We start from the raw sequence: 461,373 nt of genomic DNA, 5'->3' as shown, positions 1-461,373 counted from the left end.
TTACCAGAGCTTTTGCCCCAGGTGAAGTTTGAGACAAGATAAAATTGATTGCCATTTGAAAACCGGCCACCCCAGAATAGCATGCATTTTTTAACTCAAACAAGCGACAATTGCGGTTCAACCCCAAAATTTCGTGAAAATAAGTACTCATTGATTTCCCAAAATCAAAGGACGATTCTGTACATGAGATTACCAGCTCGATACGATCTTTTTCTTCCGGACTAAGAGCATCTATGAGAGGCTTAGCAGCATTTACTCCAAAAGTGACTGGGTCCTCATATGGTAATGCTACCGTCTTCTCTTTCATAAGAAGATTTTTAAAACGAGAGGTATCTAATTTACGATATTCTGCAAGTTTTTCTACATCCAAAAATGTTGTGCCTCCGAAGACATTCATTGCTTCAATTCCTGCTATACGCATATATTTTTCTATTATTAAATGGTTAAAAATTAAGTTTTTGTGTGATTGGTATACGATTTTTTTGAGCATACCAGATTAAGCTACATTACCTGTATCTTAGTTTTTTAATTTAATGTATCGTTGATGATATTTGATTTACGATAGGCCATCTTGAAGGCTTCGTTTAATCAATAGAACATTGAAATTCAATTACCAATGTCAATTACCAAGTAGTCACTCAAGATCATTTATCTTTCTTGATATCTATCCTAAATGCTGGCTTACTGACACAAAAGATCTGCCATGAATAAGGCTATCGGAGATATGTAAACAAAATCCTACCTCAGCATATCTAATGAAATTCTTGTAAATAAAATTTAAGTTCTAGGAATTCTCCAAAACCAGATTATGCTTTGGAGTAAGGTTATTATTTTTTATTCATGAGTATTAACATATGTTGTAACCCTTTTTAGCAACTAAGCATAAACTCTTTTAACTGCTGCCTGAGAGAAATCATCCAACTGTTTCTGGAAATCCGCTTCTGCTTTTGAGTTTGCCTTTTTTTGCGCCCCACTAGGTTTCTCTTTGATTTGTTGAATTAGTTTATGTAATACCTCAATTAATATGTCTACATCTTCTTCTGTATTTTCTATTCCAAGACTTACTCTAACAACTCCCGGTAATTGAGTCTTTGGAGCTACAGTTAGAACAATACGTTGTACTTGCTCGAGTACAGGGCTAATACCTGTTATTTTCTTAACTAATAAATGGGCGCAATGGCAACCGTATCTTACACCAATGCCTCCTTTTCGAAACATCTCTTCTGCTAGTTTGTTATGCAAAATTCCTTTTGTCTCAAAAACAATAACTCCTATCCTATCATCAAATTTAGGAGATTTTGGATCATTTACCCCAAAAACAGTTAGTCCAGGTATTTTTGACATCCCATCTAATATTCGTTTAGTCAATACTTGTTCTTCTTTGTGAACCACATCCATACCGATGCGTTGTAAAAGCACAAGTGCTTTTCCCAATGACGCAATCCCTCCTATGTTTTCTTCTCCAGACAATTGGATACGTTTCTTCTCATTCAGGTTATGATTGAGTAATCCTTTTTTAACCACCAATACTCCGGTACCAAATGGGGCATATATTTTATGAGCAGAAAAAGCCATATAATCGATCCCATCCTTTTCTACCTCAACCTTAAGGTGAGCAACTACCTGGGCACCATCTATCAGAAGTTTTGCGCCATATTTATGAACAATTGAGCTTACTTCCTTGATGTTGTGACATGACCCTAAAACGTTAGAAGCACCACTCAGAGCAACAACCTTAATACGTTTCTTTGCGTACTTATACTCTAGATTATATTCCCGTAGATTTTTTTCCAGTTCTACTAAATCTATAAAACCTTCTTCATTCACTCCTAGCCTGATCAGAGAGTTTTGGGAAATCATACGCCAAGGTAAATCATTAGAGGAATGCTCCAGTAGGGAGATCAGTACTACTGGATCAATATCATTTTCGGGATTATTAATCAGGTTTTCAGATACAAGGTTGATGGATTCGGTAGTATTTTTAGTAAAAATAATATCATAGTTTTCGAGAGGTGCCCCCAGGATTTCACTACAAATAGTTTTTACTTCTTGTACTACTTCTTGTCTTCTTTTCTCTGGCAAACGTAATGCCTCACGAAACGTGTTCCAAATTGGAGTAAATGTAGGCGTACTGGCACTATTATCCAGGTTTACGAATTGTCTTTCGCCTTCCATGGTTGGTACAATGAGACCTCGTCCTATTAAGGTTTGTTTAAGTTTTTTCATAAGTTCCAGTCCGGAGTATTTCTCTAACTCATCCTTATATATTAACTCATTTACGCTAAGATCCTTTTGAGATAATTTCTTAAAGATATCTTTTCCATATTGCTTCATTAAGAGAAGTGCCTTACTAAATGCAATGACATTAACAATGGCTGGAGTACCTGCCTCAAATTTGTCTGGTCCGTTATTCCAGATTATCCATTCTGCCGCAACAAGTCTGGCCGTTCCTCCACCACACTCGGATGGAGTGCCTTTAGGTAATGCTTTTTTCCCAACAACAACTGCGGTTATACCCAACGGCAAACCAATCTCTAGGCTTGTCAAAAATTGATAGCTTCCTGACTTAAGTTGTGATGTTAAACTATTTGTTCTTTTGGAAGAGCAAAAAATGACAATGTATCTATCTTTGTTAAGCCCCATATATTCCAATACAATATCCCTGGCATGCTCATATAGGTGAGAAGATACCATTGAATTGTGTCCACTCCCACGATGTACGTTGGAATAAGTTTCTAGTGCTGCATGCACTCCACGTTCCAGCTCAGCAAATGCTGTTTCTGATTCATTACCTTTTAGCGCGCCATTTTCTTCTTGTTTGAGCTGGCTAACGTTTGATGATCCATGCTCATTGTACATAGTTGTTTCCATTTGAATCTCGTTTTATTTAATTTTTAATCTATTTTTATTTTTAACTATTTTTCTTAACACTAAACATCCTAATTTTTCCTTACTGTAATAAAATGTTGACGCCCTCTGCGGTGCAAACATTCGGTTTCAACAATTTCAAATCCCGTATCCTTTATTGAGTTTTCTAATTCTGAAACAGTATATGTTTTCAGTTTCGGAATTAATCCGATTTTACTAACAAGCGATAGTGCAATTCCCGCAAGAGATCCTTTTCCCAGACAAGGTGTTACAGAAATAAATACTCCTCCCGGTTTTAACAATTCATAGATCCTTTCTAAAGCCTTGGGTAAATCTTCTAATAAATGAAGCATATAGACTGCTAGTATCATATCAAAGCCTTCTGACTTATAGTTCTTATCGAATATTGTGGTATGCGAATAATCTACATTTTGAATCTGTAATTCATTGGCTTTATCTTGGGCAATCCGGATCATTTCAGACGATATATCAATACCGTAAACCTTATCAACATTACTAGCAATTTCATTGGCTAATATTCCTGTGGCACATCCATAATCCAAAACATTATCCTCTTTTTTGAGATATCCCTTGATTTTTTGAAGAATTTTAATTCGCACCTCTCTATCTTTCATTTCTTCCTTATCATACCCATTAGCACTTTTATCCCAAAATTTTTCGGATTTATACATTTTTATATATTTAAATTTTAATAATCATTTATTCCCAAATTAGTTATAAAATTGAGAATGAGTGCAAACACTTCGCTATCTCACTAAAGATTTAATCATTTCTTCACATTAAATAATTGCTTAAAATTTTTAATGCTTTTTTATCCGAGTAATATCTTCACCTATTTATAATTCAAGCCTGGTCTATTGATCTTTACAGATGAATTTAATTTTTCGCTTTTTATTTCTTCAATATATTCTTTCATCACCTTTAAAGCGTATCTGATATGTTGGTGTTTTGTCTTCGATCCAAAGCTGATCCGGATAGATTCCTGTGCTGCCTCATCCGTTAATCCTATTGCTTTTAAAACATGAGAAGGTTTGTTAGATGATGCACTACATGCAGAGCCAGAAGAAACAGCAATTCCTTTATAATCCAGTGATTTCATTAAGTCGCCACTGCCAATACCAGGAAAGGTTAAATTAATGGTATTAGTCAAACAGTTATCCATTGGAGAATTAATAATTATATCACTTTTTATCGTTTTTAATTCATTAATGAATGTTTTCTTAAGAGACTCATTTTTTATTGAAAGGGATACAAGTTTATTTACATGTCTGCAAGCTTCTCCAAAACCTGCGATATTATGAATGGATTCTGTACCTGCTCGCATTCCTTCTTCTTGATGTCCTCCATGAATATAAGGTTCGAGAGGACAGCTAATTTTGGCATACCAGGCACCTATTCCTTTAGGGCCATAGAGTTTATGAGCAGAAAATGTAGCATAATCTACTCCTAATTCCTTTACATTTATTGGTATTTTACCCAATGCCTGTACACAATCAGAAAAAACCAAAGCACCTTTAGCTTTAGCCATTTCAGATATTTTTTTAATATCCTGAATCGTTCCTATTTCATTATTTGCCAACATACAGCAAACCATAGAAGTTCGATCATCTATCATAGCTTCAAGCTCTTTAAGCAATACACGTCCAGAACTATCTACTGGACAATATTGAACATCTATATTTTTGGTCTTTAAATACTCCAGTGTTTGAATCACTGATGGATGCTCAATTGGTGTAGAGATTATTTTGGTTTTGTCGGGATAGAAATGACTACTTATCGTTTTTAGTAATGCATTATTGGACTCGGTTGCACAACTAGAAAAATAGACTTCATGTGAGTGAGCTCCGATCGTGGCAGCAACTTGTTCACGAGCTTTTTCAATAATTTGTGCTGACATTTTTCCTTTTGAATATCCTGATGAGGGGTTTCCCCAATAAGATTTCAATACCCGATTCATTACGCTTCTTACAGGTGGCGCAATATGAGTTGTTGCGTTATGATCGAAATACACATTTCGCTTGTTCAATATTTGTTTTATCATGCCAATTATGTTTTAAATTATAGTGCAGCAAGTGCATCGATGATCTTCTTACAACCCCCATTCTTAATATATTCGGAGTGATCATCTATATCCTTAAATTCTTTGTTTGTAATTTTACTGCATAATACTTCAGAGTCTGTTTGAACATAAAACGCTCTCAGCATCTTTTTGGTCTCCAGGCTATCAAATGACGATGGTGATTTACCAGGATTCTTTTTTATCCAATCCACCATTTTATACCAAATCGCAGCACTTAGCGCTCCACATTCTTTTCCGCTTAAACCAAGCCCTCCGGCATATCCGGCTACCATAAGCATTTCTTCTTCTGTAGCTCCCATTTTTCTGACCACCTCAGATGCACAACTTACCGATCCCGGACAGAAACTTACAGATTCATCCGATAAGCCTTCATCTGCTGATTTAATTGCTTCGGGAGCCCATCTTCCTGCCAGCTTCATACAACCAAATGCTTTTCCCGTAAACAATACTTTTAGCGGAGCTAATTTACCCGTAAGATCCATATCTGTAATATCACGGCAACTTATCGTATTTGTTCTTTTTTTAAAGGATTCCATCAGATGTTGTGTAGCTGTTATAGCCATTGCTATTGCTTCTCCTGTGTCTTCATTTCTTCGGTATGATTCTGCTCCGGCAGCCAAAACGGCTCCTCCGATCATTCCGCATTGGTATCCTCTATTCAATAGCCCTCCTGCAAAAGGAGATGCCGCAATCTCTGCTATTTCATTCGGAACACCATACTCGCTATTTAACAGAGAACAAAATGCTGTACCACAAGTTCCTCTGGATAATACTTTTAAACCTTCTTTAATAGCCTTCATAATGGAAATTTTAGTGAGTTTTTAATTATATATAGTTCATAACCCATTTCTCCTGTTAGAAAGATTGAATTATGTTTATTAAAAGAAACCCTTTGTGTGACTTGGGTACCTTTTGTGTTTTTCTTATTACAACAGTTTTATGATTTTGAAATATGATTTTTGTTGAAATCATAACTCATCCATATTATGAGCTTACTTCGAAAGCCATACTATTAGATTCTATAACTTGATCGGTATGTAGATTATCCTGATCAGCATCAACCTTATTAAATGCTCTTACATAAAAGTTTTTAATCCTAACTAAAACATCTCCTGCTTCATTGATAATTTTTATATTGAATTTTTTAATACTTGCCGGAGACCGAACTCCTTCCTCTACGTGTTCCACATAAGCATAACAGGTATGAGGTAATGAACGAAATATTTCTATTTCATCAATAGCAAATGGTACATGTGGAGTTGCTGATTCCATCTGCCCAATCAATCCAGCAACAGTTTGTAAAGCACCGTCGACAATACAAGGATGGAGAATGAATCGATCAGAATCGATTAATAAATGATCTGTTAATTTCAACCTAGATAAAGCAAAGGATTCGTTGATATAAAATTCCTGAATAGTTTTAAATGCTAAGCCATAATTAAAACCTACCTGGTTAAAGATATCATAGTAGTATGAACCATCCTGAGGCTCAGAACACTGTTCCTTAAGCTTTTGTATTGGAATTTTTTCAATATCTGCTGAATGTTTATTACCGTTTTGGAAAAACAACTTCCCTTCAGAATGAATTATTTGTTCATTTTCATCATCAAGTGAAGTAATTTTAAATTCAGTACCTATACCATTAGGTTTTAATGATGTATTAATAAACTGTGAGCCTTTCTTAAAACTTAATGGGTGAGCCCACACAATATCTTTAATCTTGCTAACCTTTTGTTCTCCTGCGAGGTTTCCTGAAATATTTGCAATTTCAATAAATCCTGAACCTGGAAAGATTTTCTCTTTATTAACCTGATGATCCGATGCATAAAACTCCTTATCGGATAACCATGAACTAAAACGAACTTCTCTTAATGTAGATGAATTATATGAAATCAAGGGATGTAGTTGAGCACCTATGGGTTTGGTTACCGTTCTCTTTTCTTCAATTACTCGATCTGATACCCAATACCTTTCTTTCGCAAAAGGATAAGTAGGTAGTGGTATCCGATTGGGTTTATCCTGAGTATATAACCTTTCCCAATCCATTTCAACTCCGGTAACCCATAATTGCGCAAGTTTATCCAGATCGCCTGCTTCAAAAAGAGAACGAAGTTCCTCTTCGTTATTGAGCATTTTCTTTCTTCCTCGTTTAGGATTCAGCTTACCTCTAAAAATATGGTCAGACTCGTTTTGTTGTTCCCAACCTTTCAACCGAATTATAAGTTCTTCTCTATTTGAAGCAACAATCGCCAACCTTTCTGACATCACTTCCCGACCAACCTGTAAGGTAAAAGATAGATCCGCAAGGTTCACTTGTTTTTCTTTTTCTATATAATTGAGTAACCGATTTGCATATTCTCTAAGGCGTTCATCATTTTTTGCAGAAAATATTATAAGATGTGGCCCCTCTTTTGGATATACCTCTTCAGCTTTTACGTTCCTATATTCTTCTAGTATTAAACATGCATTCACTCCTCCTGCCCCAAACGAGTTTATAAGTGCTCTACGAGGGTTACCCGAGGGAGATTCCCATGGAGTCAGTTTATGTTGAAGATAGAATGGTGATTCTTTGAAATTAATATTTGGATTTATTTCATCAGAATTAATTGTAGGCACTAACTGTTGATGTTTCATTTGCAGCAGTACTTTTGCTACTCCTGCAATTCCTGCTGCTGACTCAGGGTGCCCAATATTGGATTTAACTGATCCAATAGCGGTAACTTGTTTTTTTATAGTTTGTTTTTGAAATGCGTTCGTTAAAGCCACAATTTCAAGGCTATCTCCCAGCTGTGTACCTGTACCATGCCCTTCTATATAACTGATGGTTTCCGGATGGATTTGAGCCTTTTGAAGGGTATGCTCTATCAAATTTGCCTGAGCATTAGGATTAGGAGCAGAATATCCATTGGATCTGCCACTATGATCAAACGCACTCCCTGCAAGTACACCATATATATGATCTCCATCCTCTATGGCTTTACTGAGTGGTTTTAGTAGAACCGATCCTACCCCTTCACCAGGAACAAAACCATCATCACCTTTACCGTAACTATGGCATTTTCCTCCTAGGGATATCATTCGATTCTTACATAGTGAATGATATTTAGATGGATGTAAATATAAGTTTACACCGCCAGCAACAGCAACCTTACATTCTTGTTTTTTTAGACTTTCACATGCAAGGTGTATCGCCACTGAAGAAGATGAACAAGCTGTATCAACAGGCATACTAGGTCCGTTAAAATCAAATAAGTAGGATATGCGGTTAGCAATCGACCAGGGGTGGGCACTAGGAACTGTATTCCCTTTACTCCATTCTTCAGACGCCAACAGGTTATAGGTATTTGTTGTAACGCCTACAAAAACTCCTACATTAGCACTTTTACCCTTAGGATATTGTTTTTTCAGACTATCTTTTGTATATCCTGCATCTTCTATGGTAGCCCAAACAGATTGTAAAAAAAGTCGCTCTTGCGGATCCATTATCCTGGCTTCTTCCTGAGTAATATTGAAAAATTGAGGATCAAACTTGTCAACATCACTTATAAAACCTCCCCACTTGCCATAAATTTTTCCTTCTGCTGCTTTCTCTGGATCTTCATCATAAAATTCTTCAAAATCCCATCGACTTTTAGGTACTAAGTCCGTTAAATCTTTTCCTTGTTTCAGACTTTCCCAATATGAATCCAAATTTTCAGATTGAGGGTAGCTTCCATGCACTCCAATAATGGCAATCGATTCTGAATCCTTATAAGTAATTGGTTCATCAATTGCATCCTTTGTTTGCTGTTTGCTTTCTCTTGTAGATTCTCTCTGAATTTCTGTTTCATACTGTGGTTTAACCTGATTACTTGGTAAGTTTATCAAACCTTCTATATTTAAGAATTGGATTAACGTTTCCTGTTCTTCCTGAATCAGATATACAGCCAATTCTCCTATAGTAGAATATTCATAAAACAAAGTTTTTGGCAAATCTCCTAAGTCTCTTTCAAGATTTAAATTTATCTGGTTAATACTTATAGAATCAATACCAAAGGATTCAAAATGTTCTTCAGGATCAATTCGATTGGGATCAAGTTTAATCTCATTTCCGATAAGCATTTTAAGATACTCTTCTGTTTTTTCAAGAAGGATATCAGCATCTATTGTATTACCTTGGATCTGCTTGTTTTTTTCAACTTTTTTAGCAGTTCGATCAATGTAAGTTTTGATTCTGGATGGGAAACCATATAGTGGAATACCCTGAGATACATCAGATAATAAAAATTCTTCTAGAAATTGTACTCCTTCTTCTATAGATATAGGGCAAAGACCTGTTTCCTTTTGGATCAAAGTAACTTCTTCATCAGAAATATGCATTCCTCCTTCTTCCCAATAAGGCCAGTTAATTGCTAGTGTTTTACCACAACGTTTTTGTTCTTTTACCAAGGCTTCCCTGTTTTCTGCAAATGAATTGAGATAATGATTGCCATAGGCATAATCGGATTGTCCTATATTGCCTAATACACCTGCGATTGAAGAAAACATGATAAAGACATCCAAATTTTCATCTCTCGTAGCTAGGTCTAAATTAATTGTTCCGTAAATTTTGGGAGCTAATACTTCGTCTATCTCTTCTTTAGATTTCTTGAGAATAAACGAATCCCGGTTAATTCCTGCACCATGAATCACTCCGTTGATCTGTGAAAAATTTGTCTTTGCCGTTTTTACAATGGCCTCCACATCTTCTAATTTTGATACATCAGCTTGCACGTATAAGATTTTGGATCCATAAGATTTAAGTATATCAATTTTTTTCTTTTGTGCAGCTTTAAGGGGAGATCTCCCAAAAAGAACCAGATTACTCTGGTAATTTTTAACCAGATACTCACTAAAAATAAGACCTAGCCCACCTAAACCTCCTGATACAATATAAACACCGTTCTGTTTTAATGGTAAACGATCTATATTTTTCTCAATATTGGTAAATTGGGTCAGTTCCTTGACATAACGAACATAGGTTTGTTTATCTTTTAGGAATGTATAACGAATTTCATTCTTCCTCCAGTTTTCATCACTGAATTCATCCCTAATAATACGAACCTTTTCTACCATAGTAACCTGCTTACTATCCTTAACTTCAACAATCTTTCCTTTAAAGTAAGGATTCTCTAGAGTTAAGGTTTTGAAAAAGCTTCCTAGTGCAGCATTGTATGGAACAGTTAAATTTGTAGTACCCGAGAAAATTGACAAAATCTGAAGCGGGATTTGATGTTTTTGTTCTATTAAAGCCTTGCATAGATTAAAAAGGGTATAAATACTATAATTGAGCTGATGAGTAATGTTTTCTTTTTCATCTAAACTATCCGGCTCTAATCCCTGATGAATAATTCGATAAGGAAGCTGATCTTTTACACTAAGGTGTTCTGCCAGTTGTTTAAAATGTTTTTCCTTCTGAAAGTCAATAGTAAAAACAGATGGCTCTATTTCTTCAAAAGCAGATCCTGGTTTTAACAATATATATGAATTCCCTTCTGGATATTGATGTGATTGTTTTTTTAGAGTAAGAAACAGTTCTTCTGAGGTATCCAGAATCAGTACCAAACCATTTTTGGGAGATTTTTCTTCAGACACATCAAGATTTTGTTCAATCCATTTGGTGCAGTAGTGTAATTTCTTTTTCTCCTCTTCAGATGTATCCTCTGCATTGTTTTCTTGCATTCCTTGTGGAATGACAGGCATAGAAAATGCAGGTTTAGTAATCCAATATCGCTCTTTAGCAAAAGGATATGTGGGAAGAGAAATACGCTTTGGGCGAACATTCTGATAGAACAGAGACCAATCAATATCAGCTCCTGATATCCATAGTTTAGCCAATTTTTCCTGATTACGGGCCTCCATAATCACCTTTAAATAAGCTTTACCTTCTTCTCCTTCCAATAAGGCAATGGTATCGGAAGAAGCTTTCTTAATGTTTCCATAAAATACGCCTTCCAACTCATTTGCATCTCTTTTTAATACTGTATAATCTTCTACTTCGTGTATTGATGCCCATTGATTCAGTTTTTCGACAAGTTCATCTACATTAGTCGTTACGATCACAAGACGCTCATTCATTGGTGTTCTTCCTACTTGTGAGGTATATACCAACTCCTCTAGTTCAATATCTTTGTTTCTTCTAAGAAAACCTGTCATCTTCTTGACATACTTTAAAAGTGTATTTTTATCTCTCGAAGAGAGAACAAACGATTGAGGTCCATTGTAGTAAGATTCAGTTTTCTTGTCGTTACTGTTTTTATATTCTTCTATAATAAGGTGTGCATTTGAACCTCCTGCACCAAAAGAACTTATACTAGCTCGTCTGGGATGTTCTTCATGATCTTTCCAGGGCGCTAATTCTTGCTGAACATAAAAGGGTGATTCTTTAAAATTGATATTAGGATTTAATGTAGTTGCATGTAAAGAAGGAACTAGTTTTTTATGTTTCAACTGCAGTAAGACCTTTGTAACCGCAGCTATTCCCGCTGCAGATTCCAGATGTCCTATGTTTGATTTAACAGAGCCTATTGGACATACTTGTTTTTGTGAAATTGATTCTCCAAAAGCTTTATTTAATCCGGTAATTTCGATAGGATCTCCCAAAGCTGTACCTGTACCATGAGTTTCGATATAACCCAATGTTGAAGGATCAACTTTAGCTTTTTTAAGTGATTCCCGAATCAAATCCCCTTGTGCATTAGGGTTTGGAACAGAATAACCGTTAGTTTTTCCTCCATGGTTAATTACACTGGATTTCACTATACCATATATATGATCACCGTCTTCGATCGCTTTATCAAGAGATTTTAACAAAACAGCTCCTACACCTTCTCCTGCAACATATCCATCTCCACCTTCTCCAAAACTTCTGCACCTGCCATCACTGGCTGCAAAATTACCCTGACTTAGCATGAGATATTTATGAGGATGTATAGAAACATTAACGCCTCCGGCAATAGCTGCTTCTATTTCACCTTTCCGTATTTCTTCACAAGCCTGATGAATGGCCGTTAAAGATGACGAACACATAGTATCTAGAGCAATACTGGGCCCATGCAGATCTAAGAAGTAAGAAACTCTATTTGCGATTGATGCATAAGACGAACCTGGAACAACAGCATTACCTGCCAACATAGCTTCTGCCCCATAAAGTTGATACTGTCCATACATAACTCCAACATACACACCAACTCGTCCTAGTGTTGAGATATTTTCTTTACTATAACCAGCATCCTCAATGGTTTGCCATGCAGTTTCGACAAAAAGTCGTTCCTGAGGGTCAATTAATTCAGCCTCTTTAGGTGATATATTAAAAAACAACGGATCGAATTTATCAACATCAGAAATAAACCCTCCCCATTTACTATAGCTTTTTCCAACTTGATTACGTTTAGGATCAAAAAAACGACCTGTATCCCAACGTCCTTCTGGAATTTGTGTAATACAATCCCGACCATTTTTGAGGTTTTCCCAAAATTCTTCAGGATTCTCTGCTAACGGGTATTTACCGCCTAGTCCTACAATCGCAACTTCTCTCTGAACGTTGATCTCATTATTAAAGAAACGATTACTTGAATACATTGCAGAAGTCAGTGATTGTTTCTTAATTGTATCCTTGGGTAATTCTATCGATGAAGATATTGTTTGTTGAGTCCCTTCACGTTCCTGAATAATTTTGGGATATGTTTCGGCAAAAAATCCTGCTAAGGTTTTTATAGTCTGATATTCAAAAAACAAGGTTTTAGAAAGAGAGCCAAAAGTTTTTTCAAGTATATTGGTCAATCTCATAGCGAGTATAGAATCGATACCATAATTCTCTAATGGTGCTTTTGGATCAAGTTCCTGAATCTTAATTTTTAAAACCTCTGCAAACAGTTTTCGAAGATAGCTTATGGTTTTATCTAAAAGGATATTTGAATCTACTATAGGAGTTTGTGAGGACTCCATGTTCTTTATAGTTGTAACTTCTGGTCTATGTTCTACCTTATGAGCTTGATTAGAAAGTAAGATTGAGCGCATTTTCTGAATATTTCCTTCCATAATCAAAACTTGATTATCCTGTAAGGTCATACTACTATATAATGCCTTGATACCTGATGAAGTTTGCATAGGGGATATTCCCGTTGCTTGCTGGAGCATTTCAATATTTTTCTGAGCAATACTCAAGTTTCCTCCCTCCCACAAAGGCCAATTGATAGAAAGGGTATGCCCTTGTCTTAATTTTTGATCTGCCAATTGGTTACGGTAACTCGCAAATTGGTCCATAAAGGCATTAGCTGTTGCATAATCCGACTGTCCTAGATTACCCATCGCACCTGATAATGATGAAAACAATACTAAGAAATCAAGATTAATATTTTTACTAGCCAGATCCAGATTGTACGTTCCGGTAACTTTGGGTGCTAATACCTTAGTAAATTCAGCACTGGTTTTCTTCAGAATAAAGTTATCTGATATCATACCGGCACTATGAATTATACCGTTAAGTTTCCCGTTTTTCTTTTCAATCGTAGCTATAAGTTTTTCCACTTGATTCAGATCATTAAGATCTAGCTGTTGATATTCAACCTGACCAGTACCCGAGTTCAGTTCATTTAAAATGATCTGCTTTTCCTCTGTTAGTTCAGAGCGCCCGGTTACTATGACCTTTACCTCTTTGGCTTGTTGTAAAATTTCCTTGGTAAACAAAACCCCCAAAGCACCAAGGCCTCCTGTAATCAAGTAAACGCCTTGATTTTTGAATACAGGTTTAGTGTTCTCTTGATTTGCTTTTACTTCGCCCCATTGTAAAATATATGAAGTGTTGTTTTCATATTTTATAATAGATTCTTCTGGTAGAGTTGCTGCTTTCTGTAGTTGACCTACCAGTTCTTTTGTATGTATACTTGATTTTGTGAGGATAATTTGACCGGTTAGCATTGGATTTTCCTGAGCTGCAGTTTTTAGTAATCCTGATAACCCTGAAAAAAGTACCTGTTCCTTGTTATCGGCAACTACAATTTGGATAAGAACCTTTTCTTTGGGTTTATTCTTTATTATTTTCTGAACATGTTCAAAACAACTCAATGCATAGTTGTTATAACGTTCTGCTATATTTTTTTCCGAGGCTTCAAGTTGTATACAATGGCTATTGTGAATTAATGTTTCAAGCTGACTTGCTTCTGCGTCAGATATTTCACACAAAATAACATGTTTCTCATCAAATTTAGCTTCGGTAGTTTCTGGTATATGAGCTATTTCACAGCTCTTCCATAAAGGCTTAGCCATTAAAGTGCCTATATCCTTATTTTTTAAACCAATGGTGTCTTCTTTTAATTGTCTGGAAGACAATCCTTTCATTTGCACACATATATTCCCCTCTTGATCACATATATCAATATCCAGTTTGGTAATAGCATCGGTAGGTAGACTTCCTTCTGAGTAACGAACCCAAGCAAGCATGTCTTCTGTAACAGCAGATAGTATTCGTATAGTCTCCAAAGCAAAGGGTACCGAAGGTTGTGAAGGAATCGTAGTCAAATCATCTATCAGACCAAAAGCAGCTTGTAAACCACTATCCATCAAACTCGGATGCAACAAGTAGTCTTTTTGGTTTGTTTTAACAACTGATGGTAGACTCAATTGTGCCAAGAGCTGTTTTTCTCCTTGATAAACCTTAGTGATCCCTTGATAGGCAGAACCATAAACAAGTCCCATAGATTTAAATATTGAATATAAGGTAGCCGCTTCTATGCTGCCTCTATTCATTTGTCCTTTGAGTTGCTCTATATTTAATTTTTCAGGTAAAAGATAAGTACTGTAATTAGCAACTCCCTGACAGTGAGTAATTTCCCCCTCATTATCCTTACTATAAATTTCATAATCAATCTGGTTTTCTCCTTTAATAAACAAAGCTATTTCTACCTGCTTATCTTTCTCTACCACGAGTGGTTGAGCCCATGCGGTGTTATGAAGTTCCAGAATACCTGATCTTGTTTTAACAGGAGTGGCTTTCTCTACTGCCACCCGTGCCATTTCAAGGTAAGCTACTGCTGGTAATACCTTGCTGATCTCATCTTCTTTAATTTTTACCTGATGATCTGCAAGAAAAAACTCTTCGCCACTAAAGATAGAGCTATAGCTCTGTTTGCTAAGGTCTGAAGTATTACTATGTAGTAAAGGATGCAATATCGATGTGATTTTTCCATCAACCGAACTTTGATTATCCATTTTTACATCAATCCAATATTTATCCTTAGAAAAAGGGTATACAGGCAAACTTATACGTTTAGGTTTATGCTCTCCATAGAATTTATTCCAATCCAAATTCAAGCCTTTAACCCACAAATCCAGAAGTTTAGATAATTTCCTCCGGGCTATCCATTTATCAACAGTTTGCTCAAAATCTACATCTGCATTAAATACCAATAAAGTGTCTTTATCCTTGTTTGTATACTCTTGATATGTGTCCTCAATATCCTTTTCACCATTAATATATGCTTCAAGCTTTTGGTTCAAATCATCAACCGAACTTACCATAAAACCAAGTCGTATATCCATTGTTTCTCTTCCTACCTGTAGCGTGTATGCCATTTCGGTAAGGTCAATCGATTCAATAGCCTGTTCTTGTTTTTTTGTTTTTTCTTTCTGAAGGAAATCGAGAAGATCAAGAGCTTTTTGTTTAAGTTGATCTGGTGTTCTAGCTGATAAAGGAATGATAGCTTTTGAACTCAAATCAGTAGAGATTCTGGATTGACTTACTTTTTCGGGTGCTACATATTCCTGAACAATAATATGTGCATTTGCCCCTCCAGCGCCAAAAGATGAAACACCAGCTATCCGAGGTTGTGAGACACCATCAATTATGGGTTGTTCCCACGCTTTTAATGTTTGGTTGACAATAAATGGGGTCTTCTCAAAATCTATATTAGGGTTTAAGTTTTTTGAATGCAGAGATGGAACTATTTCTCTATGTTTTAATTGCAGCAATACTTTGGTTAGTCCTGCAATACCAGCTGCCGACTCACAATGACCTATATTGGATTTAGCAGAGCCAAGTAAACAAAATCCTGTATCTGATGTGCTTTGTTTAAATGCCTTATTTAAGGCTGATATTTCAATAGGATCACCTAGTTTAGTTCCTGTTCCGTGTGCTTCAATATAACTTATATGTCTAGGATTTGTCTCTGTTTCTTTTAATATATTACTAATGAGATTAGATTGTGCCTTTGGATTAGGTACACTATAACCATTAGTTTTTCCTCCATGATTAAGAGTACTACCTTTAATAATGCCGTAGATATGATCCCCATCTCTTTCGGCTTCAGATAATCTTTTCAATACAACCACACCTACACCTTCACCCGGGATATAGCCCTCTCCCCCTTCTCCAAAGCTTTGGCAATGTCCATCACTTGAAATATATTGCCCTGCACTAATTACCATATATTTGTTGGGATGAATACTAACATTCACTCCTCCTGCAATTCCCAAACTGGTTCGCCCTTGTTTTAAATCCTGGCATGCTAAATGAATGGCCGTTAAGGATGAGGAACACATAGAATCGACTGTCATACTAGGCCCATGAAGATCTAACATATAAGAGACCCTGTTTGCTATACTGGCATAACTCCCGGGAACTCCTATTCGTTGCCCTCTCTTACTGGCTTCAATACCATAAAGTTGATATTCACTGTACATAACTCCAGCATACACACCGACTTGTCCTGCCTGTCCAAATTTGTGCGGTATTTGTAGACCAGCTTTAGAGTAACCTGAATCTTCTATAGCCATCCATGCATGTTGTAAAAACAAACGTTCTTGGGGATCCAGTATCTCTGCTTCCAGAGGTGAAATATTAAAAAATAAAGGGTCAAATTCGTCAACACCATCAATAAATCCTCCCCATTTGCTATAATGATACCCGCTTTTATTACGATCTGGACTATAATATTCATGCCAGTCCCAACGATTCTTTGGTACTTCAGTAATACAGTCTTTACCATCACGTAAGTTATTCCAGTACGCTTCAATATTAGTTGCTTTTGGATAGCGACCACTCAAACCAATAATTGCAATAGTGTCTGTATCGATATTATTTTTTTTATCTACAGAAACCTCAATCTTCCTTTGACGTCTAATTGTTCTGAAATGAGCCTGTTCCGTTTGAGTTTTAACAGGTGAGGTGATGGAAATATCTTTATTTTTCGGACTATCTTTTTCTAGTGAAGAAGTAAAGAGTGTAGTCAGTTTCTTCGAATATGATTTTATAAAGTAATCCGTAAGCTCTTGAATCGTTTGATATTCAAAAAAGAGTGTTTTTGGCAGAGAACCAAAAGTTTTTTCTAATTGATTGGTTAGATTCATTGCCAGAATAGAATCTATACCATATTTTTCTAAAGGAGCAAGTGGATCAATTTTATGAGATGGAAGTTTGAACAATTCAGAAAGTTGTTTTTTGATATAATTCTGGGTTTTCTCTTCCAGGTTTCCTTTATCTATTTCAACAACTGATTCTTTTTTCTCCCGGGTAATACTATGTGAAGATGGGATTTCAGAAGTGTTATTAATAAATAATACCTGATTCAATTGTTTTAAATCACCTTCTGCAACAAGTAATTGGTCATGAGCTAGTTCTAAACTTCTATGAAATGCATGTACTCCTGTCTCTGTACTCATTGGGTGCATACCCGTACTCTGCAGTAACATTTCCTGTTTCAATTGATCGATTTTCATCCCTCCTTCTTGCCATAAAGGCCAGTTAACAGCTATAGTTTTCCCTAATCTTTGTTTAACTTCAACCAATTGATTACGATAAACAGCGAACTGGTCCATAAAACTATTGGCTGTTGCATAATCAGCCTGACCACTATTTCCGGTTATAGACGAGATTGATGAGAATAAAACTAAGAAATCAAGATCAATATTTTTACTGGCTTCATCCAGATTATACGTCCCCAAAACTTTAGGATCAAGAACCTTACTAAACTCTTCAGGTGTTTTTTTGAGAATAAAGTTATCCGAAACCATTCCAGCACTGTGAATGATACCATGAATACCTTTATGCTCTTTTTTTATTGAAACAATGACCTGTTTCACTTTATCATAATCTGTGACATCCAATTGCTTATAAGTGAGTTGGCCAACCTTACCGCCTATTTCATCAATAAGGGTTTGTTTTTCTTCTGTAAGCTTTGATCTTCCCGTCAAAATGATTTTGGCATTCAGGGTTTGTTTCAAAATTTCCTTCGTAAACACTATCCCCAGATTTCCCAGTCCTGCCGTAATGAGATAGACACCATTATCCTTAAAAAAAATTCTGGGTTTATTAGGTATTACTGGTATTTCTTTCCAACCTAAAATATGTCGTGTACCTTGTTCATATTTTATAATCGTATCCTGTGTTTTGTTTTGATTTTCCTGAAGTTGCGCTGTCAGTTCTTTTGCTGTTATATCTGGATGAGTAACAATAACCTGGCCTGTTAACTGAGGGTTTTCCAGAGTAGCGGTTTTAATCAATGCAGAAAGACCTGTAAATATAGATTGTTCACTATTATTGGTCGTAACAATTTGGATAAACACTTTTTCTTGAGGTTTATCTTTCAGTATAACACGGATCTGTTCAAAGCAAATTCGCGCATATTCACTAAATCGCTCTGCTATATTTTTTTGCTGAGTATTTTGCAAATGCATCACTTTACTGGAAGCAAGAAGAGATTCCAATTGTTTTGTATTTACCTGGGGAATTTCACATAGAAAAACATATCGTTGTTTCAATACATCTATTCCATTTTCGCTGAAAGGCTTTATATCATTTGTCTCTTGCCAAACAGGGGCCGCAAACAAGACTCCTTTTTCTGTTACAATCGTTTCTCTGGTCACCGAATCTTCATTAAGTAATCGTGAAGAAAATCCTCTCATTTGTATGGCAACCACACCTTCCTGATTACACAGATCTATATCTAGCTTGGTAACTTTATCGGTAGGTTTATTTCCTTTTGCATATCTAACCCAAGCAAACATTTCTTTAGTACAACTCGAAAAAACCTTTAATGACTCCAGAGCAAATGGTAATGATGGCTTACTGGGTATCTGGTCCAAACTCCCAAATAAACCAATAGCAGACTGCAACGCACTATCCATCAAACCAGGATGTAAAGTATACTCATCAAGGTCTGATCCAATAACCTTTTGTAAGTTTAATTCTGCCAGTAATTGTCCATCACCTTGAAATATCGTTTTTATACCCTGATAAGTAGCTCCATAATTTAGACCTAATTTAGAATAAGTTGCATAGATAGACTTTGACTCTATCTTTCCCTGTTGCATTTCTATTTTGAGCTTATCAATATCGAGTTGTACAGGCTTTGAATTATTGATATAGACCGCTTGACCTTGGCAATGAATCGTTTCTTTGACACCTTCTTCTGTTTCTAGTTCGGTACTATAAATTTCGTAATTTATCTGTCCATTATCTATTTCAGTTTCATCAGCAAATAAAGCAATAGTGATCTCTTTAGGTTCCTGAACTATAATCGGTTGAGCCCATATAATATTGCGTAATTCAACAATTGATTCTTCCTCAAGAGATAAGGCTTTTCTAAAGGCCATTCGAGCCATTTCCAAATAAGCAACTCCAGGTAAAACCTTTTGTCCTTTTACCTCATGATCTTTCAGAAAGAACTCCTCCCCATTAAATGTTGTACTAAAACTTTGCTGACTTAAATCGGATGTATTCTTGTGTAATAAGGGATGTATGACATCTCTGTTGGTATGGGTTAGTGTACGGTGACTAAATTGCTTAATAAGATCTAGAGCGTTTGCTTTTGAAAGTCTCTTGCTCTTCAATTCTAAAACTACATATTCTATGAAATCAATCATTATAGTACTGCTATTGATTAAAAGGTTTTAAGATAATGCTATAAAAAAGGCTTACTCGCCTTTTTTTAATCGAAAATTTTTGATGAGATGGTATCATCAATTTCACAATCCGACAAAAATTTATTTCGTTCTACTGTTTTTGAAAAATATATAATTCCAAATTGTTCTGGTTTGGCTTTGAAAACTACTGCAGAGTCTAATGGAAAAGCTTTCTTGGCTTCATATAAAGGAATATGAAATAACTGTTCGCATTTTTCCAAATCATGGCTTTCTTGAAAATCGGCCCAACTACTGATCAAACCAAGTTTACATTGCAGTGCTTCACCAAATTTAGGTAAAGGCTTTGCTGTAGTCGGAACAGGTAATCCTGATTGAAAAGCTTTGCGAATATTAACTGGATGATGACCTGTATCATTATCGAATAGAAGTCCTCCTGCATAATTTCCTGCATCATCACTACCAATATCTTTGATCCAGCTCCTCAAATTAACTGCCATAATGCAAATACGTGAATTAGTTACCTTTGCAAAGCTTGAAGTAAGGATATCATTGGTTGAAATATAATCTACCCCTGATGTTGAATTTTCCTTAACTTGATTTTTGGCTGTATCGATTTTTTTGGGTTCTACATAAAATCCATAGCATTTTGTCTTTTTACCAAATATGGCTCCTTTCACTAAGTTTAAAATAAATGGTGCAGAATGAAAAAACTTAAATGATTTTTGACCAACAACTTCAGTCACCCTATCAGCAGCTTTTTGATTTCGTTGTGCAGCCAAGCGTTCCACAGGCTTATCAGTAAACAATTGGTTAAAGATTTTATAGTACGTATACCCATCAGCTACCACATGAGAAATTGAAAAAATAAGAGCAAATCCTTTTCCCTGAGAATGCAGGTCAGGAACAATGGTCAATTTGGTTACGGGATCTGTTTTATTAATTAATTGCACTCCCTTTTTCACTATGGCAGGTTTGGATACTTTAAATAATTCCTCATATTTTGTATTAGATCCAATTTTGATATGAGAAGGATTATCAAGAAAAATACGTTCTATCACATCATCTGGTATAGGTCCAGAAGGGTATGAGAGTTGTAAATTTTTATGTTTCTTGTTTTTTACTAATCGTCCAGCCAACCAAGGGTTATCATCAATAATTTCTTTTAGTCGGGCGCGTAGAGCACTAGATACGTGCGTTTGATCACCTCGATAAAAGGTTATTGTGGTTATTCCATTTTCACCTTTTATTATGGTAGATGATTCTTCTTTTAATAAAGGAATGACGGTTTCATTTATACTTTGCATAATCAATTTATCTTAAGTATTTATTAATATGTGCTATATTTCTTCAGTAAGCCAATGGCCTGATCTGTTGCAATGGATTCACTTTCTATCTGATTGACAAGATCTTCTATGATTTCATAATTATTGTTAACCTCTACAGGACTATTTTCAATGACTTGTTTCGATTTTTCCTTTTTGATCCAATATCGTTCCTTGGCAAATGGATATTTGGGTAAGCTGATGCATTTAGGTTTAACTTCTCCATAAAGCTTGTTCCAGTTTATTTTAAGGCCTTTAACCCATAACTCGAGTAACTTCGAAAGTTTTTTATTTGCTATCCATTTATCAATAGTTTCCTGTAAATCGGTATCTGAATTAAATATGGATATTGAGGTATCATAGTGTTTTGCTTCTCCTTTATAAAAGCCTTCAATATTTCTTTCTGAATTTAGGTATGCCTCTAGTTTATCTACTAACTCCTCAACAGAGCTCACAATAAACCCTAAACGCGCCTCCATAACTTCTCGGGTTACTTGTAAGGAGTAGGCTATAGAAAGTAAATCAATAGCGTGATCAGGGTTTTTTATTAAAGTTAACAGGTCACTAACTTTGTGTAGTAATTGCTCCTCTGTTTTGGCTGATAGAACAATCATGGCTTGTGTATCATCTTCAGGATGTGTGACAGAAGAAAATTTAGGAGCTGTTGGTGTTTTATACTCTTCAATGACTACATGAGCATTAGTACCACTACGACCAAAAGAACTTATGCCTCCCACACGAGATTTACCTTGTTCTTTTTCCCATTTCTTGGTCATCTTATTGATATAAAATGGACTGTTCTCCCAGTTTATATAATCATTTTCATCCTCACAGTTAATAGTAGCGGGTATTTTATTATGCTGCAGTCCTTTTAATAGGCTGACTACACTTACCAATCCCGAAGCGGCCATTGTATGACCTAAGTTACTTTTACAACTTGTTATGGCGCAATTAATGGTTTGTTTTGAATGCGGTTGTTCTTTAATCAGTTTTTTAAAAGCGTCATTTAATGCATTAAGTTCAATTGGATCGCCCAATTTTGTTCCAGTGCCATGAGCGATAATATGCGAGATGTCCCGGGGATTGATATTATAATTAGTATAGATATTTTTAATTAGTTCCTCTTGGCTTTTGCCACTAGGTGCAGTAACTCCATTGGTTTTTCCGTCAAAGTTAATACCACTGGCTTTGATCGTTCCATAAATAGGATTGCCTGCTTCAATAGCTGCTGACAGAGGTTTTAGCATCAGCACTACAATAGCTTCACTAGCACCGATACCATTGGCTTTTTTAGCAAAGCTATAGCATTGACCATCTTCCGAAAGCATTCCTGCCTGACTCATCTTAACATAGAATTTAGGTGATAAAATCAAAGAAGAGATACCAGCAACTAACGCTGATTCACATTCTCTGTTTCGTAAACTCATAATTGCCTGATGCATGGCTACCAATCCTGAAGAACAAGCTGTGTTGGTCGCAATTGTAGGGCCCTGTAAGTCGAGGTAGTATGACAGCCTGGAAGATATCATGGCATTGCCACTATTCCCAACTCCCTGTTCATCCGAAGTAAGCGAGCTATATTGACTTTCTTCCATTCCTGCAAAAACACCAACGGGAGTTCCTCGTAACGATGACGGGTTAATTTGAGCATCTTCGATCGCTTTATACGCTTCAATTAAAAGCATTCTTTGACCGGGATCCATGGCTTCTGCTTCTCTGGGTGTTATTTCAAAAAACAAAGGATCGAATTCATCCACATTGTTAATAAAACCTCCTTTATTAGTACTGATTTTATTATCTGAATCACCTGGTTTTGAGAAATAATCGCGCCAGTCCCAACGTGATAAAGGAACTTCACTAATACCACTCTGTCCCTTTTCTAACATTTCCCATAGTTGATCTGTTGTATCTGCGCCGGGGAAACGTCCTGACATACCGATAATGGCAATAGGTTCCTGAGTCAAACTCGAAAAGCTTGAAGTATCTTTGGATTTAGATTGTAAGAAGCGTTTTCGGATTGATGTTTTATTTAACACAGGTTTTTTCACTGCTACCCGTTCTCTCTCCATCACTTTACTCTGTGATTTACTATAAAATTCTTCTAAGTGTTTATGATAATCCTCTACGAAGTAATCGCTTAATTTCTCAATAGTAGAATAGTTATAAAATACCGCGGGGGTTATAGTAATAAAGAAATATGCTCTTAGTTCTTTGGCAAATGTTGTCAAACTGATAGAATCAAAACCGTAATCCGCCAGATTGGTTACTCCGTCTAGTTTCTCTGAAGGTATTTTCAAACTTAAGGATACAAGCTTGATCAGATCAGAATAGATACATTCTTTTAGAGAGAGATCCTGATATTGTATTTTCCACCCTTTACTCATGTGGGAGCGTTGGTTTTCAACATTCGATTGTGATTGACTAAGTCGTTCAGTTGTATAGGCATGATGTAAAAATTGTTCAACACGGCTAGGTTTACCTTTGAGCGCCAGTATTTGTGTTTGATTGGATTGGATGATATCATTCCATATTGTTATTCCTTCTGATGTTTCGAGCACCTCCTGACCACTGCTTTTTAGATAAAAGGCAGCTTGCTCAAAATCGCCTTTACCCATACCTCCGTCTTTCCAAAAAGGCCAATTTATAACAATGGATTTTCCATTATTTTGAGTTTTCTGTTCACGGTAATTGGCATAAGCCATTAGAAAACGATTAGCTACGGCATAATCACAAGATCCAAAATCACCCAACATAGCAGCTGATGATGAAAAATAACATACAAAATCCAGAGGTTGCTTATTTAGTATTTCATCTAATATTATTATGCCTTTGGATTTAGGTTGAAGCACTTCATTGATACTTTTTGTTGTTTTTTCATAGAAAACCTCAGAACTTTCAACTCCCGCTGCATGAATAATTCCTGATAAGTTAAAAGGAAGTTTTTTTGCCCAAGATGTTATTGCCTTTCTATCACTGATATCAACAGACTGATAGTGAACTTCCTGAGCTCCTTCTTGTTTTAGCTTATCGATCTTTTCCTTAATATCAGAGGTTAATGGTCTCCTGCCAAGTAGTAGTAGTTTTGCCTGATATTCCTTGGCTAAATAACATGCTAACTTGAACCCTAGCTTTCCGATACCTCCGGTAATTAAATAACTCCCATTCTTTCTAAGTACTGGTGTTTTTACAGCATTATTAAGATCAAATGGCTTGTATGACAGTTCAAACCTTTGCTGATCTTTATACCAAATTACTCCAGGATGTTCTACGGCATCTAATAATTGCTGAGGCGTACATCCAGATGAATCTGTATAAAGTAATGATATCTTTGAATTAGGTAATACTAATTTTAAGGAACGCTCAAAGCCTATCCAGGAATAATCCCAACATGTTTCTACAGAAGAAGGATCATAGTTACCTACTAGGGTAATATCAACAGGATTGTCAAATCTTTTAATAGCTTTAAATACATTAAACAATACATGAATACCTTTTTCCTTATTATTTTTTGCCCAAGTATATATTAGTCCAATAGACTTATTACTTTTATCGTTTATACCTTTAAGTACTTTTTGAATATCTGACACATTATTGGGACGACAGTGATAAATTTTGTCTGTGACCTTTTTGTATTTCTGTTCTTGAAATACAAAAATTGCTTTAGCAAACTGGCCAGTATTATCGCTATTTATGATACTCTCTTTAAACTCTTTATCTGCAAAAATGATAAGTTGTTTGCTATCTGATAATGAAGTATCGAAAGTAAGAGGTTGATCTTGCCAATATTCCTTGAAAAATAATTCCTGAGAAGCTTCTTCTGACTGTAAGGCAGTATCACTATACTTGTCTTGATATATATCAACTGTTTTTTCTACATTTTCTGAAGTATTAGTATCTATACTAAAATTTTGTAAAGATAATCCCCTCATTTCTATACAAACATTCCCTTGTTGATCTATAAGGTCAATATCAAGTATAGGATTAGTTACTTTCACATCCTTAATGCGCACCCAGATATTCATTTCCTTAGTACAAGCAGATACGATACGTACGGCATCTAACGAAGCTAAGAATAATGGTTGGCTTATAGGTTTCATATCCGTAATTAAACCGATACATACCTGCATCACTCCTTCCATGATCGTAGGGTAGAGTACAAATCCATTCTGATCATTTTCTTCTAGAAGTGGTATACTTACTTCTGCTAATAATTGATTATCTCCTTGATAAATAGTTGAGATTCCCTGAAGATCAGAACCATAGATATGTCCTATTTGAGATAATTTTGCATAGATATCATTGGATTTCGAAGGAATCTGTTTCATTTCATCCTTGAGCTGGGAAATATCCAGTTTAGTGGTTTTATTTTGATGACTATAAGTGACTTGTCCCTGAAAATATATTTCCTGTTCCTCTTCAGCATTATAAATTTCAATATCTATTCGTTCATTTATACGATCTTCTCCTTCCCTTGCAAATAAGGCTATTTCAACTTCCTTTGTTTCCTCAACCACAATTGGTTTTGTACAGGAAATATGGTGTAATTCAATTATCGAAGATTCATTCTGCGGGGCATTAGCCAATATCATAGCAGCGCGAGCCATTTCCAAACAAGCTAATCCTGGTAGGACTTTATTGTCATGAATCTTATTCTCTTTGATAAAAAATTCTTCACCATCAAATATGGTGTTATAGCTTTGCTGATGAAGGTCCGAAGTATTCTTATGCACTAATGGATGAAGTACTTCTAAAGCCTTTTCTTTCTCTTTTTTATCATTACCAAGTGTTCTTTCAATCCAGTATCGTTCTCTTGCAAATGGATACAATGGCAAGTTGATACGATTAGGTTTATGATCTCCGTAGAGTTTATCCCAATCCAACTCCAATCCTTTAACCCATAAATCCAGTAATTTCGATAATTGCTTCTGACGTATATATGTATCTATAATGGTCTCTTTCATCTCATCATCATTACTAATGATTCGTAAACCTTCTTTATTGCGTTTCACTTGCCCCGAATAGACACCGTTAATAGTATCCTCTCCATTACGATAAGCCCGAAGCTTTTCTGCCAGTTGATCTATATTGCTCACCATAAAACCAAGACGTTCCTCCATAGCTTCCCTACCTACTTGTAAAGTGTAGCTCATCTCTATCAGGTCCAAAGAACCTTTCTTCTCTTCAATAAATTCCAGTAAATCAGAAGCCTTTTGTTTTAATTGCTCCTCAGATCTGGCTGATAAAGGAACTATAAGATCCGACTGTTGTGTAATGACCTGAACAGATCGTCTAACTACGTCCCGATTCTGGGGAACATACTCACCCATTACCAAATGAGCATTAGTGCCACTAAATCCAAAAGAACTGATCGCAGCCTGACGTTGTTGTGATTCCCTAATCTGCCACTCCTTTAACTCTGTATTCACATAAAAAGGACTATCCTTCAAATCGATATGCTCATTTAACTGTTCAAAATTTATGGTGGGTGGCAACTGTTTGTACTTCATAGCCTGTAGTACCTTAATAAACCCTGCCACTCCTGAAGCAGTTAAACAATGACCGATGTTACTCTTTACAGATCCCAGAGCACAATATTCTTTTTCCTCTGTGTATTTTTTAAACGACCTGCGTAATCCTTCTACCTCAATAGGATCTCCAAGCTTAGTACCTGTACCATGTGTCTCGATCAACTGAATGTTATTCGGATCTATATCAAATTGATCGTAGACCTGTTGTTCTAATTGTATTTGTGATTCAGTGTTAGGAGCCGTAATGCCATTGGTTTTTCCATCCTGATTAATACCCCACCCCTGGATAACCCCTAGAATAGTATCCTTATCTTTTTCTGCATCTTCCAATCTTTTTAGCATGACCACTCCAACTCCTTCTCCCGGTACAAAACCATTGGCACGCTGATCAAAAGTATGGCATTTACCATCTGGAGAGAGCATACCTGATTGTGAACTCATAATGTGCATCGAAGGTGTTGCCATCAAATAAACCCCACCTGCCAGAGCAGAATCAATACTACCCGACACCAAGCCATCACAGGCATTGGTAATAGCCACCAATGAAGATGAACAGGCTGTATCAATAGAGATACAAGGACCTTGTAAATCTAAAAAGTAAGAAATACGTGCTGCTAATATAGAACCGGCTGCACCTGTAAATCCCTGAGCACTCAATTGATGTTTTTTTGATTGTTGAAGATAGTCTCCAGCTGCACATCCAACATATACTCCACATTTACTACCCGAAAGCACATGTGGATTATATCCTGCATGTTCTATCGTATGCCAACAAGCCTCTAAAAATAATCGTTGCTGTGGATCCATACTCTCTGCCTCAATAGGAGAGATATTAAAAAATAAGGGATCAAAAAGATCATATCCTTCTAAAGCACCCATCCATTTACTATACGTTTTTCCTGCAACAGCCTCACCTTTTTGATAATACTTATCAATATCCCAACGCTTTTTAGGAATCTCACTAATACAATTCTTTCCCTGAGCAATATTCTCCCAAAATACCTCTACATCACCTGCCTCCGGAAACTGACCCGCCATACCTACAACTGCAATAGACTGTGATCGAGAAGAAGGTTTTGTAGATTGATTAACTCTTCCCTGTGAACCTTTACGCCATGAGGTAAGTTGTCTACCTGTAACTGTTTTTGGAATAGCACTTTGAAAAACCTTTTCTGAAATATCTACCGAAACAACAGGGGAACTTACTGTGATCCCTTCTTGTTCCATTTCTTCCTGAATATGACCACTAAGAGCCAGAAGAGTCGAATAACTATACACAACGGTAGCTTGTAATGAAAGATCATACCGCTCATTGATTGTACGTATAAAGGTTACTCCTACAATAGAGTCCAACCCCAAATCTACAAACTGGCTATGTTCATCAATCTCATCCTCCAACAGATGTAGCTCCTTTGCCAGTAGTTTTTTGAGCTCTGTAATAATATCCGGTAACATATCAACATGTACCTGTGTATCCACCGAGGTATCATCTGGAAGTAATGGAGTTACAGATTGGCTTACAGCTGTATCCTGTTGTTCTGATATTTCTTTAATATGACTACCTAATGCTGCCAGTGTAGCATAACTATACACAATGGTAGCTTGTAATGAAAGATCATACCGCTCATTGATTGTACGTATAAAGGTTACTCCTACAATAGAGTCTAATCCCAAATCTACAAACTGGCTATGTTCATCAATCTCATCCTCCAACAGGTGTAACTCCTTTGCCAGTAGCTTTTTGAGCTCTGTGATAATATCAGGTAATGTATCGGTACGTGAAACAGTAGCCTTAACTCCTTTGGAAATAGGTTTTTCTATGGAGTTAATCACTGCCTTTGAATCAGTATTCTCTTGGTGAAAATTACTCTCAATCTGTTGTAGGGTATCTGATCTCCCTACAAATGTCTTTTCATGCATTGCCAACTCTCGGCTGTAGGTTTCTTCTAATCTTCCTTTAAGATGTCCTGTCAATTGATCCTTGATTGCAACTAAACTACTGCGAGATTGCCTTGCTATCTGCCGGGCCAATGCAAGTGCAGCTGTATGGATATCCTTTCTGGACAAAACAGGGAAGGACATTCCTTTTTCCTGTAACACCTTACCAGAATATTCAACTCCTCTCAATAAGGTCTCCCGAGAAAGATCATACCCTATCTTATCCGGAAAAACCAAAGTAGCTCCTGCCCCAGGAGTAAATCCATACCTCATATAAGGACTCACATAACGACTCTCTTCGCTAAACAAAATAAAATCTGAAAACATGCCCATAGACCAACCTGCTCCAATACCATGACCCTGCATCCCAGAGATCACCGGAATCTTACAGCCTAGAGCCAATTCAAAAATCTTGGTGTCTGTAAACTTTGCCTTCCCTTCCTGGATCGCCAATAGACTATCCTTAGTGCCTCCTGATGCAAAATAACTATCATAACCCGTCAATACCACAACCTTATACAAGGGATGCTCTGCAATATGCTTAAAGACCTCTATCATTCCTGCTATAAAAGCATCCGAAAACATGTTCTTTGCTACTCGGTCTTCCATCTTAACCTCTACAATACCTTCTGGATAAACCTTGGCTTTTATAACTTTTGTATCGAGTATAATATCTGTTAGAGTATCTGGCAACTCTACTGAAATCGGTTCTTTACGCTCTAACCAAATCGGTAACTCCTCTATTCTTTTCTTTAGTAATGAAGCTCGATCCTTTTTCCAAGTCCGTACAGCTTCTATAGAGAGTCCGGTCCAGTACGATGCCTGGTGTAAAGCTTCTGAAAAAACAGCATCCGATACAATTACTGAACCTACCTGATCTTGTAACTCAAGACCTGTATAGCTCTTACCTGCCAGTAGTAATTCTTTACTCACATAACCACTTAATCGTTGACCGAATAACATAGCCGATCGTCTTGCCAGCTCAGGAACTTCTATAAGACCTGATACCGAGTACTCACCTTGTGAATTATAAACACAAACATCACAGGACGTACTAATCAGCCAGCCGATATCTTTAGCGTTTGATCCTATTGCAGCAACTATGGGAATTGGAGAGTACAGAATTAAATCCTGAAGCTCTAAAACAGCATCCTGCGAACCAGTTAAATCAGATACCGAAACAAAATCAGCAGCATCACTGCTTAGAATGATCGCTTTATAATAATTGTATTTGTCTAGTTGAGAAAAAATATTCCTCAATCCTGAAATAATATCTTTTAGTGGGTAGCTCTTCCCTTTTGTATGTATTGTAATCGTTAATACATGGTCTGCATCGGTTGTCAACTTCAAATACTTCGAACCTGAAGTAATTTGTGGTATTGTGGTTGTCGTATTTTCTGCCTGTATTGTGGGTACTACAACCAGTTGTTCTGTCATCCTAAGTAGCTCACGTCCCAAATGTTGCTTTAATAGCTGTAGAGCATCTCTTGATTTATCACAAAGATCTAATGCAAAACTCTCTGTAAAAGAACCAACCTGATCCAATGGAAGGATAGCGCAACTAAAACCCTGTTGTTGTAAGGTCTTTCCTGTTGATACCTTAGGTGAATACAAAAAGTTCCTTACAATTGCTTCTCCAAATCGCTCTCTAAAGAGTAACTCTTCTGCTAAATCAAGCAAAAATCCTTCCTTATAACTCGCATAAGAATAGTTACTTTCTTCACCGCAAATCATAAAATCACACAACGTGCCTAATAAAAATCCAGCTCCAATAGCCGTCCCCTTCATCTCGGCAATTAATGGAAAAGGAAAAGAAACTATAGCCCCGTAAAGACCTGTTCTAACTGATTCATTATAAGCTTCCCGATCACCTTGTAAAAAAACATCATCACTACCTCGAAGCAAGACTACTTTTAGAGAAGGCATTTCTTTTACATATTCTAAAGTGGTCAATAACTCTGTGATCAACTCTGAAGAAAGTGTATTATCATCAGGTGTGGATATATCTAGTGAATACAAGCCTCTGCCATGATCAAATAATTTTACTAATGGTTCTAGCGAAGATGTATTTGGTTTTTCTAAAACGTTTTCCCCTGTACCTGAAAGACTAACTTGTACTTTGGAAGTGGTAATCCCTGAGGTTTCTTCTATCTTCAGAGACTCTGGAGTTAGTAATGATACATTAGACGGTTTAGCTATACTTTCCTGGTTAATTTTTTGAATCTCTAAATCATTGATTGCAGTTCTTTTATTGACTTGAAGTGGAAGGAAAATCTCTTTGGGTATATTCTGAATCTCCTCTGGTTTTAATAATGGTTTTATTACTTCCTCTTGACTAGAAGAATCTTCTATAAAACCAGTAATCACTTCCTGATAACCAACCCCATATAGCTGTACACATACTTTGCCTTCTTTATCACATAAATCGATATCTAAGGCATCTGCTCTACCTGAACTATAACGAATCCAAACAGACATCTCACCAGTACAACGACTTATGATTCGTAAAGAATCTATACCTGTAACCTCTAAAGCAGTGTCTGGGAATAACATAAGACCTGCTTGTAATACTTCTTCAAGAATAGCAGGATGTAAAACATAAACTTCTTCTTCTGAATGTAAATCTTCTGATAAAATCAGCTCTGCCAATAACTGCTTATCTCCTTGAAAAATAGAAGTGATACTCTGGTAAGAAGAAGACAATACACTTCTCTCCATCTTAGCTTTAAGAGCATTGATATCTAATGTTGTTAAAGGAAGCTCATCATGTAATATAGCTTCACCCTGGCAATATATTTTTTCCTCTTCTTTACTAGTACTATATACTTCAAAACAAACACCTTCTTCTGTTTGCTCAAATAAGGTGATATGCACTTCCATAGCATCATTAAAAACTATAGGGCCTGACCAAACCGTATTGGTAAACTCCAATAGATAGGACCCTTTCTCTTCTGGTAATGCTTCTGCAATTGCAGCACGAGCCATTTCTAAATAAATAACTATTGGAAGAACCTTATCTTTTTTAGATAATCTTGAGATAAAAAACTCTTCTCCACTAAAAGTCGAACTATATTTCTGAGCCATAAGATCAGAAGTGTTTCTATGTACTAAAGGGTGTAATACTGAGATAGCTTTATTCTTTACTACCGATGGTGTATCACTAACTGGGATCCAATAACGTTCCCTGGCAAAAGGATACGTCGGAAGACTCATCAATCCCGGAACAACATCTCCATACAACAGCTGCCAATCCACAGCATAACCTTTTACCCATACATCAAGTAGTTTAGCTATATTTTTATTGGATATCCATTCTTGAACCGCTGTATCAGTAGCTAATTCATAAAAATCTTCTCCTCTTTTAACTTCTCCCTGATACATTCCTTCTACTCCTCTTGTATCATCAAGATAGGATTCTAGATTTTCTTTCAACTCAACTACCGAACTCACCACAAAGCCCAAACGCTTATCCATTGGCTCACGACCTACTTGTAAGGTGTAAGACATTGAACTCAAGTCAATATCAGTACTCTCCATACCAAGATAACTCAACAAGTCAACCGCCTTTTGTCGTAACTGATCTGTAGTACGTGCTGATAAAACAATACCAAAATCGGTAGCTATACCATCCTCTATAACAGATCCTAATGGAGCTATATATTCCTCTATAATGATATGTGCATTCGAGCCTCCTGCTCCAAAAGAGGAGATACCTGCTATACGAGGATAAACCTTTCCTTTAATTACAGGAGCATCCCAATCCCTTAACTCCTGATTCACAATAAAAGGAGTCGTAGCAAAATCAATATGAGGGTTTAAACGCTTAGAATGTAGTGATGGAACTATTTGACCATGCTCCATCTGTAATAATATTTTTGTCAAACCTGCAATACCTGCCGCTGATTCACAATGACCGATATTAGATTTGGCAGAACCCAGTAAACAATATCCTTTATCATTCTGGGTATCCTTTTCAAATGCCTTAGATAATGCGGCTATCTCAATAGGATCGCCCAACTTAGTACCTGTACCGTGAGCTTCTATATAACTAATATGACCAGGATCCGTATTGGATACTTTAAGGGCCTGAGTAATAGCACTAGCCTGAGCCTTAGGGTTGGGAACACTATAACCATTAGTCTTTCCGCCATGGTTAAGCGAACTCCCTTTGATCACTCCATAAATATGATTCCCGTCTCGTTTTGCCTCTGATAACCTTTTTAAAACTACAACTCCAACGCCTTCGCCAGGGATATAACCATCGCCTCCTTCTCCAAAACTTTGACAATGACCTGCACTCGATATAAACTGACCCGAACTAAGCATCTGGTATTTATTCGGGTGAATACTTACATTAACTCCTCCGGCTATACCTAAATCGGTACGACCTTCTTTTAAATCCTGACAGGCTAAATGAATCGAGGTCAAAGAAGAAGAACACATCGTGTCTAAAGTCATACTAGGACCATGAGCGTTTAAAAAATAAGAAACTCGGTTCGCGATACTCGCTAAGCTCCCTGATAGATTGTATTCTCCGTACATCACACCTGCATAGACACCTACTTGACCTGCCAGTCCTTCTTCACGAGGTATCTGTAAGCTGGAACGTGTATATCCTGCATCTTCGATTGCCATCCAGCTATGCTGTAAAAACAAACGCTCCTGAGGATCGATTGATGCTGCCTCTCTGGGTGAGATATTAAAAAACCTTGGATCAAATTCATCAACCCCTTCTATAAAACCACCCCATTTACTGTAATGATAACCGCTTTTACTACGATCCTCACTATAATACTCTCGCCAGTCCCAACGATCTTTAGGAATCTCGGTGATACAATCCTTACCTCCCTTTAGATTATCCCAATACGCTGCTACATCAACCGAAGCCGGATAACGACCACTTAATCCTACAATAGCAATAGGATCTGTAGAAACTGAGTGTATAGAATTCGTTAAATCAGTAAAAGGACGAGGACGACTAAAGCGTTTACCCGAAATCAGTTTATGCCATATTTGATCATCAGTTCCAGATTTTATTTCAATTGACTTTTCCTTGGAAGTGTTATTTAGCTCTGTATTAAAAAGAGCAACTAATTGAGTCGAGTGAGATGTTATAAAGTATTCTGTAAGCTCTCTTATGGTCTGGTATTCAAAAAACAAAGTCTTGGGCAGAGAAGGAAAGGTTTCTTCTAATCTACTTGTAAACTTCATCGCCAGTATAGAGTCAATACCATATTTCTCTAATGGTGCCTGCGGATCTATTTTATGGGAAGTCAGCTTTAATAACAAAGAGAATTCTTTACACAAGTAATCTTCAGTTTTTTCAAAAAGATCACTGTGAATGTTGTTGGTAACCACTGGAGAATCTATAACTTTCTGGTTGGGTAACGATTTATTTTTTATTTCCTGATCTATATTCTTAATGCTATCCAATTGAGGTAAATTGCCTTTCATTACCAAGACCTGATTCAGCCGTAGTTCCAGGCTACAATAAAATGTGTACATCCCAATGATTGTCTCCATTGGCTGTACCTCTAGGGTTTGTTTCAGTATTTCCCGATTTTCCTGATTTATTTGCATACCACCATCTTTCCACAATGGCCAGTTGATAGACAAAGTGTGTCCCTGTCGTTGATCATCCAAAACCATTTGATTACGATACGAAGCAAACTGATCCATAAAACCATTAGCCACTGCATAATCTGATTGACCTACATTACCTATTAGTGAAGCCACAGAGGAAAACAACACCAAAAAGTCCAAGTCAATATCCTTGCTGGCCTGATCCAGGTTGAAGGTACCTGTAACTTTGGGAGTTAGTACGCTGCTGAATTCATCACTTGTTTTTTTAAGAATGAAATTATCCGATGTCATACCAGCACAATGCAGGATACCATTAAGTTGTGTATGCTCTTTGGATATCGTAGCTATGAGTTGGTTTACCTGATCTGAACTACTTAAATCCAGTTGTCGGTATTCAACCTTATTGTTAAGTACCGGTAATCCATCCAGGATTGCTCTCTTTTCTTTTGTTAATGCAGAACGACCTGTTAAAATAATGCTGGAATGAGTTGTTTGCTTAAGGATCTCTTTTGTGAATAAAATACCCAAACCACCCAAACCACCAGTAATAAGATATACTCCATGATCTTTGAAAGGTATTTTAGGACTTACATCACTTGCCTGTATTTCTTTCCTTTTCAAAACATACCGGATATCCTGATCATATTTAACAACCTGATCCTGGAATCTCTTCTCATTTTCCTGAAGCTGCAAGAAAAGTGCTCCTGCATTTATCTCAGGGTCTGTTAGAATGATTTGACCCGTTAGTATAGGATTCTCAAGGGTTGCTGTTTTTAATAATCCCGAAAGCCCGGTGAAAATAATCTGTTCTTTATCATTACCGATGACTATTTGAATCTGTATTTTTCCCTGAGGTTTGTTAGAGAGTATATTGCGGATATAATCAAAACAGGATAAAGCATGACGCTCATATCGATCAGCAATACTCTGATGATGATCTAATTCTAAGCTTAAAACATTACACTCTGGAAGTAATTCTTTAATTTCCTTACCTTCCACATCAGACATTTCACACAAAATGATATGCTGCTGGGAGTAATTCTCATGATTAGTAGATGTTCTTGTATCTTCTTCCCAAACTGAATTCAAAAGCAATGTCCCTACAATTTTACTTTGTTCTTGTAGCTTTATAGCTTTAATTTTTTCTAATGCCTCTATTTGTGTAAGTTTTCCTCCGGAAATATCTTGGAATACTTTTTTTAGGTTTTCCTTCATCTTTTCTTTCAAATTTTCTTAAGAATTCAGTCTTTAAACTAATTCCACAGCTTCTTCATCAGAAAGCTCTTTATTTAATACACTTTGAATAAGATTCTGATAATAAGCATCATTAAAGGTTGATGTATCATTAGTATTTCTTTTCAACAAATCATTTGTTGCCATATGCGTAGGTCTATTGCTATTTTTCATAACACGAAAAGCAATTCCCTTAACTTCCACACAAACATTCCCTTCTTGATCACACAGATCAAGGTCAACTTTAATGAGTTTATCCCCAGGTTTACTGTCTTTTGCATAGCGTGCCCAGACAAACATTTCTGGGACACAAGCAGAGATTATTCGCAAAGATCCTAGTGCAAAAGGAAGTAATGGTTCTTCTGGGATTTGATTCAGATTCTGAAATAAGCCAATAGTAGCCTGCAGAGCACTATCCATTAAACTAGGATGTAATAGATAATTATTCTGTTTAGTTTTAACTACTTCCGGAAGAGTTAAATCGGCCAATACTTGCCCCTCTCCTTTATAAATCGCTTTTATTCCCTGATGTGCCGCCCCATAATGAAGTTCCATTTGAGCAAAAGCATTATAAATATCACTTTGCATTAATTTACCAGCAGTCATCTGACGTCTAAGCTGATCAATATCAATTCTCTCTGGAATTGTTCGACTGCTAAAAGTTGCTTTTCCCTGGAAGTGTATGATGTCTTCTTCTCCATTGTGACTATATAATTCGTAATGTATTTGTTCACTCATTACAGAATTTGAATCGTCCAAAAACAAGTTTATATTAATTTGTTTCTTTTGGTCTACGATAGCAAAAGGTTGAATCCAAATAGTATTATTCAACTCCAAAATAGCAGATTCTACAGATGTGGGCATGGATTTTTCAATAGCAGCACGGGCCATTTCCAGATACGCAACTCCTGGAAGAACTTTCTGGTTAAAAACCTGATGATCTTTTAAGAAAAATTCTTCACCACTAAATGTAGTACTATAACTCTGCTTACTAAAGTCTGAAGTGTTTAAGTGTAATAATGGATGTAAAACGGATGTTGTCGTTCCATTTGCATGAATATCCTTTTCTTCTACGCCATCAATCCAATATCGTTCTTTGACAAATGGATACAATGGCAAGTTGATACGATTAGGTTTATGGTCTCCGTAGAGTTTATCCCAATCCAACTCCAATCCCTTAACCCATAAATCCAATAATTTTGATAATTGCTTCTGACGTATATATGTATCTATAATGGTTTCTTTCATCTCATCATCATTGCTAATGATTCGTAAACCTTCTTTATTGCGTTTCACTTGCCCCGAATAGACACCGTTTATAGCATCCTCTCCATTACAATAAGCCCGAAGCTTTTCTGCCAATTGATCTATATTGCTCACCATAACACCAAGACGCTCCTCCATAGCTTCCCTACCTACTTGTAAAGTATAGCTCATCTCAATCAGATCCAGAGAACCTTTCTTCTCTTCAATAAATTCCAGTAAATCAGAAGCCTTTTGTTTTAATTGCTCCTCAGATCTGGCTGATAAAGGAACTATAAGATCCGACTGTTGTGTAATGACCTGAACAGGTCGTTTAACCACTTCCCAATTCTGGGGAACATACTCGCCCATTACCAAATGAGCATTAGTGCCACTAAATCCAAAAGAACTGATCGCAGCCTGACGTTGTTGTGATTCCCTAACCTGCCACTCCTTTAACTCTGTATTCACATAAAAAGGACTATCCTCCAGATTGATATGCTCATTTAACTGTTCAAAATTTATAGTGGGTGGTAACTGTTTGTATTTCATCGCCTGTAGTACCTTAATAAACCCTGCCACTCCTGAAGCAGTTAAACAATGACCGATGTTACTCTTTACAGATCCCAGAGCACAATATTCTTTTTCCTCTGTGTATTTTTTAAACGACCTGCGTAATCCTTCTACCTCAATAGGATCTCCAAGTTTGGTAGCTGTACCATGAGTCTCTATCAACTGAATGTTATTCGGGTCTATATCAAATTGATCGTAAACCTGTTGTTCTAATTGTATTTGTGATTCTGTATTAGGAGCTGTAATGCCATTGGTTTTTCCATCCTGATTAATACCCCACCCCTGGATAACCCCTAGAATAGTATCCTTATCTTTTTCTGCATCTTCCAATCTTTTTAGCATGACCACTCCAACTCCTTCTCCCGGTACAAAACCATTAGCACGCTGATCAAAAGTATGGCATTTACCATCTGGAGAGAGCATGCCCGATTGAGCAGCTTTAATATGCATATCTGGACCTGCCATAACATTGATTCCACCTGCCAGAGCAGAATCAATACTACCCGACACCAAACCATCACAGGCATTGGCAATAGCTACCAATGAAGATGAACAGGCTGTATCGATAGAGATACAAGGGCCTTGTAAATTCAAAAAGTAAGAAATACGTGCTGGCAGAATAGAAGTAGAACCACCAGTAAATCCTTGTGCACTTAACTGTTCTTCTCTTGATAACATTTGGTAGTCTCCATAAGCACATCCAACATATACTCCACATTTACTACCCGAAAGCACGTGTGGATTGTATCCTGCATGTTCTATCGTATGCCAACAAGCCTCTAAAAACAATCGCTGCTGCGGATCCATACTCTCTGCCTCAATAGGAGAGATGTTAAAAAATAAGGGATCAAAAAGATCATATCCTTCCAAAGCGCCCATCCATTTGCTATAGGTCTTACCTGCAACAGCCTCACCTTTTTGATAATACTTATCAATATCCCAACGCTTTTTAGGAATCTCACTAATACAATTCTTTCCCTGAGCAATATTCTCCCAAAATACTTCTACATCACCTGCTTCCGGAAACTGACCAGCCATACCTACAACTGCAATAGACTGTGATCGAGAAGAAGGTTTTGTAGATTGATTAACTCTTCCCTGTGAACCTTTACGCCATGAGGTAAGTTGTCTACCTGTAACTGTTTTTGGAATAGCACTTTGAAAAACCTTTTCTGAGATATCAGTAGAAACAGTAGAGTCTGTTATAAGTACTCCCTGTTGTTTCATTTCATCCTTAATATGATCACTAAGAGCCAGAAGAGTCGAATAACTATACACAACGGTAGCTTGTAATGAAAGATCATACCGCTCATTGATTGTACGTATAAAGGTTACTCCTACAATAGAGTCCAACCCCAAATCTACAAACTGGCTATGTTCATCAATCTCATCCTCCAACAGATGTAACTCCTTTGCCAGTAGTTTTTTGAGCTCTGTAATAATATCGGGTAACATATCAGGAGTATTTACTTGCATCTCTTTTGACATGTTTTCAATTGCTGATGCTACAGGTTGGCTTACAGCTGTTCCCTGTTGTTCTGATATTTCCTTAATATGACTACCTAATGCTGCCAGTGTAGCATAACTATACACAATGGTAGCTTGTAATGAAAGATCATACCGCTCATTGATTGTACGTATAAAGGTTACTCCTACAATAGAGTCTAATCCCAAATCTACAAACTGGCTATGTTCATCAATCTCATCCTCCAACAGGTGTAACTCCTTTGCCAGTAGCTTTTTGAGCTCTGTGATAATATCAGGTAATGTATCGGTACGTGAAACAGTAGCCTTAACTCCTTTGGAAATAGGTTTTTCTATGGAGTTAATCACTGCCTTTGAATCAGTATTCTCTTGGTGAAAATTACTCTCAATCTGTTGTAGGGTATCTGATCTTCCCACAAATGTCTTTTCATGCATTGCCAACTCTCGGCTGTAGGTTTCTTCTAGTCTTCCTTTAAGATGCGCTGTCAATTGATCCTTGATCGCAACTAAACTACTGCGAGATTGCCTTGCTATCTGCCGGGCCAATGCAAGTGCAGCTGTATGGATATCCTTTCTGGACAAAACAGGGAAGGACATTCCTTTTTCCTGTAACACCTTACCAGAATATTCAACTCCTCTCAATAAGGTCTCCCGAGAAAGGTCATACCCTATCTTATCCGGAAAAACCAAAGTAGCTCCTGCCCCAGGAGTAAATCCATACCTCATATAAGGACTCACATAACGACTCTCTTCGCTAAACAAAATAAAATCTGAAAACATGCCCATAGACCAACCTGCTCCAATACCATGACCCTGCATCCCAGAGATCACCGGAATCTTACAGCCTAGAGCCAATTCAAAAATCTTGGTGTCTGTAAACTTTGCCTTCCCTTCCTGGATCGCCAATAGACTATCCTTAGTGCCTCCTGATGCAAAATAACTATCATAACCCGTCAATACCACAACCTTATACAAGGGATGCTCTGCAATATGCTTAAAGACCTCTATCATTCCTGCTATAAAAGCATCCGAAAACATGTTCTTTGCTACTCGGTCTTCCATCTTAACCTCTACAATACCTTCTGGATGAACCTTGGCTTTTATAACTTTTGTATCGAGTACAATATCTGTTGGAGTATCTGGCAACTCTGCTGAAATCGGTTCTTTACGCTCTAACCAAATCGGTAACTCTTCTATCGTTTTCTTCAGTAATGAAGCTCGATCCTTTTTCCAAGCCCGTACAGCTTCTATAGATAAACCTCTCCAGTACGATGCCTGGTGTAAAGCTTCTGAAAAAACAGCATCCGATACAATTACTGAACCTACCTGATCTTGTAACTCAAGACCTGTATAGCTCTTACCTGCCAGTAGTAATTCTTTACTCACATAACCACTTAATCGTTGACCGAATAACATAGCCGATCGTCTTGCCAGCTCAGGAACTTCTATAAGACCTGATACCGAGTACTCACCTTGTGTATTATAAATACAAACATCACAGGACACACTAATTAGCCAGCCGATATCTTTAGCGTTTGATCCTATTGCAGCAACTATGGGAATTGGAGAGTACAGAATTAAATCCTGAAGCTCTAAAACAACATCCTGCGAACCAGTTAAATCAGATACCGAAACAAAATCAGCAGCATCACTGCTTAGAATGATCGCTTTATAATAATTGTATTTGTCTAGTTGAGAAAAAATATTCCTCAATCCTGAAATAATATCTTTTAGTGGGTAGCTCTTCCCTTTTGTATGTATTGTAATCGTTAATACATGGTCTGCATCGGTTGTCAACTTCAAATACTTCGAACCTGAAGTAATTTGTGGTATTGTGGTTGTCGTATTTTCTGCCTGTATTGTGGGTACTACAACCAGTTGTTCTGTCATCCTAAGTAGCTCACGTCCCAAATGTTGCTTTAATAGCTGTAGAGCATCTCTTGATTTATCACAAAGATCTAATGCAAAACTCTCTGTAAAAGAACCAACCTGATCCAATGGAAGGATAGCGCAACTAAAACCCTGTTGTTGTAAGGTCTTTCCTGTTGATACCTTAGGTGAATACAAAAAGTTCCTTGCAATTGCTTCTCCAAATCGCTCTCTAAAGAGTAACTCTTCTGCTAAATCAAGCAAAAATCCTTCCTTATAACTCGCATAAGAATAGTTACTTTCTTCACTGCAAATCATAAAATCACACAACGTGCCTAATAAAAATCCAGCTCCAATAGCCGTCCCCTTCATCTCGGCAATTAATGGAAAAGGAAAAGAAACTATAGCCCCGTAAAGACCTGTTCTAACTGATTCATTATAAGCTTCCCGATCACCTTGTAAAAAAACATCATCACTACCTCGAAGCAAGACTACTTTTAGAGAAGGCACTTCTTTTACATATTCTAAAGTGGTCAATAACTCTGTGATCAACTCTGAAGAAAGCGTATTATCATTAGGTGTGGATATATCTATAACATACAAGCCTCTGCCATGATCAAACAACTTTACTAATGGTTCTAGCGAAGATGTATTTGGTTTTTCTAAAACGTTTTCCCCTGTACCTGAAAGACTAACTTGTACTTTGGAAGTGGTAATCCCTGAGGTTTCTTCTATCTTCAGAATCTGTGGAGCTAGTAATGATACATTAGACGGTTTAGCTATACTTTCCTGATTAATTTTTTGAATCTCTAAATCATTGATTGCAGTTCTTTTATTGATTTGAAGTGGAAAGAAAATCTCTTTGGGTATATTCTGAATCTCCTCTGGTTTTAATAATGGTTTTATTACTTCCTCTTGACTGGAAGAATCTTCTATAAAACCAGTAATCACTTCCTGATAACTAACCCCATATAGCTGTACACATACCTTGCCTTCTTTATCACATAAATCGATATCTAAGGCATCTGCTCTACCTGAACTATAACGAATCCAAACAGACATCTCCCCGGTACAACTACTCATGATTCGTAAAGAATCTATACCTGTAACCTCTAAAGCAGTCTCTGGGAATAACATAAGACCTGCTTGTAATACTTCTTCAAGAATAACAGGATGTAAAACATAAACTTCTTCTTCTGAATGTAAATCTTCTGATAAAATCAGCTCTGCCAATAACTGCTTATCTCCTTGAAAAATAGAAGTGATACTCTGGTAAGAAGAAGACAATACACTTCTCTCCATCTTAGCTTTAAGAGCATTGATATCTAATGTTGTTAAAGGAAGCTCATCATGTAATATAGCTTCACCCTGGCAATATATTTTTTCCTCTTCTTTACTAGTACTATATACTTCAAAACAAACACCTTCTTCTGTTTGCTCAAATAAGGTGATATGCACTTCCATAGCATCATTAAAAACTATAGGGCCTGACCAAACCGTATTGGTAAACTCCAATAGATAGGACCCTTTCTCTTCTGGTAATGCTTCTGCAATTGCAGCACGAGCCATTTCTAAATAAATAACTATTGGAAGAACCTTATCTTTTTTAGATAATCTTGAGATAAAAAACTCTTCTCCACTAAAAGTCGAACTATATTTCTGAGCCATAAGATCAGAAGTGTTTCTATGTACTAAAGGGTGTAATACTGAGATAGCTTTATTCTTTACTACCGATGGTGTATCACTAACTGGGATCCAATAACGTTCCCTGGCAAAAGGATACGTCGGAAGACTCATCAATCCCGGAACAACATCTCCATACAACAGCTGCCAATCCACAGCATAACCTTTTACCCATACATCAAGTAGTTTAGCTATATTTTTATTGGATATCCATTCTTGAACCGCTGTATCAGTAGCTAATTCATAAAAATCTTCTCCTCTTTTAACTTCTCCCTGATACATTCCTTCTACTCCTCTTGTATCATCAAGATAGGATTCTAGATTTTCTTTCAACTCAACTACCGAACTCACCACAAAGCCCAAACGCTTATCCATTGGCTCACGACCTACTTGTAAGGTGTAAGACATTGAACTCAAGTCAATATCAGTACTCTCCATACCAAGATAACTCAACAAGTCAACCGCCTTTTGTCGTAACTGATCTGTAGTACGTGCTGATAAAACAATACCAAAATCGGTAGCTATACCATCCTCTATAACAGATCCTAATGGAGCTATATATTCCTCTATAATGATATGTGCATTCGAGCCTCCTGCTCCAAAAGAGGAGATACCTGCTATACGAGGATAAACCTTTCCTTTAATTACAGGAGCATCCCAATCCCTTAACTCCTGATTCACAATAAAAGGAGTCGTAGCAAAATCAATATGAGGGTTTAAACGCTTAGAATGTAGTGATGGAACTATTTGACCATGCTCCATCTGTAATAATATTTTTGTCAAACCTGCAATACCTGCCGCTGATTCACAATGACCGATATTGGACTTGGCAGAACCCAGTAAACAATATCCTTTATCATTCTGGGTATCCTTTTCAAATGCCTTAGATAATGCGGCTATCTCAATAGGATCGCCCAACTTAGTACCTGTACCGTGAGCTTCTATATAACTAATATGACCAGGATCCGTATTGGATACTTTAAGGGCCTGAGTAATAGCACTAGCCTGAGCCTTAGGGTTGGGAACACTATAACCATTAGTCTTTCCGCCATGGTTAAGCGAACTCCCCTTGATCACTCCATAAATATGATTCCCGTCTCGTTTTGCCTCTGATAACCTTTTTAAAACTACAACTCCAACTCCTTCGCCAGGAATATAACCATCGCCTCCTTCTCCAAAACTTTGACAATGACCTGCACTCGATATAAACTGACCCGAACTAAGCATCTGGTATTTATTCGGGTGAATACTTACATTAACTCCTCCGGCTATACCTAAATCGGTACGACCTTCTTTTAAATCCTGACAAGCCAAATGAATCGAGGTCAAGGAAGAAGAACACATCGTGTCTAAAGTCATACTAGGACCATGAGCGTTTAAAAAATAAGAAACTCGGTTGGCAATACTGGCATAGCTCCCAGAAATACTCATAGGATTGCCTCTCATGCTTTCTTCTACTCCATATAATTGGTACTCGCCATACATCACACCTACATAAACACCTACTTGGCCTGCCATATCTTCTTCACGAGGTATCTGTAAGCTGGAACGTGTATATCCTGCATCTTCGATTGCCATCCAGCTATGCTGTAAAAACAAACGCTCCTGAGGATCGATTGATGCTGCCTCTCTGGGAGAGATATTAAAAAACCTCGGGTCAAATTCATCAACCCCTTCTATAAAACCACCCCATTTACTGTAATGATAACCGCTTTTACTACGATCCTCACTATAATACTCTCGCCAGTCCCAACGATCTTTAGGAATCTCGGTGATACAATCCTTACCCTTCTTTAGGTTATCCCAGTACGCTGCTACATCAACCGAAGCCGGGTAACGACCACTTAATCCTACAATAGCAATAGGATCATCTGGTTTTGAATGAGATTTATCTTTTGAAATAACAATATTACGTTTACGATTTAATCGCCTTTTACTACTATTTTTGGTTTGATCATCTGGTTGCTCTTTTATTATTTTTTTCTGACTATCTTTTTCGGAATCAAAGAGTTGAGATAACCTATTAATATGAAACTTTATAAAATATTCAGAAAGCTCATTAATGGTTTGATATTCGAAAAACAGAGTCTTGGGCAGAGAAGGAAAGGTTTTTTCTAATTGATCTGTAAGACTCATCGCTAATATGGAATCAATACCATATTTCTCTAATGGTGCCTGCGGATCTATTTTATGGGAAGCCAGCTTTAATACTATAGCAAACTGTTTACACAAATAATCTTTGGTTTTTTCTATGAAGCTTTCTTCGATAACTCTTGAAATAACTTGTTGTTTCGTATTAGGTGATATTGCTATCGGTTTCTCTTTTTCTTTTTCATCTTCAAGAAGTGCCTGACACATTTGCTTCATATCGCCTTCCATAACTAAAGTTTGGCTATACCTCAACTCCAGACAACGATACAATGTATCCATTCCAACAACTGTATTCATAGGGTTCATCCCATAGGTTTCACATAAAACCTCTTGGTTTTTCTGATCTATTTGCATACCACCATCTTTCCACAATGGCCAGTTGATAGACAAAGTGTGTCCCTGTCGTTGATCATCCAAAACCATTTGATTACGATACACAGCAAACTGATCCATAAAACCATTAGCCACTGCATAATCTGATTGGCCTACATTACCTATTTGAGATACTACAGAGGAAAACAACACCAAAAAGTCCAGGTCGATATCCTTACTGGCCTGATCCAGATTGAAGGTACCTGTAACTTTGGGAGTTAGTACGCTGCTGAATTCATCACTTGTTTTTTTAAGAATGAAATTATCCGATGTCATACCAGCACAATGCAGGATACCATTAAGTTGTGTATGCTCTTTGGATATCGTAGCTATGAGTTGGTTTACCTGATCTGAACTACTTAAATCCAATTGCCGGTATTCAATCTTATTGTTAAGTACCGATAATCCATCCAGGATTGCTCTCTTTTCTTTTGTTAATACAGAACGGCCTGTTAAAATAATTCTGGAATGAGTTGTTTGCTTAAGGATCTCTTTGGTGAATAAAATACCCAAACCACCCATACCTCCGGTAATAAGATATACTCCATGATCTTTGAAAGGTATTTTTGGGCTTACATCACTTGCCTGTATTTCTTTCCTTTTCAAAACATACCGGATATCCTGCTCATATTTAACATCCTGATCCTGGAATCTCTTCTCATTTTCCTGAAGCTGTAAGAAAAGTGCTCCTGCATTTACCTCAGGATCTGTCAGAATGATTTGACCCGTTAGTATAGGATTCTCAAGGGTTGCTGTTTTTAATAATCCCGAAAGCCCGGTGAAAATAATCTGTTCTTTATCATTACCGATGACTATTTGAATCTGTATTTTTCCCTGAGGTTTGTTAGAGAGTATATTGCGGATATAATCAAAACAGGATAAAGCATGACTCTCATATCGATCAGCAATACTCTGCTGCTGGTCAGATTGTAAGCTTAAAACATTACACTCTGGAAGTAATTCTTTAATTTCCTTACCTTCCACATCAGACATTTCACACAAAATGATATGCTGCTGGGTATATTCTATCTGATCTTCAGAAATTATATCTAATGAAATAGGTTCCCATACCGAATTTGCCAACAAAACACCTGTAGCCTTAGCTTTATCTTGTTTTTGTAGCTTAATAGTTTTGATCTTATCCAGTGCTTCTTTCTTGGTAAGCTTTCCTCTGGAGATATCTCTATATATTTTTATTAATTCTTGTTTCATGTGTATAAAATCAATTTAACTCAGCTGCTTCTTCTATTGAGATTTCATTATTAAGAACTTTTTCAATTATGTTTTTATAAAAATCATCATCATAGGTTCCATCAATTGATATTTTTTGAGAAGTAAAGCCTGTTTCTCTATTCAGAGTTCGTGATGAAAACCCATGCATCTGTACACAAATATTTCCTTCGTGATCGCATAGATCAAGATCAATTTTAATGAGTTTATCTCCAGGTTTACTGTCTTTTGCATAGCGTGCCCAGACAAACATTTCTGGGACGCAAGCAGAGGTTATTCGTATAGTTTCTAACGAGAAAGGGAGTAATGGATGGGATGGTAAATCATTTAAATCAACCATTAACCCAATACATGCCTGAAGTGCACTGTCCATTAAACCTGGATGTAAAGTGAAACCTTTCTGGTTGGTTTTATTCTCTATTGGCAAACTAAGATGTGCGAGGAGTTGATGCTCTCCCATATAAATTGCAGTTACTCCCTGATGTGCCGGGCCATAATCAAGCCCAAACTGTTTAAAAGAACTATAAACAGTAGAAGATTCAATTGTTGTTTGCTTCATCTGTTTCCTAAGTTGATCAGTATTCAGTTTGGAAGGTATTTCCCTTCTTCTGAATATAGCTTCTCCTTGGCAATGTATAGTCTCTTTCTGCTCCTCTGTTTCATCATTCAGACTATATATCTCAAATTCTATTTTTTCTACAGCATCGCCTTTTTCTTCATTTTCAAATAGGGCTATTGATACCGCTTTATATTTTTCAACAACTACAGGCTTTAACCATACTGTATTTTGCAGTTCCAAAATGAATTGTTCTCCATGAACAGGTGACGCATGATTTATGGCAACCTGAGCCATTTCTAAATAGGCGACCGCTGGTAATACCTTGTTTCCATCCACCTGATGATCCTTTAAAAAGAATTCTTCACCATTAAAAATGGTTGTATAGCTTTGCTGACTTAAATCAGAAGTATTTTGATGGAGCAGCGGATGAATTGTTGTAGTATTGCTTTCTGGTACCCTAATTAGCTCGTTGTTTTTGGAGATGTTACACCAGTAACGTTCTTTTGCAAATGGATATGATGGTAAATGAATACGACTGGGCTTAACTTCTGTATATAACTTATTCCAATCTAATTCCAGACCCTTTATCCATAGATCAGCAAGGTTGGATAGTTTATTTTTGGTTATCCATTTATTAATAATTTCCTGCAGGTCAATATCTCTACTAAACAGAGTGCGAATATCCTTATTTCGATTAGCTTTCCCTATCCAGGTATTTTCAATTGCACGTTCTCCATCAATATAAGCTTGAAGTTTTTGAGCCAGTTCTTCTACCGAATTAACAATAAAGCTCAAGCGTTCTTCCATAGCTTCCCTACCCACCTGTAAGGTATAAGCCATATCTGCCAAATCAAGATTTCTAGTTGATTGCAATCCTTCTTCTTCTATTTGAATAAACTCAAAGAGATCCTTGGCCTTTTGCAGCAACTGCTCATGTGTTTTGGCCGAAAGTGGTATTATTACAAGGTTTTTTGTTTTGGAAATAGGATTACTTCTTGGTTCGATATATTCTTTAATGACCAGATGAGCATTAGTACCACTATGTCCAAAAGAGTTAATCGCTGCCATTCTAGCTCTATTAGACGGTTTCCAGTCCTCTACTTCGGTATTTATATAGAAAGGAGATTCTTTAAATTCGATTAAAGGGTTGATAGTTTTGAAGTTTAACAACTTTGGTATTTTATTGTGTTGCATAGACAATAGTACTTTGATCAATCCAATAACTCCAGCCGCCGCCGCTGTATGACCAATATATGATTTAGCACTACCAATAGCACAAAACCCTTTATTGTCTGTAAAATTCTGGAAAGCTCTTACTAAAGCATTTGTTTCTACTGGGTCTCCTAATTTTGTTCCTGTTCCGTGTGCTTCAACATAATTGATTTCTTTTGGATCAATTTTGAATTTTTTATAAACATCTACAATAAGTTTTTCCTGGGCCTCTCCATTAGGTGCCGTGATTCCATTACTTGCTCCATCCTGATTAATCCCTGATCCGGAGATCAATCCATAAATCTTATCTCCTGATTCAATAGCATCTTCCAAGCGTTTCAATACTACAATACCTATACCTTCAGAGATAATAGTTCCGTTTGCTTCTTTATCAAAAGTGAAACAACGACCATTAGGAGAAAGCATTTCTATCTTATCTAAACGAATGAGTACGTTCTCATCTAAACATGCATTGACGCCTCCTGCCAATGCCAAATCTGTTTCCTTATTTCTTAAGCTTTCGCATGCCAAATGCAACGCTACTGCCGAAGAAGAGCAACCTGTATTAACAACAAAGGATGGACCATTAAGGTTTAAAGTATAGGACAAACGAGAAGCTATAATAGCATCGGAATAGCCTGTAAAAGTTTCTCCTGTGTATCCTGTAGGTTCTGCTCCTATATAGATACCTGTTTGAGAGCCCGAAAGATCTTTTGGATTGTATCCCGAATTTTCGATAGCATTCCAACTTTCTTGTAAAACCAATCGTTGATGTGGATTCATCGACTCTGCTTCCTTAGGAGAAATATTAAAGAACAGAGGGTCAAAACAATCTCTGTCTTCAACTATTCCACCCCATTTACATCGTGTTTTATCTGGTTGTTTTTCGGTACTGAAGTATTTTCTTTGATCTAAGTAACGATTAGGAAGTTCATCAACTCCATCAACTCCCTGTATCAGATTTTGCCAGAATTGACTAATATTATCTGCCTTCGGAAACATCCCAGATATTCCAACTACAGCAATCTCTGAGCTGTTCTCTTCAATTTTTCCGGAAGCATTTTTCCCAAACAAATCTGTTCTAAAAGCAAATCTGTTTTGAGGTAAAACACTCCCTATACTAGCTGCCTCTTCTTTATATATCGGTTGTCCTGGATCCTCCTCTGTTGTTACCGAAATATCATGTTGTATTTCCAGGTTGGATTCTATCTGTGCCTGATAAGAGTTATTTATATGTTTACTCAAACGATTTACCGATGAGTGTTCAAAAATGATAGCAGTATTTAATGAAATAGAAAGTACTTCATTGACTCGATTTATAAAACTTACTCCTAGAATTGAATCAATTCCATAATCTGAAAAAGCAATATCCGAATCGATATTTTCTGAGGAAATTTTTAAAGTCTCGGATAAACTACTCAGGATTTTAGTACGAATATGTTCCCGTATATTTTGTGAAGGTTTCGAAACTAAGCTTTGCTCTCGTATTGAAACAGTTGTTTGTTTCTGAATCTGGGCAGGCTTACTTTTGGTCACAGCTGGAATAGTTTTGGCAATTATCTCTTTCGGTTTTACTGATATTTTTTGCCTAATTACCCCATTACTCTGAGCCATAATTATCTGTTGGCCGACAAAATGTGTTTCTTCTGCCGGAAACAATACTAAAGGAAAACCTTCTTCTTTTAGAACTTGTTTCCAAGTAGCAGGAAATACCCCTGGGCTACCTGGCATACGAAGATCAGGGTCCTTGAAGAGCCACCATCCATCTAGTAACCCAAATGTCAAATGATTAAAGAGTGCTGGAGTACTTAATTCATTGATCAGCAAATATCCGTTTTGATGTAGAATGGTCTTTGCATTCTGTATAGTACGTCGTATATCTTTGGTAGCATGTAACACATTAGCAGCAATCACCAGGTCATAAGTACCAATTTCAATATCCTGATCCTCTATAGGTTGTTCTATATCAAGCCTCTCACAGTGTATGTAAGGGTTTTCTGGTACATAATTTTTTTCTGCATGGAAAAAGAATGCTTTTGAAAGGTCTGTATAGCAATATTTCTCTATCGATTTCTTAAAAGGCTGCAGTTTTGAAAAAACAATAGCTGAAGTTCCTCCTGTACCTGCTCCAATTTCAAGTATTCTTAATTTAGCATTAGGCTCTAATTGTAATCTTTGATGTACATATGCTACTACCGCATTGGCTATAATTTCATTAAAGGTATCAGACTGTAGGTTGTTTTTATATACTCCTTCCACTTTTTCCATAGAAGAATTGGGAAATATGATGTCTGTAGCCAAAACCTTGCCTTGTAAAACTTCTGGCAGTTTTTCTAAACAATCATGTACAAGTGTAACCCACGCTTTACGATCTTGGTTTTGTAAATATTTCTCTTTTTCTATATTCCATTTACTCCAAATCTCTTTAGTATTTGCTTTTTTCCATTCAGTAATGACATTGTCTTCATATTGAATATATCCGTTTTGTTTCAACCTTTGTAGACAAGTATTCCACCAAGGGATATATTTATCTAAAATCCCACATTGTTTATATAAGGTGGATATTTCTAATGTCTTCTCGTTACTATTGGATTTTATCAACTGATCTATTTGACAAAACAATAATTGATAAAGCCAATCTTCTAACTTACTATTCTCTTCAATGTGCTTCAGTTCTCTGACTTTTTCCTGCGGAATCTCGATTGTAGATTCTGATACTATTATTGAAGATGAATCTGGTATTCTTGTTAAGGATATTAATTCTTCTTTATTGTAATTCATCAATGTCTCAATATGCTGTGATGTTTTCATACATAAAACCTGATGAATCCTTCCTTGCATAAGTTCACTAACGAATTGTTCAAAGCATTTAAATCCTTCATTGTCCTCCAGAGCTTCGAAATTCCCAGTAGAAATATCTTCATTACGTTCTGCAATAGTTTCAATTGAAGATTTCCAGAATCCCCAATTTATAATTCCAACAGGAAAATCTGATTGCTTTCGAATTGAGTGAACAAAGCTATCAGCATACGTAATTCCGCTCGCATATGCAGAAAGTTTAGCTGCTCCAGAAAAAGAATAGGCCTGTCCCGAGGAGAAATAACACATAAAATCGAGAGGTTCCTTTTTCAGAGCAGTATAGAATACCCTGCTTCCTCGAGCTTTCAAATCAAAAATCGATCTGAATTCCTTTTCTGTAGTTTGATCTAATGAATTTTCAAAATCAAAGACCATTCCGGCAAAAATGGCTCCATTTATACTATGATATTCCTGTGTAATGGATGCTACTGCTTGTTCGAAGTCATTCTGATTAGTAACATCAGCTTGAACATACTTCAAATTCTCTCTGGATTCTTTACATAATTCCATCGCCGCCTGTACCTTCTTTGAGGTTACTTCACTTCTTCCTATCCATACAACTGTAGCTTCATACTTTTTGATCAGTTTACGTGTAATGACTTTACCAACAGTACCGCTTCCGCCTACGATAAGATAGACACCATTCTGACGAATAGCAGAATTAACCGGAGTGTTCCAGTCTAATTTATATAATGTTTGACGATACCTCTTTCCTGATCGAATTTTAAACACTTCACCTCTATCTGTAGAAGGTTCTTGAAGTATAGTCTCTAATACTTTCTTACGACTGTCTGCCGTTTTTAGATCTTCTGAGGACAAATCAAGGTTTCTAACCCGAAATTGATAACTCCCTTGAGCAAGTGAATATGCCAAACCTGTAATACCTGCTCCTCCATATTGGTTTGGTTCTTCATGGATAGAGTGAGTATCCAGTGTTAACACATAAGATTCGATTTTTTCTTTTACCTTATTGTTTTGCTTAAGAACTTTAACAAGACGTGAAAATTGAATTTCATTGCTTTTATGACTATACTCCAATTCATTTAAAATTAACGAATTAGAGAATTCATCTTGCATAGAAAGAAAATACAATGCATCTATTTCATCGATATTCTTCAAACAACTTTGAAATCCTTCAGGGTCGTCTGTACCACATAGCCACTCCTTGTCGGATACCTGCTCTGTTTTATTTGCCACTCTAACCAGAAGGGACTTTGTATTATTCTGATCATAATATTGTAGAATTTCCTTTTCAAGCCCTAAGGTGGCTCCACTACAAACAATTAATACTGTTTTATGAGTTACAGTAGTGTTTTGTGACAATACAGGTTGTACTTCCCATTTGGTCTGATAACTTACTCCATCCCATAATTGAGCTGTTTCTATAGTGGTTCCTTTTGGTTTTATTTGTGAAGGAACGACTAGTTCCAAACCTCTCATAGTTATAGCTATATTCCCCTGTTGATCGCATAGGTCAATATCCAGTTTAATTTGCTTGTCATCAGGTTGAGTTTCTTCTGATAATCGTACCCAAGCAAACATTTCTTCGACACAAGCAGACACAACAGTTAATGAATCCAAGGCTACAGGGATCAATGGTTCTGCACTTCCAATTAACACTACACTTGCCTGTAATATACTATCTATGATACTGGGATGTAGCACATAATTGCCTTGACTTGTAGATGGTATTTTACACTTTACCAACAATTGGTTATTTCCTTGATATATAGCTTTTAGTGCCTGAAAAGATTGCCCATAACTTATACCAATATTGTTTAGAGTAGTATAGAGATCAGATATTTCTACAGAATCTTCTCCCATTTGTCTCATCAAACCTTGCACGTCTAATTTTGAAGTATTAGATGCTATACTAAAAATTGCATTGCCTTTAAAATGACATATTTCTGCACCAACCTCTTGGCTAAAAATTTCGTAACTGATTTGATTTTCATTCAGTGGAGATAAAACGATCTTAATATTTTTATCCTTATTAACAATACATGGTTCCACCCATTCTAAATGGTGCATTTCAATAATTAGTGATTCTTCTGCTATAGGTAAAGCCATTTTAACAGCAGCTCTTGCCATTTCTAAATAAATACTAGTTGGTAATACTTTATGTCCTTGATATTGATAATCTTTTAAAAAGAATTCGTTTCCTCTAAAAGTTGAACTATAGCTTTGTTGAATAAGATTGGAAGTATTTTGATGTACTAATGGGTGTAGTTTATGTAAGCTACTTCCTGATTGATCTTTCGGTATTGTATTTATCCAATAACGTTCTTGAGCAAATGGATAAGTAGGTAAAGCAATACGTTTGGGTTTATTATCACCATAGAATTTTTTCCAGTCTATAGTCAAGCCTTTGACCCATAACTCAAGTAATTTGGGTAGTTTCTTACGGATAATCCATTTATCAATTGCCTCTTTCATATCGTCATCATCATTGATAATCCTAATATCTTCCTGATTGCGCTTTGCTTTACCTCTATAAGTATCTTCTATGTCTTCAACATCATCAAGATAATCTTGAAGTTTTTCGGTCAATTGGGTGACTGATCCTACTATAAATCCGAGGCGTTCTTCAAACTCTTCTCTACATACCTGAAGACTATATCCTAACTCTTGTAAATCAATAGTCTTCTGAGATGGTGATACAATAAAATCTAGCAAATCATGAGTTCTTTGTTGTAACTGCTCTTCGGTTCTTGCCGAAAGAAGAATCATTACTTTCTCATTTTGAGTCGTTCGAGGGATCGGATTTATATTTTCAATAGGTTCCTGATATTCTTCAATAACGACATGAGCATTGGTTCCACTTCGTCCAAAGGAACTTACTGCTCCCAGGTATGGTTTGCCTTCCTCCTTATTCCACTCACAGGTTTCTTTATTTATAAAAAACGGACTATCATTTCTGGTGATATAATCATTTTCCTCTTGGCAGTTTAAACTTCCCGGAATTTGACGGTATTGCATGGCTTTTAGTAGATTAACCACACTAACTAACCCAGAGGCTGCCAATGTATGTCCCACATTACTCTTACAACTCGTCAAAGCACAATGTTCTTGCTTTATCTGGGATTGCTTGTTACTATTTAGTTTTTTAAAAGCTTTAATCAAAGCATTTATCTCAACAGGATCACCAAGTTTGGTACCTGTACCATGGGTGACGATATATGATAGATCATTGGTATCAATTTGGTAATCTTTGTAAACCTTTTCTATTAATTCAGATTGTCTGTCTCCATTAGGTGCAGTAACTCCATTTGTTTTACCATCGAAATTAATGCCACTAGCTTTGATTGTGCCATATATTGAATCACCTTCTTCAATGGCTGCTGATAATGGTTTCAGCATTAGTACTACAACAGATTCTCCCACTCCAATACCATTTGCATTTTTTGAGAAAGAGTAACAATGACCGTCTTCTGATAGCATGCCTGCCTCACTCATCATCATGTAATTTTCTGGTGAAAGGAGCAGTGAAATACCCGCTACTATTGCCGATTTACATTCTCCTTGACGCAGACTTGATACAGCCTGATGTAGGGCTACCAATCCTGATGAACACGCTGTATTTGTAGCAATAGTCGGCCCATGTAAATCGAGGAAGTAAGAGAGTCTAGAACTCATCATGGCATTACCACTGGTAGTAATACCTTGCCGTCCTGTGATTTGGTCGTATTGGCTTTCTTCCATTCCTACAAAAACACCTACTTTTTTACCTCTAATATCATTTGGAGATATTCTTGCATCTTCTATCGCTTTGTAAGTTTCCATTAAGAGTAGACGTTCAGCAGGATCCATTTGCTCAGCCTCACGAGGGGAGATTTCAAAAAACAATGGATCAAACTCATCCACACCATGAATAAAGCCTCCTTTATTGGTAACCATTTTATTGTTGGTATCACCTGGAGCGGTAAAATAATCATGCCAGTTCCATCTGTTAGAAGGTATTTCAGTAATTACATCTTTACCTTCTGCAAGCAATGCCCAAAATTGATCTACTGTTTGAGCCTGTGGAAAACGCCCAGACATACCCACAATTGCAATAGGTTCCTGATTCATTGTAGCAGGCAGCGCAGAATTAAATCGAGGTCTAAAACGATGATTAAGATCTGGCTTAACACTTTCTAATTTAGTTGTAGAAATTTTTCCTTTATCAGTTTCATTAACAGCTTTAGTCTGGTTGTAAAAACTTTCTATGTGTATAGCATGCTCCTGCAGAAAATACTCTCCCAACTTACTAATAGTAGTAGCACTAAAAAATATTGCTGGTGTTATTTCTAATCCAAAATAAGCTGTCAGTCTTTTAGCAAATTTACTCAGGCTAATAGAGTCAAAACCATATTCTGTTAAATTCTTAGTAGTACTTAGTTCTGTTTTTTTGATTTTAGTCAATCCAGAAATCTGTTGCTTTAAGTCGGAAATGATACATTCCTTCATTGAAAGTCCCTGGTACTGAAATTTCCGTACTTTATCCTCGGTGTGTTTTGTTTGTCCATGAACGCTTTCTACAATAATTGGTTGCCTAACCTGATATAATCGATTCAATGTCTGCTCAAGACGGGATGGTTTTCCCAGCATCACAAGTGTTTGTGTCATATCTGACTTTAAAAGGTCATGCCAAAGGTCTATACCTTGCGATGTTTGTAATGGTTCCTGACCACTGCTTTTCAAATAAAAGGAAGTTTGTTCCTTATCACTTGTTCCCATATTGCCTTCTTGCCATAGTGGCCAGTTAATGACAACTGTTTTTCCATTACGTTGCTCTTTTTGTTCACGATATTGACTATAGGCCATTTGGAAACGACTAGCTACTGCATAATCACAAGAACCAAAATCACCAAGTAAAGCCGATACTGATGAAAAGTAGCAAATGAAATCTAATGAAGGTTCATCAAATATCTCATCTAATAGTATGGAACCAATGGTTTTAGGATGAAGTACTGTATTGATATCTTCTGCTGATCTATTGTAAAAAGGTTCTGAGGATTCTACTCCTGCTGCATGAATAATACCAGAAAGGTTAAAAGGCAGATCAGATTTCAAAGCTAATATTCCCTTTCTGTCACTAACATCAACAGATGTATAGTATACTTCTCCCGTACCCGTTTCTTTTAAACTCTTAATTTGCTCTTCAATATCAGAGGTTATCCGACGCCTACCTACCAATAGAAGATTGGCATTATAATTTTTCGCCAGATAATGAGCAAACTGTAAACCTAAATTACCACAACCACCTGTAATTAAATAACTTCCATTTTGTTTCAGTACAGATTCTTTGTCTGTTTTATCGGTTTTACATGATTGTATTGATAGTATATATCTCTTCTTATCCTTATACCATAATACTCCGTTCCGTTGTGATGCATCTAACAACTGTTTAGATGTACAGGAAGGTATATCTGTATAAAGTAATGATACTTGAATATTTGGTAGAAGTAATTTTAATGATCGTTCAAAACCAATCCAAGAGTAATCCCAACAAGTATTAACTTCTGAAGGATTATAATATCCGACAAGTGTCACGTGAGTTACTGAAGATATAGATGATTTAATAGTTTTAAACAAATCAAATAACATGTGAACACCTGTTTCACCCTGACCTTTCCCCCAAGTATATATGATGCGAACAGGTTTACTCTCTTCATCAGTAACTCGATTAAGTATTTTACCAATATCGTTTTGGTTAGTTGGATGACAATGGTATAACTTCGGTGTCACTTGCCGAAAACTATCAGCCTCCTCGACCATAATGGCTTTGGACAACAGATTCTCTGTTTCAATTACCAATTTTTCACGAAAATCTTTATCCGTAAAAATAATGGTCTGTTGATCATCCAATCCTGCCTCTGTATTGATACCTGGTTGATCTTGCCAATATTCTCTAAAAAATAATGTTTGTGTTGTTTCTTGTGTTTGAAACAGTTCTTTGTTGGTTACATTTTCATTAACATTAGTAAATGCTTCTATTCTTGTTTGATTATCACTACCAAGTGATAACTCTCTAATTTGTGTACAAACAATCCCTTGGTCATCATACAGATCTATATCCAAGCTGAAATTTTCATCTCCCGATTGATGGTTTTTTGAAAAACGAATCCATATATGCATGTTTTGTGTACAAGGTGATACTACTCGTATCGACCCTAAATTCAAAGGAATTAATCTCTCATGCTTATTTTCAAAAAAATCAACAACCCTTAATATATGTTCCATGATTGCAGGATATAACACAAAACCTTTTTGGTTATCCAGAGTATGATCTGATAAATTTAATTGAACTAATAATTGATACTCTTTCTGATGTATATCTACAATTTCTGAATGAGCTATACCCATTTCATCTTGCGTCATCTGTCCTTTAAGCCACTCTATGTCCTTTTGATTTGATACTAATGAATTACTAATACGTGCAACTCCCTGGCAATGGATTATTTCTTCGTTTCCTGTATTACTACATATTTCATAATCAATATGAACGTTATCCTTTTCATATAAAGAAATTGTAAATTCTGTATCGGGAACAGCTATCATAGGATCCGACCATACTATATTATTTAACTCTATACCGGATTCTGATTGTAATGGTAATGAGTGTTCAATAGCCGCACGAGCCATTTCTAAACTAGCTAATTCTGCTATGAATTTTACCCCAGTCTGTTGATCATAATTTAAAAATGATTCTTTGCCATTAAATATTGAGCTATAACGTTGCTGATGAATCATAGATGTATTCTGGTGCAGCAAAGGATGTACTATAGTTCCCGAAGTTTTTGGCGATGAGAAATCACTAACCTCTTCATTAAACCAATATCGTTCTTTAGCGAATGGATAAACTGGCAAATTTACTCGCTGAGGTTTGTTCTCTCCGTACAATTTATTCCAATCCAGATCATGCCCTTGAACCCATAAACTGATAAGATTAGAAAGTTTTTTCTGCTGAATCCATTTATCAACGGTTTCTTGTAAATCGGTATCATTAGAAAATAAGGAAATAGTGGTTTTATTACGTTTTGCTTCTCCCAGGAATATATCCTGAACATTTTTTTTGCCTTCTATATATGTTTTTAATTTTTTTATTAATTGATCCGCGGTATTAGCCACAAATCCCAGACGTTGCTCCATCTCCATTCTTCCTATCTGTAACGTATATGACACTTGAACCATATCAAAGGATTGTCTCTCTTTATCAATATATGTCAACAGATCAATCGCCTTTTGCTTCAATTGTTCCTCGGTTTTGGCAGATAAAAGGAAAACACAATCATTATTTGAAACGCTATCTGAATTCTTGATATTTCTATCTAACGATGACGGGTACTCTGCTATAACCATATGGGCATTGGTCCCACTAAAACCAAAGGAGCTGATAGCTGCCTGACGTCTTTGCGTTTCTTCAATGTTCCAATCTTTTAATTTTGTATTAACATAGAACGGGCTGTCTTTCAAACCGATATGTTCGTTCAATTTTTCAAAATTAATAGTTGGAGGTAGTTTCTTATATTTTAGTGACATCAGAAGCTTGATCATACCAGCAACTCCAGCAGCCATTAAGCAATGACCTATATTACTTTTTACTGACCCCAGAGCACAGTACTCCTTTTCTGGAGTGTATTTTTTAAAAGATTCTACCAAGGCTTCTACCTCAATCGGATCTCCTAATTTTGTTCCTGTTCCGTGGGCTTCAACTAACTGAATGGAAGATGGATCAATATTATATTTATCATAAACTTCTTGTTGCAACTTAGATTGAGCTTCTGTATTTGGAGCTGTGATTCCATTAGTCTTACCATCTTGGTTAGTACCCCAGCCTTGGATAACTCCTAGAATATTGTCTTTATCTCTTTCTGCATCCTCCAGTCTTTTTAGCATAACTACTCCAACCCCCTCGCCAGGTACAAATCCATTGGCTCGTTGATCAAAAGTATAGCATGTTCCCTCTGGTGATAACATCCCCATTTGCGAAGTCTTAACATGCATATCAGAACCAACACCAACATAAACTCCTCCTGCCAGCATAAGATCACTTTGACCAAGAATTAAGGAATCACAGGCGTTGGCAATGGCCACCAATGAGGATGAACAAGCTGTATCAATGGTTAAACAAGGTCCCTGTAAGTTTAGGAAATAAGATATACGTGCAGCCAATATAGAATTATCTCCACCTGTAAAACCATAAGCACTTGTTCTTAGATTCTTTGATAACAGATGATAATCTCCCTGACCACAGCCTACAAATACACCGCATTTGCTATTAGCCAATGATTCGGCATTGTAACCTGCATATTCTATGGCATGCCAACAGGTCTGCAAAAACAGTCTCTGTTGCGGATCCATATGCTCTGCTTCTGAGGGTGATATATTAAAAAATAAGGGATCAAAAAGATCATGTTCTTCTAATGCCCCCATCCATTTGCTATAGGTTTTTTCTGAGATTGCCTCCCCTTCCTGATAGTACTTATCAATATCCCAGCGTTCTTTGGGTATTTCACTAATACAATTTTCGCCCTGAGCTATATTTTGCCAAAATGCTTCTACATCTTTGGCTTTAGGAAACTGACCTGCCATACCAATTACGGCTATGGATTTTGATTGATGTTCTAAAGGTACAGTTGGTTTCTGTGCCGATAAATTGTACTCAGAAACAGGGTTTTCTAATGTTGATGATGAAGCGTTAATACTTTGTAATTCTATAGGATTATTGGCATGATCAGTTTGTTTTTCCAGAACTTCCTGAACAGGTAATATTCCTTCTTTTTCTGCTTCTGTTTTTACATAATTACTGAATTGCTTCAGATTTGGATAACTATAAATTTTAGTTGCATTAATAGAAATCTTATATTTTTCATTGATCTTTCTTATCCAGGTCACTCCAATAATTGAATCCAAACCAAGATCCACAAACTGGCTTTCCTCATCGATCTCTTCATCTTGCATATGTAATTCTTGGGCCAATAGTTCTTTGAGACTTGCCAAGATCATAGACAACACATCCGTACCCTGAGATATGTTATCGAATCCGGAAGAAATCGATCCTTCTGCTTGGATTGCCTGATCCATTGTATCTTCTGTGGTAGTATTGAAATTGTTTTCAATACGTTCCAGAGTCTCAGAACGGCCAACAAATGTTTTTTCGTGCATGGCCAATTCCAGACTGTATGTTTCTTCCAAACGAATTCTTAACTTATCGGTCAACTGATCCTTAAGAGCTATTAAACTATCTCTGGAATTACCTGCCAGTTGTTTGGCAAGAGTAAGCCCAGCAGAAAAAACCTCTTTACGAGGTAAAACCGGCAAAGGCAGTCCTTTTTCCTTTAACTCCTGACCCGAGTATTCCACTCCTGTCAGCAAGGTATCTCTTGCCAGATCATATCCTATTCTCTCAGGAAAAATCAGAGTCGATCCTGCCCCGGGAGTAAAGCCATAGCTCATATAAGGACTCACATAATGCCCTCCTTCACTGAACAACGGAAAATCACAAAACATTCCCATCGACCAGCCCGCACCGATCCCATGACCCTGCATAGCACCTATCACGGGGATCTTACATTTAAGGGCCAAGTGGTATATTTTGGCATCAGTAAATTTAATTTTACCCTCTTGGATATCCAGTAACATTTCTTTGGTTCCTCCTGAAATGAAATAATTATCATATCCTGTCAATATCACTACTTTATAGGCCGAAGATCCTGCTATATGCTCGAATATCTCTGTGATACCATCAATGAAGGCATCAGAAAACATATTCTTCGCCTCCCTGTCCTCCATCCTAATCTCTACTATCCCTTCCTGATATACCGTGGCCCGTATAACTTCTGACTTTAGTTGAATCTCTGTAGGTTCCTGTGGTAAAGAAGTCTTGACTTGTTCTTCAGTTTCTCGCCACAACGGTAACTGATCTATCTCTTCAAGGGTTGCTGCTACTCGATCCTTCTTCCATTGCCTTATAGTTTCTATTGAAAGGGAGCTCCATAGGGTCGCTAATTCCATAGCTGATGAAAAGGGATCCTTGGATACTAATGCACCTCCCACTTGCTGCTGGAGCTCAACACCTCTATATATTTTGTTTGACAGCAATACTTCCTGACATACATAAGACCCCAATCGATCTTCGAATATATATCCTGCCTGTCTTGATAGTTTTGGTTCCTCTAAAAGACCAGAGGCCGAATAGCCTCCCTCTGTTTGATAAATACACACATCACACGATTGAGCAATCAGCCAACCTATATCTTTCGCATTTTTCCTCATTGCTGATATCACGGGAATTGGTGATTCTATGAGTAACCGTTGGAACTCTAGAATTTCTCTTACCGATCCAGATACATCCGATACTCTAAGAAAACCTTCATCATCACTGGTAAGTACTATCGCTTTATGGCACCTTTCCTTCCTAACCTGACTAAGGATATCACCAAGACCTGATACAAGGGTTTTTAACTGGTATTTTTTTTCTCCGATATGTATCCTGATTACCAGTATCTGATCCTTATCTGTTTCAACTGTTATATACTTCGAGCGGGAAAAAACCTTGGATGGGGCTGAAGTTGTAGTATCTTTTATCTTCAATGATTCAACTACACTTAACTCATCTGTTAGCCTTAAAATATTTCGCCCTAAGTGTTGCTTCAGAAGATGAAGAGAAACTTGTGGTTTGCCACATAGGGACTGAGCCAATTTTTCTGTATGAACTCTTACCTCTTCGGAAGGGACGATCGGAATGCTCCAGCCTCTTTCCTTTAACTTATATCCTCTTGATACCCCTGATTGATATAAGAAATCTCTTGCGAAAACTTCTCCAAAACGTTCTCTGAAAAGCAATTCTTCTTCTAATGTAGGTAACGGTCCTTTGTCATAATCTGTATAGGAATATTTGGCTTCCTGGCTGCATACCATAAAATCACACAGTGCACCCAACAGGAAACCACTACCTGTGGCATCCCCTTGCATCTCTGCTATTATTGGATAGGGAAAATAAGCTATGGAACGATAAAGTCCCTGCGCTACCGATTCGTTATATGATTCGCGCCCTCCTTGAAGAAAAGTATTTCCATTACCTCGGAGCAACAACACTTTTAGCCCTGGTAGTTGTTGTACATACTCCAGACTATGTATTAGCTCTACCACTAATTCACGGGAAAGAGTGTTATTCCCGTCTGCATTCATCTCCAGAGAATAAGTACCATTACCTTGATCAAACAGTTTTATATAAGAAGGGTTATTTATAGTATGGTTTTCCTTCGGGGTCTCCTCTAATGTATCCGAAAGGGTAAACTGTACTTTTTGGTCCACGACCTGTTCTATTTCTTCCACTTTTATTTGCCCTGGAGGCATTAATGGGATATTAATAGGTTTTGGCAGGGTCTCCTTATCAAAATCTTGAACTAATCGAACCTCTTTCTCTGTCTTCTTTAAAATCTGTGAAGGAATAGAGAGTTCTTCCGAAATGTTGAAAGTTTTGATTTTTACTTTTTGTGTGGTTATTTGAGGATATTTTTCATCAAGGTCTTGCTGTTTTGTATAAGAAACCCAATATCCCTTTTTGTGGTCAAAAGGATATGTTGGAATTTCTAAAGTTTTAGGGTTGATTGGATACAACTCTTCCCATTTTATGGTACTACCTTGACACCATTGTTCTGCTACATTCCCCAAATTAAGACTATCGACAATGATTTTATTATGATCTAGTTGGTCTAGTTTTGATTTTTTTATTCTACCTACATAGGTGTTTTGCAGGTAAGACCCTTCTATAAAATTTATCAAATATGCTTTGAGATCTTCGATAGTATTATATACAAAAGCTAACCTATGTTCCATTTCCTCTTTGGTAGCTTGTAGGGTATATGATAATTGATAAGGAGTTACCGAAGAATTTTGATTTATATAACTCAGTATTTTTTTCACATAATCTTTCAGTATTTCTTCACGTCTTGCAGATAATATAAATAAGTATGGTCCTTCGATTCCTGAAGTGTTCTCTACCTCATCTTCCTTATAAGATTCTAAAACTATATGAGCATTAGCACCTCCTATCCCAAAACTACTTACTCCAGCTATAAGAGTATTTTGATTGTTATTTGGCAGCCATTCGGTTCCATTTTCCAGAATACGAAAAGGTTTATTTTCAATTTCAATTTTACTGTTTATGTTTTTGAAGTTTTGACTAGCAGGCAGATAATTATGTTTCATTGCCATAGTTACCTTTAGTAGTCCGGCAATTCCGGATGCTGCTTCTAAATGACCAATATTTGTTTTTATTGATCCTATCCCGCACCAGGGAGTATGATTTTCATTTTTTTCACCTTGTAGTGATTGAAAAGCTTTGGTTAAACCCAATATTTCTATTGGATCTCCTAGGCTCGTACCTGTGCCATGTGCTTCTATATACGAAACATCCTGTATATGGATGTTGGCTTTTGTATATGCTTCTTCAATAAGTTGTTTTTGTTTGTTTGGGTTAGGTACAGTTACCCCACCAGAATAGCCTCCATGATTTACGGCTGTACTTTTAATTAAGGCCAACACATTATCATTATCAGTAATTGCTTTTTTCAAAGGTTTTAAAAGGAACATTACAGCTCCTTCTCCTCTTACATATCCGTTGGCTCTTTCATCAAAAGTGTAACACTTACCATCAATACTTAACATATTGGATTCTTTGTAAGCAATACTCTTTGTAGGTTCGCACATGAGGTGTATCCCTCCTACTATAGCTTGTTCACATTCATTTTGTTTGATTGAAGCAATCGCATTATTTATGGCAACCAACGATGAAGAGCAAGCCGTATCTATTGTTAAACTAGGGCCATCAAAATCATAAAAATATGAAATCCGGTTTGAGAGAAGTGCCATTGCTGTTCCTGTCACAGAAAACTCTTTAAGTTTAGGATTTTTATTTAGTAAAGTCTCATAATCACTTCCACTAGCACCAATAAATACTCCTGTTTTACTCTTTTTTAATACCGAAGGTTTGTATCCAGAACTTTCTATGAGTTCCCATGTGAGTTCAAGAAGAATTCTTTGCTGTGGATCTATCATTTTTACTTCTCTTGGGGATATCCCAAAAAAGGATGCATCAAATTTATCTACATCTTTTATATAACCTCCGTAATTAATTCCTTTATGGATTCCGTGTATATCAATATCTTCTGGCCAATCCCATCTATCTTTTGGAGTAGTTGTGATACAAGAATTTCCATTCACTAAATTTTCCCAAAATTCTTCTTTAGTATTTGCTCCAGGCATTTTTAATGAAAGCCCTATGATAGCAATATCGTCAGATTCTACAGGGCTTTCCTCATCTTTTACTACTTCATTATCTTTATTCAGATTAGGTGTGGTATGGTATGTCGAAAGCAGAAAAGATGCAATTTCTTTCACTGTAAATAGTCCATAAAATGTGCTTGGATTACTTTGGAAACCATACTCTATGTTAAGATGTTCTGAAAGTTCAGTATATACAATGGATTCAACTCCAAACCTCCTTAAATCTGTATGAATAGCAATCTCGTTATTTTCTAAAATTTTAGAAAAAAAGTTGATTATCGTTTCACATAGTTGTTCTTCGCTTAAATCACTATTACCTTTGAAATTTTGATTAAGTATTGGAGAATTATCAGGAGATTCAGTAGTATTTATATTTGGTGTACTTGTTTCTAAGAAAGGCTTCGTTTCACCTTCCTTTTCACCTCTAATCCAAGTACTTGCAATTTTTAAAGGTTCTGATAGCTTTTTAATCGTAAATATCTTTGCTATTAACACTCCATCCTTTTCTCTTACTAAAGAAGAACTTAGTTTAATCGTATTGTTATCCAGGTAAGAAAAGTCTTCTAAATTATACGTCAATTCTTCATTTGCATTTGCATTTCCATAGTAGTGTATATCTCTCGCAATAGTAGAACTATCTTTGGCCCAATTATAGTTTTCGATTTCTCCAATGTATTTTTCCTGAAAAAAACTCAATTCACATTTATCACTTATTTTTGGGTAAGAAGCAAAATATAAAAGACCAACACCATTGATATCATCATAAGAATCAATTTGGTATTTTTTTTGAAATAAAGGTTTTACATCTGTATAGATATCAAATGGGCTATCATTAAGAATGATTTCTTTTATATCGTTACCTTCTTCTTTTTCAGGTTGAAAAAAACAAGATTTTACCTTAAAAAAATCTTTGGCAACTTTAGGAAGTTTATTGTGAACCGAAATATTTTTATGTTCTACGCTTAGAGGTGTTCCTTTTATCAATTTTTGATTATTTCCTGAGTTTCGAGAAGAAAAAACGGACATTAATTCTGTCTTTATTTTTTTATTTAGCCCAGTCACCTCGCCATTACTAAAAAACATCTTGTTACCATACTTTGACAGGTAACTATTAATCTCTATTTTTTCGTTTTCACTGAATTCTCCCAGGCAATTATTAGACTCCCATTTTATTCGAACAAAGCTAGCATACAACCTATTTCCGTTACTGTCAACCAATTTATCAGACTCTGTTTTCAGTCCTTCTGATATCATTTTCCAATGTATATCACCTAGTTCTTTCATTAACCAGTTTTCGGACAGTCCATCCCATAACATTTGTGGGATATTTAAACTATATGTTCGATTTTCGGACACTTTATTCATTATATTATAATCATTAAGAATTGGAAAATAAGCACCTACGCCAAGTCTTTTATGACCTTAGCGAATTGAATAAAATTTGCAACATCAATTGGGGGGAGTGTAGATAACTATCCTGTGTTATATTACTAACAACATCAGGTTTTCTATTAAGATAGAGAGCTTCCTCATAAGCCAGTATGTGGCCTATGATCTACAAATTCAGAAGTCTAACTGGGTTCTTTATATCATCATCTCTTCAGGTTGACCAACTTCCTGAACATAATCAACCTTAGCGTTACGATATTTTTCTTTATCTAATATCTTAGGCATTTTTGCAAACGCATAGGGTAGCATACTAGGGATTAGCCAATTAGCTAATGCGTATGGAAAGTAACCTCCTGGATCAACTGCGTCGTATACAAATTCATATTCTACTTCACCATTCTTTAAAGGAGTGTATCGCCATCTATTATGCATTTTTGTCACTCGATGACAACGTTTATTAACAGGTAGTTTATCTGGTGCAGCTACAAAATTGAACTTCATTTCTTTACTAACAGGATCTTGTGAAAATTCGGATTTAACCACATATTCTCTAACTTTGAAAGGAGGAAAAACTTTCTGTTTAAAAGTATAATATACAAGTTCTGGGTACATTGAATCATCTATGTAATGTGAATCAAACATATTTACATCTTCTGCCGAATCTGGATTTCTCATAAGGGTCAAAATACTGGCTAACCTAATAGATTTTAGTCTACCAACAATTTTAATTTTTAACAACTTTTCCCCAGGGGTTTTCAACGTATAGACCTTCATTTGTTTTTTATCAGATTTCAATTTCCATTGACTTGATCCTGATTTTTTCCAAAGGGAATTTGCTGAAATCAAAATAAATACCAGTAATAGTACTTCGACCAAAACTAAGGTTATAATCCCTAATTGCCCATCAATAAATCTGCTCCATATAAAGGGAGCAACTGCTCCTACTACAATACTTAAAAGTGTCAATACCAATAAAAAGCTATTGGTCTTATTTTTCTCAGAATGTTCCATAATATTATTTGTTTTTGTGTTATGATTCAAAACCGTGAGTTTTATCAGTTTTGAAATTATTTAGTTGGTTACCTTTTTAAGAGGCTATCAAATGCCTGGAAAGATATTTAGCCAGACACACAAGTGTAAGAGTTGGTGTTACTCGATCACTATCAGGTAATATAGAACCATCACACACATATAAGTTATTATACTGCGTCTGAAAATTTTCATCTATTTGCTCTTTAATCCTGATTGTTCCTAAAGCCCCTCCTGATATCAAGCTTGTTTTAAAGATTTTTCTGGCCCCTGCGTTTTTTAATATCCTATTAGCCGCTTCTATTCCTTTCTTCAATTTCTTATGATCATCTTCAGTTAATTTTTTGTAATATTTACCCTTTTCTGTAAGCTCTCCCCCAACAGCTTCTTTCACTTTCACTGTAATCCCAATGTGTTTTGGATATGAAGCGATACGAAATGGTTTAGCTGAAACGATCATACCCATGTTAAATAGAAAACGATGAAAATTAGCATCCATCAATTCAATATCATCGTCCAACTTTGCCCCCATACAACCACAAAAGTTTTCTTCTGACGAAAGGTCCGAAACCTTTCCTATAAGACCAATACTTGGATTAATGTAAAAACCATGATTCACTACATTTTTGACTCCGCTATTTTTAAGAATAATGGGAGTGGCCAACGAACCAGCTGCAAGAATTATTTTTTCTCCATATGCCTTAAATACCTTCTTTTTTTTCCCAATATAGTATTCAACACCAATAGCCTTTTTATTATCAAGTATAGCTTTAGAAACAGTGGCTTGATTAACCAAAACTGCTCCATTTCTAAGAGCTTCTTCTACAAAAACTCTGGCTTTCCATTTTACTTCATAATAATTTTTGTGATTGAATTTTGACTGATCTATCAACATCAACTTCTTTTCCCAATCATAACCTAACTGTCTGGCACTTTCACCTAATCTTTTTGCCTGACCGCCAATTAATGCATCTGATATTTCTGCAACTGGTAATTCTTTACGCACTTGTTCCAAATCTTCGGTAAGATCAATTCCCATATCTTGAAAAGTTTTTATTGGAGGTGAATCTGCCACAGCAAAATACATAGCTGTTGTACCTCCTGTAGTAAAAGCACGTAAATCTTTTAATTTATTTGTAACACGGATTTCATTAGAAATTTTGGCATACCCCATAAGGGATTCTTTTAGTGGTCCGTTACCACCCCGTTCCAGAATAAGAACTCTTTTGTTTTGTTTACTTAATTCTTTTGCTATTGTAGCTCCGCAAGTCCCTGAACCTACTATTATAGCATCAAAATGTTCTTCTCTATTTGAATATTTCATCTGTTTATAAAATTGTTTTAGAGGTCAGACCTGTCTCCCGGCTGTCCAGTGGAATTCATCAATGATCCTTTTAAATTGATATAAATGAAGTTATTATGGTTCCTTTATATGTACCATTTTTTATAAAATTTCTATGACTTCTTCATGAAGTGGTTTAATTCTGGATTATGTGATAGAAAATCTATTTTATCCCAAAGCGTCATAAGCAAATTACATAACCTGGGTTATATTTATTTCAAACTATTACGAAGTTTGACTAAAATTTGTTCCCTAAATGTAAAATCCTCCAGGGTTCTTGTCGTTAAAAAATCATCCGAAATTTCTTGATCAAAGGCTACCGAAATCATATTCATGATACTTATCGTGCGAGTGGTAAGGTTATTTATAGTTAATTGCCTTGCGATCCAAACGTTATCAATTTTTTCAATTTTTGACATAGTCATCTGTTTATAGTGGTCTCCATGAACATATAGGTTCTTCTTTAAACTGATATATCTTTCTTTATCTATCCATGATATTGTTTTACTATATTTTGATTTTTTTGCCCTTTCTGATGTAGGGGTATACTCAATAACCCAGGCTTCACGGCTCTTATAGCTTTCTTCTCTCAAAATCTTGAAGTTATATTCATCTATTTTCAAATCTTCCATATCTTCAAGGGAAAATTCTGAGCCAAAAAAACTTCCATTATTATCATTACTATCTTTACTTGATGCCAAGCGTTTTACTTTACTTAATTCAGGAAAATATATCCAACTATCATTATCCTTACCTAATTCCCCATACTCATAGGTTAACATACCTACTCCTTTTTCTTTTTTAGGCTCAATTATTATAGAAATTGATCGACTGTCTTGATTGTGATCTCCATAGTTTTTAGCAACACTCTCCAGTAATTTGTTTCTTGCTTCTTCGGTACATACTATTCTTTTATTGGACACCGTATATTTACAGGTCGATAATTTTATTCTCTGTACGGATGTGTTAAAAGATTCTTTGGCCACTTTGTGTACCTTTAGCATAATATCCTTTGCTGACTGTGTTGGTAACCGCATCTTTGAAAATGACGATGTCAAGGCTATTGTAACAACAAGTAATACAATCTGTTTTTTTTTCATTATTTACTTATTTAAGTTTAAAAGTTTTAACAAGAAACAATATCGCTGCTACTCTTTGCCTATTAAATACAATTCAAAATAATCATATCAAGTTCAAAGGATTGGGATATAATAGGTTTTGGTTTCTTTATGAAAAGTCTAAAAAAAATTATAATAATTAAAAGCAAGGCGAAAGTTTTTTACATAACCAACTAACAACAAGTTGATTACGAAACAAACGAAGTATATTCCCTGTCTCCCAGGCAAGCAAGCACTTTGTTTTCTTATCTAAGTTTTACATTGCCATTTTTCTTTGAAGTTTTGGTTTTCCTTTCCTTCGAAATTTTGGTTTGAATACTAAGATCAAAGCTGGCAATAGGAAAAGGTCACACATCAAAGCCGAAAAAATTGCGATGGAACCAAATTTTCCAACATTAGCGGTTCCTTCCATTGCCGAAAAGGATAATATACCGAAACCTAATCCTAAAATTAAACTTGTAAAAGTAACTGCCTGACCTACTTCTTTTACTGTATGGTACAAAGCTTTTTTTATATCTCCATCCCTCCTTACCATATCACGATAATGACTTATAAAATGAACGGTATCATCTACAGAAATACCAACTACTACCGGAAGTAACAACAATATATCTACATCCACAGATCGTCCTGTTAACCCTAACAACCCTAAAGTTAACATTGATGGAATAAGATTAGGAATAATTGCTATCAAACCTCCTTGCATAGATCCAAAAACAAAAATCAATACTATAGTTACTACAATTAGAACCATGATAATATCCTGCAAACCATTGCTTGCGATCACCTGTACAAATCTCATATTCATGGGCAATGCTCCTGTTATGGACACCTTTGTATCTGGGTATTGTTGCTTTAGAGTTGCTACTGCTTCATCAATATCCTTTTGCATATTCTCATATACGTCTAAGTATTTGAGAGAGCCCACATTATATAATTGTAAAGAAATATGTGACTTACTATAATTGTCTGAAACTTGTTTTCTACGGTCTTCTGGGTTTGCCAGATTAAAAAGGAAAAGAGTTTGGGATAAAGCACTCTGATTTTCTGGAATAGAATACATCTCTTCCCTCTCTTCATTCAATGTTTTATTAGCTTTTTTTACAACTTCTACCAGAGATGATGTTCTTACAACTACATCTTCGTATTTTGTTTCTAACTTTCGTTGTAGTTTATCAATCGTATTCAGTACTGATGGATTTTCAAAAGCATTGGCCTTAGACAGGTCTAAAAAAATCTCCATATTAAGGCTTCCCATTAGTTTTTTATCAATAATCTCTGCAGATTCCCTATAAGGGTTACCTTCTACAAATTGGTTGGCAATATTTGTATCTATCCTAAGTATAGTTACACCATAAATGTTTATTCCTAAAACTAATAGAAACAACAAAATAATACTAATAGGGTTCTTTTGTACCAATGATAGGACATTGCTCATTTTTTTTTGCAGGAACAGAGAGAAATTAGGCAAATACTTATTTGTTGATAATCTGAATTTCTTTTTTTGCAGTGTACTATCTCTTCCAGGCGCCCATACATCAAGTAACAAGGGTAAAAAGAATATTGTCAGAATACAAGCAAAAGCAACACCCGCAGCTGACATTATACCGAAAACCTGAATACGAGGAATTGGAATTAAAAAACAAGCCAACATACCTATTATATTAGTAAACGCAGTCAATACAATTGCTTTATTAGTTGATTTAAACACTTTTTGTATGGATGTTTTTCGGTCATTTCCCTGATTTCTGAAATATACGTAGCCCGAAAAAATATGTGCGGCATCACATACTCCAACAGTTAGGATCAACATGATGGTTAACATCAAAAATACGGTTACCTCTACCTCTAACCAACCTGCTAAACCAATTACCCAAATAGCACTTACTATAACTATGATAAGTGACCAGGCCACCGCACTAAATGAGCGGATAAAAAACCATAACAGAATAGATATTATCAATAAAAGTCCTAAATAAATTGGGCCCGCTTCATTCATAGCTATTGATTGCTGTTCATAAGCAAGAGGCGCATTTCCTACCGCATAATATTGCAAATGATTCTTGTATTCAGGTTTATTTAAGATGGTATTTATTTCTTCCATCAAAGGAACCAATTCACTTAAGTCTGCACGTTTAAAACGAACTCTTTCTTCAGTTTTTTGGATTTCACTCATATCCGCAACAACCATTTCATCCATATCCAAAGCATCCTCAAGTCCTTCTTCTGTAATGATATCCGATTCTTCTTCTAATCGTTCTGTACCAAAGTCAGTTTGAATAAGTATTCCCCCGTATTTCATATCCTTTGAAAAGAAAAGCAATGGAAATGATTTTTGAGATAGCGCCAGCTTACGAACCCTTTCAATCTCTTCCTGCGTAGTTGGAATATTATCACCTATCAGTTTTTGAGAAACTAACACATCACCTTCTGCCGTTAAAACCGAGGCATTTACAAGGGTATTGACCTTAACAATATGTTTCAATATTGTTGAATCATCCTTATGTTTTGTGTCGAGAATATCCTGGCGAATTTTCTTAACCACCTCCAAAGATTTTGTAGAGAACACATCTCCATCCACAGGTCTATAACCTATATAAACTCCCTCATTACTTCCAAATTCTGCTTTAAACTCATCCATTGCAATTAATACCGGGTCATCATCTGGAAACCATCCTTCGATGGTCATATCAAATTTAGTTTTAGGTATTCCAAGCATTGTAAATACAGTAATAGCTATAAAAGCTAACCAGATCATCAGTCTTTTCTTTCGAACCATATTAGTAGTGTTTTCAAGAAAGTGAGTTATGGATTTAGAGATATTGACCATAGTTATGTTTTATTACATTCTTTAATAATAACCTTTTAAATTATTTAATATTCTTGTAGATTATTCTTGCTTTATCATTGGACGTTCCTCTTCGGGTCTAGCTATTCGTTCTAGGTCTTCATCCAAGTATCATCGACTTCTAGACTTTACATTGCTATTCCTAATGCATTTTGACAAAGTCTTAATAAGAGATAAACATCGATAGCCGCTATCTCAGAATTTCATTTAAAAACTGATATAAATGAATAAGAGTAAACAAACCATCTTATTATCTATAAAAAAAATTCTTGAAACCAACAACCTCCAAAATAAAACCACAGGGGGTTTTAATGATTTCATTTTGATCTGAAGATCAAAAACCGTTTTTTATCTACTGGTGCACTTTTTGATTTGCTCTATTTTTGGCAGATAATTTCTTGGGTGAAGTTGTATTGAAAAAAGTATTAATCTTTTTAGCAATTTTTTTACTATTATCTTTGTTTATAATAGAAAAGTGATTTGCCTTAATTGAATATATATGGGCTGGTTTTTGTAATAATTCATTCCATCCATAATCTTCTGGAGCGTTTTTATATACCTCGGTATAACCTTCGGTTGCTTTAATGAGTATTACATCAATCTTTGATGGCAATCTTAAAGGCTTATATGAACGGCAATTTTTATCATTGATAAGAGCTGTATTGATACTTATAGCCAATTGTTCTTTTGGAAAATTAAATCCCAAATTTTTGATATTATTATAAAAATAATCTATTATTTTATCCTCCGGAATTTTTTTTAGCTCTTCGACGTCTATGTCTAGTATTTGTCCGGATGAATTTATAAAAACTGCCTTAATACCTTCTACCAAGTCATCAAAAATATCAATTGGAGGTTGTAATGGTGAAATAGTATCCAAAAGTATTAAAGAGCTTATTTCTTCATTGTGACTAAGTAATATTCTAGCCATTTCGTAAGCAATTATCCCTCCATTTGAAAACCCTAATAGACGATAAGGCCCCTTAGACTTTGCTTTTTTTATAGTAGCAATATTAAATTCTGCAATTTCTTTAACACTTTTAAAAGATAATGCTTGCTTTCCTAGTCCAATTGCTTCTATACCATAAAAAGGTTGTTCTTTACCCAATGCATGAACTAGATGCTGTAATGGGATCATATTGCCATCAGCTCCAGGAACAGCAAAAATAGGTTCCTTTTCTCCTTTAACATTCACTGCAACCATATTGTCAAAATCTACAGAATTAACCTTTTCTTCTTTTAATTCTGGGGAAGAATATTGCTTGCAAAATTGATTTTTATCCTTTGTTACAACTAGGTTTTCTATTTTCCTTGCATAGTTGTCGACCAAATATTTTGTAAGTTTTTGTATATCTGAGTAATCAAACAAAATAGCTGGTGATATGCTTATACGAAGTAAATCGTTTATTTGAGCGATCATTGAAATTAAGCCTATTGAGCTCATTCCCAAATCAATAAAATTCTGATTATTTGCAATATCTAAAATAGGTTTTTTGAGTTGTAAAGCTACTTCTTGTTTAAAAAATAAATCTATCTTTTCTTTTGGTTCCATAGAACTCTTTTCAGAAGCATCTTTAGACATAAAGAAAAACCATTTAGACTGCTTTGAAGTAGTATGAATTTTTTCTATATTATCAGGAATAGATTCTTGTATCTTATAATCTATTGATTGATCTTTCTTATCAATATCAACCCAATATTTTTCTTTTTCAAAAGGGTATCCTGGTAAAGATATTGAACATACTTCTTTATCTTTCCAAGCTATTGTCCAATCTATAGGAAGTCCACAAATCCATAATTGAGCTAATTGCTCCCATTGAGCTTTATGCAAACTCTGTTCAACCATTATATTTATAACATCTTGTGTTAGGGCATTGATTATTCGATTTTCTTTGTTGAAATTAATATTTCCATAAAAAATCCCTTCTTTTTCTAATGATATTTCTTTACCCATCTGTTTGACCATGGTAAGCTTCTTAGACAACTCAGCATAAGATGTAGCAAGGATAGCCAACCTTTCGTCCATTGCTTGGTGCCCAGTTTGTAATGTATAAATCATATCGTCAAAAAGCTCTTGATGAGCAGTTGACATGAAATCTATATATTTCTGAACGTATTTATCCAAACTACTACGGTTTTTTGCTGAAATAATAAATAATTGTGGCTCAGTCTTGCTTTCTTTAATATTGTCTGAAACCTTCCTATTATATTCTTCCATCAAAATATGAACATTCACTCCACTATCTGAAAAGGAATTAACCCCTGCTCTTATTGGAGAACTATCTTTTCGTATTGATTCGAATGGGATATCTGAATCTGCAATATAAAGTGGATGAGAGGAATCCTGAATATCAATGAATGAGCTGGTTTCGTTTTTTGATATGGTTGCTGGAAATTTTTTGTTATAAAATGACAGGGATAGTTTAATAAGGCTAACCAATCCACTTACAGATTCAAGGTGACCTATATTTCCTTTAGCACTACCCAAAGCACATTTCTTTTCTTTTGATTCATTACCCTTAAACACTTTTTTAATCCCCTCATATTCAAAAGAATCTCCCCATTTCGTAGCATACCCATCAACTTCAATATAGTCTATTGTTTCTGATTTTATTGATGCTTTTTTATAACATTCTTTAATAACATCTGTAAATGACTCTACTTTAATTTCTTGTAAAAACCTGGCATTACCTCTGTTTTTTTGATGACTATTCTTAATAACCCCATAGATTCTATTATTATCTCTTTCTGCCTCGTCAAGTCTCTTTAGAACTACTGAAGCAGCTCCTTCTCCTCTTGTAAATCCATTAGCATTTTCATCAAAAACTGCACATGTCCCATTAGGTGATAACATTCCAATTTTTGACAAGGAAATATAATCTTCTGCAAACAGATTTAAAGATACTCCTCCCACAACTGCCACATCACTTTCCCTATTTAACAAGGAGTAATACGCCCTGTTGATGGCAACTGCAGATCCTGCACAATTCATATTAATACACTCACTCGGGCCTAAAAAATCAAAAACAAATGAAATTCTATTTGCCAAATAATAAGATGGGCTTGAAGAAGAAAAAACCAAAAACTCAGGATCAACTCCTTTGATATTATTTTTGTTATCTCTTAGGTAATTCTCATACTCAGCATATTCATAACTCATAAAAACACCAGTATTAGACCCCCTGAGTTTATCAATATCCATTCCCGCATCTTGAAATGCTTTATATACTTCTTGAATGAGCAGTCGTTCTTGAGGATCCATAAACATTGCTTCTTCCGGTTTTATATTAAAAAAACCAGGATCAAAACATTTCACATCCTCTATCAATGCCCCCCATTTTGATATAGTTGTATTTGGTGTAGCTGATTTATTATAGAAGGCTTTCCAATTCCATCTTGACTCCGGAATTTCCTGAATACTATTTTTTTTATTAATTAAATTGTTCCAAAACATTTTTGTATTTGGTGCATCAGGAAAATTACAGCTTATACCAACAATAGCAATATCTTGAACTTCATTAAAAGAAGAATCTGTTTTCTGGCTTGAAATTTTAGGTACTTGAGGTTTATTAATATCAATTTCTTTAAAAACATCAATATTATTGGTTAAATCTTCATAATGATTTACTATCAGACATTCTGCTATCTCATCAATAGATTTGAAGTTTCTGTATGAAAGATCAACGGCATATTTTTGATTGATATAATTTAATACTCTTTGAAAAGGGCTATTTTTTTTACGCCTCTTTTTATGTAATCTATCATTAATTACTATAGAAGGCTTTTTTAAAGATATATCAGTATCATTAGACAAATTTTCTGGTAAAGATTCTTCCTCAACAATATCTATTTCATCAATATTTTCTTGCTTTTCATTTTTTACTTTCTCGATTATACCGGCCAAATCCCCTAATGTATTTACTTCGGTAAACTGTGCTGGAGTAACGGAAACATTTAATTGATTCGTTAGATTTGTCATCAATTCCATTACAATGATAGAATCCATCCCAAAAGTTTCAAGATCTGAATCAGCATCAAACTTATCTAAAGGGATTTTCAAGGTTGATGCAACTATACTTTTTACTGCATCATAAATAGTTGTTTCTTCTACTGTTTCCATACTAATATAATTCTTGTTCTTTAATCAGGTCACTGACAATAAACTCTTTAAGCTTAGCCATTTGTTTGTCATTTATTTTCATATCAACTTTCTTCTGAGTAGAAACTGATTCATTTTTTTTCAATACTAGTTCATGAGCTTTCTTTTCTTCTGTTACCTCTTTTCTTTCCTCTTTCTTCTCATAAAAAAAACCTTCCTCCATTAGGGTTTTCAAACTTACTTTTATCCCTTCAATTATCTTTTTGATATCATTATTTGTGTGTGAAGTTGTTAAAAAACAGTTTCCTTGAATATTTGTCTCAATACCATTCATTCTCATCAAAATAAACATCAATGCTTCTGTTACTCCCCAAAAACTATCCAAGTACCTAAACCGGAATAATGAGCCAAAATAATCGATTTTTATTGGTAACCTATTTTCCAAAAAGAATACCTTGAGCTCCTCAACCATATGTTTTGTCTTATCATTTAACTCACATAAGAAGCATTTACAATTTTTACTATCGTTATTACATTCTTGATCTTTAGGTAGTTTTCTTTTTATTTCAGATAGTACAGCATGGCATGAAGCTATTTTTAATGGGTTTTGTGAGTGTGTTCCCCCCATACTGGTTCTTTTTGATTTTGGCATTGAATCATCATTAAAATTCCACATCCCTCCATCAATCAAATCCATGTATTTTGCTGATCCTGCAATTACCCCTGTTGGTAATCCTCCCCCTACTATTTTTCCATACGTTGCTAAATCGGGTTTAATATTAAATATCCCCTGGGCGCCTTTGGGAGATACTCTAAATCCCGTAATCATTTCATCAAAAATTAGTGGTATTCCCTTTTCTAAGGTAAACTTTCGTAACTCTTTCAAGAATTCGATCGGTTTATTATAAATAAATCTGGATTGTACCGGTTCCACCAAAACGCCTGCGAGTTCATCAATATGATCCTCAATTATATCTAAAGCATTTTTATCACCATAATCTAATACAAGTATTTGTTCTGCAAATTCCTGTAACATACCTGGTCCTGCAGCAAAACTATTTCCGTTCTGATCTTTTATTGCCATAACGGCATCAGATAACCCATGGTATGCGCCTTCAAAAATCACTATCTTCTTTTTTTGTGTTGCTGCACGTGCTATTCTAACAGCTACCATTACAGATTCTGTCCCTGATTGTGTAAAAAGTACTCTCTCGTGCCCGGTTATTTCACTAAAAAGTTTTGTTGTTTCAAATATTGCATTTGAATAACCTGCTAAGGGAATTCCCTTATCCATTGTTTTTTTTACAGCATCCAAAATGAACTTTGGCTTATGCCCAAAAATATTAACCCCCATATCACCCGATATATCGATATATTTATTTCCATCGATATCATATACATAAGCTCCTTCTGCATTTTCATAGGTAATTTGAAAATGTAACTCCTTAATTTCTTTAATTAAATGAAATGCTCTTCTTTGATCAACAAAATATGATTGGTGTTCAATCACATTATTTTTTGATTTTGGAACAAAGTTTTCATAATCCAAGGCCAGTTTTTTTATAAAAGCCCTTTGCTTATCATTTAAATCTCTTTGATCAAGAGGAGTTAGCGTTTTTTTTGTTGTATAATCCTCTTTATTGCCCGTTGATAGTTGATATCTAAGCTTAGATATCAATTCTTTTTGTTCAAACTCCTGCAAATTTTTAAAACTTTGAATTGCTTCCTTCTCATCAATTTCTTTTGAAACAATTTTTTCGAATATATTATCAATTACTGTCATTGTATTTCCTTTAGTATAAATCTTTTAACAATTGATTAAAACTAGTTTCAGAACTTTCTGTCTCGGTATATTCTAGTTCGGTCGTATCACGATTTTGGACTGCATTTATAAGCATTTCAAAATCTTTGTAAGTATCTTTCATTCGCTGCTTGTGTAAGGTGTTGTCAAATGTCAGAGACTTCATCTTAATACATACCTTACCCGATTCATCAGTAAGATCAATATCCACTTTAACCGTATTATCCTCTGGTTTGCTTCCTTTTGAATAACGAACCCAGGCATACAATTCTCTATCGCAGGGAGAAAATAATGTCATAGATCTTATTTCAAATGGTAATAAGGGTTGGTTTAATTGCGGATCCAGATCGGTCAATAAACCAATTGCTAATTGAAATGAGCTCTCCAGAATACTTGGATGAAGAGTATAACTTTCATAATTATCTTCTACAGTTTTTGGTAAACTTAACCGAGCAAGTATTTGATTTTCTCCCTTATAAAAGGCTTTTATTCCTTTAAGAGAAGAACCATAACTCATATCCATCTGCTCTAAAATGTCATATAGTTTTTCAGGATCTAGTGGTTCTGCTGCGAAGTGAGTTTTGAGTTGCATTATATCAAGTTTTGTTAAAGCCTGATCTCTTCCTAGTGCAACTTGTCCTTGACAATGAATTATTTCTTTTTCTCCTTCAGTACTATAAATTTCATAGTCAACTCCTTTGTAATCATTTTCAAAAAGGGATATGTTGACTTCTTTTTTTTCTTTAAAAGTGAACAGGTGTTCCCATGAAATATTTTTTAACTCCAGAATTATCGATTCATTAAGATCTGACATGGCTTTTTCTACTGCTACATAGGCCATTTCCAAATAGGTAGCAAGAGGCATCACATTTTGCTCTTGTATCTTATAATCTTTTACAAAAAATTCTTTGCCACTGAAGATTGAAGTATAGCATTGCTGACTTAGTGTTGAAGAATTATAATGTAACAACGGATGAAGTTTTTCAAATTCTCCATCAGATTTTGACTTTTCACTATCAGCCAGATTAAACCAGTATCTCTCACGTGCAAAAGGATATGTTGGCAAACTAATACGTCTGGGGGTTGCCTGCTTATAAAGTTGCATCCAATCAATATTAATACCTTTTACCCAAGCTTCGGCTAAGTTAGAATAACTCTTATCTCTAAAGTACTTATCTATTAGTGTTTCTGAAGAGTCATTATTTCCTTCTGAATCTATAAAATCTGAACTGTTATTTTGTTTAACCCTTCCATAGAAAACATCTTCTATATTTTCTTTTCGACTTAGATAAACAGAAAGTTTTTCTTTCAGTTGTTCGGCTGAACTTACAACTAGTCCCAAACGTTCAGCCATCTCATCCCTACCAATTTGAAGTGTAAAAGCAAGATCCGAAAGATTATCATTATGTTTTTCTACGTGATCGTATAACAATTGAGCATATACTTTAAGTCGATCTTCGGTTTTTGCTGAAAGTACAATGATATGTGGTTCCTCTGATTCAACTGGTGAATGATCTTCCTTCGGAATATATTCTTCTAAAACGATGTGAGAATTTGCTCCGCCAAAACCAAAAGAGCTTACTCCCGCTCTTCTCGGTAAGGTATTATCTTGATCATCTTTTATAGTTTCCCAGTTTTGTGTTTTATCCACGATGTACAGCGGACTTCCTTTAAGGTTGATGTATGGATTGAGTTCTTCAAAGTGGAGTGTCGCTGGTATTTTTTTATGCTTGAGAGATAACAATACTTTCAGAACACCAGCTATTCCAGCAGCTGTCTCTAGATGACCAATATTAGTTTTTACAGAGGATAAACCGCAATGAGGAGTTTCTGCAGAAGCTTTATTATGCTTTTTATATAATTCTGAAAATGTTTTATTCAGAGCCTGAATTTCAATAGGATCGCCTAAACTGGTGCCTGTACCATGACATTCGATATACCCAATTGTTGAAGGGTCAATACGAGCCTTTTCATAGGCTTCAACCAGCAAATCAGTTTGGGCTACAGGATTAGGAGCCGTAAGCATGGTAACTTTTCCTCCATGGTTTTCGGTAGTTGCTTTTATAACTGCATAAATATGATCTCTATCAGCTTCTGCTTTATCTAGAGGTTTAAGGAATATAGCTCCTGATCCCTCTCCTCGCACATATCCATTTGCACTCTTATCAAAGGTTTTGCATTTCCCGTCACCGCTTAACATACCTGCCATCCCAAATGAAATATAAGCTGCTGGGGTAAGCATTAACTGTACTCCTCCGACTATTGCCATATTACAACTTCCTGTATGTATCGATTCTATTGCCCTATGGATTGCAATCAAAGAACTGGAGCATGCTGTATCAAGTGGAGCACTAGGCCCACGAAGGTTTAATAGGAAAGAAACCCGATTAACCAATACAGAATGGGAGTTTCCTGAAGCGGTATATCCATCAAGCGGAATTTGATTATCTACCAATGAATCTGCATAATCCCTAGTCGCTACCCCAACAAATAGCCCTGTTTTGGTACCGGACAGGTCAGAAACTTTATGTCCCGAATCCTCAATAGCTTTCCAGACGGTTTCTAAAAATATTCGTTGCTGTGGATCCATCATTTCTGCTTCTCTGGGAGAAATTCCAAAAAATAGGGGATCAAACTTATCTACATCTTTCATAAAACCTCCCCATTTAGAGTTGGTCTTATTTTTCTCCTTAAAAGGATCTCCATTGTAGTCTTCCCAATTCCAGCGATCTTCAGGAATTACAGAGACTAAATTCTTTTCGTTTTCCAGGTTTTCCCAAAATTCCTCTAAATCTTTTGATCCTGGCATAACACCGCTCATACCAACTATAGCGATTGGCTGATCAATAAAACGGCTTTCTGTGGATAATCCTATTCCCGAGGTTTGGGTATGTGATTGTTGATCCGATGCACTGCCATTCCATCCTTTATCGATGTTAAATACAACTTTCTCATCATCAGCATGTTGTTCTTTTTTTCTTGAAGATTGGGTAGCTTCTTTCTTGGTGTCTGATGAACTAGAATCACCTGAAACTTTATGAACTCCCAGTACTTCATTTTTATGTTCTCTAGAGAGAAATGTTGCGATTTCCTTAATTGAAGGATATTCAAAAAAGAGTACTGGAGTTACATCCAATTTATAAAATTCATTGATTCGGTTTGCATAAGTTGTTAGACCTATGGAATCAAACCCCAGATCTAATAATATTTTGTCGTACGAAATATCTTCTGGATCCAGTTTCAATAATTCCATAACAATTTCAGATAGCGTACCCCGAACTATCGTGAACAATTCCTTATCTGCCTTTCGATCCACCACCTGTACTTCAGAGTCAAGTGAGGTTACATCGCTTGTCGATACAGGTTCTGAAATTTTCTTCTCATTAATGCCCCAGGCTCTTTCTATTTTTTCCTGTATTCCTTCTAATACTATGAATTGAGTTTTTTTGGCATGAATACCTTTCTCAAATGCTTCCAAGCCAGTTTCAATACTTAAAGGTTTTATTCCCAGATTTTTTTTGAAGAAGAGTTCAGTTTGTTCATCCAATTTCATTCCTCCATCTGCCCACAAAGACCAATTAAGGCTTAGTGTTACTCCTGATCGTTCTCCCTTTTCCTGTAACGATTTTCGTTTACCGGCAAAGGAATCCATAAAGTGATTGGCAAATGAATAATCACACTGGCCTGCATTTCCTCCAACTGCTGCAAGGGATGAAAACGTCACAAAAAAGTCCAGGTTTTCATCTTTGGTTACTTCATCCAAATGGAGAGTTCCATATACCTTAGGAGCAAAAACCGCTTCCATTTCTTCACGTGTTTTATTTCTTATGTATGAATCTCTTAAAACACCTGCACTGTGAATGATTCCGTTGATTTCTCCAAATTTTGATTTCGTCTTTTTAATAAGGTTCTCAACATCTTTATGGGTAGAAACATCTGCTGACATATACATTACCTCGGCACCGGTTTCATTTAATTCATCTAACTTGGCTTTACGTTCACTCGAGAGTTTAGATCTACCAGTAAGCACCAATCGCGCTTTACATTGAGTGGCTAAATATTCAGCAAAAATGAGCCCCAATCCTCCTGCTCCTCCGGTAATAATATATACGCCTTTTTCTTTCAATCCCAAACCATCGGTAGGGCCAGAACCTTTAGCTTGGAGTAGAGAAAATTCTTTTACTTTTCTGATATAACGTTCTTCTTCCTGGTAACGAATAGTCATCGCACTAAAAGTATCAGGATGCAACTCTGTCAAAACTATATCCAGGATTTTATCATAAGAACTCTTTGACTGTTGGATTTCCAAGATCTTGCAATACAGTTTTGGATGTTCCATCTGAAGGGTTTTAGCAAATCCATTCATTGCTTCATGATGCGGTTGGATACTATCATTTTGCCCTAAATACAGATATAATAATTGAACATTATCGAGCTTTTGTTCGATCAGCGATTGGCATAGGATAAGGAAGGAGTAAATGCCTTTATTAAACGATCTACCTAAAAACCCTTCGTTATACTCGCCTTCTTCTTTTAATGCTATATCTATTGGCCACGCAAAACATATTTTCTTGATAATATCCTTATTCAAAGCTTCAAAAAGATTCTTAAAATCCTTATCATTTTGTGGATTAATCTTGTACCTCTGATCACTTAATTTCTCATAAGAATCTCCAGGTTCGACCAGTATAATATCGTCATCCTTCTTAAATCGATTTTTATAAACTTTTCGGAGTTTTTCATCTGGACTAAAAAGTAAAATAGGCCCTGATTCATCAAGTGTTACTTTTTCTTGTTCTAATGAAGATTCCTGCCATTCGTGAGAATAATACAGTTTTGAATATTCTTCTTCTTTGGTCTGATCCGGCTTTTCGTGAACACTAACAAGTGGAACTCCTATAGACTCCCTAATTTTTACTAGGATCATTCCGTTTTCATCCACAATAAAAACATTCACCTTAGATACTTTAGAACCAGGGTTATTTACCTTTTTGACATAACTAAAACATTTTGATTTTAGTGGTTGCATAATTTCGACTTCGCCAATTGAGTACGGTACAAACATTTCTCCGGTTTGTGCTCCTAATTGTGCCGCCATACCTGCTTGGAAAGAACCATCCACAAGGGAAGGGTGAAGCAGATAATCATTAAAATCGTTGTTTCTGATTTCTGGAATAAGAAGTTCTCCTAATATTTCATCGTCATTTTTGAAAATATCCTGAAGCACCTGAAAACTTGGCCCCAAATCCAGTCCCAGTGATTTAAAAAGTGGATATGCTTCCTTTCCATTGGTAACTTTTGAACATCTCGTACGAATTTCTTCTAAATCTATATATTCGGGTACTGCAGTCAACTCCTGATGGGTTGCGTATAGAAGTTTCCCTTGCGAATATATCTGCTTTGCATTATTTTCTTCTTCACTAAATACTTCAAAATGCACAGATTCTCCATTAGGTTTCAGTTCAATAAATACTTCTCTGGGAGCCGAATCAACTACCGTGAGTGGACTTAACCAGAGGATATTTTTAATCATTTGAACTTTTCTTCCCGTCGCAAGTTCTCCGGCTTTTCTTGCAAAATCCAGATAAGCAACACCTGGTAAAGTTGGGATCTCCGATACCAGATGATCATATATAAAGAAATCCCTGTCATGAAAAGTTTTCTTGAAAACCTGTCTTTCGAATGTCGATTCATTAGAATCGATTAACGGATGAAGGGCTGTGGTTGAATGTAAGGTAAGGTTAGATGATTCTGAAGTATCATCAGAAATCCAGTGTCGCTTATCTGCAAAAGGGTAAGTTGGCAAAGAAATCTTTACTCCTGTTTCCAGAGCTTGTATTCCTTGCCAATCTGCAAGAAATCCAACACTCCAGAGTTGGGCTAGTTTACTTAAATCTCCACTCTGAGATAAGAATTTAATAAACTCTTCTTTCTCCTTACGATTTAATAAACGTGTAATATTTTGACTGTTTTTTACTTCTCCAACATGCATCGTATTGTCTTGCTTGCCGTCAATAAATGAAGTAAGTTTTTGAACCAGTTCTTTTTTTGTTTTTGCAATAATAACCAGGCGATGATCAAAAGATTTTCTTCCTATTTGTAAAGTATGAGCTATATCTTTACTGTTAAGTAGTTCTTCTTCTGATAAATCTTTCTGAAGGAATGTGCGCAAGCGAACTGCTGTTTCCCGAAGTTGATTTTCATTTCTGGCCGAAAGCGGAAAGATATACTCTTTAAATTTTGAAGGTAATTCTTTTTGTTGCTCAACTGGAGTTACGTATTCTTCAATGATAATATGTGCATTGGCTCCTCCTGCTCCAAAAGAACTAATTCCTGCTCGAAGAGGGTATTGAACACCATCAATTTCCTTAGGTTTCCATTCTTTAACCGTTTGCTCTACATAGAAAGGTGAATTTTTAAAATCGATGAAAGGATTTAACTCAGAAGAATGCAGGGAAGGAACAAGTTTTCTATGTTTCATTTGCAAAAGTACCTTGTGCAATCCTACGATACCCGCTGCGGCTTCAAGGTGCCCAATATTGGTTTTTACTGAACCTATAGAGCATTCTTGTTTATCTACATTATATTCCTGAAAGGCAGTATTTAAACCCGAAATTTCGATAGGGTCACCTAGTTCTGTCCCTGTTCCGTGCGCTTCTACATAACCAATGCTTCGGGCGTCAATTTTTGCATTCTCTAATGCTGCAGTAACTACCTGTGCTTGTGATTTAGGACTGGGCACCATAAATCCACTGGTTTTTCCACCATGATTGACGGCGATACCTTTGATCACTCCGTAAACATGATCTCCATCCTTTACTGCTTTATCAAGAGGTTTAATATAAACGGCACCAACGCCTTCACCAGCTACATAGCCGTTAGCACCTTTACCGAAGGTACGGCATACGCCATCTGCTGAAAGTGCTCCTCCACTTTTATTAATATCTATTTTACTTTGATGTACATCAAGATTAACTCCTCCTACAATGGCGCCAGAGCATTCTCCTTTATAGATTGCTTCACAGGCCAGATATAATGCACTTAGACTCGAGGAGCAAGCTGTATCTATAGGTAAACTCGGGCCAGAAAGGTTAAAAGCATACGACACGCGATTGGCAATGCCCCATAAATGTGAACTGGGACTAACAAAATTCCCTTTTAGTTTTTCTTCTGTACCGACCACCTGATAAAGTGTCCATACTGCTCCTACATAAACTCCTATATTTCGGGGAGCATTGTCGTCTATTAATGTTTCTGGGTAATAACCAGCATCTTCGAGTGTTTCCCAGGCCACTTCAAGAAAAAGCCTTTCCTGAGGATCCAAATATTCTGCTTCTCTAGGAGAGATATTAAAAAACAGCGAATCAAATTTGTCAACATCATCGATGAATCCTCCGCGGTATTTCTCTGAAAATTTATTATGAAGGCGTTGCTCAAAACGGGTATCGGGGATATCTTCAACACAATCTCTTCCTTGAACCAGGTTGTTCCAGAATTCATTCATGTTTTTGGCCTTAGGGTAACGGCCGGCTATCCCAACAATAGCAATATCTCCTGTTTGGTAAGGTTTATTACTTTGTATACCCTCATTTGCCTCAGTTTCCTTTACCTCAATATCTAGATCAGTTTGTGTAGATTTTTCTTTGGTTGCCGAATCTATTGAAGAGGCTCCAGAATTAAGTGTTTTTGAAACTACTTCTCCAGAAGGGTTATGATATTTTTTGAGTTTAAAATTGGTATAGATATTCCCAAATGTTTCTGATTGATTTTCCTCTGGTAAGATCTCAGAGATATTATTTTTTTTCTTAAAGGCTTTAATCAACCTATTGGTGATTTCCTCTATTTTTTCATGTTTTAAACCCACCGGAATGGCCAAGCGCACCAGATTATTAATTTCTGTGTCTTTTTGCATTCCTACATTATGAGCCCCTGCACGAATCCCAGTATTTAGATATAACCAGGATACAAATGACGCTACAGGGTACTTAAATGATTTAAATTCGGGAACCTGTTTAACATCAATCAATATACAGTGTCCTAATGCTGGTTGTACGACAGGAATTCCTTGTTGTTTTAAAACTCTCCAGATTGTCCGTACAGATTGTAGTCTATTACGGACTCGAGTCTCAATTTTATTCTTGTTCTGAAAGGATAACGCAATAACTTTCTTATCGATTACATCAAGCCCAATGCTTTCTTCCTGAACAAAATTTTGAATTTTATTGTAGAGTTCAACATCATTAGTACCGATCAATCCTCCTTTGTCTACACAAAAATTCTTAGCCAGACTTGTAATTATAGCATCTGCATAAGAGGTCATTTCCTTTACTACATCCCAAACATTTTTACCAATAAATTCGTTTTCATGTTCCAAGATAAATAAAGCATTTTCTACAATTCTTGTAGTATCAAAAACAAGAGGAATTGCATATTCTGAAAGGAAATTTTTGACTTGTTTGAGATGCTGTAAGGATACTGGCGCTCCGCCGGCTGCATTATCATTCATCTCGATAAAAACAAAAGCCACAGACTTCGGGTCTTCTTCTACTTGCTTTTTAAGAGTCTCCCAATTTAGGTTTCCTTTATATTGTTCTTCAGAATCTAGTCTGTACACCTCGGGATGTGGTAGCTCTATTGGTGTAAATCCATTTTCAATCTGATGAAAAATCGTGGTAGGAAAAAGTAAATTCTGAAGCACTTTTCCTTTTTTAGGCCATGATTTACAAAAAGCACGTTCTGCAGTACGACCTGCAGTAGTTAACGTAAAATAAGAAAAAGGGAAAACACTTCTTAAGCTCTCGACCAGATCTACCGGTTGTTGAAGCTGCGTATATAAAAAGCCTAACTGGTTTTGAATAGCGGGTAACTCCAATTGAGCCCACGAGTCGGTTTTCAGATCAAACGTAACCTGATCATCTGGAATATTCAATGGGTTATAACCATACTCTGATAACATAACAGATCGCTCTTCTCCTTGAATCACCAATCTGTGTTTCTCTTCCTGTTCATTTCCTTTAACCTGATTAAATTTTCCAATTGTATTTGATGTATCCTGTTTCCTTGTTTTTAGTTCTGATGCAGCAGCTTGCTTATTTAATTTGGAGAAGGTGTGATTTTCTTCATCTGAAGTTTGCATTTTCATTGGATCTGCAATCATCATAATAATGTCGGTTACATTATCAGGGTTGCTTCCTACAGGCCTAGAAAGAAATACAGTATTATGCTCTGGTCTAAATTTATTTTTGAACTGTAAATTTCCTTCATCATTAAAAATATTTTGCCCACGCAGATAATCCAGTGTTTTGTCCAGTTCAGAATCTGCATTTGATGAAGAGTCTAGTTTACAACCATACGTACCTCCTAAACTTAAAGTGGTATACTCTTCGGCTTCTAAAATTTTGATAATATTCACGATTGCAAATTCTAATCCTCCTAAGGGCATATCCTTTGGGTAGAATTCTAAATCCATTAAATACCCATTTTCTTCTGATGACAATCTTGAAATAAGGATTACGTTCTGTAGGACATCGTCAAGATATGTTAGAAAAAGCCTGTGTTCTACACTTAAATTACCAGATAGAATTTCTTCTTTAACCATATAGATGAGTGGGTTAACCATTGTCCTGGGGGCGCACCATTCATCTATAATTCTGGCAATATTTTTATCTATCTTTTTATCAGAACCATTCTGGTATTCTTCGGTTCTGCATTTTCCTGTCCTTTCAAACTTTGATACCTGATAGCGTAAACGACGCATCTTGCTTCCTTGAAGCGTGAAGTTTTTTATATTTACCCTTGACAAAACGCCAAAGGGAGTAGCAGTAAATAAAACTCCTCCAATCGAATCTATTTGTTCGACTGTGAAAAGGTTGAGTTCAAAATCATTTTTGGTACAGTATTGATATATTTCTTCTGTAATAATGGGTAGATAATCTTTGGCTCCTGTATAGCTATATACTAATATGATATCCTTATAACGGCTATAGTTAAAGTATCCCTTTTTATCGGCGCCAATAAAAAGATTAGGAGCTATATTCCTTGTACCTCTTGATGCAGAACCTTCATTCTTATGTTGATTAAAAAGCTTTTTTACTAATTCCTGTAACTCAGGATGTTTAATAGCTTCTTTTTCTAGTATAAGAATGGCCGTTTTTTGCGAAGTATTTTTTAATTGATTGTTAACTACTTCCGAAATTTCTTCGGTAGAATTTAATGTTTCCTCATCAGAATGCTCGGTTACATAAGTTTCTTCTCCTTCTTTCTTAAATTTTTTCTGAAGTACCTCCTCATATTTATCAACGAAATAATGACTTAAATCACCGATATTGAAATTTTCAAAAAGTAAGGTTTTTGGTAAAGTTCCAAATTCCTCTTCTAATTTCTTAATAATCTGCAGAATACGAAATGAATCAATCCCTAATTCCTGAAATGGAGTAGAAATACAATTATCTCCTATTGATATTTCAGCAAATTCGGATATAAGAGATGTAAGATAACTCTCTGTTGATTCTAATAGTATTTCTTTATCTATCATTTTCTTTGTAATAACTATGAAAAGGTACCTGAATAGTTAATATTTTGTTGAGTTTTTGTAGTTGTTATACTGCAAAAACTCAACAAATACCTCTGATACTTTTTATAAAAATTTATTAATATCTATTCGTTCCCTTCCTCGAGTATAAAAGTGCTTTTTTCGTTTTAAGCAGATTTAACTTTAAGACATAAGGTGAATAGTGTTAAACATCTAGATTAACACCGAAGGGATATTTTGAAAATACAGGGAGTGGGTGGCTACTTTTCTTTAACTGTACAGGGACTATTTACTTTTTGTAAAATATTGGTACAAACATTAATAAACACTGTATGGTTTATTTCTTTGAGACGAATCCCAAATCTTGTTTTACCTTTTTCCTGTACCAAAATGCCTTCGTGCCCGGTTAAAGGCCCGTGAACAATTTTTACTTGCTCTCCTTCGCAAAAAATAGTTTCGACAGAAACATCTTGTTCAAGTAATAGCATTTTTTTAATAGTATTTATATCATTTGGTGGAATGACGGAAGGATTTTGTCCACATTTAATATATGTAGCTATTTTGGGAATTCTGGAGATATCATATATCTCGCTCATTTTAGTATTTACGAAAATATAGCTTGGAAAAAGTGGAGATTCTATGAGTTTTTTCTGTCTATTTTTCCAAACTTTTAATGTTTTAGTCAATGGAAGAAACGCATCATATTCTCTTGCTAAAAGATCGTTGTATACTATTTTCTCGGCACGTGGTGAAGTATAAAAAACATACCAGTTTTTTTCATTTCTTTTTCTTCTTCTCTCCAGTACCGTTCTCGGATATATGGTCTGATTAGGTTTAGGTGTATTCATTATTTAAGTCGGTTTATTAAGAGTTGATAAAATATCTTTAATCTTCTAGGATCAATTAATAAAGTTGGAATATCAATAGATCTTAGATACGTGGTTGTGGATAAATATATTTAACAATTGGACATACTTATGGTTGGTCAATTAGCATTTCCAATCAACTGATTCTTATTTGGTTTTAAAAAATCTGGTTAGGTTTAGGTGTAGCCATTATTTAAGTCGGTTTATTAAAAGTTGATAAAAATCTTTAATCTTCTAAGTTCAATTAAAGAAGTTATGAGCATCAATAGACGATTGTAGATATGCATTTTTAAGATTGGACATACTTCTGGTTGGTCAATTAGTATTTTCCAATCAACTGATTCTTATCAATTTAAAAAAAAGTAATTAATGGGGTATTGGTAATATTAAGATTCGAAAAAGTTCGAATATCACACCGGGGGTTGGTCAGTTAGCAAAATTTGCTTTTGACCTGTGTTCACTTTTTAAACATTTCTTATCTCTAATAAAAAATAAGAAACGATAATGAAACTTCACTTCGTTTTTTTACAAAGATTATTTCACCAGTAAAATTATAATGACTTTCTCACATATCTTCTTAATTTTATGTTAATTTTATAATGCGTACTAGTATAAATAACAATTTGAACACACTGCATTTTTCGAGTAGATTCAAACAACCACAAAGCATTATGACTCAATTGATTACAATTTTAAAATTCTTAATCAGCGCTCCAAAAAACAGAAAAAAGCCTATTTAGTAAGCGTTTATATTCCTAATAATATTTTGTTGAGAAGCATAATATCCTTTATCAGGATAACCATTAATGATGTTCTTTGCAAATACAAAGTTGTTTATTAAATAACAATTTACAGACTTCTGAAGGCATTCTATCCATAGTGAAACAGTCTTCAAATTCTTTGAAACTTATATTTTTAGTTTATTAGTATCGTTGAGGGATTTTTAGGTATAGTCGAAAATAATAAATTGAATTGAATAATGATGTTTATTTCCAATTCACTTAAGGTATTCGTCTGTCCAAGTGCATTTTGATTAGACATATTACTGTTTGTATATTCCTATGAAGTTGGCCCCACCTATTTTAAATCTAAAAGAAGAAAAAACAAGAAGCGATCAAAAATAAAAAACCCTTTGAAAATCAAAGGGTTGATCTAAGTACTAATCAGAAAAGTAAGTGTATTTTAGTCCCCTACTATTCTTAAGCGAGACGCTATATAGCATAAATTGAAAAAACACTCCATCTACTTTCTATTTGCTTTTATATGCATCTCTTGTAAAACAAATAATGCTAAAACTATGAGCAATCAAGTCATTAAAGAATTTAAAATTATTGGAATTTCTATAAAAACAACCTATGAAAATGGTAATCTGCCAAAGACATAGAAATAATATGGGAGAAATTTTGGAATAATGGGTCATGGAACTTCCGTTTGCGAAATTTCTTATGAAGATGACAAACTCATTCTAAAGGAGGAATTTGAAATGTCCACTGAAAGTGGAAAAAAGAGCTTGGAGTAAACATATTTAAAGAATTATAATCAATGTATATTAGTAAAGAAAGTAAAGAGGAAACTGAAATAAGATTAATCAGAGTATTAAAATCAGCAAACTTTAAGGTTTATCAAGAACCATATTATTTCAGAGAGTTACCTTTAAATAACTTTGTAATGGACCCTAATGCATTAGCTATTGTTAGAGATGATGAGATAATCAGTTACATTCACGAATTAAGAACATAAACTGTACACAACAATATAAACTCACCCGAAATGAAAGAGCAAATCAAAAAACATTTTAGTAGATATGTTGAGTTTAGTGAAGTGGAAATAGACGAAATCTACTCAAAATTCACTCAAAAGACTTTCGAAAAAAAAGATTATTTACTTAAAGAAGGTGAAATATGCAAAAGGCAGGTTTACATTCTTTAACTCAACATTTAGCTATGGAATTAGCAGATGATAATATCAGAGTTAATGTAGTTTCTCCAGCAGTAGTAAACACACCCGTTTATCATGGAGTTTTTGGAGGGAAAGAAGAAGCTGAAAAAGCATTGGAAGGCTTTAATGGATTTCATCCAATTGGTAGAAATGGTAATCCTTCCGATGTTTCGAATAGTATTTTATTTCTACTCTCAGAAAAAGCATATAGCTTAGTATAAAAGCCAGTTGCCAACAACGAGTATAATTAATTACTAATTGGAAACTGGCGCACGTCCTTTTCCGTAACTACTCATACCCAAACACTTGGCAAATTTAAAAAACTGACCTAATGTAAAATATGACAAAAAATAAGATATATTTTGCTGAACCTCTTTCTAGCAGAGCTGAAAACTCTTAAATCAAAAACTTTGATTACAAATTTAAAATATTGCTTTTAAGGCTTTTACACACTAAAGAGATGAAGATGAATTAAACAAGCCACCTTCTCAAGGAATAATGCAATTAAAAAGAAAGAAGGCTATTTTCAACTTAGATGTTAAACAAGTATTAGATTGTGATATTTAATTGTTTGTTTTAGATAGAAGGGCACCAGATGTAGGAGCCTGTAAGGAAATAGTATACAAGTAAAAAATGCCTAAACGAGTTTTTTATACTTAGATATGACTCGATTTTTGATAGAATACTTCAGTGAGTATTTATTATTCATATTTAACTTTTTATGTGATGTACATCACATAAAATTCGTGATTTACACCCTATTAAACTGAACTCAAATTCCTCAATTTTGTAATGTAGACCATTACTTAAAACTACTATTTAATAATGAAACTTGATTTAGAATTTGTACGCTCACAATTTCCCGCTTTTTCAGAACCTACTCTAAAAGGGTGGGCATTTTTTGAAAGTGCCGGAGGATCCTATCCTTGTATGCAAGTAATTAATAGATTGACCGACTTTTACATGAAAAACAAGGTGCAGCCTAATTATCCCTATCCAGCTTCTATGTTGGCGGGAGAATTGATGGAGACTTCTTATAAAAGAATGGCTGATTACTTGAATGTTCAAGATTCAGAAATTCATTTCGGCCCATCCACAACTCAAAATGTTTATGTTTTGGCAAATGCTATGCGTCCAATGTGGAAGGATGGTGACGAAATCATTGTTTCTTGTCAAGATCATGAAGCCAATGCAGGTGCATGGAGAAAATTAGCAGACCAAGGAATAAAAATTGTAGAGTGGCACGTAGATTCGGTAACAGGATTGTTAAATTTAGATGAATTAGAAAGTTTATTTTCTGACCGCACAAAAATGGTTGCTTATCCACATTGTTCGAATGTAATAGGTCATATTAACCCTGTTAAAGAAATTAGCCAAATAGCTCATAAGAATGGGGCACTATCAGTGGTTGATGGAGTTGGTTTAGCTCCACACGGTTTTCCGGATGTAAAAGATCTGGGAATGGATATTTATCTTTTTTCATTGTACAAAACCTTTGGACCTCATCTAGGGTTGATGTACATAAATAATGAGTTGATAGGGCAAATGGAAAATCAATCTCATTTTTTCAAGGATGGGATAACAAAGAGTATGTTAACACCAGCAGGACCTGATCATGCGCAAATTGCAGCTGCTAACGGAATATTAGATTATTTTGATGCGGTTTATAAACATCATTTTGATGAGGAAGCAGAACCTGCTCAGAGAAACAAAGCATTGAATAGATTATTTCACGAACATGAAAGAACCCTTTTGGAGCCCTTACTTGATTTTTTAAGATCTTGTGATAATGTTCAAATAATAGGTCCTGATAATACAGAATTAAGGGCGCCAATAGTTTCTATTATCCCTAAACAAAAAAAACTTAAAAATGTTTATGAATCCTTAACAGGGCACAAATTAATGCTAGGTATAGGCAATTTTAATTCGGTTCGACCTCTTATAGATTTAGATATTCCAAGGCAACCTGGAGTTTTAAGAATTTCTTTTTTACATTACAACAGTATGGAGGAAATTAATCAGTTGTTAAATGGATTAAAAGTCGTGCTTGAGGACTAATTTTAATATGCTGTCATACACGAATATAAATAAACGTGAGTAACAAACTTAAAGTATTGAATATGATCTACCACCAACAAAAAGCGAATGCCATTTTGAAACCCTATATCAGATGTTTTTGGTGGTTAGATAACGATTCATCAAAAAATATAGATTACACAATTTTGCCTGACGGTTTTTTTGATATTATCGTTCGCTTTGATAATTACGAATACGATAGTACAGTGCTAACCGGAACATATACAAAAGAGATTGAAGTGGCAATCCCACCAAATCATCAACTTTTCGGAATACAATTCAAATTACTAGCTGCGGAATATATATTCGGTGAAAGTATTGCTCCATTATTAAACTCCGAAAAAAAGTTACCCAATAATTTTTGGGATCTAAATATGTTAGATTTTTCCGAAAACTTAGAAACTATTGATAAGTTAAGTTCAATAATAAGTCATGAAATTGATAAGCAAAATAATCTAGACAACCGAAAACTTCATCTTTTTAGGTTATTAAGCCAAACTAAAGGCAATCATAGCGTGAGTTATTTTGCTGATAAAGTGTTTTGGTCTAGTAGGCAAATCAACAGATATTTTAATAAAATGTTCGGGCTTTCACTAAAAAGCTATTGTAATATATTACGATGTTCTGCATCATTCAAAGACATCAAAGAAGGAGATTTATTATCAAACCAAAACTATTACGACAGATCCCATTTTAATAAAGAAATAAAAAAGTATACCAATCACACTCCGAAAAACCTATCTAGCAACGAAAACGACCGATTTTTACAAATTTCTATCATACCCAACAAGTAACTTTGTGGTGTTACGAAACATAATAAACTGGGAATGGATAAAGAAGTACTTGCTTGGAAGAACAAAGGCCAAAGAGTAGATATAAATGGTCATCAAATATTTTACATAACAACAAAGAATATTTAAGCAAATGAAAAACGCACTTTACATTTTACTATTTACGATTGGAACTTATATTCAGGTATTTAGTCAAGAAACATTATTAAGTCCAATAAATAATTCAGCTATCAAAAAACTTATGAAGTCCGAAACATCGGAGATGAATTGGTTTATGATTAACGGCTCTGATAAGATGCAAATAGGAAAAGTACAAACAGAAATTCAGAAAAAAAAAGATAATGTATGCATTATAACAATGGTAAACATGACACAGTCAACTACAAAATGGATTGACAGTACCGTTGTTGGAATACAGAACTTTGAGCCTAAATATCATTCGTCATACAATCAACAAAGAGATATGGTATTAAAATTCGGTAAAAAAATTACTGGTTATTATTTAGATAAAAAAACAGATACCAAAACAGAAATTGCTGAAGAGCCTAAAACCTCTTTTTTTGATAGCAATTTCTATCCTCAATTAATAAGATTTCTTCCCTTAAAAGATTCATAATCAAACACTATTTCAATTTTTAACTATAATCCCACAGCCGGAATAGGCGTGATTACTGCAACAATTAAAAATACAGAAGAAACGACTTTTAGTTTTAATGGGAAAGAGAGACAAGTTTGGAAAGTTGAAACTACCGATGATATTTCAAACAACACTGCCATAATTACCTATTACATTGACACGTCAACTAGAAAAATACTCAAACAGGAAATTGATTTTGATGGCAGAAAGATGTTGATGGAATTAATAGAATAGCGGAAATTTTGCATCAATAAAAACGAGTTGGCAGTAAGATAAAATGAATGAAATTAATAATAAAAATTATCCAAATTTTCTCAAGTAAACTAGTTTCAAAAATTGCTTATAAGTTTATGAGTAACCCAAGAACTAGAAAATTAAGGAAATCAGAAGAGAAAGTTTTAAATGAATCATCAATAAATAATATAAAATATTTAAACTTTGAAATCACCAAATATGAATGGGGTATTGAAAATACTAAAATAGCCCTACTTGTTCACGGTTGGGAAGGTCAAGCAGGCAATTTCGCATCGGTAATAAATGTGCTTACAAAAAATAACTATAAAGTTATTGCATATGACGCACCTTCTCATGGCAGAAGTTCAAAAGGTAGCACGAATATGTTTCAATTTTCAGATTTCCTAGAAACTGAAGTTCTAAATTTTGAGCCTCATTTAATCATTAGTCATTCTTTTGGAAGCGTTAATACAGCAACTCTATTAAGGAAAAATCCTAGCTTAAAAATCCCTTTATGGATTTTGGTAACTACACCGCACAGGTTCATTATGAGAGTCAATGAAATGTCCAATCATTTTGGATTAAATTCCAAAACTAAAAATGAATTAATCAAACGAATTCAAAATGATACTCAAGAAAACATAAATCAACTTGATATGGCAATCTATTGCAGTGAATTAATAAATTTAAAAAAAGCAGTAATTGTTCACTCAAAAGAGGATAAAGTTTTACCAATTGAAGGAGCAAGAAATGTTTCAAAATCATTTAATAATTGCAGTATGATTGAATTAAATAATTTAGGCCATTATGCTATTTTATGGTCAAAAGAACTAAAAGAAATTATAGATAAGAATACTACTGCCAAAAATGTATAAAAATAAAATTATGAAAAACAGTATCTCAATCCTTTTCATCATATTTCTTTTTCAGTCATGTGCCAAAAAATCAAAGATTGATACGACCAGTAATTTAATTAAAAAGGTGGAAGCTGGTATCCCAAATCGATCATACATAGCAGGCGATTCAACATGGACTATAGAAGAACGTATGGAACACTATGGGGTTCCAGGTGTTAGTATTGCTGTAATACATAATGGCAAAATTGCGTGGACTAAGGGTTACGGTGTCATGAATAAAGAAGATGATTCTCCAGTGACCGAGCAAACACTTTTCCAAGCATCATTACTTAGCATGCCTGTAACTGCATATGGTGCATTACGTCTTGTAGAACAAGATAAAGTCACATTAGATGAAAACATTAATAGCTATTTAAAATCCTGGCAATTACCAGACAATGAATTTACTAAAGAAAGGAAAGCCACCATAAAAAATCTTTTGAACGGTACTTCTGGAATAAACCTTCACGCCATTCCAGGATATAGTACAGATGAATCTGTACCAACACTTGTAGAGGTCTTAAACGGAATTTCTCCGGCAAAAAATGAGCCAGTTACCGTAAATAAGGAGCCTGAACTTGATATTTTGGCTGGAGCTTATACGATCATTCAACAAATGATGATAGACATTGAAGCTGAAAAATTCCCAGAGCTTATGGATGAGTTGGTTTTACAACCTTTAGAAATGAGCAATAGTACGTTTAACCAAACGCTTTCTTCGGAACAATTAACGATGGCAGCAACGGGTTATTTAACAGATGGTTCTATGGTAAAAGGCAAATGGCATACCCATCCAACAATGGCTGCAAACGGATTATGGACAACTGCAGAGGATATTGCAAAATTTATTATTAACATACAGCAAACCCTAAAAGATAATAGTAATAAAAGCTTATCAAAAGACATGACGGCACAGATGTTTACAACATCTGGATATAAGAGTAAATATTGGCCAAATTTTAAATATGGACTAGGGCTTAGTATTGAGAATAAGAAAAAAGACATCTACTTTGGCCATCACGGATGGAATAGAGGATTTTTTAATTTAATGACAGCTCATAGAGACAAAGGCTATGGTGTGGTTGTGTTAACCAATTCCACTATTCCAGCTTTCAATCATGAAGTGATTCGCTCTGTTGCCATGGCTTATGAGTGGGATAATTATGTTCCGGTACATCAAAAGATGGAAATTAAACAGTCTTTAGTCAATAAAATTACGGGAAGATACATGGAAAATGGTAGGGTTGTAGAAGTTTTTCAAAAGGACAATCTTCTATTCACTAAAAATATACTTGACGTAGAAGCAGAAGAATTAGTCAAAGTATCGGATAGTAATTTTGTGAGAAGAAATTCCAGCCGACTTATCCAATTCAATCCAAACTCTGAGAATGAAAAACTCAATTTGCTTTACATAAATGCAAACAATGGAACAATAGCTTCAACTTTTGTCAAGATGGATACTGATAAAAAAGAACCCGTGGAATTTCTTCTTGAAGGTGATTTTGAAAAAGCACTTAAAGCATATAGAACCTTAATTGAAAAGGAACCTGCTTATCCTACAGCTACTGAAGACTATTTAAATAATCTAGGGCATAGTTTTTTTAATGAGGGTAGAATAGAATTATCACAAGACATTTTTAAAGTGAACATGATGCTCCATCCAGATAGTTACAAAGTATACGATAGTTATGCAGAAGCCTGTATGAAAGCAGGAGAAACTAATTTGGCCATTTTAAACTACTCAAAATCACTTGAATTAAATCCTCAAAATAAAAATGCCAAGGATATGCTTAAGGAATTACAAAAAAGCGAATGAAACGAACTTTTAGAAAATAGCAATTAACAAATTGTCACTAAACATTTATAAAAATAAAAATTTAAACAATGAAAAAACTACATTTTATTTTGACACTTGTATTTGTACTATTATTAAATGCGTGCAATACTAAAAAACAGAAAGTAAACGATTCTGATTTTCCACTCTTAGAGAATCCCTTTTTTGCACAAAAACCACCAGGTTTAATTCCTGAAGCTTTTGCTCCTGGTATTGTTTCTATAAAGCACAGCGATCAAGCAACTGCCTTTTCACCCGATTTAAAAGAGATTTATTTCCGTAGAACTGATGAAGAATTAGAAAAGCATGCGTTGGTTGCCATTCAATACAAAGATAATCTATGGACCGAGTCTTTTGCGGTACCCAATGGGGGCGAGATTTCTCCTAACAGTAAGATTATGCATATAGGAAACGAATATAGAGAGCGAACCCCTTCTGGCTGGTCAGAGGTGAAAAGTCTTGGCGCACCGTTTGATTCTATTCCCATTATGCGCCTTACGGCTTCATCTAATGGAACTTACTATTTTGATACGTCACCCTTTTACGATAAGTCAGCTGCAGTAGGAAGTATTCGTTATTCACGACTAATAGACGGCATACATGAAAAACCGATAACATTGGATATTGATATGGAAACAAGGAAATTCCACCCATTCATAGCTCCAGATGAATCCTATTTGATCTGGGATGTTCAAGAAAGAGAGGGCGGATTCGGTAAACTTGATATGTATATTAGTTTTCGTAAGAAAGATGGCTCATGGGGCGCTGCAATTAATTTAGGAGCTCAAATAAATACAGAACTCTCAGAAGGATCTGGCAGTGTGACATCAGATGGGAAATACTTTTTCTTTACACGGTTTCTTAGTAATGGCAAGAAAAATACAATGTGGGTAGATGCTCGGTTTATTGAAGCACTCAGATCCCATTAACTACTCATTTAAAAAAATCAACCTATGAAATTAAAATATTATCAGATAGATGCTTTTACTGATAAAATATTCAGTGGAAATCCAGCAAAAGTCGTACAACTAAATGAATGGTTAGAAGATGGATTACTTCAGAATATTGCACGAGAAAATTCAGTTGATGCAACTGCTTTTTTTATTGATAAAGGAGACAATATTGAATTAAGATGGTTTACGCCTGACTTAGAACTTGATTTATGTGGACATGCCACCCTTGCAACGGCTCATGCACTAACAACAATTTTAGGTTATGCCAAAGACAGAATAACTTTCAATACCAAAAGTGGACAATTGTTTGTTTATGTCAAAAATAACTTATACGAAATGAATTTACCTGAAAGGAATCCTATTGAAGCTGAATTGCCAAATTTCATAAAAGAATCTCTTAACAAACAACCTACAGAAGTTTTAAAATCAAGAGATTATATTTTAGTGTATGAAAACGAAGAAGATGTAAGAAATATTAGAATAGATAAAAACACGTTTGACAAGGGAAATATTGACCCAGGAGGCGTTGCAATTACAGCTAAAGGGAATCATTCCGATTTTGTATCAAGATTCTTCATTCCTCAAGCAACAATATTTGAAGACCCAGTTACAGGTTCTGCTCATGCTTCATTAACTCCCTATTGGAGAAATGTATTAAATAAAAAAGAAATGTCAGCAATTCAGTTATCGACTCGAAAAGGAAAGTTGTTTTGTACCAGTAAAGAAGACAGAGTCTTAATAGCTGGAAAAGCTAAAACGTATTCTGATGGGATAATAAGAATAGAATAAACTGACTACAACAATTTGCATATGCACCTTTCGGAGTGCAAACGCATCATACAAGAGATGTTATAAATGGGTGTCAAAATCATGATGTCCATTTATAAAAAATGTGATGATAAAATTCGCGATAAGATTCATTATGATTAAAAGTATACAAAGAATAAAAGATTTGAAAGAACAATTAACAGATTAAAAATATAAATATGAACACAAAAATAGTAATGACCTCAAGTGCCATACTCTTGGCGGGTATTGGAATCCTGCTTTCATTTTTACCAAATGAAGTAATAGAATATTTAAATATAGAATCAAATATTATTACAATACTCTTTTTGAATTTATTGAGCGCATTATACTTGGGTTTTGGACTATTAAATTGGATGGCAAAAGGAACGCTAATAGGTGGAATCTATAACAAACCAATTGCAATTGGAAATCTAATGCATTTTGGAGTCGGCGCAATTGGTTTAGCCAAAGTTGCTTCTAAAATCAAAACCAATTCAGAAATAGTTATTTCACTTACTGTGGTATACTTGATTTTTGCGGTTCTTTTTTTCTATATATTTAGAAAGAATCCGACTAAAATGGGAAAGAAAAAGCAACCATAAGCAAAAAACACACCAGGCGCTTTATACAAGAGGTTATTTGTATGTCAATATAAAAAAAAGGGAAATAATGAGTCCGAAAACTGCTATTAAAATAATGTTATGGATGCTTATAGTAATAATACTTTTTCATTTAAGTATTATTCTAAAAATAGTTCCATATGAAATAACTTGGGGCGGGAGGCTTAAAACTGACGCTGAGATGTATATTTTTGAAACTATTTCGATACTAATAAATCTTTTTTTATGTGCCACCCTTCTTATTAAAGGGGAATATATAAGAGAGTTTATATCAATGAAAATTATCAATATTACGTTATGGATCTTCTTAGTATTATTTGTATTGAATACTATTGGAAACATATTGGCTAAAACTAATTTCGAGAAGTTTTTCACTCTGTGGACACTAACTTCTGTAATTCTAATTTGGATAATTCTATGTGAAAACAAATGCGATAGACTTAAAAAGTACCTTAACACCTAATAGAAAATGACAAACTTTAATGTATTATTATTAATTATTTTGGGAACAATTTCATGTTCAAACCAAAACAATCCTAAAACTACTATAGATGATGGTGTAAGTCAGAACTCAATAACTTACCAAATATCAAATCCAACTGTTTTTAGTAACGTACCTGAACAAGTCGAGAAATCCAGTTTTAATACTATCAGTACTAAAAAAGGTTTTATAACATCTAAATTCACTTCCAATCTTGGTAAATTTCAAGATGCCAAAAATTTTGATTTGAACTTGCAAATCAGAAGGCAAACAGAGAACCCTCTCTTTGAAGCAGGTTCTTTTAATTTAGCAGGACCCGAAATCATAATAGAAGCTCTTATCTCTCCGAAAAACAAAACATTTGCAGTTGTTAATGCCATCAGTATAAAAGAGTATGATATACAAAAATCTTTAGGCAACTTGAATCAACTCAAAGATAAATTTGTTTTTTATGAGAATTCGAATAATAAGTTGATTATTGAAAAGGTAAAAGACATAAAAAAAATAAAGAATGTTCCTGGTAATGTAAAAATGGGTTCTCAACTATTAGAAGGATATGCTTTAATCCATTTAATGGAAATAAACTCTAATGAAGTTTTCTCTATAAAATTAGATTTTAGCATGATCAATGATATTAGAATAAGAATATGATTTACAAAAATATTACATATAGGAATTACACTATTATCAATTTTGTTTTAGCCTAAGAATTAAAAATAATGAAAAAAGCACCCCTATTCATAATTATAATATTATTCACAAACTGCTCTATACCTAGCGAATATGATTCTCACATGAGGAGTGTTTCCGAAAAAGGATATGGGGTTATAGTTACTAAAATAACTCAACATGATAAACTTCAGGTACCTGTTAATGCAGTTACAGATACTATTCGTATGTATCCTTCAATACCTGGATCATATGATAATACTACTTCATTGCGAAATTCTAAACAAATCCCAAAATCAAAACTTCCTAATTACTTAACATTTGAATATCAATATATTCAAATGTGTGATTGTGCCGGAGTTAGTAAAAGTAAAACAGTAAATTTAATTTACATCGGAGATAGTTTTTCAAGAGAGAAGGGAGATATTGAAGAAGTAAGTCAAGAAACGGCAGATTTCTATTTAAAAAGAGGTAAATCAGGCTTCACTTTAGCTTCACTGTCAAATAAAAAATATAATGAAGAAAATATTTTAAAACAATATGAGAAAGAACTTAAAGTTGCCAAAGTTTATTATCAAAAATATAAATGTAAAACACAAATACTCATTGATGCATTAAAGTTCACTAAAACCGTAGATTTAAGACCCTATAAAAACTCAAAAGAAATAAAAAAATTCAGAAAAAGAAATAGAACTGCAGCAGGTAGTTATTATACAACAAGAATCACCTATCAGTTCTATGATAATGGCGAAATTAAATTAGCTTTAGAAAATTCCACCACTAACCCGTGGAAATAACTTTTGCTAACAACGCTGACTGTTGCACAACTAAAAAAAATAGTAATTATGAAAGCAATAATCGCAAATAAAAAGGGGATCGAAAACATAGAAATAAGAGAAATAGACATCCCAAAAATTCGACAAAACGAGGTACTTATAAAAATAAAGGCTATAGGTGTTAACCCGGTAGATTGGAAAGGTGTTGAAAGTGGTGAATTTGGAAGTTCTTATATTTTAGGATCTGATATCTCTGGTATTGTAGAAGGAATTGGAAATAAGGTTACTAAATTCAAAAAAGGGGATGAAGTAATAGGATCATTAGATTGGAATAAACAAGGTGCATATGCTGAATTTGTTGCTAGTGAAGAAAGGTTCCTAACAACCAAGCCTAAAAATTTGACATTTATAGAGGCAGCTGCAATTCCTATGGCTAGTCTAACCGCTTGGCAAGGAATTTTTGATAAATTAGGGCTTTCTAAAAATGAGAAAATAGTAATTCAAGCAACTGCTGGTGGTGTTGGTCTTTTTGCCTTGCAATTTGCAAAATGGGCTGGAGCATTTGTAATCGCAATAGCATCAGAAAAAAATACTGCCTTTTTAAAATCACTAGGTGCTGATATGGTTTTAGATTATAATAAAATTGACTTTTCTGAAACCTTGGAAAATATTGATGCTGTTTTTGACAGTGTTGAAACCGCAGAGGAATCATTCAAGATCTTGAAAAAAGATGGAAAATATGTAGGAATATCCTCATTATCTACTCCAATTTCAAAAAAGCTTATTGCTCAATATGACGTGACCGCGACAAAATATTTATTTAAATCAAATAATAAGCAACTAAAAGAAATTGTAATGTTAATTGAAAATAGCGATATAAAAATATTTATTGACAAGGTTTTTTCGTTTTCAGAAGTAAAAAAAGCTCTCAAATATCAAAAAAATGGACATTCAAGAGGTAAAAACATAATTGTGCCTGATTAAACTACTTTGGTGGGATTGCTTTAAATGCGTTTTATTTTAGACCAAAAACCATAAAAAGGAAACAGGTTCAACTGAATAAATTGATAGCTCAACTAAAAGGCTTAAAAGAACAACTAACAGATTAAAAAAGATAATTATGAATACAAAAGTAGTAATGACTATAAGTGCCTTGTTTATGGCAGTTATTGGAGCCCTGCTTTCATTTTTACCAAATGAAATATCCAACTTTCTTAATATTGAACCCAATAATATTACCATACTATTTTTGAAAATACTGAGTGCCTTATACTTCGGTTTTGGACTATTAAATTGGATGGCAAAAGGAACGCTAATAGGTGGGATTTACAATAGACCAATTGCGATTGGAAATCTAATGCATTTTGGAGTTGGTGCAATTGCTTTGGTTAAAGTTGGTTTAAACATCCAAACGCATTCAGTAATTGTTATTTCACTCGCTATAGTGTACATAATTTTCGCAATTCTTTTTTTCTATATCTTCAGAAAGAATCCGACTAAAACGGAAAAGTGAAAATAAGAAACTATTGCCAATAGAATTTAATGAACAAGAATAATTAGAAATTAAAAAAGGTGGTCATAGAACAATAATTGTACAAATGATACTTCTTACTTTCACATCGTAGATTAATTAACTCTAAAAATTAAAAGTGTATCAAGAACTAGAAAAACACATAAAAAGTCACGGAAAAATAGGACAAAAAGAATTACAGCAAATAACTGCCTGTTTTAAACCTTTGAAAACAGATAGAAATGAAATGCTGTGTAATATTGGCCAAACATGTAAATATTTTTATTTTATATGTAAAGGCTGCCTACGAATGTACGAGATTGATACCAAAGGAAATGAAGTTACAGGCTATTTTGCATTAGAAGACAGTATAATGTCTGCCATAACAAGTTTTGTTTTACAAAAACCTTCAAGAGATTTTTTAGTATCACACGAAGCTTCAGAACTATTAGTGATAGGTAGAGAGGATTTTTTTAAGTTAGTAGATACTGTTCCACAATTTGCAACAATATATCATCAATTTATAGAATTTGCATTTATTCATTCACAAATGCGAATTTATAGTTTTTTAGGGATGGAAGGAATTGACAAACTTAAATGGGTTATGGAGCACGAACCGAAATTACTGTCCCGTATTTCGAGTAAAGCAGTTGCATCTTATTTAGGCATGACTAATTCTACGTTGAGTAAATTACGAGCAAAATTGAATAATATGTAAATGTTGTCATAACACAATTTCTATTGCTTCAAGTATCTTTAATTTCTCATCTTTATACTTGTAAAGTATTTAATCTATGAAAGCAGTACTTTACTTAATTCTCGCAACTATTTTTTTAGGGCTAAATTTTCATTTAGCAAAAATAATACTACATGAAGTTAACTTTATTGAAGCTGGTTTTTGGCGCTTCTTATTTGGAGTTGGAGCATTAGTTTTTTTAGGATTTAAAAAATTACCTAACTCACAATTAATCACTAAAAATATAAAGGGTATTTCTTTAACAGGGTTCGTCGGTCTCTTTGGCTTTAATATATTTTTCTTTCTAGGATTAATGAATAGCTCTGCTGTTAACGCAGCTCTCATTGTAAGTTTAAATCCTGCGTTAACGATTCTTTTTTCACATAAAATATTGAAAACATCCATTAAAAAAACACAAGTTCTTGGTGTTTTCATTGCTTTTATGGGAGTTACGTATGTCATCTTAAATGGGGAAGTTACCAACCTCAAAAACCTTCAATTTAATTATGGAGATATTCTCATATTAATTGCTAATGTATTTTTCGCACTACATCATGTTTGGGTTAAAAAATATGGCACAACAATTTCGAATTTAAATTTCACCCTTCTAACAAGTTCTTGTTGTCTAATAGGTTTCTTAATGCTAATACCAATTAGTGAAATGGAAGTGATTACAACACACACAAACGGTTTTTGGATGGCTACATTTGGAATTGGGTGTTTGGGAACTGCTCTAGCCTATTTTTTATGGCAAAAAGGAGTTAAAATTACTGGAGCAGATAAAGCAGGGATTTTTATGAATATTGTTCCTTTGTCAGCAGCAATACTCGCTATCTTTTTTAACGAAAGCTTACATACGTATCACCTTATTGGAGGCTTTATTATTATTCTAGGAGTGCTCATTACAAGAAATAAACCCTCCAAATCTAAAATTCATAAACCGTTGTCATAAGACAACTTTTAAATCTTCAATACTCATCAACTTTGTATGGTCATTTGGCAATTCAGCTAGATGATTAAAAAACATAAAAAAACATGAGTGAGTTAAAAAAAGTTTTCGTTTACACAGAGTTGCAAATTTCGGTTCCATTTACAGAAGTTCCTTGGAAAAAAATTAATGAAGGAATTAAAAAACAAGAAGGTTTTGTTAGAAAAACATGGCTTTCAGGTTTAAATTCTAACACGGTAGGTGGTTTATATGAATTTAGTTCATTAGAAAGTGCTCAAAAATTCGCATGGGACTATTTTCCAAATGAACCAAGAGCTTTTGGCGTAAGCTTTCAAACAAAGATTTTTGATGGGGAAATTGTGGAAGACGCAAGTAGAGACATGAAATCACCACATTATAACTACTAATCTATAATAGTATTAGATAGAGGAAACTCTAGTCTAAAAACTAGAGTTTCCTCTATTCTCAATTTAAAAAAAAATTAAATGAAACATATACTCTTTATTGTGACCAGCACCGATATAACTGGTACAGGGAAACACCCTGCTGGATACGAATTTTCAGAAATTGCCGATCCTTATTTTGAATTTATTAATGATGGATACACAGTAGATTTCGCAAGTATTTTGGGAGGAACCCCACCATTTGTAGGCTACAATTCGTCCCAAAAAATCAGCAAGAAGTTTAAAGAAAGTAATGGATTTAAAAGACTGAATTTTAGTCATAAACTAGTTAATGTAGACATTGATGCATATGATGCTATTTTCTTCCCAGGCGGTCTCGGATTAATGACAGATATGGTCGATAATCCATTGGTTAAAAAAATCATTAAAGAAACCTATGAAAATGAAAAAGTTATTGGTGCAGTATGTCACGGACCAAGTGCTTTACTCAATGTTATTCTATCAGACGGTAGCAACTTATTAGAAGGAAAAAAAATTAACTCGTTTACAAAAGCAGAGGAGGATATTGATAAGCATTTATTAGGAGATGTAATCCCGTTTATGCTTGATGAAGAATTGATAAAACAAGGGGCAATATTTTCGCATACGTCACCTTTTGAATCATATGTTGTTGCAGACGGAAGCATAGTGACTGGTCAAAATCCAGCATCTGCATCATTTGTAGCCATTGAAATGATAAAACTACTATAAAAGAAATTAAATAATCAAAAGTATTATTTATTACCACATCTCATATTGATTTAGTTAATTCGGGATTAAAAAGGGAGGTGACTTGAAGAAGAGTAGCTCTATATCAGGCGTTTTAAAAATTGAAGAAGAATATAACCACTTCTGGCTAGATTACTTTTCATCAAAAGTCAATAAATATAAAATGACTAGAAAAGCCTTCAGTATTCAATTGAAAACAACTCAGATAGCCATCTAATTTGCATTTGATGCCAATTCTATTCAAAGATTTCAATATATTGGCCTATATAAATTTTACTATTATAGAATGTAAACCCTCTATTAAAATGGAATTACATCCACTAAAAATACATATTGATGAAATTGTTCCTCTCACAGACAAGGAGTTTGACTATATCTTAGGACACTTTACCGCTGTAAATAAACGGAAAAATCAGTTCATTATACAAGAAGATGATCTAGTTGATAAAGAATTCTGGGTAATTAAAGGTTGTTTAAAATCCTATTTTTTTGATAATACTGGGAAAGAACATATTTTGCAATTTGCGATGGAGAATTGGTGGGTGACCGATTACGATGCCTTTACTAATCAGAAAGTAGCTAATATTTCTGTAGATTGCATTGAAGATTGTGAGCTCTTATATATAACTTATCAAAACCGTGAGAAGCTCAAAGCTGAAATGCACAAAATGGAAAGGTTTTGGGCAAAAAAGACAAAATTGGGTTACATCGCACTTCAAAATAGAATTCTTTCCTTACTTAAAAACACAGCAAAGGAACGCCATGACATGTTTTTCAAGAAGTATCCTGAACTCTTTCAACGTGTTCCTAAAAGATTAATTGCCTCTTATTTAGGCGTCTCTCGTGAAACCTTGAGCAGACTAAATGATTAGCCTTCATATTACTGACAAAAATTTAACTTTCAAATTAACGTGACTTACCTCACACAAATATTGTGATATAGCTCCTATAAGATTAACCTCTTACTTTTCAACTTTGCATCATATATAATTTTAATCTAAAAAGAAAAATATGAAAGCATTAAAAACAGAAAAAAATAGTGATATAGGGTTATTATTGCTCAGATGCACTGTTGGAATATTGATAGTATTTCACGGTATTGCAAATATGAATTCCAACTACGCTTTCATTAAGAGCTTACTTAATGGTATTGGAATGCCAGAATTTCTGGCATATGGAGGTTTTATAGGAGAAATAATTGCTCCAATACTCATTGTAATTGGTTACAAAGCACGCTTGGGCAGTTTAATTTTAGCTTTCTTTTTCTTAGTTGCTATTTTACTTGGGCATAGTTCCGATATTTTTTCTCTTAATCAGTTTGGTGGTTGGGGAATCGAACTTCAAGCCCTCTATTTCTTTGGTGCAATTGTAGTATTCTTTACAGGCGCAGGAAAATATGCCTTATCTATAAATTCCAAATGGGATTAATTTTTTTAACAAGGTGTAAATAATACTACTTACACCTTTAGTTATCTTTCCTCTAATTCCATTTGCAGCAATGAAAAAATGTTTCTTTTTTTTATGCTTGACGATTGTTTGGTCAACTTGTACTGCCCAAATAACAAAAATTGATATTGATGACAATTTCACTCTGGATAGAGTTTACTTAGGATTGAACAGTTCGACCGGAATTAAACTTGACGAGTTAAGTAATACAAATTTCGTCTCATTGCAGACCGGTATTATGATAAGCAACAGACTGAGTCCAACATTAAAAATACGGTCTTTCGGTGCTATGCGTCTTGAAAATAATGAAGAAATAAGCGGTTTTAGTGCTTATGAAATCATCATTACTCCACATAAAAAATTAGCAATTCACATAGGGGCAATGACTACCCCGACCACAGAGTTAAGACCAAATCCAACAACGTGGCAGAGTCAAGTAGAGACAAATGCCCAAGCGAAGATAATCGGTGGGCGTACGGGAATAAAATTACGCTATAATTTGAATTCAAAATCAGCGATTTCCTACGGTGTTTTTAATCATAGTGGAGTATTAGCTCATCATGTAAAATTTAAGTACGATAAAGTAAGTGTTGCGGGTTATATAGAATCTGATTTTTTCTTTACCGCAGTAGAATATCAATCAAAAAAAATCAATGCAACGATAACATATCTGTACAATAAAGAACTATCGGCATCGCTCTTTTATAATTTTTCAAATCAGTATAGTTTATTATTGGATTCCGAATATAATTTCCTTACCGAAAGAGTAATCAAAACCAATATTGGTCTAAGGAAATACTATGCAAGTAAAAAATTGCCTATTCGAGGTTTTTTTGTACTTAGTTATGACCCGGTTTTTGATAAAATACTTCAGGGAGGGTTTATGATTCATATTTAATTTATTTCTATGTGATATACCTCACATAAAATTCGTGATTTACATCCTATTAGACTGAATTCAAATTCTTCAATTTTGGAATGTAAATAAATAATAATCTGAATAGAAAAGTTATGCCATACATAAATATTAAAGTTACTGATGAAGGGTTGACAAAAAGACAAAAGCAACAATTAATTGCAGGAGCAACTCAATTAGTTGTTGACATACTAAATAAAAATCCAGAAACCACGCACGTAGTAATTGATGAAGTGCCACAGGATAACTGGGGAGTGAGAGGGAAACAATATTCAGAACTTAATAAATAAATATAGAAAAATAATGAAAAACAAAACGGTAATTATTACAGGTGCATCATCTGGAAATTGCAAAACACTTTATTGAAAAAAGAGAGCAATGTTATAATGAATTCTTCAAATGAAGAAAATTTGAAGAAAACCTATGAAGAGTTCGAGTCTCCTTTAAATGCTTTCTATTTGGCCGGAGATATAAGCAAGCGAGAAACTGGACAAAAATTAGTGGCGCTGGCCTTGGAAAAATTCGACTCAGTTGATGTTCTGATTAACAATGCTGGTCCATTTACTGAACAGAATAGGAGAAGTAAATGAAATCGCCGAAGCAGCTTACTATTTAGCCAGCGCCGACTTTATAACAGGAGAAACTATTAACTTAGCAGGGGGTCACTTCGTTGGTCACGCTATCTAAAAAAATCTATAAACAATTAGATAAATTCGAAATGAAAAATTTACATAAAATCATCTTAGTAGGAGTTTTGGCCTTAATGAGCACTGCAGGGTATTCTCAAAAATTAAAAAAAACAAAAGTTCTATTTGTAGTTACCTCTCATGATAAGTTGGGAGATACTGATAAAAAAACAGGACTCTGGATTGAAGAATTTGCAACACCCTATTACGAATTAGTTGATCAAGGAGTAAAAGTGGTAATTGCGTCTCCAAAAGGAGGTCAACCCCCAATTGACCCTAAAAGTACATCACCTGATTTTCAGACTGAAACGACTAAACGATTTTACAGTGATTCTAAAACACAGAGAAAATTTAGTAAAACATTAAAATTGAGCGAAGTGAGTCATGAAGATTATGATGCAGTATTTTATCCTGGAGGACATGGTCCGCTTTGGGATTTAGCCGAAGACACTAACTCTATTAAATTAATAGAATCATTTTACAACAACGACAAGCCAATTGCTTTTGTATGCCATGCTCCTGCAGCTCTGCAAAACGTGAAAGATCAAAGCGGTCAAGCGTTAGTAAAAGGTAAAAAAGTTACTGGATTTACAAATGGTGAAGAGGCTGCTGTTGGACTAACCAAAATAGTTCCATTTTTAATTGAAGACATGTTGATACAGAATGGTGCCATTTATAAGAAAGGAGCTGATTGGTCTTCTTTTGCGGTATCCGATGGTTTATTAATTTCTGGCCAGAATCCACAATCTGCAGGTTTAGTAGCTAAAACATTGCTAGAAAAAATTAAATCTATTAAATCATGTTCAGTAAGCAATTAGAAGAAATACAAGCTGTTCTCCAAAATTATTTTGAAGGTATTTATAACGGTGACGTAGTTCAGTTAAAAGAAGTTTTTCATTCAGAAACTCTACTTTTCGGAGATATTAAAGGCGTTCCCTATTTCAAAGCTATAACAGAATATATAGATGGCGTTAAAAGCAGAAAAAGTCCGAGAGACTTAGGCGAAGATTTTAAAATGGAAATACTTTCCATAGAGATATTGGGCAATAATGCGATAGTAAAGGCACAATTACCCATGTTAGGTTACCATTATTTCGACTTTTTGTCTTTAGCTAAAATTAACGAAGATTGGAAGATTGTCAATAAATTATTTACACATGTGGAATAAAACACGAGCATCCGAGTTGCTTAGAATAAAATATCCAATTATTCAAGGACCATTTGGCGGAAAATATTCTTCCGTCAAATTGGTTTCTTCCGTTTCAAATTTAGGGGGTTTGGGTTCATTTGGACTCAATTCCTATAGTCCAGAAGAAATATTGAAGATTGACGAAGATATTAAACGTTCAACTGATAAAGCCTACATGCTTAATCTTTGGGTTCCGTTTAAAGATGACCCTACTAATAGTTTTGAAAAGAAAGATTTTGATGCATTGAAAAAAGCTTTCACGCCTTATTTTGAACAATTGAAGGTTCCTCTTCCTGAAATGCCCAATCCAAAAACACAAAATTTCGAATTACAAGTAGAATCTGTTCTAAAAGCCAGGCCTCACGTGGCTAGTTTTATCTTTGGAATACCATCAAAGGAGATAATTCTTGAATTGAAAAAAAGAGGAATTACTAGCATGGCTACTGCAACTACACTTGATGAAGCCGTTATGATAGAGGAAGCAGGGATTGACTTGGTAATTGCATCTGGGTCGGAAGCTGGAGGACATCGCGCTTCTTTTATGAAATCCGCAGACGAATCTTTGACCTGTACGCGACTTTTGATTCATCAGGTAGTCGATAATGTTAGTACACCTGTAATCGCAGCTGGGGGCATTTCTAATGGAAAAGACATTGCTGATGTGTTAAAACTGGGTGCTGGCGCAGCCCAAATTGGAACAGCTTTTTTGGCAACGAATGAGTCAAATGCTTCAGATCTCCATAAATCTAAATTACTAACTAGTGAAACTATTAAAACCGATCTCACCAAAGTTTATACAGGAAGATTAGCCCGAGTAATTTCAACTGGTTTTTCTAAAGAAAATAATAACATCAAAATTACAGCTCCTTACCCAATTCAAAGTGCTTTTTTAAGCCCGTTGAGAAAGGCTGCCATAGAACAGAACAAGTTAGACTTGGTTGCATTTTATTCAGGACAACCTTCCACAACGCTTAAATATAAGTCTGTGCAGGAGCTATTCGTTTCATTAAAAGAAGAGGCATCAAAATATAGTTAACATTCACGAATAAATGGAAATAAAAACAGATAAATATTTTGAAAAAATAAAGGTGACTTTTAAAAACAATTTAAACAAATGGTTGATAAATTCAAGCGGAATTAATGTTAACGAAACTTACTTTTTCAGAATGAACAAAGTTTATGGTTAGTAGTGTTTTTCTGATTAATAGCTGTAGTGAATTAGGTGATGTTATCCATCCCTTGGTTCTCTCTTAATTTTTAATTAAAATCAAATGTAAATGTCAAAGAATTTATCGAAACGCAAAGAAACTTGGAATACAATTTTTATTTTCCTAATTATTGTTTCAATTGTAAGCACCCCGTTTTATCTTGCAATTGTTAATTTATATCCTTCTAGAATATACGTTGGAGCGCTTATGTGGTGTCCGGCAATAGCCGCAATAATTACACTTAAAATAAAAGGACGACCTATTTCTTCCTTACATTGGAATTGGGCAGATTTGAAATATATTCGCTGGTCTTATTTTACTCCTGCTATATATGTCTTCATTACCTATATACTCATTTGGTTTTTTGGATTAGGAGAATTATCGAATGTAGAGAGCATTATGGAATGGGCTAAAGAACTTGGATTAGTTGGATTTGGGACATTAAAACCAACATTTGTTATAATTATAGGTATTGTTTTGCTAGGAACTGTCGGTGTTATAAGAGCAATGGCAACGGTTTTAGGAGAAGAAATAGGCTGGCGAGGTTTTTTAATCTATGAATCAAGAAAAGTTCTTTCTTTTACCGGTGTATCCCTTTTTGTGGGATTCATCTGGGCATTGTGGCATTGGCCAATACTATTATATTACAGTGAAAATGTCACTTTGGAATTTACAACTTTTTTTGTTTTTGTAATTTCGATGTCATTTATTATGACTTACTATACTTTTAAATCTAAAAGTATATGGCCAGCAGTAATTTTTCACTCGGTAAGTAATGTATTTGTTCAAAAAGTATTCCCACCTTTAACAGAAAAAATCGAAGGAACTGAACATTGGCTTGGAGAGAATGGAATTATGTTTGCCATTGTAACCTTTGTATTTGCAATATACTTTTGGAGAAAAGCACTTAAAGAAAAATTATAATATATACATAAACAGATTTAATAATCAACACAATAAAATTTGATGAACACCCTAATAAAGTCAAAAAGAATAATATCTATTTTAATATTATATCTAATTAGCTCAAATTTTTCTTATGCACAGTCTGATGACTTAAAAAAACCAAAATTGGTCGTTGGAATTGTAGTAGATCAAATGAGGTCTGAACAATTATATAGATATGCAAAAAAATATAGCGAAGATGGTTTTAAAAGAATTTTACGCGATGGATTCAATTTTAAAAACACCCAATATAATTTTACGCCAACAGCTACTGCACCAGGTCACTCATCAATATATACAGGTACAACACCAGCAATGCATGGTATTATAGGTAATAGTTGGTACAATCGGTATAAAAAGAGCTATACCAGCAGTGTGGAAGATACTACCGTAGTTTTAATTGGTAGCAAGAAGCAAAATAATACAGGAGCTTCACCCAAACAGTTATTGACGACTACAATTTCTGACCAACTACGTCTGAATACTAATTTCAGATCAAAAGTAATTAGTGTTTCATTAAAAGACAGAGCAGCTGTATTACCTGGTGGTCATCTTGCCAATGCAGCATACTGGCATGATATCGAAACAAGTCCAGGCTATTTTGTTTCGAGTTCTTATTATATGAATGAATTACCTAAATGGGTAAGTCAGTTTAATAAATTAGAGAAATCGAGCAAATATTTAGATACTGTTTGGAATACGTTATTCCCGATAGAGAGCTATACTGAAAGCTATGGGGATAACAACAAATATGAGGTTGTCCTTGGAGAAAACAGCCCAACCTTCCCTTATGATTTCAAAAAACTTAGAGAAAAATATAGAAAAAGAAATATAGAATATTTGATGTTAGGGTTTTCACCAGCTGGAAATACATTACTCACTGAATTCGCTATGGATGTAGTTAAAAATGAAAAATTGGGTAATGATGAAGAAACAGATATGCTCACTATTAGCTATTCTGTTACGGATAAAGCTGGACATATATTCGGCCCAAATTCAGTTGAAATAGAGGACATTTATATAAGATTGGATCTTGAAATAGGTAAACTTCTAAGATACTTAGACAAAGAAATTGGTAAAGGCGAATATACACTATTTCTTACCTCTGATCATGGTGCAGTTCCAATAGCCTCTTATTTAAATGATCTAAAAATTCCTACTGGAGTCGCGAGAATAACAAGATATAAAGACCAATTAAGTAACTATTTGAACACTAAATATGGAGAAGGTTCATGGATTCAAAATTTCGATGGAGATCAGTTGTATTTGAACAGAAATATCATCAATGAGAAAAAATTACAATTAGAAAGTATTCAACAAGATGCTGCAAATTTTTTAGTAAATCTTGAAGGAATTAGTGGTGCTTTAACTGCCTATCACTTACAAACCAGTCAATATAATTCTGGTTTAAGAGAGCTCATTCAAAATGGATATCAACATAAAAGATCTGGCGATGTTCTTATAACTTTTGATGCTGGTTTAGTTCAAGATGATGATCCTGAAATTGAGGTATCTTCAGTAAAAGGAACCATTCATGGTTCAGGTTATAGTTATGATACTCATGTTCCTTTACTTTGGTTTGGAAATGGAATAACGCATGGAGAATCAGTTAGGAAAGTTTCACCTATTGACATATCATCAACACTAACAATGATGCTTAATCTTCAATTGCCAAGTGGAAATAGTGGAAGTCCATTAATAGAATTATTTAAATAATGTACTCAATAAGTCTATTAATTAAAATGAAACTAAAAAAGCACCTAAAACCATGTATCATTAATTGCTATGGCAAGTGATGATACACAAACACGTTAAGCACAATACTTAGAAATGAACGTCAACTTAAGTAATAAAAAATCAAATTAGAAACCAAAAATGAGAATAGAATCATTTAATGAACATATACACTATAATGATGATAGTATTATTACGAAAGTCATTTTAGAATCGTCGTTTTCAAGAGAGATTAGAATTCTATTGAAGCGGAAACAGATAATGAAAGAGCACAAAGCACCATTTCCAATAATAGTTCATGTTTTGGAAGGAGAAATTGAATTTGGAATTTAGGAAGATGTTCATTTACTAAAAAAAGGAGCAATTATTTCTTTAAATAGAAATATACCTCACAACTTAAAAGCACGAAAGGATAGTAGTGTTCGCTTAACACTTTTAAAGCTTGATAAGCCTGAACGTTTAGACAAAGTAATTGAAGACTCTAAACAATAGCAGTATGAAGATTATAGAAAACCGAAAAGATGTGAGCCAATTGATAAATGCTTTTTATGCTAAAATCAGAAAGAATGTATTATTAGGTCCTATTTTTAATAGGCATATTCAAGATGAAAAATGGTCAGAACATCTTACTAAACTCACTGATTTTTGGGAGACTAATTTATTTGGAATAGCAAAGTTTAAAGGAAATCCATCAGCAAAACATATAAATATTTTAATTATGGAACAAAAACACCCACTTCCACCATTTACGTTGGAAACTGCAAAACAAAAAATTCAAATAGCAGAAGATGCCTGGAATTCTCAAAATCCTGAAAAAGTAAGCTTAGCATATACTGTTGATAGTGAATGGCGAAATCGAAATACATTCATTAACGGTCGAGACAAAATAGTATCTTTTTTAACCAAAAAATGGAAAAATGAATTAGAATATAAATTAAAGAAAGAATATTGGTCACATATAGAAAATAGAATAGCCGTTAGATTTGAATACGAATATAGAAATGAAGATGGAAAATGGTTTAGGGCATATGGCAATGAGAACTGGGAATTTGATAATAATGGACTAATGGATAAAAGGTACGCAAGTATTAATGACCTTGAAATAAAAGAAAAGGATAGACGATTGTAAAAGATATAGAAGTGGGCAAACATGGTTTGGGTCTCTGATATCAAATATAGTAGAACCATAAATGGTTTTTGAAATTATTGAAAACCATTTAGAATTTGTTTATCATCATTAATCGGGAAATAAAATGAATGTAGTGATTATATATTGTCATCCAAGTAAAGAATCTTATACATATAAAATATTAAGACAACTAAAAAAAGTTTTGAGAAACGAAAACATAAAATTTCAAATCTCAGATTTATACGATATGGATTTTCAAGCTGAAATGACTGAACAGGAATACATGCGAGAAGGACTTTTAAATTTAGATTTACCAATTTCAACAGATGTACAAAAAGAACAGAAAAAAATTGAAAACGCAGATTGCATAATTTTCTTGTATCCCGTTTGGTGGAGTGATTGTCCTGCCAAATTGAAAGGTTGGTTTGATAGAGTATATACAGTTGGATATGCTTATGGATATAACACTAAAGGAAAAAAAATTAAGAAAATGAAAACTATCAAATATGGAATCTCTTTATGTACAGCTGGGCATCCTAATGAGTTTTTAGGTGAAATTGGTATTGCCGAAAGTATGAGAAATGTGATGATTGATGACAGATTGGGGCAACGGTTTAATAAAAAGGAGATGATAATATTGGGAGGAACTTTAGACCGAGAAAAAGTCGAGAATGAACATTCTGAAATAGTTAAGAACATTGGGAAACGAATAAAAAAGTACTGTGCTTAACAATGAATATAGTCAAAAGGTAAATATAGTAAAGCATCTTTAGCTAAAAATTAGCCGTTGCTTATTTGAGATAAAAATGTAAATAAAAAATATGATAAAACCCTATTTAATAAATGTGCATCAAGAAATTCTGGATGATTTGAATTTAAGAATCAAAAACACTCGTTGGCCTGATGAAATGGACAATTCTGAATGGAATTATGGCTCTAATTTATCATACATGAAAGAATTAAGCAATTACTGGCTCAATGATTTTAGTTGGAGAAAAGTTGAAAAGGAGATTAATGCATTTCCAAATTTTATGGCAGAAATTGATGGTCATCAAATTCATTTTTTACATATAAAAGGTAAGGGTGAAAAATCTATCCCTCTAATCATCACTCATGGATGGCCAGGCTCATTTATAGAGATGCTAAAACTCATACCACTATTAACTAATGACGAGAATTTTTCTTTTGATCTGGTAATCCCTTCAGTTATTGGATTCGGATTTTCTAGTAAATGTGTAGAATCTGGATGTGACAATGCTTATGTAGCAGGCGTATGGCATAAACTAATGCTCAAACTTGGTTATAAAAAATATGGTGCGCAAGGAGGAGATATAGGTTCTGGTATTAGTACGCGACTAGCAATGAAATATCCTGACCATATAATAGGGATACACCTTAATTATGTTTCTGATTCTTTTCAACCCTATATGACAGAAGAAGAACTTTCTGAAGATGTCATAAAATACAATCAAGGACTTGAAGAATGGGCATCTAGAGAAGCGGGATATGCCTATATACAAAGCACAAAACCAATAACATTGGGGTACGGATTAAATGATTCACCTATTGGTTTGTGCGCTTGGATAGTCGAAAAATTTAATAGTTGGAGTGATAATGAGGGCAACCTTGAAAACATATTTACAAAAGATGAAATATTAGCCAATATTACTCTTTATTGGATAACACAAACCATTCATTCATCTATAAGAATTTATAATGAGAATAGTAAAAACCCGATGAAGTTTGGAGTAAATGACTTCGTGAAACCACCAGTTGCTTATGCTAATTTTCCTAAGGAATTGTCTAGACCACCTAAAGCATACATGTCAAAAGGATATAATGTAACACGATGGACAAACATGCCAAAAGGAGGTCATTTTGCTGCTATGGAACAACCTGAATTGTTAGCTTCCGATATTAAAGATTTTTTCTATTCACTATAACTATTGAAAGAAAATGGAATTTGAAAACAAAAATGTATTAATTACTGGAGGTTCTAAAGGTATTGGCAGAGCTACGGCTATAGCTTTTGCAGAGAAAGGTGCAAACATTGCAATTAACTATAGATCTAATGATCTTGCTGCCAAAGAAACACTTTCGTTATTAAAGAGAGGGAATCACATTTTACTAAAAGGAGATGTGTCAAATGAGGGCACTCCTAAAACACTTATTAGCGATTTCATTAAGAAATACAACACACTAGATGTTTTGATAAATAATGCAGGTGTTGCAATCTTCCATGAAATTGATAATGTAAACTTTGATCATTGGAAAGATGCCTGGCAAACAACAATTAACACAAACTTAATATCCGTAGCTAATCTTTGTTACTGGGCTTCAAAAGCAATGATAAAAAATAATGGAGGTCGCATTGTTAATGTATCATCTAGAGGAGCATTTAGAGGAGAGCCTAACATGCCTGCATATGGATCTAGTAAGGCTGGCCTCAATTCCTTGAGTCAATCACTTGCTAAATCACTTGCAAAGTACAATATAGGAGTTGGTGTTGTTGCTCCAGGGTTTACCGATACAGAAATGGCTACAAGTGCATTAACAGATGAAGAAAAAGAAAGTCTACTACTAGAATCCCCTTTCAAAAGAATGGCGAAGCCTAGTGAAGTAGCGCATGCAATAGTATTTCTTGCATCCAAACAGGCATTGTATTCTTCAGGAGCAATCATTGATGTAAATGGAGCTTCATATTTAAGAACATGATATTCGGAGACTTAAAAGTTGCCCTTAAAAATAACAAAACCCTGACAAGCAATTGTTTATCAGGGTTTCTAGTACTCGAGGTGGGAATCGAACCCACACTCCCGAAAGAACTGGATTTTGAATCCAGCGCGTCTACCAATTCCGCCACTCGAGCATATTCGGATGGCAAAATTAGCAAAATATTTTTTTCTGGCCATTAAATAAGTAATAAAATAAAGGTCAGAGTGAAAATAAATTTCTAAATTTGCACCTTGTTTTCAGAAAAAAGTTTTAACTCATTACAATACAACATTTTACCCTATGCCAACCGCAGTTACAGAAGCAAAATTTTTTACATGTAGTCAAAGTACCGAACTTGCAGAAAAAATAGCAACTGCCTATGGTGCTAAATTAGGTAATGTTATTACATCGACCTATAGTGATGGTGAGTTCCAACCTTCTTTTGAAGAATCTGTAAGAGGATCCAGAGTTTTTATTATTGGATCAACACATCCTAATTCTGATCATCTTATGGAAATGTTATTAATGCTTGATGCTGCCAAAAGAGCTTCTGCTAGACATATCACTGCTGTGATGCCATATTATGGATGGGCCAGACAGGACAGAAAAGACAAACCAAGAGTTCCTATTGCTGCAAAATTAATTGCAAAAATGCTTGAAACAGCAGGAGCTACAAGAATTATTACAATGGATTTGCATGCAGATCAAATTCAGGGATTCTTTGAAAAACCAGTAGATCATCTATTTGCCTCTACTATTTTCTTACCTTATCTGCGATCACTAAATCTAACTGACCTTACGATTGCCTCACCAGACATGGGAGGATCAAAAAGAGCTTATGCCTATTCTAAGGCATTAACGAGCGATGTAGTAATTTGCTATAAACAAAGAGCAAAAGCCAATGTGATTTCACATATGGAACTTATTGGAGATGTAACAGGAAAAAATGTAGTCTTAGTTGATGATATGGTAGATACCGCAGGAACATTAACCAAGGCAGCAGATCTAATGATCGAAAGAGGTGCAAAAAGTGTTAGAGCTATTTGTACTCATCCTATCCTTTCGGGTAGCGCTTATGAGCGATTAGAAAACTCAAAATTAGAAGAATTAATTGTAACCGATTCTATTCCTCTAAAACAAGAAAGTAATAAAATCAAAGTTGTAAGCTGTGCAAATCTATTTGCAGATGTTATGAACAAAGTTCATAAAAACGAGTCGATCAGCTCTAACTTTATAATGTAAATACTAATTAATAAATTTTTAAAATGAAATCATTAACAATCAATGCATCTCAAAGAGAAAGCGTAGGCAAGAAAGCAACAAAAGCCTTACGTAATGCTGGACAGGTACCTTGTGTTATTTATGGTGGAGACACTATTGTACACTTTGCAGCACCAGAAATTGCTTTCAAAAACTTAGTGTATACTCCAAACGTTCATACCGTGGTAATAGCTTTGGATAATGGTACAAAAATAAATGCTATCCTACAGGATATTCAATTTCACCCTGTAACCGATAAAATTTTACATATCGATTTTATTGAAATTTTTGACGATAAGCCAATCACTATGGAGATTCCTTTCAGAACGACAGGAAGTTCAAGAGGGGTTCTTAATGGAGGTGTACTACGTTTTAACCTAAGACGTATTAAAGTAAAAGGTCTTGCAACTAATCTTCCAGATCTTATCGAAGGAGATATCACCAACCTAAAAATCGGAAATAAATTAACCGTTACCGATGTAGCAAGTGATAATTTTACGATCCTACACCCAGACAATACAGTGATCTGTATGATTAAGACATCTCGTACTGCTGTTGAAGACGAAGAAGAAGAAGAAGAAGAAACTGAAGGTGCAGCTGAAGGCGCAACTGAAGGTGCAGAAGCTCCTGCAGCAGAAGCATAATCTTACGGTTTTAATATAATATAAAAGCATTCTGAATTGAATTCAGAATGCTTTTTTTATTTTTATGAAAATTTTCGGAGCGTATCCCCCACGCTTCAACGTGGAGGCCGGGCTATATGCTGTATCTTTTTTTGCAACCCATCGACTAGCTCAGGGCAGCAAAAAAAGGATGCCGCTCCTATCCCTCACGCAAATAAAAACAACATGTTTTCGATAATTAAAAAATTATTTTCTAAACAACCCCATGAAAATCAAGAAGATCTCATGAAAAAATTTCTTGTTGCCGGTCTAGGTAATATTGGTCCAAAATACCACAATACTCGTCATAATATCGGTTTTAAAATTCTGGATGCTTTGGCCAAAGAAGAAAATCTCACTTTCGAAACCAAAAAACTAGGCGATCTTACTACATACAAATACAAAGGAAGAACCATTATACTTCTCAAACCTAATACCTATATGAACCTTAGCGGAAAAGCAGTTCGATATTGGTTAGAGAAAGAAAAAATACCTTTAGAAAACCTTTTGGTTGTTACCGATGATATTAACCTCTCTTTTGGTACTATCCGTCTCAAATCCAAAGGCAGTGCTGGCGGTCATAATGGACTTAAAGACATCGAAGCACAATTACAAACTTCTAAATATTGCAGGTTTAGATTTGGAGTTGGTGATGAATTTGGTAAAGGCAGACAAGTAGACTACGTATTAGGAGAATGGAATCCCGAAGAAGAATCTGCTATACCAGAACGATTAGAAAAAGGAATCACTTTGATTAAATCTTTTGCCACTGCAGGAACATCAAATACAATGAATACCTTTAACGGAAAATAAAGAAATGTCTCAGAACTATTTTTTATTTTTACAACTGCTTAAAATCTTACTTCTCAAAATGAGCCATAACAATCATAATAACTTTCTACCTAGCAATAGACAGGTTATATTATTTATTAACGAATTCTATCTGACAATTGAAATCAAATCAAAAATGAACAGATGAAACGTTATACTAATGCAAAAACATATGATAGCCAAATACATTCTGTAGTTACTATAGGTACTTTTGATGGTGTACATATTGGTCACAAAAAAATAATAGAACGCCTGATAGAGAGTGCCAGAAAAAACAATCTGGAGTCGGTTATTCTTACATTTTTTCCACATCCCAGAATGGTACTACAACAGGATTCGGATATTAAACTTATCAACACTATTGATGAGCGTATACAGATATTAGAAAAGACAGGACTAGACAGTTTGGTTATTCATCCATTTACCAAAGAATTCTCTCGTCTAAGTGCGGGAGAATATGTACAACAAATGCTTGTTGATTGCCTTAAAGCAAAACATGTTATTATAGGATATGATCATCGGTTTGGGCGTAATCGCAATTCTAATATCACAGATCTTGCTTCTTATGGTATACAAAATAATTTTACTGTAGAAGAAATTTCTAAACAAGATCTTGATGATGTCGCGGTAAGTTCTACCAAAATCAGAAAAGCACTATTCGATGGAAATATTACTCAAGCAAATGCGTATCTGGGGTATTGCTTTATGTTAACCGGTAAAGTAGTAGAAGGAAAAAAACTTGGGCGTAAACTTAACTATCCGACAGCTAATTTACATATCAAAGAAGATTACAAACTAATTCCAAAAAATGGAGTCTATATTGTAAAATCATTTATTGATAGCAAAACCTATTTTGGAATGATGAATATAGGCACAAATCCTACGGTAAACGGCACTCGACAAACGATAGAAACTCATTTCTTTGACACTTCTTTTAATTTATATGACAAAAAGATTCAGATCGAAATGATAAAACGTATTAGAGATGAGAAAAAATTTGATTCCCTAGAGCAATTACAAGATGCTATGCAGCAAGATGAAGATTTTTCTCGTGATTTTATAAATTCTTTGGTATGATCAATCGTTGGCTATTCACTCATATAGATAATAGTTCCCTTATTATATTTAGAGTTTTTTTTGGATTCCTGATTGCTTCAGAAGCTATTGGAGCTATTTTTACAGGCTGGGTTACTCGCACCCTAATCGAGCCCAAATTTACTTTTAACTTTATTGGTTTAGATTTTTTACAACCTTTACCCGGTAATGGTATGTATTATTATTTTGCCATAATGGGGGTTTTTGGCCTTTTAGTAATGATTGGTTTTAAATATCGATGGAGTATGATTGGCTATACCATATTATGGGCAGGGGTTTATTTTATGCAAAAAGCATCTTATAACAACCATTACTATCTCTTATTACTACTTTGCATAATAATGTGCACGCTACCAGCAGGGAATTATTTCTCGATAGATGTAAAACAAAATCCATTACTCAAAAAAATTGCGATGCCCAGGTGGTGCATATTAGTTATTATTGCTCAACTCTGGATTGTATATACCTATGCATCGGTAGCTAAATTATATCCAGACTGGCTAGATTTTACTGTTGCCAAAAACCTGATGATTGGTAAAGCAAATTATCCTATTGTAGGAAACATTCTTCAGGAACATTGGACACATGTTTTTATTGCATATTATGGTATCTTATTCGACTTATTGATTGTCCCCTTACTACTGTGGAGGAGAACCCGATTAGCCGCTTTTTGTTTTAGTGTATTTTTCCATATTTTTAATTCTATTGTTTTTCAAATAGGGATATTTCCATATTTATCATTGGCATTTACCGTCTTTTTCTTTACAAGAGAAAGGGTACATCATCTGTTTATGAGAAAGAAGGAATTTTATAATGCAGGAGAAGTCATTATTCCTTCATACCGTAAATTTCTACTTCCTGTACTAACAATATGGTTTGTTATACAAATCTTGCTTCCTATTCGTCACTGGATTATCCCGGGAGATGTATTATGGACAGAAGAAGGTCATAGAATGAGTTGGCGTATGATGCTAAGAGGTCGATACGGTACTACTAATTTCTATTTTGTAGATAAAAATGATCCTAAAGCATTGCAAAAATTAATAAACAAAAATGATTACCTCTCCAAAAAACAATTGCGGTTAGTATCATCAAAACCAGATGCTATGTGGCAATTTGCACAAAAACTCAAGGCCGAATATGCCATAAAAGAAAAAGATATTGCCATCTATGTCCATAGTAAAGTATCTATTAATGGCAAAAAATACCAAACACTTATCGACCCAAAAGTTGATCTGGCCAGTGCTTCATGGAATTATTTTACTACAAATCCATGGGTTCTCAAGTATGAAGAAAAAGAATAAAATAGTCTTATGATTTATGGCATAAAAAAGAGTCAAAGCGTTCTTTTTTATGATAAAACAAGCTAAAATTAAGTTATTTTTCGATACCTATAGTATTTGATTGTAAAACCTTATGTAGTTTTGCATAGTTTAAAATCAAGGAAATACGGTTTTAACTCGAAATTATATACTCTAATTTGTGTACTTAATTTCGGTTCACAAAAATCATTACAATGCATTCATATTTAATAAAGGGAATTTGTAGCATTCTTCTGTTGTTTTTCTTTTCTGCACATAGCCAAAACAACAGGCAGAATACTAATTATACTTTTTTTGGTATTATTCCTAACACCGTAGATGCGCAATTATATCGCCAGCTTAAAAACAGTCCGGATGTTATTACGCGCCTACAATTAATTGAAAAAATAGCTCAAATACACCTGCAAGCAGGCAATACCGATTCTATAACGTATTATGGAGATCTTTTAAAAACAACAGCGCTAGAAGAAAATATTTCAGACAAACCATTATACCTTTCTATAGCAAACAATATTATCGGGCACGGAAAACTTAAAAACGGTCTCTATGATGCAGCGATGAAACATTTTATCGAAGGTATCACCAACTCTCCTATTCCCAAAATGCAAACGATGTATTACAAACACCAACTCGGATTGGGTGCTGTATATCTGGAACAAAAAAAATATGATCTAGCGCTCCCCATTTTTGAATCCTGCATTACAGAGTCTAAGAATAAGGAAACCATAATACTGGCCGGAAAGTTTTTAGGAGATATTTATTTTCATAAAAACAATATTGAAAAAGCAAGATCCTATTATTTTTCTGTATTAGAGGATCTCCCTGATACTCCAAATAAAATAGCGATAGAGGTTCGATTAAAACTCGGGCGACTCGAACTTTTTAATGACCGAACCATAAAGGCAATGGAATATTTTATGCCTGCAAAAGAGCAAGCTCAAGAAAATCATTTCTATGATCTATATATAGAAGCCGTATATCAAATAGGTCGCGTATATTATAAATTAGAAGATTACGATTCTGCAGAAATGATATTAAACTCTGCATATGTAAATGCGGTACAATGGAACAGGCTAGAATTGCAAAAAAAAGTTATCCATATGCTAAAGGGGTTGTATGCAAGTCGTGGAAATTATAAAAATGCATATTCATTAATGACCCAATACGTAGATGTTTCTAACCAAATCACTACAAAACAAAATAAAAAAATTGTAAAAGAACTAGAGGTTAAATATCAGACACTTCAAAAAGAGAAAGAGATATTATCACTTAAAGAAGAGCAGTTAATAAAGGAAAGTGAACTTAAAAGACAACGAACTATCAAAAAAGCATTTTTGATCGGTTTTCTTGCTGTACTATTACCAGTAGTCGGTTTGCTATTTATGTATTTTCAGAAATTAAAGACTCAAATAGCACTCAACAAATCTCAAGAAGAAGTTAATACTCAAAAAGTATATGGGCTAATGAAGGATCAGGAATTAAATCTGATCAAAGCCACAATGGAAGGGCAAGATAAAGAAAGACAACGCCTTGCACGAGAGTTACATGATAGTGTTGGTGGTAATCTGGCAAGTATAAAATTGCAGCTTTCTAACTCTGGTAAAACCGATGATCAAGAAGCAAATATTATTAAACAAGTCGATGAGACCTACAACCAGGTAAGAGATTTTTCTCACAACCTTATCCCAAAAAAGTTTCAAAAAAATCCGATTACCTCATTGATAAAAGAATATATCAATAATGTGATCAATGGTAGCGGTCAGCAAATATCATTTCACCCATATCCCAAAAATCAGATTAACCAAATTAGTCCGACTCTTACAGAAGAATTATTTAAGATCATACAAGAACTATTAACTAATTGTCTTAAACATGCTAAAGCCAAAAATATCGATATCTATCTCAATCATCACGATGATTCGATACAACTACTTTTTGAAGATGATGGTGTAGGTTTCGAGAGTGGAAAAGCAGTTGATGGAATTGGGTTTAAAAACATAAAGACTCGTTTGAGTACTTTATCCGGAGATATGTTCATAGACTCTGTAATTCAAAGAGGTACGGTCATCAATATAGAAGTCCCTATTGCATAAATTTTTATGTTCTTAAATGGGTTTGAATAAATTTCTTAAAATTCACTATAGAACTACAACCTAAAACCTCACTTTTCTTTAAATTTGCTCCTTCATTGCGATAGGGATAGTAGTGGCATCCTTTTTCTTGATCATTAATACCCTTGGACAAACTTAGAGTAGCCAAGAAAAAGATATAACGAATAGCCCGGAAATCGCCCAAAAAAGATATCATGTTAATAGTACAAAACATCATAGCAAACAAAGAAGCGTATATAAAAGCCTTGACAAAAAGGAATTTTGACGCCGCTGCTGTTTTAGAAGAAATTATTGGCCTGGATGAAAGTCGACGTGCCACACAGACTAAATTAGACAATATTCTAGCCGACTCTAATAAATTCTCTAAAGAAATAGGGATGCTATTTAAAAATGGTGAACAGCAAAAAGCAAACCTGTTAAAAGAGAAAACTGCACAATTAAAAGATAGCTCTAAGCAATTATCAACAGAACTTACTGATATCCAAGAGAAATTAATCCAGTTACTGTACACCATCCCAAATGTCCCTCACGATTCTGTTCCTAATGGTCAAAGTGACGAAGACAATGAAGAAATTTTTCGTGAAGGTGATATACCCGTTTTAGAAGAAGGCGCGTTACCACATTGGGAGCTTGCTAAAAAATATGATATTATTGATTTTGAATTGGGTGTAAAAATAACAGGAGCTGGTTTCCCTGTGTATAAAGGTAAAGGTGCTCGATTGCAACGTGCTTTGATTAGCTATTTTTTGGATAAAAATACTGATGCAGGGTATAAAGAATTTCAGGTACCTCATCTGGTTAATGAAGCATCAGGATATGGTACTGGACAATTACCCGATAAAGAAGGGCAAATGTATCATGTAACCGGAGATGATCTATACCTTATCCCTACTGCAGAAGTTCCTGTGACCAATATGTTTAGAGATGAGTTATTACAAGAAAGTGATCTTCCTATTTGCTGTACGGGATATACTCCATGTTTTAGACGTGAGGCAGGTTCTTATGGTGCGCATGTACGTGGTTTAAATCGTTTGCATCAATTTGATAAGGTAGAAATTGTGCGTATCGAAAAACCAGAAAACTCGTATAATGCTCTTGATGGAATGGTAGATCATATAAAAAGTATCCTTAACGATTTACAATTACCGTATCGTATACTACGCCTTTGTGGTGGGGATATTGGATTTACTGCTGCACTAACATTTGATTTCGAAGTTTTCTCTACAGCGCAAGATCGTTGGTTAGAGATTAGTTCTGTATCTAACTTTGAATCTTATCAAGCTAATCGCTTAAAATTAAGGTTTAAAGATGCGAAGGGAAAAAATCAGTTAGCACATACACTTAATGGAAGTTCATTAGCATTACCTAGAGTACTTGCAGGTATATTAGAAAATTACCAAACTCCAAAAGGCATCAAAATCCCTGAAGTACTAGTTCCTTACTGTGGATTTGAATATATAGATTAAGGGATCCATAACATATTACTAAAGCGCATTTTGCTATCTTTACAAAAAAACTTGCAAAATGCGCTTTATCTTTTTCTATATTACCCTGTTGTTTACTTTTTCGACGATTGCGCAGTCGGAACAGTTAGCAAAAAACTATATCCAGCAGGGACAATACGAAAAAGCACTTTCTGTCTACAAAAAATTATATACCAAAAACCCAAACCGAATTAATTATTTATTAGGGTTAGTAGAATCTCATCAACAATTAGAACATTTTGATAAAGCAGAGAGCATTCTAAAAAAGCGAATTGAGAAAATTCCAAATAATGCTCAAATTCTGGTCGAATTAGGGCACCATTATGATCTGCAAGGTAAAACAGAGCAAGCTCGTACTTACTATGATAAAGCTATAGAAACCTATAATAACAATAATGCAAATCATGCCTATTCACTTGCCCAAACTTTTGAAAAATATAGTTTATTAGATGAAGCAGCTTTAATTTATGAAAAAGGGATGAAGCACAATCCCAGAGCAAATTTTAATGTACAATTAGCCAAAATCTATGGAGAACAGGGGAAACTAGAAAAAATGTTTGATAGCTATTTGGCATTATTGCGATTGCAGCCTAATTATATAAATATTGTACAACGAAATTTTAGTGACTACATAACAGATAGTCCAACGGGTGAGGCAAATGTTATATTTAGAAAGTTATTGATTAAAAAACTCCAACGGAATCCCAATATCTTATATAATGAAATGCTAAGCTGGCTTTTTGTACAACAAAAGGAATTTAAAAAAGCATTTATACAAGAAAAAGCAATATATAAGCGTAAACAGGAAAGTCCCGAAGGGATTATAGATCTGGCAAGAATTGCTATTTCGGAAAAAGATATTAAGTCTGCGGTAGAAATTCTAAATTATATTTTAGAAACATCGGCTTCAAAAGATATGAAGCTTACAGCTCATAAAATTATCCTGAAGGCAAAAGTAGATAATGCCTCCAAAAAAGAACATAAAACTATTATAGAGCAATATAATACAGTATTTAAGGAATATGGAAAAGCCAGAGAAACTATAGGATTACAGATTGATTATTCGCATTTTCTAGCTTTTAAACAGGATAAAAAACAGGAAGCTATTCGTTTTTTAAAAGATATATTAGATAGAGAACCACTATCAAGGTTTCAATCTTCTAGAATAAAAATGAAAATTGCAGATATTCTGGTATTGGATCAAAAATTTAATCAGGCATTAATTTATTATACCCAGGTACAAAATGCTTTAAAAAATAATTTCTTAGCGCAAGATGCTAGGTTTAAAGTAGCAAAGACCAGTTATTATAAAGGGGATTTTGCCTGGGCACAAACGCAACTCGATGTACTAAAGTCTTCTACCTCTCAATTGATTGCTAACGATGCTATGGAGTTAAGTCTAATTATTAGTGATAATTCTCTTGAGGATTCTACTCAAACTGCTTTAAAGATTTTTGCAAAGGCCGATCTATTAGCTTTTCAGAATAAAAATCAGGATGCAATTACTATGCTTGAAATTATCTTAACTCAACATAAAGGTGAAAAAATTGAGGATGAAGCTTTTTTACGACAGGCTAAACTATTTGAAAAAGAAAAGCAATTCGAAAAAGCTAAAATCAACTATCTAAAAATTATTGAATTTTATAATGATGATATCCTCGTTGATGATGCCTATTATTGGTTAGCCGAGCTCTATGTGAATGAGCTAGGAGAGCCCGAAAAAGCTAAAGAATTATATGAAAAGATAATTTTTAATCACGCAGATAGTATTTATTTTGTAGATGCCCGAAAAAAATACAGAACCTTAAGAGGAGATGCTATAAATTAAATCACCTGTAAATCTTTGCTTCTTTGTAACTTTGCGCCTTTGTGATTATACTAAATACTATTTCCCAAAACATTAACAACTAACATGTACATATATAACGTTACCATAAATATAGAAGAAACTATCCATGACGAATGGTTAGATTGGATGAAAGAGGAGCATATACCTGATATGCTTTCCACGGGAAAGTTTAGTAAAGCATTAATGACTAAAGTATTGGTAGAAGAAGAAATGGGAGGTGTCACCTATTCTGTACAATACACGACCAACAATAAAGAAACTTTACAAAAATACTATGATGAGGACGCAGATCGTCTTAGGTCAAAATCTAATCGTTTTACTGGTAAATTTGTAGCGTTTAGAACCGAGTTAGAAATTGTAAGTGAACGGAATGAGTAAATCAAAAAAAAATAAAAAATATAGCTCCAGTCCCAAATCTTCTTTCGAAAAAACTGCAGTAAAGGCAAAAAAACACCTGGGACAACATTTTCTAAAGGATGAAAATATTGCCAAAAAGATTGGTGACACCCTTACTTTGCAAGGTTACAAAAATGTTGTTGAAATTGGCCCAGGAATGGGAGTTCTTACCAAATATATTCTTCAAAAAGATATTGATGTTATAGCCATGGATCTAGACAGAGAGTCTATCGAATATCTTAACACTAATTTTCATCTCGAACATACAGAAGCGCTAAGAGGAAATACTACATTTCGAGTAATAGAGGCTGATTTTCTAAAGTTTGATCTAAATTTATTATTTACCAAAGAACAATTTGCAATAACAGGTAACTTTCCTTACAATATTTCTACTCAAATTGTTTTCAAAACATTAGAAAACAAAGATCGTATTCCTGAATTTACCGGGATGTTTCAAAAAGAAGTTGCCCAGCGTATTTGTGAAAAAGCGGGTAGTAAAGCCTACGGTATTCTTTCGGTGCTTACACAAGCTTTTTATGATGCCGAATATCTATTTACTGTTTCTCCAGATGTTTTTAACCCTCCTCCCAAGGTAGATAGTGGAGTATTGCGATTGATTAGAAAAAATGAATATGCTCTGCCTTGTGATGAAAAATTATTTTTTAGAGTCGTAAAGACTGCTTTTGGACAACGTCGTAAAACTTTAAGAAATAGTCTTAAAACTTTTGAATTGAATGATGAGACCAAAACATTAGAAATTCTGACTAAACGCCCCGAACAATTGTCTGTTGATCAATTTATAGAATTGACATTATTAATTGAAAAACAACAGGTTAAGTGATTAACATACTCATAAAGTCTAATTAAATTCTTTGGTTATCTTTGTGGGCGTTTGTGAAGGGGATCACTAAATACTGAGTATATGCAATTTAAAGTTTCTAATGAGTTAATCGAACAGGTACGACACCTCATCCGTGAAGAAGGTGATACTCGTCTGCGCGAAATGCTTAGTGAAATACATTTTGCTGATGTTGCCGAAATCATTAGTGAACTTGGCTTATCTGAAGCTACCTACCTTATTAAATTATTGGATAGCGAAAAAACCTCTGAAGCTCTTATGGAGCTCGAAGAAGATTTTCGTGAACGTATCCTTGAAAACCTTTCTGCAAAAGAGATTGCAGAAGAGTTAGAAGAAATGGCTACTGATGATGCTGCTGATATTGTTGCCGAACTTCCCGATGATCGTGCAGAAAAAGTAATTGCCGAGATAGAGGATGAAAAACGTGCAGAAGATATTAAAGAGCTTCTTACCTATGATGAAGATACTGCAGGTGGACTAATGGCTAAAGAGCTCGTAATGGTAAAAGAAACCTGGACCGTAGCTGGTTGTGTTAGAGAAATGCGACGACAGGCAGAAAATGTTACTCGAGTACATTCTATTTATGTTGTAGATAAAGATGAAAAGTTAAAAGGTAGACTATCTCTTAAGGATTTACTTACTGCCTCTGCAAAAACTCATATTAGCGAAGTATATATTCCAAAAGTAGATTCTGTAGATGTAGATACCGAAGGAGAAGAAGTAGCTCGTATTATGCAAAAATATGATCTTGAAGCTATCCCTGTAGTAGACAAAGAAAATGTATTGGTTGGTCGAGTAACTATAGATGATATTGTAGATTTTATTAAGGATGAGGCTGAGAAAGATTATCAATTAGCCGCGGGTATTTCTCAAGATGTAGAAGCAGATGATAATGTATGGGAGCTTACCAGAGCACGATTACCCTGGTTAATTTTAGGCCTTTTTGGGGGATTAGGAAGTGTATTCATTATGCAGGGCTTTGAAGGTGTAATGACCAATCCAAGAATTAGAGATTTATTTTTCTATACACCACTAATTGCTGCTATGGCAGGAAATGTTGGTGTTCAATCCTCTGCAATTATTGTACAAGGGTTAGCAAATAACGTAGTAAAAGGAAGTTTATTAAATCGATTATTAAAAGAAGTAAGCCTTAGTTTAATTAATGGTTCTGTATTAGCACTACTTATTATTGTTTTTGGTTTTATAATGAGCTATGAACTCTCGTTTAGTTTAACCATAGCAATTGCACTTATGAGTGTTATTATTGTAGCTGCACTTATTGGTACTTTTGTTCCTATTATTCTTGATAAAAGAGGTATTGATCCTGCAATTGCTACAGGTCCCTTTATTACAACAAGTAATGATATTTTTGGGATCTTCTTATTCTTTTATATAGCAAAACTTATTTTAGGATTTTAGATCACAAATCTTCTTTCAAATTTTAAAATAGTTGTATTTTTAATCGATATCAACTCTCCTATTCATGAAATCCGAAATTTTTGAATTCCATTTTACAGTTCCGGCATCAGCAATAGATGATATGGATCATGTAAATAATGTAGTGTATCTACAATGGGTACAAGATGTTGCCAAAAAACATTGGGAATCCAGAACCGATGAGAGCATTAGGAACACATATGTCTGGGTAGTTCTTAATCATTATATAGAATATCATAGCCCTGCTTATGAAAATGATGAAATCACACTACAAACCTGGATTGATAATTATAGAGGTGTTAGAAGTGAACGTCATACTAAAATTATAAACACGACCACTCAAAAAGTATTAGTTTCTGCCAAGACAAGCTGGTGTTTTTTACATAAGAAAACACTAAGACCTGCAAGAATCCCAGATGAAATCACTTCTTTATTTCTTTAAATAATGAAGAAACATTTCTATTGTTTTTTAAAAAGAAAAACATCAATAATACAGCAAAAATAGAATGTGAGTTCGGTGTAACAAAATTTACGTCAGTCAGAGTGATTTTCGATAGAAAATTGTCCTTGGACCAAGCTCAGCAGAGCTATCAAAGGCAAGTAAATTTTCAAGCAAAAGCCTTGTCATCCTGAGCTTCGTCGAAGGGTCGATACAATTTTTCTCCATTTCATTATGAAAAACCACTCAATTTGACGGTTTTTTAAATTAAAGCCTTACATCAAACTCACATTATAAACAAAAGAGGATGTCTGATAAATCAAACACCCTCCCACGCCAAGTCAAGTTATAGTTGGTAAACAAAATTTAGTACGCTTTACTTTTTTATTATTTTAGTCTTATCAGTGAGGGTTTTAACATCTAATTCGGGATTACCATATACATACACTATGCTTTTTCCTTGCGCATAAAGTTCCAAATTTCTTTTAGCGTATACATATGCATCTGCAGAATTATAAGTGTTTAAATCTGTAGAAGAAGTTTTCATTTTTTTAGCCTTAAGTTTTGATGAATCTTTAACATCAAAAGAAGCATAATCTGTATCTCCATCCATATTTAATTCGGCAGCTTTGGTCATGGCAACTTTTATTTTATCTGTAACTACATAAGCTTTCAAATCTGTTTTGCCATTCATAATAATCGTAGTATTTTCTGATTTTATTTTAATTTTTCCTCTTACTTTATCATATAATGTAACTCTAACATCATCTGCTTTTATATTCAAATCCAAATAACTCGAATCATAGCCACTGATATATAATTTTTCAGAAATCAACTTTTTGTTACTTTTTACTTTAGCATCATTTTTAAGTATAATATGCTCTATTTCTTTTACATTCAAACTTATTTCTAGTTTTCTGCTTCTCACAATTCTATTGGTGGTATATATTTTTAATATACTGTCTTTTACTTTAAACTGAACGATATCGATTAGATTCTCATCGGTTTTTAGGTAATATCCACTTTGATCACTTTGATTTAAAATTACTTCTAATTCATCATCAATTTCGACAGTATTAAATGTTTCAGAAATATCTTTAGTGATTTCATTTATAATTCTATTTCCCTTAATTTTTGGTTTTTTTTGTGCGAAAATGGATATACTAAAGGATAGTAAAGCAACTATAAGCATTAATTTTTTCATTCTAAGGGCCATTTATTTTGTGTTTAAGTGTCTATAATAATTAAGACACCGTTTTTTTAGAAAGTCACATTTTGGTTCTTTTAAAAAAAATCTTAAGCTTTATTTTACTACCTAATATTCTTTAAGCAGTATCTTACTTTGGCTTATAAATACTCTAAATATTGATAGTTCTTCTTTGGAATTTTGATCACACACATTAAGTCATAAAAGAAAACAAAACACAAGAATAAAATGTGATAAAATGATGACCTCATCTTAAATATTTCTAAAATTAAGGGATGATACATACCAAAGATACTGTATCTAATCTTTTATTAACTAATTTTGATGATCTATACAAAATATATGAAAATACTTCACCTCGATACAAACCATCCTCTGCTTTTAAGTCAACTCAAACAAGTTAGTTTTCAAAATGATGAAGATTGCACTTCTACAAAAGAAGAGATCGAATCCAAAATTCATAACTATAATGGAATTATCATAAGAAGTCGATTTGCCATTGACAAAACTTTTTTGGATAAAGCCAAAAACTTAAAATTTATAGGACGTGTAGGTGCAGGATTAGAAAATATCGATATCGAATACGCAGAGAAATTAGGGATCAAACTATTTAACGCACCAGAAGGGAATCGCAATGCAGTGGGTGAGCATGCACTGGGAATGATATTATCGTTATTTAATAAATTAAATAATGGAGATCATAGTGTACGAAACGGACAATGGCTTCGTGAAGAGCATCGTGGTGTAGAACTCGATGGAAAAACGGTGGGTATTATCGGGTACGGTAATATGGGTAGAGCCTTTGCAAAAAAGTTACGGGGTTTTGCTGTGGAAGTTATTTGCTATGATATTAAAAATGATGTAGAAAACAGTGATGCAACACAAGTAGATCTTGATGAGTTCTTTGAAAAAATCGATGTTTTAAGTCTACACACTCCAGAAACTCCAGAGACTATAGGAATGATCAATAACACATTCATCAATAAATTCAAAAAACCATTTTGGCTCATCAATACTGCCCGAGGAAAAAGTGTAGTGACTGAAGATCTGGTTAAAAGTATAAAAGAAGGAAAAATATTGGGAGCAGGACTAGATGTTTTAGAATATGAAAAGTCATCTTTTGAGAATTTATTTACTTCAGAAAAAGATATGCCAAAAGAATTTAAAGAACTCCTTAAAATGAATAATGTAATCTTAAGTCCACATGTCGCAGGTTGGACCATAGAATCTAAAGAGAAATTAGCACAAACGATAGTTGATAAAATTAAAGCAGAGTTTTGTTAAAAGAAGTATTCATAACGTTATTATCCAATTACATAAAGGATACCGATTATATAGAATCCTTATGGGTCGATGTTGTAAAGTATCATGGTAAAAAGAACAGATACTATCATAATCTTTCTCATTTAGAACACCTTTATCATAAACTGATCGAAGTCAAAAACGATATCAAAGACTGGAATATGATCTTATTTGCTCTGTTTTATCATGACTATATTTATAATGTACTAAAACAGGATAATGAGGAACAAAGTACAAAAAAAGCGACAGAGATATTACATTCCTTATCAATTGATAAACATCAAATCCATCTCTGTAAAGAAATCATCTTAGCTACTAAAGGACATCATGTTTCAGAAAATAATGATATAAACCATTTTACCGATGCAGATCTCTCTATATTAGGAAGTGATTGGAAAAACTATGAGATTTATTACAAAAATGTAAGGAAAGAATATAAGTACTATCCTGATTTTATGTACAATAAGGGACGAATCAAAGTTTTAAATCATTTTATAAATATGCCAGCCATCTTTAAATCTGAATACTTCTATAAAAGGTTTGAAGCTAATGCAAAACAAAACCTTCAACAAGAAATTGATTTGCTTTCAAATTAAATTTCAGTTTTACTACATTTATAGAGTGAGGAAAACAATTTTTACTTTCGCCGCTTTAGTCTTAGCAATACTAGCTCTTTTTCAGTTAAGTAAATACACTGTTATTGCAGGTGATTCATCAATAGAAACTGTAATTGCCATAATCGCTGTTATTTTTTTTGTAATTGGTATAGTTATAAATAAAAGAGTCCTGCACAAAAAGAAAAATCCTGCACAGGAAATAGATTATCAAAAGATTGAAGAATTAGGATTAAGTAAACGAGAATATGAAGTCTTATGTCAAATTGCTATGGGGTTATCAAATAAAGAGATAGCCGAAAAACTCTTTGTTTCAGAAAGTACTGTAAAAACTCATGTTTCGAATATGTTGGTAAAACTAGATGCAAAACGTCGTACCCAGGCCATACAAATTGCAAAAGAACTACAAATCATACCTCTTTAAAGGGTTTCAACCCCATATATTGTAAATTTCATACTTTAGTATGAATGCTATTTATTAGCCTAAATTTACTTTTGGAGCTAACAATAAATACATATAAATCAATGAAAAATACAATTATACGTTATGGATTACGAAGTGCCATTACTATATGTTTGTTAGCACTTGCAGGGTGGTTTTTAGGGAAAAACCTGGATTATTCTATTCAAGAAGTAATCGGGTATGCTGGTATTATAATATCACTACTTTTTGTGTTTCTTGGTATTAAACAGTATCGGGATAAAGAAAATAATGGTATCGTTTCTTTTGGAAAAGCATTATTGATAGGTATACTTATCACTCTTATTGCTGCTTTGGCATTTGGGATATTAGATGTAATTTATATAAAATACATTAATCCGGATTTTATGGCAGAATACTACTCGCATTATGTTGAACAAATGAAAAACTCTCTCCCACAAGCCGAACTTGAAATTAAATTGGCAGAATTAGAAGCTCAAAAAGAGTTATTTTCTAACAGGTTTATGAGCTTCTTTTTAATGTTTGCTACCGTATTTATGATTGGATTTATAATTTCATTAATTTCAGCACTAATACTACAACGTAAACCAATGCCTGGTAATTAAAAAATAATATAATAAAAAAATAGTATGCAATACGAAGCTAAAACACCAGATGAATATATAGAAGCTATACCTGAAGAAAGAAAGGAAGCTATGAGTATGCTTAGAAAAATAATAAAAGATAACCTGCCCAAAGGTTTTTCTGAAGTCATAAGCTATGGTATGATAGGATATGTTGTACCACACAGTTTATATCCAGGTGGGTATCACTGTGATCCTAAGCTGCCATTACCATTTATGAATATAGCCTCTCAAAAGAATTTTATAGCAGTCTATCATAGTGGTATTTATGCAAATCCCAATTTAATGAAATGGTTTACTGATGAATACCCAAAATATGTAAAAACAAAATTAGATATGGGTAAAAGTTGTATTCGATTCAAAAAAATAGATCAGATTCCTATGGAACTGATAGGAAAATTAGCAACTAAAATGACTCCAAAAGAATGGATTCATATTTATGAATCGAACGTAAAAAAACAATAAAATATAAACAGATGAAAAAACGAGTAACAGGAATTGGCGGGGTGTTTTTTAAAACAGCTGATCCGAAAAAAACAAAAGATTGGTACAAAGACCATCTGGGTTTTAATACAGATGACTATGGCTGTACATTCTGGTGGAAAGACAAAGAAGGTAACGATTGCTCTACACAATGGAGTCCTTTTAAAGACGATACTACTTATTTTGCACCGAGTAAGAAAGAGTTTATGATGAATTTCAGGGTAGAAAACCTGACTGAACTTCTCAAAGTTCTTAAAAGTGAAGGGGTAACTGTTATTGATAAAGTAGAAGAATATGAATATGGAAAATTTGGATGGATCGTTGACCCAGAAGGTAATAAAATTGAGCTTTGGGAACCAATAGACAAAGCATTCTTATAAAACATCTTAACAAAAAAGGTTGGCTATGTAGCCAACCTTTTTTATATATAATTTCATTTAGAATATTACATAAAGAATAAAAGAGATGCTACAATCATCCAGCAGCCAACTATTATCCCTATAATACCAAGCTTACCTTGTTTTGGAGCCAATTTCTCTCTAAGGCGATTTGCTTTTTCTTTTGCCTCTTCACTTTTGGATAAAAAATATTTACTGATGAGACCAAATCCAAGCATAAATCCTAATGTTGCAGAAACTATATTACCTGCTAACAAGGTTATCCACCAAATAGGATATGTTGTAAGCCATCCCAGATTTAAAATTGCAGAAATAATACCCCAAATACCCCAAATACAAAATATAAATCCAATCCAACCCTGGTAAGGTTCGATTTTTTCTAAAAGCTCTTTTGCATTTGGTTTTTTAGATAATAATAATGATGGTACTGCAAGAATACTTAAAACGATTAATGAGATTCCCCATATCATAGTTTTCAAATTTAAAAGGTTAGTGTTTCTTTTTTTATTCAAAGTTGTTATACCAAATATAACAATAAATATGACTTATCAAAATACAGCATACTATAGCTATCCTATATACTAATAATTTACACTTACAAACATTCTTACTAATCTTCTGATTTTTAATTGATATTTTTTTGTAATTTTCTCCAAACTAATAAATCATTTTAACAACATGAGTGAAGAAAACAACAACCTAGGAGACGATATAAAAAAAGGAGCAGAAGAAGCTGCAGAAGCGGCAAAAGATTTTGCAAGTGATGCTAAAGAAGTAGCGAGTGATTTTGCAGAAGAGGCTAAGGAATTTGTTAATTCTACGGATAACAAAAAAATGCTGGCGGGTATCTTAGGGATACTTTTGGGTTGGCTAGGAATCCATAAGTTCATTTTGGGGTATAATAAAGAAGGCATTATTATGCTTATTTGTGGACTTCTTGGTTTTTTTACCTGCGGAATTACTTCTTCGATTTCTGGAATTATAGGATTAATAGAAGGTATTATGTACCTCGTAAAATCTGACGAAGAGTTTTATCAAACATATCAAGCTGGTAAAAAGCCTTGGTTCTAATAATAATAAAAGCTGGAAATTTTAACTTCTGGCTTTTTTATTTCACTTTGTTATCGTAATATTGCGATATTATAATATTGGTTATGGGAATTACTAAGACGCAAATATTCGATCAACAACAAAATGAATTGGCACAGTTTTTCAAAATACTAGGGCATCCCGCACGTATTGCTATTCTTCAATATATCAGCAAACAAAACGCTTGTATATGTAATGACTTGGTTGAAGAAATAGGATTAGCACAAGCTACAATATCTCAACATCTTAAAGAACTAAAAAGTATAGGCTTACTTAAGGGAGAAATCGAAGGTAAAAGCATGTGTTACTGTATCGATATTGATCGATGGACTACTTTGCAAAAAAATCTAAACTCATTTTTTAATACGACCAAAAAGAATTGTTGTTAAATATATTAATTACCAAAAATTATGAATACATCAGACTTTATAACACTATTAGCAGAACATCAAGATAAATCATTACTATTCGAATATGCCCCGGGAATGTTGGCAGGAACTAATTACCACATCACCGAAGTAAAACATATTACCGTAGATTCTGTAGATTGTGGTGCCGGTACCGATTTCTGGAAAGAGACTATTATTCAACTATGGGAGAGCCCAGATGAATTAGGGAAATCACAGTATATGAGTACCTATAAAGCTCTGGGGATATTAAGAAAGGTAGGAAAGATGAAATCTTATGAAATGGATGCAGTAGCAAAAATAGAATATGGAAATGCTATGTTTCATACTGCACAATTACACATTGTAGATTTTGAAATCAAAAACGATCAATTGATACTGAAACTTACTGTAAACCCCACAGATTGTAAAGCAAAAGAAGCTTGTGGAATTACAGAAAATAATGCTACAGAAGCTGATTCTTGTGCTCCGGGTAGTGGTTGTTGCTAGATGGACACTACACTAAAAATAGCATATTTTACCCAAAAGGATTGGCCTGCAATCTCTGCAATCTATAAAGAAGGAATGGATACAGGAATTGCCACTTTTGAAACCCAGGTACCTACATGGGAAACATGGGATGTTTCGCACATAAAATCTTGTAGAATTAAGGCTATCAGTAAAAATACTATTGCAGGTTGGGCAGCCTTATCCCCTACCTCAAAAAGAGAAGTATATAAAGGAGTAGCAGAAGTTAGCATTTATATAACATCAAAATATAGAGGTTTGGGTATAGGTAAACTACTTTTATCCAAATTAATTGAGGAAAGCGAAAAGGCAGGATTCTGGACCTTACAAGCAGGTATATTTAGGAATAACAATGCGAGTATTGATTTACATAAATCTTTAGGATTTAGAGAAATAGGGTATAGAGAAAAAGTAGCGAAATTAGATAATGTATGGCACGATAATACCCTTTTAGAACGAAGAAGTAAAATAATAACATAACCACAATAAACACCACAAATTCTCTTCTAAAAAGAGAATAACCAAAAACAAAAACGCTTATGAATATTTTAGTATTATGCACAGGTAATTCTTGTAGAAGTCAAATGGCAGAAGGATATTTAAAACACTTTGCCAAAGACAACGCAACTATTTATAGTGCCGGAGTAGAAACACATGGGGTAAATCCCAAAGCAATAGCTATTATGCAAGAAGATAGCATTGATATCTCTACTCATACTTCTAATAATCTCGATGAATATCTAGATGTGCAATTTGATTACATTATTACGGTGTGTGATAATGCCAAAGAAAGATGTCCTTTCTTTCCTGGCAAAGCAGAAAGATTGCACTATAATTTCTTTGATCCATCAAAGGTAGAAGGTACAGAAGAAGAAATTCATACTGCATTTACAAAAACCAGAAATCAGATTAAAGAATATTGCAAAGATTTTGCAGAAAAAAATATACCGAAAACGGTATCTAAATAAATACAACTTGGGTTCTGATAAGACTCCCTAAACAAGTATATCTATAAAATCTTGAAGGTCGCATTGGCCTGAACAACTAAAAAAGATCGCACAAAAGTTAATTTTTGTGCGGTTTTCATTTATAAAACATTCTTTGATATTCTATTTACAATTAGAAAAATAAAATCTATTATTTTTCTACCTTAAATCCAGACTTTATATAATTTTCGGGAACATTCTCTGGTGGCACAGTCAATACATTTCCATCTCTTATCGCTTGATAATGTGGTGACAATATTTCGATTTCCGCATGATGAAGTTCATTCTTTAAATTCTCATGTAGCATCGAATAAATCAATGCTGCTTTTTCGGGATTTTTAGTGTATGCATTAATTTCATAGCTTACATAAAAATCATCAAGGCTTTTAATCAAAACAAATGGTGAAGGATCTGGTAAAATCAAGTCTGTTTTTTTTGCCCCTTCGACCAAAGCTTTCAATACATTATTACTTGAGACATCATACCCAATAGTAACCGAAGTATGTAATATAATTCCAACATCATCAATAGCATTTTTGCTGAAATTAACAATGTGGTTTCCCAAAATAGACGAATTGGGAATAGTAATATCCAAATTTTTAATAGTTTTTACTCGTGTTACCAATAGGCTTCGATCTGTGATATCTCCAATGGTCTCTCCTATTTGTACGCGATCCCCTACTTTAAATGGTCGCATATATGTAATTACAATACCTGCTACAATATTAGAAATAGCAGAGGTAGATCCCAAAGAAAATAATACTCCGAAGAAGATAGATACTCCTTTAAATGCCGGAGAATCTGAGCCCGGTATATATGGGAAAATTATAATTACCGCAAAAGCAATAATAATAACTCTTAGAAGATTAAATGTTGGGCGTGCCCAATCTGCATGAAATCCTTCTAATCGAACCGCTTCTTGCTCTAATTCATTGGTAACATATTTCAAAAAACGAAGTAAATATTTAGTAATAAAGAAAATAACAACGATAAAAAACAAATTAGGAATAAACCCAATAATGCCATCATACAGAAATAACAATGGTTTTTTTATATATCCCAAAACAGTATCTGCATATACTTTAGTTTGTGGAACCAAACTAAACATAAAAGGAAGATATAAAATCAAAAAGGCAATACTGACAGCTATTCTAAATAGCCTAATTACAATCTTGAGAATATGTCGTTCTCTTCTTGGAGTAATAAACTTGAAAAATTGAATAGCTTTATTACTACTAAAAAAAATATTGGTCTCTAGTGTACTAGCCTTCTTTTGCAGCCATCTAAAAATCCTACGCATTACATAGAAGAAGAATAAAATCCCTACAAGGGCAATAGCAAAATATACGTATTCAATAACCATAACCTAGCAAATTAAGTCAATTCGAAACACTACTGAAGTTACTTTAATTTTTGCTTTTTTAAAGACTAAAGGAGAAAAAATTATCAAGAAAATCTAATCTTAAAAATAATATATGATGAGAATTTTATTTATCCCCATTTTTAAAATACTTCTTCTCTAATTCTGCCTGAAATTCTTCCATAACAGGTTTTACAGTACTATCAGGGAGATCGGCGATACGAATATACATCAAACCATCAACCGCATTATTAAATAACGGATCAACATTAAACGCTACTACTTTAGCATTTTGCTTAATATATTTTTTAATTAAAACCGGAATACGAAGACTTCCTGGTTCTACTTCATCGATAATTTTATCAAATTTATTCAGATCACTTTTACTTTCATCAAAAACGAAATCTTTATCAGCATCTTTTAATTTTACTTTAAATTCTTTTTTAGGTCTAACATATTGTGCCACATAAGGGTCATAATAATGAGATTTCATAAACTCTATCATCAGAGATTTAGAAAAATTACTAAACTTATTACTAATACTAACTCCACCTATAAGATACTTATGCTCTGGGAAACGAAGTGTGCAATGTACTATACCTTTCCAAAGTAAAAATAATGGCATAGGACGCTGTTGATATTCTTTAATGATAAAGGCTCTACCCATCTCGATAGATTCATTCATCATTTTATGCAATTCTGGTTCAAATCTAAATAAATCCTGAAGGTAAAACCCGTCAATACCACGGTTAGCATAAATCTCTGACCCCATACCCATACGATACGCTCCAGCCATTTTTTTGGCTTCGTTATCCCATAAAAACATATGATGATAATATTCATCAAAAGGGTCCAAATCTAAAGAGTTATTAGTTCCTTCCCCAATTTCTCTAAATGTAATCTCTCTAAGCCTTCCTATTTCATGAACTACATTTGGGATATGCTTTTTCTTTGCCAGAAAAACTTCATAATTCTTACTAATCAATAATCGTTTATCATGATCCCTACAATATTGTAATTCTAATTCTATTGCATTGATATTTCCTTCAACAGCTATTTCTTTAGGTGATTTTGGTAGTTTTAAGTTTTGAGGAATCGATTCTCTTAATGTCTTTTTTTCAAAAGGATTGGCTAACATATACGTTTTCTTTCGCAAGAAATTCGTAAAATCTTCAAGGTTAGTATGTTCTCCCTGATCTTTTACTGATACCGGGTTACCAATTCGTACTTTGATTACTTTATTTTCCTGAGAAAAAAGTTCACTCGGTAATTTGGCTGTTTGTAAGATACTACTTATAGATGACAGACGATAAAAAAGCCTGCTATTACGAGCATGAAAATATATAGGGATTACAGGAACCTTTGCTTTTTGAACCAATCTCATCGCACTCGGTTCCCAAGGCTTGTCTACATAATTCTTACCTTCTTTAAAAGTAGATACTTCTCCTGCCGGAAAAATACCTAATGGTTTGCCCTCTCTAAGATGTAAAATAGCTTCTTTGATTCCTTTATGACTAGACTTTGCTTCTTTTCTATCCTCAAAAGGATTGACAGGCATAACATAAGGCTCTAATGGTTTAAAACTATGTAACAAAAAATTTGCAATAATTTTATAATCAGAACGATGTTCTACCATTAATTTTAGTAATACTCCGCCATCAAGTCCTCCTAGTGGATGATTTGATAATGTAATAAATGGACCTTCTTTTGGTAATCGTTTTAAATCTTCTGCCGGAATTTCAAAAGTAACTCCATATAAGTCAAGGGTCTTACTTATATACTCTAGCCCTTCTAAATGACTAAGTTTATCATACTGTCGATTTATTTTTGATATTCGGGTAATCTTAAGAAGCACCCAACCAATAAAGGTGCCTATAAAACCAAGTTTATCCATTTTGAGCCCTGCGGCTACTTCTCTTGCTGTGACTATAGGCATTAAATACAATTTGTGCTAACTGCAAATATAGCAAAATCCTTGAATTGATATCACTAATCTCGGGATACCATTTGATAAGTCTCTCTGGTTATTTGTTTTAGCAAAATATCTTTATTTTTTTCTAAAGAGGTAATAGCTTCATTTGTAAAGTGTCTAATCGTAAATAAGGACACATTTGTATTATAAGTAACTCTAAATTTTGCTTTAAGTTTACCTAAAAGTTTTTCAAAATGATCAAACTTATCGTCAAGACATACCGAAAAACTAATTGCAGAATTCTGAATAAGATCTACTTTTATATGGTATTGATGAAAAAGGCTAAAGATTTCACTAATATTATTTTCGACGATAAATGAAAAATCCAAAGAAGAAAGTGAGACTAAAACCTGATTTTTCTTCACAATATAACAAGGCAAATGAGGGTCTAATGGTTGACCTTTCTTTACAGAAGTCCCTTGATCAACAGGATTAAGAAACGATTTAACATATAGCGGTATTTCTTTACGCTGTAAAGGTTGAATCGTTTTTGGATGAATTACAGATGCTCCATAAAAAGCAAGTTCTATAGCTTCTTCATAAGAAATATGAGACAATAATTGAGTTTTATCAAATACCCTGGGATCTGCATTAAGGACACCAGGTACATCTTTCCAGATACTTACACTATCTGCACTTAAACAATACGCCAAAATCCCGGCAGTATAATCACTCCCCTCTCTACCCAAAGTAGTGGTGAAGTTATTCTCATCAGATCCAATAAACCCTTGAGTAATACTAAGACCATTTTTATTAATCTTTTGGAGTATCAAGTCTTGGGTAGTTTCCCAATGTACTTCGGCGTCTCTATAGACCGTATCTGTTTTAATAAAATCGCGTGCATCTAACCACTCATTTTGATATCCTTTGTGATTTAGGTACTCGCTTACAATGGTAGTCGATATTAGCTCTCCATAGCTTACTATTTGGTCATAGACATAATCATACTGAGTTGACTTATTTCTATTCAATGTTGTTTGCATGTCTAGTAAAAGTCCTTCAATTCTATTAAAAACAGGATGTTGTTTGTTTTCAAAAAGTGTTTCTAAAATTTCGTTATGATATACCTTCAGATCCAGAAGTGATGTTTTGAGTTCTTTACTATTATTAATATATAATTTGACAATATCTTCCAAAGCATTGGTTGTTTTTCCCATTGCAGAAATAACAATAACTAGATTAGAAAACCCCGTTTTCTCAAGTACATTAAGTACATTTTTTACCCCATTAGCATCCTTTACAGATGCACCCCCGAATTTAAAAACTCTCATTAATCAAGTGTTTCTTTAATAATAATTATATAATGTTATCTTGAAAGTATTATGATTCTGATACAAATTTATTAACCCCATCTTGATCCATTTGAACCAAGTACCAATCTTTTAAAAGCTTTGCTCCGCTTTTTTCATAAAAATCAATAGCAGGAGTATTCCAATCCAAAACAACCCACTCTACTCTTCGTACTCCTTTTGATTTAGCGTATTTTAATACTTCTTTGTATAATGCACTACCTAAACCAGTTCCTCTCATAGATTTTTTAACAATAAGATCTTCTAAGTGAACAGAGCGCCCCTGCCAGGTAGAAAACCTATAATACACCAGGGCTATTCCTACTATTTCACCCTTTACCTCGGCAACAAAACAATGAAAAAGGGGACGATCACCAAAACCCTCACGTATAAGTTCTTCAACAGTTATTTCGACCGCATCAGGCTCTTTTTCAAAAATTGCCAATTCTTGGATTAAACCCAGCACTTGAGTCATATCTTCTTCCCTGGCATCTCTAATCACATAGTTCATAAAAAAAGTTTATCAAAACTATAAAATATGTATTAGAAATCAGACAATTTTCTAATGTTATGCAATCACATTATGTGTTTTTATAATTCTTAATGAACTTTAATAATTAAAACTCCCGAAAACGTTATAGTTGCCTAAAAAATAATACTTTTGCAGCAAATAAAATTCACCATAAATGACAAGAAGAAATCAGACCCTAGGAGAATTTATCATAGAGAATCAAAATGATTTTCCGTATGCAAGCGGAGAGCTTTCTCGTTTGATCAACTCAATTCGATTAGCTGCAAAAATGGTGAATCATGAGGTAAATAAAGCAGGGTTAGTAGATATTACAGGAGCTGCCGGAGAAACCAATATACAAGGTGAAGATCAGCAAAAACTAGATGTTTTGGCTAATGAGACTTTTATCAACACTCTTACAAATAGAGAAATTGTATGTGGAATTGCCTCTGAAGAAAACGATGAATTCATTACTATAAAAGGGCAAAAAAACGACCATCGTAATAATTATGTGGTTCTTATGGACCCTTTGGATGGAAGTTCTAATATAGACGTTAATGTTTCTGTGGGAACCATTTTCTCGATCTATCGCAGGATAACCCCTACGGGAACTCCTGTAACTCTGGATGATTTTTTACAACCCGGTAATTTACAAGTGGCAGCAGGATATATCATTTATGGGACCTCTACTATGCTTGTATATACTACAGGTCATGGTGTTAATGGTTTTACATTAAACCCTGCATTGGGAACATACTACTTATCACATCCAAATATGAAATTTCCGGATAACGGGAGTATATATTCGGTAAATGAAGGAAACTATATTCATTTCCCACAAGGAATTAAAGATTACATCAAATATTGCCAGGAAGAAAAAGAGGATCGCCCATACACTTCTCGATATATTGGTTCTCTGGTGAGTGATATTCACCGTAATATGATAAAAGGAGGTATATATATGTATCCAAATACTTCAAAATCTCCTAATGGAAAACTTCGTCTTTTATACGAGTGCAATCCTATGGCTTTTATTACCGAGCAAGCGGGTGGTAAAGCTAGTGATGGATATAGACGAATTATGGATATTAAACCAACTCAACTACATGAACGTACTCCTTTTATTTGTGGTAGTAAAAATATGGTTGAAAAAGTAGAGTCATTTATGAAATAAGTCTAAATAGATCAAAATAACCTTATTTTTTACTATCCTTGTATATCGAATATTTGTATTTTTATAAAACTTCGTATACCCTCACCCCAAATTAAAAGTAAAACGTACAACACAATCTTTTTAAAAGAATAGGATTTTGAATTGATGAAATTAACATTATCGCCATTATAGCGGCTTTTTTAACGTTTTTATGTTAATTTTACGTAAGTTCAAAATTAAGAATCTAATAAACCGATTAAAATGGCTAAAGAAAATAAAGCTGTTGAAGAAAAAGTTGCTGATGACCCTTCTTCAAAAATAGAAGCAATAAAGAATCTAATCTTTGGGGAAAATATTGCTGCTTATAATTCAGAGTTTGAGAAAGTAAAAAAAGAAATTACTTCAAAAAAGAAAGAACTTGAAGACTTTATCGATGATACGCGTAAAGAGCTAAATCAAGCAATTGACAATCTAAGTACAGATATAAATATCAGAATCACCGAATTAGAAGATAATTTAGCTGATAAAACTGATATGCTGGATACCAAAAAAGTTGATAAAAAAACGTTGGGAGATCTTCTTATCAACCTTGGTGAAAAAATCAACCAAAAATAATCCAATCTATCCACAGTTATGGAAGAGCAGGATAAACTTAAAATTCTTAAAGAACTTCTTTTTACAGAAGAACACGAATTTGCTGACTCCATTGCTCAAAAAGTTGATGATTTAACCAAAATTGTTCATCAAAAAAAAGAACTCTCCCATAAAGTTGATCCTATTATTGATGATAAACTAGAGGAATTTGTACAGGAAATCCCTAAAACCTTAGGACCAACTATTACAGAAACGTTACGAGAAGAAATTAAGAACTCTCAAGATGCCGTGGTAGAAGCATTATTTCCTATCATTGGTAAAATGATCAAGAAATACATCGCTCATGAAATGAAATTATTGAGCGAAAACATCAGTAGAAAAACAAAAAAAGCTTTTTCCTTTAGAAACTGGTTTCGTAGAACTAAAGCTAAGGTTCAAGGAGTTAGTGATGGTGACCTTGCGATTACAGATTATGCAAAACCAAGGCTAATCCAAATGTTTGTTATCGAAAAAAACTCTGGCATATTACTTGCAGATTACAGCCCGTTATCAGAAGGTACTATAGATAAAGAAATGGTTGCCGGAATGCTTACAGCAATAAAAAGTTTTGTTGAAGATGCTTTTGAAGGAGGAAATCAAAATTTAGAACTCATAGAGTATGAATTGTATACTATACACATACAAAATTTTTATTCTTATTATGTAGCTGCTGTAATTTCTGGAGCATATACTATGATGTTTAAGGAAGTTCTTGAAGATCAGATTATAGATTTTGCCAAGAATAATATTTCTAGCAACGATTTAGAAAACAGTACCATTTTTACTAAAAAATTAAAAAAACATTTTGCAGATGAAATTGTCTAAAAAAGTAGTCCTTTTGGGACACTTTGGTGTCGGAAAAACGTCTCTATTCAGACGTTTTATGGACAACGAATTTTCTGAAGAATACAAGGTAACCCTTGGAGTCCAAATAAAAAAGAAAGTGATACAACTGCCCGATGGCAGAGAGTTATCTATGATCATCTGGGATACAGAAGGGCATTCTATTAGCATAGAAGATACCAGAAAATCATACCTTCTGGGATCACACGCCTTTATTTATGTCTTTGATCTTACCAGAGAAGAAACATATGCAACCCTTACTAAGGATCTCGAATACCTTAAAGAAAACTACATAAAAGTACCCGCCAGAGTATTAGGTAATAAACTCGATCTGGTTAATGAAAAAGAAATTAGAAGTCAACTTACAGCAAAAAACATTCCTTTTGATGGTCTAACCAGTGCTAAAACAAATAAAAATGTCGAGAGTTTCTTTTTAGATTTAGCAGATGAAATAACCAAGTGAGTATGACAAAACATCAGAACGACCATTCGCAATTTAATCCACAAGTACAAATTATCCATGTTACTTATGATAGTATCATTACAGAAAGTGATACTACTTTTTTTAATTGGAAAAAAGGTACACTAATTTTTGATGCCCATCCCTTTTTTGAAATCCTGCGAGAATTTGAAAAAAATACCTCTTCTGATAAAAAAGCATTAAACTTTCCTTGTATTCATCTGGAAGATGGAGAAACAGAAAAAATTTGCGACATCACACTTACTCTTGAAAAAGAAGAAATCATAATTATTCTTTTTGATTACACAGGAAAATATAAAGACCTGAATCAAATTGCACAACAAAAAAACGAATCAATTTTATTAGCCAAAGAGCTAGAACTTAAGAACAAATATCTTCTGGAAAAAGAAGAATTTAAGAATAGTTTTATTGCTAATATCAATCATGAGATAAGAACTCCTCTCACAAGTATATTAGGTTTTGTAGAAGTCCTGGAGAAAACCAAACTAACTTTCGAACAAGAGGAACTTGCCAGAATTATAAAAAGAGAAAGTCTTCATCTTAACGCACTTATAGATGATATGATTGATCTGTCTAAAATAGAATCTGGTAAACTAAAAATTGTAGAAGAACGTTTTGCTTTTTACAGTTTAATAGATGGATTTCGTGAGTCTTATTCTAAAGTAGCAGAAGAAAAACAAATTACTTTTGAGACTAATATAGATCCCAGCATTCAGGAATATCTTATCGGAGACAGAACCAGAATATATCAGATTTTAAATAATATCCTGACCAATGCTTTTAAATTTACCGAAGAAGGAAAGGTTATTCTTTCGGTAACCAAAAATTATCAACGTACCAATAAGCTAAGTCTTAATTTTAAAATTGAAGATACCGGGATTGGTATCATGGAAGAAAACATCCCCTATCTTTTTGAGCGATTTACTCGTTTTGATCACGATAAACGTATTTCTGGCACAGGACTTGGGCTAGCAATAGTAAAAAACCTGGTAGACCTCTTAAACGGAGAAATAAAGGTAACCAGTGAACCCGAAAAAGGGACCACATTTAATATAAAGCTTCCATTTAAGTTTGAAATTATAAAAGCAGCTCCAGAACGAAAGAAGAAAAAATATACATTGCCAAAAAGTGCAACTAAATATAGAATCCTGGTAGTAGAAGATGAAGAAATAACACAATACCTAATTATGAAGGTATTGATCTCGCAAGGTAACTTTTTTGTCGATATTGCTATTAACGGTGAAGAGGCTATTAATTATATAGAACGGCGCAAGTATGATTTGATTTTAATGGACCTTACAGTTTCTAAAATCGATGGGTATCAGGCTACGCATATGATTCGAAATAATTATGGAGATAAATTTATATCTGCAATACCTATTATTGGTTTTTCTGGTAAAGCTAATGATGTAGCTAGAGATAAATGTATACGGTCCGGGATGGATGATTTTATAGCAAAACCCTTTGAGCAGGAAGAATTGATCTATAAAATCACAAAACAAATAGCAAAAAAGGCAGCCGATTAAGCTGCCTTTTTTTATCATTTAAAATAGATACGTTATCTATTCATATTTTTAACCTCTTCTTCAAAAGTATCACTGTCTACTCCCTGATCAACCAGATTTAAAGCTTTATCAACTATGTATTTTGCATTTTCTGGATTAAACCCTAACCCAATACTCAGTTTTTCTAATAAAACTACCTGACCTTCACCCTTTACATGATCTGCATAAACCATTCTAGACAAATCATACAATCGCTCAAGTCTTCTTTCATAACTTGTAGGAGGATTAATAGGATGTGTACTATAATCTTTTAAAATCTCCTTGTAATCATTCTCAGAAATACCCAGTCTGGTGGCTAATTTATCTAAAAAAGTCTTCTCTTCGTCAGTAATCACTCCATCACTCATTGCTATTTTTACAATTGCTGCAAAATGGTCCTGGTTTCTTTTCTGAAATCCGCTATCAAATAAATCAGATATTGACATTGTATACTTTTATTTAATTTGCCGCAAATATAACTAAACTATATACCTTTTAAAATTAATAATTGTCATTTTTTAATTTAAACCCACATTATGGAATAGAAAATCTATTACACCTCGAAACTATAGTGAATTTGACAAAAAACAATAACTACTCTACTCTATCTCACAACGTATCCTAAACATTCAAAAAAAACATATATCTGGACTAAAACATTCTAACAATGATTTTAAATTTAGTTGTATTGGGATTATTAATCAATTCTTTAGAAAAAATCTGAGTATCCTATCTTTCCCTTGACTCATTTACAAAAAACCAATCTCCGTAAACTCCTGTTATTATTGACTTTACAGATATTTTAAATTTTTGGCACGGCAATTGTTTATACTATATCCAAAGAGATATTAATAATTTAAAAATCATAAAATATGAAAACTTTATACGTTAAATTCGGATTAAACTTTAAACCATTTATTAATTTTATAAAACAACTACCTGCGTCTTCTAGTTATGCGATACACCGATAAGCCATGAGAAGATATAGGATCGTACCACTCTCATCGGGACTGGTATATAAAATGTAAAAAAGCGAGGTAATTTTGATCTCGCTTTTTGTTTTTGCTTACATTTTTCTATTATTTAAAGTTTTAAATTTATTTCAACAACAAACCTTCTATTTTTTTCAATCGATCCTCTAATGCTTTATTTACTTTTTGTTGTTCTTTTAATTGTTTTTCCTGTGCAATAGTATACAATGTAAGCTCTTCGATTTTTTCGAGAAGCTTCATATTTATAACCCCTAGCTCTACACCATTTTGCTCCATTTCGGTTGCAGAAGGAATATTAGGCAAATGTCCTTTTTCTTTAATATGCTGTTGTACTTCTTCTATAGTTAACAGATCATACTCTTTAGTAAACACATAATCGGGTGCAGGAACGCTTAGGTCAATTTTTACTTCCTCGGCATGGATTTTTCCCTTTACAGTGAGTTTAGAATCTGGAGAATCAGTACCTATACCTACTTTTCCATTATTAGTTATAATAAGTTTATTACTATTATTTATCCTTAGAGAAAGCATTGTAGGAGAGTTCAGAAAGGTATTTCCATTACTTTTTTCCTGGAGCAAAGCATAATTACCCACTTGGGATTGATCTAATGTATTAGTCCCAAAATAAATATACGCAGCACTATATGGCCAGTTATTAGTAAATCCATTTGTAAAAGAAACACCATCTTCATTAATCACTAATTTATCACTATTATTTATTCTTAGAGAAAGCATTGTAGGAGAGTTCAAAAAGGTATTTCCATTACTCTTTTCTTGGAGTACAGCATAGTTTCCTGCTTGAGATTGATCCAATGTATTAGTTCCAAAATAAATATACCCGTTATTTGATGGCCAATCTTGAGCCTTAACACCAAAACTTATCCCAATTAAAGCAAATATTAAAATTGTTTTTTTCATTTCTTTTTATTGTATAATCATTATAAACATGTAAATCATGTTTTTCGAATGCTATCTAAATTATTGTTTCATATACCTTCTATTCTGAGGCGACAAAAAGAAGGTTCAACTATAAAAAATGTTGAGGTATTCCCATAAGTTGAAATTTAAATCGTTAACAAAAACTTAATCCACAACTACTTTTATTAATAAATCTAATCAGAAATCTATTTTCTTTGTACATTACAGTAATAAAACCCTCCCATGCCGAGACACGGGAGAATTTTAAGAATTGCAAAAAATCAGCTAATAGCTGAAAAATAAAGGGGTAACCCTACCCTACATAGTCCAAAATTTCGTCCCGACTTAGTCCTACCCTGATCAGGATTTAAAATTGGATTTGTTATCATTGCAATTGTTTTATAGTGCAATAATAAAACATGCCAGTTTCGTTTTTCGGGACTGGCAAAAAAAATCTTCTTTTTTTTGATATTTTTTTCTTCTTGTTTAAAAAAAGCCCCCTATATCCTTATTTTATTGATCATCCAAAAAGATTCAATTTTATATTTTTATGCTATTTTCTGATTAACGAAACTAAATTCTCGTATAATTAGGATAGTTTTAACTTTGATCAATATCATCACATATTCCTAATGCATATTTTTACAGAAGGCAATAGTCATTACGCTTTTTACATTCAACAAAAGATACATATGCAACATCAAAAACACCTCTTTGATCTATCAGACAATATCACTTATTTAAATGGGGCTTATATGGCTCCTCAATTAAAATCTGTAACAGAAGTTGGTCTTGCCACTATTATCCAAAAAGCTAAACCAAATGAAATCACACCCGAAGATTTTTTTACCCAGAGAAAGGTATTAAAACAACGTTTTGCTACTTTGGTCGATGCTCCTAATCATAAAAATATTGCTATTATACCCTCGGTGTCCTATGGCATTGCTAATGCCGCTAACAACATCCCCATCCATCCCAGAGATGAAATTATAATAGTCGATGAGCAATTTCCCAGTAATGTATATGTCTGGCAAGAGGTAGCAAAAAAACATAATGCTTCTATAACGGTAATCAAACCTCCAAAAAGTTTTAAAGACCGAGGGGCACTATGGAATCAGAATATTCTGGATACGATTACCAAAAAAACTGCTGTTGTAGCGATGCCACATGTGCATTGGGCAGACGGTACGTTATTTGACCTAAAGGCGATACGCGCAAAAACTGAAGATGTAAATGCTTTTTTAATTATTGATGGAACGCAAAGTGTGGGAGCCCTTCCTTTTTCTGTTTCAGAAATTAAGCCCGATGCTTTGATTTGTGCAGGATATAAATGGTTACTTGGTCCCTATTCTACCGGAGTAGCATATTATAGTGATGCTTTTAATGAAGGAACACCTATAGAACATAACTGGATGAACCGTTATAATAGCGAGGATTTTACTGGATTGACCCAGTATGAAGATCGCTACAAGGAAAAGGCCGCCAGATATTCGGTTGGTGAATCTAGCAACTTTGTATTAACCCCGATGTTGATTCGCGCTTTAGAACAATTGATCGAGTGGTCACCAGAAGCTATCCAGGAATATTGTAAAACAATCTCTACAACTGCGATACAACATCTTAGAAACTTAGGTTGTTTTATCGAAGAAGATCATTATAGAGCACATCATCTTTTCGGTATTTATTTACCAGATCATATAGATTTAGAAAGATTAAAAACCAAACTAAAAGAAGAAAATATCTTTATTTCTTTTCGCGGTAATGCCATACGGGTTTCTTCGAATGTGTATAATTCTGAAACAGATTTTGATCGATTACTAGCACAATTTGGTTAATGTAAGTTAAAACAGTTTTTTGGCGTGCCCTTCCGGTCGGGCTATCTGCTATATCTTTTGTTTATAAAAAATCCCCAAACAGTTTTAAACCCGAATTATGCATTAGAACACAACAGCTTGAATTGCAAAATATAGCAAACAAAAGGATACCGCTACTATCCCTCACGCATTACAATTTAACATAGAAATTTAAAATCCTTTTGCCAGAAATCGAATAGCTCTTATATTTGCTACAAAACATCATTAAGTGAGTGTAAATTTAATCTCGCAAATTGTTGCACAGTCTCGGCAATTGCAGAAACTGGGAGAAGCTATTGCCCAGTCTGAAACAAAAATACATCTGCAAGGTGGTGTTGGATCATCATTATCATTTATTATTCAAAACAGCTTTACCCAAGCCGAAAAACCATTTCTCTGCATTTTTAATGACAAAGAAGAGGCTGCCTATTATCTCAATGATCTCGAACAATTACTTGGGGATAAGAATGTTCTTTTTTACCCTGGGAGTTATCGTAGACCTTACCAGATTGAAGAAACCGATAATGCAAATGTACTACTAAGAGCCGAAGTACTTAATCGTATCAATTCTAGAAAAAAACCAGCATTAATCATCACGTATCCCGATGCATTGTTCGAAAAGGTAGTAACCAGAAAAGAACTGGAAAAAAACACCTTAAAAATTAATGTTAATGATACACTTTCACTCGATTTTGTAAATGAAGTATTATTCGAATATCAGTTTCAAAGAGTAGATTTTGTTACTGAGCCAGGAGAATTTTCGGTTCGCGGAGGTATTGTAGATGTGTTTTCCTTTAGCAATGACGAGCCCTATAGAATCGAATTTTTCGGCGATGAAGTTGATAGTATTAGAAGTTTTGATGTAGAAACTCAACTATCTACAGATCAAATCAAAAAAATCTCTATCATCCCAAATGTTGAGAACAAAGCATTGCAGGAGACCAGAGAGAGTTTCTTAAAATATATTGCCTCAAAAACTGTAATTGTCACAAAAGACATCGACCTTCTTTCTGCCAGAATTGATAAAAATTTTGAAAAAGCAGAGGAAGCATTCAAAACACTTTCTAAGGACATCAAACACGGTACTCCTACCGAACTTTTTACTACATCAGAAAGTATCAAAAAGCAATTATTAGATTTCACATTGATCGAAATCGGTAACCGCCCTATTACCAAAGCAGATTATGCCATAAAATTTGATACCAAACCACAACCTTCTTTCAATAAACAATTCGATTTACTGATCAAAAACCTGAATAAAAATAATGAAACAGGCTATAAGAATTATATCTTCTGTGTAAGTGAACAACAGGCAAAGCGTTTTCATGATATTTTTGACGATGCAGATCTTGATGTAAAACAATATGAAACCATTGTTTTTTCTGCTTTTCAAGGGTTTATTGATCACGACCGTAAAATTGCCTGCTATACCGATCACCAGATATTCGAACGTTACCATAAGTTTAATCTTAAAAATGGATATGCCAAGAAACAGGCGATCACTCTAAAAGAACTTACTAATCTGGATGTAGGTGATTATGTAACTCATATCGATCATGGGATTGGTAAATTTGGTGGATTACAAAAGATAGATGTAGAAGGCAAAAAACAAGAAGCTATCAAACTAATCTATGGAGAAAGAGATGTACTATATCTAAGTATTCATTCGCTTCATAAAATTTCAAAGTTTAATGGTAAAGATGGCAAACCTCCACAACTATACAAATTAGGTTCTAAAGCCTGGAAAACGCTTAAGCAAAAGACCAAAGCTCGGGTAAAGCATATTGCCTTTAATTTGATTCAGCTATATGCTAAACGGAAACTGCAAAAAGGATTTCAGTACAATCCAGATAGTTATTTACAACATGAGTTGGAAGCTTCTTTTATATATGAAGATACCCCCGATCAAAGTACAGCTACAGAAGCAGTAAAAGCTGATATGGAAAGTGAACGCCCAATGGACCGTCTTATTTGTGGAGATGTTGGTTTTGGTAAAACCGAAGTCGCTATTCGGGCAGCATTTAAAGCTGTTGATAACGGGAAACAAGTAGCTATTTTGGTACCAACTACAATTCTTGCTTTTCAGCATGCAAAAACTTTTAGAGAACGTCTTAAAGATTTCCCGGTAACTGTAGAATATATAAATCGTTTCCGCTCGGCAAAACAAAAAAGAGAGACCCTCGAAGATCTAGCCGTAGGTAAAGTAGATATCATTATTGGGACTCATCAACTGGTTAACAAAAATGTAAAATTTAAAGATCTCGGATTATTAGTTATTGACGAAGAGCAAAAATTTGGTGTATCGGTAAAAGATAAACTCAAGACCATAAAAGAAAATGTAGATACTTTAACTTTAACCGCTACACCAATCCCAAGAACCTTACAGTTTAGCCTTATGGCAGCACGGGATTTATCAACCATTACCACTCCCCCTCCCAATCGTTACCCTATTGAGACCAATGTGATACGGTTTAGTGAAGAAACAATACGAGATGCCGTAAGTTATGAAATCCAGCGAGGTGGCCAGGTGTTTTTTATTCATAACCGAATCGAAAATATTAAGGAAGTTGCGGGAATGGTACAACGATTAGTTCCGGATGCCAAAGTAGGTGTTGGCCACGGGCAGATGGAAGGGAAAAAACTAGAAAGTCTTATGCTTTCTTTTATGAACGGAGAGTTTGATGTTTTGATCTCTACCACTATTGTAGAAAGTGGATTAGATGTCCCAAACGCAAATACCATTTTTATCAATAATGCCAATAATTTTGGGCTTTCTGATTTACATCAGATGCGAGGGCGTGTAGGTCGAAGTAATAAAAAAGCATTTTGTTATTTTATCACTCCTCCTTATTCTGCCATGACCGATGATGCTCGTAAACGTATTACAGCACTAGAGCAATTCTCAGAACTAGGAAGTGGTTTTAATATTGCCATGAAAGATCTCGAAATTCGTGGAGCAGGAGATTTGTTAGGAGGAGAACAGAGTGGATTTATCAATGAAATTGGTTTCGAAACATACCAAAAAATCCTTAATGAAGCCATCGAAGAACTCAAAGAAAACGAGTTTGCAGAATTATATAAAGAAGAAGCAACAGACAAAGTATATCTAAAAGACACACAGATCGATACCGACTTCGAGTTGTTATTCCCTGATGATTATATCAATAATATTACCGAACGACTTAGTTTATATACCGAGCTTAATGGGATCAAAGAAGAATCAGACTTGCAGGAGTACGAAAAACGATTGGTAGATCGTTTTGGCGAATTACCGGATCAGGCAATAGATTTATTAAATTCGGTTAGAATAAAATGGATAGCTACATCTATTGGGTTAGAAAAAATTATCATGAAACAAAATAAGTTGATTGGCTATTTTATTAGTGATCAACAATCTGGTTTTTATCAAAGTCCGGCATTTACATATGTATTACAATTTGTACAACAGAACCCTGGGATTTGTAAAATGAAAGAAAAGAACACTAGAAACGGGTTACGCTTATTATTAACTTTTGAAAATGTTATCACTGTAGATAAAGCACTGCAAGTATTGCGACCGTTACAACCTAAGATTGATATTGAAGCGTAATGACAATAAATAACATGAGTTCGATGTAATTTTCTGTCGAACTCATGTTATTTAAAAGTATCAAAAGGTTTGACAAAACTAATAATTATAGTTTTGAAGCTCCTTAATCATTTTTTCAAAATCTTCATTCTTTTTAAAAGACTTGTTGTAATCAGGATTTTTAAAAGTCAATGATTCTGTAAACTTCGTATCGCCATTTTCAGAAGAGTTCACATCTACGAAAAAATTTTCATAAGTAAAACCGTTTGAAAAAATGGTCTCTTCATATTCCAAATCTTCTACCTTAAAATGAGAATAGAGATCAAAAAACTCCTGTGGTAGTTTTGGCGTAGTTTGATATACATGTTCATTACTTTGGAAACTCCAACTATCATAACGAAATTTTTTCTCTACAAAATCGCTTATTCGATGTGACCACCTTGATAATTTTGAACTATATTTTTGATTCCCTGTAAACTCAAAAGCGTTTATAGAACTATTGATTAGTTTGAAATCAGTATTGTACGGCAAAATAGTTACAGTCTCAAGCTTAGGAGATTTTCTTGTATAGGAATAACTATAGTTTTCTACAGTATTCGATGTATGTATATTAATAGAAAAATTATAAAAACTCTCTAAGACACCAAAATTAGACGCTGCCTCGGTTTCAATTTTGCTAAACCAAGTTGTTGAAAATCTTTCTTCTGGCGCAAGATTAGCACTCAAATCTTTAGAATAAGTATTACCGTCATTTGGTAAATTAATAGGAATATACGAATCGAATTCTTTTAGTTCACTTCCATCAACAATAATTTCTTGTTGATCTTGTACTTTATCGATAAAAAAATATTTTGATTTTTCTGACTCAAAATGGACAGTAATTAAAAATTTATTCTGGTTCTCATTGAATGAAATAGGATCATAATCTATTGAGTTGGCAGTTTCAGAAGAGGAACTGCTAATACCACCTTGGGTTGACGATATCTGAACGCTATTATGTCCGCTAATATTTTGAATTTTCAAGGAGAAACTTTTCGAACCCTTGTTTGTTCCTTCTCTGTTAGTGATTACACTACTAGTATCAAAACCTTCAAAATTCCAGATTGTTCCTTTTTTAATATTAAAAAACGATCTCAAAAAATTAACTTGTGAAGACTCTCTGTTTCTGTACATAAATCTAGAAACTGTAAAAGATTCTTTTTCTTCTCCTCTTTTTGCTTTAAAAACGTATTCTTTATTATTTTCTATTTGGGTGTGAGCCAAAACATTTCCCTCGTTATCATTAAGAATAAGGTAACCCGAATTCACTATTTCACCAATATAAAATTCATTTACCTTTAAAGTAAAATAAGTAATACTGTCATTTACAGGATCGGTTTCGTTATTTGTATCTGAATTAAGTACTGGTTCATCATCTTTTGAACAACTAATGGTAATGACCAGTAAAGCTAAAAATAATAATTTTTTCATGATATTGTTTTCTATGGTAAAACACCTTTGGAATATAAATGTCTTAACATAGATAAATGTTACTCTGTTTTATGGAAATCTAAAATTTCTGTACTGATTTTATATTTTTTTAATCCAAAAACCATTCGCCGACAAAAAACAACACTTTAACGACAGTTTTAATGTGTTTTATCGACAAATACCTTTTAACGAGGTATATATTTTTAATTTCATCATAATTATAATAATAAACGAACATCGATTATGAACGTAAGAGAAGAATTTAGTTTTTTAAAAGATCCCTGGAAACAATTACAAAAGATAAATAATCGAGTTAATCAATTGATAGATGACCTTAATACTAATAAACTGTATGCAATAAATTATTCAAACCTAAAGAGAAGGTTTACAGAAGAAATAGAAAATTACAAAAACAATCCAGAATTGATCGATATAGAAGAATTTTCTATGAATTATTCTTTTGGGTATCATTGCTTTAACAATATTGATGATGTATACAGTAAAGAAGCAATGTACATCGAAGTTAAAAGTTATCTAAGGACACTAAAAATAAGAATAGCTTAGTATTTCTTAAACTTTCTTAATCTGTATTCAAAATCAATCAATAATTTACATAACCACCAATGCCTTATCATCATCACCAATAATTAATACACTTTCCTAAAACATACAGGAATTACTATTAGCATAACTGCCACTACCTCCAACCTTAAAAGTGTTGAAAAACACAAGTATATTATCTATAAAAAGTAATTTCTAAAAAAATTCATAACACATTCAATAGAATAATCCCTATATTTCGAATTCTGTAAATTCTTTCACAAACCCTTGAAAAGTATTGCTATACTTGGATTGTCGGGCTAATGACGGGTGAAATACGAACCAAAAAATTTGAGAACCTATTTCTGAGAACTAATATTGCTGAACAAAATGAAAATTAATCAAATCATGAAACAGCCAGAATTAGGTCAGAAAATTTCTGAACTCAGAAAATCTAAAGGACTTACCCAAGAAGAACTGGTAGAACAATGTAATATTAGTGTTCGCACGATCCAACGTATTGAAGCCGGGGAAGTAATCCCCAGAAGCTATACGATAAAGACAATTCTATCTGCTATGGATTATGATCTCGAGAAAATCCAAATGGAAGATTCCAGAGTTGCTAAAGAGTTTAAAAAATTATTTCTTCTCGATGTAGATGATAGCAAAGAAGTTAGTTTTCTAGTAAAACAACTTTCTATCGCATGGATCAGTGGGATTGTATATTTCATTCTTGGATTTGCAGAAATCGCTGTAGATTATTATCGGTATACCGAAGATGAAATGGTTACAAATGATATTGTCTATATTCTATTAAAAATAAGCATATTAACTTCAATTATTCTATTTACTAGAGGATTCATCCTTACCGGAAAGATTTTCAAAAACTATCTATTACGGATTACTGCATTCATTTTTATTTTTATTGGAGTATTATTTTATATCTATGATATTCTATCCCTATATATTGTTGATTTTAATTATCAGTTCGTTCTTGGAGCCGAAGCAGTGACCTACGGTGTTATTGGGATATTATTTGGGATATCGGTGTTACGTCTGCAAAATGGATTAGGAACACTCGCTATTGTAACCGGTGTTTTTGAGATTATTACGTATAGTTTTATGGTTACCATTATTTTATCTCTTGTTGGAGTAGTTTTACTTACTCCTACCATTATTCTAGAAATCATAGTGCTTTACAAAGTTTCTCAAATGCTAAAAGCTAAGCAAAAAGAAATTGCTTCTGATTAATTCTTAAAAACATCTTCTAAATATTTTATAAAATCATTGAATAGTAATTCAATGACAGAAATTCTTATATCAAATTTTAAATAAATACCAATATGAAAAAAATCTGTATCATATCTATTTTGGTAATAGTTATCCCATTATTATTTTATCTATTAGAACCAATTTTTGTTCATACTTCTGGATGGTCTTCTTTTCCTAAAATCACCAAATTACAACCAGCAGTACAACATCAAGATTCAAACTCAAAAAAAGCGGACAGTCTTCTAGAAGATATATTCACTCATATAAGAACACCTGCAATCTCTGTTGCCGTTGGTAAAAATGGAAAAATAGTTTGGGCTAATGCCATTGGTTATGCAAACCTCAAGAAGAAAATAAAAGCAAGTCCAGAAACAAAATTTAGAATAGGAAGCACTTCAAAAGCGGTGACTTCAATTGGGTTAGGAGTTCTTCTCCAAAACAAGAAACTCAGCTTTGATTCTAAAGTCAAAGAATTTGTTCCATATGCAAGTAAAAGTATTTCTGAGATAACATTAAAACAACTTGCTTCTCATACATCGGGAATACGTAACTACGGAACCTGTTTTTGTTTCCCTATATGGGAATATTACAACAATGATGAATACCCTAATATCAAAGAAAGTATCGCTGTATTCAATAATGATGATTTATTATTCTCTCCTGGTACAGATTTCAGCTATAGTACTTATAACTATACCATGCTTAGTGCAATGATTGAAGGAGCTGCAAAAATGGATTTTCCTGATTTTATGAAAACCTCTGTATTTAAGCCCTTAAGTATAGGTATTGATGTTGAAAAAATTTCTTCCAAAATAGAAAATCTATCAAAATTCTATGAAGTTGAAAACAATGAATACAAAGAAGTCTACAAAGTAAACAATAGCAATAAATGGGCTGGCGGTGGTTTTATAGCAACCCCAACAGATCTTGTTACCTTAGGAAATGCATTTCTAAATTATAAACTTCTAAACAAAGAAACTGTACAATCCCTTACACAACCAATGACCTTAACAAATGGACAAATAAATGAGCAAAGTTATGCCATTGGTTGGCGGAGTCATGCGTCGAAATCTGTTTTTAAAGATAACTATCCGGTTCAGATATTTCATCATGCCGGTATGGCAACAGGAGCAACATCAATCTTTGTACTATTCCCAGAATACAATGCATCAATCTCTTTATTAATCAACAAAACCGAATCTCCTTCAAATCTTTTTAAATACGTCTACGATTTAATACATCTTTTTATCCATAAACCTTAACATTATGAAAAGTCTAATTTTATCAGCTTTATTACTCATCTTAAGTGTTATAAAAAATTTAGAAAGCCCATACATTATTTGCATGGGCTTATTTTATGATATTTATTTCAAAATAGAAGTGTTAATGAGTCCTATCCTAACATCTTTGATGTTTTAGTAAAATTTAATTTTTCTCACTCCTCCTGTTCCTCCAAATTCTGATATATACATCGCTGTATGGTATGGATCAGAGGTAATTCCGTTAGGGCCATTAAATGAAGCTTCTTTAAGTAATCCATCCGTTTGAGCAGCATCTCCGGTACCAGCAAATTCTTCTATTGTACCGTCCATAGAAACTTTAAATATCTTATGTACCCCAATGCCCGTAGCAAAAATCGTATTTCTAATAACAGTTATATATCCAATTCCAAAGCCATTAATCACAGCATCGGTAATAGTCGTAATAAGAGAAACATTTCCTTCTGGATCTATAGATAAAATATCTGCTGTAGCAAAATTGCCAACAATTAGATTGCCTTTACGATCAAAATCGATCCCTACACCACCCGCTAATTTTGGATCTGATGCATACACGGTTACTTCTCCTTCTGTAGTGATTTTATGAACCGTTGGAGTTCCAAAATTTGATACATATAGATTATTATCATGATCTAGAGTTAGCCCAGATGGGAAACCACTAATGGTTGCCACTACAGTTTGTGTACCATCTGGTGTAATTTTAAGAATCTCTCCTGATCCACCACCACTACTGTTAACAACATACAGGTTACCTTGTAGGTCAATTGCATTCCCTAATGGACCTGTTAAGTTTGATGCAAATTCTGTAACATCACCATTTTTTGATATTTTAAAAACTCTCGTTCCATTACCATTTGCTCCTGCAAACTGACCAAACTCAGAGACATAAATATTGCCATCTTTATCTACACTAACAGCATCATTACCAAAAAAAGGAGAAACCACGGTTTCTACCTCAAGGTCTGGATCAATCCCATCTCCATAGCAAGAAATTAGTGTGATTGATATTGAGGATAAAACAAAAAGCATCAATGCTTTTATACTAATGTGTCTAATACATGTTTTCATGTTGAATGATTTTTAAGTTTGCTCTAAAGTATATAGGCACTTCATAAAAATCGACGGTTTGGATCAATTCACACTTATTTTAAGCGGCCTTTAATCCTTTAATGTAATTTCTTGGCGTATCCTTAACCTCTAATTTAAAGGCCTTGTTAAAAGTAGATTTCGAATTAAACCCTACTTCCATAGCGATGGCAAGTATAGTATGATGAAGGTGTTCGTTATTATCTATCTTCGATAAAAATTCCTGTATCCTAAAATGATTAATATAATCATAAAAGTTACTTTTTGATACATGATTGAGATACCATGAAATATTATGAGTAGATGTATGTAATCTTAGAGAGAGGTCACGAAGCGTTAAATCAGATTTTAGAAAAATCTTTTCTTTTTCGATGAGTCTGTTTAGTTCTTTTCCTATAGAAATAATCTGATCTTGAGGTATGCGTTGTTGTGATTTTGTTTTTCCTTTATGAAACGGTATCCTAAACAATTCTGGTTCTTTAAGACTATAATACCCGATCACAAATATGAATACCGAAATTGTACTCCAAACCGAGTTATAATTAATAAACTTTATAGAATAATTAAAAAAATTCATTGAGATAAAACTGATCATCCAAACCGTAATAACAATAAAGATTGAGATTTGAAAAAATTTGAAAAACGATACCAAACTTTGAGTATAAGAAACATGATTTTTCTCTTTACGAATATATGTTTTCAAAATTTTCACATTAATAACCCAATAGTATATATTAGAAACAATCCCTGCTCCTTCAATAATTAAAAAAGGTATTCTAAAAAATCCTGACGATAACTTATCTGAAAAATCATCTACTTGAAAAGAAAAAATGTAAAACGAAAATAAAAGATGAAAACCAACAGGTATATAGTGAAACCAAGAAAGTCTAAACGTATCATTTTTAAAAAATATCAATCGTCTACTATACATATAACATAGCGGCCCAAATAAGAAAATTACCGAATCAATAAGAATAGACCATTGAAACAATCTTATAGTCAAGAACTTAAAAAAAATCATTCTGCCCAAAAGCATAAAAACAGAAAGCATTAACATTATAGAAAGTATTCTGTTTGCCGCTTTATTCTTATTCTTAATAATCTGAAGAGTAACCGCCAAAAAAACACCTTGGCTAATTCCAAAAAAAAGTATAAGATCAATAAATTCGAAAGATTGCATTAACAAATAATTATTGTGTACTACAAAACTATCACATTATCTTATACTTTTCGACCGAATGGATCATATCGCACTTTTAAAAGAGAAACAATATATAACCTATCTCCTTCTACTCCATAATGATATATTCAATCAAGACAAGGGTTTAATACAATCTACTTAAGCTAGCATATGTCTTTTTTCAAACCATAGTATTAAGATTCTAATCACAAAATTCCGAAAATCTAGAGATATATGACTAAAATATCCACATGTTACTAAATCATTATAAGGATATTTGAACAACATCAGAACATTAAAAATGTCTTCATAAAACCAACTAACACTTAACAATCTTTATATTATGAAAAACACAATATTATTTTTAGTTTTAATTTCGATAATTAATTTTTCTTCTGCGCAAAACTCTGCTCCGTCTTCTCATTTTAGAGCGAATGATAATGGCTCAGGTGATATCCTTATGAAAACCGTAAGATCAACCATCACTACCAACGCTACCTATTATTGTACAATGCAATGGAATGCGGGTAGTGAAGGAGGCGCATACTGTGGTTTTCAGGACTCCCCAGATAAAGGACATGTCTTTATTTATTCGATTTGGGATCCCAGTAATGGACAGACCATTACTGCCGACTATGTTGGTCCCGGTACAATTATTGAAAATTTTGGAGGTGAAGGAACAGGGTTAAAATCTATGAATCCTACTATTGGATGGAATCTTAATGAATGGAATACTGTAGTAACTCGTCGTTGGAATGTAGGTTCTCACACATATTTTGGTTTTTGGATTCGTAGGGATTCTCAAAATAAATGGTATCATATGGTCACAATGAATTATCCAGTTAGCGGAGTAACATTTAATGGCACTACAAATGCTTTTTTGGAAGACTGGCTTAGTACCGGAATCCATAAAAGACGTTTTGAAATGAAAGATGGTTTTAAAAGAAAAACAAATGGAATCTGGGTACCCATGGGCCAAGGTACTTATAACCGAAATGTAGAACCCAGATCGTCAAATTACACCAACGCTGTAGATGCAGGGGTTGATGGTGGAATCTATTTTATGCAAAGTGGAGGTAATACATCACCAAGCTTTTCTGGTAATCCTCCTATTACCTTTAATACTGATACAAATTCTACGCCATCAAATCCTTCTATTTCATTTTCAATACAATCCGTATCTTCTACAAATATTTCATGGAATGTACCTGTATCTTCAACTCCTCAATTTAAGTATACAATCAAAGTAGATGGTAGCATCGTAAAATCCGTAATTGCCCCAGAAACTAGATCTTCATCAATATCGGCTTCTTCAGGAAGTGTTGTAGAAATTATACTAGAAGACATCCTAGGAAGAATAAGTAAACACTCTATAACTGTCAATAATAGTACTCTTACAAGTGGCACTTACAAAATCACTTTTGAGCACAATGGAGAAGCTTTGACTGCTCAAGGAGATTCTAATGGTTCTAATGTTCAAATCAATAACTATAATGGAGGCGGTTTACAAAAATGGGAAGTAACCAATTTAGGTAATAATATATACAAAATAATAAATGTAAATAGCAGAAAATCTTTGGATGTTTTTGGACAAAACAATGGTGACAATATAGGGCTATACACATATCACGGAGGGGCAAATCAAAAATGGAAAATAAATTCGCTTGGCTCAAATATTTATAAGGTTATAGATTCTAGAAGTCAGAAGTCCATAGATGCCTTTGGAGTAAACAATAACGCAAATGTTGGCATTTATGAGTATCATGGTGGTAATAACCAAAGGCTTAAATTCACTTCTATTTCAACAGTAAAAAATAAAAACGATATTCAGACAAATTTATCTCTGTATACAAATTATGAGTTAGGTATTTTAAATATTCGAATAAATGATGCCATACAAGAAAAAACCAATATAGATGTGTATACCATTCAGGGAACAAGAGTTATTCATAAAGAAATCTCTACACAAAGTGTTTCTGAAATTAATATTTCCGATTTAACAAAAGGCATATATATTATTAAGTCAGAAGGAAGTTTAATAAAAAAGTTTGTTGTTAAATAGACAAACTCAATCCAAAATAATAAAATAATTTAAGGGGCTTATAAAGTGGCCCCTTATTTTTTTAATTACTGAGTTTTTTCCTCTCTATTTCATATTCAAGGATTACAAATTTTATAAAGGCATAGTATTCTCAAAAATGATAAAATGCATCCTCCAGATGTTCTATCCTAGTGCCCAATTTATTTTTTATAATAGCGATGATATCAAAACGTACTTCTACATCCAAATCCTGGTCAGTAACATAATAATCAATGACCTTGACCAGAGATTGTATTTGTTTAGGTTTTACAAAATCCTGAGGATTACCAAATTCGGGTGTGCTTCGCGTCTTTACTTCTACAGCAACCACAGTATTGTCTTTTCTGGCAATAATATCAACTTCATGTTTCAGATACCTATAATTTCTTTCCAGAATAGTATATTCTTTTTTGATAAGAAAATCAACCGCCATTTTTTCTCCTTTTTTACCAAGAGCATTATGTTCTGCCATACTTATATATATTCTAATGTTACTTGATCCTTATGAACTTGTAAAAAAGCTTCTGCACCCATAATCAAAGCTCTATTATCCTCAACATGCCCCATTGGAAAATTAAACACCACCGGAAAATCATACTCCTGTACACTATCGAGAATAATCCTTTTAGCTTTTTTGCCAAAGGAAACATTATTATCATGCATTTTGGTCATTCCTCCAACAATCAATCCAGATAGGTTGTCAAAATATCCATTACGTTTAAGGTTTTGCAGCATACGATCGATATGATAAAGATACTCATCAAGATCCTCTATACATAAAATTTTACCAGAAGTGTCCAAAGAAGATGCAGAACCACATAGAGAATATAAAATAGATAAATTTCCTCCTATTAACTGACCTTTACAGTTTCCCAGAATATTTTTTTTAGAAGAAGGAATATTATACCTAATTTTTTCACCAAAAACAGTATTTTTTAATGAAACCATCGATGCCTCTGTTCCTTTATGGATATCTATTGGCATAGGAGCATGCAACGAACATATACCTAATGTATGCAGATGAGAGTGTAACACAGTAACATCAGAATATCCTATAATCCATTTTGGATATTTCAGAATACTTGAAAAATCAATTTTATCGATGATTCTTACAGTTCCATACCCTCCTCTTGCACACCATATTCCCTTAATCTCCTTATCATCTAACATATTTTGAAAATCAGATGCTCGTTCTCGGTCTGATCCTGCAAACTGATTATTTTCTTTTCCTATTGTCGAACCTAATATAGCTACTAGCCCCCATGTTTCTAATATTGCAATAGCTTCTTTTATTTCTTTTAGGTTAATTTTTCTTGCAGTAGAAACAATAGCTATTTTATCTCCTGTTTTAACAAAATCGGGCTTTCGCATTTTAGTTATCAGTTTTTATTTTTTTAATTGTAGTCAAATAGAATTCTCTTTACAAAAAGCATTTATTTTACAGGTAGTCGCAACTATTTCTTATGATTCTTTTCTTAATTTTTCTATTTTACAATACTAATTAACAAATACTTTCGTTATAATCTATTATATTGTAAGGAATTTTGTCCCCGTTACTCTACTTTTAAACCCTATTGCCTATGATGTCGGATACTTCATGTAATCTTGCTTCCCTAGCAGAATATGTGCCTTCTCCAGGAAACCCCTGGAACGTAAGCAAAATAAATCATTTGTATCGTAGAATTGCTTTTGGAGCATCAAAAGCAGAGGTTTTGGCTGCTTTGGCTCAAAACAATCCTTCTGCATTGGTTGATCAGCTTATCGATAATGCTATTGCTCTAAATGCCACTCCTCCTCCAGCATGGGGTTTATGGAATAGAGATCAATTTGAAGCTGCCGAGACAGCTAACCCAAATAACGATATTGGATTCTATCGAACCCAAGGAAAAAATCAAATGATAAATGATTTGATTCAAAATAAGGTAAGAGAGCGTCTTACATTGTTCTGGAGCAACCATTTTGTCACCGAAGATGACACCTATCGTAGCCCCGCATATCAATCTCAGTATTATAATCTTCTTCAAATGCATGCATTGGGGAATTTTAGGGATTTTGTATACGATATAGGTATATCGAATGCCATGTTGGTATATCTTAACGGCGATGAAAATATAAGGGATAGGCCTAATGAAAATTATGCCCGAGAGCTATATGAGCTTTTTACCCTTGGTGTAGACAATGCATATACAGAAGATGATATTCAGGAAACAGCAAAAGCGCTAACCGGATATGTCAATACAAATGATATCACCTGGGGAGATGTTCTTTTTGATCCAGGGCAGTTTAGTAATGACTCCAAAACTATTTTCGGTCAAACCGGAAACTGGACCTATGACGATGTTGTTAATATTTTATTTCAACAAAGAAGTAATCAAGTTTCAACCTTTATTTGTGCAAAACTGTACACCTATTTTGTAAGCCCTACTTGTAATGATGCTATTGTTGCCCAAATGGTGCAAACTTTTATTACAAGCGGTTATCAAATAGCAGCAGTACTTCGCCAATTATTTAAAAGTGAACATTTTTTTAATATAGAAGCTATAGGGGCAATTATCAAAAGCCCTTGTGATTTAAACATAAGTTTTTTTAATGAATTAGGATTTGCACTACCTGCAGACGTAGATCACATCGATTTTTACCGAAATACAGTACGCACATTGGGGCAAGATGTATTAAACCCCATAGATGTTGAAGGCTGGCAAGGTGATGACGACTGGATTAGCCCCGATTTATTGATCGGTCGCTGGGAAAGTATTCGATATATTGTAAGCCGGGCATGGACCCAAAATCAAGATCAGTTCAGAGATTTTGTGGTAGGAATGCCAATTGGTGAACAAAGCGATGGAAATCTCCTAGTCTCTACTGCAGATGTAGATCTTGTGGTAAGAACTATTCTAAATTATTTCTTTCCAAGAGGGATTGATGATGCTATTACTTTTGCTGAAGCCTTAGGAGCTTTTAAGATTGATGGTATCCCTGACAATTATTATGAAGATGGTACGTGGACTTTAGGTTTTCCTCAAGTACCTCAGCAATTTGCTGCTCTACTAGATTACATTGCAGAAATCCCTGAATTCCAACTTAAATAGAAATCTTATGTGCGAAACTAATCACTCCCAAAATATAAAAAAAGACGGGTCTTGTAATACAGAAGACCATATAAAATGGAACAGAAGATCTTTCCTTCAGGCATTAGGCCTTGTTGGTGGAGGATCAATGATGCTAGGGAACACTCCTCTTTCGGTTTCACGACCTTCCCCTTTATCAATAGCCCTTAGCCAGGCACCAAATGACAATATTCTAATTCTTGTTAGGTTACAAGGAGGTAATGATGGATTTAATACCATTATACCTGTTTATGATTATGATATTTATGCCAATGCCAGACCTCTTATAAAAATTCCTCCAAGTGAATTTATTACGCTTGATGATGATTATGCTATGCCAAAACCAATGAACAAATTAGAAAGTGTTTGGGGTGATGGTCAAATGAGAGTCGTTCATGGTGTAGGCTACGAAGATTCATCTTTATCTCACTTTAGAGGTTCTGATATCTATGCTAATACCAATCTAGAAGAAGAAGACAGAACTGGTTTTATGGGAAGATATTTTCAGGAAATTTACCCCGATTATATTTTTAACCCACCAGCCAGTCCTCCTTCTATACAGATAGGAAGTATAGGAAACTTAATTTTTAAAGGGCCAGAGAATGATTTCTCTTTTGCCGTTTCTGATCCCAGAAGATTACTACAGATTGCAGAAAATGGGACTTCATATAGTACAGATGGTCTTGGAGAATGTACTTATGATGACAGAGTAAGACATCTTAGAGAAGTTACAAACACTACATTTACTTATGCCGATGTAATTAGTGCAGCATACGAACGATCTACTGATTTTGGCGGGTATCTCGATGATAGTCTGGGTAGACAATTAAGTGTTATTTCCAGATTAATCAAAGGAAATCTGGGAACCAAAGTATATTTAGTAACTCTAGGTGGGTTTGACACTCATAACAATCAAATACAAAGACACCAGGAGCTTCTTAATTCATTTTCTGAAGCAGTAAGTAACTTCTATAAAGATCTTACCGCAGCAGGATGGGATGATAAAGTACTTACTATGACTATGTCTGAATTTGGTAGACGATTTAGAGAAAATGGATCTCTGGGAACAGATCATGGTACTGCAGCACCAACCATGTTTTTTGGTTCTGCCCTTAACGGAAATGGTTTTGCTGGGGAACATCCAGATTTATCGAACTTAACCCGTGGAGGTAATGTATTTAACACTACAGATTTCAGGCAGGTTTATGCTACCGTAATGAAAGATTGGTTGTGTATTGATGAAAACACAGTAGGAAGAGTCCTTCTGGACGGCTCCTTTGAATCCTTAGACTTAGGGTTCAATTGTTCAGGTATTAATCCTAATATTCCTATCGATGGAGAAGGAATCACTCACATTGTTACCTATAGTGATAGTCAAACCTATATAAATATTGCAAATCCAGAAACCACTCATGTAGATATAGCGCTTTATAATGTGATAGGGCAAAAAGTAGCTACCTTAAGAAATGAGGTGTTAACAGAAGGAGAGCATGTTATTGATGTAAAACTATCTGCAAATACAAGGCTAAGTACTGGCCCTTATGTATATCAGATTCAGACCAATAACGGTAATTATAGCAAATCAATTTTGATTTCATAAAATAGATTAATGTAACCCTTACATTCATTCAAAATAATTGGATGATGTAGGGGTTATATTTTGCAAGTGTTTTTATTACCTTTGTGCCTTATTTTTTAGCATTATGAGCACGACGGGAAGATATACAATTACAGCAGCTTTACCATATACCAATGGTCCTATTCACATAGGCCACCTGGCAGGGGTTTATATCCCGGCAGATATTTACTCACGTTTCCTTAGAATGACTGGCAATGATGTTGCCTTTATTTGTGGTAGTGATGAGCATGGTGCTGCTATTCCTATGCGAGCTAAAAAAGAAGGAGTTTCACCACAAGTAATTATAGATAAGTATCATACAATCATTAAAAAGTCTTTTAATGATTTTGGAATTTCATTTGATAATTACTCAAGAACCTCTGCTCCTATTCATCATGAAACCGCTTCAGAATTTTTTAAGAAATTATACGATGACGGTAAATTTATAGAAGAAACATCAGAACAATTATACGATCCAGAAGCCGAGCAATTCTTAGCAGATCGATTTGTAGTGGGTACTTGCCCTAAGTGTGGTCATGAAGAAGCTTATGGTGATCAATGCGAAAAATGTGGGAGTTCTCTTAACGCAACAGATCTTATCAATCCAAAATCAACGATTTCTGGAGCAGAACCCATACAGAAACAAACCAAACACTGGTTTTTACCACTAGATCAATATGAAGGTTTTCTAAGAGAATGGGTTCTAGACGGACATAAAAAAGATTGGAAAACCAATGTATATGGCCAAATCAAATCCTGGGTAGATGATGGATTACGGCCTCGTGCAGTAACACGTGATTTGGATTGGGGAATTCCTGTTCCTGTAGCTGGTGCAGAAGGAAAAGTATTATATGTATGGTTTGATGCTCCCATAGGATATATATCTTCTACCAAAGAATGGGCAGCAAGAGAAGGAAAAGACTGGGAACCTTACTGGAAAGATAAGAACACTAAATTAGTTCACTTTATAGGAAAAGATAATATAGTTTTTCATTGTATTATTTTCCCGAGTATGCTCAAAGCAGAAGGAAGTTATATACTTCCCGAAAACGTACCTGCAAACGAATTCTTAAATCTTGAAGGTAATAAACTCTCGACATCAAAAAACTGGGCAGTCTGGTTACATGAATATCTTGAAGAATTTCCTGATCAACAGGACGTATTGCGATATGCATTAACTGCCAATGCTCCTGAAACTAAAGATAATGACTTTACCTGGAAAGATTTTCAGGCTCGAAATAATAATGAATTGGTTGCTATATTCGGAAACTTTATTAATCGAGTAGTTGTATTGACCAATAAATATTATGATGGTGTGGTACCATTACCAGGTGTTTTTTCTGAAGTTGACGAGCAGACTTTAGCAGAGCTTAAAGCCTATCCTGCAGTTATCTCGAGTTCTATAGAACGATATCGATTTAGAGAAGCCAGCCAGGAATTACTAAATGTTGCTCGATTAGGGAATAAATATCTGGCAGACGAAGAACCCTGGAAATTGATTAAAACAGACGAAGAACGTACTAAGACTATAATGTATGTTGCATTGCAAATTGCTTCTGCTTTAGCTACGTTATCAGAACCGTTTTTACCATTCACTTCAAAAAAATTAAAATCAATTCTCAACTTTTCGAAATTCGATCAGGAATCCACATGGAATGAAATTGCAACTAAAGAAGTACTTCTTCCGGCAGGACATCAAATCGAAAAAGGACAACTTTTATTCTCTAAAATCGAAGATATCGAGATCCAAAGACAATTAGACAAATTGGAAGCAACTAAAAAAGCTAACGAAGCTGAAAACAAAGTAATAGAACCACAAAAAGATACAGCAACTTTTGATGATTTTACCAAATTAGATATTCGTGTAGGAACTATCATCGAAGCAGAGAAGATGCCTAAAGCCAAAAAGCTTTTGGTCCTTAAAGTAGATACAGGAATCAATACTAGAACGATCGTTTCAGGTATTGCTGAGCACTTTTCTCCAGAAGAAATCGTAGGCAAAAAGGTAACTGTCTTGGTTAATCTTGCTCCAAGAGCATTAAGAGGTGTAGAAAGTGAAGGAATGATCTTAATGACAGAAACTCCCGACGGGAAGCTGGTATTCTTAAATCCTGATGAGGATGGAGTAAATCCTGGAACAGTTATTAGTTAAGTGCCATCTCTGAACATAGTCAAGGCTTTATTAATATTCATCTAATCATTGTCAGGTCGAGCGGAGTCAAGACCTCAACAGTACACAATTATTAAATGAAACAATACTATGTTTATATAATCTTATGTTCAGACAACTTAACTTATACCGGTATTACCAATACTATAGCCAGAAAACTTAAAGAACATCAAAAAACTAGCAAAACAGCTTATATTTATCCTAAAACAAAAACGAGATTTTTAGACAGACTGACGTTAACAACAATTTGAGTATAATTAATTTCTACAAAGATTGAATAAAACAATATTAGACTTTGCAATTATTACCAGTGGAAGTATGGGGTATTTTATAAGTATCTCATTAGTCACTACTTCTTTTTATAAGAGCCGAGCAAATAACTATCTCTCTCTATCACTATTCTTACTAACGAGTTTGACCTTATTAGGCAAATATGGCATAGAAAACCCAGTTTCTGCTTTTCTAAACTATATCATGTTGGATTTTCTGGTTGCAGTCACTTTATTTACTTATTTTCTAATTCAAATTCAGCATGAGTACCTTAAAAAAAAATGGTATAAATGGCTTTACTTTCCCTTCTTTAGCTCTTTGATTATTGAAATTATTCTTCATTTAGATACTATTTTCAATCTTTATAATTCAGATTTTGCTGTTCTGGTATTTTATATTAAGGATAATACATCGTTTGTCTATAATGTGTTTTTAATCTTTTGGGGAAGAAACTTAATAAAACGGTCCAATACTGTTTCAAAAGAGAAAAGGCGTTGGTTGTTACGATTAAACCTTCTTATTATATGTATTATTATTATTTGGCTTTTCTCTAATATAGAATCTTATATATTCAATTCAGGATATGCTTCAAACTTTCTATGGATACTACTTTCCTTTTTATCATGGTGGATATTGTATTACGGAGTGTTCAAACTACAGATAGTAGTTCAAAAAGACGAAATACATCAATATTTAGTTTCAAAAAGTGCTAATGGCATTCAGACAAAAAAGAAAATAAACGAAACCACTGTTTCCAAGATTATTAATCAGTTATATATAGTAATGGATGAGGAGGAATTATACAAAAATCCTCTTTTAAGTAGGTCAGATCTAGCAACTCGATTAGGAACAAGCGAGGGATATTTGTCACAAATTATAAATCAGGAAATTAATAAAAGCGTCATTCAGTTTGTAAATGAATATCGAATTGAAGCTGCTAAAAATCTATTACATAATCCTGTATTTAATAAATATTCTGTTGAAGCCATTGGCATGGAAGCTGGTTTTAAATCTAGGAGTGCTTTCTATAGTACTTTTAACACAAGTTTGGGGATGTCTCCGGGAGCCTTCAGAAAGCTTCAAAAATTGTCCTGATTCGTATAGTTCTATTGTTTCAGCACTTCTTCAATCCCAAAATTACTCTTTTATTTTTTTGATAATCATACTTTTACATCAGTTCATCAAAAAAAACAATTTTAATGAAAAACACATTCAAAAAATCATTTAGTATTCTTTTTATTTTATTTATAACAATAATGCATAGCCAAACTGATAATGGTTGGACAATCATGTATTATGGTGCTGGATCAAATTCTTCAGAATTAGATCTTTTACTAGATATCAAAGGGATGATTAAAGGAAAACAATCAAAAGGCTATGAATTAATTACGTTAATAGATAGGATCGAAGGGTATTCTAAAGATTCAAAGACGCTAGGTGAAAATTTTACGGATACCAAATTGTATCGAATTGATGCTAACAGCTATCAAGAATTATCGGGAAAAGAAATACTTCCAGAATTGAAAAAAGAAACCTCCTACGAAGCTAATATGGGGGATGCCAATCTATTAAAACAGTTCATCAAATATTGTAAAACCTATTATCCAGCCAAACATTATATGTTGGTTATACGATCACATGGAAATGGTTGGAGTATGTCTCCAGACGAAGAGGCAGGAATTGATGATGTTCTATATTCTACTGAACTCAGCGATGTATTATCTGTTGACGAATCGGTAGATATATTAGGATTGGATGTATGCTCGATGGCGGGATTAGAAAATTTTTACGAATGGAGACCCAGCAAGACTTCTTTTTCTGCGAATTATATCCTTGCTTCGGCTCCTGTGTCAGCCTCATTGGATTATAAAAGTATATGTAGTCGTTTACAAACAGATGGAAAAACCAGTAAAGAGAAAAATTATTTTGAACAGGGAAACGAAAAACAACTTAATCCTTTTAAAATGACCCCTAAAGAATTCTCGAAACTCCTTATAGAAGAAACTTATGATAACCAAAAATGGTCTTCCTGGGGGTTATTTGATAATACTAAGATTACTGATGTTAAATTAAAAATAGATGAATTAGCAAGACTTCTTTCTGTAGAAAAGAATGCTACTATATACTCCATTATAAAACAGGCCTCTGGATATTATCATGAAAAAGGGATTGAAAAAGTAATACAAGAAATAGCCTTTCCATATGTAGATGCATATGATTTTGCACAACAAATTAGTAATCATCAAGAATTACATCAAAAAACCAGAGCAAAAGCCATAGAAGTTTGTGAAATCATAGATCAATTAGTCATGTATTCGTATTTTGGAGGTAAAGGTCCTTTGCCAAAAAATGATAGTTTTGAAGAAGGAAAAAATGGAGTTTATATAGTTGCTCCTCAAGGCAATAAAACAGATGCATTAATCGAAGGAACTTTTTGGGAACATGCAAAACAGTGGTATAGCCCATATGATCAAAAACATATAAAAGAACTGGATGTTTATGGTTTATATGATTGGTGTAGTGATGGATTGGATACAGAAAATGAAAAAGTAGATAATTTTTATGAGTATTTGGACTTTCTTTTTACAAAATAAGAATAACTTTCTTTTAAGTTATACCAAATAAGGGCTATAAGTAGTTTATGTAAAGTACAATCAGCAATCTTTGATAGATTAGCATAGTACCTTATTGGGATATGCAAATTCTCCAGATATCAAAACCAGTATAGAAGCACATGTCAACATCTACAGATCAGCACAACATATTTTCTTTTAACACCCTGTGTTAATCATTTGTAAACGGGTATTTGTTGTATCTTCGACATCAAATACTTTTTAATGCAAAAAAAATGTCCTGTATGTGATGACAAAATCATTGGTCGAGCAGATAAAAAATTCTGTAGCGATTATTGCCGTAATGCATATAACAATCAGCTCAATAAAGATAGTAAAAACCTGATCCGCAATATCAATAACGTATTACGCAAAAACTACCGTATCCTTGAAGAATTAAACCCAAAAGATAAGACTAAAACCACCAAAACAAAGCTAATGACTATGGGTTTTGATTTTCAGCATTTTACCAGTATTTATGTTACCAAAACCGGAAATACCTATTATTTTGTATATGATCAAGGATATCTCCCGCTAGAGAATGATTTTTATGCAGTTGTAAAAAGAAATTAAAATGATCCTATTTCTGGAATCGCTTACCCAAGATAAATAGATTATAACCTTAAGAAAATGGCAAAAATACTAACCGAGATAAGCTCAGAATTAAAAGAATTTATAGCAAAACAAAAAGTTTTCTTTGTAGGAACAGCAGCCAATGAAGGACGGGTTAATATTTCTCCCAAGGGAATGGATACACTTCGGGTTATTGGACCAAACAAAATTGTATGGCTTAATCTTACAGGAAGTGGAAATGAAACTGCCGCTCATGTAATAAAAAATAATAGAATGACTATTCTATTCTGTGCTTTTGAAGGAAAACCTTTAATCTTGAGACTATACGGAACTGCCAGTATATTTCATAAACAAGATGAAACATATCATAACCATATTCATCTATTCCCGAAGACCATTGGTTCCCGGCAAATTATTGAGATGCATGTAGATATGGTACAAACCTCTTGCGGATATGCTGTTCCGTTTATGGATTTTAAAGAAGAAAGAACACAATTAAAATCCTGGTCTGAAAAACAAGGAGAAGAGCGATTAGAAAATTATCAAAAAGAAAAGAATGGTTTTAGTATTGATGGTTTCGAAACAAGAATAACGGGTTCTGATAAAAAATAAGAATTATTAAATCCGCTATTCTTAGCTTCTGATAATGTTGATTAACGATTTCTCCAATTTTGGCTATTCATTTTCAAAGCTGCTTTCATTACATCTTTTTGACTAATTTGCCCAATTAATTTACCATCTTCCAGAATAGGAAAGCGTCTTCTTTTGGTCTGTAAAAATTTATTGGCTGCATCAAAAATATTGAGATTACCATCTATTGTTTCTACATCTTTAACCATAAATTTTTCTACTCTGGTATCTTCAATAGGCATATTATAATATCGGCTTTCATTTAATTGTTTGATACAATCGCCTTCAGAGATAATACCTAATAATTGATTATGATCATCAACCACAGGTCCTCCTGATATTTTATGCTTTACTAATGTCTCGATAACCTCCATTACTGGTTGATCAGGACTAAATGTAATCAAATCTCTTGTCATATAATCAGAGACTTTTATTAATGTCTCATCCTGCTTCTTCGTCTTAGAGCGAGCTCCTTGAAAACTGATTATTCCCATAATATCTAGTGATTTAGTGAATCTTAAATATAGTGATTTACAACAACTTATTCAAGTTAGACTTTAATTTTAATGTAATTAAAATCTAATTTTTATACCTTTATCAGTATCATTTTTTAACTATTGAATGAAATCATCAATTATCATTTCGGAAGGTATATTTTTAATAATTGTAGCTTATTTCTTACCTTTAGCCTAAATCAATACTCACACATGCGAAAGTTTCCCTCTTTACTTACGTTACTCCTCATTTTTATTTCATTAGCTTACACATTTTACAGCAGTAAACCACAAAAAATAACAGATCTCAAGACCTCTAAACAGGAATTTTCTACACTTCGTGCTTTAGAACATGTAAAAAACATCTCTAAAGAATGCCACTACCTGGGTAGTTCTGCACATGAAGAAACGAAAACATATATCCTGGATGAATTAAAAAAACTGGGACTGCAGCCCGAAATTCAAGAAGGTATTTCTATTTCTGATGGAGGAACAATAAGCAAACCCAAAAATATCATTGCAAAGATTAAGGGTAGTAATTCTACAAAGTCGTTGGTACTCATGTCTCACTATGACAGTTCGCCACATTCTTCATATGGAGCTAGTGATGCTGGTAGCGGAGTCGCAACTATCCTTGAAGGAATCAGAGCATATTTATCTACCAATAAAGTTCCGAAAAATGATATTATTATTTGTATTACAGATGGAGAGGAGCTTGGGCTTAATGGGGCAGATCTTTTTGTGAAAGAACATCCCTGGGCCAAAGATGTAGGACTTGCTCTTAATTTTGAAGCCAGAGGAAGTGGTGGTAATTCTTATATGCTTATAGAGACTAATGGTAAGAATGGAAAAATGATTAGCGAATTCTCTAAAGCTGGTGTAAAATATCCTGTTACTAACTCTCTTGCTTATAGCATATACAAAATGCTACCTAATGATACCGATCTTACAGTTTTAAGAGAGCAAGGAAATATCGAAGGATTCAACTTTGCTTTTATCGATGATCATTTTGATTATCATACAGCCAATGACACATGGCAAAACCTAGACCTAAACACATTACAACATCAAGGGAGTTACCTTATGCCTCTACTCTCCTACTTTTCTGAAGTCGATCTGGATACCCTTAAATCTGATCGGGATTATATTTATTTTAATGCTCCAATTTTTAACCTTGTTAAATATCCTTTTAGTTGGATATATATTTTATTGATCATTGCAATTATCTTATTTATAGGATTAATTTTTTATGGAAAATTTGCATATCGAATAGATTTCAGAGAAGTTTTAGTAGGATTAGGTGCTTTCCTTTTATGCTTGATACTTGCAGGGTGCTTAACTTTTGGAGGATGGCAGTTGATTAAGATTATCTATCCTCATTACAATGAAATTCAACATGGATTTACTTATAATGGTTATCAGTATATTGCTGTCTTTGTATTATTATCTATAGCCATTTGTTTTAAGGTATATGCCCGATTTAGTAAAAGTAAAAATCAAGCTAGTTTACTTATAGGGCCATTATTTGTTTGGTTGGTTATTTGTGCCCTGGCGGCTTCATACCTTAAAGGTGCAAGCTATTTTATAATCATTGTATTATTTGGATTGATATCATTAGTTGTTCTTATTCGGCAAAAAAGACCTAATCCAATATTAATGGTTGTTTTGGCACTACCAGCTATCTTTATCGTATCTCCTTTTATTGTATCTTTTCCCGTGGCTTTAGGCTTAAAGATTCTTTTTGTCTCTGCTGTATTATCAGTACTGTTGTTTGGTGTATTAATTCCTGTATTTGGATTCTACAAAAGAAAAAAACTATTTGGCAATTTATGTCTTCTCCTAAGTTTAGTTTTCTTTATTGCTGCTCATATAAAATCAGATTTTACCGAAAAACGACAAAAGCCTAATAGTCTTGTCTATATCTTGGATACCGATCAAAATAAGGCCGTTTGGGCTTCTTATGATAATATTCTTGATTCCTGGACACAAAACTATATCAATCCAGAAGAAAACATTGCCGAAACTTATAATGCAAACACACTACAAAGTAAATACAGAAGGTCTTTTGCTTATGCCAATCAGGCACCTGTCAAAAGTATAGGTCAGTCAAAATTGGATATCAGTAAAGATACCATAATCGGAAACTTAAGACATCTAGAACTCTGTATTGCACCTCAGCGAGATATACAAAGGGTTGATTTATATACCGAAACCTTATTTAATTTTGATACTTTACGAGTTAATGGTAAAACAGCAATTGATTTTGACTACTCTGATGGCAAAACCTATAATGCATTTACAAAAAGATGGAGTCAAAACCTGCTTACTTATTATGTGAGCAAAAATGAACCACTAGAATTACAAATGCAATTTCATAAGGACTCATTACCAAAATTTGTTTTATATGAATCCTCATATGATTTACTTACAAATGAACATTTCTCAATTCCCTCGAGAAATAAAAATATGATGCCCAAACCATTTGTAATGAATGATGCTGTAGTTATTAAAAAAGGATTTGCAATAGAAGAGTATCAAGAGAAGAAAATTGATACCACACTCACATTAGACAATGCGCCTATCCAATCTCAAGAAATCAATGAATAAATTCATGTACTAAATAAGTTCGGTATTCAGAAAATGATTCTTGCGACCTCTATAATTGTTTTTTGTATAATTAAGAGAAAATCCTTCAACCCATGAAGAAACTGGCTTAAATCCATCTTTAATGGTCCAAAAATGGCTAATCGACCCCAACAACTAATATCAAATAGCATATTATCAATATCCTGAAAAAATTATTTCATAAAAAAACCGAAGTATTATATACCTCGGTTTCTATTTTAGAACTTAAAGAAAGTGATTATCCTTTCATACTTGCCTTTAAATATTCACGGTTCATTCGTGCTATATTTTCTAATGATATCCCTTTAGGACATTCGATTTCACAAGCACCAGTATTGGTACAGTTACCAAATCCTTCTTCATCCATTTGGTTTACCATTGCCAATACACGTTCTGTAGCTTCTACCTGACCTTGTGGTAGCAATGCAAATTGCGAAACCTTAGCCGAAGTAAATAACATAGCCGAAGCATTTTTACATGCAGCTACACAAGCACCACAACCGATACAAGTTGCTGCATCCATAGCATCGTCTGCATCTTCTTTACGAATAGGAATAGCATTTGCATCTTGTGTATTTCCTGAAGTATTAACAGAAATATATCCTCCCGCTTGCTGTATACGCTCGAAAGAAGAGCGGTCTACCATTAAATCCTTTACTACAGGAAATGCTTTTGCTCTAAACGGCTCTATATAAATAGTATCTCCATCGTTAAACTTACGCATATGCAATTGACAGGTAGTTACTAAACGATCCGGTCCATGAGGCTCTCCATTGATTTGTAACGAACAGGCTCCGCAAATCCCTTCTCTACAATCATGATCAAAAACTACAGGCTCCTCTCCTTTATTAATCAAGTCTTCATTTAACACGTCTAACATTTCTAAAAAAGACATGTCTCCTTCTATTCCAGAAATTTTATAGTCTACTAACTTTCCTTTGGAATCAGCATCACTTTGACGCCATATTTTTAATGTAAGATTCATAGCTTTTTATTTATAAGAACGTGTTTTTAATTCAATGTTTTCGAAGACCAGATCTTCTTTATGCAGTTCGGCATCTTTAGGCTCTCCTTTGTATTCCCACGCTGATACATACTTAAAGCTTTTATCATCCCTAAGTGCTTCTCCTTTTTGTTCTCCAGACTGTTCTACAGATTCTTCTCTAAAATGTCCCCCACAAGATTCATTGCGATTTAATGCATCTTTGGCAAATAACTCTCCCAATTCTAAGAAATCAGCTACTCTTCCTGCCTTTTCTAATTCTGGGTTCATACTATTAACCGTTCCCGGAACTTTTACATTTTTCCAGAAGTCCTCACGTAGTACTGCGATTTCTTCGATAGCCTCTTTTAGTTCTTTCTCATTACGAGACATTCCACATTTATTCCACATGATTTTACCTAATTTCTTATGGTAATAATCTACAGAATGTTCTCCTGATCCACCCATTAACTTCTCGATACGATCTTTAACTTCTTTTTCGGCTTGATCAAATTCTGGTGTATCTGTTGGGATTTTTCCTGTTCGAATATCACTAGATAAATAATCTCCAATCGTATATGGTAACACAAAATACCCGTCTGCTAGCCCTTGCATCAATGCTGATGCTCCAAGGCGGTTTGCCCCGTGATCAGAGAAATTTGCTTCTCCCGCGGCGTAACATCCTGGTATAGTAGTTTGTAAGTTATAATCTACCCAAAGACCTCCCATTGTATAATGTACAGCAGGATAGATCATCATCGGAGATTTATAAGGATTCTCATCTACAATCTTTTCATACATCTGAAATAGATTCCCATATTTGCTTTCGATAACTTCCTCTCCCATCTTCGTAATTTCTTCCTTAGAAGGGTTATGCATACCCGAAGTCATTGCTTTTTCTTTTCCGTATCGTTGGATAGCCGATGCAAAATCCAGATATACAGCTTCTCCTGTTTTATTCACTCCAAAACCAGCATCACAACGTTCTTTTGCTGCTCTCGAAGCTACATCACGCGGAACCAGGTTACCAAAAGCTGGATAACGACGCTCCAAATAGTAATCTCTTTCTTCTTCAGACAACTGTGTTGGTTTCAATTTACCTTCACGTATAGCTTCTACATCCTCCATTCTTTTTGGCACCCATATACGTCCATCGTTACGAAGTGATTCAGACATTAATGTCAATTTAGACTGATGATCTCCAGATACTGGTATACAGGTTGGGTGAATCTGGGTATAACAAGGATTTGCAAAGAAAGCTCCTCTACGGTGTGCTCTCCATGCTGCCATTACATTACTCCCCATTGCATTGGTACTTAAATAAAATACATTTCCGTATCCACCACTAGCCAATACCACAGCGTGAGCAGAATGACGTTCTATTTCTCCTGTAACCAGATCGCGAGCAATAATTCCACGAGCTTTTCCATCAATCTTCACTAAATCTAACATTTCGTGACGGTTAAAAGCTTGTATTTTTCCTCTGTTGATCTGGCGATTCATTGCAGAATATGCTCCAAGAAGTAATTGCTGCCCTGTTTGTCCTTTGGCATAAAATGTACGAGATACCAATACCCCTCCAAAAGAACGGTTATCTAATAATCCGCCATATTCACGTGCAAAAGGAACTCCTTGTGCTACGCACTGATCTATAATATTTCCTGAAACTTCTGCCAATCGATATACATTAGCTTCACGAGAACGATAATCTCCTCCTTTTACAGTATCATAAAACAATCGGTAATCAGAATCACCATCACCCTGATAGTTTTTTGCTGCATTAATTCCTCCTTGTGCTGCAATCGAATGTGCACGACGAGGAGAATCAGAATAACAGAATGTTTTCACATTATATCCAAGCTCGGCCAATGTAGCAGCCGCACTTCCTCCTGCTAATCCAGTACCAACAACGATAACATCGATGTTTCGCTTATTCGCCGGATTAACCAGGTTAATTTTATTTTTATAATTTGTCCACTTATCTGCCAGTGGACCTTCAGGTATTTTAGAATCTAAAATTGACATACTAGTGGTGTTTTTTAATGATTTAGCACATAATTAAAATGAAGTATTAATGCAATAATTATAAAACCTAAAGGAATAACAATTGCAAATACTTTAGCAAACTTGGTTGCTGCTATCGAGTATTTATTATTAAATCCTACAGATTGAAACGAAGATGCAAATCCATGCCACAAATGCAATGCTAAAAACACAAATGAAACCACATATAGTATGGTACGAACATGGCTTTCGAACTTTACAGTCAATTCATGATAATATCGTGTTGGATCTTCTGGTGCAAATTCTATATATTTATGTACTATTTCTGGAACCCAAAAGTCATAGAAATGCAACCCTAAAAATGCAAGAATCACTAATCCAGAATAAATCATATTTCTAGACATCCATGAAGAATTAGCTCCTCCACTATATTTCGCATACTTAACCGCTCTGGCATTCTTGTTTTTGATTTCTAATACAAAACCCATCACAAAATGAAAAACCACTCCAAAAATAAGTACAGGCTGCAATGCAAATTGAACTAACGGATTTGTACCCATAAAATGAGATAACTCATTAAATGTATCTGCGCTGAAAATTGAAGTAAAATTGATGGTAAAGTGTTGTAATAAGAAGAAAACTAAGAAAAGTCCCGAAAGTGCCATGGCTACTTTTCTAGCTATTGAAGATTTTATCAATCCACCCATTATTTAAAATGTTTAATTAGTTGTGAAGCAAAAATAGGGTTCAATGCTTTTTTAGCCAAGCTTTAGCATGGGTTTATTTCACTATTTATAATGAATATAAAAAAGAAAGTAACTTTGTTCATTGTTAAATACTAAAACGATTGAAATACAGAATTAACTTTAGATAAAAAACAATGCTCTTTTTTACAATTATGCTAATTTTACCTTATGCAAAATATCAATTCCAAACTTCCAGAGGTTTCAACTACCATATTTACAGTAATGAGCCAATTAGCTCATAAACATGAAGCGCTAAATCTATCTCAAGGCTTTCCAAATTTTGAGGCAAGTCCAAAACTAATTGATTTGGTAACTCAGGCCATGCAAAATGGATATAACCAATATGCACCAATGCCTGGATTACTCTCTTTAAGAGAAGTTATTACTAAAAAAACCAACTCGCTATATGGTAGTAATTATCATCCTGAAACCGATATTACTATAACTTCTGGTGCTACACAGGCTATTTTTACTATTATTTCGGCTTTTATAAACCCTGGTGATGAAGTGATTATTTTTAAACCTGCTTATGATTCGTATGAGCCATCTATCGAATTATTTGGCGGAACGATCGTTCCGGTACAGTTGTCTGCGCCTCATTATAGTGTAAACTGGCAAGAAGTAGCTGCCAAAATTACTTCTAAAACCAAAATGATCATTATTAATACTCCTCATAATCCCAGTGGGAGCGTTTTGTCTAAAGAAGATATGCTTCAATTAGAAAAATTAGTAACGAATACAGATATTATTTTATTAAGTGATGAAGTATATGAACATATTATTTTTGATGGGCAGGCACATCAAAGTGCTGCTTTATTTCCTGGATTAGCAGAGCGTGCTTTTATTACTGCTTCTTTCGGGAAGACATTTCACACTACCGGTTGGAAAATGGGATATTGCCTGGCTCCAAAAGAATTAATGACAGAATTTAGAAAAGTACATCAGTTTAATGTCTTTTCCAGCAGTCATCCTATGCAATATGCGTTGGCCGAATATTTAAAAGCTCCCGAAAATTATCTTTCCCTTCCTGATTTCTATCAAGAAAAACGAGATTTTTTCCTATCTATGATTACCGATTCTCGTTTTAAGTTTACTCCGGCATCCGGAACATATTTTCAGGTATTGGATTATTCTGTTATCACTGATGAAAGTGATATAGCTTTCGCTGAAAGGCTAACCAAAGAACATAAAATCGCATCCATCCCGGTATCCGTTTTTAACTTGAATCAGAAAGATGATAATGTACTCCGTTTCTGCTTTGCCAAAACTGAAGAAACTTTAAAACATGCAGCAGAGATTTTGTGTAAGATTTGATTTAAAATCACATCGATTCGAGTGGTCAGACCGAAAGAAGGATTGTATCGAGAGTAGTGATTTTTGTGCTAAAAAAGTTATTCTCAATAGCCCTGCTGAGCTTCCTAAAATACATTTTTCTTCATTTTATTGCGAAAAATACTCCAACCAACACTTTTTTAGAAATCAAATCGTAACTGAATAATTTCTACTTCTTCTTTTTCCTTTTCTTTTTTCTTCTCCTTACCTGTATTAAGATTAGAGAGTGAAATCCCTAATAATCGCACAGAGTTCTTCATCTTATCTTGATACAATAACTCTTTTGCGGTTTCTAATAAGATATCGGTATCGCTTACAAAATAAGGCAGTGTTTTACTTCGAGTTTGTAGTGTAAAATCGCTATACCTAATTTTTAGAGTCACTGTTCTACCAGCAACCTTACTTCGTTTAAGGCGTTTTTGAAGTTCTTCTGCTATATTTTCTAATCGCTCTAGCATATAGATTTCTGAAGCTATATTTTCGCTAAAGGTTCGTTCTGCCGCCAGGGATTTTCGCTCGCGGTTGGGTTTTACCTCACTTAAATGAATTCCTCGTACAATACGGTAGTAATGTCCTCCTGATTTACCAAAGTTTTGTGCTAAAAATTCTTCTGATTTCGATTTTAAATCCTTTCCGGTATAAATACCCATCTGGTACATTTTTGTTCGAGTAACTTTCCCTACTCCATAGAATTTTTTAACATCCAGATCTTCCAAAAATTCGATTACCTCTTCGGGGTTTACTGTTTTTTGTCCATTGGGCTTATTATAATCACTCGCTACTTTGGCAATAAACTTATTGATCGATATTCCTGCAGAAGCGGTTAATCCAACCTCCTCAAAAATTTGTTTTCGGATTTCCTGAGCAATTAGTGTTGCGCTGGGATTTCCCTTTTTATTCTCGGTAACGTCTAGATAGGCCTCATCCAATGATAAAGGTTCTACCAGATCTGTATACTCAAAGAATATTTTTCTGATTTTAGAAGAAATCTCTTGATACCGATCAAATCGAGGTCTAACAAAAATCAGATCAGGGCATAGTTTCCTTGCTTTAAAACCAGGCATAGCAGATCGTACACCAAATACACGGGCCTCATAACTAGCTGCACTAACCACACCTCGTTTTCCTCCTCCTCCTACGGCCAATGGCTTCCCTCTAAGTTCGGGATTATCCAATTGCTCTACCGAAGCATAGAATGCATCCATATCAACATGTATGATTTTTCTATATGTACCCAACTCTTCCACTCTACAAAAATAATAGATATTGATGATTCAAATTATAATATCTTTATCTCTAATTATAAAAGATTTCTACATCGTCTAAAATAACCGAATAACTAGTCATGATTGAAATAGAACGCAAATTTCTGGTAACCTCTGAAATTTTTAAAAATGAAGCACAAAAAAGTACTCGTATTACACAGGGATTTCTAAATACTGACCCAGAACGAACAGTTCGTATTCGAATCAAAGGAGAATACGCCTTTATCACTGTAAAAGGAATTGGCAATACTTCGGGGACTTCTCGATTTGAATGGGAAAAAGAAATTGATGTATCAGAAGCAGAACAATTGATGTTTTTATGTGAAAAAGGAATCATCGAAAAAATACGATATGAAATCTCTCTAGGAAACCACACCTACGAAGTCGATGAATTCTTTGGAGAAAACAAAGATCTCATCATAGCTGAAATTGAATTAGAAGATGAAAATGAAACATTCCTAAAACCAGATTGGTTAGGAGAAGAAGTTACGGGGAATCGAAAATATTATAATTCTCAATTAAGTAAAAAACCATACACAACCTGGTAAACTATTTTTTACTTTAAAATAATTTAAAAACTAATGAAATGAGGAAATTTTTAAATCTCATAATGCTTCTGCTTGTTGCTATATCCTTCTTAAATTGTAAGGATGCCAGGAGTATAAAAAATCAACAGGTTCAGGATAAAATCGATCGCCAAAACAATACAGAACCGACTTCAGAAAAAGTAAAAAATACTATGTTTTACTATGTAACGGCGACTAGCGGACTTAGTGTGAGAAGACAACCTGATATTAATGCCGAAAAGATAAGTACTTTGGATTATGGGACTCCTGTTGAAATTATCGAAGAAACTGATCATACTTTTCAGGTTAAGGAGGGCATAAAAACAATTGATGGTAAATGGGTACTGATATATTCAAAAGAAATAACTACAATAAAAGGTTATGCCTTTGATGGATTTTTAACCAAAGAAAACCCCATGTCATATCGATTATCCAACGCTGATTTAAAGTTCATCCGTTCTTATAATGAGGAGAGTGATTTTGATCTGGATAATTATCTCACTTTAGAACTAATCTCCAAAAAAACTTATGAGGAGTTAAAGAAAAATCAAAAGAATGGCATCACAATTAGAGAAGATACGTTAGAGATTAAAAAAAACAATGGAAAAATCGATATACCTACTGATCAAGGAGTTGTCTCACTAATAGATATAAATGAAAGAGATATGGGTGATGTATCTTATCACTATGTAGGGGCTATTGATAACTTAAACACTCATGTAATTCGAGGGGATTACATAGGATATAGTGAACATTTATTAATCAATAAAATTACGGCTAGAAAAGATACTCTTACTGAAAAACCAATTATTTCACCAAATTGGAAAAAAATGGTCACCGCCTCTATAGATGGGCAAACCTTAGAGCCAACAGATCTTTATGTATATGATATAGACAAGGATAACTATACAAGGAGATTATCAGTTTCTTTTCAAAAATGGTTTCATTCTTACGAGGACAATAGTATTTTTTGGATCAACAAAGACGAATTTTGTATGAAGGTAATGTCGTTACAACTCGGAGAAAATGAAGGATTCAAAGAGCATTACCATCAATATGTAAAAATAAAAGTACTATAATTGATTACTATTTTGGTAAAACAAATATGTAAAATCTCAATACTCTTTCTCAACCAAGTAAAAAACCAAACTAATTATGGTAAAAAAGTAAGATTAATAGGTCTTTAACTTCAATTAACATTGTCTTAATAAACCTTAACAAAAGAGTAACATATGGTGCTGGTAAGGTGAACTGGATAAGCACGGCTAAGCCTACTTATTTATTAACCAAAATTACAGTTATGTTACACAAATCTAAAAGATCCCTAATAGGGGTCACATTATGTATTTTGCCATTTTTAAATGCTATAGGGCAAATCCCTGTAAATGGATTTTATCCTAAAAAGAATTCTTTTACATTAGCTCCCAGTTATGGATACAAAAGTTATGATCAGTTCTATAGAGGGTCTACTTTATCTGAAGGAAACCCTGCTGGTTTAGGAGAAATTTCTTCTTCTATTATCTCTTTTTATAGTCAATATGCCATTACAAATTGGTTATCTACAACCCTTACTCTACCATACATTAGTGTCGAAAGTAAAGATGGAGTGCTAGATCCCGTTCAAAATGTAGCTCAGATAGATGGAATTCAGGATTTAGGAGTTTTTCTAAAAGCTAAAGTTCTGGAGAAAAAATTCGATAATTCTTCTCAAGTAACCCTGGGAGGTGCCTCTGGAGTAACGTTCCCTGTAGGAAATTATGAAGGAGGAGGTGTACTTTCTCTAGGCAATGAAGCTACCACTGTTAATGGCTCAGCTATATTTCAATATAGTACTCCGTTCAAAATATTTAGTGAACTACAATTTGGGTACAGTATCCGTAACAGCAATAATTTTGATATCCCCAATGCCATGTTGTATAGTGCCAAAATAGGGTACTATAATGAATTTCTTTATGTACATGCCAAACTCAATATACAAAACTCTATGTCTGGATACGATATTGGCACTCCAGAATTTGGCAATGCAGGAGGAGCTGCTATTTTACCTGAAACTGAAGTAGATTTCACAAATCTTTCTTTTGATTTTTATGTTCCCGTTTACAAAAATGCTGTAGGTATTTCTGCTGGTTACGGCGCTACTCTAGACGGTAGAAATTATAATAAAGAATCCGTTTTTTCATTTGGATTAGTATATACTTCTCGATAGTATTTGGTATAGAATTACTCCCATCAAATACAATATATGTTTGATAACTCCATCAAACATATATTGTATTTGATAGGAATAGAAAACGTACTATATCAGACGCTTTCTAATAGTGATTCCAATTGAGTTTCATTAATGGGTTTAATTAGATATCCAGAAACCAATTCAAATTTTTTAGCTCTTTCCTTATCTGTAGGGTTTTCTGATGATGATAAGATATAGATAATAATCTCTTTCTTTATATCTGGAGTGATTGTAATAAACTCTTCTAAAAACCCCCATCCATCCATAACAGGCATATTTATGTCCAGTAAAATTAAATCTGGTAACTTTTCTATTTTTCCTATTGTTGATCTTATAAAGTTAATACCTTCTTCTCCATTAGAAAATACAAGTAGTTTTTGATTAGGACTAAGCTTATGTACGATCTTTTTTATAATAAACTGATGAATATTATCATCATCTATAAGACATAAAATATGGTTCTCCTTAATCATAACACAATATTTATAGTGAATTTAGTTCCTTTATCAAGCTCGCTATCAATCGCTATTGTTCCTTTTAAGGCTTCAATTTGAGATTTGATTATAAAAAGCCCCAATCCTTTGGCATTAGCATTTTTATGAAACGTTTTTCTAAACCCAAACACTTTGTCTCCATATTTATTTAAATCAATCCCTAAACCATTATCTCTAAATATCAGCTGAATTCTATTATTTGTTTTTTCTGAAGAAATATAAATGACGGGCTTTCTTTTAGAAGAGCAATATTTTAGAGAGTTTGAAATAAGATTAAGAAATATACTTCTTAGATAAGCAATCGAATAGGAAATTTCTTCAATTTCAAAATTAGTAATGATTTTTGCCTGAGTCTCCATGATTTTTGCACTTAATTGCCTTTTTACCTCAATACATGTTTCCTGAAGAGAGATATTTTGAATAGTCATATCAGTAGATTCGTTAATCTGCACCACATTTATCAAATCTTTCATTGTTTTATTAAGTACCTCTGCAGAATTTTTGATCATATCCGTATAGTTCATTTGCTCTTTTGTAAGAGTACTGTCTTCTAAAAATTTGGTAAGCATAAAGATATTAGCAACTGGTGATCTTAAGTTATGAGAAGTAATATAGGCATAGTCCTCTAATTGCTTATTTTTTGCTATTAATTCTTGTAATGTCGCTTCTATTTTTTGTTCTTGTCTGATTGCTTTTGTAATATCTCTGGCAATTCCAAATACTTCTCCGGTATGATCCAATGCAGTGGCATTCCAATCCAACCAAACAATTTCTCCCGTTTTAGTAAGGTATCTATTCCTAAAATTAAATATAGTAGTGCCATCAAATTGTTTTGCGGCTTCTGCAACAGTATTTTGTCGATCATCTGGATGAACAAATGTTAAATAAGGACTATCCATTAACTCTGTTTCGGTATATCCTAAAGTTTTACTCCATTGTGGATTTAATTTGGTAAAATACCCTTCAGGATTTGAAATAGTTATTAAATCCTGACTTAGATTAAATAAATCTTCTAATTGTCTATTTTTAAGTTTTAAAGCAATTAAATCTGCTTCTACAGAAGATCTTTCTAATTTTTTTTGAGTTATATCTTTTGCAATTAGCAAAAATCCTTCTTCATATCCTATTTTGGTTATAATCCATTCAAACCATATAATATCGCCCATTTTACTAATAAGTCTAATCTTGAATGGTTCAGAAGTAGAAGTTTGCAGTCGACGCTCGATTGCCTGTTTGGCTTTACTCCTATCCTCATAATGCACCAAAGTTAAATAAGGTATACTTAACAATTCCTTTTTGCCATACCCTAGTAAAACAGACCATTGAGGGTTTGACTCAACAAAATATCCATTATCATTTACTATTGTGATAAGATCATTATTTAGTACATTTTTTTTTATATATACAGAACTTGTTTTCATCGTATTATCATTACAGTATTATATGAAATTTTGACATTGGAGTTTACTAATGAGGTAGCCTAATAAAACTATCATTGTAGTTATTTCTTTTTTAATATTTAGATATTAAAAAACCAGTCTCAGGGTAAGGTAAAACATTAGAGGGTAATCGGGATATAATGTTTGTATTAAAGTTACTATAATAACTCAACATAAACAACTGTAAGTCAATAATAAAAAAATAAAATTTACACCTTCTATTAATCATAATCCACATAATAATTACTATCTTTAAATTACCCCTATTAAGAAAATTACCCCCTATTAAGAATTCTGAAGCTTATATACCTTTTTAAAACACTTGAAGAGTTCTTTCTTTTTACTACTACAATCCCATTAATATAAAAGGTTTTTTGAGCTTCTAAAAAATTATGAAAAGAAAACAATATTATTTAAAATCTCTTATTGATTCTAAATATTGTATTCCTGTTATTTGGGTTATAGGGTTATCACTCTCCATACTTCTGGCAAGATCTTATTATATACTTGAGCAAAAAAAAATTGAAATAAAATTTAAAAATGAAGTTGATCAATTTGCAGCATCTCTTCACAGAGAATTTGAGTTAAACCTAGAATCTTTACATACCCTATCCACATTATTTAAATCAAACAAAAGCTCTAGTTATCAAACATTTATCACAGAATCCCAGTCTATACGCAAAAGAAACAGCAGCTTTTTGGCTTTAGAATGGATTCCCTGGGTAAAACATGAAATGAGATCTCTTTATGAAAAAAATCATCAACAAGAATTTTCTGATTTTAGGTTTACAGAAAAAGACAGTTTTAATCAATTGGTAAATGCAAAAATCAGAAAAGAATATTTTCCTGTTTACTATGTTGATCCTCTCACAAAAAACAAAAATGCTTTCGGATATGATTTAGCTTCAGAAAAAGAGCGGTATAACACTCTAAAATCCTCGCAGTTAATGGGCAAACCCCTTATCAGTGGAAATATAAAACTAGTCCAAGAAAAAACAGACCAAGAAGGGTGCTTAGCTTTTCTACCTATATTTAATGAAAATAAGTCTAAAAAAAACTATAATCCAGAAAATCTAAAAGGGTTTGTACTTGGAGTTTTTAAATTTTCGAAAATCTTTGAAGCTGCTAATAACACCAATATACCTAAAGAAATCCAGGTGATGTTGCTCAACCAAAAAAATGAAACCTCTAAAGACACCTTATTCACCTATCAATCTGCACAGGTCAATTCCCAGATCAATTTTAACCATCAATTTGATTTACCAGTTTTATGGGGGAAAAAATGGGTGTTGGTCGCTGATCCAACAAGTACGTATATAAAAAACGAAAGAACACCTTACCCTTTAATCATTCTAATAGCAGGAGTGGTATTCACCACTTTACTTGTATTGCTTTTTTATTCGTTCTCTAAAAGGAACATTCAGTTAACGCAACTTAATATCATGAAATCAAAATTCCTGTCTCTAATATCTCATGATGTAAGAGGAGGAGTAGGAACCATGGACGTTCTTCTAAAACTAATACTAGAAGATTTTGAGAATTATAACAAAACTCAATTGAGGGAAATTATAAAATCTATTGAGCAAAACACCAACTCTATTCATTTTACCTTAGAAAACCTTATTAGTTGGTCTAAAAATGATTTATTAGCGTTAAAACCAGAAAAATCTTTATTTAGTATTACCGAATTATTTGAAAATATCACTGAATATTTTCAGCCTATTATAAATCTAAAAAATCTAAAATTTTCTACACACTACTTTACCAACGACACTTATATTCATGCCGATAAGAACATGATTTTAGCTAGTTTAAGAAATATCATTTCTAATGCTATAAAATACACTCAAAAAGGAGGAGAAATTCAAATACGACTACTTCAATCCAAAACCAAACATCTCATTGAAATTGAAGACACGGGAATCGGTATGGACCCTCATGAGTTAAAAAGGCTTTTTGAATACAATACTACACATAAAAAAGAAGGTACCGGAGGAGAAAGTAGTACAGGTATAGGTTTAATGATTACCAAAGATTTTTTAGATATGAATAATGCTAAGGTTCAGGTAGAGAGTGCTCTTGGTAAAGGCACTACATTTAAAATTACTATCTAATTCTATTTTAGTCACTAAATTGGTAACACTACCAAATTCAAGTAAAATTCTTTATTTTAACCTCAGAAATGACCAAAAAATTCATTAAAATGAAAAAATTACTCATGTTTTTCGCTTTACTATCCCTTTTCTCTTGTAAGCAACAACCTAAAGAAGAAAGCACGCTGCAATCGAAGAATACAAAAGAAGTTACCGAGGAAATAAAACCTTCAGTAAAATCAATCAAAGAAAAATTACAAGAAAACGGGTTTAAGATCTTTGACTACATAGATGAAGAAACTGGTGATACCGTGATTATGCAACAATATTTTATTGCTTTCTTAAAAAAAGGACCCAATCGTTCTCAAAGTAAGGAAGAAGCAGATAGTTTACAAAAACTACATCTTGGACATCTTGGTAAAATGTATAAAGAAGGGTATGCTGATATTTCGGGGCCTTTTGGGGATGATGGTGATATTCGTGGAATCACAATTTACAATACACCAACACAAAAAATGGCAGATAGTTTAGCTAATATGGATCCTATGGTAAAATCCGGGCGTCTAATGATCGAGATACATCCATGGTGGGCAGCAAAAGGATTTCCTTTGAGATAAGTATAAATGTAAAAAGAGTGGAGTTCCTGATTACATTCAGGAATCCCACTCTCTTTTCAGTATTTTACGTACTAGCTAGCTTTAGTTTGACTTTATCGCTTTACAAAACGTTTAGTATATTGATTATTTCCATCTGTGAATTTCAGAAAATAAATTCCTTGTTTCAAATGCCCAACATCTATAGTGGATTTATTTTCACCTGATATTGAGATAATTGTTTTTCCTAAAATATCTATTACAGAATACGAGATTTCTTTTGATTCTGTATTGAAAGATATATTAAGTATATTTCTAGCCGGATTAGGATAAAGTGTTACATTATTATTTTGTTTAGCAGTTAGCGATCCACCAATCACAACAGTATAATCTTCGACTTCGCCATAATTAAATGATCCGCAAGCAGAAGGAGACGTATTATATCTCATAGTAACTCGCATTCTAGTAGTTCCATTGGTAGCAGATGAAGGCACTGTAAAGCTTCCGCTTACGGTTGCGTTTTGAGTTGCAGATTGTGTCCAGACTTGTTCTCCGGTATCTGCAAAATCACCATCCTGATTATAATCTATCCACACCCGGTAGGCTTCATTGTATTTTGTGCCTGGCCAGGTAGGTGTTACTGTGATCGTATTTGAACTTCCTTTGGATAGATTTGTAGATTCTGATGTAAAATCACTATATCCTCCGCTTCCAGCGGTAGAAGTTTTATCAATAGATCCTATTTGAACCCTACTGATATATTCTTCAGAAGCATTATTTCCATTTGCAGAACAATAAGTAACTCCACCACCACCTGTAGTGGTCACATTAACTGTATTACTAAATCCAGAAATGTTTCCAGCTGCATCTTTGGCCTTTACTCTAAATTGATATGCCGTATTAGCCGTTAATCCAGTAATATTTGCAGAAGTACCTGTTACTGATGTAGCAATTGAGTTTCCTTGATACACATCATAGCCAGTTACCCCTACATTATCGGTAGCAGCAGTCCAGGAAAGTGATACTGAAGTTCCTGTAACATTAGAAGCACTTAATCCTGCAGGAGCAGAAGGCGCCTGCGTGTCTCCACCACTGCCAGCGTTATATCCATTCACTATTTTGGTAGTACATCCAGGAGCCAGCCATTGACAAATATTCGGATATGTCACCGAGAGGCGACCATACCAATCTGGTGAATTATTACCACAAGCAGCGTCTCCACCATGCAATTGACCTACAACCCTTTTATTTTGATCATAGAGAGGAGACCCAGAAGACCCTCCTTCTGTTGTCCCATCATCCCAATCACTTACTCTCCAGTGAGTAGTTCCTGATCCTGATCCTCCATAATATGATGTGATTGAAGATGGATCACTATCAAATGATATCTTTTTCACATCACCAGCAGGGTGATGAATACCTGTAGTTTTAGTAGGAATACTTCCCGTGGCATCCCATCCAGAATAATATACATTATATGCAGAAGGTGGTGTAGAAGAAAGCTTTAATAATGCATAATCTGAACCTGAGCCGCTATCCATCATTTGAGAACCAGAAATAGACTGACTAGTTGACCCGTCAGAGTTATTGCTACACCCAGGAGATTCATAGTTAAAAACAAATACCCAGTTGGTCACGTCACGACCAGATGTACAGTGATTTGCTGTTAAAAAATATGGTGTTCCATTATTTGCAGTATTATTCATTAAAGATCCAGAGCACCATCTTGTTCCGTTTCCTAAAATTGCTAATGCTACTGATCTAATTTGATCTCTCCATGGATCTCCTTCTGCACAAACTACATTGTTATTACAAGATCCAGAATCTCCAAAGTTTTTTACCATTGTCATTATACCTCTGTAATCATGGGCAACTGCAGAAATATTTAAATCTGGCTGTTGTTTTACTTGAGCTGGTTGAAAATATTCTACTATGATTTTGTCTCCTTTTACAGGAGCTAAACCCAATCGTTTTGAGTTTTTATTATTAGCAGAAGTAAATGCTCCACGAACATCAGATTTATCTCTGTTATAGACAAATAATTTACCTCCTTCTGGAATTTTAAAATTCGAAAAGGTGAGATTAAGTGACAGTGCTCCTTTAGATTCAATCTCAATCAGCCAATAACGATCACCTTTTGAATTGGTATACCATTTTCCCGAATTTCTTGGATTAAGATTCGTTTTATGAGCATACGCAAAACGCATTGGTACGTCTTTACTTGATTCTAAAGCATCTTCCTTTAGCAGTTTTGCTATATCCAGTTTAGGCAATGTTACACCAGGAATTTGGCTTGTTTTTGAAACACGTTCATTCGAGAACAAGGGTTCTCCTCCTTGGCCTATTTGGGAATAGGCGGTAATGCTTGAACATAATGCTATGACAAGCAATAAAATTGCATTTTTCATTGGTTTTAAGAGTTAAGTTGAGTTATACGTTAATTATTAACGCTAGCTAATCTGTAAAATGTTGATTCTAAGATACTAAGACAACTGTTCAAAATTTAACAATTTTATTATTTTAACACAAAATTGCAGTATTTTATGTTTTTATTAATAAATGTATTTTTGTTGGTTACGGGGAAAAAATAGAAGAGTTATGGGTTTAAATCAAAATCACTCTTTGATTTCCATTTTTCGCTTTAATTCATTTCCTTTTTCGTCCAAAACAGTAATAACATGTACTCCTGGTTTTGGAGCCACAGCCATTTCATGAAATTGCTTTGTTGTTCCAATAAATTCATTGTCAACATACCAAAACACTCGAGTTTCTGGATTTGTATGCGCAATTTTAAGAATTACCTCATTGGTTTTACCATCAAATCCTTTGGGTAAGTAGACACTACTATTGGCCTTTGGAAAGATAAAATCCATTCGTTCCTGAGATTCTTTTATACAGTCTGGTCGATAAGGCGGTAAAGAACGATAATCTGCATTACCTGTTTTAAAAAAATATTCTTGTAATGGAGGTAACACAAACCAAGATTCATGAATGATATTGGCAACAGGTTCACAAGAAGAATTTACTCTGTATTGCTTCGCGGTATCCAGGTGCACTAATTGATGATATGGGCAAGGTTTGGTTCTAGTTCCCGAAAAAGGAACATCCATTTGTTTGGTTGGGCAGTTGCTACCCGCCAGAAAACCACTTTTAGTACAGACTGTTACAGTAATCAGATCATCATACGGAGCAGGGAACCATTTAGATTTTGGTAATAGATTAAACACATCAAATAAAACAGGTGCAGCCGAATTTAATCCTGTGAGTTCTGGTCTTCCTTCTCCATCGGCATTGCCAATCCAAATTCCTACTACATACTTTTGACTGGCACCGATTGCCCAAGCGTCTCTGTTACCAAAACTGGTTCCTGTTTTCCAAGCAATCTCTCTCGAAGAATCATAAAATTCCCAGGCTTCATCACCCTCTGGTCGGTTTACTTTTTTCATAGCCTCAAAAGTTAACCAAATACTTCCGGCACCATACACTGGTTTTTGTTGTGTGCTTTTACCAAAGTCTACTTCTCTATCGGCCAAAACAATTGGTTCTGTAAATTCTTGAGTAAAGTATTCACTAGATGTACTTTGATAGTGGTTTAACGTGCCCGCAAAGCCAGCATATATTTTACTAAGATCCCAAAGATTTCCTTCTGCTCCTCCAACAATCAATGACAATCCATAATGGTCAGCTCCATATCTCAAATCTCTAATATGAAACGCATTCATTTCATCTCTAAATCTTTGCAATCCATACTGTTGCAATAACCGAACTGCTGGTATATTTAAAGAACGAGCCAAAGCTCGATTTGCCGGAGCAGCACCGCTATAACCTTCATCAAAATTCTTGGGGTTATATCCCGAAATTACTGTAGGGATATCAGAAACCAATTGTTCTGGTAACAATTCACCTTTATCCATCATTGCGGCATATAATAATGGCTTTAATGTACTTCCCGTACTGCGTCCTGCCTGGACGATATCTACATCTTTTTGATGTGCTCTGTCGGTTGGTGAATTTCCTATATAACTTAACACTTCTCTGGTATCAACATCTAAAACCAAAACTGCCATATTATGCACCTCATTTTGTTTTAATACCTCGTGATGTTTTCTAACTACTCGATTAACTTGTTTTTGCAGTATTGGATCAATTGTAGTTTGTACTCTTTTACCATTATGTTCTTTTGCCAATCTTTCCAACAAATGAGGAGCTGTTTGTGGCAAAAAATAAGGTTTTTGAGGTAATGTTTCACTTATTGATAATTCGTATGTCAATGAATCGATTGTCTCTTCTTCTAAAAGGGTATGAAGCAATCGATTTCTTTTCTTTAGTAATCTAATTTGGTTTTTTCCAGGATAGATTAAAGAAGGGGCATTAGGTAATACTGCAAGTGTTGCGGTCTCTGCCCAGGATAATTGATGAGCGGGTAATCCAAAATAACGCCAAGCTGCCATATCAATCCCCACTACGTTACCACCAAAAGGAGCATGAGAGGCGTATAGTTTCAAAATCCTTTCTTTAGAAGTTCCAAACTCCAGTCGTGTGGCCAATACTAATTCTTTTAATTTTTCAAAATAGGTGCGTTTTTTACCTTTTCGTGCCAAACGAATAACCTGCTGAGTGATAGTACTTCCTCCTCTAACCACTTTACCTGCACTAATATTTTCGTTAATCGCTTTCCCCATCGCTACTGGGTTGAATCCGAAATGTCGATAAAATTGCTGATCTTCAAATGCGATGATACACCGTTTGAATTTTTCGGGCACACTATCGGTCTCAGGGAAACGCCATTGTCCATCGATTGCAATTTTAGCACCTAATAATTCTCCGCTTCTGGTTTCAATTACTGTAGCAGTTGGATCATTAAATAGTGGTCTTGGTAATAAAAAGTAATATATAACCAATACTACTCCAAAGATTATGAAGCGTTTTGGATGAGTTTTTATGTAGTTTCTTACGTTTTTAAACAATGTGTACTATGGATGAATCTATAAATTATTCAAAAAAAATATTTTAAACCTCTATTGACCTTCCTTCTACTGTTTTACTCCCGTTGGTGTCAAAATAAAAATCAATTTGTCCCATATACACTCCACTTTTACCACATTGATTGACGAGTACTTTCTTCCCCACTAAATTGTCTATAATAACTGGTTTCGGTAATAATGTATGCGTATGACCACCTATAATCAGGTCGATATCTTTTGTCTTTTTTGCCAGATGAAGGTCAGAAACTTTATCTTGAGCATTTTTATAATCATATCCAATATGAGAAAGGCAAATTACAAGATCGCAATGCTGATCTTCTTTTAATACCCTCGTGATATCTTGAGCAATTTCAATAGGGTCGAGATATTGAGTTTCTTTATATAAATTTTTATTCACTAAACCTTCCAATTCTACTCCTAAACCAAAGACTCCGATTTTAATCCCATCTCTTACTAATATTTTATATGGTTTTACTATACCATCTAGCACCGTATTTTTAAAATCGTAATTGGCCGATACAAAATCAAAAGTGGCATTAGGTAATTGGCTTAGTAATCCATCAATTCCATTATCAAAATCATGATTCCCTATCGTTGCAAGATCATAGTTTAGTTTTGACATCAGTTTAAATTCAATTTCACCCCCGTAATAATTAAAATATGGAGTGCCCTGAAAAATATCTCCTGCATCTAATAAAATGGTGTTTAGATTTTCTTTTCGTACTTTTTCTATGATCGATGCTCTTCTGGCAAACCCTCCTAATCCAGGGTATTTATAATGATTGTTTGGTAGTGGATCAATCTGACTATGCACATCATTGGTATGTAGTACTGTTATCTTTTTTGATACTGGTCTAACACAAGATACTAAACTCACTCCTCCTAAAGTAGCAAAAGCTGTTGCCGATGCTATTTTCTGTATAAATATTCTTCTATTCTGCATATCTCATTCTTTTATCCAGTTGTACTTTTAATGTATCTATTGATTTAAAATAATCGATTAGTGCATTTCTGAACTTATAATCTGTTTTATATAATTGTATAGGATCTTTAAAGAAATTCATACTATCTCCCCCTTGTTGTAAATAATCTGTAGTAAGCACTAAATAGGTTTTACCGTTTTGTAATGGTTCACCATTAATAATTAATTTTTGTACTTCTTTTGATTGTTTTACAATACTGAGTCGTAAATTAGAAACAGGGTGTGCTCGTTGTTTTTCGATCAAATAAGAAACTAACTCCTGTACTTTTTCATAAGATAATTCTACTACCACCAATTCATTTTCAAAAGGCATTACTTCAAAAGCTGTTCTTGCAGTTACCGGTCCTTTGAGTATTGGTGCCCGTATACCTCCATGATTTAATAATACAAAATCAATTTCTTTATTATATCTTTTTTTAAAAATCGGTTCTACCTGATGTAAAGAAATATCTGCTGTAAGGTTACCCAATTTGCTTTCTAATTCTCCATCGTGTTTAGTTAAATCTACTGTAGCAATACACAGTGTAGCATCTAAAGTTTTATTCAAATGATCTCGAAAAGGTGTAATAAATGAATCTATAGCTTTATCTGCAATTATTGTAGAATCAATTTTTTGTTGAATTGCTGAGATCTTATTTACCGAAACCGATTGTTGCTTACAGGAACAAACAATTATCAAGCAAAAAAGACCTGTTAAGAGCTTATAAAACTTAGTATTCATATATTTTCGACTTTTCAACAATGGTAATAAAAAAAACAATATGTTGCTTTATGGTTAAGTTAAAATAACCGCTTTGCTATATCAGGATAATATAGATGCATAATGTTGCACCATAGGAAAAGGATCATAAAAATGATGTAATAATTTTTTCCATTCCTTATATTCTTCAGATTTTCTAAAACCTGTTTCATGATCTTCTATCGTTTCCCATTCTACCAACAATACATATTTGTCATTTTCTTCTATACATTTCAATACATCATGCCTAATATATCCTTTCATAGCAGAAATTATTTTTTGGGCTTCGTTAAAAGCTTGCTCAAAAGCTTCTGATTCTCCAGATTTTATATATAAAATTGCTTGCTCTAAAATCATTATTTTATCAACTATTGTGGTAACAATTTTTATTTACTTAAAATGGTTTCTATTTTATCTAATGAAATTTTATTTATGTTTTTGGAATATGTTCCATATACCATCTTTTTTTTAAGATTAACATCCAAAAAACCAGTCTCACATGAAAAGAAATCATAATCATCCATTTTTCCATTTTCAGAGTCCTTCCAAATTTTGTTTGGAGCAATTAAATAATGGTTCCCTATCTTAAAATGATCTGTATATGGCCGACATAGCATTCCATTATCTCCCCAAATTTGAATGACTTTACGAGTATCTTCACCTTTATATTTTTTAATAACTTCTACTTTCATTGCTAAAGGTATTTTCTTCAATTTTCCATCATCTTCAAACTCCAAAAATTCAGAATACTCAATTACTTTTACCAGAGCAACAAACCCTCCTGTCGAAACTGAGGAAAATGAGCAATCTCCCTTACAATCACAATCACATGCAATGGCTTGAGAAGAATACAATCCTATGACAAAGAGAGCTATGTATTTAAGCAGGGGGTTTTTCATAATATTTGTACTATTTAATTCGGATTAAAGAGATTATTCTGTAGCCAAATCAATTAATCTATTTCACCACTTCGACCCATTTCCCTTTACTTCTTACTAGATAATCATTATCATACATGGCTTCGCATTGGATACCTGGCAGATAGTATTTACCTAGATAGGATGCATTTAATAAAATGGTCATCGTTTTACTTTCATTTGGTTTTAGGTCAAAATAGAAATTCACTCTATCATCACGAATATCAGTATGTGTTACCGCATTAGCTTTAAACGATCCAAAATCTGTAAATCGAGTATTGACTACTTCCCATCCTGATGGGAAAATTTCGGTCAATGCAATATCTTTTACTTTAGAACCTGTAGTATTAGTAATCGTTACTTCTGCCACAAAATCTGTTCCTTGAGTTAATAGAATCGGATTAATTATATTACCATCCCTGGTCTTATAATCTACAATTGCTCTAAACTTGTTTTGAATTACTTTTTCCTTACCAACAGGTAGAATTCCACTTGTTGCAATTTGTACAAAAATGGTATTATCCTTATTGTTTTTGAGCACCAGTTTATTGTCTTTTAAAATAGATATATCACCAGAAGTTGCCAATGTCTTGTTTGTATTAGCATTTGTTGATTTTCCGTTAAGAATATAGTTTACATTTACACCTTTTCCTCCTACATAGGTTGCATATTTTGCCATTGCCATTAATGCATAAGATGTAGTTTGCGTACTCATCCAATTTTTGGAAGATAATTCTTTAGCCAAATCCACTGCCACTTTCTGCGCCTTCACTTTTTGATCTAAAGCTACAAGTGTTTCTAGTGCCATTGCCCGATTTCGACTTGTAGACCCATAGCTGTAATGATTATTATTTCTAGGTTGAAAATCAATATTTGCCGAATTAAGCAATTGGTTTGCTGCATTTGTCTGAGCAATTAGCCCATAAGCTGCCGCTAATCTCAATTTGGCATCATTAGACAATCCTGATGTCTCCCTTAACCTGTTCATTGATGACAGATCAGGGCTCCCGGCAAGTGCTAATGTATATAATCGATAAGCTTGTGCCAAGTCATTGTTACCACTTCTCCATCGTTTGGCTTGCTGCTGCTGATAATTAATCCAGTTACTTTTAAAACCTATTGGCAATACATATCCTTGTTTATTTGCTTCGAGCAAGAAATGACCGGCATAAGTAGTTCCCCAATCATTAGGGTTACTATATCCAGGCCAATATGACATCCCACCATTTGGTTGTATAAAACGTTTAAGTCTATACATAGCAGCTTCTATATTTTTCTGTATTTTTTGCTTTTTATCCGATGATAAATTGAAGACATCACCAAGATACAATTGTGGGAATGCTGCCGAAGTCGTTTGTTCAACACAACCGTGTGGATACCGAATCAGGTAGCTTAATCTACTTTCAAAATTCATTGGTGGTAATGATGAAAACTCAATCGTTGCACTGTTACTTCCATCAATTCCAAATGCTGCAAAGTCTACTTCCTGCTCACTATTAGGTTCCAGAACAATAGAAGTGACTTCTGTCGTTATTGGATTTGGGTTCACTATATTAATAGGAACTTTATATGATGCTTTTTCTCCACCGCCGCTAGCCACTACTTCAATATCTGTAATAGAAGCTCCTTCTAGCACTTCGATATCAAAATAGACCATTTTTTCATCAGGTTGAGGAAACGATAGTTTTTGTTGCGTCTCGCCAATTACCGTAAATCCTTTGTTAGGCTTTAAGGTAACGGTTACGTTTTTTACTTTATTTTCCATCGCAAAAACGGTAACTGGTATTGTTACTTTTTCTCCTGGAGTAATTTTACGAGGAATTGAAGTTAGTACCATTAAAGGTTTGCGTACCGGTGTTGTCTTATCTACACTACCATAGGCTGCTTTTTCTGCATCTGAAGCTACAATCATCGTACGTACAGATCCTACATATTTTGGAATTTTAATCTTATGAGCACGTGTCTCTCCTTTTTTAAGTTCAAATGGTCCTTCAAAAACAACCATAGGCTTAAATCGGTTTGCTTTTTTGGATTTACTGCCTCCAGCTTCTGCATCACCACCAATACTAAATACCTGATTGATACTTCCGCCGTAGGCGCCAATTACATCATCATATACATCCCAGGTTTTTACTCCAAGTGCTTCACGAGCGTAAAAGCTATTCCAAGGATTTGGTGTTTTAAACCGTGTTAGATCTAATAAACCCTCATCTACAATAGCAATAGAATATGTCATGGGTTTACCATTATTTTCTCCAACTTTCAGCGTAATCGTTTCTTCTGGTCGCAATACATCTGGCATTGTTAGTTTAGGTTGAACCTTGGTATTCGGGTCTTCAACAGAAATTGGAACGATCCCATATAAGCGTATTGGTAAATCGTTTGCTGTATCGGCATGTGGTTGTAGTAATGTAATATTAATATACACATTGGGGGTGTATAATTCTTCGATCGGTAATTCGAATTTCGTTTCTCCTTTTTGAGGGGTTACCCATTGCGAAGACAGTACTTCTGTACCATTTTCTACTGTTACTAATGCTCTTCCGCCTTCACTAGATGGAAACGTTACAATAGCTTTCTCTCCTACATTATAGGTGTTTTTATCTGTTGAAAATAATAACATTGTTGCTGCCGAAGGATCATTTTTACGTGATTTTCCAGCCCAGCCTGGCCAATCGATATACATTATTTTTCCGGTAGCATGTCCTCCATTCGGATCTACCACTCTTACCAGATATCTTCCCCACTCAGGATATTTTAATTCGAAATTAAAATTTGCTTTACCATTATTACTGGTTGTTACTTTGGTTTTAAATACTTCGTTATGATATGATCCTCTATTATAAGAAGAGAGGTTATCTTCTGATGTATCCCACCACCATCTCCAATCTACCTTATAGATAAAAACTTCAAGATTTTTGACCGACTTAGGGATTCCTTTATCATCTACTGAAACAACTTCAAAATTATGTTTTGTGTCTGTTAACAACATCCCTCGTGCTTTATCGCCTTTAGGAACATTTACTCCTACATATGTACTATATGGTGAAAAATCTTTACTAATGACATCTGTACTAAAATCTCCTCCGTTTTCATATACTTTGGTAATAAAAGAGGCTTTTAGCATTCCTGCAGCTTTATTTTCAAGTTTTGGTTTAAGGTTAAAACTTGCTTTTCCTTCGCCAGAAATTCGCCCCTGAAATACTTCCTGTTCTTCGGTTCCAAACCTGCGAGTTGGGTCATCAAAAACATATCCTGGGAAGGTTTTAAAACTGGTTTTACCTGGATTGAATCGAACATTGATATCAGTTTTCAGGTTTTTGGCTATCGCTCCATGTAACCACAGCACTTCGAGATTACCTTGTATGTTCTTATTAGCCCCCAGAACTTCATCATCAAAGGTAGTTTTGATCTTAAGGCGGTTGGGTTTTATGGTTTCAATTTTAAGTGTTTTGCTAAAACTAGCTCCTCCAACATTAACTTTGGCTTGCCAGTTACCAGTAGGTGCTTCATCAGAAGTATTTACAACAAATTTGTAGAAATTATTGGTTCCATTAGTCTTTGTTTCCTGATAGGTAACTTTACCGTATGGATCACGTAACTCGAATTTTACCGGGTGTCCTTTTGGTAATTTATTTGCATTATCATTAAGCATAAAAGATAAAAACAAGGTATCTCCAGGACGCCAAACACCACGTTCTCCGTAAATATATCCTTTGATTCCTTTTTGCAATCTTACTCCAGAAACATCAAATTTACTTACAGATAGTGCGTTCCCATCATTCAATTTTACATAGGTTTGCTGTTTTCCCGATTGGGCAATGGCAAAATATGCAGGGCGATCTGCATCAAAACCTGTTATTCCTTCTGCATCGGTAGTCGCCACTCCCATTTCTTGTTGCTGATAATTATAAAAAGTTACTTTTACATTTGATACAGGGCTAGTGGTGACAATATCATTAACTGTAACCATATATGCATTATTAAGCCCTTTTTTAACTACTACTCCCAGGTTAGAGGCTAATACATTTGCACTTATTTTTTTATCTCTATAGTAAGAAGTGCTACATGGGTTCTCTCTTTCTTCCCAATTGTAGTCGTAATAATCATCATAATAGTATTGAGAACTATCCCAAAAACTGGATTCCTCTTCTTCGTCATAATTATCTGTCAATTCATTTATTGGGGTATCGTCTGCAGCTGCCCCATCACATTTGTAAAGCGAATAGGCTTTTCGATAATTTAGTTCTACTCTATAGATTGCTCCAGGTTCTGGTGTAATCAGCTTTTTTAAATCAATTGCAAAAGCATTCCATTTACTAAGATTTAAAGAAGGATTTTCTTGAAGATTAATTAGTTTTTTGGCAATTGGTCTTGCTACACTTCTCAAATCACTAGAACCATTAAGGTTATTGTTTTGTAAAAACTGAAGAACGTTATTTTCAAAGATTTTAACTACCTGTACCTCAACAGCCCGAAGGTTGATCGCTTCAAAATTAAATTTCAGATTATCTGAAGTAGGTAGAATCACTCCACTTTGTAGTAAACGAATCTCCGGATTGGGTTGTTGGAAAGATACATTTTCGGTATATGTGTTCTTTAATTTGTAATTATCTGTGCTTTTAATCCCTTCAAAAACAGTCACCTCTAATGTTCCTTTAAGTTCTTGTTTTGGGTATACTTTAAGCACATTTCCATTTACGGTATACTTTAAATTTTTTGTCCCAGAAATGGTTACTAAACCATTAAAATTTTGATTTTTCTTTAGTGGGTCAGAAAAATTGATTTCTACATATTGATTATCTACATTAGCGACCGAAACACTAATTATAGAAAAATTATTCTTCCCGGGTATGGCTAATACATCCTCGCCTTCGGTATCGATATCAAAAGATTTACCAGACCATTTAACATTTACTTCAGAATCATCTTCAAACCGTTGAATACTATCTATTCTAAAACTAAACTGACGGCTTTTATCGATTGATTCGCTAAATTTTACAGCTACTTTTTTTCCTTTTTGTGATGCAGTAATAAGTTGTTTTGCTACATCAAATTTCATTTGATCACTTGATGTTATTGTTCCATCTATATATTGCCAATCTTTACTATACGACTGAAGGTTATCTGTAATAATAGAAAATTGTTGTTTTAATGTCTTTACAGTAAAGACGAATTCTTCATCAAGATCATCTTCAAAATCTTTAACTAATTCTTCAAGATCTAGCGTAAAAGTGTAAGCCGTATCCTCATCAAACCCTTCTTCTGGTTGAAAAGAAATAGTTCGGTTGTTTACAGCAATTATTTTACCTTTTATCTTTGGTGATACAGTGAGTATATCTTTTGACAGTTCTTGATTATCATCCCAACCTTCTACTGGTGTTTGCAATACCACATATACGTTATCCAAAACTGAAATCACCCCTGAAGATACATCTGAGATATATTCTTGATATTTGTTTAATTCTGAAGCATTTGCCTCAGCTATGGATTGATCATCTTTTTTCTTACAAGAAAATACAAGTGTTACAAAAAGTAACAGATAGAGAATTCGCGATAATTTCATATTAGTCGATGTTTAGCGGATTAAAGGTAGTAATTATTTAACTGTATTCTACACTATCTTAACCTGCTTAATATTGTAAATTTCAATTCTATTATTTAATCCGTTTTTTAGTCCATTTTTTTGATCTTCATCCAACATTTCTACATTCATTTATTTACAATTAACCTGAAAAATAGGTTTATCTTCAATTTTGAAATTATCTGATTTAATATAGCTACCAGTACACAATTCATACTTATAGATGATGGACATATCAAAAAATGCTTCATCATCTATTCTATTTTCATTTCCTTCTTTATAAAACTCTAGATCAATATATGCTTGTTTTCCTTTATCAAAAATATGGTTTGCATTAATATCCTCTTTAAAGTGGTTATATGAGGGGTTATAAAGGAGTACAGTTTCAGAAGTATTCTTATTGGCTATTGCTCTAATAAATTCTATGTCTTCTCCTTCTGTTGGCAAAGGACGTTTTTCTGAATATTCGTTTTCATCTATATATAATTTATTTTCTTTTAACATGGCATAAAAAGGGTATGTCTCATTTTCTCTAGTAAAAAAATAAACAATAAAATCATTAAGCCCTTTTATATTAAAATCAATTATAGTAGTATTTATTCCTTCATTTATGGCCATAAAAGAAATCATATCGGTATTCTTTTTAAAAGTTTCTACATAAGGATAACCAAAACAGTTAGCTTCATCATTAAATACCTGTTTCATTACATAGTGATCATCTTTTGATTTTTTTAAACTCACGAAACTTCGTGATTCTTCAAACCCCATAAAAGAGATTTTTAAACTGTCCTTTATGTTTTTATTATATCTCCCATAAAGTTCGAATTCATTTTTTTTGGTGTTTGGGGTAAACAAGAAAGTATGATCTCTATCTATACGCCAACTTCCTACCTGTACTCCTCCAAAGTAAGTAATCACAAATTTGCCATTTTCTAAAACGAATAGATGACTTCCTCCTTCTGGAGAATGAGAACCTAATGCGTACAAACCGACTATATCTTCCTTATTTTGAGCCATACCTTTGTTCATCATACAAATTATTACAAAAACCAATATTCTTTTCATTAGTCTATCATTTATATTAGCGTAATCATTTGATAAAAGTAATTAGATTCTTGACCTCGTTTCCCCCTGAAAATAGTGAATTTAAGACCCCTTGTTTTCAGTTAATACTAAAAATTATACATTAAAAATATTTGATGTTTTAAAAACTTTCTTTGCTATTTCCTTTTTAATAAACTGAAGTCATTACTATTGAAAACCTGTGATTGTGATCTTTTCTTCACGTACTAATTTTGTGTTAAAGAGAAAGTTACTCTTTTCAAAAACTATAACTTTAGTAATATTAACCATTTAATATATTTATATCACAGCTATAAAAATTACACTAAACAAAATAGACAAATACTATGAATGTCTATAAATAGTCATAGGAATATAATCTTAAAACTCTAATTATGTTAAAAAAAATTTCAAATTTAGGTGAAGCATTAAGTAAAGCTCAACAAAAACAAGTTAATGGAGGAAGAGAACCTGACGGAGGTTGCAGAAGGTATGAATGGCATCCTGTTAAACGATGCTGTTGGTCTGATTATTATAATTGTTGTGATGGGACCCCAGAATGTCCAGCCCCATTGCTATAAAATATGATAGTATCGTTTTAATAAAAAAGGAGGACGATATCGTTCTCCTTTTTATATTTTTTGTGTGTATTTATAGACTGAATATTAACAAGTATATCCTACTCTTTCTCTTTATAAATTCCTATAGTAAGCTCTCCTGTAGCATTCATTGTGGCACGATACATTCCTGCAGTATTAAATTCCATCGTTACATTTCCCTTATTATCAATTGCTACGATCCCTCCTGTACCTCCAAGATCAGTTAGTTTTTTCTGTATCACCTCTTTTGCTGCTTCCTGAAGAGAAAGCCCTTTATATTCCATTAATGCAGAAATATCATGTGCTACCATCGCTCGTATAAAATATTCTCCCCATCCTGTACTTGATACTGCGCAGGTAGCATTATTGGCATATGTTCCTGCACCAATAATTGGTGAATCTCCTATACGATTCCATTTTTTATTGGTCATCCCACCTGTAGAGGTTCCTGCTGCCAAATTTCCATTTTTATCTAATGCTGCACAACCTACCGTTCCGAACTTAGAATCTTTTATAAACGGATCATAAAAAGCGGTTGTTTTATTAGCTTCTTTGTTTTTTAATTTTTCTTTTACTCTCTCCAGCGATTTCATTCTATCTTCTGTAAAGAAATATGCAGGATCAACAATCTCCAGATTTCTTTCTTTAGCAAACAATTCGGCTCCACTCCCTGATAATAAAACGTGAGGAGAGTTAAGCATTACTTCTCTGGCGAGATTGATTGGATTTTTAACTGTTTTAACTCCTGCTACTGCCCCAGCATTTAGGTTACTACCATCCATGATAGAAGCATCCAGTTCGTTAGTCCCATCATTAGTAAATACTGCTCCTTTACCTGCATTAAATAATGGAGAATTCTCAAGAACGTTTATTGTTTTTTCAACTGCTTCAAGGCTTGTTCCTCCATTTTTAAGAATGGTATGTCCTACTTTTATTGCTTCTTCAAGTTTAGCTTTGTAAGCCGCTTCTTTTTCTGGAGTCATGTTCTTTTTCAAGATAGTTCCTGCTCCACCATGAATTACAATTCCAAAGCTATCTTCTGGTTTTTTAATTTCCTCTTTAGCAGTTTCAACAATAGGTGTTTCTGCTGTTTCCTTTGGCTGTTCTTTACATGCCAAAAACAAAATAAAACTAAAAAAGATAATTACTCTTTTCATAATTAAGATAATTTGTGTTTACAATAATCGATTAAAGCGATTCTCCCTTGAAAGAATCTGAAAGTTAAATGTATACTATTTCCACCATTATCTTCCAAAGTTATTGATTTATTTAACTCAATATCATAGGGTTGATGCTGTCCTCCTTCGATGGCTATATTATCAGCATATAGTGATATTTTGTTGTTTGATTTTAACACAGGTTTTATTCGGCCCATAACTCCTGGTGTTTCACCAGATTTATTAAGGATTATAGATCCCGATCCTTTTGATTTTTCAACAGTTACTTCTATGTCTTCCTTTGGGTTAATATCTTTAAACAATACTGCAGGATACTCTGGATGTGCAATAAGCACCGTATACAATTTACGTGTTCGAATAATAAAATGTGCAAGACCTTTTTCATCAGAAAACCCTTCAAGATATGTAGAATTATTAGCCACTAATACTACTTTGGCATTTTTAATCGATTCTTCTTTTTCATTTACCATTTTAATAGTAAAAATGAAAGGTTTTGGATTAATCAGGGTAGAGATCTTTGACCATTTGCCTTTCAAAAAAGCTTGATCTTTTTTTATTTTTTTCTCGATCAGCCCAGCAAATTCGTCTGGGCTTCTATCTTTTAAGTTGATATACCCTACTGTTTTCAATATCCCAGGAATCTCTGTATCGTCAAATCTAGCTGGCAAAATATATTCTCTACTTTCCTGAAATGCCCTTGCCTGCATAGAGGCTCTCTCATGGTTTGTCCATAATTTTTGATTGTAAAACCCAGATATAAATAATACCGTATATCTTGCCCTGTTTTGATAAATCTCGGACAAATACTCATATAAGTTTTTACCCCATAAATTTGTTTCTTCAAACAGGTCATAAAACACCTTGATTCCTCTTATCCTAAGGCTATTTGCAACCTCTTCTACATATGCTCTATTCTCTCCAGCAAAAGAAAGCGCAACATCATATTCATAATTCTTGTTTTTCATCACTGACTTCTTTTTCTTTTTAACCTAAAACTGACTAATTCTTACTAAAAAACCGCTACTACAAAATTACTTTGTTTATTTGGAATATTTCCAATTTTAATAGGAAATATTCCAACAAAAGTTTTACTTTTAAACCGTAAAAAGAGGTGTTTAGAACCATGAAGCCTTGATAGATAATAAAGGAAAAAAGTTGTAGCTATTCTGGTTATTTATGTCATCTAGAAATATGAAGTAACTCGATTACAAAGGAATTAAGAAAGGTCTTATCGAACTATCATCTCGGGATTTTCGACTTTACTCGTAACGTGAGTTCGGTGTAACAAAATTTACGTCAGTCGGAGTGATTTTCGATAGAAAATTGTACTTCGATCATGCTCAGCAGAGCTATCGAAGACAAGTAAATTTTCGTCAAAAACCTAATTTCGATACAATTTTTCTCCATTTCATTATGAAAAACCACTCAATTTGACGGTTTTTTAAATTAAAGCCTTACATCGAACTCAGGTTCGTAACCAACTGGTAGAGGTAGTATTTTGATACATTTGATCAGGTATGGATTCTGTTGGACTTGAAGTGAATGTAGTATATTTAATAACTACTTTTAATATGAGAACGTCTTATCTTGCTTTTTAAGCTCTTTCTTAATTCCTTCATAAATATCATTCTTGAATATTACATTTTCTTTCCTCGAATATGCTTTTAAAGTAGCATAATACATTACATTAATAATATCTGCACCTGTAATTTCGTATTTTTCTGCAATTTCTTTCCAATCAATATCATTGTTACATTTCATATCATTTGGAATACTCTGCACCCACAACTTGTATCTTTCTGCTGTTCCTGGCATAGGGAAATGAATAATGTTATGAAACCGTCTTAAAAAGGCATCGTCTATATTGTTTTTAAAATTCGACGCTAGAATTAAAAGTCCTTCAAAGTCTTCTATACGCTGTAATAAATAAGAAACTTCTTGATTTGCTGCTCTATCATTAGAAGTATTAACCCCAACTCTTTTATGAAATAGCGCATCTGCTTCATCAAAAAATAAAATCCAACGTTTACGCTCTGCTCTTGAAAATACTAATTCGATATGCTTTTCGGTTTCACCAATATATTTTGATATTACCAATGATAAATCAATTCTATATACCGGAATATCAAACTTATTGCCCAGCAAGGATGCGGTTAGAGTTTTTCCAGTTCCTGGTTTACCATAAAAGAGTACTCGGTATCCAGGTTTGATTTTCCTTCCAAATGTTGGGTCTTTGAGTACCTTATTATGATGATTCATCCAAATTTGAATATCATTTATTTGATCTCTGGTTTGAGGGTGCAATACCAAATCCTCCCATAACATAGAGGTAGATATTTTACGTGCCGGAAATTCTATACTATGAACTGGCGCAGCTTCTTGACCTAGCAAAATTAACTCCAGCCAATCTGCATCTGGTGTGAGGCGCCCACTCATATTAGGTTCCTTATTTGACACCGAATCTACCTGTAATAATCCGTATTTGGCAAATAATGCATCGCTACCAAATATTTTCTGAAAGTGTAACCTTTTGGAGATGTCCATACCTGCCAATAAAAAAAGTGCAGTTTCTCCGGTAGGTAAAATACCTCGATGATGTTGTCCTTTTACTCCTCCAAAAGCAATGAATTCGCCACCTTGCGGAAGTGCCTGGGCCATAACATCTTCCAAAAAACCAGGCCTAACATAAGGAGCAATACTCAGCAAGAGCACCAGCTTCTCCTCAAATGAAAAAGCATCGTTTACTTGTAAGACCTTATCCAAAGCAGGTATAAATGAAAGATCATTATACTTTGTTAGATCAATTTCTGAATTTTTATCTGTTGTAGTAATTCGGTCTATTAATATTTTTCCTAATGAATCGAGGCACTTATCAAAATCGTCTTCATACGAGGGAACTATCTTAAGATTACCTTTTATTCTTTGCATATCCTAATATGTATAAGTGTATTACTACTTTTTGACAATGTAGAGCATGCCATTGCTGACACGTATTTTGTTCAAGATACTGCATATTTGATATTTAAAAAAGAGTGTTTTACCCCTTATTGTTCTGTATCTGGTGTAGGGGCTGGAGTTGTTTCATCTTCACAATCCAAATCTACAGCAATATGAAATGGGTCCAAAGCATCGCTAGCTGTCTGTACCGTTGTTTCTCTTGAAGCAGCATTCATATGATGCAAATTCTCTACATACTCCTGGATACCTGCACTACACCCAGTGTAATCAATAGGTAATGTTACACTACCATTATATTGACTGAAAGCGGTTACATGATCTTGTTCGTGAGGTTCTAAAATAGTATCAATTGCATTTCTCACTCTTTCATGTTGACACTCTGTTAATCCCTCAGGAACATCTGGTAAAGTAATATTAGTAGACACACTGTAGTCTACTTGTAACTGCCCTGTATAGTGCCAACAATCCCCCTCTGCACAATTCACACAATCTTCTGAAGTTGTTCTACGTAGGTTTCTTGTTGTACCTGTGCCTCCATCAAAAGTTGCATCTGTTTTTCCTTCAAAAGTTACAGAGTTTGCATAAGCTGTTTTTGTAAAAACTTTCCCAAAAGTTTGAAAATCAGGAATACTTTCTGGCACCATTACCATTTCTTCTTCTTGTTCGGCCTCTTTTTCCATTGTTTCCGAATCTGCTGCTGAGCTTTGTTTTACCCCTTCTTCTGTAGTTGGTTCTGCAACTTCTTCCTCTTCTTTCGCTGCCGGTTCTATAGTATCCTCTTCTGGCATCATCTGGATTTTATGTTTTCCATTCTTTTGTTGCTGAATATGTTTTAATTCGTGCGCCAACAATTGTTTTCCTTCTAGGCTTCCTTCTTTATAATATTCTCCATTCAGTACAATATGATTTTGCCACGCAAAAGCTTTGGCTCCAATTTCTTTGGCTGCACTAGCCGATTCTTTATCGTTATGCAATTTTACATCTCCAAAATTATCATGCATTCTGCTTTCAAAAAATGTTCGATTGTTTTTTGATAATGACGCTCCTTTGTTATTGATATTATTCATATAATGACCAAAGAAACTTTTAGGAGTTGTAGTTGATTGTCCATTGGATTTCTTTTGTACTTCTTTTTTTTCTTTGTCTTCACATTTTTCACATTTACGTTGTACTTGTGACTCAAAAAAATTATCGTTTTGTTGCTTCTTCTTAGAGGGTTGTTGTTTTTTGACCCTTCTTTTTCTAAATGATTTATTTTTCATGGTTTTTTAAATTATTAAATTTCAACCTAATCCTTTATTAAACATAACATTAGCTGTTCACATTTTTCTTCTCAAATTCTTCAACTGATTTATCATAATCAGGATCAGCTCCAATACTCTTATTAAAACCATCCTCTGATGATTCATATTTGACACTTAAGAATTTACCTGGTAATTCTTTTAGATCTTTATTGATTTCTGTTTGTAATCTACTACTTAACTCTTTTTCCATATTTGCATCAGATTCTGTACTATTAGGATTATCTGTTGCAAATTCGGTTTTTAACAAGTCTTTTAGATTACTTCCTTGTGATACTTCTTCCCTGATTCTGGCAGCTACAGTAAGGTTAAATGTCTCCTTTTGAGAAAATACATCAGCCATCTTATCTTCCACCCCAAGCATTGTCTCTCTATTATATTTCGGAGAGGAAGGATAAATATTAAGAGCTTTATTTTTACCAGAACCTCCAAACCTATCTCCAATGATATGAGCGTTATCAAATCCTCCCGTAGCAGAATCTGTAACACCTCGTGGATTGCCCTCAGGTTTAAAGACCAAATCTGTACCCGTTACTGTCCTCGTTTGTACCTGATCTTTATTTCTATTTAACACTTTATCAAATGAAATCTCGATTTTAAAAGTAGGGCCAGGATCTCCATTAAATGTTTTTGTTGTATAATTCGCTTCATACACTCCACTTTTCTCAGAAATTTTGATTTCTTCTGGGATATAGTTTTTATGATCCGGAACATACTTTTTCTCTGCTCCAGGAGTAAGAATACCATCATCATTGATATAAATACTCATAAATCCGGCATCTGCCATATTGGGATTTCTACCAATTGTTATTTCTATAAAGTCCTCTCTCTCTGTTTCAATAATTCTGTATACTGCTTTACCATCTACCTTATTCACATCAGAGCCTATATCATTCATAAATCTTACCAATAATGAATCATCTTTCTTGGTTACTTTTTTGTTTAGATATTTTTCTAATAACGGAACAGACTTATCATTTCCACCCATAATGGTACTTATAAGCGGTACTAATTCTGCCATTTTCGTATCCAAGCTATCATTTAGTTTTTTACTCTTAACATTATCCTTAGTTGCTTTTAATTCTGTTCTTATTCCATCTATTTCAACAGATTTATTAACCGCATTATCAATGGTTGCAATCATTGCATCGTCCGTGTTTTTGCTTTTAGCTTCATTTAGAAAAGCAGTTACTGGTGTTGGATCACTTGCTACAGTTAAAACAGAATTTTCTGAGCTTCCTTTGAAGTATAATTTGTGAGATTTTCCATCTCCACCTTTAAAGCTCTTTTTCTTCTTCCACCATTGCGTTATTTTCGCTATTGCACCTTTAACCTTCTCTTTGCCTTTCTCTACCAAGCCTTCTCCAAATTCAATAGCCTTAAGCACACCATTAATAATTGGCATTCCGATTTTCAGAGCTTTTGCAACTAACCAATCTATACCTTCTGTTATCTTTTCTCTTATTTTACCAATGATCTCTGCCAATTTTTTACCAATATCTCCAAGGCCTACCTGGTTTGCCAAGAAACCGATCAATACCGGAACTCCTTTTGCCATGGCCCCTTCCAGATAATCAGCTGCTACTTTAATGTTTCCAGCAGCAATTTCTGCCACACCATTGACAAATGAATTTAAGATCTCAAGCATAGCTTTAAGATGTTCTATAAAGGATTGAATCGCTTTATAAATTGCTATTACACTATTGATCACTGCCATAATTCCTGTTGGATCTAACATGCTTAGTAACTTAGTAATTACCGATTCTATGACCTTAGTCATGATCCAGTTTTTGGCAGCATCCAAAACCATATTCCATAACTCACTTAATTTCTCCTGCACATATTCCCAAATAGCAATTGGTCCTCTTTTGATGACATCTTTTACAAAAGCCCATATACCCGTTAATTTGTCTATAGCACCTTTGATCTTGGCTACTTTCTCTGCACCTATTTGCTCGGTTAATTTGATCCATACGCGCTCCATAATTTTATCGACACTTATACCCAGAATCTCAAGCACAAGATTAAGTATGCTTTTGAAGCTGAAATCAGGAGGCATTTTAATACCTAAACCACCCAAAGAGCCAAATAACCATGTAGCTAATCCACTCATTAAATGTTTGAGGATATTATCAAAAAACTGTACAAAACCTTGCTTGATCCCTTTAAGTATATTTTTTAAGAATCCAATAGGATCACGTTTTATGTTACCAAATGCCTCGAGAGAACGTTGTATGATATTGTTAACCGTATTAAACGGGAAGTTCATAGCAATAAGCATTATTTCAATGGCAATTTTTACAATAGTGATGATAAACTTCACAAGTCGTATTACTGGTGATTTGAAGGTGTTAAAGATCTTTATGAAAACGCCTGGCGGATTAAGGAAGTCTTTCCAACTCATCGACTCCCATAAACTTGTAAAGAGTCCTAGAACATACTCGACCGTGAACCCAAGACGCTTGACTGCTTTGCTAACTTTTTGCGTCATTTGATCAATTTTCCCGCTTTCCTTCATTTGCTGGAACTGTGCTTCTCCGCCATCCATAAGACTAAAGAATCCATGAATGATATTCTCTGTGTTTCTTCTTACTTTAGCACCTGTAAATGGGTCTTTACCAATCAATACTGTTACCAGGAAGTATCCTCTCTGTTTCTTAGCAAAATCACTTAATTTTGATACTAATACCTCCCTCAATAGTGCTAATAATTCTATCATAGCATCTGTAAGAAAGGTAGTAATTCGTTTTATTGGTGTTGTAAATGCTTCAGCAATCTTGTTAAAGGTTTCTATTGGTGTGAAAAGTGACTTGAACGAAATGAGTTCCCATGCGGTAGTAAAAATATTTTTGACATCAGAAACTAAATCGAGCATTAGATTAATACTTCGATCGATCCAACCTGCACATTTTTCGAAAATGCCATTTTCTAGCATTTGACGTTTTATTTGTGCTCCTCGATCTCCTAACACTTTTAACCCTGCATTTAGGATATTAGTACCATTTCGATCAACTTGTTTCTTGGTGATTGGGTCTTCGCCAAGTAACACAGTCAACAGATCATATGCATTTGGGAAATATTTCTTAACCACGGTTACCAGATTGGTAACAGCAATATCTTTAACCGTACTTAGGAAATCCTTTCCTACATCATCTACAAATGAGACAACCTGTGTAACAATAGATTGAAATAAGCTTGCCACATCATTCATAACCCGTTCTGGATTACCAACATCTTTGATACTTAACCTGTTCCAGAAATTAGCGAATTTCGATTTTACACTTTCTATAAGGTCAGAAAAACGTTTTACAGAATCGAATAACCAATTTGCTACCGGATTTGTAGCTTTAAAATAATCCAATACCCATTTCACGGTATCCCCTCCTATTGGAATAATATCCAATACTGCATCTAATAATGTAAGTGGTGTTTTATTTACTTTGGTGCCTTTAATCGGGTCTTTACCCATAATATAGGTCAATAGAGTATATCCTGGAATTTCCCCAACAAAATCCAATACCTTATCGATTAAGAAGTCTTTGGCTTTATCAATTCCTTCTTCTATAAGATCTGCCATATCCGAGGCTAATCCGGATACTGCATTCCATGCATCCCCGAGCCAGCCACCTTGTATCATTGGACCATTAGATTTAGTCTTTACCTGACTGGCTAGAGAAGATTCTGCTTTAGTTTGTATATCTGCAGGGGCATCATCTGATTCATACTCTACTCCGTTTGATGCAAATCCTCCCGAGCTACCAATTTCAGTTCTCTGTATAGTTTCTTCACCTTCTTCTTTTTCTGACTCTTCAGATTTTGCCTGAAGCATTTCTTCGTCTTTCTCTTCTTTCTTCGCTGTATCCTTTTTGGTTTGAATTTCTTCTTCCTTCTGATCTGCTTCTGGTTTAGTCTGGATTTCATCCTCTTCATTTTCACTCTCTGCTTTTCGATTTACACCATATTTTAACTTAAGCAGCTCTTCTAGTGTTTTAGGTTTTGTATCCTTGTCTCCGTGTTCTGAATCTCTTAAATTTCCAGTTTTGGCAACCAGTGGATTAAAAAAACCTTGCCAGTTACTGATATCGTGAGTTTGCACTTGAATTTCTCCACCAAGGTTGTCATCACCGGCTGTGTTTCCATTAATACTTTTTACGCGGTTGGTGCCTTCCATACCCACTACTAATCCATAATGAGATCTTTTTTCTTTATACGCCAAGTCTCCAGGTTTTGGAGTGTAACCAGGCGGGTAAGCCGATTCAGGCGGGATAAATGGTACTCCTAATTGCCATTTGGGCATAGGGATTCCTGCTTTGTTTAATGCCCAAAAGGCAAAAATACCGCACCAACTAGGCATAGCATCTCTCATTCCGACATCTAGTTTGCCTTTATGATCAATAATGTTTCCTTTAAACTTGGATTGTTTTTTGATGTTTATTCTAGGAACAATATTTTTTTCTCCGGTAGGTTGTGAAACTATTTTGTCTTTCCCAAAGGTCGTTTCAAAGTATTCCATTAGTCTTTCCCAACCATAACGATACCCGTCAGCACCCTCTTTATTGGCAATAACTTTTCCTTTTTCGCCCTCTGCGAGTTCTACAGCTTTTGTTAATTGTGGTGCTACTTGTCTTTGAAGAATAGACTTTTTCTGTACAGCAGTGAATGCATGTTTTCGCTGTACTTTGGATTGGGCAACGGGAGATGCCCCCTGCTGAATGGTATGTGTTAACTCATGCGCAAGTAAAGTCTTACCGGAACTTGAATCCGGATCATATTTCCCACTATTGAAATAGACATGATTTCCATAAGTAAAGGCATGTGCATTTACTTGCTTACTCATCTGCTGAGCGCTCGTGTCAGTATGTATTTTTACTGCACTAAAATCTGCCCCGAAGCGGGATTCCATAAAACTACTGACTGGCTTAGACATTGGCCGGCCACCTGAAGTTGAATTGTGCAACTGGTTCTGAAATCGCACACCCGTTGCGGGCGGACCGCGGCCACTTCTTTGTATAACATCTGAATGATACATAGAAGTTGACCGCTCATTAGAATATCTCTGCAAGGATTCTTCCTCATCATCAGATGATGCTTGCATATCTGTATTATCTTCTCTTTGTATAAAAGTATATTGCTTGGTTTGTATAGAAGGGGATTCTTCCTGTTCTTCGTCTGCCATTCTTTGTATAGAAATAGCCGCTGTCTGGATGGTTTCCTCTTCTTCTTTTTCTTCTTCCTGACGTTGAACTTCGGGAGGAGCAGTATTTTGTAGACCCATTTGTTGATCTGGCATATTTACTACTCGTTCTGCTACGAGATCTGCTTCTCTTTCATAAACGTCATTGGGTTTATTTACTCGTAATTTGGTTTGAATAGCAGGCTGAAAAAAGGTAGATTCTGGCGTAGCCGTCCTCTGCTCTTTTTGAGATCCAAAAAAAGTCTGCTCTGTTTTGCGTTGTACGCTTGCAGAGGGTTTAACCGTTTTATCTGCTGATGTAGAAAACAAATTCTAACTTTTATTCCATTCTACAAATAGAATATTCTGCATCCAATCCAACTTTATCGTGGTATAATTCCATGAAACATAGGATAACAAAATATCTACTGTTTGCTCTTTTATATATAAATAGTAAAATCCATTTTTGAATTTTAATTCTCCTTCTCGGATTAAAAAGGTTTCTCTTAAACCATCCGAGGTTGTATTTTTTAATGCTTCCCAATGCTCAATGACAGAGCTTAGTAGCTCATTTATATGGGAATCTAATTTTTTATTTGGCTGTATTTCGGTATCACAATGCTCTCCAGGTTTTAATCCAGATAAGATTTTTGGTAAGGTTAGTTTCCATTCTGGCGCCGTAGTTTCTCCAGTTGCTATGTAGTGAAATAGAATTGGTATTTCGCGTTGTTCTAATACTCCTCCTTTTCTATCAATATACCCTATATTTTTTAGAAACATTGAAAGAAATGGAGCTAACAAAACAAGTCCTGCTTGACCTACATAGGCAATATCATCTTTAGTGTCTATAACAATTTCTTCATTAATGTTTTTTTCTTTATCTGTGCTTTTCTTATTTGAAGGGTCTTTACTAAAAATATATTCTTCAATTGCAAGGAAATCTAATTCTATTTTAACATCGTTATAATCAAAAATTGCAAACAATTCTTCTTCTATTTCTTTTGGAACTTTAAACTTAGCTATAACTGCTTTTGATTGATTGATTTGTTGTTTAATAATCTTTTGTAGCGTTATCGTTAAGGACATATCGCTTTTAGGCAATAGCCTAAAGACTTTAAAATAAAAATCAACCTGATTGATTGGCCATAAAGAATCTGGATTAACAATCTGCAATTGCATTACAGCAGTAAGCCATTTTAATGCATTTTTTTCTCCTAACCATTTCCCTATAAATTCTTTTAACTTGCTAATTTCTTTAAGTTCAAAAAACCTGACAAATACATTCTTACTTTGTATCACTTTTTGCCATCGCATATACAATTCCTTGTTCGCAATAATCTCTTCAAAAAAAGTAACAACCAGATCATTCCATTTCTCATCAGAATAATATTGATTTACCTGACCACTTATAATATATTCTAATACAATATTTGCATTGTATTGTTCTATAGAAACTTTTGAAGATTGATTTTGGTGTATTGATTTTTTTAGAGCACTAAGGATTTGATCGCTAATCAAAGAACATAACTCCACACTATCCTTAAAAAAGTGATCTTCTACATTAAGATTCAATTCTATATTTATTTCAGGAACGTGAATAACAGTATGAATATCCACTAAGTTATTCGCATGATTATCAATAATTTCAAGGATATTCTTTTTTGCCCAATCCACAAAATCATTCCCTTTTAACTCATCACTCGCTAGAGTTTTGAAATCAAATTCTATGAATGCATTATGTATTCTATGTATATGATTCTCTGCCACTAGGATAATAATTGTGTTAATACATCATCTAATTTTTTTAGTAATTGAATATAAGTTACCTTATTTGATGTCTCTGAAGAAACCTTAGCTAGTTCTCCAGTATTTGTTTTTTTCATACTATCTAAGATCTTCTTTTCTGGATTTGTAAATTTGATAGAGTTTCTCCAGGAATTGATCTGCCTGATCATCATACCTAGTACTTTTTCTGTTTTTACTTTTGCCTTATTTACATCTCCCTTTTGACAGCATGCATAGAACAAGGTTAGTTTTAATAAAATCTCATACAGTAAAAGTGCAGGTCTTCTTTGTTTCGAATCAGAAGTTATGATCGAATTCACAGATTTAATGATTTCTAAAATAGCAGAGACCGGTATTTGTCCTGTTAACAGTTTGAATTGCTCTTTTTGAGGTAAGGCCTGAATACTTGAAAACTTATCAATGAATATTGTTTTCAAGGCTATGTATTGCTCTCCACTTTTAAATTCATCGGTACTATTTTTATCAAGAATTTTAAATTTTGCTGCTATTTCATCTATCGGAGTACATAGTCTGGTTTCTGTTAAAACAACATCTGTAGCAAAATCAATAGGTATAGATTGAGACTCTTGGCAAGGACCATTATAAGCTGTTAATTTTGCCGTCGCAGTTAATAAATTTCCGTACTCAATGGGTCCTGGGTCCTTTTCTTCAGAGGTTTTACCGTTTCCAAAATCCCAAGCATATTTTTCTGCAAATAGCGTGTCATTCTCAAATTCTACAATTCGTTTCTCTCTATCAATAATTTTGATTCCGGTACGAAGTTCGGGAACATGATATACTTTAACTGTTATACTTTTTTTACTGTTTTCGTTTGGATAATATGTGATCTCAACTTCTCTAAAAGCAATGTTATCAGGCCTGAAATCATGTGGTACAAATTCATTAGTACTCACCATAGTATCATCTATCTCTAACTCACCTCCTTCTGGTTCTGCTGTTATAGTATAAGATGTGTCATCATTTTCGCAATACTCGTCATATTTCATCTCTAACCTAATTTCAGTTGGATCAGGTTCTGTTTCTCCACCAATAACCATAAAATTCATGGGCATACAGGATGCTTTACACATATTTGGCACAAAGAAATCTGCGATTACAATCCCATCGGGTAATTGATTCACCAGTGATTTTAACTCATCGCTTGTTAGTCTATCACCCTTTTGCAAGCTTTCAAACTCCTTAAAAACTCTGTTAAATTCAAGGCCTTTTACAGATTTACTATTTCTTACCTCCGAAATAGGATTACTCGTATTTGCTGCTCTCTTATATTCTTTAGCACTTACAAATTCTCTAAAATCTCTTGATGCATTATCTATTGTGGCTCTTGACATATTTTCTGCTGCGGCAAATTCACCTATATTTACAACTGTTGAACTTCCTGCCAGCGTTATATTAACATTACTTCTACCTTTAACCTGTTCTTCTTTTGTTTGATAACCAACATAAGAAACAACCAAAACTGCTGTATCCAGATCTGATACCGTAATTGAATAGTTACCATCAAAATCGGAGGTTGTGCCTTGTGTCGTGCCTTTTACAATTATATTTGCTCCTGGTAAAGAAGCTCCTGTAACATCGGTTATAGTGCCCGTAATTGTTGATGTTCTTATTTCTCGTTTATCATTATATACCAATATAAAAGTGCCTCCGGTAGTCACCCCTGCTTTATGCTGTACCCCGCTATTTCTAAAAGCATACATTGCAAATGTTTGATTGGTTATAAAAAGTGCATAGTTGAAAAGAAAATTTCTATAAAGTACGTTAAACACATCCGCTTTACAAATCCATGTCACAGCTGCGAGGCTTTCTTCCCATAAAGAAGGTAATTCTATATTATTATCACTACCAGAGAGATTATCAACTAGTAATAACATGTAAGCCGCAACATTAGATGCATCTTCTAATCTTTGAGTAAGTACATTTATTTTGAGGTCTACCAAGCCATCTGCTAGTGCTTCATGAATTTTTTCCAAATAATACATGAGATAAACCGGATTGAGTAAAAATATCTGATTATTTGCTGCTACAGGAATACCAGCAAATCCTACTGTAGTGCTAAATGCCAATGGAGTAATGTACTCTGCATTTTTTAAAGGAGCATAGAATTTATCAAATGCTTCTCCATATGTATTTGTTTTTGTTTTATAATTTGGGAATTTTTTTCTGACCATATCCGATTCCGGAAAATTATTGGTCTCAGTTACAGGAGAACCAGCCACAACAGGCAAGTTATAGAAATATACCATTACTTTAAGTATTGTACACCTCAACTCGGCAGCATGTGCATCATATTGTGATTCTATATCAGCAAAATAGCATATCAGCTCATCAATTATATCCTTATTACCTGAAATAATTTCGGCCAAGCTATTTTTGTTAGATAATAAACTTCTAAAAAGTTCAAATACATCTCCATTTAATGCCACAACATCAATGGGTAGGCGTTTCTCATTTTTCACTTTATTAACCTGAGCCAAGGCACTTTTCCAGTTCATCCCTAAATGCCCTTCGACTCTAAAGAAATTATGAGGTTCGATGTCATAGTTTAAAGGATCTTTGATATACTTATTTGCTCCATATATATTTGCATCATACGATAAATTAGTATCTCCTTTTTTGAGTCTTGTTTTTTTGAAATTCCAGTGATTATATAATTCATCAGGTCCATTTACAATATCGTAATAATAAGGTATTGCTTTATCAGAAAGAGCGATATCTCCATAATTGCTTGGTGTGACTTTTACAATTCTTCGATCTTCAGTAAATGATGAGAATGGAATTTCCAGTTTCTTAATTAATAGCGCTATCTTTTTTAATAAGAATTTTATTTTTCCTTCTGAACAGCAATTACAAGAAAAAGCAGGAGATTGAATCCAGTGATGTCTAAATTCATCTTCAGAAGAGATTGCATTTCCTAATATCAAATGTCTAGGAAATAAATCCTGGTTGGGGCAGCAAAGGGTCAAACATTCATTACACATTTTTCGCAACTCTTCATAAGCAAAAATTAAATCTGAGAAGAAATCATAATAATACTGTATGTGAAGTAATTGTTGAGTCGTTAGGCTTCCATCAAATAAGAATTTGAAATTATTCCTTAGTCCCAAAAAAGGGTTATTTGGAAATTCGTCTTTTATATAATAGCCTAAAGAACCATAAGCAGCAGTTAAAACTTTTTCCAGATCAAAAATAAAATCTCTATCTAATATCTTAAGAAAGTTCTTCAATACCTCTTGAGAGCTAAGCAATAGAGTACTAGGCACATTATATCTGGGTATTTTTATCTCGGGCCACTCTATACATGAAGATTCATGCAAAAATGGTTTTTTATTTACGCCACTAAATATAAGTTCGTTCAAATTCTCACGATCAACCAATAGTGGTCTATGTGTCACTTCTACTGTACAACCTTTATCATCACAAGAATCTGGATCACAATTTTTGTTATCTACCTTAAGCAGTTCAACAAAAATAACCACCACTTTGTCTTCAAGAAAACTAGCCGTAATAGGCTTTTTTATTTCTGCAGCTCCATTGTTATGCAACAGGTACAACGGAAACTTTTGTTTCTTAGTTATAGCGTTTATAAAAGGAGGGTACATGAACTCCTGCTCGGCAGAAAATTCGTCATTGTAGAATGTATATGTTGTTTCAGGAAAAGGCACCAAATACCCTTTTGAAGTTACTCCAACGCCTTGTGATATTGTTAAAGCTGTCCTACTGGCATTTACACTAACCTCCATACCACACATTACTCCAATACCGATTAAGGCGGTTCTGGTTAGTCGTTGTTGCTCCTCTAAATAGCCAAACATCTGATTAAGGCTTTTCTCTGTAAGCACTTGATCTGCTACAAATTTTGGATACCGATCATGTTGAATAGATTGCCCCATAATAATAATTTTTTAAATGATAGTGCTATTTAACCTAACCCTGTTTTCATCATCCCCATCTTCACAATCATGCAGGGTGGCTTGAGGGTAAACACTTTTTAAGTTTTTAAATATTTCTAGTACTTTTTTTAGTCTATCGTGCAAAATGATTTTATCTGGTTCAGGTTTTGCTAACTCCAACAACCAATCACAATAGGCTTCTTCAAATTCTTGTAATTGTTCTTCTGAAACCCAGCAGATCTTGACACCCAGATGTGCCGGCGTTTCCATACGAATTGTTTTTTCTGCGAACTTCCTAAAGGCAATTCCACTATTTGACACCCCTTGCTCCCCATTTAAAACTACTGTTATTCTGAAGGAATAAGGATCTTCTTCCCCACATACCTTGCAATCTTTTGGAATACAAATTGGAAGAAACGGATCGCCTTCTGGAATGGTAAGGGACGGAAGATTGCGTGGACGCAATAGAATATGTTCTACAACGTATACTTTTTCGCTAAGGATTATTTGATCAATGAATGCCTCTATAGCATCTTTTTGTGTATTCGCATCAGGTTCTAACGGAAAGAGAATAGGTCCAGACGCTATCAAATCTCCATTATTATCTTCTAATTGTATTGCAAATTCAGGACCTTTGGCAATGACCTTGAGATATGTTTTTAATGTTAATTGTGCTATTGCCAGATTAACAGCTTTCTTTAATTGATTCCGTAAATCATATTCTTGATCTACGTCAGTCAATTCTACCCCTATCAAGATATTTTCATCTTCATAATTATCTAAATACCAAGTACCATTCCATTTACCATTAGTATTTTTTTCGACCTGGTATCTAACAAATGAATGTGCTCCATTTAAACCCAGTACAACTTTTATTCTTTCACTTAATCCAGAAGAATTTTCTATATCACAAACTTTTGCTTCATCCTTATAATCAATGGCTTTTGCGCGATTAGAAGAAATAACCGGAAATTTTTCCAAGAAATTAATTTTATCGAAAACAAGTTCTTCTTCTGCTTTTTCTTGTGCCCCATATGTCTGATAAAGCATCAAAGCATATTCACTAAATGATTCAGAAAACCTTGCGAGTAAATGGTCTAAAAATCCATTTCTTCTATCCAGAAACTGACTTCTGTTTTCTAACAAATCATGAAAACCTGTATCATCTATATTTACATATAGTTCGGATACTCCTTTCATTTCATTATCATTAAACAAACCGGCAAAATAACTTTTTGAAATCGTTGGATTAATGGATAATATATCCTTGAATCGTTCTAGCTGTTTGAGATACACCGAAAACAAATGCTCAAATAACAACAGATATGCTTTTAATTGTTTGGTTTGAGCTTTTCTTTGTACGGTTGAAGGTTCTTTTAAACCATGTGGTCCCACTCCATAGGTTTCGGGTAATGAATATTGAAGAGGGTAATGTCCATTATGATTCAAATATTCTCCTTCGGGTACCTTTAAATCATTGTCCGTTTGAATAACTTTATTTTGTTGTCGTATACCTCTCCACATTTGCAACGTATCGTGCAATTCGTCCTGAAACGGAAGAAATGGTAAATCATCTTTAAAGACTAAGACTTTTGAAGCGTGAATATATAATCGAGGTTGGTATCCTTGCTCTATTTTTAGTTCCCAAGGTTGAGATTCAACCAATTTTCCGGCTTCATCATATCGTGTAAGTGCTATATTTTTTACAGCCTCTATTCCTTTAACATCCATCAAAATGTTAATGATATCTGATGTGTACAATGTAGTTCGTAGATTCGAATTATCTAGTTCTTCATCAAGTATAAAACCATGATCCAATTTAGGCCCTTGAAATATCTCTTCTGTATATTTTCCATCTGATAGTAATTCACTTAACGTATAAAATTTTACTACAGGATTTAGATATTCCGTTATCAGGTAATAAGCCTCTCCCAATACTACCTCAATATCTGCATCTGCAGCCATTTCTATATCTGCGCATAACCCAACATCTACGATTGGGATTGTTGATATTTTGCAGTAATCTTCGGCCAAATTTCTATGTATGTTTAAAGTTTTTTTTGCTTTTTTGACAGCTTCATTGGCTTTCTTAAGCTGAAATAAATATTGACTAAAAGGCCCCGTTTGATTGACGTCTTCAAAAACCGTTTTTATATCCTCTTTTTTAATTGCTGCTCTTCCATCATCTGTTTTGAACCAAATTTTTACCGGTAATTCTAAGAGATTAATATGTTCAACTCCATCAGAAGTAGTGACTTTGTAATCCACATCGATTCTCAAAGGATCTCTTAAGGCCCTATAGAATTTTTCATCTGATACATCCAAATGGTAATTAGTTAACTCTATGGCAATTATTTCATTTGCTTGAACTATATTCATTAACCCCAAATCTGATTGTGCTTTGTGCCAAGGGCTAAATCTAATTTCGGCAGTTGCTCTATATTTATTAGTATCAAAACCAAACTGGTGAAAGATTTTTCCTCCGTTCAGATCTCCGTATTGAGAATCCACTTCTAATTCTAATGAAGCATCCCAAAAGCCTTTTATCACTATCGGGTGTTCTGTTTCATCATAGGTTAACTCATTTTCTTTACAGTCTGCATAAAAATCGGGATGACAAGGACAAGGAGTGCAGCTCATCCATGCATTTGCTATCCCGGTTTGATCAATTAGAACTTTGCGCCAGTCATTATTGGTAAAAGGATTAATCGTTAATATTTCGCGAGCTGTATAGAAACATTGATCATCCCATTTTACTTCTTGATTCGTTTGATAGGCCAACAAATCTTCAATTGAAAACCCAAGTTTAAAACCAACTTCTGTTTGAGCGAAGCAAAGAAGCTCCAGTAAAGTGATTCCCGGATCATGAATATTATAATCTGTCCAATATGTGCTACCTAATTTTTCAATTAGTTCAATACCCTTTTTTCGAAGAGCTATATAATCTTCGCTTTCCCTAAAACCAGGGTTTTTTAATATGGTAATGTGCTCATTCATCGTTACAATCTATCACTTTGGTTGTAGTATTAGTTTTAAGAATTACATGCAAATCATGTTTTAATGCAGGAACAGAAACTAGTATTGATCTTGCGGTTGAAGCAATAGCTTCATCAACTTTGGTATCTTCTCCAGATGATTTTATGTGAATTAGCTCAAAGTCTGTCAGAAAATCAACATATGGAAGTTCTTCAATAAAGTCGATTAACACAGATTGATGAATACGACCACCAAAATTTAAATCTGTATCAGAAATAAATGCCCAAGGGCTTAAGAAATTGGTGATGTCTTTTTGGATCACTTCTTTGTAGTAATTAATATCCGGAAATTCATTTCTAAGCGTTATTGTGCATTTCACTTTGACTTGTTCAAAATCAGGTTGTGCAGTATGAATGCTAACCTGGCAAGAGGTTCGCTCATTAAGAAATTCTTCAATCTTTTTTAATGTGCTTTTTTTGGTATACGGTTTTAGTGGATCAATATCATTTCTATTGGCTAAATTGGGAATTGTAATTATTGAAACATTCCCTGGTGCTACTTCATTATAGATCAAATTACCTTCGCTTAATGATCCTCCAATTTTTGTGTGATTAAGGCATTTTACTTTATATATTTCAGGAAATGCCTGTAGTACCAGGCGCTCATAATCCCATATGGTAATTGCTCGGTTTTTATGACGTAATCTTTCTGAAGCTCTTAAATAAAAAGCTTCATCATTCTCTATCGGAGTTCCGTCAAAACTTGTAAATGGTTGTTCGATTTTTTTAATCCTGGCTTCAGGAACAAGTAGTTTCTTGATTTCGCCAGAAGGAGATATCATGGACTCATATGTTGTTTCTTCGGGTATAATTCTCTGAACTTCAATCGAGTTTGGATATATTCCAACTATTTTACAAACTGCATCAGGAGCTTCTTTAACAGAACATTTGATCCATATTAATCCGCTCTCAAAAGCGGTATGCTCAAGACTTGCATCCTTTGGGATAATAAAATTTATAAGACCCGACTCGATCAAACCACTAGTGTTATCTCCAACTCCATCGTCACTAAATTCTTTCCAAACATTATCAGCAGTTAAGTATTCCCATATAAGATGCTCTTCCGGCTTTTCTAATAATGGATCTTCACTACCTTCTTGTACTTGAAATAAAATTGCCTGAGTATCTCCTGGCTGTAAATTCTCTAAGCCAATCAATAAACTACCCTGAGACTTATATACCTCATCTGTTTTTTTGATTAATTTACTTACCAGTTTTGGTAGTTTTGGTGTTTCTGGATTTTGCAATGCATGATGTTGTTCAGCATCACCAAAAGGACCAATATGAAAAAATTCTAAGGGCCTGTTGCTAAATGTGTTTTTATCTGTTATTGTTGATTCGCAATTGGCTTCATAACTAACCGAGAACGATTGCAAAGTTGGGCTATAGGGATAGGCAGGTGCAGTAGCGTTAGGTATATTTTCTTTAAAAAAACTTTGCAGTGCCAAGTAATAGTCTCTATGCCCAAAGTCATTATTGAGTTTAATTTTTAGAAAGCCTTTATTAGAATTAGCACCATAAGATCTCCAAGATTGATCTTTATTTAAAAATAAATCTTTATGTGTATTGGATGATAAGTTAATGTTCAAACTAGTTTTAGAAACAATCTCGGATTCTGCGTCATTATTAACCCTAAACACTTGTTTATCATTATACAAGGACACCCATTTGTTTTTACTTAGTTTTAGGACCTCAACCTTTGGAACATAACCATCATCACCCGTACTTTTTCTATTTGTACTGCGAAAAGAAGTATATTTTATCGAACTCTTAGGGTCGTGATCTATAGCGGATAAGTTAATGCTACCATCCTCCTTCAAAGGATAATCTTTCCAATTGAAATTAAATTTAATTTTAGCTCCTTTTTTATAAAATATCTCATCACTACCTATAATAAAGGAATTACCAATTGTAGGTTCTGGTCCCCAGGGATGAAAAGGTTTAGAAGGATTCAACGGACTACTATCATTGTGCAATTCTAAATTTTTAATTCCATCTTCATTATATGAACCTTCAATCTGACCAACATTAACCTTCAATTTAATTTTGCTAACCGCGGTGCTAACTAATTTATCATAAATAAAAGGTTGATCATCCTGGTGTTCTAGTACAATTTTTAATACTGGCTCTGTAGCGGTAAGATTTCCCAAATGCACATCTTTATTGTATGCCACAATTGGATCTTTGTCAGCAGGTATTGTAAATGTAAAAGTGAATCTCGTTTTACCATTAAGTGTATCTTTTGCTGGTTCTGGAGAATCAATCTCCAGCCATTCTTTTTCCGTTGTGATATATGCCTTGTAGTTAAAATTAGTTATCGAAACGCTTTCTCCTAAAAAGACCTCCATAGTAATAATTCTCAAACCTTCTTTTAATCTTAAAAAGTGTGAAGCAACTGCAAACCCAATTTCGGCTTTGGGCATATTAATAGCTGTTAGTTCTGCATTTTCATATTTTTTAATATGGAAAGGATGCCAGGCAATTACATTATCTTCTAGTTTTTCTCCTAATCCATCTGCACTATTGATAACAGGTGCTGCAAATAATCTGCCTGCATTTTTAGTATTAGGATCTATGTTATCTTCTTCTCCTCCAAAATACAAGGCAGACAAATGCTTTATTTTTGCTTTATTAAGAACTGTTTCTTTAATACTTTCATAAGTAATAATAGTACCTGCCTCATCTTTTGGGCCCATAAATTGCACATCATCTTTTAGGGCATAAGAAGGTGTTATTTTATTTAACTCCAATGCTAAAAATGCTTTATCTGGAGATTGTGATAAAGGCTTAAGTTGCAAAACATTTTTGTAATAAAAATCAAGATGTCGCCCTGTAAGTTCATTCAAATGACCCTTAGTAGCATCTAGCAGTTCTAACCAAGTAAGATAAAGTGCATAATTTGGTTGATGGTTTGGCCAGTCACTTAAGTATGTATTGAGATACTTCTGAGAAAGTTTACTAATAAATGTTACAGAAGCACTAATCTCATCCAAAATACTGGTGAAGAAGTTATGTTGACTTACATACTTTATTTTTTTAGCAAAACCCGATATACTTCCAAAGATCGAAGGATCAGAAGAAATAGCACCGTAATAGGTACTAAAATCTGATGAATCCAAATACCTTTTCCCAGCAAGGCTAGACAAACCAGAATTAATAGCTTCTTCATGCCCCGAAATTGGTTCATGAAAGATATTCAAATCAATTGAAGTGCTATTTACAATTAATTTTTGAGCTGGAGTACCGACCAAAGATGCCTTGTAATACCCAAAGGTTCTTTCTTCTAATGGCAACAATTTTGCCTGTATATGATTAATAAGTATACTACTATATTCTTTATCTTCTTGTGTTAATCGAAACAGCTTATCTACAATAACGAAATAGGAAAAAATGATATCAAAAAGAGAAGTGTATGCTTTTTTTAGTCCAGCATCTTCTGTTTCTATATATAACAATATCTCTCTGATATACTGCGATAATATTTCTGGAGGGTAGCTGGCAGCCAATGCCAACTGTGCACTAATATTGGAAGTAAAGAAAGGTTTCATTGTTCCAACGACAGCATTATTTAATGCGGTGTATCTAATATTATCCGAAAATTTTCCTGCCCATACCATCCAATCTTCTGTAGATTTATCTATAATCTCTACAGATCTTGGGCTCAGTTTGGACAATACTCGTTGTCCTTGACTAGTGCCATTTCGGATTAGTGGGTTTTTATTTTCAGAACAATCACTCATTTTATACAGCTAATGGATGGTTTGTAGTTAAAATATTCATTTCGGTTGCTTCTTCACTATAGAATGGGAACACAAAATTGAATCTGCTATTTGTTGAGCTAACGATATATTCTATTGAAATCAATAGTATTCCTTCGTTTTGTCTAGAATCATCTAGTGTGATTTTTTTTGCATCAATTCTAGGTTCAAAATATAATATGGCTACTCTAATTCGTTCCTTGATTATAGTTTTAGTACCCGCATCTAATGATTCAAACAATAGAGTTTCCATATGACAACCATATTTTGGTTGCATCACTCTTTCTCCGGGTCTGGTTGTCAATAATATTTCTAAACTCTTTTGGATGTCATCGTATAATTCGGTGGTCTCTAACTGACCTTTTTCTCGATTAAATGTAGGAGGGAAACTCCAACCCACACCAATAAAACCTTTTGCCTTATTCATAATTTTATTTTTATCCAATCAAAACTGTTGGTGCTCCTAAAATAATAGTGCCCCCATGAGCCGTTGAATCTCCCATTCTAGCCGCTGGTTTACCTTCTATCATTACTGTCCCTGATCCTGCCATTATTGTATCTGGAGGGCCTACACATGTACACATATCTCCTACACGTGCAGCTGGCATTCCACCTATCATTACAGTACCACTACCCATAGAAATTGGGCCGCCAACATGCGGCACTATCCCGGTTACCATTGGGCAAACATGAAAATCTGTTACTCGTGCTGCTGGTGCTCCCATATTTTTTTAATTTATCATTACCGTACTTCCTTTTACTGCGGTAGAACCTCCTGACGAAAGTTCTGCTCCGGCTCCTCCTTCTAATTTTGCATTTGCTCCACCACCGATCTCAACATTTGCTCCTCCATCCATCTTAATATCTGCTGATGCTTTTAGTTTTATATCTTTTATACTTTTTATCTCAATCCCATCACTATTCATTACAATTTTATTCCCATTACTATCCTCAAGTGTAATGCTCGTGTCATCATCATTCAGAATAGCTTTATGACCTCCTGGTGTTTCAATTGTAATTACTTTTTTATCATCGTCGAATAAAAGTTTTAGTTCTTCTCTGGAGAGATATCCTTTTTCATGATTATCATTTGCTGCTTCGTAAGGTGCAGTGTGTTTACTGCTATGTACTTTTCCTAGAATAACACCATATCTGGGGTCAGAATTTAGAAAACCTGCTATTACCTCATCTCCTATTTCGGGTCGAAAAACCCACCCTCTATTTTCTCCTGCGTCTAATGCACATAACCTCATCCATGCTCCATCATCACTATCATGTACCATTGGTAATCTTACTTGAATTCTTTCTTCTCCATCTGGATCTTCCAGATTTGTAACCACTCCAATTTGTAAACCTTCTGCAGCTGGCAAGAGTGATGAAGCCAAGGGTTGTTCTAGTTTAAATTTTTCTGCAAATCGTTTAGGAGATTCTCCAAACTGGATAAAAGTTTCCCAGTTTCCTTTTTCAATATGATGCCTCACGCCAGAAATCATTACTTTTCCTTCAAAACGTTCACCAACATCTTGTAATTCACAAATTTGCCCTAGCTTGGGAGTATGAATTCCGTCTATCTTAAGTTTACCTCTTATTTTAGAGAGGCGTTGTTTTTTTAGTCTACTATTTGCCCAATTCTGAAGCTCTGCTCCAGATAAAGCCATATGTCTTATTTCTAGTTCATCATTATCTACAACTCCAGCCAAATCAGTTGCTGATATATTTCCCGCCGCCGGAACAGATGGGTCTTGTGCTTCACTATTTATAGCTTCTTGATCTGCCGGATTCCAACTAATAGATTTTAGTGCTTCATATTGATATCGTGCATCAATTTCGGCATCCAGTTCTTTAATGGTACCTCCATACGCTAATGTTAGAATTGGTTCTTGATTAAAATTCGGAGCTTTAAATATTATTTTTGTTCCTTCTTCGGTGGTTACCCAAAACCCATTCTCTTCGGCTCGACAAACCATAAAGTCCCAGTCGGTACAATTGAACTGTACAATCTCTTTATGGGTAATTTCTGAAGAATCGCTATCTATACTAAGCCCATTATCCCTGCAAAGTTGATCTGCAATGTCAGAATCATTTAACTCATGGAAATAGTTATTCTTCAATTTGGTTGTCATCTTAATAGCTTCGTGTCTGCATTCGATAACCAAAACCGAAACACTTTTTCTAACTTTTATACTATGTTTTATGGTGATTCCTTTAAAAACAGTTTCCTCATCATTTTGATATCCTGCCTGGATTTCAATCTGTTTTCCAGGAACCAGTTCTTCGCCATCACTAGATTTAAATCCTTGCTCTGCAGCAGAACCATCCTGTAATAAAATAGTAGCCTTAGAAATACTGTTTATCTCTTCTTGAATTACAATACTCATTACTTTGAATTGCTCAGACATTTTGTTTCCATCCAGAAGTATAGTAAAGGTGGATACCGATTTTGGTTTAGTACTGGGTATGACGTTGACTTCACTCATGCTACAGGTGTATTTTTCTTAAGTGGTGGGAAAAAGATTTCAGTACCAGGAACAAGATCTCTAAAACTCGAAAGTTTGTTCACTCTGGCTATTTGTACATAATGGCCCGAATTTCCATAGATTTCATAACACATCATGGGTAAGGTATCTCCTGCTTTGAGCATTCGATAGTGGGTCATATCGGGTGATTTCTTTTTTTCTTCTGCGGTTCTTAACTCATCATCAACACTACCAATAAAAGAAACTTTACAAATTGCTCGTGTCGGTTTACCTTGTGAGTTAAAAAGCTTGAAGTTGATATTTAATCCTGTACATCTACCTTTAAATGTTAAGCTTCCCCATATGATCTGAAAATGCTTAGGCTCATGAATTTCTCCTTCATACTTTAATAATAGGTCACGAAGCTTTTTAATATCTTCTTCTATCGTTTCTCTCGGTTTTCCATCGATAATTCCTGAGCTGTCAATCAAGAATTCACCTGTCCATTCTCCTGGTTTTGATACAGAAAACTTTTGTTGTGCACTACTAGTTCCTTGTCCTTGCCCATCTTGGTACTCTACTTTATAATCCAGGGTATAAGACTCTGGATTAATCATGGCAGTAAAAGTTTCTTCCTCACTCGGAGTACCAGAATATTCTGCATTTTTGAAAGCTAAAATTCGTAACTTTTTTAGGGCCATTATCTTTCGTTTTTATCTTCAATAATTTTTATGATCTGCTCGACAATATCCTTTGCCATTTTTTCAGGGTTTGATTTTTTACCCACATCTGTATCAGTCAAAGAAGCACTACTGCCTTCTCCTCCTTCAGACTTTCCCTGGTTTACCGATATTTTTACGGTTAGATTTCCTATTTCTAGCGACATATCATCCTTTTTCGATTTCAAAATAATTATACACGATCTCAAGTGTTTCTACCATGATTGAGTTTTCTGTAGCGTTTAAATCACTAACACTCCATTTTCGCGGCCATGCTCTGAAAACTTTCCATGTTAGCAGCGCAGTATGATCACTATTTAGGAGGCTTATGTTCATGTCTACAGGTTCGAATTCCTTATTATAAAGTGCATTTTTGATCCATTTTATAATATCAGAATCAAGTAATAGTCCTCTTTTTAGGGTAAGATCAGAAAATTTACTTCTACCTGGAAGTTTATGTTCAAACAGGTTTTGACCTCCTTCTTTAATATTTTCGACCTCTAACTCCATATTGAGTCCACCAACACTTTGAAAACGGACATCATTGTCATTTCCAACATTGATAAACTCTACCCTGAAATGAAAACCAACAGGAGGGTAATAGCCTCCAGCGGTATGAACACTTTCTTTAGCCACGATTTATATTTAAACGATTAGATTATGGTTTTTGAATCTTCATCCCCTCGTGTGCTACTTCAAGGGTTTCTATAGCGACTTCATTACCATCTGATTTAAGATCACTAGGTTGCCATTTTATCGGAAATGCATTTTTTACATTCCATGTCATAACTGGTTCATGCCCTTCATCTAATAACTTAATAGTAATATCTCTACGTTCTACCTGATTAAGGCTTATGGTATCGATCCAGTCTGAGAAATCAAAATTCTCATTAAAAGTGCCTCGCTTAAAAGTAATGTTACTAAACTTTTGCATCCCAGGCATTTTAATCTTATGAAACTCCGGACTGCTACCATCTCTATATTCTATTGGTTCAATTTGAACATCTAAACCTGTGACTTCACTGAAGCCAAATTTACTTCCACCCCAATCGACGCTGAAATGAAATTTTGGTAATGGATATGCCATGATTATTATTTTTTAATTATGAATTCGTTTATATTTTATGATGCCAAATGGGTTTAGGACTCAGCTAGTTTATGAGAGAATTGAAGTATAATAAACTCTGCAGGTCTTACCACTGCCATTCCTATTTCTACAATCATTCTTCCTTCTAGAATATCCTGAGCAGACATGGTTTTACCCAAACCAACTGCTACATAAAATGCATGTTCTGGCTTAGCTCCTTGTAAAGCACCTTGTCGCCATAGATTAGTTAAAAAATTCTCTATCATAGTTTGTACTTTAACCCAGGTGTTAGAATCATTAGGTTCAAATACAAAAGGTTCTGTAGATTTTTTGCAGCTTTCCTCTACCATATTAAAGAAGCGTCTTACACTAATATATCGCCATTCGTTATCATTACCTGCTAAAGTTCTTGCTCCCCATACCAGGCTTCCTTTACCAGTAAAGCTTCTGATTGCATTAATAGACTTTCCGGCTACAGCATCAACATTAATATTGGCTTGTTCTTCATGACTAATCATAACGGAGGGTCCACTCACTGAATTTACACTCACATTGGCAGGAGCTTTCCATACTCCCCTGGCATTATCTACTTTGGCATATATACCTGCAATGGCACTACTTGGTGGTAACGTATTGATACTTTTCTTAATATGATTAACAATATTACTTATAACAGGATGCTTTTCATATAATGCATCCTGAGCTGCTTTTTTATACCCATTTGCTGCACTAGTGATTGCATCGGCATAGGCAATTAGTTTCTCAAATTCACCTAATACGTCATTAGCTACTTTTCTAGCCATCTCCGGCCTTTCTGTAGTTGTACTATAATCACCATAATCCTTTGTCGTGGCTGTAACGCCAGCGGCTCCACCGGGAAGCCAATCAGTACTTAATGTTGCATACAAACCATCTACTGTGCCTTCATCCGTGTTATCGTTAAGTGCTATAACATCTACATTTTTATCAATCTCTATAATACCTTTAGCCGCTCCTCTTAACATACTTTCGGATTTTGCATAAGAATTCAGATCATTTGCTATTTGACTTTTACTTTTGTCTATTCCATCATACATGGTTTGAAAACCTATAAGTGTATTTCTGCAAAAAGTAAACAGGGATTTTAGTGTAGATTTTGCTGTTGCTGAAGTGCCTGCTTCATCAACCGCTTTCTTAAATGATAGATATTTTTCTTTTAAGTTCGCTTCTTCAGTACCTCCATTTAGAGTTCCATTTGATGACGCTGATTTAACCGTATCCAAATAATCTGAAACTAATGTTACTTCTTCATTAGCGGCATTATAATTATCTATCAATTGTAGATGTTCACTATCTGAAGAAAGTGCTTTTAAAGAGACATCTCCGTTTGAATCATCAATATTATCTTTAAAAGTGCTTAGATCAATTTCTCTGGGATAAGTAGCAACAACCCAAGGTGTATAAGCCGTACCATACTTTAGATTATTGATTCCTATATTATTTCTAAAATTATCTATCGCGTTATCAAGATCTCCTGTAATATTTTCTTTTAAATCAAATAAACCAACTCTATCCTGTAATTTTGCACATTGCTCCAGGGCCATTTGTTGCAGACTATAGAAGCTTGCGTCATCATTACCATCTTTAAGTACATTAGTGGCATCTGGGAATAAAATTATGGTGGGTTCGTCATACTTCTCCAAGGCCTTTACTCCTCCTCTTAGCCCTGTTGCAGGAATTGCATTTTCATCTCCATAAATTGGTTTTGTGCCATATATACCAACGGATACTATGTAGCACTCTCCTCCTCCATTATCAAAAAACAATCTTAGGCTATCATACATTAAATATCGAACATCATTTCCGATACTTATACTGCTAACGGCAAAATTGTTATTCTCATCAACCACAACGTCTATTTTATCTAATGGGTTATCACCACCAAATAACTCCCTAAATTCTAATAATGAAGAAATACGGGTTGGTATCCCAAGGAGTGACCCTCCTTGTTTTTCTGCTTTCTGAGTATAACCCACAAAGGCAGGAATTGCCGTTTCTACTTGGGCAACTGAAGGTGGTAGTTTTGGTATTTCCTCAACATAGACACCTGGTGTTTTAAAAACTGTAGCCATAATGTGTGATTTTAATTATTTTATAAATTCAAAAATGTTTCGCTTACTATATATTTATTTTCATCATCCAGGATAGATAAATCCTCATGTCCCGGGGTTTCCATTTTCTTCAGTATCTCCGAGTTATCATAAGTAACAGAGATCGTATCAATTGCTTTTTCATTCATTCTCACAGGTAACTTGCTTCGGAATATATTTGCTCCCAGGTTATCAAATTCGATAGTACCATCATCATCTGTTATATTAGTTACCTTATCACTTTTACACACATACTTTAATAAATACTGTGCTGGTGCAAATCGAATCTTGTAGTTGCGTGTTTCTATTTCTGTATTGGCCGGAGCGATCATATAGAATTTTCCGTCTTCTTTTAGGAATCGGTATTTTTCTGTGCTTGCCAAAGTTTCATTATGAATATTAATTAGCCCTAAATATGGTTTCCAGTCATTTTCTAATCTGAAATACAGGTATTCTTCTTGTGTATTAATTGTTACTTTATAAATACCTTCTGAAAACGGTATGTTTTCCTGAGTATAAAAATTTAACAAAACACTTTCTATATTGGTGTTGGTAGGGTTCTCGACAGGGCCAATGTTGGTGTTCTTTATTTCGGTATCAAATTGCTTTGAAACTGGATTATATTGAAAGTACTTGATCTCAACATTTGTAGACGGAGTATTTAATAATATTACTTTTTCTGGTCCTGTAAATAATAATCCTGTTGCAGAGGTTACATAACTTACTTTTTCGAGTGCTCGGAATTGATCAGCATTATTAAGATCACCTGTATTAGCGTTTACCTTAGTAAGGCATTCATAAGCAGTATTAGCACCATCTCTAATAATATCATTATATAGATATTCTTGTGTTGCATCAAATACTGGTAATTTTTCATTTAGATATAAAATATCTTCTACAGATTTATCATTTCCGTCAATAATAGAATTTGCATTGCTAAAGTATAGTTTGGTATTGTATGGATCTTTTAATTCATAATTTGTGATTTTTGTGAAATCATAACCAATAACCTCAAGGAAAAATTGAAGGGTAAAATCATTCGAAATTTTAAGATAAGGTTCACTACTATCATTATGCTTCACCAAAACGTATAATTTGTTTTGAATAAATTTTGAAATCAAGCCAGCTCCCCGAAGTATTTTTTGTGTTGAAACAGTTGGTACAATACGTAACAACAAAGGTTTGGTCACAGAAAAATAATCATGTTCTATTTCTATAGTAAATAAAGGAGTGTACTTCATTTGTTTACTTAATTTTGAATATTCCTTAGATCTCGGCTAGTATTACTACCGTATACTTCAAAAATGATAATCGAATTTTGGAGCAAATTCTATATGTATTCAGGTTACTTTAGAGTTCCTGCAATTGCACTTTTCTTCATCTGTATTTCTCTAATTAGGCTACCTTCTATTTTGTTATCTTTATCTGAAATCGGAATCAATTTCATTTTATACAACACAGAGGGTAAGTACTTTCCACCAAGGGTACTCCAGAGGTGGTTGATTTGTTCGAAATTCATGGTATACAATTCTATATGTAATTTCATGATATCTTCATCAAGAGAGGGGAATTTGGGTACGGTAAAAAAATTATTACTTTGAAAACATTGTATAACACTTGAAATCCTACTTAAAGCAGTTGTATATGTCAAATTAGCAGAAAACAACACATATAGATTAACCAATATTTCGGGATTACTTCTAATTACTTTATCTCCCTGTCTATATATGCCATCAGGGTTTTTTGATATTCTATCTTCTTCAATATTTACCAGTGTAATGACTATACCAGAACCTCCCTCTTCATCAGTAGTATCCCCTCCTTCTGCAATCTTGGCGATATTACCAAGTGCAGCATATTTTTCTGTGGATGGACCAAGAATTCCCTGAAAATATTGATTAGTTCTATCTTCAATAAAAGACATAGCTTTACTGATCATAATAAATAAGATAAAATGTGAAAATTAAATGGGGTGTTATTTCTTCAAAAAAACATTCAATAAAGTGAAGATCAATCTTCATGGATTATTGACATTTTGCAATCTGTGCTGTTATTTTTTAATAGATGATTAAACTAGGATTATGGTTCTAAAAGCTTATAGTTATTTCACTATTTCTTGCGGTCATTACGTATTCTACAACTCCTTTTTTGGGTCTCATAAAATACTATTATATATCACAGATTGAAATTACTATTTAACACCATCAACAACAAGGGGTAAATCCCCCTAAACGGCAGGAGCAAATACCTGAATATATCATTCTAACAATTATTACTATCTAAATATTTAGCATTATGGAATAATTCCTTTTTTATATGGAATAATTCCATAATAAATTTTACCTTTATACCTCAAATCATCCATTGTAATGAAAACAAAAAAGCATATAAAAGGCAGAGGGGCTCAAGAAAAAGTTCATAATAGATTTTTTGAACTACATCATGAAACAAGAGATGATTTTCTTAATTATTGTTTTGATCAGGGAGAATCTATAGGTAAACATCAAACTAGGTATATAGAAACGTTTCCAAAAACGATTGTAAACAGAGTAACCAGTCCTGATGTTGGTATGTTATATTCTCTCAATCCATATCAGGGTTGTGAGCACGGTTGTGTATATTGTTATGCCAGAAATTCTCATGAATATTGGGGTTATGGTGCTGGATTAGATTTTGAAACTAAAATTTTGGTCAAAAAGAATGCTCCTGAGTTACTAGAGAAGAAGTTGCGAAATAAAAAATGGAAAGCATATCCGATTTCACTTTCTGGAAATACTGATTGCTACCAACCTATTGAAAAAAAACTTGAAATTACCCGTAAACTTCTTGAAATTTTTCTAAAATACAGACATCCTGTTGGTATCATTACCAAGAATGCTTTAATCCTTAGAGATTTGGACCTTCTCTCTGAATTATCCAGGCATAATCTGGTAGCGGTATACCTCTCTATCACTACATTAAGAGAAGATACACGAAGAATTCTTGAACCAAGAACTGCAAGCATAAAAAAACGATTAGAAACTCTAGAAAAGCTAAACGCTTCAGGGGTTCCTACAAATGTAATGATGGCACCGATAATTCCCTCAATTAATAGTCACGAAATATTACCGTTAGCCAAAGAAATTTCTACTCGTGGTGCAAAAAGCGTTGGATATACAATCGTAAGATTAAATGGGTCCATTGGAAAAATATTCACCAAATGGTTAGAAAATACATTACCCGATCGTAAAGATAAAATACTACATCAAATCATGCAGTGCCATGAAGGCAACCTAAACGATAGTGCTTTTGGAAGAAGAATGAGAGGATCAGGAAACATGGCTCATCAAATTCATCAGTTATTTACTATAGCGAGACAAAAATACTTTCCTCAAGAGCAAAAGGTACATTTAAACTGTGATCTGCATCAATTCTATAAAGATGAGCAGTTACGATTGTTCTGATCAAGACTTTCCTTCCCACTCTTTATAGAACTGTTCTAGAAACTGTTCCATAAATTGATGTCTTTCTATTGCCAATTTTCTTCCGGTTTTAGTATTCATTCTATCTTTAAGTAGCAATAATTTTTCGTAGAAATGATTAATTGTAGGTGATGCTGAAGATTTATATTCTTCTTTGTTCATCTTTAGATTTGGAACAATCTCTGGGTCATACAATACTCTATTTTTAAACCCTCCATAGTTAAAGCATCTTGCGATTCCTATAGCTCCAATGGCATCTAATCGGTCTGCATCTTGTATGACATCTAATTCGGGAGATCTGAATTTCTTATCTATATTCCCTCCTTTGAAAGAAATATTTTCGATGATCTTAATCACATGATCGATAACTGCTTGTTTTACCTGAAGGTTTTCTAAAAAATCCGCAGCTATTTTTGGTCCTATAGTTTCATCGCCATCATAAAATTTTGAATCCGCAATATCATGAAGTAACGCACCCAGTGAGACTATAAAAAAATCAACATCTTCTTCTTTAGAAATTGATTGAGCGTTCTTAAATACCCTTTCAATATGAAACCAATCATGTCCTCCTTCGGCCCCACGAAGTGTATCCTTTACAAAATCAATGGTTTTAGATATAATCTGATCTTCAGCCATACCCAATACTATTTATTTTGCCATTGCTGGTTGTACCCACTTAAATTCAAAAATTTCTTCTGGGATAACCAATCGCTCACTAATACGTTGCATTCTTGCAGGCAATTTCATTAAAAAGTCACGTGCTCTTTCTGCTTCATCTGTAAGATCTATTATTTTATCAATTTCCCATCGTTCGATAAGACGTTGCATAATATCAATATAATCTTGTGAGGTATATACTCCTATACGTTGTGCAGACCATGAAAAATCTTCGAAAGCAGTTCCTATAGATTGGCCAGATTCTCTAAGTAAATGTGCTGGCATAACAATCTTTTTCTTCATCATATCACTAAAAGCAATCATCATCTGGCTTGGGTCTACCTCAAAAATACTTCTTACAAACTCACTATATGCATTATGATGACGCATCTCGTCTCCTGCAATAATTTTGCACATCTTAGACAATGACTTATTAGAATATTCTTTAGCCAATTTTGCAACTCTGTTATGAGAAATATAAGTTGCCAATTCTTGAAAGCTTGTATATACAAAGTTTTTATAAGGGTCTCTATCTGTACCTATATCAAAACCATCATTAATTAAGTGTTGCGTAGTTCTTTCTACTTCAATCATATTCACTCTACCCGACAAATAGAGATATTTATTCAATACATCCCCATGTCTATTCTCTTCACCTGTCCAATAGCGTACCCATTTGGCCCACCCATTATCTTTTCCATTTTCATGCTGATTTACTCCTTCTACATCCATTAACCAGGACTCATAAGTAGGCAAAGCTTCTTCAGTAATAGTATCTCCAACCAAAACTACCCAAAAATCATAAGGAAGTTCTTTAGCTAATTCTCTCAATTCTTTTACTTCTTCAAAAAAAGTATCTTCATTTTGTGAATCTGGTAAAAAATCAGTTGGTTGCCATATTTTATCTACCGGAATCAAAAATTTATCAATAAAGCCATCTACCTTCTTTTCTAGTAGTTGCATTACCTCTAATCTAATATTATCTAAAGCCATTATGGTTAGTATTATGTTCTGATTGCTAAAGTAACCCTTTCTTCTATTTTATCTAGCAATATTTCGGGTTCTTTATCGATTGTTATAGGTTCTTGTACTTCTAATGTCATATGTATCCCTACTCCCATAGGGAAATTACCAAATCTAACCAGTTTCCAACTATTATTTATTGTTACTGGTACTATCAAGGCTTCTGGTGCATTTTTAAATAAGATCTTTAGCCCTGTTGGAGCAAATGTTTTGGGCTCTCCGTTTTTACTACGTGTCCCTTCGGGAAAGATAACCGCTGAAAAATTATTCTCAGCAACAAATTTTCCAAATTTTGATAATGCAGGAATTGATTGTTTTGGATTTTTCCTATCAATTAAAACATTTCCTCCATGCCGTAAATTAAAAGATATGCTTGGTATTCCCTTACCTAGCTCAATCTTAGAAATAAATTTCGGCTTATATTTTCGTAAATACCAAGATATTAATGGTATATCAAACATACTTTGATGATTAGACACCACTATTAAAGGTTGATCCTGAGGTAACTTATATTGATTTTTAAAACTAAATGATACACCCAAAATGTGTAAACATCGTAATAAGCATAGATTCATAATATTTACAACTCCTCTATGTCCTCTGGTTCCTCCTAATTTTATACCTAGCCATTGTAATGCATGAAAAATCACTAGGGTTAAACCAAAAAACAAATAGAAAGCTATAGAAAGCGGATAACTTAATATCTTTTTTATTGCCTCCATTTTATCTGTATAATTAATAAAATTTAACTTGTGTAAAGGTATTAAAAGGTCTCATATTATGAGTGTAAATCATTGGATTTATCAAAATAAAAACCGCCTGCAATGGCAAACGGTTTAAAATTCTTTTTAACGTATACACTTTACTTTTTTAGCAGTGTTCGTTATAAGCATCTTTAAGGTTTTCTGCTATCATTTCTGCCGGACGTCCTTCGATATGATGACGTTCTAACATATGAACTAATTCTCCGTTTCTAAACAATGCCATAGAAGGTGATGATGGAGGAAACGGAATCATGTAGCTACGTGCCTTATCTGTCGCTTCTCTATCCACTCCCGCAAAAACGGTTACCAAATTATCAGGTTTTTTATCATTCTCTAGTGAGGCTCTTGCTCCCGGACGAGCATTTGCTGCAGCACAACCGCATACCGAATTTACAACTACCAATGTAGTTCCTTCTTTTGCTATTGCCGTGTCTACTGCCTCTTCTGTATGTAATTCTTCAAAACCAATATTGGTAAGATCTTCACGCATTGGTTTTACTAAATCTGCTGGATACATATTTTTATCTTTTATTTTCGTATTTCAATTTTATGCAAAGTTACAAATTATGTACCATATAAGCTTAACTGACAAGTAGTCCGAGAATTCATGCATGGTTGACAATCAAACTCAAATTTTATGTGCTCCATTTTTACATACCATCAAAAATCAGGAGTACCCTCTAATCCATATAGAATTAACCAATAAGCCTAATATTATAATCTATTTCGTAACAAATTAGGAATACATCTTACTAATATAATAAAGAACAAAAAATTATCTTTTAATAATTAGTTTATCTTTACAACCCAAAAAAAATTGTTTTGAATGATTAAATGGTTTGCTGCCATATTAGGCTATATATTTTTCAGATTACCAGGTGCAATTCTAGGTTTTATATTAGGTAGTCTTCTGGATGCAACAAAAATCAAAACTAGTGGTGGATTTAAAACGGTATTTTCTCAAGATCCAAAAGTAACTCCAGCAGATTTTGAACTCAATTTACTGTCGCTATCTTCTATTGTTATTAAAGCAGACGGAAGAATAAATCAAACAGAGCTTGATTATGTAAGGCGTTATTTTGTAAGCGCTTATGGCAAAGAACGGGCCAATGCTACTTTTAAAACATTTAATGAAATTATCAAAAACAGACATGTTTCTGCACAACGTGTTTGTATGTATATCAATCAACATACCCGATATCCATCCAGATTACAAATTCTACACTTCTTATTCGGAATTGCAAATGCTGACGGAACAGTAAGTGTTTCTGAAGCTGAAGAAATTGAGAAAATAGCAGGGTTTTTACGAATAAATTTTAAAGACTTTGAAAGTATTAAAGCAATGTTTTTCAAAACTGGAGATCATGCGTATAAAATTCTGGAAATTGACAAAGCAGCTACAGATGCCGAAGTAAAAAAAGCATTTAGAACCATGGCAAAAAAATATCATCCTGATAAAGTTCAGCATATGGATGAAATTCATATTAAAGGTGCCGAAGCCAAATTTAGAGAGGTACAAAAGGCATATGATCAGATCAAAAAAGAACGAGGGATTGTGTAGCTAACTATTTATAATTGATTAAGAATATTAGTTCAAATTAAAAATTCGTCTATATAGTGCTTTTAAAAAATTTCCAGCCGGTAAACTTGTAGTAATTTTAATATCTTCTAATAGTGTAGTTTCTTCGTCTAAAAATTTTAGAATCTTTGAGCTTTTATTTTTTTGAAATAACCTGGAAAACAAATTCGAACCTATTTTGTTTTCTCTATACAAAACGTCCAGAAATAGTAAATCGTAGTACCAGAACTTCGTTCTTTTGTTAAATTTTGAAAGATCTCGATTGCTTTTAAGGTAAGAGGTTAGTTTATTTATTTTTTTTAAGGAAATATTAAATGTGTACCCTGTGCTAGGTTTTGTCCATCCACCAGCAGTACCAATATGTAATATATTTTTAGAATTATGCTTTCTAAATTCATAACAAGTCATTGGAATACATCCTTTTTCTTTTTCGATAATCTCATACTCATCGATTCCTTTTTCTCTTAGGTATCTTACTATTTCATCTTCATACTCTTTTTCTTCCAAAAGATCTTTAGAAAATAATGTATACTCAAACAATGCTTCGGTTTCAGAAATAGGTAGCACATACATAAATCGTGTATTGTTTTTCTGAGCCACTGTAAAATCCATAAAAGTAGCTGTTTTAACATCAAATAAAGGGCTTTGTGTTTTTACAAACCACCCTACAAAATGCTGATTCAAAACAGGATACTGGTTTTGATTTTTGTAATCTTCGGATAGTACTGTGCTATTAAAAACTTTATGTGCAAGATGTATTCGGGTATCGGTTTCAACTTTAACAATACTCCCTTCATCGGTTAAAGAAATGATTTCTTCTTGCGTGATCGTGACATTAGGTTTTTTGTTTAAAATTCTTAAAATAAAATCATAAAAATCTTTACTTCTCACAAGTTTATATTGATAAGGTGAGATTTTTATTTGTTTTGAAAAATTAGTACTTCCAAAATAAATAGTATCCCATTTTTTACTTACGATTTCATCCCAAGCGCCTATCCCTTTTTCCCAAAAACACCAAGTTCGATCATTCTGATTTTTTAATCCTTTATCAATTAGTAAAATTTGTTTTTCATCAAAAAAAGAATCCAAAACCATATGGTATGCCAGCATCAAACCCGAAGCTCCTAAACCAGAAATTATGTAATCGTACTTTTGCATATATTTGATAGTCAAATATAAAATGAAAATTCAGCAATATGCGTATCTCATAAAGTATTTCGATTTTTTTTATATATCTCTTTAACATCAACCATCCTTAATCATGAAAAAGATTATATTTCTAATTCTTTTTATCATACCTTTTGTTTCTCTGCTTGCTCAAGACTCAACAAAAGTAAATCCCCCAAAAATTATTACTAAACTTAAGGTTGGAAATACTGTAAATTTTAATACCACAAGTATAAAATTTCTTAAAGTTATAGAGGATTCTCGATGCCCATCTGATGTTACATGTATTTGGGCAGGACAAGTAAAAATTGCTATTGGCATTTATAAAAGTGAAGTCCTTATAGAAGAAAAGGAACTTCTTTTTGGAACAGATGGCATCAATCCAAATCATATAAAAGAAGTGCTCAAAATTGATCAAAAAACAGTTTATAGTTATAATATAAGTCCTTACCCCTCTGCAAAAACTCCTATTATTCCTTCAGAATATTATCTGCAGTTACTTATTAAATAAAAGACCCATTTTTAAAATAGAGTTTCATTAACTTTCCTTTTCTTTGCCAAATGATTTCTAACAAGATAAAAGCTCATTTAGCTCTATTGAGTGTTAATATTGTATATGGAGCAAATTATCTTGTTGCAAAAGGATTGATGCCTGATAAAATTGAAGCTTCTGCATTGGTATTTCTTCGAATCAGTGGTGCAGGTTTATTGTTTTTAATCCTTAAATTCTTTGTTAAAGAACAAGTAAAAAGAAAAGACATCCCTCGCTTAGCATTATGTGGTTTTTTGGGAGTAGCTACTAACCAGTTCTTTTCAATGAATGGGTTAAGTCTCACTTCTCCTGTTGATGCTGCAATTATTATTACTGCAATGCCTATTTTTACAGTAATCATTAGTTATTTCTTACTTAAAGAACCCTTAACATTGCAGCGTATTCTTGGGATATCTATAGGAGGTATTGGTGCTGTATTATTAATTTATATAGGAAATTCTGGAGTAGGAACAGGTTCTTTGTTAGGAAATATTTTTGTTTGCATTAATGCTTTAGCGTTTGCTTTCTATTTGGTGATTGTAAAACCACTAATGTCAAAATATAAACCCGTTACTGTTATTGTTTGGACATTTTTATTTGGGTTTATATTTATGTTTCCATTTTGTATAGAAAAATTGATCCATACAGACTTTAACGCTTTTGTTACTTCAAATTGGATTTCTTTATTTTATGTAGTGGTAGGGCCAACTTTTTTGGCATACTTACTTAATATGTTTGCTTTACAATTTGTAAAACCTACCGTTTCGAGTAGTTATATTTATGTGCAACCCGCCGTGGCTATGATTCTTGTAGGTGTTATTGCATATTTTGTTGTAAACAGTCAATATAAAGGGGATATCACGATAACAAAATTATTATGCTGTATTTTAATCTTCTGTGGAGTATATCTTATTAGTAGCGGCCAGTTAAGGTGGTTTAAGAAATCAAATACCTAATGACATCCACAACCTGTACTATCACAAGATTTTGAAGATTTTTTCTTTGCAGAAGATAATGAAGGTTTCCAAAAGAATTTTTTAATCAAAAATCCGATTGCTCCCGCAAAAATCAAAAGCACTATTATATTTTGAATAAGAATACTCATAGTCTGTATAGTCGTATAAAGATACTAAAACTTAACGTTTTTATTTTAAAATTTGATACACAATCAAGGCTACACCATATGCAAAAATACTCATAAAAATAAGCTGAACCATTGGCCATTTCCAGCTATTTGTTTCTCGTTTTACTATAGCCAAGGTACTCATACATTGCATAGCAAAGGCATAAAATAATAATAATGAGATCCCACTGGCTAAATTAAACAAGGGACCTCCTGTTACCTGATTAACCTCTGCAGCCATCCTATTTTTTATCGTTTCTTCTTCATCACTACCCACACTATATATCGTTGCTAATGTTCCTACAAAAACTTCTCTTGCAGCAAAAGAACTAATAATTCCAATTCCTATTTTCCAGTCATAGCCCAAAGGAGCTACTACAGGTTCTATTGCTTTACCTGCATATCCAATAAAAGAATATTCGAGTTTATGAGATGCTATTTTATTATCTAATTCTTCTTGCGAAAGACTAGGGTAAAGCTCTGTTATAATTTCTTCGGCGTTATTAAAGTTTTCATTCGGTCCAAAACTTGCTAAAACCCATAATATGATAGAGATTGCCAAAATGATTTTTCCGGCTCCAAAAACAAAGGCCTTTGTTTTTTCGATTACATTTATTGCTACATTTTTGAATAGCGGAACTTTATATCCCGGCATTTCGATTACAAAATAAGATTTGCTTTTGATTTTTAGTATCCTATTAAGTAACCATGCTGATCCGACCGCTGTACCAAAGCCTAGAAAATACAAAAACATTAATGTAAGACTTTGGTAACCAAATATCCAGCCTATTTTTTCATCAGGAATAACCAATGAAATAATAATAAGATATACAGGTAACCTTGCTGCACATGTTGTAAAAGGAACAACTAGAATTGTGATTAATCTTTCTTTCCAGTTTTCGATATTTCTTGTAGCCATTACCGCTGGAATAGCACAAGCTGTACCCGAAACTAAAGGAACAACACTTTTACCACTTAATCCAAACCTGCGCATCACTCTATCCATAAGAAAGACCACACGGCTCATATACCCGCTTTCTTCTAATATGGAAATGAAGAGAAACAAAAATGCGATTTGAGGAATAAAAATGACAATCCCTCCTAGCCCAGGAATAATACCTTCTGTAATCAAGTCGACAAAAGGTCCCGATGGCAGTGATGTTTTTGTCACTTCACTTAACCAGGCAAAAGCTTCATCAATTAAATCCATTGGATAAGATGACCAATCATAAATAGCCTGAAATATCAATAAGAGTATTGCTAAAAAAATAAAATACCCCCAAAATTTATGGGTAAGTACTCTATCCAGCTTTGCCCGCATTCCTGTAGCTGCTTTTTCATCTATCCTAAGACCATTTTTAAGTACATTATTTATAAATTGATATCGCTTAATAGTCTCTTTTTGTTGAAATCTTTTTAGCTCACCTTCAGATTTAATCTTAAAATCAGGTGAGACAGACATACCTTGTTTATCAAGTTTTCTGAAATTAACATCTTGGGTAATTACAAGCCAAAGTTTATATAGAGATTGGTCAGGGAATGTTTGCTGTAATCGATCAAAATACTCTGGTGCAAAAGACAATGCATTAAGGCAAGGTGCTTTTGGCAATTGCGCATAGGATTCAATTATTTTTTTAAGTTCATCAATTCCTTCTCCTTTGCGAGCACTAATCAAAGCTATCTTGGTCTTTAGCTCTTTTTCTAATAATGGAATATCTAATGAAATTCCTTTTCTACGCATTCGATCTGCCATATTGATTACCAAAATAGTAGGAATATCCAGATCTTTAATTTGTGTAAAAAGAAGTAAATTTCGTTTAAGGTTTTCTACATCACTTACTACGACTGCTACATCAGGATAATCTTTGCCTTTTTTATTAAGCAGTAATTCGATAACTACATTTTCATCTAATGAAGAAGCATTAAGACTGTAGGTACCTGGCAAATCCATTATATGCGCTTTGACTCCACGAGATAATTTACAGATTCCTTCTTTTTTCTCGACAGTAATACCAGGATAATTACCAACCTGTTGATTAAGGCCCGTAAGCAAATTAAAAACAGATGTTTTTCCGGTATTTGGGTTTCCAATGAGTGAAACTTTAATTTGCTTAGCCATAAAAAGAATTGCTATTTAGATAATTTGAACTTCAATTTGGGCTGCAATTTCTTTACGGATGGCAAGATGGCTACCATTTATATTAAGATACATTGGACATTTAAAAGGAGCTGTCTGAAGTAATTCGACCTCATTTCCCGGTAAACATCCCATTTCTAATAATTTTAGAGGAATAATATCTGAAGTAATCTCCTTAATCAAAGCACGCTGGCCTCTCTTAAGTGTAGCAATTGTAGTCTTCAAAGTTTATTTAGATTAATTTTAAACTAAGCAAAAATAGTGTAAAAATTCGTATTGAAAAAGCCAAAAGTTCAAAATAAAGGTAATGGAAACCATATCTCCGAGAAATTCTTAGCTATTTACCTTCATTTTTTAAAATAGCAATATCTTCTATCAACCGATCAACATCTTCTGGATTGGTCCCATCATAAAACCCCCGAATACGTTTCTTTTTATCAACTAGAATGAAATTCTCTGTATGTACCATATCATATGGCCCGCCATCTCCATCAGATTTGGCTGCCAAATAGGACTTACGTGCCAAATCATAGATCTGCTTTTTATCTCCCGTAACCAAATTCCATTTAGTATCATCTACCCCTTTTTCAATCGCATATTTTTTTAGCCTGGCAACACTGTCTATTTTTGGAGTCACAGAATGTGATAGCAAAAGCACATCATGATCATCTTTTAATCGCTCTTGCACTTCTTTCATATGACCAGTCATGATAGGACAAATTGTTTGGCAAGTGGTAAAGAAAAAATCTGCAACATAAATCTTATCCTTATAATTTTGCTGGGTTACTTCTTCTCCATTTTGATTGGTTAATTTAAAATCCGGAATTTTATGATATTTACGAATATACTGCACTGTACTATCTACCAATTCTGTATTTACCATATCGGGTTCATACACTGGCAAAACTCTATTGGGTTTAAGAATTGAATATATTATAGAAATAATAATAGCAGATAATACAAAAAGTACAATTGCAAAAAATTTATATTTAGAAAAAAACTGAAGCATAGCGATCTATTGTGCCTGCAAAATTACAAGGATTATCACTTATAAAAAGGTTGTTTTCATTAAAAAAATCCTAAATCTATCGAACTGTATGGTAGTTTTTTTTCATATACTCTTCTAAAAGGTTACTTTTGCGTGATTTAATTTTGAACAACGACTTATGAGTCCATTTTTTATAAAAGCAATACAGCTACTATTAAGTTTATCCATTCTGATCGTATTACACGAATTAGGACATTTTATTCCTGCTAAATTATTTAAAACAAGAGTAGAGAAATTCTATTTGTTTTTTGATATAAAATTCTCGCTATTTAAGAAAAAAATAGGTGAAACAGTTTATGGTATTGGTTGGCTACCTTTAGGAGGGTATGTAAAAATCGCCGGTATGATCGATGAGAGTATGGATAAGGAGCAGATGGCTGGCCCACCACAACCATGGGAGTTTCGATCTAAACCTGCATGGCAACGACTGATTATTATGCTAGGTGGTGTTACTGTAAATATTATCCTTGGATTCTTAATCTATATGGCGATTATATTTACCTGGGGAACCAATTATATCGGTTTTGATGATCTACCAAACGGTTTTGCTGTAGAAGATTCATTCAAAAAGTTAGGATTTGAAGATGGAGATAGGATTCTTGATGTGAATGGTAAAACACTAGAAGATGTAACCCAGATCAATCACTATTTATTTATGCGTGATGTCAAAAATATTAGTGTTTTACATCAAAGCGGAAGTAAAGAAACAATCCAAATTCCTGAAAACATAGGAACGACTATGTTTGAATCTGGAGTTTTACGCCCTTTTTCTCCAATAAATAAGCCTATTATAGATAGCACCTATCTCGAAATAGCTGAGAAAGCTGGTCTTAAAAAAGGAGATAAAATAACTGAAGTAAACGGAAAGCCTATACAATATTGGCACGAGTTTAGAAAAACAATTCTTGAAAACAAAGGCACTCCTATTGCTATAAGTTATATAAGAAACAGTGAGACTAATTCTACTTCAATAACTCCTAATGAAGATGGATTAATTGGCGTTGTAGTTAAAAATGGTTATAAAGTTCAAGAAAAAAAATACTCTTTTGGAGAAAGTATCACTAAAGGTTTCGATTTTGGATACTGGACTTTGCATGATTATATCGCACAATTTAAATATGTATTCACCAAAAAAGGAGCAAGTCAGGTAGGTGGATTTGGAGCTATCGGAAATCTTTTTCCAGATGTCTGGAACTGGAGAGCCTTTTGGGGAACCACTGCTTTTATTTCTATTATTTTGGCCTTTATGAATATACTTCCTATCCCGGCATTAGATGGTGGGCATGTAATGTTTTTATTATATGAAATTATTGCTGGTAGAAAACCGAATGATAAATTTATGGAATATGCACAGCTTGCAGGTTTCATTCTTCTTATCGCTCTATTACTATTTGCCAACGGTAATGATATTTACAGGGCTATTTTTGATAAATAACGAATAAATAATAGATCTTAAGTCTATTTCTCTTTAAGAGATAAATCAAGTCAATACAACTAAGGTTATATTGACTTGATTTTTTTTATACCTCTTTTAAAACAGCTTTTTTCATTTACTATATACAATCTCATAATTTGAGACCAACGTGCATTAGTTTTACATCAGTTATCAATCAAAAGATAGCTTAAAAATAATGTATCATTAAATCAATTAAAAAATGAAAAACGTAATCGAATTAACAAGTTTAGAAGCTAAAAGTATTAATGGTGGTACTGAGCCACATTCTACAAATGTATATGATGATGGAACAGGCGGTGGATGTATTCCTCCATTCTTCCCTCAATTTCCTAAACCATTTCCAGGAGGAGAACCTATTTTATTCTAAACGATTTTTATCTGGACTAAGAAGTAAGAAATAAGTTTCTTATTTAAACAAAAACAAGTTAAAAACCTCAACTACAAACATATAGTTGAGGTTTTTCATGTAACAAGCATTAATAAACAAAATAATATTTGGCAAATGCTCAATAAATAACCTTAAAAAATCAAAAAAATCTTTTCGAGATATAAAAAATAGTATATATTTGCACTCGCAAAAAGAGAAAAACATTCTATATTTGCAAAAATAAATTCCTCCTTAGCTCAGTTGGTTAGAGCATCTGACTGTTAATCAGAGGGTCCTTGGTTCGAGTCCAAGAGGGGGAGCAAAAGTCCAGCAGAAATGTTGGACTTTTTTGCGTTTTATAATTTAACAAAGTTTTGCCTACTTTTCCCAGCCTTGCGCAAGGTAAAACAAACATATTCTACTGTATATTATAAGAGAAGTAGATCTATGATTCCTAATAATCAGTTTATCTATTTGATTAAAAAGTACTCATGAATATAAGCTAGAGTACTATTAAAAAAGCAATCTTCTCAGGATTTAATTTATTATTTCAAAAATGATTTTTGAAGCCCTTAGAAACAATTAATTCCTTCTATTTTAGTGAGCCCTAAAATATAAAATAGAGTATTAACAAAATATTATCTTGTTAAAGAAGAACTAAATTACTAATTTTGCACCCACTTGTATTACACACAATAAATTACTTACTTCCCCCCTCTTAGTAATGGTAATACAATACTTCTTAAAACCACAGACCGAGAGAACATAAAACGTCTCTAAATTAAATTGCCCCTATTATCTCCATAATTGGTTTGCTCAGATGTGCTGCCATTTAAAATTATTAATTGACTATGACATATACAAAAAGTATATGCCATAACACCGTGTATTATACGTTAAAGATCAACTATTTTAAATCTATAGTTATGAAAAAACTATTACTTATTTGTTTACTTTTTCATTTGGGGAATCAGCTCATCTCTGCTCAAGCAGATTATATAAGCTGGGAATTTAGAGGAGGAAGGCTTCTTGCCAATCCAGATGGCACATCTACTGGGCCAGGACCAGAACCTGCAGGGCTAGATGTTGCTGCCACACCACTAACTCCACCAGCCTTTGGTCGTCTTAGGTCTGTAGTATTGGGAGATTTGGATAATGATAATGATTTGGATTTTATTTCTGGTAGTCAAGGAGGAACTGTTCATTATTTTCAGAATACAGGAACTGTTACTGCACCTAATTGGGTAGCAGCATCCATACCCACTTTGGATACCATAAAGATAAATACCTATAGTAGCACTAGTACTTTTAGAAATCAAAACAGACCACAACTGGCAGATATTGATGATGATGGTGATCTGGACCTATTTATTGGATCCCAATATAATTATGAAGGCACTACTCTTGATGATGTTCGTTTTTACAGAAATGTGGGCACACCAGAAGTACCGGTATTTGAATATGTTCCTATGTGTATCCCTGGTCTTTTAGATCAGAATATTGCAGAATTTCCTGGTTTAGGCTTTGTAGATCTTGACAATGACACAGATCTTGATCTAGTTGCTTTAGGTAGTGATAAAATGACATACTACAAAAATATAGGCACCAAAGAGAATCCTAATTTTGAATTACAATCTGAAGCAGATAGTCCCTGGGATGATGAAAGTGCATATATCAATATGGATGTACCCATACCAGTATTTGAAGATTTTGACAAAGATGGTGATTATGATATGTATTTTATGATTGATACCGGTTTTGTTAGATGGATAGAAAATATTGGCACTGCAACTACCCCTAATTTTGCTTCTTCTCCTCAACAACTATTTAATGGTGAATTAACCAATGGAGAAATAGGAAGTTTTTCTACTATAGATTTTGGTGATGTAGATGGGGATGGTCTTAAAGATGCAATTTTAGGAAGTTTTAATGTTCCTAGGTTTGCCTGGTTCAGGCAAGTTCCTGTTTGCATCGCGCCAACGATATCAACCATTACAGCAACACCAGTTACCTGTGAAGGAGAAACTTCTACCATAACTATTACTGGTAATCTTAATATTGCATCTACCTGGTCGATATATACTGATTCTTGTGGTGGCACATTGGTCGGCACAACAACCACAAACACTTCTACCTTTGAAGTTACTCCTACCGCTCCAAGTACTACCTATTATATACGAGGAGAAGATGATGGTATATCCTGTATTGATGAAACAACAGCTCCTTGTACAGCAATAACCATTATGGTTAATGCTATCGATGATCCTAGTTTTAACTATGATGCAAATAATTATTGTAAAGGTGATTCTAATCCAACACCAACAATTACAGGAATAGCTGGCGGGGTATTCTCGAGCACAGCAGGATTAAATATTGATCCTGGGACAGGAGTCATTGATATTGCTGCAAGTACAACAGGATCCTACACCATAACTTATACCACTACTGGAACCTGCCCAGATTCTAGTGATGTTCTTGTGGATATTACTGAATTAGACAATCCGAGTTTTAATTATAATACAGACAACTATTGCAAAGGTGACACCAACCCAACACCAACAATTACAGGATTAGCAGGAGGAGTATTCTCCAGTACAGCAGGACTGAGTATTGACCCCGGAACAGGAATTATTGATATTGCTGCAAGTACTATAGGGTCTTATACTATAACCTATACCACTAGTGGAATCTGTCCCAATTCCAATAATGCTCTTGTGGACATTACCGAATTAGATAATCCAAGTTTTAACTTTGATACAGACATTTATTGCAAAGGTGACACCAACCCAACGCCAACAATTACAGGATTAGCAGGAGGAGTATTCTCTAGTACAGCAGGGCTGGGTATTGATCCCGGGACAGGAACCATAGATATTGCTGCAAGTACAGCAGGGTCATACACAATAACGTATACCACATCTGGTACATGCACTAACTCTAACACAATTGATATAACTATAAATGCATTACCCGATGTAACAATAACAAATAATTCCCCAACCTATACTGCTACTCATACAGGAGCGATATATCAATGGATTGATTGCAATACAGACCAACCAATTAGCGGAGAAACAAACCAATCATTCACCGCATCCAAAAACGGTTCGTATGCTGTTGATATTACGCAAGACGGTTGTACAAACAGATCTTCTTGTATTGTAGTAGATACTATTACATCAAAACCAGAAGACACAATATCTTCTTTTAAATCTTATCCGAACCCAACCGATGGAATTATAACTGTTACAATTACAGTTCAAAAAATCTCGATATTTAATTACTATGGCAGAAAAGTATTCGAAACATCAGATTCTAGCTTTGATATATCATCTCTTCAACCTGGAGTATATTTCATGGAGGTTGAAACTAGCAAAGGAAGAACCATAAAAAAAATTGTACGTCGATAGAGAATGTTGATATAAAATAGTATTCTCAAAACCCATTTTATAAAAAACCTTTCGATTAACGAAAGGTTTTTTAACTTTTTTCACAAAAGACTTATTTGTTTTAGAATGGATTACTTTCATAAATTACAAATTCTCCCTATTCTTCTTTTACTTTTATCTTACTAATAAACTTCTAGTAGACAAGCCCAATTCCTTTTCAATAATTCATAGAAATCAAAACGACACACACCTATTCTTTTTTGAATTAGTTAAAAAAATTAATCAATCTACTTTTTCATCAATCAAATAATCCTCTTATAATTTCACGAAGTAGCCCTGTTCTAACAAGAAAAATTAATAATCCTACTAAAAAGATTAACATTCTCCATACTACATTTCCAACAAACCTTCCTATTGCTGCCCCTATTATCGCTAGAATTATAGCCATAATAAAACTTGATTCCTCCCCGCTAATTCCGATTCCAAATCCTAAAACACCCCCTACAACCGCAAAAATTTGAACTAAAGACTCCCCGCCTGAATTTTCTGTATTCATCTTTAAAATAATTTAAAAAATTAATAAATAACCCTTATATATTTGATTTTGATTTGGGGGATAATTCCAATAATTCTTTAAAAACTTATCTGTGTTTTTTTATATGTTTTACAAGTACACGACTATAATTTCCAATTAAAATCCCTTAGAAAATTATTTATAGTATACTTTCCTTTTATTTTTTTGATATACGATTTTGCTCTTGTACCAGCATCATCTACATTAATGATTGTATATTTTCCATACTCATCCATTGAAATATAGAAGTTATCTGCATTGTAACTTGGATGTTTAATTTTTGTCCCCGCATACACTGGATTATATCCCTTTAATCTTATCCCATACTGTGTATTTTCTATTGCCATAGTTTGCTCAATCATTGTGGTTCTTTTATCATAATACCTAACACGCATTTTACCGGTTCCATTATCAAAAATCACCAGAGCACATCGATATTGAGTTAAACCAGCAGTAAACTTGACCTCAAAGATTTCCTGACTATGAATTGTTAATGGTAATAGAAGTGCTAAAAACAGAATTTTAATGTATTTCATGATGCCTACTTTTGAATTCGACTAATGCTTCCCGTATGAATTATTATCTATAACTCAAAAGTAAAGTGATTAAAAATCAATAGCTTGCGACAAACCGCAATCCATTGATTTTTAATCACTTTAAGTTTTCAGAAACTACAATTAAATCAGGCCAGCATCTTTGGCAATTCCTATAAGCTGAGGAAGTGTTTTGGCATCAAAAAGTTCTTTAAGTTTTTGTAAACGAAACTCAATGTTTCTTTTACTACCAGAAGTTAAATTATGCTTATTAAAATAATCCGAGATCTGTTGTTGTGTCAAGCCCTTGGCTATTAATTTCAAAATTAAAGTATCTGTTTTTTTTATTTCTGAAATGTTATCAGATCTTCGAAGTAATTTCATAATATCATCAGAATAATAATATTTATCCTGAAGAATAGCATTGATTGCCTTAACTATATCTTCAGTACCTTGTCGACCTTTTGAAACATAAGCGTTAATTTTTTGACTATCAACAAGTTCCCTTATTTTCCCAATACGATTTTCTACAGAAAAAACGACAATCTTAAGATCTGGTTGGATTTTTCTAACTTGTTTAATAAGTTCATCTCCAGAACTAATTTTTCTCAATTTATGATCTTCTTTAAAAGAGAGATCGGTAATTAAGAGATCAAATGGAATGTTTTTCTGTCTGGCAGATCTTAGTTTAAGTAAAGCATTATCACAATAATTAACAGTTTCTATTTCCTGAATACAAAACTCTTTTAACGTGTTTTGCAATCCTACACTAATACTTTGTTGATCTTCGGAGATAAGGACTTTTTTAAACATACAATAAAAATTATCTTTGAAACATAATGGTCGCTACAAACCCCTCGTCTGGGCTAGTCTCAAAGATAAACTCCCCTTTTATATTTTCAATGCGATTTTCCGCATTAGCTAATCCATTAATATTTAGGTTCTTTTTAATAGCTCCTATACCATTGTCTTTGTAAGTAACAATTCTATGTTTTCCTGCATCTTTTACCATTAATGTTGTCTTGGTAGCCTTGCTATGCTTTATCGTATTAATAAAAAGCTCTTGAACCACTCTAAACACTGCTATTTTTTTATAATCAGGGACAGTGGACCAATCTGTCTCTGACACATTAGTAATAACAATCATATTTTGGTTATTGTATTGTTGTATTAAATTTTTTAATTCTTTTTGAAAATTAACAACATCAACACTTGTCATCTCTGTTGATATGTCTCTTGCTCTTAGATAGATATTTTGCAATCTATCTCCTATACTTTTTCGTATTGAAAAAGTAGAAATATCCTGAGTGTTTTCTATAAAATTGGTAACACTAGATATATCATTTGCCAATTCATCATGAACCTTTTTTGAAATCCTTCTTTCAGTATTATAAACTTTTGTTTCTGTATCTTTTCTATGTTTCTGCATCAAATAATACGACACAAAAACAATAATCAATATAAGTATAACTCCTATTAAAAGATAAATTATCTTTTGAGTCCTTTGAAAAGAAACTTCTAGTTCCTGTTTAGCAGTAAGATCTTTTAATCTATGAATCTCTTCTACCTTTAGCTGATCATCATACTTGATCTTAGCAAATTGAGTCTTAACCTGTAATTCTTGTTTCTGAAGACTATCGGTAAGTTCTATATATCTTGTTTTAATATTGATGTCCTCGGGTTTCATTTTCATTAAAAAACTTAAGGCTTCTAATTCTCCTTTTGGGTTTTTAATGCTTTTAGAAATTTTCATCGTTCTATCAAACCATTTTAAAGATTTTTCCCTGTCCTTTTGAGAAAAATATTCTCCCAAATGCTTATAACTTGCTATTAATCCTCGTTTATCATTTTCTTGAGTTCTTATACGTAATGCGCTTAAAAGTTCTTTTTCAATATCTAATGTATCCTTAAGCCATCGGGCATATGCATAATTATCTATCAATCTGGCTTTTTGTTTTGGTGAAATATACAGCAAAGAATCACTTAAAATATCTCCAAATAATTCAATTGCCTTTTTATACTTTTTATTATTAATATATACTATTGATAGATTGTTTTTATAAACCAATCTATCCGTATTAGATTTTGTATTTACAATAGCTTTTTCATAATATTTTATTGCATCTTCATTATTCAAAAGGTTCTTATTGCTTATGGCCAAAACATTATATGCCGAAGCAATATATTTTGCATCTTTATCTGGTAACAAATACCGTAATGCATCTGTAATTGTTTCTTTACTTCCAAAAAAATCACTATAACTTTGTTGTACATAAGCCATATTCAATAAACGCCTACCTATCTGACTACTATCTTTTATTGCCAAAAAATTATTTTTTGATTTATTATAATAATAGTATGCGCTATCAGAATAAAATTTGATATTATCAAAATAATATGCTTTTAAATAATATGCTTTTCCTTCGTAATAAATATCTTTAGTTGCATTAGTCTTTTCTAATAATAAGGCATTATAATGCTTTAAGCTATCTATCTGTTTAAGGGAATAATGAATAACACTTTTCTGATATAAAACCTTATGATAAACAGTGTTTTCATAGTCTATATCAAAACGCTTATATGCATTATTTATAGCCTGATACCTAATATTTAGGTCTTTGGTTTTGTCTTTAGAAAGGTGATAATAATACGCTATACTATCCAAAGGTTTCTCTTTTTCAGAAAAAGTAACAAGGTGCTCTTTATTACAAGCACAAAATAGAATGATCAATACAACTACTAAAGTTTTATTATGCATATTTTCAATAGTTTAAGAGTTAAAATTAAAAAAAAAGCCACACTTTCATGTGGCCTTTTTGATTTATCATTTTGTCCCGTCCTGAAATAAGTTGACACAAAATTGACTTATTTATGAAAGATTCAGGAAACACTAACAAGAAGCGTACTCAACGCGATTACAATTTAGGTTTTAAATTGGGAGTGGTATCCCAAGTAGAAAAAGGCGAGATGACCTATAAACAAGCCCAGAAGGCTTATGGTATCCAGGGAAGAAGTACTGTTTTGGTTTGGTTACGAAAACATGGTACCTTAGACTGGAGCAAGCCAATTCGTTATCACATGCCAAAATCTAAAGAGACTCCAGCCCAAAAGATCAAACGTTTAGAGCGAGAATTATCGGATGAGAAGTTGAGAAATAAGATTCTTAACACTATGATTGATATCTCTGATCAACAGTATGGCACTTCTATCAGAAAAAAGTTTTCTCCCAAACCATCCACCGAATCAGACAAGACCATCGATTAAGCTTATCGCGTTGTTGTCGATTGTTTGGGATCACAAGACAAGCTGTCTATCAATTAGAAAAACGTAAAGCTAAAAGAGCAGAAGAACTTGTTCAAATAGGAGAATTAGTTCGATCTATAAGAATGGAGATGCCAAGATTAGGCACTCGTAAGCTATATTATTTACTGAAAGTAGAGATATCCAAATTAGGTATAAAAATGGGTAGAGATGCACTTTTTAATTACTTAAGATCTGAACACCTGTTGATACGACCAAAGAAAAATTATACAAAAACCACAAACTCTAAGCACTGGCTTAGAAAACACCCTAATTTGATGAAAGACAGTAAAGCTTCAAGGCCAGAAGAATTTTTTGTTAGTGATATTACTTATATCAAAAGCAGAGAACGTACTCATTATTTATCTCTAGTTACAGACGCCTATAGCCGAAAGATTATGGGATATCAACTCAGTGATGATATGAGTGCAGAAAATGTTGTAAAGGCAATCAAAATGGCAACTAAAAATAGAGTAACTAATAAACAGCTTATCCATCATTCTGATAGAGGATTACAATATTGTTCGATAGTTTATCAAAAAGAATTACAACTCAACAATATAATACCATCAATGACCGATGGATATGATTGTTATCAGAATGCTTTGGCAGAAAGAATTAATGGTACGCTAAAAGGAGAATTTTTAATATATACTTGTGAAAATGGTAGAGAACTAAAGCAACTCATCAAAGAATCAATTTACACCTATAATAACAAAAGACCGCACTTCAGTCTTAATTATAAAACTCCTAACTTTATACACAACAAAAAAACCATTGAAGCTAGATTCAATGGTTTGAATTAAATTATTAAAAAACTGTCAACCTATTTTAGGACGACTCATTTTTTAATCATCGTCGTCAGGTTGCTCTTCTACAGTACCTTCTTCAGTAGTAGCTGTTTCATAATCACAAATATCGTCTGTAAAGTCATTTTTTTCTTCACAAGAAGTAAAGATTAATCCTATAAACAGGCATGTCATCATACATTTTATTATATTCTTTATATTTTTCATTTTATTAAATTTTTTGATTAAACATTACAGTTTTCCTTACCGAATCTTTATGAAGATTCGGGCAGTCTTATAAAATCAAAGCACTTTGATAGTTTTTGAGAAGAATGAAGTTTTGATAAGGATGGAAATATCTTCTTCTCTTAAGTTATTTTCAACCCATTAAACTTCATAAGTAGTTTTCTAGAATCAACTACGATACAAAGGTGAAAAACATAATCGGTCGATAACATTGGTCGATTATCGGCCGACGACTATTTAAAAAATTATTAAAAAATATTCTTAATTGACCTGTTTTTAGGCTACAGTAAACTCTTTTTGTTTTTAACTTTTCTGCAAAAAATATTGATTTGCATCATCAAATGGAGAAAATCAAAAACCATAACTATTTTATCATTCTAACAACCACTTATTTTTAAGCATTGTGGTTTTCCGCAAAAGTGGTTTCCCAACTTTTAATACTTTCACTTCACTTTATACAGCGTATTTAAGAAATATTTTAAACTCATTAAAATGGCTAAATCCTTATCAGAATCACAGTTTGATGTATTTGTATATTTTTTTGATGCTATTGCAAAAAAACATACTCCAAATAAGTCTTTTAAAGATTATATAGAGCGGGATATTAACAGACTTATAGAGCAATTACAAGAAAAAACAAAAGAAAAAATTGGCCGAACTACTATAGTTAATTATAGAGATCGGTACAATAAAAAAGAAGGAGAAAAATTCACCTACTTAAAATCTTATCTGGATATTTTGGCACAGTATATTGACTATTCTTCCTATAAGAACTTCATTAAAGAAAATAAAGCTTTCTGGGGGCTTGAGAAATATCAAGCAGAAGAACTTATACTTAGTGGAGGGAACAAAAAGAAACACAAATCCAGTACAGATGAAAAGAGGTATTGTAAAAAGTTATCATATAAAAAACTTTCTGGTTTAACACAAAAAGAAATTATTGAGTACACCCAATCTTTTTTATCGCAAACAAAATCAGAATCTTCTAATGACAAAGTTTTTTTCTGGTTAGGAGTTTTATTTCTCTCCCAAAATCAATATGAAGAAGCCATAATGTATTTAAAAGAGTCTATTAAAATTAATCCAATCGATGACGAATATCATTATAATTTGGCCTTGGCAATGTTTAAAGGAAAGAGACCTTTTAGACTAAAAATGAATGAAATCAAAGAAATACAAACTTCTCTAAAAACAGCAATACGTATAAATATTAAGAAAGAAAAATATCATTGTCTAAAACACCTTATTACTCAAGATTATTTTAGACGAAGTGGACTCGATGATCCAGACAATTCTTCTAATAATTTACCAATAATAACACAAGAAGAACCCAATGAGCTGGAACGCTTATTTTCTACACTAGGGCTATCCAAAGACAATTATTTTAAAAATTGAAACCAACATAAATAATCTTCACATGACTTCAAATGGAAAAAAAATTAAACAATATTTCTCAAAATCTATTTTAACCTCTAAGATCTCGGATAATGAGTTTGATACCCTTCTCAATGAATCAATTAGTAAATTATTTGACAGAGCGTTGACCAAAACACTTTTAGATAAAAATGATTGTTTAAGAACCCCGCGTCGTATTACAGGGCCAAAAATGTATGATATTGGAGGAGCCGAATTTAAATTAAAAAAAGGGAAAGACAATTTTATCAGATACATCCCAATAGGAATAACGATCATCAACTTTACACAACATGAAATCGTATTTTATCAATGTGTATTTGATCCCATAACTGAAAATCCCTTAAATGAATCTACCTCATCCTATTTTTATACAGATGTAGTTTCTATAGAAACCAAATCAGAATCAGTAACCCACGAAGAATTTACTTTTGGTGAGAAAGTTGTAAATGAAATTCCGCTTATAGGAAAACTAATAAATAATGGTACAATTCATCAATATAATGTTTCAGAAAAATTCATATTAACAACTTCGGGGAGCTCTTGGATAGAAGTCAGACTTTCTGAAAATGTTATGATCGAAGAGGTTGGAGGAGAGTTCAGCACATCAGACGCAGATAATGCAATACGTAGTATCAGACAAATGTTACGAGATAAAAAAAGATGATTCTTATAGATCCATAATGGCCATAAATCAGGTATAAGCAACCCCTTTTAACGATCCTTAGCTTTTACTTTACTTACAAATTCTGGTGACAACCCTAAATAAGAAGCGATCATATATTGGGGAACCCGCTGTGAGAACTTAGGGTTACTTAACACAAATTGCTTATAAAGATGCTCTCCCGAAAGATTACGAGTGTATTTTACTTTATTTATATGAGCAATATGGGTTTTTTCAGTAATTATTCTAAAAAACCTATCAATTTTAGGAAGTTTAGCTGATAGTTCTTCAAAAGAATCCTGATGTAGTTCTAATACTACTGAATCTTCAATAGTTTGAATAAAATTTTCTGATGGACTTTGATTAACTAAGCTTTTATAATTTGTAAACCACCAGTTATCAATCCCAAAATCCACAATTCGCTCTACTCCTTTTTCATCAATATAATATGATCGCACACATCCTTTTAAAATAAAATATCTCGCCCTACAGATTTTCCCTTCTTCTAACACATACTCTTTCTTTTTGAATTTCTTCACTTTAAGATAATGATAAAATAGCTCCATTTCTTCATCAGAAATATCAATATAATTCCTGGTATACTCAGCCAGATTAGTAATCATAGTTTTCTACATTAAACATTCTTCAAAAGATGTCATTTTGGTGCATTAACAAGAAAAGAAGAAAGTTCTATTTTCATTCACAAAGTTAACTATTATCTCACCTATTTTCTTCTTTACAGAACTACTATTTCACCTACACAATCCCCAAAAGACCTCTTAACAGATTTGCAAACATTCTAAAAAATACTCAACAAAAAAGACTGTCTTTTCAGACAGTCTTGTAAGTTTCAAAGATTCATATTTACTATAAAAATCTTTAGTATGGCATGCAAGTCCCTCCACCACTAGGAGATATAGAGCAATACCAATCCCATTCTCCTGTAACTTCGAAACAATCTCTTCTGGTTCTACATCCTATAGGATAAAGTATTCCCCCATTAATAGTTTTTTGTTGTTTTTTGTCCAATTGCTGAACATCTTTTAAATTTAGAATTTTTGATAACATAATTTATTAGATTTAAATTGAATTATAAAACTTACCTACTCTATCAAAAGGTTTTCGGCTTCCCCCTTTATCAAAATCTTATTCTTAATAACACTTTGACTTTTACTCTAAGGTATACTCTAACAAAGAGAGAGAAAAACATAACTCCCGTATATTAGACAAAATGAGGAGGAAGAAAGCACTTATAAAAACCTAAAAAATTTGGAATAGTTAAAAAAGATAAGCCTAAAATACTTCACGCCCACTTTGACAAACGCAATGAGTCTCATGAGACCCAGTATCAGTATCAATATCTGTAACGTCACATTCTCCTCCTTTTACCATCCTCATAGTATTGAGATTAATTCTGGTAATAGTAATTTTTTTAAGGCTGATTCTCTTGTTTTGATGTTTTTTCATAATTATAATAATTTAATATTTGTAAAATAATATACTTTCAATAAAACATCGATCATAATTTGTTAGCCTCAATTTAAATAAATTGCGGTAGGAATTAGAAGCTACTTATCTATGAAAATACTATCCTAAGTTTTCGTTTTTTTTAATATAATAGGAAGGGTTTAAACCTGTTTTGGATTTAAAATGTTTTGTAAAAGAATTATCGCTTTTATACCCTATTTCTGAAGCAATTGATTTAATCGAAAAAGATCTAAACTTCTTATCATTTTTCAACCTTTTTAATGCATATTCTATTCTTAAATCATTGATATAATCATTAAAGCTTTTTTCTTTATGTATTTTGATAATTTTTGAAAGGTATGTGGTATTTGTTTTTACTTTTTTAGCCATTGTACTTAGACTACAATCAGATTTCAAAAAATATTCTTGATCCTCCAATCTATTTAACCTCTTTAACACATTATTGATTTTCTCATCATCGATTATAATCTCTTTAACACCATCTTTTGAGTCCATTGTTTCTGTTCTGCGTTTAGACTCCAGATTGGATATTTTATCCATTAAATCATCGAATATAGTTTTGTTCATTTTTTGTTTCCTATAAAACAATCCTCCAATCATAATCAACGATATTAACAATATCAATACCACGATTATACTATATTTCACATCTTTTTGCTGTCTATTTTCGAGCTCTCTTATAGTCTCTCCTAACTCTTGAGTATCCTTATTGTATATTTTATTAACGGTTTTATCCTTTTCGTCCTGAAATTGAGCCTGAAGTATTGTATGTTTATTAAGCCAGTATTTAGATTCTCGCTCATTTCCTATCGCCTCATAACAAACTGCCAGTAGTCGATATGCATCCAAAACTCTATCATTTCTTGAATCTTTTTCTTCTAACAGGTTTAATATACTATCCAAAGATGCAATTGCCTTTCTATACGCTTCTTGTTTGTAATAACAACGGGCAAGAAAATAATGAAGGTTCATTATAGATTTTTTTTGCTTAATTTTATGAGTAAGCACAATATCTTCAGCCAAGTGTAAATACTCAAATGCCTTAGGTAAATCGTTTTTATAAAAAAACACTGCTCCTTTTTTAGTATTCAAATCAATAGATCCAATATGATACCCTATAGGTTTACTAAGTTTAATTCCTATTTCTGTATAATGAAGTACAGAATCATATTTTTTTTGATCCAGATATATTTCACTTATAATAGTAATTAGATTGACATGATTTTTACCATTTTTAAAAGATGAATTTTCTGCAAGTTTTAAGGAATGTTTACAGACTTCTAAAGCTTTATCCAATTGCTTCATTCTTCTACGAATCATTGTGATCCCAGAATTTGCAACAATCTCATATTCAACATTTCCATTCTTTTGCGCAATTTCCAACGCCTTGTAATATGAGTCCAGTGCTTTTTGATTTTTCCAATCCTTGAGATAAGAATTCCCAAGTTTCAAGTAAATAGCACATAAAAACAGATCGTAGTTCGCTTTTTTTGCTGCCTTTGCTGCATGACTAAAGTAATATGCACTTCTTTCGTAGTTTTCCGTTTTGTAAAAAGAAAGTGCTATATAATAATATTCATTGGTCTTGGCGCTATCCTGATTTTTGAGATTAGAAAGTGCTATTTCATAAATTTTAGCATCTTCTGGTGTAGATTTCTTTATAAATTCTCCTAATTCTTTGGACGATCTACCAACAAGGCTATCAAATACTGGTACATTATTTTTCTGAGCAAACATTGCCGTTGTCAAGAAAATAGATAATCCTATAGAAAAAAATAAGGGTATTGATAAAAGTCTTTTAAAAAAAATCATTATTCTGGATATGGTACAACTATCCAAATGTAATAATTACTTTTTTAAGCCGATTTTAAGGTATTATACCCTGGTAAAAATAGCTAGAACACAATTAATTTAAGTAATTCAGGTTGATTTTATCTCTTCTTGCTACTTTTTGCAAAAGGGTTAAAATCCAAACACAATTGCACCCAATACTCCAGGTCTTTATCCAGATCAAAACCATCGGGAGTAATAAAAACAAAACCTTTCATGGGTCTACCTGTAAAATCCATCGGCTGGCATCCTTCTTTTTTCATAGCTTCTTCGGTTGCATCCACTCCTATTCGTGCCATAAGTAGATCCATTTCCTTTTTCTTACTAAAATGAATTCCGCAACACATTTTGTTATCGACCATGAAACATAACCCTCCCATCATTTTTTTTTCATAAAAATCTGCCTTTTGTTCTCTAAAAATCTGTCGAATACGATCTGCTATAAACTCATTGTATGCCATAGTTATTGAATTGCTTTTAATAAATATTCATTTACAGGACGCATCGTTTGCCAATACGTCATCATTTCTTCGACCAAAACACTACTACTAATTAGACCAGAGGCTTCTTCTCCAACAAAATAGAACTGTTTATTAGCAATTAGAGGTTCCCTTTCACATGCCTCCTGCCATTCTTTGGGGATTCGTTTCATTGTTTCGCCTCTAATTTCACCAAATTTCTGCACAAAATCCTTATCCTCTAATAAATTCCTAAATGTCTTAGGCGATTTATTAATTGCGGTTCTTATATTATGTAATTGTTCTTTTGACGGACCAAAACACCCACCCATGATACCTACCATTTCTGGCGAAAAACGTAAAAATATACCAGGGATACTTTTGTCTTTACGTCCTTTGCTCGAAATAAAAGCTGTGTAATGTAAGTTATAAGGAGACTTATCTTTAGAAAAACGAATATCTCTATTGATTCTAAGTACACAATCCTTAGGTTCAACTTGTAAATTCGGCTCCAGTTGTTGTATTTCCCTTATCATTTCACCTACAAATGCCTCGAACGGTTTTTTTATACTGGTTTCATATCTTTTTTTGTTTTCATGAAACCAGTCCTTATGATTATTCTTTGCCAGCTCTTTAAAAAAAGCTACAAAATCTTCTGTAAAATAGTGCATCAATACGGTAATTAAAATTAATAAAAAGAACAAATAAGTATCTCTTGCCACATTGAACCTTTTGACTTTGTTCAATGCGACAAAACATACAAAATACTACTTCATAGAATGAAAAGCCACTCTATTCCCTTCGGTATCCAAAAAAATGGCCATATATCCATTTTCTCCCAGTGAAGTTTTTGGCATTAAAATCTTGCCTCCTGCTTTCTCTACCCGAGCCAAAGGAACAGATAGATCATCACCACCATTAAGATAAGCAAATGTACCTTCTTGTGAAGGTTTATTTCCATTACCATGAGTAATGCAACCTCCCACGCCACCATCTTTATATGGAAAAAAAGCCATTTTAAAATCCATCTCCATAGGTTGTAGTTCGGCTTCTAAAAGCGCATTATAAAATTGTATTGCTCTTTCAAAATTAGTGCTTGGTATCTCAAACCAGCTAATTGCATTTGACATGATGTTATAATTTATTGGTTTCTAATATCTCAAAGGTAAGTGATCATATGTGTCAAAAAAATTATATTTTTACAAAAACATAGGTTTCTAAAATGAAAAAAAACGAAGAATTATTTTACCTGATCCAATCGTTATCTAAAAGTGAAAAGCGTTATTTTAAATTAAGCACACAAGGAAATGAATCTTCAGAATACCTAAATCTTTTTGATGCAATAGAAGCCCAAAAGGAATATAATGAAGCTCAAATTAAAGCCCTTTTTAAAGACAAAGCGTTTGTAACTCAATTAACCACAATAAAAAACTATCTAAAACAGCGTATTCTTCAATCGTTAAGAAATTATCACTCTCGAATTTCAAAAAATGCGGAGCTTATGGATATTATTCGTAATGTAGAAATTCTATTTCACAAAGGCCAGTATACAATCTGTTTAAGTGAATTAAATCGGGCCGAAAAAAAAGCAAAAAACTTTCAGCAGGATGTTTTACTTTTTCACATACAAGATTGGAAAAGAAAAGTACATCAGGCATTATATCCCCAGGATTTTGAGACATTTAAAGCTATTATTCAAAAACAAAAAGAAACGCTCGAATCTACCAATGAATATATCAGTCTTCTACTAGCCAATATAGATCCTACACAATTCTCATTATCACATAAAAAAAGTGTTTCGTTACAAAATAAAACTCTCAAAACACTACACAAATACAGAAAACAACTCCTAACCAAGCATACAGACAAAGCAAAACAAACTCTAGAAGATCTCATCAAAGAATGGGAACAAAACCCCGAACTGTTAAAAGAATACTTTGCAATGTATTTTTCTATAAACAACAACCTTCTTGGTTTTCTTGTGTTCAAAAAACAATACAAAGAAGCGTTTGTAAGAATTTTACTTTTAAAACAAAAAGCGCTTACCATTGGCACTATTTCTGCAGCTTTGATTAAAGAAAAATTAAGGCTCTATAACATAGAACTTGAAATTCACAGAAATCTAAAAGAACTACATACCACTCACGAGATTATTGATGAAATCCAAAATTTTATTGAGCTACATAAAACTCTTGTCCCTAATAATTATTGGCTATCTTTTCGTTTTCAATTTGCAAATATTTATTTCTTAAAAAAGGATCACAAAAAAGCACTACAATGGATCAATGACATCCTTAATCATCAAACCAAAAAAGACCGAAAAGATTTAATCACTTACACCTATTGGCTAAACCTATTGGTTCATTATGAGCTTGGCAATGGATTTACGCTGCGATATTTGATAAATTCCATGAAAAAATATCTTAAAAAACAAAAAAACATAGTTTTCTATGAAAAAATCGTATTAAAGTTTTTATCAAAAACTGTCGAATATGATGTTATAGAGAAAAGAAAAGCTTTTATAGTACTTAAAGAACAGCTCGAGGAACATCCAATTCCTGGTCATATATTAGGATATGTTGATTTTAAAGAATGGGTGTATAGAAATTGCTAACTTCTTGAGAAAGAATCAAAAAGTGATGTGCATGCAATGTCATAGTTTTCTACTACATCACTCCTTTTTACTATCTTAGTTCTCACACAGAAAAACACTGGATAAACCACTCACACTAATTTGAAACAAGAAATATGGGGACTTTAACTTCACAAATTGAAAACCATTATTATCGGCCTGATTTATATGATGATATTTTAAATCGTCTCAAAGAAATGGGAGTCGATATAGAAAATGTTAACCGAAAAGATATAGCCAGTGTCGATGAGTTTCATGTGAGAGGAGCAGAAGTCTCTCGCGAATTAGCAAAAACAGTTAGTGTAAATAACGCTAAACTATTAGATGTTGGATGTGGAATAGGAGGACCGTGCAGGATGTTGGCTGATGAATTTAACTGCAAAACAATTGGTCTTGATTTATCCGAAGAGTTTATAAAAACCGCAACTAATCTATCTAAACTTGTTGGCTTAAATAATAGCACAGAATTTATTCAGGGAGATGCAACTAATTTACCTTTTGAAAACAAATCGTTTGATGTAGTTTGGACGCAGCACGTACAGATGAACATTAACGACAAATTAAAATTTTACTCTGAAATAGATAGAGTATTAACTACCAAAGGAACCTTTATTTATTATGATATTTTTAAAAAAGGAGATAACGAAGTAGACTACCCAATGCCCTGGGCAAATGAATCAAAAATAAGTTTTCTTGAACAAACTTCTAAAATGGAATCTATTCTTGATACATTGGGATTACAAAAAGAACGATCTTCTGACCAAACTGCTAACGGAATCATATTCTTTGAGAATCTATTAAAAAAGATAACGCAATTTGGTCCACCAAAATTAGGGCTGAATGTCTTAATGGGAGCATCTACAAAAGATAAAATCACTAATTTATTAAGAGGTCTTAAAGAAGAAAAAATTATGCTTCAAAGTGGAGTTTATAAAAAATAAAAACTAGTACCAATAACATCTGTAGTATATTAGAACTCACAATTAATCATGACAGGAAAGTATTATAAAACAAAAGAATCAGTCGAAGAATATATCAGGTTAGCAAAAGATGTTAATGGAGAATCTTTAATTGAAAAACTTAAACAAGTTTTACCTTCCAATTCGACCTTACTCGAAATTGGTTCGGGTCCTGGTACAGATTGGAAAATCCTGAACAAATCATATGATATTACTGGTTCTGATAACTCAACCGAATTTCTAAATCATCTGATCTCCAAAAATCCTAATGGAAAATTCCTTGAGTTGGACGCCATTACTTTAAAAACAGATAAAAAATTTGATGGAATTTATTCAAATAAGGTATTACATCACTTAAACGATAATGAATTGATCGACGCTGTTAAAAGGCAATATGAAATTTTAAATTCTAGTGGAATACTATGTCATTCTTTTTGGAAAGGAGAGGGTTCTGAAATTTTCAAAGGTCTTTTTGTAAATTATCATAACGAATCAACACTTAGAAAATCCTATCTAAAGTATTTTGACATTCTATACATCAGTGATTATAATGAGTTTGAGGATAATGATTCTCTCTTGTTAATCGCAAAGAAAAAATAATACCCACTTTCTGCTTTAACTACTACCCTCTCATAACTAATTCTATTCGTTAGCTACAATTTCTTGTAAAAAAAATTGCGTAACCAAATGATTACATTTATATTTGTAACCAATCAGTTACTTAAAAATTATGAGAAGAGATGTCTTTCAAGCAATAGCCGACCCGGTTAGAAGAGAAATTATAGAGTTACTGGCAGACGAAACATTAACTGTAAATACGGTAGCCCAAAAATTCGACGTTAGTCGTCCCGCAATTTCAAAACACTTAAAAATCTTAAAAGAGTGTGGTATAATAACTATTAATAAACAAGGGAGAGAACGGCTATGCCAAATCCAACCCAGAAACCTTATCCCCGCTTTCTTATGGATAGAACAATATCGAAATCTGTGGGAAGACAGGCTCGATTCTTTCGAAAATTATTTAACCAAATTACAAACAAAAAATAAAGAAAATGAGTAATCAAAGTGAAGCAAACAATCGAACTGTAACCCTAAAAAGAACCTTTAATGCACCTATAAAATTAGTTTGGGAAGCCTGGACTCACCCCGAACATATCGCTCAATGGTGGGGGCCAAAAGGAATGAACACAAAAGTAATTGAACATGATTTTAGAGTTGGTGGCAAGTGGAAATACACCATGCAAATGCCAGACGGGAACGAATTCATTTCTGACGGTGTGTATTTAGAAATTGTTGAGCTCAAAAAAATATGCTCTTCTGCAAACTTCAGACCCATGACAGAAGGTGTAGAAATACAAGCTCTATTTGAAAAAAATGGAGACAAAACTAATTTTACTTTTAATGTCATACATCCAACAGAAGAATATTGTGAACAACAAACAAAAATGGGTATTATGAATGGTTGGGGGTCTGTTTTTGATAGACTTGGAGAGTTTCTTGAAGAAAAGTAACAATTTTTATGTGAAATATTAAACACACATGAACCAAACAAAAAGCAAAATCAAATAGAACAATTATCTAATCATAAAAACTGAAAATTATGAAAACAATGACATGCAAACAGCTAGGGGGAGCATGTAATAAAGAATTTCATGCCAATACGTTTGAAGAAATAGCCGAAATGAGTAAAAATCACGGTACACAAATGTTTCAGAAGGGTGATAAACCACATCTTATAGCGATGAATAAAATACAAGAACTCATGAAATCTCCTGAAGCTATGAAAGAATGGTTTGAAAATGTTAGAAAAGAATTCGATACGCTACCAGAAAACAAATAAGTATCATGCTTGAAGAAATTAAAATAAGAGAACTACATAAATCTGATGCACTTTCAATAACTGAACTTTCTGTGCAACTTGGCTATCAAATTGATAAATCTTTAATTCTAGAACAGATGGCTTTAATAAACGCTAATAAGGATCATTTTGCATTTGTAGCCGTTTTAAATAATATAATTATTGGATATATACATGGATTTCTTTCGATTAGATTAACATCTTCTCCCTTTTTGGAAATCGGAGGACTTATCGTTAGAAAAGAATACAGAAGAAAAGGAGTCGCCAGTGCTTTGATCGGGTATCTAGAAAGTAACGTTAATGATTTTAAAACCGTTAGGGTAAGATGTAATGTGAAAAGAGAATCTGCTCATCGGTTTTATTTAAATCTGAATTATATCGAGAAAAAAGAACAAAAAATATTTGAACGAATACCTGATAAGCCGTAAATTAAACTGCATTGAATCAAGAAAAATGATTTTAAGAAGTTTGATACCGTATATCAGATTTCCTATTTAATATTAAATGTAACAGAATACTTTAAAGGAGAATAGCCAACTACAATAAAAGTAATCAGAAGAATTGGCAGAAATAATAATTGACAACACGGATTTTGAAAATTTGAAAATGACTAAAATACTTCTAAAAGAGTAGAATATAAGGCTTCGACATAAAATAATATAGTATTAAATTGCAGTCAAATACACATTACCGAACGTTTGGTAAAATATTTTTTATTTGTACATTTGCCCTATGAGACCACAAAAAGTAAATGATCAGGATTTATTAGAAGGCTTAATGTCTGTTATTCGTTCAAAAGGCTATGACGGCTCAAGTCTTAATGAACTGGCTGGCTCATCGGGCCTACAGAAAGCAAGTTTATATCATCGTTTCCCTAATGGGAAAAAGGAAATTACTTCTGTTGTTCTAGATTATGTAGAAAAATGGGCAGCTGATAACATTCTTTCTCCTCTATCTGATACTACTTTACAACCAGATGAAAGGCTTGAAAAAGCAATCATAAACATAGATGATCTTTATGGAGGAGGCAAAAAGACTTGTATTTTAAGAGCGCTAACAATGGATTCAAATATCGAATTATTTGGAAAGCAATTAAATCAAATTATGACTCAATGGATTACAGGTTTTAGTACTTTAGGAATTGCATTTGGTTTATCAGAAGATGATGCAAAAAGCAAAGCAGAGCAAACCTTAATTTTAATACAAGGGAGCTTAATTGTATCCAAAGCGACATCAGACCTCTCCCTTTTTCAAAAAACCCTAGCGTCTATAAAAACTATGTATATCTAGTATAAAATCCCTATATATTTTCTTCTATCTAATATTCTGTATATGCATAACAAAAAAGTAGAAATAAGAAAAGCCAAAGATTCTGATTTCTCATCAATTCATCGTTTTATTGAAATATTAGAAAATCAGGCCTTCAAAAAAAATGAACAAGAAAAGATTTTTCTGGAAAATCTAAATAACCGTAATAATATATATCTTACTGCTATAGTTGAAAATGAAATTGTTGGCTTTTTAAGTTGTCATGTTCAAAATCTACTTCATCATAATGGATTGATTGGTGAAATTCAGGAAATGTTTATAACAGAGAGTTGTCGTGGTTTAGGGATCGGACAAAAACTAATAGATCAACTTAAAAGTATAGCAAAAGAAAAGAAAATAATTCAACTTGAAGTTACCTCAAACATTAAAAGAGAAAACGCTCATAGCTTTTATGAAAATCAAGACTTTGTAAATACTCATAAGAAATTTGTTTGTAAATTCAACAAATAAAAAAATAGGTGTTCAGAACCATGAAAAAGATATTCTTCCTGATATTAATCTCGCTTTTATGTTGTAAAATGTATAGTCAGGTAAAGACTATTCATGTATATGTAGCTTTATGTGATAATGAAAATCAAGGAATTGTTCCTGTTCCCGCAAAATTAGGGAACGGAAAAGATCCAAAACATAATTTATATTGGGGTGCTGGTTATGGGGTAAAATCTTTCTTTAAGTTTAAAGCGAAAGACTGGAAGTTGGTAAAAGATTTTGAAATAGATGATCCGGTATTACTAGATAGAGTTTTATTTAAACATAGTACCAAAAAGATCTATTTATTAGCTGATGCCTATGATGGTGCAAAAATCCAAACTTGCATTGAAGATTTTCTACTGGCCTCTAATTCTCAAAACCCTATTTCGATTGAAGTAAACTCAGAAACATTAAAATTTGGTGGAGATGCTGATTTACTTTCATATATCGGTCACGATGGTTTAATGGAATTTAACGTAGATATTACATACAAGAAAGAGATTATTAAAAAAAGAGAGGTTATAGTTTTAGCATGTTATAGTCAGAAGTATTTTTCAAAAGAAATAGAACACGCAAAAGCAAACCCCATTTTATGGACTACACATTTAATGGCACCCGAGGCATATACATTGAAGTCAGCGATCGATGGTTGGATTAAAAATGAAACAGGAAAACAAATTGAAGAAAGAGCGGCTCAAACGTATCATGCGTATCAAAAATGTGGTATAAAAGGAGCCAGAAATCTGTTTACCACAGGGTTTAAAAAATAATTTGTTTAAGATATTACCTGTAAACCAGAAATAGAAAATGCCATATACTCTTCTTAAGGAAAATATAGATAAACACATTCAATTTTCTGATTCAGAATTTGAGACCTATAGTCATTTCTTTTACCCAAAGACTATTTCTAAAAAAGATTTTTTACTTAGACAGGGTGATGTATGTCGATTTGAAGGCTTTGTAACTAAAGGTTGTTTTCGTCTTTTTACAATAGATAATGATGGAAATGAAAATGTTTTATATTTTGCTGTCGAAGATTGGTGGGTCACCGACATAGACAGTTTTACAAATCAAGCTCCTGCCCTATTATCAATTCAAGCCCTTGAAGACAGTGAAGTTTTATTGATCAATAAAGAAGATAAAGAACGACTGTATCAGCAAATGCCTAAAGTAGAAAAGCTATTTCGTATAATGACACAAAAAACTCTGGTTTCTTTACAAAGAAGACTAATACGAAATCATAGTTATACAGCAGATGAGCGTTATCTGCACTTTATCACTACCTATCCAAAAATAGCACAAAAACTTACCAATTTACAGATTGCAGCTTACTTAGGAATCTCACATGAATTTGTAAGTAAAATTCGAAAAAAGATCGCTTCAAAAAAATAATCAAGATACTCACAGTTATTGAACTAGTTCAATGTTTTTGAAAATTGATGTATGCAACTTTGTACCATCATTTAAAAGAACATTAAAATGAACAAAATCAATTTTTTAATAACAATACTATTAATTTCAATAACAATGAGTAGTACAGCACAAAACCTAGAATACAAAGTGTATCGGGCAGACGAAAACAGTTTTCACATCGCTTCTGTTTTAATTTATGGAGAAAAAGACGCAGTTCTTATTGATGCGCAATTCACACTTTCTGATGCACATAACGTAGTTGCAGAAATCCTAAAAAGTGGTAAAAACCTCACAACCATTTATATAAGTCACGGAGATCCTGATTATTATTTTGGGCTAGAAGTATTTAAAAACACTTTCCCAGATGTAGCCATTTATGCCACCCAACACACTCTATCTCACATCAAAAAAACATATGAGAAAAAGTTACAGGTTTGGGGGCCAAAACTAGGAAGCAATGGAACAAAAAAAGTTGTTTTCCCACAAGTATTAAAAGGAAATACGATAGATCTCGAAGGCCAATCTATAGAAATAAAAGGTCTTGAGGGCTCTACTCCAGAAAGAACATTTGTCTGGATACCATCTCTAAAAGCAATTGTAGGAGGTGTAAATGTATATGACAATCTACATCTATGGATAGCAGATGCGAGCACGACAGAAAAACGTGTTGCCTGGTTATCTGTTTTAGAAAAAATGGAACGCCTTAATCCAGAAGTTGTTGTCTCTGCACATGCCTTAGATAACAGTAACTTAAATCGTAATGCGATTACCTATTCTAAAAACTATTTGATTGCTTATCGGAAGGAAGAAGCAAAATCAAAAAATTCTGAAGAACTTATCGCTGCCATGCAAAAATTGTATCCAAACGCAGGTTTGGGTATAGCACTTCAATTGGGTGCTAAAGTGGTAAAAGGTGAAATGAAATGGTAAATTCCTTTTGATAATAATACACAAACAATAGCAGTTTAATAATCCTTAAACTGCTATTTCTGTTTAATTTCGGTACTTTGTATCCTCAAAAGTAATGGATTCGATCATATTGCAGGTCAAAATTAAAAACATGGAAGTATCTAAGGAAAACTATAGCATCTCAACAGATAAGAACAAGTTGGATGTTTTATTGATATATAATTTTCTAACAAATGAATCAGGATGGAGTGATGGTATTTCATATGATACAGTAAAAGTATCAATAGAGAATTCTCTTAATTTTGGGCTTTATTCTGAGGAGAAACAGATTGGGTATGCAAGAGTGATTTCGGATTATTCAACAATTGCTTATTTAGGAGATATTTTTATCCTCAAAGATTACAGAAAATTAGGATTAAGTAAATGGCTAATGGAAACCATTATGGGGCATCCTAATTTACAAAATTTAAGACGTTGGATTTTGTTAACAAGTACTGCCGAATGGCTATATGAAAAATACGGATTTACAAAGCTTCCAAAACCAGAAATTTATATGGAGAAATTTGATCCTAATGTGTATGCAAAATAAACAGCAACGGTCAATACTATAAAAGTTATATGATAAAACACCTTCACATCATAGTTCGGGTCATCAAAAATTGCTTTAGATAAAAAAGTTACTTAGATAGTACTCAATCTCTACACGTGGTTGCTTTTTGAGTTGTTATCTTTACAGAAAAAGTAATACAGGAGAACAGTTACAAAAAATGAAAAAAGCAATATTCATACTTCTCATATATTTGATAACAGCATGCCAGCAAAAACCAGAGAGAAAATTAACTATTGCTGTAGCTGCAAATATGCAATTTGCAATGAAAGAGTTATCCAAAACTTTTACAGACCAAACGGGTATTGCTTGTGACCTTATTATAAGCTCATCGGGAAAATTAACCGCGCAAATTAAAGAAGGCGCTCCTTTTGATGTATTTGTTTCTGCCGATATAAAATATCCAAAAGAATTATTTGATACGGGTTTTGCGATCAAAGCACCTAAAATATATGGCTACGGAAAATTAGTTATGTGGTCAATGATTGATACTATTGATCCATCTCTAGAAACTCTTAAAAGTTCGAAGATACATCATATTGCAATTGCAAATCCTAAAATGGCTCCCTATGGCCTAGCAACAATAGAAATTTTAAAACGACATAACCTTTATGAAAACGTAAAAGATAAATTGGTATACGGAGAAAGTGTTTTACAAACTAATCAGTTTATTATTTCAAAATCAGCAGAAATTGGTTTTACTTCAAAATCCGTAGTTTTATCTCCAGAAATGAGCAATAAAGGCAATTGGATTGATATAAAAGATACAGATTACTCTGCAATCGCTCAAGGAGTTGTTATTCTTAACCAGAATAATCAAGAAAATGCAGAAAAGTTCTATGACTTTTTATCTTCTGCAGATGCAAGAAGAATTCTCGAAAATTTTGGTTATTTAACAAAAGAAAAATAATCTATGAATGTTCTACAGGGAGAAATAACGTCTATAAAAACTAATGGTAGTTTATCATTGGTTACTGTTGATGTTGGAGCTGTTTTTTTTAATACTATTATAATAGAAACACCCGATACAGCTTCCTATTTAAAACAAGGAAATCATATTAAAATGATTTTCAAAGAAACAGAAGTAATTGTTGGAAAAGGAATAGAACATTCTATAAGTATACAAAACAAAGCAATCGGAGAGATTATTAATATAAAAAAAGGACAATTATTAAGTACGTTAACTATTGATTCTACAGTTGGGCATCTAACCGCAATCATTACTTCTGATGCTGCTGATCAATTGCAATTAGAAATTGGCGAAAAAATCACAGCCATGATTAAAACTACCGAAATAATGTTATCAGAATGATGGATTGGCAACCTTTAGTATTAACGTTTAAACTGGCATTAGTTACCACGCTTTTGTTATTGGTTATTTCTGTCCCTTTATCCTATTGGCTTGCTCATACGAAATCAAGAGTAAAACCATTCTTAGAAACCTTGGTAAGTATGCCTTTGGTTTTACCTCCAACCGTCTTAGGATTTTATATGCTAGTAGCTTTTAGTCCTGCAAATGCTTTTGGAAGTTGGTTAAACGAGTATCTAGGCATACAACTTATTTTTTCATTCCAGGGACTTGTTCTTGCATCGGTTATTTATAGTTTACCGTTCATGGTACACCCTATTCAAGCTGGATTTTCAAATTTGCCTTCATCAATAACAGAAGCATCCTATGTATTAGGAAAATCTAAAATTACAACTCTTTTCAAAGTATTACTTCCTAATATAAAACCATCATTACTCACAGGAGTTGTATTGGCTTTTGCTCATACCATTGGCGAATTTGGTGTCGTATTAATGATCGGTGGCAATATGCCAGGAAAAACAAAAGTGGCCTCTATTGCTATTTATGATGAGGTAGAGGCTCTTAATTATGATGTAGCAAATTGGTATTCGCTCATTTTGTTTGCAATTACATTTAGCATCTTATTACTGGTATATCTGGTTAATGGTGGGTATTTAAAAAGATTCTGGAAATGATACATATAGCTTTGCAAAAAGAATTAACAGCAGCAAATGGAGCAATGCAACTTGATGTTAACATCAATATTGAGCAAGGTCAATTAGTTACACTGTATGGGGATTCTGGAGCGGGTAAAACTTCTATACTTAGAATGGTTGCTGGATTACTACAAACAGATGAAGGACTAATTACAGTGAATCAAAAAACATGGCTTGATACCAAAAAAGGAATTTGTCTAAAACCTCAACAACGAAAAATCGGATTTGTGTTTCAGGATTATGCTTTATTTCCTAATATGACTGTAAAAGAAAATCTTCTCTTTGCAGTAGAGAAAGGTCAAAACAAGAAAGTTGTTAATGAACTCATAGATATTATCAAACTAGGTGATCTACAAGATCGGAAACCTGAAAATCTTTCCGGGGGACAAAAACAAAGAGTGGCCTTAGCAAGAGCATTGGTAAGAAGACCAGAAATTTTAATGCTGGATGAACCTCTTTCTGCATTAGATATAAAAATGCGTACAAAGCTACAAGATTATATTCTTAAAGTACATAAGCAATTTAATTTAACTACCCTACTTATAAGCCATGAGATAGGCGAAGTTATAAAAATGTCTGATACTGTATTTAGTATTGAAAATGGAAAAATAATTAAACAAGGGAGACCTATTGAAGTATTTACTACAAAACAAGTAAGTGGAAAATTTCAGTTTTCGGGTGAAATAATTCAAATTGAAAAAGAAGATATAATTCATATTGTTACTATTTTGGTAGGTTCGAATTTTGTAAAAATAGTTGCTGAAGAAGACGATATTAAAGCAATAGCTGTGGGAGACAAAGTAATTGTCGCTTCAAAAGCATTTAACCCTCTCTTACAGAAAATAAATTAATCACAATCTTAGTATACAAAATACTATAAAAGTGAAAAGTGAATTCAAAAGAAAACAGCTATAGTTAAATGGTCACTATAGCTGTTTTTTAAATTCTGTAGACTAATTTAAATATAAAAGTCTATTTTTTTAGTTTTTCATCTTTCTTTATTCTTTTACAAATCGAGTAACATGTTGTGTTTTATCAGAAGTAACTTTCAAAATATATGTTCCTGTTTGCAAATGATCAACTTGTACAGAAGATTTAAAATAGCCACTAGATACTGTTTCTCCTAATAAATTATAAATGCTATAGGTTGCTTCTTGAGAAGGATTAAAAACAATGTTTAGTACACTTCCACTTATCGGATTAGGGTACACACTCATCTTTTGCGGTGGAGCAGCTGAATCAAATTTGTTCGCTTGTTCACTACAAGATGAAACAAGTCTCCATCTTCTTGCACCACGTTCCCACAGATTACCTCTATATACCACTTGATCTCCTATATTATAACGTACTCCCGATACCCAAGTATCTACTCCTTCACAAAAACTCGCATCACATCTCCCTAGTTTTATCCATCCGTTAGCAGTTCTTTCGTAAACATAACTCCTGTAAATTACTCGATCTCCAACAGCATAATTTACTCCTGATACCCATACCTGTACTCCTTCACAGATATCTGTTGTACTTCCTTCTTTTGTAGTAACCGAGACCGTATTACTAAACCCAGAAGTATTTCCTGCAGCATCTTTAGCTTTTACTCTATACTCATATGTAGTATTTGCAGTCAATCCGGTAACATTATAAGAAGTACCACTAACACTGGTAATCTTCACATTTCCCTGGTATACATCATATCCTGTTACTCCAACATTATCTGTAGAAGCTACCCATGATAAAGACAGCGATGTCTGCTCAACATTTGAAGCGGATAAGTTTGTTGGAACACTCGGAGCTTCGGTATCTGTAGCTTCTTTTGTAGTAACCGAGACCGTATTACTAAACCCAGAAGTATTTCCTGCAGCATCTTTAGCTTTTACTCTATACTCATATGTAGTATTTGCAGTCAATCCGGTAACATTATAAGAAGTACCACTAACACTCGTAATCTTCACATTTCCCTGGTATACATCATATCCTGTTACTCCAACATTATCTGTAGAAGCTACCCATGATAAAGACAGCGATGTCTGCTCAACATTTGAAGCGGATAAGTTTGTTGGAACACTCGGAGCTTCGGTATCTGTAGCTTCTTTTGTAGTAACCGAGACCGTATTACTAAATCCAGAAGTATTTCCTGCAGCATCTTTAGCCTTTACTCTATACTCATATGTAGTATTTGCAGTCAATCCGGTAACATTATAAGAAGTACCACTAACACTCGTAATCTTCACATTTCCCTGGTATACATCATATCCTGTTACTCCAACATTATCTGTAGAAGCTACCCATGATAAAGACAGCGATGTCTGCTCAACATTTGAAGCGGATAGGTTTGTTGGAACACTCGGAGCTTCAGTATCTGTAGCTTCTTTTGTTGTAACCGACACTGTGTTACTAAATCCAGAAGTATTTCCTGCAGCATCTTTAGCTTTTACTCTAAACTCATATGTAGTATTTGCAGTCAATCCGGTAACATTATAAGAAGTACCATTAACACTCGTAATCTTCACATTTCCCTGGTAAACATCATATCCTGTTACTCCAACATTATCTGTAGAAGCTACCCATGATAAAGATAGTGATGTTTGCTCAACATTTGAAGCGGATAAGTTTGTTGGAACACTTGGAGTTTCAGTATCTGTAGCTTCTTTTGTTGTAACCGACACTGTGTTACTAAATCCAGAAGTATTTCCTGCGGCATCTTTAGCCTTTACTCTAAACTCATACGTAGTATTTGCTGTCAATCCGGTAACATTATAAGAAGTACCACTAACACCGGTAATCTTCACATTTCCCTGGTAAACATCATATCCTGTTACTCCAACATTATCTGTAGAAGCTACCCATGATAAAGACAGTGATGTCTGCTCAACATTTGAAGCGGATAAGTTTGTTGGAACACTTGGGGCTTCAGTATCTGTACTATTTCCTTTAGGGTACTTCCCAGAAATCGAAAACAATCCTAAAGAAGAGTAATCAGAATAACCTGTAGACAGGTTTCCTTCTCCTACTCCATCTATTTCAATATAATATTTTCCACTTTGTAAAGTAGTACTTATAGATGCTTTTAAACCTTGTGGATCAGAGGATGTAACTTCTTCACCATTGTTATTTAATAACCTTGCTTTAATATTTAAATTTGGATGGTATGGATTTGGGTCAAAAGAAAAATTCACCTCTCCTCCTGAAGTTTGAAAAGAAAATAGATCTTTATCCGATGTTTTTTCAATGATTCCTTCATTATCTACTTTAGATACATTTCCGTTACTATCAGATACTAATTCTGTAGCACTATTTATAGTATTTCCATGATCATCTTTTTTATACCCAAAACCGTTTCTAGAATTTGAAATAATTGCTAAATCATTCTCCGTATTATTAGCATCATTATATTCTCCTTTACTCCAATGACCTAATGTTTTATTAGCACTCCAACCCATAATTGGGCTCCATTGTCCATGTCCCGAATAATATGTAGTTCCAGATCTTGTGCCATCGTGTGCCAATCCAAGAGTGTGTCCTACCTCATGAGATCCTGTTTCTCCAGCTGTTCTTGTTCCTAGGTTATATACCCAACATGGATCGTCAGAATTCCAACTAAAAGAATTTAGATACGCTACTCCTCCTGATCCAGGAGCTGCATCGTTTGTTGGCGTAAATATTGCCATCATTCTTTGGTTTTTTGGGGTAGCATCAAACACATCTCTTCTGGTAGTCACATTTATATTAAAAGGATTAAAATCGTCTACCATAATTCGCCATACCGCAAGAATTTTTTCATCACTAAAACCAGCAGGTTTTGCATTAATTGTTCTACCTCCTACCCAACGAGTACCAGACACTACTTCTCCATCAAAATCAAGATAGATAACATGAGATGCCCCGGGAAGACTCTCTAATTGTATTTGCGCTTTTTGCGGGATAATTACACCAGAATCATTTTTAGCGGCAGCTTTTTCTTCTTCAAAATCTACGCATAGTATACTATGAATATCCTGATCGCTTGCTAATACTTGTCCTTTGTTATTAGTTGAAATCTTAAATGCTTTTTTCTGATCATAAAATATAATCTCCCCAGATATTTTTTCATCATTTTTAGTAAAACTAAAAACAGGCTCTGTTGTAGCAGCTGATTTAGCCCTATTAATCAAGACATTACCAGTCACAAAGTATCCATCTACAATACTTTTTTTAACATTAATCTTAAGGTTGTATGATTCTTTATCTGATAACTTAATAGTAAAATTACTATTTCTTGACTTATTTGAAAATACTGATTCTGAGAAGCTCTTTACAGTTCCCACAACAACTTCTTTCTTATCTTGCGCATAAGAAGAAAAGGAAAGAATCAATAGAAAGGCTGTCATACACATCTTTTTAAATATGCAAGAAAACATCCTCTCATTAAAGTTTAAATTTTTCATGATCATGAGGTTTAGGTAAGTGATTTGTGTTTGTGTTAGTTTAAATAAAAAAAATCATCACAAAAGTAACTTGTGTGCCTTTTAAAATTTAGCCCTATTTAGAATTCATCCGTATCCAATTAGAATTCGTTACATGATAGACAATAAGTGATTAATCAAAGGGAAGTTTCCAGATTCAGGAAAATGTATATTTTGGGTTCTTAAAAACAACATATCACTTTATGTGAAGCTTAGAAATTATAGAATTCATGTGTCAGAAAGACATTTAACTCGCTTTATTCTATGAATATAATTTTGCCAAATTAGTATAGAAAATGTATCAAATCTTTTTGATTGCGAGAATACTATCATTTTGACATAAATATCTTATTTTTGAGTCCTTACTATAAAAATATAGAATGCGAATATTTCTTTTTTTAGGGATTGTATTAGTTTGTTTTGGGTGTCAAGGTGAAAAAAACACCAATATACAAGGAAAAGACCCTGTTGCTAAGCTGGATAGTCTTTCTAAGGAAAAAATTAAATTAAATCTTCTAAAACTTTCTCCAGAGGCAGAAAGAAGTCTTGAAATTTTTGAAGATTTTCAAAATCTGAGAAGTTTTATAACCGTATTACGCAATGAAAATTCTTTCTACGTAAATAAACATGTTGATAGTATAGATTTACTAGTGAGCACATTTAAGGAAAACCTTTCTGAAGACCTAAATATAAACACTATTAACTCCCGAATTAGTGTTCTATCTACTGAAACAGGTTTACTAAAACTATTATCTGAAAAGAAAAATAAAGATTCTGATATGGTTATGGAAGCTAATACAAGATTGATTAAAGCTTATAATAGTTTGATTATACAATTAAATGAATTGTCATTAGCGATCCCAGAAAATATTGAAAAAGAACTTTTAAGAGAACTCGAAGATCAAGAGAAACCACCTATAAAATAAAACGTATGCAAAAGCCAATCTTATCTTTATTACTTTTCATCTGTAGTTTTTGTTTTGCACAACAAAATACTGAAATTAATACGACTCTTGAGCAATGGCACAAAGCTGCAGCAGATGCCAATTTTGAAGTTTATTTTGGTCTTATGACCGAAGATGCAATTTTTATAGGAACTGATCCTACAGAAAATTGGAATAACTCTGAGTTTAAAGCCTTTTCAAAACCATATTTTGATAAAGGAAAAGCTTGGAGTTTCTCTACTCTTGAAAGAAATATTTTTGTGAAAAACGAAAGTGATATCGCCTGGTTTGATGAGTTATTAGATACTCAAATGGGGATTTGTCGAGGCAGTGGTATCCTTCAAAAAACTACTAATGGCTGGAAAATAAAACACTATGTGTTATCTATTGCCATCCCTAACGAAAACGTAGCTGAAATTACCAAGCTTAAAAAAGAGTTTGATTCCACCTTAATGCAAAAACTAAGAGCTCCTAAAAATTAAATCAGTGATTCTTTGAATGCTGACAGCGTAGAGAAGCAATGTTTAGCACCGCTTTCCAGGAGTTTTACTCTGTTCTTATCTCCGATACCCACAAAATCAAGAGATAAATTTTGGGCTGTTTTTAAATCCCAAACACCATCTCCTATTGATACAATACGGTCAAAATTTTCTTTATCATAATATATCTTTGACCTTTCTATAGCATCCAAAACAAAACCTTCTCTCGACTCGTGTGTTTTTGAAGTTGCTAATAGTTTTTCATCATACCAAATATCACATTGATCCAATTTGATCATAGCAGGTTTAGGCAATGCACCTGTAGCAAAACAAAAAGGAACATTACTATCTTTAAAAAACCGAATTAATGATTTGGCACCATCAATTTCTTTTACGGGATCAAACATTCCCATTTGATAAACCAAATCGATTTCAAAATCATCTAATAATTCTTTTGGAAAGGTGTTCTTAAAATTGCGTTCATAGTTATATCTCAATGCATAACTATCAGTATGATGTTTATACCTATCATAATCGGTATCAATATCAGAAATCCCTAGTGCTAGTAATGAGTTTGTAACCGAAATCAAATACATAGGCACACTATCTGTAAGTGTCCCATCGATATCAAATATGAATAATGTATTTTTCAGATAATCCCTATTCTATGATGTTAAAGCGTATATTTTACCGATAGAATAAAATTTCTTCCTGCACCAGCAATACCAGAAGAATAAGGACGGTATCGTTGATCGGTAATATTTTCTATAGATAATATACCTTTTATATTTTTGGTTACTTGGTATTGTGTTCTAAGATTAAAGGTATACCAAGAAGGAGAATATGGGTTCCCATCTTGATCTTTGGCGTATAAGAAGTCATTGTTTTGCTGAGAAGGAGCCAGATCTTCATAACTAAACTCTCCATTATACACTGCAAAAGCATCAATTGTAAATTTGGGTAAAATATAGCTCACCCGAGTAGTTCCAAACTGAGGTGAAACGTGTCTTGAAGAAGCTGTAGTACCATCATCAGATTCCTCTTCTCCTCCAACAAAAGTATACTTGGACGTTAGTTTAAAATTTTCAAGAAACTTGTATTCTAATCCAGCTTCAAAACCATATACTCTGGCATTTGCAGCATTCTGAATAGCTTGTACGTTACTTAGTTCTCCTCCAAAATCGATTTCTGTTTGCCCATTTAAATTATAGTCTCTTCGTATTAATGCATCTTCAAGATATGTATAATACGTCGACAAATCTATAGATAAGTTTTTATCAAAATTTAATTTTACTCCTATTTCACCATTATACGCATACTCAGATTTTATATCCGGATTAGGGACAACAACAGACCCTGGTTCTGAGTCAAAAATCTTACCAACATCATCAATATTGGGTGCTCTAAAAGCTGTGGATAAATTCAATTTCCATTGTATCATATTATTAGGAAACCAACTTAGTCCTGCTGTTCCCGTTAACGCTTCGGTATCAATATTTGCTTCTGTAAATGGAAAATCAAAAAACTTGTCATCAAATTCTGAATACAAAATGATTCTATTATATCGTAATCCACCTTGAAATCTCAGTTTTTCGCTTAACTTATGCTTTATACTTAGATATGCTGCTATAGACTGCCAGGTAGATCCATCTGGATATCTAGAGGGTGCGTCTTCAATACTATTCGTATTAACATTACGTTCTGACCCATCAGAATATACTTGATTTAGCACATATTCCAATCCATAATATAAAGTGGTCTTATCGCTAAATTTTCTTTCAAAGTCCCAATTTAATGAGTAAGCATCTACTTGTTCCTGGGTTTTTTCTAAAATATCACTACCAAAATTACGATCGTTTCTACTTTCTTCAAAATATTGATATGCCGCAGTGATTTTCATTTTATCATATAGCTTGCTTTTTGATTTATGTGATACTTGTAGGTTACCCATAAACCAAAGCTGTGGTCCATAAAACCACTCGGCGGATCTTAAATTTCCATCTCTTCTTCTAATCAAGCGATCATAACGTGGGTAATCCGATGTCTCTGTATAGATAAGACTGGCATTAAAATCCCATTTTTCGCTAGGCATAAAACGAATTTTCTGTAGCAAATTAACCTGATCATACCCCGTAAACACTTGCTTTTCAGGGTCATAATTTCGCACAATAACATCTTCTCCGTTTATGGTTTCTACATATTCATTTCTCAAATAATCATCAGGACCATGACTTCCCATTTTTAAATCGTCAAAATCTGTATAGCTTACACTTGTCAAAAATGCCCATTTCTCTAATCCAATATTAAAATCAACATGCCCAGTTTTTTCATTACTGGCGCTGGCATATCTAATAAGTGCATTACCACTTAGTTTTTGCTTAGTGTTTACAGCAAACTTAGGTTGTGCTGTATAAAAATTCATCACCCCACCTACTGCATCACTTCCATAAACAACAGATCCCGGCCCTAATATCACCTCTGTTCTATCTACAGTAAAAGGATCGACTGATATTACATTTTGCACATTTCCCCCTCTAAAAATTGCAGTATTCATTCGTACTCCATCCACGGTGAGCAATAATCGATTCGTAGAAAAACCTCTAATGATAGGACTCCCTCCTCCCAATTGGCTTTTTTGAATAAAAACCTGTCCACTACTTTGTAAAAGATCAGCAGATGTTTGTGGCATAGACAATGCAATGTCATTAGACGAAATACTTACTATTTTTTGTGTAATTTCTTTTTGTTCCTGCTCCCATTTTGATACGGAAATAACAACTTCTGAAAGCTGGTTTTCATCTGGTTTTAAATATATAGAAAGTGATTTTGGTATTTTAGATTTAACCATACTTATACCTAAATGCGAGATATGCGTAAAATACAAGATTTCGGTATCAGAAAACGCAGAAATATTGGCCACTCCATTAAAATCAGTAATAGTACTCTTAGATTTGATTTTATTGTAAATAGCTACATTAGGGATAGGTTGATTATTTGCTGTACTATATATTGTGATTTTTTGAGCATTGCCGGGCAATACAAAAAGCATAGTCAACAAAAGAAATATAAATACCCGCATTATCTTAATTAAAAATTTCGTTTAAAACAGAAAGTGATTTCGGCTTCTTAAAACCGTGCAAATGTAGTTCAAAATATACTAATAGCATAGCTAGAATATCACTTCGTGTATTCTTTGATAGTTTAATATCCATACTTGCCTCAAATGTTGTGCCTAAAAATTGTTTAAATAATTTTACCTGATCTCCACTTACACAATATACATTACTACTAGTAGATTGAAAAACACCATCCTGCATATTAAAATAGTCTGATTCTGCATGAGGAGTGTCTGGATAAAAGCCAAGGTATTGGGTAAGTTTGGTTAAAAATGTAATATGAAAATTACCAATAGTATCATGTACATCCAACCACATTAAAGCGGTTTCAAGATATTCGAATAGATCTGTATTGGTTTCTTCTTCGTGGATAGAGTTCTTAAGTACTTCAGAAATAAAAAATACCAATGTGCCTTTTATGAAGTCTGTATGTAACGACTTATAAATTGTTTTTATTTTGGCTTCTTTAATTCTCTCTAAAGAGCCTTTATCTCTATGAAAAGCTTGTATTTCTAATAAGGTAAGCGGTTGAAATAGTGATGCTCTGATTTTTCCTCGTTTAGATTTTAAGACTCCTTTTAGTAAATAAGAGCGTAATCCACTTGTTTTTGTAAACAATGAAACAATCAAGTCTGCCTCACTATATCGTAAGGAATGTATTACTATTGCTGGTGAGTTGATCATCATTGTAAACCGAAAATAAATAAAAAAGCAATCTTATTTTTTCTTCTTTGGTGGATATTTGATTAAGGATTTTTCAATAATTTTCTGGAAAAAATCGGTACGTGTATCTGGCGAGGCATTAGGATGAAATCGTTTCTCGGCAATTGCCTGCCATACCATTTCATCTTTTTTCACATCAACAAAATCAATGGTAAGTTCCAGAAAAGTTTCTGGTCCGCCAATAGGAATAGACCCTCCAACACCAATACCAATGCCACCACTACCGCCACCAACTCCTACTCCAATACTATTACGCGAAGGTGTTTTATTAATAATCGTCTTAAAATTTATATAAATATCAGGAGTTTCTGATTTGGTAAACCCTTTGCTTTGCATAACGGCTTCTGTTACCATCAATAATCGTTTTTGATCCAAATCATTAAGTCCAGAACTCATTTCTGGATAAAAAGCATAAGTCTTGTAAATTGAAAAATCCTGTTGCTCATCATAATCATAAACCGTATGTGTACTCCCACATGAGATTAATAATACTAAAAAAAAGAAAAGAGTTATATGCTTCATGAGAACCAATTTAAGAACTCGCCTTGAGTTTTTAGATAATTATAAAAATACATAACAAAATTATATATGCCTAAGTTCGGTACAAAGATCTAATATTTAAGAGTGTTAAATTATTTAGTTCTCCTAAATCAACAACAAAGCCGTTTGGATAAACCAAACGGCTTTGTATAAAAAGTAGTTTATTATTGTTTTCCTTCTATCCTAAAATTAAAATGCCATTCATGCGAATACCACACACTCCAATCTTCTAGCGATGTGTTTTCTCTTTCTTTGGATGTTCCACTAAAGCCTGTTGCTCCACAAATCCCAGAATCTACATTCAGATTAGCGTCAGAGCCACTTGAAACACCAAGAGCCTCTCCATTAATCAAATAATATGTGAAATTATATTGTGTATTCTTTTTCAAAAGTAGGTTTAGTGATGTCAAATCAAAATCTATCCATCCTCCAGTAAACGGACCGTTTATCATAATATTTTTAGAAGCAATTACAACTCCATTTATATCTCTGATATTTAGTTTAAATTCTAAATCTCCCAAATAATTGGTATTAGTTCGACGACTCTCAAAAGGTCTTCTTAATAAAAAACCAAATTTTGTTGGATATGTATCTTTTGCTACAAGTATAACTTGACCAGTACCTACATTTCTAGGGCCTATCCCTCCAGGGTTCAAATCTCCCTCTCTATCATCACCTCCAAACCATTTACTTGCATTCGATATATCACATTGCGCAGCATACTCTTCATTCATCAATTCTAGAGTAACTAGATACTCTTTACTTTCTCCATTTTCTGCTGTGACCGTAAATGTAATTGGATTTCTATAATCAGAAATAGTTTTTGGGTCAGGGCTTATTGTAGCTCTATCTGAAATTACACCAGTAGTTTCAATAGAAGTCAACATAGTATTTGGTAATACTCTTTGATTAATTTTTCCTGTTTCATTGTCAATATCAACATTTGTTTTAAAAAGATCTGTTTTTATTTGAAAAGAAACTATCTCATTTTCAGGACTCAATTCCCTTTTTATATTTACTACGTAATTCTTTTTCTCTCCATTTTCTGCTGTAATAATAAAATTAATAGGATCTTTAATAGAGGTAATAGTACTTGGATCTGGTGTAACAGTTGCTTTATCAGAAATAGTAATTGCCAATGCAATATCCAAATCATCAATCATGTAAGGAACTACACCATTTACTTCGTTATCCTTAATTTCAAAATCTTTCGTAAAATCTCCGCTTGTTAGTTTAACTGATGTAATAAAATTACCAGCATTTAAAACCACTTCTTCGTCTTTATCACAAGAAGCATTAATCATTAAAATTGAAAGCATACATACTCTTCCAAATGTAATCAGTTTTTTTGTCATCTGTACATTAATAGTTTAAATTGATTATTATATAACAGGGTAGGACTTTTCATAAAAAAGCGGCAAAGATACTTTTTTTTACTAAAAAAGCCGTTTGGATATTTCCAAACGGCTTTAATTTTATTTTAAGGAATCATTAAATACTTAGATTACCCCTTGCGCCAGCATAGCATCAGCTACTTTTACAAAACCGGCAATATTAGCTCCTTTTACATAATCTACATATCCATTATCATCACTACCATATTTGAGACAAGCAGAATGGATATCTTCCATGATTTGTTTTAGTTTATTATCTACTTCTTCACGAGTCCAGTTATAACGTAAAGAGTTTTGTGTCATTTCTAATCCAGATGTGGCTACACCTCCTGCGTTAGAAGCTTTTCCTGGAGCAAAGAAAATTTTGGCTTTATGGAAAGCTGAAATTGCTTCTGGTGTACTTGGCATATTAGCTCCTTCACTAACACAAACACACCCATTGGCAATTAATGTTTGTGCATCATCTCCATTTAATTCATTTTGAGTAGCACATGGTAACGCAATATCACATTTCACTCCCCATGGGGTTTGTCCTTTATGAAACTCTGCAGAAGGATACTTATCTGCATACTCGCTGATACGTCCTCTTTTTACATTCTTAAGTTCCATTACAAAAGCAAGTTTTTCTGCATCAACTCCGTCTTTGTCATAAATGTATCCAGAGGAATCCGATAGTGTTACTACTTTTGCTCCCAGTTGCGTTGCTTTTTCTGCAGCATATTGTGCTACATTTCCTGAACCAGAAACTGTTACTATTTTTCCTTCAAAAGAACCTCCTTGGGTTTCAAGCATATTTTTTGCAAAATAAACAGTTCCATATCCAGTAGCTTCTGGGCGAATTAGAGATCCTCCCCAGGTAAGTCCTTTTCCGGTAAGAACACCAGTAAATTCATTACGCATTTTACGATACATCCCGAATAAGAATCCAATTTCACGACCTCCTACTCCTATATCTCCTGCAGGAACATCTGTATCAGGGCCAATATGTCTAAAAAGTTCACTCATAAAACTATGACAAAAACGCATAATTTCATCGTCAGATTTTCCTTTAGGATCAAAATCAGATCCTCCCTTACCACCTCCCATAGGAAGAGTAGTTAGACTATTTTTGAAAACCTGTTCAAAAGCCAAGAATTTCAAAATACTTATATTTACAGAAGGATGAAAACGTAATCCTCCTTTATATGGTCCTATTGCAGAATTCATTTGAATACGATATCCTCTATTCACATGAATCACTCCTTTATCATCTACCCATGGTACACGAAACATAATCGCTCTCTCTGGTTCAACCATTCTTAACAGGATATTCTTCCCGTTATAAATTTCTTTTGTAGCTATGTAAGGAATTACAGTTTCGGCAACTTCTTGTACCGCTTGTAAAAATTCAGGCTCATGTGTGTTACGAGCCTTTACCTCTTCCATGAATGCATCTATCTTTGCTTGCATATGTTAATTGAATTAATAGATTCTTATCTATAGGTTGAAATATCACGCCAAATATATGATATTCCTAAAAAAACAAGTTTATTTTTTTAATTTAATAATTAGGTTATCCAATAGCTTGTTCAAGATCTGCAATTAGATCGTTAATATCCTCTATTCCAACACTTAATCGAATCAAAGAATCGACTACTCCTGTTTTCTCACGTTCTTCTTTTGGTATTGAAGCATGTGTCATACTTGCCGGGTGCCCTGCAAGGCTTTCTACACCGCCAAGAGATTCTGCCAAAGTGAAGAATTTTAGATTCTCTACGATCTTAATTGCACTATCATAATCACTTCCTTTTGTTACAAAAGAAATCATACCTCCAAAACCATCCATCTGTGCTTTGGCAACTTCATGATTAGGGTGATCTTCAAAACCTGGCCAGTATACTTTTTCTATTTTAGGATGATTCTTCAAATACTTTGCAATGGCTTCACCATTTTCACAGTGTCGTTGCATACGTATATGTAATGTCTTAATCCCTCTTAACACCAAAAAACTATCTTGCGGTCCACAAACAGCACCACTTGCATTCTGAATGAAGTAAAGTCGTTCTGCTAATGTTGAATCCTTTACAATTAATGCTCCCATAACCACATCGCTATGCCCTCCTAAATATTTGGTAGCGCTATGCATTACAATATCTGCACCAAGATCCAAAGGTCTTTGCAAGTATGGAGTAGCAAAAGTGTTATCTACAGCCAATAAAATATTATGTTTTTTTGATATTGCAGCTATTGCTTTAATATCAATAATATTCATCATAGGATTGGTTGGTGTCTCAACCCAAATTAATTTGGTGTTTTCATTTACATAATCCTCTACTTTATCTGCATTTTCCATCCCTATAAAGTGAAACTTGATTCCAAAATCTTCAAAGATCTTAGTAAACAAACGATAGGTTCCTCCATATAAATCGTTAGTAGAAACAACCTCATCACCAGGTTTCAATAATTTGATTACTGCGTCTATGGCAGCAAGTCCTGATCCGAAAGCAAGTCCAAATTTTCCGTTTTCGATACTAGCAAAAGAATCTTCTAATGCTTTTCTTGTAGGATTATGTGTTCTGCTATATTCAAAACCTTTATGTCCTCCCGGAGTGGTCTGAGCGTATGTAGATGTCTGATATATAGGAGGCATGACGGCACCATAAGCCGGATCGTGTTTCTGTCCTCCGTGAATTGTTTTAGTGTTAAATTTCATCTATTTATTAGTTTTTAACAAGAATAAATTAACTTGGTCGTTTTATGTTGAAAAACGGGACAAATGTATGATTTAATTCGTTCTAATCATATTTCGTCGAATACCTTTAGTAGATGATTAACACAAAAACTAACACCAAGTCAAAATTCATTCTTTTGCTACTAATTTTTTGGGGATTATATAGCTGTGACAATACAGAATCTTTCACTTTTGAAAAACAAAATTTTACAGTAGACACTCTTCTTGACTGCAAAAATGTGGATTGTGCTTCTTTAGAAATCAACGTATTAAAAATTGTTGATGATAACCCAGTAGCTGCCATTATTAATAAAGAAATAGAAAATACAGCCTGTTCTATTTTAAATATTGGTGAAAACGCATCAGAACCAAACCTTAAAGAAGCGATCTCTCAATTTAATAGTTCCTATCAAAATATTAGTGAAGAATTCCCAGAAGAAATCGTTCCTTATGAAGCTACTATTGATTGTGAACTTAGTTTTCAATGTCCAGGTTTAATCTCTGTCGTAATGGATTCTTATATATTTACTGGTGGTGCTCATGGAAATGGTACAGTTTCTTATATCAATATTGACACAAAAACAGGAAAGCAATTTTCTAATAAGTCATTATTTAAGAATTATAATGAATTTGAAGATTATGTAGAAAAAATCTTTAGAACACAACATGAAATCCCAGAAAAAGAATCGATTAATAGCACCGGTTTCTTTTTTGAAGATGATACGTTCAGTTTACCTTTAACTATAGGGTTTACAGATAAAGAAGTTATTCTCTACTACAATCAATATGAAATTAACTCCTATGCAGAAGGGCCTATAGAATTAAAATTGAACAAGGAAGAGGTTGCTTCGTTTTTTGCAGTTAAGATTTTTTGATAAAACAATTTATTTATAGGGAATCCAAACTTACTTAAATCGCTTTTCTAAGTGCCAAGATATATCCTAAATGAATTCCTTCGTGATAATTATTAAAATTCATCGCATCCTCAACAGATTTTAATACAAATCCGGTACTAGTCTCGTAGTCATTGTAATTTTTAAAGATATCATCGTTTAGATCCTTTTCTGTTTTATCTAATGTTGTAAATAAAAGCTTCTTTATTTCTGATACTTCTTCTGCAGTAACTGGTCTTTCGGTCTTTGTTCCTTTTCGATACAAGTCTACCATTTCATTATCAATCATCATTGGTAATCCGCTCAATTTATACACCAATAATTGTTGAGTTACCATCACGTGCGCAATGTTCCATATTAGGTTATTTTTAAATCCTTCAGGCACTTCATTTAATTGATCTAAAGAATAGTTATCTAATATTTTTTCTAATATTTTTCGATTGACACGAGTAATTGTTATTGGATCTTGCATGGTACTTATCTGTTTATTTTATTGTTTTTCAAAAGTCATACTTCAACTATGCTCAGCATAGGTATAAAATTTGCCAATGATCGTATCGTTTAGCAACAACATAATCTTTGTGGCTCATTTCATAATTTTTAGCCAAAAATATGAGTTTTAATTGTGAAATGAATTTCCTTTGTGATGATTTTGACACTTAAAATAATCAACTGTGAAAAAAATATACCATTTGTCTACTTGCGATACTTGCAGACGTATTTTAAATGAATTAAATCCATCTTCGGATTTCATTTTGCAAGACATTAAAAACGAAACTATTACCACAGAGCAAATTGAAAAAATGTATGACTTAGCCGGAAGCTATGAGGCTTTATTTAGTAAAAGAGCACGGTTATACAAAGAGCGGGATCTTAAAAATCAGGATTTATCTGAAGAAGATTATAAAAAATTAATCTTAGAGCATTATACTTTCTTAAAACGACCAGTAATTATTGTTAATGACAAAATCTTTATCGGAAACAGTAAAAAAGTGGTAGAAGAGGCAACTATTACTATTAATGGATAAAAGAACGGCTGCATTACTCGCCGCATTTGGTGCCAGTTTGATATATGGCATAAATCATACTGTGGCAAAAGGTGTAATGCCTACCTACATCAAACCATTTGGATTTATTTTATTGCGAGTAGTTGGTGCTGCATTATTATTCTGGCTTGCATCTATATGGGCTCCAAAACAAAAAATAGAGCGCAATGACTGGCCAAGGGTAATTGCTTGTACTATTTTTGGAATGGTGATCAATATGCTTATGTTTTTTAAAGGATTGCAATTATCGACACCTATCAATAGCTCTGTAATGATCACCATCTCTCCAATTTTGGTGTTTATTTTATCTGCTTTTTTTATAAAAGAAAAAATTACTTTTTTAAGAACTATTGGTATTTTACTAGGTTTTTCGGGAGCACTGGGTCTTATTCTTTTTGGTTCAGAAATCCGTCAGGATGCTCCAAATATCCCATTAGGAAATGCTTTATTCGTTATCAATGCAGCTTCATATGCTATTTACCTAATATTGGTAAAACCTTTAACCACTAAGTATCATTCTATTACTTTAATGAAGTGGTTTTTCTTACTTGGTGTTATTATTAATTTTCCGATTACCATTTCAGAATTTAGTGAAGTAGAATGGTTCTCGCTACCTTATGAGGTAATATGGAAAATGATTTTTGTGGTCATAGCAACTACATTTTTAACCTATTTGTTAAATATATTTGCGCTAAGGCATTTAAGAGCTTCAACAATTGCAGCATTTATATATCTACAGCCTCTTCTGGCTATTAGTTTTGCCATGTTAATGGGTGCAGATTCGCTAAATCCAGTCAAAATAATATCTGCAGTACTAGTTTTTTTGGGAGTATACCTGGTTACTAAATCTCCTAAAAAAATAGCCTCTTAAACTTGTTCTAAGTCTACCGGAGTTTTAGCAAATTTTCTTGTATCTTCTTTGGTAAGCACCTTAAAATCTTCTGGTCGCTCTACTCTGTCTAACAATTGATGTATTTCATCTGGAAGAGCAATCAATTTTCGGGTATTCAAATCCATCCAGGCACCCATCATTTCACATTGTGCAAAATTTCGCCCTTTATAATCATAATATTTATGTCTGAACTCAAAAAATTTTCCATCTTCACTTAATCCCGAAATTTCTAAAGAGACTTTCACCGGTCTACCATAAAACACTTCTTTAAAGTAATAAATATGTTCATAAAACACAACAGGACCAATATTAAACTTACTCAAAAGACGTTGATCAAAACCCTTTTCTGTTAAAAAAGACATTCGGGTATGTGCTGCAAATTCTATATATGCTTTATTCGCCAAATGACGATTTGCATCAATATCATTCCATCTAATTTCAAAATCTTTTAAATACATAATGTCTGTTTTTTTGATCAACAAAAGTACAAAATAACTTATTATGCACGCATAGCAGAGTGTTATTAAATATGTATATTTGATAATGCACATAAAACAAAAAATATCTAAGACCAGATATTATTTTCGGGATTTTAGTGAAATAGGCTTTAAAAACCTGTGTGGTCTTCTTGTTTTAAAACAAACTCATAATGTATATTAAACGAAATATTAGTTGGGGGATTATCCTTCGATACGCCTGGAAAAATATTATTTTCTTCACCATATATACTACGGTTATTTTTTCATTATATCATTTTTTAGATTGGAAATTTATTGATATCCCTTTTCAACCTCTTACCGTAATTGGTATTGCCGTTGCATTTTATATTGGTTTTAAAAACAGCCAAAGTTATGATCGGTTTTGGGAGGCTCGTAAAATCTGGGGTAGTATCGTAAACTATTCCAGAACCTGGACCAATCAGATATTATGTTTAGTACAGGATGATCAAAAAACCAAGCAGGTATTGATTTATAGACATATTGCCTGGATCAATGCCTTAAGAATTCAACTCAGACAACCTAATTCTTTTTCTTTAAAAGAAAATAGAGCTATAGAAAAACTCTTTAAAAAACATGGCGAACAAAAACCAGCTTGCGATGCTACAACTAAATTTGTATCTGATCAAGAATATCAAGATCTACTAAAACGGAAGAACCCTGCTACTCATTTAGTTAAAAATCAAGGACTTCATCTTAAACAACTTCTGGATCAAGGTAAAATTACAGAGTTTGACAAACAGCTTTTTCATAATATACTGGAAGAGTTATATAATCTTCAAGGTAAGTGTGAACGTATTAAGAATACTCCTTTCCCAAGACAATACGCATATTTTAGTACATTGTTTACATGGATATTTATTCTTTTATTACCTTTTGGATTACTTAATGTTTTTGAAAACAAACTAAATGAAATGACAAATGGTATAGAACAATGGTTTGTCTTTTTAATGATACCACTCTCTATTTTAATAAGTTGGGTTTTCTTTACAATGGAAAAAATTGGAAGTAACAGTGAAGATCCTTTTGAAGGACGAATTAATGATGTGCCAATGACTGCATTATGTAAAACTATTGAAATTGACCTGCGCGACATGCTTGACGAAAAAAATCTTCCAGAAAAAGAACAACCAAAAGATAATATATTATACTAATGCCGTTAATTGAATCTAAGTATATTCCTCCGTTTTTATTTAGAAATGGTCATATGTCTACCATATACCCTAATCTACTTCGTAAAGTAAAAGGAGTATCACAAAAAAGAGAACGTGTAGAGCTTGATGATGGAGATTTTATTGATCTTGATTGGAGTTACAGTGCAGCACCAAACTCAAAAAAACTGACGGTCATCATTCATGGATTAGAAGGTAATGGACAACGCCAATATATGCTAGGATTAGCAAGACACCTAAATCATAATGGCTGGGATTCTGCAGCAATAAATCTTAGAAATTGTAGTGGTGAAGTAAACCGTCTTTATAGATCTTATAACGCGGGAGCCAGTGAAGATTTGGATCGTATTATCAAGCATATACTTACGACATATGCCTATACAAACATATCAATATGTGGATTTAGTTTAGGAGGTAATATTATGTTAAAATACCTCGGAGAAGGTCGTTCTTTAGCCTCAGAGATAAAAACTGCCGCGGCTATTTCGGTTCCCTGTGATCTATATGATTCGTTATCAGAAATAAATAAACCGAAGAATTACGTCTATCAACAACGTTTTATAAACCATCTAAAAGCCAAATTGTATGATCGGCAAATTCAATTTTCTGATACTTTAACTACATCAGATATTAGAGCTTGCAAATCTCTTATGGACATTGATAATTTATATACCAGTAAGGCCCATGGGTATGAAAATGCTATGGAGTATTATTCTAAATGTAGCTCCAGGCAATTTCTGAAACATATCGAAGTTCCCTCCCTTATCCTTAATGCCAAAAATGATTCTTTCCTGGGAGATCTTTGTTATCCTTTTGATGAAGCCAAGAAAAATCCCAATTTATTTCTTGAAACCCCAGATTATGGAGGTCATGTAGGTTTTTATCTTCCTAATAAAGTGTATTATAATGAATTGCGAACATTGAATTTTTTTGAGCAATCCAATTAACACTAAATAAAGAAAGATTTTTCTTGCAACACAGTTGCATTATAGTGGTCTTAATGTTTTGTACAGTAATTTTATTTCTCTTCATCGAAAAACTTTTTTTTATCAAAAAGATTTGATGAGCTTTGATCATGATTCTTCGATTTTTGAAGGAAATTTAACTAACTTAAACTCAACTCAACATGAAACCAAATCAAAAACCTACCTCCTCTCGGTATTAGCAAATAAGATTTAAAAAATTATAATCTTAGTATACTACTAGTTTTTCTCTACTTCAAAGAATCCCGAAAAACTAATTAACCTTATAAAAAACTTTCTATTATTCTATTAATAATATATGGAATAGTAATGATTGATTACCCTTATGGATCTATGAACTTCTAGTTCATTAAGTTTAATAAACCAATTTTTTTAACATAAACTCAAACACAAAAAATGAAAAAACCATTTATCATTTTAGCCGCGCTTATTTGCTATATTGGGCATTCCCAATATAACTCAAGCGCCCCCTGGATGCAGGATTTAAATCAAAGCAAGAATTCTTCAGGAGTCAACACCTCTGTAAAATTTCAAAAGATCACTAATGCATTTACCACCTATTGGACAGACAAAAACCATAAGGAAAAAGGTAGTGGATATAAGCCCTTTAAGAGATGGCAGGAATACTGGAAAAATTCTTTATTACCAGATGGTACTATACCAACTCCCGAACACTTATGGAAAGCCTGGGAAGAAAAGAACAATATGGCCTCTTCTTCTACAAAGGCAGCTGCAAGCTGGCTTCCTATGGGGCCATTTGATCATGAAGTAACAGGTTCATGGTCTCCAGGACAAGGACGAGTAAATGTTGTTATTGTAGATCCTAATAACCCTAATACATTTTATATTGGAGCTCCAGCAGGAGGAATATGGAAATCTACAGACAAAGGTGCAAATTGGACCTCTTTGTCAGATGACCTTCCTCAAATTGGTGTTTCTGGTATAGCTATCGATCCTAATAATTCGAATATTGTTTATATTTCTACTGGAGATGATGATGCCAATGATTCGTACAGTATTGGGATTCTTAAATCTACTGATGGAGGAAATACCTGGGCAAAAACAGGCCTAGAATTTTTAAATTCACAAACCTCGAGTAACGATATTTATATCGATCCCAATAACTCGAATACATTATGGGTAGCAACTAGTCAAGGAGTTTACAAAACCACTAACGCAGGAGTTGCATGGACTAAAACATTGAATGCAGACGTAAAGGATATTAAACTCAAACCAGGTGATTCTAATGTAATTTATGCAACTACAAAAGATTCTTTTTATAAATCAACAAATGGAGGAACCAGCTTTACAAAAATACAAAGTGGACTACCATCAAGTTCAGGAAGGTTGGTCATCGAAGTTACCCCTGCCAATCCTAGCTATGTCTATGTTTTAAGTGCCAAAACCAGAAGTGCAAGTTATGCTTTTCAAGGTTTATATCGCTCAACTGATAGTGGAAATAGCTTTACAAAAACTCAAGAAACTACTAATATATTACAATCAGGTCAAGCTTGGTATGATTTAGCACTAACAGTTTCAGATACAGATGCCAATACCATTTTTGTAGGATGTCTTAATATATGGAAATCTACTGATGGAGGAAATAACTTCTCAGCAATCAATAGTTGGTCAAACCCTCAACAAGCTTCATACACCCATGCAGATATTCACTTTTTACGTTATTATAATGGAAAGTTAATGTGTGGTAGTGATGGAGGAGTATACTTATCAGAAAATGATGGTGGGAGCTTTACAGATTTAACCAAAGGATTACAGATAGGTCAGTTTTACAGAATATCAGTAGCAGAAAATAGTAGTTCTAACAACCTTGTGGGAGGACTTCAGGATAATGGAGGATATGCACGTAATGGAGACACATGGAACAATTATTTTGGCGCAGACGGAATGGATTGTGCAGTAAGTGGAACAAACCCTAATACGTATTATGGGTTTATACAAGGAGGAGGATCTCTTTATAAAACTACCAATAGAGGAACAACACAAACTCGAGTAACCGATGGACCTGAATCAGGAAATTGGGTTACTCCTCTGGTTTCTGATAAAGATGGAAATGTTTATGCAGGGTATTCTAGATTTTATAAACTTAATAATAATAATTTCCAGAGACTTTCTAACTTCAATTTTGGTGGCAAGTTAGATCAAATCGAAGTAGACCCGTCTAATACAAACAATATTTATGTTTCTCGTGAAAATAATTTATATAAAAGTACTGACAAAGGAGTAAACTGGACAAAAATCCATACTTCTACCACAAATATTACTTCTATAGAAGTGCATAATGATAATACTAATATCATTTATATATCTACCAACGGTTATTCTTCATCAGGGGTTTCTAACGGAGTTTTTAAATCTACTGATCAGGGATCAAATTTTTCTAACATATCAGGTAATTTGCCAAGTGAAGCCAAAAATGTAGTCCGACACCAAAAAGGTACCGAAACTATTTATGTAGGTACTTATTTAGGGGTATATTATAAGCAAGGAAATAACAATTGGGAAAATTATTCTGAAAATTTACCTAATGTTTCTGTACGAGACTTAGAAGTCAATTATTCAGATCAAGTATTATTAGCAGGTACTTATGGAAGAGGTGTTTGGAAAGTCCCTCTTGCAGGATCATCAACTGCAGATACACAAGCTCCTTCCACTCCTTCAAATTTAACAGCGTCTAATGTAACACAAAATACAATTGATCTTTCTTGGGTTGCTTCTACGGATAATGTTGGAGTTACCGGGTATGATATATATCAAGGCAATACTGTTATTGGCACAATAACTACTACTACATATCAGGCTATAGGGTTAACAGCAAATACAGCATATTCTTTTAAAATAAAAGCTAAAGATGCAGCAGGAAACGAATCGGCAGCCAGTAACACTTTAAATGTAACTACTGCAGGAGCATCTTCAACTTATGATGTAAAACTGCGTATTACTTTTGATAACTACCCTGAAGAAACTAGTTGGGAAATCAAAAATGCTAACAGTCAGGTAGTACATTCTGGAGGAACATATCCATCGCAACCTGATGGTTCTACCCTTAATATAACCAAAACTCTGGATTCAGGGTGTTATACTTTAGTATTTAAAGATTCATATGGTGATGGAATTTGCTGTAGTTATGGTAACGGTTCTTACGAACTAACCAATAGTGCCTCTGGTACAGTGCTGGCTTCTGGCGGATCATTTACTTCTGAGGATACTAAAAACTTTTGTGTAGGAAATGCTGTAATGCATAACTTTAATAGAGATATGAAAACAGATATAGAAAGCTCTGACATTGTTATTCACCCAGTTCCTGCAAAAGATTTCATTATAATCAGAATGAATAATTTTAATGGTTCTACATACAGAATCGTTAATAAAACAGGCCAAATAGTAAGAAATGGTAAAATGTCTGAAAATAGAATAGAACTGAACAATTTACCATCTGGAATGTATTTTGTGTCGGTTAAATCAGATACTAAAACCATAACCAAAAAGCTTATCATTAAGCAATAATATACATTCAGTATTTTTTTAAAAACCCCGAAACAGTTTGTTTTGGGGTTTTTCTATTTACAGCAATAGTAGCTTTTAAGGCAACGAATTCAAAATAAAAAAGACGTAATCATATACCTTTCTTTTGTAAAAAAAACATCACAATACTATGCACATATATTAATTTATTATAAAAAACATGTTTTATAAACCCATTGTGCATTTCATTTTGAAATAATAAAAGCTGTACCAACTATTAAATAAAAACAAAGTGAAGTAACCACAATAAGTTAACCAGGGAATAAAAGAAAGTTTTTTCTTGCAACATAGTTGCATTATTATAACCATAATGTTTTATACAGTAATTTTCTTTCTTTTCATCGAAAAACTTTTTTTTATTAAGAATAATTTAAGAAATTCGAATGTTTTCTTTGAATTCTTCAAAAAAACAACAATAACACTAACTCAAACTCAATAACAATGAAAAAAAGCTACAAAAGCCTTATTTCGTTGAGGGGCTTTAATGGGCAAGTGTCACCAAAATTAAATATCGTTATTATTTCTTCAATGATATTTTTATCTGGTGGACTTTTCGCTCAGAATCCTTCACAAAAGGCAAAGATCGCTCAACAAAGTAATCTGGTAAAATTAAATCAATTACAGACCGAATCAGCAAGTAAAGCTGCATTACAAAAGAAAGAAGCTATAGCAGCTGCCAAAAGAAATGGATGGCAGGTCAAAATGACAAATGCTAACGGAAGCTTTTCTGAACTACAAAGATTAGCAAAAGATGGTACTCCTCTCTATTATACTACATTTAATGCAGATGCTGCAAAGTCTACTCGAGCAAATCATTTAAACTCAGGAGGTTCTTTAGGCCTAAATCTAGACGGGCAAAATATGACTGCTTATGTATGGGATGGTGGAGCAACAAGACCTACTCACCAGGAATTTGATGGCACAGGAGGAAATAACAGAGTTACTATTAGTGATGGTGTTACAACTCTTAATGGTAATAGTTTTCATGCTCAACATGTTACAGGAACGATAGTTGCCTCTGGGGTACAAGCCAATGCAAAAGGAATGGCTTCTCAAGCAAAAGCTAAAACACATGATTGGAATAATGATGCTTCTGAAGCAACTACAGCTGCCGCAAACGGTATGCTTTTATCCAATCATTCTTATGGTTTTAGAGCCAGTGCAGTTCCTGATCAGTATTTTGGAGCATATATAGATGAATCCAGAACATGGGATGAAATCATGTATAACGCACCTTTCTATCTTATGGTAGTAGCTGCAGGGAATGATGGAAACGACAATAGCTCTAATGCTCAACCATTAGACGGAAACTCTTCTTATGATAAATTAACAGGGCATTCTACTTCAAAAAACAATCTTGTGGTTGCTAATGCACAGGATGCCAATGTTAGTAATGATGGTACACTAAATAGTGTTACTATTAATAGTGGAAGTAGTGAAGGTCCTACTGATGACTATAGAATTAAACCAGATATTACTGGTAATGGTACAGGTGTATATTCTACTTATGACAATAGTGACACAGCATACAACAGTATCTCTGGTACTTCAATGGCATCGCCTAATGTAACAGGTACACTTTTACTACTACAACAACATTACAATAGTAATAATGGAAACTTCATGAAAGCTGCAACCTTAAAAGGGTTAGCGCTTCATACTGCCGATGATATTGGTCCTTCTGGTCCTGATGCAGTACATGGATGGGGATTATTAAACGCTAAAGTTGCTGCAGAAGCAATTACCAATAAAGGAACTGCTTCAAAAATAGAAGAACTAACACTTACAAGTGGTCAAACGTATACTGTAACTGTTGACTCAGATGGCACAAGCCCTTTATTAGCTTCTATTTCCTGGACAGACAGAGCAGGAACTGCTGTAACTGCAACAAATTCTAATACAGCTGTACTAGTAAATGACTTAGATATAAGAGTTACAAAAGGCTCTACTACATCTAACCCATATAAGCTTACTGGTGTAAATACAAATAGTACCGGCGACAATACTGTGGATCCTTTTGAAAGAGTGGATATCGCTAATGCTTCTGGAACATACACAATTACAGTTACTCATAAAGGAACATTAACAGGAGGGAGTCAAAATTTCTCTCTTATTGTTACTGGGTTAACAGGAACAACTACAGTATGTACTGCAACTGTACCTACAGGAGTATCTTCTTCTGCCGTGGGATCCGATACAGCTACTATTGGTTGGACTGCAGTAGCAGGTGCAACTTATGATGTAAGATACAGACAAACAGGAACAACAAACTGGACAACTTCTGCAGAAAATGGAACCTCTAAAGTCATTTCTGGATTAAACCCATCTACGGCTTATGAAGTACAAGTAAGAAGTAAGTGTGCTGATGGAACTACTTCTAATTATAGTGCTTCTGTAAACTTTACAACTACAGATGTACAACTTAACTACTGTGACTCTAATGGGCAAAGTGTAAATGACGAATATATCAGTAATGTAAAATTAGGAACCATCGATAAAACATCCACAGGAGGAAGTGGTGGATACAACGATTTTACTGCTGAATCTACTAACCTATCTAAAGGTAGTGCCAATACCATTACCATTACTCCTACTTGGACCGGAACTAAATATAATGAAGGATACTCTGTATGGATCGATTATAATCAAGATGGAGATTTTGCCGATACAGGAGAACAAGTATGGACCAATGCGGCTTCACAAACAACTCCGGTAAGTGGTAGCTTTACTGTACCTGCAAGTGCAAAAGATGGAAGTACAAGAATGAGAGTATCTATGAAGTACAATGGAATACCAACTCCTTGTGAATCTTTCTCTTATGGTGAAGTAGAAGATTACACCGTAGCCATAGGAGGATCCGGTACAGATACTCAAGCTCCTTCTGCTCCAGCAGGATTAACAGCTTCTAATGTTGCTCAAACTACATTAACCTTATCCTGGAATACTGCTACTGATAATGTAGGAGTTACAGGATATGATGTATATCAAGGAGCTACTAATCTTGGATCGGTAACTGCAACAACAAGAAATATTACCGGATTAACTGCCAACACGGCATACCAGTTTACTGTAAAAGCTAAAGATGCAGCAGGAAACGAATCTGCAGCAAGTAATACTTTAAATGTAACTACTGCTGGAACGTCTTCTACTTATGATGTAAAACTGCGTATTACTTTTGATAATTATCCTGAAGAAACCAGTTGGGAAATCAAAGATGCGAATAATCAAGTAGTACACTCGGGAGGAACTTATCCTTCTCAGCCTGATGGGTCAACTCTTAATATAACCAAAACTCTTGATGCCGGATGTTATACTTTAGTATTCAAAGATTCTTATGGTGATGGAATTTGCTGTAGCTACGGTAACGGTTCCTATGAACTAACCAATAGCACTTCTGGCGCTGTACTAGCTTCTGGTGCATCGTTTACTTCTGAAGATACTAAAAACTTTTGTGTAGGAAATGCACAATTAAATAATATCAACAGTGATGACACCATAACAACGGATTTGAAAAATTCTAAATTTGTGATCTCTCCTGTTCCTGCAAAAGACTTTATCACGATTCAAATGAACAATGCTAAGGATTCAAATTATAGAATCATTAATCATATTGGTCAGACGGTAAGAAACGGTAAAGTATCTGAAAACAGAGTAGAATTAGGTGGTTTGCCAGATGGAATGTATTTCTTTTCGGTTATATCGAATGATAAAACACTAACCAAAAAGTTTATTATCAAGCAATAACATAAATTCAATATTATTTAAAAACCCCGAAACAAATTGTTTCGGGGTTTTTCTATTTACAATAGTTGTAAATCTATATGTTTGAATAAAACACATATACTCGCCTGCCATATCTAATGACTTTTAAAGCAATGAGTCCATAATTATATGTTTTATTATAGAAGAAAAGGGTCATAATGCTATGCATACACAGCAATTTAATGTAATAAAACATGTTTTATTAAGATTAATCCATATATTCGCCCCTCAAAATAACTTCACACTCATTTTTTACACATCATTTTAAACATTTAGGCTGTATTCTAAAGTATAATTTAGGTAGAGATTTTTTATCTGCTGACTAGTAATTATATTAAGGGAAATTCGTCGGATTGATCCGTCTTGTACCGATATAATTCGAATGTGTTGGGGGACACAATAGAAGTATAATTACTGAACGGCCCTCTCCTTTTTTGGAGAGGGTTTTTTTATTAAAAAATTACCTCTCAAGACTTATCTCAGTCTTTTATGGATAATGCCAAGTGATCTCTCTTTCTTATCAAGAAACAATAACCAACTCAATATCAAGTATAAAAAATCCAGAAACATGTTTTGAGTTGTCTTAAAACACGTTTCTGGACCTATACAGGTTGATTAATGGAGCCTTTTTAAGTAGTTTTCCAAATTATAAACTTAACACACAAATCAACTTATGAAAAAAAATTTCAATGTACTTGTTTTAATGTTTGTCCTTATTTTGTAATGATTGCCAATAAAATTTTTGATAACAAAAATTCATTTTTTTTAAAAAACCCATAAAAAAAGAAAAAGTAAAGAAATCACATTTAAGTTCTCAAAGACAAACACTTACAACACAAAATATATAGTAATTTTTGAGTATATATGATTTATTAAAATTATATTTATAGTATATTAACCATGCACAAAACTCAAACTTCGTCATAATGAAAGATTCTAACAAAAATGCTTTCTCTCGACTGGCATTTAGTTTAACTTTTTCTCATCTAATACTACAGAAGAAAAAGAAAAACATTAAACCATCAAGAAAACAACTAATTCTTAGTTCTAATATTCCTATAGCCATTAAAAATTATCAGGATATTTCTACCTGTTCCTAAGAATTAATTACGCTTTTTTCTACACTTCCGACTAATAAATATGAAGAATGTTTCATCATTCATTCATTCTATTTTCTTCATATATAACATATAGAAAATAACAAAAACTAACTCTTAAACACACAAACAATGAAAACAAACACTAATTCTTTAAAATCCTATATCCCATGGATATGCACTATTTTTTTTCTATGCAATATGTTTATACTACAAGCGCAAGAAAAATATTATCGAGTTGTTTTTGACACAGACAAAGAACAATTAGAAGCTCTGCAAGCAAAAGGACTCGAAGCTGATCATTTTCATTATGAAAATGGAAAAGTTATTGCTGAAATTTCTCATAGTGATCTTAAATTACTCAGAAGAAACAACGTTAAATACAAGATCAAAATTCGTAATCTCTCTAAAAGAATTCCCAGAATAAATAAGAGGGCAGATAGAAGTAATGCTCGTAAAGCCAGTCAAAATAATATCCAACAAGTACCTTCTCCCAGTAATTTTGCATTAGGAAGTATGGGAGGTTTTCATACTCATGATGAAGCTATAGCTGCTTTGGATAAAATGAGGCAACTGTACCCTCAACTCATCACTGCTAAATCATCTATCGGTACAACAATTCAAGGCAGGTCAATTTATATGGTTAAAATAAGTGATAATGCAGATACCGATGAAAACGAAGATGAAATGCTTTATACTTCTATACATCACGCCAGAGAACCGGTAGGACTCTCACAAAATCTTTTTTATATGTGGTATCTGTTAGAGAATTATAACTCTGACCCAGAAATCAAAATATTAGTAGACAATACTGAGTTGTATTTTATTCCTATTATTAACCCTGATGGATACATCCACAATCAACAAACCAACCCAAATGGAGGAGGATATTGGAGAAAGAACAGACGAAACAATGGAGGATCATATGGTGTTGATTTAAATCGTAATTACGGCTATCAATGGGCTGCTCCTGGAGGGTCTTCTTCTACCCCCAGCAGTGACTCGTATCATGGTACTTCTAAATTTTCTGAACCTGAGACCCAGGCGATGAGAGATTTTACGAATCAACATAATTTTGTAGCTGCACTTAATTATCACTCTTTTAGCAACCTTTTGATTCATCCATGGGGATATAAGGCAAATACATTTACTCCTGACCAAAGTACGTTTGTGAAAATATGTACATATATGACAGAAGAAAATTCATATACATACGGTACTCCTAATCAAACAGTAGGATATACAGCGGGAGGAAGCTCTGATGATTGGATGTATGGAGAACAAAGTTCTAAACCCAAGGTTTTTGCTATGACTCCCGAAGTAGGATCTTCAAATGATGGATTCTGGCCGGCTTCCAGTAGAATTATTCCTTTATGTAATGAGGTATACCCTTTTAACATTAAGATAATGAGAATGGCAGCCAAATATGCAAAAGTAACACCTGATAATGTAAATCAAACAATTACGAATACATCAGGAACAGTAGCCTATTCTATTAAACGTTTTAGCCTTAACCAAGCTAACTGGACCGTTAGTTTATCCTCAAATTCTTCGCATATAAGCTCTCTTGGGCAACCAAAACAATATGGTAGTATCACACTTTTAGGAACTGATAATGGAGCTATTGATTTTCAGTTAAAATCAACCACCCCTACAGGAACTCAAATCCCTATAACACTTACTATAAATAATGGTAGCTGGGAGTACACTACAAATGTTACTATTACCTATAATGGTGGTTCTACTACTTGTACTGCAACTGTACCTACAGGAGTGTCTTCTTCTGCCGTGGGATCTAACACAGCTACTATTGGTTGGACTGCAGTAGCTGGTGCAACTTATGATCTGAGATACAGACAAACAGGAACAACAACATGGACTACTTCTACAGAAAATGGAACTTCTAAAGTCATTTCTGGATTAACTCCTTCTACTGCTTATGAAGTACAGCTAAGAAGTAAGTGCGCCGATGGAACTAATTCTAATTACAGTAGCTCTACTAATTTTACAACTACAGATGTACAACTCAACTACTGCGCCTCTAATGGTCAAAGTATATCAGATGAATATATCAGTAATGTGAAATTAGGAACCATCAATAAAACATCGACCGGAGGAAGTGGTGGATACAACGATTTTACTGCTGAATCTACTAACCTATCTAAAGGTAGTGCCAATACCATTACCATTACTCCTACTTGGACAGGAACTAAATATAATGAAGGATACAGTGTATGGATTGATTATAACCAAGATGGAGACTTTGCCGATACAGGAGAACAAGTGTGGACTAATGCTGCTTCACAAACAACTCCAGTAAGTGGAAACTTTACTGTACCTGCAACTGCAAAAGATGGAAACACCAGAATGAGGGTATCTATGAAATACAACGGAATACCAACTCCATGTGAATCATTTGGTTATGGAGAAGTAGAAGATTACACTGTTGCTATAGGTGGGCCTAGTGCAGATACTCAAGATCCTTCTACTCCTGCTGGATTAACAGCTTCTAATGTTGCTCAAACTACATTAACCTTATCTTGGAATGCTGCTACTGATAATGTAGGAGTTACGGGATATGATGTATATCAAGGAGCTACTAATCTTGGATCGGTAACTGCAACAACAAGAAACATTACTGGATTAACTGCTAACACAGCATACCAGTTTACTGTAAAAGCTAAAGATGCTGCAGGAAATCAATCTGTAGCAAGTAGTACCCTAAATATAACTACTGCTGGAACGTCTTCTACTTATGATGTAAAGCTGCGTATTACCTTTGATAATTATCCTGAAGAAACCAGTTGGGAAATCAAAGATGCGAATAATCAAGTAGTACACTCGGGAGGAACTTATCCTTCTCAACCTGATGGGTCAACTCTTAATATAACTAAAACTCTGGATGTCGGATGTTATACATTAGTACTTAAAGATTCTTATGGTGATGGTATTTGCTGTAGTTATGGTAATGGTTCCTATGAACTAACCAATAGCACTTCTGGTGCTGTACTAGCTTCTGGCGCATCGTTTACTTCTGAGGATACTAAAAACTTTTGTGTAGGAAATGCTGCAATACATAACTTTAATACAGATGTGAAAACAGATGTAGAAAGTTCTGACATTGTTATTCACCCAGTTCCTGCAAAAGATTTCATTATAATCAGAATGAATAATTTTAATGGTTCTACATACAGAATCGTTAATAAAGCGGGGCAAATAGTAAGAAATGGTAAAATGTCTGAAAATAGAATAGAACTGAACAATTTACCATCTGGAATGTATTTTGTGTCGGTTAAATCAGACACTAAAACCATAACCAAAAAACTTATTTTAAAATAAATAAAATCAAATATATTGCACAAAACCACCTTTTACAAGGTGGTTTTGTGTTTACTATTTAGAATTACTTCTTATATGATCAATTATAAATTCAAAAAATATCATAAGAAAATTTTATCCCAAAAAAGATTTGTACATATTAATAGAATCTGTATCTTAGATACTTACTTCGTAAACACTCTTTTCACCACGTCATAATTAGAGAGAAATAATAACATAAAGGATATTTACTTTTTTTATGTTTTAAAACTAATTCTGTAGGCTACAGAAAGAATAAAAAATTCAAACCCTGATTAAAATAATGAGTTGTTACTCCTGTTTTCGGCTCGACTTTGTAAACGTTTCGTCAAAATTAGTAGTATTATGGAATAAGAAAGGACTTGTTTCCTTTCTTTTCCATATCAAAAAACAAATTACTATAAAAGGTTAAGTTTTTATTGAAATCATACAGATATTACCTCATCTTCATCTAATAATTCTTCTTGTCGCAATCGAAGCAGGATCTGAGCAACAGCAACTGTATCTTTTTCACAATAAATAATGATACGATCAATATCCTGTTCTTCATAAAAGACTTGTCGTACCTGACTCCCATCAATATCATCTTTTGGTGATGGAATGCCCAGAATATTTGTAAGTAATTTTAAAGAAGTATAGTGTTTATAGTCACCGAATTTCCATAAATCCAAAGTATCTAAATGAGACACTTCCCAGGGTTTTTTGCCAAATAGATTCAACTTATATGGTAATCCTATATTATGAATGATCATTCTACGGGCGATATAAGGAAAATCAAACTCTTTTCCGTTATGGGCACAAAGTAAATGATGTGGTCTCCCAAAATGGGTTTCAATTAAGTTTTTAAAATCGATTAGTAATTGTTTTTCCTCTCCATAAAAGGATTTGGTTCTAAAGAATCTTGTTTCCCCTTTAAATGTAAAATATCCAACAGATATACATACAATTTTGCCAAATTCTGCCCATATCCCTGCCCTTTCATAGAACTCTTCGGGAGAGAACTCTTCTTTACGTTGATATTTGGTTTTATCGGCCCACAGGTATTTGGTTTCTTCACTAAGATTTTCAAAATTCTCATGCTCAGGAACAGTTTCTATATCCAGAAACAAGATATGTTCTAGATTGAGTTTATGAAGCATTCTTTAGCATTTTATAGGCTTCTTCAATAAAAACAAAGAAATCTTCTGTAAATGATTCTCCTGGAACAAACTGACCACGATTATGCCCCAATCGTACAATCATAATATTATCCTCGGGAATACAAATTACATATTGTCCTAAAATACCTCGCATGGCAAAAATTTTCTTATCCAAGTGATCTGATAGCCAAAAACCATATCCATACATTTGTCCATCTTCAAATCTTGGTTTTGTTGCCAATTCTGTAAACTCTGCTGGTAATATTTGTTCACCAGCGAACATTCCTTTGTTTTTAAACAGCATTCCAAAACGAGCAAAATCTCTAGCATTACTTGCTATACAGCAATATGCTTTTTCCATACCACTCTCCTCTCCATCTAATTGCCACATGGCTTCATGCTCCATCCCCAAAGGTTTCCAAAAACTCTCACTTAAATATGTCGAAAGCTTTTTTCCGGTAGCTTTTTCAATAACCATACCTAATAATTGAGTATTGCCGCTTAAATATTCGAATCTTTGCCCTGGTTCTTTAACAACATCTAATCCTAACATTATATCTCTGATATTGGGATCATAATACGCTCTGGCTGTAATAGAAAACGGGCTGGTATAATGCTCGGTCCAGTTAAGACCAGAAGACATTGAAGAAAGGTCTCCTACAGTCGTTTTTGCTGCAAGACCTTGAGAAAACTCAGGGAAAAAATCTCCAACAGGCTGATCCAAGCTTTTAATATGACCATCCATGATTGCTTTTCCTAACATACCTGTCACCATACTTTTTGCCATAGAAAAAGAATTGGTTTTAGAATCAATCCCAAATCCTTCGGCATAGTTTTCATACCAAATACTATCATTCTTAATAATCATAAAAGCGACAGTACCTAGCTCCTCATTAATTGCATTAAGCCTATCTGTACTTTGCACTTTATTATATCCTGGATGAGTAGCCCAGGCTGTGGTACCATTTCCTTTTTCTACAGTACGGTTATCAAAATATGAATAATCATCCAGATACGCAGTTGTGTGACCGGTCATATAAACCACTCTAACCCCTTTGAGTATATAATCATAATCAAAAATATACAACAGTGCTACACAGAGTACAATAACAATAAGTAAACTTTTTAAGAAAAATTTGAGTATCCGTTTTACCATTTCAATGTAAGTTTGAGTTAATATGATAATATTAAAAACAAGTGACTTGTTTAGCTAATGTATGAAAATTAATTACAGATAAATAAAGGGTGCCAAAATTTGGTGATTCTATATTTATTATCATCGCAATCATTCAGAAAACAATAATAAGATATCTCAGTTTCATTTTTTGAAACTGGAAATTTTTAAAACAATAACTAAGTAATTTTATGTAATTAAAATAACGATTGTTGTTTTACAGGGTTTTCATGATCGAGCAACCATTTTTTCCTCCATAATCCACCTGCATAGCCTGTAAGTGATCCATCGCTACCAATAACTCGATGACAAGGCACAATGATCCATAATGGATTTTTACCATTAGCACTTGCTGCAGCTCGTATAGATTTTGGATCCCCAAGTCTCTTTGCAATATCAAGATAGGATACTGTTTTGCCAAAAGGAATTTTAAGTAATTCATCCCAAACTTTCTTCTGAAAATCAGTACCAGTTGGGTTCAAAATAAGGTCAAAATCGGTGCGTTGACCTTCAAAATATTCTTCGAGTTGGGAGACTGCTTTTTGTAAATATAAAGGAATATCTTTTGAAGGAGTGTTAGTAGACTCTTTGGTAACAGAAACGCTTGCAATACCATCTTCATCTCCTGATATAGTTGCAATACCTAAAGGGGTTTCTATATACACTTCATCCATTACTCTTCTTTTTTATCGTCTAAAATTCCAAGTCGTTTTGCGCGGTTTTCCCAATTCTTTCGAGCTAGAATTTGCATATCAGTTTCAGTATCGCTTTCATCTACTATCTCCAAGCCTAGTAATGTTTCTATAACGTCTTCCATGGTTACCAGTCCATTTACAGAACCATATTCATCAACTACCAAAGCTAAATGATTTTTGGACTGAATCAGTTCATTAAACAAATCCGGTATTGGTAAATTTCTTGTTGTAAAAAGTATAGGTCTTTTTATTTCTCCAATTTTTTTATGACCATTCTGATTTGCCATTTCTTTAAAAATATCATCCTTTAATACCTGACCCGTTATATTGTCTGCATTCTCTTTATAGACAGGTATTCTAGAAAAACGAAGATTTTGGTTTTCATTAAAAAACTCTTCAAGTGTTGTATCTTCCGAAGCAATTTTCATTACCGTTCTGGGAGTCATCACATCTTTAGTAAAAACCTCTTTAAAAGATAATAAGTTTTTAATAACCTTGGACTCCGACTCTTCAAAAACACCCTCCTCGTGGGCAATATCTGCCATAGCCGTAAAATCTTCTCTACTTAATACAGAGCCATGATGTCCTTTACCACCGATAAGCTTGGTTGCTAATTGTAATAGCCAAAGTATACCTGTCCATTTCAATGGCCATATCAAAATTTTAAGCGTTTTGGAAGTGAAATTAGCTAATTGCCTCCAATAGGTTGCTCCTATTGTTTTTGGAATAATCTCAGAAGCTACCAAAATTAATAGTGTCATTATACTCGAAACAATAAAAACACCATTGCCCTCATCTCCAAAAGCTTTTTTTGCCTCTACTCCAACCAAAATAGCTCCAACAGTATGTGCGATGGTATTAATTGTAAGAATTGCAATTAGTGGTTTATCAACATCTTTTTTTAATGTTTCAAGACTATTGGCATATGCTTTTCCTTCCTTTTTCTTGACATTGATAAAGGTTGGGGTTATACTAAGCAAAACCGCTTCTAGGATCGAACATAAAAACGAAAAGAAAATAGAAAGTACGGCGTAAATAATTAATAGAGTCATTGTGGTTTTCTTGAAAATGCTAAATTAACTAATTCCTTCTCTCTTTGCCATTTAATTTATGGAATAAATTTCTTTAAACATCATAAATTTGAATATTAAGAGTCCAATATAAAACAAAAGTAAAGGACTAATATTCAATATCATTCTATGATAATTTGAATTATTATACTTCAAAAACCCTTGAATTAAAATCTTAATAGTTAGTATCCAACTTAGATAATAGAGTATTTTCCAATCAAAATCCAGATCCTTAAAAAAAATTCTCTTAGAGAAGAAGATAATACTTAAGCTTAGGGTAATTGGTATTGAAGCATGAGATATTACTGCTTGTATATCAGCATAACTCCCATTGCCTTTTAACCACATATTTATTTTATGTAACCCTAAACTCATTAACACTCCAAAGAATACAAAAAGAGACGAAACAAATGTCATATCCCAAAAAGGGTTAATTAGAACAGTTTCTATGTCTAAATTCAAAAAATAGACAACCATTCCATAATAGAAGAAAAGAAATACACTTTTTATATTCAGATCTATTTCATCCTGATCATCTAAATACTCTAAGGCACGTTTTGTATTTAATAATATTAAAAAAATAGATTTCATAAACTCTTACCACCCCACATAACGTGGTGGTTCAATATTGTTTAAATTAAGATAAACAATGAGCTGCCCACGGTGATGAGTAACATGATCTTGTAATAGGTTAAGAATTTGAAGTTTTGATTTTCGGCCTGCAAAAAAATCAACCTCAAATTTCAGATCATCTTCATCGGTTTCCTGGACACGAGTATATACTTTATCAAATGCCTTGGTGAGTAAAGCGATGATTCCAGTTTTGGTTTCTGGCAGGTTTTCTTTTAATTTCTCTCTGTCAAATTCTTCTGAAGAAAAATATGTAGTTCCTAACCAGAGCATATTTCCACGAATGTGAAATAATTGTTCTTTAAAACTCATTTCCCGTTCGGTAGGTTTAAACCCAAATTTATCTTCTGGCATTTGCTCTGCAATTTTTAAAAGATAATCTTTAGAGTTTTTCCACTTTTCGAGAAAAGCGTTTTTTGGGGTGTCTTGTTGACCCATAATGGTACCAGAAATCAAAAAAAACAAATACTAAGAGTCTGTATATCATTCTGCTTTATTGGTATTTACTTCTGTCATATATATTTCTACGGCTTTGAGTTCTTCTTCGGTAAATGTTTTGATAATTGCAAAATTCGTCTTCATCACTGCAAAAGTTTCTGGATCTACAATTGGATCTGATTCTTGTTTTAAAAATGAGATCAAATCTTTATTTTGAGCTTTATAAACCTTCATAATTTCAATAACTCCAGGGCCGATAGACTTTTTATCAATCTTATGGCAAGTATAACATTTTCCTTTACCATTAAATATTTTCTTTCCCAGATCATAAGGAGAGGATTTCTCTTTTTTTGTTCCTATTTTAATATTAGAATTTTCCTTTTTTTCAGATTGACAGCTTGCACATAACAAGACTGCTGCCATGAGGAATAAGGCTATTTTTTGCATATAAATAATGAATAGTGTTACTAGTCTTTGGTTAGAAAAGACTACTTATATTTTTCTTTTATTTTCTCAATATCTTTTTTAAAACGCTCCAACAAATCTCTCGAGAAATTGGTAATCACTTTTTCTTCTTTTGGATCCATCCCTTCACTGGCATCTGCAATTTTGGCTAGTGCATACATCATAAATTCATATTCTTCATCAGGACCGTTATCAGAAAACACTTCGATTATCTTTTTATATAACGTTTCGACATCATTTTGATTCTCATTTTCGTAATCAAAAGACCACTTAATATCTTTTCCTTTTGGATGCCCTTTTAAAATATCCTCAAGTGTTTCGACTTCTTTCTTTTGTATAACTCCATCACTCATTGCAATTACATAAAGTAACTCTCCAAACGTCTGATATATCCTATCCCTACTGACCATAACTTATGATTTTTTGAATTTAACTGTTTAATTAAATTAGTGTTATACTAAGAATATACTTTACTCAAAAGACATCCATATTGAGTTTATATAATTAACCCAAAAGCTTCACCACATCTTTAGCAAAATAACTAGCAATAATTTGTGCTCCTGCTCTTTTAAAAGCCATTATTTGTTCTAGCATGACAGCATCATGATCTAACCATTCTTTTTCTGCAGCAGCTTTTAACATAGCATATTCACCACTCACCTGGTATACCGCAACAGGTACATCTACAACATCTCTGATATCTCTTACCAGATCAAGGTAACACAATCCTGGTTTTACCATCACTATATCTGCTCCTTCTTCGATATCCATAAGTGTTTCTTTGATTGCCTCATCTCGATTAGCAAAGTCCATCTGGTATGTCTTTTTATCTCCAAATCCAGGAGCAGAATCCAAGGCATCTCTAAAAGGACCATAAAAAGCAGAAGCATACTTGGCACTATAGCTCATAATACCAGTATTCTTATAGTTTTCTTTTTCGAGTAGTTCCCGCATACTTAAGATTCGTCCATCCATCATATCACTTGGTGCAACAAAATCCGCACCTGCCTGTGCATGTGATAATGACATTTCTGCCAAAACTTTACAGGTTTCATCATTAAGAATCTGCCCATCTTCTACAATACCATCATGGCCATATGATGAATAAGGATCCAGTGCTACGTCGGTCATCACTAACATTTCGGGAACCGCTTCTTTAACAGTTTTTATTGCGCGTTGCATTAATCCATCAGAATTTAATGCCTCTGTACCCTTATTGTCTTTAAGATGATCGGGTACTTTTACAAAAAGTAATACCGATTTTAATCCTAAAGACCATAGTTCTTTAACTTCGTTACCCAGTAAATCTAAACTATACCTATAGTAATCAGGCATAGAAGATATTTCTTCTTTTATACCTTTTCCTTCCACGATAAAAAGGGGAACCAAAAAATCATGAGGAGTAATTATGTTTTCTCTTACCAAAGAACGAATGGCATCATTTGTCCTTAATCTTCTGTTTCTACGAATTTGTTGCATTCTTAACTGTAAAATTTAATCTTGTAAAGATACTCATATATCTATTACCATCTGATCATTAATTATTAAGTACCTAAAGGTAATTTTACTTAAAAATATATCAAATCATGTAACAAAACCTTAACAAATCTTACTAATATTGAAATGAATTCATCCTGACTTTTGTTCTTTATTTTTAAGTAGAATAATCATAACCTCTTAATAAAGAGGGCATAAAATACTTAGGTAGTAAAATGATAAATTTGCAACCAATAAAGCAGCGCAGAAAGAGTTTAAAAATTTAACTAGGAAATATATAAGTATGCTTACCATAAAGAATCTTAATAAAATATATCCCAATGGGACACAAGCATTAAATGATGTTAATCTCACTTTGGAAAAAGGAATGTTTGGTCTGTTAGGGCCAAATGGTGCAGGAAAATCTACATTGATGAGAACCATCGCTACATTACAATTAGCAGATTCGGGAACGATTGATTTTGATGGGATTGATGTTTTTAAACAACCGGGAGAATTAAGAAAAATATTAGGATATCTACCACAGGATTTTGGAGTATACCCAAAGGTCTCTGCAGAGATGATGCTTAATCATATTGCAAAGGTAAAAGGTATTACCAATAGCCAGGAACGTAAAGGTTATGTTGCAGACTTACTAAATAAAGTAAATCTATATAAGTTTAGAAATCGCAATCTAGGTGATTTTTCGGGAGGAATGAGACAACGTTTTGGTATTGCTCAAGCTCTTTTAGGGAATCCAAAACTAATTATTGTTGATGAGCCTACAGCTGGACTGGATCCCCTGGAGCGTAACCGTTTTCATAACTTATTAAGCGAGTTGGGTGAGAATGCTGTTGTTATTTTGAGTACTCATATTGTAGATGATGTAACCAATTTATGCCAAAATATGGCTGTATTTAATGAAGGTAAAATTCTGGTACAAGGTAATCCACAGACATTGTCTGACACTCTAAACGGAAAAGTATATAGAAAACATATTGATAAATCTGAATTAGAAACTTTTGAAAACGAATTTACGGTACTGTCTAATTACTTAAGAGGAGGAGAATTTTATATAAATGTGTATAGTGACTCTAATCCTGGAGAAGGATTTGAAGCGGTAAATAATGATTTAGAAGATTTCTATTTCTACTGTATTAATAGAAAAAAACAGGAGGCAGCAATATGATAGAAATATTCTTATTCGAACTAAGGTACCGTTTAAAACGACCTGCTACTTGGATTTATGTGGCTCTAGGAATTATAATCGCAGGTTGCTGGGGTGCTTTAATACGATCCTCTACAGCTCAATTTGTAAACAGCCCCAGTACCATCGCAGAAATCATGGGATCTATATCCATTATCTGTATTTTCTTTTATGCTGCGATCATGGGGGTTCCTATCTTCAGAGATAAAGATCATAAGACAGCGCAAACCTATTTTACATTTCCGATTACTCAAAAATCATATGTTTTAGGTCGGTTTTTGGGTAGTTATGCTATTGTTACCCTACTCAACCTCTTTATCGTATTAGGAGCAATAATCGGATTTGGCATTGGTATATTTTTAGATCGCCCTGATTATGGCACTTATACCAGCTTTAATCTATCATCTTATCTTTTGCCTTTCATATTTTTATTGCAAATCAATTCATTTTTAATAGGATCGTTATTCTTCTGTCTAATGGCCTTTTTTAAGAAAATGCCTATCATCTATCTGGGTGGAATTTGCTTGTTTTTGTTATATAGTATTTCGGGTGATTTTGTAACAAGTCTGGATAACCAATGGTTAACACCTTACCTTGATCCTTTTGGAAACAGAGCCTTTACTTTTGTCAAAAAGTATTGGTCGATTAATGAATTAAACATCAATCAACTTCCTATATACGGTGAATTTTTACTGAATAGAATGTTCTGGTTAGCTATAGGCTCACTATTCTTTCTTATTACCCTTTTCAGGTTCGATTATAAGAAGTTTTTACTTTCTGGTAAAAAAGGAAATAAAATAGAAAAAGGGGAGTATACGCCTTCACTGATTAGTTCTATAACGCAAAATTTTACCAAAAAAACAGAGTGGAACAATCTTTTTTCTCTTAGTAAAATTGAATTTCTATCTATTTTTAAAAGCCCTGTTTTTATTATTCTACTGATTATAGGAGTTATCTTTTCTGTATTCAGTATTTATAATCTTAATGAAACCTATGGGACGCCGAATTTACCACTAACCCGATATGTAGTAATGTATATTAATGGGGTTATTTCATTCTTTTCTATAATAATATTAGTTATCTATTCGGGAGAAGCTGTTCATAGAACAAGAAAAAATAAAACCTTTGTTTTTTATGATGCGTTACCTATTAGTGATTCCAGTTTGTATTTTTCAAAAATAATATCGCTTATTGGTATTGCATTAGCTCTTACGATAGCAAATATCATCATTGGTATTTTGTTCCAAACCTTTAATGGTTATTTTCAGTATGATCTGGGTATGTATTTTATCTATAATTTTGCTCTTGTATTCCCTGGTTTTTTAATGACCATCTTACTCTCTTTCTTTGTCCATGTACTGGTGAATAATAAATTTTTGGGTCATTTTATAGTTATTATCATTTATTTTGGATTGCCTCTTTTTGTAGCACTTGCTTTTAAAAGTACCAATCCTATGTATATGTTTTCTGGTACTACACCAATTTTTCTAAGTGACCTTAATGGTTTTGGTCATTATCTTACAGGAATCACTTGGTTAAATATGTACTGGATTCTCTGTACTACGATCTTGATGATTATAGGAAAGGTATTCTGGACCCGTGGATTCTTTGCCACGGCCAAAGAACGGTTATCACTGGCAAAACAAAGATTCACTCCCAAAACCATAGGGATATTTGTAGTTACGATATTAGTATTTATATCTATTGCAGGGTATAATTATTATAACCTTAACGTGCTTAATAAGATGATCGACGGGAACCACTCGGAAAAGATAAATGCAGATGCCGAAAAAAAATATGCAAAATATATGGGCCAGGCTCACCCACAGGTAACTGATCTAAAAGCTTATATCGATATTTTTCCAGAAGACCGTAATATAAAAGCCAAAGGAGATTATAAAATCATAAACAATTACGATACTCCTATAGACACCTTATTGCTCGAAGTACAATATCCCGGTGCACATACCAATCTACAAAAAGTGATTTATAATGGCACTACACTTACACCTGTGGTTACAGATTCTGTATACAGAATGTACTTTTATAAGCTACCCAAAGCAATGCAACCCGATGAGAAAGCTGATCTTACCATAGAAGTATTTGCAGAAACCAAAGGTTTTGCCAATCACATGGAGGCCGAAATATTATATAATGGATCCTTTCTTAATAATTCTATATTTCCAAGGTTTCATTATGAACGTAGCCTGGTCGAAAATGGCGTGCGTGTAAAACATGGGCTAGAAAAACTCGATTATCTACTCCCTCCCCGAACAGATAGTCTGGCACTAAAGAAAAATCTGTTTAATGAAGATGCTAATTATATTAATTTTGAAGCTATACTAAGTACGTCTGCAGATCAAACTGCTTTGGCTCCAGGTAAATTGGTAAAACAATGGAAAGAAAATAACAGAGCCTATTATCATTATGCCTTAGAATCAAAGACCGATCTGTTTTTTAATGTCGTATCTGCACGATATGATGTAGAAAAATCCAGTTGGACTGCACCAAGCGGAAAAAAAGTGGATATTGAGATTTACCACTCTCCAAAACACAAACGTAATCTAGAGTATTTTATCAAAGGAGTTAAAGTAGCTCTAGATTACTGCTCAACCAATTTTTATGAGTATCCCAACTCGGTGATCAGGATTGTAGAATTTCCTGCACATTCGAATTTTGCACAATCTTTTGTAACTACTATCCCCTATTCTGAAGATTTTGGGTTTGCTGCTAATTTTGATAAGGCCGAAGATTTTAACTATGCATTTAGAGTTACTACTCACGAGGTAGCACACCAGTGGTGGGGGCACATTGTTACTCCTAGTAAAACATCTGGTGCTAATATTATTTCTGAAACCTTGGCAGAATATTCATCACTTATGACCATGAAGCATGAATATGGCGAAAACGGAATTAAAAATTTCCTTAAATATTCCTTAGATCGATATTTACAAAGTAGAGCTTTTAGTTTTAAGCCAGAACGATCTCTAATAAATGTAGAAACAGGACCACATATCTGGTATGAAAAAGGATCTATGGTGATGTATGAGCTTCAGGATCTTCTTGGTGAAGACAACGTAAATGAAGCTCTTAAAGGTTTTCTTAATGAGTATAGAGAGTATGAAAAAGGAGTTTATCCTACTTCAGAAAATCTATATGATGCCATTTATAAAATAGCTCCGGATTCCTTAAAATATGCTGTAGAAGATGGATTTACAAAAATAGTACTCTATGAAAATCGTGTTACTAGCGCTAAGACCAAAGCTTTAGATAACGGTAGATATGAAACCTCTTTTACTGTAGATTCAAAAAAAATCTACTATGATGATACTGGCAAAGAAGAACGTACCGATGACACCACGAATTATATCGAGATCGGATTATTTGGTGAAGATAGTGTTGACAAGCAGGAAGTTCCTCTTAAAACTCCATATTACTTAGAACGAAAATGGTTGAAACCCGGCGAAAATACGTTTACTATTGTTACCGATAAAAAGCCATTAAAAGCAGGTATCGATCCTTATAATAAATTAATCGACAGAAATTCTGGAGATAACTTAAGGCCGATAGAAGAAGAGTGATCTTTGGTATATCTGCTCATTTAAAATCACGATCGAGAAGCGCTGTCTTTATCGTGATTTTTTTATTTTCTACATAAAAAAATGATGCAGTATATACTGCATCATTTTTGTGTTTACTCTAAGTCCTTCGTTGACTTTGCAATTTTGACATCATAAATCTACGGTTTTACCATAATATATGCAAATTACGCTTAACATTTTTTTAAGAGATATCATATTCAAAATCATAGGTTGAACAACCTAATCCTTACTATACAAGCTTTTAGGGCTATACAACTAATGCTCTCACTAGGAATATTTCTATACTTAAAAAATCACAATCAAGATACTATTATCTTGATTGTGATTTTTTTAATTTGTAAATTCCTTTGTAACAATTAGTTCTTGTTTCAGTCTTCCTTTTATGATTGTATCAGGCAACTTTATACATTTATATTGCGTCTTATACATATAGGAACTTTACTGATCTAAATATCAAATTATGAACCATAATCAGGTAGTATTAGCTTTACTTTTATTCATATCCATAGGTACTATGGTAACTGCTCAAACCATTACTTCAAAGGTGGTGGATAAAAAAACTAATGAGCCTATTCCATATGCAACTATACAATTATCAGAAAATCATGGAGTTATCACTAATGAAGAAGGGAGATTTAGCTTAAATCTAAATGGTGATTTCGCTAAAATTGACTCTATTTATATTTCCTCTATGGGGTATGAAAAAGTAGGTGTATCGGTAAAGAATGCAACCGATAGTATCATTTATATTCAACCCAAAGCTATAGAGCTAAAAGGTGTTTTTATTTCAAATAAAAATCTAACCGTAGATGAGATTATTGATAACGTTAAAGAACGAGTAGATCAAAATTATAATTTTGATCTATCCAAAAGACGATTATTTTTTAGAGAATCTGAGTTTAATGCTGTAAAAAAATTCGATGTCAAATTTAAAAAATCGACGATCAAAGAGCTCAACAAGAAATTGATTGATAGCGTTATTTCTATTTTACCAAGAAAAGCTGAGTTTTATACAGAAGTTTTATGTGATCTATACGGTAATTTTGACAAGCAGAAACTTCATATCATCAAAGCCGCAGAACTCTATGACAAAAACAATAAAGTGTCTATGGAGGCTGTAGCCGAACGTATGGAGACTATATTTAAGAAAAATGTAAAACCCAATTCCTATCTGAAAATAAAATCCGGTTTATTTGGCACCAAGGTACAGGTAGATTCTCTGCTGGAAAATACAGAAGAAGCATCAATTGTTAAGGATGAAATTGATAATCAAAAGAAAAAAGACGACAAGAGTGAATTTTTAAACCATCGAAAATCCGGATTGGAAAGTTTGATGTCGAGTCTTTTCTTTAACGAAGATGCGATGTCTAATTTTTTGAACAAATCAGGCAGGTATAATTTCGAACTTATCGATTATACTTATATGGATGATAATAGTGTATATATTATTAATTTTTCGCCAAAATGGAGAGCAGACTTTAAAGGTACATTATATGTTAATACCGAAGATTTTGCTATTGTTAGAGCAGATTATGAGAATGTAAAAAACCTCAAAAGCTTTAAACTTCTAGGTGTTATGTTTCGAGATAATCTGTATCGTAACAAAGTGATTTTTTCTAAAGGACAAAATAATAAATATGATCTTAAATACCTCGAAATGCGTAGAGGGAATCTATTTGGCTTTGATCGCCCTCTAAAAGTAATTGAGAAAAATAAATTTGTTAAAGGACGACGTAAACAAAACGAGTTATCGTTAGCCCTGGATGTTATTATGACTAACATAAGTAAGTTTGAGATCGTCGTTTTTGACTCCAAACAACTATCAGAAGCTGATTATAAGTCCAGTACCGAAAACAAAAGTATTAAACCTCAATATCTATCTAAATACAATCCAGAATTCTGGAAAGGATATAATATCATAGAGCCAAATTCTGCAATACGACAATTTACAGTAACTCCCGAAGTAGATTCTGGATCAAGTTCAGAATGATAAGTCATTCCAGCACTTCAATAAATCCTGTCTAAACCTATCGAAGGGTTCAAGTTGTTTATAGACTCAGCATACGCTGAAATCCATAGACAACTCGATACTCTACTATAATTTAACGTGAGTTCTATGTAAGACAATTTGCCTCATTTTGAGTGATTTTCGGCAGAAAATTGTACTTCGATCAAGCTCAGCAGAGCGATCTAAGATAAGTACGTTTTTAATCAAAAGCCTTGTCATCCTGAGCTTCGTCGAAGGGTCGATACAATTTTTCTTCGTTTCACTATGAAAAACCACTCAAATTGACGCTTTTAATACGTTTTTTTACTCCATTTTACCGTCCAATAAGTTGATAACCCGAGAGCCATATGCCATATTCTTTTCAGAATGTGTCACTTGTATAATGGTCACCCCTTCTTTATTTAATTGTGTAAAAATTTCCATGATTTCTTCTCCCTGTTTAGAATTAAGATTCCCAGTAGGCTCATCTGCCAGAATTAATTTTGGACTAGCAATAAGTGCTCTGGCAACACCAACCAATTGTTGCTGTCCTCCACTTAACTGAGAAGGAAAAAGATCTTTTTTACCCACAATATTAAAGCGATCCAACATATCGGCCACCAAAGATTTTCGCTCTGATGAACTATGTTTTTTATATAATAATGGCATCTCCAGATTTTCTTTTACCGTTAATTCATCGATCAAATGATATGCCTGAAACACAAATCCTATATATTCTTTATACAGATTAGCGCGGTGTTTTTCTTTTAATGAATGTACCTTTTCTTCCAGAAACGTATATTCTCCTTCATTAAAATCATCCAACATTCCGATGATATTGAGTAAAGTAGATTTCCCGGACCCAGAAGGTCCCATGATAGAGATAAAATCCCCTTCATTTACCCAAAAATTAATGTCTTTTAACAAAAAGACTTTCTGTCCTCCTGAGTGTACCCATTTTGATACATTTTTTAGTTGTAATAGCATATTTTATTTTTTCAGTTTTTGTTATATGTTAATCCGGGTTTAAAATGGGTATCCAAAAAAATCTCGTTTTTCGTTTTTACAACATACAAAGTAATCTATATTTTTAAGAATCAGTCGATAGAATACTTTGTTTTGTTTACCATGACGTTTTAATTATTCTTTTTAGATACCCAGTTTTTTAATCAGATTTATTTTCTATTTATCAATTTTTAAAATAGATCTCGGTTTTTAAAACCGATGAGATCCGAAATAATTTTATTCTGCTCTTAAATTTTTAACTGGATTAGATGATGCTGCTTTAATCGTTTGAAAACTTACTGTTGCCAACGTAATTATAAATGCACTTATCGCTGCCACTATAAACACCCAACTATCTATTGGGGTTCTATATGCAAAATCTTTGAGCCACTCATTTACCAAAAAATAAGCTATGGGCGAAGCAAGGATAACAGAAATAAGAACCAGTTTTGTAAATTCTGAAGAGAATAAAAAAGCTAACTCTGATACCTTGGCACCTAATACTTTTCTAATACTTAATTCTTTGATACGTTGCTCTGCAGTAAAAGCAGCCAGGCCAAATAATCCAAGACAAGCTATAAGTAATGCCATAATGGTAAATACACTAAGTATGATACCCATTCTATGTTCTGATACAAAAGTGTTTTCAAAATCCTGATCCATAAAACTATATTCAAATGGCACCGAAGGATCTATCTGTGCTATATCTTCTTTAATACTTTCGATCAACATTTGAAGGTCATCAGGGTTTTTAACCACTACAGGATTAAGTCTCATCGAATAATAGGATAATCCAGCCCCATAATCCCAAACCTTATCGTTTTGATGATGGATAATGACCAATGGTGCTATTTCTTCTTGTACACTATTAATATTAAAATCTTTAACTACGCCCATGACTTCAAATTGATCTTCACTTCCAGAGGCTAAAGCCAGTATTTTTCCAATAGGGGAATCTGCATTATAAGACTCCTTATTTCCCCACCCCAAGGTTTTAACCGCTTTTTCATTTAATATTACTTTGTATTTATCTGTAGGTCGGGACGAATCAAAATTTCTCCCGGCAACAAATTCTACTCCCAATACATCGAGATAATCTTCTTCTGTTCTTACATTTCTAAGTTGAGCTACCTGGTCATTAGCTCCCAACGTTTTGTATCGGTCTCCAGACCATATATTTGGCGGAAGCCCAAATGATTTTCCGACTTTTGAGAAAGCTGGATTTGATATCAGTTTTGTTTTAAGTGCTTCGGTATCAAAACCGATCTGCTCGATATTATGAATTTGTAGAATATTATCTTTCTCGAATCCTAAATGTAAAGAGGAAGTATATGCCAATTGCTTTTGTACGAATAAAGTACAAATCACCAGAGCAATAGAAATAGTAAACTGAAAGACAACTAATCCATTTCTAATTCCTTTTCCTTTAAATTTTGTGCTTACTTTTCCTTTAAGGGTTTCTATGGGTTGAAACATTGAAAGATAAAACGCAGGGTAGCTTCCTGAGATTAAGCCCAATCCTAATATAAATAATAGTACAATTGCCAGAAATATTGGGTTCCCTAAATACGGAATCAGTTCGAGTTGCACATCTGCCATAGTGCTAAATACCCCCAAAGAAAGTTGTACGAGTATTAAGGCAAAAACAGTACCTATCAAAACGAAGAGTGTAGATTCTAAAACAAACTGTTTGATTAGTGCTTTTCGTTTGGATCCTAAAACTTTTCTCACACCTATTTCTTTTGCTCTCTTTGATGATCTTGCTGTGGAGAGGTTCATGAAATTGATACTGGATAAGATAAGTACCAGAACACCTATGGCTCCGAATATTCTAACAAACATTGGGTTTCCTGTTGGTCCAAAGGAATGAGCAGAAGGCGCTTCAGATAGGTATATTTCTCTAAGAGGTTGCAGGTATAATGTCCAGTCGTGTCCCGCAGTAAATTCTTTAAACGTTTGATTAAAAATACGTTCTGTTGTAGGCGGTGCCCATTTTGGTGGGATAGCCTGAATTTTTTCGGAAAACGCTGCTATATTTGTTCCTTCTTTCACTAATCCATAAGTCGAAAATGCTGTCCAAATCCATTTCCAACCATTCATTTGCATCATTTCGGAATGGCTTTTTAAAGAAACCAACATATCAAATTGAATATGTGATTTATAAGGAACATCATCAAGTACTCCTTTTACGGTATAGGTTTTCCAGGAGTTATCATAATCTTTTACTTCTATTGTTTTTCCTATTGGGTTTTCTGTGCCAAAATAACGTTCTGCTGTTTTTTTTGTCATCACCATACTCATAGGTTCACTAAGCGCTGTATTAGAATCACCTTGTAAAAATTTAAAAGAAAATACGTTAAAAAAGTTTTCTTCGGCAGCAAAGTATTGTTCTTCGCTATATAAACTTGCTTCTTCATTATGTTTGGATCGTACGATCTGTGTACCCGTCCTTAAAAGTCTGGTTACTTCTTCAAACTCTGGAGCATCTTCTCTTAATGCGATAGCCACATTGGGGCCTGTAGCCGAAGACATCTCATTCCAATCACCCCAAATATTAGGCTGGTTAACTCTATAAATACGATCTGCTTTGTCATGAAAAGTATCATAGGTCATTTCACTATGAATATATAATCCAATGATAAAACATGTTCCTATCCCGATACTAAGCCCAAGTATATTAAGAATAGTAAATTGTTTTTGTCGAATAGCATTTCTCCATGCTATTTTGATATAGTTTTTGATCATTACTTTTTATTTATTCAGTTCTTAAACTTTTTATAGGGTTCATTGATGCTGCCCTAAAGCTTTTCCAACCTATGGTCATAAATGCAATTAACAGCGTTAAGCAGCCTGCCAGAACAAATATCCACCACTGTATTTGAATACGATATGCAAAATCCTGAAGCCATGTATTCATGACATAAAACCCAAGAGGAAATGCTATCAAAAATGATATACATACCAGTTTCATAAAATCGGCCGAAAGCATTTTTATGATTTGAGGCACGGTAGAGCCCAACACCTTACGGATTCCGATCTCTTTAAATCGTTGTTCGGCAGTAAAGGTTACCAGACCAAATAATCCCAAACATGCTACAAAAATGGTAAGTAGAGCAAATACTCTAAGAATGGTTCCCATTTTTTGTTCTTTTAGATAGGTTTGATTGTATAATTCATCGAGTAAACCATAATTAAAAGGTTCGTTTACTTTAAAATCATTCCACATATCTTCTGCGACAGTAATTAATCCTTCGATATCTGATGTTTTTGCTCTGACAATTAGCCCCGAACTCGGTTCATTAATCATGATAAGAGGATCTATAGTTTGATGTAATGATTTAAAATGAAAATCTTTTACTACCCCAATTACCGAATACTGTCTTGTGCCTCCTTCATTATCTATAGACATTGTTACCGCCTCACCAATCGCATTGCCTGTAAAGCCCAAAATCCTGGCAGAAGTTTCGTTAATAATCAAATTGGTAGTTTCGGACCCTTCTTCTTTATCAAAATTTCTTCCAGCAATTAACTGCATTCCCATAGTTGGGATATAGTGTTCATCAATATTGTACACAACAGTTCTTCTAATCGCATCAGAATCCTGACCTGGATAAATGCTTGACATATGATTATAAGACGGTCCCGCAGGGATATGACCAGACATTGTAATATTGGATACTCTGGGGTCTTTAAATAACTGTTCTTTAAAAACTTTTTCGTTATCGCCTAACATCCAGGAATCTCTTAATACTAATATTTGGTCTTTTTCATAGCCTATATCTTTATTTTGAATGAAAGACATCTGTTGATCTACCACTATGGTAGCCAAGATAAGACCCACCGATATAGTAAACTGAAAAATGACCAACCCACTTCTTAATCCTTTACTATTACCTGTATTGGTAAGTTTGTTTTTTAGAGCAGTTATTGGGGTAAATGAAGAGAGGAAAAAAGCGGGATAGCTTCCCGCCAGAAAACTAATCCCTATTCCTAATAGCAACAAGTACATCAAAACCTTAGGGTGAAGAATATAAGTCACTTCTAATGTTTTTCCGGATAGATCATTAAATAATGGTAATGAAATCATAACCAGAATTAATGCCAATACCATAGCAATCATCGTTGCGATAAAAGATTCTACCAAAAACTGTTTAATTAATTGACTTTTTGGTGATCCAAGTACTTTTTTTACTCCTACTTCTTTAGCTCTTTTTGATGCTGCAGCAGTAGAAAGGTTCATAAAGTTTATACAAGCTATTATTAATATAAATATCGCTATTGCACCAAAAATATATACTGTTTTGATGTCACCTCCAGGTTTGAGATTGGTAGCATCTGCAAAATCAGAATGAAGATGAATATCGGTCAAAGGTTGTAGAAATAGTCCAATATCATTACCTTTTCCATTAAACTCTTCGAAAGTCATCCCCATAGATTTTTTTATCTGCGGACCCATGTATTTATGAACAATTTTTGGTAATTTTTCTTCTACATTTCTATAATCCACACGTTTATCAAGAAGAAGATAACTATGGTAACCAGATTCTATCCATTTAAGTTCTTTTGCATCTGCAAATCCCTTCATAGATCCAAAAGCGTCAAAATGAAAGTGAGAATTTGCAGGAATCTCGTTAATTACTCCTGTGACCTTATAGTGTTGATCCCATTCTTTAAACTCTAATATTTTTCCCAGAGGGTTTTCATTTCCAAAATACTTTGATGCTAATTTTTGAGTAATAACAATAGTATTAGGTTCTAGTAGTGCTGTAGCAGGATCTCCTTTAATGAGTGGTAATGTAAATACCTGAAAAAAATTAGGATCTACATACGCAAACTTTTGATCTCTAAATGTGTTGTTTTTATGGGTAATCTGTGGGGTTCCGTTTGATTTAATACGAGTTGCCTGTAAAACTTCTGGAAATTCCTCTTGTAATGTATATGCAACAGGACCGGGTGTAACGGCTTCTTTTATTAATTCACCATTCATCTTGCCTTTTAGCACAACTCTAACAATCTGATCTGCTTTTTTATGGTAGCGATCATAACTTAATTCGTCTACTACAAAAAGGAATATAATAAGGGCGGTAGCAATTCCTATAGCTAGACCCAAAATATTAATTGTAAACAAGCTTTTGTGTTTCAAAAGTGTTCTCCACGCTACTTTTATATGGTTTTTTAACATATTGATTTATTTCTTGATTGATTCAGAATCATTTACTATTCATCTCTTAGTACATCAACAGGATTTCCATTGGCCGCCATAAAACTTTGCCAACTTACTGTAAGTAATGTAATACCAAGTGCCATTATTCCTGCGAGTACAAATATCCACCAGCTAAGATTTGTCTTTAACGCAAAGTTTTCTAACCAGGAATTCATCGTATACCAGGCTATGGGAATCGCAATTATAAACGCAATCCCTACCCATTTGATAAAATCAATGTTTAGTAGTTTTAGAATCTTGAAAATACTTGCTCCGTTTACTTTTCTAATCCCAATTTCTTTTTTACGCTGTACACAGGTATAAGATGTTAACCCAAATAAGCCTAACGCGGCAATAAATATTGCCAGAAGAGTAAATATCCTAAAAGCAGCACTAAATTCTTTATCATCATTATATTGGGCTTCAAACTTTTTGTCCAAAAATGTATAATCAAAAGTTCTTTGTGGCAGTATTTGCTTCCATTTTTCTTCTATCTGGGTAATCGCTTTGTTGTATCCTGAAGCAGAAGCAATAGTCTCATCAAATTTTACTAATAAATTATCACTGCTATTGCCATGTAGAATAATCATAGGATGTATCTCTTTTTTTAATCCGAAATGATGGTAATTTTCAATAACCCCAGAAATCACCCAGTCTCTTCCAAAAAAGTTTATGGTTTTATTGATAGCTTCATTTGGGTTAAAAACTTCTATTTCGCGCATACAAGCTTCATTAATTATAACAGTATTGCTATTTCCTTTGGGATTGTTTATAAAATTGTTTCCGGCAAGAAATTGAATGTCTAATACATCAAGATAATTACTGTCTGCTGCATATTTGTAAAATACTTTTTTGCTATCCTCTGTTCCGTTGGGGTATTTCAGTCCTATGAATCCTGATAAATTATGATAACCGTCCCCAGGATACGTCTGAGTTCTTGCTGTACTCTCTACAAAAGGGAATTTTTGCAGCTCTGTTTCAAGGATTTTACATTTATTTCTAGCCAGGGAATCTGATATATTGCTTAAAAATTCACCATGAAAAGAAATAGTTTGATTCAATTCTACACCGATCGGTTGTTTTTGCATAAAATCTATTTGTTTGGTAATGACTATCGTACCAATAAGCAAAACAATAGTGGCTAGAAATTGCATAACGATCAATCCTTTTCTAATATTCAATCCACTAGCAGAAGCACGTATCTTTCCTTTTAATGCTTTTGAAGGTGAATATCCGCTTAGTAAAATAGCAGGATATAGTCCTGTTAGGATCATCCCAATTACAATAAAACTAATAATAGGCAATAGCTCTATAATAGTAGAATTCTGTATAACCAATTCTTTACCTGTAACATTGTTATAGATTGAAAGCATACTTAGGGCAAGTATAATTGCTATGGCAATTGCGATACCGTTTAGAACAATCGATTCTGTTAACGATTGCAAAATAAGTTGTATACGTTGTGCCCCGGCAACCTTACGAACACCAACTTCCTTGGCACGCTCCAAGGATTTGGTGGTGGATAAATTGATATAATTAAGCCATGATAATAACAGTACTATAAAAGCTATGGTCGTTAGAAACTTTATCCTGCTGATACTACCATTAGTTTCGGCTTCATAAGGTTTATTAGAATACAGGTGGATATCTTCCAGAGGTTCTATATTGTACCTTTCATCTTCATCGTCCTCAAAGTCACTAGCAATCACTTTACTTTTCAGAAGATCCTTATCTACATTTTCATCTATTTTTAGATACGTATAAAAATTACAATGTCCCCAGTTTAATTTTTTTTCTGCATCTGATGCAAACCAGGTCGCATAAGTATCCAAAGAAATCAGGAAATTGGTTTTCATATGAGTATTTTCGGGAATATCTTTTAAAACTCCAGTTACCGTTAATAATACTTCTTCTCCTACATGAAAGCCTAATAATGTCTTTTGTATTGGGTTTTGCGCTCCAAATATTTTTTTAGCAAAAGATTCTGTAAGTACAATAGTATTGGGTTCTTTTAGCACATTTTTTTTATCTCCTTTTAAAAGGGGATAATTAAATACTTCAAAATAGGTTTCATCTGCCATGGCACCTTTGGATTCTTCAATGATTTTTCCATCATATTTAAAAGTCACCTTATCAAAACGATAAAGACGTACCTGTTCTATCACTTCAGGGAATTCTTGTTTTAAGGTAGGGCCAATAAGATTGGCGGTTTGCGCATCTGAAGCTTCAAAAACATCACCTTCCAGAGCATCCATATATACTCGGTATACATTTTCTGATCCCTCAAAAGTGTCATAGCTACGTTCATAATTCACATAAACCATAATCAAAATAAAAGAAGCAACTCCAATGGCTAATCCCAAAATATTAATAAAGGAATAGAGTTTATTCTTTAAAAGATATCTAATTGCTATTTTAAAATATAAAGTGTGCATGATATATATTTCTATTTAGATCTCGCAGGTATGTGCCACATTTGATTCAGCAACTCTGCAAGATTTTATGATTATTCTGTTCGTAAGCTTTTTAACGGTTTAATAAATGCTGCCCCGATAGATTGATAGCTTATGGTTAGAATCGCTACTGCTATTGCCAGGGTTCCTGCTACTAAAAATATTCCCCAACCAATGTTAATACGATATGCAAAATCCTCTAGCCATCGGCTCATCATATACCAACCAATAGGAATGGCAATAGCTATTGAAATTATAATCAGTTTTAAAAAATCTAATGTCAATAATTTATATATACTTTTAAAAGGAGCTCCTAAAACCAGGCGGATACTAATCTCTTTTTTACGTTGCTCTACCATAAAAGCTGAAAGAGCAAATAAACCTAAGCACGCTACAAGGATTGCAAACAAAGCAAAACTGATGAAGATTTTACCCATACGTTGTACATCTTCATGCATTTTAGAAAAATCCTGATTTAGAAAGCTATATCTAAAAGATTGATTAGGAACGCTTTCATCCCAAATCGAGGTAATTGATTTTAATACTTGATTTATATTATCTGTGCCTAAACGTACAGAAATCATCCCTGGGCTATTACTTATAGTCATTGCCAAAGGTTGAATGTCATCTTTTAAGGTTTCAAAATGAAAATCTTCTACTACCCCAATTACAGTCCAGGATTGTCTTCCATTAGTTATTTCTTTCCCTAAAGGATTCTCAAAACCAAAATCCCTAGCCATGATCTCATTAATGACTATAGCATCGGTAGAATCTGAAGCTAATTCTCTAGAAAAATCTCGTCCTTTTTTTATACGTATATCCAAAGTGTTGATGTAATCATGGTCTACTTCCCAAATTTGTGAAGGAACGGCTATTCCATCATTTCCTTTGCCTTTTTCTTTAAAGGTATTTCCGTTTCGTTTGGTTCCTTCGATAGGTAAATAATCACTAACAGAAACTTGTTTTACTTCGGATAATTTTAATAGTCGATCTTTAAAGTTTTGTGTCTTATTCCCTAAACTTTTCGTGCCTTGAACAATCAGAACCTGTTCTTTATCATAACCTAGTTTTTTGTTCAAAATATAATTCACCTGTTGGTATATGATTAGTGTTCCGATGATAAGGATAATAGATGTAGTAAATTGAAAAATAACCAGGCCACTTCTTAGTTTACCACTTTTACTACCTGTACTCAAACTTCCTTTCAATACGCTCACTGGCTTAAAAGCAGAGAGGTAAAAGGCGGGGTATAATCCGGCTAGAATCCCAATACATAATGCCGAAAGTAATAGTATGGGTAAAAACCACCATTGCCCCCATGGTACGACCAATGCTTTTGAAGCAATTGTATTAAAATATGGGAGTAATACCCATGCCAGTAACACCCCCAAAACAAATGAGACGATACTAAACAGGACTGATTCTGTTATAAATTGAGTAATTAAATTACTCCTAAAAGCTCCCACGGTTTTTCGTAACCCTACTTCTTTAGCACGATTCGCTGATTTGGCTGTAGATAGGTTGATAAAGTTAACACATGCCAATAGCAGAATAAATACTGCAATGGCACCAAACAACCATACAAAACGAATATCACCATGTTTTAATCCATCACTAATATCTATTGATTTTAAATGGATATCGCTTACAGGCTGTAGTTTGAATTTATAGCTTTTTAAAAAATCGACTTTATCAAGCCTGTTAGATTCTCTAGCGGTAGGGATCATATAGTCTTCAACAATGGAGAACATTTTTTGTTCTAATTCTTGTATGTTAGTATTATCATTTACCAAAATATAGGTATGATAGTTCTGCGCACCCCAGTTATGTTTTTCATAAGGATAAAAACCTCTTCCTACCATTGTCATTAGAAAGTTATACTCAAAATGTGTGTTTTCTGGTGAATCTTTCATTACACCAGTTATTTTATAAGGTTTCTCTGTATTATTATCTAAAATCAGTGTTTTGCCAATAGCATCTCCGTTAGGAAAATATTTATCAGCTTTGGCTTGAGAGATTACTATAGTTCCTGGTTGAGATAAAGCACTTTTAGTACTTCCTTGTGCAAGAGGTATTTCTAAGATTTCTAATAACTCCTGATCTGCAAAAATAAATCCATTTTCAAAAATATTTTCTGACTCCCCTTCTATTCGAAGCTCTTTGTTTCCTGTACCAAAAAGCTCACTGGTAAGAAATCTCCCTGACTTTTGTATTTCAGGAAAATCTTCTTTTAAGGCTTTGGCAAAAGGTGCCGGGTAATGAGTCCATTTAATAAGTTCGCCCTTATGTATTACTTCTGTATATACCCTATAAATTTGTTTTTCATGAACATAATGCTTGTCATAGCTTAATTCATCTTTGATAAAAAGTGCAATTAATACACATGCCATAATCCCAACAGCAAAACCTCCTATTTTGATGAAAGTAAACATCTTATCTTTTAAGATACTTCTCCGGGCAATTTTTAAATGGTTCTTAAACATAATTGTCATTTTTTGATGATGAAAACAAATAAAGTCCGAGTTGATACTTTATTCTGTTCGCAAGCTTTTTATTGGATTCTGCAATACTGCTGAAATTATTTTGCTGCTCACCGAAAAAAGCACCACAAATAAAGCTAGTAAACCTGCCATAACTAGATAGATGAATTTGACGCCTTCATGATATGCAAAAACATGTATCACTTTATTCGCAATGAAATAAACTGTAATAAGTCCTAGTGTTGCAGCTATGCAGAATAATATCATATACTCTTTAAACAGTATTAGAAAAATACTTTCCACATTTGCCCCCAGGACTTTTCGTATTGCTATCATTTTCTGCTGTGTTCTTAACGAAAAAGATACCAGACTATATAACCCAAGTACTGCCAATAGTATAGCCAACACCGAGAAAAAAATAAAAATATTGATCGTACCTTTTAGTGAATTCAAAAAACTGCTATCAAGTTCATGATCCAAAAAACTGAACTCAATAGGGCTTTCTGGAAAATTATTATTAAAAAGTGTATTGACCAATACCTGAGCTTCTGCTCTTTTATCCGGAGCTACTTTTATGGTAACATATGAACTACCAGAACCTTCATCCATAAAAAGGATCATAGGCGGGATTTTCTTGAATGCTGTATAGTCATTAAAATCTTTTACTACACCGATTACTTTTAAACGCCCATTATCAATTTTCTTACCCAAGGCATTGTCCCATCCGAACAATTCTAAAGCAGTTTGGTTTATGATGCATGCACTTTGGATATCTGTAGCATACTCTTCAGAAAAATCTCTTCCTTCTGTTAGTGTCATTTGGTAGGTTTTCAAAAAATCATAATCTACCCTGTGCGACCTAATCACAGCCTTACCATTAGATGTATTCCCTTCCCAGTCCATACTTTGGTGACTCCCTCCACCAAATGGAGCTGAATCTGATATAGAATAATTAAGAATATTAGGGTTTTGTAGTAATTGCTCTCCTATCGTTTTAATTACCTCCCTGTCTTCAACGTTTGTAACTTCTATCTGCGATACCAATAAATCTTCTTTTACAAACCCAATATCTCGTTGCTCTATATATTTAAACTGTTCTATAATAAGTATTGAAGTAAATACCAACGGTATCACTAAAACCAATTGAAAAACAACTAGAGTTTTTCTTAAACCTGTACGCCGTTTAATAGATGAATTACCTTGAAGAAAAGAGGAGATTTTTAAGGACGTAAGAAAGAAAACAGGGTATAGACCAGCCAAAATACCTGCAAAAAGTGAACCAAGCGCAGCATATATAAAAAATGGCCAATCCTGACTAAAAACAATAGATAAATTCTTTCCGACAATTTTATTAAAGAGTGGTAGAAACAATAGTACCAGACCTATAGCAATAATAAAAGAAATAGATACCATAACCAATGATTCGGTAATAAACTGATATCTTAAATCACTTTTTGTACTACCCATAACCTTTTTGATTCCTATTTCTAATTCTCTCTTCATAACTTGGGCAGTAGATGAATTTACATAATTTAGCAAGGTGATTAAAGCAGTGAAAATTACAACTGCAAGAAAAAGATATAGTATAGTAATCTCACTTCTATTTCCCCCGCCTCCCCTTACTTTAGAAGTTTTCATATAAATATCTCTGATGGGTCTTAAACTAAGTAGTTCTTGAATTCCATCTTCTAACGTAAGGTGATTTGTTAAAAATCCTTTTACTTTTTCTGATACCTTGTCAATTTCTGCATTATTGTCTAATTGAACATAAACAGATGCATTATTTACACCCCACCCAGCATCGAGTTTATTTTTTGTAATAGTCTCATACGAGCTAAAAGAAAGTAGATAATCAACCCTTAAATGAGAATTATCAGGATAGTCAGCAAATATGCCAGTAACTACACAATCATATTTTTTATCAATACGTACTGTTTTTCCTATACTATTATTATCAGGAGAAAGTTTTTTGGCTAATGATTCTGAAAGCACTATACTCATTGGATTTTCTAGTGAGCTGTGTTGATCACCTTCAACGAACTTTAGGCTAAAAAGTTTTAAAAACTCATTATCTGCAAATAGTCCATTCTTCTCATGATACATTGCATCATTAACACTTAGATAGTTTGCGGTAGTTCTTATACTTGTGGCATTAGTAATTTCTGGAATAGAGTTTTGTAATTCATCTGATAATGAGTACGGTGTATTATCCCAAATATCACTTTGGATATCACTAACATATGTTCTTTCTACCCTAAAAACCCTATCATAATCAGTATGAAATACATCATAACTATTTTCATAATTGATATAAAAAAGCATGAAAATCACAGCCGATAAACCTATGGTAAGTCCACCGATATTTACGGCCGAATATCCTTTGTTTCTTTTTAGATTTCGCCAAGCGATTTTGATATAGTTTTTAAACATAACTATCGTTTTTTGATATTGAAAATAAGTTTAGTACGAGTTGATAATTCATTCTGTTCGTAAACTTTTTACCGGGTTAGCGGTTGCTGCTTTAAATGCCTGTACGCATACAGTTAATATTGTAATACCCATAGTAATAGCGCCCGCTAAGGCAAAAACCCACCAACTAATCGAAATTCTATATGCAAAACCCTGTAACCAGTCTTCCATATAGTAATATGCAAGAGGAGTAGCTATGAGTAAAGCTATGAGTACCAGTTTTACAAAATCTTTGGTAAGCATATTGATTACAGTTCCTACACTGGCGCCTAATACTTTTCGAATTCCTATTTCTTTTTTCTTCTGCTCTGCCATAAAAGAAATCAATCCAAATAAACCTAAACAACTAATTAAAATAGCCAAGCAAGTAAATACAATTGATATTCGACTTAGTCTTTTTTCTTCAACAAATAATTTTCCAACTTCTTTATCAACAAAAGTGTATACAAAGGGTGTACTAGGGTTTATTGATGTCCAGCTACGATCAAGATTAGCTAGCAAGGTTTTAAAATCTGTAGTTTCTGTTTTAACGATAAGCCATCCTGGTTCATTATCATTGAAAAGCATGATAGGAGCTATTGATTCTTTTAGAGAGGCAAAATGGTAATCGGCTACAACTCCTACAATCTCATATACCGAAGTTTCTCCTTCATACGTTTGTATCAATTTAGAACTTAATGCATTATCTATATCAATATTAAAAGCATCAATAGTAGCTTTATTAACGATAACCTGAGTACTATCATTAGTACGTAAATCACGACCAACAAGCAGAGGTGTTCCTACAGTTTCAAAATAATTATCACTAATACCATTGTATTTAACCAATGTCTGATTTACAGGGTTTTCTCCTGGGAGATGTAGTCCTAAATCATTCATTATATATTCTGATGGATAGTGATTACTACCTGCAACATCGGTAACTCCCGATACTGTTGATACTTGAGATCGTAATGCATCAAATTTTCCTATCGCTTCATCGGTTCCTAAACGAATTGCAATAAGATTTTCTTTATCAAATCCCATATCTTTGGTTTGTGAATACTCTACTTGCTTATTCACTATTATTACTGCTGCTATTAAGGCAATAGATACAATAAACTGAAAGACAACTAATGCTTTACGGAAGTTTCCACTCCCACTTGATACATTAATAGTGCCTTTAAGTACCTTAACCGGTTTGATAGCAGATAAGATCAAAGCTGGATATGCTCCGGCAAATAACCCACTGAGTATACTTAATACTAGTAAAGGCATTAAAATTTTCAAATCAAATAAAGCAGTATAGTCTATATTTCCTTTTGTAAGTATATTGACAAAAGGTAACACCAAAGCTGTTATAGGAATACTTATCGCCAAAGCAAATAGAGATAGTAATATTGATTCTCCTAAAAATTGACGTATTAGGGATCCTCTATTTGCACCTACTGCTTTTCTCACCCCAATTTCTTTGGCACGTTTATTTGCCCGTGCCGTACTAAGATTAATGAAGTTAATACATGCTACTACCTGGATAAATAGAGCAAGAATAAGTAGTAAATATAGATATTGAATATTCGAAACGGTATCAATCTGATTAGAGATTCCCTTAGAGTAAAGGTGAATATCTTTAACCTTTTGCAATAGTAATGCTTTATCAAAACCTACTGCTGCCAAATTTTGTGCACCACGATTTTGTAAAAATGCAGGTAATTTTTCTTGCAATTGCTTCTCATTAGATCCGGGAAGTAGTTTTACATAGCTATGTACAAAATTCTGAGTTGCAAAATTTTGTTCATTTCTTACAAACTCTCCCAATCCAGGGGAATTCATGCTTAAAATGTAATTTGGATTAAGGTGAGATTTTGCAGAATTATCCTCAAAAACTCCTGTAATGGTCAAAATTAATTCCTCCTCACCACTGCCTAAAACCAGATTTTTGTGTAAGGCTTCTCCAGCTCCGAATAATTTTTTGGCTAATGTAGAAGAAAGGACAACAGTATTAGGGTTTGTTAGTGCACCTGTAGCATTACCCTCTTTAAAAGAATAGCCAAATAGGTTAAAAAAAGTAGGATCTGCCAAATAACCACGAGACTCATAATAGCTTTCTTTACTATCCTGAACTCTCAATAGCGCATCATTACCCTCACCAAAATATACTATACGACAAGCTTCTGTTACTTCTGGAAAATCTTCTTTTAAGGCAAAAGCTATGGGAGGAGAACTTGTAGCTGCATTAAAATCAGCACCACCATTACCATTCCCTGTAATTACAGTTCTTATTCTATAAAGAGATTCGGCATCTTCATGATGTGTATCATAACCTAATTGAGCAAATACATAAACTATTATGCTTAGACAGCAAACAGTACCGACAGTAAGACCTAATAGATTTATACTTGTCTGAAGTTTATTTTTTGTGAGATTTCTCCAAGCTATTTTTAAATGATTTTTTAGCATAACTGTCGTTTTTTGATGATGATTTATTCTGTTCGTAAACTTTTTACCGGGTTGGCAATTGCTGCTTTAATACTTTGATAGCTCACAGTCAATATCGAAATCCCAACGGCGAGAAAAGCTGCAAGGATCAATACCCACCAACTAATTTCTATTCGGTATGAAAAATCTTCTAACCATTTACTCATAGCAAACCATCCTAATGGTAGAGATACCAATATTGCTATCCCAACGAGTTTAAGAAAATCAATGGTAAGTCTATATGTAATCTGACTTACACTCGCTCCCATCACCTTTCTAACACCTATCTCCTTGGTTCGTTTTTCTGCATTAAATGCAGCCAGGCCAAATAACCCAAGGCAAGCAATTAGGATCGATAGAATGGTAAATATGATAAAAATTCGCCCTAATCGTTGTTCTGCCTGATAGGTGGTATTGAAAGATTCGTCCATGAAATAGTAATCGAAAGGCTGACCTGGAGATATTCTATTCCAGATAGTTTCAATTTGCGCTATAGTATTAGAGAAATCTCCGGCATTAAGCTTTACTGCCATTGATCCAAGACTATTGTTCAACGAAAGACTCAACGCATCAATATCTCTTCTTAAAGATTCATAATGAAAATCCTTAACAACTCCCACTACAGTTCTAAATATAACATCACCTCCATCATAATCCGATGATAATCGCATACCAAGTGCTTCTTCTGGTCTTACTCCTAAGATAGCTACAGCAGATTCGTTCAAGATCATAGCTGTTGAATCTGTACTAAATTGTCGATTAAAATCACGTCCTGCAATGATTTCTAAATTTAGAGTTGATACATAATCAAAATCAACATCCCAATCATTCATATTGATTGCTTTTTCATGATCATCTTTTAACCCTTCTCTATAAAATGTACTATTACTTCGAAATGAAGGTGTTGGTAAAAAGCCACTTACCGATGTCTTTTTTACCTGAGCTAATTGCTGTACTTCTTCTTTAAAAGATGCTATTTTGTTTTCGGCAGCATACACATCATTTATAATTAAAACCTGATCTTTTATAAATCCCAAATCCTTGTTTTGAATAAATTTTAATTGTTGAAAAACAACTAGAGTACTTATAATCAAAAACACAGAAATAGCAAACTGAAAAACAACCAAGGAATTTCTGATTTTTCCTCCTCCAATACCATTTTCGGTTATACCTTTCAATGCCTGGATAGGTTTGAATTTTGACATAAAGAATGCAGGATAACTACCCGAAAAAAGACTTAATAATAGTACCGAAGTCACCAAAATTAACCAGAAAAAAGGATTGGTAAATGGTATGGAAATTTCTTTTCCCGCAAGTTCATTAAAAAAAGGAACTGCAATTGAAGCCGCTATAATGGCTAGTACTAATGACATAAAAGAAATCAAACCAGATTCTATCAAAAACTGTCTGATAAGCTCTGATTTATTAGAACCTAATGTTTTACGAACCCCTACTTCTTTTGCCCTCTTAAGAGAGTGCGCAGTGGATAGGTTCATGAAATTAACACTTGCCAGAATGATCAAAAATAATGCGATAAAAGAAAGAATATAAACGTTTTGAATATCGCCATTTGCACTTAATTCTGGATATCTACTAGAATATAGATGAATATCTGTTAAGGCTATAGTACTAAAATTAAGATAATTCCCAGAAGCCAAAAATTGTTCTTCTGTTATCCCTGGTGCATACTTTTGTACTCCAGGAATTACATAATCTCTTAATGCAGATTCTAAAAAAGTATCAAAATCTTTGATATCTGCTCCCGATCTCAGTTTAATAAAAGTTGGATAATTATGGTTTCCCCATTCGGTAGAGGCAGCATCTTCATTTCCTGCCATTGCAATAAAAACATTGTGGTTTCTAATGAAAGAGTTCTTTGGCATATCATCTATAACACCTACTACTGTATATGTATCCCTATTATCTAATATCACATTTTGCCCTAAAGCTTCATTTATCCCAAAGTGTTTTTCTGCTGCTGTTTTGGTTAGGATCAAAGTATTAGGTTCTTTTAGGGCTGTCTTGGGGTTTCCTACCAACAGATCAAGGCCAAACATCTCGAAAAAAGTTGTATCTACATAAGCTGCTCCAACTTCTTTTACATTTAACTGGGTATCACTTTTTCTTACAAACATACTCCCCAAATTCCTAAATCGGGTGGCCAGTTCTACTTGTGGATAATCTCTTTTCATGGCTTCGGCCATAGGAGCAGATACTTCTGCATATTCTTCGGCATTTCCTCCAAATTTTACATCAACATTTATCCTATAAATACGATCAGCATCTGCAAACATCTTATCAAAACTCAATTCATCGTAGATATACAATGAAATCAGTAGTCCTCCTACCATACCAATAGCAAGACCAAATGTATTTAGGAAAGTAAAAAAAGGTTGCTTTTTTAGACTTCTCCAGGCTATTTTTAAGTGATTTTTTAGCATAACTGTGGTTTTTTGATGATGATTTATTCTGTTCGCAAGCTTTTGATTGGATTGGTTGTCGCGGCTTTAATAGCTTGATAGCTCACCGTTACAAATGCTATTACAAGAGCTAAAATTCCTGCTAAAAAAAATGTCTGCCACGAGATGTTTACTCTGTAGTCAAAACCCTCTAACCAATCATTTATGAAATACCAGGAAATAGGTACAGCCAAAACGATAGAAACTAAAACTAGTTTTATGAAATCTAATGAAAGAAGTGTAGTGATACTTCTAACTGATGCTCCTAAAACTTTACGAATTCCGATCTCTTTAATTCTGTTTTCTGCCATATAACTGGCAAGACCAAATAAGCCTAAGCAAGAAATGAAAATAGTGAGTAATGTAAACATACTTACAAGCTGACCTGTTCTTTTCTCGCTATTGAACTTTTTAGCATATTGCTGGTCTACAAATTCGTATTCAAAAGGGTATTCTGGATTGTACTTCTTAAAAATAGTTTCTACCATAGCAAGACTTTCTGAGGTACTGCTAGTTTTATTCAGTTTTATATGCATTACACTAAACCCAGCCTTAGTCCCTTCTATAACCATTGGTTGAATCTTTTGAAAAGGAGATTGCAATACAAAATCTTTTACAACCCCTACAATGTGCCATTCTATTCCATTATCCTTAACAATCTGACCAATAGGTTCATCAAAATTCATAAGTGCTACTGCAGATTCATTAATGAGTGCTGCGGTAGAATCTGTTGGATACTTATGTAAATCAAAGTCACGCCCAATAACAAGTTCAATTCCTAAAGTTTCCTGAATATTCTCATCTGATGAGAATCTTTGAACAAGAGTCTTGTTTTCTTCATTTTTCCCCTTCCATTCAAAATTCCAGCTATTACTCCAACCCTCTGTCACAGGTGAACTAGTTCTTGTGATAGAAGTAACAGCATTGGATGCAAGAAGTTCTTCTTTTATAAGAGAATAATTTTTTTCTGTATCACCTTGTATTACCGAGTAAATCAGATTGTTTTTTGCATAACCCATTTGCCTGTCTTGAACTTTTTTCAGCTGTTGTGAAACAATAATACTAGAGGTGATTAGTATAATGGCAGCAGAAAATTGAAGAATTACTAAAATTTTTCTTGGAGTAACGGCTGTATTTGACTTTATAAAAGTCCCTTTTAATACTGTAGAAGGCATAAATCCAGAAAGAAACAATGCGGGATAACTACCTGCCAAAAGGCCTGTAAAACATATTACTCCTAAAGTCGATCCCCAGAACCAAATATTAGTCAAATCTAATGATAATGGCTTTTCTACTAATGTGCTAAAGGTGGGCAATACAACCAAAACCAATATGAACGCTAATACTGCTGCAATGAATGATATCAGTACAGACTCTCCCAAAAACTGACATACAAGAGTTAATCTTCTTGCTCCAACTACTTTACGTACCCCTACTTCTTTTGCTCGTTTTTCGCTGCGTGCTGTACTCAGGTTCATAAAGTTGATACATGCTATTATCAAAATAATAATAGCTATGATACCAAACATTCGAATTATATCGATTCTACCCCCTATCTCTTCACCATTTTCGAAATTTGAATACAACCAGGAACGTGTAAATGGGTATAAATAAGTGACCATTTCTGGAGAATCTTTATCATATTTTTTTCTCAAATTTTTTATCTTTTTTGAGAATAAGGTGTAATCCACTCCTTTTTTAAGCATCACATAGGTAGCTACAGAATTATTACCCCAATATTTATCGTCTGAGCCACGTTGTTTTAAATAAGCCCAAGGCATTAAAAAATCAAATTCAAAGGCTGTATTTGAAGGTAAATCCTTTAGAATACCTGTAACCATAAAACTATCAGCATTATCTACCTTAACCGTTTTACCTACTGCTTGCTCATCACCAAATACTTTTTTGGCAAAAGATTCGGTAATAATCACAGAATTAACATCATCCAAAACGGTTTCTATACTACCCTCTAATAGTGGAAAACTAAATATCTTTAAAAAATCAGGATCAACAATTTTACCTATGCCGTTTATTCTTTTATTACCTTTTGCAAATAAAAATTCAGAATCCCAATTTACTCTTGTAATATGTTCTACTTCGGGATAATCTTTTTCTATGACAGATGCCATAATTTTAGGAGTAGAATTCCAAGTCCATATTTCACCATCTACCGGATATTGATTATACACCTGATAAGTACGGTCTTTATTATCATGAAATTGATCAATACCAATTTCAAAATTAATCCAGATTACAATGAGTGCGGTAACAGCCAAACCTATGGATAGTCCAACAATATTCAATACCGAGAAACTCTTATTTCTGAGTAAATTTCGCCAAGCGATTTTTAGATAGTTTTTTAACATACCTGTCGTTTTTTGATGATTTATTCTGTTCGCAAGCTTTTTATCGGATTGGCTGTTGCGGCTTTAATAGCCTGATAGCTTATTGTAACTAAAGTGATAACTAGTAATCCTGCTATTGATAAGACAAATACCCCCCAATTTATTTCTATACGATATGTATAGTTTTGTAGCCAATTATTCATGAAATACCATGCTAAAGGAGAAGCAATTGCCCCGGCAATTAAAATAAGTTTTAAAAAATCTTGTGTAACCAATAACAAAATATCGCTGACATTTCCTCCTAATACTTTTCTAATCCCTATTTCTCTTGTTTTTTGTGCCACGAAAAAGGAAATCAATCCATAAAGTCCCAGGCAACTAATAAAAATAGCTAATCCTGAAAATAATTTTGACATTAGTAAAAAGCGTTGTTCTTCCTGATATTGTTGGGCTACACGCTCATCCATAAAATCAAACTCATAGATATATTTTGGAAAAATCTCTTTCCAAAGCCTTTCAATTCCTTCTAAAGTAGTTTTAGCATTTTGGCTATAAACTTTAATTGCTAATTCGTTATATGCATTAGATTGTGGAGCAATGAATATAGGGTTCTTTGTTTCATGAAAATTCTTATCATGAAAATCGGCAACTACTCCTACAATTGATGCTTTAATTGTAGCCCCATTAAACTCTACTTGCTTACCTATTAATTCTTGGGAATTTGCAAGACCTAATTTCTGAGCAAGTTTTTCGTTTACCACGACTTCTGAGATCGAATCAGTGCGGTAAAAATTACGCCCAGCAACCAGTTTAAGATTAAATGTATTAAGGTAATCTTTATCCGCTAATTTTGCTGAAATCGAGAATTCTTCAAGTTCAGGTCTATTATTATATCGTACTCCTGTACCCCAATAATTACTTGAGGCTCCGGGACTCGTTAAACAAGCCGTATTATTTTTTACCCCAGAAAGATTATTGATTCGTTCTTGTAAACCTTCTAATTTTACGGTTTCTATATCTTCAGGAATTTCTACAATTACTATTGATTCTGTATCAAAGCCTAAATCTGCATTTACTGCATAGTTAATTTGTTTTCTGATAATAATTGTTGCGACAATAAATATGATAGAAATTGCAAACTGAGAAGTCACCAATACTTTTCGAGTTAATTTTCCACCGGTATCTTTCTGGGTAAGTTTTCCTTTTAACGCCAAAGTTGGAAGGATACGTGCCAGTATAATTCCGGGATAACTACCTGCAAAAATTGAAACACTTATCAGCAACATCAATACAAATCCAACTACTTTAACATTAAGTAAAGAGGATATAGAAAGATCTAATTCAAAAAGTTCATTAAATGCTGGCAATACCAATATAGCAAATACTAAACCTAGTATCATCGCAAAAAAACTGATAATAAATGTCTCTGAAATGAATTGCCAAAAAAGATGTTGTCTGAAACTTCCCAGTACTTTTCTAATCCCTATTTCCTTAGAACGAGTAAAGGCTTGCGCTGTAGAAATATTGATAAAATTAATGCAAGCTACTGCGATGATAAAAAAACCTATTAACCCAAAAATCCAAAGTAAACTTACGTTGATTCCTCCATATTTATTATTAAAATGGATGTCACTTAATGCTTGTAGTTTGTAGCGATGTACATTTTTACTTTTAGGACGATGTTTTGATACCAATGAGATCAATGTATTTTCGATCTCAGCAATATTCTGATTAGGACGAAGTAACACAAAACATTTTAATGCATCACTAATTCCTCCCCAGGAATTACTGGATAAAAAGTTATCATAACTCTTTAAAGTTTTAAATGAAGGAAAGATTGTTCCTTGAATTACCGTTGTTTTTGGCAATTCTTTTAATATCCCTATTACTTGAATAGTTTCTTCATTTTCTAAAATAAATGTTTTCCCCAAAGCACTTTCGTTACCAAACATTTTTTTAGAAAAGCTTTCAGTGATATAAGCTGTATTTGGTTCTTCCAGGGTATGATCTCCTAATTTTTCGACTAATGGGAAATTTAATATCTCAAAAAAATCAGATTGAGCAAAAACTATATCTTCGTGAAAACTCTGATTGGATCTATGATCTGTACCATTAACCTGCCAATGCTCTCTTATCGTTATTTTGGAAACTTTTTCTGCATAATCATAATCTGTTTCAAAACTACCTGCAAAACCAGGAGGCACACTTGACTCATAATCAACATCATCTCGATGCTCTTCAGTTACTACTCTGTAAATTCGATCTGAATTGTTATGAAAATTATCATATTGAAGGTGGTGGGTTACAAATAAAAAAATTAAAATAGCACAACCAAAACCAAGGGTCAATCCCAAAATATTGATAGAGGTAAATACTTTTCGTTTACGAAGAGTTCTCCAGGCAATTTTTAAATGATTTTTAAACATAACTGTCGTTTTTTGATTTTCAGGATTTGATTAGAATGATGAATTCTTAGTTCATTTTTTGAATGATTGCTTCTCCTAAAATTATTCCTTTATTTATAGAGGGGTTTCCGTTATAAGCCACAGTTGCCTCTCCGTAAGCAGTAACTTTTAAATGATCTGAAACTCTTACTCTAAAATTACTTTCGCCATATGCAGTGATCTTAGTATTTTCATTATTCATTCCCAAAGTATTTACCTCTCCTTCACCATACACTGTATATTTTTGATCGTTTACACTACCCTCTCTAATTTCTAGGTAACTTTCTCCATAAATAGAAACACGTAATGAGTTTACTTTTACTGAATTCATTGTCATTTTAGATTCTCCATAGATTTTTAATCTAAAATCATCTCTTTCTATTGGACTTTTACATTCAATTATTTCTTCTCCTCGTATTGAAAGTTCTCTGAGTTTGGTATATGTTATGACAGCAGTTACCATGGTTCCTTTATAAATAGGTTTCTTTCTTTCCCACCCATTTTCGTTTGTTTTCACTGTTTTGGTTGTTGTTTTAGCTCCATCCAAATACATACGAAGTGTGTTTCCTGCAACTTCGATATTGATCTTTTCTTGCGGCAAACGTGCATTTTTGATCATAACGTTTTCTTTCTCTCCCTGAACAAAGGTTACTTGGATATGCGGACTTATAATTACTTTATCAAAGTGTTTTACGGCAATAGTTTCTGATTGACCTTGACATAGATTGATACAAAAAAATAATATTGCGATTGCTAAGTGGTACAAATATTTTATCATGACTTTAATTTTAATAAGTTTATTTGATGCGTATTACACATTGACCTTGAAAGGCTTATTTTGGCTTTCGGTCACAATTTGTCCATCAAACAGATTAATAACCCTGTGAGCATAATGAGAATCTCTGTCTGAGTGTGTTACCATAACAATGGTAGTTCCTTCCTGGTTAAGTTCGGTAAGTAAGTTCATCACTTCGATACCATTTTTAGAGTCCAGATTTCCTGTTGGCTCATCTGCCAGAATTAACTTAGCATTAGTTACTACAGCTCTGGCAATAGCTACTCGCTGTTGTTGTCCTCCTGATAATTGCTGTGGGAAATGCTTTTCGCGATGTGCGATTTTCATTCGCTCCAGCACCTGTCTTACTTTTTGCTCCCGCTCGCTCTTTTTTATATTAAGGTAAATCAGAGGAAGCTCTACGTTTTCAAAAACGGTAAGTTCATCAATCAAATTAAAGCTCTGAAATACAAATCCAAGATTTCCTTTTCTAATTTTGGTACGTTGATTTTCTTTTAATCCGCCTACTTCATGACCATTAAAATGATAATACCCTTCATTAGGATTATCCAACATACCAATGATGTTGAGTAAAGTAGATTTCCCACAACCCGATGGTCCCATTATGGCCACAAATTCTCCTGCTTCAACTTTTAGATTTACATTATTTAATGCCAGAGTTTCGACTTCCTCGGTTCTAAAACTCTTTTTTATGTTCTCTATCTGTATCATTTTTTGATTGATTTTTATTTTCTAAATGCTATTTATTTTAAAATTATTTTTTCGGCGTCTCCAAAACTATCATAGTTTGAAGTAATTACTTTTTCTCCTGCTTCTAATCCTTCTAGTAACTCATAATATCTTGAGTTTTGTTTTCCTATACGTATGGCTCTTTTCCATGCTACTTCACCCGAAGCATCTACAACAAAAATCCATTGACCTCCTGTACTCTGGAAAAAACTTCCCCGAGGTAGTAAAAGTGCATCATTTGATGCTCCTAGCTGCAGTTTTATATTATAGCTCTGCCCAGTTCGTATGGTTTCGGGTTTTTGATCTGCAAAAACCAGATCTACTTTAAACTTCCCGTTACGTACTTCGGGATATACTTTACGAAGACGAAGTTGATACTCTGTACCATTACGATCCAACACTGCAACCAAATCTCTTTTTACCCTATCGATATAATGTTCGTCTATTGTTGCTTCTATTTTATAATCTGTTAAAACATTTATCTGCCCTATTCGTTGTCCTTGTCTTATATTTTGCCCTATTTCTGCATCCAGAAATCCTAATTGACCATCGGCTGGAGCCCTTACATTTAAATGATCCAGACGTTCATACACCATAGAAAGTGTTTTTTGCATACGCTCCAGATCGGTATCTAATCCCGACAAAGAAGTAGCTCGAAGGGATTTATCTTGTTCTGTTTGTAGTTTAATTATTTCATGTCGTTTTTTGGATAGCTCATAGTTTTCTTTTGAAATTAAATATTCTTCCCGAGAAATCAATTCATCTTCAAAGAGAGCCTTACTCTGTTCATAATTTCGCTTCAATTTTTGTAATTCATATTCTGAACTCACTAAGTCTTTTTGACCTTCTACTTGTCTAGAATCAAAAGTCAACTTTGTCGAACGAAGGTCATTCTGTTTCAGAGCTAAATTACTTTCACTCGCCAAAATCTGTTCATAAAGAGCACTGTTTTCAAGCTTTAATATAATATCCCCTTTTTTTACCATCGCTCCTTCTTCAATAAGCTTTTCTGTTACTCTACCTCCTTCATAAGCATCCATGTAAATTGTACTTATTGGAGCTACTGCACCATTAATGGTAATATAATCATCAAATTTCCCAAAAGAAACTTCTGCTATCGACAATTTTTCTTTTTCTGTTCTAAATGTAGCTGCCGAATTTCCGGATACCATTTTCCAACCTACAAAAAACAACACTATACCTATAACAATGTATCCATAATGTTTAGGTCTTAATCCTTTTTTCTTTTCAATTTTTATATCCATTTTATTGTGCTCTATTTATATTAAAAACAGGTAATCCGTTATAAAAATCCAATGTACTTTCATTTACTTTTAAACGTAATTGCACCTGTAGGTTTTCGTTTTGTGAGTTCGCTAATAAGTTTTTAGATTGGTTGAGTTCTATAGCACTTATCAATCCTTTTTCATATTTCTTTTGTGCTATCTCAAAAGTTAAAACCTGTGCTTTCATTTTTTGTGAACTCTGTAGGTATTCTGTACGTAATGCATCTCCCTCTTGAACAAGTTGTTGAATCAATTTAAACATTTCTTGTTTTTGAATATCAAAATTATTGTCTGCCCTCATCATTTCTACCTTTTGTTGTTTTACACGCGAACGATTTGACCATCCGTTGCTGATAGGAATGCTAAGCGAAACTCCAACATATTTTGAGACATTATCCTTAATCTGGTTTTTAAAAGAGATAACTTCTCCTGTGGTGTCATTGACATTAGTTTCATAATATCCCGTTTGATACCCAGCAAAAAAAGACAGAGAGGGGTACAAGCCCCCTCTGGCTATGGCTAATCGCTTTTTGGCTGCTTTTGCTTTTAACTCCTGTGCTTTTATGATAGGAACAAAAGTTGTGGCATTACTGTAAATAGAATCTTTATTTGCTCGAAAAATGTCTACATTCTCATCAGCTTCTATAAGAGAAGATTGAATAGAAATAGTAGTGACATCTTCTAAGTTCATTTCTTGTATAAGTTTAAGTTTTGCCGCTGCTACATTATTCTCATTTTGAGTAACCAATAATTGATCAGCTAATAAAGCAGATTCTGCTTCATACAAATCAGCTTTTGCTTTTTGGCCAAGTTCTACTTGTCTTTTTACAAGTTTATAATTAGTATCAGATACCCCTTCTTGTTCTTTAGAAATGATTAAAAGCCCTTCCATAAACTGAATATCATAAAAAGCAGACATCACTCTAAATGCTAATAGATATTTTTGATGCAGCACTTCTTCATTTGCTGCTTTATGCAAAAACTTCGAAGCTTTTATCGTATTTAATTTTTGAAAACCTCTAAACAAATCAATCTCTGCATTCAACCTATAATTATTTGAGAAAAAATCCGTGTTTACAATATTGTTATTATTAGGATCTACCGATCTTCCATATCGAATATTATAGTCTGAAAATGCATTAATATTTGGCAACAAATTTCTTACCGACTGCCGATATGTTTCTTTGTTAGCATCTTGGTTGTATTTAAAATCCTTGAGCTGTAGATTATGGCCTACAGCATAGGCTACACAATCATCTAATGACCATGATTCTTGAGAATACATCGTATTTGATATCAAGATCAAGAGAAAATATAAGATTTTGTTTTTAGAATTTATCATTTATTAAACACTTAAATAATATTTTGATACCAAACCCTAACCTAATCTCATGCCAAAAACATAAACAATTGTATATCAAATACTTAAATATATAAAAATCAAAATTGAATTTTAGAAATGTAAAATTATTATACAAATAGTGTCAAATAATTTTACACTCTTATATAAGTCCTATTTCAAATTTGTAGTTTTACTATGTTAACATAAATATCAAATGATGCAGGATGGAAAAATTTTAATCATCGATGATAATAAGAGTGTCTTAAGCGCACTAGAAATCTTATTGCAGTTTGAGTACAAACATATTAAGACGATTTCTAATCCAAATCAAATCTCTTCATTACAAAATTTAAGTGATTTTGATATTGTTGCATTAGACATGAATTTTTCTGCTGGTGTAAATACAGGAAATGAAGGTTTATTTTGGCTAAGAGAAATAAAGAAAAAAGCTCCTCATACTTCGGTAATTATGATGACAGCTTATGGTGCTGTTGATCTTGCTGTAAAAGCATTAAAAGAAGGAGCTACCGATTTTATATTAAAGCCCTGGAATAATGAAAAGCTATTGGCTACAATAAAGTCAGCTTTTTTACTTCGCAAATCCAGAAAAGAAGTACAAGAACTAAAACAGAAAGAAAATCATCTGAAACGAGTAATTAATCAGGACAGTAATTATATTATTGGTAATTCTAAAGCACTTACCGCTGTCTTGAACTTAGTTAGAAAAGTAGCAAAAACAGATGTCAATGTTTTGATCACAGGTGAAAATGGAACAGGAAAAGAACTAATAGCTCGTGAATTACATAGGATGTCTCCTCGTAAAGATGAAGTTTTTATTGGTGTAGATATGGGTTCTATATCAGAAACATTGTTTGAAAGTGAGCTTTTTGGTCATACCAAAGGAGCTTTTACAGATGCCAAAGAAGATCGAGCAGGAAAGTTTGAAGCAGCAAATAACGGCTCCTTGTTTCTAGATGAAATCGGAAACTTATCGCTACAAACTCAGGCAAAACTATTATCTGCAATACAAAACAGAACTGTAGTAAGGGTTGGTTCTAATAAATCTATTTCTGTAAACATACGCCTGATTTGTGCTACTAATTGTAACCTTAATCAAATGGTAGATGATGGTATATTTCGCGAAGATTTATTATATAGAATTAATACAATTCATATAGAAGTACCTCCACTGCGAGAACGAGATAATGACATCTTGATACTGGCAGATTTTTACTTGAAAAAATTCGCATCAAAATATGGTAAACCATCTCTTCGAATAAATACTACCGCCGAAGAAAAACTAATGGGATATCATTGGCCAGGAAATGTAAGAGAACTACAACATACCATAGAAAGAGCAGTAATTTTATGCGAAGGAAATGTATTGAAACCAACAGATTTTTTATTAAGTACCAGCCCAGGAATTTCTTTGGATAAAGGCCCAGAAACTCTTGATGAAATGGAACGACTTATGATTGCTAAAGCACTTGACAAACATAATGGAAACTATAGTGCTGCAGCGAATCAACTTGGTATTTCAAGACAGACTTTATATAACAAAATAAAAAAATCATAAAACTAATGGTAAGTCGGAATCTCTATACACAACTAATCCTAAGAGTCGTAATGCTTTCCTTAACCTCACTAATGTTAGCCTTTGCATTTTTTAAAGAATTATATGTTTTTTCATTTCTAGTTCTATTATTATTTTTGTTACAAACCATATTTTTAATCAAATATCTAAACCATAATAATAGAAAGATTGCCTATTTTTTTAATTCAATTAAGAATGAAGATTTTACACTTCGATTTCCAGAAAAAGGAGGTCCAAAATCACTTAACGAATTAAATCAAAGTCTTAATAGTCTTAATGATGTAATTCGAGAAGTACACTTAAAAAACCAAAGACAAGAACAGTATTATCAGGAAATACTAAAACAAGCAGAAATTGGCATTTTAACTTTTAATCATAAAGGGCATATTCTTTTTAATAATCCTAAAGTCGAAAAACTGTTAAATTATACCCCACTAAATCATATAAAACAACTAGCACAGGTTGATAAAAAATTATATGAATTATTTAATAATATCAAACCATTCGAACGAAAACTTTTTCAACTCACCAATGAGCGAGAGACTATACAACTTGCTATTAAATCTTCAGAAATAGTATTAAACAATGAGGTTCTAAGGTTAATAACCATACAAGATATACATAACGAATTAGACGAAAAAGAAACAGATTCGTGGATAAAACTCATTAGGGTTTTGACTCATGAGATTATGAATTCTGTCACTCCTATTACTTCAATATCAGAATCTATTTTGGGTTATTATAAAGACAAAAGTGGAATCATACCGGTTACAGAGATAGATGAAAACAAAATTCACAATACTGCAAAAGGGTTAGAAGTAATCAAAAATCAGGGAAATGATTTAATGAGTTTTGTACAATCGTATCGTAGTTTTCTAAATGTACCTGTACCCGATAAGAAAATAATCAAGGTAGATGAATTATTAGAGAAGGTAAAAGTTTTAATGAGCCAGGAAATTGATTTTAATATCATCTCTTTTGATATTCTTAATACTACAGAAGATCTCGAAATTTATGCAGACGAAAAGCAAATTACCCAGATATTGGTAAACTTGTGTAAAAATGCAATTCAGGCTTTAAAAGAGACCGAAAGAGCAACTCTTATGTTTATTCTGGGAATTACACCCGAAGGAAAAAAATATATAACAGTTAAAGATAATGGCCCAGGTATCCATCCAGATATCATGAGTCAGATATTTATACCTTTTTATACTACAAAAAAAGAGGGTACTGGCATTGGTTTAAGTCTTTCTAAACAAATCATGCATATGCATGGGGGAAGTCTAACCGTTCATTCTATACCTAATAAGGAGACCTCATTCTCATTACTTTTTGAATAAAAGTTTATTCCTTATTTTACCTTATCAAGTTTTAATGTTTTAAGCAAAGCATCAAAGTAGTAATCTTCCTGATCTGGTATGATTACTACTTTATACGCTGTGTTTTTTATAATATAATGTGATGATGTTTCTGGATCTAATATTTTAGAATGATGATTAACGATCTTTTGAATAAAGTCATTGATCAAAAGTACCTCATCATAATTTATCTCTCTGCGATATGTAGGTTTATCACTTTTATAAACTAGATAATCATTCCTAAAACTAAGAGATTTTTTATCTCCAGTATGGCTATTAAACTCAAAAGTAAAATCTTTAGACGTAAATATTTTATTAATATTTTCTACAGTTGGTTCTACACTACGAGCACAACTCGCAATGAAAATAATAACAAAAATTATCTTTACTCTTTGCATGATCTATGAAAAGAATAAAGATAAAAAATATTATTATCTACAATCTTATTTTGATGCAAATCGTTTTATAGAGCTTTCAAAATCAATATCTTCCAGATTACTAATCAACAATCCAATTCCTCCGGATTTTGATGCAACTATATACTCTGTCTGAAATTTTCTATCTTTTTTATAGGCTTTTAAATATTTAAGCTTAACTACTTTCGAAGTTGGAGTAAAGAAAAATCGACCATGAATTCTTTTATACTTTACTTCCTGAACATTAGATTCATCTTGCAATTGATCATTAAGCGCGGCTACAACTCTAGCAGCTCTATGCTCATCAAACTGATAAAAATCACAAGTATAGATAAATACATAATTCTCTACATTGTTCTCATCAACAAATAGTTCGAAATCTACTTTTTTATCTTCTATTTTTTTCAATTCATGTAAAGCAACCTTTTTAAATTTCGGCTTATTTTCTAATGAATCCAATCTATTTTTAAATTCTTCAGGAGATGTTTTAGAATAACCACTTGTAAGCACAATAGTATTATTTCTAAATTCGATTGTGTTTTTAGAAAACTTAGAGAAGTTAGAAAATTTAGATTCTTTGGGTAAAAATTCGCACCCTACAATAAGGATAACGATTAGCAATAGTAGAATTTTTTTCATAAGGCATTTGTGTTAATTAATATAACATTATTATAGATAAGCCCTAAATGATTGTCTTGCAAGTTAATAAAAAAAAACCACATAATTGTCATTCAGCCGAATTTTTAAGCACTTTAACTGGTTTTTTATTTCTATTCTTGGTTTTTAAGTAAGTATTATATGGCATTATGTATTGTAATAACAGGCCTATTATCCCGTTTTCTATTCTAAATTAGAAATAAACTTTTCTACGTTAAAATTAACATCATCTTCTCCTTGTTGATCAAAGGGGTTTTCTAAATGAGATTGAATATTATCCAAGGCTACTAAAATAACGCTATACAAAATTGGCATTGCAAATTCTAATCCTATGGCATATTCTTGCGCTTTATAAGCAAAGTATGGCCCGTATAATATTGGAAGAATGACTATAAAAATATCACTATACGTTCTTAGTGTTCTGGGAGTACGATATTGATAGATATGTTTAATTTTTTCGAAAGAAATCATCATTTTACTTAAAAACTGATTTGAACGTGAAGCTTCTCCCGAGGGTAATCCGTGTTTTCTCATTTCTTTTATAAAAGAAGATAGTTCTGTAAAATTTCTGTATACCTCCTTTTCATGATTTTCTAATTCGGCTACAGGTTTTGTAAACATATGCTTACAGGCATTCAATAACCCCTCTAAATGAATTTTTAAATCTTCTTTAAGAGCTATTGGAGGATTCTCTAACCAGTGTATTGTTGCAAAATACAATGCTCTGCCATGCGCTTTGATACTACCATATTCATCTAATGCAGTTTCTCTACGCTTATATGCGCCTCCAATAGAAAAAACGATCGGAAAAACAATAGCTGTAGCAATTAAAGTTAACGGGAAATTAGCCGTAAAATCAAAATATCTACATCCATAACTGGATATCAGGGCTAGAAAAGTAATGATAAATGTCTTATAGTTAATGATAAGACCTATCCTTCTAATTATTTTCAACATAAATTATTGTAAGTGGTATTATACCCAATCTATTGGGTTTGTTAGTACTTCTACTAATCGTGCTTCTTCACTACCCGCTTCTGGATGATAATCATATCGCCACTGCACATGAGGAGGAAGACTCATTAAAATGCTTTCTATTCTTCCATTGGTTTTTAGTCCAAATAGAGTTCCTTTATCGTGTACCAAATTAAATTCTACATAGCGTCCACGTCGAATTTCCTGCCAATCTCTTTGCTTTTCGGTATACGGAAGGTTTTTTCTTCTCTCTACAATTGGAGTATATGCTTCTAAAAAACTATTCCCGACTTCGGTTACAAAATCATACCAATTTTGCATCGACATCGTATCATTTGCTTTACAATAATCAAAAAACAAACCTCCTACTCCACGACCTTCTCCACGATGTGCATTGTAGAAATACTCGTCACATTTCTTTTTGTAGGTAGTATAAAAATCAGAGTGATGGGCATCACAAGAGTTTTTACATATCTGGTGAAAGTGTTTTGCATCCTCATCAAATAGATAGTAAGGCGTTAAATCCTGTCCTCCACCAAACCAACTATCTACAATAGTTCCGTTTGCATCATACATTTCAAAATAACGCCAATTAGCATGTACTGTCGGCACCATTGGATTTTTAGGATGTAATACTAATGACAAACCACAGGCAAAAAAGTCAACATCACCTACATTAAAATAGCTCTGCATGGCTTTAGGAAGTGCCCCATGAACTCCAGAGATATTTACACCTCCTTTTTCGAATACATTTCCGTTTTCGATCACCCGGGTTCTTCCACCACCGCCTTCGGGGCGCTTCCATAGATCCTCTCGAAACTCAGCTTTACCATCTATTTTCTCTAATTTAGAGGTTATGGTATCTTGCAAGTCTTGTATGTATTGATAAAACTTATCTTTCATTATAATTATGTAAATATTCTTACTGGATTTTAGAAATCTAATAGAAATTAGCCACCCTACTTACGCTTCGATTTTGGAAACCTCCTCGGATGCGTTTTTTAGTTCAATTAATCCTTTTTCTTTCAAAATTTTCACTGTCTCGGTAGAAGCTGCAACCACAGATATAGGTAAGGTGATAATAAATCCTATAATTGGTATAAATAACATGAGTACAAACACAATTCCGTTACCAATAGCAGTTCCTCTATTTTTTCTTACAAACTGAATACTTTCTTTATAATTAAAATGGCGTTCCATAGTATAATCCATATTACCAAAACCTACATAATATGCTTGTATCAGAAAGATTAGTATTGTTGCTACAATACCAATAACCGGAATGAAACTTAAAATAATCAACGGAATCATAAATAGTAATTCTCTAAATAGATTTCGCACATTAATACGGATACCTCTTGATAATTGTTGGTTAAATGATGTGTCGCGATGCGCATGATCTGTTTCTCCCAGAAGATGTGTTTCTACTTTTTCTGAAACCGGACTCATAAATGGTGCAGATAATGCCATTACAATATGCTTATATAATATTAACCCTATCACCAGGATCAATAAACCACCAATATATGTACTAATGGTAGCAAATGTTTCTGACCCCCATTCCCAAACCCAAATCCGAGCAATTAAAGCGCCCAAATTATCTGAAAAGAAATATACTAATGCCACAAAAGATAATCCTGTGATTACACTTATCAAAATAGGTACAGCAAAAAATTTCCATAATCCTAATTTTGAAATAAGTTTGAATGTCCCGAAATAAGCTTTGATCCCGTTAATGATATTTTTAAACATTGGTCACTGTTTTTTGATTGATTTACTCCTTTATATAAGTAGTCATTTTATCATTTTTGTTTCAATTTTTGAAATATTTCAAAATCTAGTATAGATCTCGCAGGTTTTTAAAAACCTGTGAAGAGTTATCTTTTACTTATTTCTACATCTCCAAAAGATAAACCAATTTATCTTTATGATCCAGTATTTCTTTGATATCTGTTACTTTCTTAGCTTTTTGGGTATTTTCCTTTAAAAAAGAGATCATTTCTTCTTCGAAACTCATGGCCAGGTTCAAAAAATATTTTCTACCGATCTCATTATTATGCAAATCCATTTCAGTTTCTATTGGTTTATTTGGAGCTAGTTTTTCGTGTAGATCGGTTATCTTTTGTGTCCAGGCAATAGATTTTTCTTTATTTTTGGTTATTCTAAAAGTAGTCTGACAAATCAATATATTCCATAACGCATGTCGAAAAGCATTAGCTTTTCCATTTTTATGATGTGCTTTTCCATAGTGCAAATCACAAATAATCATGGTTCTCCTTGTAGCTTTTAACGTTGGATAGATCAGTAAAGGATTCTGAAGCATTATCCCTGTCAATCTAAGGATTTGCCTAAAACTCAATCGTCTTAACAGACTCCTAATGCTCATTCTTATCCTTGATATTCTTTTACTGCATCTACAAAGGCTTGAGCATTCTCTACAGGAATATTAGGTAAAATCCCATGTCCCAAATTAGCGATATAACGATCTTTACCAAAAGCATCTATCATTTGTTTGACCATTTTTTTGATTTCTGCAGGTGGAGATAATAATCTCGAAGGATCAAAATTACCTTGTAATGTTATATTTCCTCCGGTAAGATAACGAGCATTACGTGCAGAACAGGTCCAGTCTACACCAAGAGCAGCTGCTCCTGATTGCGCCATTTCCTGTAATGCAAACCAACATCCTTTTCCAAAAACGATTACTTCGGTTTCTTCTTTTAATGCATCTATAATCTGCTGGATATATTTCCATGAGAATTCCTGGTAATCCACTGGTGATAGCATCCCTCCCCAGCTATCAAATATCTGGACCGCATTAACTCCTGCTGCTACCTTTGCTTTAAGATATGCAATAGTAGTATCGGTAATCTTTTGTAACAATTGGTGTGCTGCTTCTGGTTGTGCAAAACACAATTCTTTGGCTTTATCAAAATTCTTAGATCCTTGCCCTTGTACAGCATAACATAAAATCGTCCATGGAGAACCGGCAAAACCAATTAAAGGAACACGGTTATCTAATCGTTCTTTTGTTAGTTTAATTGCATCCATTACATATCCTAATTCTTCATAAACATCGGGAACAATTACTTGTTCTACATCTGCCAAAGATCGAATTGGATTAGGAAGCCAGGGTCCAACCCCGTCTTTCATTTCGACTTCGATATTCATTGCTTGCGGGATCACCAAAATATCACTAAACAAGATTGCGGCATCGGGGCCAATGATATCTATAGGTTGTACGGTTATCTCTGCTGCCAGTTCTGGTGTTCTGCAACGCGTAAAAAAATCATATTTTGCTTTTAGTGCGCGAAACTCTGGTAAATATCGTCCTGCCTGACGCATCATCCAAACTGGTGGGCGTTCTACAGTTTCTCCTTTTAATGCTTTAAGAAATAGATCGTTTTTTAGTGCTGTCATATGTTGTTGTGAATTTTCGCAAAAGCGAAAATCGCTTTATTATTTAGTATTCAAAATGATTCTGGTTTGTATCCAAAATCATAATTTATTTTTTATTAAAATATTTTACAGCTTGAACAATTACATTCTCGACTGTAGGTTTATTGGCCACAATAATATTGTCTGTATATTTTTTAGCTTCAGAAGCAGTTGTATTTCCTATACAAAATGAAACACTTTCTTCTATTTTGTTTTCCGAAACATAACTTTGGATTCCGGATGGACTAAAAAACAATATTCCATCAAACGTTCGGTTAAATTTATTAAATTTTAAATGTGTTTTATATACTATTTGCTCTTTTACCTCAACATTATTTTGCTCTAAAAGATTAGGTAACTCATCTCTTCTCAAGTTTCCGCAAAAAAACAAAAAAGAGTCATTTTTATACTTTTTAATAATGATTTTAGCTAAATCTGATGCATTTTGAGCAGTTTCTACCACATTTAGGCCATTTTCTTGTAACAGTTTTTTAGTATTATCACCTACACAAAAACAGTTTGAAACAACCATTCCAGAATTTTTAATTGCCTTCACTGCATTCTTGCTTGTAAAAATTGCATTCTGGACTGTATCCTCAATATTAATTTCTAAAAGCTTAATAGTTATGGCTTCATACTCGACAAATCCAAGACCTGTATTTAGCAACAACTCTTTTTGGGCTGCAGAAAGCTTTTTGGTTGAGAGTATTGTTGGCGAAGTATCCAATCTATCCTATTTCTGCTTTTATCTCTTTCATCAATTCACGTCCTCCGTTACTCAATATTTCCTGAGCGCATATCTTACCCAGATTTTCCACGTCACTTATTTTTATTTCTTTATGCACTTCAATCTTATCATTTCCGTCAAGGCTAAATAAAGCTCCTGTAAAGTGAATACTATCGGTATTAATTTTTGCTAGCGCTCCTATTGGTGCAGTACAACCTCCTTCTAATTCTCGTAAAAATTCTCGTTCGATATGTACACATATTTCAGATGGTTTATCATTTAAATTTGATAAAGCCTCTCGACAATACTCATCTTCTTCTTTAGCAACAACCAACATAGCTCCCTGTGCTGGAGCGGGAATCATCCAATCCAGATCAACATAATTATCGGGTTTTAGATTAATACGTTCTAATCCTGCAGCAGCAAATATGGCACCATTCCAATCACTATCAGTCAGTTTTTGCATTCGTGTATTTACATTTCCGCGTAGATCAACTACTGTATGTGTTGGGTATTTATGTAACCATTGTGCTTTTCTTCGAAGGCTTCCAGTAGCAATTGTTCCTTTATTTTCTAAAAAATCCAACCCTTTATGGGCCAGAATATCATTTACATTAGCTCGTTTTAAAATGGCAGCTTCTACAATGCCTTTTGGTAGAATTGTTGGAACATCCTTCATCGAATGCACAGCAATATCAATATCACCATGTAACATGGCTATATCCAGTGTTTTGGTGAAAATTCCGGTAATCCCTAATTCATACAATGGTTTATCTAATATAATATCACCTGTTGATTTAACTGGAATCAAGTGGGTTTTATATCCTAATTCTTCTAAGTTTTTTTGCACGGTATTAGCTTGCCAAAGTGCTAATTCACTATCTCTGGTACCTATACGAATCGTTCTTGCCAAAGCTATTTGTTTTGTAATTGAAATACTTTCTGAATCAGTTCTATGCTTTCATCTGCCGAAGTATTATCATCTTTAAGATGATTGGCAAAATGATTTGTGATTTTCTGAATGATTCGACTGCTAATAATATCTGCTTGTTCTTCATCAAAATCTGCATACTTTTTTCGTTGTAGATTAATTTCTGCGTCTTTTAATGTCGATAATTTATTTTTAAGTGCCTTAATAGTAGGAGCAAATTTTCTGGTTTCTAACCAACTATCAAATTCTGTTTTTACTTCTTCTATAATAACTTCGGCTTGTGGGATGTATTGTTTCCTTCTTTGCAATGTGTCATCTGTCATTTTTGACAAATGATCCAGATGTACCAAAGTTACATTTGGTAACTCAATCACATCATCTGATACATTTTTTGGAATAGACAGATCTAAAATCAATAATGGTTTCTGTGAATGAATTAATTGTTTAGAAATTGTTGGATTCTGTGCTCCCGTAGCCACAATAAGAACATCTGTATTTGTTATTTCTGACTGAATATTAGCGTAATCCTTTACAATAAGATTAAATTTTCCTGCTATTTTTTCTGCTTTATCCTTTGTTCGGTTAATTAATGTGATATGGTCATTCTTGGTATGTTTTACCAAATTTTCACAGGTATTTCTACCTATTTTACCAGTCCCGAAAAGCACTATTTTCTTGTCTGAAATGTTTTCTACATTCTTAAGAATATATTGAACTGAGGCAAAAGAAACTGAAGTTGCTCCTGATGAAATCTCAGTCTCATTCTTGATGCGTTTGCTTGCCTGAATTACGGCATTGACAAGTCTTTCAAGAAAAGGATTAGTAACTTCTACTTTTTTAGAAGCTTTAAAACTTTTTTTTAGTTGACTTATGATTTCAAAATCACCTAATATCTGGCTATCCAAACCTGTACCAACTTTAAATAAATGTGATACTGCTTTACTATTTTTATGCACATATGCCACTTTTTCGAACTCTTCTACAGTTCCATGAGTATGTTCGCAAAGTAATTTGATTAATTGAAATGGGTGTTGAGCAAAACCGTGTAATTCGGTTCGGTTACAAGTAGAGGTAACAAGCAAAGCTTCAATACCTTCTTTTTTTGCTTGTTCTAGTATTCCTTCTTTGGCTTCATCGTTTACACTAAAATGACCTCTGATCTCTGCATCAGCTTTTTTATAACTAAGTCCAATAGTGTAAAAATTCGTTCCTTTCGCTCTTAAGTGAGACTCCATGCAGTCAATTCTATAATATTCCATAACAAAAGTATTTTAGATATGTCAGAAAAAATAACGCCAGAAGAACTTTAAGTGTCGGAAAACGTTGTTTAAGACATTATTTGTGTAAAAATGAGTAAAAACCCTTATTTTTGTATAGGTGACAGAGATTCTTATGTCGACAGTTTAGACTCATTCTAAATAAATAAAATTTTACAACTATGGAAATTGAACTAAAAAATAACGCTCCAGGGATTCTAGAAGAAACTCAAATCGAAGATGGTTTTCATATTTTAAAATTTCAAAACGAAACTAATGAAAATCAACGAGTTGTAAGAGACATCGACAGTAGTTTTATCCAGTTTCACTTCTGTATTAAAGGAGGTATTAAATTTAACTTTAATAACGGAAGCTATGCTATAAATCTTTCTGAAGAAAATTCACTGCTCCTCTATAATCCACAGCGCGATCTCCCCATGAATCTCGAAATGGAAAAAGATTCCTGGTTGATCACTATCCTCATTTCTATAAAAAAATTCCATTCTTTATTTTCTAAAGAGGCAGATTATATTCCTTTTCTTGGGGAAGGAAACCGTGATAAGAAGTATTATACCGATGCCAAGATCTCTCCTTCAATGGCTGTGGTATTGAATCAAATTATGAACTACAACCTGCATAAGTCAGTTAAGCTGTTATACTTTAAAGGAAAGGCGTATGAATTATTAAGTCTCTATTTTAATAGACCTGGGGATGCAGATGTAGAACAATGTCCATTTCTGGTAGATGAAGAAAATGTATTAAAAATCCGAAAAGCTAAAGAAATTATTATCGCTCGCATGGCAGAACCTCCTACGCTTCAAGAGTTATCAAATGAGATTGGATTACCTCTTAAAAAACTTAAAGACGGATTTAAGCAAATTTATGGCGAACCAGTATATACGTTTTTGTTTGATTATAAAATGGAGGTGGCCCGACAATTACTAGCCTCGGGAAGTCATAATGTAAATGAGGTAGGTCTAAAAGTAGGATATAGTACTGCAAGCCATTTTATAGCTGCATTTAAAAAGAAATTTGGCACTACTCCAAAAAAATATGTGATGAGCTTAAACTAAAACTCATTTAATCGAATGATTCCCCTCTGGGAATCCCTACTCCTTTTTGTAAGGATACTATCGAATCATACATCCCTTGATCCTCATCAGAAGCATCTGCTACAACTGATACAAAATCAAACTGTTCTAACAACTCCAGAATAAAGGGCAGTTTGTCTTTTTCGACATCTACAACTATACGTTTCATCTTTGCTTTTTTTAATCATCTAAAAATACTAAAATAAAACTACTCAACTTTCAGTTTGCCAGAATTTAACGTATTTTAAGTTCTGTTTGATTTCTAACTTAGATTATGTATTAATTCTATAATACTACTATCAAAAAGTCTTATCACTTTTAGTATCATTCCTCTTTATAGTTTGTATTTTTGTGTGTGCAAAAACAAAATTTATGAGTAAAGGAATTCTCCTTGTTAATCTTGGATCACCTGACAGTACTGATCCAAAGGATGTAAAAAAATATCTTGGTGAATTTTTGATGGATCCCAGAGTAATAGATGTTCCGTTATGGGCACGAATTTTATTGGTGAAAGGAATCATCTTAAATACCAGGCCAAAAAAATCGGCTGCAGCTTATAAAAAAATATGGTGGGATGAAGGCTCTCCTTTAATTGTACTATCAGAAAAATTACAAAAAAAAGTAGCAGATCGTACCTCAATCCCTATCGGCTTAGCGATGCGCTATGGCTCAATGAATATCAAAAAAGGATTACAGGAATTACAGGATAAAGGTGTAAATGAAGTCATGATTATTCCGCTTTATCCTCAATTTGCTATGGCAACTACAGAGACCATTTTGGTTCTTGCCGAAAAATTACAAAAAGAGCATTTTCCTAACATGAAACTTATTGATGTTCCTGCTTTTTATAACAAATCTGAATACCTCGAAATTTTATCCAAAAGTATAGCCGAAAAGTTAGAAAAATTAGATTATGAACATCTTCTATTTTCTTATCATGGGGTACCAGAAAGACATATTCGCAAAAGTGACATTACCAAATCACATTGTAAAATTGATAAATCATGTTGCAATACTCCTTCTCCAGCTCATGAGTTTTGCTATCGACATCAATGTTATTCGACCACACAACAAGTAGCTAAGAAGCTAAATTTAAAAGAAGGAACCTATTCTACCTCTTTTCAATCTCGCTTAGGCTTCGATCCATGGTTACAACCATATACTGATCGTACTATAGAGCGCATGGGGAAAGAAGGGATTAAAAAAATGGCTATTGTAACTCCTGCTTTTGTATCAGATTGTTTAGAAACTTTAGAAGAAATTGCCATGGAAGGAGAAGAAATTTTTCATGAAGTTGGCGGTAAAGAATTCACAACCATTCCTTGTCTTAATGATCGTGATGATTGGGCAGATCTACTTGCTAATTGGGTAAATGAATGGGTTACTGTTAAAACCCAAACGGTATAATGGCAAAAATAACAGCCGAAGCTTTGGGAATAGAACCTGTAGGGAAATTGCTAATAAAACAAGCAGTCCCTGCATCTATAGGAATATTGGTGATGTCCCTTAATATTCTAATTGATTCTATCTTTGTAGGTAACTGGATTGGTTCAATTGCCATTGCGGCTATTAATGTAGTACTTCCCGTATCCTTTTTTATTGCTGCATTAGGAATGTCTATTGGCGTAGGAGGTTCTAGTATAATTTCTAGAGCATTAGGTGCTAATAATAAGGAAAAAGCACTCAAGACCTTTGGAAACCAGATTACTCTTTCTCTAATTTTTATGGTTTCTTTGGTCGTTTTAGGGTTGGTTTTTGTCGATGAAATTATTCCAAAATTTGGTGGGAAAGGAGATATTTTTGAACCCGCAAAAATCTACTATACTATTATTTTATATGGTGTACCCATCCTTGGTTTTGCTATGATGGGTAATACTGTGATCAGAGCAGAAGGAAAACCTAAATTTGCTATGACAGCTATGATCATTCCCACAGTTGGTAATCTACTGATGGACTATCTTTTTATTAACGTAATGGATATGGGAATGCACGGTGCTGCATGGGCGACAACAGGCTCGTATCTTGCTTGTTTTTTATATATTTTTTGGTTTTTCAGTTCCAAAAACTCCGAATTAAAAATCAGCTTTCGTCATCTTGGACTACAAAAAGAGATTGTTTCAGAAATTGCTTCACTTGGCGGGGTAACTCTAGCCAGACAAGCTGTAGTAAGCATTACCTATTTATTAATGAATAATATTTTATTCGACCTTGGCCAAGAAGGCCTGGTAGCTGTATATGCTATTATTGGTCGAATGTTAATGTTTGCCTTATTTCCTGTTTTTGGAGTAACCCAGGGATTTTTACCTATTGCTGGGTATAATTATGGTGCACAACACTATCCTCGTGTTAGAGAATCTATTAATACCGCAATCAAATATGCTGCAATTCTAGCTACCTTAGTTTTTATTGGACTAATGATCTTTCCTGCAGAAATAACAACTTTATTTCTAAGTAATAACCCTAATCTAGCTCCCAAAGAATTAGCACTAAATCAATATGTATTATCTCACACTGCAGAACCCATGCGATGGGTATTTGCAGCTACTCCTATTATTGCGCTTCAGCTTATAGGAGCAGCCTATTTCCAGGCTGTAGGAAAAGCCATACCTGCTTTATTACTTACGTTATCAAGACAAGGTTTCTTTTTTATTCCTTTGATTTTGATTCTTCCTAAGTTTTATGGTGAATTAGGAGTTTGGATTTCTTTCCCGATTGCAGACATATTAGCAACCATTGTTACTGGGTATTTTCTGAACCGGGAAGTAAGAACAAAACTTATCATACAAACTAACTAACTATTTTTACTTTTTGGTAGTAGCAGCTTTGCTAATAATTTTCCATTCTCCATCAATCTTTTTCAGAAGAAAAATATCAATATATCGCATATCTTTATCTTCTATCAAAATTTCGGCTTTTGCCATAGCAATATCATTTTCTCTGTCTACAGATAGTATTTTACCTTTCCTACCATTAAATTTCCCTTGTTCTCCTTTTTCAAACCAGGAAGCATATTCTTTAATAGGTACGATCCATAGTTTTTTCTCCTTATGACTGAGGAACAAATTAGCTTCATCATAAAAAGCTTCTTTAATTGTTTCTGGTTTATTATATGAAGATCCTTCTATATATTTATTAATCGAAGATCGTATCTGATCATCTTCTGATTGTGCAATCGTGATATTACAACTTACTAAAAATAGTGTTATCCAAAAATAGGTTTTCATTTGTTTTTTTATTTATGTTATAGTTATTGATTATTTTTTATTCTTAAGATTTTCCCATTAGGTTCATCGGTTAACATATAAAGTTTCCCTTCTGGACTCTGGGCTATTTTTCTGGATCTTACTCTATCATTAACAAATAATTCTTCTACACTTTTTATAGTCGTGTTTTCAATTCTAAATCTCCAAAAACTTCCTCTACTCAATCCGGGAACGAGTAGATCATTTTTCCATTCGGGAAATTCATCACCTGTATAAAACATGAGTCCGGTAGGTGCTACAGTATGCTGCCAATACCAAATAGGATCGGTATATACAGCTCCTTCAAGTTTGGGAGGATAATATTCTTTACTTCGGTAGCTTCCGGTCGTAATAATTGGCCAGCCATAATTAGCTCCTAGTTTCAACATATTGATCTCATCTCCTTGTCGGGTGCCATGCTCACTAAACCATATATGCCCCGTCGTAGTATCTACTGTTATCCCTTGTGCAGCCCTAATCCCAATGGCATAAACCCCGGGAACAGCAGTTGTTCCAAAATCAGGATTATCGTTAGGAATACTTCCATCAGGATTTATTCGATATATTTTACCTCGTTTATCTTTCAAGTCCTGAGCAATAGGTATTTCAGGCTCATCAATTTCCTTAAACAGTCGTTCTCCCATAGTGATGTATAATTTACCATCAACCCCAAAAGTCATCCCTCCTCCGTAATGAAAATATTCTCTTGTATACGGACCAGCTTCGAGCAATGTTTTTATACTAGTTAAGGAATCATTTTTTAGTACAGCACGTACTACTTTTGTGGCATTTCCTTCTCCTTTCCTTTTTGCAGCATACGAAAGATATACGTGTTTATTGTTGCTAAAATCCGGATCCAACAATACTTCAAAAATACCCGAATTATCTCCTCCTGTAATCATTCGAATACTATCAGTTAGATCACCAGGGAAACCTTTTATAATTCCTTTTTCTTTTGAAATGAGATTTACTTTAACCAAATTTCCATCCTTCTCTGATACCAGAACTTCATCCTCTGACAAGAAAGCCATACTCCAAGGATGTTTAAGGCTATCTATCAGAATCTCTTTGGTTGGGTGCATTATCTTTTTTGAAACCTCTGAAGATTTTTCAATTTTGGCACAAGCCACCACAATCAAAAGCAGTAAGAATATTGATTTATTCATTGATATTATTTTGAAATTTTATGAGTGCAAAATCCAAAAGAATACATCAAAATCCTTTAAAAAACATGATCTTTAAAACGAAAAATCAATTAAGCAGCACTAAATTGAGTTCTATATTGCGAAGGTGTAAGCTGAGTTTCTGCTTTAAAAGCGAGGTTAAAAGATGTAACATTACCAAAACCGCAATCATAGGCTACAGTTGCAATTTTTTCTAAAGCATACTCAGAATCCACAAGTAACTTTTTGGCTTTTGTTATTCGAAAATGATTTACAAATTCAGAAAAATTCTTTTGTTCATTCTCATTAATCACCTGAGATAATTCTCTAGAGGAAACCGATAATTTTTGTGATATAATCTGTAACGAAATACTACTATCTAAATAAATTTTTTCATTTTCAAATAGTTCTTTTACACGATTAAGTATTTTTATGGAAGCTTCTCGATCAATTCTAGAATTACTATATTTTTCTAAAGCAAAAACATGTCTTTTTAAAAGAAGATAAGAAAATATATATATTAAAAATGAAAAAGAAATAGCTCCTAGAATATAAAATGGAATAAACCCAACAAAAATACCTAGATACAGTACCCAAATCAAGCTAATTCCAATCACAATATTTCTATACCATTTTAAAAGTTTTGGATTTGTATCATTTGTGATTTTTAAAATATCCCTCCAGCAAATGGATAGATAGATACCAAAGTGAAGGAGAACCAAAGAATACGTAATAGATGAAAATAAATCTCCCCTATTAGGAATAATAGGGCTACATAAAACAAATAATACAAAAGGTATTAAATGAATATAGTTTCGGTTTGAAAACATTTGTTGTTTCTCAAAAAGAGCTTTACCATAAAACCAAAGAAAAGGACCTACAGTCAATATACTAGAAATCGCCAAGTTTCTTAACCTGGGATCGACTTCTATATAATTATGAAAAACAGATTTCCCTATTCGTATTGTTAATCCTAACAATACCAAAGCCAAAAACGCATTTGCTTTTCTATTTCCTTTTTTAAGAGTAAAAAGATAAAAACATAAGAAAAGAGCCTGGATAACTCCCAAACAACTTAAGACAAGTATAAAACCTTCTATAACCATGCTTCAAAATTAGAAATCATCTCAATAGCTAAGGTTAAAATTACGTGAAAATCTTTTGGAATAATTTTTAATTCCTGACTTTAGTATCCCATCAAATCTATTTTATCTGTAATTTCTCTGAAAACGCAAGGCTTTTAAATTAAATCTCAACTAACTATGCATTCACAATTCGGTAGAGTAATTCTTATACTCCTTTTTGCTTTCTCAACTATTTTCACATCCAACGCTCAAACATATAATCAGGAACTTTATGACGCTCTGGAGTATAGACTTATTGGACCGTTTCGTGGCGGTCGAAGTGCCGCAGTAACCGGAGTACCGGGAAAACCTAATCTATTTTATTTTGGAGCTACCGGTGGTGGAGTTTGGAAAACTACAGACGGTGGACGTACCTGGAAAAATATCTCTGATGGCTTTTTTGGGGGATCAATAGGTGCTATTGCAATATCAAAAAGTGATCCTAATGTAATTTATGTTGGAGGCGGAGAAAAAACATTACGTGGTAATGTATCTTCGGGTTATGGTGTATGGAAAAGTGTAGATGCAGGTAAAACTTGGGTGCAAGCTGGCCTTTCTAAAAGTAGGCACATCCCAAGAATAACCATTCATCCAACTAATCCTGATATTGTATACGCTGCAGCATTAGGGAATATATATAAGTCTACTCAAGATCGGGGTGTATATAAAAGTATCGACGGGGGTAAAACCTGGAGCAAAGTGTTGTTTGCAAATGAGGATTCTGGAGCGGTAGATTTAACTTTAGACCCTAATAATCCTCGAATTTTGTATGCCTCGACATGGAATGCAAGAAGAACACCTTATAGCCTTAGTTCTGGAGGAAATGGTTCTGCCCTTTGGAAAAGTACAGATAGTGGAAAAACATGGAATGAGATTTCAAAAAATAAAGGATTTGCTAAAGATACTTTAGGAATAATGGGAGTAACCGTTTCTCCTGTAAATAGTGAGCGAGTTTGGGCTATAGTAGAGAATAAAAAAAAAGGTGGAGTATATCGCAGTGATGATGGAGGTGATACCTGGAGCCAACTAAATAGCAGTAGAAGTTTGCGTCAACGGGCATGGTATTATAGTCGAATTTATGCTGACCCACAAGACATAGATGTTGTTTATGTCGTTAATGTATCCTATCATAAAAGTAAAGACGGAGGTAAAAACTTTAGCAGTTATCGTGCTCCACATGGAGATCACCATGATCTGTGGATTGCTCCAGAAAATCCGAAACGTATGGTAATTGGGGATGACGGAGGTGCACAAATCACCTATGATGGTGGTGAAACCTGGAGTACATATCATAATCAGCCCACTTCACAATTTTATAGAGTGACTACCGATAATAGTTTTCCATATCGAATTTATGCTGCTCAACAGGATAATTCTACTATACGCATCAATCATAGAAGTACAGGATGGAGTATTTCTGAAGATGATTGGGAAAGTACTGCCGGAGGGGAGTCAGCTCATATTGCTGTAGACCCTAAAGATAATGATATTGTTTACGGAGGAAGTTATGATGGCTTTCTTACCAGAGTAAATCATAAAACAGAAACCGTACGTTCTATTAGCGTATGGCCAGACAATCCTATGGGACATGGAGCAGAGGATATGAAATATCGTTTTCAATGGAATTTCCCAATACTATTCTCCAAACATAATCCAAACAGATTATACACATTCTCTAATCGTGTTCATGTTACCGAAAATGAAGGACAAAGCTGGAAAGTGATCAGTCCTGATTTAACCAGAAATGATCCTGATAAACAAAAATCTTCTGGAGGTCCTATCACACAGGATAATACATCCGTAGAATATTATTGTACCATTTTTGCCGCCGCAGAAAGCCCAGTCAAAGAAGGATTACTATGGGTAGGAAGTGATGACGGACTTGTGCATGTAAGTCAGGACGGAGGAAAGTCCTGGAATAATGTAACTCCTAAAGGAATGCCAGAATGGATGATGATCAATAGTATCGAACCCAGTGTTTTTGCAGAGGGCACTTGTTATATTGCCGGAACCAAGTATAAGTCTGGAGATTTTGCTCCATATCTCTACAAAACCACTGATTATGGTAAATCATGGACAAAAATTACGAATGGAATCAAAAACGAGCATTTTACTCGCGTTCTTCGTGAGGATCCTAAACAAAAAGGATTATTATATGCCGGTACCGAAACAGGTATGTATATCTCTTTTAATGATGGAGCTGCCTGGGAACCTTTGCAGTTAAATTTACCTATTGTTCCTATAACCGATTTAACAATTAAGGACAACAATTTGATTGTTGCTACACAAGGAAGAAGCCTCTGGATAATTGATGATTTAACAGTCTTACATCAATTAAACAATGCGATGAAAACTCAAAATCATATTTTATTTAAACCTAAGAATTCTTATCGTATGGGGGGAGGAAGCGTTAAAGGTTCTAAAACAAAAGGAACTAATCATCCCGCCGGAGTCATGACTTATTTCTATCTCAAAGATTATGATGTAGCAAAAGACACTGTTTCTTTAACCTATTTTAATACTAAAAATGATACCCTAAAATCATTTAGCACAAAAGCAAAAGAGAAAAAGGATCAATTGAAAATAGAGAAAAAAGGAGCTCAAATGTTTGCTTGGAATATGAGAGGAAAAGGAGCAGAAAAATTGGATGGCATGATCCTTTGGTGGGCAAATCTTAATGGTCCAAAAGCTGTGCCCGGGAATTATAAAATAAGTCTTGCAGTAAATGGAAAAGAGGTATCCAAACAACCTTTTACAATTATAGCTGATCCAAGAACAGAAGCATCACCACAACAAATGCAATCACAATTTGATTTTATTACCAGTATTAATAAAACAGTCGACAGAGCACATAAATCCATAAAGAAAATCAGAAAAATTAATACTCAGCTTAAAGCATTTTCAACACAGTACAAAGACAACCCAACAACTAAAGATCTAGTTAAAAAAGCTTCAGACTTGCAAAAGCAATTTGGTGAAATCGAAAAGGCATTATACCAAACCAAGAATAAAAGCAACCAGGATCCTTTAAACTTCCCTATTAAACTTACTAATAAATTGGGGCATTTAAACTCTCTGGTAGGTATGGGAGATTTTGGTCCTACAGAACAAGATATTGCTGTCAAAAATGAACTTACTAAAAAAATCAATGATCAATTAGCAAATTTTGATAAATTAATTACTGAAGAAATTAAACGTTTTAATACAGAGTTCAATACCTTGCAGCTTAATTATCTTTTTGTAGAAAAATAAATGCTAGAATATTATAATTACATAAAATCCCTACACCTGATATTTGTGATCACATGGTTTGCCGGGTTATTTTATATTCCCCGGTTATTTATCTACCAAATAGAAGCTTCCCAAAAGCCTCTACCCGATCGAGATATATTAGGCCAGCAACTTAAATTAATGGCCAAACGCCTTTGGTTTATTATTACCTGGCCTTCTGCTATATTAGCCACTTTATTTGCTATTTGGTTACTTGTTTTGATGCCGGGTTGGTTACAACAATCATGGATGCATGTTAAACTAGGATTTATAGTCTTACTTATCATATATCATCTAAAATGTCATCACATCTATAACCAACTTCAATGCGATATCATAAAGTGGTCTTCTGGCCAAATGCGAATGTGGAATGAGGGTTCGACAATTATTCTTTTTTCGGTAATCTTCTTGGTCATCGTACGTGATGCAGTAAATTGGATTTATGGAGTTATAGGGATCATATCACTAGCAATCATACTTATGATGGGAATTAAATTTTACAAAAGAATCAGAAACAAAAACCCTAATGCATAATATCATTGAGTTTTCTTACAAAAACATATCAAACCAAATTAGGGAAGTCTCTTTTAATTAGAGAGGCAACTCTGGCAGATGCTAAGCAATTATTAGCATTAAAACTGGAATATCTTAAAGACACCAACACCATTCCTTTATTTGATTATGAATACTCTAATACTATAAAAGAAGAAGGAGAACTTATTCAAAACCTTCATCAACAGCCCAATAGTCTATTATTGGTTGCCGAAAGTGAAGGAGATATTATAGGAAACATTGACCTTACTGGTAGTTGGCGTAAAAAGATGCAACATACAGCCATGATAGGAATGGGGATTCATACCAAATGGCAAAACCAGGGCATCGGTACTCTTTTGATTCAAAATGTGCTAGAGTGGTCAAAAGAAAATAAAGTATTAAAAGTACTATGGTTAGAAGTTTATGCCACGAATCTTCCTGGCATTAGTTTATATAAAAAAATAGGATTCAAGGAATCTGGAAACATTGAGAATTTTTTTCTTGAAGAGGAAAAATATATAGATAAAATCACAATGATTATTAATCTTTGAGGTTACTTTTTCTCAAAGTTTGATAGTAACACAAAAATAAAAGACTGCCCAAATATTTTTTTCAGACAGTCTCTTAATTTATTAGTGTATTCGATTAGTTACACAATCTGTTATTTCTATTGCTATACATTCGTCTTACAGCTCTTATATCAAAATTAGAAACATTATTAGCATTAAATACCACATTCGGGTTTGAACCAGAAGTCATAATTGAATTAGGATCTACATTAGGTGTTCCTGGTACTTGTGTGCCAAAAAACCCTTGTTCTGAATGAAGAAACCCAATATTATGTCCAATTTCGTGAGTTAATATGTTCCCCCACTCTCTAGCTGTTACCGGGTCTCCATCAATACTAGGCTCATTAAGGTTTAATATAATCAAACCTCCTTCTACTCCATTAGTAGGAAATTCTCCAAGACCCCAGCCTCCTATTTCACCAGGATTTGCCAAACGAACCAAAATATCAGGATTGTTATTTACAGGTATCAAACGTAAAGTTGTTCTGTTAACCCTATTCCATAAGTCAATACCTCTTTGAAACCCTCTTCCGGCGGCATTATTACCTAAAGCATTCTGAATACGAATATTACCCGCCCTGTTACAGTCAACAATGGTAATAAAAGCCTGTTTTTGAAAGTTATTTTCTTTCAATGTTTCTTCGGTGATAAAAATATCACCATCTACAATATACCCTCCCTTAGTAGATGTAACGGATGTTTTATCCGTGTCAAACCCCATATTCTGTAATTTTGATAAAATTTCGGGAGATATATCCTGTTGCGTAATTGTACTGTCTTGTTGAATATCATTTTCAACATCAGTGGAACATCTTGTTATACCGATAGCAATAACTACCAGCATAGCTAATTTAATAGTTTTCATAATGAGTATATTTAAGTTGAACTCTAAAACTATTAAAACACTAACCATAAAGCAAATAAATTGTTACATATTTAACATTTTTGGGTTATTTGTACGAATTTAGACACTTTATTCTCTGTTGATCAAAAAATAATGAAAACGGTCAAGGATTATAAAATTTGGTTTTATAAGTTAGGCTGTCGTTGTTAAGACTTTTCATTATCTTCGTGCAACTTTTAGCATAATTCTATGATCAAATCTATGACAGGCTTCGGGAAGTCTATCCTTCAGCTACCTACAAAAAAAATAACAATTGAGGTTAAATCACTTAATAGTAAAAATCTAGATCTCAATGCAAGGATCCCTTCACAATACCGTGAAAAGGAGCTTGAAATGCGAAATACTATTGCAAAAAAACTAGCAAGAGGTAAAGTTGATTTCGGATTATATGTTGAAGCAACTGGTGAAGAAACATCAAACAAAGTTAATGAAGCTATTGTAAAAGAATATATGAGGCAGCTATCGAATGTACACGAAGGTGACACGATAGAGTTACTAAAAATGGCAGTTCGTATGCCTGATGCTTTAAAAACAGAACGTGAACAAATTGATGAGCAAGAATTTAATGCTATAAAAAATGAGCTTACCAAAGCTTTAACAGCAATAGAGGACTATAGAATCGACGAAGGAAAAGCATTAGAAAAAGACTTCAATATTCGTGTTAAAAATATAAGCGAGCTTCTGGATAAAGTTATACAAATAGACCCCGAACGTATGGAAGCGGTTAGAGAACGACTACATAAAGCAGTGTCTGATCTAAAGGAAGAAGTAGACCAAAATCGTTTTGAACAGGAGTTGATTTACTATCTTGAGAAGTTCGATATTACTGAAGAAAAAGTTCGATTAGCAAATCATTTGGAATATTTTACTACTACTTTAAACTCTTCGGATTCTAACGGAAAGAAACTTGGTTTTATCACTCAGGAAATAGGTCGTGAAATTAATACTATTGGTAGTAAATCTAATTATGCCTCTATGCAACAACTAGTAGTTCAGATGAAAGATGAACTCGAAAAAATTAAAGAACAATTACTAAACGTGTTGTAAATGAGCCAAGGTAAACTTATTGTACTTTCGGCACCTTCTGGAAGTGGAAAAACTACTTTAGTTAAATACTTACTTAATCAAGAAGAATTAAATCTTGGGTTTTCTATTTCTGCAGCCTCTCGAGAGCCTCGTGGAGGAGAAGTTCATGGAAAAGATTATTACTTTTTATCTTTAAGAGAGTTTAAAGACAAGATTAAAGCCGAAGAATTCCTCGAATGGGAAGAAGTATATCGAGATAATTTTTATGGAACATTAAAAACAGAAATACAACGACTTTGGGACAACGGTAAACATGTGATTTTTGATATCGATGTTGTAGGTGGTTTAGATATTAAAAGAATATATCCAGATCGTACATTGGCAATTTTTGTAAAACCGCCTAGTATTGAAGAGCTAAAGATTCGTTTGAAGAAACGTAAAACCGAATCCGAGGATAAAATCAATATGAGGGTTGCCAAAGCCTCTACCGAAATGGCTACTGCCCCACAGTTTGATGCCATCATAACGAATGATGATCTCGAAAAAGCTAAAAACGAAGTATATCAGTTGGTTAAAAAGTTTCTTTTTAAATAGGTTCTCAGACATTGGGATTCTTGTTTTACAGAAATAAAAAATGATTGTTTTCTATGAAAAAAATCGGATTGTATTTTGGGACGTTTAATCCTATTCATATCGGTCATTTGGCAATTGCCAATCATATGGCCGAGTTCTCTGATCTCGATGAGCTCTGGATGGTAGTAACCCCTCATAATCCTCATAAAAAGAAAAGTTCGTTACTAGATAATCATCATCGCTATGAAATGGTATATCGCGCAACACAGTCTTATCCTAAGCTAAAACCTAGTGATGTAGAATTTAAACTACCACAACCTAATTATACCGTACATACACTTGCGCACTTGCAAGAAAAATATCCTGAAGATCAATTTCATCTTATTATGGGAGAAGATAACCTAAAGAGCTTTCATAAATGGAAAAACTATGAGGTTATTCTCGAGAATCATAACATCTATGTATATCCGAGAATTGCTGCAGGAATTGTAGAAACTCAATTTACAGATCATCCCAAAATGCACCGAATTGATGCTCCTATTATGGAGATTTCTTCTACATTCATTCGCAAGGCGATTGCGGCTAATAAAAATGTAAGACCTTTACTTCCTAAAGTTGTATGGGAATATATTGATGAAATGAATTTCTATAGGTAGAGGAATGCATTACATTATATATAAATAAAAGCCTCATAGAGTTTATCATCTATGAGGCTTTTATTTTCTTCTATTATAATTCGATTTACTTTCCTGGGAAATCAGCTCTACGTTTCTCTAAAAATGCCGTAGTTCCTTCTTTAAAGTCTTCGGTTCCAAAGCAATTACCAAACTGTTGGATCTCTGCTTTATATCCATTTACACCATCTTCATAACCAGAATTTATAGCTTTGATAGCCGCCCCAATTGCTACAGAAGAATTTCTCATAATTTTCCCTGCTAGCTTTTCTGCCAATGGTATTAGTTCATCCTGAGCAGTTACATGATTTACCAACCCATATTGCAATGCCTGATTTGCATCAATCATTCCTGCAGTCATAATCATTTCCATAGCTCTACCTTTACCAACTAACTGTGGTAAACGCTGTGTGCCACCATATCCAGGTATTACACCTAAAGAAACTTCTGGAAGTCCCATTTTTGCATTATCGCTAGCAATTCTAAAATGCGCTGCCATTGCTAATTCTAATCCACCTCCCAGAGCAAATCCATTTACAGCAGCAATTACTGGTGTAGAAAGGTTAGCTACAAAATCAAAAAGTAACTCCTGCCCTTTTGTGGCCAGATTGCCTCCTTCCGATACCGAAAAATCAGCAAATTCACTAATATCTGCACCTGCAACAAACGCTTTTTCGCCGCTTCCGGTAATGATAATCACTTTAGTATCCGTATCAAGATTTGCAACTCTAAAAGCAGCATGCAATTCCTGAATAGTTTCCTTATTGAGTGCATTTAATTTTGATGGACGGTTGATAGTTATCGTTGTAACTCCGTTGTTTTGGGATGTTAAAATGTTGGTATACATTATAAATTATATTGTTTGTTTATGTCTTCTTTATTGTTTTAAATCTCTTTCTTAGTATTATTATAGTATTGGATAATAATTGAAGTAAGGTTACTATTCTTTTGGGAATCTAACTTTAAAAACAGTGCCTTTTCCTTCTTTTGATGTAAAGGTAATACTTCCATTATAGGTTTCTACAATATTTTTCACCATTCCTAATCCAAGTCCCATACCACTGGTTTTGGTTGTGAATTTAGGTTCGAAAACCTTCTTTGTATTTTCTTCGGTTATCCCAATCCCATTATCAGATACTGTAATAAGAACTTCTCCATTTTCTGAAAACACATCCACAATAATTTTGGGGATACGATCCTCGGGAATTGCTTGTATGCCGTTTTTCACTAAATTAGTGACTACTCGGATAAGTTGTGTTCTATCAAATTTAGCGATGATTTTTTCTTTTTCTGAAGGAAAAATGATGTAATCTTCGTTAAAAATATCTAATGCTAATCCTATAATCTTTACCACATCCAGAGTTTCGCTTTTTTGTGCCGGCATCTGTGCAAAATTCGAAAACGCAGACGCAATAGAACTCATGGTGTCAATCTGCTGAATCAAGGTATCACTATATTCCTGAACTTTTTGTCGAATATTAGGATCTTTGGGGTCAAATTTTCGCTGAAAACTCTGCACTGTTAATCGCATTGGTGTTAATGGATTTTTAATTTCGTGAGCTACTTGCTTCGCCATTTCTCTCCACGCTGCCTCTCGCTCACTCTTTGCTAGCATTGCGGCGCTTTCTTCTAACTCATCAATCATACTATTATAAGCATTAACCAATGAATAAATTTCTTCACTGGCATCACCAATATCTATTCGTTTATTTCTCTTATCTAATCTAGTTTGATCTATGGTTTCAGAAATTGTTTTTAAGGATCTGGTAATGTACTTTGATAAAAAATAAGCCAAGACTACTGCCACCAAAAGCATTAACAAATATACCTGCCCCAGACGTTGTAAAAATTGCAACAATTCTCTTGTAATCAAATCATCATCTTCGAGATATGGTAAATGTAGAATCCCTAAAGGTTTTGACCTAACATCTGTAATATAGGTATAGGATGTTAAAAATCGCTCTCCATTTTTTTCAGATTTCACCAAATATTTTTTATTAAAAAGAGATTCCAATGTGTCTAAAATAACAGGATCAATTTGGATGTCGGTAGTATCTTTGGCAAATAGGCCTTCTGATTTAACCAGTAATTCTCCCGAAAGCCCATAAATATTAATCGGCATGGAGTGTTCTTCAGAGATTTGAAAGATTCGTTGTTTCTCTCTAAAAATTAACGCTATATTTTCCTCATTTACAGGGTAAGTTGTCCTTTTTAATACATTATTAATTGTGATTTGAATTCTTTCTTCTTTTCGTTCTAATCGGCCTTGATGATATTCTTCTGCTTCCTCCTTATACTGATAGATCGTAACGGCTGCAATCAAAATAGAGGCCAACAATACCAATATGGTCATAGAGATAAAAATTCGTGTACGAAGAGAAAGTTTTAGTAGCCTCATAATATACTTTGACGGATAAAGATAACAAATATCACACCAAAATAGTTGTAAAAAGAAATCTGTGAACGCGTTGAATTTCCTAAATTTACCTAACGTTTAAGTTATGAATACTACTACACTGCTTTCTGTACAAAATCTTTGTGTCTCTTTTTTATCAGAAGAAAAAGAAAATCAGGTACTTTATGACATCTCTTTTGATATTCATAAAAATGAAATATTAGGAGTTGTAGGGGAATCAGGGAGTGGAAAATCTGTAGCTTCGTTAGCCATCCTGGGATTACTGCCTAACAAAATTTCTAGAATCACAAAAGGAGATATTATCTATGATGGTGTCTCTTTATCAAATTTTAATGAAAAAGAGTATAGAGCGATTCGTGGTAATGAGATAGCCATGATTTTTCAGGAACCTATGAGTTCTTTAAATCCTTCTATGAAATGCGGAAGACAAGTCGCAGAAATCTTATTTCAGCATACATCACTCTCTAAAACTGAAATAAAAACTGAAGTACTTTCTTTATTCGAAAAAGTAAAACTCCCAGAACCTGATCGAGCATACAAATCATATCCTCATCAATTAAGTGGAGGTCAAAAACAACGCATCATGATTGCTATGGCAATAGCATGTAAGCCAAAACTTCTTATTGCAGATGAGCCTACAACCGCACTTGATGTAACGGTACAAAAAGAGATTATCGGTTTGTTAAAAAGCCTGCAGGAAGAATATAAAATGAGTATTTTATTTATTTCTCATGATCTCTCACTAGTTTCAGAAGTTGCAGATCATGTTTTGGTTATGTATCAAGGAAAAATGATAGAATATGGAACAACCAACACTATTTTTCACACTCCTCAAAAAGAATACACCAAAGCATTAATCAATGCGAGGCCTCCGATGAATATTAGATATCAAAAACTACCAACTATTGCGGATTTTTTCGAGGATACAGATCAAAAAAAGAAAATCATTACTAAAGAACAGCGAGAACAACATCATCAGGATTTATATAGTCAACCACCATTACTAGAAGTTATAAATGTAGAAAAAAGTTATTTTTCTAAGGTTGGTTTATTTGGAAAAGCAGAATTTAAAGCTGTAGATGATGTGAGTTTTAAACTATACGAAGGTGAGACTTTGGGACTCGTAGGAGAATCTGGTTGCGGTAAATCCACTTTAGGAAATACCATTTTACAATTGGATAAAGCCAATAGAGGTCAGGTTATATACAAAGGGCAAGATATCACACAGTTATCATCTTCTGAGATACGAAGTCTTCGAAAAGAAATTCAGTTGATATTTCAGGATCCTTTTGCATCACTAAATCCAAGATTAGCTGTTGGAAAAGCAATTATGGAACCTATGCAGGCACATAATTTATACAACAATGACAAAGAACGAAAGCAAAAGGTAATAGAATTACTAGAGCGAGTAAGCCTAACCGAAGAACATTTTAACCGTTACCCACATGAGTTTAGTGGTGGACAACGACAACGAATAGGTATTGCTCGTACTATAGCATTACAACCAAAACTTATTATCTGCGATGAATCTGTAAGTGCGTTAGATATCTCTGTACAAGCACAGGTACTTAACTTACTAAATGAGTTAAAAAGTAATTTTGGTTTTACCTACATCTTCATATCACACGATCTGGCTGTAGTAAAATATATGTCTGATCAATTATTGGTTATGAATAAAGGTAAAATAGAGGAACAAGGAGATGCGGATTTGATTTATGAAAATCCACAAAAAGAATATACTAAGAAGTTAATACAGGCAATTCCTAAAAGCAGGTAAATAAATTCGCAGGCAACAACATAATAATCTAATGGATTACATTCTTTTGTTGAGCAGACAGACTGTTGAAACAATGGAAGGATATGAAAACATTTTTTTCTCATAATTTTAGCTACGTTACATGGTATAGTACCACTCCAAGTAAACAAGTCCACCTTCTGAGATGGCCTTGTTTAACATGGCTTAGATACCGTCTAATTATTTAGTAATTCCAAAGCGCGTTCTATTCCGCTATCTTTTTCTACTTGAAAATCTAAAGAAGACAAAAATGGTACTCGATTTTCTTGATTTTCAGGACCAATTCCAACAACTTCATACACGACTCCTTGTGCATCACTATATATTTCATTAGATAATCCTACTTCTGCTCCATTAGGTAATATATGCGTAAGAATAGTAGAAAAAGCACCATTTGTGTTCTCTCCTACAATGGTTACATACGGTAAATCTTTCATACATAACGTAAAAAGTTCTGCTGCGCTTACAGTATATGGACTTGTAAGCAAAATAATATCCTCTGTAAATTGAAAATCTCCTGCTGGGGCTACAGAAAAGGATGTATTCTCTGTAAAACCGTCACCTAATCTTGCTTTTTTAAAATATGAAACTCGTTCTTGATTCATAAAACGGGATACCATATTTAAAGCTACCGTATCATATCCTCCATCGTTAAAACGTATGTCGATAATCAGTTTAGAAATCCCTGATACTGAAAGATCGTTCATCATCCTATCTAATACAGCGTTTAATGTTGACAACTCATCACTAAAATTTGTCCCATATCCTTCCATTGTTGCAATAAGAATGTACCCAATATCATCATTGATCAATCCCCATATGATATTCTCTCTTTCATCTATTTCAAAATCTCCTCCTAAATATTCTGTTACTATTGTTGTCGCTTTTTGATCGACAAGATCAAAATAATCATCTACATTCTCTATGATGAGATCTCCACTTAAGTTAGCATTCAGTTTTTCCAATAATGTTGGATCTCCTGATTCAATTTCAATACCATTCTCTTCATCGGATATACTTACATGTCCATCGTCTAATAAATAAGCTAACTCTTCTATAATATCATAGAAGTTATCAGCCGTAATTTGATCTTTTAAGTTCTCGTACTGAGACCAATCAATATTTCTTGTTTCAAAAAAAGCATAGTAATCATTAAAAATATTCCAGAAGTGGTCAAAATTTACCTTTGGATCTTCTGTAGCAGAAATCTGATCAGGTAGGCAATTCGGATTTTGATCTGGCAATCGAACAAATTTTATTTCAGAATCAGATAATTCTGAAGAGGCTATGAGTTCATTTTTACCAATTACATCAAAGTTAAATCCAAAGAAATCTTGAAGAACAAAATCATCGTTTTGAATTGAACATCCAGCAGCATTTACATTATAGAATACATCTTTATCGTCAGTAAATTCAAAAATCCAACCTTTGTCCGCTATTGACCAAAAGCCATTTATTGGATCTGCTGCTGGAGGAGTATCATCATCAGATTGACAGGCAGTAAAAATTAATAAAATCAAGATTAGAAAATACTTTTTAAAATGCTTTATTATTTCTGTTTTTATGTTGATATATGAATTCCTCATAGTTTTATTTTTGAAATTATTCTTACAGGTAAAAAAAATGTAAAGCTTAATTCTTTCATCAAAAAACCACTTGAGTGAAAGAAAACAGCATTCTATGTTATGAAAGGTTATGAAAGTCATTAAAAACGATATCCAATACTGAAGGTAGCATAAGGCACCAAGAAATTAACCTCTCTGTCATTCCCTTTCTCAAAACCAAGCCCTACACCAACTCCAGCCTCATAATTAAAATGATTGCCAATGTTTCTTCTAATTCCCCAAGTAGCAACAGTCAATAGATGGTATAGATTAGATTTTTCAGCTTCTTCAGTACTATGAAAATGATAGCGAGCTCTGAGTGACATGTAATTACCACTGTTACCATCTATTCTTTTATTCTTATCAGCACGCTTTTTTAGATTGTAGTACCAGCGAGGCTCTAATGCTAAAACAGGTCTAATGTTTGCTGTATTAAGACCTCCTAACCCAACTTCACTTCGTAAAGCAACTTGATTTGATAATTTTAATTCATTGTGAGCCCATATACCTAATAATCCAATTTGAATCCCAAAAACTGATTTTTCTACTGATATGTCTTTTTCATTTTGAGAAAACCCAAAATAAGAACTCATTACTAAAAGAGAGGCAAAAAATACTTTAGTCATTTTTATGTTTTTTGATTTACTTTGTTAAAAGTATGAGCATCAAAAAAATAAAAATGCAATTTTAGAATTGTAGAAGTCCTAATACGGGATAACTACATAAATTAGGACTGTTTTTGAAGTTTCCTGTGAGCACCAGGCGATATTCCTTCACTGGTTTTGAAAGTACTATAAAAAACACTTTTGGATTTAAAACCAGCTTCCATACCAATGGCCTCAACAGAATATTTATTAAATACTGGATTATGTAATAGATTTTTGGCAGTTTCAATTCGATATTCATTTACAAATTGAGTCACACTTTTGTTAAGCTCCTGATTTATGACTTGCGATAAATATCTTTCGCTAGTTTCCAGTCGATTTGCCAGATCCAATCTGCTTAAAAGAGGGTTTTTATACAGTTCTTCTTCATCCATCACCTCGTATAATTGACTAATAATTTTGGAAACTGTAGTTTCGTTTATTTTCTTTTTTAACTGAGTTCCATTTGTCCTTTTTGAAGCTAAATATTCGTGTATTTCATCTTTTTGAACTACTAGCTGTAGTCTGAAAACTCCGTAATACAATACCCACCACAATAAAAAGGAAAGCAGTATCCATAGAAAACTTGTAGCATATTCTGAATTGAATACATAGAACTCTATAGTAGATAAAAGCCAGCATATAATAATGCATATCACAAAAAGGTTTAATCTTAATAGCCAACGCTTTTTATCTTCTGAAATAGTATGAGAACCTTTTATTAATTTCCTTCCCCAAAAGATTAAAAACACATTATAGACAAATGATGCATTATCCATAATATGAAATTGCAGATCAACAAATTCTGAATTATAGAAGTTAAAAATAGTATCTAAATAAAGAATAGTTTCTATAATCAAAGAGCTAATGAAGGGAAGATAAAGCCATTTATACCAACTTTCTTTAAGGTACTTATGCTGAATTTGAATTAGAAAATAGGTAAATAGAGTAACTCCAAATAGGTACTCCAATACAGGATTGTTTAAAAATTCTAAAACCGTATCTTCTATGTCAAACCACCCTAATAAGGTCAAACTTGTCAACAAGAATAGTGATAGAGATAGATAGTTATTGGCACGATTCTTATAAAAAGAAATAGTGACTAATGAGATACTTATAAAATATCCTATACTTCCACTGACAAGAATTGCAAAACCTAATAGTATAGTATTCAATCTTTGAAAAAATTAATTATGCTCAAATTATTATTAATGTTAGTTGGTCTAAAAACTCGTTTTTTATTTATAGGATAAATATAAGCTGATGTATTGGTTTTTTGATTTAGTTTTTTTAGACTAAAATTTATTAAATTTTCAAGCGCCATAATAATCTAATAGACACAACCAAGCATATTACAAATAAAAAAAACCTGTTAAGCTTAAACAGTCTAACAGGTTTCATTCATCGCGACTTGGGGAGGTTGCGATTAATTAACAACAAAAAATCACATCAACAAAAATACTTTTTTCGCCACATAAACACAGTTTGAAATCAATTCTATTGTAGGTTTGATCGATTTCTGTAGACGATTTATACGTTTTTTCATAATAGGGGAAACTTGTGTGGGTTAATAATTTTTTTTAATCCTTATAAAAAATAATATATATAGGGGACACTATTTTTTATCGGGACACTAATATGCAAAATATTTTCAACAATAACGTTTAAATACACAAAAAAATCGACGAAATACGCAAAATTTTAACATTTAAATGCATATTGTTGATTTTTAAAGGTTAAAGTAAAGGTTTAAGGGTATAGAGATACTGTTGAAAGTGTAGTATTTTTCTTTCAAAAACAAGATAATCAGATCCTGTCATTACTAAACGACTCTTTTGCTAATTTATTATTCGTAGAGGTTTAATTATTATTCGTTACCATATTCATAGAATTAGATTTAAATTAATCCAATATCATTTCAGGAATATCCCCTTCAATTATAAGATTTCCTTCAGTAGCATTCTTAATTTCTTCTACAGATACTCCAGGAGCTCTTTCTAAAAGTTTAAAGCCTTTATCTGTAACTTCAAGAAAAGCTAGATTTGTAACTATCTTTTTCACACAACCAACTCCTGTAAGCGGAAGTGAGCATTTTTTAAGTAATTTAGACGCTCCTGCCTTATTCGTATGCATCATCGCCACAATAATATTCTCTGCACTGGCTACAAGATCCATTGCTCCCCCCATTCCTTTTACCATTTTACCTGGGATTTTCCAGTTTGCTATATCTCCTTCTTCAGAAACTTCCATTGCTCCCAAAATTGTTAAATCAACGTGCTGCCCTCGAATCATACCAAAACTCATTGCAGAGTCAAAAAATGATGCGCCTGGCATTGTAGTAATAGTTTGTTTCCCTGCATTTATAATATCAGCATCTTCTTCTCCTTCATAAGGAAAAGGCCCCATTCCTAAGACACCGTTTTCGCTTTGAAACTCTACTTCTATACCTTGAGGGATATAATTGGCAACCAATGTGGGTATACCAATTCCCAGATTAACAAAATATCCGTCCTGTAGTTCTTTAGCAATACGCTTTGCAATTCCGTTTTTATCTAACATAATTATTTTCTTCTAATCTTATATGAATTAAAATGATTGGTTGACTTACCTTCCTGAATCCATATTAATAATGGTATTGAGATCACAGCCAAAGCTATAAGACCATAAAAACTTAAAAGAATAACAGCAACTACCGCACTTATTATAAGAGCAAAAAGTATTTTTCTATTATCAACAACGGCATCTATTCTATTGATATGTTTTTTATCTTCTTTACTACAATAATTACATGTAACCTGTACTTCATCTCCAACTTTCATTTGTAATTCACCTCTGGTTGCTGTTACTGGTTTAAATTTATTTTGAATCTTACATTGAGAGCATGTAAACTCTAATTTCATACTTATTAATTTAAATTTGGTTGAGGCGTCATCCTTAAATAAGGTTTTATCTCTTTATGCCCTTTTGGAAATAACTCGGCTATTTCTTCATTGGACACAGAAGGTACAATAACACAATCTTCTCCAGGATTCCAATTTGCCGGTGTGGCTACTTTATGATATGCTGTTAACTGAAGCGAATCAATAACGCGCAATAACTCATCAAAATTTCTTCCTGTAGAAGCTGGATACGTTATTGTAAGTTTGATCTTTTTGTCTGGTGCGATCACAAAAACGGAACGTACTGTTAATTGGCTATCTGCATTAGGATGAATCATATCATATAATTCTGATACTTTTCTATCTTCATCGGCGATGATAGGAAAATTAACCGTTGTGTTTTGTGTTTCATTAATATCTTTAATCCACCCATGATGAGATTCTAAACCATCTACACTTAATGCTGCAACTTTTACATTGCGTTTACTAAACTCATTAGTGTATTTTGATACTGTACCTAATTCTGTAGTACAAACAGGAGTATAATCTGCTGGATGTGAAAACAGAATACCCCAGTCTTCTCCCAACCAATTATGAAAATCTATTTCTCCTTCTGTAGTTTGTGCAATGAAGTTTGGTGCTTCATCTCCTAATCGTAATGCTGCCATGATTTATGTGTGTTTTAGGTTTTAAAACGAATATTATTATTTGAATTGATATAAACTTTTTAATTGAATACAAAACGTCTATTATTTTGCTTCAATCAAAAAGTTTAAACCGATTCTTTTTTACGAACCGTACGTTGCTCGATTCTTTTTTCATAATCTTGTCCTTGAAAAATTCGTTGAACAAATATCCCAGGAATATGTATATGGTCTGGATTTAAGGTTCCTGCGGGAACTAATTCTTCTACCTCTGCTACTGTTATTTTTGCAGCACCACACATACAAGGGTTAAAGTTTCTTGCTGTTCCTTTAAATATCAAATTCCCAGCTTCATCACCTTTCCAGGCTTTTACAAATGCAAAGTCGGCTTCAAACGCATGTTCTAACACATACATTTTGCCATTAAATTCTCGAGTTTCTTTTCCTTCAGCTACTTCGGTACCGTAACCTGCCGGAGTATAAATTGCAGGAAAACCTCCCTGGGCAGCACGACATCTTTCTGCCAAAGTTCCCTGCGGGATAAGTTCTACATCCAACTCACCACTAAGCATTTGACGTTCGAATTCATCATTTTCTCCTACATAAGAAGAGACCATTTTTTTGATTTGCTTTTTCTGAAGTAGAAGCCCTAATCCAAAATCATCAACTCCTGCATTGTTGGATATACAAGTAAGACCTTTGACATTAGATTTTACTAGCTCTGTTATAGTGTTTTCGGGAATACCGCATAGGCCAAACCCTCCGAGCATGAAGGTCATATCATTTTTGATACCATCTAAGGCTTCGGTAACATTGGATACCGTTTTACGAATCATAGTGTTCTAATTTTAGCAGACTAAAAGTACTAAAAAAAACAGTACCTCATCTTTTGAAATTAGATAGTTTTAAGAATATTTTAATCCTTAAACAATGCTCTTTTAAAGGCTGAACTCATCTATGTTTTCATCCTGGGTACTATTTCTCTTAAAGGCATTACAATCTACTTCGATAGTTAAATTTTCTGGCTTAGGAAAAGCTTTTGTAGAAATTTTTAATGTTTCATCTGCATAGCATTTTTTCATAAATAGTCCCCAAACGGGTAATGCCATTGTAGCTCCCTGCCCAAAGGTAGTCGTTCTAAAATGTGTAGCTCTATCATCTCCGCCAACCCAAACTCCTGTACAAAGGTTAGGAACAATACCCATAAACCAACCATCACTTTGGTTTTGTGTTGTTCCTGTTTTACCAGCTATAGGGTTCGTAAACTTATATGGGTGGCCAGTAACTACATTTTTTATATCATATCTCGATGAAGGACCTGTACGTAAACGCACTCCAGAACCTGATTGCGTAACTCCCTCCATTAAATTAATAGTAACATAAGCAGCTTCTTTACTAATTACATCACGTGTTTCGGGAACAAATTGATATAGAACAGTTCCATTTTTATCTTCAATACTAGTAATAGTTACTGGTTTGGTATATATCCCCTGATTAGCAAATGTACTATAGGCTCCTACCATTTCTGATAATTTCAAATCTACCGATCCTAATGCTATAGAAGCTACTTCAAGAATATCTGATTCTACTCCCATTTTCTTTGCAAGACGAACAATAGGCTCTGGCCCTATTCTATCCATTAAACGCGCAGAAATTGTATTCACAGATTTGGCTAATGCTTCTTTAAGACTCATATATCCGGTATAGTCTGCATCACTATTTTTTGGTGTCCAGTCATTGTCAATCACACCATGAGAACCTGCCGAAATTGTTATTTGAGATTTTGGTATGGTATCACAAGGCGAGAGTTTAAGTTGATCTATTGCTGTAGCATATACAAAAGGTTTAAATGTAGATCCTACCTGGCGTGCTCCCTGATATACATGATCATACTGAAAATGCTTATAGTTTACCCCTCCAACCCAGGCTCTAACATGACCAGTTTGCGGCTCCATAGACATTAATCCCGAACGCAAAAACTTTTTATAATATAAGATAGAATCTTTAGGAGTCATTATTGTATCAATATCTCCTTTCCAGCTAAATATGCTCATCTCTGTCTTTTCATCAAAAGATTTTCTTATTTCTTTTTCACTTTTACCCTGACTAAGCATCTTTTTCCATCTGGCAGACGACTTAATACTTCGATTAAGTATTCTTTCTACTTCGGCTTCTTTTAAATCTCTAAATGGAGAGGTTTTATTATCTTTTTCTTGCTTATCAAATTCTTTCTGAAGGTTAGCCATATGCTCTTGTACTGCTTCTTCGGCATATCTTTGCATACGAGAATCTATGGTTACATTAATTCGTAACCCATCTCTATAGATATCAAAATATTCGGGTTCGCCTTCTGCATTTTCTCCTTTAGGGTTCTCTTTTACCCATTTTGACATCCAGCTTCTTACATATTCTCTAAAATAAGTTGCAGTTCCATCATTATGACCTTCTGGAGAGTAATCTAGTTTAAGTGGCAATTGTTTTAAACTATCTCTTTGTTTTTCTGTGATGTACTCGTATTTCTCCATCTGATTAAGAACCACATCCCTTCTGGTTTTTACCATTTCTGGTCTACGAAGTGGATTATATAATGATGAATTTTTTAACATTCCTACTAATACAGCTGCTTCTTCTACATTAAGATCTTTTGGGTTTTTTCCGAAGTAAATTCTTGATGCAGAACTTATCCCGATTGCCTGGTTAAGAAAGTCATATTTATTAAGATACATCGTTACGATTTCTTTCTTAGTATATTGTCTTTCTAAACGGGTTGCAATCACCCATTCTTGTATTTTCTGCAAATACCGCTCGATTTTATTTTTTGATCCCCCAGTAAACAATTGCTTTGCCAACTGTTGTGATATCGTACTTGCTCCTCCTTTGGTTCCTAAAAAAACAAATGCTCTTAATGTTCCTCTGGCATCTATCCCCGAGTGATCATAATATCTCGCATCTTCTGTTGCCACCAAAGCATCGACCAAATGCTGTGGTAGGTCTTCATAGCTTACAGGAGTACGATTTTCTTTAAAAAAGGTTCCTATCTGTACCCCATCTGAAGAGATAATCTGGGTTGCCAGATCATTTTGCGGGTTTTCTAGCTCTTCGAATTTCGGCATTTCTCCATAAACGCCCCAACTAGCCAGAAGAAATAGTAAGGCTATTAAAAACACTCCCGATCCAAATAGTATCCAAAATGCTTTTATATATTTTATAGTATTACTCGCTGGAGTCTTTGCTCTTTTTTTTGTTGATTTGGGTTTTGCCTTTGCCATATCTCAGCTATTTAAATCTTTTTTTAAAGGTCAGAGGAATTTTTCCTTTTATCGACATCACCTTCTGGCCTTTCTCTAAAAACGTTTTAACAATATATTTTTTGTATCTATCGGTAGATAGATTCTATTTTTATACTTTATTAAGGGTTTTGAGTATTTTCTATCCTAAATCCAATATCTGTAATTCCATCTAATGAAGATATCCCATTTACTTCCCCATTCTTTCGCATGGCATGTTCTATAGTTATCGTGTAATTTCCTTTTTCTTTAAAACTTACATTTTCTTTATACCACAATTTATTTTCTTTAAGATCAGAAAAACCTGTTCCCAACCATTTTCCATCAGGGGCTGCAAGGCGATATTCTAATGTATCAGTAAGCACTTTACCATTTGGAAATTTCATTTCACTAATTAAAAACAAATTACTGTATTTGTATTCATTATTGTTACGAACATTTATAAATAAATTATAGGATTGTGTTGTATCGAGTTCTGGAAGCGTAAAACTCACTTCTTCATCTATTTCCCATGTATTATCTACTGTATGATATGTATCGAAAACCTGTTTATCATCACAGGAGATAACACCAATTACAATGCATATTACTAAAAAAAACCTAAGCTTTATCATTATTCCTATTACGAGACCTACGTTTTTTGTTACCCCGATTATTTGACTTATTTGTGTTATCAGAATTCCCTTCTTTTGATTTTTTTGAAACTGCCGTCTGCTTTTCTGAAGATCCTTTACTTTTATTTTTCCTTTTATTACGATTTCTTCTTTTACTACGTTTAGGCTGATCAAATCGCGTTAAGCTATCTTGTCCTACAACGTTCTCAAAATCTGTTTTAGTATCTTCTATTAATTCTAAAGCAAAATCTTCTAAGCTTGTTACTTTTTCATTGTTCTTGTTTGCTGTAATAATTTCATTAACATCTTCGGTAGATATTCTATGCCAATTCATCCATTCACCTTCATAGGCATACCACAACAATCCTTTAAAAATATCTATTTTTTGACATACAGCTGTTCCTTTTTCTGTTTGAAGCTTTATATCTGTCTTAGGGAAACTATTAAGTGCGTCGATATATGCATCTAATTCATAATTTAGACAACATTTTAGTTTTCCGCATTGACCAGCTAGCTTTTGCGGATTTAAAGATAATTGCTGATACCTAGCTGCGCTAGTATTTACCGACCTAAAATCGGTAAGCCAAGTAGAACAACATAGCTCGCGACCACAGGAGCCTATACCTCCTAATCGTGCAGCTTCTTGCCTAAAACCTACTTGTCGCATTTCAATACGTGTACTAAATTCGTGTGCAAATTCCTTTATCAACTGTCTAAAATCTACTCGTTCTTCTGCCGTGTAATAAAAAGTAGCTTTTGATCCATCTCCTTGAAACTCGATATCAGAAATTTTCATTTGTAGCTCTAATCTAATTGCAATTTCACGAGCACGAACCTTCATCTTTTCTTCTCTATCACGAGCTTTCTGCCAGATATCGATATCTTTTTGAGATGCTTTTCGGTAGACTTTTTTTATTTCTTCACTATCAAGTTCAACTTTCTTTTTTTTCATCTGGATGCGAACTAACTCTCCGGTAAGAGTAACAATTCCTACATCATGACCAGGAGAAGACTCTGTCGCTACAATATCTCCAATGCTTAAAGAAAGATTTTCTGTATTTTTAAAGAAGTTTTTTCTGCCATTCTTAAATCGTATTTCAACATAAGAAAAAGGTAGTGATCCACTAGGAAGTGACATGTTGGATAACCAATCGAAAACCGTTAATTTATTGCAACCATCTGTACCACAGGTACCATTATTCTTACAACCTTTCGGCTGCCCGTCTTTTGCGGAGGAACAACTGTTACACCCCATATTTTTTATCTATATTGAAATTTGTCTGCGATCATAATCGCAACAAATATGGTTCTTACTAAAGTTAGAAATATATCATTTCTAACATATCAATCGTTAAAGATACTATGAAATGGGGATAAAAAAAACTATCTGCTACAGTATCTTTACCTTTTCGGGCTTTACTTCTTGTATTTTAATGCTTTCGAACGACCTTTTTTAAAGATCTTATTACTATTTCCTTTACCTTTTCGTAATGCCTTTTGTTCTTCAAATGATAGCTTATTAACCTCCATACATTCTGTTGAACAACAGTTTTCCAGTTCTGTTGCGCAATTCTCACATTGTATAAACAATAGATGGCACGCTTCATTTTCGCAATTTACATGGGTATCACATGGGGTACCGCATTGATGACAATTAGCTATTATATCACCAGAAATACGCTCTGCTCTTCTATGATCAAAAACAAAATTTTTACCCAGGAATTTATTTTCTAAACCTTGAGCTTCTACTTGTCTTGCATATTCTATAATACCACCTTCTAATTGAAATACATTTTTAAATCCTTTATGCTTATAATATGCACTAGCTTTCTCACAGCGTATACCCCCTGTACAATACATCACTAGTTTTTTATCCTCTTTATGATCTTTAAGATCTTCTTCGATAATATCCAAAGAGTCTCTAAAAGTATCTACATCTGGTGTAACCGCTCCTTTAAAATGACCAATTTCACTTTCATAATGATTACGCATATCAACCAATACAGTATCTGGGTCTTCGATAAGTTCATTAAATACAGAAGCATCAACATGAACTCCTTTGTTGGTTACATCAAATGTGTTATCATTTAATCCATCTGCCACAATTTTTTTACGAACTTTTACCTTTAGCTTTAAAAAAGATTTTGTGTCTTGCTCTCGTGCAATATTTAGGCGTACATTTTCAAGAAAAGAAATACTATCCAGGTGTTTTTTAAAAGCTTCAAAATTTGGTGCCGGAACAGATAATTGCCCATTTATACCTTCTTTGGCTACATAAATACGCCCCAAAACCTCGAGTTCGTTCCAATGAATAAAAAGGTGATTTCTAAAAATTTGTGGATTACCAATATGTGCATATGCATAGAAAGATAGCGTAAGTCGGTCTGTCCCGGCCTCATCTATAAGAGCTGCTCTCTCTTTTGCACTTAATTTGTTGTACAGTTGCATGCTATACTTACGTTTTAAGTTAAAAAGAAACTATTTATTTTTGCTAAAGTACAAATCGTAAAGTAATATTCAAAAACTCTTATTTGTGTTTTTAACAAAAAAAGATTTTGCCATATTCACTACTCTCAAAATATTATTATTTTGTTAAAAAAATTTCAGTCCTGAAAAATGAAACTCGCAACCTATACTTTTATCTAAAGTAATTCATCTTTTCGCGAAAGATAGACACAAACCTTGAGTGTCATTAAATGTTCAAGGAACATAAATTCTTTAAAAGAAATTATAATGAAAAGCTTAAAAAATCTAATAGGTGCAAAAGTGCTTGACAAAAGACAACAACAGATCATTAATGGTGGATATATTACCGGAAGCGGTAATTGTGATGATTATTCTGCAATTCCATTATGCAAACCTAGAGACACAGATAATTCAGATAATGCAAATCAATAAATTCTAATTTCTGAATATAAAAAATGCCTTGAAATATATTTCAAGGCATTTTTTTGGGCTAATTCGTTATTAAATAATTTAACGATTAAAAAATATAATAACGAAGCTAACCACCTTCTACTATACAATTACTAATTTTAGTAATTGTGCAGCCATCAAGATTATGTCTTACGACCTTTTTAAGAAATTTCATCTCTCTCCTTCCTACTGCTTTTGTTCATGTTTGCTTTTTATGTAGATGCTATAAAAACAAAAGGGTTGCGTATACTCATAAAAAAATATTTAATCGATGTCTAGTACCAGCTTAAAAACTCTAAATCCTAAGATAAAACATAGGTATTCGTTGTTAATAACGATTTTAGAATCCACATCTCAACTACAAAAAGAAATAGTACTTTAGCAAAAAGTTTATTATCAATGTCAAATCCCGATATATTTGAACAACAAATGAGTACAGAGAAAGACGCAAAATTAAAAGCATTAAAACTTACCCTTGATAAATTAGATAAAGCCTACGGAAAAGGAACTGTAATGAAAATGAGTGACAGTTCTGTACAAGAAGTAGATGTAATCTCTACAGGCTCTCTTGGTTTAGACCTTGCATTAGGTGTTGGTGGGTATCCCAGAGGAAGAGTTGTTGAAATTTATGGACCAGAATCTTCTGGTAAAACAACACTTACTCTGCATGCTATCGCCCAGGCACAAAAAGCTGGTGGTATTGCAGCATTTATTGACGCAGAACATGCTTTTGATCGTTTTTATGCAGAAAAACTAGGTGTAGATATAGATAATTTGATTATTTCTCAACCAGATCACGGTGAGCAGGCCCTAGAAATTACTGACAACCTAATCAGATCTGGAGCTATTGATATTATTGTAATCGATTCTGTGGCAGCACTTACTCCTAAAAGTGAAATCGAAGGCGAAATGGGAGATTCTAAAATGGGTCTTCATGCGCGATTAATGTCTCAGGCACTTCGAAAATTAACCAGTTCAATTAGTAAAACTAATTGTACTGTAATTTTTATTAACCAGCTTCGTGAAAAAATTGGAGTAATGTTTGGAAATCCTGAAACGACTACTGGTGGTAATGCTTTAAAATTTTATGCTTCGGTACGTTTAGATATTCGTCGTTCTACACAAATCAAAAACAGTAATAACGAAGTACAAGGAAACAAAACACGAGTTAAAGTAGTGAAAAATAAGGTAGCACCGCCTTTTAGAACTGCCGAATTTGATATCATGTATGGAGAAGGTATTTCTAAAAATGGAGAAATTATTGATATTGGTGTAGACTACGAGATTATCAAGAAAAGTGGTTCCTGGTTTAGCTATCAAGACACCAAATTAGGACAAGGACGAGATGCAGTGAAATCTTTACTTAATGATAATCCAGAACTTATGGAAGAGCTTGAACAAAAAATCAAGGAAGCCATAAAAATTGCAAAAGAATAAAACTTTCTTAATAAAAATACTAAAATCCCGAAGCTTCGGGATTTTTTTATACCTTAAAAGCAACCTTATCTATATTAGAGCATCTACCTAATGGATGAGTTATATGATCTCTCAAAACCCCAAGAAAATGAGAAGGATAAAAATAGTTTTAACATTTTTACTAGTAGTTATCTTAACTGGATGTTCTGATGACGACGATGGAACAAGTTTCTTTTATGAATTAGCTACTGTACAGGAAGCTTCGCTACCCGATCAGTTTAATCGAGAAGAAACCTATACAATTACTGTGTCTTATTTTAGGCCAACAGACTGTCACTCTTTTGCAGGATTTGATTATGACAGATTAGGAAATGAACGAACTGTATCTGTTGTCAATTTGGTAGTTAATCAAGGTAATTGTAAAGACTTAGAAACGACAGATCTAGTCGAGGTCTCTTTTGATTTTCTTGTAGGAAATGAAGATTCTTACATCTTTAGATTCTGGCAAGGAAGAGACGAAAATGGAGATAATCAATTTTTAACCGTAGAAGTACCCGTATTATAAATTAAACCCGTTTTTATATATTAGAAAATGGGTAAACTAAAAATAGTTGTTAGTGGGTTTAGACCAACTCATAAAAAGATGTAAGAAAAAAAATGCTCAGGCACAAGAACAATTGTATAGACTATACAGTAGTAAGTTATTTTCGATTTGCTTAAAATATTCTAACGATGCTTCGAGTGCAGAAGATACCTTGCAAGATGCTTTTATAACCATTTTTGATAAAATCGGTCAATATAAAAACCAAGGCTCTTTTGAAGGGTGGATAAAACGAATAACTATTAATACAGCATTACAGAAATATCGAAAACAAAAAGTTTTTGATATCATTAATGAAGAACAGATTGAAGAAGTTGAAGTTGAAGTCGATGAAGAAGAGATTTCTCTAGATTATCTTTTAGAAATTATACAACAACTACCTGATCGATATCGATTAGTATTTAATCTTTATGTGTTAGACGGTTATTCTCATAAAGAGGTTGCAGAGATGCTACAGATATCTATAGGAACCTCTAAATCGAATCTTGCGAGAGCAAGAAATATTTTAAAAGAAAAATTACAAACCAACCAAGAACTATATGTTCGACCAATTGAAGAACGAAGATGAATGATAAAAAAAATATAGATCGTTTATTTCAGGAAAAATTCAAAGATTTTGAAGTCATTCCCGATGAAATAGTATGGGAAAAAATAAAGGCACGTCAAAACAAAAACAAAAAAAGAATTTTTCTGATTCCATTTTGGTATAGAGTTGCAGGTGTTGCAGCATTAATCGCACTTATATTTGGTATAAGCTCTTTACCTTTAAATAATGAGCTACAACAAAATAATACGATCACTGATTCTGATACTCAAAATACAATTGAACAAACCAAAACAACACCTGATAATCAGGTTAAGCCTCCTACAGAAAATGTTATAGTAACTTCAGAAGAAAAAGAAACCAATTCTGTTGACAAAAAAATAAAAACCAATAATCAAGATCAAGACAATGATGCTGGTCAACATAATTATTTTGAGCCTTCTGTAACAAAAGAAAATGCGGTTGCTAAGACTTTGGAACAAGTACCTTCGCAATCCAAAAATAGTGATCAATTAGATCCTACCTCGCAGTCTGCAACTAAAAATCGAATCGCAGATCATGCCACAACAAATAATAACAGAACAGCACAAACCTCTTCTAAACAAAAAGAAGACCCTATTGTTACTAAGGAGAATACAATTGAGAAAACCACTATTGCTAATCAACAGAATGAAAGATCTACTCCAGAAAAAGAACATCCTCTTTTTAAAACACCCAATGAGAGAAGTAATACGAATACTCAAGGTTTAGCAGAAAAGAATAGTGATGATGATATAAAGAACAAAACTCCAGAAGAAGAAGAAGAAGAAGCCGAAAGCCTAGATGATAATGGTAAGAAATCCATTTTTGATGTTATTAATAAAGAAGAGGAAGAAGAAATAGCTGAAGAGTCAACATCAACCAAAAAATGGAATGTTGCTCCTAATGTCGCTCCCGTATATTATAGCTCTATCGGAAGCGGGTCTTCTATCGATTCTCAATTTTCAGATAATAACAAAAACGGGCAAGTAAATATGAGTTATGGTGTACATGTTTCTTATGCTATAAATAAAAGATTTAGTGTGCGTTCTGGAGTAAACAAGGTAGATCTTAGTTATAATACCGAAGGTGTTGGTTTTTCTCCTTCGGCAGTAGGTCAAAACCTGGAAAATGTAAACTATAACTCTTCCGCTGGAGCAATTTTAATCTCTGACATCGGAAACGTAAGAAGCACCGATATTGGGTCTGAATTTTCAGATATTAACAGAAATGCGATAGATCAAAAACAAAATGTAGGGTTACTTAATCAAAGTATTGCCTATTTAGAGGTTCCGTTGGAAATGAAATATGCCTTGGTTAATAAAAAAATTGGCGTAAATATGATTGGAGGTATAAGCACATTATTCTTACAAGATAATGAAATCTCTATAGAGGCTGGTGATTTTGAAACTCCTATTGGTGAAGCCAGTAATCTTAATGATGTGAGTTTTAGTGGTAATATAGGGTTGGGTGTCGATTATAAAATATCGGATCAATTTGAGATTAATCTTGAGCCTATTTTTAAATATCAGTTTAATGCATTTAATGATAATGCCAATAATTTTAAACCCTACTATTTTGGGGTATATACTGGAGTAAGTATCAAATTTTAAGAAATATAAAGATTTTTTAGTTGGTTAGGTAGTTATTGCAATTTAAAGCAATGATGAACAAAGCCGTTTCTGGGGAGAAACGGCTTTATTTTTATAAGGTAAGACCAGATTCTAATGTCTTCAAAATAACACCTCTTGTTTCTTCTTTTAGTTCTTTTTAATAAGCTCACAATCCACGTCACAACCGAAAAGACATTTCTTTATTTTTAATGGTTTAGGCTCTTTCATGTCTATTTTATTCATTTTCCTTTAAAAGTCTTCTGTGTTCTTGTGATATCTTAGACAAAATCTCGATTATGTTTTTTAATTTTAGACCAGATCTAGATGATCGTAAATGTTTATCTGTGATTTTGCTTAATAATTTAGATTCATTTTTAACCCTTTTAATTAAATCTTTATCGGTTAGGACAATGTTCAACACGGTAATCGAGTCTTGTGCTCGTGTAAAATACTCTATGTTTTTTTCGTAAACACTCATTGATTTATTATTAGATTCTAAAGGAACTGAAGTGCCTAATAAAACTGAAGTAATCCTTTTTGTGCCTCCTACCTGTTTAGCTTGAGCAACAACAAAGTTTAAGGAGCATAATAATAGAAGGGTTGCTATTGGTTTTAAGAGGCTGGCTTTTTTCATAATATATGTGTTAGGTAATAATTATACTAAAATAAAAAAACAAGACATAAATATTTAGTATTAAAGAAAATCTTTCATATTCAATCCGGTAGCCGTCTTTTTTCTATCTGTTTTATTTCTTCCAAAACAAGGTTGATTATGGGGTCTGCCTTTTTAAGTATCTTCTCGTTTTGTTTTAAAACCTCCTTTTTTATCACAAGGAATAAAAAAACTGCCTCCATTTTTATGTAAAAAGTAAGCCTCTATACTACCCTAACTCTTGTTTCAACAGAAATGTCTTTAGCTAGGTTTTCAAAATTCATAATTACGCTTTTGTTTTTTTAGTCTATTTTCTTACAACAGCAAATATTCTTCTGGTCTATAGGGAGAAACGGCTTTATGTTTTTTATAAGGTAAGACCCGATTCTAATGTCTTTAAAATCAAAACTCTCGTTCGTTCTTTCAACTCTTTTTTATCCTCATGCGTTAACCCTTCTGTAGGGATTTCTTTAAGAACGCGACCCCTCATAATTCCTGGGCTTCCGCTAAAAAAAGTATACGAAAATCGTTTTTTATTATCTAGAAATGCTAATGGTACTATAGGGATTTGGTGATCTATCGCCAATCTGAAAGCTCCGTCTTTAAATTCATCCAAAATAACAGATTCATCATCGGGGACACCTCCTTCAGGAAAAATACAAATACTTGTACCGCCATGTAATCTTGCTTGTGCACGATCAAATACTTCTTTTCTGCTTCGCTGGCTATTACGATCTACCAATATACAAGTACGTTTATAGAAAAATCCAAAAACCGGGATTTTAGCCAGCTCCTTTTTCCCTACAAATACAAAAGGATTTTTTATAGCATATAGCATTAGCATGATATCGGTCATCGAGGTATGATTAGCAACAAACATGTAACTTTTTTTACGATCTGGTTCTGCTTCTTTGGTAATCTTTGGTAAAAAACCTGATCCATACAATACGATTTTTGCCCAAAACCTAGCAACCACAAAAAACTGCGGGTACCATTCTTCTCTTGACGAAAACACCAATAATAAAGGAAACATAACAAGTATAGGAATACCCATAACGATATAAAACCAAATACGCCATAGTAGGATAAGTATGTTTCTTAGTATATGCATCTCCCCAAAAATACACAATTGGTTTGAGCTATGTGAACAAAAAAATTACCTTTGCCGAAAATAGTATGGTTATATACCTAAAGTATAAAGTAAACAGAAGGCAACTTATGATATTATAATCTGCAAACTGTGTACAGAGAATTAAATACAGAGCTAATTTTTATAAATTAAACGGTACCTAACCAAAACTTAAGGCTTAAACCATAACACAGATCAATATATCACTATGTCCAGAATTCTAACAGGAATACAGAGTACAGGCACTCCGCATTTAGGAAACCTATTAGGTGCTATCATTCCGGCAATCCAAATGGCCAATGAGCCAGAAAACGAATCGTTTTTATTTATTGCCAATATGCATTCACTTACACAAATCAAGGATGCCAATACATTACGAGAGAACACCTACTCTACTGCTGCTGCCTGGTTAGCTTGTGGACTAGATATAGAAAAGACTGTTTTTTATCGACAGAGTGATATCCCACAGGTAACAGAATTATCTTGGTATCTAAGTTGTTTTTTTCCATATCAGAGATTAACGCTTGCACATTCGTTTAAGGATAAAGCAGATCGTCTCGAGGATGTAAATGCTGGATTATTTACATATCCTATGCTAATGGCGGCTGATATTCTGCTTTATGATGCAGAAATTATTCCTGTAGGAAAAGATCAATTACAACATCTTGAAATGACTCGTGATGTAGCTTCACGAATGCACAATCAAGTAGGTGAAATGTTTGTAATACCCGAAGCCCAGGTGCAAAAAGAAACCATGTATGTACCAGGAACTGATGGTGGCAAGATGAGTAAATCAAAAGGAAATATCATTAATCTGTTTTTGCCAGATAAGAAACTACGTAAACAGATTATGTCTATTGCGACTGATAGCACTCCGCTAGAAGAACCAAAAGATCCAGATACCTGTAATTTATTTGCCTTATATAAGCTTATCGCTACTACAGAACAACAAGAGGAAATGCGTAAGAATTATCAAGGTGGAAACTATGGATATGGACATGCAAAGCAGGCTTTTTATGAATTACTGATCAAAAAATTTGCTACCGAACGCGAACGTTATGCCTATTATATGGCCAACCTTAATGAAGTAGACGAGGCCTTGGCTATAGGAGCCAAAAAAGCTACTTCTATTGCCGATACTGTATTAGCAAGAGTTAGAGAAAACGTTGGGTATTAGATGTAAGTTGATTATAGTTTATAATTCGTTACAAAGTATAGAAGAAGCAATGTTATAAAGCCTTTTAGCTAACAAAAATCAATTTGCCAACCAGATCTATCAAAGAAGCGTTGGGAGTACTAACTTCGATAAACCTGACTTGACAATCACATAATGGGGATTTTGTAATGGGTTAAAATAAGTTCATCATTTTACCTTTAGGATTACATTATATGTTTTGTTTCTTTTATTAAAAATAACAGGGTATTTTCCTGGCTTGATAACATTGCCCTTAAGTCCTAGTTTTTTTAAATATACTTTGTCTAAAATCACTGTGTTTTTAAGATGAAACATACTGGGTTCTGCTTCTAGAGTTTTAGAATCTCTATACATCATGTTATTAGGCTTATAAAACTGTAGTCCTAAAATATTTTTGTTCATAGCAAATGGTATTGCTTTTGTATCTGATTTGATCGTCAATTTCAATACATCTTTAATAGAATTAAATACTCTCGGATCTACATTATCATATACACTCCATGGATCATTGTACACCCAGTCACATCTAATTATTTTACAAAGATTTAAATAAACAGGCTCTGGCGTAATCGGGTTAAAGACATTTGGCAAACACTGTATCTGTGCACATACCCCAATTACAGACCCACTTGGATCACATCTACATGTCATATCTCTATCATCGCAAATTTGTTTATCAAGTGTTAAGCTATATATACAAAGCCCTCTTTGGGAGGCTCCGGCTTTTTTAGAGGTGTTTTCTTTTACATCTTCTGCGGTTTGTTCTTCTATACTGTTTTCTTGCTCACAGGCACATAGGGTGATAAGCAATACAGCAACAATATTTAATACTACTTTTTTCATGATCAATACGGTTTTAATAAGAGTTATTACTTTGTTTGGCCCAACATTTTAAGATCAATTGATTGAATATAGTAAAGTTATAAAGCAATATATTTTGATAATATCATAGATGTAACGAATCCTAAAAAATATGTAACATCGAAATAAAGGGGGATTTACCCCCTATTTTTAAAGGGGTTAAAACTAGTTTTAATCATTATTTTGAATGAATGATGGTCAAAATACATAACTCATATAAAAAAAATTAATACATCTCATACGGGAACCCGTAAGAAATGTAAGAATTTTCGTCGTAATTTAAGATCAGGGAAAATTCTTAAGGACATGTTTAAAAATCATGTGAATCGAAAATTACTAGTTTTCAGAAAGTACACTTTTTAAACAGTTTCTTAATTGCGGGATCAATACCTATACCTAGAATAAAGTATACATATAGGTTAGGTTTTTTAACAATTTTTAGTGCTACAAACATGAGATATATCTATTCGTATATCCTATAAGCTAGTATTTGAATTTATCATCTTTAGCCATCTTCAAAAATGACTAATCTCCTGTTAGCAAAAAACAGCAGGTATCTTTATTTAGTTAATCATTTGATCTTAAAATGTTGACCCAAACAAAGCAATTCTATTGCAATATTAAAAACCTTAAAACCTGATAGTAACCCAAAAGAAGAGAAAACATGAAAATATAAATTAAAAATCAATAGTCATGACAGAGAAAAAATTATACGAACGGTTAATGCGTTACAAAAGCAAATATGGTGTAACCCAGGAAATGTTACAGCATTACAAATGGGCTGTAGAACTACTTAAGCAAAGGCAACTTACAGTGAATGGTAATAACCAGAAAGAAGGGGTTTAAATCAAAGTTGTTTAAACAAAATCATAAGTAGTAACAGAGTTAGTCCTGCTATAAAAAGTACTAGTATATAATATGAAACGGATTTTTCATTAGACTTGTTTGAGACCTGAAAGTAAATAATTATTTTCTAGAAACATCTCTGTATATTATACTATGCCGAAACATGCATCAAACAAAAATGGGTGTTTTGGTTTTTTTAGCTACAAAGTAATTCGATATATTAGTCAATCCAAATAAAGAAAATTACACTATTATGATTCTGAAAAGAGGTCATTCTTTGGCGCCGATTTATCAAACATATGATTTTAATGATTTTTTGATCGGCACCAGTAATTATCAAAACCCAATTGAAACCGGTGTTTGGCATTCTCATGAAAAACCAGTTATCAGTCTAGTACTTTATGGAACAAATACAGAATACCGTAAAGGCAAGGAAGTAGAAAGAGTTGGTGGATCTATAAATTACTATAATTCATATGAATTACATAGAAATGTCTACACTACCTTTCCTTCTAAACATATCAATTTGGAAATAGATGATACTTTTTTAAAAAAATATGACTTTACAGAAGGATCACTTGAGCTAGCTGTGGCAAAAAATTATAATGCTCGTTTCACTTTCATAAAATTAATGAATGAAGCAGAAATTAATGATTTGCAATCTTATAACGCTATAGAGATGTTATTTGTCGCTTTTATAGAAAACTCTCTTAACTTTAAGGATGAAATATTATTTCCAAAATGGATGTTATCTGTTAGGGATCTTTTAAATGATAGATGGGATGAGAATATTTCTTTAAAAGAAATTGCCGACAAGGTTAATGTACACCCTACTACAATTTCTAAAAATTTTAGAACTTACTTTCAATGCACATTAGGCGAATATTCTCGTAAATTAAAAATAGATCGATCACTTGATCTGTTAAAATCTAAACAATACTCACTTACCGAAATAGCATACATATGTGGTTTTTCTGACCAAAGTCATTTTACTCGGGTTTTTAAATCTATTTCTGGCTATCTACCAAAAGAATATTCCAAAGTTTAGCTTAAAGCAAATTCTGTTCTATTTTTTAAAATAACCCTTCCTTTTATTTGTATGATCATTTCTTAATTAATGCTATAGAAATACTATAGTGTGAAACAATGTATAATTAAATACATCATGGCAATAAAAGGTTCATCAATCATCATTTGTTTATTTGGGTTAATTTTTTTTTCGAGTTATTCGCAATCTAAAACAGATTCATCTATTTATAAATACCCTTTACTAATTGACAAAATTGATTCTTATGTAAAGGAACAGAAAAGCAAAGGATTTAAAGGAACGGTGTTAGTTGCCAAGAATAATGAAATTATCTTAAACAAAGCTATAGGTGATTCAAATCTAACAACTAATTCTGCTTTTTATATTGCTTCGGTAACCAAACAGTTTACAGCAACAGCTATTCTTAAACTTCAGGAACAAAGTAAACTATCAATTAATGATCCAATAGCCAAATTTATTAACGAAGTTCCTTTAGATAAAAAAGAAATCACCATTCATCATCTTCTCACTCATACTTCTGGTCTCGCAAACAATTATGTTACAGATGGTATTAAAAACAGAGAAGAGGCAATCAATGCGATTTTATCCTCTCGTTTAGAATATAACATCGGTGAAAAATATGGCTATTCGGCAGAAGGGTATAATCTTTTAGCTATTATAATTGAACTGGTTTCTGGCGAGACTTATGAAAACTACATATCACAAAACTTACTAGCTCCATCAAATCTAAATCATACTGGTTTTTGGGGGTATGAAGGTAGTAATCTCACGAATATAGCCTCATTTAATAATCCTAAAACAGTAAAATCATTATCCCGAAAAGTTTATCGTAAAGGTGTTAGTATCGCAAACTACGGCTACAAAGGAGGGACTGGAATTTTTAGCACATCTCAAGATCTATATAAATGGATAAATACCATTAGATATAGTGATTTTCTGAATCCAAAAAGTATACAACAACTATTTAAACCTCATAAAAATCTGAAAGGTGATATTACCAATGGTGTTTCCTATGCCTATGGATGGCGAGTTGAATATAAAAATGGTGAGTTAACACAAATAAGACATGGGGGTTTAGAAGATGGTTTACATGATGTTTATATTCGTAGCTATACTAATGGTGAGATTATTATCGTTTTTTCAAATTCCGGAGTGTATGAAGGGAAAGGGAAATTTAATGGCAAAGAATGTTGGAGTATTGTTTTGAGTACTGGTTTACAAGATATTCTTGAAAATAACAAAGCAAAAACTACTATCAAAAAATAAAAAATCTATTAAAAAGCATATCAACAGCTGACATACAGTTGTCACTACCCTATTTTATTTTTGTTTCGAATTAACCCACTATTTATAATGGCAGAATTATTGAAACATATTTACACTCATGAGTTTTTTGAAGAATTTACAGTGGCTCTTCAAAAAATTGTTCCGGATTTTGATACCTCATCTTTTTTTAAACAAATTTTTGATTCCGAATGGAAAAACAGAGAATTGAAGCAGCGTATGCGTCATATTACTATCGTATTGCAACACCATTTATCTCTCGATTATATCAAAAACATAGATGTTTTATTAAAAGCTATTATACAGCTTCAAAAGGAAGGCGTTAATGAAAATAGTTTAGAGTATATGTTTCTTCCGGATTTTGTAGAACACTATGGGATGGATCATTATGATGCTTCTATACTAGCAATCGAAAAAATTACCCAATTCACAAGTTGTGAATTTGCTATACGGCCTCTTCTGATAAAGTATCCTAAAAAAGGAATACAACAAATGAAGAAATGGTCACAGCATAAACACTCTATGGTAAGAAGGTTATCATCTGAAGGTTGTAGGCCACGTTTACCCTGGGCTATGGCGCTTCCATTCTTAAAAATCGATCCAACAGCTATCCTTCCTATTCTCGAAAATCTAAAAAATGATGAATCAGAATCTGTACGAAGAAGTGTGGCTAATAATCTAAATGATATTGCAAAGGACAATCCCGATATTGTTATTCACCTTGCAAAAGAATGGTACAAAAAATCAAAAGAAACTGATTGGTTAGTGAAACATGGGTGTAGAACCCTTTTGAAACAGGGAAATGCAGAAATCATGAACTTATTTGGTTTTGGTGATATCCAACATATCAAAATTGACAAACTACAGATCCTTACACCAAAAATTAAGATTGGAGGTAGGTTAGAATTTACTTTTCAACTTAATAACACCGGCAATTCTGCATCTAAGCTACGATTAGAATACGGGCTTTATTATCAGAAAGCTAATGGAAGCTTATCTAAAAAAGTTTTTAAAATAAGTGAAAAAATATATCCAAAGAAATCAATAACTGTTATTAATAGAAAGCAGTCTTTTAAAATAATTACGACCAGAAAATTTCATACAGGATTACATCAATTATCCATCATTATTAATGGAAATGAGTTTGAAAAATACAATTTTGAACTTACTCTGTAAAGATTAAAAAATGCACAAAGGTTATTTATCTAAAATGGCTTAAATATTATTTAAAAACAAAACCTTGATCTCAATCCAGATCTCTCCTTAGAAAAAGTAGATAAACTTTTAGGGTTGAATATTCATAAGGCTTCTGCATTAATTAATCAGTAGAGTCAAAAAAATTAATGATTTTATTAATCATTACAGAGTTAAATATATAAAACGACTTTTTTAGACAAAAGAACGGTAAACTCACTATTTCTAATAGCTTATGAAACTGGTTTCAATAGTCTTTCTTCTTTTAATTATGCTTTTAAAAAACTTGAGGGAATTACACCATCTACTTTTCGAAATCAAAACTCTTCAAACTGATGGAATTATAATACTGTCAGACAACTTTATCATTTAAAGAGGCTTTTAATACTATTCATAGTTAATTAGCATCATAGTTTCTATAAAAATCAGAAAAAATAAACTATTAAGATTAAATGATGAAAAAAATACTACTTTCCCTGTTGCTTATAAGCATCTCTCCAACATTTTTATTAGGACAAAATGCTACTTTTGATACCAATAGATTAAAACGAATAGAAGAGTGGATTAGCTCTGATGTAATTAACAAAAAAATGCAAGGAGCAATTGTAATGATTGCTGATAAAAATAATATCATCTATTCTTTTGCTAATGGAAAATCAAACATTGAGAGCAATAGATCACTTAAAATCGATGATTTCTTTAAAATTGCATCGATGACAAAAGTCATTACTACTGTTGCCATACTGCAACTGTATGAAAAAGGAGTATTTGACCTGGATGATCCAATATCAAATTATCTTCCAGAATTAAATAATACTAAGGTGCTAAATCCTAATCCAGAGAAATTAGAGTATATCGATGCAAAAAAACCTGTTACAATTCGGCTATTACTAAATCATACTTCTGGTTATGCTTATGGAGGTAAAAGGATTTCTAAAATTTATAAAGAAAATCAAATCGATTTCTCTAATCCAAAAGAATCAAATCTAGAAGAGTTTATCAAAAAAATGAGTTCAATCCCATTAGTAAGTCAACCAGGAGAACAATTTACTTATGGTCCATCTACCGATATTCTAGGATATCTAATTGAAAAAGTAAGCAACACAACTCTCGAAACCTATTTTAAGGAGCACATATTTAATCCTCTTGAGATGAAAAATACAGGGTTTAATATTTATCAAAAAAATAGTGATAAATTAGTAGATACCTATATTATAAAGGATAATATATTAATCCTTTCAAAAAACACTACCTCTTTTGATAAAGGCAAAAAAAACACAGTATATATGGGAGGTAGCGGTCTTGTTTCTACTACTAGTGACTACTTAAAATTTACACAAATGCTATTAAATAATGGTGTATATAAAGGTAAAAAAGTTTTATCTAGAAAATCAGTTGAACTTATGCAGACAGATCAATTAAAAGGCGTTCTTTACCCTAAGGGTTTTAATCCTATTTTGGGAAAGAATAACACTTTTGGTCTTGGTGTAAATATAATAACGGAATCAGGAAGTAGTAATGAATTTTATTCTGAAGGGGCTTATTTTTGGGAAGGAGCGTACAGTACATCTTTTATAATAGATCCAAAAGAACATTTCACAGCCGTATTTATGACTCAAATGTCTGGTCGAGAAACTTTAAGAATTAGAAAAAACTTCAGAAAGTTAATTTATCAGGCACTTGATTAGTAAAAAATATTATACCTATTTTTTTAAATACAATCCCTAATGAAAAAAACACTTAAGATAGTTGCTACCACTCTATTCTTGGTAATATTATTTTTAGCTGGATGTATTCTATGGCCACTACCTCAACTAGAGGTCCCGAAGGCGCATAATAGCATACTTATAAAATCTATCAATATTATCGATGTAGAGTCTGGTGCGATTTTACATAATCAAGATATTCTTGTCGAAGGAAATACTATTAAGGCCATCGATAGTGTAATCAATTCATCATCTCATTTTATTATTAATGGTAAAAATAAATATATAATTCCTGGGTTATGGAATATGCATACACATTCTACTCAACAATCAGAGTGGCTTCATCATCCTCTTTATATTGCTAATGGAGTCACAGGAGTAAGAGATATGTCTGGGCAACTTAATAAAAAAGACACTTATTGGGCTGGTAGTAAAGAACGCTTACAGTGGAATCAAGATTTGGCGCAACATATAAGAATTACCCCAAGATATGTTTTACAAAGTAGTTATCAAATTGACGGAAAATATTCTGTTCCAAATAGTTTTCCAGAATTCTTTAAACTTCAAAAAGAAGAAGATATAGCGCCATTCCTAGATTTTTATAAAAATGAGGATGTTGACTTCATAAAAATCTATATGCAAATCCCTCCCAAATCATATCGAAAACTAGCCTTAGAAGCTCCAAAATATGGAATTCATCTTGCAGGGCACAAACCTATATTTATTAGTCTTGAAGAAGCTATACAACTAGGGCAACGTAGTTTTGAACATGGTAGAGTTTTTATGTACGAATGTTTTCCAAAAGCAGACAGTTTAAAAAATTCTAATAATTGGAAAAAAATTTACACAGCTTCAAAGAGGTCTATGGTTATGGATTTTGATAAAAAGAAAGCGATACAACTCATGGATCTAATGCGAAAAAATAATACCTATTGGACACCAACTCTTCAAACGCTTAAGTCTGATGCTTTTGCTCACACCCCAGCATTTATAAATAATCCAAATAGAAAATATATCCCAGCAATAAAACGAAAATTATGGTGGAATCCAGGGATCAATAAAGCCGCTGAAAAAAATCGTTCTTTAAAAGAAAAAGATTTGAATCTTGATTTTTATAGAGCATCACAAAGACAAGTTAGTATGGCGCATAAAAGAGGAGTGCCAATTATGGCGGGAACTGATGTTACTGATGCTTATGTTTTTGCCGGATTTAGTTTACATACAGAATTAATAGATTTAGTAGAAAGTGGATTATCTAATCTTGAAGCTTTACAAACTGCTACTATAATTCCGGCCGAATATAGTAAATTGAACAATAAGTATGGAACTATCGATATTGGAAAAACAGCAGACCTAGTGCTCCTTAATAAAAATCCACTAGAAGATATATCATATACTCAATCTATACATGGTGTACTTCTCGATGGTATATATTACAACAATAAAAAAATACAAGAATTAAAGGACTTCACATCTTCTATAGCTTCGGCTTTTCACATCAACATAAAGGTAGCTTATAGTTTGCTTAGTAGTCCCTTAATTAGAATTCAATTAGCTGATTAAACTGAAAAAAGCTCTAACATAAAAATAGGATTTTCTTTAGTATTTTTACATAGATAACATTTTGCAACTCTTAAAATGAAGTGATATGTGGACAGAACGGTTAGCATTTTATGACAAGCTTATAGATACCAATCCAAGTTTCGAAAGAAAAGGAAAAACAATGCCTTATACATCTGTTAATGGTCATATGTTTTCGCAATTAAATAAAGCGGGTGAAATTGGTCTTCGACTTTCTAAAGAACAAGGAACCCAATTCATGCAAGAACATCAAACTACCGTTTTCAAATCCTATGGTGCCGTGATGAAAGAGTATGTATTAGTTCCCGAAAAATTGATGCAAGATTTTGAACTACTTTCCTCCTATCTTAATGATAGTTTTACCTACGCAAAATCATTAAAACCTAAAAACTCTAAGAAATAAATACGAATTCTATGAATGATATGTCATTCTCCCTTTTTATTCTATTTTAAATTTCCATTTTTTTAAACCACCAATTAGAAATAGTAAACCAATAATTACTGCTACAACAGATTGAATAGTTTCGGGTATTGTAGTTGTCTGTTGACTTATATTATACAACTGTTCTGCAATCCCACGAAAAAGATATATAGAAGCAATTGTATAGATGCCAAATTTTAAGAAAGGAAGTTTTTTGATTTTTTCGCTTGCAGAGAGTCCATAAAACCCAAAAATTAAAAAGATTAATGCAACAAAAATTGTTAGCAAGTACGGAAGAGAAAAATGAATTTGAGCAAGTGCTTTCATCTCTTCTAGTACACCAGTTTTTTCAAACATTTGTTCGGGCCAAATGAGTCCGATTAAATGACCTATCCCAATTATTATATTTATGTATCCACCTATTTTAAGCATTAGTCTTTGATTTTTTAATTCCAATAATTCCTAATATTCCTATAGGCAATAGTAAACCCCATTGAGGTGCTAGTATTGATTTATATACACTTGAAAAGATAAAAGCGAATGAAAAAGCGATGTATAAATAACTTATGAAAGAAACTAACTCTATGTTCGCTTTCTTTGTTGTGTTAAAGCCATATTTAAAATAGAGTATTGAAGAAGCAAATAAAATACTAGTAACCATATGCCAAACCCCCAATAATTCAGTTTTTATTTGTAGGTCAATGTTGCTTTCCATGAAAGGATTAATCAAATCTAATTGACCTCCAATTAGGTGCAGGATTGCAGTAAAAATATTAATTACTCCAGCAATTATCCAGTATTTATTTTTCTTCATTATGTTGTTTATTTGATGTGTTATGTATTTTATTACTATTGTAGAGCATATAAATTGCATGGGGTAGCATTAAGAAAGTCATGCCTGAAAAAGGAATCATATACACCCCAATAAGCACGATTATCAAATATGTCCACATGAAGTTTTTGGGAATTTGTCCATTCGTTTTCTCTGCATGGTTTACCAGAACACCAATAGGGATAAGTAAAAGTCCGAAATAGAAAAACCAAAATGCTGCGAAATTTTCATAATTCATTTGTCCATCGAGTAAAGGAAATTCGAAAAGACCTTCGCTTATTTTAAAAAAAAAATTGTCTGCAAATCCTGAAAACTGTTTCCAAAACGCCCATGATGAAACTCCTAATAGTGAGTGAATAACCCCAAAGAATATTAATATTTTTCCGTGTACTATTTTCATATAGTTATAAAGTGTTTTAATTCTTTCTTTACTTCTATGAGGTAATCTTTAGATTGTTTTTTGTTTTTTAGCATTTCATGATATCCTATTAAGTATTTATAAAAAATACTTGCTTTTATTACCGCATCTTTCTTAGAATACCCAATTTCCTGAAACAACTCAGTGGTAAATTCCAATCTTCTATTGTCAATTTCGTCTATGATCGATTGAACTTCTTTATTCTTTATAGCATAGCGTTTTAAGAAAAATATGAATTCTAAATAAGGATCATTCTTAAAGGTGATTTTCAAAAATTGTTCGATTTTTTCTTCTGAAGATTTTGTTTTTTCAGTCTGCTCTATAATTTGATCTGTCTCTGAAGTAATCCAAAAATTTATAAGCTCACTGATGAAGTTTTTCTTGGATTTAAAATGCCAATAAAAGCTTGATTTGTTACATTCTAGCTTTTTGGCAATCTTTTCAATGACAATACCAGAAATTCCTTGCTCAGAAAAGAGTTTGTATCCCAATTTTATCCAATCATTTCTTTGTGCTATTACTTTTGGCATTATTAGACGGTTTCGTTTAAAAAAACAAATATACAATAAAACCTTTATTAAACGATATCGTTTAATAAAGGTTTTGTATTTAATAATTAATGAAGATAAAATAAGACAGGCCAGATTGATCTTCTGCTTTCTAAAGAGCAAATTTTATGTAAGAATACAAACTACTGTATTCAAATCATATGTGATATTAATACATGAATATGTATTAATGTTCAAAAAAATTAAGGAAATTTAAGGTATAAAAACTTAGTCAAAGTCTTTGGTAAAGAAATCTTTTGGAGATATTTCAAAATATTGACAGATTTTAAAAAGTGTTGAAAATGAAATATCTCGTTTACCTTGTTCAATTCTTCCGAAGTGAATTCCGGTATCATTAAGCGCGTCTTCTTGGGTCACATCTTTTTTTGACCTCAATTCTTTTACACGTTTAGCTAATATATTAAGTAGCTCTTTTTTGTCATATTCTTCCACAATGGAAAATTCAGCTTAATAAAACATATTTTCAATTACCGATCGGTAATTTTTTATTACATTTGTTACATCAGATGATTATGCATGACCCAAGAAGAGTTATATCAATATATGTTAGCCTATCAACAGGAGCATCAGTTTTGTGAAAAGGATCAAAGCAATTTTATTGCTTTACTAGAAGCACTTAAGCCTGGTAGCACTGATACAACATCATCAGAACTTTCAAGTTCGTAAGCATGTGCAACATTTCTATGGATGAATAAAAGATATTACTATCAATATAGTTTTTAACAAAAATCAATGTTTATGACAGAGAAAAAACTTTATGAGCGTCTTATGCTTCACAAAAGTAAGTATGGTATTACCCAGGAAACACAGCAACATTATTTATGGGCACTAGAAACATTACAAAAAAACAATGCTCCCCGCGAATCTCATCAGAAATTTTAGCCTACAAAGAGCCCGTATATTACATACGGGTTCTTTTATTTTGGTAAGTGGCTAACTTCTTGATGCTTTTTTGAATAGATGAATTTAATGGTAGTTTCATATCCCAAATCGGGATCATCATATTCAATGGTAATTATTAGGTCTCCATTTTTGACCGTCACATAAGATTTATTAAATAATAAAATTTCACTTTTATCATACATAAAATAAAAAATACCATCTGATTCTTTTTTCCAACTCCCATGGGTATCTTCTGTATCCTTTATACATTCTCCTCCCGTTCCAAAATCATCATAATAATTTTTCTCAATAAATCTACCATTCTTTAACACTTCTAGAGTTGTCATTTTTTCACAAGAGGAAAGCGGGAATTCTTCCAATGACGCATTCTCTTCTTCATTACTGAACTCTTGCTTCAATTGCCATATGCCAACTATCATAATATTAGAAGCATTAGAATCACTCTTTCCGCAAGAAGACATTCCAAAAAGTATCAAGACCAAAAACGTAGCATAAGCTGGTAAAAGTCTCTTCATATGTTGTATTTCCAATTACAGCTACAAAAATCAGAAAAATACTTCTTATTAACAAATATTTAACGTTAAAATGTGTATTTTATCGATTATAATAGCATTTTATCGATGCTTCTTAGTCTCATTTATTAATCATTGCTTACAATTAAAGTCAGAATTAAATGGTTATTTATAAGAGACAGAATCAAAAAAACTTCTTAAATAAGGACTATCACTGAAAACCGGGTAGTATACACCTTGTATTACATCTATCTTAGTCTATTATTAATCCACTCCTTAATAGTGGTATACTACTATCTCACAACTCTTTACATCAAAATTTAAATTATTAAAAATCAAATCATGACAAAAAAAGTTTTAAAAACAATTGCTGTACTAATGCTGACTATTTTTATTAGTAACTGCGAAAATGATAATAGCGGTTTGGATGCTATCACAGAAGAATCGTTAGACCTTAAACAAACCTCCCCTGCTGAAGAATCATCTACAAAAGTAGCAACGAATAATTGTGTTTATTGGAGTATTGAAAGCTACGAAGGTCCTGTATGGTTTGATTTTAGAGCAGGAAGAAAAGAATATCCTTATGTAAACACTATTATAAATACTACTGAAACATCTTGTGATGGAGCATGGATAGCCACAGGAGGTTTTAAAATAATAGAAAGCACTAAAAGAAAAGCACGTGTTAAAAGAATCAACCAAAATAAAGGTACAATTCAGTTTATCAATGGCAGTCTAGATGGATACCTGATGGAGTTTGATGATTTTGTCCCTAACGGATCTTCAGTTCCATGTCCTAATGAAAGTAATACCTCTATGTATAAATCAGATATAAGATACATGAATGCCGGAAGTTATGTTCCCGAATATACCTACTCCTGGAAAGTTGTAAATTATGGTCGAACAACTCACCATTCTAATAAGACTGTTATTAGAATGCCTTTGGGGCGTTCAACAGTGACTCTTAGCGTATCTTTAAATGGTTGCATCACCCAAACAAATACACAAAGTTATTTCATTGGTAATAGTAATCCAGGCGGACCTAGACCTCCACGAGATAGAAACTAATCACATACAGAGGAACTCTAGCGTATGATAATATACAATAAAGAGACCTTTTAAGTATCCTATTACAAAAACACCTTGCTATTGAACATCATAGCAAGGTGTTTTTAATTAGCACAATATTATTATTACTTCACCAAAATCCCACGTTGATCCATTACCGGTAGGTCCTGAAAAGCATTTTCGTTTATAGTATGTTTTCTAAACAGGTATTTTTTATCGTATAATTTACTGTCTGCAAAGAAAGTGACAACAAATTCATTATTCATCCCAAGTAATTCTTCCTGAAGCATTTCGATTTTGGCAGAGGATTTTGCTTCCATAGTTCCTATACCATGACGTAGTAACGAGGTTTTTCGATCTCCTTCATATCCTTTGGTCACCACCAAAACCATTTCTATAGCAGTATCGCGATCATTAATAATATAGGAGTTCCAATGCTGGGCAAGAAATTCTTCATCCCATTCTTTGATCACTGCAATATAAACACCTTCTACAATAGGTATTTCTATATCTTTCTTCATGCTTGTTTACCCTATAGTGAAGACTTAAATTGTTCTAAAAAACGTACATCATTTTCACTAAGCATTCGAATATCAGACACTCCATATAATAAGAGTGCTATACGATCGATTCCCATCCCAAATGCAAAACCACTATATTCCTGAGGATCTATATTACAATTTTTAAGCACATTTGGATCTACCATTCCACAGCCCATAATTTCTAACCAACCTGTTCCTTTGGTCATTTTATAATCGGTCTCTGTCTCTAATCCCCAGTACACATCTACTTCTGCACTAGGTTCTGTAAACGGAAAATATGATGGGCGCAATCTAATTCTTGATTTACCAAACATCTCTGTAGTGAAGTATTGAAGTGTCTGTTTTAGATCTGCAAACGACACATCTTTATCAATATATAATCCTTCTACCTGATGAAAAAAGCAATGTGATCGTGCAGAAATCGCTTCATTACGATATACTCTTCCTGGAGAAATTGTACGAATTGGCGGCTCATTATTTTCCATATATCGTACTTGAACCGATGAGGTGTGAGTACGCAACAAAATATCAGGATCTGTTTGAATAAAAAATGTATCCTGCATATCTCGTGCCGGATGATATTCTGGTAAATTAAGTGCTGTAAAGTTATGCCAGTCATCTTCTATCTCCGGGCCTTCACTAACATTGAATCCTATACGAGAGAAAATATCGATGATTTGATTTTTCACCAAAGAAATAGGATGCCTAGATCCCACAGCAATAGGTTCTGCGGGTCTTGTAAGATCACCATAGAGTCCCTTTTCTTCGTTTTTAGATTCTAATTCATCTTTTAAGGATTTTACCTTTCCTTCTGCCGCTATTTTAAGAGCATTAATAGCTTGTCCAAATTCTTTTTTCTGGTCATTAGCTACATTTCTGAACTCTGCAAAGAACTCATTAATCAATCCTTTTTTACCCGAAAACTTAATTCGAAATGCCTCGACATCTTCTTTAGTTCTGGCTTTAAAACTATCAACTTCTTCTATATACTCTTTAATCTTATCAATCATCACTATTTTCTTAATAGAACGGCAAATTTACGCATTTTAGGTTAATGGAATAGTACATTAAAGTATTTTGATTCAAATATTATATCTGATAAAAATCGGGTATACCATATTGATCATTAATTCTTTTAAAAAGGGAAAAAAGCTCTTATATTTTTAGCTCCATTTCATACTGATCAACTATGTTATTAAGATCAATCGAATTTAGGTAGTTTAATTTATCGAGAAGTGTTTCGTCTACATTATTAATTTTTACGGTTTTACAAATACTTTGGATTCCTAAAAACAAATGACACCAACCTGATTCATTTTGATTTAAGAGATCAAATTGAGCCAAATATCCATTTACTGGATTTATAACAAAATAGGATTCGGGAATTTGATCTTTTAAAACTTCAAAATATCTGTAATTTCCATCTTTAATTGAGTTTTTGTGATTGTCCCAGGAATAGCATTCTTGATTGGGTAAATTTATCATATCGAATATAGTATAATCAATTTCATTTAACTCAATACTTCTCTTGTCCTCAATATGTATTTTGCCTTTAAAACATTTATAATTTTTGCATTTCTTAAAACCGATGCTTTCATAGGATTTAATGGCAATTACATTCTCTTTTATGACTTCTAAAGAACATTTAGTAATACCATTTTGTTTTAAATCTTTAAGTGCATATTCGTAGATAGATTTCACTATTTTTTTTCCTCGATGTTCAGGAATCACTCCTGTTCCCGTATTAAAAGCAATGATATCTCCGTTTCGTTTATCAATTCCATTTATAATGAATCCAACAAGTTTTTCATCATCAAACATACCATAGGATAAATCAAAACGAACTTTGGCATTATCCCATCTTTCTCTATAATACTCTAGATTCGAAGGCATTTCTACGAAGTAGTTTTTAAATGAAATTAGAAAGCAATCTATTATCGATTTAAACGCGACTTTTTCTAAACTTCTAACCACCATATTATAAATCTACCTGTATTTGTTCGACATGATTATCTTATCAAAATAAGCAGTCTAAATATAATAATCTTCACGATTATCATACGATAATGATTTCATAAATTTGGAATAATTATAACCCTAGTTGTTTTTCTAAAATTGAATATGGTAATAATCCGTTTTTTAAAATGTTTTTGTGAAATTCTTTAAGGTTAAAGTTTTGATTTTTTTCGAGTTCTGATTTCCATTGAAGTATCTTATTAGATCCGTATTTATAGGTTATAACTTGTACCGGCCACCTTTTCATCCTAGCGATTTCGCGAAAAGCAATATCATCTTGCTCTTTGATATGTTGTTGCCAAAATTTTAATGCTTTTTGATCACTCCAACCATAATAATTAAGAGCCACATCCAATACTACTCGTACAGAGCGAATAATATCCCATTCCCATTTTCCTAATTCGTCATATATATTTTGGTATGCTCCTATTTCCTTTCCTATTTCTTCTACATATGCAGCCCATCCTTCTGCGACTCCTCTATATCTAAACATCTTTTGAATATCAGAACGGGGTACTAAAGTTTCAACCATTGCCTGATAATGATGCCCTGGCATTCCTTCATGAATATACAACCAACCTACTTGCCTCTTATTAAAGGATGTATTGAAATAATTATAATAAAAAGTACCATTCATATAAAATCCAGGAACCTGAGATAAATTTTTATTGGTTCCTTGTTTGATTTTTACTTCTGGAATCCTATCCAAAAACGGAAATATTTCTGGTAATTTGTCCGCTACGGTTTCTCTGATTTGAAAAAAACTCTTTTGAACCATTTTAACATTAGAATAAAAAAATACCGAATCCTTAATATGTCTACTAAAATCTAGGCTATCCATCCCGGATTTGACCTGTATTTCTTTGATTTTTGAGCTTACCTTTTCTATTTCTTCTATCCCCAATGCATATATCTGATCTGGTGTTGCTTCTTTATCCACCCATTTTTTCAGGAAATACGCATACCAATCTTTTCCATTTGATACATCAAATATTTTGGTGGCTGGGATACTGTCCCTAATTGTATTTAACCACTTTTTTTCGATAATAATCCTCTCTAGGTTAAGCTCACATTCATAAAGCAGTACTTCATAATCCAATCTATCCTGATCAGACAATTGATTTTTCTTAATCTTCTGCAAATTATTTTCTAAGGAGATAAATACTTCTTCCTGATTCTGAACAGATTTCTTATCGCTAATGTTTTTGAGATTTTCTACAAAAGAAAGTTCTAGTCCCGGAAGATCTAGTTTTTTATAATCCTTTATAAATTCTTTGGATATAGTTTCCCATTCAATAGATTGGCTTTCCGTTTTATTTTGACAACTAAATAGGAAGAATACAAATACCTGTACTATAATTCTTATATATCGATTTACCATATTCATTTGATTTTTCAAACCTGTTTTTAATACAATAATACTATGGATATCCTACTATAGTTTGTGCAATCTTGCTATTTTATATATTGAGAAGGTGGTATTTTGTAATGTTTTTTAAATCTTTTAGAAAACGAGGCTAAATCTGTATACCCTAATTGATAAGCTATCGAGGTTAAAGAAATCTCATCGCCATGTAGTAGTTCTTTGGCTTTTTCCATTCGCAACTGTTCCTGCATTTGTAATGGAGTCATTTTAAAACAAATTTTAAAAACTCTGGCAAAATGATACTTAGAGATTCCAGATATACTGGCAAGAGTGTTAAGTGAAATTTTATGAAAATAATGTAAATGAATATATTCTCTTGCTTTAAAAAGTTTTGAAACAAGAAGTTTTTGCGTGTGAATCCTTGTTGTTATCTTCTGCAAAGAATCCTCAATTATGTCTAATTCTTTTTGAAAACTAAGTAAATCATCTTTAAAACCAGTAATAATCCCAATAGATTCTTGGGCAAAATCATACCCTGAAATAGTATTGGAAAAATCGTATAAAGATTTGCCTAGTCCTATAGATAAACTTCCCGAAAATGGTTGATTAAATAGTAAATCATTTTTCAAAAAATCTGATATCTCGACACCTAATAATCCTGGATTTATATCTAAACAGAAACCTTTGGTATTTATATGTTTAGAACACACCTGGTAGTCTACATTTTCTCTCAGGATAATAAATTGACTCTTATATACATCTAATTGATTTCTACTCGTTTTATAATGCTCCTTTCCTTCTACTACATATTTTAAAGCAATACCAGTAGTCTTACCAGTGTAAATTGCTGGCATATTACTTTGAGAAAAATTTATTTTCCCAAAATCTCGATGTCGGTATCTGGTTTGGTTATCGATTCTCTTTACATATTGAAATCAGGTAACTAAATATAATGTCAAAATCATACGAGGCTGTCTAAACTATATATTGACTTACCAAAAAATAACTTACAATTGCTTCTTTCATCAAAACAGATTGCTCACCTGCTTTAAGACCCGGCAATTGTTCTTTAACCATATAATGTGGCCAACCATCATCATCATAGTAATCAAATTCATAATATCCATAAGGCTCTAAGAGGCGACATATGGCAATATGCATTAAGTCTAATTTTTCTTCTTTTTTAAATTTACGATGTAATTGACCTAATTCTTGTACTCCAATTAGATATATAATTCCATCAAGATCTAAATCTTCTCCATCTGCAAACTGATCTGATAGTTTTTTTACTAGGACCTCCCAGCGTTCTTTTAATTTTTCGTCTCTTGCCATTGTCATTACTCAATTATAGTTGTCAAATGTACTTTGGATATTTAATAAGAGTTCACTTTTAAACTGGATAAGTTAGATTAATAGTTCGAATACTGCCAATCATAATTTTACCAGCCGGATCTTATCAAAAAGTTAAGCGTTACAAAAGTAACGCTTAACCGAAAAAAACTAACAATAAATAAAAGGGAATCTGTTATAATTCCCATAGAACGCCTATTCCTGCATATTGGTTTCTATAATTTCTGAAAGAACGGGCGTCTATATCTGTATAATTTGTACTCCTTACCCTAGAATATAGTGTTGCTGTTAATGAAAATCCATTTCCGATTTCGTGTGAGGCATTTACCTGAAAATTCACATATTGGTATTTAAGGTTTTCTCCTATTAACATCTCGGTATTTCTAGCTTCGATTTCTTTATATTTTCTTGTAATATAAGAGAGTGATGTACGCACTTTGGTTATTTCACTTTTATAAATCATATTGATTCCGGGACCAAACTGATTAAAGCCAGAACGTCTGGTAGAGTTATCAATTCTTGTGTAGTATACAAAATTGGGCTTTATTTTAAATTTTTCGCTAAACGGTAATTCATAAAACAAACTTCCTCTTATATAATCCCAATCTCTTTCACCATCTGTATCAATTTCACTGGCATTAAAGGTGTCATATTTTCTTTTTTTGAAATATGTATCCATCCCAATTTTGTGTTCTAATCGATTTACTTCAAAGGATTGAACACTTGAAAATTGAACTCCAAACTCATCAAATTGTAAGTCTCTTATTCCAAAAGCATCAAAGTCTTTGAAATTATAAAATCCTTCTAGTGTCATCTCATTAGCATAAAAAGGTATAAACTTTACTCCTGCAGTGGCACCATAGTTTGTATACCCTAATGGATTAATCAACACATCCTGATCTCCTCCTAAACCTTCTCTATTCATTCGCTTAAATCTAACTTCTGCCAAAAAAGTAGTTTTTTCTGTAAATTTGTGATCATATTTTACTCTCGTACCTAAGCTCCAATAACTGTCATCAAAATTCTCATAGAATATTCTCGAAAAAGGATTTAAATATAATCTCACTCTGTTTTTTTTCCATTTATAGCGATATTTATAATCGATCGAGATGTCTTGATACAGACTGCTCGATATCAAATCTTCTTTTGTAAGTATACTATCATTCACTCTTACTTCTTTAGGACTTTTAAAATAATTGTATTCATATCCTCCCTGTGTTTCGATATCCAAAGTGTTTTTACTTTGTGAAAAACTTAAAGAGTATATAAATGATATGACCGCAGTAAGTATTATATTTCTTTTTTCCATTACAATTTTTCTTCTTTTGTTTAATGAGTTATTTAAATAGCTCGTTTTATTACTTCTTTTAATCCCGTTTTATTTACTAGTTGAATTCCAAGGCCTGGTCGAACATTAATTTCCATAATTTGTGGACCTTTATTTTTATCAATCACAATATCAATCCCCAGATAGTTTAATGGAAATGCCTTTGCTGTTGCAACAGATATTTCCAAAATTTCTTTCCAGTATGGTATGGGGGTACCATTAACCAAAAATGTACTATCTGGGTGATGATTGCTATATTCTTTACCATCATACACTTCTAATAATCTTCCTTCTTTCATGTCTACACCTATCCCTACTCCATTTTGGTGAAGGTTGGCTTTGCCATCAGACCTATCTGTCGGCATTCTTAACATCCCCATCAAGGGTATTTTATTAAGCGTTATGATTCTAAAATCCGGGACTCCCTGAGGATATATCTCACAAAAAAAAGGGTGTGGTTCTATACATTCTTCTACAAGTACTCTATCGTGAGAACCTAATGAAAAGAATCCCATAATGATAGATGCCATATGTTGAAAAACCTGGCGATCGGTAATTATTTCTCCATTGCTAATCCAATTATCATTCTTATCTTTTTTAAGAATTTTGATCCCACCACCTCCACTACCATTAGCTGGCTTAATTGCAACAGAATTATATCGTTGACATGATTTCCATGCTTCCTTAATATCACTATTATACTCGATCACAGCATAGGTTTCTGCACAAGGGATATTATATTGATGTAAAATTTCTTTGGTGAGCACTTTATCATCAGCCAGAGGGTAATGTTTCTTTGGATTATTAGGATAAATGAGTCTTATATTTCTTTCATTTAAACCAATTACACCAGATGCTGCTGTTGATTTTTTATTGAAAATTATTGAGAACATATTCGTGTCTTTTACTATTATCTTCTTGTTTGCTATAGAAACAGGTGAGTCTTTATATACCCTACCTAAAAAGGGTGATTTTTTATTTTTCTGCTTTCAAAAGAGGCTTGAACCTAAACAATTCTACCCATCGTATACCGATGTATCTTCCTAATAACGTGGATGATGCTATGATTAAAAGAGATATCTCTGGGAATAAAACCAGAACAGATGGCAACCATGACCAGGATAGTATGAGATAAGAAATTGATGTCGCTATTAATGTTTGAAACAATTTATCTATGGCTTTTATATAACCATCTTCCAGAGTAGAGCGAGAGAAGCGTTCTGCAGAAATCGTAAGAATAATAATAGGGAAAAATGTCAGTTTTGTAAGCCATTCTATGTTATTCTTAATTCCAAAATGTGTTGCCAACAGGATCACAGATACCATTGTGGTAAGTGAGATTACCAATTTTGGTGTATATAACAACCCTAGTTTATCAAAAGGATAAGATATTAATCCAATAAACGTGATAAGTCCCACGAAAATTGCAATTCCAGAAACGAAACCTGTATGCAACAAAGAAAATGCAATCAATACAGGTAGGAATACTCCAAAAGTTTTTAATCCAACAATATTTCTTAAAAAAGCAACCAAAAATCCCCCAATAGGTAATAATAATAAAAGATGTAAAGCTCCTGATGGTATTACATTTTTATCGATAAGATGCCAAAGAGAAAAACCAGGTAGATCATGAAGTTCTTCAGAATTCATTTTTAGGAAAGAAATATGATTTACCTCATCCATCTTATACGTATAATCAAACTGAATACCTGCAGTATGGGTAATCAAAGATTTATCTCCTCGATAAAGCTCTAAGTAATTAGCAGGCAAATACCCAAAATGATTATTTAATGCATCAAAAGGAACCCATGTTTCATTAATCAATACTTCTACCCAGGCATGTGATGTTCTTTTATCTGTATTTTCTACTATAATCCCACCTCTTATTCTTGCGGGATATCCCAAATTTCTACTTAAAGCCACGAATAATCTACTTTTACCATTGCATGAAGCTCTATTCTGTTCAATTGTGGTTACGGCATCTGTGAGTGTAATGATCGGTGCCGAAGGAATAGCGTATACGTAATCAAAAATATTTTTGATTACCTCTTTATCATTTTTGGTGTTTTGACCGAGTTGAGTCGCTAATTCATTGATAATTTCATTATCAGATTGAATATTCTGAGTAGGTTTAAGATATTTTCTATACTTGCCCGATGCAACATTAAAGACTTTCGGGATTCTAAAATTTCTATTTTTTCCTTCGAAAACAAATTCATAATCCACAGAATGATATGTGTTTTTCTCCTTGGTGTTCCAAATTGCTCTTAAATTTTCGCCAATTTCTTCTTTCTTAGTAAAAGACAGAGTGGTGTCATTTTTGACGTTTTCTTTAGAAATCCTTTGTCTGGGGTTGCTACTGGGTATATATGTTCTTAATGAAGTGTTTTTATCTCCTGATTTAAAAAAGAACTTGTAGTTTATTTTATAAACTTTTTCAGGATTAAAATTGTCATAATTATTGAGGATTGGTTTTATTTTGAGCCCTATTGAGATTATCGCAATTATTGAAATTAAAGTTAATGCAATTTTAAGATTTGTTTTCGAATTCATAATCATCTATTTTTGAATTAATAACAGGTAGGAGCCGTTTCACCCTACCTCAAATCGAAAAAAATTCTTTTTTATGACCCAATCCTCAAAATCTGTTTGTGAACAATCCATATTCACTAAGCTATTCGAGACACATGCTGAGGATATAAGAAATTTTATCTACTACAAATGTGGGGATAAGGAACAAGCAGAAGATGTGATGCAAGAAGCATTTATAAAACTTTGGGATAACTGCAAAAAAGTAATCTTTGAGAGAACAAAAGGGTTTTTGTGTACTGTTGCGAACAACTTATTCTTAAATCAAGTTGCTCATAAGAAGGTTAGATTAGAGTATTCAAAAATACCTCGTAGTACCAAAAATATTGAATCTCCAGATTATGTGATGGAAGAAAAGGAGTTTATGGATAAGCTTCAGAATGCGATTGCCGAACTTTCTGATGGCCAAAGAGAAGTTTTTCTACTAAATAGAATTGATAAGAAAACATATAATGAAATCGCCGAAATGCTTGACATTTCAGTAAAAGCTGTAGAAAAAAGAATGCATAATGCATTAAAGCAATTAAGAAAATTGGTAAAAAATATATGAAAGACGGTAGGGTATTTTACACCTTACCTGTTATTCTCCTGATACAAGGTAGAAATTATGCTTGACGAAAAGGAAAATACATATCTGGCAAAGTGGTTGAATAACGACCTTAGCCCCGAAGAATTAGAAGAGCTAAAAAAGCTTCCAGAATACGATGATTATAAAAAAATCGTAGATGGACTAGCCTATTTTAAGGCTCCTTCTTTTGACCTACAACCCTCATTAGCTAAGACTTTAGGTAAGATTTATCGACCTAAAAAAGCAAAAGTGATCAATTTAAAGCCAATTGTATACACTTTTACAGCAGCAGCTTCTATACTATTAATCATTGGGCTTTTCTTTAACACGGTAAGTTATACTACTAATCCCGGACAACAATTGGCCGTTGTTTTACCAGATGGAAGTTCTGTCGATCTTAATGCCGCATCTACCTTAACACATCAACGTTTTTTCTGGTCACAAAATCGAAAAATCACTTTAGACGGAGAAGCATATTTTAAAGTGACTTCTGGTACTAATTTTACGGTAGCAACCAAATTAGGGAAAATCGAGGTCTTAGGAACTCAGTTTAATGTAAAGAGTAGATCTAATGAATTTAGGGTAGGTTGTTATGAAGGAAAAGTACGAGTCTCCATACAAGATAACCAACAAAAGATATTACAAAAAGGAAATGGTGTTTTGTTAAAAGATAAAAAACTTATAGATCAAACCATTACAGACCTGGAACCTTTATGGAAAAAGGGAGAAAGCATTTTTAATAGCATTCCATTAATAAATGTATTAGACGAATTAGAGAGACAATACGATATCACTTTTAAACGTGATAAAATTGATCAAAATCAGTTATTCACTGGTGGGTTTAATTATAATAACTTAAATATTGCTCTAGAATCCGTTTTAGTACCTATGGGGATAGAATATGTGGTTAATGGAACTACTGTTTTACTTTCTACTCCCTAGCCATAAATACATTAATTATCTAAGAATCTTAACGTTTTAGACTCCTCTAAAACCAAAATATACAATGAAGAAAATTCTGTTACTATTACTTTTTTGCACATGCTCTTTACAGGCACAAATCACTAAAAACTACCAAAAAACGCCTTTACAACAGGTACTTAACGAACTATCAGAATCGTATGATCTCATTTTTTCATTCAGTAATGAAACCGTAAAAAACAAGATCATCACATTGGCTATTAACAATACACCATTAGACGAGATTTTAACTACTTTAAAAACATTAACTAATCTTAATTTTAAAAAAATATCAGATAGACAGGTGATTGTTAGTGCTCCCAACAATAAAGTTGAAGTCTGTGGGTATCTTTTTGATGAAACTACCAACGAACCTCTCTCCTACGCATCAATAAGTATTGAAAACACTAAAACAGGAACTATAGCCAATGACGATGGTTTTTTTCAATTAGGTAGTATAGATAAGAACACAATAATCACAATACAATATGTTGGCTATAAAGACAAAGCGATGAAAGCGTCTTCTTTTAAAGCCTCAAGTTGTCCCAGAATCCCACTTTTTATCGAAAGCACCTCTTTGGCAGAAGTGCTTATTGTAGAATACATCACTACCGGAATTGACAAAAACATTGACGGCTCATTTAGAATTTCGAATGAAGAACTTGGTATTCTTCCTGGTCAAAGCGAACCAGATATTTTACAAAGTATTCAACTAATTCCAGGAATAAATAGCCCGGATGAAACAGCAACTGGGATACAAATTCGTGGAGGATCACCAGATCAAAACCTTGTCATTTGGGATGATATAAAAATGTATAATACCGGTCATTTCTTTGGGATGTTTTCTGCTTTTAATCCTAATGTTGTCGAGAGTGCCAAAATTTTTAAAGGAGGTGCAGATCCAAAGTATGGAGACAGAGTATCTGGTGTTATTGATATTTCTAGTGATAAAAAGGTACCTAAAAAATTTAATGGCGGTGTCGGAGTCAATGGTACTCATGCAGATGTTTTTACGAAAATTCCTGTGGCAAAAACTGTAGGTTTGATACTTTCTGGAAGACGATCTTATACCGATGTTTTTGAAACCCCTACCTATAATGCTCTTTCTGAAAAAGTATTTCAAAACACCAAAATAGTTGAAAATCCGAATCAAGCCCCTGTTCCAGGCGAAGAAGGAGAAGAAGATGATGATGAAGAAGAAGAACGCGAAGAAGCAATTGCCGAAAATAATTTTTTCTTCTATGATGCCAGTGCTAAACTAATTATCGATGCTTCAGAAAATGACAAAATTCTAGCGAGTACGATTTATACCAACAATGATCTTGCTTTCGAAATCAATGATGATGAAGATTTAATTACCGACGATCTTGAGATCCAAAATAAAGGAGTTAGCTTTTCCTGGAAAGGCACTAAACTAGATCATTTTCATCATAGCTTAAAAGCATATTATTCTAAGTATGATTCTGATTATTTGTTCACCGAAAGACAAGAATTACAAATAGAAAAACAATCGATTAGAAAGAATACCGTAGAAGATGTTGGATTAGATCTGAATATCACTTATGATCTTGATACCAAAAATTCGTTCATGCTGGGATACCAATTTTCTAATAGTGAAGTATTTTACACAATCACAAGAGAAGCTGAATTTGAAACGCCAATAAACGAGTCAGACAAGGTAAAAAACAATGCAAATACCATATATGTAAACTATAAATTTTTACCAAAAAATAAGAGTTTCTTCAATTTTGGAATAAGAACATCACATTATTCGATAGTCAATCAATTGTATATTGAACCCAGAGTAAATATTGAGTATCCCATTACTAATCTATTAAGAATAAAGGCAACAGGAGAACTTAGATATCAACCAATAAGTCAATTAATAGAATTTGAAGATACCCAGCTTCGCCTAGAAAATAATTTATGGATACATGCCAATGAAGAAGTTCCTGTATTAAAAAGCACTCAATATTCTACAGGATTATTGTTCTCTAAAAAAGGATGGAATTTTGAGATTGACGGCTATTATAAAAATATCAATGGTTTAACATCGGTCACCAATGGATTTAATACAATCAATAATGATTTATCTACTGGTGAAAGTATAATTTATGGAGTAGATGTATTATTAAAAAAGAAATTCAAAAATTTTAGAACCTGGATGGGATATACTTTTAACGATATTAAATATACTTTTCCTGAAATACAAGAAGCTTCTTTCCGCGGGAATAACGATATCACTCATAATTTTAGAATTTCTAATACATATGAAATCAATGATTGGGAATTTTCTTTAGGTTGGTTATGGCGATCAGGAGCTCCTTTTACCGATGCTGATCTTGTAAATGATGAGATCGAATACGGTGCTGCCAATGCAAAGCGTTTACCAGAATATCATAGATTAGACATTTCTGCTATTTATCGATTTGATTTCAATAAAACTGGTAACTGGAGAGGACAAATAGGTGCATCAATACAAAACATATATAATAGACAAGTACCTATATCTATAAGTTATAGGGTTGATGATAATGCTACTACTGGAGAAATAGAATTAGATAAGTTGCAGCAAGAATCATTGGGAATTACTCCTAATGTAGTTTTACGATTATATTTTTAAGTGTTTTTAATGGCTTGCAGCACTTCATCCCGATGTAATAATCGCATCAATGTTATTTCCTGCTCTGATGTTATGATTCCTACCAAATAATAAAACCCTATACCCATTTTATAAGCTTTATTATTGCCACTTATTTTTCTGAAATGAGGTACATCATTTACATTTTTGGCTGTTTTTAATGATTTCAGGACATGTTTCACCTTATCCTGTAACGAAAGATCTTTAACTTTTTTAAGGTCTATAGAAAATTGAGAAGAGGCTTTTAACACCATGTTACTAGGGTTTAAATAATTCTTCTTCACTTACTGTAGATTGGGCATTAGCTTGTTGCATTAAAAGTAATAATCCCAAATCCTCTTTTTGCTCTAAAGACATTACAGCCATCTGTTCTTTTTGCTTTTTTTTGATATACCATACAATAGCTTTTTCCATAGTCTTTTTTACGCTAGAACCCTCTATTGCCGCTATTAACTTAAGCTTAGGGATTATTTTATCATCAATATCTATTATTTTTCTCATTTTATATATTATATATATAATATGCTAAATATATATAATAAAAATTAAAATGACAAAGTGTACTTATACACAGAAAGAATTATATTTGAGATTCAATAACTATTCATTAATGAATTACATCGATATTATTTTAGGAATTCTTTTGTTATGGGGGCTAATAAAAGGATTTAGTAAGGGATTATTTTCCTCACTAGCTTCTCTTGTTGCTCTTATCGTTGGTATATATATTGCTGTTCATTTTTCTCATATTGCAGGAGGATATTTAGAACAATATGTAAATTGGGAAGAAGGAGCTATGAAATTGGTAGCTTTTGCAGTAACTTTTATTGTCGTGGTTATCCTTGTTTCTTTGGCAGGTAAAATTCTTACCAAAATAGCGGATTACGCTGCGCTAGGCATTTTAAATAAAATCTTAGGTGGTGTTTTTGGAGTGCTGAAAATGGCGTTTATTGCCAGTGTCATTATTATTTTTGTCGATGCCATAAATAGAAATATTACTATTCTTAAGGAAGAAACACTTAACTCTTCTGTGTTATATACTCCTGTTCGGAAGTTAGCACCAATGATATTGCCTAGTATTCTAAAAGAAGAAGATACTAACGACTCTGAAGATTCTAAAAAGGATACTCAAATTTAAAAAATATAACAGAACAAAAATGACTAGAAATAAACGACTTACAATAGGAGAAGGGAAAATTAGTGGCTACCTATCTATTTTTTTGGCTATTGTATGCTTTGGAACAACAATATGTGCTTATTTCCCAGAATACCTAACCACTAGTGATTTTAGAGCTCTATACAAACCAAATTATGTTAGATGGGCTCTTTTAGGAATTCTAGCGTTATCGTTTATATTTGCATTAACAAGCTTTATTTTGAGCAAAAAAACAAAACTTGGTTTCTTTGCTGTTTTAATCATTGCCACAACAATTTTACTAGGTACTGGTATACCAGAATATCAAGAAATTGATTCTAAGTCGATTACAATTGGATTGGACTGGCTTCTATTAGACATTCTTATCTCTGCTTTTATCTTTATTCCCATCGAACTATTCTTACCTAAAAGGCTTGAACAGACAAAATTTCATGAAGAATGGAAAACAGATTTAGTCTATTTTATTATTGGTCATTTGCTTATTCAGGTAACTGGGGTTCTTGTACAACTACCTTCTGTTATTGCTTTCTCTGGCATTGGTTTAAGTGGGCTCCACGAATGGACTCAAGGAATTTGGTTTTTACCTCAATTATTCCTTGCATTGCTTGTCTCTGATCTATTTCAATGGACAGGACATTATTTTTTTCACAAACTTCCCTTCCTATGGCGTTTCCATGCAGTACATCATTCTACAAAAGATATTGATTGGTTAGCTGGTTCTAGAACTCATTTTCTTGATTTAATTGTTGTTCGTGCCATTTCATTTTTACCAATTTATGTCTTTGGATTCAGTATATCTGTTTTCACTACCTATATTGTAATTGTTTCGATTCAAGCCGTACTCGCTCATTCAAATACACGAATTAACTTTGGCTTTTTACGTTATGTCTTTGTAACGCCTCAATACCATCATTGGCATCACTCTGATGACCCCAAGGCCTATGACAAGAACTTTGCTATTCATTTCCCGTTTATTGATATGATCTTTGGGACATATTATCCAATGGGGAAAACATGGCCAGAAAGTACTGGACTTGGTGATGTGAAATTCCCTAAAGGTTTTATTAGACAATTTATCTTCCCGTTCATTAAAGATCCTGCAAATAGTAATGAAATTGAAAACCCTAGTGAACGATAGATATTTACTGCTCTGCAAAATATTCTAAATTTACAGAGCAGATTTTGTTGTTTATGTATTATTACGAGCTTACAGTATCTTCTACAATACCTCCCAAATAGGCGATACAGGAATCAAAGTCTTCAAACACACAGTTTTCTGGTATTAAATCCGGAATGATATCAATATTCTTTGCCAGATACAAAGGTTGTTTTTGGATACCCACTATATGCGTATGAACGCCTTTTTGTTCAAGACCCAAAATAATCTCTTCTAGTGTATATAATCCCGACTGGTCCATATAAGGTACTCTATCCATTCTCAAAATAACATGAGTGGCAGATTCGGGTATTTGGTTGGCTAGCTGTTGTAATTCGCTTGTAAATCCGAAAAATACTGGACCATTAAGATGTTTGATAAATATCTCTTCTTTAAGCTCTTTTGGAAAATTAATTTCATCTTTCCAGAGTTTTTCTCCATTATTATTACGTTCTAATCCATCTAATGATTCTACTTTGGATTCACTTGCGGTAACATCTCCCATCTTCTTCATAAAAATCAGAGATGCAATTACTAAACCTATACCAACAGCAAATACTAGGTTCCAAAATACAGATAAAACCAAAACAATAATCATGATTGCAACTTCTATCTTAGGTATATGAGGTATCGCTTTTAATCCTTTATAATCCATTACTCCTATACCTACGGTAATTAAAATCCCTGCTAAAACAGCTGCAGGAATCTGAGAAGCCACAGGCCCTAGAGCTAACAGTATAATTAATAGCATAATTCCGGCAATCATTCCTGATAATCTAGTTTTACCACCAGCATTAATATTAACTACGGTTCTGATCGTAGCTCCTGCTCCCGGAATACCTCCAAATATTGCAGCAATACTATTTCCTATCCCTTGCCCAACTAATTCTTTATTAGGCTTATGTTTGGTCTTGGTCATATTATCTGCCACAACCGATGTTAACAGCGAATCAATAGCTCCTAAAAATGCCAAAGATAATGCCGTAAAAATATAAGGGGTTATTGTGCCTAAACTAAAGCTTGAAAACATGGATAAATTCGGTACCGGAAAACCGCTTGGTATTTCTTCAATTGGTCTATAGTTTAAACCAAAACCATAGGCTACTCCAGAGACCAGAGCCAAAGCAACTAATGTACTAGGGATGGCAGTTGTAATTCTTTTAAAACCATAAATAATGATTATGGTTATTAAACACAGTATAAGTTCTAAATAGTTGATATTAGATAATGCATTTGGTAAACTTTTAATCGCTCCTATTACACCCGAAGCGTCATTTCCTGCCAGAGTAACGGCTTCAAGATTTATTTCTTCATTAGAAATGGTTTCTGCTCTTTTTATAGTTTCCTTAAAATCCTCTAGTACCAAAATCCCCTCTCCTGCTTCTTCTTTCAAGATCTTATCCAAAATAACTTCTTCTGCTTCAGGTTTAAATGTATTTACAAATTCGGTATCTTCTTTTGGATAATATCCCAGCGCCGGTAAAAACTGGGTGATTAGAATCATCACACCAATTGCTGTCATAAATCCAGATACAACGGGATAAGGAATATATCTGATATATTTTCCTATTCCTATAACTCCCAAACCAATCTGCATTAAACCAGAAAGCAAGAATACTGTTAAAATAGCCGGTAAAGCCTTTTCTACATCTCCATCATTAGCACCTATTATTCCTGCAATTACCAGCATACTTACAGCTGTCATTGGTGCTGTAGGGCCAGAAATCTGAGTATTTGTCCCTCCGAATAGTGCTGCAAAAAAACTAATAAAAATTGCTCCATACAATCCCGCACTTGGGCCTAATCCCGAAGATACTCCAAATGCTAATGCCAGAGGAAGTGCTACAATACCTGCCGTTAATCCTCCGAATGCATCTCCTTTTACATTACTAAATAAATCTTTAAACTTCATATTTCTTTTATTAATCGATAAAAATTAATTCTATCTTATCCGTAAAACTCAATCTTTCCAGAATCAACATGGTACATAGCTCCTATGATCTGAATATCTCCACTGGCCTCTAATTCTTTCAAAACCTCACTCCCATTTCTCATATTCTCTATGGTTAACATCACATTTTGTTTAGAAACATTATTTACAAATTCGATATTTCCAGAGTTTCTAAGGGATTCCTCTTTTGGTTCTTTCACAGCTTCTACAGCAGGTTTGATTTTACTTAATAAACCTGTAATATTACCCAATTTGACATCATCACAAGCTCCTTTTACTGCTCCGCAACTTGTATGACCCAAAACTACCACTAGTTTAGATCCTGCTACTTTACAAGCATACTCTATACTTCCCAAAATATCTTCATTTACAAAGTTACCTGCTACTCGTGCACTAAAAAGATCACCTATACCTTGATCAAAAACAATCTCTACAGGAACTCTTGAATCTATACAACTAAGAACTGCTGCAAAAGGATATTGACCTCCTTTAGTATCCTTAACTTGATCTAATAAATTTCTATCTGCTCTTAAGCTTTTCAAAAAGCGTTGGTTGCCTTCTTCTAGATATGTTAATGACATTTGCGGTGTCATTTCTGATTGTGTTTCTTTAGTTTGTGTTTTCATATTTTTTTTTTAAAAATCTGCATTATCACAGTATCTATTAGAGATAGAATTTAGCGGCTATCCATTAAAAGGAATTCAATAACCTATGTGTCTTTAGGTTTTGAAAAACTATATATCCAATTTGTTTATTATTTCACCTACTATATATAATACCTATTCAGAATGGTTAAAAGGTATCTTAATCGTTTACTTGTTTATACGATTTCAGGTGGTGGAGTAGTATATTCTAAAAATACAGGAGAATTCTGAATATAAAATTCTGGGTAACGTTTAATACTCAGATTCGATACAGAAGTTACCTCATCCATAAAGTATTGAGAAATTTTATCGTTCTCTTTAAAATCTTCTTTTTCAGAATTTTCTTTTTCTACCGGATCAGAGTTTTCTTCGGTATCTTCAATATTAAATACAATTTCACTTTTACTTCCTTCATATAAATGCATTAACTCAATACCATAATCGACTAGATTCAGAAAAAATCCGAATACTATCAATAATCTGGTTATTTGAAGTTTAATCATCACTATAAAGCAATTTTAAAAAGCAAAAATAACAGTATTGCTTCCAAATGTTGTTAATGTATTGCAAATTTTATTAACCAATCACAACTCTCTTAAATCGGTTTTAGGAATCCAGCCAATTTTACCATCAGCAAGTTTAATTTTTTTCCAATCATTTACTGTTTCTGTCACCAGCACTTTAGTTCCTTCATGAAGTTCAAAAACTTCTTCACTTCTAAGGTTTGGTTCACTTTTTATGGTTGTTTCCTGAGCAAAAATGATTGCAAACTGGTTATTTTTAATATAATTATATTGTGAGAAAGCAAAGAATACACCAAATAATCCAAAAATTAGTATCGCCCACGACCCCACAAAGAATATTCTCTTTTTTAAAGAACTATGTGCTGTATAATACAGAATAAACAGGAGAACAAATATAATGATACAGATCACCGAAAACCATGCCCAACTATCAAAAGCCAGCATATTAGTAAACTTCTTAAACGTTCTCGAAATAAAACCATCTGGGATTACATCTATTGCGTCTATTGTAGCCTTCTGTGCAAAAGCCAGATTGTTTTTAATATCTTCATCATTAGGTGATAATGCTAATGCTTTTTCATAATAAAAAATACTAGGTCCAATGTTACTTAATTTATAGTTTGCATTGCCAAGATTATAGTATAGCGAAGCTGATTCCTGACCAGCATCCAAAATCGATTTATACGCATCTATAGCTTCCTGGTAATTTTCTTGATTATATAGCGAATTTCCTCTCTGAAATGCTTCTTTATCCTGAGAGAAACCTAATGTTATACTTAAAAAAATAAGTGCTTCAACTATTCTTTTCATACATTTATAGTTGTTTATCTATTGATGCAATTACTCTAGAGGCTTTATCATAATCCTGTTGCATTGCCGAAGTAGAAGATGGAGTATATCTTGCAAACTCACAGCTCTCTAACAATGCAATAAATTCTATAGATATCGCATCTTCAACATCACGTTCTTTTAGTAATCGCTGGATACGTTCTTTACTCATATCACTTGTTTGGATATGTAGTTTTGCTTTTAAATAATTATGTAATGCTCGTTCCATAGCTATATAGAACTCTTTTTGGTTTCCTAGATTCTTTTTAGCCTCAGAAAGATATTTACGAGCCAATTTATCTGCTTTCCGAACTCGGTTACCACTTACATCGCTTAGTCGTTCTTGTCTTTTTTTACCAAAGAAAAGGAATAGAGGAATCGCTAATAAAGGTGCCGTTAATGACAACCAGTACACAGTAGATTTAAAAAAGTACTCTTTTTTAATAGGTTGAAGACCTGCATTTAGTTTTAAAAATCTAAACTGATTTCCCACTTGAGTTACTAATTTTTTATTTGTCCCTCCAGATTCTGATGTAACGACTGTATCTCCCCCATCAGGGCCATTTTTCACATTAACTACAATCTCATCTGATGTAATTCTTTTATATGTTTCTGTTTTTAAATCAAAATAAGAAAACGAAATTGATGGTATTGGATATTTACCTTTATATTGTGGCACTAAGGTGTAGGTGTCAGATATATTACCTCCCATACCCGTAAGATTTGTTCGTACTCTTTCATTATGCTGCGGTTCATATTGTTCTAAACCATTAGGCACATTAAGCTTTGGTAAATCAAATAGTTTTAAATTACCATTACCAGTAACCAAAACCTTAGCATCTAAAGATTCTGTAGCATCTAGCTCTGCTTTATTAGTAGTTACTTTGAAATCAAAATCTCCCACTGCGCCCGAAAAATCATCTGGTTTTCCTTGTATTGGTAAAGGTTTTGCCTCTATTATTCTATTACCTGCAGCTACAGTCTTATTAACCGTTGTGTATAATCTACCACCAAAAATGTCTCTTCTTTTTGTGGGAACATCTACAGAAACGGTTAAAGTGAGAGGCTCTATATTTAATTTACCTGTTTTTTGCGGATATAGTACTGTTTTACGAAGCACTACATAACGATATGGTTCTCCTTTATATTCCCCATTTTCAATTTTGAGTTGTTTCATATCGATTGCCTGACTCCAAAAATCGCTGTATTTTGGGCTGTCTAGCTCTCGCCAGTTGCTTACACTAATTCGCGGACTAACATATAGTTTATAAACAACTGTAATTGCCTCATTTAAATAGGGATCTGATTTAGAAACTTCTGCTATAAGATGAAGGTTTTCACTGGCAACAAAATCTGTATCATTGCCATCTTTTGGTTTATCTACTGCGCCTGTAACTTCAACTCTTATCGGTAATGTTTTATACGTCTGCCCATCAATCTCTATAGTTGCTTGTTTTATAGTAAATTGTCCTCTACGTGTAGGTTCAAGAAAATAACTGAATGTTTTGGCGTATGATCGTTTTCCATTAACCCATGAATTACTAATAGATTGATTAGGTCCACCTATAACTGTAAATCCCGAAAAGGAAGGAGGTGTAAAATTGTCCCCATCTTTATTCATTTCAAAATCTACTCGTAATCTTTCATTTACACCTAACTTTTTCTTGCTTACTTTAGCCTCAAACCTCACTTGCCCCAATGCAAACTGCATTGTGGTCAGAAATAAGGTTAGAAAAATTAGTTTTAGTTTCATTTTTTATGCTATTTAGATCGTTAGATTTTTAAAACCTAACAAGTCTTTTATCAAATTACCAGTCTTTATCTGTTTTAACTTTTGACCCTTGAGCTTTTTTGGCGTTAATCTTATCCTGAACTTTCTTTTCCTGATTGTTCATAGCTTCGAGTAAACTTTTAACTTGTTCTGGTGATAATTTACCTTGAACCTGTTGCTGTTGTTGCTGCTGGTCTTTAGGTTTGCCTTCCTGATCTTTTTGATCTTTTCCTTTATCCTTTTTCTCATCTTTAGGCTCACCCTTCTCATCTTTTTCTTTATCTCCTTCATCCTTTTTATCTTCTCCTTTATCTCCTTCTTTATCCTTTTGATCTTCTCCCTTTTCTTTTTCCTTATCTCCGTCATCTCCCTTTTTATCTTCTTTATCGTCTCCTTCTTTCTTATCCTTATTATCCTCCTTCTGATCTTTGTCTTTATCTTTGTCCTTATTCTGATCGTTCTGCTCCTGTTGTTGCTCTAGCATTTTTTTTGCTAATGCCAGGTTATAACGGGTTTCATCATCTTTAGGATTATTTCTAAGTGCATTTTTATAAGCTTCAACAGCTTCTTTATATTTTTTTTGTTCCATATAGGTATTTCCCTGATTATGAAATGCCTTATGTTTTTCTGATTTAGCCGAAGCTACCTTAGCTGCTTCTGTATAACGATGCGTAGCTTCGTCATATTTTTCAGAATTATAATACGCATTAGCTAAATTATATTTTGCTGTAGAATTTACAGGGTTTTTGGCAATCGCTTTTCTGTATTCTCCTTCTGCTTTAGGAAAATTACCGTCTTTAACCAGAACCTTATTACCTGTAGCTATAAACTGATTTGCTTCATTAATAACTTCATCACGATTCTCTTCCTGAGCACATATAATCCCCATCTGAAAACATAATATAATACATAAAATCTTTTTCATACTTCACTATTGTTCGTTAAACAGGTTTAATTTTTTTACCCAAGATGTTTTTCTTTCTAATAAGAAAATATCTAATAATAATAATAATAATCCGGCAAACAGAAACCACTGAAACTGATCTTTAAAATCTGCAAACTGCTTGGCTTCGAATTCTTTCTTATCCATATTTTGCAGTACCGTGGTTACTTCTTCTACAACTTCGCTTGTATTTCTACCATCAATGTATGTGCCATTTGCTTGATTAGCAATTTCCTGTAAAGTTGTCGGGTTTAATTTGGTAATAACAGTACCTCCCTGACTATTTTTCTTATAACTTTGTATAATTCCGTTTCGTTTTATAGGTATAGGTGCTCCTTTTTCTAGTCCTACACCGATAGTAAAGATCTTAATTCCTTCTTTGGCAGCTTCTTCTGCAATGACCTTTACATTACCTTCATGATCTTCTCCATCACTTACAATAAATAAAACTCTATTGGTTTGCTCTTCATCATTATAGTATGTTTTTGCCAATTCTATAGCTTCATAAATTGCAGTTCCCTGAGAGGATAGCATTTCTGTATTCATAGATTGCAGGAACATCTTTCCCGAAGCATAGTCTGTAGTAATTGGTAATTGAGGAAAAGCACTACCTGCATATGCAATGATCCCAATGCGATCACTCGCCAGGTTATTGATAATTTGGGTAACTAATTGCTTTGACTTTTCTAATCTATTAGGTGCAATATCTTCTGCCAGCATACTTTTAGAAACATCTATTGCAAAAACGACATCTACTCCTTCTCGTTTTACGGTTTCAAGTTTTGTCCCTACCTTAGGGTTAACCAGTGCTATCACCAAGCAAGCCAGAGCTAAACTAATTACTATAATCTTTAATATTGATTTAAAGATAGATCGATTAGGGCTCAATTTTTTAAGAAGTGCTGCATCTGCAAACTTCTTCTGAGCCGTCTTTTGCCAAACTAACACTCCTAAAAACAGCAGAATTAGTACTGGAACACCCAATAATAACCAGAAATATATTTTCTCTTCTAATACGTACATTTTCTACCTTATTCATTAAATCTCATTAGTTTTTTATACCTGCGAGATTTCTATTTTTTTTAAATAAAACTTCTAAATATTGTATATCTAAACAAAAATTCTATAAAAATTAATAATCCTGCCAGCAGCACCAGTGATCTAAATTTTTCTTCGTAATTATAGAATTTAAATTCTTCGATATCTGTTCTTTCTAATTTATCAATTTCTTGATAAATCTGTTGTAATTTTTTATTGTTTGTTGCTCTAAAATATTTACCTCCGGTAACCTTAGCTATTTCTTTTAATAAATCTTCATCGATTTCTACCTGTACTCTACCGTATTGAAAAGATCCATTTGGTAATATAGCAACAGGAGCCAAAGCCATTCCGTTTGTACCAATACCAATTGTATAGGTTTTAATACCATATTCTACCGCTAATTCTGAAGCAATCTTAGGGTCTATAAAACCAGCATTATTAGAACCATCTGTAAGTAAAATAATCACTTTACTCTTAGCTTTACTGTCTTTAAGTCGATTTACAGACGTTGCCAATCCCATTCCTATAGCCGTACCATTCTCTAAAACGTTATCATATTTCACATCTTTTAAACTACCCAGCACAATTGATTTATCACTTGTAATTGGAGTTTTGGTAAAACTCTCTCCTGCATATACGACCAAACCAATACGATCATTGGGTCGATCTTTAATAAATTCTGCAGCTACTTCTTTTAATGCTTCTAATCTATTAGGTTTAAGATCTTTTGCCAACATACTGGCAGATACATCTATCGACATTACAATATCGATACCTTTGGTAGTCTTAGTTTTGGTAGATACATCTACCGTTCTAGGTCTTGCTAATGCAGTAATAATTAAAGATAATGCTATTAGGCGTATAATAAACAACAACGGTTTTAATTTGGTGAGCCAGCTCCCAGAAATTTTAAATCCTTTAACGCTAGATATTTTTAAAGCTGCTTGTTGCTTATTTCGTTTCCATATATACCACCCTATTGCTAATGGAAGTAGTAAAAACAACCAAAAAAACTGTGGATTCTCAAATGTAAAATTTTCAAACATCGTTATTTGGTATTTTTAAGTTCTACAGAATTAATAATACGCTCGGCAACATCTTTCGCATAACGATCTTCAATATCATATACCAAAGTGATTTGTTGAAACCCGCCATTTTCAGCAAAATTCAACATTAGGTAGCTATTTTTTTGTTTCTTTTTGGTTACAGGATTCACTATTTCTAAATTCCCAAACACTTTAATTCCTTTTGCTCCGCCCAAAGTTTCATATTCTTCATCTTTTACAGAAATATTCTTTGCTCCTATAGATTCAAATTTTCCTACGACACCTTCTACCACTTTATTTAATTCTATTTCGGTAGGCTGTTTATATTGTATTGTGGTTACAACTACATAGAAATTTCCTGCCAGACTTCCATATACAAAAGTTTCATTCCCTTTAAGAGTTTGCTTTTGTTCTTCTGTCATTTGATATGCATTACGAATCAATACTCTGGGAGTAGCAACTGTAACAGGAGGAGAACCATATGCGCTTGTAATCCATTCGGTTTCTGCGAGCTCTTTTGTAGGATGACCAAGTAGTGTGTCTTTTACAACATCATACCCTTTAACAAAAATAAAAACGAGTAATGTAATAGCAACTACCGCCACAGCTCCAAGACTTCCTAAAATAATTTTCTTTCTGCGTTTTTTCTCGGCTACTGTTTTTCTATATTCTTCATCTGCCAGCAGTTCTTCTTCTGTCGGTTCTGGAATCGCGCTTTTTGTCTTATGAATCACCTGCTCGATAACATTACGATCTGATTTTGCTGTTATGATATCTGGTTTAGATTTGGCAAACTTGGCCATATCTGCAGTTTTCAATACATTCTTAAGTTCTTCAATAGTGGCCTTATCCAAATTAAGATTTCCTGATCTAATTTCTTCATCAAGTCGTGTAATTAACTCATCGGTGGTACTTTCCATAGCATGATCATACACTTCTTCATCGATATATTTACGAGCGGTATCACTTAACTGCGAATAGTATTCTTTATGCGAATCTTTTTCTAATAAATGAGACTCATCAATTTTCTGAAGTGCTAGTATTGCTCTTTCATAAGGAGGTAGCTCATCTTCTTTATTTGCCTTACGTTTTTTTCTTCTTAATATAAAAAAAGCGATCAACCCTAATATAAGTAGTGAAATACCAATCCATAAGAACCATTTCTTCCAGTTAAAAGCAAATTTAGCATCTACATCAACCAGAGGTTTGATCTCATACATCTTTTGTTTGGTAGTATCTACCAAAATATCTCTAACCTCAACTTTAAGAGAATCTGTAAAAAAGACCTTGTCGCCGATCATTATTTTTTGTCTTGGTATCGTATAATGACCAGAATCAAATTGTGTTAGTGCATATTCTTTGGTAAGGTTAAAACGTTTTCCGTTTCTAGAGGTATCTATTTTTTGTGATTCGATTACTTCTAAGGGAGTAAACGTTTGTCCTTCTGGAAAAACAACAATTTGGGTCGAATCTGCTTCGACTTGCATTTTATATCGAATCTCATTGCCTATTTCTATTGTAGTGGAGTCGATTGTTGCCGAAACCTGCGCAAAAGCACCAAATCCACTAAAGGCAAAGAATATCATCCAGGTAAAAAGCCTAAGGGCTCCTGGTTGTATAGTTCTTTTTTCAAATCGTAATTTGTAATTCGTCATTCTTAAATCTTCCTTATCCTCTTCTTTTAAAATAGCCTAGTAATTTCTTCACATAGCTCTCATCAATTCTACTACTTAAAGAGCCTGCTCCACTTCGAGTAAAACTATCTTTAAAGTAATCTGCTCTTTCATGATAATATGCACTGTAATTGGTTCGTGTTTTTTTAGAACCAGTATTCACCAGCAAAAGTTCCCCTGTCTCCTCATCTTCCATTTGCACCATTCCCAGGTTAGGAATTTCTTCTTCTCTTCTATCATAAACTCTTATCCCGGTAACATCGTGTTTTCCTCCTACAATTTTTAATGTATGTTGATAATCATCTGCAATAAAATCAGAAAGTATAAAAACTATCGCTTTCTTTTTCATCACATTGGATAAAAACTTCAATGCTTCTGTAATATTAGTTTTCTTACTTTTAGGCTCGAACTCTAACAATTCTCGTATAATTCTTAGCACATGGGACCTTCCTTTTTTAGGCGGAATATATAACTCTATTTCATCGGTAAATAAAATCAATCCTATCTTGTCATTATTTTGGGTTGCCGAAAATGCTAAAGTAGCTGCAATTTCAGTAATGATCCCTTTTTTAAATTGTTCTTGAGTACCAAAAAGTTGTGATCCCGAAACATCTACCATCAGCATCATAGTAAGTTCTCGTTCTTCTTCAAACACCTTTATATAAGGTTCATTATACCGAGCTGTTACATTCCAATCTATATTACGTACATCATCACCAAATTGATATTGTCTCACTTCGCTAAACGTCATACCACGTCCTTTAAAAGTAGAGTGATACTCTCCTCCAAAGATGTGGTCGCTTAAGCGACGTGTCTTGATTTCAATTTTTCGAACTTTTTTTAGTAACTCTTTAGTATCCATAATTTTGTTTCAGGTTTATTCACTTTGTGAATCTTTCAGGCTTCAAGGTTTTAAACTTGAAACCAAACAACTTCAAACAATAAACTACTATGGTACTTCAATTTCATTTACAATCTTATTGATGATGTCCTCTGAAGTTACATTCTCTGCTTCGGCCTCATAGGTAATCCCTATACGATGGCGAAGTACATCAAGAATTACTGCTCGAACATCTTCTGGAATCACATATCCTCTTCGCTTAATAAAGGCATAACATTTTGCTGCAGTAGCCAAATTGATACTTCCACGAGGCGATGCTCCAAAATTGATTAAAGGTTTAAGTTCTTCTAAACCATATTTTTCTGGATAACGTGTTGCAAAAATGATATCAAGGATATACTTTTCGATTTTTTCATCCATATATACTTCTCTAACTGCTTTCTGAGCATTAATAATCTGCTCTACCGAAACAACAGGATTTACCTTCTCGAAGGATCCTTTGAGGTTAGCGCGAACAATTAGTTGTTCTTCGTCTAATTTTGGATAATCAATTACTGTTTTAAGCATAAAACGGTCAACCTGAGCTTCTGGCAAAGGATATGTTCCTTCTTGCTCAACCGGATTCTGCGTTGCCATTACCAAAAATGGCTTATCCAGTATAAAAGTCTCATCACCAATAGTTACTTGTTTCTCCTGCATAGCTTCAAGTAAAGCACTTTGCACTTTTGCCGGAGCACGGTTAATCTCATCTGCTAAGACAAAATTGGCAAAAATTGGTCCTTTTTTAATCGAAAAATCATTCTCTTTCATATTAAAAATAAGAGTTCCCACTACATCGGCTGGTAATAAATCTGGTGTAAATTGAATACGGCTAAAACTACCATGAACAGCTTTAGACAACGTATTAATGGCTAATGTTTTTGCCAAACCAGGAACTCCTTCCAGCAAAATATGACCTTGACCCAATAACCCGATGAGCAATCGTTCGACCATATGTTTTTGACCTACAATTACTTTGTTTATTTCTAGAGTTAGTAAATCTACAAATGCAGATTCTTTCTCTATTTTCTGATTGATTGAAGCAATATCAATAGCATTATTCTCTTCCATCTATTTTATTTTTTTTTAAGGCGTGAATTTAACACTCATAATCCAACATTGCAAATTGTCGAATTAATTTTCATGCTCTTGTTAATTCTTGGTTAAATGTGCACTGCAAAACCTGTTTTAGGCACAAATTTTACAGTATATTTAAACCACTTTTACAAAAAATTGGACATAAAGATTTTCATCGTTTTTACGATGATCTTATCAAAAGACGGATCTGATGTAAAGGTGTTGCATTTTTTAAATACTAAACTTACTTATGAAGACAGCATTAATCACAGGAGCCACTAGTGGAATTGGAAAATCTACCGCTATAGAATTAGCAAAACATAATATAAACCTTATTCTTTGTGGCAGAAGGCAAGATCGATTGGATACTTTACAAGAGGAACTAAGTAAAAAAGTGCAAGTACACACACTTTGTTTTGATGTTAGAGATAAAGACAAGGTTTTTTCTGCTATTGATAGTCTTCCTTCAGAATTTAGTACAATTGATATTCTTATCAATAATGCAGGAAATGCGCATGGACTTGACCCTATTCAAACCGGAAATCTTGATGATTGGGATGCTATGATAGATATTAATGTTAAAGGATTACTGTATGTTTCTAAGGCGGTTATACCAAAAATGATTACACAACAATCTGGTCATATTATCAATATTGGCTCAATTGCAGGAAAAGAAGTCTATCCAAACGGAAACATCTATTGTGCAAGTAAACATGCTGTAGATGCAATCAATAAGGGAATGCGTATGGATCTTAACTCATACGGTATTAGAGTAGGTGCTATTCATCCGGGACTAGTAGAAACCGAGTTTAGTAATGTTAGGTTTAAAGGCAATGATCAAAAAGCAGATACTGTGTATAAAGGTTTTGATCCATTAACTCCAGAAGATATTGCTGATATTATAGCTTTTGTGGTTACACGACCATATCACGTTAATATTGCAGATCTTATTGTATTCCCAACTGCACAAGCTGGCAGTACAATAGTTAATAAAAGTTTATAATTTCTTTATTCTTATCGCATTGTTGACCCAATAAAAATGGCTAAGTTTATATTGGGAAAAGTTTCAATTGCTATTTGTAAACGGAATGATTAACAAACGCCTCCTTATTAAGAACCTACTGGCACATAATGACGAAAATAGTTTTTATGATAAGAAGCGTAAACTTAATATTGGAGAGAAAGAAGGAAAAGCCAAATTCTTAAAGCATATTTGTGCCTTGGCCAATTCTAACCCCAAAAACAATTCATATATTGTAATAGGAGTTGAGGATGAAGATAATCAAATCATAGGGGTTGATTTTTTTGATGATAGTAAAATCCAAAATCTGGTAAATGCATATTTAGACAACCCTCCTATCGTGTCTTATGAAAATATTCCTTTTCCTCATCTATCATCGGATAAAGTAGTAGGTTTAGTAACAATCCGACCTCAAGGGGGACAACTCTGCTCTCTTCGTAAAAATATCTGGAAATATTATGGAGGTAGTGTCTTTTTTAGGGATGGTAGCATGAGTATGCCTAAAGTTTTTGATATCGAAATCAAAGATGTCAATTCAGAAATTGTAGACGCTATCGAAAGTCATGCCCAGAATAATATTGAACTTACTTTGGATGGAGTATTTGATTTTATGAATTCTAGAATCGATTACAATCCTGCATATAAGGTTTTTAAAGAATATTTTGTGGTTTGCTGGGCAGCCAAAGAAAAACGGCAAAATGGAGAAATATATTACTCTCGAGTAGATATTGAATTAATCAATGAGCATGTAAAGCTATTTTACTCAGAATTAGATGAAGTAAGTATATCCTTAACCGATGACCAATTTAAGATTATAGAATATGTACAGTTAGGTTTAAAGGATACTTTTAGTTATTATCCTTTAGAAGAAGTGGTGATCACCTTTAAGGATAATGCCAGTTATGATATCGAAAGTAAACTTCTTTTTGATCCACCAAAATTTGACCTTAAAACATTATATCATTTATATAATAGTAACAATGCATTAATCGAGAAATTAAAAAACAAAATTCCTCTATCAAAAAACGAAGAAAAAGATATTATAAATCTTCCTGCCACTTATTTGATATGTTATTTTAATGATCTTAGTGAAGCAAAAGAAAAATTAGAAGAAGCAAAACCATATTTAAAACTCTATAACGATACTATATATTCTCTCTGTAAAGAAAGTATTCGAATTTTGAGAAAAGTTAGATATAGTTAATGGGGCAAAAAAGATCAACGGTTAATCAACTATGGGAAGAATTTTAGTAATTGGAGATATTCACGGTGCGCTAATCGCATTAGAACAAATACTTGAAAGAGCAAAAGTAACTAAAGATGACACTCTTATATTTTTGGGAGATTATGTAGATGGATGGAGTCATAGTGCCGAATTAGTTTCGTTCCTGATTACCCTCAAAACATCACATAATTGCATTTTTATTAAAGGAAATCATGATGATCTTTGTTATACCTGGCTCACACAACATACTCACAATTCTGAATGGATACAACATGGTGGTCAAGCGACTATAGATTCCTATGCAAAATTATCACCAAAAGAAATTAATACTCATCTCCATTTTTATGAAACCCTCAATAATTATCACATAGATACTCATAATCGTTTGTTTCTTCATGCTGGGTTCACTAATCTTCGCGGACCTCATCGAGAATATTTTAGTGAATCATTTTATTGGGACAGGACTTTATGGGAAACTGCATTGGCAACGGATCCCAATCTAAAAAAAACAGATCTAAAATACCCTAAACGACTATTGCTTTTTGATGAGGTTTATATTGGCCATACTCCCGTTACACGAATCAATCAAACCACCCCAACACAAGCTATTTGTGTATGGAATATGGATACAGGAGCTGCATTTAAAGGACCACTTACTATAATGGATATTAATACCAAGGAATTTTGGCAAAGTGATCCCGTATACCAATTATACCCACATGAGAATGGTAGAAACTAAAAATTTATAGTAAAAATTACTCCCCAAGGGTAACAAAAATTTAAAGTTATTGATCTAAGGTTGTAAATGATAAAAAATCACATATCATGAAAACAACGATAAAATTTTTAGCATACTTACTAATAGCTTTTTCTTTAATTTTTATAATTATAAAGGAAAAGATCAATCTAATAGAAAAATCAATCCTCAAAGCAGAACCTAGCTAGATAGATATTAGATTCAATTACAACTCATTTTTTTGTTCTATTCTTCAAAATGAAATAGACTACAGAATTGATAGTGTTTTTTAAACATGAGTTTAAAACAATACAAATTCGGGAAATAACCCCTTATAGACATATGGTTTTACCATATATAAATTAAGGTTTTAGCCTCTTGATAACTTTTTAAGCTCGTTGCATCTTTGTAGCATGTAGTTGTAATTGTGGGATCTTTTATTAAAACACTTCGCAAATAAACAATTGAATATTCACACAATTAATAATTAATAACATGAAAAGTATGGAAACAATAATGAAAAAATTTAAGTATGGTATTTTGGTACTAATCTTAGTTTTAGGTTCTTGCTCTACAGAAGATGGGGTCGATGGTCAAATAGGACCACAGGGACCAGCAGGAGCTGATGGAACAAATGGACAAGATGGGAACGCTAATGTAGTCTCTGTTTTATTCGAAAACCAAACGATATCTAACGGAGATAATGTTTTTGACATTCCCGAATTAACACAGGAAATATTTGACACCGGTATTGTTTATGCCTATGTTACGGTCACGGGTAATACCTATTGGGAAACTTTACCACTTAGTCTAGGCCAGCAAATCATCCTAGAGATCGATAAGATTGAGGTTGGAAAAGCCACATTACGTGCTACTTTTACTCAATCTAATCTTAGACTTCGGTTTGTGTTGGTAGAAGGCAATGATGCCAGCGGTATTAATTTTGAGAACTATCTAGAAGTACAGTCATTTTATAATCTAACAGATTAACTTCAACATGTAGTAGTCAAACATGAGTATTTAAAGAAAAAATTGACTATATAATAAATGATAAGCAACCCTTACCCAATTTCTTCATGGGTAGGGGGTTGTTCTATTAGAGCATTTCGAAATCAATTGATTTATTTTTTAATTTCTTCTTTTCTTAAAAAACATATTCTATGATTAAAAAAGGGATCAGCGTATGACTTAAAGAATAACAAACCAACATAGGCCGTAACATTCTATTTTACCATTACAGAATAAGTGCTCATCTAAAAACGGAAAATATTTTAGACAAGATCTATATGAAGGGCTAGGGTCTTGCCCTCTATAAACGTTATATTAATAACACACTCTCAACGATAAATAGCAATAGGGCATATGCCAAAAAATTTACTGTATATAATTTCTGTTCTTATTGTATCAAATGTATATTATTGTAGCCTCAATGCACAAAATAACCAAGATAGAAATACAACTCAAATTCCTTTTGAAGTATATAAAACTACCAATGGTACCATATCGATACATGATATTATAAAATCTGACACTCTTTTTCGATCGTCTAAATATTTTACCAAAAAAACCAGGCCTAAAGATATTTACTGGATAAAAATCGACCTCAATAAAGAATTAAAAACTGATAGTCTTTGGTTTCTAAAATCGAGTAATTATGCACACGCATCTATGTTTTGTCTTGAGAACAATACACTGGTAGAAAAGAAATTTGGTTTATTTGATGGTTCAGGAAAAATGAATTCTATATCCAATATTAATAGAATACCTCTTAAATACAGCTCACTTATCAAAAATCAATTTATATATTTAAAAATAAGACGTTTAAGATTTTCGGATCATGTTACTAATTGGAATTTTCACTTTGCTTCACAAACCATAAACCAGTCTGTACAAAATTATTATTATCAAAAAAATATTAAAGCCCCAATACGCAAATACATTTTTACAGGTGTATGTCTGGTTATGTTTATTCTTACTCTTGCGTTCTTTATTACTTCAAGAAATTTTGAATTCTTATTTTACTCTTTATATATTTTATCGTTATCTATTTATCTAAGTGGTCCTTTACTTATAGCAAACAACATCATTTTTGATAACTATAACATCATCATTTACTGGTTTTTTCAGATCATACAAGTATTAATTAATTTATGTTATGTTTATTTTGTTTCGCTTTATTTAGTCACAAAAAAGGACTATCCTGCACTTAATCGTACCATAAAATACATCATCTACACACTTGGTATTATCATAATTGCAGACAGTTTCTTTTTGTATTTTAACTATTTTGAAGGAGCTATTTATACTATGAATATTCAACGTTTAATAATGACTTTTTTTGGTATTGGCGGGATGATTTATTTACTTCTAACTGCCAAAAACCGTTTAGCTTATTTTATAGTTGCTGGATCATTCTTATTCATGATAGGCACCCTGGGTTTCTTTTTTACCAAGGCATGCGATTATATGATGGCTGGAGCAACTCTCGAAATCATAATTTTTGCATTAGGCTTAGCCTATAAAATACATCAGGAGCATAAAGAAAAACTCCTCTTCGAAAAAGAATCATTTATTAACAATTGTAAAGCGCTAAGAGCTCAGATAAACCCTCATTTTATTTTTAATTCTTTAGGGTCAATTCAACATTTAATTGTACTCGAAAAAAAAGAAGCTGCTTTAAAATATCTGGTTAAGTTTAGTCATTTAACACGAACCCTTCTTGAAAACTCTATAGAAACAAATATCGTATTATCTGATGAAATCAACTTACTACGGCAGTATCTAGAATTAGAAGCTTTACGTTTTGACACCTCTTTTGAGTACACTATTCATGTAGATGATACTCTAAACGCAGATGCCGAAGAAGTACCTATGTTGATCATTCAGCCATTTGTCGAAAATGCAATCCTATATGGTTTATTGAATAAAAAAGAAGGTAGTAAAAAACTAAGTATTTGTTTCAGAAAAGAAAAAAATCAAATTATCTGTAAAATAGATGATAATGGTATAGGAAGAAATGCTACTAAAAATATAAATTCGTCTCTTAAAAAAACTACAAAATCCAGAGGTTTAGAATTAACTGAAAAAAGATTACAAAGATTTCACAAATCTGAAGAAAAAAATATAGAAATTATAGACAAAATAAATAACCATGGTGCGTCTATAGGAACAAAGGTAATTATCAAAATTCAAACAGAATAAAATTTTCTAATTATGAGCTTAACAGCAATAATTGTAGATGATGAAAAACACAGTAGAGAAACCTTAACAAAATTGATAGAAGAGTTTTGCCTGGAAACAACTGTTTTGACTACTGCAAATTCTGTAACAGAAGCTGTCGATAAAATTAAAAACTATAATCCTGATGTTGTCTTTTTGGATATCGAACTACAATCAGGAATAGGTTTTGATATATTAACCCAAATCGACACCATAAATTTTGAAGTGATTTTTACCACTGCTTACGAGCAATATGCTATACAAGCCATAAAATTTTCATCTTTAGATTATTTACTTAAACCTTTAAGTATCGAAGAACTCAAAAATGCCATAGAAAAAGCAAAGAAAAAGAAAGATCAAGAGATTTATAAAAAACAATTAGAAACCTTAATAGATAATCTACAACAGCCAAAGTTTAATAAAATATGTCTCTCTACAGCAGATAGTGTAGAGTTTATTAATGTAGAGGATATTATATACTGCAAGGCTAATGGTGCCTATACTTCATTTATTCTTAAAGATAATATATCTCTATTAGTAAGCAAACATCTTAAAGAATATGAAAACTTATTGATCGAACAACAATTTATGAGAATACATAATAGTTTTTTGATCAATTTAAAGGAAGTGAAAAAATTTGTGAAGTCAGATGGAGGTTATATTATAATGAACAATAATGATAGTATAAATATCTCAAAAAACAAAAAAGAGAAGTTTCTTGTTTCTATGAGTCATCTGCAGTAATAATACAACAAACCGTATTCTTGTCATTTACATATCCAAAATGAATCCATATCTCGATTAATGTGTTGTCTTATCAATTGATAAGCTATATCTATCAATTGAAACCATATGGTTATTAATTTCTACCCATCGATTGTTTTCAGGTGTATTTAAGTTTGAACTTAATTTTAAAACTTAAAACCATGAAAAACAAAATCAAATTTAATTTAGTGAGGATCATTGTAATTTTCACTCTTTTCTTATGCTATTCTTGTAGTTCTGAAGAAGATACTATCCATAAAAATGAAGAATCGATAGAAATACCCGTTCTAACACCTAAAACTTTGGTAACTATAGAATTGCCTAGTAACACTACGATTACTTTTAAAACAGAAACCGACGGTATTGTCTTTGAAGCTTCTGGAGATTCTGATAATTTTGGCGAATTAGATGGGTTAAATGATTTAAGCTTATTAGATCGTTTTTTAACCTTAACCGACGAAAGTATTGCCGTACCTACAGATCTTATCAAATTAGAAGAAGATCAAAAAATCAAAGAAAAAGCATTGCAAAGAGCTACAATAGAAAAACACAGTGTAAATCTATCTGTTGCTAAATCATTTTCAAACCATATTAAAGCTCTACGATTCCCTTCTTTGTGTAATGGGTGGAAAGAAAGGTACATTGAAAACTTAAACTCTAAACCTGATCGTGTTACAATATCCTTCAAAAATTATAATACATATGATATTTCAGGTAGTGAACTTCATAATAAAAAAAATAAATGTCGAAGAGTGCAGTTTGGTTTAACCAATTGCGATTATAACAAAGAATTAAGGATCTATCATGAGTATGCTACTAATAATGGTCCTGCAAAAACTTATGCCATTATCGATATTCCTCCACGTAAACATAAATATTACTCAAAATCATTTTTCGCAAAGGCGAAACGATTCATAAAAATCGTAAGTTTTAATGGACATCGATATGGAGGAAAAGTACGTTTTTCAGGATACAAAGACAATGTATGGGGATTAGATAATAACTAAATAATTATTTGTCTATTTAGCATAAAAAGTCCACCCCAACAAAACCCCTTAGCATCTATAATGTTTGTTAGTAAATGTTGAATTAAGTAAGGAAAGGAGTACTCTCTAATCTCAAATTTAGGATTAGGGGGTTCTTCTTGTTTTAACAACAACCAATTTGTTCGATGATCAATTAAAAAGCTATGCTCATCTATTGAAAACATACATCCATCAATTGAAACACACCTATTGTCAATTGCTTCTTACCACTCTTAATTAACTACTCTAAATTTACCAAAATGGTGATATACAGAATTAAAGTATAACACCTAAACCTCTGATATAAATCAGTATAGTTATTTAAAAAATCTTAATATTTCACACCATGTTAAAAAACATTTCAAACTTAGAAAACGTCAAAAAAATTGACAAAAAACAGCAAAAAGGAATTGCAGGAGGAGTCTTTTCTAACTATTGCGGATCGTGTTGTCAGTACTGTAGAAGTAATGGACATGACACAGGAGCTCTTCATAATGGAGATTGCTATTGCTCTAATTATAGACACTAAAAAATAAATCTTTTATGCCCCATAAGCAATTAATCCCTAGTCATAAACTCATGGTTAGGGGTTAAAAAACTAATCCTTCTTAAAATCAATATGAAACACCTAATCAAATCAAGTTTAGCAAAAGCTATAGTAGTATTCGCTATTTTCTTATTCTATTCGTGTAGCTACGAAGAGGATATGGTATTAGAAAATGAAACCTTAGTCGAAAATAAAGAGTTAGTTTTTGAAGCTCCACTTCCTCCGATTATATCTGATGGCCCTTACAACTATAAAGCTAAAAATTATTCTTTTTTTACACAAAACCAAGAAGAGCATAAAGGTAAATATTACATGCCTGTCGGTGGCTTTTCTAATTACCCTTTAGCATTAATCATGCACGGAAATGGATTTGCATACAACGAATATGATGTTTTACAAAAACATCTCGCCAAACACGGTATTGCCAGTGCTAGCATACAATGGGATTCTGGCAAACATGATCTGAGTGTAAATACAGAAATGACAAAGCATATTAACTGGTTATTTAATCAATATCCACAATTAATTAATTCGATAGCACTTATAGGCCATAGTATGGGAGGCGGAGCCGTGGTAAGATTTGCCGATGATCTGGAAACCACAACGGGTAAAAATGTAAAATCCGTAATATCGCTTGCCCCCGCAGTACAGCATGATATGAATGTTAAACATAACCTTATTAATACCATAAAAGGACTACTAGTCATATATTCTGGAAACGATGAGGATAGATATGGAGTGAAAAGTTTTGACGGAAGAGAGCAAAGTGGCTTTAAATTTTATGATGAGTGCTCTGCTGAAGGATCAACTTTTAGCAACCTATTTCCTACAAAAGACATGATCTTTTTTAAAGATGGACGTCATACTATGTATACCGATAGGGCTCAGCAACCTCTTAATTATCAATACAGTGGTGTTAATCAAAATAAAGTGATCAATGCCTACATATTGGCACATCTAAAATTATATCTTCAAAATCGCCCAGAATACAACCAATTTTTTAAATACCAGAGAAGGCCTTCTAATATGCCCCAAAATGATGTATCCGAGTTTTATCAACAACATACAGATGCCAAAAAAAGTGTACTTGCCAACTTCGAAAACAATTCGTCTACCAAAAATTATGCTGGAGGAGATATCGTTAAATCTTCTAGTGGGATTAATACAATGAAAGTAGGCAACAGTTGGAAACTTCATTCTTACTCACCTCATCATACTAAGGCAATGAGGATAACGTGGACCAAAAGAAATGTAGGAAGTTCGTTTGTGAAATTTAAATACCCTTCATCTCGTAATTTGTCATCATATTCATTTCTAAGCATCAGAGCATCCCAAATTTATAAGAACATTTACAACACCACAGATAAAGAGCAGGATTTCTACATTAGACTCAAGGATAAACAAGGCAAATACTCAAAAAAAGTGAAGATCAGTGATTTTGGTATAATACCCTATCCAATAAAACACAGTGGCTATACTATACTCCCTTTACAAACACCCATTTCTAAACTTACAAAAAGTGCCATGACCAGTACACTAATACCATTAAGTGCATTTGGTAACATTATTAACCTTTCAAATATAAAAGAAGTATTCCTCGTATTTGATGTTCCGGGTCATGAAACAGGAGCTATCATGATTGATAATTTAGAGTTTTATAAGTAACCCAGAAGTAGTTTGTGTAGTATATTTTTTGAATTCAATATCACTATGCCGTTTTAAATGTTTTCCAATCTTCTAATTCCCTGTCTGGGTTACTGAATATCCCCACACTCTCTAATTCGATCAAGAGTTAGAGAGTGTTTAAACTAAAAATAAGATTAAAACAATGAAATACTTTACAGGCATTTTATCCCGAATTGAGTATCACTATCATAAAGATTTACAACTTCTTTTATCAAAAAACTTTGTTCACTACATTCAGAATTGGGTAAAATTAGATAATATGAAAACTAAATTTACCAACACAAAACCTACCTTAAAGAAAGTTTACATAAAGCAAAATAGTATTAAATGTTTCTGTCTCCTTATACTTATATTCACAGGGAGTTGTACCGATGAATCTTTTTTAATAGATGAGATTCCCGATTCGGATATTATTGATGATTTCGGAACCAATTGGCCATTAGAACACAATGCATATTCTTGGGATGGTTCCTGGGAGCCTACCACAGATGATTTCCCTCTTGATGGACTATACGACAAGATTTATTTTGATGGACATACTGTGGAAGGGGAAGCTTCTCCTATTTTGCCTCCTGGGAAATGGGATTGGAACATAACCTCATTACTGGCAAATTGGCGAGGGTTTTCAGATTCTGTAGGAAACTTTGACTTACTTGTTGATTTTTCTGACCAAGAATTTGGTTGGAGACTCAATCGCAACGTAATTGCTGGGGTTGATGTGACTTCACATCTAGAACTGTTTCATGGTTCGCCAGGTACTGATATTATTGATTTAGGACCTCAAGGTTCTTTTAGTTCTGCGGGTAATCCAATTTATGGAGATCCTGTAAATTTTGGTGATGGCCCAGATATGTTAAGGTTTCGTCATAGCCATTCAGCAACAGTTAGAACAGGTTCTAGTGCAACAGGCCACCAGCATGATAATGATCTAGTAATTATTGGAAGCGCAGAAGTGTTAAATCCAGGGGTATATGATATTATAACCACTAGTATTCATACAGGTCCGGGAAATGATTTAATTTTTGTAAATAACTGGGAAAGAGCAGCAGTAGATGCCGGAAATGGAAACGATGGTAGAACAGATGCTCTGGATACTTATGACGGGACAGATATTGTTGTTATAGGAGGGAATGCACGTGATTTTAGAGTCTTTGGCGGAAATGGCGGAGATCTTTTTGTCTGGCATGTAGATGAAGTAAATCAGCAACCTAATACATGGCTTGGTCCTAATTTTTTTGGAGGAGGAGCATGGGGAAATGCGCTATGGTCTGATACTGGTGTTGATCGTTTAGTACTAGGAATTCCTTCTAATACCAGAATCGTTACCTCACCAGGAGATGCAGAACAAGGGACACTTCTTGTAATGATAGGCCACAATTATGAAACAGTAATTGACGACCCAACAGTTCATGATGAGGCTGCAAGATATTACATCACCGCACCTCCTGGTCCGGATGGGCAAAAAACGATCACGTTGCAGTACAAATCCATTAGTGGGCATGTTAATACTGCGTACTTCTATATCACTGACATTGAAGAACTTCAAATAGGTATTGGAAACGATGCAAAAGTTTTTCAATTGGATGATGTAGAAGGAACAGCAACACTTAACCCAACTATTGATGTAATTACTAACATTCCTTCTAGAAGCAGATTTACAGCATTGATGGATAATTTCCTTAAGTGATATTTCCTATTGTTTTATCTAGTTAATTCTTAAAACAATGTCTTTGTAACAACTGTGTTGCAAAAACATTGTTTTTCAAAATTAAAAATTCAGATTCCTATTTATATACTGTCTACTTCAGATTGGCTGAAAAAAATTTTTCATCAACCGTTCAATTTTGTAGCTTTAGAACACAAATTTAAAATCAACTCATCAATGGGAATTTTTGACGAAATAAAGAAAAAACTTAGCCACGAATTTATAGATATCATAGAATGGTTAGACTATACCGATGATACTATTGTGCATCGGTTTGAACGATATCAAAATGAAATTAAAAATGAAGCGAAACTTATCGTAAGAGAAGGACAAACCGCAGTTTTTATTAATGAAGGACAACTGGCAGATGTATTCACTCCCGGAACATACACCTTAAATACACAAAATCTACCTATTTTAACGACGCTAAAAGGCTGGAAATATGGATTTAATAGTCCTTTTAAAGCCGAAGTATATTTTGTAAATACACATTTATTTACTGATGAAAAATGGGGAACCAAAAATCCAATTACCTTAAACGATGATCGTTTTGGGCTAGTAGAAATTCGTGCTTTTGGAACCTATGCATTTAAGATTAATGATGCCGGTAAATTTATAATTGATATTGTAGGAACAGATGCTAATTTCACTAATTTCGAGATCAATGAACATCTTAAAAGTTTAATCTCTACGCGATTTACTGATACGGTTGGCGAAGCTAATTTACCTATCGAGCTATATGCCGCTAATACTACAGAATTATCTGAGACTTGTCTTGATGTAATGCAACCCGAATTTAACTCTGTAGGTATTTCTCTGGAAAAATTCTTTATCGAGAATGTTTCTATGCCAGAAGAGTTGAAAAAAGAGATCTTTGAATATAGCAGAATTGATAAGCTTGATCTGGACAAATTAACCAAATTTAAGACTGCAAAAGCTATTGAGGCTGCCGCAGCCAATGAAGGAGGTACGGCAGGAGCTGGAATGGGAATGGGAATGGGATTTGTTCTGGCTCAACAAATGGGAGGCATGATGAATCCAATGGGAGGACAACAACAAGTACAACCTCAACAAACTACTCCGGTAGCTCCACCACCAATGCCAGTGCAAGTACAGTATTTTTATGCTCAAAACGGACAACAGGCAGGGCCCGCATCCTTTGAGCAATTAAAAGCACTATTTGCCAATAGAACCATAAATAAAGATTCTTTGGTATGGAAACAAGGAATGGATAGCTGGGTTGCACTAAAAGATGTAGAAGAGCTAAAATCATTTCTAGGCGGAAGCACTCCTCCTCCATTACCTGGGAATTAAAAAATAAAAACTCATCTCAAAATTAATTTTGGGATAGGACGTAACCTTCTCCCATAGGGGAGAAGGAACTATTCTATATAACATCCAGTATTATTAGTTCCTAAATGGAAGAAGAAAAAAAAGCAGTTTCAGAACGTAAAAAATCCTGTACTAATTGTGGTGCAGAATTAAAATATAAACCTGGAACGACTGAGATTACTTGCGAGTATTGTGGGCATCATGAAACGATTATAAATGATCAAAATGGGTTTCAGGAATTAGAACTTAAACCCTATCTCGAAGAAATGGGTTCTCAATCGCATTCTGAAGAAATCATGATGCTGCATTGCAAAAATTGTGGCGCAAATCAACATATCGAAGAAAACTATAAATCTTTGCATTGCGTGTATTGCACTATGCCTTTGATTATAGAAGATGCATATAAAGAGGATTGGATATTACCCGGAGCAGTTCTTCCTTTTCAATTTGATCAGAAAAAATCACATCAGATATTTTCAAAATGGGTAAAAGGATTATGGTTCGCCCCTAATAATCTTAAAAAAGCAGCATTAGATCCTCAAAATACCAAAGGCCTCTACTTACCATACTGGACCTTTGATGCTCAATTGTATGCAAATTATACAGGACAACGTGGAGATTATTATTATGTTAGTGTTCCGTATACAACAACGGTAAATGGTAAATCTGTTACCAGAACCCGACAAGAACGTAGAACAAGATGGTCTCCGGCAAGCGGAAATGTAAGTGGTTTTGTTGATGATACTTTAATTAAAGCATCACACCAAAATAAGAATCCAGTACCAAGAAAAATATCAAATTGGAATCTGGATGCTCTTTCACCATTTAATACCAATTTTTTGGCAGGGTTTGTTACCGAAAAATATACGATTCCATTAAAGGATGGTCACCTATCATCTACCAAAGAAGCAGAACGTATTGCAACATCCTGGGCCAGACGTGATATAGGAGGAGATACTCAAAGAGTACACCATATAGATATGAGTTTAAGTGAAGAGACCTTTAAGCATATTCTGCTTCCGGTATATATTAGTGCATATCGCTTTAGTAGTAAAAAGTATAATTTCTTTATCAATGGCCAAACAGGAGCTATTTCTGGAAGCAGACCTTACTCTTTCTGGAAAATATTCTTCTTTGTATTGTTTATACTCATTATTATTGCAATAATTGTCTGGTTTGCTGAGAAATAATTTTACCCGTGAAAGGTAATTGGCAGTCACAAAATTTAATTCATAAAAAAAAGATACTGGTCAAAAACCAGTATCTTTTTTAGTATTTTTTTTCTAAAATAATGCTACTGCAAAGCTCAAGCTTCTAATCCTTAGTTTTAAATCCAATAACCTCATACACTGTCTTACTCATATCGGGACATAGATTTTCTCTTATTTTAAAAGAAACTTCCTTATCCTTAGGCATACGTTGTTTTAGAGTATCAAAATCATTTGCTGGTGAGTTCATAAAACCAAAAGTAATCTCTTGTCCGGGAGAAATCATATTTGTAATACCCGATCCAGAATTTATAATTTGTTTTACTTTTACTGTAGTAGCCGTTTTAAAGCTCTTTTCACAGATAGATATATTCTTAGTTACACCTTGTATTACAGCAATCAAATGCACTGTATTAGGATCAATCGTATTATTCTGAAGATCACTAAACTTCGGTTTTTCTACTTTAGGTTTAGTTTTTTCGGCTTCTTTTTCCTGGGCAATACTATTTGATTTGCAAGAAAATAAACCAACTACTATTAATATATACAGTATTTTATCCATTCTATAAAAATAAAAAAAGGAGTTGAAATTTTCAACTCCTTTTAAGTTTATCATTATTGTAACTTATTTCTTAATAAGTTTTAGAGTGCTTTGATTTCCATCTTCTGTAATTCTTGCAAAATATAATCCAGATCTTGCATTTGAAGCATCCCAGATCGTATTATCACTAACATTACTATTTGAATACAACTTATTACCCATAGAATCAAAGATCTCGATAGATCTAGAAGTATTTTCATTAGATTTTAATGCTGTATCTTTAAAATTAAATGAGAACATCCCATTAGATGGATTTGGTGAAGCTGTAGTGTTTTTTGACACTTCTATTACAGCCAAAGGATCTACTGAAGGTTTAGGTTCACCTGCACCACCATCATCTACCATTCCATAAATCTGGAATACCTGATCAAGAGGATCTCTACCAAATGCAACCGAAACCGGTGTCCAATCTGTCGCTCCAGTACCAAATAAGTCTAAATTATCTTTAAAATGTGGTTCCTGACCAATTCCTCCATTTTGTGAAGACCAGAACCATTGTTCTTGCCCAGCACCAAAAGCTAAGTTAGCATAAACCGATAACCAATAGTTACCACTTTCTAATGTTACCGTTGCTGGAAGCGCTAGATTTAAGTTTGTATCTGTTGGATTAGAGATTGGAGTAATCTCTCCACTATTATAAACCTCATCACCAGGAACCCCTGCATTATCACTATATATTACAACAGTTGCATTGGTTAATGCTGGTGAGTTATTAGCTCCTCCAAAAGCTACAATTCTCTCTAACGTCCATGTATTTCCTGCAGGAATAATGAAATCATCTGCAGATTGTGCCAGACCACCAAAATCAACAAAGAATTGAGATGCTAATGATGATGTAGCTCCTTCTATTTGCTCATAAATTGCAAGCTCGGTTACAGATACTGTGAATCCTTCTGCAACTTGCTCATCTCCAGAGGTAGCGATAAGACCAATTGTTGCCTTACCTAAGCTATCTGGTGCAAAAGAAAGAGTGATTGTATTTCCTTCTAATGTTGCTGTTACTAATTCTGGATTAGAATTAGTAAATTCTATATCTATTGCATTTCCGTTAGAGTGAACAAATAAGTCTGTTACGTCTACTTCTACATCCTCGCTATTTTCTGCTACAAGAAGATCATCTAATAGGTAAGCTACACTTAATGAAGATTCTGGTAATTCATTAAATACTGGAAATTTTGCACTATACACTCCACTACCATGTGCAGCTACAGCGATAAATCCATCTTTACGAGTTTTTACCTCATCTGTTACGGCATTACCAATAGCAAAAGGTTCTTTGATCCAACGGGTTCTTTCTCCATTTAATCTATTTGTATAGTATAATCCAGTACTTGTTGCTGCATATACTTTTTGTAATCTAGAACCAAAGAATCCTTGGCTGCTTCCTAAGAATGCAGTACTTCTTACAGATGGCCCATTTCCTGATCCATCAGCGTTTTCTTCTAAATTACCACTAATATTTGTCCAGGTATCTCCTCCATCTGTAGTTAAGAATACACTTATTACTCTATAATTAGAGAATGTAGCAATAACTCTATCAGAATTAGATGGATCTACATTGATATCGTTTACAAAACCTTCTGGTAATCCTTTTCCTGTAAAAATATCTACTACTTCTTGATCATCAAGATTAGCATTATCCATTCTATAGATACCTCCTGTATTAGTACCATAATATAGTCTATTTGCAACTGGATACTTAGAAACATCTAAAGAAGATATTGAAGTTCCTGCTGGAGTGTCTGTATTTGGAAGATCTACCCAGTTTACTGTTGCGAATGCATTTGAGAAAAGAGGGATTTCATCCAGATTATTATTTCTCCAAATTCTATTACCCGCAGGTAAATACATAATGTTATCATTATTTGAATCCAGAATAAATGGTGTAATAAAAGCAAGATTATTAGCTCCTGCAGGTCTTACTCTGGTGAATGATTGAAATTCTCCAGCTTCATCAAAATTAAATCTATATACATTTCCTCTTTGTGAAGACACATATCTTGTTCTTCCGTTATCTGCAATTGCACTATAAGCTCCGTCACCTCCAAAATCTTCTATCCATGGTTCTATAGAACTCGCAGAAGATGTAAACCAAGTACCGTTATCCTGAAAACCAGCTAGTAAATCATCACTATTTGGTTCTGGATCAAAAGATACATGATATGGCTGTGTAGTTACATATCCATTATTTAAAGAAATCCAATCTACAGGTTCTGCTGCAGATGTAGAAGTAGTAACATCTTCGGTTACAAATACACCTCCATCATTACCAGATAACACTTTATTAGGGTTAGATGGATAAAAAAGTAATGCATGCTGATCAGGATGTTGATCAGGATATACACTTATATTGTTTAAAGG

General features: G+C 33.5%; 347 protein-coding genes, 2 tRNA genes and 2 pseudogenes (2 of these 351 running past the window's edge). 171 read left to right on the top strand and 180 right to left on the bottom strand.

Going from position 1 to position 461,373, the window contains the following annotated elements; translation table 11 throughout:
• The 18 genes from AAFU52_RS11305 to AAFU52_RS11220 all read right to left on the bottom strand — a co-directional run.
• Positions 1-421, bottom strand: the 5' portion of a protein-coding gene (locus AAFU52_RS11305; RefSeq protein ID WP_024772253.1) for a hydroxymethylglutaryl-CoA synthase family protein. It extends 839 nt beyond the left edge of the window; only the first 421 of its 1,260 coding nucleotides appear in the window; it begins with the start codon at positions 419-421; its stop codon lies off the left edge, out of view.
• Positions 422-876: 455 nt separating this feature from the next.
• Positions 877-2,871, bottom strand: a complete 1,995-nt coding sequence (locus AAFU52_RS11300; RefSeq protein ID WP_024772254.1) for an aminotransferase class V-fold PLP-dependent enzyme — start codon at positions 2,869-2,871, stop codon at positions 877-879.
• A gap of 68 nt (positions 2,872-2,939) precedes the next feature.
• The gene (locus AAFU52_RS11295) at positions 2,940-3,560 is read right to left on the bottom strand and encodes a class I SAM-dependent methyltransferase (protein WP_438426454.1); all 621 of its coding nucleotides are present in this window, start codon (positions 3,558-3,560) and stop codon (positions 2,940-2,942) included.
• 161 nt (positions 3,561-3,721) lie between these two features.
• Positions 3,722-4,930, bottom strand: coding sequence for a cysteine desulfurase family protein (locus AAFU52_RS11290; protein WP_438426453.1), 1,209 nt, complete (start codon positions 4,928-4,930; stop codon positions 3,722-3,724).
• 17 nt (positions 4,931-4,947) lie between these two features.
• Positions 4,948-5,769, bottom strand: a complete 822-nt coding sequence (locus AAFU52_RS11285; RefSeq protein WP_024772257.1) for a C-GCAxxG-C-C family (seleno)protein — start codon at positions 5,767-5,769, stop codon at positions 4,948-4,950.
• 184 nt (positions 5,770-5,953) lie between these two features.
• Complete coding sequence (locus AAFU52_RS11280) at positions 5,954-19,846, bottom strand: SDR family NAD(P)-dependent oxidoreductase (RefSeq protein WP_438426452.1); 13,893 nt, start codon at positions 19,844-19,846, stop codon at positions 5,954-5,956.
• 65 nt (positions 19,847-19,911) lie between these two features.
• Positions 19,912-21,150 (bottom strand): hypothetical protein, encoded by a 1,239-nt coding sequence (locus AAFU52_RS11275; protein ID WP_438426451.1) that lies wholly within the window; start codon positions 21,148-21,150, stop codon positions 19,912-19,914.
• Between the two features lie 23 nt (positions 21,151-21,173).
• Positions 21,174-35,432, bottom strand: a complete 14,259-nt coding sequence (locus AAFU52_RS11270) for an SDR family NAD(P)-dependent oxidoreductase (RefSeq protein ID WP_438426450.1) — start codon at positions 35,430-35,432, stop codon at positions 21,174-21,176.
• A gap of 33 nt (positions 35,433-35,465) precedes the next feature.
• Positions 35,466-46,037, bottom strand: a complete 10,572-nt coding sequence (locus tag AAFU52_RS11265; RefSeq protein WP_438426449.1) for an SDR family NAD(P)-dependent oxidoreductase — start codon at positions 46,035-46,037, stop codon at positions 35,466-35,468.
• Positions 46,038-46,047: 10 nt separating this feature from the next.
• Positions 46,048-65,325: an SDR family NAD(P)-dependent oxidoreductase gene (locus AAFU52_RS11260; protein ID WP_438426448.1), complete on the bottom strand. Its 19,278-nt coding sequence runs from the start codon at positions 65,323-65,325 to the stop codon at positions 46,048-46,050.
• A gap of 219 nt (positions 65,326-65,544) precedes the next feature.
• Positions 65,545-66,390 carry a hypothetical protein gene (locus AAFU52_RS11255; protein ID WP_438426447.1) on the bottom strand — a complete coding sequence of 282 codons (846 nt, stop codon included), beginning with the start codon at positions 66,388-66,390 and terminating at the stop codon, positions 65,545-65,547.
• A gap of 46 nt (positions 66,391-66,436) precedes the next feature.
• A complete protein-coding gene (locus tag AAFU52_RS11250) occupies positions 66,437-67,702 on the bottom strand; it encodes a GMC family oxidoreductase N-terminal domain-containing protein (protein ID WP_438426446.1) in 1,266 nt (421 codons plus the stop codon).
• 230 nt (positions 67,703-67,932) lie between these two features.
• Entirely contained in the window at positions 67,933-68,820 is an 888-nt protein-coding gene (locus AAFU52_RS11245; protein ID WP_438426445.1) for an outer membrane lipoprotein-sorting protein, read from the bottom strand.
• A gap of 274 nt (positions 68,821-69,094) precedes the next feature.
• Positions 69,095-71,617: an efflux RND transporter permease subunit gene (locus AAFU52_RS11240; RefSeq protein WP_438426444.1), complete on the bottom strand. Its 2,523-nt coding sequence runs from the start codon at positions 71,615-71,617 to the stop codon at positions 69,095-69,097.
• A gap of 421 nt (positions 71,618-72,038) precedes the next feature.
• On the bottom strand, positions 72,039-75,806 hold the full coding sequence (locus AAFU52_RS11235; RefSeq protein WP_438426443.1) for a beta-ketoacyl synthase N-terminal-like domain-containing protein: 3,768 nt from the start codon (positions 75,804-75,806) through the stop codon (positions 72,039-72,041).
• A gap of 1 nt (position 75,807) precedes the next feature.
• The gene (locus AAFU52_RS11230; protein WP_438426442.1) at positions 75,808-77,568 is read right to left on the bottom strand and encodes an aminotransferase class III-fold pyridoxal phosphate-dependent enzyme; all 1,761 of its coding nucleotides are present in this window, start codon (positions 77,566-77,568) and stop codon (positions 75,808-75,810) included.
• A gap of 10 nt (positions 77,569-77,578) precedes the next feature.
• Complete coding sequence (locus tag AAFU52_RS11225; RefSeq protein ID WP_438426441.1) at positions 77,579-88,120, bottom strand: SDR family NAD(P)-dependent oxidoreductase; 10,542 nt, start codon at positions 88,118-88,120, stop codon at positions 77,579-77,581.
• Between the two features lie 257 nt (positions 88,121-88,377).
• On the bottom strand, positions 88,378-88,965 hold the full coding sequence (locus tag AAFU52_RS11220; protein WP_024769849.1) for a UpxY family transcription antiterminator: 588 nt from the start codon (positions 88,963-88,965) through the stop codon (positions 88,378-88,380).
• Between the two features lie 1,560 nt (positions 88,966-90,525).
• Here AAFU52_RS11220 and AAFU52_RS11215 point away from each other — a divergent pair.
• The 33 genes and pseudogenes from AAFU52_RS11215 (at position 90,526) to AAFU52_RS11055 (ending at position 118,012) form a co-directional block, all read left to right on the top strand.
• Positions 90,526-90,723 (top strand): DUF6196 family protein, encoded by a 198-nt coding sequence (locus AAFU52_RS11215; protein ID WP_024769850.1) that lies wholly within the window; start codon positions 90,526-90,528, stop codon positions 90,721-90,723.
• Between the two features lie 30 nt (positions 90,724-90,753).
• Positions 90,754-90,912, top strand: a complete 159-nt coding sequence (locus AAFU52_RS11210; protein ID WP_438426438.1) for a hypothetical protein — start codon at positions 90,754-90,756, stop codon at positions 90,910-90,912.
• Positions 90,882-91,142: pseudogene (locus AAFU52_RS11205) on the top strand (SDR family oxidoreductase); the annotation flags it as partial. The gene AAFU52_RS11210 and the pseudogene AAFU52_RS11205, both read left to right, overlap by 31 nt.
• Before the next feature lie 604 nt (positions 91,143-91,746).
• A complete protein-coding gene (locus AAFU52_RS11200; RefSeq protein ID WP_438426436.1) occupies positions 91,747-92,979 on the top strand; it encodes an aminotransferase class V-fold PLP-dependent enzyme in 1,233 nt (410 codons plus the stop codon).
• A gap of 62 nt (positions 92,980-93,041) precedes the next feature.
• Positions 93,042-93,791 (top strand): helix-turn-helix domain-containing protein, encoded by a 750-nt coding sequence (locus AAFU52_RS11195; RefSeq protein ID WP_024769853.1) that lies wholly within the window; start codon positions 93,042-93,044, stop codon positions 93,789-93,791.
• Positions 93,792-93,921: 130 nt separating this feature from the next.
• Positions 93,922-94,659, top strand: a pseudogene (locus AAFU52_RS11190) (DUF3108 domain-containing protein).
• Positions 94,660-94,706: 47 nt separating this feature from the next.
• Positions 94,707-95,534, top strand: a complete 828-nt coding sequence (locus tag AAFU52_RS11185) for an alpha/beta fold hydrolase (RefSeq protein ID WP_024769855.1) — start codon at positions 94,707-94,709, stop codon at positions 95,532-95,534.
• 10 nt (positions 95,535-95,544) lie between these two features.
• Complete coding sequence (locus AAFU52_RS11180) at positions 95,545-97,371, top strand: serine hydrolase domain-containing protein (RefSeq protein WP_161635272.1); 1,827 nt, start codon at positions 95,545-95,547, stop codon at positions 97,369-97,371.
• A 68-nt stretch (positions 97,372-97,439) separates the two neighbouring features.
• Positions 97,440-98,318: a hypothetical protein gene (locus AAFU52_RS11175; protein WP_024769857.1), complete on the top strand. Its 879-nt coding sequence runs from the start codon at positions 97,440-97,442 to the stop codon at positions 98,316-98,318.
• A gap of 24 nt (positions 98,319-98,342) precedes the next feature.
• Positions 98,343-99,131 (top strand): PhzF family phenazine biosynthesis protein, encoded by a 789-nt coding sequence (locus tag AAFU52_RS11170; RefSeq protein WP_024769858.1) that lies wholly within the window; start codon positions 98,343-98,345, stop codon positions 99,129-99,131.
• A 197-nt stretch (positions 99,132-99,328) separates the two neighbouring features.
• On the top strand, positions 99,329-99,733 hold the full coding sequence (locus AAFU52_RS11165) for a hypothetical protein (protein ID WP_438426435.1): 405 nt from the start codon (positions 99,329-99,331) through the stop codon (positions 99,731-99,733).
• Between the two features lie 487 nt (positions 99,734-100,220).
• On the top strand, positions 100,221-100,883 hold the full coding sequence (locus AAFU52_RS11160; protein ID WP_438426434.1) for a hypothetical protein: 663 nt from the start codon (positions 100,221-100,223) through the stop codon (positions 100,881-100,883).
• 68 nt (positions 100,884-100,951) lie between these two features.
• Positions 100,952-101,698: a hypothetical protein gene (locus AAFU52_RS11155; RefSeq protein WP_024769862.1), complete on the top strand. Its 747-nt coding sequence runs from the start codon at positions 100,952-100,954 to the stop codon at positions 101,696-101,698.
• Between the two features lie 48 nt (positions 101,699-101,746).
• The gene (locus tag AAFU52_RS11150; RefSeq protein ID WP_024769863.1) at positions 101,747-102,661 is read left to right on the top strand and encodes an NADP-dependent oxidoreductase; all 915 of its coding nucleotides are present in this window, start codon (positions 101,747-101,749) and stop codon (positions 102,659-102,661) included.
• A gap of 136 nt (positions 102,662-102,797) precedes the next feature.
• Positions 102,798-103,190 (top strand): hypothetical protein, encoded by a 393-nt coding sequence (locus AAFU52_RS11145; protein WP_438426432.1) that lies wholly within the window; start codon positions 102,798-102,800, stop codon positions 103,188-103,190.
• Positions 103,191-103,326: 136 nt separating this feature from the next.
• Positions 103,327-103,905, top strand: a complete 579-nt coding sequence (locus tag AAFU52_RS11140; RefSeq protein WP_438426431.1) for a Crp/Fnr family transcriptional regulator — start codon at positions 103,327-103,329, stop codon at positions 103,903-103,905.
• A 76-nt stretch (positions 103,906-103,981) separates the two neighbouring features.
• A complete protein-coding gene (locus AAFU52_RS11135; protein ID WP_024769866.1) occupies positions 103,982-104,875 on the top strand; it encodes a DMT family transporter in 894 nt (297 codons plus the stop codon).
• Between the two features lie 83 nt (positions 104,876-104,958).
• Complete coding sequence (locus AAFU52_RS11130) at positions 104,959-105,279, top strand: YdhR family protein (protein ID WP_024769868.1); 321 nt, start codon at positions 104,959-104,961, stop codon at positions 105,277-105,279.
• A gap of 78 nt (positions 105,280-105,357) precedes the next feature.
• Positions 105,358-106,026: a type 1 glutamine amidotransferase domain-containing protein gene (locus tag AAFU52_RS11125; protein WP_035091322.1), complete on the top strand. Its 669-nt coding sequence runs from the start codon at positions 105,358-105,360 to the stop codon at positions 106,024-106,026.
• Positions 106,027-106,349: 323 nt separating this feature from the next.
• Positions 106,350-106,916, top strand: coding sequence for a Crp/Fnr family transcriptional regulator (locus AAFU52_RS11120; RefSeq protein ID WP_024769869.1), 567 nt, complete (start codon positions 106,350-106,352; stop codon positions 106,914-106,916).
• 139 nt (positions 106,917-107,055) lie between these two features.
• On the top strand, positions 107,056-107,472 hold the full coding sequence (locus AAFU52_RS11115) for a DoxX family protein (RefSeq protein WP_024769870.1): 417 nt from the start codon (positions 107,056-107,058) through the stop codon (positions 107,470-107,472).
• Positions 107,473-107,728: 256 nt separating this feature from the next.
• Complete coding sequence (locus AAFU52_RS11110; RefSeq protein ID WP_438426430.1) at positions 107,729-108,388, top strand: hypothetical protein; 660 nt, start codon at positions 107,729-107,731, stop codon at positions 108,386-108,388.
• Positions 108,389-108,501: 113 nt separating this feature from the next.
• The gene (locus tag AAFU52_RS11105) at positions 108,502-108,696 is read left to right on the top strand and encodes a tautomerase family protein (protein ID WP_024769872.1); all 195 of its coding nucleotides are present in this window, start codon (positions 108,502-108,504) and stop codon (positions 108,694-108,696) included.
• Between the two features lie 57 nt (positions 108,697-108,753).
• Positions 108,754-108,996 (top strand): SDR family NAD(P)-dependent oxidoreductase, encoded by a 243-nt coding sequence (locus AAFU52_RS11100; RefSeq protein WP_438426429.1) that lies wholly within the window; start codon positions 108,754-108,756, stop codon positions 108,994-108,996.
• Positions 108,997-109,124: 128 nt separating this feature from the next.
• On the top strand, positions 109,125-109,910 hold the full coding sequence (locus tag AAFU52_RS11095) for a type 1 glutamine amidotransferase domain-containing protein (RefSeq protein WP_035091325.1): 786 nt from the start codon (positions 109,125-109,127) through the stop codon (positions 109,908-109,910).
• The gene (locus AAFU52_RS11090; protein ID WP_438426428.1) at positions 109,892-110,260 is read left to right on the top strand and encodes a nuclear transport factor 2 family protein; all 369 of its coding nucleotides are present in this window, start codon (positions 109,892-109,894) and stop codon (positions 110,258-110,260) included. Before AAFU52_RS11095 ends, AAFU52_RS11090 begins: the two co-directional genes overlap by 19 nt.
• Positions 110,250-111,317 (top strand): NAD(P)H-dependent flavin oxidoreductase, encoded by a 1,068-nt coding sequence (locus tag AAFU52_RS11085; RefSeq protein WP_438426427.1) that lies wholly within the window; start codon positions 110,250-110,252, stop codon positions 111,315-111,317. Before AAFU52_RS11090 ends, AAFU52_RS11085 begins: the two co-directional genes overlap by 11 nt.
• 241 nt (positions 111,318-111,558) lie before the next feature.
• On the top strand, positions 111,559-112,413 hold the full coding sequence (locus AAFU52_RS11080; protein ID WP_024769876.1) for a CPBP family intramembrane glutamic endopeptidase: 855 nt from the start codon (positions 111,559-111,561) through the stop codon (positions 112,411-112,413).
• A gap of 42 nt (positions 112,414-112,455) precedes the next feature.
• Positions 112,456-114,150 (top strand): alkaline phosphatase PafA, encoded by a 1,695-nt coding sequence (pafA, locus tag AAFU52_RS11075; protein ID WP_024769877.1) that lies wholly within the window; start codon positions 112,456-112,458, stop codon positions 114,148-114,150.
• Between the two features lie 736 nt (positions 114,151-114,886).
• On the top strand, positions 114,887-115,297 hold the full coding sequence (locus AAFU52_RS11070; RefSeq protein ID WP_438426632.1) for a DUF1348 family protein: 411 nt from the start codon (positions 114,887-114,889) through the stop codon (positions 115,295-115,297).
• A gap of 124 nt (positions 115,298-115,421) precedes the next feature.
• The gene (locus AAFU52_RS11065; RefSeq protein WP_438426426.1) at positions 115,422-116,027 is read left to right on the top strand and encodes an NAD(P)H-dependent oxidoreductase; all 606 of its coding nucleotides are present in this window, start codon (positions 115,422-115,424) and stop codon (positions 116,025-116,027) included.
• Positions 116,028-116,118: 91 nt separating this feature from the next.
• Complete coding sequence (locus AAFU52_RS11060) at positions 116,119-117,240, top strand: epoxide hydrolase family protein (RefSeq protein WP_438426425.1); 1,122 nt, start codon at positions 116,119-116,121, stop codon at positions 117,238-117,240.
• 13 nt (positions 117,241-117,253) lie between these two features.
• Positions 117,254-118,012, top strand: a complete 759-nt coding sequence (locus AAFU52_RS11055) for an SDR family oxidoreductase (protein WP_024769881.1) — start codon at positions 117,254-117,256, stop codon at positions 118,010-118,012.
• Positions 118,013-118,084: 72 nt separating this feature from the next.
• Here the strand turns inward: AAFU52_RS11055 and AAFU52_RS11050 are convergent.
• Positions 118,085-118,166, bottom strand: a tRNA-Leu gene (locus AAFU52_RS11050).
• A 146-nt stretch (positions 118,167-118,312) separates the two neighbouring features.
• On the opposite strand from AAFU52_RS11050, the gene AAFU52_RS11045 reads away from it, so the two are divergent.
• The 12 genes from AAFU52_RS11045 (at position 118,313) to AAFU52_RS10990 (ending at position 131,760) form a co-directional block, all read left to right on the top strand.
• On the top strand, positions 118,313-119,254 hold the full coding sequence (locus AAFU52_RS11045; RefSeq protein ID WP_024769882.1) for a ribose-phosphate pyrophosphokinase: 942 nt from the start codon (positions 118,313-118,315) through the stop codon (positions 119,252-119,254).
• A 23-nt stretch (positions 119,255-119,277) separates the two neighbouring features.
• On the top strand, positions 119,278-119,916 hold the full coding sequence (locus AAFU52_RS11040) for a 50S ribosomal protein L25/general stress protein Ctc (protein ID WP_438426424.1): 639 nt from the start codon (positions 119,278-119,280) through the stop codon (positions 119,914-119,916).
• Positions 119,917-120,180: 264 nt separating this feature from the next.
• Complete coding sequence (gene pth, locus AAFU52_RS11035) at positions 120,181-120,747, top strand: aminoacyl-tRNA hydrolase (protein ID WP_241461405.1); 567 nt, start codon at positions 120,181-120,183, stop codon at positions 120,745-120,747.
• Positions 120,748-120,909: 162 nt separating this feature from the next.
• Positions 120,910-121,842: a bifunctional riboflavin kinase/FAD synthetase gene (locus AAFU52_RS11030; protein WP_024769885.1), complete on the top strand. Its 933-nt coding sequence runs from the start codon at positions 120,910-120,912 to the stop codon at positions 121,840-121,842.
• Positions 121,839-123,164, top strand: a complete 1,326-nt coding sequence (locus AAFU52_RS11025) for an HTTM domain-containing protein (RefSeq protein WP_024769886.1) — start codon at positions 121,839-121,841, stop codon at positions 123,162-123,164. Before AAFU52_RS11030 ends, AAFU52_RS11025 begins: the two co-directional genes overlap by 4 nt.
• 212 nt (positions 123,165-123,376) lie before the next feature.
• Positions 123,377-125,275, top strand: a complete 1,899-nt coding sequence (locus AAFU52_RS11020) for a tetratricopeptide repeat-containing sensor histidine kinase (RefSeq protein ID WP_024769887.1) — start codon at positions 123,377-123,379, stop codon at positions 125,273-125,275.
• A 212-nt stretch (positions 125,276-125,487) separates the two neighbouring features.
• Complete coding sequence (gene serS / locus AAFU52_RS11015) at positions 125,488-126,759, top strand: serine--tRNA ligase (RefSeq protein ID WP_438426423.1); 1,272 nt, start codon at positions 125,488-125,490, stop codon at positions 126,757-126,759.
• 58 nt (positions 126,760-126,817) lie between these two features.
• Positions 126,818-128,605, top strand: a complete 1,788-nt coding sequence (locus tag AAFU52_RS11010) for a tetratricopeptide repeat protein (RefSeq protein ID WP_024769890.1) — start codon at positions 126,818-126,820, stop codon at positions 128,603-128,605.
• An 84-nt stretch (positions 128,606-128,689) separates the two neighbouring features.
• Positions 128,690-129,004, top strand: coding sequence for a DUF4286 family protein (locus AAFU52_RS11005; protein WP_024769891.1), 315 nt, complete (start codon positions 128,690-128,692; stop codon positions 129,002-129,004).
• Positions 128,997-129,863, top strand: a complete 867-nt coding sequence (gene rsmA / locus AAFU52_RS11000) for a 16S rRNA (adenine(1518)-N(6)/adenine(1519)-N(6))-dimethyltransferase RsmA (RefSeq protein WP_024769892.1) — start codon at positions 128,997-128,999, stop codon at positions 129,861-129,863. Before AAFU52_RS11005 ends, rsmA begins: the two co-directional genes overlap by 8 nt.
• Before the next feature lie 81 nt (positions 129,864-129,944).
• On the top strand, positions 129,945-131,300 hold the full coding sequence (gene mgtE / locus AAFU52_RS10995) for a magnesium transporter (RefSeq protein WP_438426422.1): 1,356 nt from the start codon (positions 129,945-129,947) through the stop codon (positions 131,298-131,300).
• Positions 131,301-131,364: 64 nt separating this feature from the next.
• The gene (locus AAFU52_RS10990) at positions 131,365-131,760 is read left to right on the top strand and encodes an acyl-CoA thioesterase (protein WP_024769894.1); all 396 of its coding nucleotides are present in this window, start codon (positions 131,365-131,367) and stop codon (positions 131,758-131,760) included.
• Positions 131,761-132,133: 373 nt separating this feature from the next.
• Here AAFU52_RS10990 and AAFU52_RS10985 read toward each other — a convergent pair whose 3' ends face one another.
• On the bottom strand, positions 132,134-132,961 hold the full coding sequence (locus tag AAFU52_RS10985) for a GIN domain-containing protein (RefSeq protein WP_035091331.1): 828 nt from the start codon (positions 132,959-132,961) through the stop codon (positions 132,134-132,136).
• A 345-nt stretch (positions 132,962-133,306) separates the two neighbouring features.
• On the opposite strand from AAFU52_RS10985, the gene AAFU52_RS10980 reads away from it, so the two are divergent.
• The 6 genes from AAFU52_RS10980 (at position 133,307) to AAFU52_RS10955 (ending at position 136,808) form a co-directional block, all read left to right on the top strand.
• The gene (locus tag AAFU52_RS10980) at positions 133,307-134,248 is read left to right on the top strand and encodes a 2-hydroxyacid dehydrogenase (RefSeq protein WP_024769896.1); all 942 of its coding nucleotides are present in this window, start codon (positions 133,307-133,309) and stop codon (positions 134,246-134,248) included.
• Complete coding sequence (locus tag AAFU52_RS10975) at positions 134,242-134,862, top strand: HD domain-containing protein (RefSeq protein ID WP_438426421.1); 621 nt, start codon at positions 134,242-134,244, stop codon at positions 134,860-134,862. The genes AAFU52_RS10980 and AAFU52_RS10975 overlap by 7 nt, the downstream gene beginning before the upstream one ends.
• A gap of 25 nt (positions 134,863-134,887) precedes the next feature.
• Positions 134,888-135,304, top strand: coding sequence for a response regulator transcription factor (locus AAFU52_RS10970; protein WP_024769898.1), 417 nt, complete (start codon positions 134,888-134,890; stop codon positions 135,302-135,304).
• Between the two features lie 101 nt (positions 135,305-135,405).
• Positions 135,406-135,927, top strand: a complete 522-nt coding sequence (locus tag AAFU52_RS10965) for a DUF4199 domain-containing protein (RefSeq protein ID WP_024769899.1) — start codon at positions 135,406-135,408, stop codon at positions 135,925-135,927.
• Positions 135,928-135,951: 24 nt separating this feature from the next.
• Positions 135,952-136,410: a DUF1801 domain-containing protein gene (locus AAFU52_RS10960; protein ID WP_438426420.1), complete on the top strand. Its 459-nt coding sequence runs from the start codon at positions 135,952-135,954 to the stop codon at positions 136,408-136,410.
• Between the two features lie 11 nt (positions 136,411-136,421).
• On the top strand, positions 136,422-136,808 hold the full coding sequence (locus tag AAFU52_RS10955) for a VOC family protein (RefSeq protein WP_024769901.1): 387 nt from the start codon (positions 136,422-136,424) through the stop codon (positions 136,806-136,808).
• Positions 136,809-136,873: 65 nt separating this feature from the next.
• Here the strand turns inward: AAFU52_RS10955 and AAFU52_RS10950 are convergent, their stop codons facing one another.
• Positions 136,874-137,296, bottom strand: a complete 423-nt coding sequence (locus tag AAFU52_RS10950) for a hypothetical protein (RefSeq protein ID WP_024769902.1) — start codon at positions 137,294-137,296, stop codon at positions 136,874-136,876.
• 208 nt (positions 137,297-137,504) lie between these two features.
• Between AAFU52_RS10950 and AAFU52_RS10945 the strand changes: the two genes are divergently transcribed.
• The 5 genes from AAFU52_RS10945 to AAFU52_RS10925 all read left to right on the top strand — a co-directional run bounded on the left by AAFU52_RS10945 (position 137,505) and on the right by AAFU52_RS10925 (position 139,797).
• Positions 137,505-137,897, top strand: coding sequence for a TM2 domain-containing protein (locus AAFU52_RS10945; RefSeq protein ID WP_024769903.1), 393 nt, complete (start codon positions 137,505-137,507; stop codon positions 137,895-137,897).
• Positions 137,898-137,980: 83 nt separating this feature from the next.
• Entirely contained in the window at positions 137,981-138,304 is a 324-nt protein-coding gene (locus AAFU52_RS10940) for an ArsR/SmtB family transcription factor (RefSeq protein WP_024769904.1), read from the top strand.
• A 21-nt stretch (positions 138,305-138,325) separates the two neighbouring features.
• Positions 138,326-138,811 (top strand): DUF6428 family protein, encoded by a 486-nt coding sequence (locus AAFU52_RS10935; RefSeq protein WP_438426419.1) that lies wholly within the window; start codon positions 138,326-138,328, stop codon positions 138,809-138,811.
• Positions 138,812-139,309: a GNAT family N-acetyltransferase gene (locus AAFU52_RS10930; RefSeq protein WP_024769906.1), complete on the top strand. Its 498-nt coding sequence runs from the start codon at positions 138,812-138,814 to the stop codon at positions 139,307-139,309.
• A gap of 59 nt (positions 139,310-139,368) precedes the next feature.
• Complete coding sequence (locus AAFU52_RS10925; RefSeq protein WP_035091335.1) at positions 139,369-139,797, top strand: arsenate reductase ArsC; 429 nt, start codon at positions 139,369-139,371, stop codon at positions 139,795-139,797.
• 169 nt (positions 139,798-139,966) lie between these two features.
• On the opposite strand, the gene AAFU52_RS10920 is transcribed toward AAFU52_RS10925, so the two are convergent.
• From AAFU52_RS10920 to AAFU52_RS10905, 4 genes are all read right to left on the bottom strand, one after another.
• Complete coding sequence (locus AAFU52_RS10920) at positions 139,967-141,178, bottom strand: mechanosensitive ion channel family protein (RefSeq protein ID WP_438426417.1); 1,212 nt, start codon at positions 141,176-141,178, stop codon at positions 139,967-139,969.
• Positions 141,179-141,302: 124 nt separating this feature from the next.
• The gene (locus AAFU52_RS10915) at positions 141,303-143,111 is read right to left on the bottom strand and encodes a GNAT family N-acyltransferase (protein ID WP_024769909.1); all 1,809 of its coding nucleotides are present in this window, start codon (positions 143,109-143,111) and stop codon (positions 141,303-141,305) included.
• 53 nt (positions 143,112-143,164) lie between these two features.
• Positions 143,165-144,418 carry an aspartate kinase gene (locus AAFU52_RS10910; protein WP_024769910.1) on the bottom strand — a complete coding sequence of 418 codons (1,254 nt, stop codon included), beginning with the start codon at positions 144,416-144,418 and terminating at the stop codon, positions 143,165-143,167.
• A 49-nt stretch (positions 144,419-144,467) separates the two neighbouring features.
• Complete coding sequence (locus AAFU52_RS10905) at positions 144,468-144,947, bottom strand: GNAT family N-acetyltransferase (RefSeq protein ID WP_024769911.1); 480 nt, start codon at positions 144,945-144,947, stop codon at positions 144,468-144,470.
• 175 nt (positions 144,948-145,122) lie between these two features.
• Between AAFU52_RS10905 and fbp the strand changes: the two genes are divergently transcribed.
• From fbp to AAFU52_RS10880, 5 genes are all read left to right on the top strand, one after another.
• Positions 145,123-146,121, top strand: coding sequence for a class 1 fructose-bisphosphatase (gene fbp, locus AAFU52_RS10900; protein WP_024769912.1), 999 nt, complete (start codon positions 145,123-145,125; stop codon positions 146,119-146,121).
• A gap of 240 nt (positions 146,122-146,361) precedes the next feature.
• Positions 146,362-146,715: a fructose 1,6-bisphosphatase gene (locus tag AAFU52_RS10895; protein WP_024769913.1), complete on the top strand. Its 354-nt coding sequence runs from the start codon at positions 146,362-146,364 to the stop codon at positions 146,713-146,715.
• 18 nt (positions 146,716-146,733) lie between these two features.
• Positions 146,734-147,558, top strand: a complete 825-nt coding sequence (locus AAFU52_RS10890) for a hypothetical protein (RefSeq protein WP_024769914.1) — start codon at positions 146,734-146,736, stop codon at positions 147,556-147,558.
• Entirely contained in the window at positions 147,545-148,039 is a 495-nt protein-coding gene (locus AAFU52_RS10885; RefSeq protein ID WP_024769915.1) for a Rab family GTPase, read from the top strand. Before AAFU52_RS10890 ends, AAFU52_RS10885 begins: the two co-directional genes overlap by 14 nt.
• 2 nt (positions 148,040-148,041) lie before the next feature.
• Positions 148,042-149,583 (top strand): ATP-binding response regulator, encoded by a 1,542-nt coding sequence (locus tag AAFU52_RS10880; protein WP_024769916.1) that lies wholly within the window; start codon positions 148,042-148,044, stop codon positions 149,581-149,583.
• A gap of 32 nt (positions 149,584-149,615) precedes the next feature.
• Here AAFU52_RS10880 and AAFU52_RS10875 read toward each other — a convergent pair whose 3' ends face one another.
• Both AAFU52_RS10875 and AAFU52_RS10870 read right to left on the bottom strand, forming a co-directional pair.
• The gene (locus tag AAFU52_RS10875) at positions 149,616-150,047 is read right to left on the bottom strand and encodes a fructose 1,6-bisphosphatase (RefSeq protein ID WP_024769917.1); all 432 of its coding nucleotides are present in this window, start codon (positions 150,045-150,047) and stop codon (positions 149,616-149,618) included.
• A 651-nt stretch (positions 150,048-150,698) separates the two neighbouring features.
• Positions 150,699-151,511 carry a hypothetical protein gene (locus AAFU52_RS10870; protein WP_438426416.1) on the bottom strand — a complete coding sequence of 271 codons (813 nt, stop codon included), beginning with the start codon at positions 151,509-151,511 and terminating at the stop codon, positions 150,699-150,701.
• Positions 151,512-152,203: 692 nt separating this feature from the next.
• On the opposite strand from AAFU52_RS10870, the gene AAFU52_RS10865 reads away from it, so the two are divergent.
• Entirely contained in the window at positions 152,204-153,346 is a 1,143-nt protein-coding gene (locus AAFU52_RS10865) for an aminotransferase class V-fold PLP-dependent enzyme (RefSeq protein WP_438426415.1), read from the top strand.
• 247 nt (positions 153,347-153,593) lie between these two features.
• A complete protein-coding gene (gene mfd, locus AAFU52_RS10860; RefSeq protein ID WP_438426414.1) occupies positions 153,594-156,953 on the top strand; it encodes a transcription-repair coupling factor in 3,360 nt (1,119 codons plus the stop codon).
• Between the two features lie 78 nt (positions 156,954-157,031).
• Here the strand turns inward: mfd and AAFU52_RS10855 are convergent, their stop codons facing one another.
• Positions 157,032-158,402 carry a hypothetical protein gene (locus tag AAFU52_RS10855; protein ID WP_438426413.1) on the bottom strand — a complete coding sequence of 457 codons (1,371 nt, stop codon included), beginning with the start codon at positions 158,400-158,402 and terminating at the stop codon, positions 157,032-157,034.
• 243 nt (positions 158,403-158,645) lie between these two features.
• Here AAFU52_RS10855 and AAFU52_RS10850 point away from each other — a divergent pair, with 243 nt between their 5' ends.
• From AAFU52_RS10850 to AAFU52_RS10840, 3 genes are all read left to right on the top strand, one after another.
• Positions 158,646-158,966 carry a hypothetical protein gene (locus AAFU52_RS10850; protein WP_024769922.1) on the top strand — a complete coding sequence of 107 codons (321 nt, stop codon included), beginning with the start codon at positions 158,646-158,648 and terminating at the stop codon, positions 158,964-158,966.
• Between the two features lie 366 nt (positions 158,967-159,332).
• Complete coding sequence (locus tag AAFU52_RS10845; RefSeq protein ID WP_438426412.1) at positions 159,333-160,193, top strand: helix-turn-helix domain-containing protein; 861 nt, start codon at positions 159,333-159,335, stop codon at positions 160,191-160,193.
• A 92-nt stretch (positions 160,194-160,285) separates the two neighbouring features.
• The gene (locus AAFU52_RS10840) at positions 160,286-161,476 is read left to right on the top strand and encodes a serine hydrolase domain-containing protein (RefSeq protein ID WP_438426411.1); all 1,191 of its coding nucleotides are present in this window, start codon (positions 160,286-160,288) and stop codon (positions 161,474-161,476) included.
• A 153-nt stretch (positions 161,477-161,629) separates the two neighbouring features.
• Here the strand turns inward: AAFU52_RS10840 and AAFU52_RS10835 are convergent, their stop codons facing one another.
• Together AAFU52_RS10835 and AAFU52_RS10830 are read right to left on the bottom strand one after the other, a co-directional pair.
• Positions 161,630-162,562: a virginiamycin B lyase family protein gene (locus tag AAFU52_RS10835; RefSeq protein ID WP_024769925.1), complete on the bottom strand. Its 933-nt coding sequence runs from the start codon at positions 162,560-162,562 to the stop codon at positions 161,630-161,632.
• Between the two features lie 79 nt (positions 162,563-162,641).
• Positions 162,642-163,760, bottom strand: coding sequence for a helix-turn-helix domain-containing protein (locus AAFU52_RS10830; protein WP_438426410.1), 1,119 nt, complete (start codon positions 163,758-163,760; stop codon positions 162,642-162,644).
• Positions 163,761-164,103: 343 nt separating this feature from the next.
• On the opposite strand from AAFU52_RS10830, the gene AAFU52_RS10825 reads away from it, so the two are divergent.
• Positions 164,104-165,822, top strand: a complete 1,719-nt coding sequence (locus AAFU52_RS10825) for a DUF3472 domain-containing protein (protein ID WP_024769927.1) — start codon at positions 164,104-164,106, stop codon at positions 165,820-165,822.
• Positions 165,823-165,952: 130 nt separating this feature from the next.
• Here the strand turns inward: AAFU52_RS10825 and AAFU52_RS10820 are convergent, their stop codons facing one another.
• Entirely contained in the window at positions 165,953-166,312 is a 360-nt protein-coding gene (locus tag AAFU52_RS10820; RefSeq protein WP_024769928.1) for a YraN family protein, read from the bottom strand.
• Positions 166,313-166,314: 2 nt separating this feature from the next.
• The gene (locus AAFU52_RS10815; protein WP_438426409.1) at positions 166,315-167,211 is read right to left on the bottom strand and encodes a S66 peptidase family protein; all 897 of its coding nucleotides are present in this window, start codon (positions 167,209-167,211) and stop codon (positions 166,315-166,317) included.
• Positions 167,212-167,420: 209 nt separating this feature from the next.
• On the opposite strand from AAFU52_RS10815, the gene AAFU52_RS10810 reads away from it, so the two are divergent.
• The 8 genes from AAFU52_RS10810 (at position 167,421) to AAFU52_RS10775 (ending at position 176,802) form a co-directional block, all read left to right on the top strand.
• On the top strand, positions 167,421-168,929 hold the full coding sequence (locus tag AAFU52_RS10810; RefSeq protein ID WP_024769930.1) for a DUF1800 domain-containing protein: 1,509 nt from the start codon (positions 167,421-167,423) through the stop codon (positions 168,927-168,929).
• A 7-nt stretch (positions 168,930-168,936) separates the two neighbouring features.
• A complete protein-coding gene (locus AAFU52_RS10805) occupies positions 168,937-170,547 on the top strand; it encodes a DUF1501 domain-containing protein (RefSeq protein WP_024769931.1) in 1,611 nt (536 codons plus the stop codon).
• 103 nt (positions 170,548-170,650) lie between these two features.
• On the top strand, positions 170,651-172,717 hold the full coding sequence (gene metG, locus AAFU52_RS10800) for a methionine--tRNA ligase (RefSeq protein WP_438426408.1): 2,067 nt from the start codon (positions 170,651-170,653) through the stop codon (positions 172,715-172,717).
• Between the two features lie 95 nt (positions 172,718-172,812).
• Positions 172,813-172,986, top strand: coding sequence for a GIY-YIG nuclease family protein (locus AAFU52_RS10795; protein ID WP_438426407.1), 174 nt, complete (start codon positions 172,813-172,815; stop codon positions 172,984-172,986).
• Positions 172,987-173,008: 22 nt separating this feature from the next.
• Positions 173,009-174,100: a helix-turn-helix domain-containing protein gene (locus tag AAFU52_RS10790; protein ID WP_438426406.1), complete on the top strand. Its 1,092-nt coding sequence runs from the start codon at positions 173,009-173,011 to the stop codon at positions 174,098-174,100.
• 104 nt (positions 174,101-174,204) lie between these two features.
• Positions 174,205-175,599 carry a clostripain-related cysteine peptidase gene (locus AAFU52_RS10785; RefSeq protein ID WP_438426405.1) on the top strand — a complete coding sequence of 465 codons (1,395 nt, stop codon included), beginning with the start codon at positions 174,205-174,207 and terminating at the stop codon, positions 175,597-175,599.
• Between the two features lie 243 nt (positions 175,600-175,842).
• Positions 175,843-176,190, top strand: coding sequence for a hypothetical protein (locus tag AAFU52_RS10780; protein WP_438426404.1), 348 nt, complete (start codon positions 175,843-175,845; stop codon positions 176,188-176,190).
• Between the two features lie 57 nt (positions 176,191-176,247).
• On the top strand, positions 176,248-176,802 hold the full coding sequence (locus AAFU52_RS10775; RefSeq protein WP_438426403.1) for a pyridoxamine 5'-phosphate oxidase family protein: 555 nt from the start codon (positions 176,248-176,250) through the stop codon (positions 176,800-176,802).
• Between the two features lie 41 nt (positions 176,803-176,843).
• Here AAFU52_RS10775 and AAFU52_RS10770 read toward each other — a convergent pair whose 3' ends face one another.
• Complete coding sequence (locus AAFU52_RS10770; RefSeq protein WP_024769936.1) at positions 176,844-177,314, bottom strand: CBS domain-containing protein; 471 nt, start codon at positions 177,312-177,314, stop codon at positions 176,844-176,846.
• A gap of 213 nt (positions 177,315-177,527) precedes the next feature.
• Between AAFU52_RS10770 and AAFU52_RS10765 the strand changes: the two genes are divergently transcribed.
• Positions 177,528-179,921: a M28 family peptidase gene (locus AAFU52_RS10765; protein ID WP_024769937.1), complete on the top strand. Its 2,394-nt coding sequence runs from the start codon at positions 177,528-177,530 to the stop codon at positions 179,919-179,921.
• A 256-nt stretch (positions 179,922-180,177) separates the two neighbouring features.
• On the opposite strand, the gene AAFU52_RS10760 is transcribed toward AAFU52_RS10765, so the two are convergent.
• The 3 genes from AAFU52_RS10760 to AAFU52_RS10750 are packed head-to-tail and all read right to left on the bottom strand — an operon-like array spanning position 180,178 to position 183,632.
• Positions 180,178-180,924 (bottom strand): succinate dehydrogenase/fumarate reductase iron-sulfur subunit, encoded by a 747-nt coding sequence (locus tag AAFU52_RS10760; protein WP_024769938.1) that lies wholly within the window; start codon positions 180,922-180,924, stop codon positions 180,178-180,180.
• 6 nt (positions 180,925-180,930) lie between these two features.
• A complete protein-coding gene (locus tag AAFU52_RS10755; RefSeq protein ID WP_024769939.1) occupies positions 180,931-182,946 on the bottom strand; it encodes a fumarate reductase/succinate dehydrogenase flavoprotein subunit in 2,016 nt (671 codons plus the stop codon).
• A 14-nt stretch (positions 182,947-182,960) separates the two neighbouring features.
• Positions 182,961-183,632: a succinate dehydrogenase cytochrome b subunit gene (locus AAFU52_RS10750; RefSeq protein WP_024769940.1), complete on the bottom strand. Its 672-nt coding sequence runs from the start codon at positions 183,630-183,632 to the stop codon at positions 182,961-182,963.
• 207 nt (positions 183,633-183,839) lie between these two features.
• On the opposite strand from AAFU52_RS10750, the gene AAFU52_RS10745 reads away from it, so the two are divergent.
• A complete protein-coding gene (locus tag AAFU52_RS10745; protein WP_438426402.1) occupies positions 183,840-184,985 on the top strand; it encodes a methionine aminotransferase in 1,146 nt (381 codons plus the stop codon).
• Positions 184,986-185,143: 158 nt separating this feature from the next.
• On the opposite strand, the gene dinB is transcribed toward AAFU52_RS10745, so the two are convergent.
• Positions 185,144-186,250, bottom strand: a complete 1,107-nt coding sequence (gene dinB, locus AAFU52_RS10740; RefSeq protein ID WP_024769942.1) for a DNA polymerase IV — start codon at positions 186,248-186,250, stop codon at positions 185,144-185,146.
• Between the two features lie 98 nt (positions 186,251-186,348).
• Here dinB and AAFU52_RS10735 point away from each other — a divergent pair, with 98 nt between their 5' ends.
• The 3 genes from AAFU52_RS10735 (at position 186,349) to AAFU52_RS10725 (ending at position 189,040) form a co-directional block, all read left to right on the top strand.
• A complete protein-coding gene (locus tag AAFU52_RS10735) occupies positions 186,349-186,816 on the top strand; it encodes a CYTH domain-containing protein (protein ID WP_438426401.1) in 468 nt (155 codons plus the stop codon).
• Between the two features lie 38 nt (positions 186,817-186,854).
• Positions 186,855-187,913 carry an SH3 domain-containing protein gene (locus AAFU52_RS10730; RefSeq protein ID WP_438426400.1) on the top strand — a complete coding sequence of 353 codons (1,059 nt, stop codon included), beginning with the start codon at positions 186,855-186,857 and terminating at the stop codon, positions 187,911-187,913.
• Between the two features lie 221 nt (positions 187,914-188,134).
• Entirely contained in the window at positions 188,135-189,040 is a 906-nt protein-coding gene (locus AAFU52_RS10725; RefSeq protein WP_438426399.1) for a hypothetical protein, read from the top strand.
• A 95-nt stretch (positions 189,041-189,135) separates the two neighbouring features.
• On the opposite strand, the gene AAFU52_RS10720 is transcribed toward AAFU52_RS10725, so the two are convergent.
• Positions 189,136-189,537, bottom strand: a complete 402-nt coding sequence (locus tag AAFU52_RS10720; RefSeq protein WP_035091340.1) for a response regulator — start codon at positions 189,535-189,537, stop codon at positions 189,136-189,138.
• Positions 189,534-190,979 carry a sensor histidine kinase gene (locus AAFU52_RS10715; protein WP_438426398.1) on the bottom strand — a complete coding sequence of 482 codons (1,446 nt, stop codon included), beginning with the start codon at positions 190,977-190,979 and terminating at the stop codon, positions 189,534-189,536. Before AAFU52_RS10715 ends, AAFU52_RS10720 begins: the two co-directional genes overlap by 4 nt.
• 410 nt (positions 190,980-191,389) lie before the next feature.
• On the opposite strand from AAFU52_RS10715, the gene AAFU52_RS10710 reads away from it, so the two are divergent.
• A complete protein-coding gene (locus AAFU52_RS10710; RefSeq protein WP_024769948.1) occupies positions 191,390-193,111 on the top strand; it encodes a sensor histidine kinase in 1,722 nt (573 codons plus the stop codon).
• 89 nt (positions 193,112-193,200) lie between these two features.
• Positions 193,201-193,707, top strand: coding sequence for a YciI family protein (locus AAFU52_RS10705; RefSeq protein WP_024769949.1), 507 nt, complete (start codon positions 193,201-193,203; stop codon positions 193,705-193,707).
• A gap of 92 nt (positions 193,708-193,799) precedes the next feature.
• Here AAFU52_RS10705 and AAFU52_RS10700 read toward each other — a convergent pair whose 3' ends face one another.
• The 8 genes from AAFU52_RS10700 to AAFU52_RS10665 form a co-directional block, all read right to left on the bottom strand.
• Entirely contained in the window at positions 193,800-196,091 is a 2,292-nt protein-coding gene (locus tag AAFU52_RS10700; protein WP_438426397.1) for a GEVED domain-containing protein, read from the bottom strand.
• Positions 196,092-196,298: 207 nt separating this feature from the next.
• Positions 196,299-198,650: a penicillin-binding protein 1C gene (pbpC, locus tag AAFU52_RS10695; RefSeq protein ID WP_024769951.1), complete on the bottom strand. Its 2,352-nt coding sequence runs from the start codon at positions 198,648-198,650 to the stop codon at positions 196,299-196,301.
• Positions 198,651-198,693: 43 nt separating this feature from the next.
• Positions 198,694-199,611: a bifunctional metallophosphatase/5'-nucleotidase gene (locus AAFU52_RS10690; protein ID WP_024769952.1), complete on the bottom strand. Its 918-nt coding sequence runs from the start codon at positions 199,609-199,611 to the stop codon at positions 198,694-198,696.
• Positions 199,601-200,371 (bottom strand): 5'-nucleotidase C-terminal domain-containing protein, encoded by a 771-nt coding sequence (locus AAFU52_RS10685; protein WP_438426396.1) that lies wholly within the window; start codon positions 200,369-200,371, stop codon positions 199,601-199,603. The genes AAFU52_RS10690 and AAFU52_RS10685 overlap by 11 nt, the downstream gene beginning before the upstream one ends.
• An 81-nt stretch (positions 200,372-200,452) precedes the next feature.
• Positions 200,453-200,746, bottom strand: a complete 294-nt coding sequence (locus tag AAFU52_RS10680; RefSeq protein ID WP_024769954.1) for an antibiotic biosynthesis monooxygenase family protein — start codon at positions 200,744-200,746, stop codon at positions 200,453-200,455.
• A gap of 29 nt (positions 200,747-200,775) precedes the next feature.
• Positions 200,776-201,288, bottom strand: coding sequence for a hypothetical protein (locus tag AAFU52_RS10675; protein WP_024769955.1), 513 nt, complete (start codon positions 201,286-201,288; stop codon positions 200,776-200,778).
• A gap of 58 nt (positions 201,289-201,346) precedes the next feature.
• Entirely contained in the window at positions 201,347-206,872 is a 5,526-nt protein-coding gene (locus AAFU52_RS10670) for an alpha-2-macroglobulin family protein (protein ID WP_438426395.1), read from the bottom strand.
• A 150-nt stretch (positions 206,873-207,022) separates the two neighbouring features.
• Positions 207,023-207,955 (bottom strand): hypothetical protein, encoded by a 933-nt coding sequence (locus AAFU52_RS10665; protein ID WP_438426394.1) that lies wholly within the window; start codon positions 207,953-207,955, stop codon positions 207,023-207,025.
• 392 nt (positions 207,956-208,347) lie between these two features.
• Here AAFU52_RS10665 and AAFU52_RS10660 point away from each other — a divergent pair, with 392 nt between their 5' ends.
• Positions 208,348-208,533, top strand: coding sequence for a hypothetical protein (locus tag AAFU52_RS10660; protein WP_024769958.1), 186 nt, complete (start codon positions 208,348-208,350; stop codon positions 208,531-208,533).
• A 98-nt stretch (positions 208,534-208,631) separates the two neighbouring features.
• Here AAFU52_RS10660 and AAFU52_RS10655 read toward each other — a convergent pair whose 3' ends face one another.
• From AAFU52_RS10655 to AAFU52_RS10565, 19 genes are all read right to left on the bottom strand, one after another.
• Entirely contained in the window at positions 208,632-209,708 is a 1,077-nt protein-coding gene (locus AAFU52_RS10655) for an isoaspartyl peptidase/L-asparaginase family protein (protein ID WP_024769959.1), read from the bottom strand.
• A gap of 2 nt (positions 209,709-209,710) precedes the next feature.
• Positions 209,711-210,694, bottom strand: a complete 984-nt coding sequence (locus AAFU52_RS10650; protein WP_024769960.1) for a toll/interleukin-1 receptor domain-containing protein — start codon at positions 210,692-210,694, stop codon at positions 209,711-209,713.
• 601 nt (positions 210,695-211,295) lie between these two features.
• Positions 211,296-212,657: an ATP-binding protein gene (locus AAFU52_RS10645; protein ID WP_438426393.1), complete on the bottom strand. Its 1,362-nt coding sequence runs from the start codon at positions 212,655-212,657 to the stop codon at positions 211,296-211,298.
• Positions 212,658-212,773: 116 nt separating this feature from the next.
• The gene (locus tag AAFU52_RS10640) at positions 212,774-213,949 is read right to left on the bottom strand and encodes an eCIS core domain-containing protein (protein ID WP_438426392.1); all 1,176 of its coding nucleotides are present in this window, start codon (positions 213,947-213,949) and stop codon (positions 212,774-212,776) included.
• Between the two features lie 49 nt (positions 213,950-213,998).
• Positions 213,999-219,491, bottom strand: a complete 5,493-nt coding sequence (locus AAFU52_RS10635; RefSeq protein WP_438426391.1) for an eCIS core domain-containing protein — start codon at positions 219,489-219,491, stop codon at positions 213,999-214,001.
• A gap of 3 nt (positions 219,492-219,494) precedes the next feature.
• Positions 219,495-220,928 carry a contractile injection system tape measure protein gene (locus tag AAFU52_RS10630; RefSeq protein ID WP_438426390.1) on the bottom strand — a complete coding sequence of 478 codons (1,434 nt, stop codon included), beginning with the start codon at positions 220,926-220,928 and terminating at the stop codon, positions 219,495-219,497.
• On the bottom strand, positions 220,928-224,860 hold the full coding sequence (locus AAFU52_RS10625; RefSeq protein ID WP_438426389.1) for a carboxypeptidase-like regulatory domain-containing protein: 3,933 nt from the start codon (positions 224,858-224,860) through the stop codon (positions 220,928-220,930). Before AAFU52_RS10625 ends, AAFU52_RS10630 begins: the two co-directional genes overlap by 1 nt.
• 12 nt (positions 224,861-224,872) lie before the next feature.
• Complete coding sequence (locus AAFU52_RS10620) at positions 224,873-227,857, bottom strand: hypothetical protein (protein ID WP_438426388.1); 2,985 nt, start codon at positions 227,855-227,857, stop codon at positions 224,873-224,875.
• Positions 227,850-231,635: a hypothetical protein gene (locus tag AAFU52_RS10615; protein ID WP_438426387.1), complete on the bottom strand. Its 3,786-nt coding sequence runs from the start codon at positions 231,633-231,635 to the stop codon at positions 227,850-227,852. Before AAFU52_RS10615 ends, AAFU52_RS10620 begins: the two co-directional genes overlap by 8 nt.
• 1 nt (position 231,636) lies before the next feature.
• Positions 231,637-232,080, bottom strand: a complete 444-nt coding sequence (locus AAFU52_RS10610) for a GPW/gp25 family protein (RefSeq protein WP_438426386.1) — start codon at positions 232,078-232,080, stop codon at positions 231,637-231,639.
• Between the two features lie 10 nt (positions 232,081-232,090).
• Complete coding sequence (locus AAFU52_RS10605) at positions 232,091-232,378, bottom strand: PAAR domain-containing protein (protein ID WP_106792886.1); 288 nt, start codon at positions 232,376-232,378, stop codon at positions 232,091-232,093.
• Between the two features lie 6 nt (positions 232,379-232,384).
• Positions 232,385-234,130 (bottom strand): type VI secretion system tip protein VgrG, encoded by a 1,746-nt coding sequence (gene vgrG, locus AAFU52_RS10600; RefSeq protein ID WP_438426385.1) that lies wholly within the window; start codon positions 234,128-234,130, stop codon positions 232,385-232,387.
• Complete coding sequence (locus AAFU52_RS10595; RefSeq protein ID WP_438426384.1) at positions 234,127-234,810, bottom strand: CIS tube protein; 684 nt, start codon at positions 234,808-234,810, stop codon at positions 234,127-234,129. Before AAFU52_RS10595 ends, vgrG begins: the two co-directional genes overlap by 4 nt.
• Positions 234,810-234,995, bottom strand: coding sequence for a DUF5908 family protein (locus tag AAFU52_RS10590; RefSeq protein ID WP_106792889.1), 186 nt, complete (start codon positions 234,993-234,995; stop codon positions 234,810-234,812). The genes AAFU52_RS10595 and AAFU52_RS10590 overlap by 1 nt, the downstream gene beginning before the upstream one ends.
• Position 234,996: 1 nt before the next feature.
• A complete protein-coding gene (locus AAFU52_RS10585; protein ID WP_438426383.1) occupies positions 234,997-235,464 on the bottom strand; it encodes a phage tail protein in 468 nt (155 codons plus the stop codon).
• 22 nt (positions 235,465-235,486) lie between these two features.
• Positions 235,487-235,915: a phage tail protein gene (locus AAFU52_RS10580; RefSeq protein ID WP_106792891.1), complete on the bottom strand. Its 429-nt coding sequence runs from the start codon at positions 235,913-235,915 to the stop codon at positions 235,487-235,489.
• Between the two features lie 53 nt (positions 235,916-235,968).
• Positions 235,969-238,026: a phage tail sheath family protein gene (locus tag AAFU52_RS10575; RefSeq protein WP_438426382.1), complete on the bottom strand. Its 2,058-nt coding sequence runs from the start codon at positions 238,024-238,026 to the stop codon at positions 235,969-235,971.
• 20 nt (positions 238,027-238,046) lie between these two features.
• Positions 238,047-239,285, bottom strand: coding sequence for a hypothetical protein (locus AAFU52_RS10570; RefSeq protein ID WP_438426380.1), 1,239 nt, complete (start codon positions 239,283-239,285; stop codon positions 238,047-238,049).
• Between the two features lie 104 nt (positions 239,286-239,389).
• Positions 239,390-239,983 carry a DUF4255 domain-containing protein gene (locus AAFU52_RS10565; protein WP_438426379.1) on the bottom strand — a complete coding sequence of 198 codons (594 nt, stop codon included), beginning with the start codon at positions 239,981-239,983 and terminating at the stop codon, positions 239,390-239,392.
• Between the two features lie 430 nt (positions 239,984-240,413).
• Between AAFU52_RS10565 and AAFU52_RS10560 the strand changes: the two genes are divergently transcribed.
• Complete coding sequence (locus AAFU52_RS10560) at positions 240,414-241,487, top strand: PA0069 family radical SAM protein (RefSeq protein ID WP_438426378.1); 1,074 nt, start codon at positions 240,414-240,416, stop codon at positions 241,485-241,487.
• On the opposite strand, the gene AAFU52_RS10555 is transcribed toward AAFU52_RS10560, so the two are convergent.
• The 4 genes from AAFU52_RS10555 to AAFU52_RS10540 form a co-directional block, all read right to left on the bottom strand.
• Positions 241,488-242,141 carry an HD domain-containing protein gene (locus AAFU52_RS10555; RefSeq protein WP_438426376.1) on the bottom strand — a complete coding sequence of 218 codons (654 nt, stop codon included), beginning with the start codon at positions 242,139-242,141 and terminating at the stop codon, positions 241,488-241,490.
• Between the two features lie 12 nt (positions 242,142-242,153).
• On the bottom strand, positions 242,154-243,155 hold the full coding sequence (locus tag AAFU52_RS10550; protein WP_438426375.1) for an acyl-ACP desaturase: 1,002 nt from the start codon (positions 243,153-243,155) through the stop codon (positions 242,154-242,156).
• Between the two features lie 11 nt (positions 243,156-243,166).
• The gene (locus tag AAFU52_RS10545) at positions 243,167-243,907 is read right to left on the bottom strand and encodes a lysophospholipid acyltransferase family protein (RefSeq protein WP_316929924.1); all 741 of its coding nucleotides are present in this window, start codon (positions 243,905-243,907) and stop codon (positions 243,167-243,169) included.
• 148 nt (positions 243,908-244,055) lie between these two features.
• Positions 244,056-244,466 carry a BrxA/BrxB family bacilliredoxin gene (locus AAFU52_RS10540; RefSeq protein WP_024769985.1) on the bottom strand — a complete coding sequence of 137 codons (411 nt, stop codon included), beginning with the start codon at positions 244,464-244,466 and terminating at the stop codon, positions 244,056-244,058.
• Between the two features lie 309 nt (positions 244,467-244,775).
• Between AAFU52_RS10540 and AAFU52_RS10535 the strand changes: the two genes are divergently transcribed.
• A complete protein-coding gene (locus tag AAFU52_RS10535) occupies positions 244,776-245,510 on the top strand; it encodes a TerB family tellurite resistance protein (protein ID WP_024769986.1) in 735 nt (244 codons plus the stop codon).
• A gap of 27 nt (positions 245,511-245,537) precedes the next feature.
• On the opposite strand, the gene AAFU52_RS10530 is transcribed toward AAFU52_RS10535, so the two are convergent.
• Positions 245,538-246,686 carry a lycopene cyclase family protein gene (locus AAFU52_RS10530; protein WP_438426374.1) on the bottom strand — a complete coding sequence of 383 codons (1,149 nt, stop codon included), beginning with the start codon at positions 246,684-246,686 and terminating at the stop codon, positions 245,538-245,540.
• A gap of 103 nt (positions 246,687-246,789) precedes the next feature.
• Here AAFU52_RS10530 and AAFU52_RS10525 point away from each other — a divergent pair, with 103 nt between their 5' ends.
• Positions 246,790-247,206 carry a hypothetical protein gene (locus tag AAFU52_RS10525; RefSeq protein ID WP_024769988.1) on the top strand — a complete coding sequence of 139 codons (417 nt, stop codon included), beginning with the start codon at positions 246,790-246,792 and terminating at the stop codon, positions 247,204-247,206.
• Between the two features lie 50 nt (positions 247,207-247,256).
• Positions 247,257-248,183, top strand: coding sequence for a DMT family transporter (locus AAFU52_RS10520; protein ID WP_438426372.1), 927 nt, complete (start codon positions 247,257-247,259; stop codon positions 248,181-248,183).
• A 189-nt stretch (positions 248,184-248,372) separates the two neighbouring features.
• Here the strand turns inward: AAFU52_RS10520 and feoB are convergent, their stop codons facing one another.
• From feoB to AAFU52_RS10505, 3 genes are all read right to left on the bottom strand, one after another.
• Positions 248,373-250,469, bottom strand: coding sequence for a ferrous iron transport protein B (feoB, locus tag AAFU52_RS10515; RefSeq protein WP_438426371.1), 2,097 nt, complete (start codon positions 250,467-250,469; stop codon positions 248,373-248,375).
• 15 nt (positions 250,470-250,484) lie between these two features.
• A complete protein-coding gene (locus AAFU52_RS10510; protein WP_024769991.1) occupies positions 250,485-250,712 on the bottom strand; it encodes a FeoA family protein in 228 nt (75 codons plus the stop codon).
• Positions 250,713-250,824: 112 nt separating this feature from the next.
• Positions 250,825-251,496: an SCO family protein gene (locus AAFU52_RS10505; RefSeq protein WP_024769992.1), complete on the bottom strand. Its 672-nt coding sequence runs from the start codon at positions 251,494-251,496 to the stop codon at positions 250,825-250,827.
• Between the two features lie 157 nt (positions 251,497-251,653).
• Here AAFU52_RS10505 and rseP point away from each other — a divergent pair, with 157 nt between their 5' ends.
• The 4 genes from rseP (at position 251,654) to AAFU52_RS10485 (ending at position 256,768) form a co-directional block, all read left to right on the top strand.
• Positions 251,654-252,970: an RIP metalloprotease RseP gene (gene rseP, locus AAFU52_RS10500; protein ID WP_438426370.1), complete on the top strand. Its 1,317-nt coding sequence runs from the start codon at positions 251,654-251,656 to the stop codon at positions 252,968-252,970.
• Positions 252,971-253,190: 220 nt separating this feature from the next.
• A complete protein-coding gene (locus tag AAFU52_RS10495; protein WP_161635275.1) occupies positions 253,191-253,358 on the top strand; it encodes a hypothetical protein in 168 nt (55 codons plus the stop codon).
• A gap of 246 nt (positions 253,359-253,604) precedes the next feature.
• Positions 253,605-253,678 (top strand) — tRNA-Asn (locus AAFU52_RS10490).
• 606 nt (positions 253,679-254,284) lie between these two features.
• Positions 254,285-256,768, top strand: a complete 2,484-nt coding sequence (locus AAFU52_RS10485) for a T9SS type A sorting domain-containing protein (protein WP_438426369.1) — start codon at positions 254,285-254,287, stop codon at positions 256,766-256,768.
• Positions 256,769-257,045: 277 nt separating this feature from the next.
• Here AAFU52_RS10485 and AAFU52_RS10480 read toward each other — a convergent pair whose 3' ends face one another.
• The 4 genes from AAFU52_RS10480 to AAFU52_RS10465 form a co-directional block, all read right to left on the bottom strand.
• Positions 257,046-257,303 (bottom strand): hypothetical protein, encoded by a 258-nt coding sequence (locus AAFU52_RS10480; protein ID WP_024769995.1) that lies wholly within the window; start codon positions 257,301-257,303, stop codon positions 257,046-257,048.
• Between the two features lie 122 nt (positions 257,304-257,425).
• Complete coding sequence (locus AAFU52_RS10475) at positions 257,426-257,857, bottom strand: hypothetical protein (RefSeq protein WP_438426368.1); 432 nt, start codon at positions 257,855-257,857, stop codon at positions 257,426-257,428.
• A 141-nt stretch (positions 257,858-257,998) separates the two neighbouring features.
• Positions 257,999-258,667, bottom strand: a complete 669-nt coding sequence (locus tag AAFU52_RS10470) for a DNA-binding response regulator (RefSeq protein ID WP_024769997.1) — start codon at positions 258,665-258,667, stop codon at positions 257,999-258,001.
• 10 nt (positions 258,668-258,677) lie between these two features.
• Positions 258,678-260,612, bottom strand: coding sequence for an ATP-binding protein (locus AAFU52_RS10465; RefSeq protein ID WP_438426367.1), 1,935 nt, complete (start codon positions 260,610-260,612; stop codon positions 258,678-258,680).
• 113 nt (positions 260,613-260,725) lie between these two features.
• Between AAFU52_RS10465 and AAFU52_RS10460 the strand changes: the two genes are divergently transcribed.
• A protein-coding gene (locus AAFU52_RS10460; RefSeq protein ID WP_438422755.1) for an IS3 family transposase occupies positions 260,726-261,960 on the top strand; the annotation gives its coding sequence in 2 pieces (ribosomal slippage) (positions 260,726-261,062 and positions 261,062-261,960; 1,236 coding nt in all).
• 42 nt (positions 261,961-262,002) lie between these two features.
• Here AAFU52_RS10460 and AAFU52_RS10455 read toward each other — a convergent pair.
• On the bottom strand, positions 262,003-262,170 hold the full coding sequence (locus AAFU52_RS10455) for a hypothetical protein (protein WP_438426366.1): 168 nt from the start codon (positions 262,168-262,170) through the stop codon (positions 262,003-262,005).
• Between the two features lie 510 nt (positions 262,171-262,680).
• Between AAFU52_RS10455 and AAFU52_RS10450 the strand changes: the two genes are divergently transcribed.
• Together AAFU52_RS10450 and AAFU52_RS10445 are read left to right on the top strand one after the other, a co-directional pair.
• Positions 262,681-263,583, top strand: a complete 903-nt coding sequence (locus tag AAFU52_RS10450) for a tetratricopeptide repeat protein (RefSeq protein ID WP_024769999.1) — start codon at positions 262,681-262,683, stop codon at positions 263,581-263,583.
• A 22-nt stretch (positions 263,584-263,605) separates the two neighbouring features.
• Positions 263,606-264,268 (top strand): hypothetical protein, encoded by a 663-nt coding sequence (locus tag AAFU52_RS10445; protein ID WP_024770000.1) that lies wholly within the window; start codon positions 263,606-263,608, stop codon positions 264,266-264,268.
• Positions 264,269-264,315: 47 nt separating this feature from the next.
• On the opposite strand, the gene AAFU52_RS10440 is transcribed toward AAFU52_RS10445, so the two are convergent.
• From AAFU52_RS10440 to AAFU52_RS10410, 7 genes are all read right to left on the bottom strand, one after another.
• Entirely contained in the window at positions 264,316-264,888 is a 573-nt protein-coding gene (locus AAFU52_RS10440; RefSeq protein WP_438426365.1) for a Crp/Fnr family transcriptional regulator, read from the bottom strand.
• A gap of 256 nt (positions 264,889-265,144) precedes the next feature.
• Positions 265,145-265,333, bottom strand: a complete 189-nt coding sequence (locus AAFU52_RS10435; protein WP_024770002.1) for a hypothetical protein — start codon at positions 265,331-265,333, stop codon at positions 265,145-265,147.
• Positions 265,334-265,558: 225 nt separating this feature from the next.
• Positions 265,559-265,732 carry a class I lanthipeptide gene (locus tag AAFU52_RS10430; protein WP_161635277.1) on the bottom strand — a complete coding sequence of 58 codons (174 nt, stop codon included), beginning with the start codon at positions 265,730-265,732 and terminating at the stop codon, positions 265,559-265,561.
• A gap of 120 nt (positions 265,733-265,852) precedes the next feature.
• Positions 265,853-267,565 carry a helix-turn-helix domain-containing protein gene (locus AAFU52_RS10425; RefSeq protein ID WP_438426364.1) on the bottom strand — a complete coding sequence of 571 codons (1,713 nt, stop codon included), beginning with the start codon at positions 267,563-267,565 and terminating at the stop codon, positions 265,853-265,855.
• Between the two features lie 119 nt (positions 267,566-267,684).
• On the bottom strand, positions 267,685-268,044 hold the full coding sequence (locus AAFU52_RS10420; protein WP_438426363.1) for a TfoX/Sxy family protein: 360 nt from the start codon (positions 268,042-268,044) through the stop codon (positions 267,685-267,687).
• A 2-nt stretch (positions 268,045-268,046) separates the two neighbouring features.
• Positions 268,047-268,763 (bottom strand): DUF2461 domain-containing protein, encoded by a 717-nt coding sequence (locus AAFU52_RS10415; protein WP_438426362.1) that lies wholly within the window; start codon positions 268,761-268,763, stop codon positions 268,047-268,049.
• A 45-nt stretch (positions 268,764-268,808) separates the two neighbouring features.
• A complete protein-coding gene (locus tag AAFU52_RS10410; protein ID WP_024770006.1) occupies positions 268,809-269,171 on the bottom strand; it encodes a VOC family protein in 363 nt (120 codons plus the stop codon).
• Between the two features lie 92 nt (positions 269,172-269,263).
• On the opposite strand from AAFU52_RS10410, the gene AAFU52_RS10405 reads away from it, so the two are divergent.
• The 17 genes from AAFU52_RS10405 (at position 269,264) to AAFU52_RS10325 (ending at position 281,074) form a co-directional block, all read left to right on the top strand.
• Positions 269,264-270,655, top strand: coding sequence for a hypothetical protein (locus tag AAFU52_RS10405; protein ID WP_438426361.1), 1,392 nt, complete (start codon positions 269,264-269,266; stop codon positions 270,653-270,655).
• Positions 270,656-270,789: 134 nt separating this feature from the next.
• Positions 270,790-271,614: a class I SAM-dependent methyltransferase gene (locus AAFU52_RS10400; protein WP_024770008.1), complete on the top strand. Its 825-nt coding sequence runs from the start codon at positions 270,790-270,792 to the stop codon at positions 271,612-271,614.
• Between the two features lie 48 nt (positions 271,615-271,662).
• The gene (locus AAFU52_RS10395; protein WP_438426360.1) at positions 271,663-272,232 is read left to right on the top strand and encodes a class I SAM-dependent methyltransferase; all 570 of its coding nucleotides are present in this window, start codon (positions 271,663-271,665) and stop codon (positions 272,230-272,232) included.
• 130 nt (positions 272,233-272,362) lie between these two features.
• A complete protein-coding gene (locus AAFU52_RS10390) occupies positions 272,363-272,692 on the top strand; it encodes an ArsR/SmtB family transcription factor (RefSeq protein WP_024770010.1) in 330 nt (109 codons plus the stop codon).
• Positions 272,685-273,143 (top strand): SRPBCC family protein, encoded by a 459-nt coding sequence (locus AAFU52_RS10385; protein ID WP_438426359.1) that lies wholly within the window; start codon positions 272,685-272,687, stop codon positions 273,141-273,143. The genes AAFU52_RS10390 and AAFU52_RS10385 overlap by 8 nt, the downstream gene beginning before the upstream one ends.
• Before the next feature lie 89 nt (positions 273,144-273,232).
• A complete protein-coding gene (locus tag AAFU52_RS10380; RefSeq protein ID WP_438426358.1) occupies positions 273,233-273,472 on the top strand; it encodes a DUF1059 domain-containing protein in 240 nt (79 codons plus the stop codon).
• A 5-nt stretch (positions 273,473-273,477) separates the two neighbouring features.
• The gene (locus tag AAFU52_RS10375) at positions 273,478-273,918 is read left to right on the top strand and encodes a GNAT family N-acetyltransferase (RefSeq protein ID WP_024770013.1); all 441 of its coding nucleotides are present in this window, start codon (positions 273,478-273,480) and stop codon (positions 273,916-273,918) included.
• A gap of 304 nt (positions 273,919-274,222) precedes the next feature.
• Entirely contained in the window at positions 274,223-274,780 is a 558-nt protein-coding gene (locus AAFU52_RS10370; protein ID WP_438426357.1) for a TetR/AcrR family transcriptional regulator, read from the top strand.
• A 42-nt stretch (positions 274,781-274,822) separates the two neighbouring features.
• A complete protein-coding gene (locus AAFU52_RS10365) occupies positions 274,823-275,269 on the top strand; it encodes a GNAT family N-acetyltransferase (RefSeq protein WP_024770015.1) in 447 nt (148 codons plus the stop codon).
• A gap of 20 nt (positions 275,270-275,289) precedes the next feature.
• A complete protein-coding gene (locus AAFU52_RS10360) occupies positions 275,290-276,060 on the top strand; it encodes a hypothetical protein (protein ID WP_024770016.1) in 771 nt (256 codons plus the stop codon).
• Positions 276,061-276,097: 37 nt separating this feature from the next.
• Entirely contained in the window at positions 276,098-276,682 is a 585-nt protein-coding gene (locus tag AAFU52_RS10355) for a Crp/Fnr family transcriptional regulator (RefSeq protein WP_024770017.1), read from the top strand.
• Positions 276,683-276,769: 87 nt separating this feature from the next.
• A complete protein-coding gene (locus tag AAFU52_RS10350; RefSeq protein WP_024770018.1) occupies positions 276,770-277,633 on the top strand; it encodes an MBL fold metallo-hydrolase in 864 nt (287 codons plus the stop codon).
• A gap of 130 nt (positions 277,634-277,763) precedes the next feature.
• The gene (locus AAFU52_RS10345; RefSeq protein WP_035091417.1) at positions 277,764-278,201 is read left to right on the top strand and encodes a GNAT family N-acetyltransferase; all 438 of its coding nucleotides are present in this window, start codon (positions 277,764-277,766) and stop codon (positions 278,199-278,201) included.
• A 178-nt stretch (positions 278,202-278,379) separates the two neighbouring features.
• Positions 278,380-279,129: a molybdate ABC transporter substrate-binding protein gene (gene modA, locus AAFU52_RS10340; RefSeq protein WP_438426356.1), complete on the top strand. Its 750-nt coding sequence runs from the start codon at positions 278,380-278,382 to the stop codon at positions 279,127-279,129.
• 3 nt (positions 279,130-279,132) lie between these two features.
• The gene (locus AAFU52_RS10335; RefSeq protein WP_438426355.1) at positions 279,133-279,531 is read left to right on the top strand and encodes a TOBE domain-containing protein; all 399 of its coding nucleotides are present in this window, start codon (positions 279,133-279,135) and stop codon (positions 279,529-279,531) included.
• Positions 279,531-280,202: a molybdate ABC transporter permease subunit gene (modB, locus tag AAFU52_RS10330; RefSeq protein WP_024770022.1), complete on the top strand. Its 672-nt coding sequence runs from the start codon at positions 279,531-279,533 to the stop codon at positions 280,200-280,202. Before AAFU52_RS10335 ends, modB begins: the two co-directional genes overlap by 1 nt.
• Entirely contained in the window at positions 280,199-281,074 is an 876-nt protein-coding gene (locus tag AAFU52_RS10325) for an ATP-binding cassette domain-containing protein (RefSeq protein WP_438426354.1), read from the top strand. The genes modB and AAFU52_RS10325 overlap by 4 nt, the downstream gene beginning before the upstream one ends.
• 147 nt (positions 281,075-281,221) lie before the next feature.
• On the opposite strand, the gene AAFU52_RS10320 is transcribed toward AAFU52_RS10325, so the two are convergent.
• A complete protein-coding gene (locus AAFU52_RS10320; protein ID WP_438426353.1) occupies positions 281,222-284,644 on the bottom strand; it encodes a fibronectin type III domain-containing protein in 3,423 nt (1,140 codons plus the stop codon).
• 398 nt (positions 284,645-285,042) lie between these two features.
• On the opposite strand from AAFU52_RS10320, the gene AAFU52_RS10315 reads away from it, so the two are divergent.
• Both AAFU52_RS10315 and AAFU52_RS10310 read left to right on the top strand, forming a co-directional pair.
• On the top strand, positions 285,043-285,588 hold the full coding sequence (locus AAFU52_RS10315) for a hypothetical protein (protein WP_438426352.1): 546 nt from the start codon (positions 285,043-285,045) through the stop codon (positions 285,586-285,588).
• A gap of 5 nt (positions 285,589-285,593) precedes the next feature.
• A complete protein-coding gene (locus AAFU52_RS10310; RefSeq protein WP_024770026.1) occupies positions 285,594-286,088 on the top strand; it encodes a nuclear transport factor 2 family protein in 495 nt (164 codons plus the stop codon).
• Here AAFU52_RS10310 and AAFU52_RS10305 read toward each other — a convergent pair.
• From AAFU52_RS10305 to AAFU52_RS10275, 7 genes are all read right to left on the bottom strand, one after another.
• Complete coding sequence (locus AAFU52_RS10305) at positions 286,085-286,720, bottom strand: HAD family hydrolase (RefSeq protein WP_438426631.1); 636 nt, start codon at positions 286,718-286,720, stop codon at positions 286,085-286,087. The genes AAFU52_RS10310 and AAFU52_RS10305 overlap by 4 nt on opposite strands.
• A 38-nt stretch (positions 286,721-286,758) precedes the next feature.
• Complete coding sequence (locus tag AAFU52_RS10300; protein WP_438426351.1) at positions 286,759-289,164, bottom strand: TonB-dependent receptor; 2,406 nt, start codon at positions 289,162-289,164, stop codon at positions 286,759-286,761.
• Between the two features lie 4 nt (positions 289,165-289,168).
• Positions 289,169-289,888 (bottom strand): DNA repair protein RecO, encoded by a 720-nt coding sequence (recO, locus tag AAFU52_RS10295; protein WP_438426350.1) that lies wholly within the window; start codon positions 289,886-289,888, stop codon positions 289,169-289,171.
• Between the two features lie 30 nt (positions 289,889-289,918).
• The gene (locus AAFU52_RS10290) at positions 289,919-290,446 is read right to left on the bottom strand and encodes a DUF4136 domain-containing protein (protein WP_024772947.1); all 528 of its coding nucleotides are present in this window, start codon (positions 290,444-290,446) and stop codon (positions 289,919-289,921) included.
• 182 nt (positions 290,447-290,628) lie between these two features.
• On the bottom strand, positions 290,629-291,819 hold the full coding sequence (locus tag AAFU52_RS10285) for a DUF5018 domain-containing protein (protein ID WP_438426349.1): 1,191 nt from the start codon (positions 291,817-291,819) through the stop codon (positions 290,629-290,631).
• A 144-nt stretch (positions 291,820-291,963) separates the two neighbouring features.
• Complete coding sequence (gene gdhA / locus AAFU52_RS10280) at positions 291,964-293,307, bottom strand: NADP-specific glutamate dehydrogenase (RefSeq protein ID WP_438426348.1); 1,344 nt, start codon at positions 293,305-293,307, stop codon at positions 291,964-291,966.
• A 103-nt stretch (positions 293,308-293,410) separates the two neighbouring features.
• Complete coding sequence (locus AAFU52_RS10275; RefSeq protein WP_438426347.1) at positions 293,411-294,550, bottom strand: cystathionine gamma-synthase; 1,140 nt, start codon at positions 294,548-294,550, stop codon at positions 293,411-293,413.
• Positions 294,551-294,705: 155 nt separating this feature from the next.
• On the opposite strand from AAFU52_RS10275, the gene AAFU52_RS10270 reads away from it, so the two are divergent.
• Complete coding sequence (locus tag AAFU52_RS10270; RefSeq protein WP_161635347.1) at positions 294,706-295,443, top strand: DUF3298 and DUF4163 domain-containing protein; 738 nt, start codon at positions 294,706-294,708, stop codon at positions 295,441-295,443.
• 34 nt (positions 295,444-295,477) lie between these two features.
• On the opposite strand, the gene AAFU52_RS10265 is transcribed toward AAFU52_RS10270, so the two are convergent.
• The gene (locus AAFU52_RS10265) at positions 295,478-295,933 is read right to left on the bottom strand and encodes a DinB family protein (protein ID WP_438426345.1); all 456 of its coding nucleotides are present in this window, start codon (positions 295,931-295,933) and stop codon (positions 295,478-295,480) included.
• Between the two features lie 202 nt (positions 295,934-296,135).
• Between AAFU52_RS10265 and AAFU52_RS10260 the strand changes: the two genes are divergently transcribed.
• Positions 296,136-296,489 carry an arsenate reductase family protein gene (locus tag AAFU52_RS10260; protein ID WP_024772942.1) on the top strand — a complete coding sequence of 118 codons (354 nt, stop codon included), beginning with the start codon at positions 296,136-296,138 and terminating at the stop codon, positions 296,487-296,489.
• Positions 296,482-297,378: a DMT family transporter gene (locus AAFU52_RS10255; RefSeq protein WP_024772941.1), complete on the top strand. Its 897-nt coding sequence runs from the start codon at positions 296,482-296,484 to the stop codon at positions 297,376-297,378. The genes AAFU52_RS10260 and AAFU52_RS10255 overlap by 8 nt, the downstream gene beginning before the upstream one ends.
• Here AAFU52_RS10255 and AAFU52_RS10250 read toward each other — a convergent pair.
• Positions 297,375-297,857 carry an acyl-CoA thioesterase gene (locus tag AAFU52_RS10250; protein ID WP_024772940.1) on the bottom strand — a complete coding sequence of 161 codons (483 nt, stop codon included), beginning with the start codon at positions 297,855-297,857 and terminating at the stop codon, positions 297,375-297,377. The genes AAFU52_RS10255 and AAFU52_RS10250 overlap by 4 nt on opposite strands.
• 191 nt (positions 297,858-298,048) lie before the next feature.
• Here AAFU52_RS10250 and AAFU52_RS10245 point away from each other — a divergent pair, with 191 nt between their 5' ends.
• The 6 genes from AAFU52_RS10245 to AAFU52_RS10220 all read left to right on the top strand — a co-directional run bounded on the left by AAFU52_RS10245 (position 298,049) and on the right by AAFU52_RS10220 (position 311,792).
• Entirely contained in the window at positions 298,049-299,050 is a 1,002-nt protein-coding gene (locus AAFU52_RS10245) for a bestrophin family protein (RefSeq protein ID WP_438426344.1), read from the top strand.
• Entirely contained in the window at positions 299,050-300,015 is a 966-nt protein-coding gene (locus AAFU52_RS10240; RefSeq protein ID WP_024772938.1) for a YheT family hydrolase, read from the top strand. Before AAFU52_RS10245 ends, AAFU52_RS10240 begins: the two co-directional genes overlap by 1 nt.
• A gap of 432 nt (positions 300,016-300,447) precedes the next feature.
• The gene (locus AAFU52_RS10235; RefSeq protein WP_438426343.1) at positions 300,448-303,576 is read left to right on the top strand and encodes a VPS10 domain-containing protein; all 3,129 of its coding nucleotides are present in this window, start codon (positions 300,448-300,450) and stop codon (positions 303,574-303,576) included.
• Positions 303,577-304,035: 459 nt separating this feature from the next.
• Positions 304,036-307,338, top strand: a complete 3,303-nt coding sequence (locus AAFU52_RS10230; protein WP_241461461.1) for a GEVED domain-containing protein — start codon at positions 304,036-304,038, stop codon at positions 307,336-307,338.
• Positions 307,339-308,282: 944 nt separating this feature from the next.
• Positions 308,283-308,456 carry a hypothetical protein gene (locus AAFU52_RS10225; RefSeq protein ID WP_161635346.1) on the top strand — a complete coding sequence of 58 codons (174 nt, stop codon included), beginning with the start codon at positions 308,283-308,285 and terminating at the stop codon, positions 308,454-308,456.
• Between the two features lie 129 nt (positions 308,457-308,585).
• Positions 308,586-311,792 (top strand): M14 family zinc carboxypeptidase, encoded by a 3,207-nt coding sequence (locus AAFU52_RS10220; protein ID WP_438426342.1) that lies wholly within the window; start codon positions 308,586-308,588, stop codon positions 311,790-311,792.
• Positions 311,793-312,235: 443 nt separating this feature from the next.
• Here AAFU52_RS10220 and AAFU52_RS10215 read toward each other — a convergent pair whose 3' ends face one another.
• The 9 genes from AAFU52_RS10215 to hemB form a co-directional block, all read right to left on the bottom strand.
• Positions 312,236-312,949: a 3'-5' exonuclease gene (locus tag AAFU52_RS10215; protein ID WP_024769616.1), complete on the bottom strand. Its 714-nt coding sequence runs from the start codon at positions 312,947-312,949 to the stop codon at positions 312,236-312,238.
• Positions 312,939-314,105, bottom strand: a complete 1,167-nt coding sequence (locus tag AAFU52_RS10210; protein WP_024769617.1) for a serine hydrolase domain-containing protein — start codon at positions 314,103-314,105, stop codon at positions 312,939-312,941. The genes AAFU52_RS10215 and AAFU52_RS10210 overlap by 11 nt, the downstream gene beginning before the upstream one ends.
• Before the next feature lie 215 nt (positions 314,106-314,320).
• A complete protein-coding gene (locus tag AAFU52_RS10205) occupies positions 314,321-314,797 on the bottom strand; it encodes a methylated-DNA--[protein]-cysteine S-methyltransferase (RefSeq protein WP_024769618.1) in 477 nt (158 codons plus the stop codon).
• Entirely contained in the window at positions 314,797-315,870 is a 1,074-nt protein-coding gene (locus tag AAFU52_RS10200; RefSeq protein ID WP_438426341.1) for a CNNM domain-containing protein, read from the bottom strand. Before AAFU52_RS10200 ends, AAFU52_RS10205 begins: the two co-directional genes overlap by 1 nt.
• Positions 315,871-315,921: 51 nt before the next feature.
• On the bottom strand, positions 315,922-316,479 hold the full coding sequence (locus AAFU52_RS10195; RefSeq protein ID WP_438426340.1) for a hypothetical protein: 558 nt from the start codon (positions 316,477-316,479) through the stop codon (positions 315,922-315,924).
• 6 nt (positions 316,480-316,485) lie between these two features.
• Positions 316,486-316,956: a DinB family protein gene (locus AAFU52_RS10190; RefSeq protein WP_438426339.1), complete on the bottom strand. Its 471-nt coding sequence runs from the start codon at positions 316,954-316,956 to the stop codon at positions 316,486-316,488.
• A gap of 45 nt (positions 316,957-317,001) precedes the next feature.
• Positions 317,002-317,403, bottom strand: a complete 402-nt coding sequence (locus AAFU52_RS10185) for a c-type cytochrome (RefSeq protein ID WP_438426338.1) — start codon at positions 317,401-317,403, stop codon at positions 317,002-317,004.
• Positions 317,404-317,444: 41 nt separating this feature from the next.
• Positions 317,445-317,831, bottom strand: coding sequence for a TerB family tellurite resistance protein (locus AAFU52_RS10180; RefSeq protein ID WP_024769622.1), 387 nt, complete (start codon positions 317,829-317,831; stop codon positions 317,445-317,447).
• A gap of 94 nt (positions 317,832-317,925) precedes the next feature.
• The gene (hemB, locus tag AAFU52_RS10175) at positions 317,926-318,900 is read right to left on the bottom strand and encodes a porphobilinogen synthase (RefSeq protein WP_438426337.1); all 975 of its coding nucleotides are present in this window, start codon (positions 318,898-318,900) and stop codon (positions 317,926-317,928) included.
• Positions 318,901-319,201: 301 nt separating this feature from the next.
• Between hemB and AAFU52_RS10170 the strand changes: the two genes are divergently transcribed.
• From AAFU52_RS10170 to AAFU52_RS10160, 3 genes are all read left to right on the top strand, one after another.
• Positions 319,202-320,086 (top strand): ABC transporter ATP-binding protein, encoded by an 885-nt coding sequence (locus AAFU52_RS10170; RefSeq protein ID WP_438426336.1) that lies wholly within the window; start codon positions 319,202-319,204, stop codon positions 320,084-320,086.
• Positions 320,083-323,685, top strand: a complete 3,603-nt coding sequence (locus tag AAFU52_RS10165) for a M1 family aminopeptidase (RefSeq protein WP_438426335.1) — start codon at positions 320,083-320,085, stop codon at positions 323,683-323,685. Before AAFU52_RS10170 ends, AAFU52_RS10165 begins: the two co-directional genes overlap by 4 nt.
• A 481-nt stretch (positions 323,686-324,166) precedes the next feature.
• Complete coding sequence (locus AAFU52_RS10160; protein ID WP_024769626.1) at positions 324,167-325,696, top strand: carboxypeptidase-like regulatory domain-containing protein; 1,530 nt, start codon at positions 324,167-324,169, stop codon at positions 325,694-325,696.
• Positions 325,697-326,017: 321 nt separating this feature from the next.
• On the opposite strand, the gene AAFU52_RS10155 is transcribed toward AAFU52_RS10160, so the two are convergent.
• The 14 genes from AAFU52_RS10155 to AAFU52_RS10090 all read right to left on the bottom strand — a co-directional run bounded on the left by AAFU52_RS10155 (position 326,018) and on the right by AAFU52_RS10090 (position 353,104).
• A complete protein-coding gene (locus AAFU52_RS10155; RefSeq protein ID WP_024769627.1) occupies positions 326,018-326,680 on the bottom strand; it encodes an ABC transporter ATP-binding protein in 663 nt (220 codons plus the stop codon).
• Positions 326,681-326,935: 255 nt separating this feature from the next.
• Positions 326,936-329,443, bottom strand: coding sequence for an ABC transporter permease (locus AAFU52_RS10150; protein ID WP_438426334.1), 2,508 nt, complete (start codon positions 329,441-329,443; stop codon positions 326,936-326,938).
• A 10-nt stretch (positions 329,444-329,453) separates the two neighbouring features.
• Entirely contained in the window at positions 329,454-331,880 is a 2,427-nt protein-coding gene (locus AAFU52_RS10145) for an ABC transporter permease (protein WP_438426333.1), read from the bottom strand.
• 35 nt (positions 331,881-331,915) lie between these two features.
• Positions 331,916-334,336 (bottom strand): ABC transporter permease, encoded by a 2,421-nt coding sequence (locus AAFU52_RS10140; protein ID WP_024769630.1) that lies wholly within the window; start codon positions 334,334-334,336, stop codon positions 331,916-331,918.
• 71 nt (positions 334,337-334,407) lie between these two features.
• On the bottom strand, positions 334,408-336,837 hold the full coding sequence (locus AAFU52_RS10135; protein ID WP_438426332.1) for an ABC transporter permease: 2,430 nt from the start codon (positions 336,835-336,837) through the stop codon (positions 334,408-334,410).
• A 48-nt stretch (positions 336,838-336,885) separates the two neighbouring features.
• Positions 336,886-339,264 (bottom strand): ABC transporter permease, encoded by a 2,379-nt coding sequence (locus AAFU52_RS10130; RefSeq protein WP_438426331.1) that lies wholly within the window; start codon positions 339,262-339,264, stop codon positions 336,886-336,888.
• 48 nt (positions 339,265-339,312) lie between these two features.
• Positions 339,313-341,742, bottom strand: a complete 2,430-nt coding sequence (locus tag AAFU52_RS10125) for an FtsX-like permease family protein (RefSeq protein WP_438426330.1) — start codon at positions 341,740-341,742, stop codon at positions 339,313-339,315.
• A gap of 23 nt (positions 341,743-341,765) precedes the next feature.
• The gene (locus AAFU52_RS10120; RefSeq protein ID WP_438426329.1) at positions 341,766-344,201 is read right to left on the bottom strand and encodes an ABC transporter permease; all 2,436 of its coding nucleotides are present in this window, start codon (positions 344,199-344,201) and stop codon (positions 341,766-341,768) included.
• A gap of 23 nt (positions 344,202-344,224) precedes the next feature.
• Positions 344,225-346,585 carry an ABC transporter permease gene (locus tag AAFU52_RS10115; RefSeq protein WP_438426328.1) on the bottom strand — a complete coding sequence of 787 codons (2,361 nt, stop codon included), beginning with the start codon at positions 346,583-346,585 and terminating at the stop codon, positions 344,225-344,227.
• A gap of 20 nt (positions 346,586-346,605) precedes the next feature.
• Positions 346,606-348,990, bottom strand: a complete 2,385-nt coding sequence (locus AAFU52_RS10110; RefSeq protein WP_438426327.1) for an ABC transporter permease — start codon at positions 348,988-348,990, stop codon at positions 346,606-346,608.
• A 46-nt stretch (positions 348,991-349,036) separates the two neighbouring features.
• Positions 349,037-349,786: a head GIN domain-containing protein gene (locus tag AAFU52_RS10105; RefSeq protein ID WP_438426326.1), complete on the bottom strand. Its 750-nt coding sequence runs from the start codon at positions 349,784-349,786 to the stop codon at positions 349,037-349,039.
• A gap of 33 nt (positions 349,787-349,819) precedes the next feature.
• Complete coding sequence (locus AAFU52_RS10100; RefSeq protein ID WP_024769638.1) at positions 349,820-350,515, bottom strand: ABC transporter ATP-binding protein; 696 nt, start codon at positions 350,513-350,515, stop codon at positions 349,820-349,822.
• A gap of 32 nt (positions 350,516-350,547) precedes the next feature.
• On the bottom strand, positions 350,548-351,798 hold the full coding sequence (locus tag AAFU52_RS10095; RefSeq protein WP_024769639.1) for an efflux RND transporter periplasmic adaptor subunit: 1,251 nt from the start codon (positions 351,796-351,798) through the stop codon (positions 350,548-350,550).
• 1 nt (position 351,799) lies between these two features.
• Entirely contained in the window at positions 351,800-353,104 is a 1,305-nt protein-coding gene (locus AAFU52_RS10090) for a TolC family protein (protein WP_438426325.1), read from the bottom strand.
• 274 nt (positions 353,105-353,378) lie between these two features.
• On the opposite strand from AAFU52_RS10090, the gene AAFU52_RS10085 reads away from it, so the two are divergent.
• Entirely contained in the window at positions 353,379-354,737 is a 1,359-nt protein-coding gene (locus AAFU52_RS10085; RefSeq protein WP_438426630.1) for a sigma-54-dependent transcriptional regulator, read from the top strand.
• A 5-nt stretch (positions 354,738-354,742) separates the two neighbouring features.
• The gene (locus tag AAFU52_RS10080) at positions 354,743-356,095 is read left to right on the top strand and encodes a sensor histidine kinase (protein WP_024769642.1); all 1,353 of its coding nucleotides are present in this window, start codon (positions 354,743-354,745) and stop codon (positions 356,093-356,095) included.
• A gap of 11 nt (positions 356,096-356,106) precedes the next feature.
• Here the strand turns inward: AAFU52_RS10080 and AAFU52_RS10075 are convergent, their stop codons facing one another.
• From AAFU52_RS10075 to hemA, 10 genes are all read right to left on the bottom strand, one after another.
• On the bottom strand, positions 356,107-356,511 hold the full coding sequence (locus AAFU52_RS10075; protein ID WP_438426324.1) for a hypothetical protein: 405 nt from the start codon (positions 356,509-356,511) through the stop codon (positions 356,107-356,109).
• 45 nt (positions 356,512-356,556) lie between these two features.
• Positions 356,557-357,168, bottom strand: a complete 612-nt coding sequence (locus AAFU52_RS10070) for a hypothetical protein (protein WP_024769644.1) — start codon at positions 357,166-357,168, stop codon at positions 356,557-356,559.
• 201 nt (positions 357,169-357,369) lie between these two features.
• On the bottom strand, positions 357,370-358,143 hold the full coding sequence (locus tag AAFU52_RS10065; RefSeq protein ID WP_241461401.1) for a hypothetical protein: 774 nt from the start codon (positions 358,141-358,143) through the stop codon (positions 357,370-357,372).
• An 18-nt stretch (positions 358,144-358,161) separates the two neighbouring features.
• Entirely contained in the window at positions 358,162-359,064 is a 903-nt protein-coding gene (hemF, locus tag AAFU52_RS10060) for an oxygen-dependent coproporphyrinogen oxidase (RefSeq protein WP_438426323.1), read from the bottom strand.
• A gap of 60 nt (positions 359,065-359,124) precedes the next feature.
• Entirely contained in the window at positions 359,125-359,913 is a 789-nt protein-coding gene (locus AAFU52_RS10055) for an EI24 domain-containing protein (RefSeq protein ID WP_438426322.1), read from the bottom strand.
• A 142-nt stretch (positions 359,914-360,055) separates the two neighbouring features.
• Positions 360,056-360,547, bottom strand: coding sequence for a DUF6973 domain-containing protein (locus tag AAFU52_RS10050; RefSeq protein WP_024769648.1), 492 nt, complete (start codon positions 360,545-360,547; stop codon positions 360,056-360,058).
• A 2-nt stretch (positions 360,548-360,549) separates the two neighbouring features.
• Positions 360,550-361,581, bottom strand: a complete 1,032-nt coding sequence (gene hemE / locus AAFU52_RS10045) for a uroporphyrinogen decarboxylase (RefSeq protein ID WP_024769649.1) — start codon at positions 361,579-361,581, stop codon at positions 360,550-360,552.
• A gap of 85 nt (positions 361,582-361,666) precedes the next feature.
• The gene (locus AAFU52_RS10040; RefSeq protein WP_024769650.1) at positions 361,667-362,326 is read right to left on the bottom strand and encodes a uroporphyrinogen-III synthase; all 660 of its coding nucleotides are present in this window, start codon (positions 362,324-362,326) and stop codon (positions 361,667-361,669) included.
• Position 362,327: 1 nt separating this feature from the next.
• Positions 362,328-363,239 (bottom strand): hydroxymethylbilane synthase, encoded by a 912-nt coding sequence (gene hemC, locus AAFU52_RS10035; protein WP_024769651.1) that lies wholly within the window; start codon positions 363,237-363,239, stop codon positions 362,328-362,330.
• Positions 363,240-363,241: 2 nt separating this feature from the next.
• On the bottom strand, positions 363,242-364,492 hold the full coding sequence (gene hemA, locus AAFU52_RS10030; protein WP_024769652.1) for a glutamyl-tRNA reductase: 1,251 nt from the start codon (positions 364,490-364,492) through the stop codon (positions 363,242-363,244).
• Between the two features lie 203 nt (positions 364,493-364,695).
• Between hemA and AAFU52_RS10025 the strand changes: the two genes are divergently transcribed.
• Entirely contained in the window at positions 364,696-365,586 is an 891-nt protein-coding gene (locus tag AAFU52_RS10025; RefSeq protein WP_024769653.1) for an AraC family transcriptional regulator, read from the top strand.
• Between the two features lie 7 nt (positions 365,587-365,593).
• Here the strand turns inward: AAFU52_RS10025 and AAFU52_RS10020 are convergent, their stop codons facing one another.
• Positions 365,594-365,773: a hypothetical protein gene (locus AAFU52_RS10020; protein WP_024769654.1), complete on the bottom strand. Its 180-nt coding sequence runs from the start codon at positions 365,771-365,773 to the stop codon at positions 365,594-365,596.
• A 203-nt stretch (positions 365,774-365,976) separates the two neighbouring features.
• Here AAFU52_RS10020 and hemH point away from each other — a divergent pair, with 203 nt between their 5' ends.
• Both hemH and AAFU52_RS10010 read left to right on the top strand, forming a co-directional pair.
• Entirely contained in the window at positions 365,977-367,011 is a 1,035-nt protein-coding gene (gene hemH / locus AAFU52_RS10015) for a ferrochelatase (RefSeq protein ID WP_024769655.1), read from the top strand.
• Positions 367,011-368,399: an MATE family efflux transporter gene (locus tag AAFU52_RS10010; protein ID WP_438426321.1), complete on the top strand. Its 1,389-nt coding sequence runs from the start codon at positions 367,011-367,013 to the stop codon at positions 368,397-368,399. Before hemH ends, AAFU52_RS10010 begins: the two co-directional genes overlap by 1 nt.
• A 6-nt stretch (positions 368,400-368,405) precedes the next feature.
• Here AAFU52_RS10010 and AAFU52_RS10005 read toward each other — a convergent pair whose 3' ends face one another.
• The 3 genes from AAFU52_RS10005 to AAFU52_RS09995 all read right to left on the bottom strand — a co-directional run bounded on the left by AAFU52_RS10005 (position 368,406) and on the right by AAFU52_RS09995 (position 371,115).
• Entirely contained in the window at positions 368,406-368,828 is a 423-nt protein-coding gene (locus tag AAFU52_RS10005; RefSeq protein ID WP_024769657.1) for a nuclear transport factor 2 family protein, read from the bottom strand.
• A gap of 23 nt (positions 368,829-368,851) precedes the next feature.
• Positions 368,852-370,012: a PQQ-dependent sugar dehydrogenase gene (locus tag AAFU52_RS10000; RefSeq protein WP_438426320.1), complete on the bottom strand. Its 1,161-nt coding sequence runs from the start codon at positions 370,010-370,012 to the stop codon at positions 368,852-368,854.
• An 89-nt stretch (positions 370,013-370,101) separates the two neighbouring features.
• A complete protein-coding gene (locus tag AAFU52_RS09995) occupies positions 370,102-371,115 on the bottom strand; it encodes a helix-turn-helix domain-containing protein (protein ID WP_438426319.1) in 1,014 nt (337 codons plus the stop codon).
• A 156-nt stretch (positions 371,116-371,271) separates the two neighbouring features.
• On the opposite strand from AAFU52_RS09995, the gene AAFU52_RS09990 reads away from it, so the two are divergent.
• Genes AAFU52_RS09990 through AAFU52_RS09980 form a run of 3 tightly spaced genes read left to right on the top strand, consistent with a single transcriptional unit; the run spans position 371,272 to position 375,488 of the window.
• Positions 371,272-374,385: a WD40/YVTN/BNR-like repeat-containing protein gene (locus AAFU52_RS09990; RefSeq protein ID WP_438426318.1), complete on the top strand. Its 3,114-nt coding sequence runs from the start codon at positions 371,272-371,274 to the stop codon at positions 374,383-374,385.
• The gene (locus AAFU52_RS09985; protein ID WP_024769661.1) at positions 374,386-374,937 is read left to right on the top strand and encodes a CopD family protein; all 552 of its coding nucleotides are present in this window, start codon (positions 374,386-374,388) and stop codon (positions 374,935-374,937) included.
• Positions 374,938-374,942: 5 nt separating this feature from the next.
• A complete protein-coding gene (locus AAFU52_RS09980) occupies positions 374,943-375,488 on the top strand; it encodes a GNAT family N-acetyltransferase (protein WP_024769662.1) in 546 nt (181 codons plus the stop codon).
• Between the two features lie 94 nt (positions 375,489-375,582).
• Here AAFU52_RS09980 and AAFU52_RS09975 read toward each other — a convergent pair whose 3' ends face one another.
• Positions 375,583-376,371, bottom strand: a complete 789-nt coding sequence (locus AAFU52_RS09975) for a M57 family metalloprotease (protein ID WP_024769663.1) — start codon at positions 376,369-376,371, stop codon at positions 375,583-375,585.
• A 228-nt stretch (positions 376,372-376,599) separates the two neighbouring features.
• Here AAFU52_RS09975 and AAFU52_RS09970 point away from each other — a divergent pair, with 228 nt between their 5' ends.
• The 3 genes from AAFU52_RS09970 to nadD are packed head-to-tail and all read left to right on the top strand — an operon-like array spanning position 376,600 to position 378,665.
• Positions 376,600-377,457, top strand: coding sequence for a YicC/YloC family endoribonuclease (locus tag AAFU52_RS09970; protein WP_024769664.1), 858 nt, complete (start codon positions 376,600-376,602; stop codon positions 377,455-377,457).
• On the top strand, positions 377,458-378,030 hold the full coding sequence (gmk, locus tag AAFU52_RS09965; protein WP_024769665.1) for a guanylate kinase: 573 nt from the start codon (positions 377,458-377,460) through the stop codon (positions 378,028-378,030).
• Between the two features lie 53 nt (positions 378,031-378,083).
• Positions 378,084-378,665: a nicotinate (nicotinamide) nucleotide adenylyltransferase gene (gene nadD / locus AAFU52_RS09960; protein WP_024769666.1), complete on the top strand. Its 582-nt coding sequence runs from the start codon at positions 378,084-378,086 to the stop codon at positions 378,663-378,665.
• An 85-nt stretch (positions 378,666-378,750) separates the two neighbouring features.
• Here the strand turns inward: nadD and AAFU52_RS09955 are convergent, their stop codons facing one another.
• Together AAFU52_RS09955 and AAFU52_RS09950 are read right to left on the bottom strand one after the other, a co-directional pair.
• Positions 378,751-379,533 (bottom strand): enoyl-CoA hydratase/isomerase family protein, encoded by a 783-nt coding sequence (locus tag AAFU52_RS09955; RefSeq protein ID WP_024769667.1) that lies wholly within the window; start codon positions 379,531-379,533, stop codon positions 378,751-378,753.
• A gap of 90 nt (positions 379,534-379,623) precedes the next feature.
• On the bottom strand, positions 379,624-381,081 hold the full coding sequence (locus AAFU52_RS09950) for a sensor histidine kinase (protein ID WP_024769668.1): 1,458 nt from the start codon (positions 381,079-381,081) through the stop codon (positions 379,624-379,626).
• A 103-nt stretch (positions 381,082-381,184) separates the two neighbouring features.
• Here AAFU52_RS09950 and AAFU52_RS09945 point away from each other — a divergent pair, with 103 nt between their 5' ends.
• On the top strand, positions 381,185-382,876 hold the full coding sequence (locus AAFU52_RS09945) for an ABC transporter ATP-binding protein (RefSeq protein ID WP_024769669.1): 1,692 nt from the start codon (positions 381,185-381,187) through the stop codon (positions 382,874-382,876).
• A 194-nt stretch (positions 382,877-383,070) separates the two neighbouring features.
• On the opposite strand, the gene AAFU52_RS09940 is transcribed toward AAFU52_RS09945, so the two are convergent.
• From AAFU52_RS09940 to trhO, 11 genes are all read right to left on the bottom strand, one after another.
• Positions 383,071-384,480 (bottom strand): S41 family peptidase, encoded by a 1,410-nt coding sequence (locus AAFU52_RS09940; protein WP_438426317.1) that lies wholly within the window; start codon positions 384,478-384,480, stop codon positions 383,071-383,073.
• A 119-nt stretch (positions 384,481-384,599) separates the two neighbouring features.
• On the bottom strand, positions 384,600-385,124 hold the full coding sequence (locus AAFU52_RS09935) for a hypothetical protein (protein ID WP_438426316.1): 525 nt from the start codon (positions 385,122-385,124) through the stop codon (positions 384,600-384,602).
• A gap of 101 nt (positions 385,125-385,225) precedes the next feature.
• A complete protein-coding gene (locus tag AAFU52_RS09930; RefSeq protein WP_438426315.1) occupies positions 385,226-386,317 on the bottom strand; it encodes a helix-turn-helix domain-containing protein in 1,092 nt (363 codons plus the stop codon).
• A 727-nt stretch (positions 386,318-387,044) separates the two neighbouring features.
• Positions 387,045-387,701: a CoA transferase subunit B gene (locus AAFU52_RS09925; RefSeq protein ID WP_106791595.1), complete on the bottom strand. Its 657-nt coding sequence runs from the start codon at positions 387,699-387,701 to the stop codon at positions 387,045-387,047.
• A gap of 2 nt (positions 387,702-387,703) precedes the next feature.
• The gene (locus AAFU52_RS09920) at positions 387,704-388,042 is read right to left on the bottom strand and encodes a hypothetical protein (protein WP_024769674.1); all 339 of its coding nucleotides are present in this window, start codon (positions 388,040-388,042) and stop codon (positions 387,704-387,706) included.
• A 5-nt stretch (positions 388,043-388,047) separates the two neighbouring features.
• Positions 388,048-388,689, bottom strand: a complete 642-nt coding sequence (locus tag AAFU52_RS09915; protein ID WP_024769675.1) for a peroxiredoxin — start codon at positions 388,687-388,689, stop codon at positions 388,048-388,050.
• A 104-nt stretch (positions 388,690-388,793) separates the two neighbouring features.
• Positions 388,794-389,501, bottom strand: a complete 708-nt coding sequence (locus tag AAFU52_RS09910) for a CoA transferase subunit A (protein WP_438426314.1) — start codon at positions 389,499-389,501, stop codon at positions 388,794-388,796.
• 102 nt (positions 389,502-389,603) lie between these two features.
• The gene (locus AAFU52_RS09905; protein ID WP_024769677.1) at positions 389,604-391,934 is read right to left on the bottom strand and encodes a penicillin-binding protein 1A; all 2,331 of its coding nucleotides are present in this window, start codon (positions 391,932-391,934) and stop codon (positions 389,604-389,606) included.
• Between the two features lie 140 nt (positions 391,935-392,074).
• The gene (locus AAFU52_RS09900) at positions 392,075-392,566 is read right to left on the bottom strand and encodes a gliding motility lipoprotein GldH (RefSeq protein WP_024769678.1); all 492 of its coding nucleotides are present in this window, start codon (positions 392,564-392,566) and stop codon (positions 392,075-392,077) included.
• A complete protein-coding gene (locus AAFU52_RS09895; protein WP_024769679.1) occupies positions 392,553-393,821 on the bottom strand; it encodes a PSP1 domain-containing protein in 1,269 nt (422 codons plus the stop codon). The genes AAFU52_RS09900 and AAFU52_RS09895 overlap by 14 nt, the downstream gene beginning before the upstream one ends.
• Positions 393,822-393,982: 161 nt before the next feature.
• On the bottom strand, positions 393,983-395,014 hold the full coding sequence (gene trhO / locus AAFU52_RS09890) for an oxygen-dependent tRNA uridine(34) hydroxylase TrhO (RefSeq protein ID WP_438426313.1): 1,032 nt from the start codon (positions 395,012-395,014) through the stop codon (positions 393,983-393,985).
• A 285-nt stretch (positions 395,015-395,299) separates the two neighbouring features.
• On the opposite strand from trhO, the gene AAFU52_RS09885 reads away from it, so the two are divergent.
• The 5 genes from AAFU52_RS09885 (at position 395,300) to AAFU52_RS09865 (ending at position 399,674) form a co-directional block, all read left to right on the top strand.
• Positions 395,300-395,464, top strand: a complete 165-nt coding sequence (locus AAFU52_RS09885) for a hypothetical protein (protein ID WP_438426312.1) — start codon at positions 395,300-395,302, stop codon at positions 395,462-395,464.
• A 447-nt stretch (positions 395,465-395,911) separates the two neighbouring features.
• Positions 395,912-396,919, top strand: coding sequence for a recombinase RecA (recA, locus tag AAFU52_RS09880; RefSeq protein ID WP_438426629.1), 1,008 nt, complete (start codon positions 395,912-395,914; stop codon positions 396,917-396,919).
• Positions 396,920-397,046: 127 nt separating this feature from the next.
• Positions 397,047-397,463, top strand: coding sequence for a lipoprotein (locus AAFU52_RS09875; protein ID WP_152538506.1), 417 nt, complete (start codon positions 397,047-397,049; stop codon positions 397,461-397,463).
• Between the two features lie 52 nt (positions 397,464-397,515).
• A complete protein-coding gene (locus tag AAFU52_RS09870) occupies positions 397,516-398,067 on the top strand; it encodes an RNA polymerase sigma factor (RefSeq protein WP_438426311.1) in 552 nt (183 codons plus the stop codon).
• Positions 398,064-399,674: an outer membrane beta-barrel protein gene (locus tag AAFU52_RS09865; RefSeq protein WP_438426310.1), complete on the top strand. Its 1,611-nt coding sequence runs from the start codon at positions 398,064-398,066 to the stop codon at positions 399,672-399,674. Before AAFU52_RS09870 ends, AAFU52_RS09865 begins: the two co-directional genes overlap by 4 nt.
• A gap of 235 nt (positions 399,675-399,909) precedes the next feature.
• Here AAFU52_RS09865 and AAFU52_RS09860 read toward each other — a convergent pair whose 3' ends face one another.
• Positions 399,910-400,308, bottom strand: a complete 399-nt coding sequence (locus AAFU52_RS09860; protein ID WP_438426309.1) for a hypothetical protein — start codon at positions 400,306-400,308, stop codon at positions 399,910-399,912.
• Between the two features lie 385 nt (positions 400,309-400,693).
• On the bottom strand, positions 400,694-401,437 hold the full coding sequence (locus tag AAFU52_RS09855; protein WP_438426308.1) for a lysophospholipid acyltransferase family protein: 744 nt from the start codon (positions 401,435-401,437) through the stop codon (positions 400,694-400,696).
• A gap of 226 nt (positions 401,438-401,663) precedes the next feature.
• Between AAFU52_RS09855 and trpS the strand changes: the two genes are divergently transcribed.
• Positions 401,664-402,632, top strand: coding sequence for a tryptophan--tRNA ligase (trpS, locus tag AAFU52_RS09850; protein WP_438426307.1), 969 nt, complete (start codon positions 401,664-401,666; stop codon positions 402,630-402,632).
• Between the two features lie 186 nt (positions 402,633-402,818).
• Here the strand turns inward: trpS and AAFU52_RS09845 are convergent, their stop codons facing one another.
• On the bottom strand, positions 402,819-403,493 hold the full coding sequence (locus AAFU52_RS09845; RefSeq protein ID WP_438426306.1) for a hypothetical protein: 675 nt from the start codon (positions 403,491-403,493) through the stop codon (positions 402,819-402,821).
• 711 nt (positions 403,494-404,204) lie between these two features.
• On the opposite strand from AAFU52_RS09845, the gene AAFU52_RS09840 reads away from it, so the two are divergent.
• The 8 genes from AAFU52_RS09840 (at position 404,205) to AAFU52_RS09805 (ending at position 411,573) form a co-directional block, all read left to right on the top strand.
• Positions 404,205-404,357 carry a hypothetical protein gene (locus AAFU52_RS09840; RefSeq protein ID WP_159025479.1) on the top strand — a complete coding sequence of 51 codons (153 nt, stop codon included), beginning with the start codon at positions 404,205-404,207 and terminating at the stop codon, positions 404,355-404,357.
• A gap of 253 nt (positions 404,358-404,610) precedes the next feature.
• Positions 404,611-405,405 (top strand): helix-turn-helix domain-containing protein, encoded by a 795-nt coding sequence (locus tag AAFU52_RS09835; protein WP_024769688.1) that lies wholly within the window; start codon positions 404,611-404,613, stop codon positions 405,403-405,405.
• Between the two features lie 117 nt (positions 405,406-405,522).
• On the top strand, positions 405,523-406,671 hold the full coding sequence (locus AAFU52_RS09830) for a serine hydrolase domain-containing protein (protein ID WP_438426305.1): 1,149 nt from the start codon (positions 405,523-405,525) through the stop codon (positions 406,669-406,671).
• 87 nt (positions 406,672-406,758) lie between these two features.
• Positions 406,759-407,865 carry a DNA alkylation repair protein gene (locus AAFU52_RS09825; RefSeq protein WP_024769690.1) on the top strand — a complete coding sequence of 369 codons (1,107 nt, stop codon included), beginning with the start codon at positions 406,759-406,761 and terminating at the stop codon, positions 407,863-407,865.
• Between the two features lie 195 nt (positions 407,866-408,060).
• On the top strand, positions 408,061-408,219 hold the full coding sequence (locus tag AAFU52_RS09820) for a helix-turn-helix domain-containing protein (RefSeq protein WP_084050226.1): 159 nt from the start codon (positions 408,061-408,063) through the stop codon (positions 408,217-408,219).
• A gap of 119 nt (positions 408,220-408,338) precedes the next feature.
• The gene (locus AAFU52_RS09815) at positions 408,339-409,571 is read left to right on the top strand and encodes a serine hydrolase domain-containing protein (protein WP_438426304.1); all 1,233 of its coding nucleotides are present in this window, start codon (positions 408,339-408,341) and stop codon (positions 409,569-409,571) included.
• Between the two features lie 39 nt (positions 409,572-409,610).
• Positions 409,611-411,152, top strand: coding sequence for an amidohydrolase family protein (locus tag AAFU52_RS09810; protein ID WP_438426303.1), 1,542 nt, complete (start codon positions 409,611-409,613; stop codon positions 411,150-411,152).
• Between the two features lie 85 nt (positions 411,153-411,237).
• A complete protein-coding gene (locus AAFU52_RS09805; protein ID WP_438426302.1) occupies positions 411,238-411,573 on the top strand; it encodes a hypothetical protein in 336 nt (111 codons plus the stop codon).
• A 36-nt stretch (positions 411,574-411,609) separates the two neighbouring features.
• Here AAFU52_RS09805 and AAFU52_RS09800 read toward each other — a convergent pair whose 3' ends face one another.
• From AAFU52_RS09800 to AAFU52_RS09780, 5 genes are all read right to left on the bottom strand, one after another.
• Positions 411,610-412,023 carry a hypothetical protein gene (locus AAFU52_RS09800; RefSeq protein ID WP_024769694.1) on the bottom strand — a complete coding sequence of 138 codons (414 nt, stop codon included), beginning with the start codon at positions 412,021-412,023 and terminating at the stop codon, positions 411,610-411,612.
• On the bottom strand, positions 412,016-412,405 hold the full coding sequence (locus AAFU52_RS09795; protein WP_024769695.1) for a hypothetical protein: 390 nt from the start codon (positions 412,403-412,405) through the stop codon (positions 412,016-412,018). Before AAFU52_RS09795 ends, AAFU52_RS09800 begins: the two co-directional genes overlap by 8 nt.
• Positions 412,392-412,823 carry a DUF6463 family protein gene (locus AAFU52_RS09790; protein WP_438426301.1) on the bottom strand — a complete coding sequence of 144 codons (432 nt, stop codon included), beginning with the start codon at positions 412,821-412,823 and terminating at the stop codon, positions 412,392-412,394. Before AAFU52_RS09790 ends, AAFU52_RS09795 begins: the two co-directional genes overlap by 14 nt.
• Positions 412,820-413,371, bottom strand: coding sequence for a TetR/AcrR family transcriptional regulator (locus AAFU52_RS09785; protein WP_438426300.1), 552 nt, complete (start codon positions 413,369-413,371; stop codon positions 412,820-412,822). Before AAFU52_RS09785 ends, AAFU52_RS09790 begins: the two co-directional genes overlap by 4 nt.
• Positions 413,372-413,617: 246 nt before the next feature.
• On the bottom strand, positions 413,618-413,842 hold the full coding sequence (locus AAFU52_RS09780) for a helix-turn-helix domain-containing protein (RefSeq protein WP_024769698.1): 225 nt from the start codon (positions 413,840-413,842) through the stop codon (positions 413,618-413,620).
• Positions 413,843-413,926: 84 nt separating this feature from the next.
• Here AAFU52_RS09780 and AAFU52_RS09775 point away from each other — a divergent pair, with 84 nt between their 5' ends.
• Positions 413,927-414,076, top strand: a complete 150-nt coding sequence (locus tag AAFU52_RS09775; protein WP_161635262.1) for a hypothetical protein — start codon at positions 413,927-413,929, stop codon at positions 414,074-414,076.
• 72 nt (positions 414,077-414,148) lie between these two features.
• Entirely contained in the window at positions 414,149-414,292 is a 144-nt protein-coding gene (locus tag AAFU52_RS09770; protein WP_161635263.1) for a hypothetical protein, read from the top strand.
• A 35-nt stretch (positions 414,293-414,327) separates the two neighbouring features.
• On the opposite strand, the gene AAFU52_RS09765 is transcribed toward AAFU52_RS09770, so the two are convergent.
• Positions 414,328-414,828 carry a hypothetical protein gene (locus AAFU52_RS09765; RefSeq protein WP_024769699.1) on the bottom strand — a complete coding sequence of 167 codons (501 nt, stop codon included), beginning with the start codon at positions 414,826-414,828 and terminating at the stop codon, positions 414,328-414,330.
• A gap of 339 nt (positions 414,829-415,167) precedes the next feature.
• On the opposite strand from AAFU52_RS09765, the gene AAFU52_RS09760 reads away from it, so the two are divergent.
• Complete coding sequence (locus AAFU52_RS09760; RefSeq protein ID WP_024769700.1) at positions 415,168-415,893, top strand: hypothetical protein; 726 nt, start codon at positions 415,168-415,170, stop codon at positions 415,891-415,893.
• A 125-nt stretch (positions 415,894-416,018) separates the two neighbouring features.
• Here AAFU52_RS09760 and AAFU52_RS09755 read toward each other — a convergent pair whose 3' ends face one another.
• From AAFU52_RS09755 to AAFU52_RS09715, 9 genes are all read right to left on the bottom strand, one after another.
• Positions 416,019-416,414, bottom strand: a complete 396-nt coding sequence (locus AAFU52_RS09755) for a hypothetical protein (RefSeq protein WP_024769701.1) — start codon at positions 416,412-416,414, stop codon at positions 416,019-416,021.
• An 11-nt stretch (positions 416,415-416,425) separates the two neighbouring features.
• Complete coding sequence (locus AAFU52_RS09750) at positions 416,426-417,445, bottom strand: phenylalanine--tRNA ligase subunit alpha (protein WP_024769702.1); 1,020 nt, start codon at positions 417,443-417,445, stop codon at positions 416,426-416,428.
• Positions 417,446-417,590: 145 nt separating this feature from the next.
• Positions 417,591-418,328, bottom strand: coding sequence for a GNAT family N-acetyltransferase (locus AAFU52_RS09745; RefSeq protein WP_241461402.1), 738 nt, complete (start codon positions 418,326-418,328; stop codon positions 417,591-417,593).
• 196 nt (positions 418,329-418,524) lie between these two features.
• Complete coding sequence (locus AAFU52_RS09740; RefSeq protein WP_438426299.1) at positions 418,525-419,832, bottom strand: DUF885 domain-containing protein; 1,308 nt, start codon at positions 419,830-419,832, stop codon at positions 418,525-418,527.
• A 74-nt stretch (positions 419,833-419,906) separates the two neighbouring features.
• Complete coding sequence (locus tag AAFU52_RS09735) at positions 419,907-420,671, bottom strand: helix-turn-helix domain-containing protein (protein ID WP_024769705.1); 765 nt, start codon at positions 420,669-420,671, stop codon at positions 419,907-419,909.
• A gap of 121 nt (positions 420,672-420,792) precedes the next feature.
• Positions 420,793-421,149, bottom strand: coding sequence for a hypothetical protein (locus AAFU52_RS09730; protein WP_024769706.1), 357 nt, complete (start codon positions 421,147-421,149; stop codon positions 420,793-420,795).
• A 193-nt stretch (positions 421,150-421,342) separates the two neighbouring features.
• Positions 421,343-422,476 carry a hypothetical protein gene (locus AAFU52_RS09725; RefSeq protein ID WP_438426298.1) on the bottom strand — a complete coding sequence of 378 codons (1,134 nt, stop codon included), beginning with the start codon at positions 422,474-422,476 and terminating at the stop codon, positions 421,343-421,345.
• Between the two features lie 32 nt (positions 422,477-422,508).
• The gene (locus AAFU52_RS09720) at positions 422,509-423,387 is read right to left on the bottom strand and encodes a sugar-transfer associated ATP-grasp domain-containing protein (protein ID WP_438426297.1); all 879 of its coding nucleotides are present in this window, start codon (positions 423,385-423,387) and stop codon (positions 422,509-422,511) included.
• 82 nt (positions 423,388-423,469) lie between these two features.
• Positions 423,470-425,047, bottom strand: a complete 1,578-nt coding sequence (locus tag AAFU52_RS09715) for a 7TM domain-containing protein (protein ID WP_438426296.1) — start codon at positions 425,045-425,047, stop codon at positions 423,470-423,472.
• Between the two features lie 73 nt (positions 425,048-425,120).
• Here AAFU52_RS09715 and AAFU52_RS09710 point away from each other — a divergent pair, with 73 nt between their 5' ends.
• The 3 genes from AAFU52_RS09710 to AAFU52_RS09700 all read left to right on the top strand — a co-directional run bounded on the left by AAFU52_RS09710 (position 425,121) and on the right by AAFU52_RS09700 (position 429,234).
• Complete coding sequence (locus tag AAFU52_RS09710) at positions 425,121-425,633, top strand: RNA polymerase sigma factor (protein ID WP_438426295.1); 513 nt, start codon at positions 425,121-425,123, stop codon at positions 425,631-425,633.
• Between the two features lie 57 nt (positions 425,634-425,690).
• Positions 425,691-426,593, top strand: coding sequence for a FecR family protein (locus AAFU52_RS09705; RefSeq protein WP_438426294.1), 903 nt, complete (start codon positions 425,691-425,693; stop codon positions 426,591-426,593).
• Positions 426,594-426,657: 64 nt separating this feature from the next.
• Entirely contained in the window at positions 426,658-429,234 is a 2,577-nt protein-coding gene (locus AAFU52_RS09700) for a TonB-dependent receptor (protein WP_438426293.1), read from the top strand.
• Here the strand turns inward: AAFU52_RS09700 and AAFU52_RS09695 are convergent.
• Both AAFU52_RS09695 and AAFU52_RS09690 read right to left on the bottom strand, forming a co-directional pair.
• On the bottom strand, positions 429,231-429,506 hold the full coding sequence (locus AAFU52_RS09695) for a hypothetical protein (protein WP_438426292.1): 276 nt from the start codon (positions 429,504-429,506) through the stop codon (positions 429,231-429,233). The two genes, AAFU52_RS09700 and AAFU52_RS09695, sit on opposite strands and share 4 nt — an antisense overlap.
• A 4-nt stretch (positions 429,507-429,510) precedes the next feature.
• The gene (locus AAFU52_RS09690) at positions 429,511-429,753 is read right to left on the bottom strand and encodes a hypothetical protein (RefSeq protein WP_438426291.1); all 243 of its coding nucleotides are present in this window, start codon (positions 429,751-429,753) and stop codon (positions 429,511-429,513) included.
• A gap of 109 nt (positions 429,754-429,862) precedes the next feature.
• Here AAFU52_RS09690 and AAFU52_RS09685 point away from each other — a divergent pair, with 109 nt between their 5' ends.
• Together AAFU52_RS09685 and AAFU52_RS09680 are read left to right on the top strand one after the other, a co-directional pair.
• Positions 429,863-430,390, top strand: a complete 528-nt coding sequence (locus AAFU52_RS09685) for a CvpA family protein (protein WP_438426290.1) — start codon at positions 429,863-429,865, stop codon at positions 430,388-430,390.
• A gap of 19 nt (positions 430,391-430,409) precedes the next feature.
• Positions 430,410-431,546, top strand: coding sequence for a sterol desaturase family protein (locus tag AAFU52_RS09680; protein WP_438426289.1), 1,137 nt, complete (start codon positions 430,410-430,412; stop codon positions 431,544-431,546).
• Between the two features lie 61 nt (positions 431,547-431,607).
• Here AAFU52_RS09680 and AAFU52_RS09675 read toward each other — a convergent pair whose 3' ends face one another.
• The 11 genes from AAFU52_RS09675 to AAFU52_RS09625 all read right to left on the bottom strand — a co-directional run bounded on the left by AAFU52_RS09675 (position 431,608) and on the right by AAFU52_RS09625 (position 443,936).
• Positions 431,608-433,476, bottom strand: a complete 1,869-nt coding sequence (locus AAFU52_RS09675) for a SulP family inorganic anion transporter (RefSeq protein WP_024769717.1) — start codon at positions 433,474-433,476, stop codon at positions 431,608-431,610.
• A gap of 35 nt (positions 433,477-433,511) precedes the next feature.
• Positions 433,512-434,141, bottom strand: coding sequence for a carbonic anhydrase family protein (locus AAFU52_RS09670; RefSeq protein WP_024769718.1), 630 nt, complete (start codon positions 434,139-434,141; stop codon positions 433,512-433,514).
• Positions 434,142-434,335: 194 nt separating this feature from the next.
• Positions 434,336-434,662 carry a hypothetical protein gene (locus AAFU52_RS09665; RefSeq protein ID WP_438426287.1) on the bottom strand — a complete coding sequence of 109 codons (327 nt, stop codon included), beginning with the start codon at positions 434,660-434,662 and terminating at the stop codon, positions 434,336-434,338.
• Positions 434,663-434,743: 81 nt separating this feature from the next.
• Complete coding sequence (locus AAFU52_RS09660; protein WP_024769720.1) at positions 434,744-435,493, bottom strand: tetratricopeptide repeat protein; 750 nt, start codon at positions 435,491-435,493, stop codon at positions 434,744-434,746.
• Positions 435,494-435,497: 4 nt separating this feature from the next.
• A complete protein-coding gene (locus AAFU52_RS09655) occupies positions 435,498-437,264 on the bottom strand; it encodes a BatD family protein (protein ID WP_024769721.1) in 1,767 nt (588 codons plus the stop codon).
• Between the two features lie 55 nt (positions 437,265-437,319).
• The gene (locus tag AAFU52_RS09650; protein WP_438426285.1) at positions 437,320-438,207 is read right to left on the bottom strand and encodes a tetratricopeptide repeat protein; all 888 of its coding nucleotides are present in this window, start codon (positions 438,205-438,207) and stop codon (positions 437,320-437,322) included.
• Positions 438,208-438,213: 6 nt separating this feature from the next.
• Positions 438,214-439,248 (bottom strand): vWA domain-containing protein, encoded by a 1,035-nt coding sequence (locus AAFU52_RS09645; protein ID WP_438426283.1) that lies wholly within the window; start codon positions 439,246-439,248, stop codon positions 438,214-438,216.
• A 59-nt stretch (positions 439,249-439,307) separates the two neighbouring features.
• Positions 439,308-440,312 carry a vWA domain-containing protein gene (locus AAFU52_RS09640; protein WP_024769724.1) on the bottom strand — a complete coding sequence of 335 codons (1,005 nt, stop codon included), beginning with the start codon at positions 440,310-440,312 and terminating at the stop codon, positions 439,308-439,310.
• 2 nt (positions 440,313-440,314) lie between these two features.
• A complete protein-coding gene (locus AAFU52_RS09635) occupies positions 440,315-441,967 on the bottom strand; it encodes a DUF4381 domain-containing protein (protein WP_438426281.1) in 1,653 nt (550 codons plus the stop codon).
• A gap of 13 nt (positions 441,968-441,980) precedes the next feature.
• Positions 441,981-442,847 (bottom strand): DUF58 domain-containing protein, encoded by an 867-nt coding sequence (locus tag AAFU52_RS09630; protein WP_438426279.1) that lies wholly within the window; start codon positions 442,845-442,847, stop codon positions 441,981-441,983.
• Between the two features lie 87 nt (positions 442,848-442,934).
• On the bottom strand, positions 442,935-443,936 hold the full coding sequence (locus AAFU52_RS09625) for an AAA family ATPase (RefSeq protein WP_438426278.1): 1,002 nt from the start codon (positions 443,934-443,936) through the stop codon (positions 442,935-442,937).
• A 256-nt stretch (positions 443,937-444,192) separates the two neighbouring features.
• On the opposite strand from AAFU52_RS09625, the gene AAFU52_RS09620 reads away from it, so the two are divergent.
• From AAFU52_RS09620 to AAFU52_RS09565, 12 genes are all read left to right on the top strand, one after another.
• A complete protein-coding gene (locus tag AAFU52_RS09620; RefSeq protein WP_438426277.1) occupies positions 444,193-444,945 on the top strand; it encodes an SDR family NAD(P)-dependent oxidoreductase in 753 nt (250 codons plus the stop codon).
• Positions 444,946-445,030: 85 nt separating this feature from the next.
• The gene (locus tag AAFU52_RS09615; RefSeq protein WP_438426276.1) at positions 445,031-446,167 is read left to right on the top strand and encodes an ATP-binding protein; all 1,137 of its coding nucleotides are present in this window, start codon (positions 445,031-445,033) and stop codon (positions 446,165-446,167) included.
• A 31-nt stretch (positions 446,168-446,198) separates the two neighbouring features.
• The gene (locus AAFU52_RS09610) at positions 446,199-446,927 is read left to right on the top strand and encodes a metallophosphoesterase (RefSeq protein ID WP_024769730.1); all 729 of its coding nucleotides are present in this window, start codon (positions 446,199-446,201) and stop codon (positions 446,925-446,927) included.
• A 501-nt stretch (positions 446,928-447,428) separates the two neighbouring features.
• Positions 447,429-447,914, top strand: a complete 486-nt coding sequence (locus AAFU52_RS09605) for a hypothetical protein (protein WP_438426275.1) — start codon at positions 447,429-447,431, stop codon at positions 447,912-447,914.
• Between the two features lie 372 nt (positions 447,915-448,286).
• Positions 448,287-450,125: a sensor histidine kinase gene (locus AAFU52_RS09600; protein WP_438426274.1), complete on the top strand. Its 1,839-nt coding sequence runs from the start codon at positions 448,287-448,289 to the stop codon at positions 450,123-450,125.
• 12 nt (positions 450,126-450,137) lie between these two features.
• Positions 450,138-450,887: a LytR/AlgR family response regulator transcription factor gene (locus tag AAFU52_RS09595; protein WP_024769733.1), complete on the top strand. Its 750-nt coding sequence runs from the start codon at positions 450,138-450,140 to the stop codon at positions 450,885-450,887.
• A gap of 182 nt (positions 450,888-451,069) precedes the next feature.
• A complete protein-coding gene (locus AAFU52_RS09590) occupies positions 451,070-451,915 on the top strand; it encodes a hypothetical protein (protein ID WP_438426272.1) in 846 nt (281 codons plus the stop codon).
• Positions 451,916-452,279: 364 nt separating this feature from the next.
• Entirely contained in the window at positions 452,280-452,462 is a 183-nt protein-coding gene (locus tag AAFU52_RS09585) for a hypothetical protein (protein ID WP_438426271.1), read from the top strand.
• Between the two features lie 90 nt (positions 452,463-452,552).
• On the top strand, positions 452,553-454,145 hold the full coding sequence (locus AAFU52_RS09580; protein ID WP_438426270.1) for an alpha/beta hydrolase: 1,593 nt from the start codon (positions 452,553-452,555) through the stop codon (positions 454,143-454,145).
• A gap of 280 nt (positions 454,146-454,425) precedes the next feature.
• The gene (locus AAFU52_RS09575; RefSeq protein ID WP_438426269.1) at positions 454,426-455,853 is read left to right on the top strand and encodes a hypothetical protein; all 1,428 of its coding nucleotides are present in this window, start codon (positions 454,426-454,428) and stop codon (positions 455,851-455,853) included.
• A 195-nt stretch (positions 455,854-456,048) separates the two neighbouring features.
• Positions 456,049-457,185 (top strand): SPFH domain-containing protein, encoded by a 1,137-nt coding sequence (locus AAFU52_RS09570; RefSeq protein WP_438426268.1) that lies wholly within the window; start codon positions 456,049-456,051, stop codon positions 457,183-457,185.
• A gap of 104 nt (positions 457,186-457,289) precedes the next feature.
• Positions 457,290-458,393: a DNA helicase PriA gene (locus tag AAFU52_RS09565; RefSeq protein ID WP_438426267.1), complete on the top strand. Its 1,104-nt coding sequence runs from the start codon at positions 457,290-457,292 to the stop codon at positions 458,391-458,393.
• 124 nt (positions 458,394-458,517) lie between these two features.
• Here AAFU52_RS09565 and AAFU52_RS09560 read toward each other — a convergent pair whose 3' ends face one another.
• Together AAFU52_RS09560 and AAFU52_RS09555 are read right to left on the bottom strand one after the other, a co-directional pair.
• A complete protein-coding gene (locus AAFU52_RS09560; protein WP_024769742.1) occupies positions 458,518-458,973 on the bottom strand; it encodes a hypothetical protein in 456 nt (151 codons plus the stop codon).
• A 63-nt stretch (positions 458,974-459,036) separates the two neighbouring features.
• Positions 459,037-461,373, bottom strand: the 3' portion of a protein-coding gene (locus AAFU52_RS09555) for a T9SS type A sorting domain-containing protein (RefSeq protein WP_438426266.1). 1,353 nt of this gene lie beyond the right edge of the window; only the last 2,337 of its 3,690 coding nucleotides appear in the window; the start codon falls outside the window, past its right edge; it ends in the stop codon at positions 459,037-459,039.

It is taken from the genome of Aquimarina macrocephali, from assembly GCF_051627225.1.
Taxonomy (GTDB): domain Bacteria; phylum Bacteroidota; class Bacteroidia; order Flavobacteriales; family Flavobacteriaceae; genus Aquimarina; species Aquimarina macrocephali.
This window is presented reverse-complemented; position numbering and strand designations above follow the sequence as displayed.

Coding starts and splice junctions, on each gene's coding strand:
- AAFU52_RS11300 (WP_024772254.1), bottom strand. CDS start 2,871: ATGGAAACAACTATGTACAATGAGCATGGATCATCAAACGTTAGCCAG.
- AAFU52_RS11295 (WP_438426454.1), bottom strand. CDS start 3,560: ATGTATAAATCCGAAAAATTTTGGGATAAAAGTGCTAATGGGTATGAT.
- AAFU52_RS11290 (WP_438426453.1), bottom strand. CDS start 4,930: ATGATAAAACAAATATTGAACAAGCGAAATGTGTATTTCGATCATAAC.
- AAFU52_RS11285 (WP_024772257.1), bottom strand. CDS start 5,769: ATGAAGGCTATTAAAGAAGGTTTAAAAGTATTATCCAGAGGAACTTGT.
- AAFU52_RS11280 (WP_438426452.1), bottom strand. CDS start 19,846: ATGATTGATTTCATAGAATATGTAGTTTTAGAATTGAAGAGCAAGAGA.
- AAFU52_RS11275 (WP_438426451.1), bottom strand. CDS start 21,150: ATGCAAAGTATAAATGAAACCGTCATTCCTTTATTAAAAGAAGAATCA.
- AAFU52_RS11270 (WP_438426450.1), bottom strand. CDS start 35,432: ATGAAGGAAAACCTAAAAAAAGTATTCCAAGATATTTCCGGAGGAAAA.
- AAFU52_RS11265 (WP_438426449.1), bottom strand. CDS start 46,037: ATGAAACAAGAATTAATAAAAATATATAGAGATATCTCCAGAGGAAAG.
- AAFU52_RS11260 (WP_438426448.1), bottom strand. CDS start 65,325: ATGAATAAAGTGTCCGAAAATCGAACATATAGTTTAAATATCCCACAA.
- AAFU52_RS11250 (WP_438426446.1), bottom strand. CDS start 67,702: ATGAAATATTCAAATAGAGAAGAACATTTTGATGCTATAATAGTAGGT.
- AAFU52_RS11245 (WP_438426445.1), bottom strand. CDS start 68,820: ATGAAAAAAAAACAGATTGTATTACTTGTTGTTACAATAGCCTTGACA.
- AAFU52_RS11240 (WP_438426444.1), bottom strand. CDS start 71,617: ATGGTTCGAAAGAAAAGACTGATGATCTGGTTAGCTTTTATAGCTATT.
- AAFU52_RS11235 (WP_438426443.1), bottom strand. CDS start 75,806: ATGGAAACAGTAGAAGAAACAACTATTTATGATGCAGTAAAAAGTATA.
- AAFU52_RS11230 (WP_438426442.1), bottom strand. CDS start 77,568: ATGACAGTAATTGATAATATATTCGAAAAAATTGTTTCAAAAGAAATT.
- AAFU52_RS11225 (WP_438426441.1), bottom strand. CDS start 88,120: ATGATAGATAAAGAAATACTATTAGAATCAACAGAGAGTTATCTTACA.
- AAFU52_RS11220 (WP_024769849.1), bottom strand. CDS start 88,965: ATGAATACACCTAAACCTAATCAGACCATATATCCGAGAACGGTACTG.
- AAFU52_RS11215 (WP_024769850.1), top strand. CDS start 90,526: ATGTATATTAGTAAAGAAAGTAAAGAGGAAACTGAAATAAGATTAATC.
- AAFU52_RS11210 (WP_438426438.1), top strand. CDS start 90,754: ATGAAAGAGCAAATCAAAAAACATTTTAGTAGATATGTTGAGTTTAGT.
- AAFU52_RS11200 (WP_438426436.1), top strand. CDS start 91,747: ATGAAACTTGATTTAGAATTTGTACGCTCACAATTTCCCGCTTTTTCA.
- AAFU52_RS11195 (WP_024769853.1), top strand. CDS start 93,042: ATGATCTACCACCAACAAAAAGCGAATGCCATTTTGAAACCCTATATC.
- AAFU52_RS11185 (WP_024769855.1), top strand. CDS start 94,707: ATGAAATTAATAATAAAAATTATCCAAATTTTCTCAAGTAAACTAGTT.
- AAFU52_RS11180 (WP_161635272.1), top strand. CDS start 95,545: ATGAAAAACAGTATCTCAATCCTTTTCATCATATTTCTTTTTCAGTCA.
- AAFU52_RS11175 (WP_024769857.1), top strand. CDS start 97,440: ATGAAAAAACTACATTTTATTTTGACACTTGTATTTGTACTATTATTA.
- AAFU52_RS11170 (WP_024769858.1), top strand. CDS start 98,343: ATGAAATTAAAATATTATCAGATAGATGCTTTTACTGATAAAATATTC.
- AAFU52_RS11165 (WP_438426435.1), top strand. CDS start 99,329: ATGAACACAAAAATAGTAATGACCTCAAGTGCCATACTCTTGGCGGGT.
- AAFU52_RS11160 (WP_438426434.1), top strand. CDS start 100,221: ATGACAAACTTTAATGTATTATTATTAATTATTTTGGGAACAATTTCA.
- AAFU52_RS11155 (WP_024769862.1), top strand. CDS start 100,952: ATGAAAAAAGCACCCCTATTCATAATTATAATATTATTCACAAACTGC.
- AAFU52_RS11150 (WP_024769863.1), top strand. CDS start 101,747: ATGAAAGCAATAATCGCAAATAAAAAGGGGATCGAAAACATAGAAATA.
- AAFU52_RS11145 (WP_438426432.1), top strand. CDS start 102,798: ATGAATACAAAAGTAGTAATGACTATAAGTGCCTTGTTTATGGCAGTT.
- AAFU52_RS11135 (WP_024769866.1), top strand. CDS start 103,982: ATGAAAGCAGTACTTTACTTAATTCTCGCAACTATTTTTTTAGGGCTA.
- AAFU52_RS11130 (WP_024769868.1), top strand. CDS start 104,959: ATGAGTGAGTTAAAAAAAGTTTTCGTTTACACAGAGTTGCAAATTTCG.
- AAFU52_RS11125 (WP_035091322.1), top strand. CDS start 105,358: ATGAAACATATACTCTTTATTGTGACCAGCACCGATATAACTGGTACA.
- AAFU52_RS11120 (WP_024769869.1), top strand. CDS start 106,350: ATGGAATTACATCCACTAAAAATACATATTGATGAAATTGTTCCTCTC.
- AAFU52_RS11115 (WP_024769870.1), top strand. CDS start 107,056: ATGAAAGCATTAAAAACAGAAAAAAATAGTGATATAGGGTTATTATTG.
- AAFU52_RS11110 (WP_438426430.1), top strand. CDS start 107,729: ATGATAAGCAACAGACTGAGTCCAACATTAAAAATACGGTCTTTCGGT.
- AAFU52_RS11105 (WP_024769872.1), top strand. CDS start 108,502: ATGCCATACATAAATATTAAAGTTACTGATGAAGGGTTGACAAAAAGA.
- AAFU52_RS11095 (WP_035091325.1), top strand. CDS start 109,125: ATGAAAAATTTACATAAAATCATCTTAGTAGGAGTTTTGGCCTTAATG.
- AAFU52_RS11090 (WP_438426428.1), top strand. CDS start 109,892: ATGTTCAGTAAGCAATTAGAAGAAATACAAGCTGTTCTCCAAAATTAT.
- AAFU52_RS11085 (WP_438426427.1), top strand. CDS start 110,250: ATGTGGAATAAAACACGAGCATCCGAGTTGCTTAGAATAAAATATCCA.
- AAFU52_RS11080 (WP_024769876.1), top strand. CDS start 111,559: ATGTCAAAGAATTTATCGAAACGCAAAGAAACTTGGAATACAATTTTT.
- pafA (WP_024769877.1), top strand. CDS start 112,456: ATGAACACCCTAATAAAGTCAAAAAGAATAATATCTATTTTAATATTA.
- AAFU52_RS11070 (WP_438426632.1), top strand. CDS start 114,887: ATGGAACAAAAACACCCACTTCCACCATTTACGTTGGAAACTGCAAAA.
- AAFU52_RS11065 (WP_438426426.1), top strand. CDS start 115,422: ATGAATGTAGTGATTATATATTGTCATCCAAGTAAAGAATCTTATACA.
- AAFU52_RS11060 (WP_438426425.1), top strand. CDS start 116,119: ATGATAAAACCCTATTTAATAAATGTGCATCAAGAAATTCTGGATGAT.
- AAFU52_RS11055 (WP_024769881.1), top strand. CDS start 117,254: ATGGAATTTGAAAACAAAAATGTATTAATTACTGGAGGTTCTAAAGGT.
- AAFU52_RS11045 (WP_024769882.1), top strand. CDS start 118,313: ATGCCAACCGCAGTTACAGAAGCAAAATTTTTTACATGTAGTCAAAGT.
- AAFU52_RS11040 (WP_438426424.1), top strand. CDS start 119,278: ATGAAATCATTAACAATCAATGCATCTCAAAGAGAAAGCGTAGGCAAG.
- pth (WP_241461405.1), top strand. CDS start 120,181: ATGAAAAAATTTCTTGTTGCCGGTCTAGGTAATATTGGTCCAAAATAC.
- AAFU52_RS11030 (WP_024769885.1), top strand. CDS start 120,910: ATGAAACGTTATACTAATGCAAAAACATATGATAGCCAAATACATTCT.
- AAFU52_RS11025 (WP_024769886.1), top strand. CDS start 121,839: ATGATCAATCGTTGGCTATTCACTCATATAGATAATAGTTCCCTTATT.
- AAFU52_RS11020 (WP_024769887.1), top strand. CDS start 123,377: ATGCATTCATATTTAATAAAGGGAATTTGTAGCATTCTTCTGTTGTTT.
- serS (WP_438426423.1), top strand. CDS start 125,488: ATGTTAATAGTACAAAACATCATAGCAAACAAAGAAGCGTATATAAAA.
- AAFU52_RS11010 (WP_024769890.1), top strand. CDS start 126,818: ATGCGCTTTATCTTTTTCTATATTACCCTGTTGTTTACTTTTTCGACG.
- AAFU52_RS11005 (WP_024769891.1), top strand. CDS start 128,690: ATGTACATATATAACGTTACCATAAATATAGAAGAAACTATCCATGAC.
- rsmA (WP_024769892.1), top strand. CDS start 128,997: ATGAGTAAATCAAAAAAAAATAAAAAATATAGCTCCAGTCCCAAATCT.
- mgtE (WP_438426422.1), top strand. CDS start 129,945: ATGCAATTTAAAGTTTCTAATGAGTTAATCGAACAGGTACGACACCTC.
- AAFU52_RS10990 (WP_024769894.1), top strand. CDS start 131,365: ATGAAATCCGAAATTTTTGAATTCCATTTTACAGTTCCGGCATCAGCA.
- AAFU52_RS10985 (WP_035091331.1), bottom strand. CDS start 132,961: ATGAAAAAATTAATGCTTATAGTTGCTTTACTATCCTTTAGTATATCC.
- AAFU52_RS10980 (WP_024769896.1), top strand. CDS start 133,307: ATGAAAATACTTCACCTCGATACAAACCATCCTCTGCTTTTAAGTCAA.
- AAFU52_RS10965 (WP_024769899.1), top strand. CDS start 135,406: ATGAAAAATACAATTATACGTTATGGATTACGAAGTGCCATTACTATA.
- AAFU52_RS10960 (WP_438426420.1), top strand. CDS start 135,952: ATGCAATACGAAGCTAAAACACCAGATGAATATATAGAAGCTATACCT.
- AAFU52_RS10955 (WP_024769901.1), top strand. CDS start 136,422: ATGAAAAAACGAGTAACAGGAATTGGCGGGGTGTTTTTTAAAACAGCT.
- AAFU52_RS10950 (WP_024769902.1), bottom strand. CDS start 137,296: ATGATATGGGGAATCTCATTAATCGTTTTAAGTATTCTTGCAGTACCA.
- AAFU52_RS10945 (WP_024769903.1), top strand. CDS start 137,505: ATGAGTGAAGAAAACAACAACCTAGGAGACGATATAAAAAAAGGAGCA.
- AAFU52_RS10940 (WP_024769904.1), top strand. CDS start 137,981: ATGGGAATTACTAAGACGCAAATATTCGATCAACAACAAAATGAATTG.
- AAFU52_RS10935 (WP_438426419.1), top strand. CDS start 138,326: ATGAATACATCAGACTTTATAACACTATTAGCAGAACATCAAGATAAA.
- AAFU52_RS10930 (WP_024769906.1), top strand. CDS start 138,812: ATGGACACTACACTAAAAATAGCATATTTTACCCAAAAGGATTGGCCT.
- AAFU52_RS10925 (WP_035091335.1), top strand. CDS start 139,369: ATGAATATTTTAGTATTATGCACAGGTAATTCTTGTAGAAGTCAAATG.
- AAFU52_RS10920 (WP_438426417.1), bottom strand. CDS start 141,178: ATGGTTATTGAATACGTATATTTTGCTATTGCCCTTGTAGGGATTTTA.
- AAFU52_RS10915 (WP_024769909.1), bottom strand. CDS start 143,111: ATGCCTATAGTCACAGCAAGAGAAGTAGCCGCAGGGCTCAAAATGGAT.
- AAFU52_RS10910 (WP_024769910.1), bottom strand. CDS start 144,418: ATGAGAGTTTTTAAATTCGGGGGTGCATCTGTAAAGGATGCTAATGGG.
- AAFU52_RS10905 (WP_024769911.1), bottom strand. CDS start 144,947: ATGAACTATGTGATTAGAGATGCCAGGGAAGAAGATATGACTCAAGTG.
- fbp (WP_024769912.1), top strand. CDS start 145,123: ATGACAAGAAGAAATCAGACCCTAGGAGAATTTATCATAGAGAATCAA.
- AAFU52_RS10895 (WP_024769913.1), top strand. CDS start 146,362: ATGGCTAAAGAAAATAAAGCTGTTGAAGAAAAAGTTGCTGATGACCCT.
- AAFU52_RS10890 (WP_024769914.1), top strand. CDS start 146,734: ATGGAAGAGCAGGATAAACTTAAAATTCTTAAAGAACTTCTTTTTACA.
- AAFU52_RS10885 (WP_024769915.1), top strand. CDS start 147,545: ATGAAATTGTCTAAAAAAGTAGTCCTTTTGGGACACTTTGGTGTCGGA.
- AAFU52_RS10880 (WP_024769916.1), top strand. CDS start 148,042: ATGACAAAACATCAGAACGACCATTCGCAATTTAATCCACAAGTACAA.
- AAFU52_RS10875 (WP_024769917.1), bottom strand. CDS start 150,047: ATGTCAATATCTGATTTATTTGATAGCGGATTTCAGAAAAGAAACCAG.
- AAFU52_RS10870 (WP_438426416.1), bottom strand. CDS start 151,511: ATGAAAAAAACAATTTTAATATTTGCTTTAATTGGGATAAGTTTTGGT.
- AAFU52_RS10865 (WP_438426415.1), top strand. CDS start 152,204: ATGCAACATCAAAAACACCTCTTTGATCTATCAGACAATATCACTTAT.
- AAFU52_RS10855 (WP_438426413.1), bottom strand. CDS start 158,402: ATGAAAAAATTATTATTTTTAGCTTTACTGGTCATTACCATTAGTTGT.
- AAFU52_RS10850 (WP_024769922.1), top strand. CDS start 158,646: ATGAACGTAAGAGAAGAATTTAGTTTTTTAAAAGATCCCTGGAAACAA.
- AAFU52_RS10845 (WP_438426412.1), top strand. CDS start 159,333: ATGAAAATTAATCAAATCATGAAACAGCCAGAATTAGGTCAGAAAATT.
- AAFU52_RS10840 (WP_438426411.1), top strand. CDS start 160,286: ATGAAAAAAATCTGTATCATATCTATTTTGGTAATAGTTATCCCATTA.
- AAFU52_RS10835 (WP_024769925.1), bottom strand. CDS start 162,562: ATGAAAACATGTATTAGACACATTAGTATAAAAGCATTGATGCTTTTT.
- AAFU52_RS10830 (WP_438426410.1), bottom strand. CDS start 163,760: ATGCAATCTTTCGAATTTATTGATCTTATACTTTTTTTTGGAATTAGC.
- AAFU52_RS10825 (WP_024769927.1), top strand. CDS start 164,104: ATGAAAAACACAATATTATTTTTAGTTTTAATTTCGATAATTAATTTT.
- AAFU52_RS10820 (WP_024769928.1), bottom strand. CDS start 166,312: ATGGCAGAACATAATGCTCTTGGTAAAAAAGGAGAAAAAATGGCGGTT.
- AAFU52_RS10815 (WP_438426409.1), bottom strand. CDS start 167,211: ATGCGAAAGCCCGATTTTGTTAAAACAGGAGATAAAATAGCTATTGTT.
- AAFU52_RS10810 (WP_024769930.1), top strand. CDS start 167,421: ATGATGTCGGATACTTCATGTAATCTTGCTTCCCTAGCAGAATATGTG.
- AAFU52_RS10805 (WP_024769931.1), top strand. CDS start 168,937: ATGTGCGAAACTAATCACTCCCAAAATATAAAAAAAGACGGGTCTTGT.
- metG (WP_438426408.1), top strand. CDS start 170,651: ATGAGCACGACGGGAAGATATACAATTACAGCAGCTTTACCATATACC.
- AAFU52_RS10795 (WP_438426407.1), top strand. CDS start 172,813: ATGAAACAATACTATGTTTATATAATCTTATGTTCAGACAACTTAACT.
- AAFU52_RS10785 (WP_438426405.1), top strand. CDS start 174,205: ATGAAAAACACATTCAAAAAATCATTTAGTATTCTTTTTATTTTATTT.
- AAFU52_RS10780 (WP_438426404.1), top strand. CDS start 175,843: ATGCAAAAAAAATGTCCTGTATGTGATGACAAAATCATTGGTCGAGCA.
- AAFU52_RS10775 (WP_438426403.1), top strand. CDS start 176,248: ATGGCAAAAATACTAACCGAGATAAGCTCAGAATTAAAAGAATTTATA.
- AAFU52_RS10770 (WP_024769936.1), bottom strand. CDS start 177,314: ATGGGAATAATCAGTTTTCAAGGAGCTCGCTCTAAGACGAAGAAGCAG.
- AAFU52_RS10765 (WP_024769937.1), top strand. CDS start 177,528: ATGCGAAAGTTTCCCTCTTTACTTACGTTACTCCTCATTTTTATTTCA.
- AAFU52_RS10760 (WP_024769938.1), bottom strand. CDS start 180,924: ATGAATCTTACATTAAAAATATGGCGTCAAAGTGATGCTGATTCCAAA.
- AAFU52_RS10755 (WP_024769939.1), bottom strand. CDS start 182,946: ATGTCAATTTTAGATTCTAAAATACCTGAAGGTCCACTGGCAGATAAG.
- AAFU52_RS10750 (WP_024769940.1), bottom strand. CDS start 183,632: ATGGGTGGATTGATAAAATCTTCAATAGCTAGAAAAGTAGCCATGGCA.
- AAFU52_RS10745 (WP_438426402.1), top strand. CDS start 183,840: ATGCAAAATATCAATTCCAAACTTCCAGAGGTTTCAACTACCATATTT.
- AAFU52_RS10735 (WP_438426401.1), top strand. CDS start 186,349: ATGATTGAAATAGAACGCAAATTTCTGGTAACCTCTGAAATTTTTAAA.
- AAFU52_RS10730 (WP_438426400.1), top strand. CDS start 186,855: ATGAGGAAATTTTTAAATCTCATAATGCTTCTGCTTGTTGCTATATCC.
- AAFU52_RS10725 (WP_438426399.1), top strand. CDS start 188,135: ATGTTACACAAATCTAAAAGATCCCTAATAGGGGTCACATTATGTATT.
- AAFU52_RS10720 (WP_035091340.1), bottom strand. CDS start 189,537: ATGATTAAGGAGAACCATATTTTATGTCTTATAGATGATGATAATATT.
- AAFU52_RS10715 (WP_438426398.1), bottom strand. CDS start 190,979: ATGAAAACAAGTTCTGTATATATAAAAAAAAATGTACTAAATAATGAT.
- AAFU52_RS10710 (WP_024769948.1), top strand. CDS start 191,390: ATGAAAAGAAAACAATATTATTTAAAATCTCTTATTGATTCTAAATAT.
- AAFU52_RS10705 (WP_024769949.1), top strand. CDS start 193,201: ATGAAAAAATTACTCATGTTTTTCGCTTTACTATCCCTTTTCTCTTGT.
- AAFU52_RS10700 (WP_438426397.1), bottom strand. CDS start 196,091: ATGAAAAATGCAATTTTATTGCTTGTCATAGCATTATGTTCAAGCATT.
- AAFU52_RS10690 (WP_024769952.1), bottom strand. CDS start 199,611: ATGCAGAATAGAAGAATATTTATACAGAAAATAGCATCGGCAACAGCT.
- AAFU52_RS10685 (WP_438426396.1), bottom strand. CDS start 200,371: ATGAATACTAAGTTTTATAAGCTCTTAACAGGTCTTTTTTGCTTGATA.
- AAFU52_RS10680 (WP_024769954.1), bottom strand. CDS start 200,746: ATGATTTTAGAGCAAGCAATTTTATATATAAAATCTGGAGAATCAGAA.
- AAFU52_RS10675 (WP_024769955.1), bottom strand. CDS start 201,288: ATGAAAAACCCCCTGCTTAAATACATAGCTCTCTTTGTCATAGGATTG.
- AAFU52_RS10670 (WP_438426395.1), bottom strand. CDS start 206,872: ATGAAATTATCGCGAATTCTCTATCTGTTACTTTTTGTAACACTTGTA.
- AAFU52_RS10665 (WP_438426394.1), bottom strand. CDS start 207,955: ATGAAAAGAATATTGGTTTTTGTAATAATTTGTATGATGAACAAAGGT.
- AAFU52_RS10660 (WP_024769958.1), top strand. CDS start 208,348: ATGTTAAAAAAAATTTCAAATTTAGGTGAAGCATTAAGTAAAGCTCAA.
- AAFU52_RS10655 (WP_024769959.1), bottom strand. CDS start 209,708: ATGAAAAGAGTAATTATCTTTTTTAGTTTTATTTTGTTTTTGGCATGT.
- AAFU52_RS10650 (WP_024769960.1), bottom strand. CDS start 210,694: ATGAAAAACAAGAATTATGAATATGATGTTGCGCTTTCTTTTGCTGGA.
- AAFU52_RS10645 (WP_438426393.1), bottom strand. CDS start 212,657: ATGCAAAGAATAAAAGGTAATCTTAAGATAGTTCCCTCGTATGAAGAC.
- AAFU52_RS10640 (WP_438426392.1), bottom strand. CDS start 213,949: ATGAAAAATAAATCATTTAGAAAAAGAAGGGTCAAAAAACAACAACCC.
- AAFU52_RS10625 (WP_438426389.1), bottom strand. CDS start 224,860: ATGGGGCAATCTATTCAACATGATCGGTATCCAAAATTTGTAGCAGAT.
- AAFU52_RS10620 (WP_438426388.1), bottom strand. CDS start 227,857: ATGAATGAGCACATTACCATATTAAAAAACCCTGGTTTTAGGGAAAGC.
- AAFU52_RS10615 (WP_438426387.1), bottom strand. CDS start 231,635: ATGAGTGATTGTTCTGAAAATAAAAACCCACTAATCCGAAATGGCACT.
- AAFU52_RS10610 (WP_438426386.1), bottom strand. CDS start 232,080: ATGAATAAGGCAAAAGGTTTTATTGGTGTGGGTTGGAGTTTCCCTCCT.
- AAFU52_RS10605 (WP_106792886.1), bottom strand. CDS start 232,378: ATGGGAGCACCAGCAGCACGAGTAACAGATTTTCATGTTTGCCCAATG.
- vgrG (WP_438426385.1), bottom strand. CDS start 234,130: ATGAGTGAAGTCAACGTCATACCCAGTACTAAACCAAAATCGGTATCC.
- AAFU52_RS10595 (WP_438426384.1), bottom strand. CDS start 234,810: ATGGCCCTAAAAAAGTTACGAATTTTAGCTTTCAAAAATGCAGAATAT.
- AAFU52_RS10590 (WP_106792889.1), bottom strand. CDS start 234,995: ATGTCGCTAGAAATAGGAAATCTAACCGTAAAAATATCGGTAAACCAG.
- AAFU52_RS10580 (WP_106792891.1), bottom strand. CDS start 235,915: ATGGCATATCCATTACCAAAATTTCATTTCAGCGTCGATTGGGGTGGA.
- AAFU52_RS10575 (WP_438426382.1), bottom strand. CDS start 238,026: ATGGCTACAGTTTTTAAAACACCAGGTGTCTATGTTGAGGAAATACCA.
- AAFU52_RS10570 (WP_438426380.1), bottom strand. CDS start 239,285: ATGAAGTACACTCCTTTATTTACTATAGAAATAGAACATGATTATTTT.
- AAFU52_RS10565 (WP_438426379.1), bottom strand. CDS start 239,983: ATGATCAGTAAAGCTATGTCTTTTATTGAAGATAGAACTAATCAATAT.
- AAFU52_RS10560 (WP_438426378.1), top strand. CDS start 240,414: ATGAAAACAAAAAAGCATATAAAAGGCAGAGGGGCTCAAGAAAAAGTT.
- AAFU52_RS10555 (WP_438426376.1), bottom strand. CDS start 242,141: ATGGCTGAAGATCAGATTATATCTAAAACCATTGATTTTGTAAAGGAT.
- AAFU52_RS10550 (WP_438426375.1), bottom strand. CDS start 243,155: ATGGCTTTAGATAATATTAGATTAGAGGTAATGCAACTACTAGAAAAG.
- AAFU52_RS10545 (WP_316929924.1), bottom strand. CDS start 243,907: ATGGAGGCAATAAAAAAGATATTAAGTTATCCGCTTTCTATAGCTTTC.
- AAFU52_RS10540 (WP_024769985.1), bottom strand. CDS start 244,466: ATGTATCCAGCAGATTTAGTAAAACCAATGCGTGAAGATCTTACCAAT.
- AAFU52_RS10535 (WP_024769986.1), top strand. CDS start 244,776: ATGATTAAATGGTTTGCTGCCATATTAGGCTATATATTTTTCAGATTA.
- AAFU52_RS10530 (WP_438426374.1), bottom strand. CDS start 246,686: ATGCAAAAGTACGATTACATAATTTCTGGTTTAGGAGCTTCGGGTTTG.
- AAFU52_RS10525 (WP_024769988.1), top strand. CDS start 246,790: ATGAAAAAGATTATATTTCTAATTCTTTTTATCATACCTTTTGTTTCT.
- AAFU52_RS10520 (WP_438426372.1), top strand. CDS start 247,257: ATGATTTCTAACAAGATAAAAGCTCATTTAGCTCTATTGAGTGTTAAT.
- feoB (WP_438426371.1), bottom strand. CDS start 250,469: ATGGCTAAGCAAATTAAAGTTTCACTCATTGGAAACCCAAATACCGGA.
- AAFU52_RS10505 (WP_024769992.1), bottom strand. CDS start 251,496: ATGCTTCAGTTTTTTTCTAAATATAAATTTTTTGCAATTGTACTTTTT.
- rseP (WP_438426370.1), top strand. CDS start 251,654: ATGAGTCCATTTTTTATAAAAGCAATACAGCTACTATTAAGTTTATCC.
- AAFU52_RS10495 (WP_161635275.1), top strand. CDS start 253,191: ATGAAAAACGTAATCGAATTAACAAGTTTAGAAGCTAAAAGTATTAAT.
- AAFU52_RS10485 (WP_438426369.1), top strand. CDS start 254,285: ATGAAAAAACTATTACTTATTTGTTTACTTTTTCATTTGGGGAATCAG.
- AAFU52_RS10480 (WP_024769995.1), bottom strand. CDS start 257,303: ATGAATACAGAAAATTCAGGCGGGGAGTCTTTAGTTCAAATTTTTGCG.
- AAFU52_RS10475 (WP_438426368.1), bottom strand. CDS start 257,857: ATGAAATACATTAAAATTCTGTTTTTAGCACTTCTATTACCATTAACA.
- AAFU52_RS10470 (WP_024769997.1), bottom strand. CDS start 258,667: ATGTTTAAAAAAGTCCTTATCTCCGAAGATCAACAAAGTATTAGTGTA.
- AAFU52_RS10465 (WP_438426367.1), bottom strand. CDS start 260,612: ATGCATAATAAAACTTTAGTAGTTGTATTGATCATTCTATTTTGTGCT.
- AAFU52_RS10455 (WP_438426366.1), bottom strand. CDS start 262,170: ATGAAAAATATAAAGAATATAATAAAATGTATGATGACATGCCTGTTT.
- AAFU52_RS10450 (WP_024769999.1), top strand. CDS start 262,681: ATGGCTAAATCCTTATCAGAATCACAGTTTGATGTATTTGTATATTTT.
- AAFU52_RS10445 (WP_024770000.1), top strand. CDS start 263,606: ATGACTTCAAATGGAAAAAAAATTAAACAATATTTCTCAAAATCTATT.
- AAFU52_RS10440 (WP_438426365.1), bottom strand. CDS start 264,888: ATGATTACTAATCTGGCTGAGTATACCAGGAATTATATTGATATTTCT.
- AAFU52_RS10435 (WP_024770002.1), bottom strand. CDS start 265,333: ATGTTATCAAAAATTCTAAATTTAAAAGATGTTCAGCAATTGGACAAA.
- AAFU52_RS10430 (WP_161635277.1), bottom strand. CDS start 265,732: ATGAAAAAACATCAAAACAAGAGAATCAGCCTTAAAAAAATTACTATT.
- AAFU52_RS10425 (WP_438426364.1), bottom strand. CDS start 267,565: ATGATTTTTTTTAAAAGACTTTTATCAATACCCTTATTTTTTTCTATA.
- AAFU52_RS10420 (WP_438426363.1), bottom strand. CDS start 268,044: ATGGCATACAATGAGTTTATAGCAGATCGTATTCGACAGATTTTTAGA.
- AAFU52_RS10410 (WP_024770006.1), bottom strand. CDS start 269,171: ATGTCAAATGCAATTAGCTGGTTTGAGATACCAAGCACTAATTTTGAA.
- AAFU52_RS10405 (WP_438426361.1), top strand. CDS start 269,264: ATGAAAAAAAACGAAGAATTATTTTACCTGATCCAATCGTTATCTAAA.
- AAFU52_RS10400 (WP_024770008.1), top strand. CDS start 270,790: ATGGGGACTTTAACTTCACAAATTGAAAACCATTATTATCGGCCTGAT.
- AAFU52_RS10395 (WP_438426360.1), top strand. CDS start 271,663: ATGACAGGAAAGTATTATAAAACAAAAGAATCAGTCGAAGAATATATC.
- AAFU52_RS10390 (WP_024770010.1), top strand. CDS start 272,363: ATGAGAAGAGATGTCTTTCAAGCAATAGCCGACCCGGTTAGAAGAGAA.
- AAFU52_RS10385 (WP_438426359.1), top strand. CDS start 272,685: ATGAGTAATCAAAGTGAAGCAAACAATCGAACTGTAACCCTAAAAAGA.
- AAFU52_RS10380 (WP_438426358.1), top strand. CDS start 273,233: ATGAAAACAATGACATGCAAACAGCTAGGGGGAGCATGTAATAAAGAA.
- AAFU52_RS10375 (WP_024770013.1), top strand. CDS start 273,478: ATGCTTGAAGAAATTAAAATAAGAGAACTACATAAATCTGATGCACTT.
- AAFU52_RS10370 (WP_438426357.1), top strand. CDS start 274,223: ATGAGACCACAAAAAGTAAATGATCAGGATTTATTAGAAGGCTTAATG.
- AAFU52_RS10365 (WP_024770015.1), top strand. CDS start 274,823: ATGCATAACAAAAAAGTAGAAATAAGAAAAGCCAAAGATTCTGATTTC.
- AAFU52_RS10360 (WP_024770016.1), top strand. CDS start 275,290: ATGAAAAAGATATTCTTCCTGATATTAATCTCGCTTTTATGTTGTAAA.
- AAFU52_RS10355 (WP_024770017.1), top strand. CDS start 276,098: ATGCCATATACTCTTCTTAAGGAAAATATAGATAAACACATTCAATTT.
- AAFU52_RS10350 (WP_024770018.1), top strand. CDS start 276,770: ATGAACAAAATCAATTTTTTAATAACAATACTATTAATTTCAATAACA.
- AAFU52_RS10345 (WP_035091417.1), top strand. CDS start 277,764: ATGGAAGTATCTAAGGAAAACTATAGCATCTCAACAGATAAGAACAAG.
- modA (WP_438426356.1), top strand. CDS start 278,380: ATGAAAAAAGCAATATTCATACTTCTCATATATTTGATAACAGCATGC.
- AAFU52_RS10335 (WP_438426355.1), top strand. CDS start 279,133: ATGAATGTTCTACAGGGAGAAATAACGTCTATAAAAACTAATGGTAGT.
- modB (WP_024770022.1), top strand. CDS start 279,531: ATGGATTGGCAACCTTTAGTATTAACGTTTAAACTGGCATTAGTTACC.
- AAFU52_RS10325 (WP_438426354.1), top strand. CDS start 280,199: ATGATACATATAGCTTTGCAAAAAGAATTAACAGCAGCAAATGGAGCA.
- AAFU52_RS10320 (WP_438426353.1), bottom strand. CDS start 284,644: ATGAAAAATTTAAACTTTAATGAGAGGATGTTTTCTTGCATATTTAAA.
- AAFU52_RS10315 (WP_438426352.1), top strand. CDS start 285,043: ATGCGAATATTTCTTTTTTTAGGGATTGTATTAGTTTGTTTTGGGTGT.
- AAFU52_RS10310 (WP_024770026.1), top strand. CDS start 285,594: ATGCAAAAGCCAATCTTATCTTTATTACTTTTCATCTGTAGTTTTTGT.
- AAFU52_RS10300 (WP_438426351.1), bottom strand. CDS start 289,164: ATGCGGGTATTTATATTTCTTTTGTTGACTATGCTTTTTGTATTGCCC.
- recO (WP_438426350.1), bottom strand. CDS start 289,888: ATGATGATCAACTCACCAGCAATAGTAATACATTCCTTACGATATAGT.
- AAFU52_RS10290 (WP_024772947.1), bottom strand. CDS start 290,446: ATGAAGCATATAACTCTTTTCTTTTTTTTAGTATTATTAATCTCATGT.
- AAFU52_RS10285 (WP_438426349.1), bottom strand. CDS start 291,819: ATGACAAAAAAACTGATTACATTTGGAAGAGTATGTATGCTTTCAATT.
- gdhA (WP_438426348.1), bottom strand. CDS start 293,307: ATGCAAGCAAAGATAGATGCATTCATGGAAGAGGTAAAGGCTCGTAAC.
- AAFU52_RS10275 (WP_438426347.1), bottom strand. CDS start 294,550: ATGAAATTTAACACTAAAACAATTCACGGAGGACAGAAACACGATCCG.
- AAFU52_RS10265 (WP_438426345.1), bottom strand. CDS start 295,933: ATGCAAGATCCAATAACAATTACTCGTGTCAATCGAAAAATATTAGAA.
- AAFU52_RS10255 (WP_024772941.1), top strand. CDS start 296,482: ATGGATAAAAGAACGGCTGCATTACTCGCCGCATTTGGTGCCAGTTTG.
- AAFU52_RS10250 (WP_024772940.1), bottom strand. CDS start 297,857: ATGTATTTAAAAGATTTTGAAATTAGATGGAATGATATTGATGCAAAT.
- AAFU52_RS10245 (WP_438426344.1), top strand. CDS start 298,049: ATGTATATTAAACGAAATATTAGTTGGGGGATTATCCTTCGATACGCC.
- AAFU52_RS10240 (WP_024772938.1), top strand. CDS start 299,050: ATGCCGTTAATTGAATCTAAGTATATTCCTCCGTTTTTATTTAGAAAT.
- AAFU52_RS10235 (WP_438426343.1), top strand. CDS start 300,448: ATGAAAAAACCATTTATCATTTTAGCCGCGCTTATTTGCTATATTGGG.
- AAFU52_RS10230 (WP_241461461.1), top strand. CDS start 304,036: ATGAAAAAAAGCTACAAAAGCCTTATTTCGTTGAGGGGCTTTAATGGG.
- AAFU52_RS10225 (WP_161635346.1), top strand. CDS start 308,283: ATGAAAGATTCTAACAAAAATGCTTTCTCTCGACTGGCATTTAGTTTA.
- AAFU52_RS10220 (WP_438426342.1), top strand. CDS start 308,586: ATGAAAACAAACACTAATTCTTTAAAATCCTATATCCCATGGATATGC.
- AAFU52_RS10215 (WP_024769616.1), bottom strand. CDS start 312,949: ATGCTTCATAAACTCAATCTAGAACATATCTTGTTTCTGGATATAGAA.
- AAFU52_RS10210 (WP_024769617.1), bottom strand. CDS start 314,105: ATGGTAAAACGGATACTCAAATTTTTCTTAAAAAGTTTACTTATTGTT.
- AAFU52_RS10205 (WP_024769618.1), bottom strand. CDS start 314,797: ATGGATGAAGTGTATATAGAAACCCCTTTAGGTATTGCAACTATATCA.
- AAFU52_RS10200 (WP_438426341.1), bottom strand. CDS start 315,870: ATGACTCTATTAATTATTTACGCCGTACTTTCTATTTTCTTTTCGTTT.
- AAFU52_RS10195 (WP_438426340.1), bottom strand. CDS start 316,479: ATGAAATCTATTTTTTTAATATTATTAAATACAAAACGTGCCTTAGAG.
- AAFU52_RS10190 (WP_438426339.1), bottom strand. CDS start 316,956: ATGGGTCAACAAGACACCCCAAAAAACGCTTTTCTCGAAAAGTGGAAA.
- AAFU52_RS10185 (WP_438426338.1), bottom strand. CDS start 317,403: ATGCAAAAAATAGCCTTATTCCTCATGGCAGCAGTCTTGTTATGTGCA.
- AAFU52_RS10180 (WP_024769622.1), bottom strand. CDS start 317,831: ATGGTCAGTAGGGATAGGATATATCAGACGTTTGGAGAGTTACTTTAT.
- hemB (WP_438426337.1), bottom strand. CDS start 318,900: ATGCAACAAATTCGTAGAAACAGAAGATTAAGGACAAATGATGCCATT.
- AAFU52_RS10170 (WP_438426336.1), top strand. CDS start 319,202: ATGCTTACCATAAAGAATCTTAATAAAATATATCCCAATGGGACACAA.
- AAFU52_RS10165 (WP_438426335.1), top strand. CDS start 320,083: ATGATAGAAATATTCTTATTCGAACTAAGGTACCGTTTAAAACGACCT.
- AAFU52_RS10160 (WP_024769626.1), top strand. CDS start 324,167: ATGAACCATAATCAGGTAGTATTAGCTTTACTTTTATTCATATCCATA.
- AAFU52_RS10155 (WP_024769627.1), bottom strand. CDS start 326,680: ATGCTATTACAACTAAAAAATGTATCAAAATGGGTACACTCAGGAGGA.
- AAFU52_RS10150 (WP_438426334.1), bottom strand. CDS start 329,443: ATGATCAAAAACTATATCAAAATAGCATGGAGAAATGCTATTCGACAA.
- AAFU52_RS10145 (WP_438426333.1), bottom strand. CDS start 331,880: ATGTTAAAAAACCATATAAAAGTAGCGTGGAGAACACTTTTGAAACAC.
- AAFU52_RS10140 (WP_024769630.1), bottom strand. CDS start 334,336: ATGCACACTTTATATTTTAAAATAGCAATTAGATATCTTTTAAAGAAT.
- AAFU52_RS10135 (WP_438426332.1), bottom strand. CDS start 336,837: ATGTTTAAGAACCATTTAAAAATTGCCCGGAGAAGTATCTTAAAAGAT.
- AAFU52_RS10130 (WP_438426331.1), bottom strand. CDS start 339,264: ATGTTTAAAAACTATATCAAAATCGCTTGGCGAAATCTAAAAAGAAAC.
- AAFU52_RS10125 (WP_438426330.1), bottom strand. CDS start 341,742: ATGCTAAAAAATCATTTAAAAATAGCTTGGAGAAATCTCACAAAAAAT.
- AAFU52_RS10120 (WP_438426329.1), bottom strand. CDS start 344,201: ATGCTAAAAAATCACTTAAAAATAGCCTGGAGAAGTCTAAAAAAGCAA.
- AAFU52_RS10115 (WP_438426328.1), bottom strand. CDS start 346,585: ATGTTAAAAAACTATCTAAAAATCGCTTGGCGAAATTTACTCAGAAAT.
- AAFU52_RS10110 (WP_438426327.1), bottom strand. CDS start 348,990: ATGTTTAAAAATCATTTAAAAATTGCCTGGAGAACTCTTCGTAAACGA.
- AAFU52_RS10105 (WP_438426326.1), bottom strand. CDS start 349,786: ATGATAAAATATTTGTACCACTTAGCAATCGCAATATTATTTTTTTGT.
- AAFU52_RS10100 (WP_024769638.1), bottom strand. CDS start 350,515: ATGATACAGATAGAGAACATAAAAAAGAGTTTTAGAACCGAGGAAGTC.
- AAFU52_RS10095 (WP_024769639.1), bottom strand. CDS start 351,798: ATGGATATAAAAATTGAAAAGAAAAAAGGATTAAGACCTAAACATTAT.
- AAFU52_RS10090 (WP_438426325.1), bottom strand. CDS start 353,104: ATGTATTCTCAAGAATCATGGTCATTAGATGATTGTGTAGCCTATGCT.
- AAFU52_RS10085 (WP_438426630.1), top strand. CDS start 353,379: ATGCAGGATGGAAAAATTTTAATCATCGATGATAATAAGAGTGTCTTA.
- AAFU52_RS10080 (WP_024769642.1), top strand. CDS start 354,743: ATGGTAAGTCGGAATCTCTATACACAACTAATCCTAAGAGTCGTAATG.
- AAFU52_RS10075 (WP_438426324.1), bottom strand. CDS start 356,511: ATGCAAAGAGTAAAGATAATTTTTGTTATTATTTTCATTGCGAGTTGT.
- AAFU52_RS10070 (WP_024769644.1), bottom strand. CDS start 357,168: ATGAAAAAAATTCTACTATTGCTAATCGTTATCCTTATTGTAGGGTGC.
- AAFU52_RS10065 (WP_241461401.1), bottom strand. CDS start 358,143: ATGTTGAAAATAATTAGAAGGATAGGTCTTATCATTAACTATAAGACA.
- hemF (WP_438426323.1), bottom strand. CDS start 359,064: ATGAAAGATAAGTTTTATCAATACATACAAGACTTGCAAGATACCATA.
- AAFU52_RS10055 (WP_438426322.1), bottom strand. CDS start 359,913: ATGTTTAAAAATATCATTAACGGGATCAAAGCTTATTTCGGGACATTC.
- AAFU52_RS10050 (WP_024769648.1), bottom strand. CDS start 360,547: ATGAGCATTAGGAGTCTGTTAAGACGATTGAGTTTTAGGCAAATCCTT.
- hemE (WP_024769649.1), bottom strand. CDS start 361,581: ATGACAGCACTAAAAAACGATCTATTTCTTAAAGCATTAAAAGGAGAA.
- hemA (WP_024769652.1), bottom strand. CDS start 364,492: ATGGAGTCTCACTTAAGAGCGAAAGGAACGAATTTTTACACTATTGGA.
- AAFU52_RS10025 (WP_024769653.1), top strand. CDS start 364,696: ATGGAAATTGAACTAAAAAATAACGCTCCAGGGATTCTAGAAGAAACT.
- AAFU52_RS10020 (WP_024769654.1), bottom strand. CDS start 365,773: ATGAAACGTATAGTTGTAGATGTCGAAAAAGACAAACTGCCCTTTATT.
- hemH (WP_024769655.1), top strand. CDS start 365,977: ATGAGTAAAGGAATTCTCCTTGTTAATCTTGGATCACCTGACAGTACT.
- AAFU52_RS10010 (WP_438426321.1), top strand. CDS start 367,011: ATGGCAAAAATAACAGCCGAAGCTTTGGGAATAGAACCTGTAGGGAAA.
- AAFU52_RS10005 (WP_024769657.1), bottom strand. CDS start 368,828: ATGAAAACCTATTTTTGGATAACACTATTTTTAGTAAGTTGTAATATC.
- AAFU52_RS10000 (WP_438426320.1), bottom strand. CDS start 370,012: ATGAATAAATCAATATTCTTACTGCTTTTGATTGTGGTGGCTTGTGCC.
- AAFU52_RS09995 (WP_438426319.1), bottom strand. CDS start 371,115: ATGGTTATAGAAGGTTTTATACTTGTCTTAAGTTGTTTGGGAGTTATC.
- AAFU52_RS09990 (WP_438426318.1), top strand. CDS start 371,272: ATGCATTCACAATTCGGTAGAGTAATTCTTATACTCCTTTTTGCTTTC.
- AAFU52_RS09985 (WP_024769661.1), top strand. CDS start 374,386: ATGCTAGAATATTATAATTACATAAAATCCCTACACCTGATATTTGTG.
- AAFU52_RS09975 (WP_024769663.1), bottom strand. CDS start 376,371: ATGAAAACTATTAAATTAGCTATGCTGGTAGTTATTGCTATCGGTATA.
- AAFU52_RS09970 (WP_024769664.1), top strand. CDS start 376,600: ATGATCAAATCTATGACAGGCTTCGGGAAGTCTATCCTTCAGCTACCT.
- gmk (WP_024769665.1), top strand. CDS start 377,458: ATGAGCCAAGGTAAACTTATTGTACTTTCGGCACCTTCTGGAAGTGGA.
- nadD (WP_024769666.1), top strand. CDS start 378,084: ATGAAAAAAATCGGATTGTATTTTGGGACGTTTAATCCTATTCATATC.
- AAFU52_RS09950 (WP_024769668.1), bottom strand. CDS start 381,081: ATGAGGCTACTAAAACTTTCTCTTCGTACACGAATTTTTATCTCTATG.
- AAFU52_RS09945 (WP_024769669.1), top strand. CDS start 381,185: ATGAATACTACTACACTGCTTTCTGTACAAAATCTTTGTGTCTCTTTT.
- AAFU52_RS09940 (WP_438426317.1), bottom strand. CDS start 384,480: ATGAGGAATTCATATATCAACATAAAAACAGAAATAATAAAGCATTTT.
- AAFU52_RS09935 (WP_438426316.1), bottom strand. CDS start 385,124: ATGACTAAAGTATTTTTTGCCTCTCTTTTAGTAATGAGTTCTTATTTT.
- AAFU52_RS09925 (WP_106791595.1), bottom strand. CDS start 387,701: ATGTTAGATAAAAACGGAATTGCAAAGCGTATTGCTAAAGAACTACAG.
- AAFU52_RS09920 (WP_024769674.1), bottom strand. CDS start 388,042: ATGAAATTAGAGTTTACATGCTCTCAATGTAAGATTCAAAATAAATTT.
- AAFU52_RS09915 (WP_024769675.1), bottom strand. CDS start 388,689: ATGGCAGCATTACGATTAGGAGATGAAGCACCAAACTTCATTGCACAA.
- AAFU52_RS09910 (WP_438426314.1), bottom strand. CDS start 389,501: ATGATTCGTAAAACGGTATCCAATGTTACCGAAGCCTTAGATGGTATC.
- AAFU52_RS09905 (WP_024769677.1), bottom strand. CDS start 391,934: ATGGCAAAGGCAAAACCCAAATCAACAAAAAAAAGAGCAAAGACTCCA.
- AAFU52_RS09900 (WP_024769678.1), bottom strand. CDS start 392,566: ATGATAAAGCTTAGGTTTTTTTTAGTAATATGCATTGTAATTGGTGTT.
- AAFU52_RS09895 (WP_024769679.1), bottom strand. CDS start 393,821: ATGGGGTGTAACAGTTGTTCCTCCGCAAAAGACGGGCAGCCGAAAGGT.
- trhO (WP_438426313.1), bottom strand. CDS start 395,014: ATGCAACTGTACAACAAATTAAGTGCAAAAGAGAGAGCAGCTCTTATA.
- AAFU52_RS09885 (WP_438426312.1), top strand. CDS start 395,300: ATGAAAAGCTTAAAAAATCTAATAGGTGCAAAAGTGCTTGACAAAAGA.
- recA (WP_438426629.1), top strand. CDS start 395,912: ATGAGTACAGAGAAAGACGCAAAATTAAAAGCATTAAAACTTACCCTT.
- AAFU52_RS09875 (WP_152538506.1), top strand. CDS start 397,047: ATGAGAAGGATAAAAATAGTTTTAACATTTTTACTAGTAGTTATCTTA.
- AAFU52_RS09865 (WP_438426310.1), top strand. CDS start 398,064: ATGAATGATAAAAAAAATATAGATCGTTTATTTCAGGAAAAATTCAAA.
- AAFU52_RS09860 (WP_438426309.1), bottom strand. CDS start 400,308: ATGAAAAAAGCCAGCCTCTTAAAACCAATAGCAACCCTTCTATTATTA.
- AAFU52_RS09855 (WP_438426308.1), bottom strand. CDS start 401,437: ATGCATATACTAAGAAACATACTTATCCTACTATGGCGTATTTGGTTT.
- trpS (WP_438426307.1), top strand. CDS start 401,664: ATGTCCAGAATTCTAACAGGAATACAGAGTACAGGCACTCCGCATTTA.
- AAFU52_RS09845 (WP_438426306.1), bottom strand. CDS start 403,493: ATGAAAAAAGTAGTATTAAATATTGTTGCTGTATTGCTTATCACCCTA.
- AAFU52_RS09840 (WP_159025479.1), top strand. CDS start 404,205: ATGACAGAGAAAAAATTATACGAACGGTTAATGCGTTACAAAAGCAAA.
- AAFU52_RS09835 (WP_024769688.1), top strand. CDS start 404,611: ATGATTCTGAAAAGAGGTCATTCTTTGGCGCCGATTTATCAAACATAT.
- AAFU52_RS09830 (WP_438426305.1), top strand. CDS start 405,523: ATGGCAATAAAAGGTTCATCAATCATCATTTGTTTATTTGGGTTAATT.
- AAFU52_RS09825 (WP_024769690.1), top strand. CDS start 406,759: ATGGCAGAATTATTGAAACATATTTACACTCATGAGTTTTTTGAAGAA.
- AAFU52_RS09815 (WP_438426304.1), top strand. CDS start 408,339: ATGAAAAAAATACTACTTTCCCTGTTGCTTATAAGCATCTCTCCAACA.
- AAFU52_RS09810 (WP_438426303.1), top strand. CDS start 409,611: ATGAAAAAAACACTTAAGATAGTTGCTACCACTCTATTCTTGGTAATA.
- AAFU52_RS09805 (WP_438426302.1), top strand. CDS start 411,238: ATGTGGACAGAACGGTTAGCATTTTATGACAAGCTTATAGATACCAAT.
- AAFU52_RS09800 (WP_024769694.1), bottom strand. CDS start 412,023: ATGCTTAAAATAGGTGGATACATAAATATAATAATTGGGATAGGTCAT.
- AAFU52_RS09795 (WP_024769695.1), bottom strand. CDS start 412,405: ATGAAGAAAAATAAATACTGGATAATTGCTGGAGTAATTAATATTTTT.
- AAFU52_RS09790 (WP_438426301.1), bottom strand. CDS start 412,823: ATGAAAATAGTACACGGAAAAATATTAATATTCTTTGGGGTTATTCAC.
- AAFU52_RS09785 (WP_438426300.1), bottom strand. CDS start 413,371: ATGCCAAAAGTAATAGCACAAAGAAATGATTGGATAAAATTGGGATAC.
- AAFU52_RS09775 (WP_161635262.1), top strand. CDS start 413,927: ATGACCCAAGAAGAGTTATATCAATATATGTTAGCCTATCAACAGGAG.
- AAFU52_RS09770 (WP_161635263.1), top strand. CDS start 414,149: ATGACAGAGAAAAAACTTTATGAGCGTCTTATGCTTCACAAAAGTAAG.
- AAFU52_RS09765 (WP_024769699.1), bottom strand. CDS start 414,828: ATGAAGAGACTTTTACCAGCTTATGCTACGTTTTTGGTCTTGATACTT.
- AAFU52_RS09760 (WP_024769700.1), top strand. CDS start 415,168: ATGACAAAAAAAGTTTTAAAAACAATTGCTGTACTAATGCTGACTATT.
- AAFU52_RS09755 (WP_024769701.1), bottom strand. CDS start 416,414: ATGAAGAAAGATATAGAAATACCTATTGTAGAAGGTGTTTATATTGCA.
- AAFU52_RS09750 (WP_024769702.1), bottom strand. CDS start 417,445: ATGATTGATAAGATTAAAGAGTATATAGAAGAAGTTGATAGTTTTAAA.
- AAFU52_RS09745 (WP_241461402.1), bottom strand. CDS start 418,328: ATGCCTTCGAATCTAGAGTATTATAGAGAAAGATGGGATAATGCCAAA.
- AAFU52_RS09740 (WP_438426299.1), bottom strand. CDS start 419,832: ATGGTAAATCGATATATAAGAATTATAGTACAGGTATTTGTATTCTTC.
- AAFU52_RS09735 (WP_024769705.1), bottom strand. CDS start 420,671: ATGCCAGCAATTTACACTGGTAAGACTACTGGTATTGCTTTAAAATAT.
- AAFU52_RS09730 (WP_024769706.1), bottom strand. CDS start 421,149: ATGGCAAGAGACGAAAAATTAAAAGAACGCTGGGAGGTCCTAGTAAAA.
- AAFU52_RS09725 (WP_438426298.1), bottom strand. CDS start 422,476: ATGGAAAAAAGAAATATAATACTTACTGCGGTCATATCATTTATATAC.
- AAFU52_RS09720 (WP_438426297.1), bottom strand. CDS start 423,387: ATGTTCTCAATAATTTTCAATAAAAAATCAACAGCAGCATCTGGTGTA.
- AAFU52_RS09715 (WP_438426296.1), bottom strand. CDS start 425,047: ATGAATTCGAAAACAAATCTTAAAATTGCATTAACTTTAATTTCAATA.
- AAFU52_RS09710 (WP_438426295.1), top strand. CDS start 425,121: ATGACCCAATCCTCAAAATCTGTTTGTGAACAATCCATATTCACTAAG.
- AAFU52_RS09705 (WP_438426294.1), top strand. CDS start 425,691: ATGCTTGACGAAAAGGAAAATACATATCTGGCAAAGTGGTTGAATAAC.
- AAFU52_RS09700 (WP_438426293.1), top strand. CDS start 426,658: ATGAAGAAAATTCTGTTACTATTACTTTTTTGCACATGCTCTTTACAG.
- AAFU52_RS09695 (WP_438426292.1), bottom strand. CDS start 429,506: ATGGTGTTAAAAGCCTCTTCTCAATTTTCTATAGACCTTAAAAAAGTT.
- AAFU52_RS09690 (WP_438426291.1), bottom strand. CDS start 429,753: ATGAGAAAAATAATAGATATTGATGATAAAATAATCCCTAAGCTTAAG.
- AAFU52_RS09685 (WP_438426290.1), top strand. CDS start 429,863: ATGAATTACATCGATATTATTTTAGGAATTCTTTTGTTATGGGGGCTA.
- AAFU52_RS09680 (WP_438426289.1), top strand. CDS start 430,410: ATGACTAGAAATAAACGACTTACAATAGGAGAAGGGAAAATTAGTGGC.
- AAFU52_RS09675 (WP_024769717.1), bottom strand. CDS start 433,476: ATGAAGTTTAAAGATTTATTTAGTAATGTAAAAGGAGATGCATTCGGA.
- AAFU52_RS09670 (WP_024769718.1), bottom strand. CDS start 434,141: ATGAAAACACAAACTAAAGAAACACAATCAGAAATGACACCGCAAATG.
- AAFU52_RS09665 (WP_438426287.1), bottom strand. CDS start 434,662: ATGATTAAACTTCAAATAACCAGATTATTGATAGTATTCGGATTTTTT.
- AAFU52_RS09660 (WP_024769720.1), bottom strand. CDS start 435,493: ATGAAAAGAATAGTTGAAGCACTTATTTTTTTAAGTATAACATTAGGT.
- AAFU52_RS09655 (WP_024769721.1), bottom strand. CDS start 437,264: ATGAAACTAAAACTAATTTTTCTAACCTTATTTCTGACCACAATGCAG.
- AAFU52_RS09650 (WP_438426285.1), bottom strand. CDS start 438,207: ATGAAAAAGATTTTATGTATTATATTATGTTTTCAGATGGGGATTATA.
- AAFU52_RS09645 (WP_438426283.1), bottom strand. CDS start 439,248: ATGTACGTATTAGAAGAGAAAATATATTTCTGGTTATTATTGGGTGTT.
- AAFU52_RS09640 (WP_024769724.1), bottom strand. CDS start 440,312: ATGTTTGAAAATTTTACATTTGAGAATCCACAGTTTTTTTGGTTGTTT.
- AAFU52_RS09635 (WP_438426281.1), bottom strand. CDS start 441,967: ATGACGAATTACAAATTACGATTTGAAAAAAGAACTATACAACCAGGA.
- AAFU52_RS09630 (WP_438426279.1), bottom strand. CDS start 442,847: ATGGATACTAAAGAGTTACTAAAAAAAGTTCGAAAAATTGAAATCAAG.
- AAFU52_RS09625 (WP_438426278.1), bottom strand. CDS start 443,936: ATGGAAGAGAATAATGCTATTGATATTGCTTCAATCAATCAGAAAATA.
- AAFU52_RS09620 (WP_438426277.1), top strand. CDS start 444,193: ATGAAGACAGCATTAATCACAGGAGCCACTAGTGGAATTGGAAAATCT.
- AAFU52_RS09615 (WP_438426276.1), top strand. CDS start 445,031: ATGATTAACAAACGCCTCCTTATTAAGAACCTACTGGCACATAATGAC.
- AAFU52_RS09610 (WP_024769730.1), top strand. CDS start 446,199: ATGGGAAGAATTTTAGTAATTGGAGATATTCACGGTGCGCTAATCGCA.
- AAFU52_RS09605 (WP_438426275.1), top strand. CDS start 447,429: ATGGAAACAATAATGAAAAAATTTAAGTATGGTATTTTGGTACTAATC.
- AAFU52_RS09600 (WP_438426274.1), top strand. CDS start 448,287: ATGCCAAAAAATTTACTGTATATAATTTCTGTTCTTATTGTATCAAAT.
- AAFU52_RS09595 (WP_024769733.1), top strand. CDS start 450,138: ATGAGCTTAACAGCAATAATTGTAGATGATGAAAAACACAGTAGAGAA.
- AAFU52_RS09590 (WP_438426272.1), top strand. CDS start 451,070: ATGAAAAACAAAATCAAATTTAATTTAGTGAGGATCATTGTAATTTTC.
- AAFU52_RS09585 (WP_438426271.1), top strand. CDS start 452,280: ATGTTAAAAAACATTTCAAACTTAGAAAACGTCAAAAAAATTGACAAA.
- AAFU52_RS09580 (WP_438426270.1), top strand. CDS start 452,553: ATGAAACACCTAATCAAATCAAGTTTAGCAAAAGCTATAGTAGTATTC.
- AAFU52_RS09575 (WP_438426269.1), top strand. CDS start 454,426: ATGAAAACTAAATTTACCAACACAAAACCTACCTTAAAGAAAGTTTAC.
- AAFU52_RS09570 (WP_438426268.1), top strand. CDS start 456,049: ATGGGAATTTTTGACGAAATAAAGAAAAAACTTAGCCACGAATTTATA.
- AAFU52_RS09565 (WP_438426267.1), top strand. CDS start 457,290: ATGGAAGAAGAAAAAAAAGCAGTTTCAGAACGTAAAAAATCCTGTACT.
- AAFU52_RS09560 (WP_024769742.1), bottom strand. CDS start 458,973: ATGGATAAAATACTGTATATATTAATAGTAGTTGGTTTATTTTCTTGC.